Raw genomic sequence first — 453317 nt, 5'->3', positions numbered from 1 at the left:
CGCCGATCGGCCGACAGCCCTGTTCGCGTGCTCGGAGAGCATGGCCTTCGGGATCTACGACGCGGCCGCCGAGCTCGGTCTGCGCATTCCGGACGACCTCAGCGTCGTCGGCTTCGACGACCTCCCGGAGGCGCAGTGGGCGAGCCCGCCGATGACGACCGTGCAGCAGCTCACCGCCGGGATGGGTGCGACTGCCCTGAGGATCCTGCTCGACGAGATCCGGCAGCGCTCGAACGGGGCGTCGGCCTCGCGCAGCGCGACGCGAGTCGAGCTGGCGACGCGGCTGATCGTGCGCGAGTCGACTGCCCCGCCTCCTGATCTGCGACTGGAGTGAACGGACAGCCCGCGACGACACAGCCCGGCTTGCGAACCGATCGGCATCCCACCTGTTAGCGTCTCGCATATCGTGTGAGAAAGGTGAAGAACATGCCAGTCCCCCCAGGTGGGCCGTCGCAGGAGCGCGAGCTTCTCCGCGACCGGGTCCGGCAGCAGATCCGCGCCGCGATCCTCGACGGAACCCTCGAAGCCGGCGAGCGTCTCAGCGACGACGACCTCCTCAAGTGGCTCGGCGTCTCCCGCACGCCCATCCGCGAAGCCCTCGCCGATCTCGCACACGCTGGCCTCATCGAGATGGAGCCCAACCGCTATACGCGCGTCGCGATCCCCGACCCCGACGCGGCGGTCGACTCGCTGCAGACCCTGGGCGTCCTGTTCGGCGGAGTGGTCCGGCTCGCGGTCGGCCGCATGCCCGCCGACGCGGTGGCCCAGGCGAAGGCCTCGATCGACGACTGCCTGCGCGACGTGAAGGCCGGCGACGGCGCCGCGCTCAACGGCCACGCGGTCGAGCTGTTCGACGTGTTCGTCGTGAACTGCGGCAACCCGCCGCTCATCCGCGTCACCCGCAGCGTCGAGGACGGCCTCGCCTATCAGCTGCGGCTGCCCAACATCGTCGAGATCCTCGGGGTCGAAGCCAGCACGCGCGAGTTCACGAAGCTGAAAGAGGCGCTCGTCGCCGGGGACGCCATCGCGGCCGAGCTCGCGACGGAGGCGCTGCACCACCTGCCGGCGCGAGCGGCCTCGTAGGGCGACCGACCCTGGTTCCTGCGCACTCTGCATGAATCCCAGCCCCGGGGCCCACCGGGTGCTTGGATGAGCGAGTGACCCCATGGACGGGCGGACTCCCCCCGGCAGCGCACGAGCGCATCGAGCGCCAGCGCGCCAGCGGTACGTCCGGCTCGCTCCTCTCTGCCCCGGCGGCCGCCGCGCTCCGCAGCGCCGGACTCGCCCCCGTCGGCGAGGTCTTCGGCTGCCTGGTGATGAACCTGGGCTGGACCGGCGGCCAGTGCGGCGTCTACGGCCTGGGCTACGCGACCACGCAGCCGAACGGCGTCCTGCTGAACGCCGGTATCGCCGGCTTCACCCAGTACCGCGAGACCCCCGTCTTCACGTCGGGCCGCAACACGAACCGCTACAGCGGCTTCGGGCCGTACGTGAAGGCGTTCGAGGCCGCCTGGCAGGGCGCGCTGAACCGCATGCTCACCGAGGCGGCCGCACTCGGAGCCGAGGGGGTCGTCGGGGTCACCATCAAGCGGGCTCGCCTCGAAGGCCAGATCTGGGAGTTCACGGCGGCAGGAACCGCGGTCCGCTCCGCAGACGGCTCGCTGGTCAGCGCATCGGCGCACGGCACCCGTGTCTGGTCGAGCGTGCTGTCGCCCGAAGACACCGCGGCGGCGATCCTCTCGTCGCTCGTCCCCCGCGGCATCGTCCTGGGGCTGTCGGTCGCGACGAAGCACGAGGACTCCCTGCTGCGCTCGCAGCGTCTCAGCTGGGGCAACACCGAGATCGAGGGATTGTCGGCCGTGCAGCAGGCCGCCCGCGGCGAGGCCCGCTCGCTGATGTCGAAGCGCGCCGAGTCGATGGGCGGCTCCGACCTCGTCGTCGACCGCTCCGAGATGCACGAGTTCGAGACCGAGTGCGGCGGCGAGAAGGACTTCCACGCGGAGGCGTTCTTCGTCGGCACTGTTCTCGCGCCCGGTCCGATGCACGCCTTCCGCGGCAAGGACAAGCCCGGCACCGGCCGGATCCTCAACGTGCTCCCCCTGACCGACCCACCCACCCGAAGGAGTCGACGATGAGCGACCTCTCGAACGTCTCGCTTCCCCCCGACGCGCGAGCCCGCCTCGCCGACGGCAAGAAGCACCTGTTCACCTCCGACCTGAGCGTCAACGAGTTCCTGCTCGTGAAGCAGGCCGGGTTCCGTCCCGTCGGCCTGGTGCTGGGGTCGAGCGTCTACCACGTGGGTCTGCAGATCGCGAAGTGGTCGAAGAACATGGAGCTCGACAAGCTCTCCGAGGCGATGTACCACGCCCGCGACCTCGCCATGACCCGGATGGAGGCCGAGGCCGACGCCCTCGGGGCCGACGGGATCGTCGGCGTGCGGCTCGAGATCGAGTTCAAGGAGTACGGCAACGACCTCGCCGAGTTCGTCGCCATCGGCACCGCCGTCATCGCCGACGAGGCACCCCCGACGGGTGCCTGGCGGAACAACCGCGGCCTGCCCTTCACCTCCGATCTCTCGGGCCAGGACTTCTGGACGCTGATCCAGGCCGGGTACGCCCCGCAGGGCCTCGTCATGGGCACCTGCGTCTATCACATCGCCCACCGCGGCATGATGGCGTCGCTCTCGACCGTGGGCTCGAACGTCGAGATCCCGCAGTACACCGAGGCGCTCTACGACGCGCGCGAGCTGGCCATGGGGCGCATGCAGACCGAGGCCGAGGTGCTCGACGCCGAGGGCATCGTCGGCGTCCAGCTGCTCTCGCTGCCGCACCGCTGGGGCGGTCACACCACCGAGTTCTTCGCGATCGGCACCGCCGTGCGATCGCTGCGCGACGACCACGTCATCGCGACGCCCAGCCTGGTGCTCCCGCTGACGGACGCCCCGCGGTGACCGAGGCCCACGACCTGCTGGAACGGCTGGCGACAGAGCTCCCGAGGGCCGTCGGCGACTCCGCCGTCGAGGTCGAGCGCTCGCGGAGCATGGCCGACCGCCTCGCCGGCCGTCCGGGCTCGGTGTCGTCGCTCGCCTTCCTCGGCGACGGGGTCCGCCTCACCGCGCGGGTCGAGCGGGGCGACCGCGTCGCGTGCGAGGCCGCCCGCGTCAGCGGCGGCGTCGTCATCTCGCGCCGTCAGCCGCCACTCGGCGAGTGGCTCGCGGCGCTCGCCGAGCAGGTATCGGTGAGCGTGGCCGCGTCGGCCGGAGATTCCGCGACCGCGGCGCAGGCCCTCAGGGCTCTCGGGCTGGCCGGTGCGGGCGACGACATCGTCATCGACGAGGCCGCCCTCGACGCCGGGCTGGCGGCGCTGCCGGCGCGGGTGGCGCGCCGGGTGCCGGCCGAGGCCGGTGAGCGGGTGGCCCGCATCAGTGCGATGCTCCGCGACACGCTGCCTCGCGTGGCGGGACGGGCGGAGCCCGAGTTCCTGCTCACCCGCGCAGCGACGACCTACCTGCCGGACACCCTGCGCGCGTACCTCGTGCTCCCCGGCGACTGGGCCGCCACGCACGTGCTCCGGAGCGGTGCCACCCCGGCGCAGGAGCTGCTCGATCAGCTCGGCGTGCTCGAGGAGGCCGTGAGCGGGCTGCGCGACGCAGCTCTCGCCGACGACGCCGGGGCCCTCGAGACGAACGGGCGCTTCTTGAGCGAGAGGTTCGCGCCGCCGGCCATCGGCCTCTAGCCGCTCGGAGTGCGCTTCGAAGCAGAGGAAACCCGGGGTCGCCGCCCCTGCTAGGAGAGCGGCGCCCCGGGTTCGGCAGGTGTCCGGCCCGGGACGAACCCGGTCGGGAGGCGACGCGCTGGTAGGGCAGCCCGTCGCCGCTGCCGTCTTGGGGAAAGGCCGATGAAGGCCGGGGGAGAAGTCTGATCCGTGGTGGCGGTGTGGTCTGGTGAGTGTGAGAGTCTCTCATCTCAAAGTGGTCGTGATGAGTAAACCGCAGAATAAGCAGGTTCGCAACGAACCACGAGTGATCGACACGCTCCGTCGATTGGAATTGTCGACTCGCTCGGAGCAAGATAAGCCAGTGACCCACGAGATGATGACCCCAGAGAACAACCTCGAACGCATCATGTGGACGGGGACTGCCTGGTTCGGCGTCTCGACAGGCACGGTCGCCCTCAGCCTCGGCCTTCTGCTCTCCTCCGGCTGGCGCCCCGCCCTCCTGCACTCCGGCCTCGCGGCGCTCTGGTGGATCGGCTCCGTGCTCGTCGCCCTCAGCATCGGCATGATCGGCTGGTCGGGCTGCCCGATCCTCGAGGTCTCGGTGCCGATCGCCGACCGCAACAAGACCCGCACGATGCAGCTCGGAACCCTCTTCTTCATCGTGGGCGGCGCTGCGACGCTGCTCGCCGTCATGCTCGGTCCGGCGCATTAGGCGCTCGGCGAGCGGGGGGAGCACGGCATGAGCACACAGACCGCACCCGCCCGACCGCGCCACGGCGCCCTCAGGTTCGTCCGCGACATCGTCATCATCCTGGCGTGCGCCCTGCTCATCTCCTTCGTGGTGAAGACCTTCGTCGTCCGCTCGTTCTACATCCCGTCGGGATCGATGGAGTCGACGCTGCAGATCGGCGACCGCATTCTGGTCAACGAGTTCGTGCCCAAGGTCGCGGCGCTGAACCGCGGCGACGTCGTGGTCTTCACCGACCCGGGCGGGTGGCTCGACAGCGACGCGATTCCGGCGACGGCGCCGCAGCCGGCGGCCGTCGAGGCGATCCAGTCGGCGCTCACCGCGGTCGGACTCGGCACGCACGACAGCGACGACCACCTCATCAAGCGCGTCATCGGCCTGCCCGGCGACACGGTGTCCTGCTGCAACGCGTCGGGCGAGCTCCAGGTGAACGGCGTCCCGATCAAGGAGCCCTACATCACCATCGCCGCCAACCAGACGAAGGCGTCGCCGAACGACTTCTCGGTGACGATTCCGCCCGGCATGCTCTGGGTGATGGGCGACAACCGCTACGACTCGGCCGACTCGGAGTACCACAACGCCCGCAAGGACGTCTCGCCGTACGTCCCGATCAGCGACGTCGTCGGACGCGCGTTCGTGATCACGTGGCCGCAGAAGCACTGGTCGGCTTTGAGCGACTATCCCGACGTCTTCGATCGCGTGCGCGACGCGAAGCTCCACTAGCCCGCTGCCGCGCCTTGATCCTTCGGGAAGGACGGGGTGTGCGCTCGCGAGGAGAAGGGGCGCGGAGTGCACGGCTGGCAAGGAGATCGGCCAGCTGGTGGGCGCCCCACAAGGACGTCTACCCTGCCGATCCTTGCGAACGCGCGGCGAGGCCGACGCGTCGGGCACGCAGAACGGCCCGCCGCACGAAGTGCGACGGGCCGTTCGGGGTGAAGCGGGAGATTACTCGGCGATCTGGGCGGCGATGGTGGCGGTGCCGACGAGGAGTCCGGGCTTGACGGCGTCGGTCTTGAACGTGGAGTTCAGGAGCTTGGCGGCGTCGGTGGAGATGTGGACGGTGGTGCCGGTGAGGGTGCCGACGTTGCCGTCGACGGAGAGGGGCTTGAGGGTTCCGCCCCAGAGGCTGAAGATGTTGGCCTGGGTGACGGCGACCTTGCCGTTGACGAGGACGTCGCCGTAGAGCTTGGAGTTGCCGGGGTTGATGGTGAAGTTCTCGAGGGTGACGGTGGTCGAGCCGGCCTTGAGGTTCAGGCCGGATCCGTCGTGCTCGAGGATGCCCTGGACGTAGGGGCGGTAGTTGCCGTCGGGCGACCAGTAGACGACGGAGCCGCCGGTGATGGGGAAGGAGATGTCGGAGCCGCTGAGCTTGGCGGAGCCCTCGGTGGAGGGGGTGAGTCCGAGAGACTTCAGGGCGGCGAGGAAGTCGCTGTCGAGGGCGACGGAGGTGTTGCCGCCGAAGACCTCGGGGACTGCCGCGACGGGGGCGGGGATCTTCGTCGACGACGACGAGACGGTGTGGATGGAGGGGGCCGCGTTGGCGGCGGCGCCGGCTCCGACGCCTCCGAGGATCAGGAGGCCGGCGGCACTGAGAGCCACGGTTGCTTTGGAGAACTTACGCATTTGCTTATCCTTTGATGGATGAAGGGTGAACACTCGATCGGTGTTCGTTGGGCGTTTGCCCGATGTCATGTATTCGCCACCCTCCCCAGGAGGGTTTGGTCCAGGTACTCTCCGTTACCCGTTCGTGACCCATGACGATCTCTCAGCGCGTTGAGCACCCCTGATCAGGCGCAGGAACTAGGCGATTCCGCCCGCCAGCTCCAGCCCGAGCGCGCTGGCCACGCCGGCGTTCCACACCGCCCCCTGGCGGATGTTCAGCCCCTTCGCGAGCGCGGCGTCGGCGGCCACGGCCCCCTCGAACCCCTTGTCGGCGAGAGCCGTGACGTAGGGGAGCGTCGCGTTGGTGAGAGCGCGGGTCGACGACTCGGGCACCGCGCCCGGCATGTTGGCGACGCAGTAGTAGACGGCGTCGTGCACCGGGAACGTCGGGGCGTCGTGCGTCGTCGGGTGAGACCCCTCGAAGCAGCCGCCCTGATCGATGGCGATGTCGACGAGCACGGCTCCGGGCTTCATCGTCGCCACCATGTCGTCGGTGACGAGCTTGGGAGCAGCGGCACCGGGGATGAGGACTGACCCGATCACGAGGTCGGCCTCGCGGAGCTGCTCGGCGATCGCGAACGGCGTCGAGTGCCGGGTCTGGATCCGGCCGCCGAACTGCACCTCGAGGGCGCGCAGGCGCGGGAGGGAGACGTCGATGACGGTCACGTCGGCTCCCATGCCGAGCGCGTTGGCGGCTGCGTGCTCGCCGGCGACGCCGCCGCCGATGACGACCACCTTCGCCTTCGGGGTGCCGGGCACGCCGCCGAGGAGGGTGCCGCGCCCCCCGGCCGACCTCATCAGGGCGTAGGAGCCGACGGTGATCGACAGGCGGCCGGCGACCTCGCTCATAGGGGAGAGGAGGGGGAGGCTGCGGTCGGGCATCTGGACGGTCTCGTAGGCGATGGCCGTCGTTCCTGCGCCGATGAGGGCTTCGGTGAGGGGGCGGTCGGCAGCGAGGTGCAGGTACGTGAAGAGCACGAGGTCGGGGCGGAGGAGGCCGTACTCGGCGGCGATGGGCTCCTTCACCTTCAGGAGGAGCTCGGCGGTGCCCCAGACCTCGGCGGCGGTCGGGAGGATCGTCGCGCCCGCTGCGGCGTAGTCGGCGTCGGCGATGCGGGATCCGGTGCCCGCCCCGGCCTGCACGACGACGTCATGCCCGCGGCGGGTGAGAGCGTCGACCCCGGCGGGGGTGATGGCGACGCGGTTCTCGTTGTTCTTGATCTCGGTCGGGATTCCTACTCGCATGATTCGAGTCTGATGATTCGTCGTTACGATTGGGTTTCGCGCGACGATCCGTCGAGAAAATGGCGTTGCGCGCCCGAATAATCACAATCGAGGAGTCCTGACGTGTCCGAATCGAAGGATCTTCGGCCTATCGACGAGATCGACGACCTCGACCGGCGAATCCTCGAGACCATCACGACCGACGCACGGCTGTCGAACACCGACATCGCGGCTGCCGTCGGGGTCGCCCCGTCTACCGTCCACGGCCGGCTGCGGAGCCTCGTCGAGCGCGGCGTCATCACCGACTTCATGACGAGCGTCAACCAGCGCGCCCTCGGTTTGCCGCTGCAGGCGATCGTCGGCGTCACTCTCCGGCCGGGTGCGCGGCAGGCCAGCATCGTGGCGTTCTCGGAGGAGGTACGACGCCTGCCCCAGGTGCTGCAGGTGTTCTTCCTCGGCGGGGTCGACGACTTCATCATCCACATCGCGGTCGAAGACAGCTCGGCGGTGCGCACCTTCGTCGTGGAGCACCTGTCGGCCCAGCCGAGTGTCGCGTCGACCCGCACGAGCATCGTCTTCGACTACCACCGGAACGCCGTGGCGGCGTCGTTCCAGTAGCAGCAGGAGCCCCGGCGGGGCTTCAGAGCGTCACGCGTCTGCGCACTACGTCCTCCGCCAGCACCGACAGAAGCTGCCCGTGACTGCGCGCATACGAGCGCAGACGCGCGAACGCCTCGTCGGTCGAGATGCCGTGCACCTGTGACAGGACGCCCTTGGCCTGCTCGATGACGACGCGCGTCTGCAGGGCCCGCTGGAGCTGCTCGCGCACGACCAGGCTCTCGCGAAGGCTGCGCTCGTGGAGCACGCCGATGGTCGCCACGTCGGCCAGCGCCTGGGCCGCCCGCACGTCGTCGGCCTCCAGGCTCCCCGCCTCGGAGCGCAGCAGGTTCAAGGCGCCGATCGTGACGTCCCGGAGCCGCAGGGGGATGGCGTGGACGGCGGTGAACCCGCCGGCGAGGGCGTCGGCCGCGAACAGCTGCCACTCCGGCTTGACGTCGTGGACGTCGGGAACGGCGATCACCTGCCCCGTCATGAAGGACTCGAAGCACGGCCCGGCCTCGCCGTTGACCTGCATGAGCTCGACGACGCGACTCGCCTCGCTCGTGGAGGCGATGACCTCCAGGATCCCGGCTTCGTCGACCAGGAGGATCCCCGCCGCGTCGGCGTCGAACAGGTCGACGCACGAGTCGACCAGCGTCTGCAGCAGCTCGACGATGTCGTAGTCGTCGACGAGGGTGTCGGCGAGGGTCGTGAACACGTCGACGAGGCGCGCCTCGCGGGTGACGTCGGTCATGGGTGGTCCTCGATTCCGTCGGCGCTGGTGCTGAACGAGAGCCGCCCGCCCAGGATGTCGTCGGCGACCTCGCCGACCGAGCGGGCCGACGCGAACGCGTGGGCCTGGATGATCAGCTGGGCGTCCTCGGGCGAGGTGCCGAGCTGCGCGAGCACGACCCCCGTGGCCTGGTGGACGAGTCGGCGCGAGTGCGGCGCCAGGTCGACCTGCCCGTCGTCGGATGCCCGCTCGAGAGCGCGACGGAGAACCGAGCGGCCGACGACGCCCGACATGGCGCCGGCCTGCCGCTGCTCGGCCGCGTTCAGAGATCGGGGATCGCCCGAGTAGAGGTCGACGGCACCGAGCCTCAGCGGCCCCACGTGCAGCGGGAAGGCGAAGAGCGCGCCCACGTCGTCGTGCTGGATGGCACGGGAGAACGCGGGCCAGTGGCCGTGGACCGACTCCCGCACGTCGGGCTCGATCACCGGACGGCCCGTCGCGAGGGCGTCCCAGCAGGGCCCCTCGCCGAGGTCGAACTGCAGCTCGTCGAGGCGGAGCGCCAGAGGATCGCTGGCGGCGACCGTCTCGCTGCCGAGCGGCGGGCCGAGGGAGGCCACCGAGGCGCCGGTGACGCGGAGCACGTCGATGAAGGGCTGGCAGAGGGCCGCTTCATCGTCGCCGGCCTCCGCCAGAGCGTCGAGGGCGGCGTCGAACGCGTCGTGCATGACCAGCCGCCCATCTCGAGTTCCTGCACCCCACCCTAGCCACGGTGCGGGACACGCCGATGCTTCCCGAAGAGGGGTATTGGGCGAAGCGCCGCAATTCTGGTTGGCTGTCATCAACCGATCAGGGGGATTCACCGTGGAGATCCACGAGCTCACTCGCCAGCAGGCGGAGCTCTGGCGCGCGTTCGTCGAGCAGCGGCACGAGCCTCGCCTGGTCGAGCTCAGCCACTGGATCCGTGAGACCGGCGGCCCGATCGACCTCCTCGACGGCTCGCTCGAGAGCCTCGTCGAGCTGTGGGAGTGGTTCATCGACTTCGTGGACGCCGATCTTCCGGGCGTCGACTCGCGCGTCCGCTACTCGCTGGGCTGGGCGTTCGGCTGGCCCGGCGGCAACCACGGCGCCACGTACTACGCGACGGAGGCCCTCGGCAGCTACGTCTTCGAGGTGCTGCGTCGTCTCGACCCGGCCACTGCGTGGACGGTCAACGTCCCCGTGGGTCGCACCAGGTGGGTCGACTCCGACCAGCACCGCACCGGCATCGCGTTCCGAGGCTCGTGGGTGTCGATCGACCCGCGCATCGCCAACGTCGCGAGCCGGCTGTTCGACCACGGCACCGCCGCCGCCGACTACGACGACATGGGCAGCGAGGCGTCGCGCCCGGAGCGGCTGCGCGACCTGGTGGCGAACCTCTTCCATCTCGTCGATGCGCCGACCGTGCGAGGGGCGTCGATCCTGACCCCTCTCGCCTCCGAGCCCGTGCTGCTCGTTCCGGTGCCGATGTACAAGCAGCCCCCGCCGCCGCCCGCCGAGCCGGAGCCCGTGCCCGTGCTGGTGTCGGTCGCCGAGGCGCAGGCGATCCTGAACCCCGACGAGTCGGCGTCGGTCGTCGGCGAGCCGATGATCCTGCTGTCGCGGCGGGGCGACGCCGAGCACCTCGAGGCGGCGCCGGCGCTGTCGGAGCGCCGGGTGTTCCGGGTCCTGCAGTCGCTGGGTGTCGAGACCGTGAGCGGCGAGCCGCTGTCGGCCGAGATGCTGCGCGACCCCGAGGTCGAGCACCTCCGGCTGCTGCGCGGCGCCGTGACGGTCGAGACCTGGGTGACCGGCCACCGGCTGCGCGCGCTGCAGCTCGAGCCGTCGGGCGCCGGGCCGGCCGAGTGGGACGCCGTCGAGCACGCGTTCTCGGAGGCTGCGCCGCGTCTGCGGGCGGTGTTCCGGCCCGAGGCCGACTAGCCGCGTTCCGGTCGCAGCCGGCCAGCGGAGATCGGCGAGCCCGCCTCCGCGAGGCCGAACTCGCACACCGCCAGCTCGACCGACAGGTCGAGGGCGGCGGAGCGGATGCCGGGGCTGTACAGCGCGTGGTCGCCCGACGCGCGCTCGACGACCGTGAGGGACCCGCGCGCCCGCGCCCGAGCCCCCGACCCCGACCGACGCAGCCGACGCTCGGCAGCGGGCCCGCCGTGATCGCGCCACACGGCTGCGTCTTCCGGCCCGAGCAGGACCACGACGTCGGTGCCCGCCGAGAGCGCGCGACGGAGGTTGGGCTCGGCGAACCGCAGCACGCCCCGCGACGCGAGAGCCGCCAGGAGGCCCGACGGCAGGTGCCGCTTCGCCCCTGCGACGAGGCGGTCGCGGAGGGCGGGGGCGAGTTCCTGCGCCCCGGATTCAGGTCGGTGCACGACAGGCTCCTGCGGCACGACGCGGTGGTCGTTCAGAGCCAGCGCCGCCACGAAGCGCGCCGACTCGGGGCGTGAGACCAGGCCGATCCAGCCCCCGACGCACATGCCGACGACGCCGAGGCGCTCGCGGGGCAGGTCGAGGTAGTCGACGGCGGCCGCGTGGTCGTCGAGCCAGGCCTGCGTGAACAGCATGCTCGGCTCGTGGGCGTCGACCGGCGTCGACTCGCCCGTGCCCCGGCGGTCGAAGCGGAGCGAGCGGATGCCGCGCATGGCGAGCCGGCGGGCGAGCTCGACCTGGTGGCGGGTGGCCCCGACGCGGTGCTCCGCCGAGCCGTTGTGCAGCACGACGGCGGGCGCCTCCCAGCTCCCGCTGCCGCTCCAGGCGTGCCGGGTGACGATGCCGAAGAGGTCGTGCGGGCCGAAGCGGACGAGCTCCTCGACGACGTCGCCCACGACCGCCGTGGTGACGGGCGCAGGAACTCGCAGCACGCCGTCGCCCACCGCGAACGAGCGGCGCATCCAGTCGGTCACCACCGTCACGCTCGCGGCCGGGATCGAGGCGAGGATGCTCGACATGTCGAGGGAGTCCTCGTGCCCGGGCACCTCGAGCACCGTCACGGCGTCCTTCGCCGGCCGCAGCGCCTTCGGTAGCGTCGGCCCGGCGCTCGACTCGCGCACGGCCACCAGCACCGGCATGCGCTCGGCGAGAGACGCGTCGTAGTCGAGCGCGGCGATCCGGTCGGCGAACTCCCGCGTGAACTCGGCGCCGGCCACCTCGACGACGCCCTCGGGCGCGTCCTCGGCGACGTCGCCGACCTCGATCGCGTAGAGCGCGCTCTGGCGGCGCAGCCAGGCCCTGCCCGACCCGGCAGGGTCCCACAGCACGAGACCCGCGGCCCCGGGGTCGTCGGCGGCGTGCCGGGAGGCGACGAGCGCCCCGCTGCCGAGACCGAGGTAGACGATGCGGTCGGCTCCGGCGAGGCGCAGCTCGGCCGCCGCCAGGCGGGCGCCCGTGTCGAGCGAGGGCTCGGCCATCGAGTCGCCGAAGCCGGCGTGGTCGAAGCGGATCGCGGCGAATCCCGCCGTCGCGAGCCGGTCGGCCAGGTGGCGCAGCGTGCGGTACGCGACGGAGTACTCGTAGCCGAGCGGCGGGCAGATGACGACGCCGGTCGCCTCGCCGATCGTGGGCAGGTGCAGTGTCGCCAGGACGGCACCGTCGCCCAGCCAGGTGTCGACGGTGCGCTGCTCGGCGCTCATGCGAGCGAGAGCGAGGAGCGGACGGCGGGCGACCACGACGCGACGTCGGTGCCGTGGGTGCGGACCAGCGCGAGCGCGATCCGCTCGAGGCCCCAGCCGAGGCACGAGCTGGCGGCGGGCGATCCGTCGACGGTCTGGATGCCGAAGGTCGCGCCGAAGTGGTCGCCGTGGTTGTTGGCCGACGCGATCGCGGTGCCCTCGTCGAGGTCGCCGTAGATCGGCACCACGACCTCCAGCTTCGCCTCGTCGGCGAGCTGGTTGCGGGCCAGCATGCGTCCGGTGCGGCCGAAGAACGGGTCGTTCGCCGCGACGACGCGGGCGTCGAGACCCAGGTCGATCAGGCCGGCGAGCTGCCGCTCGTTCTGCGCGTTGCGGAACTCCCTGGCGTCGGTCTCGAGCCCGACGTGCACGAACTCCTGCTGCCGGAAGGCCTGCAGGCGCATCGGGTCGATCGAGGGCTCGTGCCGGAAGCAGAAGCCGCTCAGGTCGAAGGTGCGCCCGCCTGCCGGGAGGGTTCCGCGCAGGCGCTCGTACAGGGGATGGCAGACGGCAGGAACGAGCACGGTCTCCGCCGGGCTCAGCCACGCGCTCCAGTCCTCGCCGTTCGCCCGCGCGCTCACCAGCCGGCGGTGGTCCGCCTCGGTGCCGGTGAAGCCGTTGACGGCGCCGGTCAGGTGGGGGAACGACACGATGTAGTCGGTGTTCTCGAACTCGGGCCGCGGGAAGACGGGGGCGAAGCGCATGCGCTCGGCGTTCAGATCCGCGAGCGAGCGGGTGACGGAGCGGCTGATGCCGTCGACGACGTCTTCGAACAGGCCGGAGCGGCCGTAGAGGCCGAGCTCGCCGGCGTCGATCAGCAGGTCGGAGGCCAGGAGCTCATCACGGAACTCGGAGCGGGCGGCCTCGAGGTCGGAGACCGGGGCTGTCGCAGCCGGGGCGGTCGTCGCTGGGCTCGTCACCGCTGCGGTCGTCATCGTCGGGTTCGTCATCGTCGGGCTTTCCGTCGCTGGAGCAGCGAAAGCTGCGCGTTGTTCGCGAGGATGCGGTCGTTGTTGACCATGACCGCGGTGCCGTACGAGTCGCGGAGCAGGCGGCCGAGGCTCAGGTCGGAGTCCTGGCGGTAGCCGGCGATGCCGGCGACCAGCATGGCCTGGCCGACGATGTCGATGACCGAGTCGGACGCCGTGATCTTGAGCGAGTTGTGCGCGATCGCCCGCGGGATGCTCGTGAGGGCGGCGCGGTCGTCCGCGTCGTCGTCGAAGGCACGGGCCGACGACTCGACCAGGCCGGCGAAGGCGGCGACCTTGCCGAGGAGCTCGGCCAGGCGCGTGGCGGCCGGGGGCAGGGTGCCGATGCTCTTGCGGGCGGAGCGTTGAACGGCGGTGGCCGCCTTCGCGGCGGCCGCATCGGCGATCCCGAGCCAGACCGCCGCCCAGAGGAGGTGCGACACCGGGAGCATCGTCTCGGCCGAGATGGTGGCGAAGTCGTCGGGCACGATGTGCTCGCGGTCGACGGTGGCCTCGAGCTGGAAGCCCGGGCTGCAGGTGCCGCGGAAGCCGAGGGTGTCCCACTCGCCGAGCTGCGTGAGGCGGGTCGTCGCCCGGGGGCAGATGACGAGCACCTGGTCGGACGGCGCGCTCTCGAGCGAGGCGCGGGCCGTGGTCAGGATGACGTCGGCGAAGGCGCCGTACGAGATGACCGGCGCGGTCTTCCGGAGCACGATGGTGCCGTTCGGCTGCTCGTCGATGGCGCAGCCGCTGGTGCGGGTACTGCCGCCGATGCCGGCCTCGGTCGTGGCAGACGCCATCAGCGTGCCGTCCATCACGAGGCGGCGGAGCGTGCGGATGACGGTCGTCGAGCCGTGGGTGTGGCGGGTGAGGCAGAGCACCTGGATCTGGTGCATGACGAAGATCATGCCGGTCGCGCTGCACGACTCTGCGAGGATCCTGGCGACTTCGGAGAGGTCGTGGAGGGTGGCGTTCTCGCCGCCCAGGGCCGAGGGGACCGCCGCGGCCAGCAGGCCGTTCGAGCGGAGCGCGTCGACGGCCTCGCGCGGGAAGCGGGCGCGGGCGTCGACGTCGTGCGCGTGGCGGGCGGCGATCTCCGCCACCTGGCGGGCGCGGTCGACGAGGAGGCCGCGGGAGGTCGTGAGGTTCATGCGTCGACGCCCAGGGCGCTGGCCGCGGCCTCGAGGGAGTCGATCGACGAGAAGGTGGCGCGGCTCAGGAGCTCGTCGGGGAACTCGAGGTCGAGCTCCTCCTCGAGGGCGAGCATCACGTTCACCGTCGCGTGCGACGAGAGGCCGGCCTGGTAGAGGTCGTCGCCGTCGCCGAGCTCGGCGACGGGCGTGACGAGGTGTCCGTGCTGGTCGAGCACGGTGCGGATCGTTGCCTTCATGTCGAAGGGGTCCTTTCGGGTAAGGAGCGCGAACACGGTGGCCTGGGCGACACCGTGATCGTGGGTGAGGGTGATGGCGATGCTGTGGATCCCGCTGCCCGTAGCCTCGAGACGGGCGAGGCCGTGAAGCCGCACCCGTGGCGCTCCCGACGGAGCGTTCGCGATCTCGACGTCGCGATACGGAAGACCCTGATCGCGGCTCGGCCGCAGCACTTTCACGACCGCCTCCTTGCCGGCGAACCGCGCCGCGAGCCGTTCGACGTCGCCCTGGGTCTGGTCGAGCTCGATCGGCGTGAAGACGCGGTTCAGGTAGGAGGCGCCGAAGCGCGTGACGGAGTCGCGGACATCCGCGACGGTCACGAGATCGGTGCCGACGCGGGGCCGCGGCATTCGGGTGCCGGTGAGCTCTCGCACAGGGGTGTTCCAAGGATCGGGTAAGTGGCCTGGAGGTGTCGGGGAACGTCACCAGGCGGTTCGGGCAGGCGGGGCCGACTGGGTCGATCGGCTGATCCAGACGCCACGATAGGGCGCCTGAACGGGGGTCGACCAGACCTTCCGGCAAAGACACCTCACTACTGGGGACAGACAACTCAGTCTGTCCGTCGGTCTGCCGACGCTGGAGCTCCTGCCGATCGACCTCCCTGCTACCGCCTCTACGCTTGATCTACTCCCCCCGTACCGCCCTAGGAAGAGCTCTTCGTGTCTGCACCCACCGTCCGCTCCGTCGACCGAGTCGCCCCGGGTGTCCACTTCAACGAAGGCCCCGCGTCGAACTGGGTGGTCCTCGTCGGCGACTCCGAGGTGGCGCTGATCGACGCCGGCTACCCCGGCGACCTGCCGCTCGTCGAGCAGTCGTTGCGAGAGGCGGCGCCCGGCCTGCCCCTGACGGCGATCGCCGTCACCCACGGGCACTCCGACCACATCGGCTCGATCCGCGCGCTCCTCGGCACCTACCCCGACGCGCGGGTCTACACGGGCGAGGCGGAGCTGCCCAACGTGCGCCGCGACGAGATCCATCAGGTCACGGTCCGCGACATCGTGCCCCACCTCGCCAAGCCCCGCTTCGTGCGCTGGATGGTCCACGCCCTGCGAGCCGGCGGGCTGAGTGACGTCGCCGTGCGGAGCGTCGAGGCGGCGCCGACCGAGCTGACCCTCGCCGGGCACGCCGTCCGCGCCGTCCCGTCGATCGGCCACACGCCGGGCCACACGCTGTACGAGCTCGTCGACGCCCGTGCCGTGGCGACTGGCGACGCCCTCGTCACCGGCCACGCGGTCTCGCGCCGCGTAGGCCCCCAGTCTCTGCACCCGATGTTCCACTCCGACGTGCGCGCCGCCTCGCAGCTCGCCGCCGAGCTCGCCGGCCGCTACGCCGACTGGACGCTGCTGCCGGGACACGGCGCGCTCCGCCGCCGCGGCACGTCCTCGTAATTTCAAGGAGATCTGGTCTGCCGCACCGAACGTGGGGCGGATCCCGGGCATCTTCGGCGGCCGATCTCCTTGAATTTGCAGACGGGTCAGGCGAGCTCAGCCGACAGGGCGTCGAGCAGGGCGGGGAGGCGCGCGAGGAGCGCGAGGTCGTCGCCGGCGAGTGCCCGCATCGCGGCGTCCCGCAGCACGACGGAGCGGGTCTCGCGTGACTCGGTGACCACGGCGGTTCCTGCGCCCGTGAGCGAGATCAGCACGCCGCGCGCGTCGGCCGGGTCGGGGTCGCGGGCGACGAGCCCCCGCTTCTCGAGGTCGGCGACGATGGAGCTCATGCTCTGGTGCCGCACGGCCCGGCGGCGGGCCAGGTGCGCGATGCTCTGCGCGCCGTCGCGCATCAGGAAGCCGAGGGTCTCGATCTGGCCGTCGGACTCGTCGGTGGTCCGGTCGCGGACGGCTCGGACGATCGTTCCCACCGAGCGGCGGAGGTTGTCGGCGTCTTCGAGGGTGAAGGGGCTGTCGCCTTCGGGGCGGCTGGCGGCGCTGCTCATGGCGCAACTATACAGTCAACCTGTATAGTTCGGTGCATGGAACTCACCAAGCACACGCACGCCACGGTCGTCCTCTCGAAAGGCGAGGGCGACCTCGTCATCGACCCGGGCAGCTATACCCCGAACGCTGCGGAGCTCGTCTCGGGTGCCGCCGCCGTGCTCATCACGCACGACCACCCCGATCACTTCGACCTCGGCATCCTGAGCGCCGCGCTCGACATGCAGCCCGAGCTCACCGTCTACGGCCCCGAGTCGGTCACCTCAGCGCTGGGCGGCCACGACGGCCGCGTCGTCACCGTCTCGAAGGGCGACTCGTTCACCGAGGCCGGCTTCGACATCGCGGTGTTCGGCGAGCACCACGCGTCGATCCACAGCGACATGCCGCTCATGCATAACGTGGGGTACCTCGTCGACTCGGCCGTCTTCCACCCCGGCGACGCCTATCTCGAGCCCGGCGTCCCGGTCGAGTCGCTCCTGCTCCCCACCAGTGGGCCCTGGGTCACCACGCAGGGCGCCGTCGACTACGTGCGCGCCGTGAAGCCGACCCGCACCGTGCAGATCCACGACCTCATGCTCAGCGAGGCCGGCCGCGGCTCGATGAACCAGTGGCTCGGCGAGAGCGGGCTCACCGGCACGCCGATGCTGTCGCCCGCGATCGGCGAGACAGTCACCCTCTGACCCGCTCCCGAAATTCAAGGAGATTCTCGCTCCGGCGCCGCCCCGATCGGCATGCGCCCATCGCCGCGACCGAGAATCTCCTTGAATTTTTGAGGGCGCAGGAACTCCTAGCGGCGCACAGCCCGCAGCGCCGCCGCGAGGAGGTCGTCGAGCACGCTCCCGGTCGAGCCCGCGTCTTCGGGATGCCACTGCACCGCCCACACCGGCGCCGACTCGTGCTCGACGGCCTCCGCCGTGCCGTCGAGCGCGCGGGCGACCACCCGCAGGCCGGTGCCGGGAGTGGCGACCGCCTGGTGGTGCGAGCTCTGCACCTGGAGCGCCGTGGCGCCGACGATCCGGGCCAGGTCGCTGGTGGGCTCGATGGCGACGGCGTGCGAGAGCATGGGCGCGTCGGCCGGCCCTGAGGCGACGTGGCCGCCGTCGTGCAGGTGCTGCACGAGGTCGCCGCCGAGGGCGACGTTGACGACCTGCATGCCGCGGCAGATGCCGACGACCGGGGTCCCGGCGGCGACGGCGTCGCGCACCAGCGCCGTCTGCGCGCGGTCGGCGTCGGCGAACACCTCGTCGCGACCGGGATAGTCGGCCGGGCCTCCGTACAGGGCCGGGTCGACGTCTTCACCCCCGGTGAGGAGGACCGCGTCGGCGGCGGCGAGCTCGGCGGCCAGATCGGCGGAGTCGGCGGCGACGCGGTGCACGGCGAAGCCGGCCCGCGTTCCTGCGCTCGCAATGCTCGCGGTGAGCTCGCGGAGGGTGGCTCCGTAGGCCGGGTCGGCCCTCTCGCGATCGCTGACGTCGACGAGGAGCAGGCGGGGTCGTGCGGTCATCCGTCGATCTTGGCAGACGGCTCGGCTTCATCGACGAGGGCGCGGATCGCGTCGGGGAGGTCGCGCACCATGACCGCCCAGACGATGGCCGTGTCGGCAGCGCGGTAGTTGTGCGCCAGGACGTTGCGCGTCGCGGCGATCGCGCTGAGCGGCAGCCCGACGGGAAGCCGGTCGAGCCGCTCCCTCGGCACGCGGCTGCCGACCAGGTCGTGGAAGTGGATGATCACGGCCTCAGAGGCCCGGAACGTCAGGCTGTGCACGGCGTCGAACTCGTCGCGGCCGCGCGCGACGATCGCCTCGCACTCGCCCAGGAGGCCGCGCAGGGCGGCCTCGATCGCGGGCCAGCGGTCGACCCCGGGACCGTCGCGGGGAACACGGGGTCGCGGGGTGAACGAGTCGCTCACAGCCGCTCGGCGCGCTCTCGCACGTGCCGCAGGAAGGTCGCCTCGGCCTGCGAGTCCGTCAGGACGTCGGCGTGGAACCCCGTGAGGCTCTCGACCGCGGCCCCGAACGCGCCCAGGTCGAAGAGGGTGGTCGCCGCCGTCGTGCGGACCAGCAGGTCTATGTCGCTGTCTTCGGTGTCGGTGCCGTCGAGCACAGAGCCGAAGACGCGGACGTCGGCGAGCCCGTGGGCGGCAGCAGCGGACCGGACGTCGTCGGCGAGGACGTGGAGCGCGACGCTCGGGCGGAGACGGGCCGCGCGCAGGATCTTCGCGAGCGTCTCCGGGCGGGGCCGTTTCGAGCCCGATTCGTAGGCCGAGATCGTGGGCTGCTGGATGCCCGCGGAGGCGGCCAGCTCGGATTGCGACTGGCCGATGTCTTCGCGGGCACGCCGGATCAGCAGTGCGGCATTCGGAGGCGTCACGCGGTTCTCGCTTTTCGTATAGATGTCGTCTATACGAAAATCTACACGCTGAAGACCAGCAGGGTGCCGGTGGCGGTGGCGATCAGCTTGCCGTCGGAGTCGCGCACCTCGCCCTCGGCGAAGGCGGCGCGGGTGCCCGGCTTCGTGACGCGGGCGGTGACCGTCACCTGGCCCGAGTCGGCGAACAGCGGACGCAGGTAGCTCACCTTGATCTCGAGCGAGGTGTACCCGGTGCCGGCCGGGAGGGTCGACTGGGCGGCGCAACCGAGGGCCGAGTCGAGCATCGTGCACACGTAGCCGCCGTGGACGGTTCCGATCGGGTTGTAGTGCGATTCGTCGGGCGCGCAGCGGAACTCCACCGAGCCCTCGTCGGCCGCGGCCAGCGTCGCATTGAACCCCGACAGGATCGGCGGCGGGGGCAGCTCGCCGCTGATGATCGCGCGCAGGAAGTCGAGGCCGGTCATGGTCTTGGCGGCCTCGGCCGTGATGGCCGGGTCGTGCCACTCGAGGGTCTTCGTGCGGGCGGGGTCGCTCCCGTGGGCCGGGGCGGTGCTGTCGGTCATCGGACTCCTTCGTCGTTCGCGAGGCTAGTCTCGGCCCGCGATCGAGTCCACCGGCGGACGGCCGCGTCACGGTGTGCGACGCGTGCCGGAGGCACTCGCTGCCTTGGTACAGCCGTGTCGCATTCTCGCTAGTCGTCCCCGGCTCCGGGTGCGACGATGGAGGCATGAACCCGCAGCACGCAGCTCTCGACGACGCGGCCCGACGCGGAGCAGTCCGCAGCCGCGACGCGCGCTTCGACGGCTTCTTCTACACGGCGGTCCTGAGCACCGGCATCTACTGCCGGCCGAGCTGCCCGGCGCGCACGCCCAAAGACGAGAACATGGTCTTCCACCCGTCTGCGGCCTCGGCGCAGGCGGCCGGGTTCCGCGCCTGCAAGCGCTGCCGGCCGGACGCGGTGCCGGGCTCGCCCGAGTGGAACGTGCGCTCCGACACGGTGGCGAGGGCGATGCGGCTGATCGCGGACGGACTCATCGACCGGCAGGGAGTTCCTGCGCTCGCATCGACCCTGGGCTACAGCGTCAGGCAGGTGGAGCGGCTGCTGCTCGACGAGCTCGGCGCCGGCCCGCTCGCCCTCGCCCAGGCGCAGCGTGCGCAGTCGGCCCGGACCCTCCTCGAGTCGACCGACCTGCCGATGAGCGACATCGCCTTCGCCACGGGGTTCTCGTCGATCCGGGCCTTCAACGACGTCGTGCGCGCCACCTACGCGTCGACCCCGAGCGAGCTCCGCGCCAGCGCGGGTCAGGAAGCCTCCGCACCGCGCTCGGGCGTCGTGTCGCTGCGCCTGTCGTTCCGTCAGCCGCTCGACCCGTCGAACCTCATCGGCCACCTCGTGGCGACCGGCGTGCCCGGCGTCGAGGAGTTCCGAGACGGCGCCTACCGCTCCACCCTCCGCCTCCCCCGCGGCTGGGGCATCGTGTCGATCCGAAGGCCCGTGGGCACGGCCTTCCCCGTGACCCTGCGACTCAGCGACGTCCGCGATCTGTCGGCGGCGGTCAGCCGCGTGCGCCGCCTGCTCGACCTCGACGCCGATCCCGAGGCGGTGATGGCCGCGCTCGCCGCCGACGAGCACCTCCGCCCGCTCGTCGAGCTCGCGCCCGGCCGCCGGGTGCCGCGCTACCTCGATCCCGAGGCGATGGCGCTCCGTGCCGTGCTGGGCCAGCAGGTCTCGACCGCCGCGGCCCGCACCCACGCGCAGCGCCTCGTCGCGCGGTTCGGCGAGCCGATCGACGACCCGGACGGCGGACTCACGCACCTGTTCCCGACCGCCGAGGCGCTCGTCTCCTCGACCGATCTCGAGGGCGCCCTGGGCATGCCGGAGTCGCGCAAGCGCACGTTCCGCGGAATGGCCACAGCGCTGGCCTCCGGCGCCGTCCGCCTCGACGCCGGAGCCGACTGGGCCGAGGCCCGAGCCTCGCTCGCGGCCCTCCCCGGCATCGGCCCCTGGACCATCGAGACCATCGCGATGCGCGCCCTGGGCGACCCCGACGCGTTCGTCGGGAGCGACCTCGGGGTGAAGAAGGCGGCGCAGGAACTCGGCCTCCCGTCGACCGGCCCCGCCCTCGAGGCCGCCTCGCGCGCGTGGTCCCCCTGGCGGGCCTACGTCGTGCAGTACCTCTGGGCCCTCAGCCCGCACGCCGTCAACTCCATCCCGACGCACGACGTCGTCCTCGACCCCTCGGAGAAGCTCGCATGACCACCACCTGGACCGAGATCGACTCCCCTATTGGAGCCCTCACGCTGATCGCGACCGACGACGCCCTCCGGGCCCTCTACATGGTCGACCACCGTCACGCCCCCTCCGTCGAGACCTACGGCGATCGGGTGGCGGCCGGCAACGGCGTCTTCGCGGCCGCGACCGAGCAGCTCGGCGAGTACTTCGACGGCGATCGGCGCGAGTTCGACATGCCGACGGCCCCGGTCGGCACCGACTTCCAGCTCGCCGTCTGGCACCAGCTGCGGCAGATCCCGTACGGCCAGACCTGGACGTACGGGCGGATCGCCGAGCGCCTCGGCAACGCGAGGGCCGTGCGGGCGGTGGGCCTCGCCAACGGGCGCAACCCGCTGAGCATCGTCGTCCCGTGCCACCGCGTGATCGGCGCCAACGGGGCGATGACCGGGTTCGGCGGCGGGATCGAGCGCAAGGAGTACCTGCTCGGGCTCGAGAAGGCCGTGCCCGCAGCGCAGCCGGTGCTGTTCGCCTGAGGTGCGGACGCCCGACCCGGCGTAGCGTTAAGGGGATGGCCGACGACCAGCAGACTCCGCCCACCCGGCGCCCCACTCCGGTGCGCCGAGACGAGGTCGTGCGCGAGACCGCGAAGCGCGACCCCTCGCTCGCGGCGGCCCGCTACCGTCTGGAACGCGACATCCCCGCCGAGCAGCGCCGCGCGCCGACCGCCGACGAGCTCCGCTCGATCGCGAAGACCGCTCTCGACCGCGCCATCGACGCCGGCGAGTTCGACAACTCGCCGCTCGCCGGCAAGCCGCTCCCCGGCCTCTCGTCGACCCACGATCCCGACTGGTGGATCAAGGCCAAGATCGAGCGCGAGGGCCTCTCGGGCGTGGCGCCCCCGGCGCTGTCGCTCCGCACCGAGAACGAGCAGCTCGACGGGCTCCTCGACACGATGGGCACCGAGGCGTCGGTGCGCGCGACGATCGCCGACTTCAACGCCCGGATCGTCGAGGCCCGCCGCCAGCTGACGGGCGGGCCGCCGGTGGTCACGCCGCTGCGGGAGCCCGACGCCGAAGTGCGACGGTGGCAGGAACGCCGGAGCCGCCGCCGCGCCGAAGCCGCAGCCGCGTCGGAGGCCGTCGCGGCGGCGCCACGGCCTTCGTGGCGCGAGCGGCGTCGTGCGGCACGGCGGGCGCGCGAGCAGTAGGCGTCGACGGGGCGGGGCCTGCGGCGGTGGTGGGGTCGCCGTTCCTCCGCCCCGCGGTCTATGCCCCGGCGTTCTTTGCCGGCGTGCCTTGGGTCTGCGGCACCACCTCGTCGGCGGCGTCCTCCTCGTCTCGCTGGGACGAGACCCCGTCTCGCCACTTGCCGCGCGCGACGTAGGTGACCATGACGTTGATGACGGCGATGGTCGGCACGGCGAACAGGGCGCCGGGGATGCCGGCGACGTACGAGCCTCCGGCCACGGCGAACACGACGGCCAGCGGGTGCACCTTGACCGCATTGCCCATGACGAGCGGCTGGAGCACGTGGGCCTCGAGGAGGTGCACGAGGATCACGCCGCCGAGCATGATGAGCGCCTGGAGCGGGCCGATGAAGAGGAGGGCGATCACCACGGCGAAGGCGCCCGAGACGATGGCTCCGACGACCGGGATGAAGGAGGCGAGGAAGACCAGCACGCCGATCGGCACGGCCAGGGGCAGGCCGAGGAAGAACGCGAAGAGCCCGACGCCGAGGCCGTCGACCGCAGCCACGAAGATCTGCACGCGGACGAACGTGGTGAGGGTGATCCAGCCGGAGTGGCCGGCACCGTCGACCGCGGCACGCGCGCGACGCGGGAAGAGGCGGGTGACCCAGCGCCACACGCCGTCGCCGTCGATCAGCATGAAGATGGTGGCGAAGATGGTCAGCAGGCCGTCGGCGACGAAGTGGCCGGCGCCCAGGCCGAACGCGGCGACGCCCGAGAGCAGGCTCTTCGAGCTGTCCTGGATGGCGCCGGTGGCGCTGTCGATGACCGAGTTGTAATCCTTGCTGGTGAGGTTGAAGGGCGGCCCGGCGAGGAAGTCCTTCACGACGTTGAAGCGCGAGACGGATTCCTTCTCGAGCGCCGGCAGACCGGCGCGCACCTGGAGCACCACGAGCAGGATCAGGCCGCCGAACACGACGATCGCCGCCAGCAGCGTCACCACGATGGCCAGCCACTTGGGCCAGCGGTGCGTCTCGAGGAGCTTGACCAGCGGCTGCAGCAGCGCCGAGATCAGGAGCGCGATCAGGAACGGCACCACGATCTCCTTGAGCTCGGAGATCAGGAGCCCGCCGACGGCCAGGCAGGCGATCAGGACGAGAATCCGCCATCCCCACGCGCCGGCGATCTTCATGCCTCGGCTGACGGTGTCGTCGGCGTGGAAGATCGGGGTGGGAGTCAAGTCGGAGTCGTGCCGCGAGGAGCCGGGGAGTTTCATGAGCGAATTCTGCTCGTCTTTCTAGCCGTGTGTCAGGAGGCGGTCGGTGTGCCGCTGACGATCAGACGTGCACACACCGCAAAACGTCACGGAATCAGCCCTGAGCGCCGCCTGTCCCACCCGAAGTCGCGCCTGTTCCGCCAGAGCCGGAGCCGGAGCCGGCGCTGTCGCTCGAACTCGACGTCGTGCCGAGCTCGGACGCCGGCGGGGCCGTGAGGGTGTCTCCGCCGTACTCGGCGTCGAGCGACTGCAGGATCGGCTTCGCGATCAGGAACTTCAGGTTGTAGCCGTAGACGCCGTTGATGTACGTGTCGTAGAAGCCGGCCGAACCCGAGACGTTGCCGACCCAGGTGGCGGTCGCGACCTTCGTCGTCGACGTGACCAGCCAGTTCTGCTCGGCGTTGTCGTTCGTGCCGGTCTTGGCCAGCATGTCGACGCCGTCGCCCGGGTTCGCGAGCGAGCCGGTGCCGCCCGCCTTCAAGACCGTCTGCAGGGCGTACGAGACGCCGGCGGCGACGTCGGAGGACATGCCCTGCGTGCAGGTCGTCGGAGTCGCCGCGATCGCGCCGTCCGGGCCGGTGATGCTGTCGATGGCGACGGGCGTGCAGACCACGCCGCCGTTGGCGATGCCGGCGTAGGCGACGGCCATCGTCAGAGGCGCGATCGTGTTGGTGCCGAGGATCGCCGACGGGACGACGCTGAGCGAGCCGCCGGTGGTCGCCGTGTGGACGTCCATGGCCTTGGCGGCGTCGATGATGTCGCAGAGGTCGAGCTGCGTGCCCATGTCGGCGTAGGCCGTGTTGATGGACTCCTGCGTCGCGGTCAGGACCGACATCGACGACGGGACGCTCTCGGCGTTCGCCACGGGCCACGTTCCGGCGCCGAGATTCGTGCAGCTCGCGGTGAACTGCGCGAACGAGAAGTCGTGGGTTCCTGTCGTGACGTAGTCCGACAGCGTGTGCCCGGCCTCGAGCCAGGCGGCCAGCGTGAACGCCTTGAACGACGAGCCGGTCTGGAAGCCCGTGGAGCCGCCGTACGCCTGGTCGGTGTTGTAGTTGACCGCAGTGGAGCCCGCCGCCGCCTGGTCGCTCTGCGTGTAGTCGGTGTTCTGCACCATCGTCAGGATCCGGCCCGAGCCGGGCTCGACCGAGACGTTCGAGGCCCCGACGTTCAGCCCGGAGACCGTCGTCGGCATGTAGGCGCTGAGCGAGGCCTGCGCGGTGCGCTGCTGGGCCAGGTTGAGGGTCGTGTAGATCTTCAACCCGCCCTCGTTGAGGCTCTGCAGGCGGGCGTCCGCGGTGGAGCCGAAGGCGGTGTCGTTCTTGATGACGTTCGTGACGTAGTCGCAGAAGTAGCCGGCGTCGTACTTCACGGCCGCCGCGCACCCGTTGGTCGATGCGGTGATGTGGGGCGCGATCACGCTGGCCTTCGCCGCCGTGAGCTCCGCCTTCGTGATCTTGCCGTGCACGTACATGCGCTGGAGCACGTAGTCGCGACGCACCTTCGTCAGGGCGTAGTGGTCTGCAGACCCGTTGGAGGCGTTCGCCGGCTCGTCGATGCGGAGGTTCGACGGGTTGTTCAGGATGGCGACGAGCGTCGCCGACTGCGCGACGTTCAGGGCCGACGCCGAGACGCCGAAGTAGTACTCGGCGGCGGCCTGGATGCCGTAGATGTTGCCGCCGAAGCCGACGATGTTGAGGTAGCCGGTGAGGATCTCCGACTTCGAGTACTTCTTCTCGACGGTGATGGCGTAGCGCATCTCGCGGAGCTTGCGCTGCGGGGTCACGGCGGTGACGTCCTCGTAGCACTTCTCGGCCTTGGCGGCGTCGGTGTTCTCGGTCGCGCAGCGCTCGACGAGCACGTTCTTCACGTACTGCTGCGTGATCGACGAGCCGCCCTGCACGTCGCCGCCGAGCGTGGTCGCGAGGATGCCGCGGATCGTGCCCTGGAGGTCGATCGCTCCCTCGTCGTAGAAGCGCGGGTCCTCCGCGGCGACAGCGGCGTCCTTGACGTTCTGCGAGATCTGGTCGGCCGTCACGTCGGTGCGGTTCTCCGTGTAGAACGACGCGATCTTGACCTCTTTCGAGCCGTCCTTCGCGTAGACGCTGGTGGCCTGGGCGGGCGGGGTGATCGCGAGGTAGCCGGGCAGCGAGTCGAACGCCGTCACACCGGTCGTGACGGTGTTCGACACGACGACGAGGGCGGGGACGGCCAGGACGGCGACGAGCAGGCCGGCGACGACGGCGAGGCCCGAGAAGCCGGTGAGCGCGCGGAGAGCGCGGGGAGACGAAGACGTGGGAGCAGTCACGCTCGACGGTAAGGACGTGTCGCAATGAGGAAGCTGGGGTGGGCCCCGCTCGCGGCGATCTCATCAGGAATCCCCAGCGGATGCTCGTGGTCGAAGGCACGAAACATCCGCCCGCTAGGGTCGGAGCATGATCCTGCAGCCCGGCGCCGGCCCGATCCCCGCCTCGGCCTACCTGCCTGCCTCCGCCGCCAACACGCTGTGGGGCCGCCTGCCCTGCGGCGCCGACGAGGCCGTCCTGACGGTCGCGCCCGGCACCGAGGTGACGATCGACACGCTGAGCCACGAGGGGATCCTCGAAGACCAGGGCCTCGACCCCATCGGCTTCTTCGCCGAGCACGGAGTGCCCGCCTCCGACGTCCTGACCGACGCCGTCGAGATCGCCGCGTCGACGGGCCGGCGCGACCCCGCCGTCGACGGGCCGCACGTCGTCACCGGGCCGATCGGCGTCGAGGGTGCCGAGCCCGGCGACCTCCTCACGATGACCCTGATCACCGCCACCCCCCGCGTGCCGTACGGCGTCATCTCGAACCGCCACGGCCGCGGCGCTCTGCCCGACGAGCTCCCCCGCGGCGGCCTCAACGTCTCGGTGTTCGCGCGGGCGACCGACGACGGCTTCGGCACGATGCCCCGCACGGCCGGCGCCGAGCACACGGTCCGGTTCCCGCTCCGGCCCTTCCTCGGCATCATGGGCGTAGCGGTCGCAGGAACTTCCCGCCCCCACTCCGTCCCGCCCGGCACCCACGGCGGCAACATCGACATCAACCTCCTCGTCGAGGGCACGTCGCTCCACCTGCCCGTCCAGGTGCCCGGCGCCCTCGCCTACGTCGGCGACCCGCACTTCGCGCAGGGCGACGGCGAGGTGGCCCTCACCGCCATGGAGGCGTCCCTGCGTGTGACGGTCCGGCTCGACCTGGTGAAGAAGGCGGACGCGATCGCCGCGTTCGGCGAGATCGCCGGTCCGCTGGCCGAGACTCCCGAGTTCCTGGTGCCGACCGGAATGGACGACGACCTCGACGTCGCGGTGCAGAACTGCGTGCGCGCGGCCCTGTCGCTCCTGAAGGCGCGCTTCGGAATGGACGAGGCGCTCGCCTACGCGTACTTGTCGGCGGCGACCGACTTCAACATCTCCCAGGTCGTCGACCTGGTCAAGGGCGTCCACGCCAGGATCCGGGTGAGTGATTTTGACAACTGAGCCGACACGCAGAACTGAGCCGTCACGCAGAACTGAGCCGACCACCGTGCAGGGCGAGCTCCCCGACGGGCTGCTCGAGGCCTTCGACGCGTATGAGGCGGCCCTCGCCGCCAACGACCAGGAGGCGCTCTCCGACGCGTTCGAGAACGACCCCGACGCGCTCCGTGCCGACGCCGGAGGACTCCTGCGCGGCCATGACGCCATCACGGGGTTCCGTGCGCGTCGGTCGGCCGTGCCGCTGCGCCGCATCGTCGAGCTGCACGTCCGGGTCGTCGACCCCTCGAACGTCGTCGTGGTGTCGGTCAACGCACCCGCCGCCGGAGGCCGCGGCGTCGTCACCCAGCTCTGGCGCCGCTCCTGGCACGACCACGCGTGGCGCATCGCCACGGCGCAGGTGCAGGCCCCCTCTCCCATCTTCGACACCAGGATCTGGCGCGTCGTCGGCGCACCCCTCGTCGCCGGCGCCGACGAGGGGTCGCTGCTCGGCGAGACAGTCGCCGTCAAAGACCTTTTCGCCGTCGCGGGCGTGCGCATCGGCGCCGGCGTGCCCGCGTACCTCGAGGGCCAGGCCGATCAGCAGTTCAACTCTCCTGCCGTCCAGGCGCTGCTCGACGACGGAGCCTCCCTCATCGGGATCGCCCAGACCGACGAGTTCGCGTACAGCATCGCCGGCCGCAACTCCGCATACGGCACTCCGCCGAACGGCGTGGTGCCGGGCGCCATCTCGGGCGGCTCGACGAGCGGGCCCGCCTCGGCGGTGGCGCTCGGGCACGCCAGCATCGGGCTCGGCACCGACACCGGCGGGAGCATCCGGGTTCCTGCGTCGTATCAGGGCCTGTGGGGTCTGCGGACCTCGCACGGCGCCGTGCGCAAGACCGACGTGCTGCCCCTCGCTCCGACGTTCGACACCGTCGGCTGGCTGACGCGCGACGCCGGGCTGCTGGGGCGGGCCGCCGCCGCGACGCTGACCGGCGTCTCGGCCGGAGCCGCCGTGCTGCAGCGCGACGTGGAGCCGCGCTTCGTCGTCGACCCGCGCCTGCTCTCGTCGGTCACGCCCGACGTGCGCGAGGCGTTCTGGGCCGTGCTCCCGGCTCTCGGGCTGGAGCCCGAGGAGGTCGAGCTCGGCGACATCGCACACCTGTACGAGCTGTTCCGCATCGTGCAGGCCGCCGAGGCGTGGAAGTCGCACGGCGACTGGATCACGGCGAACCCGGGGTCGCTCGCGCCCGACGTCGAGTCGCGCTTCCACTTCGGCCGCAGCGTCACAGCCTCTCAGGAGGCCGACGCGCGCGCCGACCTCGCGCAGCAGCGGGAGCAGCTCGACCAGGTGCTGGACGGGCGGATCCTGCTGCTTCCGAGCGCCGCGTCGGCGGCGCCGTCGTTGTCCTCCACGCCCGCCGAGTTCGACGTGCTGCGCTCGCAGACGCTCGGACTCACCTGCATCGCCGGCATCGGCGGCTACCCCGCCGTGAGCGCGCCCCTGATGACCGTGCCCGGCGGACCCGTCGGCCTGTGCCTCGTCGGCCCGCGCGGTACCGACCTCGCGCTGGTCGCTCTCGCCGCCGGTCTGGCCTGACGCCCCGGGCGCTCCCTCCACGGCGCCGCCCCGCCGCGTTCCCGTGCGTGCCGGCGGGCGAGATGGCCCTCGGCGTCGCGTTGCCCGCCGCGAGGCGCCGGCGAGGGCCATCTCGCACCCCGCCCGCCTGCTCGCTCACCGAAACGTTTACCCGCGTGAAACAGTTGTTCCGTAGACTGGCCTGGTGAAACAGCCCTTCCAGTCGATCAACCCGCCCGCCCGCCTCCTGATGGGCCCCGGCCCGATCAATGCCGACCCGCGCGTGCTGCGCGCCATGTCGGCCCAGCTCGTCGGCCAGTACGACCCGTGGATGACGTCCGCGATGGACGAGACGCAGGCCCTCTATCGCGAGGTCTTCCAGACGCGGAACGAGCAGACCCTGATCGTCGACGGCACGTCGCGCGCCGGCATCGAGGCGGCGCTCGTGTCGCTGATCGAGCCCGGCGACCGGGTGCTCGTGCCGATCTTCGGCCGCTTCGGCCACCTGCTGCGAGAGATCGCCGAGCGCTGCGGCGCCGAGGTGCACGTCATCGAGGTGCCGTGGGGCGAGGTCTTCCCGCTGTCGGCCATCGCCGAGGCGCTCGAGACGGTGAAGCCGAAGCTGCTCGCCGTCGTGCACGGCGACACGTCGACGACCGTCGCCCAGCCGCTGGAGGGCATCGGCGAGCTGTGCGAGAAGCACGGCGTGCTGTTCTACACCGACGTCACGGCGTCGCTCGCCGGCAACACCTTCCGCACCGACGAGCTCGGCCTCGACGCGGTGACCGCCGGCCTGCAGAAGTGCCTCGGCGGACCCTCCGGCTCGGCCCCCGTCACGTTCTCCGCGAAGGCCGTCGACGTCATCACTGCGCGCAAGTCGATCGAGGCGGGCATCCGCACCGACGGCGACGCCGTGAGCGCCCACCCGATCCGCTCGAACTACTTCGATCTCGCGATGATCTTCGACTACTGGGGCCCCCAGCGCCTCAACCACCACACCGAGGCCACCTCGATGCTCTACGGCGCTCGCGAGTGCGCACGCCTCCTCGTCGACGAGGGCATCGACAACGCCGTGGCGCGCCACGCGCTGCACGGCTCGGCCATGCTCGCCGGTCTCCAGGGGCTCGGCCTCGAGGTGTTCGGCGACCTGGAGCACCGCATGAACAACGTCACCGCGGTCGTGATCCCCGACGGGATCGACGGCGACGCGGCCCGCGCGGCCATGCTGAACGATTTCGGCATCGAGATCGGCACCTCGTTCGGCCCCCTGCACGGCAAGGTGTGGCGCGTCGGCACCATGGGCTACAACGCCCGGAAGGACACCGTGCTCACGACGCTCAGCGCGCTGGAGTCGGTCCTGCGCCGCGGGGGCGTCTCGATCACGGCCGGCGGCGGTGTCGGGGCGGCCTACGACGTCTACGCCGACGGGGGTGCCGTGTGATCGACGCGAAGACGATCCTGAACCGCTGCGACGTGCTGGCCAACCAGTCGTCGACGCGCACCGGCATCGAGCGCGTCTACCTCTCGCCCGAGCACGCCGCCGTCAACCTGCAGGCCGGCCACTGGATGCAGGAGGCCGGCATGACCACGTGGATGGACGCCGCCGGCAACCAGCGCGGCCGCCTCGAGGGCGCCACCCCGGGCCTGCCGACGCTGCTCCTCGGCTCGCACCTCGACACCGTTCCGAACGCCGGCCGCTTCGACGGGATCCTCGGCGTCATGCTCGCCATCGCCGTCGTCGACCGCCTCCGCGAGAGCGACGCGACGCTCCCGTTCGCGATCGACGTGCTCGCATTCGGCGACGAGGAGGGCACCCGATTCGGCACCGCGCTGCTCGGCTCCCGCGCCGTCGCCGGCACCTGGGACGACCAGTGGTGGACGCTCGCCGACAAGAGCGGAACCACCCTCCGCGAGGCGTTCGTCGAGTTCGGCCTCGACCCGGCGAAGGTCGGCGACGCCGCGTACCGCTCGGGTGACGTCGTCGGCTATCTCGAAGCGCACATCGAGCAGGGCCCCTACCTCGAAGAGGCCGACCTGCCCCTGGCCGTCGTCTCGTCGATCGCCGGCGCCCGCCGCTTCGCCCTCACCATGACGGGCGAGGCCGGCCACGCCGGGGGAGTCCCGTTCCACCGCCGCCACGATGCGCTCGCCGGCGCCTCCGAGGTCGTGCTCGCCGTCGAGCAGCTGGCCCGTGAGGCGGGCGCCATCGCCACCGTCGGCCGCCTGCAGGCGTTCCCCGGCGGGGTCAACGTGATCCCCGGCCGCGTCGAGTTCAGCCTCGACCTCCGGGCCGAGACCGACGACGTGCGCGACGCCGTGTGGGCGCAGATCCAGGACGTCGCGGCCGAGATCTGCACCCGGCGCGGGCTGGCCTTCGCCGACGAGCAGACGCACGGCGCCCCCGCCGTCGTGGCCGCGCCCCACCTGCGAGACGTCATCCGCGCGGGGATCACCGCGACGACCGGCGAGCCCGACCCGATGGTGCTCTTCTCGAAGGCCGGGCACGACGCCATGGCGGTGGCCGACCTCACCGACTGGGCGATGCTCTTCATCCGCAACGGCAGAGGCGGCATCAGCCATCACCCCGACGAGACGGTGACCGAGGCGGACGTCGCTGCAGCGCTCGACGCGTTCGAGGCGGCGGTCAGGGCGTACGCGGCGACGTACGCGGCGTGATGACGGAGGGGCCCCGAGTTCCTGCGCCCGGTTCTGACGACATCGAGGGCCGGATCCGCGAGGCCTACGCCGAGCTGACAGCCCGCGAGCGGGTGGCCGCCGACTTCATGCTCGAGCACGTGGCCGACCTCGCCGTGTTCTCGGCCACCGAGATCGCCGACAGCAGCGGGGTCTCGAAGGCGACGGTGTCCCGCCTCTTCAGGAGCCTCGGCTATGCCGACGCGCAGGAACTCCGCGACCAGGCCAGAGCCCTCCGCGGACGGGGCGTGCCCGTCGCCACCGGCCCCACCGGCGACCTGGCGGAGCACCTCCGCAGCGAGCAGGCCGCCCTCGAGCGCATGGTGGCCGGGCTCGCCGACGGGCGCCTGGAGACCGCCGCCGGCATGATCGCCGCCGCGCGCGAGGTCGTCGTCGCCGGCTTCCGCAACAGCTACCCGGTCGCCCTGCACCTTCGGCAGCAGCTCGCTCAGGCGAGGCCCCGCGTGCGCGTCGCTCCGGCGCCGGGCCAGTCGGTGGGCGAGGAGCTCGCCGGGCTCGACGCCCGTGACGTCGTCGTGCTCGTCGGGTTCCGGCGGCGTCCGGCGGGGTTCGCCGCCGTGGTCGCGGCGCTGCAGTCGCGCGGGGTGCCGCTGGTGGTGCTCGCCGACCCGGCGTTGCGCCTGCCGGTGACGCCCGACACCGTCGTGCTGCCCTGCCCGGTCGACGGCATCTCGGCCTTCGACTCGTACGCGGCGCCGATGAGCCTCGCGAACCTGCTCGCCGCCGCGGTGCTCGGTGCCGATTCTCGCGCTGGGCGTACCCGTGTCGCGGCCATCACGGCGCTGTACGACGAGCTCGGCGAGCTGGAGTAGCGCCGCGCCCGGCTGCTGGAAGGCGGCTACGCCGGCCGCATCACGAGCCGCCCGCCGGCGTCCACGACGCCGCGCTGCCACACCGCCTCGACCGAGCCGCGCAGCTCGCTGCCGTCGAACGCGCTCACGGGGTTCTTGTGGGCGAGGCGCGCGGCATCGACGGTGAAGGCCGCGTCGGGGTCGAAGGCGACGAGGTCGGCCTGGGTGCCGACGGCGATGCGGCCGCGGTCGGAGAGCCCGACGAGGTCGGAGGTGGCGGTCGACATCCAGCGGACCACCGACTCGAGCGGGATCCCGCGGGCGGCGGCGCCGGTCCAGACGGCGCGGAAGCTGAGCTCCAGGCCCGAGATGCCGCCCCAGGCGAGGTCGAAGTCGCCGTCGCCCGCGAACTTCAGCGCCGCGGTCGAGGGGGAGTGGTCGCTGGCGACGAGGTCGACGGTGCCGTCCACGAGGGCCTCCCACAGGGCGTCCTGGTTGGCGGCGTCGCGGATCGGCGGGCAGCACTTGTACTGGGTGCCGCCGTCGGGGATGTGCTCCTCGTCGAACGACAGGTAGTGGGGGCAGGTCTCGACGGTGAGGCGCAGGCCCTCGGCCTTGGCCGCGCGGATGGCGGGCAGAGCGGCCGCCGACGACAGGTGCAGAATATGCGCCCGGCCGCCTGTGCGCCGGACCGCGTCGATCACGTGGTCGATCGCCGACTGCTCGCTCGAGTCGGGCCGCGACCGGACGAACGCGGAGTACGACGCGCCCTCGGGGGCGGGGGAGTGCTCGAGGGTGTCCGGGTCTTCGGCGTGCACGATGAGGAGGCCGTCGAACGCGGCGATCTCTTCCATCGCGGCGTGCAGCTGCTCGGTCGACAGGTGCGGGAACTCGTCCACGCCCGACGGCGACAGGAACGCCTTGAAGCCGAAGGCCCCGGCGTCGTGCACCGGACGGAGGGCGCCGAGCGACGACGGGATCGCGCCGCCCCAGAAGCCGACGTCGACACGGGCCTGGGGCTCGGCAGCCGCGCGCTTGAGGTCGAGGGCCTCGACGGTGGTCGTCGGCGGGATGCTGTTCAGCGGCATGTCGACGATCGTCGTCACGCCTCCGCGAAGCGCCGCCGTCGTGGCCGAGGCGAAGCCCTCCCAGTCGGTGCGGCCGGGCTCGTTGACGTGCACGTGGCTGTCGACGATTCCGGGGATCAGCACCTGCCCCTCGGGAAGCGTGCGGTCTTCCAGGGCCGTCAGCACGGTGTCGATGTCGTCGATCGCCGTGATCAGCCCGCCGGTGACGCTCACCGCGGCGGGCCGGAACGCCCCCTCGACGAGGACTCGAGAAGCACGGACGACGAGGTCGACGGGAGACTCTGTGGGGGCCATTCGCCCATTTTAGAGAGTTTTACCGGCCCGAAATGCCCGGAGTCTCGGGGCGAAACACGCGAATGCAAGCGTGTTCACCATGGAGAGGACTGTCGCCGCGACGGGCCGACGTGTCCGAAGAGCATGGTCTACGGGCCGGGTGGGGCCGGGCTCTTCGCGGAGGCGCTGGCGGCAGTGGGATCGGCGGTGGTCGGTGTGGCCGTCGCCACTTCGGCGGTCGCGCACGCAGAGCGCCGGTCGCTCTTGGCTCGACTCGCCAATGCGAAGATGCAGTGGCTTCCTTACACCGACGCGACAGCCACGTTCCACGCCGAGCTCATGGAGGTCACACACCCCCACGCGCCCGGCAAGGCGCGCTCCCGCGACCTGATGATCGCCGCGACCGCGTACGAGCTCGGGGCGTCGTTGGCGACTCTCAACCCAGGCGACTTCCGCCATGTCGAGCACCTGGTGCCGATCGTGGTGCCGCCGCGTCGCTCGGCCTGACGGCGCACGGCCGCATTCCGGCTCAGCCGGCCAGGTACCGCCGCACCCAGCCGTCGGCGCCGAGGGCGAACTCGACGCGCCGCGACGCCGTGTCGCCGTTCGACGACAAGAACGTGAGCTGCGTCGGCGTCACCACGTCGACAGCGTGATCTGCGGCCGATCGGGGTCGTCGTTCGGCAGCCAGTCGACGAGCAGGGCCCAGGCCTCGTCCGGGATCGCGACGATAGTCGGCGCTGATGCCGTGGCGGCCGGGTCCGTCACGAGAGCGTGCCGGGCTCGAGCGCCGGGTGCGCGAAGCGCGCGATCTCTGCCAATGAGGCGACCCCCGCCTCGATCGCCGTGTCGTACAGCACCTTGCCCCACTCGGCGTTCGCCTGCGAGGCGTCGCCGACCACCCCGGCCTCGCCGAAGTCGTTCGACAGCCAGCCGAAGTGCACGGGGCCGCCGTTGAACTTCACGTACTCCAGGTCGAGCATGTGCTCGGGGATCCAGCGCTCTGCCTTCGTCATGTCGACGAGGTCGGGTCGCAGGTGCAGGATCATCGACGTCTCGCTGTGACCACCGTGGATGCCGAACCCGTGCTCGTCCGGCCCGTCCACCCCGTCGCCGCCCTTCATGTTCGACCCCATCAGGAAGGTGCGGAGGCCGAAGCGGCGACGCAGCTCGCGCAGCGCCACCTGGAGCAGGGCGATGTTTCCGCCGTGCCCGTTGTAGAAGACGAGCGTGCGCGCGTTGGTGGCGACGATCGAGCGGCCGATGTCGACGACCGTCTGGAGCAGCGTGTCGGCGTTCAGCCACATCGTGCCCGGGGCCCAGTGGTGCTCGTCCGACTTCGTGTAGGCGAGCGAAGGCAGCAGCCAGACGTCCTGGCCGGCCTGGGCCGCCGCCTCGACCACGCCGCGGCCGATCATGTCGGCCATCAGCCAGTCGGTCGAGAGCGGCAGGTGCGGGCCGTGGTGCTCGATCGCGCCGGTGGGCAGCACCAGCACCGACGACTCGGTCAGCGTCGTGGCGAGCGACGGCCCGGAGAGGTGGACGAGATCGCGGCTCACGAGACCTTCGCCCCCGTCACCAGGGTGGCGTCGACGAGCTTGCCCGGGTTGAGCAGGCCGTTCGGGTCGGTCGTCCTGGCGAGCTCGCGGGTGCGGGTCGGCTCGAAGTCGACGAACCACTGGTGCGGGTTGTGATAGCCCACGCCGAGCTCGGCGAGCCGGTCGAAGCCGGCGAACACCTCCTCGGGCGACGAGTACCGGCCGGCGAGCATGCCGATCGGGCGGCCGTGCGCCGTCTCGATGTGGAGCATGCCGCCGGGGTAGACGGCGTGCACCTCGTCGATCCGGTCGATCAGCGCATCGCCCGACACCTCGACGTGGAAGTACGTGTCGGGGTAGGCCTTCTGCAGCCACTCGATGGGGTGGTTGTACGACATCATGCTGATCTTCATGGAGGTCTGGGGGCCCTCGCGGACGTCCTCGACGCGACCGCCGGCCGCCTGAACGAGTGCCGTGGCGGCGTCGACGGTCGACGCGTCGAGGATCGCGCGGAGCGACGCGCGTCCGGCCGGGATGGCCGGGTCGTCGGGCAGGGCGTCGGCCAGCGTCGACAGGTCGCCCGAGGTCAGGCGCGGAAGCGGGTCGAGCTCGCCGAACGCCCGGATCAGCGGCAGGAGCTGCTCGAACGAGTCGAAGCTGGCGAAGAAGCCGCGCCAGTCCTGCAGGGGCTCGAGGGCGATGGTGGCGCGCACGATGATGCCGGCGGTGCCGTAGTTGTGGACGTACTTCTGGGCCTCGTCGCCCTCGACGTGCACGATCTCGCCGGTGCCGTCGGCGTGGACGATGTCGAGCGCCTTCACGAAGCCCTGGTGGTTGGAGCCGTGCTTGATCGAGCCGGTGCCGCCGGAGCCACCGGCGAGGAAGCCGCCGAGCGACGACTGCGCGGTCGACGGGTACATCAGGATCTGCTGGCCGGCCTTGTTCGCGGCCTGCTCGAGCGACACCATCGTGGCGCCCGCCTCGGCCGTGAGCTCGCCGTCGCCGACCGACACGACCGCGCGCGCCTTCGTCACGTCGAGCACGAGCCCGCCGGTGAACGGGATGGCCTGGCCGTAGTTGCCGGTGCCCTTGCCGCGCGGGGTGATCGGCACCCCGAGACGCGAGGCCGCGCCGACGACGACGGCGATCTCGTCGGCCGAGGTCGGGTAGGCGACGACGTCGGCGAGGCCGAGCGGCAGCTGGGCGCTGATGACCGGGGAGAGACGGGAGCCGTCGACGGAGGCCCTCTCGCGGGCCGCGAGCTCGACGGAGACGCCGCGCTCGCCGAGGAGCTCGCGCAGCTCGGCGATCAGTTCTTCGAGGGGGTAGGGCATGTGTCGCTTCGCGTCAGGAGTGGTCATGCTGTCACCGTGCTTTCCGTGAGGTGGGGTGCTGCGATGTCGCTGGTGGTGCGGCTCTGGGCGACGAGCCGCCCGGCGTGGATCACGTACCGGTCCGCGGGCGCGTTGGCCGTGACGTCGGCCAGCGAAGAACCGCGGACCGCCAGGAACTCGGCGCGCCCGCCGACGACCGCACCCGCCGGGGCCAGGCCCATCACCGACCGCGCCCCGTCGCTGACCGCCGCGTAGGCCTCGTCGATGGTGAGGTGGCCCGCCGTGACCAGGAGCATGGCGGTCTCGAGGGCGTCGCTGCGGCCGAGCGGGTTGAACGGGTCGCGCACGTTGTCGGCCCCGGCACCGAGGCGCACCCCGGCGTCGAGCAGCTCGCGCACCGCGGTGAGTCCGCGCGGGGTGGAGACCGGGTGCTCCCAGCCCTGCAGGTAGAGGTTGGTGATCGGGTTGGCGATGATGCCGATGTCGGCGGCCTTGACCAGGGCGATGAGGTCGTCGCGGGTGGTGGCGTCGACCGTTCCGAGCCGCACGCAGTGGCCGGCGCTGACGTTGACGGTCCAGTCCACGACCGTCTCGGCGAACTCGCCCAGCGTGACCGCGCCGGCGAGCGACTCGTCGGTGTGCAGGTCGACGCCGACCCCGCGCCGGGCGGCGATGGCGAGGAGCCGCTGCAGGTCGGCGCTCGGGTCGGGCGCCAGGTGCGACGACCCGCCGACGAGGTCGACGCCCAGGTCGAGGGCGGCCTCGACGGCGGCGTCGGGCACGTCGGGGCCGGCCAGCGCGACGAGCTCCAGGTCGACGAGGCCGGCGAGTTCCTGCCGCACCTGGACCAGGGCCTGGGCGCCGCGGAGGGGCTGGTCGCCCAGCAGGATGTCGACGTGGGAGCGGACAGCGGTCGTTCCCTGGCCGAGCATGCGGAGCAGCTGCTCGCGGGCCCGGTCGGCGATGTCGTCGACGGTCATCGTGCGGGCGTACTCGCGCCAGGCGGTGATCGCCGAGACGAGGTCGCCCATCGGGGGCCGGATGGCCTCCCACGAGAGGGCCTTGTCGAGGTGGGCGTGCGGCTCGGCGGGCGCGGTGAGGAGAACGTGGCCGGCGAGGTCCAGGACGGCGCCGCGGTCCAGGACGGCGCCGCGGTCGAGGGCGGCACCGGGATCCAGAGCGGCACCGGAATTGAGGGCGGCGCCCGGGTCGGCTGGCGCGCCCGCGGTCCGCGCCGCCTCGATGCGGGTTACGGTCTCGCCGTCGATCGTCACGTCGACGACGGAGCCGTCGGGCAGGGTCGCGTTCTGCAGGAGGGTGAGGCGGCGGGGGAGGAAGGGCACTGGCACGCTTTCGTCAGAATGTTGATGAGATCAACATGATTGAATCTACGGACGCCGCGTTTCCACGAGGTAACACGGTCGTTTCGACGTGTTAATTGCGGCTGCGGCCGCCGGTACGCCGTGGTACACACGTCACGGCGCTACTGCCCCTCGACCTTGGAGGACCCCGTCACCACGACCGACAGCGACACTGTCGCCGATACCGCAGCCCCTTCCGTCGACCGGCAGGCGCTGCTCGTCGGGCGCCGGATCCGAGGACTCCGTCGCGACCGCAAGCTGACCCTCGTGCAGCTCGCGGCCGCCGCCGAGCTGTCGCACCCCTTTCTGTCGCAGCTCGAACGCGGCCTGGCCCGGCCCAGCATGGTGTCGCTCGAGCGCATCGCGCGGGCCCTCGGCTCGTCGCAGGTCGAGCTGCTCGCCGCCGACGACGACGCGCCGGTCGACCAGCCCGGGATCGTCCTGGTCCGCGCCGGCGAGGGGTCGCACGGCCGCTACGGCGAGTCGGACGGCCGCATGCTCACGCACGGCCACCGCGGCTTCTCGCCGATGGAGCTCGTCGGCACGAACGTCGACCCGGGCGACTACTTCGCGCACGCCGAAGACGAGTTCGTGCACGTGCTCGACGGCACCGTCATCGTCGACCTCGGCGACGACGCGCCCCGCACCCTGACGCCCGGCGACTCGCTGTACTTCGTCGGCGGCACCCCGCACCGCTGGAAGGCCGCCGACGAGAGCGGCTACCGGATCATCGTCGTCAAAGAGAAGCCGCAGTCGCTGTGAACCATCCCGATCTCCACGAGACCCAGTTCGAGGTCGTCGTCGCCTCCCGCACCCGCGGAGCCGACGGCATCGACCTGTTCGAGCTCGCACCAGTGGCGGGCCTCTCGCTTCCCGGCTGGAACGCCGGCTCGCACATCGACGTCGTCCTGCCCGACGGCGACGTGCGCCAGTACTCCCTCTCGGGGCCGCCGCAGCCGGGCCGCAGCGAGAGCTGGCGCATCGGCGTGCTCCGCGAGCCCGACGGCCGCGGCGGCAGCGAGTGGCTGCACTCCGGCGTCCAGGCCGGCGACCGGCTGACCGTCGCCGGGCCGCGCAACCACTTCGAGTTCCAGCCCGTGCACGGCACGTCGTACGTGCTCGTCGCCGGCGGCATCGGCATCACGCCGATCTCGTCGATGGCCGCCGCGGCCGAGCGTGCCGGGGTGTCGTACGAGGTGCACTACGCCGGACGCTCGCGCTCGACGATGGCCCTCCTCGACGAGCTGCCCGACGCCGAGACGCACGTGTACGCCGCCGACGAGGGCCGGCGGCTCGACCTCGACGCGCTCTTCACCGGCATGAAGCCGTTCACGACCACGTTCTGCTGCGGACCCACCCGGCTCATCGAGGCGATCGAGAAGGCCGCCGCGGGGCGCCAGCTCGTCGTCGAGCGGTTCGCGCCGCGCGAGGTCGGCGAGCCGGTGCTGCAGGAGGCCTTCGAGGTCGAGCTGGCGCTCACCGGCGTCACCGTCACCGTGCCGCCCGACCGGTCGGTTCTCGACGTCGCCGAGGAGGCCGGCGCCCTCGTGCTGTCGAGCTGCCGCGAGGGCACCTGCGGCACCTGCGAGACCGTCGTGCTCGAAGGCGAGGTCGACCACCGCGACTCGATCCTCACGCCCGACGAGCAGACGGCGAACGAGGTCATGTACGTGTGCGTGTCGCGGGCGGCGTGCCCGCGGCTGGTGCTCGAGCTCTAGTCCGTCCGGCGCGGTCGACCCGGCGATGCGGCGCGAGTCTCGGGCCGCGGCGGTGTGCGGGTGCCGCTTCGCGGTGTCCACGGGCGCAGGAACTCGCCGCTCACCGCGGCACTCAGCGCCCGACGCGCGCCCGCAGCGCCGCCACCAGCTCCCGCTCGTCGGCGTTCACCAGGGCGTAGTCGCGCACGACCACCCGGCCGGCGACCACGACGTGCCGCGGACGCCTCCCCGGCGATGCCCACAGCAGCCCCGCGACGGGGTCGGCGACTCCGGCATCGGCCACCCCGCCGACGTCCCACACGCACAGGTCGGCGGCGGCTCCCGGTCGCAGGTGGCCGAGCTCGGGGCGCCCGAGACCGCGTGCTCCGCCGGCGGTGGCCATGCCGAGCACCGCCCGCGCCGAGAGCGGCGGGCCGACCAGCGGCGCCACCTGCATCGCGAGGCGCGCGTCGGCGAGCAGGTGCCCGGCGTCGTTCGAGCCGCCGCCCGAGGTGCCGAGCCCGACCGGCACGCCCGCCTCGCGCAGAGCAGCCACGGGTGAGATGCCCCAGCCCATCGGCAGATCGCAGCCCGGCGCGTGAGTCGCGGTCACGCCGGCTGCGGCGAGTCGAGCGATCTCGTCGGGCGTCACGTCGCAGAGGTGCGCCACGGTGACGTCGGGGCCGAGCCAGCCCCACTCGTCGAGCAGATCGATCGGCCGCCTCCCGTAGCGCTCGAGCGCGATCGCCGTGTCGACCTGCTCGTTGGCCTGGGTGCGCCGGCGCAGGCCGTGCCGAGCAGCGATCTCGCCGAGCGCCTCGAAGGTCTCGCGGGAGTCGCTGTGCACGCCGGCCGGTCCGACCGCGACCTGGAGCATCCCGTCGGCCCGCACGCCGCCGACCGCGCCGGGAACGAGCGCGCGCACGATCGCCTCGGCCGACTCCGCGGCGTCCGAGGCGGCGTCGCGCGCCGAGCCCCGCACGAAGACGAGGCGCCCGCCGAGTCGCGCCGCGGCGTCGGCGGTCGCCCGGGCCACGGCGGTCCGGTCGTCGACGGAGGCCTCGAGCGGCCAGTTCAGGTGGTGGTCGGCGACGGTGGTCACGCCGTTCAGGAGCCCCTCGGCCACCCCGGCGGCGGCCGACGCGGCAAGCAGCGAGGCGTCTATGCCCGCGTCGGAGTAGGCGGCGGCCATCGTCGGAAGCCATGTCGCCATCGGGACCCCGCGCGTGCCCGGCAGCGTCCTGAAGGCGCTCTGGAGCAGGTGGTGGTGCGCGTTGATCAGGCCCGGCGTGACCACGGCGTCGGTCGCGTCGAGGGTCTCGACGGCGTCGTCGCCGAGCGTGTCCACGATGAGGCCGTCCCGAGCGAGCAGGTCGCCGTCGCGCTCGATGTCCTCGTCGACGACGGTGCGCACGGCCCCGCTGATTCGCAGGGTCGGGGCAGGAGTCGGGGTCTGCGTCTGGGCCATGCCGCCATCGTGGCACCGCCATGTGTCGGCGATGTGTCGTCGCCGCCGGACCGCCTGCCGTCCGCTCGCCCGCCGTCCGCCCTCCGCCCGCCCGCGGCCGTCCGCCCCCCCTCCCCGCCGCGCCATCCTCAAAATTCAAGGAGATTTTCGCCCCAACGACCCCCGATCCGCATGGCGCCGTCGCCCGGCCGCCGGATCTCCTTGAAATTCGAGAAGGGGGCGCGACACGTAACACCGCCGAAACGGCGCCGTGCGACCCTGGGGAGATGTTCGAGATCGCCGACCGCCTGCTCTCCGCGCTCGCCGCGGGCCGCACGCTCGCGGTCGCGACGGCCGTGTCGATCGAGGGCAGCGCCCCGCGCACGGTCGGCACCTCGATGGCCTACGACGGCGAGGTCGTCATCGGCTCCATCGCCGGAGGCTGCGTCGAGGCCGCCGTGGTCGCCGAGGCCGAGGAGGTCCTCGCCGACGGGCGACCGCGCACCGTCGAGTACGGCGTCGACGACGAGACCGCGTTCTCGGTCGGACTCACCTGCGGCGGCCAGCTCCGCATCCGCATCGAGCGGGTCGACTCCGCGCACCCCCTGATGCAGGAACTCGGGTCTGCCGCGGCCGGCCGAGCAGCCGGCGCCGTCACGGTGGTCAGCGGCGTCGTCCCCGGCGGGTGGAGCGAGCGCATCGCCGCCGAGCTCAGCGCTCGTGTGGCGATCGGGGAGTCCGCCCTCACCACCCTCGACTGCGACGGGGCGCAGGTCGAGCTGTTCTTCGAGGTCGCGACGGCCCCGCCCGTCTTCGTCATCATCGGCGCCATGGAGTTCTCGACGGCGCTCGCCGCCGCGGCCCGCGTGCTCGGCTACCGGGTCGTGGTCACGGACCCGCGCGAGCTGTTCACGACGCAGGAGCGCTTCCCCGGCGCCGAGGTGATCGTCGGCTGGCCGCAGCGGGTGCTGCCGACGCTGGACCTCGACGAGCGGTCGGTCGTCTGCGTCCTGTCGCACGACGCGCGGTTCGACGCCCTGGCCATCCAGCTGGCGCTCGAGTCGCCGGCCTTCTACGTGGGTGCGATGGGGTCGCGGCGCACGCACGATCGACGCGTGGCATCGCTGAGGGAGCGCGGAGTTCCTGCGCCCGAGATCGCCCGGCTGAGGTCTCCGATCGGCCTGGACCTCGGCGCGTCGACGCCGGAGGAGACGGCGATCTCGATCCTGGCGGAGGTCATCGCGGCGCGCAACAACGCCTCGGCGGCCGCGCTCGCGACGACGACGGGGTCGATCCACCAACGTCGCGGAGTGCGGGCGATCCGCTAGAGCGGCTTGCGGGCGTCGACCAGGTAGCGGGTCGAGTAGGCGACGAACGGGCCGTCTGCCCGGATCAGGGCGTCGAGCTCGCGGAGCTTCGGCAGGTGGGCCTCGACCGTGAAGCCGGGGACCATCCAGATCACCTTGCGCAGGAAGTAGACCACCGCGCCGATGTCGAAGAACTCGATCCGGGTCTGCTCGTAGCGCAGGTCGGCGATCTCGAGCCCGGCGGCCTGGGCGGCGACCGTGTCGTCGTCGGGGTGCCGGCCGCGGCGGACGGACTCGGACTGCGGCCCGAGGAAGAACTCGACGAGCTCGAACACCGAGTGCGGGCCGACGTGCTGCGCGAAGTAGGCGCCCCCGGGCGAGAGCAGGCGGGCGATCTCGCTCCACCAGGGCTCGACGGGGTGGCGCGCGGTGATCAGGTCGAAGGTCGCGTCGGCGAAGGGGAGCGGCGGCTGCTCAGGACCGGCGACGACCACGACGCCGCGCGGACGCAGGAGCGCTGTCGCCTTGGCGAGGTTCGGCGGCCACGACTCGGTCGCGGCGGCGAGCGGCGGGATCGTCGGCAGGCCGGCCAGGACCTCCCCGCCGCCGGTGTCGATGTCGAGGGACGCGGTCGCGCCCGCCATCCGGTAGCCGAGGGCCTCGAAGAAGTGCCAGCTCGGGCGCTCCTCGGTAGCTCGGCCGTCGAGCCACGAGAAGTCCCACCCGTCGACCGACACCGCGGCTGCCTCGGTGATGAGGTCGTCGAATTCGCGCATGGGGCCAGTCTGCCGTGTCAGAGCCTCGTCCCGTCGTCGGCCGCCCCGCCCCGCCCCGTCGCCCCCGCCCCCAAGGCCGCCGAGGGGTCGCTGATTGTCGCGAAAAACGTTGAGGCGTACAACGAGCGACCTCTCGGCGACGGCCGGCGGTGGCGACGCCCCGCGACGCCGGCCGGCGGCCTAGCCGTGCAGCAGCCGCCACACGCGGTCGCGTGACATCGGCAGCTCGAAGGGCCGCACGCCGATCGCATCGCGGATCGCGTTGGCGAGCGCGGGCGCGACGGGGTTGTACGGCGCCTCGCTCATGCTCTTGGCGCCCAGCACGCCGGTGTCGTCGTGGGTCGACGCGAAGTGCACCTCGGTGACGGGGATGTCGGCGAACCGGGGCACGCGGTAGCTGCGGAACGCCGGCGTGGTCACGGTGCCGGCACCGTCGAGCAGCACCTCCTCGTAGAGCGCGGTCCCGATGGCCTGCGCCGTGCCGCCCTCGATCTGGCCCCTCAGCTGCTCCGGGTTCAGGACGGTGCCGGCATCAGCGGCCTGAATCGAGCGCAGGATCCGCACCTCGCCGGTCGTGGTGTCGACGGCGACCCTGAACGCGTGCACATTGAACGCGACCGACCGGGGCGTGCCGTTGTGGCTGCCATCGGCGACCAGCGGCCCGCCGGCGAGGAGCTCCGCCGGGGTGACGAGCCGATCGCCGACCAGCACGCCGTCGGCGGTGAGGGTGCCGGGCACGCGCTCGAGGATCGCCGCCTTGAGCTTCGTCGCGGCGGTGTGCAGGGCCTTGCCCGCGACGACGACGCCGGCCGACCCGTAGGCGCCGGTGTCGTAGCGGGCGACGTCGGTGTCGGACTGCCTGACCACGATGCGGTCGGGCGTCGTCTCGAGGACCGTCGCGGTGAGCTGCGTGTGGACGGTCGTGGTTCCGTTGCCGAACTCGGCTGTTCCGACGCCGATCGAGTACGTGCCGTCGGCGTTCAGCTCGACCGTCGTGTCGGCGAAGTGCCCGCGAGGGGGAGCAGTGGCGATCATCGCGACCGAGACGCCGGTGCCGAAGGCCCATTCGTCGCCCACGGGCACGGGGGTCTCGCCGGTGAGCGAGCCCGAGTCGGCGGGGGGCGGCGAGTTCAGGGCGTTCTCGACGAGGTCGATGCACTGGTCGAGGCCGTAGCTGCCGAACAGCAGGTCTTCGGCGTCGAGCGGGTCGACCACCGTGAGGTGCCCGCCCGACACGATGACGTTGCGGCGCCGGAACTCGAACGGGTCGATGTCGAGCTTGCGGGCGAGCTCGTCCATGGCCGATTCGACCGCGAAGATCACCTGGCCGAGTCCGTAGCCGCGGAACGCGCCCGACGGCGGGTTGTTCGTGTAGACCGACTCGGCGTCGACGCGCTTGTTCGGTGCACGGTAGACCGCCATCGACTCGCCGACGCTGTGGAACATCACGCCGATCCCGTGGTTGCCGTAGGCGCCGGTGTCCATGAGCTGGTCGACCGCGAGGGCCGTCAGGAGGCCGTCGCTGTCGGCGGCGGCCGTGACCTTGACGGTCATCGGGTGCCGGACGGTCGCGATGGTGAACTCGTCGTCGCGGGTGTACTCGTACTGGACGGTGCGCCCGGTGCGCAGGACCGCCATCGTCACGAGGTCTTCCGTCAGGAGTTCCTGCTTGCCTCCGAAGCCTCCGCCGACCCGGGCGGCGAACACGCGCACGCGATCCTGCGGCAGGCCGAAGATGTGCGCGATCTCGTCGCGGATCAGGAAGGGCACCTGGGTGCTGGTGCGGAGCACGAGTCGGCCGTCGTCGTCGATCCAGCCGCGCGTGGCGTGCGTCTCGAGAGCCGCGTGCGAGACGCGCTGGGTCTGCCAGGTTCCCTCGACGACGGCGTGCGCCTCGGCCAGAGCCGTGTCGACGTCGCCGTGCCAGCCGTGAAGCTGGGCGACGACGTTGCGTCCGGGCTCCGAAATGCGCGATTCGGGGCCCTTCTCGCCGTGCACCAGGTGCGCGCCGGGGAGCCGGGCCTCGTGCGGATCGAACACGGCGTCGAGCACCTCGTACTCGACGTCGATCTCGCGGAGGGCGAGCTCGGCGATGCGCACGGTGTCGGCGACGACGGCGGCGACGCGCTGCCCGCGGAACCGGATCACCGGGTCCATGACGAGCGTGTCGTCGGGGTCGTCGTTGCGGTCTTCGTGGCGGCCGGTCGAGAACAGCGTCGCGGGCGAGTCGCGGTGCGTGAAGACGACGTGCACCCCCTCCATCGCCTCGGCCCGCGACGTGTCGAGAGAGCGGATGCGCGCCGACGCGTGCGGACTCTTCAGGACGGCGAGGTGCAGCAGCTTCGTCGGCGTCGTGAAGTCGAGCGTGTACTGCTCGCGTCCGGTCACGACGCGCATCCCGGCGGGCGCCTTCACCGAGCGGCCGGCTGCGTCGCCGGCGGCGGCCGTCTCGACGTTCGTCACGCCCTGGATCGCGTCGCGGATCGCGCGGTAGCCGGTGCAGCGGCAGATGTTGCCCTTGAGCTTGCGCGGGAGGTCGTCGAGGTCGTCCTCCGTGAAGGTCGAGGCCGTCACGACCATCCCGGCGGTGCAGAAGCCGCACTGCAGTCCCGCGCCATCGACGAACGCCTGCTGCAGCGGGTGCGGCGCCTCGGGGGTTCCGAGACCGGCCACGGTGGTTACGCTTTTGCCCTCGAGCCGATGCGCGGGGTAGATGCACGAGTGGACGGGCTGCTCGTCGACCAGGACGCTGCACGCGCCGCAGTCGCCGGCGTCGCAGCCCTTCTTGACCTCGTAGTGCTCGTGCTCCCGCAGGAGCGTCCTGAGAACCTGCCCCGGCTCGGCCGTCGTCTCAAGCTCCTCGCCGTTGACCTCGAACCTCATGCGGCACCTCCAGCCGAAAGCTCCACCCGGATCTGCTCGGCGTACAGCCGCGACACGGCCTCCCGCCAGTCCGGAGCGCCGTGCGGGTCGTCGTACCAGACGTCTATGCCGTCCAGGGCATGCGCCAGTTCGGCGGCGGTCGGCACGCCGTCGAACCGCAGCTGCACGGGAGCCGGCGTCGACGCGGTCACTGTGACGACCACTGCGCCGTCGGCGTCCTGGCGTCCGATCACCAGCGTGCCCGACCGCCCCAGGTTCGAGAGGGCGATGCGCCGGAAGGCGACCCTCGCCTCGAGCGACTTCACCGGGATCTCGATCGAGCGCAGGAACTCCTCCGGCCCCATCGCCGTGGTCCGCACCCCGGTCACGAACTCGGCCACCGCCGCCCGGCGCTCGCCTCCCTCGGCGTCCCAGATGACGGCGACCGCGTCGAGCCCCGCCAGCAGGGACGTCATCGCGCCCGCGGGGAGGGCTGTGCACACGTTGCCGCCCACGGTGGCCATGTTCCAGATCTTGAAGCTCATCAGGAGGGAGTCCGCGCAGAGTCGGACGAGTTCCTGCGCCGGCCACTCGGGTCGCAGCGGGATCTCGGTGAGCTCCCGGATCAGGCAGGTGGCGGCGATGGTCAGGGTGTCGGGGGTCTCGACGACGGGCTCCCACCCCAGCGCCATGAGGTCGACGAGGCCGGTCACCTCCGGCTGCTGCTCGGAGAACAGCCACGAGCCGCCGCCCAGCGGCCGGACGCCGGCCGAGAGCACGACATCGCCGCGGGTGCGGGGCACCGTGATCTGAGTTACGCCGACGAGGTCCATGTGTTCACCGAGTCAACATCATCGCTGTTTCGGGGGTGTTTCCGGGCCCGGCGGGTCGCCGATCGCCGATCGCCGGTTGCGGTTGCGGCCTCAGGACGGCCGGGCATCCACGTCGGCGCCGGTGGAGAGGTCGCCGCACTCCACCTCGACGACGCCGTGCGCCGTGAGGTAGGGGCGGGCTCCGCGGTCGCCGACCAGGGCGGCGGCTAGTTGCGGCACGTGATCCCGGCCGATGAGCACGGGGTGGCCCGGGCGGCCGTCGAACACCGCCTGGCGGAGGGCCGCTGCCGCAGTGCCGGCCTCGACGACGCGTCGCGCGACCGAGACGGGCAGGTCGGGGAGGTCGACGAGCGTGACGAGCACGGCGTCGGCGTCGCCCGCGGCGGCCAGCCCCGCCCGCAGGCTCGCACCGAGCCCGGACTCCCAGTCGGCGGCGACCACGTGCCGGGCGCCGGGAGGCAGCAGCGCGGTCGCCTCGTCGGCGCGCGCCCCCAGAACGACCGTGACGGGGTCGCAGCCCGCATCGCGCAGCAGACCGCAGGCGAGGTGGAGCCACGGCGTCCCGTCATCCTCGCGCACGAGCGCCTTCGGCATGCCCATGCGGCTTCCGGCCCCGGCGGCGAGCACGATCCCGTGCAGCGACGGGGCGGGCAGCTCGGGCATGGCTACAGTTGACCACACCATGATCGACGTCTCCGAGGCCGACCTCAGCGCGGCCCTCCACGTGTCCCGATTCGCCCGCGAGGTCGGTGCCGGATCGCCCTACGCCGACTGGCCGGCCCTCCGCCAGGCGGCCCACGATGCCGCCACGCCGCTCAGCCCGGCCGAGATCGACGAGGCGATGGCGTCGCACCCGCGCATCGGCGAGAAGCCGACCGGCACGTCGGCGTCGGCGAACTTCAGCCGGTCGGAGCAGCAGGCGCCCGACGCCTCCGACGAGACCATCGCCGAGGCGCTCGCCGAAGGCAACGCCGCGTACGAGGAGCGCTTCGGGCGTGTCTTCCTCATCCGCGCCGCCGGGCGCTCGCGCGCCGAGGTGCTGTCGGAGCTCCGCCGCCGCATCGTGCTCGACGACGACGCCGAGCTCGAGATCGTCGGCGAGCAGCTGCGCGACATCGCCCTGCTGCGTCTCGAGACGCTGTTCGGGGGTGCCGCATGAGCCACGTCACCACGCACGTGCTCGACTCGTCGCTCGGCCGGCCCGCCGCCGGGATCGAGATCCAGCTGCAGGAACTCGACGGCTCACCGATCGCCACCGGCATCACGAATGCCGACGGCCGCGTTCCCGAGCTCGGCCCCGAGCGCCTCGCGGCCGGCGCGTACCGGCTCGTATTCGCTACCGGGGCGTACTTCGCCGCTTCGAGCACGCCGACCTTCTACCCGAGCATCACCATCGACTTCGACCTCGCGGACGAGTCGTCGCACTATCACGTGCCGGTGCTGCTGAGTCCCTTCGCCTACAGCACCTATCGCGGCAGCTGATCATAGGTGCCGCGCGGCAGCTGATCATAAGTGCCGCGCGGCAGCTGACTCCAGGCCCGGCGCGGCAGCCACCCCGGCCCGGAAATTCAAGGAGATTGTGCTGGCGGCGAGCCGAGCCATGCCGATCGGCGCGCGCCCCAGCCGGAAATCTCCTTGAATTTATGAGGCAGGTCAGTAGTCGGTGCGGGCGTCGGCCTCGAGCCACGCGTCGAACGGCGCCGCGGCGTTCTCGGGCCGGGCCGTGTCGATGGCCATGCTCCACTCGGAGCGAGGCGTCGCGAACAGCTCGTAGAACGCGAGGTCGTCGAACCCTCCGCGGGCGGCGTCGTACCGGTCGGCCGCGAAGACGACCCGGTCGAGACGGGCCCAGAGCGACGCCGAGAGGCACAGCGGGCACGGCTCGCACGACGTGTAGAGGGTGGCTCCGGCGAGCGAGAAGTCGCCCACGACCTGGCACGCGGCCCGGATCGCGCTGACCTCGGCGTGCGCCGTCGGGTCGAGGTCGCGCGTCACCCGGTTCTGCCCGGTGGCGAGGACGGCTCCGTCGCGCACGATGACGGCTCCGAAGGGGCCGCCGCCGTCGGCGACGTTCTGCTTCGCGAGCTCGATGGCCTGCGCCAGATAGCCGGCGTCGACCGCGTCGGGCTCGACGGCGGTCGTCATGCCGGTGTCCGTTCCGTCCGAGCCGCTCATGCCAGACCCGCCGCGGAGCGCCACGCGTCGTTCGCCGGAGGGGCGTCGTCGCGGATCAGCGTCGCCTCGATCAGCCCGTAGGCGCGGTCGGCCGCCCAGAAGACCTCGCCCTTGTTCTCGACACCGAAGCGGCCGATGTCGTAGTCGAAATGGTGCTTGTTCGGGGCCTTCAGACGCACCTCGGCGATGAACGGGAACGCCTCCATGACGGCGGTGCCCATGTGGAAGAGCGTCTGCTGGAGCGCCAGGGAGTGCAGAGTCGCGAACTCCTTCACCATCAGAGCCTTGATCGCCGGGTAGACGGCGTTCCAGTCGACGTCGACCGACGAGAAGCGCCACCGGGCCTCGAGTGCAGTCGCCATGATCCGGTCGGTGACCTCGGGCAGAGTCGTGAACTCGTCTTTGAGGAAGCCGTGGAACTCCGATCCGGTCGACTTGAGCAGCACGAGGTCCTTCAGGCCGCCGATCACGTACTCGCCGGTCGCATCGACCGTGATCGCGGCGGTGCGCACCTCCTGCCCTCTGCGGAGCCAGGTGTGGTCGTGCTCGGTGCCGTTGACGACGGCGCGCTCCCACTCGTATTCCTCGATCTCGATCCGGGCGCCCTCGACGGGGTCGATGTCGTGCACGAAGTGGCGCGCGAGCTCGAGCCCGTACTGCTCGATCGTGTCGACGCCCTTGGTCTTCGCGAAGGCGTACGCCGTGTTCTTTTGGGTGTCGGTGGGGAGCACGTTCGCCTGGTCGCCCTCGAGGTACGCGGGGGCGAACGGACCGCGCAGGGCGGTCGACACGTTCAGGTCGCGGATCTCGTGGCGCGGGCTGTCGCGGACGATGCGGACGACGCGGGACTCCGCTTTTCCGTACTGGTTGTCTCCGAGGATGATGGCCATGATGGTGAGTCTGTCAACACTTTGTGACCGGAGTGTTTCGTGACGGTTCCGGGCGCGTGCCGCGGTCGGCACCCGGAGGCGCCGGCCGCGGCGAGGAGATCACCGGCTCAGCGCTCGCCGATGGTGTTCTTCGAGCCGGTGTCGCTGGTCTTGGGCTTCTGGGTGGCGCCGAAGTAGACGGTGTTGCCGTCGCCCGAGGTCGTGATCGACGCGGCGGAGTCGACGGTCACCGTGTTGTCGGAGCCGCTGACCTCGACCGACGTGACGGTGCGGAGGCTGACGATCTTGTGCGAGCCGGAGACGACGACCGACGCGCAGTCGGAGGTGGCGTTGACGGCTTTGGGCGCCGAGGCGGGGATGGTCATGACACCGTCGACGCAGGCGGGGGCCGTGGCGGCGGCGGTCGGAGTTCCTGCGCCCGAATCCGGGGTGGACGAGGCGCAGCCCGCGAGCGCGAGGGCTGCGGCGGCGAGGGCGAGGGTGATCCTGGTGGAGCGCATGGTTCGAGGTGCTTTCTGGTGGTGCGTGCGCCTGCGGGGTGCCGAAGGCCCCGAAAACCCTAACGGGTTGCGTCAGAACGTCGCCTGCTAGCGTCGGCGGGTGGCCACGAAAGCAGAGAAGTCGGCGGAGCGTCGGGCGAAGGCGGAAGCCCTCCGCAAGCAGGAGGAGGCGCAGCAGCGTCGGCGCCTGATCTTCATCATCGCCGGGGCGGTCGCGACGGCGATCGTCATCGTGCTGATCTTCGTGAGCACGATCGACGGCAACAAGGCGGCTGACACCGGGGCGGCGTCGACTCAGGTCATCCCGGCGGCGGTACCGGGCACGACCAAGGTCGCCGCGGCGAAGGCGACTCCGGTGGCCGACGACTCCGGCATCGACGGAGTACTCGCCTGGGACACCACCGGCTGGCCCGGTGACGGCAAGGACCACACCGGCGCTCTCGAGCACGACCACGTCACCGGACCCGTGACGTACAGCGTGACGCCGCCCGTCGGCGGGCCGCACGACGCCATCTGGATGAACGCCGGCGTGTACACGAAGCCCGTGCCGACCGAGCGCGCCGTGCACAACCTCGAGCACGGCGCCGTCTGGATCACGTACGACCCCGACCTCCCCGCGGACCAGGTGAAGCAGCTCACCGCGTTCGTCGGCAGGCAGACGATGATCGACGAGACCGAGCAGAACGTCACCGGCCAGGCCAACCGCTACGTCGACCTCAGCCCGTGGGCGTCGGACGACCTCCCGTCGAAGATCGTGATCAGCGCGTGGGGTCACCAGCTGCGGGTCGACAGCGCCGACGACTCGCGGCTGCAGACGTTCGTCGACACGTTCCGCGACAGCAAGACCTACACGCCCGAGTACGGCGCTCAGGTCGACGGCGTGCCCGTGCAGACCGGCGGCGTGCCTGCCTCGGACGGCAGCCGCAAGGCGAACCCGGCCGGATCGGCGAGCGAGTAGCCGCCCCAGCACGAGCCCGGGGAGGTCGAGCGGGGGGTCGTCGTCGACGAGAGCCAGTCCCCGCCAGGCTCCGACACCCGACGGGTGCGCCTAGGCTGACGCCGTGAAGATCGCGCAGCTCCGCCATTTCGTCGTCGCGGCGGAAGAGCTCCATTTCCCGCGCGCGGCCCAGATCCTGGACATCTCGCGCCAGAAGCTCAACTCGTCGCTGGCCGCCATCGAGGCCGAGTACGGCAAGGCGCTGTTCGACCGCAGCGAGGCCGTGCCGCGCTTGACCCGCGCCGGCCAGCAGGCGCTCGCGGATGCCTACGAGGAGCTCGCCAAGCCCTCGACGCCACCCCCGCCCGAGCCGAAGCCCGCCGGCGGCAAGGCCAAGGCATCGAAGGGCGTCGGCCGCGGCAAGGTGCTGAAGGGCGAGCCCAAGCCGTTCAAGAAGCGGCAGGGGCGCTGACGTGGCGCGCCCCGAGTTGACCCCGGTCACTCCGTACTGCTCGATCGAGCGCGCCCTCGTCCTGATCGCCGACCGCTGGAGCTTCCTGATCCTCCGCGAGGTCCTGATGTACCGGCGCTCGCGGTTCGCCGAGATCCAGGCGGCGCTCGGCATCGCCAGCAACGTCCTGACCGACCGGCTCGAGCGGCTCGTCGACGGCGGGGTCCTCGAGCGAAGGGCGTATCGAGACGCAGGAACTCGCACCCGCCCGAGCTACCACCCGACGCGCGCGGGAGCCGACCTCACGCTGGTCCTCGCCGCCCTGCAGCAGTGGGGCGACGAGTACGAGCCCCGCGCCGCCGGCCCGACCGTCGTCCGCCGCACCGTCGACGGCGGAGCACCGGCGTCGGTCGCGTTCGTCACGGCCGACGGCGTGGCTCTGGGCATCGACGACGTGACGTTCGAGACGACCGATGCCTACCCCGGCCACGGCGCCCGCACGAATCCGGAATAGCTCCTGCCCGGCTGGGTTGCACTAAGCAAGTCAGCCCACCCCACGCAAGGAGTTCTCATGTCCGTCGAATTCACCAATGCAGTCGTCCTGGTCACCGGTGCGAACGGAGGCCTCGGCGAGCAGTTCGTCGCGCAGGCCCTCGAGCGCGGTGCCAGCAAGGTCTACGCCACCGCCCGCACGCCCCGCGACTGGGGCGACGCCCGCATCGTGCCGCTCCGCCTGGACGTCACCGACCCCGAGTCGGTCCGTGCCGCCGCCCACGCGGCCTCCGACACCACGATCGTCATCAACAACGCCGGCATCTCCAGTCGCACCGAGAACTCCCTGCTCACCAGCCCGATGGAGAGCGTCCGCGCCCTCTTCGAGACGAACTTCTTCGGCGCTGTCGAGGTCGTCCGCGCGTTCGCGCCGGTCCTCGCGGCACACGGCGGCGGGGGCTTGATCGACGTCCACTCCGTCCTGAGCTGGATCGGCATCAGCGGCGTCTATTCGGCGACGAAGGCCGCGTTCTGGTCGGCGACCAACTCGTTCCGCCTGGAGCTCGCCGGCCAGGGCACGCACGTGCTCGGCCTGCACCTCGGCTACACGGCGACCCCGATGACCGAGGGGATCGACGCCGAGATGGGCGAGGCGTCCGACGTGGTCCGCGTGGCCTACGACGGGCTCGTCGCCGGCGAGCACGAGGTCCTGGCCGACGAGATCAGCGCCCAGGTGAAGGCCGGCCTCGCCGCGCCGCTCGAGGCGCTGTACCCGGAGCTGGCCGCCGCCCGCGCCTGACCGCCTCGGCGGCGGACCCGGTGAAGCGGCGCCCGCCCCAGGCCGTAGCCCTGGGGCCGGTGCCGCTTAAAGGTTCGCACCGGCAGACTGGGGCGATGAGCAAGCTCGGGTGGGGAGTGGCGGCGGCAGCCGCGGGCGCCGCGGTGGCCGTGGTCGAATTGGTGTCGCCCCGGCCCGCGGTGGCGGCGATACGGTGGCTGTTCGACCGGGATGCCGGTTCCTGCGCCCGGGAGATGCGGCTGTACTCGACGGCGGGCCCCGTCGTCGACCGCTTCGGGATCCGGTACGGCCCGGCGCGTGAGAAGACGCGCTACGACCTGCATCGGCCGCTCGGCGACGTGGTCGCCAGGCCCACGATCGTGTGGATCCACGGCGGCGCCTGGGTCTCGGGCACGCGCTCGCATGTCACGCCCTACGTGCAGGCGCTGGCCGCGGAGGGGTTCACGACCGTGAGCGTCGACTACACGATCGCGCCGGAGGCCGGGTATCCGACCCCCGTCAGGCAGATCTCGGACGCGCTGCGGCACCTCGTCGCCAACGCCGCCGAGCTGGGCGTCGACCCCGAGCGCATCGTGCTCGCGGGCGACTCCGCCGGGGCGCAGCTGGCCAGCCAGGTCGCGGCGGTCGTCACGAACTCGAAGTACGCCGCCGAGGTGGGCGTGACGCCGCCGCTGCGGCCGGGGCAGCTGCGCGCGCTCGTCCTCCACTGCGGGATCTACGACGTCGGAGCGGTCGACGATCGGCGCGGGGTGATCGCGTGGGGTTTCGCGAAGGCGCTCTGGGCGTACACGGGGTCGCGCCGCGGGGCTCCTGAGATGTCGACCATCCGGGCGGTGACGGAGCGCTACCCGGCGACCTTCGTGTCGGGCGGCGACGCCGACCCGCTGACCGCCTCGCAGTCGAGGCCGTTCGCGCAGCGCCTCGGCGAGCTGGGCGTGCCGGTGTCGACTCTCTTCTGGCCGGAGGGCACCGGGATGCCGCACGAGTACCAGTTCCACGCGCACCTGCCGGAGTCGCGTGATGCCTTCGAGGCGTCGGTGACCTTCCTGAGAGAGACCCTCTCGGATGATCGAGATCATCCTGTGGGTGGATAACAGGAAGATAACGAACGCCCAGGATCAGAGGTTGGCCTCGGGCCGGATTCCCCCTAGGGTGGACTCCGATGCACACGATCGACCCGACTCCCGAGCCCCGCACCACCGGACCCTCGGTCGAAGTCCGGATCGCCGCCGAACCGAGGCGCTCGGGCCGTCGTGCGGCCGTCGCGTCGTCTGTGTCCGCCCTTGCCGAGGCCCCGTTCGGTATCGATCCGGTCATCAGCCCGCGTCGCGCCGCCCGTGCCGCTCGCGAGGCTGCGGCCGCCGCTGAGCTCATGTCGGGCTCGGCCTCGGATCCCGCCCCGGTCTCGCCGGTCGTGGCTGCTGCGCCCGTGTCGCCGATCATGGCACCTGCAGCCTCCGTGGCTCCCGCCCCGGTCTCGCCGGTCGTCGCGCCGACCGCGGTCGCCCCGGTCGCACCTGCGGCCACCACCGCCCCGCTTGCCCTCTCGGGGCTCGCCGCCAGCATCCCCAGCAGCGTCGTCGCGGGCCGCCGCCAGACTTTCGTGCCCTCCGCCGTCGAGCCGACCGGGCGCTCCCGCGTCGTCGTCTCCCGTCCGGCTCAGCGTCCGGCGATCGCCGCCCCAGCCGGCCGCCGCGGGGCCCGCATCGCCCTGGCCGCCCGTCGCGGCGCGATCGTCGGTGTCGTCTGCGGCATCCTGGCGACCTCCGTGCTGCCCGTCCTGAAGTCCGCACAGACCGCCGCCTACGCCTCCCCGACCGGCACGACCACTGTCGTCGCCACCGGCAGCCAGACGTACGACGTCGCCACCGGCGTCCTGAACACCGTCTCCGGCCGCGACTCGTACGGCGCCACCTCGGTCGTCGACTACGAGGTCTCGGCCATCGCGGCCCGCCAGAAGCTCGGCATCTACGAGTGGACCGGCCCCACCGCCGCCGACTACCTCGCCAAGCCGAAGTACGCCAAGCTCGACCGCGCCGAGGTCTACCAGGTCGCGCTGCAGTACCTCGGCACGCCGTACGTGCACGGCGGCGACACCCCCGGCTCGTTCGACTGCTCGGGCCTGATCATGTACGTCTACGCGCAGTTCGGCATCTCGCTGCCGCACTACGTCCCCTCGCAGGACGCCGCCGGCACCACTATCTCGCAGAGCGAGGCCGTTCCGGGAGACCTCGTGGTCTTCGACAGCGACGACCACGACGGCATCTACGCCGGCAACGGCATGATCCTCGACGCTCCGAAGCCGGGCGGCTACGTCAGCGTCCGCCCCATCTGGGACGCCCCGCACCACTTCGTGCGCATCGCCGGCTAGCCGCGCACCGGCTCTCCCGGGTGCAGACGAAACCGCCCCCGGGCCTGGGCTCGGGGGCGGTTCGTCATGCGGAGATCAGCGGGCGGCGGGAGATCCGGCGTCGGGTTCGACGTCGGCCGCGTGGTCGCCGTGGTGCGGAGTGCCGGCGTGAGCGCCGTTTCCCGTGTGCACGGGCTCGGCAGGATGCGCGGGATCAGCGGCGTGCGCCCCGTGGTGGGGCGCACCGGCCCCGACGGGCTCGGCCACCTTCGCCGACGCGCCGTCCCCGTCGTCAGGCCGTGAGCCGTCCGCACCGCCGGCAGGTGCATCGGCACCCTTCCCGGCAGGCGCCCCGCCCCCGTGGCCGCCGCCGAACCCGACGCGCTTCGGCAGCGCGAAGACGAGGACGAAGGCCGCGACGGCGAAGATGGCGCTGACGAGCATGGCGTGGGCGGAGGCCGAGGTGAAGTTGGTCGCGAGCTGGTCGAGGACGTCTCGCTTCACTGCTGCGATAGCGGCGGGCGTGTTCGAGGTCGGCTTGCCGGCGGTGGGTGAGACGAAGGTGCCGAACAGCACCGAGCCGATCACGGCGATGCCGATCGCCGAGCCGATGCGCTGGATGGCCGAGATCACCGCGGAGCCCGAGCCGGCGTCCTTGCGGTCGACGGTCGCGACGATGAACTGCGCGTTCGGGGCGATGAAGAGGCCGTTGCCGAGGCCCGCCACGAAGAGCGGCGCGAGCAGCATCCAGCTCGTGAGGTCCTGGCCCGACACGTTGACGAGCAGCAGCCAGATCACGATGAGGCCGATCGCGACGAGCGCCGTGCCGATGATCAGGACAGTGCGGCCGAGGCGCTGCGACAGGCGGTTGCTCTGCGACGAGCCGAGGATCGAGCCGACGGCGAACGGGATCGTGACGGCACCCGACTCGAGGGCCGTGTGCTGCAGGCCCGTCTGCCACAGCAGCGAGATCGTGAAGAAGATGCTGGTGAACGCGGCGAAGTAGACGAGTGCGAGGATCAGGCCGCCGGTGAACTGCGGGTGGCGGAAGAGCGACGGCGGGACGAGCGGCGAACGCCCGCTGCGCGAGACGCGCACCTCCCACAGGCCGAACAGCGCGAGGAGCACGACTCCGCCGGCGATGGTGAGGTAGGTCCAGATCGGCCACCCCGCCTGCTGGCCCTGGATCAGCGGCACGAGCAGAGCGACGAGTGCGGCCGAGACCAGGATCACGCCGATCCAGTCGAGCCCGGCTGGCGGACGCGGTGCCGACCTGTCGCGCTTTGGCAGCCAGATCGCAGCGAGGATCAACGTCGCGACGCCGATGGGGAGGTTCACGTAGAACACGGTCCGCCAGCCGTCCGTGTCGCCGAACGCCTGGATCAGGAGGCCGCCGACGATCGGGCCGAGGGCCGACGAGACGCCGATGACGCTGCCCATGATGGCGAACGCCTTGCCGCGGGCCTGGGGCGGGAAGAGCAGCTGGATGAACGCGGTCACGGCAGGCACGTAGATGCCGCCGGCCAGACCCTGGATGACGCGGAAGATGACGAGCTGCTCGTCGGTCTGCGAGATCCCGCAGGCGAACGACGCGGCAGTGAACAGCGCGATGCCGGTGAAGAACACCCACTTGTGTCCGATGCGGTCGCCGATGCGGCCGGCGGGGATGAGGGCGAGGCCGAACGCGAGCGCATAGCCCGAGATGATCCACGAGATCGTCGACTCGGAGGCGTCGAGCGAGGTGCGGATGGTGGGGAGCGCGACGTTGACGATGGTCGTGTCGAGCAGGGCGATGAACATGCCCATGAGCAGCACGACGAGGGATCGCCACGCCGTCTTGGGGATTGCGGGAGCGCCGGCTGTGGCGGCCGCGGGGGCGGTGGTCATGGTCGGTGGAGCCTTTCTGGAACAGCAGGGGAGAGGAGAACAGGGGGAGGGTGAGGAGTCAGGGGGTGGCCCGGTCGGGTTCGACGCGCGACTTCTCGTCGGCGACGATCGCCGGAAGGTGCTGCTGGAGGGAGCGCAGCCAGTCGATCTCCGACCGCAGTCGGTGCTCACCGTGAGCGATCACGAACTCCTCGCCGGTCGAGAGCCAGGGCTTGGCTCGCTCGTTGTTCGCGACGGTGTCGGCGAGCAGCTTCTCGAGGGCGTCGGCGCGTTCCTGGATCGTACGCGGGAGCTCGTCGAGGCGCTCGGGGTCGAGCCGGGCGAGTGCCAGGTCGAACGGGTCGGGGCGGTGGACGACCTCGAGCAGGGTCGACTGTCGCAGCTGCGTCAGAGCGACCCGGCCGCCCTCGGTGATGGCGTAGACCTGACGCTCGGGAAAGTTGCCCTCGCGCTCCGTCCGCACCTCGGTCAGCAGCCCGTCGGACGCCAGCCGCTTGAGGGCGCCGTACAGCGCGCCGACGCTGACGTCGGTCCACAGCGAGATCCGCTCCTGCTCCGCCTGCAGGCGGAGCTGGTGCCCGTGCATCTCTCCGTAGCGCTCGAAGGCGTCGAGGATGAACAGGCGGATGGACGACATGCGACTACTCTCGCGTAAGTACTCTCACCTGTCAATGTCGGGCGCAGGAACTGGCCGGCCGCCGCCGACCCTCAGGCTGACGGCGCGTCGGCCGCCGCCGCGTTGCCCCGCACGATCCCCCACGTGAGGAACGCGAACAGCAGCACGTACGCGACCACGACGAGCCCGGCGGACGGCGCCGGCTGCAGGGCGACGAGCCCGCCCGCGACGGCGACGAGCCCGCCGACGGTCACGGGGAGGAGCGCCTTCAGGTGCCCGGCCTCCCAGGCGTCCTGCGAGTCGAGGAAGTGCCCGATCCTGATGCCGACCGCCCCGTTGAGCTTGACGACGCCGGCCGCCGCCAGAACGGTCGTGCCCATCACGACGACGGCGAGCACGAAGAGGACGATGGCGGCGACGATCACCATCCCGAGGATAGCCGGGCCCGGACGCGCCGCTGCGCCCGTGGCTAGCCTGGGCGGGTGAAGAAAGCGCTCCTCGCCCTCCTCGCCGCATCGGTCCTCGTGCTCGTGCTTCCCGGAAGGGCCCATGCGGGCGTCGACGACTTCCGCTTCTCGAGCATGAGCACGGCCTACACCCTTGGCGTCGATGCCAAGGGGCGCTCGACGCTCCGGACGGTCGAGACGCTCACCGCCGAGTTCCCTGCGTCCGATCAGAATCACGGGATCCGTCGGGTTCTCAACGACCGCTACGACGGGCACCCCACCGATCTGAAGGTCGTCTCCGTCACGGACGGCGATGGCCGTGACCGCCCCTTCGACGTCGACGGCGGCGACGACGATACGACGGAGGTGACAAGCAGTGCGCAGGGCTTCGTCCATGGGACGCAGGTGTACGTCATCACCTACGAGCAGGCGAACGTGACGCTCCAGCGCGCAGACTCGGGGAACGACGAGTTCTACTGGGACGTCAACGGGACCGACTGGGCGCAGCCGTTCGACCGGGTAGCGGCCACGCTCACAGTCAGCCCGGCGCTGGCAGACGCCCTGACCGGCGACCGGACTGCCGTGTCGGGCCGCGAAGGGTCGACGACTTCCGCGACGATCGACCAGCCGTCGGCGCGCACCGTGACCGCATCCGCGACCGACCTCGCGGCGGGCGAGACGCTGACAATGGCGGTCGGCTTCCGAGCCGGTACATTCACCCCGCGCGCCGACGGCGTGCTCGCGGCACCGTGGCCGCTGCTATCCCTTGGGGGTGGCCTCCTGGCGCTACTGGGAGCTGCCGGCGCAGTCCTCGCGCGCCGCGGCCCGCTCCGGAACGCGCCGGGCCGGCCCACCGTCGTCACCGAGTTCGGTCCGCCGAAGGGCATGACGATCCCGTTCGCCGGGCACCTCGCCTCGAAGACGCCGACGGCGGCCGAGTTCCTGGGGCTTGCGGTCAAGGGCTGCGTCCAGCTGGTCGAGAAGCCGGGCAAGCGGAAGCCGACCTACGCCCTGCGTTTCGTCACGGTAGACGGCGCCGATCGCGACGACCTCGTGTTCCTCGACGCCCTGTTCGGCGACTCCCCGCAGGCAGGGGCCGAATTCGACCTCGTCACTAAGAACGCTACGGCCATTCGGAGGCTCTCCGGGTTCTTCCGGACGCTCCCGGTGCGCGCCCTCGACGAGGGTTACCGCCGTCGCGGACCCGGCCGCCTCGTCGCCCCCATCGTGATTGCGGCAGTCGTCGGCGGTCTGGCGGCGATCGTGTTCGGCATCGTCTCCATCGGCACGGTGGTCGGCGGCGGCTGGCCCGTCGCCGCGCTCGTCGTCGGCTTCGTCGCGATCGGCGTCGGGCCGGCCCTCGTGGCAAGGCGTCCACTCACGAAGCGCGGAGCCGAGGTGCGCGACCACCTGGCCGGGCTGGAGCGGTACACCAAGCTCGCCGAGGCAGACCGCTTCGCCGCACTGCAGTCACCGGAGGGCGCGCTGCGGATGCCCGGTATCGGCGCGGAGTCCTGGCTGCTCCTCAACGAGCGGCTTCTGCCGTGGGCTGCTCTCTTCGGCCAGCAGAAGCGCTGGTCGGAGGAGCTCGGCCGCCTCTACATGGACCGAAGCGAGCAGCCGTCCTGGTACTCGGGGCAGACCCCGTTCTCGCCAGCCGTTTTCGCGGCGGCCGTAGGTGGGTTCCAGGCATCGACCACGAGTGCCTTTAGCTCAACCACCGGCGGCAGCACGGGCGGTGCCGTGGCCGGCGGCGGAGGTGGCGGTGGCGGAGGCGGCGGGACGTAGGCGGTCCGGCTCGGCAACCACCCGACGACGCAGCCGCTCGCCTTTTTCCGGGGGCTGGCCGATCAGTCTCGGCGGAATCGCACCAGGCGCTCGGCGTACGACGAGAACCACACGCCCGCCTTCGGCCCCCCGTTGCACGAGCCGTCGCTGATGCCCGGCGTCTTGATCCAGAGCAGCGCGTCGAGCCCGGTGGTCCCGTAGGTCACGTGCGGCGCCTGCCCGAGTCCGACTCCCGACGGGTTGCACCAGGTGCCCTTCCAGCCCTGGCCGTTGCGCGACACGTCGATGACGTAGTGCGAGTCGCCGGTCAGCGCCGATACCTTCTCGGCGAAGGCGCGCTCGTCGTCGACCGGATAGAAGCTGGCGACGTTCGTGAAGAAGCCGCGGGCGTCGGCGATGCCGGCCTTCTCGAGTCGCTCGGCGATGACGGAGGGCTGGACCCAGTGGCTGTTGCCGGCGTCGAGGTAGGCGGGGACCTTCGCCGCCGCGAGCTGCTCGACGGCCTGCTTCACGAGCGGGAGCCGCCGCTCGGTCTCGTCGGGGCAGTTGGTGAGCATCGCGAGCGAGTCGGGCTCGACCATGACGACGGCGCGGTGGCCCTCGAGCGTGTCGGCGACCGCCTGAGTCCAGACCGGGTACTCCTTCTCCGACCAGCCGCCGGCCGAGAAGTCGCCGCAGTCGCGGTTGGGGATGGCGTAGAGCACGAAGACGGGCGTCGTGCCGGCCTTCTCGGCGGCGGCGACGTTCTTCGCGACGACCTTCTTCACCTCGGCGACCGAGTACTGGTCGCCGAGCCACATCGCCGTCGACGTCTTCGCGATCTCCTCGGCCGCCGTGGCGGCAGTGTCGTCGCCCTTGTCACGCAGGGTGACGGCCGCGCGGGCGGCGAGGCTGTCCGCCTGCACGTACAGCCCTCTGGCGTACAGCGTCTGGTTCGACTCGGCCTGGATCGTCGTCGGGGTGGGCGTCGGGGTCTCCTTCGGCGTGGGCTCGCTGGTCGTCGAGCCCGAGGTGCAGGCCGACGCGACCACGGCCACAGCCGCGCCGACCATGGCGACGGCGGCGAGGCGCCGGGCGAGAGAGCGGGTGCGGCGAGGGGTCATGGGGTCCGATCGGGCGTCGCGGGTCAAGGGGCGCCCCACTTCGCACGCTCTCCCAGTGCACCACGCCTCGCCCGATCCGGCAACGCCCGCATCGAGGGGGCGAAGCCTCAGCGCCGGCGGCCGACCACCAGGAACGCGGCGACAGCGACGACGGCCGAGCTCGTCATGACGATGGCGAGAGGCAGAGCGGTGTGCTCCCCGCCGAGTCCGACGAGGGGCGAGACGAGGGCTGCGAGCCCGAACTGGAGGGCCCCGAGGACGGCCGAGCCGGTTCCTGCCGCCCTCGGAACCGCACCCAGCGCGAGCGCCGTCGCATTGCCGAGCACGAGGCCCAGGCTCGTCACGGCGACGAACAGGGGGATCGGCAGCAGTGCGACCGGTGCGCCGGTGACGACGAGCACCAGGATCGCGACGGCCGCCGCGAGGATCAGCAGGAGGCCGACCCGCACGAGCGAGCGCTCCGGCCGGGTGGCGGCGAGCTTCGCCGCGACGGCGCTCATCGCCACGAGCCCCACGGCGTTCAGCCCGAAGAGCGCGCCGTACGCCGGTGCCGAGAGACCGATCATCACCTGGTACACGAAGGGGCTGGCCGAGATGTAGGCCATCATCACCGCGAAGGCGAACGCGAAAGCCAGGGTGTAGCCCAGGAACTCCCGCGACCGCAGCGCACCCCACCCGGCGGGGGCCGTGCTCTCCCGGGCGGCCCGCCGCCTGTCGGGGGTGTGCGACTCGCGGACCACCAGCGCCACCGCCACGCAGCTCGCGCCCACGATCCCGAAGACCACCCAGAGGATGCCGCGCCAGCCGATGCTCGACACCAGGAGGCTCCCGACCAGCGGGGCGACGACAGGGGCGACGCCGCCGACGATCATCATCAGGCTGAAGGCCTTGGCCGCCGCCTTGCCGGTGGCGAGATCGGAGATGATCGCGCGGCCGATGACCATGCCCGCGGCGCCGGTCAGCCCCTGCACGAAGCGAGCGGCGATCAGGATTCCGACGGTCGGGGCGAGCGCGGCGACGGCACTCGCCGCGACGCAGACGAGAGCGCCGATGAGGAGGGGGCGGAAGCGTCCGACGCGGTCCGAGAGCGGGCCGAAGAGGAGCTGGCCCACGGCGATGCCCACGAGGAAGGCGGTCAGCGAGAGCTGGACGGCCGTGGCCGTGGTGTCGAGCTCGCGCGTCATGATCGGGAACGCCGACAGATAGAGGTCGGTGCCGAACGGGGCGAGGGCGGAGAGCAGGGCGAGGACGACGAGAAGCCTCGGCGTGAGGCCGCGGTGGCCGGTCGGCAGAGCGCGGGAGGCGGTGTCGGTCGAAGTAGCAGTCATAGTTATAAAACTATAACTGATGGAGCGCCTAAGATCGAGGCGTGAACACCCTGGCCGACGACGCTCCCTGGGCCGACCTCGCAGACTTCGTGGTGACGGTCGCCCGCGAGATCCAGACGCACGGGTTTCCGGACGACGTCGTCGAGCTCGTCGGCTCGGAGCAGATGGTCATCCGCTACATCCACCGCAATCCCGGGTCGAGCCCCAGCGACGTCGCTGTCGGGACAGGCCTTCAGCGCAGCAATCTCAGCGCGGCCCTCAGGACGCTCGAGGCACGTGGCCTCGTCGAGCGCCGGCCCGATCCGTCGGACGCCCGGCGCGTGCAGCTGTGGCACACGGCGGCCGCCGACGCCAACCTCGATCGCCTGCGCGCCGCCCGGTCGGCGTTGATCGCCGAGGCGCTGGGCGACGAGGTCGACCCCGTCGAGGGCGCGCGGGTGCTCCGGCTGCTCGAGCGCGTCGAGGCCGGGCTCACGGCAGGCCGCCGCGCCGCCGTCGAGTCGGCCGCGCGGGCCTAGACCCCCCGGAAGCGGCGTCCGCCCCCGGCAGCGACGCTGCGCGCGTGCCGTAATGCGGGGTCCACGGTCACGGAGGTCCGGTCAGCCAGAGCGTCACCGCCGCCGACACCTGGAACGCCAGCGCCGACGCGAGCACCATTCGCCGCAGCGCGGACCGGTGCGTGATGCTGTCGACGGCGACGAGCGGCGCCAGCGGCATGATGAGCCGCGCGATGCTCTGCTGCGGGAGGAAGACCGCCAGCAGGTACAGCGCGAACGACGTCAGGTAGGCCCGGACCTCGAGCCCGAGCCGGCGGAGCGACGGCTTGCGCATGCCGTAGATCCAGAGAGCGGCGATCGCGAGCACGACGACGGCGCCCAGGATGCCGAGGAAGTGGACCAGCATGATGAACCACGGCGTCAGCGGCACGAACTTCGGCTCGAAGCCGAGCACCTGCACCCACCATGACATCTCGGTCTTCAGGTAGGCGTCGGGGTCGCCGGTGATGCCCGCCGCGATGAGCGGCCAGGCGAGCCCGGCGGCGCCCATGACGACGCCGGCGAACACGGCCGACGCCCGCTCGGTCTTCGGGAAGTCGTCGCGCTCCTTCCAGAACCGCACGACGACCACGACCAGCAGCGCGAGCGCGAGCGCGAGCGCTCCGGGTCGAGTGAAGGCCGCGACCACCCCGCACCACATGAGCGTCACGTACCGCCGGGTCATCAGCGCCCACAGCCCGGTGAACATGAGGAAGAGGAACATGCTCTCGGCGTAGCCGACCTGCAGCACGAACGCCATCGGCCCGAAGACGAAGAAGACGGTGCCCCAGAGCGCGCCGAGCTCGTCGACCCGGAGGCGCAGCAGGCGGTGGAGCATGAGCGCGGCGAGGGCGCCGAACACCGTCGCGACCCCGACCCCGACGGCGGCGGTGTCCCAGCCGGTGATCTGGGCCAGGATCCGGGTCGCCCACGGGAAGGCCGGCAGGAAGGCCCAGGCGTTGGGCTGCACGCTGCCGTCCGTCGCGACCGGCAGCTGGTGCGGATAGCCGTGCTGGGCGATCTGCACGTAGTAGCGGGCATCCCAGATCGTTCCGAGGAACCCGAGGAACCCCTTCGACGAGCCGCCGTCGACGTAGCCGTCGGCGTATTGGCCGGGAGCGGTGGCGGCGACCCGGTAGAGCACGAAGAGGATCGCCGTCGAGAAGACGCGCGAAAGGCCGTAGAGAGCGAGGACTGCGCCCCACCACGGGAGCCGTCTCGCTGCTGTGAGCAGACGCGACGGCGATGTCAGGGGCTCGGCTACGGCGACACTCGTTGTTGCAGGGTCTCGGTCCAGCACATCACATTGTATTCACGCCCGACCGTCGGGCCGCATCACCCCGGAGGGTGAGACCGACCGTTCCGTCCCTTCCTTCGCGGGTCGCGAGGTGCCAGGCTGGTCTCACCCACGTCGAGGAGGCCCCCTTGGTCGGTTTCACCGGTACCGCGAGTCGCCGCAAGGCCGCCTCGGATCTGCCACCGGGCCAGTACCTGGAGCGCGGCTTCCCGGTGCTCTCGGCCGGGCCGACGCCGAACATCAAGCGCTGGGAGCTCCAGATCGCGACGGAGAACGGCGCGAAGTCGCTCAGCTGGGACGACTTCCTGGCCCTCCCGCAGGAGGACATCACGACCGACATCCACTGCGTGACGAGCTGGACCAAGCTCGGCACGCGCTGGCGCGGGGTCTCTCTCGACACCCTGTTCGACGGCCTCGACACCGAGCACGAGTTCGCCATGGCTCACAGCTACGGCGGCTACACGACGAACGTGCCGCTCGCCGACCTCCTCGGGGGCAGGGCGTGGATCGCGCACACCTTCGACGGTCAGCCGCTCGCCCCCGACCACGGCGGGCCGGCGCGCCTGTTCATCCCGCACCTCTACTTCTGGAAGAGCGCGAAGTGGGTCCAGGGCATCCAGACGATGCCCACGGACACCCCCGGGTTCTGGGAGGGCCTCGGCTACCACTCCCACGGCGACCCGTGGAAGGAGGAGCGCTACTCGTGACGGGCGCCTGGCGCCGGGCGGTCTGCGTCGGCGCCCGGTCCGAGACGAGCAGCGCTCGCACGATCCGCCTCCGCATCGACAAGTCGGGCGGCCTCGACGTGCTCCCCGGGCAGCACGTGGACGTGCGCTTGACCGCCGACGACGGCTACCAGGCCGTCCGCTCGTACTCCTTGTCGGCCGTTCCGAGCCGCGGCCCCGCGGGGCACGCGCTCGCCGCCGACGAGGTCGAGCTCACCGTCGAGAAGCTCGCCGACGGCGAGGTGTCGCCCTACCTGGTCGACGGGCTGGAGGTCGGCGACCCGGTCGAGATCCGCGGCCCGATCGGCGGGTGGTTCGTGTGGCACGAGGCCGACCCCGCTCCCGTGCAGCTGATCGGCGGCGGCTCGGGCGTGGCGCCGCTCATGGCCATGCTGCGGGCGCGGGCCGCGAGCGCGACAAGCGCCGCCGAGTTCCGGCTCGTGTACTCCATGCGAGTTCCTGCGTCCGAGTACTTCCGCGCCGAGCTCGCTGCGCTCGAGGCCGCAGGAACCGCCACGGTCGACCGCGTGTACACCCGCGTCGCGCCGCCCGGGTCGTTGCGCCCGCCCGGCCGGCTCGACACCGCCGTGATCGAGAGCCTCGTGCTGCCGCCGGGCGCGTCCGTGTTCGTCTGCGGCCCCAACGGGTTCGTGGCGGCGGTCGCGGCGTCGCTCGTCGAGCTCGGCCACGACCCCGCCCTGATCCGCACCGAGAGGTTCGGCGGCGTCTGACGGCGCGATCCTCGAGACCCGAGGGCGCAGGAACTAGCGCCCGCCCCCGATCTTCCTGACCCTCTGCGCGACTCCGGCCACCCCGTACGGGTAGTCGTCGGCCGCCGGGGCGCTCGCCGCCGACAGCGTGGCCACGTCGCCGGCGCTCAGTCCGAGGCCGCTCGCGCCGAGGTTGTCGACGAGCTGGTCGACCGTGCGCGCGCCGAGGATGACGCTCGTCACGGCGGGCTGCTCGAGGAGCCAGGCGATGGCGACCTGCGATGCCGTCGCGTCGTGGTCCTTAGCGGTCGCCTGGACGGCGTCGAGGATGTCCCAGGTGCGCTGGTCGCCGTTGCGGGCCTCCCACGCCTCCATGCCGCGGGCCGGGTTCTCACCGAGGCGCGAGGCTCCCGTGGGCGACTCGTCGCGCTTGTACTTGCCGGTGAGCCAGCCGCCGCCGAGGGGCGACCAGGGCAGAAGGCCGATGCCCGCGTCGAGCGAGGCGGGGACGATCTCGTGCTCGATGTCGCGCACGAGCAGGGAGTATTGCGGCTGCAGCGTCACCGGCGGCACGAGGTCGAGGGCCGCGGCGCGGTGCACGGCCTTGGTGAGCTGCCAGCCGAGGTAGTTCGAGAAGCCGTAGTAGCCGATCTTGCCGGCGGCGACGGCGTCGTCGAGGAAGCGCAGCGTCTCGTCGATGGGGGTCAGGGCGTCCCACGCGTGCATCTGGTACAGGTCGATGTGCTCGACTCCGAGGCGGGTGAGCGAGGCGTCGAGGGCGGTCCGGAGGTGGCGGCGCGAGAGGCCGAGGTCGTTGGGGCCGTCGCCCATCGGGAAGCGGCCCTTGGTGGCGAGCACGATCTGCTGCGCCTCGGTGGGGTGCGCGGCGAGCCAGGAGCCGATGATCGACTCCGAGACACCCGACGAGTACACGTCGGCGGTGTCGACGAACGTGCCGCCGTGCTCCACGAAGGTGTCGAGGATCTGGTGGGAGGTCTGCTCGTCGGCTTCTGCGCCGAAGGTCATGGTCCCGAGTGTCAGCTCTGACACGATGGTTCCTGAGTTGCCGAGGTTTCTATAGTCCATGAGGGGGACGCTAGACCCGGCAGGCGTCGTCGGGCCGGGCGTACCCCGACCGACGCCTGCCCGGTCGCGAGGTCTACCGTCTCGCGCATGGCCACTACAGCGCATGATCACGAAGCCCTCGCCCGCCAGGCGGAGGTCGCCGAGCTGCACCCGACCGCCGAGCCCAAGCACCTGCTGGCGCCGCTCGCGACCCGCATCGTGCTCCGGAGCCTCGAGGCCGTGCACGGCGACCGTGAGCTGGCGATCGTCGGCGAGTCGTTCCTCACCGCCGTCGTCGACGGCGGCAGGGTGCTCTTCTACGCCGGGTGCGACCCCGTGTGGAAGGCGGCGTCGATCGACGTGTCGAGGATCGCCGGCGTCGAGAACACCGTCAACGACGTGGGGTCGGGCGAGTTCCTGCCCCACCTGCGTCTCACCGGCAGGCTCACCACCGGCAGCCTCTACGACCTCGACTTCGAGGTGCTGCACGTTAAGGACGGCGAGCTGCGGCGCGACCTGCACATCGACGACGAGCTCACCTGGTGGGTCGAGGCCACGGAGCAGTAGATCACCATGCAGTCGGTCAGCTCCTGCGCCCGAAGACCCGGGCCAGAGCCCGGCGGGCGCGCGCCGTCAGCTCGTCGGTGACCCCGTTCGAGACCGCGACGATGCCGCCGACTCCCTCGGCCGTCGTCAGGGTCGACATCGACGCCGTCAGGTAGTGCGAGCGGGCCTTCTGCGTCGTCGCGAACACGACGTCGAGCTCGACCGCGGCCGAGCGCAGGAGGCGCAGGGCCTCGCCGTCGGTCAGATCGTAGCTGGCGGCGAGGAGCTCGAGGCTGGGCGAGATCAGGCCCTGGGCGAGCCACGCCTCGGCCCGCGCGCGGAGAGCCGTGCCGTCTTCGAGGCCGAGCATGCGGCGCGCCTCCGCGGTGCGGAGTTCGTCGAGGGCGGCCATGACTCGACCCTAGATGCTGGAGGCGATCAGCGTGGGCGGAGCTCCGCCGCCATCGGGCAGTCGAACGGGCGACGCGCGGCGAGGCCGACGCGGTTGAGGTAGCGGATGACGGTGCCGAACGCCTGCGGCAGGCTGTTCTGGGTGTAGGGGACGCCGTGCTCGAGGCAGTGCTCGCGCACCATCTTCGAGGCCTTGCGGAGGTGCGGTCGGGCCATGCTCGGGAAGAGGTGGTGCTCGACCTGGTAGTCGAGGCCGCCCATCGCGAAGGTCATGAAGCCGCCGCCGGTGATGTTGCGCGAGGTGAGGACCTGCTTCGACAGGAAGTCGACGCGGCTGCCCTCGGGGATGATCGGCATGCCGATGTGGTTCGGCGCGAAGGCCGAGCCCATGTAGAGGCCGAAGATCGCGAGCTGCACGCCGACGAAGGCGAACGCCATGCCGACCGGGAGGAACCAGAAGATCAGGCCGAGGTAGACGGTGAAGCGCACCGTGACCATGGCGATCTCGTGCCAGCGCTTGTCGACCTTGCCGCGCCCGAAGAGCGTGCGGTACGAGAGCAGGTGGAGGTTCACGCCCTCGAACAGCAGGATGGGAAAGAAGGCGTAGCCCTGCTTCTGCGTGAACAGGCGGCTGAGGCCGCGCTGCTTGACGGCGTCCTGCTCGAGGAACGACACGGTGTCGTAGTCGATGTCGGTGTCGCGCCCGATCGTGTTCGGGTTGCCGTGGTGCTTGGTGTGCTTCGAGGTCCACCAGGCGTAGCTCATGCCGACGACGCCCGACGCGAGGATTCGGCCGACCCGGTCGGAGACGACGCCCGACGAGAACACCTGGCGGTGCGCCGTCTCGTGAGCGAGGAAGGCGTACTGCGTGAAGAGCAGGCCGATGCCGCCGGCGATCAGGAGCTGGAACCAGCTGTCGCCGAGCAGGAACGACCCGGCGACGGCGGCGGCGAGCAGCAGGGTGACGACCACGAACATGCCGATGTAGAAGCCGGTGCGGCGTTCGAGGAGGCCGGCGTCCCGCACGCGCGAGAGCAGGGCGGTGTAGGTGCTGATGGGCTTCGACGTGGCGCCGGAGGTGGTGCCGCGGAAGCCGGCCGGAAGCTCGGCGCTGTTGCGGACCCGGGTCGGCACGGGGTCGGCGACCGTGGGGGAATCGAGGACGGACAAGTCATCTCCCATGACTGGGGATCGACTTCTCAGTCGCGGGTTCGAGCAGGTGCTCCGGTACAGATATCGCGAACGTAGCGGGGAAGGCTGGGAAGGCGCCTCCGGCGCGCTGTGCGTCCGTCTTAGCCCGGTGCATCCTTCTCCGATCTGTAATATCTGACACTCTGCATTTTGGTAGACTCGTCCGTCATGACCACACCCACCTCACGGCACCTCGCCGTCACCACGGTCGCCGCCGCCATCGCGGTATCGGCGGTCGTGCTCCTCGTCGGCGAGGCGCTGCCGCTTCTCGCGGGATGGGTGATTCCCACCGTCCTGGCCGCTGCGACGGCGGCGCTCGTCGTGCGGGGGCGGCTCCTCGCGTCCCGGGGCCAGGTCGAAAGCGCCCGGGCCCTCGCCGGGTGGGCCGGGGTGGCATCCGCGTTCGCCCTGTCGGCCGGGTCGACCCTGGCCGGGATCGGCGGCGGCCTGCTGGTCGCGCTCGTCGCCATCGTCGCAGTGAACGCCGTGCTCGCCCTGTGGTTCCGCTCGCCTGTCCACTTCGCGGCGACGCAGTGGCTCGCCTTCGTCTGGTCGGCGATCGCGCACGTCTACGGGGTGTTTCCGCTGGCCGGGATCGTGGCCGCACTCGCCGGCGTCTGGTGGACCAGCGCCGTCGGCCTGTCGCGCACCGTCGTCGTGTCGACGACGATCCTGATTCCCCTCACCGCGGCTCTCGCCGTGCACCCGCTCACCCACGACGGCCCGGCGGTCGACGGGGCCGACGTCGCCACGCTCGCCGGATTCACCGCCCTCGCCGTCCTGATCGGGGCGCGACGGGTCGACCGCCCCACCTACGAGCGCCTGTGGCCGCTGATGCGGCTGACGGCGTCGGTCGTGCTCGTCGCGCAGATCGCGCTGGGCGGCATCCCGGCCGTGGCCGGCCTCCTCGAGCCGCGCTCGCCGTGGCCGGGTCTCCTGCTGGGCGTCGCGTGCCTGTGCGCGGCGATCGTCGTGGCTCTGCTGAGCGACGTGCGGCCCCGCACCCACCGGGTCCTCGAGTACTGCGGGTTGCTGATCGCCACGGTAGCCGCGGCCGTGCTCGGCGGTGCGACGGCGGCCACGGTCGTGGCGGCGCTGTCCCTCGCTGTCCCGGCCGTCGTCGACATCGTCCTCCGGCGCGAGGCGACGTCGACCCGGCTCGGCATCCTCGTCGCCGTCGGGCTCGCGTTCGTCGTCGTGGCTCCGCTCCCCTTCGCCGGGGTCGTCCTCGTGCTGTTCGCTCTGTCGGCCGCCGTCGCGGCGCTCGGCCTCGGTCTCGACAGCAGGAACTCGCGGTGACCCGCCCCACCGTCACCCGCCGCGGCTTCGTGGCCGCCGGGGTCGGCGCGATCGGCGCCGCCGCGGCCGTCGCAGGGGTCGCGTCGGCGCAGCCGGGGTTCACCCCGCGCGTCGACGCCGGCCCGCGCCGCCCGGTGACCGACACGAACGCCCTCGCCGACCGCGACGAGTTCGACTACGTCGTCATCGGCGCAGGAGCAGGCGGCGGCCCGGTCGCCGTCCGTCTCGCCGAGGCGGGTCACAGCGTCCTCGTCGTCGAGGCGGGGCCGGCGAAGACCGACGCCGACGTGTACTCGATCCCCGCCTTCCACCTGTTCGCGTCGAGTGATCCCGAGATGAGCTGGGACTTCCACGTCCGGCACTACACCGACCGCGCGCTGCACGGCTCCGCGTTCGTCCGGGAGGAGGACGGCGTGCTCTACCCTCGGGCGTCGACCCTCGGCGGGTGCACCGCGCACCACGCGATGCTCATGCTGGCGCCCGAGAACGACGACTGGGACCGCATCGGCCGGGCGATCGGCGATCCCAGCTGGAACGCCCTCGGAATGGCGCCGTTCGAGCGCCGGGTGCGGGAGTGGCTTCCCATCGAGACGTCACCGGCGACGCTTCTCGCGAAAGACCCCGTGCTGGCGCGGATCGTCACGGCGGCCGTGGTCGACACGGCCGGTCAGGCGGGGCCCGCCACGGCGGTCGACGCGGTCAACGGCCGTGTCGGGGGCACCCTGTTCGACCCCAACGACCCTCTCGCCATCGAATCGCTCCGTGAGGGCGCGACCCTCGTGCCTCAGTCCACGCGCGACGGCCGCCGCTACGGCGCCCGCGAGCGGCTCCTCGAGGCGGCGCCCCGTCTGGCCGGCACCCTGTTCTTTCAGACCGACGCGCTCGTGGAGCGCATCGTGTTCGACGAGGGCGGCTCGCGGCCGAGGGCGGTCGGGCTCGACGTCCTGCTGGCGCCGAACGCCTACGGGGCGAGTCCCCGTCAGCGCATGCTGTCCCACACCGAGCGGCGGGCGGCTCGACGGCGGGTGACCGTGCGCCGCGAGGTGATCGTCGCGGCGGGCGCCTTCAACACGCCCCAGCTGCTGCTGCTGTCGGGCGTCGGCCCCGCGGCTCACCTGCGCGAGCACGGCATCGAGCCCGTCCTCGACCTCCCGGGCGTCGGCGCGAACCTCCAGGACCGCTACGAGATGACGGTCGTCACCGAGTACGACCGTCCGTTCTCCGTGCTGCGCGGCGCCACCTACGGCGCTCCCGGCGACCCCGGCGTGGCGCAGTGGCGTGCCGACGACCCGAACGCGCTCTACCGCTCGAACGGGATCCTCATCGGCATGAAGCAGAAGGTGGCGGGCGGCTCCGACCATCCGGAGCTCTTCGTCTTCGGCGCGCCGTCCAATTTCACCGGCTACCGGCCCGGCTTCGCAGCAGCCGGTCTCGCCGGCGGCACTCACTTCAACTGGGCCGTGCTGCGCGGCTACACGACCAGCAACCACGGAACCGTCCGCCTCCGCTCGGCCGACCCCACCGACACCCCGGCGATTAACTTCAAGTACTTCGGAGACGGCCGCGGCGGCCCCGAGAGCGACCGCGACCTGGCGGCGATGCGCGAGGGCATCGCCCGGGCGAGGAGCATCAACGAGACCGCTCGGCATCTCCGCTTCTCCGACGGGGTCACCGACATCGAGACGTATCCCGGGCCCGACGTCGAGTCCGACTCCGATCTCGACGACCTCATCCGGCGCGACACGTGGGGGCACCATGCCAGCTGCAGCGCCCGCATGGGGAGCGACGGCGACCCGATGGCCGTGCTCGACTCGCGATTCCGGCTGCGCGGGGCCGACGGGGTCCGCGTGGTCGACGCCTCCGTCTTTCCCGAGATCCCCGCGCTCTTTCCCCTCATGACCATCTTCGCCATGGCCGAGAGAGCCGCGAGCGAGATCATCGCCGACTCCGTCCGCAGCGATCGAGCGGCATCCACCGAAGGAGGCGCCCGATGAGCGCACTATTCACCCGGCTCGCGAGCGACGCGATGCCTGCCGACTGCGAGGTCGTCGTGATCGGCTCCGGCTTCGGAGCGTCCGTCGCCGCTGCCCGCCTCGCGCCGCAGGTGGCCGACGGCGACCTCGTCGTGCTGGAGCGCGGCCGAGAGTGGCTGCCCGGGGAGTTCCCGACCGAATTCTCGGAGGTGAGGTCGTCGGTCCGGACCAAGCGGAATCCCGACGGGCTGTTCGACCTCACCTTCGGCCGCGACATCGACTCGCTCGTCGCCTCCGGTCTCGGCGGCGGCTCACTCATCTACGCGAACGTGCTGCTCGAGCCGCGTCCCGAGGTCTTCACCGAGGGGTGGCCCGCCGAGATCACTGCCGCGTCGATGGCCCCGTGGTTCGACCGCGTCCGGGCGATGATGCGCCCGGAGACGTGGCAGGGTCCGACGTTCGCCAAGGCCGCGGCCCTCGGCAGCCTGGCCGACGCCCATGGCACGGCGTCGACGCGCGTGCCCGTGGCCATCAACCTCACCCGGCCCGAGCCTCTCAACGCTCACGGCGTCGTGCAGCCGCAGTGCACCCTCTGCGGCAACTGCATGACCGGCTGCAATGTCGGCGCCAAGGGCACGCTCTGGACGAACTATCTTCCGGCCGCCGTCCGGGCCGGCGCCCGTCTCGTCACGCGGGTCGAGGTCGAGACCGTTGCGCCGTCGCCTCACGCCGGAAGACGGTGGGTGGTCCGCGGGCGCCGGTACGAGCAGCGCGGTCGCCGCGCGACGGCTGTCCCGTTCGAGGTGAGCTGCGACCTGGTGGTCTTCGGTGCCGGGGCGATCGGCACCACCGGCATCCTCCTCCGCAGCACCCAGCTCGATCTCTCACCCGCGCTCGGCGACCGCTTCTCGGGCAACGGAGACGCGCTCGCCGTGGCCTACAACTCGACCGACCGGCGCACCGGCCTGGGCGCCGCCGACCAGCTCGACCCCGACTTCCGGACCGGCCCGACCATCACCGAGATGGTCGATCTGCGGACGCCTACCGGCGGGCACCTCGTGCAGGACGGCGCGATCCCGCACGGCATCGGCGAGATCCTGCGGCGGATCCTCGGCGCCCGGTTCGCGCTGCAGCGCGACCAGAAGGTGTGGTGCGACATCCGCGCGGGCGGCTGTCCGCCCGGCTGCGGCGCGCTGGAGCACTCGCAGGTGTGGCTCGCCATGGGAGGCGACGGCTCCCGGGGACGGATCATCCTCGACCGCCGCGGAGCACCGCGCGTGGTCTGGCGCGACTCGGGCACCCACGGCGTGTTCGCCGCCGAGGCCAGCGACATCGCGCTGCTGTCGGAAGACGCCGAGGCGACCCTGGTCGCCAACCCCCGGCATGCTCTGATGGCGCGCGGGAAGCCCTCGTACACGCCGATCACGGTCCACCCTCTCGGCGGCGCCGTGCTCGCCGACACCGCCGACGCGGGTGCCTGCGACTCCCGCGGGCGAGTCTTCGACGGTCGCGGCGGAGTCCATGCCGGGCTCTATGTCGTCGACGGCGCCCTCTGCCCGACCTCGACCGGTGCCAACCCGTCGCTGACCATCGCCGCGCTCGCCGAGCGGATCACGGCCGGACTCGTCGCCGACGACCTCCTGCGGCTGCGAGCCGGCGCATGACGCGCCTCGGCCGCGCTCTCGGCGTCCTGCTCGCGGTGGCGTCCGTCGTCGCGCTCGCGGTGCCGGTCGTCGCTGAGGCGGGTCCGATTTCCGCGCCCGCCGGCGTCGTCACGCTGCGGGCGGACCCCGCCTCGGTCGTCCCCCGACTCGAGACCGGCTGGCTGTCGGTGCCCGACCTCGGGTCCGGGGCGCACCGGGTGCGGGTCGGCGTCGTACCCGCGCGCGGGGCGGAGGTGGCGGAGGTGCTCTTCCTGCACGGCCACGCCGACCGGCTCGACAACCACCCCGCGCTCTTCGACGAGCTGAGCCGGGCGGGCGTCCGCGTCGTGTCGTTCGACCTGCCGTCGCACGGCCTCACCGATGCCGGCCCCATCGACGTGTGGAGCTTCGACGACCTGTCCGAGCTGGCGGCGCGCGTCGCGGCAGCGACGTCGACCGAAGACGACACGCCGTTCGTGCTCGCCGGCTGGTCGTTCGGCGGGCTGCTCGCCACCCGCATCGCGCAGAGCGCCGATCTCCTGGCGGCGTTCGACCGGCCGGTCTCCGGACTCGCGCTGGAGGTCCCGGCGCTCGCCCCGTATCCGGCCGCGGGAGGGGACGGGGTCTCCCGACTCCGCGCGCTCACTCACGACCGCAGTGCTCCTGTCGCCGGGCCGCCGAGCCCGGCGTCGCCGCTGCTCGACCCGCTCTTCGCCGGGCGCCTGCTCGTCGAGGCCGAGCTCGCATCGGCGAGGCCGCTCCCGGCCGGCATCCCCGCTCTCGTCGAGCTCAGCGACCCCGCGGACGACCTGTACGTCGACACCGCCGCGGTCGCCCGATGGGCGATGGGCCGAGCGGCTGCGGCCGGCGCCGACGTGACTGTCCGCACCTGCGCCGGGGCCCGGCACGGCCTCGACTTCGAGGCGTACCCGCTCGGCCCGGCGGCTCGCGCCGACCTCGTCGACTTCGTCCGAGCGGCAGCGGAGGGGCGCCCCGTGATCGAGGACCGTCCGAGCACGCACAGCTCGACCACGCAGGACCCCGCCGTACAGAAAGAGGTAGCGCCATGTCGCTGACCACCGCAGCCCAGCGCGCCACACCAGTCCTGGCCCGGTTCACCGAGCGGATGGTCGGCGGTGTCACGGCCGTCACCGGCGCTGAGCCCGTCGACGTCCCGGGCCGTGCCGATGCGGTGGGCGACGACATCGTCGCCCAGGCACGGGCGGCGGGGCTCGGAGTTCCTGCGCCCTCGCGGGTTCTCGACCTCGACGGGCTCCAGCTCCGCGTCGGCGTCGTGCCGGACGGCCGCGACGGCTACCGCTCCACGGTCGCGAGGGGCTCGGCGCGAGGGCTGCCCGGGTTCTCGGCCCGGCCGGTGCTCGCCGGATTCGCCGACCTCCTTCCTCGGGGCGGCCCCGGCGATCGCCGCATGTACTATCGGCTCGTCGTCGGGCCGGTCGACGGTCCGCTTCTGGTCGAGGGCGTCAAGGTGATCCGCGGCAGTCGGCTGCGCGTGTGGCAGCAGACCACGACGCTCTACACCCGGGTCTCGACGCTCGCGTCGGAGCACGACATCGAGACGGTGGTGGCCAGGCCCGACCGTCCGCTCGTCGGGGTCGTGCCCGTGGCCGCCGGAGTCCTGCGGATCCGCCCGGCCGACCTCGTGCGCCAGGTGCTGAGCATGCGCGGGCGGATCCCCCGGTTCCTCGTCGGATTCGCGTGGCGCCTCGCCGTGCGGTGAGCGGCCCGGTCGAGAACCCTCGGCGCCGAGCAGCCTCGGCGAGCGGCCGGTTCGGCCCGGGGTAAACTCGATCGTCCCCAATCCACCGGAAGAAGAAACGTGACGGCCCACCAGCTAGACGCCGCGAGCGACTCGCGCTACTGGCCCGTCCCCATCCTCCGGGCGCTGCCGCTCCTCGTGCTGGGCATGGTCACGACCTTCGTGAACGACCACTCGCCGAACATCGGCCTCACCACCTTCGGCGCCACGACGGTGGCGGGCGGCGTGATCCTCGCCCTCGCGTCGTACCGCTTCCTCTCCGACCCCAGCAGCCGGCTCATCGCGATCGTCCAGGGCGCCGTCGGCGTCGCCTTCGGGCTCGTGGCGCTGCTCGTCCCGACCGGCGGCCTCGTGCTGCTCGTCGCCGTCGTCACCGGCTGGGCGCTCATCACCGGCGTGCTCGAGCTCGTCGCAGGGCTTCGGCGTCGCGGCCGGAGCGCCCTCTCGCGCGACTGGATGATCGTCGGGGGACTGACCCTGCTGCTCGCCGTGATCTACCTGATCGTGCCGACCGACTACTCGAAAGAGCTCGGCGGCATCGAGAAGATCCAGGGCACCCTGACCTCGTCGACGATCCTGGTGGGCTTCGTCGGCGCGTACGGCGCGCTCGTCGCCGTCTTCCTGATCATTCAGGGCCTGTCGCTCAAGTGGCAGACGGGCACGCACGAATCCAGCACCGACGGAGCACACTCCTCATGACCACACCCAGCCGCCGCGAACGCGTCCGTCCGGCCGAGCTCCTCGGCCTCTCGGCGGTGTTCGCCGTCTTCACCGGCCTGATCGTGCTCCTGGCGACGCGCGAGCTGAACCTCGCCGGCATCTTCCTCTGCATCGCGTTCATCCTCGCGGTCGTCGTCCTGGCGATGCTGTCGCTCGCCTCGAAGCCGAACGACGCCGAGATGCACGAGATCCGCGACGAGAACGGCCGCATCAAGGGCATGCTCGAGAGCGACGACGACGACCGCCACTACCCCCGCGGCCACTGAGTTCACCCCGGCCGAGGCCCCTCGCCGCCCCCCTCCGAATTTCAAGGAGAAATTCGCCGGCAACCCCGGCAGATCAGCATGCCGGGCGTCGCGACAGCAAAAATCTCCTTGAAATTTTCTGCCGGGCGCAGGAACTCAGCGCACGCACCTACCGCAGGTAGCTCACGAGCGACGCGGCGAGACCCGTGTACGTCGCGGGTGTGAGCGCCGTCAGCCGTGCCTTGGCGGCGTCGCCGATGTCGAGCCCCTCGACGAATGCGACGAGGTCGGCCTGCGAGACGCGGTGGCCGCGCGTGAGCTCCTTGAGCAGCGCATAGGGATCGCTGATGGTCGAGCGGCCGGCGGTGATCTCGGCGCGGATGACGGTCTGGATCGCCTCGCCGAGCACCTCCCAGTTGCCGTCGAGGTCGTCGGCCATGGCGTCGGCGTTGATCGAGATCTCGCCGAGGCCGCGGGTGATGTTGTCGAGGGCGAGCATCGAGTGGCCGAAGGCGACGCCGATGTTGCGCTGCGCCGACGAGTCGGTGAGGTCGCGCTGGAGGCGGCTCGTGACGAGGGTCTCGGAGAGCGACGAGAACAGGGCGCTCGACAGCTCGAGGTTGGCCTCGGCGTTCTCGAACCGGATCGGATTGATCTTGTGCGGCATGGTCGACGAGCCGGTCGCGCCGGCCACCGGGATCTGGGTGATGTAGCCCATCGAGATGTAGGTCCAGATGTCGGTCGCGGCGTTGTGGAGCACGCGGTTGGCGTGGGCCACGCGGTCGTAGAGCTCGGCCTGCCAGTCGTGCGACTCGATCTGGGTGGTCAGCGGGTTCCAGGTGAGGCCGAGGCCATCCACGAACGAGCGCGAGACGGAGACCCAGTCGATGGCCGGGTCGACGGCGACGTGCGCCGAGAACGTGCCGGTCGCGCCCGAGAACTTGCCGAGGAACTCCGAGCCCGCGATCTGCGAGCGGATGCGGCCGAGGCGGTAGGCGTAGACCGCGAACTCCTTGCCGACGGTCGACGGAGTCGCCGGCTGACCGTGGGTGTGCGACAGGATCGGCGTCTCGGCGTGCTTCTCGGCGAGGCCGGCGAACAGGGCGATGACGTGGTCGAACCGGGGCAGCCACACCTCGAAGACGGCCTGCTTGACCGTGAGCGCGTAGGAGAGGTTGTTGATGTCCTCGCTGGTGGCGGCGAAGTGGGTGAGCTCGGCGATCGACGCGAGGCCCAGATCGGCGAGGCGGGCGCGGACGTAGTACTCCACGGCCTTCACATCGTGGCGCGTGGTGGCCTCGAGGGTGGCGAGCTCGTCGATGTCGGGCTGGCCGAAGTCGGCGACGACCTGGCGGAGCGCGGCCTTCTGGTCGGCGGTGAGAGGCGGAGTTCCGGCGAAGGAGCGATCGGTCTGCGCGATCAGCCACTCGATCTCGACGTGGACGCGGGCCCGGTTCAGGCCGGCCTCGCTCAGGAACTCGCCGAGTTCGGAGACAGCGGGACGGTAGCGGCCGTCGAGCGGGCTGAGGGGCTGGGGAGGAAGGCTCATGAGGTGGATCCCTGTCGGAGTGCTGGTTCGATCTGCCGGAACAGCGCCGTCGACGCGTGCTCGACCATGTCGAGGACCGTCTCGAACATGGCGGCATCGGAGTAGTAGGGGTCGGGGACGTCCGTCCCGTCGCCTGCGCCCGTGGCCGCGTCGCGGTCGAAGCTCAGCAGCAGCTGCACCTTCGACCGGTCGGCCTCGGTCGGAGCCCAGCCGCGGAGGATGCGCTCCTGGCCCCGATCGAAGACCACCACGAGGTCGTGGCGGTCGTGGTCGGCGGCCTCGAACTGCCGGGCCCGATGCCGAGAACCATCGTAGCCGCGCCTCTGGAGGGCGGCGACCGTGCGGGCGTCGGCGTGCTCGCCGACGTGCCAGTCGCCGGTTCCGCGGGAGCCGACGACCACGCGGTCGCCGAAGCCTGCCTCCTCGACACGAGCCCGGAAGACGACCTCGGCCATGGGGGAGCGGCAGATGTTTCCCGTGCAGACGAACACGACGCGGAAGAGGGGCGGGGTGTCGCCCTCCTCGTCGAACGCGCTCACCTCGAAGGCCATGGTGGTCAGGCTCGCCCGCGCACGTTGCCGAACAGGGGGCGGAGCACGAGGCCGATCAGCCAGCCGAGGATGGCCAGGACGAGCGCACCCAGGATGCCCCAGCCGAAGTTCTCGACGTCGAGGCCGAAGCCGATCACGTCGGAGACCCAGGCGACGACGAGGAGGAGCAGGCCGTTGACGACGAACGACACGAGGCCGAGCGTGAGGATGTAGAGGGGGAAGGCGACGATCCGGATGACCGTGCCGACGATGCTGTTCACGAGGCCGAAGATGAAGGCCACGAGCAGGTAGGTGAGGACGGTCGGCACGACGGTCTTATCGCCGAAGGAGTCGACGCTCACGTGGGGAGCGAGGAGGAACGTGGTCAGCCAGAGGGCGAGGGCGTTGATCACCAGTCGCACGAAGAATCGCATGGGCACCACTATGCCGACCCGGGGCCGTCGGTGGTAGCCCGTAGTCTTGCGGGATGACCGTTCCCGTTCGACTCCGCCCGGAGATCGCCGCCCTTCCGCCCTACCGCCAGGGCAAGCAGGCCGACGCTCACGCGTTCAAGCTGTCGAGCAACGAGAACCCGTTCGAGCCGCTCCCGGCCGTGCTCGACGTGCTCCGCGACACCCTCCAGGTCAACCGCTACCCCGACGGCGCGGCGTCGGGCCTCCGCTCCGTGCTCGCGGAGCGCTTCGGCGTCGGCATCGACGAGGTCCACGCCGGTGCCGGCTCGATCTCGATCCTGTCGCAGCTGCTCCTCGCGACGGCCCAGCCGGGTGACGAGGTCGTCTACGCCTGGCGCTCGTTCGAGGCCTACCCCGGCCTCGTGACGGTGACCGGCGCGACGAGCGTGCAGGTGCCAAACCGCGCCGACGGCAGTCACGACCTCGAGGCCATGGCCGCCGCCGTCACCGACGCGACGCGCCTCGTCATCATCTGCTCGCCGAACAACCCGACCGGCGAGGTCGTCTCGACCCACGACTTCGAGCGCTTCATGGCCGCCGTGCCCGAGTCGGTCCTCGTCGTGCTCGACGAGGCCTATGCGGAGTTCGTCACCGACGACACCGCCGTCCAGGGCGAGTCGCTCACCGAGAAGCACCCCAACCTCGTCGTGCTGCGGACCTTCTCGAAGGCGTACGGCCTGGCCGGACTCCGCATCGGCTATGCCATCGGCCCGGCCTATGTTCTCGACGCCGCGCGATCCACCGCGATCGCCCTCTCGGTCACCGCCATGGGTCAGCAGGCCGCGATCGCGTCGCTGGAGCACGAGGAGGAGCTGCTCGAGCGCGTGTCGCGCATCGTCCGCCTCCGCGATCAGGTGCGGCAGGCCCTGATCGACCAGGGCTGGGACGTCCCGAGGGCGCAGGGCAACTTCGTCTGGCTCCCCACCGGCGAGCACACGGCGCGCGCCGCAGAGGTGTTCGACCGCGCCGGAATCGTGGTCAGGGCCTTCGCCCCGGAGGGCATCCGGATCTCGATCGGCGAGTCGGCGTCTGTCGACAAACTCCTAGGAGCGGCCCAGGAGGTTGTCCGTAGCCTCTAGGTTCCGAGGAGGAGCATCCCTATAGGCTCGTCCTCATGTCATCTGACGCGATGGGGCACGGCGTGCGCCCGACAGCAGAGTCCGACCCGGGCGCCGCTCCCGTCCAGCTTCTGGACACCGCTGGCGTCCTCCAGGTCTCCGACGCCACCGCCGAGTTCCTCCCGGTGATCGAGGCCCTCTCGGACGACACCCTCCGGTCGTTCCACCGCGACATGGTGCTGACGCGACGCTTCGACGACGAGGCCGGCAACCTCCAGCGCCAGGGCCAGCTCGCCCTGTGGGTCCCGAGCCACGGGCAGGAGGCCGCGCAGGTCGGCTCGGCTCGAGCGACCCGGCCGCAGGACCACCTCTTCCCCTCGTATCGCGAGCACGCCGTGGGCATGGTCCGCGGCATCGACCCGGTCGACGTCGTCCGTCTCCTCCGCGGCAACACGCACGGCGGGTGGGATCCGGCAGAGCGCCAGAACTTCCACCTCTACACGCTGGTCATCGGCTCGCAGACGCTGCACGCCACCGGCTACGCGATGGGCGTCGCCATCGACGGCGACTACGCCACCGGCGACCCCGAGCGCGACACCGCCGTCATCACCTACTTCGGCGACGGCGCCACCAGCCAGGGCGACGTCAACGAGGCCTTCATCTTCGCCGCGAGCTTCCAGACGCCCCAGGTGTTCTTCCTGCAGAACAATCAGTGGGCCATCTCGGTCCCGGTGGCCACGCAGTCGCGCACTCCGCTGTACCTCCGCGGCACCGGCTTCGGCATCCCCTCCACGCAGATCGACGGCAACGACGTCCTCGCGAGCTACGCGGTGACGCTCCGCGACATGGACGCCGCTCGCGCGGGCGGCGGTCCCCGGTTCATCGAGGCGATGACGTACCGCATCGGCGCCCACACGACCTCCGACGACCCGACGAAGTACCGCACCGACGACGAGCTGCAGTCGTGGGTAGCGCGCGACCCGATCGTCCGCTTCGAGCTCTTCCTGCGCAGCCGCGGCGAGAGCGACGCCTTCTTCGCCTCGATCGAGGAGGAGGCGAACGACCTCGCCGAAGACGTGCGCAAGCGCACGCTCGCCCTCGAGAAGCCCGACAACGACTCGATGTTCCGCCACGTCTACTCGGAGCGGCACCCGCGCATCGACGAGCAGAGGGAGTGGCTCAGCAACTACGAGTCGTCCTTCGGAGAGACCTCATGACCGACGCCACCCAGACCCTCGCCGCCGCGTCCCTCGCAACCCCTGCGGCCTCCGCCCTTGAGACCATGCCGCTCGGCCGAGCGCTCAACGCGGGCCTCCGCAAGGCGATGCAGGACGACCCGCGCGTGCTCCTCCTGGGCGAGGACATCGCCACGCTCGGCGGCGTCTTCCGCGTCACCGAGGGCCTCAAGGCCGAGTTCGGCGCCAAGCGCGTCATCGACACCCCGCTCGCCGAGTCCGGCATCGTCGGCGCGAGCATCGGCCTCGCGATGCGCGGATTCCGACCGGTCGCCGAGATCCAGTTCGACGGCTTCATCTTCCCGGGCTTCGACCAGATCACCTCGCAGCTCGCCAAGCTGACGGCCCGCCACGAGGGGTCGCAGGCCTTCCCCGTCGTCATCCGCGTGCCCTACGGCGGGCACATCGGCGCCGTCGAGCACCACCAGGAGAGCCCGGAGGCGTACTTCGCGCACACCCCCGGCCTGCGCCTGGTCAGCCCGTCGACCCCGCACGACGCCTACTGGATGATCCAGGAGGCGATCAAGAGCGACGACCCGATCATGTTCTTCGAGCCGAAGAGCCGCTACTGGCCCAAGGGCCCGGTCGACTTCGCCTCGGCCGGAGTGCCGCTGCACGCGAGCCGCGTGGTCCGCGTCGGCACGGAGGTCACCGTCGTCGGCCACGGCGCCATGGTGAGCGTCCTGCTCCAGGCCGCCGAGATCGCCGCCGAGGAGGGCATCAGCATCGAGGTCGTCGACCTCCGCTCGCTGTCGCCCGTCGACTACGGCCCCCTGCTCGAGTCCGTCCGCAAGACGGGCCGCCTCGTCGTCGCGCAGGAGGCGCCCCAGAACGTGAGCGTCGGCTCCGAGATCGCCGCGACCGTCACCGAGAAGGCGTTCTACTCGCTGGAGGCGCCGGTGCTCCGCGTCTCGGGCTACGACACGCCCTTCCCGCCCGCGAAGCTCGAGTCGGTCTTCCTCCCGGACGCCGACCGCGTGCTCGAGGCCGTCGACCGCGCCCTCGCCTACTAGAAGGAATCCCGTGTCGACTGTCACGACCAGCAACGAGTTCCACCTCCCCGACGTGGGAGAAGGCCTGACCGAGGCCGAGATCGTCGAATGGCGCGTCGCGCCCGGCGACACCGTCGCCCTGAACCAGGTCATCGTCGAGATCGAGACCGCCAAATCGCTCGTCGAGCTCCCCTCGCCGTTCGCCGGCGTCGTCGACGCCCTGCTCGTCGATTCGGGCCAGACGGTCGCCGTCGGCGCCCCGATCATCCGAGTCGCGGGCGGCGAGATCCCCCGCACCCCCGCCGACGAGGTCCTCGAGGCCGAGGCCGAGGAGGCCGCGTATGCCGCCGCCTCGCCCGCCGCTGCCGCAGCCGACGAGGCCTCGGGGTCGGTGCTGGTGGGCTACGGCATCACCGGGGCCCACGGTGCGACTCGCCGACGCCGTCCCTCCAAGGGCGAGGCCGACGCGCGGGTGCAGCGGGTGGCCGAAGAGAAGCGGCGGCGGCCGGCCTCAGTTCCTGCGGCCTCGGCGCAGCCTGTCATCGTCAAGCCGCCGATCCGGAAGCTTGCGAAAGACCTTGGGGTCGACCTGTCGACCGTCGAGCCGACGGGTCTCGCCGGCGAGACGACTCGCGACGACGTGATCCGGCACGCGCGCCAGGCCAGCGTGTTCCACAACATCGAGACGCCCGAGTGGAGCGAGGAGCGCATCGAGCGGATCCCGGTCAAGGGCGTCCGCAAGGCGATCGCCTCGGCGATGGTGTCGAGCGCGTTCACGGCCCCGCACGTCAGCCTCTTCGTCGACGTCGACGCGACCCGCACGATGGAGTTCGTCAAGCGCCTCAAGAACTCCGCGCAGTTCGCCGGCGTGAAGGTCTCGCCGCTGCTGATCATGGCGAAGGCCGTCATCTGGGCGGTGCGACGCAACCCCACCGTCAACTCGGCGTGGACCGACCAGGAGATCCTGGTGCGTCATTTCGTGAACCTCGGGATCGCCGCCGCGACGCCCCGCGGCCTCATCGTGCCCAATGTCAAAGAGGCGCAGGCGATGACCCTGCTCGAGCTGGCGCAGGCCTTGGAGCAGCTCACCCTGACGGCGCGCGACGGCAAGACGCAGCCCGCCGACACCGCCGACGGCACCATCACCATCACGAACATCGGCGTGTTCGGCATGGACACCGGCACGCCCATCCTCAACCCGGGCGAGGTGGGCATCGTCGCACTGGGCACCATCAAGCTGAAGCCCTGGGTCGTCGACGGCGAGGTGCGTCCGCGCATGGTCACGACCATCGGCGCGTCGTTCGACCACCGGGTCGTCGACGGCGACGTGGCGTCGCGCTTCGTGGCCGATGTCGCCTCGGTGCTCGAGGAGCCGGCGCTGCTGCTCGACTGACGTCGGCGCGCAAGGGCCAGCTCTTCTTCTCCTGCCCACGATCGGGACTCGGCACAGCAGAATTCTGCGGTGCCGAGTCCCGATCGTGGTGCAGGCCCGGGTGCTGTATCTAGGCGTCGGTGCGGACCAGCCGCACGAGTGCGACCGTGCCGCACGCTGCCAGCCAGACGGCGAGCGCGAGCGCCGCTGCGAGAGCGTCGCCCGCCGTCGGCGCCGTCACGAGCCTGCCGCCGCTCTCGGCCACGCTGAAGTCGCTCAGGTAGCCGTCGCCGAGCCGGATGGCTCCGAGCAGGCCCGGCAGCAGGATCAGGAATCCGAGGATGCCAGCCACACTGCCAGCCGCGCTCCGGATCACCATGCCGAAGCACGCCGCGAACGCGCCGACGGCCGCGCCGTAAGCCGTGCACCCGGCGATGGCCGCGACATCGTCCGCGCGGGGCACGAGCCCGACGACCAGCATGCCGAGCACCGCGGACACCAGGCTCACAGCTGCTCCGGCGAGGGCGCTGACGACGAGCTTCGAGAACAGGAACGCGGCGCGTCGAGGGGTGGCCATGAGGCTCGGTCCGATCGTCTTCGTCGCATACTCGGACGAGCCGGCGACGGCGCCGATGACGCCGATGGCGGCGGCGCTGAACACCGTCGAGCCGAGCAGTGCGGCCGTCGGTGTCACTGCGATGCCGACCTGCAGGATCGCGCCGACGATACCGGCGGCGACGGCGATGACGAAGGTCCAGCGGACCGATGTCAGGCTGGTGAGCTTGAGCAGCTCGCTCCGGAGCGATCCGGCCCAGGATGCGCGGGGTGCGGTCTGCAGAACGGGAACGGCGGTCATCGGCTCGGCCTCTCGGTGGTGCGGTATTCGACCGTGTCATCGGTCAGTGCGAAGAACGCCTCTTCGAGAGACGTGCTGACAGGGGCGATCTCGAACAGGATCACGCCTGCCGTCGAGGCCATCCGGGCAATCGACGCGCTGTCGGGTCCGTCGACGACAGCCGTGTCGGCAGACTCGACGGTGACCGCGGCGCCCGCCGCCTCGAGGACGCGTGCGAAGCGCGCCATGTCGTCGCTGCGGACGCGGGTCTTGGGGTCGCCGGCCCCGCGGAGGACGTCCTCCATAGCCGCATCGGCGATGATCCGGCCGCGGCCGAGGACGATCACGCGGTCGGCCGTCTGCGCCATCTCGGCCATCAGGTGGCTCGAGAGGAGGACGGTTCGCCCCCTCGCCGCGAGATCGCGCGCGAGCGTGCGGACCCAGATGACGCCCTCGGGGTCCAGGCCGTTGACCGGCTCGTCGAGGATGACGACTTTCGGGTCGGCCAGCAGCGCTGCGGCGATGCCGACGCGCTGCCCCATCCCGAGGGAGAACGTGCCGACCTTCTTGCGGGCTACGGAGGACAGCCCCGCGTAGTCGAGGATCTCATCGACGCGGCGGTCGGGGATGCCGTGCGTGCGGGCGATGATCCGGAGGTGGTCACGGGCCGTCCGGCCGGGGTGCACGGCCTTCGCATCGAGAAGGGCCGATGCCTCGTGCAGCGGGGCCCGGGAGTCGACGTAGTAATGGCCGTTCACGGTGACGCGGCCGGAGGTGGGTCGGTCGAGACCGACGATCATGCGCATCGTCGTCGACTTCCCTGCGCCGTTGGGGCCGAGGAAGCCGGTCACGGTGCCGGGTTCGGCTCGGAATGAGATGGAGTCGACGACGGTCTTGTCGCCGTATCGCTTAGTGAGGTCAATCGCTTCGATCATTCCTCGAGGATATCAATCACTCCGTATTTTGCATATCGTCTCCTGGTACCACTCAGACGAGGCCGCGCTGGTACGCGTAGATGACGGCCTGGACGCGGTCGCGAAGCTCGAGCTTCGACAGGATGCGCCCGACGTGCGTCTTCACCGTCGACTCCGACAGGAAGAGCTCGGCGGCGATCTCCGTGTTCGACAATCCGCGGCCGATCGCGACCAGCACCTCGTGCTCGCGCTCGGACAGCGGCGAGTCGGCGTCGGTCGCAGCAGCCTGCGAGGGCAGCTTGCCGCGGTACATCTCGAGCATCCGCTGCGTGATTCGGGGCGACACGATGGCCTCGCCCGCGGCGACGGTGCGGATCGCCTGGACGAGATCGGCGGCGGGGGCGTCTTTCAGCAGAAACCCGCTGGCGCCCGCATTCAGGCCGCCGAACGCGTACTCGTCGAGGTCGAACGTGGTGAGGATGACGACCCGCGTCTCCGGGGCGGCCTCGGTGATCCGCTTCGTCGCCTCGATGCCGTCCATGCCGGGCATGCGGACGTCCATGAGCACGACGTCGGGCGAGAGCGCGGCGGCGCGCTCGACGGCCTCGGCGCCGTTCGTGGCCTCACCGACGACACGGAGCCCCTCGGCCGCGCCGAGCACCATCGCCATGCCGGCGCGGAGGAGGTCCTGGTCGTCGACGAGGAGGAGGGTCGTGTCGGTCATGGGGAGTCCTCTCGAGGGTGGTGAAGAGTCATGCGGACCCGCCAGCCGGCGCCGTCCCAGCGGGTCGAACCGGCTTCGACGGTCCCTCCGAACACGGCGGCCCGCTCGCGCAGGCCGACGAGGCCGCTGCCGGTGCCGACGGACGGCTTGGCGCCGACGAAGATGCCGTCGTCGGTGACGTCGACCGTCGACGACTCGGGCTCGAAGGCGAGCTGGACCAGTACGCGCGAGGGCTCGGTCGCGTAGCGCAGGGCATTGGTGAGCGACTCCTGGACGGCGCGGTAGACGGCCACCTGGAGGGCGACGTCGGAGGGCGCGTCTCCGGTGCGCTGGACGGCGACCGGCAGCCCTGCGCTGCGGTACGTCTCGATCAGCCGGTCGAGCTCGTCGAGCGACGGCTGCGGTGCCAGCTCAGCCGAGGAGTCGTCGCGGAGCACTCCGAGGAGGCGGCGCATGTCGCGAAGCGACTCCCGTCCGACCTCGCCGATCTGGCGCACCGTCTCGCGCGACTTCTCAGGGTCGGCGTCGGCGATCGCGTCGGCGCCGTCGGCGAGGCGCACGACGACCGAGAGGCTGTGCGCGACGACGTCGTGCATCTCGCGGGCGATCCGAGAGCGCTCGGCGGCGGCGGCGAGCTGGCCCTGCTGGTCGCGCTCGCGGGCCAGTTGCGCGGCGCGCTCGAGGAGAGCGTCGAGGTAGCGCTTGCGGTCGCCGATGTTGACGCCGATGAGGGCCGCGATGGCCAGGAAGAGGGTGAGGCCGATGGTCCCCTGCAATCCCGACCAGAAGGAGCGGTCGTGCATGATCAGGTGCGCCGCGCTCGTGGCGGCGATGAAGAGGACCACCGTGCCGGCCAGGCCCAGCCAGGCCAGCCGCGGTGAGCGGTAGACGGCCGCCGCGTAGACCGCGAACGAGGCCGCGACGAGGAGGTAGGGCTGGCCCAGGAGGGTCAGGGTCACGCCGAACGCCGCGATGACGGCCAGGGCGACGAGCGGCTGGCGGCGCCGGAGCAGGAGTCCGGCGCAGCCGATCAGCACGAGCGGCCAGGTGCCGTGCAGCAGCAGATCACCCTGGAACCCGAGACCGTCGCCGCTGAGCGCGTCGAGGTACTCGATGCCGAGCACCGGCAGGGCCACGACGGCGTCGACAAGCAGGGAGGGTCGCGCGAGAAGCCGACGAAAGAGCCCCGGCGGGCGCGGCAGCAGCAGGTCGTCTGCGGGCGCGGGGGTCGACATGATGCCAGCGTACGCAGGGCCGAGCCGCGCAGGATCGCCCCCCGGTTCCGCGCTCAGGCACCGCGGTACCACTGCTTTTGACAATGATTATCGTTTAGCGATAGCGTCGATCCCGGTCGGGCCTCAGGGCGGCACCCGTCCTCCTCCCTCCGCGCCGCCCTTAGATGGATTCCTCCGTGAAGTACCCCCTCCTCGCCGCAGCCACGGCCGTCGTGGCCGCGCTGACCCTGGCCGGCTGCTCGTCCTCGACGCCCTCCGCCTCGACCTCGTCCGACGAGAAGGTCCTCGTCGTCGCCTCGACCAACGTCTACGGCGACATCGCCTCGCAGATCGGCGGCGACCACGTCTCGGTCACGAGCATCCTGTCGAACCCCAACCAAGACCCGCACGGGTTCGAGGCCGACGCGCAGACGCAGCTCGCCATCTCGAAGGCGCAGCTGATCATCGAGAACGGCGGCGGCTACGACGACTACGTCGACACGATGCGCGACTCGACCAGCAGCAAGGCGACCCTCATCAACGCCGTCGAGGTCTCCGGCTTCACCGCGACCGGCGGCGAGCTCAACGAGCACGTCTTCTACGACTACGCGACGATGGCGAAGCTGGCGAACCGCATCGCCACCGACCTCTCGGTAGCCGACCCCGACAACTCGAAGCTCTTCTTCGACAACGCGGTCTCGTTCAGCGCCTCGATGTCGAAGCTCGAGGCCCAGACGGCCGCGCTGAAGAAGACCTACGCGGGCGACGACGTGTCGTACACCGAGCCGGTGCCCGGCTACCTCTTCGACGCGATCGGCCTGACGAACGTCACGCCGTCGGCGTTCTCCGAGGCCGTGGAGGAGGGCGACGACGTCGCTCCCTCCGCGCTGAACGACACGCTGAAGCTGATGACGCAGAAGAAGGTCGCACTCCTCGCGTACAACGAGCAGGCCTCCAGCCCGGAGACCTCGCAGGTGCAGAAGGCCGCGGAGACCGCCGGCATCCCGGTCGTCCCGGTGACCGAGACGCTGCCGAAGGGCGACGACTACCAGGCGTGGCAGCAGGCGAACATCGACGCGGTCAAGGCCGCTCTCGCGAAGGCCGTCCTGACCAAGTGAGCGCCGAGCCCGTCCTCCGTCTCCACGGCGCAGCCATGCGCTTCGGCGACCGCGAGCTGTGGGCGAACCTCGACCTCGATGTGGCGCCGGGTGAGTTCATCGCGGTTCTCGGTCCGAACGGGGCGGGCAAGACGACGCTGCTCAAGGCGGTACTCGGCCAGCAGGCGCTGTCAGGCGGCGAGATCGAGTTCCTGCGCCGTCCGGTTCGTCGAGGCCACCGCCGCATCGGCTACATCCCCCAGCAGAGGCTGATGGAGTCGGGCACGCCGCTGCGGACGCGCGACATGATCGCCCTCGGGATCACGGGCCATCGCTTCGGCCTGGGCCGCGAGACCAGGGCCGAGAAGGCCCGGGTCGACTCGCTCGTGGAGCAGGTCGGCGCGACGACGTTCGCGATGGCCCCGGTGGCGTCGCTGTCGGGCGGCGAGCAGCAGCGGGCTCGCGTGGGCCAGGCGCTGGCCTCCGACCCGGCGCTGCTGCTGTGCGACGAGCCGCTCATCTCGCTCGACCTGCGCCACCAGCGCGGTGTCACCGAGCTGATCGACCAGCAGCGTCGCACCACGGGTGCCGCCGTCGTCTTCGTGACGCACGACGTCAACCCGATCCTCGACGCGGTCGACCGCGTCGTCTACATCGCCGGCGGGCGCTTCACCATCGGCACGCCCGACGAGGTGCTGCAGGCCGACGTCCTCTCCGATCTTTACGGCACGCCCGTCGACGTGGTGCGCACGATGGGGCGCATCGTGATCGTCGGGGGCAGCGAGGCGCACGATCACGACCACCACGTCGACCACGCCGACGACCTCGACCCCGAAGGCCCGGTGCGATGAACCTCGACGTGCTCACTCACATCCTGTCGTTCGAGAACTTCGGCGAGCTCGTCGTGCTCGTGCGCAACTCGATCATCGCGGGCGCGGTGCTCGGCGTCGTCGGCGGCCTGATCGGCCCGTTCGTGATCACACGCAACCTGCCGTTCGCAGTGCACGGCATCAGCGAGCTCTCGTTCGCCGGCGCCTCCATCGCCCTGCTCGTCGGCGTCAACGTCGTCACCGGGTCGGTGGTCGGCAGCGTGCTGGCGGCCCTCATCATCGGCCTCCTGGGCAACCGCGCCCGCGAGCGCAACTCGATCATCGCCGTGCTGATGCCGTTCGGCCTCGGCCTGGGGATCCTCTCGCTCGCCCTCTACCAGGGGCGCGCCGCCAACAAGTTCGGCCTGCTGACGGGCCAGATCGTGTCGGTCGACAACCCGCAGCTCGGCTGGCTGCTCGGCATCTCGGCGGTCGTCGTCGTGACGCTGTTCGTCGTCTGGCGCCCCCTGACGTTCGCGAGCGTCGACCCCGACGTGGCGGCCGCAGCCGGCGTCCCGGTCCGCGGCCTGTCGATCGTCTTCATGCTCGCGCTCGGCCTTGCGGTCGCGGTCTCGGTGCAGATCGTCGGCGCACTGCTCGTCCTCTCTCTTCTCGTCACCCCGGCGGCGGCCGCGCTGCGTCTGACGGTCGCACCGCTCTGGGTGCCGATCCTCAGCGTCGTCTTCGCCGTCACCAGCGTCGTCGGCGGAATCCTCCTGGCCCTCGGCGGCGGCCTGCCGATCTCGCCCTACGTCACGACCATCTCGTTCGCGATCTGGCTGGTCTGCCGCATCGTGGGGGGCCGGCGCTCCGCCCGCGGCAGGGGCGGGCGGGCGCAGGAACCCGGGGCTCCCGCACCGTCCCGAGAGAAGGTCGCCGCATGAAGCGGCAGACCTGGCAGCGCGAGGCCGTCCGCGAGGCGCTGCACGAGAAGAGCGGCTTCGTGAGCGCGCAGGTGCTCTACTCGCAGCTGCGCGACGGCGGGTCGGCGATCGGGCTCGCCACCGTCTACCGGGCGCTCGCCTCGCTCGAGGGCGAGGGCGAGGTCGACAGCCTGCAGCAAGACGGCGAGAGCCTCTACCGCTCCTGCTCCACGGGAGCCCACCATCACCACCTCATCTGCCGGAACTGCGGCACCACCGTCGAGATCTCCGCCGACCCGGTCGAGACCTGGGCGCGAGCCGTCGCCGCCGAGCACGGCTTCACGCAGGCGAACCACGTCGTCGACGTGTTCGGGCTATGCGCCGCCTGCTCGGTGCCGGGTGCCGGCTGAGTCTGCCGGCTGAGTTGCCTTTAGGCTGAGCTTGCCCTCAGGCTGAGCTTGCATGCAGGACTTGTTCACACGCGGGCGTGTCGTCTAAGCTTGCTCTTTGGTTGAGTGCTATCTGCGCTCATGTATGCCGAATCCACGCCTTTCCGCCCTGGCGGAGTGGACGACGCGTGCCGACAAGTGACCTTGGGTAGGGCCAGTCTCCGTAAGACGAGGCGGGCTCCTACGGTATCTACGGAGGAATAACCATGGCAGCAACCTGCCAGGTGACTGGAGCCGTTCCCGGCTTCGGACACAACATCTCGCACTCGCACCGACGCACCAAGCGCCGTTTCGACCCGAACGTCCAGAAGAAGACCTACTACGTGCCGTCGCTGCGACGTAACGTGACGCTGACGCTCAGCGCCAAGGGCATCAAGGTCATCGATGCCCGTGGCATCGAGAAGGTCGTCAAGGACATCCTTGCTCGTGGGGAGAAGATCTAATGGCCAAGTCCCAGGACGTTCGTCCGATCATCAAGCTCCGCTCGACGGCGGGCACCGGCTTCACGTACGTGACCAAGAAGAACCGTCGTAACAACCCCGACCGCCTCGTGCTCAAGAAGTACGACCCGGTCATCCGCAAGCACGTCGAATTCCGCGAGGAGCGCTAAACATGGCCAAGAAGAGCATGGTTGCGAAGAACAACCAGCGCAAGGTGATCGTCGCTCGCTACGCTGCGAAGCGTCTCGAGCTCAAGAAGGCTCTCATCGATCCGAACGGCACCGACGAGAGCCGCGAGGCTGCCCGCGTCGGCCTGCAGAAGCTGCCCCGCAACGCTTCGCCCGTCCGCGTCCGCAATCGCGACGCTATCGACGGTCGTCCCCGTGGCCACCTCAAGGAGTTCGGCATCAGCCGTGTGCGCTTCCGCGAAATGGCTCACCGAGGCGAATTGCCGGGCATCACGAAGTCTTCCTGGTAGGTTCTGAGGCGGTTCTACAGGGGTTTTGCCCGTGTAGGGCCGCCGACCGCCGTTTACGCGGCGGGCGCCAAATAAGCATGTGCTTTCGAATCGTGTCCGAGGAGGACAAATAATGGCTGACAAGTCACTGAACCGCACCGAGCTCGTTGCAGCTGTCGCCGCTGAGTCCGGCCAGAGCCAGGCCGCAGTGAGCGGCGTCGTCGACGCTCTCTTCGCCGTCGTCTCCAAGAACGTCGCCGACGGCACGAAGGTCACCATCCCCGGATGGATCGCGTTCGAGAAGACGCACCGCGCCGCTCGCACCGGCCGCAACCCGCAGACCGGCGAGGCTCTCGAGATCGCCGCCAGCGACAGTGTCAAGGTCAGCGCCGGCTCGAAGCTCAAGGCTTCCGTCAAGTAGACATCAGCACCGGTACACTTCAGCACCGTTCGAAGGGGCGGATCACGACTCAGGTCGTGATCCGCCCCTTCATTTGCGCCCGGTTAGGCTTATGCGGTGCCCCGCCTCTCTCGTCTCGCCGCGCCGGCACTGTTGATCGTCGTGGGGCTCGCCTCCCTCATCATCGCCCTCCAGGCCGGCGGTGCCGCGGCTCCGCTCGCCCTCGCCGACCCGGGTGCGACCGTCCGCTTCGGTCTGCCTATCGCCACGTTCCTCTCTGAGATCGGGGCCTCGCTGACCATCGGCACGCTGGCCGTCGCCTGCTTCTGCCTCAGCGCCGATCGGCCGGAGTGGGGGCGGGCTCTCGACATCGCGTCGGCCGGCGCCCTCTTCTGGACGATCGCCTCGGCAGCGACCGGCTTCTTCACGTTCCTCAGCGTCGCGAACGTGCAGGTGACGCTCGACGAGAAGTTCGGCCAGTCGCTCGCGTTCTTCCTGACCGGTACCGATCTCGGCCTCGCCTGGCTCGTGTCGACTCTGATCGCCGCGCTCGTGACAGTGCTCTGCTTCGCCGTCCGCGGGGTCACGGCCGTCTTCGTCGTCGCCGTCGTCGCGGCGGCAGGGCTGATCCCCATCGCCCAGCAGGGACATGCCGCCGGCACCGCATCGCACGCCGCCGCTGTCACGGCGCTGGGCATCCACGTCGAGGGGGCGGCCGTCTGGCTCGGCGGCCTGCTCGCGCTGGTGCTGCTGCGGTCCGTGCTCGAGCGGCGGCTCGCGGTCGTCCTCGGACGGTACTCGTCCATCGCGCTCGTCTGCTTCGTCATCGTCGCAGTCTCGGGAGTGGTCAGCGCGCAGATCCGGATCGGCGGATGGTCGGAGCTCGGCTCCGCCTACGGGCTCCTCGTCGTCGCGAAGTCGGTGGCGCTCGTCGTCCTCGGTCTCTTCGGCGTGGTGCACCGGCGCGTCGTCGTCGGGCGGATGGCCGACCGCGCCCTGGCCCGGGGGCCGTTCTGGTGGTTCGTCGCCGCCGAGATCGCGTTTCTCGGTTCCGCCTTGGGCATCGCGGCCGCGCTCTCGCGCACCGAGACGCCCGTCGCGCAGACGGCGGCCGCCGACACGGCCGACCTGGCGCCCGCCGAGGTGCTGACCGACGGGAAGCTGCCCGGTCCGTTCACGCCCGGGGCGTGGCTCACGGCGTGGAACGTCGACCTGGTGTGGCTGCTCGGGGCGGTCTTCCTGTTCGCGTTCTACCTCGCCGGCGTGATCCGGCTGCGCCGCCGGGGCGAGACCTGGCCGCTGCAGCGCACGATCTGCTGGGGCGTCGGCCTGCTCGTGCTCGCGTACGCGACGAGCGGCGCGGTCAACGTCTACGACCGCTACCTGATGAGCGCGCACCTCCTGCAGATCGTGCTGGTCGGGCTCGTCGTGCCGGCCCTGCTCGTGCCCGCCGCCCCGTGGACCCTCGCTCTGCGCGCCATGGCGAAGCGGACCGACGGCAGCCGTGGACCCCGCGAGTGGACGCTGCTCGTCGTGCAGTCCAGGGTCGCCGCTCGCCTGAGCCACCCGTTCGTCGGCGGGCCGCTCCTCGCGCTGGGCCTGTGGGCCGCCGTATGGCCGCTGCTCCGCTGGACCGTCTCGACCGAGCTCGGCCACTTCTCGCTCGTGCTCGGGCTGCTGCTCTCGGGCTGGCTGTTCGTGCAGGCGCTGGTCGGCGTCGATCCCGTGCCGCTGCGGGCGGGCTTCGGTGTGCGAGTCTCGCTCGCCGCTCTCGTCGGAGCCGCCGTGCTCGCCGTCGGCGCCGTGCTCAGCGTCTCGCCCGGACTCCGCCTGGCCTCCTGGTTCGGGGCGATGGGGCGGACGTGGGGCGCGGCCCCCGTCGCCGACCAGCAGCAGGGCGGCGTGGTGCTCGGCGTCGTCGGCATCGTCGTATGTGCCGTGCTCGGGGCGGCCGCCGTGCGCCGGCGGCGTCCGGTCGCCTCGACGGAGTAGGTCCCCCGAATCGGCGGGGCTGGACCGTGCCGCGGAAATCGACCGCGACGGCGGGCGGCGAGTTCCTGCGCCCGCGAAGGGCTAGGCGGGGACGGGCGACGCCATCAGCTCGCGCACCATCGGCGCGACCTCACGGCCGTACAGCTCGATGCTCTTCATCATCTCGGGATGCGGGAGGGTGCCCATGCTGTAGCGCATGTCGAAGCGGGTGGCTCCGAGCAGGCGCATGTTGTGCGCGATCTTGCGGGCGACCGTCTCGGGCGAGCCGACGTAGAGCGCGCCGTCCGGGGCGGCCTGCTGCAGGTACTGCTCGTGCGTGGGCGGCGGCCAGCCGCGCTCCCGGCCGAGCTGCGCCGTCTGGGCCGACTGGTACGGATACAGCGTGTCGAGGGCCTCGTCGTCGGTAGCGGCGACGAAGCCGGGGGAGTGCATGGCGATCGGCTGCGGCGCCCGGCCGAACTCGACGAGCGCGCGGCGGTAGAGGTCGGCGTACGGAGCGAACTGGGCGGGGCTGCCGCCGATGATCGCGAGGAAGAGCGGCAGGCCGTAGTGCGCGGCGCGGATCACCGACTGCGGTGAGCCTCCGACGCCGACCCAGGTCGTGATCGTGCCGCTCTCGGGCCGCGGGTAGACCCACTGCTCGTGGAGGGCGCCGCGCTTGGTGCCGGACCAGCTGACCGGGGCGTCTTTGAGCAGCTCGGCGAAGAGCTCGATCTTCTCCTCGAAGAGCGCCTCGTAGTCGGCGAGGTCGAGGCCGAAGAGGGGGAAGGACTCGGTGAACGAGCCGCGTCCCAGGATGACCTCGGCACGCCCGTTCGACAGCGCGTCGACTGTCGAGAAGCGCTCGAAGACGCGTACCGGGTCGTCGGACGACAGCACCGTGACGGCAGACCCGAGGCGGATGCGCTTCGTGCGGGCCGCGATGGCGCCGAGCACGACCTCGGGGGCGGAGACGGCGAAGTCGATGCGGTGGTGCTCGCCGACGCCGATGAAGTCGATGCCGACCTCGTCGGCGAGGACGGCCTGGTCGACCAGGTCGCGGATCGCCTGGGCATGCGACACGAGGTCGGTCGACCCGGGCTTCTCGGTGACGTCGCCGAAGGTGTCGAGGCCGAGCTCGATCGTCGACGGGTCGATCTCGGGCAGGATGCGGTCCGGATTGGTGGCGGTGGCCATGGGATCCCCTTTTCTATGCATACGCATGTTACTGGTCAACGCCTGGCGGCGGCCACTATTCCGCACGACCCGCAGACGGGTCGCACACCGACTGGGGGTGGGGGAGGCCGGCGCCGTGACTTTAGAATCATGCCCATGTCGACCACCACTCAGCTGTCGGGGGGCAGCTCTGACGGCCGCTCCGCCATCGATGCTGCCGCCAGGCAGATCGCCTTCACGTCCGGGCTCTCCGGGATCACCCTCCGGCGTCTCGCCGCGACCGCCGGCGTCTCGCCCGGTGACGTCGCCCAGCACGAGCCCTCGATGAGCGCCCTCATCGCGCGCACCTTCGAGGTGCTCGCCACCGACGAGCTCCTGGCCGCCGCCGCCGACATCGACCGCTCCATCGCCGCGGGCGCCTCACCGCTCGAGACCCTCACCATGCTCGTCGAGTCGCTCTTGCAAGACACCCACGACGACTACAACTCCGTGTGGGCTGATGCGTGGAGCCTCGGCCGCCACAATGCGCCGCTCGCGGCCGCCGCCCGCACGAACATGGAGGGCTGGAACGACACCATCGCCCGCGTCGTCGAGGCGGGGATCGCCGCAGGCCAGTTCGCCGACGTCGCCCCGGATCTCGTGGCCATGCAGTTCCTGGCCCTCATCGACTCGACGACCGCCTACTCGCTCGTCGGCTACCGCACCGCCGCCGAACGGGCCGAGCTGATGCGCCGCACGCTCGAGATCTCGCTGGCGCTGCCTGTCGGGTCGCTGTAGCGCGTTTCGCCGCGCCCTCGCACCCGCCCTTGACGTGCCACCCGAACGGGGGTAGAACTAGAGGACCGTGACAACGCTGTCATAACCAGGGCAGTCGAGTCGCATCCGCCGATCACACGGAGACACACGACGATGACGTCCAATTCGCCCTTGAGAGCCGCGGCCGTAGCCGTGACCGCGCTGGCCCTGGTCGTGAGCGGAGGGTCGCTCGCCATGGCAGCCCCCGCCACCACGACCCCGAAACCCGCCGCCGACTTCCACACCTCGTTCGAGACGGGCGACGCGCAGCCGACGCCGACCCCGATCGGCACCCCGACCCACCTCGCCGACTTCGCGGCGAAGACCGGTGCCGGCCCGACGGAAGGCCCCAACATGAAGTCCGGTGCCGGCTTCACGGGCACGCGCTCGCTGTCGTACGGCGGCTCGCAGTCGGCAGCGGCGGCCAGCGGCACGACGGTGCTCTTCGCCGACCAGTCGCTCAGGCTCGGAACACGCACCCAGCTCAGCTACAAGGTCTTCCCGGAGCTGGGCGCCGACCTGCAGTACCCCGCCACCTACGTCTCCGTCGACCTCGAGCTGAGCGACGGCACGCGCGTGAGCGACGCGTCGTACGGCCTCGTCGACGGCCACGGCGACGGCATCTCGGCCGCAGCGCAGGGCACGTCGAAGATCCTCTACGCCGACCAGTGGAACTCCGTGAAGATCGATCTCGGCTCGCTCGCCGGCAAGACGGTCACGAAGGTGCTGCTCAGCTACTCGAACCCGGCAGGAACGTCGAAGACCGAGTTCGCCGGGTGGGTCGACGACATCGCGGTGGCGAACGCCCCGAAGGCGGCCACCGGCGCGGGCCTCGTCAGCTACGTCGACACCCGCCGCGGCACCAACTCGTCGGGGAGCTTCTCGCGCGGCAACAACTTCCCGGCGGCAGCCGTGCCCAACGGCTTCAACTTCTGGACGCCGATGACCGACGCCTCGTCGCAGACCTGGCTCTACGACTACGCCTCGACCAACGACGCGAAGAACCTGCCCACGCTCCAGGGCATCGGCGTCTCGCACGAGCCGAGCCCGTGGATGGGCGACCGCAACCAGCTCGCCTTCCTCCCGTCCGCGCAGACCGGCACCCCCGACGCGACGCTGAAGACCCGCGCGCTCGAGTTCAGCCACGACGACGAGACGGCCCGCCCCGACCTGTACTCGGTGAAGTTCACCGACGGCATCACGGCCGAGGTGACCCCCACCGACCACGCCGCTGTCATGCGGTTCGGTTTCACCGGGTCGACGGGCAGCGTCCTGGTCGATCGGGTCGTAGGAACGTCCGGACTCACCGTCGCTGACGACGGCACCGTGAGCGGCTGGGTCGACGGCGGGTCCGGCCTCTCGGCCGGCGCCTCGCGCATGTTCGTCAGCGGCAGGTTCGACCGGGCCCCCCTCGCCTCCGGAGCAGCCGCCGGCGACCGCACCTCGGCGAAGTACGCCCGCTTCGACACGTCGAGCGACAAGTCCGTCGTGCTGCGCGTCGCCACCTCGTTCATCTCGGCGGCCCAGGCCTCGAGGAACCTGCAGCAGGAGGTCGGCAGCAAGTCGTTTGCCAGGGTCCACGCCGCGGCGCAGAGGGCCTGGAACGACCGGCTCTCGGTGATCACGCTCGGCGGCGCGACGACAGACCAGCTGGCCACCACCTACGGCAGCCTGTACCGCCTCAACATGTACCCGAACTCGCAGTTCGAGAACACCGGCACGGTCGCGAAGCCCGTGTACAAGTACGCCAGCCCGGTCGCCGCCACCGTCGGCGACGCCACGGCGACCACGACCAACGCCGTCGTCAAGCCCGGCAAGGTCTACGTCAACAACGGCTTCTGGGACACCTACCGCACCGCCTGGCCCGCCTACTCGATGCTCTACCCGAAGCTCGCGGGCGAGCTGATGGACGGCTTCGTGCAGCAGTACAAGGACGCCGGGTGGATCGCGCGCTGGTCGAGCCCCGGCTACGCCGACCTCATGACGGGCACGTCGTCCGATGTCGCGTTCGCCGACGCCTACCTCAAGGGAGCCTCGACGAAGGACGCCCTGTCGGCCTACGACGCCGCGCTCAAGAACGCCACCGTGCTGTCGCCGAACTCGGGCACCGGGCGGAAGGGGCTCGATACGAGCATCTTCCTGGGCTACACCCCGTCGTCCACCGGCGAGTCGGTGTCGTGGGCGCTCGAGGGCTACATCAACGACTACGGGATCGGCCGGATGGCCGCGAAGCTCGCGAAAGACCCGGCCGTCCCGGCGGCCCGCAAGCCGCAGCTGCGCGAGGAGTCGACGTACTTCCTCGAGCAGGCGAAGCGCTACGTCGAGCTGTTCGACCCGTCCATCGGCTTCTTCCAGGCGAAGAACGCCGACGGCAGCTTCCAGCAGGCCGCGAAAGACTACGACCCCGGCTCGTGGGGCGGTGCCTACACCGAGACCGACGGCTGGAACTTCGCCTTCCACGCGCCCTTCGACGTGCAGGGCCTGGCCTCGCTCTACGGTGGCGACGCCGGTCTCGTGAAGAAGCTCGACGAGTTCTTCGCGACGCCCGAGAAGGCCGACAAGCCCGGCGGCTACGGCGGAACGATCCACGAGATGCTCGAAGCCCGCGACGTCCGCATGGGACAGCTCGGCATGAGCAACCAGCCCTCGCACCACATCCCCTACCTCTACGCCGCCGCCGGTGCGCCGTCGAAGACGCAGGCCGCGGTCCGCGAGATCACCCGGCGCCTGTTCGTCGGCAGCGACATCGGCCAGGGCTACCCCGGCGACGAGGACAACGGCGAGATGTCGTCATGGTTCCTGTTCTCGGCGCTCGGCTTCTACCCGCTGGCACTGGCGTCCGACTCGTACGAGATCGGCTCGCCGCTGTTCACGCACGCCGTGGTCAGCCCGATCGGCGGCAACCGCCTCACGATCGACGCTCCCGCCAACTCGGCCAAGAACGTCTACGTGAGGGGGGCGACGCTGAACGGCAAGGCGCTCTCCAGCGCGACGCTGTCGTCCGCTCTCGTCGCGAAGGGCGGCGCACTCCGATTCGACATGAGCGCCACCCCGTCGAACTGGGGTGCGGGCAGCGCTCCGACCGAGCCGACGCCCGTCCCGCTCGTCGACGCCGCGGGCTCCGGCACGGTCACGTCGAACGACGGCGTCGACGTCACGGCCCTCACCGACGACAACTCGCGCTCGTCGGTCAAGTTCGCGACGTCCGACCCGGCGATCACGTTCGACTCCGACGAGGGGCCGGCGACGGTCGATTCGTACACGCTGACGAACGGCGCCGACGGCGACTCCCCGACGTCGTGGAAGCTCGAGGGCTCCTCCGACGGCAAGACGTGGGTGACGGTCGACAAGCGCTCGGCGCAGACCTGGCCGTGGCAGACGCAGACGCGGCCGTTCGAGATCGCGAAGCCCCGCGCTCTGTCGCACTACCGCCTCACCGTTACGGGAACGACGACGGGAGCGGCGCCGACGCTCTCCGAGGTCGAGCTGCTGACCGACACGACGGCCACTCAGGCCGGCTACACCGTGTCGCCGAAGGCGTCCGCGAAGACGGAGGTCGGCCGTTTCGACGGACCCGTCGCATCCGTCGCGGGCTCGACCGCCGCGACCTCGACGGCCACCGTCGACTTCCTCGACGGAAAGGGCCCGCAGACGGCCACGCTGACGAAGTCGAAGCTCGGCTCGTACGACATCGCCGCCTCGCACATGTTCGCGAAGCCCGGCGCGTACTCCGTCCTCGTCACCGCGACCGACGGCACCCGCATGGCGTCGACGACCGCCACCGTCACGGTCTCGCGCACGGCACCCAGCCTCACCGGCGCCTACGACAGCACCTGCCTGGCGACCGACGGGCACGGCGGCAACTGCGACGGCCTCGGCAACGCCTTCTCGGCTGCGTCGCTCGCCGAGTCCGGCTTCGTGCAGGGCGAGACGAACGAGGTCGCAGGAACTGCGCTCACCTTCGACCTGCCCGACGTCGCGCCGGGCCAGGCCGACAACGCCACCGGCGCCGGCCAGGTCATCCCCCTCTCGCTGGGCGACGACGTGACGCAGCTGTCGGTGATCGGCACGGCCAACGAGAAGGCGCAGGACACCGTCGGCACGCTGACCTTCGACGACGGCTCGACGGCCGACATGCCCATCCAGTTCGGCGACTGGACCGCCGCGGCGGCGAAGCCGCAGTTCGGCAACACGGTCGTCGCCACCTCGAAGGGCCGCTACGACGGCGGTGCCCCGGGCGACGACGCCGTCGCGGCGATCTACGCCACGGCGCCGTTCACCCTGCCGGAGGGTAAGAAGGCCGTGTCGCTGACGCTGCCGGTGCAGACGGGTGCGGTCACGAGCACGGGCCGGATCCACGTGTTCGCGGTCGCGACGGACGGGACCCGGGAGGCAGTTCCTGCGCTCAGCGTGAAGGCAGGAGCCTCGATCCAGGCGCGAGCCGGGGTGAGCGTGAAGCAGACGCTCGCCACCGTCGCGGGAGGTGCCGCGGAGAGCTACGCCGCCACCGTGAACTGGGGCGACGGCTCCGCGACGGCCGATGCGACGGTCGCCGACGGAACGGTCACGGGCTCCCACACCTACGCCGCCCCCGGCACCTACACGGTGACCGTCACCGCCGACGACGGCACGGGCAGCGTCACCACGACGCTCAAGGCAGTCATCGCGAAGGCCACGGTCGCCTACGCGCCGACCCTGACCGCTCGGGCGACCACGCCCGGCGGGATCGTGACCGTGCGCGGGGCGGGCTTCGCCCCCGGCGAGCGGGTGAAGCTGACGGTCTCGGGCCTCAAGCTGGCCACGACGGCGACCGCCTCGGCCACGGGCGCGTTCGTGCTCAGCGGCACCGTGCCGAAGAAGGCGACGGCCGGCACCTACCCGGTGATCGCGACCGGCGTGAAGTCAGGCGTGCCGGCGACGGTCGACGTGACCGTCGAGTAGCGGTCGACGCCCGTGCGGGGCCGGTTGCCGATCTGGCAGCCGGCTTTCGCATTGTGCGACGGAACGGCATTGACGCTTCGCGGGCCGAAACGATTGGGTTGGCCAACTGCTCTTCCCTTCGCTGTTCACGCACCGTGATGGAGAAACGATGACCGCACCGTCAGTGGCGACGACCACTCAACCTGTCGACACCAAAGGCCTGAAAGAGGGCTCACTCGGGCTGGTCTCGAGCGTCGTCGTGGGTGTCGCCTCCACCGCCCCGGCTTACAGCCTGGCGGCGAGCCTCGGATACATCGTCATCGGCGGGACGCTCGTGGCGGGGGTGCACGCGCCCGGCATCATCCTGCTGGCGTTCATCCCGATGTACCTGATCGCGGTCGCCTATCAGGAGCTCAACAAGGCGGAGCCGGACTGCGGCACCACCTTCACCTGGGCCTCGCGAGCGTTCGGGCCGATCACCGGATGGATGGGCGGCTGGGGAATCATCGTGGCCGACGTGATCGTCATGGCGAACCTCGCCTCGATCGCCGGGTCGTACTCGTTCACGTTCGTCGGCAGCTTCGGGCTGCCGGCTGTCGCGGCCCTGTCGACCAACGTCTTCTGGTCGACCGCGGCGGGCATCGCCTGGATCGTGATCATGACATACATCTGCTACCGCGGCATCGAGGTCTCGGCCCGCCTCCAGTACTTCCTGCTCGCGTTCGAAGTCGTCATCCTGATCTTCTTCGCGGTGTTCGCGCTCGTGAAGGTCTACACGGGCAACGCCGAGTCGTACTCGCTGACGCCGTCGCTCGACTGGCTCAACCCGTTCACCCTCGGCCCTGGCACCATCGCTCCGGCCATGCTCACCGCCATCTTCATCTACTGGGGATGGGACACGGCCGTCTCCATCAACGAGGAGACGAAGGACCCGGAGAAGACCCCCGGCCGCGCCGCGATCATCTCGACCGTGCTGCTGCTCGTCACCTACGTGCTCGTCGCGGTCGCCACGATCGCTTTCGCCGGAGTCGGCGACAAGGGCATCGGCCTCGCGAACGAGGACAACGCGCTCGACGTCTTCTCATCGGTCGGCCCCACCCTGTTCGGCGGCGGCGTCGTGGGCAGCATCCTGATGGCCCTGCTCGGCTTCTCGATCCTCACGAGCGCGTCGGCCTCGACCCAGACGACGATCCTGCCGACGGCTCGCACCTCCCTGTCGATGGCCGTCTACAAGGCCCTCCCAGCGCAGTTCGCGCGCATCCACCCGAAGTACCTGACGCCGACCTGGTCGACCGTCGGCATGGGCGTCGCGTCCGTAGCCTTCTACCTGATCTTCACCCTCATCAGCGTCAATCTGCTCAGCGCCCTGATCGGGTCGATCGGCCTGATGATCGCCTTCTACTACGGCCTCACCGGCTTCGCCTGCGTGTGGTTCTACCGAAAGACGCTGTTCTCGTCGCCGCGCAACATCATCATGCGCGGCATCTTCCCCTTCTTGGGCGGAGTCATGCTTCTGGCCGTCTTCGTCTACGGCGTCTACGCCTTCGCGGCGCCCGACTGGCTGACCGACGCCGACAAGAAGCCGATCACCATCTTCGGGATCGGCGCCCAGGCAGTCGTGGGCGTCGGCGGACTTCTCGTCGGGGTCGTGCTCATGCTGATCTGGCGGTGGCGCAAGCCCGACTTCTTCCGCGGCCAGACCCTGACCAAGCGCGCCGACTACGTGCTCGCGCCGGGCGAGGGCGTCGTCGCCAACTTCGGGATGCCCGACTCCGGGTACTTTCCGACCGTGGTCGCGCAGGACCTCTCGAACCTCCCGACCGGCGCCATCGCCATCGACGCCGAGACCGGCAAGCCCATCCGCGGGACCCGCCACACGGGTCCGACATCCCCCACAGAGAAGTAGCTCCCCATGAAGATCCTCATCGTCGGCGCCGGTGGCGTCGGCTCCGCCGCCGTGCGCATCGCCGTCCGCCGCGACTTTTTCGACACTCTCGTCGTCGCCGACTACGACCCCGCCCGACCGGCCTCGCTCGTCGAGGCTGTCGGCGACCCGCGGCTCGTCGCGGCCCAGGTCGACGCGTCGTCGGCGTCGTCGGTCGCCGAGCTCATCCGCGCGCACGGCATCACCCACGTGCTGAACGCCGTCGACCCGCGCTTCGTCATGCCGATCTTCAACGGCTGCTTCGAGGCCGGTGCGACCTACCTCGACATGGCGATGAGCCTCTCCAGCCCGCACCCCACCGATCCGCACACCGAGACCGGCGTCAAGCTCGGAGACGATCAGTTCGCCGTCGCCTCGGCCTGGACGGACGCAGGATCGCTGGCGCTCGTCGGAATCGGCGTCGAACCGGGCCTGTCAGACGTCTTCGCCCGCTACGCCGAAGACGAGCTCTTCGACGAGATCGACGAGCTCGGCGTGCGCGACGGCGCCAACCTCGTCGTCGAGGGCTACGACTTCGCGCCGTCGTTCTCGATCTGGACCACCATCGAGGAGTGCCTCAACCCGCCCGTCGTGTTCGAGGAGGGCAGGGGCTGGTACACGACTGCGCCGTTCTCGGAGCCCGAGGTGTTCGACTTCCCCGAGGGCATCGGACCGGTCGAGTGCGTCAACGTCGAGCACGAGGAGGTGCTCCTCATGCCGCGCTGGACGAAGGCCAAGCGCGTCACCTTCAAGTACGGCCTGGGCGACGAGTTCATCGAGGTGCTGAAGACCCTTCACAAGCTCGGCCTGGACTCGACGAAGCCGCTGACGGTCAAGGGCGTCGAGGTGTCGCCCCGCGACGTCGTGGCCGCAGCCCTGCCCGACCCGGCCACCCTCGGCGACAGGATGTCGGGCAAGACCTGCGCCGGCGTCTGGGTCCGAGGCACCGGCAAGGACGGCCAGCCGCGCTCCACCTACCTCTACCACGTCGTCGACAACGAGCAGACGATGGCCGAGTACTCGTCGCAGGCCGTCGTCTGGCAGACCGCCATCAACCCGGTCATCGCGCTCGAGCTGCTGGCCACGGGGGTGTGGAGCGGCGCCGGCGTGCTCGGGCCGGAGGCGTTCGACGCGCGGCCGTTCCTGTCGCTGCTCGCCGCTCCGGCGCCGGAGGGGTACGGGTCGCCGTGGGGGATCCAGGAGAAGGCGGTCTAGCGCAGCCGCCTCGGCAATTCAGGCCCGGTGCGCCGGATCCGCGCCGGCGGCCCCGGATGGGGCGGCGGCGCGTGCACCGGGCCTGAGTTGTCGGGGCTTCACCGGGGCCGGGCGTGAGCGGCGCCGGGTGCCCGTCGAGAACTCAGGCTCGGTGCGGGCTGTCGTCGTCGGGGTCGGCGGGCGAGGGGCCGTCGCCCGGCACCGACCCTGAGTTGCCGACGGCGGGGCGCTCCATCACGTAGTTCACGAGCTCAACGCCGCGGATGATCGGCCGCCCTTCGGCGACGACGACGAAGCCGTGCCGCTCGAAGAACGGGCGCGCCGTGCGGCTGGCGTGCACCGACCGCTGACCATCGCCGAGCGACTCGAGCAGCCGGGAGGCGACTCCCCGTCGGGCCACGGCGGGGTCGACGAAGAGCATGTCGATGTAGCCGGAGTCGTCGACGTCGCTGAACCCGACGACCCGGCCCTCCGCCACGGCGACGACGGAGGCGGAGGCCAGCCGTCTGGCCGCCCAGTCGCCGCCGTCGATGTCGTCCGACGCCCACGCCTCGATCTGCGCCGGCGTGTAGTCGCCCGCCGCCGTCACGCGGATTGCCCGCCGGAACACGGCGAGCGTGGCGGCAGCATCCTCGGGGAGGTACGCCCGGAGCTCCACTCGGGCGTCCTCGCTCACGGCAGGTAGTACGTCGGGTTCGGCAGCTTGAGGGGCCGAGCGGCGAGCATCGGCCCCGGACTGCCGAGGCTCACTGGAGCTCGATAGTTCCTGCGCCCGGCCCTTGTCGACGGGGCCCCGTTCCCGGTCAGCTGAGGACTCCTGCCCGGGCGCTCTAGCTCGGATGCCGCACGCCGATGTATGCCTGCGCCCCGCGACCGGCGGCGTTGTAAGCGACCATGCTGAGCGAGACGCTCGCGTCGTGCCGCAGGCCCGAGATCACGATGGGGCTGTGCGTCCCCGTCGCCGACCGACCGCCCGAGGTCGTCACCACGTACTGGGTGATGGGCGATCCGCCCGTGGAGGCGGGAGGCCTGAAATGGACGGTGACCTTGCCCTTGCCGCTCGCCGCCGAGAGGACTACGGGGGCGCCGGGTACCCGGACGACGGGCGCCGCCGTCCCGAGAGACTTCTTTGCGGCAAGGCTGGCATTGCCGGCCCGGTCGACCGCGAACAGCGCGATCGTGTAGCGGACGCCCGTCCTCAGGGTCGGCAGGGTGGTGCTGGTCGCAGTGCCAGCCGAGAGCGAGATACCGCTGTTCGGTCCTACGCGCGCACCGTTGCCCTGGACGAGCCGAGCCACGCTGGCGACCGCGTCGCTAGATTTCGACACTTTCCAGGTGGCCCTCGAGCCGGAGATCGCGAGCCCCGTGGGTGCGGCGGGCGGCGTGAGGTCGTCTCGAGCCTGGTACTGGAAGCGACCCGAGATGCGGTGACCGCCGGCACCCGGCGTGCACGCCAGGTCGAATTCGACGTCCGCGACGGTCGGAAGATCGCGGTCGTCGACCGCGAACGAGCGCACCGTCTCTGTGCCTTCCTCGCTGTCGCTGCAGGGCCCGCGGTTGTCGACGGAAACGTAGGTGCCGTACTGGCTGCGGTCGAGGGCGTTGAACGGGGTCGTGTTGTGGACTCCCACGGCCAGGGGCGTGCCGAAGGTGTCCGACCGCAGCTGGACGGTGTACAGCTGCGAGCCCCGGTTGGGCGCACCGAGCTCCGCGTACGGCTCCACCCCGATGAACGACCAGCCGCTCGCGCGGAACCAGATGACGTCGGCGGCAGCGGCGTCGACCGTCGTGCCTGCCACGTCGCCGGCGGTCTGGAGGCGCGTCGTGCCGAGCATGCCCTGTCCGGAGACGGCGACCTTCTGCGTCTTCGAGCCGATCGGGATCGACAGGGTCGCCTGCGCCGGCCCGCCCTTCGTCGGGTCGAAGACGACGTCGAACCGGCAGGTGGCGCCGGCCGCGAGCACGACCGGGCAGCCGCTCTTCCCGAAGTCGAACGACGACCTCGACAGACCGGAGAACGCCTTCGCGCCGAGCGCCAGACCCACGGCGCTTCGGTTGTGGAGCGTCTGCGTCATGCGGATGGGGGCGCCCGGCGCCGTCATCGAGAAGACCATGTGGCGCATCCCGATCGACACGGACGTCCCCTCGTCCTGCCCGAGGCGGAACTCGCCGATCCCCTCGAGGACGACGTCGAACCGGGTGATGCGACCGCTCGCATCGGACGCCAGGTCGATGATGTCCGCGCGGTCCGCCTCGGTCGTGATCGAGCCGACCGCCACCGTGTACGACGGCACAGCCGGATCGGGCTCGTCCGTGCCGGTGGGCCGGGCGTAGAACGTGCCAGGACGGAGGTAGTCGCCCTTCGGCGGCACGATCGAGAAGCCGAAGCGGTCACGGCCCGAACCTCCGCCCATGCTGATGCCGGCGCTCGTGGTCGCCGTGTTCAGCTGAAGGCCGCTGCCGTCCGCGAAGAACCTCGAGAGGGGTGAGTCCGGACCGCGGGCGGCGAGGCTGATGCTGCCGATCCGCGTGGTCGCCGCGGCTTCGGCGGGGGCCGGAACGGCCATGAGCGCTCCCAGGCTGATCACCCCCAGGCCCAGGGCCAACGCGACCATGGTCGCCGATCTCGTTCTGCGCGTGCCGCTCTTCCGACGCATCCCGGCCCCCGGTCTCTCCGGGCGGCGCCCATCGCTGCCCTGAGAGAACGTTATGACACAGTTCGACTCCTACATCGGGTGGCGTCCAGGCGATTTCCGGGGTACGGCGCGACGTGCGGTGGGCCGCACCCGGGCTCCTGCCTTCGGCAGGGCTGCGCTCGTGCTCCTGCCTACGGCAGGTAGTACGTCGGGTTCGGCAGCTTGACCGCCCGGCCGTGGCCGCCGATCAGGTCGCTGAACTGGTCGCCGTAGTTCGCGACGATGTCGTACCCGCCGCCGGCGCTCGACTCGACGTGGGCGCGGGTCTGCGACTTGTACTCGATCGTCGTGCACTTGGCCGCGGCGCACGTGACGTACGACGGCTGCTGCGACGAGCCGACCCCGGTCCACTTCGTGTAGTAGTTCGCCGAGGTGAACCCGGTGTAGCCGACCTTCGCGAGGTTGGCGATCGTGGCGGCCTTCTGGTTGTCGTTGCGGCCGGTGAGGCCGATCAGCGTGCACCCGGCGGCCTGCGCCACCTGAGTGAGCGTCGTCATCTTCGGCGTCGCGGGGAAGCGCTCGTCTTGCACCCAGACGTCCTGCTCGGCGGGGTCGAACGTGAAGTGCATGTCGGCCACCTCCATGTCGTACGTCCACAGCGTGGTGTCGTCGGCGTCGAGCACGATCGCCGGCTTCTCGCCTTTCTCGCTGGCGGCGTAGCACTCCGACGCGACCTTCGGGATCTCCCGCTTCACCAGAGCCGCCATCTCGCTGATGTACGGCGACGTGGTCTTGTTCGAGATGCCCGGGCCGGTGTCGCCGTAGTACTTCGCGATGGTCGACTTCACGCTGTCGATGTTGGGGATGCCCTCGCCGCCCTGGGTCAGGCCGCTGGAGCCGTCCGCCTTCATCGTGAAGCGGGTCCGCGGCGCCAGCCGGGGCTCCGAGACGCCGGGAAGGTCGGCCGACGGCAGGTAGTAGGTGGGGTTCGGCAGCTTCAGGATCCGGTCGGCGTACCCGCCCTGGAGGTCAGACCACTGGTCGCCGACATTGAGGGCGATGTCGTAGCCGAGGCTCTCGATGTGTTTGCGGGTGAGCGCCTTGTACTCGACGGTCGTGCACTTGGCTGTCGCGCAGGTCACGTACGAGGGCTGCTGCGACGATCCCGTCCCGGTCCACTTCGTGTAGAACCTGTCGGCGGTGAATCCCGTGTAGCCGACCTTGGTGAGGTTCGCGAGGGTGGCCGCCTTCTGGTCGTCGTTGCGGCCGGTGAGGCCGAAGACGGCGAAGCCCATCTTCTTCGCCGCCGCGACGAACGACACCATGGACGGCGTCGCCGGGAACCGTTCGTCTTGCACCCACACGTCCTGCTCGGCGGGGTCGAACGTGAAGTGCATGTCGGCCACCTCCATGTCGTACGTCATGAGAGTGGTGTCGTCAGCGTCGAAGACGATCGCGGGCTTCTGGTGGTGCCGCTTCGACGAGGCGTAGAGCGAGCGGAGCGCCCGCTTCTCGGACGACACGATCGACGCCATCTCGCTGATGTACGGGGACGCCGTCTTCGAGGCGATGCCCGTGCCCGGATCGCCGTAGTACTTCGCGATGGTCGACTTCACGCTGTCGATGTTGGGGATGCCCTCGCCGCCCTGCGTCGCGCCGCTCGAGCCATCTGCTGCCATCACGAACTGGGTGCGCGGCGAGAGTGCGCTGTCGCTGTGATGCGTCGGTCCGTGATGCGACGGCGCGTATCCGGAGGCGGAGGCGCCGCTGACGAGCGTCGCTCCCAGCGCGAGTGCCGCGATGGCGGCGACAGTGGTCATGGACCTGCGACGTGGCATGGGTGTCCCTCGAGTGTGATCGTTCCGCCCTGATCGAAGCGGACCCCCTGTTCGGGGGTGATTGCACTCTACGCAGAAATCACGCGCACGTACCTCGTGTCGACGACGTAGTCCTTGGCGGGGCCCGTGGCCGCCCAGCGCATCGTCCACGAGGCGCCCCGGCCCGCCGCAGAGTCCGCATCCGCGCCGAGAGAGGTGTCGACGACGTGACCGCGGTAGAGGTCGGGCGCGCAGTCGTGCACGAGCGGCTCGTCGACCTGCCACGGGTGAAACGGTCGTCCGTCGGCGAACTCGACCCGCCAGCCGCTCTCGTCGGCCACGATTCGCCGCGTCTGCGCCACCGGCACAGGCCCCGTCGGCCCGTCGAGCGTTCCGGTCTCGACCCAGTCGACACCGTCGGGGCCCACCGTGAACACAGCCGTCCCGACCACCGGCATCCGCGACCCCGTCAGCCGGTCGTCGATGATCCTGTCGAACGCCCACTCGCCGAGCAGGTCGAGCGGCGTCACGCTTTTCGCGTCGACCGCAGGACCGACAGCGACACCTTCTTCGAGTACTCGACCGACCCGTACTGGAACAGCCGCACAGCCAGCCGCAGCACGATGATCCCGAGCACGAACTGCTCGACGATCAGGCCGATCGCCTCGACCGGCGACAGCGACGAGAAGCCGTTGCGGAGCATGCCGGTCACCGGCGCCGAGTACGGGAACCACGTGAACACCTGCACGATGAACGCGCTCGGATCGCTGACGATGAGCGTCACCGCGTAGAACGGCACGAAGATCAGCGCCATCATGATGCCGAAGATCTGGCCGGCCTCCTTGGCCGTCGGCATGATGGCGCCGACGGCGACGAGCGTGCCCGTGAACAGGGTGAAGCCGCCGATCAGCAGCAGTGCCCCGACGATCATCTGCCACGGGTCGAGCTGCAGGTTCGCGAGGTCGAACGACGGCAGGTTGAGTGACGACCGGAAGAACAGGTACCCGATCACGACCGGCAGCGCGAACACGAGCATCTGCACGATTCCGATGACGAACAGCGAGATCACCTTGCCGATGATCAGCGTCGTCGGGTTCAGCGTCGTCAGGATCATCTCCGTGACGCGGTTCTCCTTCTCCTCCAGCGTCGAGGTCAGCATCTGGTTGCCCAGCAGCAGGATCACGACGTAGAAGATCGCGAGGAACAGCAGCGGCGGGATCACCCCGGCGACGCCCGCCGAGACCCGCCCGCCCGAATCGTAGGTCGTCGCGTCGACCGGCAGGTCGCCCTGCACCAGCTTCGTCAGCGTGGTGTCGCCGACCTTCTCCTGGGCGCTCAGAGTCAGCACCTGCGTCGCCACCGACTTGTACTTGCCGTTGTCGAAGACCCCGGTGTCGACGCCGTAGACCTCGGTCGCCTGCTTCGCGGGATCAGCGGGGTACGAGAAGTACGCGTCGAGCGTCCCGTTCTTGACGGCGGCGATCGCGGCAGTCGGCGACGCGGCCTCCCTGCCGCCGAGCTTCTGCACCAGCGCGGGGTCGACGATTCCCGACGCGTCGGTGTACGAGAACGAGAACTTCTGGTCTTTCTGCGACGCCACGCTCGAATCGGTCGACGAGTTCGCGGCCACGATCAGCGCGACGACGATGCCGATGATCACGGGCACGATGAGCGTCGCGATCCAGAACCGCCGCTTCGACAGCGTGCGCCCGATCTCGAACGAGACGACGGTCGAGAGGTTGTGCCGCGCCATCAGGCGGCCTCGCCGCTGTGCCCGTGGGCGGCTTCGCCGTAGTGCCCGTGGGCGGCCTCGCCGCTGTGCCCGTCGGCGGCTTCGCCGTAGACCCTCAGGAAGATGTCGTCGAGGCTCAGCTTGCTCGTCTCGAACCCGCGCACCGTCAACCCGGCCTCGATGAGATCGCGCAGGATCCCGGCCTCGTCGACGCCCTCCATCACGGCGAGCTCCGCGTAGTTGCGCTCCCGCAGCGTCACCTCGTACTTGCCCGACGCGGGGATGTCGCCCGAGTAGCGCAGCCGCACCGTAGTGCCGCCGAACTGGTCTTGCACCTCGGGGATCGTGCCGTACGCCTCGGCGGTGCCGTTCTTCAGGAGGATCACGCGGTCGCAGAGCCGCTCGACCTCCTCCATCTGGTGCGTCACCATCAGCACGGTGGCCCCGGCCCGCTTCTGCTCCTCGATGATGTCCATCAGCAGCCGACGGTTGACCGGATCGAACCCCTTGGTCGGCTCGTCGAGGATCAGCAGCTCGGGCCCGTTCATGATCGTGACCCCCAGCTGCACCTTCTGCTGCTGGCCGCCCGACAGCTTGTCGAGCCGAGTCGTCGCCTTGTCGGCCAGGGCGACGCGCTCGAGGTACTCCAGCGACCAGCTGCGCGCCTCGGCCTTGCCGAGCCCCTTGAGCCGCCCGAAGTAGGTCATCACGTCGATGACCGACTCCTTCTTGTACAGCCCGCGTTCCTCCGGCAGGTAGCCCAGGCGGGATCCCTGCTCGGGTGAGAACGGCCGCCCGTCGATGTGGAGCACCCCGCCCGTCGGCTGGTAGATGCCCAGCAGCGCGCGGATGGTGGTCGTCTTGCCCGATCCGTTGGAGCCCAGAAATCCGAACGTCTCACCCGCCCGAATATCGAACGAGAGGTCGTGGATGACGGTGGTTCGCCCGAAATCCATCCGGAAGTTCTGGATGCGGACGATCGGCTCGGTCGTTCCCTGATCCATGGCCGACACCCTACTGGAGGCCGCCGACACCTGCCAGCAGGCGAAACCGGCGCAGGAACTCGGGTCTACCGCCAGTCCACTCCGGGCCCCGCCTCGCCGGACCCCCGCGGCACGAGGCGCACCGGCAGCACCAGCTCGTCACCCCGCGGGGTGCGCGAGGCGAGCGTCTCTAGGGCCAGGCGGGCCGCGCGGGCTCCCATGTCGACGGGGTCGTGCGAGACCACCGTCACGCCGAGCACATCGGCGAGGTCGAAGTCGTCGAAGCCGACGAGCGCCGGAGCCGTCGAAAGGCCCCGGAAGGCGGTGAGCGCGCCGATGGTGACGCGGTTGTTGCTGGTGAACAGGGCCGTCGGCGGGTGGGGGAGCGACAGGAGCTCGCGCGCGGCGTTCCGGCCCCCGGCGGCGTCGTGGAGATCTTCGCGGACGAGTTCGCGAGCTGAAGTTCCTGCGCCCGAGGCCACCGCGTCGAGGTACCCGTCGAGCCGCTGCTGGTGGGTGGGAAGCCGGGAGTAGTCGCCGATGAAGCCGATGCGGGTGTGGCCGTGGGCGATGAGGTGCTCGACGGCCATGCGGGCGCCGGCGCGGTTGTCGAGCACGACGCTGTCGGCAGTGAGGTCGGTCGAGGGGCGGTCGACGAAGATGACGGGGATGCCGCGCTCCTGAGCCTGGCCGAGGGCGTCGCTCGACTCGAGGGTGGAGACGACGATGAGGGCTCGGACCTGGCGGGCGACCATCTCGTCGACGAGGACGCGCTCGCGGTCGCCGCTCTCGTCGGTGGACGAGATGACGAGCTGGAGGCCCTCGTCCCGGAGCTCGCGCTCGACGCCCTTGGCCAGCGCCGAGTAGAAGGGGTTGCCCAGGTCGCCGGTCACCAGGCCGATGAAGCTCGAGCGGATGCCGCGCTTGAGCAGCGACGCCATGCTGTTGAGCTGGAAGCCGAGCTCGCCCGCGGCCGTCATCACCTTCTTGCGCGTGGCTTCCGCGACGTGCGGCTCCCCGTTGATGGCGCGGGACGCCGTCTTCAGGCTGACGCCCGCCCGCTCGGCGACGTCGACGAGCGTCGCGGGAGTCTGGGGGATCGGCACGGCGCTCCTGGGTCGGGTGAGTCGATTATGTCAGCGCTGGCGTCCGTCAGCGCGGGGTGATCGTCAGGTTGTTGTCGGAGCCGATGGTGACGAGGTACCCGACGTCGAAGGGGACGTCCTCGTCGATGTCGTAGGCCTGGCCGTCGAAGAGCGACTGGGCCTCGACCTCGAGATGGGCGCGGCCGGCCGCGCGCTTGACGATCCAGACGCCCGACGTCTTCGTCGGCTTCAGCGCCACGGGCGGGTAGGCGGTCATCGACCACGTCGGCGTGGAGGTGACGCGGTCGTCGACCTCCTTGCCGAACGGGCAGCCGGCGGGGAAGAGCACCTTCTGCGAGACGCACGTCGTGCGCAGGTACTTGGTGACGTCGCGGCGGACGCCGTCGGTGAAGCTCTTGCGGGGCTCGACGTCGACCGTGCCCTTGGCGACGGCGCCGGGAGCGGCGGCCACGACGGTCGTCTGATCGGCCGAGAGGTAGGTCGTGTCGTGGGTCAGATCGAAGACCGCCGGTGCGAGGACCGTGTAGCGGGTCGCGATGTCGGACCCCTCCGCCTTCACATCGACGCCGTTGGCGGTGAAGCGCGGGTCGTGCTCGGGCGTGACATCGAGGAACGCCGTCGGCGTGGTCCGGAAGCCCCACGCCGTGAAGAGCCCGCCGAAGGCGCCCGTCGGCGCGACGTCGTACACGGCCTCGTGGCGCGTTCCGTCGAGGAGGAAGCTCGCCGTGACGCGGTCGCCCTTCGCCGTCGTGGAGATGTCGTCGATCCGGCCGTCTTCCGGGATGGTCAGGAGCACGTCGTCGGCCGACGGGGTCACGCCGGCGAGGCCGAGCGCGCTCGCCGTGTCGCCGCGGTCGAGGGCGTGCAGGTAGCCGCGGACGAATCCCGACGCGCTGTAGACCGTCGAGTTGAGGATCGCCACCGTCACGACGAAGGCGATCGCGATCCCGACGAGGAGCCCGCCGTAGAGGAGGGCGGCCCGTGTTCTCGCGGATCGCCGCGCGCTCCCCACAGGCACAGACATTTCCACATCCTAACTTCGGCTAGCCGGGTGACCCGTCCGCGACCGGTAGATTGGATGACCCGGGCCGGTCGACGAAAGGGGTGCTCGTGGCTCCAGAGCTGTCGCCCGAGCAGGCCGCCGTCTACGACGCGATCGAGAACACCCGGGAGCACATCTTTGTCACCGGGCGGGCCGGCACCGGCAAGTCGACGCTGCTCAACCACCTGTCGTGGAACACCTCGAAACAGGTCGTCGTCTGCGCGCCCACGGGCGTCGCCGCCCTCAACGTCGGCGGGCAGACCATCCACTCGCTCTTCCGGCTGCCGATCGGGCTCATCGCCGACCACGACATCGACCAGAACTCCGAGCTGCGCAAGCTGCTCAACACCATCGACACGCTCGTCATCGATGAGGTCTCGATGGTGAACGCCGATCTCCTCGACGCGATCGACCGGTCGCTCCGCAAGGCTCGTCAGCGCAAGAGCGAGCCGTTCGGCGGCGTGCAGGTCGTCCTGTTCGGCGACCCGTACCAGCTGCCGCCCGTACCCGGCGACCCGGAGGAGCGCGCGTACTTCAAAGACCACTATCGGTCGATGTGGTTCTTCGACGCCCACGTCTGGGAGGAGGCGACGCTCCGAATCCTCGAGCTCGCCTTCATCCACCGGCAGAGCGATGCCGGCTTCAAGGAGATGCTGAACGCCGTCCGCCACGGTCGCGTCACCGCCGAGATCGCGAACGCGCTGAACACTGCCGGGGCCCGGCCCGTGCCCACCGACGGCACGATCACGCTCGCTACCCGCAACGACACCGTCAACCGCATCAACAAGCTCGAGCTGTCGCGCCTGGCCGGCGGGGTGAAGACGGCGAAAGCCGAGGTGACCGGCGATTTCGGCGGGCGCACGTTCCCGGCCGACGAGGCGCTCGAGCTGAAGGTGGGGGCGCAGGTGATGTTCCTCCGCAACGACTCCGACCAGCGCTGGGTCAACGGCTCGGTCGGCGTGGTCACCAAGATCCGCGACACCGTGTTCGTCGAGCTCGACGGCGAAGAGGTCGAGGTGCAGCCGGCCGTCTGGGAGAAGTACAAGTACACCTACTCCGAGACGACGAAAGAGCTGAAGAAAGACATCGTCGCCGAGTTCCAGCAGTTTCCGCTGCGGCTCGCGTGGGCTGTGACGATCCACAAGTCGCAGGGCAAGACGTACGACCAGGCCATCGTCGACCTCGGTACCCGAGTGTTCAGTGCCGGCCAGACGTACGTGGCACTCAGCAGGATCACGTCACTCGAGGGCCTCTACCTCTCACGGCCCCTGCGACCCGCCGACATCATCGTCGATCTGGACGTGAGGCGCTTCATGTCGCAGGCGACCCGAGTTCCTGCGATTCAGGCTGCGACGGTGGGGTCGTAGGGGCTGCGGGCCTGCCGGACTCCGCTGCGCTTCGCGTCGACGCGCTGCGGTTCGCGTCGCTGTGCGGCGATTCGGGCTATGCCGCGGTTCGCGGCGCGGAGAGCTCGCCGAAGAGGTCTTCGGTCAGGCGGTAGGCGACGCCGACCTCGTCGATGACGCGCTCGCGCTCGTCGTCCGTCCAGCCGACCGAGTCGAGCTGGGCCCGGTAGGTCGACTTGAACTCCTTCGGGCGGGCGATGCCGGCGTAGAGGTAGAAGCCCACTCCGTTCGTCTCGAAGCCGAACTGGCGCTGCATGATCTGGCGGATGATCGCGCAGCCCGACAGGTCGCCGAGATAGCGCGTGTAGTGGTGGGCGACGAAGCCGCCGGTGGAGGTGGCGGCGACGGTGTCGATCCGGTCGACGTAGCGGAGGGTCGTCGGCATCGGGGCGACGCGCGACTCCCAGTCGTCGCCGATCAGGAAGCGGAGGTCTTCGCGGATCGCCGGGAGCCGGGTCAGGGCCGGCGACATGAATGCCGCAGCGACCGGGTCGGACTGCCGGGCCTCGGCCGCGCGCTCGAGGGCGCGGTACACGAAGTAGTTCTGCTCGAGCATCGCGATGTAGTCGTCGCGCGAGCCGTGGCCGCTCAGCAGCGCCGACATGAAGAGCTCGCTCGCCGCGGGAGTCGATCGTGGCCGTGAACCGCGCTCGCGCAGGACCTGCGAGAAGGGGACGACTGCGTGCATGCGGCGCCTCTCGGTCGCGGTTAGGTGACCCTAACTCTAACGGCGGAGGCCGCGAATCGCCAGGGCTCGCTACGCGAGTTTCGGAGCCTTGAGGATCACCTTGTCGGTCGTGAGGCCGAAGGCGACCAGCAGGAGCCCGGCGAAGAGGTGCAGCAGGTTGTCGGGGGTGTTGAGTGCGAAGATGTTGGCGCCTGTGTGCGCGATGCCGAAGCCGACGAGTGAGAAGACGACGAGAGCAGCGCCGAGGACGACGGTGGCGAGCTTCGCCGGGAGGACGCCGCCGAGGCCCGCCAGCAGCAGCGCGGCGCCGACCAGGACGTGGATCGTGCTGAGGGCCGCATTGACTCCGAAGAGGCCGATCAGGACCGCACCCTCGGCCGTGGCGAACGGGAGCGGGGTCGCCACGAAGAAGCCGAACAGGCCGATGACCAGGAAGACGATGCCGATGATCGTGCTCAGGAGCCGATTGGGGGAGTGGATCATGTCGAGGTGCCTCCTAGCGAATGCGTGCCCCCAGCCTAGTTGGACCTACGCCACGCCCTCGCCACGGGGCGTCTTCCACAGCTGACGGCGGGTGATCATGTAGCCGATCGTCATCGAGCCGGCGATCGCGAGGAGGGCCGGCACCAGGATCGCCTGGCCCTGGCCGGTGAACTCGACGACCAGGACGAGCGCCGTCAGCGGCGCCCGCATGCTCGCCGCGAGGAAGGATGCCGCGGCCACGAACGCGAAGGCCGCGATGCCGCTGCCGGGCCAGATGAGCAGCCAGAGTCCGCCGAGCACGGCGCCGAGCCCGCTGCCGAGGGCGAGCGACGGGGTCAGGGTGCCGCCGGCCGCCCCGGCGCCGATCGTGCCGACGGTCGAGATGAGCTTGAGCAGCACGATGATCAGGATGAAGAGGAGCGGAGCCGCGCCGAGGGTCGCACCGTCGAGGTTCGCGCCGCCGTCGAACCCGAGCTGGCCGAGCGCGCGGCCGTTGCCGAGGATCTGCGGAAACCAGATCGACAAGACGCCCACCGCCGTGAACACCGCCGGCATGACGATGAGGATGCCCCAGCTCTTCGGTCGGCGCTCCCCCGCCTTCTTCGCCAGGACGACGAAGCCGAGAGCCGCGAACCCCATGACGGGCCCGGCGATGATCGACCAGACGATGAGGGAAGGGCTCAGCTCGAGGTGGGGGACGCTGTAGAGCGGGGCGGCGCTGGTGACCAGTCTGGCCACGATCGCCGCGATGGCCGATGTCGCGATCGCCGGCACGACGGTCGCCAGGGTGAGCTCGGCGAGGAGGATCTCGACCGCGAAGACGGCACCGCCGAGTGGCACGTCGTAGACCGCGGCCAGACCGGCGCCGGCGCCGCAGGCCACCAGGATCCTGGTCTCGCGAAAAGTGACACCGGTCTTGCGGGTTATCCACTGGGCCGCGAGCGCTGCCAGCTCCCGCGGGGCGACCTCGCGGCCGATGCTCGCGCCGAGTCCGACGATGACGATCTGCAGGGCGATGTTGCCGAGGGACGACCAGAAGGGCATCCGCTCGCCCTTCACGGCGGCCTCGACCGACACCACCTTCCGGCCCCAGCGGCGGACAGCCCACCAGCCGAACCCGCCGATGACGCCGGCGACGAACAGCGCCAGGACGCGCAGGCCGTTGCTCGGGGTCGGCAGCTGGTCGAGGAAGTCGCCCTCGCCGAACCCGTAGACCAGGTGCTCCAGGCCGTGCAGGAGGAAGCTCACGACGAGACCGCTCAGGCCGCTCCCGATGCCGACCAGGATCGTCACGAAAGTCAGTCGGGCGAGCCACTTCATGGGGGGATGCGTCACCCGACGATCGTAGCGATGCGCGGGAAGGGCCTCCGCGCGAGGCCGCGCGTCGGCAATTCAGGCGCGGTGCGCCGCCGCGGCGCCGGCAGGCGCCACAGGCGCGGCGCGCGCCGCGCCGGCCGCGGCACCGCGCCTGAGTTGCCGACGGCAGCACGGCCCCGCCGGTGCGCCGCGACGGCGGTCCGCACCGCCAGCGCCACGCGGTCCCACACCTCCACGAGCATCCGGTAGCTGAACCTGACCGGAGTCCGCCCCTCGATGACGATCGCGAGGTCCTTCCGGCGGTCCTTCTCGAACCGCGACTCGTGGAACTCGCGCCCGTCCACCTCGATCCCGACGACCCCGTCGACGACGAGGTCGATCGCCTTGTTCCCGTCGACGGCGACCTGGGTCTCGACCGTGTGGCCGAGCTTGCGCAACCGGGTCCGCGCGATGCTCTCGGGAAAGCTGCCGCACTTCGGGTCGACCCAGTCCGCGATCGAGCGGACGTCCTGCGGCAGAGCCTCCAGCAGCTGCGGCACCTCGTCGACGTCGAGGTGCCTCTCGGAGAGCGCCCAGTCGAGCACCGCCACCGCCTCCTCGAACGCGAGGTCGAGCACGGCCTGGCGGAGCGCATCGCGGAGGCCGACTGACATGAGGTCGCCGCGCCCGCCGACCTCGGGGGAGTCCCACACGACCCGGACCCCCTTCCGCCGCCGCAGCCGACTCGCATTCGCCGGCACCGACACGGTGACCGGCGGCTCGCCCCACATCCACGCCCCCCAAATCCGCAGCGCCGAGGCGCCCGTCAGGCGCCCACCGACCTGCACGGCCACGAACCGCGGATCGGACTTCGCGAACGTCGTATACCACCCCCGCCGCGCCCGCCTGACGTGACCGTGGCGCACTGCCCACGTCAGGTCGCGGTCGGTGGCGCCGAGGGCCACGAGGTGGTTCTTGTGCAGGATGCCGCCCCTCTGGGCGACCAGTTCGCTGATGATCATGCCGTCGAGGTTCGCGATTCGGGCGGGCCCGGTGGGGTGCTGCGGCCCATCTGTGGAGGGGCGACCGGAGGCGGCCGGCTGTGGAGAGATGGTCGGGCGTCGGCAACTCAGGGGCGGTGCGCAGCGGCGGGCCGCCCCGGGGCGAGCCCGACGGCCGCTCGGCGCACCGGGCCTGAGTTGCCGACGGCGGCGGTGCGGGACGGCGACGGCGCGGGGAGGCGGCGGTGCGGGACGGCGGCGGCGCCGGGAGGGTGGCGCCGCGGGCTGCCCCGGGGCCGCGGCCGCGCAGCGGCCCCTACAGCACGAGACAGGTCGAGGTCGCCGTCGCCAGCAGCCGCCCCGACCCGTCGACGATCTCGCTCCGCGCCGTCGCGGTCCGCCGCCCGACGTGGTCGGTCACCGCCGTGATGGTGACGTCCCCGAGGTCTGCGGTGATGGGCCGGAGGTACCGCACCTGCAGATCGAGCGTCGTCAGGCTCTGCCCGGGAGCCAGCCGCGTCTGCACGGCATAGCCGATCGACGTGTCGGCCCAGGTCGCGATGACCCCGCCGTGCACCGACGCGATCGCGTTGTACTCAAACTCCGCCGGGTGCGCGACCAGCACGACGCGCCCCTCGCTCGCCTCGACCAGCTCGAACTGGAGCGTGTGCGCGATCGGCGGCTGCGGGATCCCCCCGGCGATCATCCGGCGCAGGAACTCGACCCCGCTCGTCAACGGCGCCGCCGCCGCGATCTCGGCGGGGTCGGTCCAGGAGTAGTCGCGTCGTCGTTCCACCCGTCGACCCTACGAGGCGGATCGCCGATCGGACCGAAGGGTACGGAGCGGCTGTCAGCTTCGTGTCCCCCAAAATGCCGCTACAGCCCAGCCAGCGCACATGTTGAGATTGCTTCGCGTCATTCGGACCGCCCCGCACCTCCGCCCTCCGCGTCTCTCGACGTGCGCTCCAGGATCAGGACCCACGCATGCCCAAAACGCACCAGATCGCTGCCGTAGTCGCCCTGGCGGCGCTCGTCCTGGCCTCGCCGCTCGAAGCGAGCGCTGCCAGCGCGACCACCTCCACGAAGGCCAGCGCCACGACCCAAGCCGCCTCGATCGCCGCGGCCACGAACAGGTCGCTCTTCGACGGCGGCCTCTACGTACAGAAGGAGAGCTTCGCCGCCAAGCGCGCGGCCGAGCTCAGCGCGGCGGGCAAGGCGACCGACGCCGCCTCGGCCGCCTACATCGCCAAGCGCCCGGTCGCCATCTGGCTCGGCGACTGGTACACCGGCGACAAGCTCGCCGCGTACGTGAAGAAGAACGTCGAGGCCGCCGACCAGGCCGGAAAGACCGCGGTCTTCGTCACCTACGCGATCCCCGGCCGCGACTGCGGCGGCTACTCGGCCGGCGGGCTCACCCCGGCGGCCTACGCCAGCTGGAACTCCACGATCGCGTCCACGCTCAAGGGCCACAACGCCGTCGTGCTCGTCGAGCCGGACTCCCTCGGCCAGACCACGACCTGCGCCAGCCTCGGTTCGGAGCGCTTCACCCAGCTGAAGTCGGCGGTCGAGACCTTCGCCGCCGACGGCATCCCCGCGTATCTCGACGGCGGAAACTCCCGCTGGCTCAAGCCGCAGCAGGTGGCGGACCTCCTCGACAAGGCCGGTATCCAGTACGGGCGGGGTTTCTACACGAACGTCTCGAACTACGTCGGAGTCGACGAGGAGCGCGCCTACGCCTCCTCCGTCTCGAAGCTCACGAACGGCACGCACTACGTCATCGACGTGTCGCGCAACGGCCGCGGCTGGAAGGGCACCTGGTGCAACGCTCCGGGCGCGGGCCTCGGCCAGGACCCCCACGTCACGGCGGGCAGCACCGGCCTCGACGCCCTCCTCTGGGTCAAGACGCCCGGCGCCAGCGACGGCACCTGCAACGGAGGCCCCGCCGCCGGCAAGTGGTTCGCCAGCTACGCCAACGCCCTGGTCAAGCTCAAGAAGTAGACGCGGCGAAGCTCAAAGAGCAGACCCAGCGAAGCCCGAGAAGAAAGCGCAGCGAAGCCCGAGAAGAAAGCGCAGCGAAGCTCCAGAACCCGACCGGTATCGTGCGCCTATGCGCATCGACCCGCCCAGTGAGGCCGTCATCCTCGCCGGAGCAGGCCGGGCCATCCTCCTCCAGCTGGCCCGCCCGGAGGTCGGCCGCGGCGTCGCCGACCACAGCGATTTCGCGAGCAACCCGATGGGGCGGCTGCATGGCACGCTGATGTACGTCTACGCAGTGATGTGCGGCACCGACGCCGACCGCCGCGCCGCCTCGGCCTACGTCGACCGCAGGCACGACCCCGTCCACGGCGACGCCTACGACGCCCACGACCCGGAGCTCCAGCTCTGGGTCGCCGCGACCCTGTACGACACGGCCGTGCTCGTCCACGACCGCGTGCTCGGGCACCTCCCGGAGGGGGCGGCGGACGCCCTGTTCGCCCGGTACGCGGGGCTCGGGACGGCCTTGCGAGTTCCTGCGTCGATGTGGCCTTCGTCGCGCGCGGAATTCAGGACGTACTGGGCCGCCCGGGTGGCCGAGCTGACGGTGTCGCCGGCGATCCGCGCGCAGGCCGACGCGCTCTGGAGGGCCGAGCGGGCGCCGCGGTGGGTGCGTCTGCTGATGCCGTTCAACCGCTGGATGACCGCGGGGCTTCTGCCCGAGACGGTGCGCGACGCCTACGGGCTCACCTGGAGTCGCGCCGACCAGCGCCGCCTCCACCGGCTCTGGCGCGTCGTCGCGGCCGTGTACCCGCGGCTGCCGGGCGGGGTCCGGACCTGGCCCGAGCGCTACTACCTCAGGAGGCTGCGCGCCCTCGCCGGTACACCTCGAGCGCCGCATCCGCCGCAGCGAGCAGCGGGACGCTGACGCCGAGCCCGTCGGCCCGCGCGACCAGGTCGCCGAGGATCTGCTCCGCCTCGACCTCGCCGCCCGCCGCCTGGTCGCGGTAGAGCGACGTCGTGAAGTCGCTGCCCGCCGCGGTCAGCGTCCGCTCGGCGCTCGCGCGCGCCTTCGCCGACGGCTCGTGCCCCGCCGCCGCGGCCACGGACGCGCACTCCGCCACGATCGCGAGAGCCGTCCGCGTGCCGTTCGGCGCGGCCGCGATGGCGCCGACGTCGCCGCCGAGGAGGGTGGTCAGGGCGCCGCCGGCCGCGAGCACGAACCACTTCTCCCACAGCGCCTGCAGGATGCCGTCGGGCCCGGAGCGCGCCCGCGCGTCGAACCCGGCGCCCGTGAGGGCGGCGTCGACAGCGTCGATCCGCGGCGTCGGAGTGCCGTCGAGCTCCCCGTACATGACGGTCTGGAGGGGGCCGAGCTGCCGCACCGTGCCGCCGTCGAGGTGAGTCGCGACGAAGCAGAGGCCGCCGACGACCCGGTCGCCGAACCGCGCCTGCAGCAGGTCGAGGTGCCGCATGCCGTTCAGCAGCGGCACGATCGTCGTCGTCGGGCCGACGGCGGGCGCGAAGTCGTCGATCGCGGCCTCGAGCCCGAACGACTTCACCGTCACGAGCACGAGGTCGTAGGTCCCGTGGAGCGCATCGGCCGTCGTCGCCCGCACATCGATGCGCAGGGTGCGGTCGAGCTGCTCGATCACCAGCCCCGAGCGCAGGAACTCGAGACGGCCGGGCCGCACCAGAAAGGTGACGTCCCTGCCCGCTTGCGCAAGCAGGCCGCCGAAATAGCCGCCGACGGCACCCGCGCCCACCACCAGAATCCGCATGGGGCAACGGTAGCGGTCGGCAACTCAGGGGCGGTGCGCGGCGGCGGGCCGCAGGTCGGGCCCCGTCGGCCCGGCAGCGCGCACCGGGCCTGAGTTCTCGACGGCGGGCCGGCGCGCGGCGGCGCCGCAGCCGCGGGCGGCTACCGCGCCGCGACGCGTTCGAGCAGCTCGCGCAGCCGCTCGACGCTCATCGCCCCGTCGGCCGAGCGCGCCAGCCGCTGCACCTCGGCGTTGAGGGGCGCGTCGAGGCCGTGGCTGCGGGCCAGGAGAGCGATCTCGCCGTTCAGGTAGTCGGTCTCGATCGAGCCTCCGCGCTGGACGCTCTGCCACGACGACCCGCCGAGCTCGCCGGTGCCGGGGACCGGCCGCAGGTCGAACGCGTTCCCCCGGCGAGCCGCCTCGTCATCGTCGCTCGGCCAGGTGATCCCGAGCGCGCGGTAGACGGCCTCCGCCTCCGACCTCAGGTCGTCGTAGATGTCGGGTGCGGCGTCCGGCCCGAGGAGGGCCTGGAGGGCGTTGCCCAGGTTCGACAGGAGCTTGCGGTGCTTCCACGCCAGGACGTCGTCGTCGAGGAAGATGCGGAAGGTGGCGTCCTGCCAGTCGCGTTGGAGCTCGAGGAGCAGCGGATCAGCGGCGGCACCGCCGCCCGAGGAGCCGGCACCGCCGCCCGAGGAGCCGGCACCGCCGCCCGTGGAGCTCGAGCCGGCACCGCCGCCCGACGACCCGGAGCCGCCCAGCGAGGCGCCGCCAAACGCCGGCCCCACGATGAACGTCCCGCTCGACGGCGCGATGCGGACGATGACCTCGCCAGGCACGAGGTGGACACCGGGGAGCCACACGCAGACGGCATAGACCCGGTCGAAGTAGCGGGCGGCGATGCGCTCGCCCTCGATGCCGTTGAGCGCGATGAACGCCGGGAGCAGCGCCCCCGCGGTCCCGATCGGGCGGCCGTCGACGTACACGGGCTCGTCGACCCACTCCCGGACGGCCGCGTCGAGCGACTGCGTCTTGGTGGCGAAGACCAGCACGTCGTCGACCCGGAGGTGCACGCCTGCGGGCTCCGACGCGACGGGGACGCGCACGACGGTGTCGTCGTCGGGCGAGCGGAGCCGCATGCCCGCCGAGGCGATCACGTCGCCGTGCTCACCGCGGGCGATCAGCAGCGGCGACTTCCCGTGCTGGGCGAGCCGCGCACCCAGCACCCCTCCGATGGCTCCGGCGCCGATGATCACGTATCGCATGGCCCCACCTAACCAAAGGCCCCTGCGAACACGACAGGCCCGCCTAGCGCCGCGAGTGAACGATGACCCACGTGGCGACGGCGTCCACCGAGCCGTAGTTGCCCATGCGGTGCGGCACCTCGCACGGGAAGCGGATCGAGTCGCCGGCGCGCATCACGACGCGCTCGTCGGCGAAGTCGATGGTGAGCTCGCCGGAGGTCACGGTGCCGACCTCGTAGCCCTCGTGCGTGATCAGGGAGCCCATGTCGGTGGCGACGGCTCCGGCGGGGTAGGTCGACTCGAAGAAGTCGACGCCGGCGGTGTGCGCGGGCGACAGGCGGCGGAAGACCACGCCGGTGCCGAGGGTCACGGGGTGCGTGGCACCCGCACGGGCGAGGACGTACCCGACGGGCATCTCGGCGCGATCGGCGGCCGGCTCTTCGGCGGCGTCGAACACGTCGGCGAGGGGGCGGCCGAGCACCTGCACGATCGCGAGGAGCCGCGACACCGAGGGGCGCCTGACGCCGCGTTCGATCTGCGAGACGGCGCTCGAGGAGATCCCCAGCGCCTCGGCCATCTCGCGGAGCGTCAGGCCGGAATCGGTGCGGAGCGTCCGCAGCCGGGCTCCGAGCACGACCGCGTCGAGCTCGCTGGCGACGGCCTCGGTCACGTCGCGCCTCCAGGACTGCACAAGAACAAGAACAGGGAAGCACGTGAAGCAATCGCTGTCACATGCTTGTTACACAGACGAAACCTGCGCGTTCGCGTGAAGCAATAGGTTCACTCATCAGAACGAATCACGGGAACGCCTGCCGGCCACGCGCCGGGATCACCAGCTCGTCTCATCTGCCCACGAGGGTATCAGCCACCCAGGAGAGTGCCATGGCATCGAACATCGCTCCGCCCACCTCGACCACCGACCCCCGCGAGGAGGCCAACCGCGCCGCCACGCTGACCGGTCCGCACGACATCGTCGAGGCGGCCGGCCACCCGGTCGGCGGCGGACTCGTCAAAGACCACTACGACCCCCGCCTCACCAACGAGGACCTCGCGCCCCTCCGCAAGCAGACCTGGGGCGGCTACAACTTCTTCGCGTTCTGGATGTCGGACGTCCACTCGGTCGGCGGCTACGTCACCGCGGGAAGCCTGTTCGCGCTCGGCATCGCCAGCTGGCAGGTGCTCATCTCGCTCGTGGTCGGCATCATGATCGTCATGGTCTTCGCCAACCTCGTCGCGAAGCCCAGCCAGCGCACCGGCGTCCCGTACCCGGTCATCAACCGGGCCGTCTTCGGCGTGCTCGGCGCGAACATCCCGGCCATCATCCGCGGCCTGATCGCGACGGCCTGGTACGGCGTCCAGACCTACCTCGCCGCCCAGTCGCTGAACATCATCTTCCTGAAGTTCATCCCGGCGTCGTCCGCGCTGCTCGACCACTCCTTCCTCGGCCTGAGCGCCCTCGGCTACATCTCGTACGCCATCCTCTGGGTCGCGCAGGCAGCCCTGTTCTGGCGGGGCATGGAGACGATCCGCAAGTTCATCGACTTCGCCGGACCAGCCGTCTACGTCATCATGATCGCGCTCGCGGTCTACCTCGTCGCCACCGCCGGCTGGGGCAACATCAGCCTCAACCTCTCCTCCGGGCCGCCGATGTCGCTCGCCGCAGCCATCCCCGTCATGATCTCCGCCGTCGCGATCGTCGTCAGCTACTTCTCGGGCCCGATGCTCAACTTCGGCGACTTCTCGCGCTACGGCAAGTCGTTCAAGTCGGTCAAGAAGGGCAACTGGCTCGGCCTCCCGCTCAACTTCCTGTTCTTCTCAGTCCTCACCGTGCTCTGCGCGTCGGCGACCGTCCCGGTCTTCGGCAAGCTCATCACCGACCCGATCGAGACCGTCCAGGCCATCGGCGCCCCCTTCGCGATCCTCCTCGGCGGACTCACCTTCGTCACCGCGACCGTCGGCATCAACATCGTCGCCAACTTCATCTCGCCGGCCTTCGACTTCTCGAACGTGTCGCCGCAGAAGATCTCGTGGCGCATGGGCGGCATGATCGCAGCAGTCGGCTCCGTCCTCCTCACCCCCTGGAACTGGTACAGCAACCCCCAGGCGATCCAGTACACGCTGGGCATCCTGGGCGCCCTCATCGGCCCGCTGTTCGGCCTCCTCATCGCCGGCTACTACCTCGTCGCCAAGCAGCGCATCGCCGTCGACGACATGTTCACGATGGAGCCGACCGGCCGCTACTGGTACAAGAGGGGCTTCAATCCGAACGCCGTCTGGACCATGGTCATCGCCGGGATCATCTCCGTCGCAGCCGCCCTCGTCCCGTCCATCGTGAAAGACCTCGGCGGCGTCGACTTCACCTGGCTCGGCAACTACGGATGGTTCATCGGCTGCGCCCTCGGCCTCGCCATCTTCTGGGCGTTCGAGACCGTGAACCCGCGCATGCCCGAGCTGTCCGCCGACGACTCCACCGTCAGCGACGGAAACCTCGAGACGGACTGACCATGCGGATCCGCCTCATCAATCCCAACACCACGCAGTCCATGACCGACGCCATCGGCCGGTGTGCGAGCGACGTCGCGGGTCCGCTCACCCTCGTCGAGGCGGTGAGCCCGAGCATGGGCCCCGCCTCGATCGAGAGCCACTACGAGGAGGCGCTGGCCGTACCCGGCATCCTCGAGCAGGTGGCACTGGGGGAGTCCGAGGGGGTCGATGCGTACGTCGTGGCGTGCTTCGGCGACCCGGGGCTCGATGCGGCGCGCGAGCTGGCGCGCGGGCCGGTCCTCGGCATCGCTGAGGCCGGCATGCACGTCGCGGCGATGCTCGGCCGCACCTTCGGCATCGTCACCACCCTCGAGCGCACCACCGGACGCGCCCGCGAGCTCGCCCACCGCTACGGCTTCGGCGACGTCTGCGTCGCCGTCCGCGCGTGCGAGATCCCGGTCCTCGCCCTCGACGACCCGCGCTCCGACGCCTACGGCCGCGTGGTCGCGGAGTGCCGCGCCGTGCTCGACGCCGGAGCCGACGCCGTCCTCCTCGGCTGCGCCGGCATGGCCGACCTCTGCCACCGCGTCTCCGACGAGATCGGCGCGCCCGTCGTCGACGGCGTCTCCTCCGCCACGGTCTTCGCGGAGTCGCTCGTCCGCCTGCGCCTCGCCACCGGCAAGCGCGGCGAGTACGCGCCGCCGCCGGTCAAGGCGATGACGGGCCTGATGGCCGGATTCGAACGGGCGTGGGCCGACGCCTGACGGCGGATGCGGGCGCAGGAACTCCGAGCCCGTCGCCGGGCCGCGAGTTCCTGCGGCCCTCGCCTCTACGGGCTGATGGCGAGGAAGACGAACGCCGCCAGGATGATCAGGTGGATGATCCCCTGCAGGCGTGTCGATCGGCCCGGCGCCACGGTGAGCGTGCTCACGAGGAGGGTGATCGCGAGCAGAACGATCTGCACGCTGTCGAGGCCCAGCACGAGCGGCCCGTCGAGCCAGATGCTGGCGACGGCGATGGCCGGGATCGTGAGGCCGATGCTGGCGATCGCCGAGCCGTAGCCGAGGTTGAGGCTGGTCTGGAGGCGGTTGCCGAGGGCGGCGCGCGAGGCCGCGATGCCCTCGGGGAGCAGGACGATGAAGGCGATCACGACTCCGACGAAGGCTCCCGGGATGCCGGCGGCGTCGAGGCCGTCCTCGATGTTGGGCTGGACGGTGTGGCCGAGCTGGACGACCGCGAGCAGCGACAGGACGAGCAGGACGAGGCTGATGATCGTCGCGCGGTTGGACGGAGGGTCGGCGTGGTCGCCCGAGTCGGTGGAGTCGAGCTTCGGATCGGAGGTGAGCTTCACCGGCAGGAAGAAGTCGCGGTGGCGACCGGTCTGCGTCGACACGAACGCCAGCCAGAGCGCGAGGGCCGCGACGGCGACGAACGCGAGCTGCACGCCGGTGAAGCGCCCGCCCGAGGCGCCGGTGGTGAAGGCCGGAAGCACGAGCGCCATGCCGGCGAGTGCGGCGACGACGCTGAGGGCGGCGCCGGTGCCCTCGCGGTTGAAGCGGGGCAGGCCGTGCTTGACGGAGCCGAGCAGGAGCGAGAGCCCGACGATGCCGTTGCACGTGATCATCACGGCGGCGAACGCGGTGTTGCGGGCGAGGGTCTCGACGTCGTGGCCGCCGGCGACCATCAGCGTCACGATCAATCCGACCTCGATGACGGTCACGGCGACGGCCAGGACGATCGAACCCAGCGGCTCGCCGACGCGGTGCGCGACGACCTCCGCGTGGTGGACCGCCGCGAGGACGGCGCCGATGAGGATGGCGCCGACGAGGATCGCCACGCCGGTCGAGAGATGCCGGTGATACGTCGCGACGAGAGCGATCAGCGCCAGCACAGGCATCAGGATCGGTGCGAGCGATTGGAGTCGGGCGGCCATGGAGTACCCCTTCCAGGTCGGGATCTCAGCTTACTGAACGCCACCTGATAACCCCCGGCCGTGCACGAGGGGTCTGGCTGGTCTATCGTGACGAACATTCACCGACCGAAGGAGCACACCATGGCTGGATTCGACGACATCGCCAAGAAGGCGCAGCAATTCCTCGGCAACGACAAGGTCAAGGACGCTCTGAAGAGCGAGAAGGCGGAGGGGACCAGCGACAAGCTGCTCGACGCCGTCGCGGGTGCCGCCGACAAGGCGACCGGCGGCAAGTACACCGACAAGATCGACAAGGCGCGCGACGAGGCCGACAAGCGCGTCGGCAACGAGTAGGCCCTGCGTCGATAACTCAGGGGCGGTGCGCGAGGCGTCGGCCTCGGGCCAGGGCCCCGGGCCGGTCATCGCGCACCAAGCCTGAGTTCTCGACGGGGCCTAGGCTGACCCCATGAGCACCGCCGCTGTCGACACGTCTTCGCCGGGCGTCCTCAGCAAGAAGTACATCCTCGCCACCCTCGGAATGTGCGCCCTCATCGGCATCAGCGCGTTCGAGGCTCTCGCCGTCACGACCGTCATGCCGACGGTGAGCCGCGAGCTCGACGGCGAGTCGCTGTACGCGTTCGCCTTCGCAGCGCCACTGGCGTCGGGCCTGGTCGGCATGGTCGTCGCCGGCAACTGGGCCGACCGTCGCGGGCCGCGCCCCGTCGTCCTGGCTTCGACGCTCCTCTTCGCAGTCGGCCTCCTCGTCGTCGGGCTGGCCCCGTCGATGACCGTCCTCCTCATCGGACGGCTGATCCAGGGCCTGGGGTCGGGCGCCGTCATCGTGGGCCTCTACGTGATGGTCTCGCAGGTCTTCCCCGAGCGGCTGCACTCGGCGGTCTTCGCCGGCTTCGCGGCCGCTTGGGTGCTCCCGGGCCTCGTCGGCCCCGTCATCGCGGGCACGGTGACGCAGACCGTCGGCTGGCACTGGGTGTTCATCGGCGCGCTGGGACTCTGCGTCCCCGCCTTCCTCATGATCCTGCCGACGCTCCGGCGTCTCGAGCCCTCCGACACTCGAGCCCCCTGGCGCCCCGCCCGAATCCTCTGGGCCCTCGGCGCAGCGGCCGCCATCGTCGCTCTCAACCTCATCTCCGAGCTGCCCGACCTCCTCGGAGCCCTCGTCGTCGTCGCATCGGTCGCGGCCCTGGCGGTGACCCTGCGTCCGCTGCTCCCGAAGAAGACCCTGGGCGCAGGAACGGGGATCCCCGCCCTGGTCCTCCTCCGCGGCCTCGTCGGCGCCGCCTTCATCGGCGGCGACGTCTACATCCCCTATCTGCTGAGCTCCCACTACGGCTTCTCACCCGCCGCCTCCGGGGTGACGCTCACCTCCGGCGCGGTCAGCTGGGCGTTCGCGAGCTGGCTGGTGGGGCGGATCGGCGAGAGGGTGCCTCAGCTCACGGGCCTCCGTACGGGCATCGCGCTGATGATCGTCGGCGGCCTGTCGGCGGTGGCGACGCCGCTGTGGCACCTGCACCCCGTCGTCATCATCATCGGGTGGACGATCCTCGGCTTCGGGATCGGCTTTGTCTACTCCCGCTTCTCGGTGCTCACGCTGCGATGGTCGAAGGACTCCGAGAAGGGGTTCAACAGCTCGGCCCTGACGATCTCGGATTCCGCGAGCGCGGCCGTCGTGCTCGGCGTCAACGGCGCCCTGTTCGGCCTGATCGGCGGGCCGGGCGACATCACGGCGTTCGTGGCGTGCTTCGCGGTCGCGGCTCTCGTCGCGGTCGTGGCACTGATCGTCAGCGGTCGCGGCATCCCGGTGGGGCGCCGCCAGGGCTGACCGTCAGGTCAGTCCCAGATGCTGATCCAGTCGATGTCGAGGTGGCCCGCGGTGGTCTTCGGGACGGTGCCCTCGCCGATGAACGTCTCAGCCTGCAGGGTCACGCGCATGGCCGTGGCAGGCACCGCGTCGGTGACGGTCGAGACGAGCTCGCCGTCCCAGTAGTAGCGGATGGCGTCGTGATCCCACTCGGTGGTGGCGACGTGGTACTCGCTCTGGTCGGTCGCCGCGAACGTCTCGACGGCCGGCTTGAAGGTCATGCCGCCGTTTCGGAGCGAGCCGGGGACGGCCGAGGCGGGACGGGGATTCGCGCCGAGGTCGGCCTCGGGCCAGTCGATCTCGCCGTCGTTCCAGTCGTCGCTCGACGGCCAGAACATGCCGACGAACTTGTAGCCGAGGATGTCGTCCGACCTGTATCGGATCGAGACGCGGCCTGTGGTGTGCGGCGTGTAGCCGTCGGGCATGACCGCGGCGACCAGGGGCTGGCCCTTCTCGGAGTGGAGGAAGAAGTCGAGGTTCGAGTTCGACACGCTGAGCACCCTGTCCGGAGCGTAGAGGCCCTGGCCGCTGGTGTCGTCGAAGCCGTCGTAGGCCTCCATCCGGGGATAGGTCGTCAAGACCGCGCCGAGGGCGGCCGGGGTGGTGAAGTCCTCGGCGTACGACTGCCTCCAGGTGCGGCCGTTCGAGGTGACGCTGCCGGTGGGCATCGCGGCGTCTCCGCTGCCCATGGCGACCAGGCCTCCCTGAGTCGCTGCGACCGCCTTCTGTGCGGCTGCCGCAGCAGCCGCCGCTGAGGCGGCCAGCGCCTTGTACTTCGCGGCGATCGCCTTCGCGGCGGAGTACGCCGTCTTGGCCGACGCCGTGGCCTTCACCGTGACGGCCGAGTTCTTCTTCGCCGTGGCCTTGTACGAGGCGGAGTACGTGGACGATGTCAGGACCACCTTCAGTCGCGACTGCGACGCCGTCGAGGCCTTCGCCTTGGCGAGGTAGGTCGCACGCGACTTCGCTGCGGCAGCCGACTTCGTCGCGTACGCGGATGCGGCTTTCACCGAGGCCGCCTGCTTCGACTCGTACGTCGCGCTCAGCGCCTTCGCGCCGGCCTCGGTCGGCACCGTGACGCTCGACTCGGCGGAGGCCCCGGGGGCGTCCAGCATTCCGACGCCGACCAGTCCTGAGACGGTGACGATGGCCGCTGCGGCGAGACGGAGAGAGAAGGTCACGTGTGCTCCTCGGGGTGAGCCCGGGGCGGCGCGTGCTGTGAGGAGAACACTGGGGTCGCGAATGAGAGCCCGGAGAGCGGCGCGGCTGACGCCCCGCTGCCGGCCCGAATTCCCGCACCACGGTGTCAGCCGCACCCCGCGGCCCTCTGCGAAGTCCCGGGTGTCCCACCACCCGTTTCTTCCTGGGTCCAGCCTCCCAGGCGAGGGTCGCTCGCACAGCCCCCAAGGAGGGTGTCGGCACTAGGGGGGACCAGCGGGGGACGAGCCGGGCGGCACCTCGGGCTCGGTGCGCGGAGCGTAACTCGGCGCGTCGCAGGGCTCGTCTGCGCCACACTTGCGTCATGTCCGATGCCGCTTCCCCCTTCGATCCTTCGACCGTCGAGTTCCTGCTCGCCTGGCAGGCCCTCGAGGTGGCGAGCCGGCACGTGCGCGAGCGGTTCGCCGGCGAGGCGGGACTGTCTCTGAGTGACTTCCAGACGCTGGTCTTCCTGTCGGCCAAGAACGGCAGCCCCGCGAAGGCCGTGGGCGAGGCGCTCGGCCTGACGACCGGGGCCACGACAGCGCTGATCGACCGTCTGGTCGCGGCCGGCTACGTCACGCGCGAGCCGCACCCGACCGACCGTCGGAGCACGCTGATGATGCTGACGCCGAGCGGCCTCGCGGCGGCCACCGGCGCGGGCGCCCTCTACGCCGGAGTCACCGAGTCGGTCGTCCCCCTGAGCGAGCGGCCTGCGGCGACGGAGCTGCTGCTCCGGCTGGCCGAGGCGCTCGAGCGTCCCGTCGACGGCGAGTAGCCGGCTAGGGGGTCGGCGTCACGCTCCAGGTCCCGTTGGTCTGGATGGCCATGACGCCCGGCAGATCGGCGTCGTACTTCTTCGCGAACGCGACCGAGTCGCCGAACACCAGCGGCTTGTCGGACGTCGTGAACACGCGCCCCGAGAACGAGTCGCCGGCTCCCGACGGCTTGTAGTCGACGATGACGTGCTTGACGTCGTCCGAGAAGAACAGCACCGCGGGCCCCACGCCGGACTGCTTGCCCGACACCGGGGTCAGGTCGTTCCAGCTCCGCAGCGTGACCTTCCACGGGCCGGTCGCCTTGACGATCAGCGTCTGCGAGACCGGGTCGTCCTTGAAGACGTCCATCAGGAAGGACGCGCGCAGGGGCGCCTCGGCCTGACCGAACGGCGACAGGCGGCCGGGAGCCGTGACCGTCGCCGTGCCCGCGCAGCCGAGGCAGTTGAGCTCGACGACGACGGCGAAGTCGCCGTTGCGCTTGTACGTGACGTTCGACGAGCCGGTGCCGGAGGCGGTGGCTGCGACGGCGGCGGCGACGGTTCCTGCGTCGACCGTCTTCGAGAGCGGCTTCTCGACGGCCGGGGCCGTCACGGTGGGCGTGGGCGTGGGCGTGGGCGTCGGCGTCGGCGTGACGACCGCAGCCTGCGACGTGGCCGGCGGCGCAGCTGTCGTCGTGCCCGTGCACCCGCTGATCAGCAGCGCCGCCGCGACGATGCCCCCTGCCAGGCCTGCCCCTCGTAGCCGTGTCATGGAGACCAGCCTGGCACGCGCGGGGATCTCGTGTAGGAGGCTCCCCTAGTCTGAATCCATGCCGAGCTCCTCACCCGCCGCCCTCGGCGGGTGGCTCCGGGTCGCCCCGGCGGTGATCGCCCTCGCGTGGGGCGGCAACCACTTCGTGCCCCTGCTCCTCCTCTACCGTCGGGTCGACGGCTACACCCAGGTCGAGATCGACCTCTCGCTGGCCGTGTACGTGTTCGGCATCGTGCCGGGCTTCGTGCTCGCCGGCGCGTGGTCGGACCGCCACGGGCGCAAGCCGGTGATGCTCGCCGGCATCGCGATCGGCGTCGTCGCGAGCATCGTGCTCGCCAGCACCAGCAGCAGCCTCGTCGGGCTGTGCGCGGGGCGGTTCCTGAGCGGTATCAGCGTCGCCGTGGCGATGGTCGTCGGCAGCAGCTGGATCAAGGAGCTGTCGACGGCGGAAGGTCGAGGTTCGTCCGGCGCCCGGCGCGCGTCGGTCGCCATGTCGCTCGGCTTCGGGGGCGGAGCCGGGGTCGCGGGCGTCCTCGCTCAGTGGGCCCCGTGGCCGACCGTGCTGCCGTACGCCGTGCAGATCCTGGCGTGCCTCGTCGCCTTGGCGATCGTGCTCCGGGCTGCCGAGACTCGTCTGCCCGATCCGTCGGTCGCGTCCCTTCTCGGCGACGTGCGCGTGCCCCCGGCAGTCCGCCCGCGGTTCGTCCGGGGCGTCGTCCCGATGGCGCCGTGGATCTTCGGTGCCGCCGCCCTCTCGTTCGCCGTCGGCCCGAGCCTCGTCGCGTCGCGAGTGGGCGACTACGTCGTCGCGTTCGCCACGCTCACGACGGTGATCACGCTCGGCGTCGGCACGACAGTGCAGCTCGCCTCGGCGACGATCGACCGGCTGCTCCAGGGCCGGTCGGGTACGGCGGGCGTGCTCCTCTGCTCCGCAGCGGCCGCGGTGCTCATCGTGGCGGCGGTCGCAACGGTGCCCTGGGCCGTACTCGTCGCGGCACCGCTGTTCGGCGCGGGCTACGGCCTCTGCATGGTCACCGGCCTGACGACCGTGCAGGGCATGGCGACGGGCGGCGACCTCGCGGGGCTGACCGCCGTCTTCTACGCCCTCAGCTACGTCGGCTTCTTCTTTCCGGTCGTGCTCGCCGCCCTCGCGCCGATCGTCGGGACCGCCGTCGTGCTCGGCGGCTTCGTCGTCATCAGCCTCGCGTGCGCCGCCGTCAGCGCGAGGGCGATCCGTCGCGTCGCCTGACGGGTCCGATGTCGCCGAGGGCGGCACGCTCGGCACCGTGACGCCGGGCGGGTCGCGAGGCGGCCACTCTCGACGGCTCTCGCGGGTCCGTGCGACCATGGCCCATGGCCTACCTCGTGAGCGGCAACCCCGGCGCGGGCAAGTCCACGCTGACGGCGGAGCTCGTGCGCCGCGGCGTCCGCGCCCTCGACTCCGACGCGGTCGACGGCCTCGCGGCCTTCATGGATGCGTCCGGCGCCGTCGTCGGCGACCACACCCTGCCGGTCACGCCCGAGCTGCTCGCCGACTTCTACTGGGGCTGGTCGGCCGCCCGTCTCGACGACGTACTCGACGAGCTGGGCTCCGACGGCGTGCTGCTCGGCATCGCCGTCAACCAGTGGGACTTCACCGACCGCTTCGACCGCCTCGTGCTCCTCGAGCTCGACGAGGCCACCCAGCACGACCGCGTCCTGACCCGCCATCCCCTTGACCGGCAGCAGATCGCCGCAGGGCTTCCGGTGATGCAGGCCCAGATGATCGAGCGCGGGGCCGCCGGCATCGACGCGCGTCGGCCGACCGCGACGGTCGCCGACGAGCTCCAGGCGCTGCTCGGCCTCTGATCGGGCGCAGGAACTGCCCCACCCCCGCCCAACCCGACCTCAGCGCGCCAGCGCCACCAGCTCCGACCGCGACCGGGCCCCAACCTTGCGCAGCAGGTTCGACACGTGGAACTTCACCGTGTTGTCGCTGATCCCGAGCTTCCGGGCGATGTCTCGGTTGCGGGCACCGGCGGCGACGAGGCTGAGCACCTCGCGCTCCCGCGGGCTCAGGGGCACGGCGGTGATCGTCTGATCGGGCTCGACCGGAGGGTCGAGCGGGAGGGCGATCGAGAGCTCCGAGCCCCAGCCCGGCGTGGAGGCGACGCTGAGGTCGCCGTCGAGGGCGGAGACGCGCTCGGCGATCGGGCGCAACGAGTCGTCGTGGGCGGTCATCTCGCCGCGGCCGTCGTCGCGGATGCCGATCAGGAGATTGAGGCCGTCGCAGTCCCACTGGATCCGCACCCGCCGGCTCTCGCCGGTGTCGACGAACGCGAGCACGGCGCTGCGCACGATCGCGCGGGCGGCGTGGGCGACCTCGCCGGGCAGGGCGCGGCCGGTGACCGGAGGCTCGACGAACTGCACGTCGAGGTCGCCGAACCGCACCAGGGGGCGGAGGTCGGAGCGGAGCCGGGCGAAGGCTCCGATGACGGGCTCGAGCATACTGTCGCGCTGCTGGTCGGTCGTCATGCGGATCTCGACCAGCGAGGCGGCGGCGACATCGATCGCCATGGTCCGGGCGGCGCGGTCGTCGAGCCGGGTCGAGCGAAGAATCGCCAGCATCGACTCCAGAGCCACGGCATGCCTGTCCGACTGCTCGGCGACGGTGCGCGCGTGTGCGAGGAGGAGCTCGCGAGTCGCGTGCTCGCCGGTGTCGATCATGGCTCAACCCTACCCATGTCCTGGCCTACCCCAACGGGTAGGCCGAACCGTCCCAGTGGGTGGCCGCGATGCGGCTCCCGGCGGACGAGACTCGAGTCATGAGCGACGACAACGAGCGACCCACGGCGGCCCTCGACCTGATCACGGGCGAGCTGGAGGCGGTGACGAGCCGCATCGACGCCGACGCGCTCGATGAACTCGCGGCACTCCTCACCGGGGCCGACCGGGTCTTCGTCCACGGCGCCGGCCGGTCGGGTATCGCCCTCCGCATGACGGCCATGCGCCTCATGCACCTCGGCCTCGCCGTGCATGTCGTCGGAGAGACGACGACGCCCGCGATCGCGGCCGGCGACGTCCTCCTGGTCGCCAGCGGCTCCGGTACCACGTCCGGCATCGTCGCAGCGGCCACCACGGCCGCCGAGGCGAACGCGCGCGTCGCCGTCCTCACGACGGCCGGCGACTCGCCCCTGGCCGAGCGCGCCGACGTGGTCGTCGTCATCCCCGCCGCCGCCAAGCTCGACCGCTCGGCGACCGCCAGCCAGCAGTACGCCGGAAGCCTGTTCGAGCAGGCGGTCGGCCTCGTCGGCGACGCCGTCTTCCATTCACTGTGGAAGCGGTCGGGCTTGACGGCCGACGAGATCTGGCCTCGGCACGCGAACCTCGAGTAGCGCTGCCGGATCCTGCGCCCCTTTCCCTCACCGCAAAGACAAGGAAGATCATGAAACTGCAGTTCGCAATGGACACCCTGACCACCGAAGCCGCCCTGGAGCTCGCCGCCGCGGCAGCCCCGCACGTCGACATCATCGAGCTCGGCACGCCGCTGATCAAGTCGGCCGGCCTCTCGGCCGTGACCGCGATCAAGGCCGCCCACCCCGACAAGATCGTCTTCGCCGACCTCAAGACGATGGACGCCGGCGAGCTCGAGGCCGACATCGCCTTCACCGCCGGAGCCGACCTCGTGACCGTCCTCGGCGTCGCGGGCGACAGCACTATCGTCGGTGCGGTCGCGGCCGCCAAGAAGCACGGCAAGGGCATCGTCGTCGACCTGATCGGCGTCGCCGACAAGTCGGCCCGTGCCAAGGAGGTCGTCGCCCTCGGCGCCGAGTTCGTCGAGATGCACGCCGGCCTCGACGAGCAGGCCGAGGACGGCTTCACGTTCGACACGCTCCTCGACGACGGCAAGGCCTCGGGCGTGCCCTTCTCGGTCGCCGGCGGCGTCAAGGTCGCGACGATCGCGTCGGTGCAGGAGTCGGGCGCTCAGGTCGCCGTCGCCGGTGCCGCCATCTACGGTGCCCCCGACGTCGGCGCCGCCGCCGCCGAGCTCCGCGCCGCCATCAAGTAGTCCAGCTTCACCCTCGGGGGCGGTGCGACGATGTCGCCCGCCCCTTTGCCGTTGGGGCGCAGGAACGTGCAGGCCGCCGTCAGCTAGGCGCCACCTGCTGGTCGATCGGCACGCTCCGCGCGTCGACCACGTCGCCCGTGTGGGCCGTCGTCACCGTCTCGATGAGCACGATGCCGACCTCCTCGTCGGCGACGGGGTTGTGTCGCGTGCCCTTGGGGACGACGTAGAACTCGCCGGGCTCGAGCACGACCTCGCGATCGCCCTCGAGCTGGATGCGCAGGCGGCCGTAGACGATGAGGAACATCTCGTCCTGCTCGTCGTGGGCGTGCCACACGAACTCCCCGAGCAGCTTCGCGACCTTCACGAACTGGTCGTTGACCTGGCCGACCACGCGGGGCGTCCAGTGCCTGGTCACCTGGTCGAGCTCGGAGCGGATGCGCGTGGGGGCGAGGAGGTTCATGGGGTCAGCCTAGATTCGTGTCTCGGCGTCGGCTGCTCGCTACGGTCATCCCGTGAAGCAAAATCGCTGGCAGCGTCTGACTGAGTGGCCGCTCACGGGCGCCGCGCTCGTTTTCCTCGTCGCGTACGCCTGGGAGGTGCTCGGTGATCTGACCGGCGGGCCCGCCGTGCTTGCCGACGCCGTGATCAACGTGACATGGGCGGTCTTCGTAATCGACTACGCCGTCAACCTCGTTCTCGCCGAGCGTCGAGCCCACTGGTTCGCAACGCACCTGTTCGACTTCCTCGTCGTTGCGCTACCGGTACTCCGTCCGCTTCGGCTGCTTCGGCTCGTCACACTGGTGTCGATCCTCCAGCGCCGGGCGAGTGCTGCGTTCCGCGGCCGCGTGATCGTCTTCGCCGGTTCGACGACGGCACTGCTCTTGTTCGTTGCATCGCTCGCCGAGCTCGACGCCGAGCGCAACGCCAACGGGTCGCTGATCACGACCTTCCCGCAAGCACTCTGGTGGTCATTCGTCACCATCACCACCGTCGGATACGGCGATCTCTACCCCGTGACGACGACCGGCCGGTTCATCGCCGCCGGGGTCATGCTCGGCGGCATCGCTCTGATCGGTGTCGTGACGGCGACGCTCGCCTCGTACATCGTCGAGCGCGTCTCGCAGCAGGATGAGATCGCCGAGGCGAAGACGCAGGATCAGGTTCGCGAGCTCGCCGATGAGATCCGGCAGCTGCGGGAGGAGCTGCGCGTCCGCGGCGAGTAGGCGGCTCAGGCCCCGAGCAGCGCGGCGCTCGGCACCACCGTCGCGAAGCTCCCGTCGAGCGCCGCCATGAAGGCCGCGTGGACGCTCGCGCCCGGCACGACGACGTCGCCCAGCGCCAGGTCGGGCGCCGCGCAGGCGTCCGACACCACGGTCGCGGTGAAGCCGAGCTCGTGAGCGGCCCGCGTGGTCGAGTCGACGCACATGCTGCTCATCATGCCGACGATCACGAGCTCGGTGATGTCGGCGGCGGTGAGGAGTTCCTGCAGCCCTGTCTGGATGAAGCTGTTCGGCTCGTGCTTCTCGATGACGAGCTCGCCGTCGACGGGTGCGACCGAGGGGTGGAAGTCGAGGCCCGTGGTGCCGGGCCGGAAGAACGTGGCGTCGGCGTCGGTCGAGACGTGGAAGATGTGCACGATCTTCTCGCCGGAGGCCCGGAACGACTCCAACACGCTGCGGGCCGCGTCTGCGGCAGCCTCCGGTTCGACGAGCGGAAAGGCTCCGCCCGGAAAGTAGTCGAGCTGGATGTCGATGAGGAGGAGTGCGCGGGTCATGGCTTCAGTATGTCGGCGGGGCCGGCACGACGCGGTCGAGTTCACGTCGATTGAGTTCGGTGCCGGGCCCGGTCTGCGGAGCAGTGCCCCTAGCGCGCGTGCTCATCCAGGAGAGTCCACGCGGCGACCAGCGAGATCGCGGAGGCGAAGGCGTCGAGGCTCGGTCGATTCAGGAACGCATGGCGCGAGCCCGCCTGGATGTGATGCCGGACGTCGACTCCAGCAGCCCCCAGTTCAGTCGCGAACATGTCTCCTGACGCGCGCATGTTGTCATGCTCCGCGTTGATGACGAGAGTCCGCGGAAAGGCGTCGAGGTCGTGGCCGCCGGGGAACGCCAGGCGATCGGAGAGAGCTTCGGCCGACCCGGCGTAGTTGCGGTTCATCCAGTTCAGGGCCCATCTGGAATGCGTGATCCGCCGGTGCCCACGGGATCTCTGCCGCCCCTCCCGTGTTCGCGGATGCGTCGAGTGGAAGAAGCCGTACGCGAAGACGGCGCCTGCCGGACGAAGGTCTTCGTCGATGGCTCGGAGAGTCGCGGCGGCCGCGAGGCACGCGCCCGCGGTCGCAACCGTGACGCCATGCTCCGCGAGAGAGAGCGCGACGTCGTGTGCCTCCGGTTGATCCGGGCTCCCTCGGAAGAACCCGCCGCCATGCAGCCAGAGCAGGGTCGGGCCGGATGCCCTGTCGTCTCCCGGTGCCGGCCTGTACCAGCGGACAGGGGCTGCGGCACGGTGCTCGATCACAGTCGATCGTTCCGCGTCGCGGCGATGGCGCGCGTCCGTCTGGAGGGTGAAGCGGTGAGTCTGGCGACGGGTCTGCTGCTTTCGGGGTCGGAGATCGGCCCGGTTCGCCGCGAGGCGCGCAGCTCCCCGCGGCCGTCAGCGATCAGGACCGCCGTCACACCGGCGGCGCAGAGGGCGAATGCCAGCACGGTCGCGAGGGTGAGCGGCTCGCCTAGGAGCACCGCTCCCGAGACCGCGGTGACGGGAGCGACCAGGAAGAGCAGAGCGTTGACGGCAGTGATGCCGAGTCGGCGCAGCAGCCACCAGTAGAGGCCGTAGGCCATCATCGTCGGAACCAGTGCCGAGAGCGCCGCCGCTGACCAGAACGTCGGCGATGCCGGGGGCAGGAGAGTGCCAGTGAGCGCCGCGAGGACCGTCAGTGCGCCGGCTGTCACCGACACGTGGACCGTCAAGGTCGTGAGCACAGGAAGCGGGGACTGTCGCCGGCGATCCATGAAGGTGCCCACGACGAGGCAGGCCATGGCCCCCGCGGGAAGCAGATAGGCGTGAGCGGGGGCGCTCGACCCGCCCACCTGTGAGCTGACCACGAGCGCGACCCCGCCGGCGCCGACGACCAGGCCCACCCGCTGGAGGCCCCGCACGCGGAGGCCGAGGAGCGGCCCCACGAGCGTGGCGACGACAAGGGGCTGCACGGCATCGATGAGTGCCGTCGTCCCGGTGGCGACCCCTGCGGCGATTGCCGCGTACACGAATCCGCAGTAGCCGAACTGGGCGAACAGGCCGATCAGGGCCTGGCGTCCGAGGTCCTTGAGCGGCGCGCGCCTGATCGAGCCTCGTGCGATGCCGATCGCGAGCAGGACGACCGCCAGCGGCGCGAACCGCCAGACGAGAAGCATGGTCCACGGGACGTCGACGGTCGCGACCGCGGCGATGACGAAGCCGGAACTCCACGAGGCGACGAACGCGATGGCGGCGAGGGTCGACACGAGGCCGCCGAGTACACCGATCTGTTTACTCATGGGTGCGACTATACAGGTCGGTATAATCAGCGCATGCCCGTCACCGTTCCTGATCTTCTGCCTCTGACTCCGGGCGCGCGCCGCGTCCTCGACGCTGCGTCATCGCTGTTCTATGAGCGGGGTATCCATGCGGTGGGGGTCGACGCGATCGCAGCGGAGGCCGGCGTCACGAAGAAGACCCTCTACGACCGATTCGGCTCCAAGGAGGAGCTCGTCGTCGCGTACCTGCGGCATCGCGACGCGCGCTGGCGAGCGCACCTCGCCGCCGCTCTCGAGCGCGTCCCGGAGCCGGGCGTCGAGCGGGTGCTCGCCGTCTTCGACGCCTCGATCTCGTGGTCCGATGCGAACACCCCGAAAGGCTGCAGCGCGATCAATGCCCGAGCCGAGATCGGCAACGGCCACGACGGCCATCCGGTCTTCCCCGAGGTCGCCCGGCAGAAGGCGTGGCTGCTCGGAGTCTTCGCCGAGCTCCTCGAGGAGGCCGGTAGCGCCGACCCCCTGGAGACGGCGAAGACGATGATGCTGCTCTACGAGGGTGCCATCGTGACCATCGGGATGGAGACGTTCAGTCGGCCGTTCGAGCTCGCCCGCCGCGTGGCGGCCGCGGTGCTCGCGGCCCCCGGCCGCTAGGGCGCCCCAGGATCCCTCACCCCGGTCAGCGCCGCCGGTAGGTGCTGCCGTCTGCGGTGTGCACGGCCGAGTCGTCCAGGAGCGTCCGCAGGTTGTAAGAAGCGCAGTCGACGAACGTGCCGATGCTGATCCGGGAGCTCGATCGGCGGAGCTCGCCCTTCGAGGGTCCGTCCGAGCCGATGCCGGCGCGGTGAACCATCCACTCGATGTCGCGGGCGTCCTGGTCGAGGTAGCGCATCACGGCCTCGTTGTCTTCGTGCTGACCGATGTAGCTCCGAGCTATCGTGTTCCGCACGAGCCGGAGCACCAGGGGGAGTCGCGTGCCCGGAGCCGCGCTGAGACCCCCGGCCTGGTACAGGAGTCGCCGTGTGCCGGCGCGGCGCATGGCGGGGACGAGCAGGCGCACGAACGTCGTGTTCACCTGTCGCTCGCGCTGCGCGGCGGCATTGCCGAGCATGATCACGACAGCGTCGATGCCGTCGAGCAGGGCGTCGAGGTCGAGGTCTCCGTCTACAGAGCCCTGAACTACCTCGAGCTCCGGGTGGGTGCTCCTGAGCTTTCCGGGTGTTCTCGCGAGCACCCGGACCCGGTGCCCCGCCTCGAGGGCGAGTCGCGTGAAGTGCTGTCCGGTCTGCCCGGTGCCACCGAGCACGAGGAGCGAGGGATGAGTTGTCATGTGCTCAATCTAGGCGGTGTCTAGAAAATAGGCAATGACAGGATCAGGGTTACGATTGCGGCATGACGCAGAAGCCCTTCCATCACGGGAACCTGCGCGCGGTCCTGCTCGACGAGGCCACGATGGTCCTTCGCGAGTCGGGGGTCGACGGTCTCTCCCTCCGCGATCTCGCTCGCCGCGCCGGCGTCAGCCACGGTGCGCCGCGGAGCCACTTCGTCGACCGGCAGTCGCTGCTCGATGCGCTCGCGGAACTCGGTTTCGACCGCCTCACCGTCGCCGTCCGAACGGCGCTGGGTGGCGGGGGAGACCTGCCGGCCCGCTTCGGCCGCGTCGCCCGCGCCTACGTCGACTTCGCCATCGACGACGCCGCGCTGATGGAACTGATGTTCCAGGCCAAGGCGACTGGCAGACCCGGACGGATCGAGGAGGCCGCCGGCGCCCTCTTCAGCACGCTCGACGGTGCCCTCGGGGCGCGGTCGGCCGAGGGGGACGACGAGTCACGAGACGTCTTCAAGATGCTCTTCGCGGCGACGATGCAGGGGATCGCAGCACTCGTCGCGTCCGGGCGCATCGAACGCGCGCAGGGGGACCGCCTCGTCGATGCGGCCATGGAGACGATGCTCGGATCGGCACTCGGAATGCGGGCCGTCACCTCATCCTGACCGCGTGGCCAGCCAGGAATCAGGCGCTCTGCGCAGCGTGAACGCAGCCCAGACCCGTTCTGGGGTGTCGCCTCCGGGCTCGGGTCGACGTAGCGTACCGAGGTGCCCGAGCCTCACCCAGATCAGTCGGCCGATCTGTCATCGTCCCTTCGCAGGATCCCGCCGTCGCGCCCCGCCGCGACGAGTACACGACCTGTCAGCAGCACGGCGCCGCTCCGGCTCGGGGTCGAGCGAGGCATGGCCGCGACGCTGGCCATCGTCGCCGGCCTGCTGGTGCTCCTCGCCCTGCCCGAGTTCGTCGGGGATCACAGGCCCGACCGCTTCCCTCTCCTCGTCGTGGCTCTCTGCCTGGCGGGGTCGATGGTGGCGCCGCTGCCCCTCGCGCTCGCGCGGAGCACGGGCCTGCTGCGGACGGGGCTCTGGCTGCCGGTGGCCTCCTACGTCGCGCTCCTCGTCGTGGAGCCCTTCACGCTCCGCGACCCGCTGCCGCTGGGATCGACGCCATGGCTCCTCGGCCTGTCTCTGATCGCCTTCAGCTGCACTGCGCTGGCCGAGTCGAACCCGTTCCGCGCCGGCGTCATCTGCCTCGGGATCGACGCGGCTCTGGCCGTCGTCTACGCCGACAGGCTTCCCATCGCCCACACCCTGATCACCAACTTCGGACTCCTCCTGCTGGCGGCGGGCCTGATCGCGGGAGTCCGGGCGCTGCGCGCGCGGGCGGATCGGGCGGACCGGGCCGAGGAGCGAGCGCGGATGCTCTTCGAAGACCACCAGCGCCAGGGCGCGCTCGAAGCCGAGCGTGTCCGCACGGACGCGCTGCTGCACGACACTGTTCTCGCGGCACTCCTGGCTGCGGCCGGCAACGACGCGCCGGACCGTGCTGCCGGCATGGCCCGGGCGGCTCTCGATATCGTGTCTGCCACCGGCGCTCGCCCGCAGACGCCACCGCGGATCGCCTCCCTCGGCACGGCACTGTCGAACGCCGAGGCCGACCTCGCCCGCTTCCGTGGTGTGGCCACCCTCGACCTGACCGGCCTGGACGCCCTGGAGCTGCCGCCCGAGGTGGCGGAGGCTCTCATCTCCGCGACCGTGCAGGCTCTCTGCAACAGCGTGACCCATGCCGGGCCGTCCGCCCGGCGGACCGCCGCAGGCTCCCGACTCGACGACGGCGGCCTCCGGATCACCGTCTCGGACGACGGATCCGGCTTCGACCTCGGATCCATCCCACAGGAGCGACTCGGCGTCCGGGTGTCGATCCTGGAGCGCGTGCGTCACGTCGGAGGGTCGGCGAGCATCCACTCGGCACCGGGCGAAGGCACCACCGTCGTCCTGGAGTGGCACCCCGATCGCGCCCCGTCGCCGCTCACCCGTCGACCGGGCGAGTCGTTGTTCACCGTCATCCCGCGGCGCGTCCTCTATCGAATCCTCGGCGCCCTGATCGTCGTGGCATCCCTCATCGCGACACTCGACGCCCTTCTCGTCACCCACGCGTACGCATCGGTCGCAGCATCCGTCCTCGGCCTGAGCATCCTGCCCGCCCTCCTCCAGGGAGCACGGCGCGGAACGATGTCGAACCGCGCCGCGTGGGTGACCACGGGAGTCGGGGTCCTCCTGTGCTGCATCGCGACGATCGGGCTCGATGCCGCCGACTTCGACTCGGCGTCCATCGCCCGATTCACCTGCGGCGTCCTCGCGGGGGCGGCCATGGGGTGGATGGCTGGCCGCAGGCTCCCGCCGCTCATCACCATGGGCGCCCTCGTGACGCAGATGACCCTGTGGGCGGGCCCGTCCGGTGTGATCCGGCTGGGCCTCGCCGGCGAGATCGTGATCGTCGTAGCCGGGCTGCTCATCCACCACGCCATCCGCAAGGTCACGGCCGCGGCCGAGGTCGCAGCCAGGCAGCACGTGGAGCTGACGATCCAGCAGGCCGAGCTGGACGCGTTCGACACCGAGCGCCAGCAGCGACTTCAGCACGCCGGGAACACGGCGGCGCCGATCCTCCGCCACATCATCGCCGTGGTCGGCCGACTGGGCGAGGACGCCCGTACCGAATGCCGCGTGCTGGAGCAGGCTCTCCGCGACGAGATCCGCGGCCGCAGCCTGCTCAACGAGGCCGTCCGCCAGGTGGTCTCGGCCCATCGCCGCCGTGGCGCGCTCGTGCAGATCCTCGACGACGGCGGTCTCGACGGCCTCGATCCTGCCGCCCTCGACCTGCTCTTGGACGACGTGGCTCGGCACCTCGAGCCCGTCCGGTCGAGCCGCATCATCATCCGGACCGGCCGCCCCGAATCCGACACCGCCATAACCATCGTCGCCTCGACCCCCGACGAGACGGCCGCCGCCCTCGGCCTCGACGCCGACGACGAGGTCGACCTCTGGGTCACGATCCCGCATCCGGAGGCCGTCGAGCTCGCTGCCTGAGGACCCGCCGACACAGCGACGCCGAACGACCAGAGAGAGCGAGTGACGGGAATCGAACCCGCGCTATCAGCTTGGGAAGCTGAAGTTCTGCCATTGAACTACACTCGCGCACCGCCGAAGCGGAGCAAGACTACGCCGAGACGCAGCCCGTCAAGCATACCGAACGGCACGTGACCCCTGAGAACCCACGGCGTAATGCAGGCGTAATTCGCGAGCCACGCAGGCGAAATGCGCCGGGCGAAGACTGAGCGCATCCCAGTCAAGGAGCATCCATGATCGTCACAGTCGTCGCCGGCAACCCCAAGCCGGCCTCCCGCACGCTCGAGGCCGCCCGCCATGTGGCCGAGTCGATCACCGGCCGAGCCGCCGACAGCGAGGTCGACGTGGTCACTCTCGGTCCTTCTCTGCTCGGCTGGGGCGACGACACCGTGAAGGCAGCGGTCGAGCTCGTGGCCGGCAGCGACCTCGTGATCGTGGCCTCGCCGACGTACAAAGCGAGCTACACGGGTGTGCTCAAGTGCTTCCTCGACCAGATCGACGGGGCCACCGGGCTGAAGGGCGTCACGGTCGTGCCGCTCATGCTCGGCGCGGGGCCGACTCACGCCCTCGCTCCCGAGCTGCTGCTCAAGCCGATCCTGGTCGAGCTGGGCGCCACCGCTCCCGCGCAGGGCCTGTATCTGAACGAGAAGGCCTACGCCGACGAGGGCGCGTACGGCGGCTGGCTCGACAACTGGAGAGACATCGTCCTGGCATCCGCATCCGCCACCCTCGCTTCGTCTGCCTCGGGCAAGGAGTAGCCATGACCACCACCGCGATCCACGACCTCGTCGAGGTCGGCACGCCCGATGCCGCAGCAGCGGTCAAGCTCGCATTCGGCTCGTTCCCCTCCGGTGTCGCGGCGCTAGCGGCAGAGGTCGACGGAGTCAGGGTCGGAATGGTCTCGTCGTCGTTCAGCGTCGGCGTCTCCTTCGACCCGCCGATGGTTATGTTCTCGGTGCAGAACTCCTCGACGACCTGGCCGATCCTCAAGCAGGCGGGCAGGATCGGCATCTCGATCCTGGGCTCGGCCCACGACGAGGCCTGCTACCAGCTGTCGAGCCGCAGCCGCGACCGCTTCGCCGGCCTCGACCTCCACGAGCCCGAGTCCGGTGCGATCTTCGTGCACGACGCCACCGTGTGGCTCGAGTGCGTGGTGCGCTCCGAGATTCCGGCGGGCGACCACCACGTCGTCGTGCTCGAGGTCACGTCGCTGCGCGTCGGCGACCAGACGGAGCCGCTCGTCTACCACGGCACGCGCTTCCGACGGCTCATCGCCGTCTGACCTCGCAGAATGCCAGGGGCGCAGGAACTCGCGCCCCACCGCCGCCAGGCCCCTAGCCCAGCGCGACGATCCTGACGTCGACGCCCGGCCCGGGCGCCCCTCGCGCGGCCAGATGGTCGAGCACCGCCGCCGCGACCGTGCGCGCCACTGCGGGCCCCGAGTGCTCGGGCCCCACTGCGACGTCGAGCTCGACCCTCGTCTGCGTCGCGGATAGGGCGACGGCGACCTGCGGTGTCGTCTTCGTGACCGTGCCGATGACGCTCCGGGCGAGCTGGGCGAAGCCGGGCCGCGGGTAGATCGCGGCGACGCCGGGAACGGAGCGGACGACCGCGGCGAGGTCGTCGGCGAGCGTGTCGGTCATGCGGCACCTCCGCCGAGCTGGTGCACGTCGCCGACGATCACGTCGACGCTGTCGACGACGAGCTCGGTCTGCGCGAGCAGGCGGGTGGCCACCGCTTCGCGGACCTCGTCGGCCATCGCCGGCACGAAGATCCCGCGGAGGGCGCTGATGGTGACTTCGACGTGAATCGGCGCGCCGGGCTCGGCGAGCGGACCGTCGAGACCGCAGGAGATGACCACGGCTCCGGGCACCGAGTCGCCGGCCTCGCGGATGAGGCCGCGGACAGCCCCCTCCGTCAGATGCAGCGTGCTCTGCAGGTCGGAGGAGACGAGAGGGATGTCGCGGCCGCTCCGCGCCTCGCGTCTGACGCGTTCCATGACGCCGCCGAACCAGCTCGGGTCGGCGAGGCTCTCCTGGGTGCCCTCGTCGGCGACCAGCCGGCTCGACAGGGCCCGGAGGCGCTGCAGCACAGCGAGCTGCCCGGCGTTCTCGGGAACCTCCTCGATCGAGGGGTCGTAGGGGATCCGGCCGGAGTCCAGGTAGTCGGCCAGGCGCTCGAGGGTGACGGTCTCGTCGCTCATCGCCAGGCCTCCATCTCTGTGGTCAGTGTCTCTCTCGCCCGGGCCAGCTGGCCTCGGGCGGCGGTGGTCGTGATGCCGAGGTGCTCCGCGATCTCGCCGTACGACTCGCCACCCACCTCGCGGAGGATCCAGCTCTGCCGCTGGAGCGGGGGCAGGCGGTCGAGCGCGCGGCGCAGGCCGGCCATCGCGTCGTCGGTCTGGGCGATGCGGGCCGGGTCGCCGTGGTCGTCGACCGGCAGCCGCGCCGAGACCGCCTCGTCGTCGATGTCGTCGGACGGCTTCCTGGCCCGCATCAGGTCGAATGCCTTCCGCGAGACGATCCGCATCATCCATCCCCGGACGGCATCCGGCGTGGTCAGGTTGGGCAGCTCGCGCCAGATCGCCACCGAGGCCTCCTGCACGGCGTCGGACGCATCGTGCTTCGAGCTCGTGAGGCGCACGGCGTAGGCGGTCATGAGGCCGAGGTGCCGCCGCAGGAGCACCTCGAAGGCGCGCGCGTCTCCGTCGGCCGCCCGGCGAGCGAGCAGCCCGTCGGAGGCCTCGGCCAGCGACGGCGCGGGCGGGGGAGCGAAGTTCACCCCCTCAGACAACACCCCGGTTCCTGCAAAAAAAGTTTTTCGAAGAAAGTGCGTGACGTTTTCGGGAGTGGATGCGTCTCATCGTTACGCGGCCTCAAGCCGCCCCGGACTCTCATCCCAGAGGAGCACCATCATGGCCGACAAGCCCACCGTCCCGACCGCTACCGCCACCCCGACGCCCACCGCCACTCCGGCGGCCGGCCGCGTCGACAAGTTCGCCACGCCGGTGACGACCACGACGACCGCCACGGGTGCGGCCACCTCAGGCAAGACCGTCATCGCCGACAGCGTCATCTCGAAGGTCGCCGGCATCGCAGCCCGCGAGGTTCCCGGTGTGTTCGCTCTGGGTGGCGGCGCCGCCCGCGCGTTCGGCGCCATCCGCGACGTGATCGGCTCGACCGACCTGTCGCAGGGCGTGCGCGTCGAGGTCGGGGAGACCCAGGTCGCCGCCGACGTCACCATCGTCGTCGAGTACCCGACGCCGATGAACGCCGTCGCCGAGCAGGTCCGTTCCGCGGTCGCCCTTGCCATCACCGACCTCGTCGGAATGCAGGTCGCCGAGGTCAACGTCGCGATCAACGACGTGCACATCCCCGGCGAGGACGACGACGACGAGAGCGTGCCCGCCGAGAGCCGCGTGCAGTGAGCGCGACGACCACGGGCATCGTGATCGGCGCCGTCCTCGGCGTCGTCGCGGTGGCCTTCGGCTTCTGGGCGCTCGTGCTGGTGGCCGTGTTCATCGCCGTCGGCGCCCTCGTCGGCCGCGTGGCGGCGGGCGAGCTCGACGTCTCCAGCCTCGCCGACGTGCTCCGCGGACGGCGCTCGTCCCAATGACAGACCCCCAGGCCGCCGCTCCCGTCGATGGCGACGGGGCGGCTTCGAGCGGGTGGTCGTCGGGTCCTGATTCCCCGGCGGCCACCTCTGTGCACCCCGGTGGCATCGACCACCCGGTCGGCTCGCGCGACGTCCCCGGGCGGGGGCCCGTGATCCCGGGTCACGTCAGCATCGCCTCCCGCGCCCTCCAGCGCGTCGGCGGTGCCGTCGTGGCCGAGCAGCTGCTCGTCGAGCGGCGCGACGTCCGGGTCGACGCACGCGACGACGACGGCAGCCTCGCTCTCCGCGTCTCGACGCCGATGACGATCCCCCCGCTGACAGCCGTACCCGCCGATCAGGTCGGCGTGGTCGCCACGATCACAGCGCTCCAGGAGACTCTGACCCGTCGCATGGCCGAGATCACGGGGCGCTCCGTCTCGCGCGTCGATGTCACCGTGACCGGCAGCCGCCTCCCCCTCACGAACGGACGACTTTCATGAGCTCCCTCAACCGGCGGATCCTGCGCCGCGAGACCCATTCATCGCGCTCCGGAGCGACCGTCGTCGTCCTCGTCGTTCTCGCGCTCGTCGCCGCCTACGTCGGCGTCGAGGCCGTCTACGCCGCCCTCGGCCGGAAGCCTCTGCTGTTCTCGCCGCTGGACGTGCTCGGCTCGCTCCTGACTGCGGCGACCACCCAGGGCGGCCTCGTGATCGCAGCCGGCATCGTCACCGGCCTCCTCGGCCTCGTGCTGCTCGTCATCGCGCTCACGCCCGGCCGCCGTGGCCGCCACACCCTCGACGACCCGCGCCTCGCTGTGGTCGTCGACGACCAGGTCGTCGCCGCGTCGCTCGCCCGCACCACCCGTGTCGCCGCCGCCTTGGCGCCCGGCCAGGTCAGCGCCTGGGTCTCGCGTCGTGAAGCCCGCGTCACGATCACGCCCGCGTCGGGTGCGCTGGCCGATGTCGAGGCCGTGCAGGCCGCGGCGTCCGACGAGCTCGCGGCCATCGGCTACCGGCCGGCCGTCACCGCCGACGTCCGCGTTACCCGAACAGGAAAGCTCGGCGCATGACCTCCACCAATCGTCCTCTCAACCGGCTCTTCCTCGGGCTCGTCGGGCTCGTCTTCCTCGCGGTCGGGGCCTTCCTCGTCGCGGCGGCCCTCCCCGGCCGGTCGGTCGTCCGGGACTGGATCGGCCGCGCACGCGACGCCCAGGACACCGCGCTGAAGTCGTCGGCCATCGGCCAGCCCGCGCCCTTCGACGGCAGCTACCTGCCGTGGGGACTCGCAGTCGTCTGCCTCGTCGTCGTGCTCGTCGCCGTCATCGCGGCGATCGCCCGCGGCGGCGGACGCACCGACCGCGTCGTCGAGGTCGACGAGCCCGCCGGGCGGATCGTCGTCTCGTCGCAGTTCGCTGAGACCGCGCTCGTCGACGCGCTCCAGCCGCGCCGCGACATCGCAGCCGTCTCGGTCGCGTCGTATCAGCTCAAAGGAGCGCCGGCCCTCAAGCTGCGCCTGCGCCTGACGGCCGGGTCGTCGCCGGTCCCTGCCGTGCGGGCGGCCTCCGAGGCCGTCACCGGGCTGGACGCCGTGCTCGGCGGCCCGCCCCTGCCTGTGCTCGTCGAGGTCGTCGGGGCGTCGCCCGTGCGACCCGGCGCGGACTCGCGCGTCAGCTAGATCCGCTCGCGTCAGACGCGCAGCAGCAGCTTGCCGACGTGGCCGCCCTCCTCCATCCTCCGATGGGCGAGGGCGGCTTCGTCGAGTGAGAACACCGTGTCGATGATCGGACGCACGACGCCCTGCTCGACCATGGGCCAGACGTGCTCGCGCAGGCCGCGGATCACCTCGGCCTTCTCGGCGATGGGGCGCGACCGCAGAGTGGTGCCCCAGACGCGACCGCGCTTGGCCATGAGCGCGCCGAGCTGGAACGTCGACGCGGCGTTGCTCTGATTGGCGATGACCATGATCCGGCCGCCGGTGCGGAGAGCTGCGATGTTGCGCTCGAGGTAGTCGCCGCCCACCAGGTCGAGGACGACGTCGGCGCCGCCGAGTTCCTGCGCCTTCTCGACGAAGTCGGCCTCGTGGTAGTCGACGGCGGTCGCACCGAGCGACTCGCAGAAGGCGACCTTCGCCGCCGAGCCCGCCGTCGCCAGCACCTGGGAGCCCAGCGCCGTGGCGATCTGAATCGCCATCGTGCCGATGCCGCTCGAGCCGCCGTGCACGAGCAGCGTCTCGCCAGGCTGGAGCTGCGCGCTCTGGAACACGTTCGACCAGACCGTCGCCGCGGCCTCCGGGAGGCCGGCCGCCTCAACGAGGTCGACCCCGTCGGGCACCGGCAGCACGAGGCGCGCGTCGACGGCGACCCGCTCGGCGTATCCGCCGCCGGCAAGGAGCGCGCAGACGCGGTCGCCACGGGCGAAGGCGGTGTCGCCGGGGTCGGCGACGGTGCCCGACACCTCGAGGCCGGGCCACTCCGGCGCGCCGGGCGGCGGCGGGTAGTGGCCCTGGCGCTGGTTGACATCGGCGCGGTTGACGCCGGCCGCGACCACGTCGAGGACGACCTCGCCGGGGCCCGCGGTCGGGTCGGGTGCCTCGCCGGGCGTGAGGACGTCGGGGTCGCCGGGCTCGGAGATCAAGATCGCTCGCATGGGATGATCCTGCCCCGTGCTCGCCGTCGAGAACTCAGGTTCGGTGCGCGGCGCCGCCGGCGGGGCACGTGCCAAGCCCCGCCCGGCCCGCACCGCCCCTGAGTTGCCAACGGCCGCCCGGCCCGCACCGCCCCTGAGTTGCCGACCGCCGCCCCGCTAGGCTGGCCGGGTGCTGCTCTCCGACCGCGACATCAAGGCCGAACTCGACCTCGGGCGCATCGGGCTCGACCCGTACGACCCGAGCCTGATCCAGCCGTCGAGCATCGACGTGCGGCTCGACCGCTTCTTCCGGCTGTTCGACAACCACAAGTACCCGTTCATCGACCCGGCCGAAGACCAGCCGGAGCTGACGCACCTCGTCGAGGTCGACCCCGACGAGCCGTTCATCCTGCACCCGGGCGAGTTCGTGCTCGGCTCGACGTACGAGCTGGTGACCCTGCCCGACGACATCGCGGCGCGCCTCGAGGGCAAGTCGTCGCTCGGCCGCCTCGGCCTCCTGACCCACTCGACCGCCGGCTTCGTCGACCCGGGCTTCTCGGGCCACGTCACCCTCGAGCTCTCGAACGTCGCCACCCTGCCGATCAAGCTGTGGCCGGGCATGAAGATCGGGCAGATCTGCTATTTCCGGCTGTCCTCGCCGGCCGAGAACCCCTACGGCTCGTCGATCTACGGCTCGCGCTACCAGGGACAGCGGGGCCCCACGGCGTCGCGGTCCTTCCAGAACTTCGTCCGCACCGACACGGGTGCGGCACCGTCAGCGGCCAAGGACGCACAGGCTTAGGCCGAGTGCGGCCACTGCTCCAGCTGCCACCCCAGCCACGGCGACCACGCGAACGGCGCGGCCTCGACGGAGGCCTGCAGGTCGGCGGGCGAGATCCACGCCCACTCGGCGACCTCGTCGGGCGACGGCGCCGGGACCCCGACGGCCACGGCGGTGAACACCGGGCAGATCTCGTGCTCCACGACGCCCGAGGCGTCGACGGCGCGGTAGCGGAAGTCGGGCAGGATGGCCTCGACCTCGGCGACCTCCATCCCGAGCTCCTGGCTTGCGCGGCGGCGGACCGCCTCGGCAGGCGTCTCGCCGGGCGCGGGGTGGCCGCAGAAGGAGTTGGTCCAGACGCCCGGCCAGGTCGCCTTCGTCAGCGCACGACGGGTGACGAGGATGTCCCCCGTCTCCGGGTTCGTCACGTGGCAGCTAAAAGCCAGGTGAAGAGGGGTTTCCGTCGTGTGGACGAGGGATTTGGGGTACGTGCCGACGGAGTTTCCGGCCTCGTCGACCAATACCACCAGCTCATCGAGGTCGTGTGCCACGGAGGCCGTGGTCGGCTGAGGAAGTGCCTCGGATTCGGGTCTCATTGCGCTGTAGTCTGCCCTAATGGAAGGTGATCACGCGCTCGCAGAGCTGCAAGCGGTGGGCGGGGGTCGCGCCTCCGACACTACCGAGCGGGTCGACGAGGTTCTCGCCGGGTTCTTCCAGGGCGCAAAGCGCCGGGCCGCCCGACTCGGGCCCCGCTACGTCGACCTCTGGAACGTGCTCGAGCGCAACTCGGCCGGCGGCAAGCGGTTCCGCCCACGCATGGTCGTCGCCGCCTACGAGGGCCTCGGCGGCACGGACGCCGACGCGTGCGCCTCGGTGGGCGCGGCGTTCGAGCTGCTCCACACGGCGCTCATCGTGCACGACGACGTCATCGACCGCGACTTCTCGCGCCGCGGGATCCCCAATGTCTCCGGCAGCTACCGCGACACGGCGACGACCGCCGGCATCAGCACGCCCGCGGCCGAGCACCGCGGAATGTCGGTCGGCGTGATCGCCGGCGACCTCGCCCTCACCGGAGCGTCGCGTCTCATGCTCGAGGTCTCCTGCTCCGCCGGGGTCCGCGCGCAGCTGCTCGACGTGCTCGACGAGGCCGTCTTCGCCAGCGCCGGCGGCGAGCTGCTCGACGTCGAGCTCAGCCTCTCGCCCGAGGTCCCGTCGGTCGACGAGGTGCTCGAGATGGAGCGCGCGAAGACCGCCGTCTACTCCTTCGAGGCTCCCCTCATGGCGGGCGCTCTGCTCGCCGGCGCGGCACCCGACGTGGTCGTCGCCCTGCAGTCGTTCGGTCGCGAGATCGGCATCGCCTACCAGATCGTCGACGACCTCCTCGGCGTCTACGGCGTCGAGACGGAGACCGGCAAGACCACGCTCGGCGACCTCCGCGAGGGCAAGCGAACCGTCCTGATCGCGCACGCGGCGACGACCGACGACTGGTTCGCGATCCGGCCCTTCATCGGCAAGTCCGACCTGACCCTCGACGAGGCCGAGCACGTCCGGGCGCGGCTGGAGTCGTGCGGGGCCAAGGCCGCCGCCGAGCGCCTCGTCGACGAGCACGCCCGCCGAGCGCTGGCGATCCTCGACTCCGAGCTGATCACCGCCGACCTCCGATCGGTTCTCCACCCCGTCGTCGACACGGTTCTCGAGCGGACCCGATGACCCGTCTCGCCCTCTACGACCGGGTCGCCCACGAGGCCTCGGCCGACGTCATCCGCCGCTACTCGACCTCGTTCGGGCTCGCCTCGCGGCTCCTCGGCGCCGACGTCCGCGCCCACGTCGAGAACATCTACGCCCTCGTGCGGGTCGCCGACGAGATCGTCGACGGCCCCGCGGCCGAGGCGGGGGCCGACCCGGCCGAGTGCGAGCGCATCCTCGACGAGTTCGAGCGCGAGACCGAGCAGGCCATCGCCATCGGATTCAGCGCCAACCTCGTGGTCCACGCTTTCGCGGCCACCGCCCGAGAGACCGGCTTCGCGCAGGAACTCACCGCCCCGTTCTTCGCCTCCATGCGACGTGACCTCCACGCCGCCGAGCACGACCAGGCGTCGTTCGACCTGTACGTCTACGGGTCTGCCGAGGTCGTCGGCCTCATGTGCCTCCGGGCGTTCCTCCAGGGCCGCACCTACGACGCCCGCACCCTCGTGAAGCTCGAGAACGGGGCGCGCGCTCTGGGCGCGGCGTTCCAGAAGGTGAACTTCTTGCGCGACCTCAGCGACGACTTCGAGACACTGGGCCGCAGCTACTTCCCGGGGGTCGACCCGGCGAGCTTCAGCGACAGCGAGCGCGACCGACTCGTCGCCGACATCGACGCGGACCTCGCGGTGGCACGCGAGTGCCTCGAGTTCCTGCCGTCGTCATCCCGGCGTGCGGTCGCGCTGGCGCTGGGCCTCTTCGCCGAGCTGAACCGCCGCCTGGCCGTGACGCCGGCGGTCGAGCTGATGCGCACCCGGATCCGCGTGCCGAACCCCGTGAAGCTGCGCATCGCGGCGCGAGCGGCGGCCGGACTGTGAGCGGCAAGACGGCCGTCGTCATCGGCGGCGGCATCTCGGGTCTCGCCTCGGCCGGGCTGCTGGCGCGCGAGGGGTACGCGGTGACCGTGCTCGAGAAGGCGGGCGCGGTGGGCGGCCGGGCGTCGACGTGGGAGTCCGACGGGTTCCGCTTCGACATGGGGCCGAGCTGGTATCTGATGCCGGAGGTGTTCGACCACTTCTTCCGGCTGATGGGCACGACGGCCGAGGCCGAGCTCGACCTGGTGCCGCTCGACCCCGGCTACCGGGTGTACTTCGAAGACGGCGAGCCGATCGACATCCCGCAGGGGCTGGCCGAGAACCTCGAGCTGTTCGACCGTCTCGAGCCGGGCGCCGGAGAGCGGATGCGCCGGTACCTCGCTTCGTCCCGCGAGACGTACGACATCGCGAAGGAGCGCTTCCTCTACACGAGCTTCGGCAGCCTGCTGCCGCTGCTGCGCCGCGACGTCCTGACCCGCCTGCCGAAGCTCGCGCGCCTGCTGCTGCAGAACCTCGACTCGCTGGTCGGGAAGACGGTGAAGGAGCCGCGGCTGCGGCAGATCCTCGGGTATCCGGCGGTGTTCCTGGGCTCGTCGCCGTACGAGACGCCGAGCATGTACCACCTCATGTCGACGCTCGACCTCGACGACGGCGTGCAGTACCCGATGGGCGGCATCGCGGCGGTCATCGCGAGCATCGAGAAGCTGGCCCGCGAGGCCGGTGTGACCATCGTGACGGAAGCCGAGGTCACCCGGATCCGCACCACGGCCGGCCGGCGTCCGCGAGCCACCGGCGTCGACTGGGTCGACTCGTCTGGCACCGCGCGATCCACCTTCGCCGACGTCGTCGTCTCGGCGGCCGACCTGCACCACACCGAGACGGCGCTGCTGTCGAGCGAGCTGCAGACGTACGGCGAGAGCTACTGGGCCGACCGCAACCCCGGCCCGAGCGCCCTTCTGATGTACCTCGGCGTCGAGGGCGAGCTGCCCGAGCTCGAGCACCACACGCTGTTCTTCTCGAGCGACTGGCACGACAACTTCGGCCGCATCTTCCACGAGCCGAAGAGCATCCCGGCGCCGCCCTCGCTCTACGTCTGCAAGCCGTCGATCGTCGACCCGGCCACGGCGCCCACGGGACAGACGAACCTCTTCGTGCTCGTGCCGCTGCCGGCTCAGCCGGAGCTCGGGCGCGGCGGCGTCGGGCTCGATGCCGCCGGGGGCACCTCTGTCGTCGACAACTCAGGCTCGGTGCAGCTCGAGCGCCTCGGCGACGCTGTCATCGAGCAGATCGGCGCCTGGGCTGGCGCACCGGACCTGAGTTCTCGAATCGTCCTCCGTCGCACCCGCGGCCCGCAGGACTTCGTCGACGACTACAACTCGTGGTCGGGCAGCATGCTCGGCCCGGCGCACACGCTCCGGCAGAGCGCGATGTTCCGCGCGGGCAACGCCTCGAAGCGGGTCCGCGGCCTGCACTACGTCGGCGGATCGGTGCGGCCCGGGATCGGGCTGCCGATGTGCCTCATCAGCGCCGAGGTGCTCCTCAAGAACCTCCGGGGCGACACCTCGACCGAGCCGCTTCCGGAGCCCTGATGGGCGTGCTCTACCTCGTCGGCCTCCTCGTCGCCCTGACGGGAATGGTCGTGCTCGACCGTCGCTTCGGCCTGTTCTTCTGGCGCGACGCCCGCCGGGCCGCCGTCGTGCTCCCGGTCGGCATCGCGTTCTTCCTGGTCTGGGACCTCCTCGGGATCCGGAGCGGCATCTTCTTCCGCGGCGAGACGTCGTTCATGACGGGCCTCCAGATCGCACGGGAGCTCCCGGTGGAGGAGGTCTTCTTCCTCGCGCTGCTCTGCTACCTGACGATGAACCTCGCCGCCGGCATGCCGCTCGTGCTGTCGGCAACTCAGGGTCGACGCACGCGGGGGCGGCGCTCGTGAGCTACTGGGCGCTCAACGCGTTCTTCCTCGGCGCCGTCGCCCTGGCGGGGATCGCGGCCGCGATGACGCTCCGAGCGCGTCGGGCTCGCGTGCACGGCTCCTGCGTTGTCAGCGCGGCGCTCACTGTCGGCGTGCTCCTCGTGATGACCGCCGTCTTCGACAACGTCATGATCGGCATCGGCCTCGTCGGCTACGACTCCGCGAAGATCAGCGGTGTGTTCGTCGGCATCGCACCTCTGGAAGACTTCGCGTACGCCGTCGCGGCGCTCGTCCTGCTGCCGTCGCTGTGGGTGCTGCTCGAGAGGAGGCCGAGGTGAAGGCGCTCTTCCCCGTGTCGCGCCCGCTGAGCTGGGTGAACACGGCGTTCCCCTTCGCGGCCGCGTACATCCTCACCGGGCTCGGCTCGGACGGCGTGAACTGGATCATCGCGATCGTCGGCATCGCCTACTTCCTCGGGCCCTACAACCTGGCGATGTACGGCATCAACGACGTCTTCGACTACGAGAGCGACCTCCGCAACCCGCGCAAGGGCGGCGTCGAGGGCGCGATGGTCGACCGCAGCTTCCACGCCACGATCCTGCGGGCCGTGGTCGTGACGAATGTGCCCTTCTTGGTTTTCCTCGTGCTGGTCGGGCATCCGCCGAGCTGGGCGGTGCTGGCGGTCAGCGTCTTCGCCGTCATCGCCTACTCGTTGAAGGGGCTTCGGTTCAAAGAGCGGCCCTTCCTCGACTCGATCACGAGCAGCACGCACTTCACGAGTCCCGCTGTCTACGGACTCGTGCTCGCCGGCGCCACGTTCACCCCGCAGCTCTGGGCGCTGCTCGGCGCCTTCTTCCTCTGGGGGATGGCGAGCCACGCGTTCGGCGCGGTCCAGGACGTCGTCGCCGACCGCGAGGGCGACATCGCCTCGATCGCCACCGTCATGGGCGCGGCCTGGACCGTCCGATTCGCGTTCGCCGCGTACGCGCTCGCCGGCGTGCTGATGCTGTTCACCGCGTGGCCCGGCCCGCTGGGGGCTCTGCTGGTGGTGCCGTACCTCGTGGCGGTCGCACCGTTCTGGAGCGTGGCCGACGCCGAGGCCGAGTCGGCCAACCGCGGGTGGCGCCGGTTCCTGGCCATCAACTTCGCGTGCGGATTCCTCACCACGATGCTGCTGATCTGGTGGGTGGCTCTGGGCCGCTGATCGTCGTTTTCCGACAGTCGCCCATCGATTTGGCCGGGAACGGCTCCGCAGTGCCAGCCTTAAGGTCTGTTCATCTCAACCCAAGGAGAATCGCATGAGAGGCAAGATCCTGTTCGTCGCCGGACTCGCAACCGGATACGTCGTGGGTGCCCGCGCGGGTCGCCAGTCGTACGAGAAGATCAAGCGCCGTGCCGACCAGGTCTGGCACGACCCGTCGGTTCAGCGTGGCGTCACCAAGGCCGAGGACTTCGTTGCCGAGAAGGCGCCGATCGTCGGCAAGAAGGTGCAGGAGGCTGCGTCCGACGCCGCCCACGCCGCTACGGAGAAGGTCAAGTCGGCCACCTCGAAAGACACTCCCTGACCGTGGGTCTCTTCGACGTCTTCGACACGAAGCCCGAAGCGGGCGAGCGCAAGTCGCTCGGCAGCATGCTGGCTTCGCTCCCCGATCTCATCTCGCGGCTGATCCGGGGTGAGATCGCTCTCGCGCGTGCTGAGCTGATCGCCAAGCTCAAGGTCGCCGGTCGCGGGATCGGCCTGCTGGTCGGCGCCGCCGTGTTCGGCTTCATCCTGCTCGAGGTGCTGATCGCCGCGGCGATCCTGGGCACCGCGACGGTGTTCCCAGCCTGGCTCGCGGCGCTTCTCGTAGCGGCGGCTCTGCTCGTCATCACGGCCGCGCTGGCCTTCGTCGGCTACCGCTCGCTCAAACGGGGCGTTCCGCCGGTGCCGACCGAGACGATCAAGAACGTCCGGAGCGACGTGCACGCCCTCAAGGGCGACGCCGCGAAGGAGTCGGCCGCGAAGTCAGAAGCGGCGGAAGGCGACGCGAGATGAGCGAGCGCGACGACCCGAAGAAGCCTGCCGACGGGCTCGCCGACGAGGTCGCGAAGACCCGTGACGAGTTCGCGGCCACGCTCGACGCGATCGAAGACCGCCTGAACCCGAAGACCCAGCTGCGCCGAGCCCGGTCGCGCGTGAGCAACGACCCTAAGGTCCTTGCCGCCGCGGCCGTCGGCGCTGCCGGGCTGGCGGCGGCAGTCACCGGCGTCGCACGCCTCGTGTCGCGCGCTCGCCGCTGATCCCTCCCCGGCGCGGACCCCTCATCTGGCGCTCAGCCACGCGAGACCTGCCCACGCGAGACCCCGCCCACACGAGACCCACCCACGCGAGACGTTGACCCCCGGAGGACCCCGTGGCCCGAACTGCTGCACCTGCCCGCGAGACCGGCGACGACGTCCGTGACGAGGGCCCCGATTCGCCGCTCGACCTGACCAAGCGCACCTGGATCTACACGCTCAAGAAGACCCTGCGCGAGTTCTCGAGCGACAGCTGCACGGATCTCGCCGCGTCGCTCACCTACTTCGCGGTCCAGGCTCTCTTCCCGGCCCTCCTGGCGATCGTGTCGATCCTCGGCCTGTTCGGCCAGGCGGACCAGACGACCAAGCAGGTCCTCGCCCTGCTCGGCCAGCTCGGCGCCTCCGACCAGATCATCCAGACGATCAGCGGCCCGGTCGAGGCGCTCTCGAAGTCACCCGCCGCCGGCATCACCTTCGTCGTCGGCGTGGTGGGCGCCATCTGGTCGGCCTCCGGCTACGTCGGAGCCTTCGGCCGCGCCATGAACCGGATCTACGACCGCCAGGAGGGGCGCCCGATCTGGAAGCTCCGCCCGACCAACCTCCTCGTCACGATCATCGCTGTCGTATTGATCGTGATGGCCGGGTTGATCCTCGTGCTGAGCGGTGACATCGCCCGCACGATCGGCGACTTCGTCGGGCTCGGCGACGCCGCAGTGACCGTCTGGCTCATCGTCAAGTGGCCCGTGCTCGCCATCATCATCGTCGTCGTGGTCGCGGTGCTGTACTACTTCTCGCCGAACGTGAAGCAGCCGAAGTTCCGCTGGATGAGCATGGGCGCGCTGCTCGCGATCGGCATCTGGCTGATCGCTTCGATCGGCTTCGCGTTCTACGTCGCGAACTTCTCGAACTACAACAAGACGTACGGCGCTCTCGGCGGCGTCATCGTCTTCCTGCTCTGGCTGTGGATCACGAACAACGCCCTGCTCTTCGGCGCCGAGTTCGACGCCGAGGCCGAGCGCGGCCGCGAGCTCCAGGCGGGCATCAAAGCCGAGGAGGACATCCAGCTGCCCCTCCGCGACGACCGCCAGATCGAGAAGAAGGCGCTCAAGCACGAGAAGGACGTCCAAGAGGCGATCGAGGTCCGCGAGGCGGCAGAGCAGCAGCAGGAACTCGAGACGGCCGAGAAGGAGCGCGAGCGCGCCGGCTCCGAGTCCACGCCCAAGAACCCCGTCGACAACCCCGCCGACTTCGTCTGATCTTCTGGGAGACGCTGGCCCCGCAGATCAGGTGATGATCTTGATGAGCGCGCCGGTCGGGTCGGCGAGCATGCCCATGCGGCCGAACGGCGTGTCTTCGGGCGCGTCGACGACGCGGCCGCCGAGCTCGACGGCGTCGGCCATCGTCGCGTCGGCGTCGGCGACGTTGATGTAGACGAACCACTTCGCCGGAGCGCCCGGCTCCCAGTACAGCTTCGCGTCCATGACGCCGGCGTACGGCCGCTCGTCGACCATCAGCTGCGAGTAGCGGAACTCGGGGGTATCGGCCATCGAGTTCGTCTGCCAGCCGAAGGCCTGCTGGTAGAAGGTCAGCGAGTCGTCGTAGTCGACGGTGTGCAGCTCGAACCAGGCGGGTGCGCCGGGTTCGGCGAGCACCTGGAACCCGCCGTTGGTGCCGCGCTGCCAGGCGGCGATCGCCGCGCGGCCGGTGTCCTCGGCGACGACCATCGAGCCGAGGTCGCCCACGGGGTGTGGTCCCACGTGCACGACGCCGCTCGCACCCGTGATGGCCTCCGCAGTCGTCTCGGCGTCGTCGGTCTCGAGGTAGACGAGCCAGGCGTCATCGACGGCGTCGGGATCGCGGTTGCCGATGAGCCCGCCGATCTGGCGGCCGCCGAGGCTGATCGTGACGTAGCCGCCGAACTCGGGCGGGGTGTCGCCCATCGTCCAGCCGAACAGTCCCGAGTAGAAGGCGCGGGCCCCGGCGACGTCGCGCGTCGAGAGGTCCATCCAGAGAGGTGCTCCTGTGGGGAAGCCGGAGGGTGCGGGCATGGGGTGGTGCTCCGTTCGCGAGGTGGACAGAAGCGGGAGGGTCAGAACGAGAATCCGAGCTCGGCGGGGTACTCGCCGCGTGCCGTGAGAGTGGCCGCCGCGTCGCGGAGGTGCGAGAGCGTGAGGCCCATGGCGCGCGGCCCGAAGCTCACGCGTGATACCCCGAGCTCGGCGAGCTTCGCGAGCGGCACGCTGTCGGCACCCGAGATGACGCTGACCTTGCCGTGGATCTGCGAGAGCGCGTCGGCCACCATCTGCTCGGTCGTGAGGCCGAGCACGAACGCGACGTCGGCGCCGGCGTCGAGGTAGGCGTTGGCGCGGGTGACCGCGTCGTCCCAGAGCGACGGGTCGCCGGCGAGAGCGTCGACGCGAGCGTTGATGACGATGGGCACACCCGCGCGGTCGCCGGCGGCGCGGGCCGCGGCGATCTTCGAGACCTGGGTGTCGATGTCGTACAGCTCGGCCTTGTCGCGACCGACGCTGTCCTCGATGTTGAGGCCGGCCGCGCCCGCTTCGATGAGCCGCCAGACGTTGTCGCGCGTTCCTGCGGCATCCGTGGCGTAGGCCTTCTCGAAGTCGACCGAGACGGGCAGCTCGACCGAGCGGACGATCAGCTGGGCCGCGGCCAGGGCCTCGTCGACGTCGAGGCCTTCGCCGTCTTCGACGCCGTGCGCCTCGCTGATCGAGTGGCTCGCCGTCGCCAGCGCCTTCACCCCGGGAGCGGACGCGACGATGCGCGCCGTGATGCTGTCCCAGACGTTGGTGACGATCAGGGGATCGCCGGGAACGTGCAGAGAACGGAGCGTTTCGGCCTTTTCGGCCGTGGACTGGATCGACATGGGTCAAGCAAACCAGTCGGGGCCGATCGCCGCCAGCGTTGTCCACAGCCCCGTGCCGGTTTTCCACAGCGCCGCCGGCCCCGCGCGGGCCGCGCGGAAGGCGACGCCTAGACTTGCCGACACCGCCAGCCGAGACCGGCCGAGCGGAACGGCCCACGGAGAACGGGAGGCGAGTTGGCCAAGGCACCCACCGTGTACGACGTGGCCGACCATGCCGGCGTCTCGATCGCGACGGTCTCGCGCGTCCTCCGTCGGCCCGACGAGGTGCGGCCCGAGACTCGCGCCCGCGTGCTCGAGTCGGTACGAGACCTCGGCTACGTCCCGAGCGGCTCGGCCCGCGGCCTCGCCGGGCGCCGCACCGGAGTGCTCGGGCTGTTCCTGCCCGGCTACGACGGTATCGACGTCTCCGTGGCCGACACCGTCGACGGGCCGTCCGGCGTGCCGCTCATCGACGATCGCGAACCGATGGCCGCCCCGCCGTCGACGAGCCTCTACTTCGACGAGGTGCTCCGCGGCGCCGAGGTCGAGGCCTGGCGCCACGGATTCGCCCTCATGGTGGCTGCGGGCCGCGGTCAGAGTCGCGACGTGATGGTCAACGACATCGCGGGTCGGGTCGACGGCCTGGCGGTCCTCTCGCAGACGGTGCCCTCGGACCTCGTCGCGCACGTGTCGCGACGGATCCCCGTCGTCGTCGTCGCCGACACGAACCCGGGCGACGACCTCGATCACGTCGGGGTCGACAACGCCGGCGGCATGCGCGCTCTGGCGCACCACCTCGTCGACGGCCACGGCGTCACATCGGTCGTCTACGTCGCGGGGCCCAGCGACTCGCCCGACGAGGCCGGCCGCCGCGAGGGCCTCGACCGGGGGCTGGCCGACGGTGCGTTCGACCCGGCCGGGCTGCGGGTCGTCCCCGGAACCTTCGGGCGCGAGCGCGGCCGCGCCGTCGCCGAGCAGCTCCTCGCTGAGAGCGCCCTCCCGAGCGCGATCGTGTGCGCCAACGACCAGTCGGCTCTCGGTGTGCTCGACGTGCTCGCGGCGCGCGGGGTCGATGTGCCCGGGCGCGTGCTCGTCACCGGATTCGACGGCATCGACGCCGGTCGGTTCTCGACGCCGCGCCTCACGACCGTCCGGCAGCCGATGGCGGAGCTCGGCCGCGTCGCCGTCCGCGCGATCGTCGACCGTCTCGCCGACAGCACGCTTCCGGCGCGTCGACTGACGCTGCCGGTGCAGATCCTGCTCCGCGAGAGCTGCCCGCCGGCGCCCTAGGGTCGAATCCCGGGCGCCGCGACCAGCCGTCCGCTAGAAGTCCGTGACCCCGTACACCGGCCGGTCGGCGACGAACATGTGCGTCGCCAGACGGATCGCGCCTCGAGTGTGCTCGACCACGAGACCGGCCTCGCCGAGCACCGACACCGGAACGCCGCCGAGGTAGAGCGTGGCGAGGGTCGCGGCGTCGAGCTCGAGCGACGCGGGCGCGGAGTCGGCGATGCGCGTCGCGTGTCCGACGCCGTCGACGACCTCGAGGCGGAAGGTGCCCTCGGTGTGCCCGAGCTTGTCGTGCACGCGCAGGGTGATCTCGCCGTCGCGGGCGTAGGGCCGGGCTGAGAGGGCCTTCTGCACGTCGAGCACGCGGAGCCAGACGTGGTCGCTCTCGCGCTCGGTCTGAAGCGAGCGGCTCGCGGTGAGGGCGTGCAGCAGCGGTGTCTCGACGGGGGCCTTCGACCAGCGGATCCGCTGCACGAGATCGACCGAGCCGAGGAAGTCCCACAGCCCGAGGAAGGCGTCCGCCGTCGCACTCACGAGATCCGCGATCTCGAGCACCGACGCTCCCGCCTCCTCCCGCATCGAGTAGAGCACGTACCCGTCGGCCTCGCCGGAGTCGGGCACGTGGATGGCGGCGCGCAGCTCGTCATCGGGCTTGGCGGTGCCGTAGGTGAGGCCGTTGTAGAGGTTCGAGTACTGGCCCTGGCGGTCGACCGAGCCGGGCGTGGTCTCGTGGAAGCGGGCGAAGACGCGCGGTGCGATGGCGGCGAGCGAGGTGGGGCTGGCCATCTCGACGCGGCCGGTGGGCTGTGCGAGCAGGGTGACGGGAACGTCGCGCTCGAGCACGACGGTGCGCTTGCGGGTCGCCGGGCCGTAGCCGAAGCGGCGGTAGATGGTCGACTCGCTGGCCGTCAGCGCAGCCAGGGCGTGCCCCGACGCGGCGGCGGCGGCGAGGCGCTCGGTCATCAGGGTACGGAGCATGCCTCGGCGACGGTGGGTCGGGCGCACGGTGACGTCTGACACCAGGTACGCATCGACGAGGCGGCCGCCGCCGACATTGATCGTCTTGGTGTAGCCGGTGAAGGTGCCGACCGGCCAGGTCTCGTCGAGGCCGCCGGCGACCGGGCGCCTCGGGTACACGCCCGTGAAGACGCGGCCGTCGTCGACCGAGCCGATGGCCGACTCGCGCACGGCGTCGGCGTCGGCCTTCTCGTGGAACCCGATGCGGGTCGCTCCGAGCCAGGCGGCCGTCGCCTCGTCGGGCTTGCCGTCGACGAGGGCGGGCGAGAACGTGCGGACGACGTAGTCGTCATCGAAGGAGGCCATGCCTCCAGAGTAGGGGAGCGTCGCTGACCGGTCCCGGCGGGGCCCCAGCCGGTCGCCGCGCAGTCAAACGGATCGTCTATCCTCTTTTCATGCCCCGTCCGACGCGCGCCGATGCGCACCGCAACCGGGTGCGGCTGCTCGCCGCGGCCCGCGCCCGGCACCGGGCCGACGGCCGCGTGCCCGGCCTCAACGAGCTCGCGCGCGACGTCGGCATGGGCGTCGGAACGGTGTACCGGCACTTCCCGACCCAGCGGGCGCTGGAGGAGGGGCTGGCGGTGGAGCCCTTGCTGCGCCTGGTGGCCGTCGTGCGCGACGCCGCGGCGGTGGGCGATCCCGGCGAGGCGTTCGAGCGCGCCGTCCGCGGGTCCGTCGCTCTCCAGGTGCGCGAGGTCGGGCTCGGCGAGGTGGTGACGGCTCAGGATGCCGTCGACCCGGACGTGGCCGCGGCGAAGGCGGAGCTGCGGAGCCTCGGCCGCGCGGTGCTGGAGGCTGCGCAGAAGGCGGAGGCGGTCCGGCCCGACGTCGAGCCGGCCGACGTCGAGCGGCTCGCCCGAGGGGTCGAGGTCGCCGTGCGCCTCGCGCCCGAGCGGGGCCGTGCGGCGGTGCTCGACGCGTACCTGGAGGTCCTCCTGGCGGGGCTCAGGGCGTAGAGCGCGAGAGGACCCCGAGTTCCTGCGCTGCGATCGAGGCTTGTCTCCGAGCTATGTATGCGCTTACACTGACCATGGTCACGCCGCATCGACGCGGCACGCGCCCGGGCGGAAGCCTGCGCGGCGGATCGACAGCACAGAAAGACGTGGCAACGATGCACACGACACCTCGCACGAGAACTCGCAGAGCGGCTGCGGCCCTGGGCTCCCTGCTCGCGGCCGCGCTCGTCCTCACGGGCTGCAGCATCGACATCAAGAGCGCGCCCGATCCGTCCCTCGGCGCCGACACGATGCTGATCGCGGCCGACAACGGCAGCCCCTCGCTGCAGCGGGTCTTCAATCCGTACCTGCCGAACACGCGCGTAGCGAGCTGGTACATGTTCGAGCCGCTGGTGATCCTCAACGACCTCAACGGCGACGAGGAGCCGTGGCTCGCGTCGAAGACCGAGATCCCGGACCCGCAGACGGTCGTCTTCACGATTCGCCAGGGCGTCAAGTGGTCTGACGGAAAGGCGTTCGGCCCAGACGACGTGAAGTTCACGTTCGACATGCTGAAGAAGTTCCCGAGCCTCGACCTCAAGGGCGCGTGGCAGTACATGAAGAGCGTCGAGGTGAGGGGCGACACCGTCGTCGTGCACCTCAAGGGCGACGACGTGCCCGCAGCCCAGATCATCGAGCAGACGCAGATCGTGCCCGAGCACATCTGGTCGAAGGTGAAAGACCCCTCGACCTTCACGAACCCCGACCCGGTCGGCACCGGCCCGTACAACCTCGGCAACTTCACGCCGCAGGAGTACGCGATGGACAAGAACCCGCTCTACTGGCAGGCCGACAAGGTGAAGGTGCAGCACCTCGTGCTCCCCGCGTCGAACACGCAGCTCGACGTCGTCACCAAGGGCTACGACTGGGCGTTCTCGTTCATCAGCGACGTCAAGGGCACCTGGAACGCGGCGAACCCGTCGAACACGTACTGGTTCCCGCCGGGAGGCACGATCAGCCTGTTCCCGAACCTCACCGAGGCGCCGTTCAACGACCTCGACTTCCGCAAGGGGCTCAGCTACGCGCTCGACCGCAAGGCCGTCGGCGACGCCGCAGCCGAGGGCTACATGCAGCAGGCCGGCCAGACCGGCATGCTGCTGCCCAACCAGGAAGACCTGCTCGACCCGGCCATCCCCGACAAGGGCCTCATCGCGCAGAGCGACTCGCAGGCGAAGTCGTACTTCGCCAAGGCGGGCTACACGATGAAAGACGGCAAGCTCGTCGACACGACGGGCAAGGCGCTGACCATCACCATCACGACGGCCAACGGCTACTCCGACTGGCTGCGCGCAGTCCAGGCCATCACCAAGCAGTGGGCCGCCGTCGGCATCACCGTCAAGGTCGCCCAGCCGCAGCCCGCGGCCTACCAGCTCGCTCTCCGCAACGGCGACTTCCAGCTCGCGATGGGCTCTGTCGGCGGTACCGGGTCGGTGTACCAGGACTTCGCCAACAACCTCTCGAGCGAGTTCTACACGCCCATCGGCAAGCAGGCGGCGAACAACTTCGGCCGCTACAGGAGCGCCGAGGTCGACGCCATCCTGAACGAGTTCAAGACGACGACCGACGAGCAGAAGCAGAAGCAGCTCGGCTACCGGCTGCAGCAGATCTACTACGACGAGCTGCCCTCGATCGGCCTCTACTACGGCGGCTCATGGGGCCTCTTCTCGACGCAGAAGTTCACCGGGTGGCCGAGTGCCGACGATCCGTACACGAGCCCGAAGACCTACGTCTCGACAGCCCTGCTGATCCTGACCCACCTGAAGAAATCGGAGGCCGCGAAGTGACGTACGCACTCCGCAAGGTCGGCCTGCTGATCCTGACCCTCTGGGCCGCCATCACGCTGAACTTCTTCCTGCCGCGGCTCATGCCCGGCTCGCCCACCGACGCCGCGATCGCGAAGCTCTCGCAGAACGGCCCGGTCACGGCCGCCACGCGCAAGGCCATCGAGATCCAGCTCGGCGTGCCCGACGGCAACCTGCTGTCGCAGTACGGCCAGTACCTCAAGCAGGTCCTGACGCTGGACTTCGGCGTGAGCTACACGTTCTACCCGCAGCCCGTCGCCGACCTCGTCGGCCAGGCGCTGCCGTACACCCTGATTCTGGTCGGGCTCGTCACGATCGTGGCATTCGTGCTCGGCACCCTGCTCGGCGTGCTGGCGGCCTGGAAGCGCGGCACCTGGCTCGACGCGCTGCCGACCCTCGGCGGATCGTTCGCGAGCGCCTTCCCGTACTTCTGGACGGCGCTCCTCCTGCTGTTCTTCCTCGGCTACGTGTTCAAGATCTTCCCGACGTCGGGCGCCTACGGCGTCACCAACGTGCCCGGCTTCTCGGGGGCGTTCATCGGGTCGGCCCTGAACCACGCGGTGCTTCCGGCGGTGACGATCCTGATCACCTCGCTCGGCGGCTGGATCCTCGGCATGCGCAACACCATGATCTCGACGCTCGGCGACGACTACGTCACCTTCGCCGAGGCGAACGGTCTCAAGCCGCACACCGTGGCCATCCGGTACGCGGCGCGCAACGCGATCCTCCCGAACCTCACCAGCTTCGGCCTGGCGCTCGGCGGCGTGGTCGGCGGCTCCGTGCTGGTCGAGACGGTGTTCGGCTACCCCGGCATCGGCTACCTGCTGCTCAAGGCCGTCACCAACCAGGACTACCCGCTCATGCAGGCGCTCTTCCTGATGATCACCGTCAGCGTGCTCCTCGCCAACTTCATCGTCGACATCCTGTACGGCGTCCTCGACCCGCGAACGAGAAAGTGAGGGCCGAACGATGACGACGACCCCTATCACCGCAGGAACTCCGGCACCCCCGCCCGACACCTCCGTCGCCGCGGCCGCCTCCCCCCTCCAGGTCCTCGCCCGCGTGGCGGCCACCGTCTGGTCGAACACCAAGGCGCGCATCGGCGTGGTGATCCTCCTCCTCTTCGTGCTGGCGGCGATCTTCGCGCCCCTGCTCGCTCCGTACGATCCCTCGTCGACCGAGTTCGCTCGCAGTCAGGACGCCTCCGCCGGGCACTGGCTGGGCACGACGGCCGCCGGCGAGGACGTCCTGAGCCAGCTCATCCAGGGCGCGCGCATCAGCGTGTTCGTCGGCTTCGTGGCGGGCCTCCTCTCCACGCTGGTCGCCGTGCTCATCGGCCTCAGCTGGGGCTACGTCCGCGGCTGGGTGGGCGACGTGATCAACTTCGTGGTGAACCTCTTCCTCGTCGTGCCGGGCCTGCCGCTGATGATCGTGATCGCGGCGTACCTGCAGAACGGCGGCATCGGGATGATCATCCTGGTGGTCGTGATCACCGGCTGGGCCTGGGGTGCGCGAGTGCTGCGCAGCCAGACGCAGTCGCTCCGCGGGCGCGACTTTGTGACCGCCGCGGTGTTCAGCGGCGAACGGCCGGCTCGGATCGTCTTCCGCGAGATCCTGCCGAACATGACCTCGCTGATCGTGGGCAACTTCTTCGGAGCGGCCACGAGCGCGATCCTCGCCGAGGCGGGCCTGGAGTTCCTCGGGCTCGGCGACCCGTCGACGGTGAGCTGGGGCACGATGCTCTTCTGGGCTCAGAACTCCAACGCGCTGCTCACCGGCCAGTGGGCGCTGCTCTTCGCGCCGGGCCTCTGCATCGCCCTGCTCGCGACGAGCCTCACCCTCATCAACTTCGGCGTCGACGGTCTCAGCAACCCGAGACTCCGCGAACGACGGAAGGTCCGCAAATGAGCTCCGACGACATCCTCCTGACGGTAGAAGACCTCAGCGTCGTCTACGAGCCCGACGGGGCCGACCCGACCTTCGCGGTCGAGAACGTCTCGTTCGAGCTCCGCCGCGGCGAGTTCGTCGGGCTCGTCGGCGAGTCCGGATCCGGCAAGTCGACCCTCGGCTTCGCCCTGACCCGCCTCTCCAAGCCGCCGGCCCGCATCAGCCACGGGACGATCCTGTTCGACGGCACCGACATCGCCTCGATCGACGCGGAGCACCTGCGCGAGCAGCGCCAGGGCGGCTTCGCCATGGTGCTGCAGTCGGGCATGAACGCGCTCAACCCGGTGCGCACCATCCGCAACCACTTCTTCGACGTCTTCACGGCGCACGGCCACGTGTCGCGCGAGCGTCGCGAGGAGCGGGCGCGCGAGCTGATCGGCAAGGTCGAGCTGCCGGCCGCGACCCTCGACCGCTTCCCGGGCGAGCTGTCGGGCGGCATGCGCCAGCGCGTCTCGATCGCGCTCGCCCTGTCGCTCGAGCCGCAGCTGATGGTGTTCGACGAGCCGACGACCGCGCTCGACGTGCTCGTGCAGCACGCCGTGATGAACACGATCCGTGACCTGCAGGCCAGCGAGGGCTTCACCGCAGTGCTGATCAGCCACGACCTCGGAATCGTGCTCGAGGCGACGGAACGCGTGCTGGTCATGCACGAGGGCGTCATCGTCGAGGACGGCCCGTCGTCCGAGATCCTGAACGCGCCGACCGCCGACTACACCCGGATGCTGCTGAGTCACTACGCCGACCCGCGCGCCGAGGTCGTCTCGCTGCCCGGCTTCGAGGACCGCGCGATCCGACGCCAGGCCGGGGCCTCCCGGAGCGCCGTGGCCTCGCCCGAGCACGCGCCGACCGTCGTCACCCGCTCGATCAGCACGGCGCAGGAGTCGATCGTCGTCGAGCACGTCTCGAAGACCTACCCGCCGCCCCGACGCGGCGAGCAGCCGGTCCGCGCCGTCCGCGACGTGTCGTTCACGCTCGAGCCCGGGCAGTCCCTCGCTCTCGTCGGTCAGTCCGGCTCGGGCAAGTCGACGATCGCGAAGATGATCACCGGTGTCGAGAAGCCGAGCGAGGGGTCGATCCGCTTCGGCGGCCTCGACGTCGCGAAGCTCCGGCGCGGCCAGCTCCGCGACCTGCACCGCAACGTGCAGATGGTCTTCCAAGACCCGTACGCCGCGCTCAACCCGCTGCACACCGTCGAGTACACGCTGACCCGGCCCGTGGTGAACTTCACCGGGCTGACGGGCCGCGACGCCCGTCAGCGAGTGCTCGAGCTGCTCGAGACGGTCGGCCTCGCGCCGGTCGAGCAGTTCGCCGCCAAGCTGCCGCACGAGCTGTCCGGCGGGCAGCGCCAGCGCGTCGTCATCGCCCGGGCGCTCGCCTGCGACCCGCAGGTGATCATCGCCGACGAGCCGGTGTCGATGCTCGACGTGTCGCTCCGAGCCGGCGTGCTCGCGCTGCTCGAGGACCTGAGGGAGAAGTGGGGCGTGAGCCTGCTCTACATCACGCACGACCTGCTCTCGGCGCGGCTCATCACCGACAACATCATGGTGCTGCACGACGGCGCCGTGGTCGAGCGCGGCGAGACGGCCGAGGTGCTGCAGCGGCCGACCGACGACTACACCGTCGCGCTGCTCGACGCCGTGCCGAACCCGCAGCGCACTCGCCGCTGACCTCCGACACTCCACCGAAAGGAGCCACCGTGCTCACCTTCCCCGACGGCTTCCTCTGGGGCGCGGCCACCGCCGCCCACCAGATCGAGGGCAACAACGTGAACAGCAACTGGTGGGTGCACGAGCACACTCCGGGTACGAGCATCGTCGAGCCCTCGGGCGACGCGGCCGACAGCTACCACCGCTTCCGCGACGACATCGAGACGCTGGCCGGTCTCGGCCTCAACAGCTACCGGTTCAGCATCGAGTGGTCTCGCATCGAGCCCGAGCGCGGCTACGTCTCGCGCGCCGAGCTCGACCACTACCGCCGCATGGTCGACGCCTGCCACGAGTTCGGCGTCGAGCCGATCGTCACGCTCATGCACTTCACGGTGCCGCGCTGGTTCGAGCGCGACGGCTTCTGGCGCGCGTCCGACGCCGCCGACCTCTTCGCCCGCTACACGGAGGCGGCCCTCCCGGTCGTCGCAGAGGGCGTCCGCTACGTCTGCACGATCAACGAGCCGAACATCGCCGCCATGCTCGCGGGCGGCGAAGACGCCTCGAACCTCGTGGCCTACGGCCTGCCGAACCCCGATCTCCAGGTCGCCGACGCCCTCCTCGCCTCGCACGACCGGTCGCGCGAGGTGCTCTCGCAGGTCGCCGGGCTTCGAACGGGCTGGACCGTCGCCACCCAGGCGTTCAAGGCCGTCGACGAGCCGGGCGCCGCCGAGAAGCTCCGCGAGTACGGCCACCCGCGCGACGACTGGTACCTCGAGGCCGCGCGCGGCAACGACTTCGTCGGCGTCCAGGCGTACACGCAGACCTTCATCGGGCCGGAGGGCCCGCGCCCTGTCGCCGACGGGCTCGAGACCACCCTCACCGGCTGGGAGTTCTACCCGCCGGCCGCCGCCGAGGGCATCCGCAGTGCGTGGGAGCTCAGCGGCCACGTGCCGGTCATGGTCACCGAGAACGGCATCGCGACCGCCGACGACACCCGCCGCATCGCCTACACGCAGGGCGCGCTCGAGCACATCCACGCCACCATCGACGAGGGTGTCGACGTGCTCGGCTACCAGCACTGGAGCGCCCTCGACAACTACGAGTGGGCCTCCGGCTTCCGCCCCACGTTCGGCCTCATCGCGTGGGACAAGCAGACGTTCGAGCGGACCCCCAAGCCGAGTGCGCGCTGGTACGGCTCGGTGGCGAAGGCCAACGGGCTGACGGCGGCCTAGACCGCGGGCGCAGGAACTGCCGGCGGGGCCCGCCCCGTCAGGAAGTTCCTGCGCCCTGGTTAATAGATGTGAAATATCGTATGATTGCCGACGACTTGTCCCGATCGTCAGGAGTCCGCATGCCCGCCCCCGAAACGAAGAACGACCGCCGCCGCGCCGCCCGAGAACGCGCGAGGCAGGCCATGGCGGCCCAGAGGCGCAGCGCCGCCCGCCGCGCCCTCGCCATCCGGTCGGGCATCGTCGCCGGCGTGATCGCCGTGCTGGCCGTCGTCGCTCTGGTGGTCGTCTCGGGCATCACGCCGCCGGGCCCGGGCCCCCGCAACCTCGCCGGCGACGGCGTCCGCATCGGCACGGGCTTCGTGGCGGAGCGCAGCGCCGCACTGCAGCCGGGTGACGAGGCCACCCCGCCCGCGGCTCACGACGCCGACGCCGTCACGATCCGCGTCTACATCGACTACCTCTGCCCCAACTGCGGTGCATTCGAGGCCGAGAACGGCGACTACATCGAGGGCCTGGTGAAGTCGGGCGCCGCGGTGGTCGAGTACCACCCGATCGCGATCCTCGATCGCCTCAGCCAGGGGTCGAAGTACTCGACACGGGCGACGGCCGCCGCCCTGTGCGCAGCCGATCTGGCCCCCGACTCGTTCTTCGCCGTGAACGCGAAGCTGCTCGCCGACCAGCCCGCCGAGAACACCGCCGGCCTGACGAACGAGCAGCTGGTCTCCCAGATCTCCGGCACGCGAGGCCTGAAGAATCCCGCCGCCGTCGCGGAGTGCGTGCGAGACCAGCGGTTCGCCTCCACGGTCGCCGCCGTCACGAAGCGGGTCGCCGACAACGCAACGGCGGGGAGCGACGTCGCCGAGTTCCGCGGTACGCCCACGGTGATCATCGACGGCCGGCAGTGGGAGGCCGGGGCTCAGACCTTCAGAGCCGCCGTCGCCTCGGCGACCGCCACCCGCGCGGCCGCCGAGTAGCCCTCGTCAGTCGATCGCCTTCTGCCTCGGGTTGACCCGCACCATCATCGCCAGGCCCACGGCCAGCACGATCGCGATGCCGATGGCGCCGAAGCGGGTGTTGCCCGAGATCGCCACGAACACGGTGAACAGGAGCGGCGCGAGGAAGCTCACGGCGCGGCCGGTCGTCGCGTAGAGGCCGAAGATCTCGCCCTCGCGGCCGGGAGGCGTGACCCGCGCGAGGAAGGAGCGGCTCGACGACTGGGCCGGACCGACGAACAGCGACAGGAACAGCCCGCACGCCCAGAAGCCCGCCTTGGCGTCGCCGACGAACAGGATCGCGACGGCCGCGATGACGAGACCGGCGAGGCACACCACGATGATGAGCTTCGGCCCGAGACGGTCGTCGTAGCGGCCGGCCAGGAAGGCGCCGGTGCCGGCGACCAGGTTGGCCGCCACGGCGAAGTAGAGCACCTCGCTCTGCGTGAAGCCGAACACCTGCGAGGCGATGATCGCGCCGAATGTGAAGACCGCCGCGATTCCGTCGCGGTAGACGGCGGACGCTCCGAGGAAGAGCAGCACCTGCGGGTTCTTGCGGTACAGCTGGGCGATCGTGCGGCCGATCCGCTTGTACGAGGCGAGGAAGCTCAGTCGCGCCGTCGTCGGCCCGGTCGCGGGGATCTCGGGGACGTTCACGAACAGCGGGATCGCCAGGAGTGCGAACCACAGGGCCGACGCGACGATCGCGAACCGGACGTTGAGCACCCCGCCGGCGATCGAGGAGTCGAGGCCGAGAACGCCGGCGTGTCCGTCGACGCCGAAGCTCTGGATGAAGAGCACGAGCAGGATCACGAGCAGGACGATTCCGCCGAAGTACCCGGCTCCCCAGCCCCAGCTCGAGACTCGGCCGACGTTCTTCGGAGTCGAGACCTGCACGAGCATCGCGTTGTAGTTCACGTTGGCGAACTCCATCACCACGCTGCCGAGGGCCAGGAGCATCGCGCCGATGATCAGGTACGACTGCCCCGGCGCCACGAAGAACATGCCGAGCATCGCCGCGATGACGATGCCGGTGTTGATGCCGAGCCAGAGCTTCCGCTTGCCGGTGCCGTCGGAGCGCTGGCCGAGCAGCGGCGCGAGCAGGGCGATCAGGAGGCCCGCGATCGTGAGGGCGGTCGAGACGACCGAGGCGTTGTGGGCCTTCGCGGCCACGAGCGCGGCGTTGGTCATGTCGTCTCCGGCGGCCGCGACGACGGCGGGCGCGACGAACGAGTTCGACGCCAGGTAGGTCGAGAACACGAAGGTGACGACGATGGTGTTGAAGCCGGCGGAGCCGCAGTCCCAGAGCGCCCACGAGACGATCCGGCGACGGGGGATGGGAGTCGTGTCGGCCAGCGTCGCCTCGGTCATGACTGGACGCTACCGCGAACCTGTGAACGGAGGGTAGCGCCGTCCCGTCAGGAGCTCGGCGGAATCGAGACCCGGGTGGTGTCGTCGCCGTCGGTGGCGAGCACCGTCGCCACGGCGTCGCGCCCGTCGGGCAGGAGCCGAGCGACCACGCGCCCGCTCTCGGCGGCGTCGAGCTGGGCGACGAGCGCCGTCTCGATCCGCTCGCGCACCTCGATCGGCACGTCGGCGCCGGCACGGTCGTCGAGCAGCGACACGTCGACCCCGCGGGCTCGGGCTCGGCTCGCCGCGTCGGTGACCGGCGCCGTCGCGAGGTTGCTGGCTCGCAGCTGATCCCGGAGTCCCGCCTCGGCGAGGGTGAACGCGCGGCGGTCGTCTTCGGTGATGAGCTCGGCCGTCAGGATCCGCTGGAGCGCCGGCGTCGCGAGCGAGCGCAACTGGTCGAGGCGCGTGTTCTGCTCCTCGAGCGCGGCGGCGGCGGCCGCTTCCGAGCGCAGGCGCGTGAGCTCCGACCGCTGGAGGGTGCGGATCGACGCGCGCGTCCGGCCGAGCAGGATCGAGAACAGCCAGACGACGAGCACCAGCGCTGCCGACCGGATCACGAAGCCGACTCCCGCGGCGACACCCCGACCGACCACGGCGCTCCAGAGGACCGTCATCCCGGCCATGATCGCGAACCCCGACCACGCCCAGCCGGCGCGGCCGCGCAGCGTCAGCAGGAACATCACGAACGAGACCGCGCCCCACATCCAGGTCGCCCACCCCGGCCAGCCGCGGTCGGGGAGGTTCCACACGTTGAGCGAGGCGAGGGTGGTCAGCGCGACCACGCAGACGGTGAGCCGGAGCGGGTACGGCTCTTCGTGAGGCAGCGTGACCAGGTAGCCGGCGACCAGGACGGCCCCGAGAGCGCCCAGGGCGAGCAGCGGCACCCGGTTCTGGGGGAGCCCGTAGACGGTCACGGCCGTGTGCACTGCCGCGAAGAGCACGAAGAGCGCGGTCGTGCCGCGGCCGGTCAGCCGCAGGAAGGACGGCGTCGACGTCGTCACGCGACCTCCTCGGGCGACCAGGCGAGTGTCACGCGCGTTCCCAGTCCGCGGCCCGACTCGATGTCGGCGTGGCCGCCCGGCAGCGTCGCCATCCGGTTGAGGATGCTGACGCGCACGCCGAGCCGCTCGGGCGGGATCCGACGGCTGTTGAACCCGCGGCCGTCGTCGCGCACCACGATGGCGAGCCCGCCGTCGAGCGATGCGACTCGGACGAGCCGGGTGACGTCGCCCCCGGCGTCGCCGGCTGCCGCATGGAGCAGCGAGTTGCGGACGGCCTCGCTCGTCGCCTCGATGAGAGCCTGGGCGATGTCGGCAGGAACTCGCACGGCCGCCCCGAGCTCCCCGTCGAACGCGATCCCGGCCCCCTGCGACGACACCGTCGAGCGGAGGCGTCCGACGAACTCCTCCCCCGACAGCACCTGGTGCGGCGGCAGCGCCTCCTCGTTCAGCGTCCGCAGCGTGCTCGCCGCGAGCTCCCGCAGCGCCGGCGTCGGCACCGCGTCGGCCCGCGACGCGATCAGCAGCGCCGACAGCACGTGGTCGTGCACCAGGGCATCGATGCGGATCCGCTGCTGCACGCGCGCCGATGCCTCGGCCTCGTGCGATGTCTTGACCCGAGCGGCCTCGGCTGCGGCGTCGAGGCGGGCAGCACTCGACCGGGTGACCAGCGTGAGCGCGACGAAGGCGCAGTCGAACAGGAAGTTGTAGGCGAGGTCCAGAGCCGACAGCGTCAGGCCCACCTCGGGCGCCGTGAGGTAGCGGATGACGCCCGACGTGATCGAGGTCGCGAGCACGTAGGCGGCGATGACCGGTCGACGCGCGCCGATCGCCATCGCCACGGCCGGCACCGTCATCAAATCGTTCGTCCAGGGCGAGTCGCTCCCGGGCAGAGACTTCTGCGTCATCACGAGCGGGAACGCGAGCATCACGCCCCAGAAGGTCAGCGCGTGGGCCAGGGCCACCCGCCGGAGTGCAGTCAGCGAGGCCCAGGGGGCGAGGGCCAGCAGCAGGAACGGACCGGCCGCCGCCACGCAATACAGAACGAGTCCTGCGACGCCGCCCATCGCCCCGAACTGCGCCATCGCCTTGCTGAAGCCGACGGCGAGGTAGACGATGCCGCCGATCCCGATCGAGACGTAGAGGATCCGCAGCACCCGGCGCTCGGCGTCGCCGCCCGCCTCGACGCTCTGCGTCTCGGTCATCGTCGCTGTCGGTCCTCGTCGATCAGGCCGTCCTCCGCCGCGCGACGGTGCAGGTCGACCTTCGTGTGGGCGGGGCGCCCGGCGTTGGCGTACTTGGCTCGGATGCGCGAGACGTAGTTGGCGACCGTCGACTTCGACAGGTTGGTCAGGTAGGCGACCGACTGCGCCTTCTCGCCGGACGCGTAGAGAGCGAGGATCTCGCGCTCGCGGGCGCTGAGGCCCGCATCGGCCAGGCCTTCGTCGCCGTCGATGGCGGCGGCCCAGTCGAGGCCCGGGACGGTCTCGCCGCTCGCTGCCGAGCGGATCGCATCGACGAGCTCGTCGACCGGCTGCGACTTGCGGACGATGCCGAGCGCGCCCGCCTTCGCCGCATCGCGGATCGCCTGTGGATCTTCGGCTGCGGTGAGGATCAGCACGTCGACGCCCGCAGACAGCAGCGAGCGGATGTTGTCGGTGGCGCTGGAGCCGTCGCCGAGACGCAGGTCGAGGACGACGAGGTCGACGGGGTTCTTCGCCAGGTCGAGTTCACGGACGGTCGCGGCGACGGTGGTCACGTCGATGTCGGGGTACTGGCGGAGGAGCTCGGCGAAGCCGACGGCGACGATCTCGTGGTCTTCCACGAGGGCGACTCGCAGGACGGTCAACGCCGCGGTCTCGGGGCCTGGGGTCGGGTCGGGCATCGCGTCTTCCACTCGTGAAGTCTAGGGTTCGTCGAATTTCCACCACGGTAGCGCGAATCGACTGTCTGCCCCCCATTCGGGTGCCATCACTAGTGATTCTGTCGAACTGGTTCGGTCGGTGGGATTCTGATGGCGTCGGAAGAGACGCCGGCCTCGATGCCCGAATCATCGAGATGCACCAGAGGGGCTGCCGCGAGAATCAGCGGGGGACGACACGCCGGTGGGGGCCACGGTCGTGTCGTCCGCTGACGCGGCAGCCCGCCTCTGCTCCTGCGGAAGCGCGAAAGAGGGCGACCGGCCGTCGACCAGTCGCCCTCTTCGTCACGTGGGTGCTACTTGGAGTCCTTCGGCGTCCACTTGCCGTACGCGACAGATGACGTCTTGCCGTCCCTCGCGGTCTGGTCGAAGCTCAGCGTGTATGTGTGCTCCGGGTTCCAGACGCGCGTGGCAGTCCACTCGCCCTTCGCGTCCGCCGTGACGGACTGGTACGTCGTCGCGGTCGTGGCCGACTTGACGGCGATGGTCGCGAACGGCGTGGCGGTCCCGCGGAACGTCGCGTGGACCCCGGCCCCCTGGGCGGCGCCCAGAGCAACACCCGAGACCTGCAGCGGAGTGAAGACCGGTGCCTTGATGCCGATGGTCGTCGTGCTAGTGGTCTTGTCGGGGTTGGTCTGCGTGACCGTGACCTGGTAGTCGTTCGACGGGCCCCAGTTGCGCTCGGGGAGTGCCCAGGTGCCGTCGGCGGTGACCTTGGCGCTGCCCATCGGCACGTTCCAGCCGTTGGTGGCGTTGACGGCGGTGATGCCGGCGCCGGGGGTCCCCTTGCCGCGCAGGATGTTCAGTCCCGGTCGGTACGTCGCGCCGTCGGGGATGCTCGTGACGGCGACCGGCACGTTCGCCTCCTTGGGCTTGAGGTGGATCACGGTGGTCTTCACATCGGCGCCCTTGGTAGCCGTGACGGTGATGTCGTAGCCGGCCGTCGTGGGTCCGAGGTTGCGGCTGAACGTCCAGTCGCCCTTCGAATCAGCAGTGTGGCTTCCCATCGGGGTACCCCACTGGTTGACGGCCGTGATCCGGGCGCCGGCCGTCGCAGTTCCGCGGAACTCGGCCACGCCGACGTCGTAGGTCGAGCCGTCGGCGGGCGACGACACGACGAGCGGACGCGAACCCGCGTAGTCGAGGTGCACGGTGGACGAAGACGAACCGGCGGGGCTCGTCTGTGTGAACGTGATGTCGTATCCGGTCGTCGTCGGTCCGAGGTTGCGAGCGAAGGTCCACGCGCCATCCTTGACGGTGGCGCGCCCCATCAGGGTGCCCCACTGGTTCGTCGCCATCACCGTGGCGCCGTCGGTGCCGGTGCCCGCGAACGTCGAGATGCCGTCGACGTAGGTGTCGCCGTCGCTGTGGGACGTCACCGCGAACGGAGCGTCGGCCGTCGGGACGACGTCGACCGTGACGCGGGAGCGCGTCGTCACGTGGGCGTTCTGACTCTGCTCGACCGTGAAGGTGTGCTCGCCCGGGGTCAGGTCTGCGAGGGGCACCGCGTAGGTTCCCTCGTCGCCCGCGCCGCGCTTGCTGGCCTTCGCCATCGTCTCGCCGAGGACCTCGTCGCCTTCCTTCACGACGACGGTGGTGTCGCGAAGGGCGCTGCCCCGGAGCTCGGTGGAGTCGCCGACGATCTCGTCGCCGTCATCGAGCCCGTCGATCGTGACGACGTTCTTGGCGTCGACGTCGATCTCGATCGACTGCTCGTTGCCGAAGAGCCGCTGGACCGCGCGGAACGGAATGTTCTCGAACGCGCGGAGGACGCTCGAGTGCACTTTCGAGGTCCACTTGCCGTCGGCGTCGACGTCGTCGGCGTAGATCACGAGGGGCGCCGGACCGAACGGCACGTCGGCCAGGACCTCGACGATTCGCCCGTCAGCGCCGATGCCCGACACCTCCAGATCGTCGCCGTCGATGGCGACGTCCAGGCTGAACGGGACAGCCTCGGTGTCGGCCGGGGCGGTGAACTTCGCGATGCTGGCGCCTCGGACCGAGATGAGGTCGAGTCGTCCCTCGGTCGACGACGGCGCGAGGCTGACGTTCTGTCGCGACGCGGGATTGCGGATCTCGCCGTCTGCGGCGACGAACCACTGCTGGTCGAGTTCGTTGGTGCAGTCCTGGAGGGTGAGTCGACGATCCTGCACGTCAGGCTTCGCGTCGGTCAGGCAGAGCTCACCCGAGGCGTCCGTGATCGGTACGTCGACGCCGCGCTTCACAGTAAGCGGCATGGCACCGACCCCGGCCTCGTCGGAGGACTGCTCTTTTCCGTTGGAACTGACGAGGTGGCCGTCGTCCGTCGTCGTGAAGCCAGCGTTGAAGGCCTTGCCAGGAAGTCCCGCGTAGCGGAACACGGCAGGGTAGGTGTCTGCTTCCGCCGCGTCGGCGGTGACGTCTACGGCGATCGTGTCGCGCGTGACGACGGTCGGGGCGTCTCGTTGCGCCTGCTCGACTGTCAGAGTGTGCTGGCCCGCCGTCAGGCCTCGCACGGGGATGGAATACGTGCCGGCATCGGATGCCGCGCGGGTCGGGGCGGGCTTCGCCTCCGCTTCTCCGACGACGGTCTCGCCATTCTTGACGACAACCCTGGCGCCCGCCTGGGCCGCGCCCGAGAGGGTGAGGGCATCTGAGTCGACCGTCCCGTCGATGGGGTCGATCGTGACGACGTTCTTCGCATCGAGCGGCGTCTCGAATTCGACATCCTGACCGAGGAAGCTCGAGACGCCTGTGAGAGTGATGTCCGGGAAGCGATCGAGGATGCTGGTCGGGATCGAGACCGACCAGTTGCCCTCGGGATCGGCTCGACGCGAGGCGAAGACCGTGTTCTCGTCGTTGACGCCGCCCGACACCTTCACGTACGAGTCGGGGTGGGCCGAGCCGGAGAATGTGACCTGCTTGGGAGTGAGGTCGGCGTGCACCGTGAACTCACCGGCCCCGACGCCCTCGGGTGCGCTCAGGAGAGCTGGTGCGCTCGGGGTGAACCGGGCGGTCAGTGCCGCTGTGGATCCCGTGACCGCCGGGGCGAGGGCGGTGCCGGTGAGAGCGTGGATGACCGAGCCGTCGGAGAGCACGGCCCAGTTCTGATCCGTCTCGCCGGTGCACTCCGTCATCCCGACACCCCACTCGCCCTGGCTTCCCCAGCCCGGAGCGAGCGCCAGACAGGTGCCGTCGGCGGCATCGCGGATCTGCTGGACACCGCCGAGGGTGAATGAGAGAGTGCTCGCCTCGGGGGCCGCAGCGGCGAACGACGTCGCGACCGCGTTGGAGCTCGTGAGCGAGCCGGTTCCGTCGACGGAGAAGCCCCCGAAGCGGTAGCCGCCTCCTCCGTCGCTCCACCGGAAGACGAGCGGGTTGTCGGTGATGGTGCTCGCGCGCGTCTGCGACTGCGACGATGCGGGGCTCTCGGCGAAGGCTGCGGTCTGCAGTCCGGCGGCCAGAAGCGCCCCGAGGCTGAGTGCCGATGTCGCAGCGATCGCTCGGCGGCGCTGGCGGGAGGATGACTTCATGTGTGTTCCTTTTGTACGGGCCCGAGGGCGATGCTGGTGCGATGGAGGCGGCGGAGCCCAGCGCAGTATGCGGCGCTGGGCTCCGCCGCTAAGAGTGAGAGACCGGACCTAGTTCGCCGACGGGGCCTTGACGATGACCGTCGCCGTGCTGGTGGTCTTGTCGGGGTTGGTTTGGGTGACCTTGATCTGGTAGTCGTTCGAGGGGCCCCAGTTGCGCTCGGGGAGCGCCCAGCTGCCGTCGGCAGCGACCTTCGCGGTTCCCATCGGAACGTTCCAGTTGTTGGTGGCGTTGACGGCCGCGACCGTGGCGCCGGGGGTGCCGGTGCCGCGGAGGATGTTCGTGCCGGGCGTGTAGGTGGCACCGTCGGCGATGCTCGTCACCGTGACGGGAACGTTCGCCGGCTTCTCATAGTCGAGGTGCAGCGAGACGGTCTTCGCCTCGGTTCCCTTCAGCGTCTGGGTGAAGACGATGTCGTAGCCCGCAGAGGTCGGCCCGAGGTTGCGCGCGAACGTCCAGACCCCGTTCTTCACCGTGGCCGAGCCCATCGGTGTCCCCCACTGGTTCTTCGCCGTCACCGTCGCGCCTTCCGCGCCGGTGCCGGAGAATGTGGCGATCCCGTCGGCGTACGTGTCGCCAGTGGTGTGGCTGGTGACTGCGAGATCAGCCGCTTCGAGCACGCGGGTCACCGCGTGGGTGACGGTCTGCTTGTCCGCGCCAGCGGTCTGCGTGACGGTCAGAGTCGACGTGCCGAGGCTGAGTCCGGCAGTCAGGCTGGCGGACCAGGTGCCGTCCTCCTTCACCGTCGCGCTGCCGATCTTCGACTTGGGGCCGTAGCTGATGGCGACGGTCGATTTCGGCTCCCCCGTGCCCGTGAAGACAGGACGCGAGACGGTGACGGTGGAATCCGCGGCGGGGGAGTCGACGACGGGAGGGGCGATACCGTCCTGGACTTCGACGGTCACGCTGGACCGGGTCGTGGCGTTGTCGTTCTGACGCTGTTCGACGGTCAGCGTGTGCTCGCCGGGGGTGAGGCCCGACACGGGGACCGCGAAGGTGCCCTCATCGCCTGCGGCGCGTGCCGCGGCAGGCTCGGCTTCGACCTCGCCGAGAACCTCGTCGCCCTCGAGAACGCGTACTTTCAGGCCCTTGAGAGCAGTACCCGAGATGGAGGTGAACCCGCCGACGATGACGTCGCCGTCGGCGAGGTCCGCGATGGTGACGACGTTCTTGGCATCGAGATCGAACTCGAGGACCTGGGTCTGCGAGAGGTAGCGATCGGTCACGGTGACCCGGGCGTCGGGTACCTGGCGCAGGACGGCGCCCGGGACGACTGCGCTCCATGCGCCCGTCTCGTCGACGCTCCGCCCGGTGAGCTCTTGCGTGAGCCCGTTGATCGTGGCCGTCACGACGATCTCGCTCAACGGCGTCGCGGTGCCGGAGAGGTGGAGTGAGCCGTCGGAGAGATCGGCTGCCGCTCGGAGCGGCTCGGAGAAGACCTGAGGGGCGACGATGGTCATCCAGCGCCCCGCGGCTCCGGAGACCTGCAACGTCCAGGAGCCCGGCGTCGCGCCGGCGACCGGTACGAGGCCACGATCCGCATTGACGTCCTGGATGGTGCCGTCCTCCGTCATCGTCCACTCCTGGTCGGACTCACCGGTGCAGTCGAGGAGACGGGGGCGCTGATCCGCCGCCGAGCGCAGGGGCAGGGTGAGGCACTTCTCGCCGGCTTCGTCGGTGATCGCCGCGTTGGGCGTGCCGAACGAGTAGACGAGGGTCGTCGCTCCGCGTGCGGCATCGTCGTAGTCGCCGGAGGGCGTCGCCGAGAGGTAGCCGTCGGCGTCGGCGACGAAGCCGAGCAGTCGGTCGTCGCCGTCGAGAGACGGCGCGGCGAAGACCGAGGGCACCGCGTAGACGAGGTCGTCCGCCCCCGCGACCTGCACGTACGCGTCGAAGGTGCCGGAGGCACTGGTCTCCGTGACCTTCACGAGCACCTCGGCCATCGCGCGGGCAGTCCGGGTCGAGAGGGTCGCCTTGACGGAGTAGGTTCCGTCCGGCGCGACGACCGCGTCGCCCTTCGCCGCTTCGGGCTCGATGAGCCCCGAGACGACGATCTCGGCCCCCGGGGTGCCCCGGCCGGTGATTGCGACAGATCCGTCGTCGAGCTTCGCGCTCTCGGTGGAGACGGGTCCTGAGTCGTGCCGCTGCACCACGGTCTTCGTAGACGACACCCGTCCGTCTTTCGACGTGGCTGTCACGACGAGCTCGTCGAGGGGCGCGACTCCTCGTGCGATCAGGCCGAAGAGACCGCGGGTGTCTCGCGAGCCGATCGTCGTCGTCGCGACGGTCGTGCCGTCGAGCTGCACCGTGACCGTGGTGCCGGCACCGGCCTTGCCGCCGACGATGGCGGCGCCCGCTGTATCGAAGGCGAAGACGTCCTCGAGCCGCGGTCCAGCCTCCGGAGGCTCGATGGCCTCGTCGGGCTGGAAGTTGTCGGCGACGCCGGCCTGGGCGAAACCGGCGGTGCCCTTCTCGACGAAGGAGAGCCCCTGCGAGGAGGCTCCCAGGACGGCGTCGGGGAAGCCAGCCAGCCGGATGTTCAGCTCGCCACCCGTCTGGAACGTCTCGTAAGCCTGTCGCGGGTCATCTGCGTTGCACGAGACGAGCCGCACATCCGGGACGTGGGTGAGGCACCTGTCGGCCGCCCGGACCAGGCCTGTCTCGCCGACCCTGGGCAGGGAGAATCGCGCCGCCGCGGCCGTAGCCTCCGAGACGGATGCCGAAGGCGCGCCCGCGGCGATCCCTCGAGGCCCGGTCGTGGGTGTGGTGATGGGCACGAAGGAGCCGGCGCCGTCGGCGAGGACGAGCGGGCCGGCGATGCGGGTGGTTGCGGCTACTGCCGGGGTGGCGGCGATGGCGCTGACACCGACGGCCAGGAGGCAGGTCGAGGCGAGGCCCAGGGTACGGAATGACTTCATGAAGCTGCTTTCATAAATGGGGTTATCCACATGATATGTCACATGCATCTTCGGTCCTGGTCGAAGTCCTTACGAGATGATCGGTATTCGAAGTTGAGCCTGGGGCGCTCAAGTCTTCAAGGGAACACTTGACTCGAGTCGAAGGAGGACTAAACTTGAGCGCGTCGGACTCAACTCCGATTCTCAGGTTTTAGGTACACCAAGCACGACGAAGGAGAACAGCCACATGGCACGTGCAGTAGGAATCGACCTCGGAACCACCAACTCGGTGGTCGCCGTCCTCGAAGGCGGCGAGCCCACCGTCATCGCCAACGCCGAGGGTCTTCGCACGACCCCGTCGGTCGTCGCGTTCACGAAAGACGGCGAGGTGCTCGTCGGCGAGACCGCGAAGCGCCAGGCCGTCACCAACGTCGACCGCACCATCGCGTCGGTGAAGCGTCACATCGGCACCGACTGGAAGGTCGAGATCGACGACAAGAAGTACACGCCGCAGGAGATCTCGGCCCGCATCCTGGGCAAGCTCAAGCGCGACGCCGAGCAGTACCTCGGCGAAGACGTGACTGACGCGGTCATCACCGTTCCGGCCTACTTCAACGACTCCGAGCGCCAGGCCACCAAGGAGGCCGGCGAGATCGCGGGCCTCAACGTGCTCCGCATCATCAACGAGCCGACCGCGGCCGCTCTGGCCTACGGCCTCGACAAGGGCAAGGAGGACGAGCTCATCCTGGTCTTCGACCTCGGTGGCGGCACGTTCGACGTCTCGCTGCTCGAGGTGGGCAAAGACGACGACTTCTCCACCATCCAGGTGCGCTCCACCTCGGGCGACAACCGCCTCGGCGGCGACGACTGGGACAACCGCATCGTCGAGCACCTCATCAAGAAGTTCAAGGATGCCAACGGCGTCGACCTCTCGACTGACAAGATCGCCAAGCAGCGCCTCAAGGAGGCCGCCGAGCAGGCTAAGAAGGAGCTCAGCTCCTCGTCGTCGACCAGCATCCAGCTCCCCTACCTCACGCTCACCGCTGATGGCCCCCTCAACCTCGACGAGACCATCTCGCGTTCGCAGTTCGAGCAGTGGACCTCCGACCTCCTCGATCGCACCAAGAAGCCGTTCAACGACGTCATCAAGGAGGCCGGTGTCAAGGTCGGCGACATCGCGCACGTCGTCCTCGTCGGCGGCTCGACCCGCATGCCCGCCGTCTGGGAGGTCGTCAAGCAGCTGACCGGTGGCCAGGACCCGAACAAGGGCGTGAACCCAGACGAGGTCGTCGCCGTGGGTGCGGCCCTCCAGGCCGGTGTCCTCAAGGGCGAGCGCAAGGACGTCCTGCTCATCGACGTCACCCCCCTGTCGCTCGGCATCGAGACCAAGGGCGGCGCGATGACCAAGCTCATCGAGCGCAACACGGCCATCCCGACCAAGCGCAGCGAGACCTTCACGACGGCCGACGACAACCAGCCGTCCGTCGCGATCCAGGTCTTCCAGGGCGAGCGCGAGTTCACCCGCGACAACAAGAACCTCGGCACGTTCGAGCTGACCGGCATCGCTCCGGCTCCGCGCGGCATCCCGCAGATCGAGGTCACCTTCGACATCGACGCCAACGGCATCGTGCACGTCTCCGCGAAAGACAAGGGCACCGGCAAGGAGCAGTCGATGGTCATCTCGGGTGGCTCGTCGCTCTCGAAGGACGACATCGAGCGCATGGTCCGCGAGGCCGAGGAGCACGCCGCCGAAGACAAGGCGCGCCGCGAGGCCAACGAGCTCCGCAACTCGGGCGAGCAGCTGGTCTACTCGATCGAGAAGCTGCTGAAGGAGAACGACGAGAAGCTCCCCGCCGACGTCAAGACCGAGGTCCAGGGCGACGTCGACGCGCTGAAGACCGCGCTCGCCGGCGACGACGAGGCGGCCATCAAGCCGGCTGTCGACAAGCTGACCGAGTCGCAGCAGAAGATCGGCCAGGCGCTCTACGCGTCCGACCAGGCCTCCGCTTCGGCTCCGACCGACGAGCCCGCCTCCGAGACCCCGGCCGACGACGAAGACATCGTCGACGCCGAGGTCGTGGACGACGAAGACGACAAGAAGTAGTCCGTGACCGACGACAAGAACGGCACCCCCGAAGAAGAGCCGCTCCAGCCGACCCCGGAGTCGCCCAGCGAAGACGGCGGCACGGCCGACGTCGAGGGCGCGGAAGAGCTCGTCGAGGCCGAGGGCCCCGATGTCGAGCTGTCGGTCGAAGACGAGGCGATCCTGGATCAGGCCTCCGTCGACCTCGTGGCCGACATGCGCCAGGACATGCTCCGTGCGCAGGCCGAGCTGGTCAACTTCCGAAAGCGCGTCGAGCGCGACCGGGAGGCGAACCGGGACGCCGTCGTGGCCGAGGTGATCCGAGCGATCCTCCCGGCTCTCGACGATCTCAGCCGCGCTGAGCAGCACGGCGACCTCACCGAGGGCCCGATGGTGGTCATTGCGCAGAAGCTCCGCAGCGGATTCGATCGCTTCGGACTCACGCAGATCGGAGCCAAGGGCGACGTGTTCGACCCGAAGTTCCACGAGGCGATCGTCCAGCTCCCCACGGCCGACGTCACGGTCAACACCGTGGCCGATGTCATCGAGCCGGGCTATGTGCTCGGCGAGAGAGTGCTCCGGGCGGCCAAAGTCGCCGTCTCGGTCCCGGCCTAGGCACTGCATCACCAGCGGCGGCGGGCTCCCTCCAGGGGCCCGCCGCCATACTGATACTTCCGCGTCCTTCGAGGGGCGCGAGCGACACACAGAAGGGCGGCACGAGTGGCCAGCCAGGATTGGTTCGACAAGGACTTCTACGCCGTGCTCGGCGTGTCCAAAGACGTGACCCCCGCGGAACTCAAGAAGGTCTACCGCAAGCTCGCCCGCCAGTACCACCCCGACTCGAACCCCGGCGACGCCAAGGCCGAGGCCAAGTTCAAGGAGATCTCCGAGGCCAACTCGGTGCTCTCCGACGCCGCGCAGCGCAAGGAGTACGACCAGATCCGCGCCATGGGCTCGGGCGCGCGCTTCACGGCGGGTGCCGGCGGCCAGGGTGGCGGGGGAGGCTTCGAGGACGTCTTCGGCGGCATGTTCGGCCAGGGCGGCCGACAGGGCGCAGGCGCCGGGCAGTATCCTTCAGGAGCGCGGGGCGGCTTCGAGGACATCTTCTCCGGCATGTTCGGCGGCGGCGGTTTCGGCCAGACCAGCGGCGGCTACCGGGGATACGGCGGCCCGAGCAAGGGCCGCGACATCGTCGCCTCGACCACCCTCGACTTCCGCACGGCCATCACCGGCGACACCATCACGCTGACGCAGTCCCAGGGCAAGCCCATCAAGGTGCGCGTGCCCGCCGGCGTCCACGACGGCCAGAAGATCCGTCTGCGCGGCCGCGGCGAGCCCAGCCTCGACGGTGGCGAGCCGGGCGACATCGTCCTCACGATCGCCGTCCGCCCGCACCCCGTGTTCGAGCGCGACGGGCTCAATCTGCGACTCGATGTCCCGGTGACCTTCGCCGAGGCTGCCCTCGGCGCCACCATCGAGGTGCCCACGCTCAGCGGCGAGAACGTCCGCCTGCGCGTCGCGCCCGGGACGCCCAGCGGCCGCGTCCTTCGGGTCAAGGGCCGCGGGGTCGATGCGAAAGACGGTAAGGGCGACCTGCTCGCCACCGTCCAGGTGGCCGTCCCTTCGCACCTCAGCGACAAGGCCAAGGCGGCTGTCGAGGCCCTCGTCGCCGCGCTGCCCGTCGAGAACCCGCGCGGCGACCTGCTCGACCGGGCCAAGCAGAACTCGTAGCCCCGATCCTCGTAGTCTGACGACTATCCCGAGCCGGTGAGGAGGCCGACCATGGACGAGTACTCGCCGATCTTCGCGATCGCGGTCGCTGCCGAGCTCGCTGAGATGCACCCGCAGACGCTCCGCCAGTACGACCGCCTCGGACTCGTCATCCCGACGCGGACGGCTGGCAAGTCGCGGCGCTACTCGATGCGCGACGTCAATCAGCTGCGCGAGATCTCCCGCCTCAGCGGCGAGGGCGTCAGCCTAGAGGGCATCAAGCGGATCCTCGAGCTGGAGAACCACGTGACCGCCCTGCAGTCGCGGGTACGCGAGCTCGAGTCCGCGCTCGCCGACGAGCTGCTGAACCGTCCGGGGTCGCGGGTGTTCGCGGCGTCGTCCGGCGGCGGCGTGGTGCCGCTTCGGGCCGGGCGGCGGCCGGAGCGCCCGACGCAGGTGGTGCTCTGGCGGCCCGAGGGTCGGTGAGGCGGCGGTGAGCTTCGACCGGCCGGCGCAGGTGCCCCGAGGCCCCGTTCCTGCGCCCCCTCGGGTCGTCGAGCTGGCGGCAGGAGACGCGATCATGCCGGTCTGGGTGAACGAGGTGGGCGGTCTGACGTTCCAGCTCGGCGACGGCGACACCCGGCGGTTCGCCAAGTGGGCCCCGCACGGACGCGGCCTCGACCTGGCCGGCGAATCGGCGCGACTGCGCTGGGCCGTCGACCACGCGCCGGTGCCGCGGGTGCTCGACGAGGGGCGCGACGACGACGCCGAGTGGCTGATGACGGCGGGGCTGCCGGGTCGGAGCGCGGTGGACGATCGGTGGCTCGCTGATCCTGCGCGGGCTGTGCCGGCGGTCGGTCGGGCGCTGAGGGCGTTCCACGACACCGTGCCCGTCGACGGCTGCCCGTTCGACTGGTCGATCGAGAAGCGGGCCGCAGGCTCGATGTTCGACACCCGCGACGCGCCGCCGATCGATCGGCTCGTCGTCTGCCACGGCGACCCCTGCGTGCCCAACACGATCCTGAACGACGACGGCTCGTGGTCGGGCATGGTCGACCTCGACGCGCTCGGAACCGCCGACCGCTGGGCCGACATCGCGGTCGCGACGATGAGCCTGGCCTGGAACTACGGCCCCGGATGGGACGCGGCTTTTCTCGAGGCGTACCGCGTCGACGACGACCCCGCGCGCATCGACTTCTACCGGTCGCTCTGGAACCGCACCTGAGACCGGGCTAGGGTCGGGCCATGAAGAAGGTGTCAGGGACCATCTCTCATCCGCTCACCGTCGAGGAGCCGATCGTGCTCACCGGGGTCGCTCCGAGGGGAGCGCTGGTCTGCGAAGGCGGCTCGCTCGACCTCCGCGGCGTCGTCGGCGACCGGCTGACGATCGAGCCGGGCGGGTACGTGCTCCTCAGCGGCACCTGCGACGCGACGGTCACGATCCACTCCGGCGGGTTGCTCGAGATCGCAGGCACGCTGAACGGCCGCATCGCTCGCAACGACGGGGAGGTCTGGGCCATGGCGGGCTCGACCATTCAGGGACGGCTGCTGACGGCGCTCGGTCTGCTCGGGCCGCTTGACCCGGAGGCGACAGTCGAGGCGGGAGCGCCGCGGTTCCGGTTGACGTCGGTCGGAGGTCTTCTCGAGGTAGTGCCCTAGCCGTCAGGTGGTGTGCGCGTCGAGGAGGCTCTCGGAGCAGGGAGCGGGGAGCTGGTGCAGAGTCTCCGCGGCGAGTTCTGCTGCGATCGCGTCGCAGTCGAGAGTGGCCTGCCGCAGAGCGCTGTATGACCGCGTGAGCCGCGGCTGGCCGAAGATCTCGGTGATGTTGGGCAGACGCAGCTTGTAGGCGAGACCCGCCGTGGTGTCGTGGCAGACTCGCTGCAGATGCGGATTGCCGCAGTAGTCGACGAAGAGGTCGAAGGCCGCATACGTGTGGACGTTGAGGGCCAGGCCGTCATCGTTCTGGAGATCCGCCAGGCAGGTGTCGAGGGTGGCGACGATCTGCCTCCTCACCGGATCGGGCAGGACCGGCGTCGCCAGCCGAACCGCGCCTCCGAACAGGACCCCCAGCGTCTGGATGACCTGGACGGCCTCCTCCGCCCGGGGGACGGCGACGCGGGTGTGCTTGTTCGGCACGATCTCGACGAAGCCCGCGTGCGCGAGATCGCTCAGCGCCTCCCGCACAGGTGTCCGCGAGCAGCCCAGCCACGAGATGAGGTCGTCGTCGGCCAGGCGCTCTCCGGGTTCGAGGATGCCGGACAGGATCGCCTTGAGGATCTCTTCGCGGATCCGGTCGCGCATCAGCGTGCGTGGACTCGAGCGTGGGGTCTCGGGGATGGGCATAGACACAGCGTTTCGCAACAGTTGCCGTTTGTCAAATGTTTTATGCACATATTACGTTCGGGATCTACCGACCGGGCTGTGCACATCACTACGCTTGGCTCATGCCCCTCGACCTCGCCGCCCTCCGCCGCCGTCCCGACTTCGAGGCGCCGAACCTGGTCGCGGTCGATGCCACCGATCGGCTGCTCCTCGATAAGGCGACCGCGACGCTCTCGGCACTCGGCTCCGGGCAGCTCGCCGTCATCGGCGATCACTATGGCGCGCTCACCCTCGGTGCCGCGTCGTCGCATGGGCTGACCGGCATCCGCGTATTCCAAGATCCGCTCGTGTCCGAGCTCGCACTCGACGCCAACGCGGCCGAGGTCGGTCTCGAGGGCACGTATGCGCACCATTCCCTCGACGGGGCGCTGGTCGACGGGGCCAGGGCCGTCCTGCTCCAGCTGCCCCGCTCGCTCGCCGCGCTCGACGAGATCGCCGGCCTCATCGCGCGCCACGCCCATCCCGAGGTCGTCGTCTACGCCGGCGGAAGGCTCAAGCACATGACGACCGCGATGAACGACGTGCTCCGCGAGCACTTCGAGGTGCTCTACGCGGGTCTGGCGCGGCAGAAGTCGCGCGTGCTGACAGCGTCCGAGCCGGTCGACCCGCCGGTGGAGTCGGCCTGGCCACGCTCTCAACGGCACGATGATCTCGGCCTCGCCGTCGCGGCGTTCGGTGCCACGTTCGCTGGCGCGAAGATCGACATCGGCACGCGCGCCCTGCTCGACGTGCTGCCGGAGGCACTCCCGTCGGCCGAGGTGATCGTCGACCTGGGGTGCGGGTCGGGTGTGCTCGCGGTCACAGCCGCCCTGACGCGGCCCGAGGCTCGCGTCATCGCGTCCGACCAGAGCGCCTCGGCTGTCGCGTCCGCTCGGGCGACAGCAGAGCTGAATGGCGTCGCCGACCGCGTGACGGTCGTGCGCGACGATGCTCTCTCATCGCAGGCCGAAGGGTCGTGCGATCTGGTGCTGCTGAACCCGCCCTTCCACGTCGACGCCGCGGTCGAGCCCGGCATAGCGCTCAAGCTGTTCGAGGCGGCGGCTCGGGTGCTGCGGCCGGGCGGAGAGCTGTGGACGGTGTACAACTCGCACCTCAAGCACAGAGACACCCTGGAGTCCGTCGTGGGTCAGACGCGTCAGGTCGCACGCAACCCGAAGTTCACCGTCACGGCCTCCGTCCGACGCTGACGGGCACCCGCGTCAAGCCAGTGGTTTCCGGTGCCGTGCCGTTCCGATGTCGCCGACCTGCTCGAACAGCCAGGCCGTGCTCCGTTCGGCTGCGTCGCCCAGAAGGGCTTCGCGGACTTCCTGCTCTTCGCGCTCGTGGCGAAGGGGATCGCCCGTACTCGATTCCGACATGGTCACCTCCCGTTGGCGTATATCGGTTATCCCCCTCGTCCGCAGATCGAGGTGGGATCAGTCTTGCCCCGACCACGAGGGCCGCGCCCGTCTCCCAGGTGAAATTAATCGGCCGTTCTCACACGGCCGGCCCGGAGCCCAGCTTGCCCAAGGACAGGTTGCACCTCGTTGCAATCGTCGATAGGAGAGAGACCGTGAATTCCTGCGACTCGTCTAGTCGAGCCGTTCCTCGATCGTGAGCGACGCCTCGATGTAGGCGAGTAGCGCGCTCCCGTACGCGTTCTCGGCGTCCGGCGCCGCGAATACCTGGATCTCAGCGCCGATCGTGGTGCTCACCTCGAAGTCGCCGGCCTCGGTGCGGGTCAGCGCATGGAACGTCGGGCCCAGCAGGTCTCGAAGCTGGTCCTCGCGCGGCAGCCAGAGCGAGTCGTCGGTCGACACCGAGTCGAGAGCCCACTCGGTGGTGCCGTTGAAGCCGAGCTCCGTGCCGGTCGGGTAGGTGTGCGCCTCGATGGTCATCTCGCTGATGGTGAAGATCTCGGGGTCGCCCTCGCCCGGGTCGAAGGCCTCGCTGTCGATGAGAAAGCGGTCTCCGGTTGCGGGTCGCCAGCGGAGTCCGGCGTCGTGGAGGTTTCGGGCGAGAGCGACATCGATCATGCCGCCATCCTGCCCGACGCGGCTCCTCCCTGCTCGTCCGGCCGGGGTGCTCACGGCAGGGGCGCAGGAACGCGGAATGGGCGCCTCCCACAGGAAGGCGCCCATCTCAGCGTGCTCGGCTTACTTCGTCGCTGCCGTGATCGTGTTCGCGGCTCCCTTGTCGTCCAATTCCGGCTTCGAGGCGCCGGTGTACTTCACGGCGTTCTCGTTGCCTGACAGGCGGACACGAGTCGTGGCGTCGTCGACCGTGATGGCGTTGCGGTTGCCCTCGACCACGAGGTCGGTGGTGCCCTTCAGCGCGATAGAGGCGCCGGTTCCGACGACGCTGGTCAGATCGCACTTCACGTCGACGGTCTTCGGCTTCTTCGCTGCCTTGAGGGCGTCGGCGTCGATCAGCATGAAGCCGTCGATGCACTTCAGCGTGACTGCCGACGGCACTCGCGTTGCGGTCGGCCCGGTCGGTTCGGGCTCCGTGACCTCGCTGGCGACTGTGCAGCCGGTCAGGGCGGCGCTTGCGCCGATCAGGAGGGCGACGGCGGACAGTCGTGCGGTGCGGCGGCGCATCAGCGTGCCTTGACGGTGTTGCCCGCCGTCGTTCCGGTCGTGACGGTCGGTGCTGCCCCGCCGTGAGTGAGCGCGTTGTCGTTGCCGCCGAAGTCGACCTTCTTGACGCTGGCGACGGTGACCTTGTTGTCGCTGCCCTCGAACACGAGGTGCTTCACGGCATCGAGGGTGATGGTGCCATTCGTGCCGACGACGCTGACGACGTCGCAGCTTCCGGCCAGGTCGATCTTCGGTTTCTTCGCCGTGGGGGTGAGGACGGCGACGCCGTCGACGCACTTGTTGACTACCGGATCGGCCGGCGTCGGGAGCGAGGCCGTGGGCGTGGGGGCCGAGGTCGAGTCGGCCGTGGTGTCAGTCGAGGTGCAGCCGGCGAGGACAGCGACGAGGCCGGCGCCGAGGGCGAGCGTGAGAATCGGGGTCTTCTTCATGGCGTTCGTGCTTTCTGGCGAGTCGGGGCAGGAGAGTGTGAGGGGGCGGCGGGCCGGTGGGCCCGCCGCCCGGGTGGTACGGGGTGGTGCTGGTGCGTTACTTGGTGGGGACGGCGGTCCAGTTGCCGTAGGTGACGGTGTCGGTCTTGCCGTCCTTTGCGACCTGGTCGAAGATCAGGTTGTAGGTGTGGGTGGCGTTCCAGGTGCGGGTGGCGGTCCACTGGCCCTGGGGGTTGACGTCGACGGTCTGGTAGGCCGTTCCGGTGGTGGCGGACTTGATGGTGACCTTGGCGCCGGGGGTGGCGGTGCCGGTGAAGGTGGCGAAGACGCCGCCGGGGCCGTTGTCGGCGCCGGTGGTGACGCCGGTGACTTCGAGGTCCTTGAAGACGGGGGCGAAGATGTTGACCATCGTCGTGCTGGTCGTCTTGTCGGGGTTGGTCTGGGTGACCTTGATCTCGTAGTCGTTCGAGGGTCCCCAGTTGCGCTCGGGGAGTGCCCAGGTGCCGTCGGCGGTGACCTTGGTGGTGCCCATGGCGACGTTCCAGCCGTTCTTGGCGTTCACGGCGGTGATGGTCGCGTTCGGGGTGCCGGTGCCGCGGAGGATGTTGAGTCCGGGCGTGTAGGTGGCGCCGTCGGCGATCGAGGTGACTTCGACTTCGACGTTTTCGACTTTCTGGCTGATGTGCAGCGTGGAGTGCTGGACGTCGTCGCCTTTGGTGGCGGTGAAGCGGATGTCGTAGCCAGCGGTGGTGGGGCCGAGGTAGCGGTTGAAGGCCCAGTCGCCGTCGAGGTTGGCGGTGGCGGTGCCCATCGGGGTGTTCCACTGGTTGACGGCGGTGATCACGGTGTTCGGCGACGCCTTGCCGCGGAAGGTGGCGTTGCCGACTTCGTAGGTGGAGTTGTCCGTCGGGCTGGTGACCTGGAAGGCGATGACGCCCTGGTAGTTCAGGTGCAGCTGGGTGGTCTCGGTCTTGCCGTCTTTGGTGGCGGTGAAGGTGATGTCGTAGCCGGTGGTGGTGGGTCCGAGGTTGCGGTTGAACGCCCAGTTGCCGGTGCCGTCGGCGGTGTCGGTGCCCATGACGGTGCCCCACTGGTTGACGGCGCGGATCGTGGCGCCGACCGCGGCGGTGCCGCGGAAGGTCGTCATGCCCTCGGCGTAGTTCTGGTTGTTCGTGTGGGAGGTCACGCGGAACGGGGCTTCGGCGGCGACGCGGTTGACGACGTGCGTCAGGGTCTGGGTGTCTTTACCGGAGGTCTGGGTGACGATCAGGGTCGATCGGCCCAGGGCGAGGCCCGAGGTGAGGTTGGCGGTCCATTCGCCGTCGGCGTCGACCGTGGCGGTGCCGATGGTGGAGTTGGGGCCGTAGCCGATCTTCACGCTCGCGTCGGGGTGGCCGTGGCCGGTGAAGACGGGGCGGGAGGTGGTGACAGTCGAGTTGTTTCCGGGGGACTCCACGGTCGGCGCGGTGATTACGCCCGGGCCGGGGTCGACGGTGCCGTCGGGATTGAGGGTGACCTTCGCGGTGGTGACGTTGTTACCCTTGCCGGTCTGAGTGACGACCAGGGTGTGCTTGTCGGCCGAAAGCTGGACGTCCTCGAGGTTCCAGGAACCGGTGCTGAGGACTTTGCCGGCCTTCAGGACGCCGGTCTTGCCCTCCTCCATGACCTTGATCTCGGCCATCGGCTCGCCGCGGCCACCGAAGTCGAGCGCTCCGCCGGGGTGGATGAGGTTGTCGGTCGGGGTAGAGATCGTGACGCGTGCGCCGTAGGCGTAGGCGACGTCGACTGAACCAGTGGGTGTGCCGTTGATCGACTGGGTGACCGTGAAGGTGTGCGTACCAGCGGCGTTGGGCGCCTTGACGGTGTGCGAGTAGCGGCCAGTGGTCGGGCTGGTCGTGGTGGTGGCGACGGTTTTGCCGTCTTCGCCGGTGATGGTGATGTCGACGTTCTTCTCACCGGTACCGGCGATCGTGACCTCGTCGGTCACGGCGTCGCCCGCGGTCGCGGTCCCGGTTACAGCAGCGACGTCGAGGTCGACTGCGAGGTCGAACTCGGAGACCTTCTCACCGTCGATCCAGTTCTCGAGGTGGACGGTGTTCTTACCGAACTTCAGACCGGTCAGGTTGGCGGTCCACTTTCCGTCAGGGCCGACCAAGACTTCCTGGTCGTCGCCGATGACCACGATCGAAGACGGGCGTGCGGTGCCCGAGATGGCAGCTTTGCGAGTAGCGACGCTCACGCTGTCGACCTTGGCCGCGAGCGCCGGGTTAATGCTCTCCAGCTTGGCCGCGGTGCCCGTCAGACTCAGTTGCGGGTAGAACGCACTGCCATCTTTAAGAGGAGCCACGCTGAGGTAGTGCTTCGACGAATCGGAGACGATGCGGCCTTCGCTGTCGATCGAGAAAAGCGTGCGAGGATCTCCGCAGGCGGGCCCGTTGGTGGTGATGACACGGCCACCCTGCCAGGCCAGGTCGTAGAGGCACTTCCCCTTGTTCTTGCCAGCGTCGACCGTGGCATAGAAGCTGTAGCCGACCGTGGTGGTCGTCATCGTCCACGATGACGCCGCCTCGGCTTGCTGCCGAGTGTCGTATGCGTGGGCGCTCAGGTCGTCCTGGTCGAGTGCCCAGAACTTGTCGGCGGACTCCTCCCAGATAAATGTGAACTTGGTCCCACTCGCAGGGGTTGAGGAGGTCGTCGTTGCGGTTGATGCGGTCGGAGCTGCAGACGCCGAAGCGGGGCCGAAGCTCAGGCCGGTGACGACCGTGGCGGCCGCCAGCGCGCCAGCACCGAAGCCCTTGAGGATTTTCTTAGACAAAATGGGTTTCTTTCGTTCGGGCCGCGTACGGCGGCTCAGGCATGAATATCTAAAATTTTACGCTAAGAATGTGAATACCGCAAGAGTCGACGAAGTTAGCCCTAGGCGAGCGGGCGAGTCGCGGCTAAACTTGAGTCAGTTCAACTCAAGTTTGTGAAGAAACACGAAAGGCATCACCGAATGGCGAACATGCAGGGCGCACCCGCCTCCGACGAGAAGCAGAAGAGCGCCCTCCAGCAGTACGGCGTCGACCTCACTGCGATCGCGGCGAGCGGCAAGCTCGATCCCGTGATCGGCCGCGACTCCGAGATCCGTCGCGTCAGCCAGGTCCTCACCCGCCGCACCAAGAACAACCCCGTGCTGATCGGCGAACCCGGGGTAGGCAAGACGGCCGTCGTCGAGGGCCTCGCCCAGCGGATCGTCGCGGGCGACGTCGCCGACTCGCTCAAGGGGAAGCGCCTGATATCGCTCGATATCGCGGCGCTGGTCGCCGGGGCGATGTACCGCGGCCAGTTCGAGGAGCGCCTGAAGAGCGTCCTGAAGGAGATCACGGAGTCCGACGGGCAGGTCATCACGTTCATCGACGAGCTGCACACGCTCATGGGTGCCGGTGGCGGCGAGGGCAGCGTCGCCGCAGCGAACATGCTGAAGCCGATGCTCGCCCGAGGCGAGCTCCGCCTCATCGGCGCGACGACGCTCGACGAGTACCGCCAATTCATCGAGAAAGACGCAGCCCTCGAGCGCCGATTCCAGCAGGTCTATGTGGGCGAGCCGACGGTCGAAGACACTGTCGCGATCCTCCGCGGCCTCAAGGAGCGCTACGAGGCGCACCACGGCATCACGATCGCCGACAGTGCTCTCGTCGCCGCCGCCTCGCTCAGCAACCGCTACATCACGAACCGTCAACTCCCCGACAAGGCGATCGACCTGGTCGACGAGGCGGGCAGCCGCCTCAAGATGGAGATCGACTCGTCGCCCGTCGAGCTCGATCAGCTCTATCGCGGCATGGTGCGGCTCCAGGTCGAGGAGCTCGCCCTCCAGAAGGAGAAAGACGCCGCCTCGCAGGCCCGTCTCGAATCGCTCCGCGACGAGCTCACCCTTCGCCAGCAGCAGTACGCCGATCTCAACCGGCGTTGGCTGGCCGAGAAGGCCGCGCTCCAGGGCGTCGGCGAGCTCAAGGGCCAGCTCAACCAGGCCCGCATCGACCTCGACAAGGCCATGCGCGAAGGCCGCTACCAGGACGCCTCCAAGATCAACTACGAGACGATCCCCGAGATCGAGAAGGCCCTCGCCGACGCCGAGAGCCTCGAGGCCGGCGGCGACCGGATGGTCAACGACCAGGTCACCGATGCCGACATCGCCGAGGTCGTCGCGTCGTGGACGGGCATCCCGGTCGGCCGCCTCATGGCTGGAGAGACGGAGAAGCTCCTCCACCTCGAGACGGAGCTCGGCCAGCGGATCATCGGTCAGCGCGAGGCGGTCCAGGCCGTCAGTGAGGCGGTGCGGCGCACCCGCGCGGGGATCTCCGATCCGGATCGTCCGACGGGGTCGTTCCTGTTCCTCGGGCCGACCGGCGTCGGAAAGACCGAGCTCGCCAAGGCCCTCGCCTCGTTCCTGTTCGATGATGACAAGGCCATGGTCCGGATCGACATGTCGGAGTACGGCGAGAAGCACACGGTGTCTCGGCTCGTCGGGGCCCCTCCCGGGTACGTCGGCTACGAGTCGGGCGGTCAGCTCACCGAGGCCGTGCGCCGGCGCCCCTACAGCGTGGTGCTCATGGACGAGGTCGAGAAGGCCCACCCGGAGGTGTTCGACGTGCTGCTCCAGGTGCTCGACGACGGCCGCCTGACCGACGGGCAGGGCCGGACTGTCGACTTCCGCAACACGATCCTCATCTTGACGTCGAACCTCGGGAGCCAGTTCCTGACCGATCCGTCGCTGTCTGACGAGCAGAAGCGCGACGCGGTCGACGAGATGGTGCGACAGGCGTTCAAGCCCGAGTTCATCAACAGGCTCGACGACATCGTGCTCTTCCAGTCGCTGACGAAAGACGACCTCGGCCAGATCGTCTCGCTCTACGTCGACCGGCTGGCCAAGCGCCTCACGGACCGCCGCCTCGAACTCGCCGTCACGCCGAACGCGCGGACCTGGCTCGGCGACCGCGGCTACGACCCGGTCTACGGCGCCCGGCCTCTGCGCCGCCTCATGCAGCGGCAGATCGACGACAACCTGGCGCGCGCTCTGCTCGACGGGTCGATCGCCGATGGCGACACGGTGCTCGTCGATGTGGCCCCCGACGTTGAGTCGCTCGCCGTGTCGAAGTCCTCCCTCGACGACTCCGAGTAGGTAACAGCAGCCGGCCCCCGGGATGGCCCTCGCTGTCGGTGTGTCATGGTGCCGCCGACGGCGAGGGCCATCTCGGGCACCCGGGCCGCGCTTCGCGGTCAGGGGCGGCAGAGCCGGGAGGGCGCAGGAACTCGCCCACCCGGCCCGCGCTCACTCCTTGCCGGGCGTCCAGGGGCCGTGCGTCACCGAGTCGCTCCGGCCCCGCGAGTCGGTCTGCTCGATCGCGAGGCGGTACGTGTGCGTGGCCGACCACGTCCGGGTCGACGTCCAGGTGCCGTCTTCGCCGGCCTTCACGGTGTCGTAGCGGTCGCTGGACTGGGTGGAGCGGATGACGACGGAGGCTCCGGGCGTCGCGGTGCCCCGGATGGTGGCCCGGACGGAGGTGTCGTCGCGGTCGTCGGTCGTGATGCCGGCGAGGGCGAGTTCCTGCCACGCGTCGAACGGCACGGTCGTGGAGCCCGTCGGCGAGGAGCTGGTCCAGCCGGTGACGGGCGTGAAGGTCACCGTGAGGGGGCTCGTGTCGGGCACGTACGCGCCGGCGTTCACGGTGAGCTTGATGCCGCCGTTGCTCGCGCCGGCGTTCGGGAGGTCTGCGCCGGTGCGGAGCGACGTGCGGGTGACGACCGTCGCGCCGTCGGCGGCGGGCTTGGCGGCGAACGAGATGGTCCAGCCGTCGCGGGTGGTCGTCGCCGGCAGTGTCGCGCTGAGGCCCTTGGGCAGAGTCGCGGCCCAGACGAGCTTCTGACCCTTCTTCACGGTCAGGCCCTTGGCACCGGTCGCGGGCTTGATCGTGAAGGCGAGCGTTCCCGTGGTGTTCGGCAGGAAGTCGTCGCCGGCGGCGGGGGTGACGGACACCGCGTGGACCCCGATGTTCGTCGTCGCGTTCGGTGCTGCGTTCCCTACGGCGGGCGGCGTCGCCAACGCCGCGACGAGGCCGGCAGTGACGGTAGCGGCCAGTACTCTCTTCATCGAAAACCTCTCATCTGCATTTATGGACAGAATGTTGCGTCCGGTGTCATTAATACAGATGGTCGAGGTTCGCGCAAATCAACGACAGAACGCCGCCCCCAGGAAGGAGACGGCGTTCTGTCAGACGGGACCTAGTCGCGGGCGACGACGAGCTCGTCGAGGGCGAGGCGAGTGCGGGGGAGCGTCTCGCGCTCGGCCAGCTTCTCGGGGAGCTTGCCGGCCTCGTCGACGACGCCGAACGCGGTGACGGTGACGGGCAGGAAGCGCTCGGTCAGATCGAACGCCGTGCGGATGCCGTCGGCCTCGATACCGGCCATCTGGTGGGCATGCAGGCCCTCGGCGTGGGCCTGGACGGTCATCGCCGACACGGCGAGGCCCAGGTCGTACTGGGCCCAGCGGCGCTCGTCGCCCTCGTCGGTGGCGGTCTCGGCGACGGCCACGATGAGCGCTGCCGCATTGCCGGCCCACAGAGTGTTGAAGCCCATGAGGTTGGCGAGGATCGTGTCGAAGGTCTTCGTGCCGCGGCGGCCGGCGATGAAGCGGCGCGGCTGCATGTTCGAGGCGGACGGTGCCCAACGGGCGGCCTCGAGGAGGGCGGTCAGCTGAGCGTCGGTGATCTCGGCGGTGGCGTCGAACGAGCGGGGGCTCCAGCGCTCGTCGAGGAGCTCGACCAGCGGCACCTCGGTCTCGGACGAACGGACGGTGGATGAATTCGTGATGGTCATAGCTGTCTCCTCGACGCCGACGGTGGAACGGGGTGTGGTTCTCCTCGCCGTCGAGGAGTGCTGCTTCGTGCAACAGGCTACGCCCGATGAATATGCCGACGCATCGACTTTCTCCTGGTGGCCGGGTCTCGGTCCGTCAGGGTCTCGGTCCGTCAGGGTGTGAGGCTGCCGAGCACTGCCGAGTCGAGCATGTCTTCGGTCACCGAGTACAGAGCGACGATCAGGATCGCGGCGACGATCGGCAGCCAGAACGCCGGCACGCGGCGCAGCACGAACAGCGCCGAGAACACCGTCGCGAAGACGCCGAGGATGATCGGCACGGCGATCGTCAGGGTGTTCGCCAGAGCCGTGCCGTCGACCGAGTACTGCGGCTCGGCCGCTCGTGCCGCCCCGGTGATCTCGTAGACGACGGCGATGAAGTAGAGGATCGCCGTGAACACGACCGTCGCGACGAGGTCGCCCTTACGCGGGTGGCGCCGGCCCGGGTACCGGCCCGCCAGGCGGGTGGTGGCCACGGCTCCATCGGGGAGCCGCTCGTCGAGCGGGCGGTCGGGGGTGGGGATGCTCACGGGGCCGACTCGATCTCACGGCGGATCGACTCGGCGAGGGCATCGACGTGTGCTTCGGTGGTGTCGAAGGAGCACATGAGCCGCACCTCGCCGGTCGACCGGTTCCAGTCGTAGAAGCGGTGCTCGGCGCGGACGGGCTCGATGACGTGCCTCGGCAGGATCGCGAAGACGGCGTTCGCCTCGACCGCCTGCGTCACCTCGACGCCGGGGAGCTCCACGAGCGCGTCGCGAAGCCTCTGCGCCATCGCGTTGGAGTGCTGCGCTGACCGCAGCCAGAGATCGCCCTCGAGCACAGCGACGAACTGAGCCGAGACGAAGCGCATCTTCGAGGCCAGCTGGGCGTCCATCTTGCGGATGTAGGTGACGCCGGGGAGCTCGTCGTCGGTGAGGACGACCACCGACTCGCCGAAGATCAGGCCGTTCTTGGTGCCGCCGAACGACACGGCGTCGACGCCCGCGTCGCGCGTGAACTGCTGCAGCGTCGCGCCGGTCGTCGCTGCCGCGTTCGCGATTCGAGCGCCGTCGAGGTGGACCTTCATTCCGAGCGAGTGAGCGTGCTGCGTGATGGCGCGGATCTCGGAGACGCTGTAGGCCGTGCCCATCTCGGTCGTCTGCGTGATCGAGACGGCGAGGGGCTGCGGGCGCTGCTGATCGCCCCAGCCGTAGGCCTGCCGGTCGATGAGATCGGGTGTGAGCTTGCCGTCGGTCGTCGGAACCGTTAACAGCTTGATGCCGCCGAGCCGCTCGGGCGCTCCGCCCTCATCGGTGTAGATGTGCGCAGTGGCAGCGCAGATGACCGCACCCCAGCGGGGCACGAGGGCCTGGAGGGCGACGACGTTCGCACCGGTGCCGGTGAGGACGGGGTGCACGGTCGAGCCTTCACCGAAGTGCTGCACGACGAGCTCCGAGAAGCGTGCCGTGTAGGGATCGGCCCCGTACGACCCGACGTGCCCGCCGTTGGCATCGGCCAAGGCCTGGATCACCTCGGCGTGGGCGCCGGAGTAGTTGTCGGAGGCGAAGGAGTGGAGGGCGGGATCGTGCAGCTGGCTCACCCCTCCAGTCTCCCTCACTTTGCCGACACGGCTCATTCCTCCGCCGACTCGGACCTCCCGGTGTCGTCGGCGGGCGGCGCGTCGTCGTCGGCGTCGTCAGCGCGGGGCGGCGCTGGCGGCGGAGCGATGTACTCGGGTGCGGGAGCGGCGAACGCGTCGCCACCGTAGACAGCGTTGATGCGCGCCTGGACGTTCCGCCAGATGGTGAGCCGCTGCTGGTTCATCGCGCCGTACCCGCCGTAGATCCGGTACTGGTTCTGGTGGCCCGAGATGTTGCCGACCCAGGAGGCGGTGACGACCTTGCTCGAGCCGCCGACGAGCCAGGTCTGCTCGGCGTGGTCGGTCGTGCCGGTCTTGCCCAGGATCGGCACGCCGTCGCGCGGGTTGGCCGACGTCGCGGTGCCGCCCGTGAAGACCCCCTGCATCGCCGACGCGACCTTGGCCGCGACGCCGGCGTCCATGACCCGCTCGCAGTGCGACCGGTGCCCGGCCAGCTTCTTCCCGTCGCCGTCGACGATCGAGTCGATGTAGATCGGCTCGCAGTAGACGCCGCCGTTGGCGATACCCGCGAACGCGGCGGCCATCGTGACCGGTGCGACCGTGTTGCCCGAGCCGATCACCGACGACGGGTACGCGACGAGATCGGCTCCGTCGGCGGCGTGGACGCCGAGCGATGCGGCGACGTCGCGGATGTCGCAGAGGTCGAGCTTCTGCGCCATCGCGGCGAAGGCGGTGTTGATCGAGCGGGCCGTCGCCTGGCGGGCGGTGACCGTGCCGGGGTTGCCGAAGTCGTCGTTCTTCGGGTCGAAGGTCGTGTAGTCGGCCGCGCCGCAGATGCGCATCGGGCTGAAGTCGCGCGGAGTGGCGTTGACGGTCTCGCCGAGCAGGTGGCCCTTGTTCAGCCAGTCGATGAGCGTGAAGGGCTTGTACGTCGACCCGGGCTGGAACCCGGTCGAGCTGCCCCACTTCTGATCGACCGCGTAGTTGACGGCGGTCGTGGTCGGGCCGCCGCCGTCGCGGGTGTCGTCGAAGTCCTTGTTCTGGGTCATCACGATCACGCGGCCCGAATCAGCCTCGATCGAGACGACGACACCGCCCAGGTCGTACCGCACCTCGTCTTTGGGAGCGTCGGTGTCGACCTGCTGCTTGGCTGTCGCCGTGAGGTCGAGGTCGAGGGTGGTGTGGATCTCGTAGCCCCCGAGCCGCCAGTTGTGCTCGCGCTCGGTGGTCGTCTCGCCGAGGGCGGGCATCGTCTTGACCATGCGCCGGATCAGGTCGCACCACTGCCGGGCGCCGATCTCGCCGACCGCGAGGCAGCCCTGCGTCGCCGAGGTGAGATGAACCGACGACCGGACCGTCTTGGCCTTCGCCTTCGCGAGGGTGGCGGCCGAGATCTTTCCGTGCTCCTGCATCGCCTCCAGGATCACGTCGCGCCGCGCCTTGTTGGCCTTGTAGTGCGAGGCGCTCGACAGGTTGCGCCTCTCGGGGTTCTGCACCGTCGCGACAAGGCTCGCCGCCTCGGACGGCGCCAGCGCCTCGGCGTTCTTGCCGAAGTAGCGCTGGCTGGCGGCCTCGACGCCGTAGGTGTTGTCGCCAAAGTACGCGATGTTGAGGTACGCGAGCAGGATCTCGTCTTTGGTGTAGCGCTTCTCGAGGCCGATCGCGAACTTCATCTCGGCGATCTTGCGCGAGGTGCTGAGCTCGGTGGCCTTCTTGTAGGCGGCTTTGCGCTCGGCCGGATCGTCGAGCGCCTCCGCCTGGGCGACGAGGATGTTGCGGACGAGCTGCATGGTCAGCGTGGACCCTCCCCCAGCCGCGCCGAGCTCTCGCGACAGCGCGCTGCCGGCCGCGGCCCGGGCGAGAGACGTCAGGTCGACGGCGCCGTGCTCGTAGAAGCCGTGGTCCTCGCCTGCGACGGCCGCGTCTTTCACCGTCTGGGCCACGTCGTCCCAGCCGACCGTGACCCGGTTCTCGCTGTACAGCGTCGCGAACGGCACCTGCTCGCCCCCGCGCTCGGCATAGAGCACGTTGCGCTGCTGGAGCTTCTGGATCTCGATGAACTCGGGGATGCTGTCGAACGTCGTCGCGGCGGCACCTGCGGCTCGGCCGGCGACCACCACTCCGGGCGCGACGCCGACCGACACCAGCAGTCCGGCGACGGCGCTGAGCGCGATGAAGCCGGCCAGGGCGGTGAGGGCTGAACGGAGGCGGTGAGGCTCGTGGGGCATGGGTCACATGGTATGTCACACCTCTGACAACGGAATCCCCCGCCCGAGGGACCCTGCTAGTCCGTCAGAGGGAGTTCTCGCTCAGCCATTCCGTCAGGACGCGCTCGAACTCCTGCGGCCGCTCGACGCTCGGCAGGTGCGCCGAGTCCGGAAAGCGCGCACCCGACGAGTTCGGCACCGTCGACAGCAGGTACTCCGCCGCCGCGAGCTCGCCCGACAGGTCGTGCTCGCCGACCACGACCAGCGTCGGCACCTCGATGTCGACAGTCCGGTAGTACGCCGGCGACTCCAGCGGCACGGGCGTGGCCTGGTCGGCGAAGCGCTTCAGGTTGTCGGCGTTGAGCTCGGAGGCCAGGCGCAGGAACTCGGGATCCAGCTCGAGCACGTCCCTCGTGGGCCCCGCCGCCCACAGCTCCGCCTCCCGCCGGTTCAGCTTCTCGTTCTCGCCGCGTGCAAGCAGGTCGTCCAGCTCGTCGAACAGCTCGTTCTCGCGCTCGGTCAGGTCGACCTCGGGGAAGCCCGACGGGTTCGAGCCGATCGTCACGAGCCCGGTGACGCGGTCGGGGTGCTCGAGGGCGGCGTCGATGGCGATGCGCCCGCCCCGGGAGGCGCCCACGAGCACCGCGCGGTCGATTCCTGCTGCGTCCATCACCGCGACGAGGTCGTCGACATCCGAGAAGTGCACGTCGGCGGTGGTGGTCTCGCCGAAGCCGCGGGTGTCGTAGCGGAGCACGCGGCGGGTGCTCGCGAGCGGCACGGCGAGAGGCTCCCACATGCGGAGGCTCGCCACTCCGGCGTGGATGAGGACGACTGCGCGGAGTTCCTGCGCCCCGGGGTTCTCGGGCTCGTGCAGCTCGTAGTGGAAGGTGCCGCCGTTGAACTCCGTCTCAGCCATGGTCACAACCTACGGCACGACCGGCCGGAGCTCGCCGCTCAGGCAGACTAGACGGATGGGCGGAGTGCTGATCGGGTTCGGGATCATCGGCACCGTCATCGCGATCGGCTACGTCGTCGGCCGCATCGACCTGCTCGGCCCGCAGGGGCACCGCGTGCTCAGCCAGCTCGTCTTCTTCGTGCTCACGCCGTGCCTGCTGTTCGTGAACATCTCGAAGGCCGACGTGAACGTGCTGTTCTCGCCGGTGCTCGTCGTCTCGACCATCTCGGCGCTGTTCGCCGCCGCCATCTCGATCGTCGTGCTGCGCCTGGTGTGGAGGCGATCCGTGCCCGAGACCGCGATGGGGACGATGGCGGGCGCCTACGTCAACGCGAACAACATCGGCCTGCCGGTCGCCGTCTACGTGCTCGGCAGCGCGACCTACGTCGCGCCGGTGCTGCTCTTCCAGCTGCTGGTTCTGACGCCGATCGTGCTGACCATCATGGACATCACGACGGCTACCGGGCCCCGCGGAAGCCTGCTGAAGACGGTCACCACCCCCTTTCGCAACCCGCTGCTGATCGCATCGCTGCTCGGCGTGCTGTGCTCGGTCTTCGAGGTCAGGATCCCGGACGACGTGCTCGAGCCCTTCGCGCTCATCGGGGCCGCGGCGGTGCCGGTCGTGCTGATCTCGTTCGGCATGTCGCTGCACGGCCAGAAGCCGCTGCAGGCCGGCTCGGCGCGGGGCGAGATCGTGCTCGAGAGCGCACTCAAGATTGTCGTGATGCCGCTCGTGGCGTGGATCCTGGGCGCGTTCGTCTTCGACTTATCGCACGAGCAGCTGTTCGTGACGGTCGTGCTGGCAGGGCTGCCCAGCGCGCAGAATGCGTTCAACTACGCGCAGCGCTACGGGGTCGGGGTCGCCGTGGCCCGCGACACGGTGCTGATCACGACGATCGCTGCGGTCCCCGCCCTCGTGCTCGTCGCCGCGCTGCTGAAGTAGGAGCGGGCTGGAAGGCCGCGCCTGTCTAGAAGGCAGCGCCTGTCTAGAAGATCATCGGCCGGTCGTCGTCGTCGCCCGAGTCGACCTCGAGGTCGACGATCACCGGCACGTGGTCGCTCGGAGCGTCGCCCTTGCGCTCGTTGCGGTCGATGCGCGCGCTCGTGACCAGGTCGGCGAACGCCTTCGAGCCCAGGATGAAGTCGATGCGCATGCCCTCGTTGCGCGGGAAGCGCAGCTGCTTGTAATCCCAGTAGGTGTAGCCCTCGGGGAGGCGCGGGCGCACGACGTCGCTGAGCAGGCCCGGCTCGGTGAACGCATCGAACGCGGCCCGCTCGGGCGGGCTGGTGTGGGTGTGACCCTCGAAGACCGCAGGGTCCCAGACGTCGCTGTCGAGGGGCGCGACGTTCCAGTCGCCCATGAGCGCGAGGGGCTGGTCGGGGTTCGCCTTCAGCCAGGCCTTCGTCTCGACCTGGAGCCTGGCGAGCCAGTCGAGCTTGTACGCGTAGTGCGGGTCGTCGAGCTCGCGGCCGTTCGGCACGTAGAGGCTCCAGAGGCGCACGCCGTCGACCGTGACGCCGATCGCGCGCGCCTCCTTCGGAGCATCCTGCGACTCGACTCCCTTGGCGAAGCCGGGCTGTGTCGGGAACGTGATCTCGACGTCGTCCATCGGCAGCCGACTGGCGAAGCCGACGCCGTTCCACTGGCTCAGCCCGTGCATCTGCACCTCGTAGCCCGCCGCCTCGAACACGTCGAACGGAAACTGCTCGGGCTTGCACTTGAGCTCCTGCATGCCGAGCACGTCGACGTCTTCGCGGACCAGCCAGTCGACGACGCGGCCCGCGCGAGCACGGATGGAGTTGACGTTCCAGGTGGCGACACGCATGCCACCACGGTACCGGGCGCAGGAACTCGGGGTGGCCGGTTCGACCGCGCCCCGCGCGCCTGTGGAGAACTCCGGGAGGGCGCATCGCGCGCCCGGGTAGCATGGTCGCCGTGACCGATGCACGCCAGAAGCTCATCTCCTACATCAGCGACCTCGCCGTCTTCCACGGCGACTTCACGCTGACCAGCGGCAAGAAGGCGACGTACTACGTCGATCTGCGCAAGGTCAGCCTCGACCACAGGGTCGCGCCGCTGATCGGCCAGGTCATGGTCGACCTCATCGAAGACGTCCCCGACGTCTTCGCGGTGGGCGGGCTGACGATGGGCGCCGACCCGATCGCCGCCGCAGTCTTGCACCAGGGTGCAGCCCTCGGCAAGGACTACGACGCGTTCGTCGTGCGCAAGGAGCCCAAAGACCACGGCCGGGGCCGTCAGGTCGAGGGCCCGGAGCTGACCGGCAAGCGCGTCATCGTGCTCGAGGACACCTCCACTACCGGCGGCTCGCCCCTCAAGGCCATCGAGGCTCTGAAGAAGGTCGGTGCCGAGGTCGTGGGCGTCGCCGTCGTGGTCGACCGGTCGACGGGCGCCCGGGAGGTCATCGAAGAGGCCGGCTACCCCTACTTCGCTGCCATCAGCCTGGAAGACCTCGGGCTGCAGCCGTGAGCGACGAGCGCAGTCCCGACGAGCAGCTCCCGCGTTCCACGCCGGGGCCCGACGGCGAGTCTGCGCGTGAAGTGCCGGCGCAGGGGTCTCCTGCACCCGATTCTCCTGTTCCCGGGTCTCCGACGTCGGGGCGCCGGGCCCTGCCGGTGGCGCCCGACTCAGTGCCGTCGGGTCCTTCGGCGTCGAGTTCTCCGGCGTCGGGGCAGTCGGCGTCGGGACAGGCGCCCTCCGTCTCCTCACCGTCGGCATCACCGGAGTCGGGTGACCCCGAGACCTACCAGACCATCCAGATCCTGCCCCGGCGGCTTCCCAGTGCCGAGTCGTTCTTCGGCGAGCCGCGGCCGCCGCGCCATTCGGCCCGCGTCGATTCGTCGACTGAGCCCCTGAGCCCGGGGACGGCTCCGGATGCAGCGGCGGATTCACGTGCAGCTTCGGCGGGCTCGCCTGCTGTTCCGTCCGGCTCGCCCGCGGCTCCGGCGGGTTCTGCGGCGGTGCCTTCGCCGGTCGAGCCCGGGGCATCGCCGAGTGCGACGGCGCCCGGGGCGTCACCGACTGCGCCGGCGCCCGAGGCGCAGCCTCGGCCAGCTCCCGTGACGCCTCTCGTGGCAGAGCCGATGTTCACGGCGGCCGCCGTCTCATCGTCCGAGGCGCCGCGCGAGGTGTCGGAGGATTCGCCGGGACTCGACGCTCCTGCCCCCTCGACCGAGCCTCCCACGTCTCCGCATCCGATGGCGCTCGACCTGTCGACCCTCCGCGGTCAGTCCGGCGACGAGCCCCTCTCCGATGCCGCCAGTCCGTCGAGCCTGACGGCCGAGCAGCCAGCCCTCGACGCTGACGCTCTGCCGCGCCACGACAGTGCAGGCGAGACGCCGACGGCCGCATTCGGGGCTGTCTTCGGCGCGGTCCCTGACGCTTCAATGGATACTGACGCTTCGGTCGATACTGACGCTTCGGTCGAGACCGACGCACCCGGTGCGGCCGCCGCCCCGGCTGGAACCATCACTCCCGTGGCTGCGGCCTCCGACACGAGCGCCGCGCCTGTCGCGCCTGCCGCCTCGTTCACGGAGCTCATCGCCGTTCCGGCCGATGCAGTGCCTCCGACCGCCGAGCCGACAAGCTTCAACTGGGCCGAAATCGCGTCGCCGGCCACCGCTTCCATCGACGCGTCAGATGTCCACGGTGTGCCGATGGCGCCCGAGGTGCCCGACGACGTGGTGCCGGTCGATCCGATCGCTCTCGACACCGAGGTCGCCGCCGCTCGGCCGGTCGTCGACCACGACGCCGTGCGCGCCGCCGATGCGATTCCGCTCGAGGTCGACGACACCCCCGCCGGGACGGTCGATCCCACGCCCACGATGGCGTGGAGCATCAACGACGGCGACGACGACGGCCCCCAGGGGGCGCGGGACGACGCGACGCCTCCATTCAGCGGCGCGCCCGCCGAAGCTGCGGCCGAGGCCGCGCCCGCCGTCGTCTGGTCGCTGAGCGACGACGACCCCGCACCCGCGGGTGGCTCGCCGGTGTGGGACCTCTCCGGCACGGACGACGGGTACGCGTCGGGGGAGTCGGACGTTCCTGCGCCCGCCTCTGAGCCGGCCGACTCCGACGGCGACGAGACGGACGACGTCGACGCGATGGCCGCGCTCTTCGGCGAGCCGGACGGCGCGCCGGGACCCGAGGCGAGCTTTGACGACACGGCGACGCAGGCCTGGATCATGCCCTCGGAGGAGTCGGCATCGTCGCAGGATGCCTCACCCGAGTCGTCGGCGCCGGAGGAGGACGAGCCGTTCGTCGCGGCTGCCTCCGGCCCCCAGACTCCGACCGGCGCCGAGACTCCGACCGTCGCCTACACGCCGCCGTTCGCGGCTGAGCCCGAGGCGTCTGCCGGGGGTAGCTCCTGGGCGGAGACTCCGACGGTCGCGTACACGCCGCCGGGGTCGACCGACCTGCCATCTGCCGCCTCGGAGCCTGCCGAGTTGGAGAGCGCCGCCTCGGAGCCTGCTCAGCTGGAGCCCACCAAGGCTGAGCCCGCAGAATCCGCGGCGACTATCGCGCTGCCGGCCGTCGCCGATCGTCCCTCCAGCGAGTCCTCGACCGCAGCGTCGGCCGACGACGCTCCGACCGCGGTCGTCCCCGGACTGACACCGTCGTACGGCGGGGCCACCGGGCGTGTGGTCACGCCCATCGACCCGAAGAACGTCCCCGCCGCCTGGGCCAGCGCTGCGCCGGGCGGCTACGCGTCTCCTGCGGCGAGCAGCATGGCTCCGCCCATCGACGCCGACCCCGGCAGTCCGGTCCGCGGCGGAAGTCGACGACCGTGGCTGTTCGTCGGAATCATCGTCGCGTTCCTGGTCGTGCTCGCCGTGCTCTTCTTCTTCGGTCGCACGATCGCCACCGGCGGGACATCGGCTCCTGCGCCGGCTCCCGTCGCGTCGACGACGTCGACGCCCTCGGCCACGACGAAGACGAGCCCGAGTCCGTCGTCGAGTCCGGCTCCGACGAAGACCGCGACGGCTGGCCAGGCTGCGCCAGGCACCCACCCGTGGAACGAGCTCACCGGGGGCGAGTGCCTCTCGGCGTTCACCGACGCGTGGCAGACGACGTACGACGTCGTCGACTGCGGGGGGTCGCACGTCGCCCAGCTCGTGTCGACCGGCAAGCTCGACGGAGCCGCCGGCTCGACGTACCCGGGCTCGGACGCGCTGCAGGCTCAGGTCTCGGGTGCATGCCAGAAGTCGACCGCGATCAACATCAGCGCGGCGCAGGCCTACACCGACCTGCAGATCTCAGACAGCTACCCGTCGACAGCGGCCGAGTGGGCCGCGGGCGCGCGCGACTACTATTGCTTCGCCAGCCGTTCTGGCGGTCAGGCGATCGCGAGCGACCTGGCGCCCTAGCGCAGCGCGCGCCCAGCGCCCAGCGCCCAGCGCCCAGCGCCCAGCGCCCAGCGCCCAGCACCCAGCACCCGGCGCCCCCGCACGCCGGTGAGGAGTCGCTCGTTGTCGCCGCGGCGACCGGCGGCAGCAACGAGCGACCCCTCGGCGGCCGCGGATTGACGCTGGGCGCTCGTGAGAACGTCAGAGGTTGCCGTCGGCGTCACCGAGGTCGTACGCGACAGGCTCGGTGCGGACCAGCTCGTGCACCCCGGCCAGGATCTCGGTCGGACGGAACGGGTAGCGGTCGATCTCGGCCTGGTCGCTGATCCCGGTCATCACGAGGATGGTGTGGAGGCCCGCCTCGATGCCGGCGATGATGTCGGTGTCCATGCGGTCGCCGATCATGGCCGTGTTCTCGGAGTGGGCGCCGATCCTGTTCATCGCCGATCGGAACATCATCGGGTTCGGCTTGCCGACGACGTAGGGCTCCTTGCCCGTGACCTTCGTGATCATGGCCGCGATGGCGCCGGTCGCAGGCAGGATGCCCTCGGCGCTGGGGCCGGTGGCGTCGGGATTCGTGACGATGAAACGCGCGCCGCCCATGATGAGGCGGGCCGCCTTCGTGATCGCCTCGAACGAGTAGTTGCGCGTCTCGCCGACGACGACGTAGTCGGGCGCGGTCTCGGTCATGATGAAGCCGGCCTCGTGGAGGGCCGTGGTCATGCCGGCTTCGCCGATGACGAAGGCCGAGCCGCCCGGCATCTGCGAGCGGCAGAAGTCGGCGGTGGCGAGAGCCGAGGTCCAGATGCGGTCTTCGGGCACTTCGAGGCCGGACGCCCGGAGGCGGGCCGAGAGGTCGCGGGGCGTGAAGATCGAGTTGTTCGTCAGGACGAGGTACGGCGTGCCCGCGTTCTGCCACTGCCGGATCAGGTCGGCGGCGCCGGGCAGCGCCTGCTTCTCGTGGACGAGGACGCCGTCCATGTCGGTGAGCCAGCATTCGATCTCGTCGCGCGTCGCGGAGGCTGTGGCTGAAGGCATAGTCGAAGAGTAGCGGGAGGTGGTTACTGCGAGACTGAGGCCGTGACCGAACAGCCCGAGGCCAGCCCGGAGAGAACGACCAGTCCCGAGAGAACGACCAGCCCGGAGCGGACCACCAGCCCCGAGCAGACGACGCACGGTGTCGGCCCGTGGGCGGGCGAGCACCCCGACGATCCTCGCTTCGACCCGAGGCTGCTCGACGAGGGCGACACGCGCAACGTCATCGACCGCTACCGGTACTGGTCGATGGAGGCGATCGTCGCTGACATCGACGCCCATCGGCACCCGTTCCACGTGGCCATCGAGAACTGGCAGCACGACCTCAACATCGGCTCGATCGTGCGCAGCGCCAACGCCTTCGCGGCCGACACCGTCCACATCATCGGCCGCCGCCGCTGGAACAAGCGCGGCGCGATGGTGACCGATCGGTATCAGCACGTCGTGAACCACCCGGACGTAGAGACCTTCATCGCCTGGACGAGGGAGCGCGGCATCCCCGTGCTCGCCATCGACAACGTCGACGGCTCTGTGCCGATCGAGACGTACGACCTCCCGGCAGAGTGCGTGCTGCTGTTCGGTCAGGAGGGGCCGGGCCTGTCGCCCGAGGCGATCGCGGCCTCCGACGCCGTGCTCGAGATCGTCCAGTTCGGCTCGACTCGGAGCATCAACGCTTCGGCCGCCGCCGCGGTCGTCATGCACGCCTGGGTACTGCAGCACGTGAAGTTCTGACAGCCGCCGCCGCTAGCGTTGCCTCATGTCCTCCACGAACCTGCTCGGCATTCCCGAGACGCTCCTCCCCGCTGAACCCGACGTGCTCGCCGCGCTCGAGGCCGGCACGCCTCTGGTCGAGATCGTGACCGCGCATCCGTCGTCGTCGCTCGCCTGGGCTCTCCTTTCCGACGAGGCGGCAGCGGCCGGTGGGCGTGACCTCGAGGCGTACGCGTATGCGCGCGTCGGCTATCACCGCGGACTCGACTCGCTCCGCAAGGCCGGCTGGCGCGGCCAGGGCCCTGTGCCGTGGGCGCACGAGCCGAATCGCGGTGTCCTCCGGTCGCTGTTCGCACTGCGTCGCGGCGCCACGGCCATCGGCGAGACCGAGGAGGTCACCCGTCTGACGACGTTCCTGAACGACTCCGACCCCGAGGCGCTCGCGCACCTCCAATAGCACCTGAACCACCCTTGCCGGATTTGATATTTTGCATTAGATTTGGTGAAGCGACGCAGGGTCGCCAACCGAACGACCGAGCCCGACCGGTCGAGAATGCGAGATCAACCGGTGAGTTCGCCGCTTCGAGTGCTCCAGTACGGCGTCCACGATCGTGCGTACCCGCGCAATTCACGAATTCGTCGCTACCTGGAGTCCGTGGACGGCGTCGAGGTCCGGGTGGTCGAGCGAGCGAGGTCGGGCGGCCGGGTCCGGCGGGCCCTGGCCGACCTGACTGGCCTGTGGCAAGGCTCGAACGGTGCGGCGATCATCCTCCTGTCCGAGTTCCGGCTCACCCACGCCCCACTTGTCCGTGTCGTCGCGCGCCTCCGCCGGGCGCGCGTCATCGTCGACGGATTCGTCGGCCTGCACGAGACGGCAGTCGGCGATTGGGGCTCCGTCCGCCCGGAGTCTCGGCGTGCCCGCCGTCTCGCGGCTGCCGATCGACGGGCCCTTGCGGCGGCCGACCTCTTCCTCATCGACACCGAGGTCCGGGCGTCGCAACGGCGCGGGGTTGCGCCGCGCGGGGCTGTACCGCGCAGGGCTGTGTTCCGCAGGGCTGTGTCCCGCAGGAGCGCGCACATCCGCGTCCTCCCCCTCCCCGTCGGCGCCCCCGCCTGGGCCGTCCACCGTCCGCCGTCGCCGACCTCCCGCCTCCGCATCCTCTACTACGGCAACTACATCCCGCTCCACGGGCTCGACCTGGTCGCGGAGGCCCTCGACGAGCTGCACGGCCGACGCGATTTCGAGGTGACCTTCCTCGGCAGCGGGGCACGACGCGAGGCTTTCGAGGCCCGGGCCGCCGCGAGCGCCTGGTCGCCCCGCGCGACGTTCTGCGACCCCGTGCCCGAGGCGGAGCTCGCCGACCGTATCGCCGACGCGACCGTGGTGCTGGGCGTTTTCGGAGACTCCGACAAGGCCCGCTCGGTCGTGGCCAACAAGGTCTGGCAGGGGCTCGCCTGCGGTCGCACCGTCGTCACGCAGGCCGGAGAGGCGCTCGCCGATGTGCCGCCCGCGGTGCGCGAGCTGCTCGTCGAGACCGAGCCGGGCTCGGCCCAGGCGCTCGCGGAGGCTCTCTCCCGAGTCCCGCTCAGCCCGTCGCCCGTCGCACCTCGCGCCAGCGTGCTCGTCGAGGAGCACGTCGGGGCCCGCTTCGCACCCCTCGGCGACTGGGTGAGCGAGGTGCGCCGGTGACCCGCCGCCAGCTCCGCGACATCGCCCTCTACGTGCTCGCGCCCCTCCTGGGCGGCCTGACCCCGCTCGCCGTGATCCCCGCAGTCACCTCCACCGCGGGTGCCGACGGCTGGGCGAGCGTCGCGGTGGCGCTCGCCGTCGGAGTGGCGCTGTCGGTCGTCGCCGAGCTCGGCTGGACCATCGTCGGTCCGCAGCGGGTGGCCCGTGATCGAGCTGGCGCGCTGGGCCTCTACGACGCAGCCTTCGCGTCGAGGCTCGCCGCGGTCGCCGTGCTGGGTCCGGTGGCCTCGGTCGTCACGGCCTCGCTCGTCGACTCCCACCGGCCGGCGGCAGCTCTGCTCGCATTCGCCGTGGTCGCCGCCTCCCTCAACCCGACCTGGTACTTCATCGGCACCGGCCAGCCTGTCCTGATCGTGGTGTGCGAGACGGTGCCGCGCGTGGCGCTGACGCTGTTCGCCGCGTTCGCCATCGCCGACGGCGCACCCCTCGAGGTCTACGGAGGCGCTCTGCTCGCCGGGGTGCTGGCGTGCTGGGCGCTGGCGGTGTGGCTCGGCCGACTGCCCGCAGCCCCGTCACGGCCGGCGTGGGCTGCGGTGCCCCAGACCCTGCGGGAGCAGGGCGTGCTGCTCGCCGGTCGCGGGATCACCACTGTCTACAAGTCGCTGCCCATCGTGCTCGTCGGGCTCGCAGCGCCCTCCGCCGTCGCTGCCTACGGCGCCGTCGACCGGCCCCTGCGCATGGGGCTCGTCGTGCTCGCAGCTGTCCCGAACCGCCTGCAGGCGTGGGTCGGCCACCCCGAGAGGCACCATCGCGTGCGGCGCGCCCGCCAGTCGATCGGGCTCAACGCCGCGCTCGGACTCGTGGCCGGGCTGGTGTTCGCCGTCGCCATGCCGTGGCTGAGCCCGTGGCTCTTCAGCGGCGTCGTCACCTTCTCGGCCGCCGCCGCGATCTGGGGCGGCGTGCTCGTCGCCGTCATCTCGCTGTCGCGCGGGCTGGGCCTGGCCCTGGTGGCCGACGACCGTGCAGGGACGACCACGTGGGCCTCCGTGGCGGCGGCTGCGGTCGCGGTCGTCGGAGTGCCGGTCGGGGCCGTGTCGGCTGGAGTGGCCGGCGCGCTCGCCGGGCTCGTCGTCGCGGAGACGGCCGGCGTCGTCGTCCAGGCCCTCGCGCTCCGGGCGCGGGTCGACGCGCGGGCGGTGGCCGCATGACGATGCTCCTCGTCGCCGCGCTGGGGCTCGCCGCACTCCTCGCCGGCCTCGCCCTCACGACGATCGTGCCGCGTGACGCCCGGCTCGGCGTCACGCTGGCGCTCGGCGTGGGTCTCCTATTCGGCGCCACCTCTCGGAACGTCCCGGAGACGATTCGCGACGGCACGCTGATCGTCGCGACGGTCGCAGTCCTGATCGCCGCGCTGCTGTCGCCTCGACCCCTGCACTCGCGTCGGGCTCCGTTCGGCGTCCTCGCCGCGTTCTTCACCGTCATGGTCGTCACGACCCTGGCCATGAACCCCGAGGCGCAGAATCTCGTGGTCCGGATCAGCGTCGTGTCCATCGCCTTCGCCTTCGCAGCGGGCCGGCTGGAGCGCCGCGGTCTCGCCGTCTTGCTCGACGGGCTGATCCTGCTCGCGGTGATCGAGGCCGTGCTGGGCGCCATCGAGTTCTTCGTCACCGGCGAGCCGATCCCGTGGGGCCGTCGCGTCGCGGAAGACGGCTCATTCTTCAACGACACCAACAAGCTTCTCGGCGGTTCGTCCCTGCGCGTGCAGGGCACGACAGAGCACCCGATCCCGTATGCCGTGGTGCTGCTCGTCGGCGCTCTCGCCCTCGGCACCCGGTGGGCCGCGCACGCGTCTCTCCTCCGTGTCGCGGCAGTCGCGCTGATCGGCCTCGGCCTGGTGCTGTCCGGGACGCGGAGCGCCATCGTCGCTCTGGCACTCGGCGGCGCCTACCTGGTGCTGTCGTCCGAGGCGTCGACTCGGGTGCTCCGGGTGACTGCGGTGGCGCTCGGCGGCCTGGTCGGGGCTGCCGTCTTCCTGCCCGTGATCGCCGATGCCGTGTCGACGCTCCTGTCGTCGGGGTCGTACGAGAACCGCGCCGGCGCCCTCGAGTCCGTGCCGCGCCTCCTCGGCCAGGACTTCGCGCACGTCCTTCTGGGCAACGGCGCCGGAAGCGAGCCTGGCCTGTATGCGAACGGACTTCTGCCGCAGACGGGTTTCCAGAACGTCGACAACCAGCTCGTGACGAGCCTGGCTACGACCGGCGTCCTCGGCGCGAGCCTCTTGATCGCGGCGTTCCTGACCGGTTTCGCGTCCGCCGCGCGGCCCGGTCGCGTCCTGATCCTCGCGCTGGCTACGATGTTGTTCTCCTTCGACTACCTCGCGTGGAGCTCGATGGCGGCAGTGATGGCCGTGGCGATCTGCCTGCCTCGACACGATGGCGAACCTGCTCCGTCCCGGAGCACCACGAAGGCGGCCGGGCTCACCTCGGCCTCGAAGAACCGACTGGAGTCGACCCGCCTATGAGCCGAAACCCCTCGACGACGACCGCCCCGACGCCGACGGCAGCGATAGTCGGCACCCGCGGCTACCCCAGCTACTACGGCGGATTCGAGACTGCCGTGCGCAGCCTCGCCCCCGCTCTCGTCGACGCGGGCTGGGATGTCGTCGTCTACGGCCGCCCCGGCTCCACGCGCGACGACGACCCGGGTCGCGACGACCGGGTCCGCACGGTCGTGACCCGCGGTTCCGAGACGAAGTCTCTCTCGACGCTGACGTACGGCTTCACCTCGGCCGTTCACGCGATGCTCCACAAGCCCGACGCCGCGTTGATCATGAACGTCGCGAACGGCTTCTGGCTGCCGCTCTTCCGGCTGCGCGGAATCCCCACGCTCGTCAACGTCGACGGGATCGAGTGGGAGCGCGCCAAGTGGGGCCGGCTCGCCAAGACCGTCTTCAAGGGCGGCGCCTGGTTCACGGCGAGATTCGCCGACCGCCTCGTCTGCGACGCCGTCGAGATCGCACGCCGCTGGCGCCAGAGCTACGGCGTCGACGGCGTTTTCATCCCGTACGGCGCCGAAGACCCGGGCGCTCTGTCGATCGCGCCCGGACTGACCGAGCGCCAGTACGCGCTCGTCGTCGCGCGCTTCGTCCCCGAGAACACCGTCGGCGAGTTCTTCGAGGCCGTCGACCTCCTCGCTGCCGACCACGACGTCGTGATCGTCGGATCCAGCGGCTACGGCGGCGAGCTCGACGATAAGGCGGCGGCCCTGGCCGCGAAGCACGAGCGCGTGCAGTGGCTCGGCCACGTCAGCGACGACCGTCGCCTGCTCGCGCTCTGGCAGCACGCCGGCGCCTACTTCCACGGCCACAGTGTCGGCGGCACCAACCCGGCTCTCGTCCAGGCGATGATGTGCGGTGCGCCGACAGTGGCCCGCGACACGGTCTACAACCGCGAAGTGCTGGCCGACTCCGGCGTCTTCGTCCAGCCGACACCGCGGGGTATCCGCGATGCGATCGTCGCGCTGCTCGGCGACCCCGAGCGCCAGCAGGCGTTGAGCGCTGCGGCCCGCGAGAGGGCGCTCGCCGAGTACACCTGGGCCGGAGTCAACGGCCGCTACGAGGCTCAGCTGCGCGACCTGCTGCGCTCGTAGGCGAATTCGGTTGCGGGGCGCAGCTCCTGTCTCTGCAACCGGTCTGGCCCGAGGGGACGGCGCCCGCCCGACGAGCGGGACTCAACCCCGCAGTCGGCCCATGAGCCGCGCGACGCTGGCGGTCGCGGCATCGACGCGCAGGCGCATGGCCTCGTACACGGCGTCGCCCTGCAGGTAGGGGTCGTCGATGTCGTCGTCTGAGGGAGACGGCGCAGGAACGAGCCCCCGACGCCGAGACAGGAGCGCCACCGCCGGGGCCCGCTGCGGCCCGTCGACCCCCGCCAGCCCGTCGGCGAGGTCGGCGTCGTCGAGCGAGTCGGCCAGGCGGGCGAACTCCGTCAGGGTGAACGCGATGCGGTTCGCGCGAGGCCAGGTCAGCACAGTGTCGCGGCGGTGGTCGCGAGTGAGCGCGAGGATCAGGTCGGCATCGCTGGCGATCGCTCGATCGAGCTGTCTCGCCTCGTGGCCCTCGGTGGTGAACCCGGAGCGGGCGGCGGCTGCCTCGGTCTCGGGTGTGGCGGGGGCGCCGATGACGGCTCCGGTTCCGGCGCTGACCACCTCGATCTCGGGCTGGTCGCACAGAGCGCGGCGGAGAGCGTGCTCGGCGTAGGGCGACCGGCAGATGTTGCCGGTGCAGACGGTCAGGATGCGGAACGGCGCGGCGGTCACTGGCGGACCTGCCGGAGGGCCTTGCGGCTCATCCCGCCAGCCGGGATGGTCTTCTCCGGGGGCCGGCCGTAGTACTCGGAGTAGCCGCCGTACCCGTAGCCGTTGGGGCCCTTGGTGGGCAGCTTGGTCATGACGACGCCCAGTGTGCGGCTGCCGATGTTCTGGAGCAGCGTCACAGCCTCGCGGAGCTGGCCTCGCTTCGAGCTGGCCGCCGAGACGATCAGGAGCGTGCCGGTGACGATCTTGCTGAGGACTGCGGCGTCGGTGACCGGAAGGAGCGGCGGGGCGTCGATGAGCACGAAGTCGAAGTGCTCGGACAGCTGGTCGAGGGCGGCGCTCATCGCCATCGAGCCGAGCAGCTCGCTGGGGTTCGGTGGCACGCGACCGGCCGGCAGCACCGCGAGATTGCCGCGTGAGCCCCAGGGCTGGAGGGCATCGTCCATCTCGATCTGCCCGATCAGCACGTCGGTCAGTCCGACGGCGCCCTCGATGCCCATGATCTCCGCGGTGCGAGGGCGGCGGAGGTCGGCGTCGACGAGGACGACCGAGGCGCCGCTCTCGGCCAGGGCGATCGCGAGGTTGGCGGTGGTCGTCGACTTGCCCTCGGAGGGCATCGCGCTGGTCACGACGTAGCTGCGGCGACTCACGCCCGGATCGATGAAGTTGAGGTTCGTGCGGAGCGCGCGGAACGATTCGGCGCGCGGGCTGCGCGGGTCGACGTGCACGATGAGCGGATGCTTCGCAGCCTCGGGGTCGAAGCCGATTCCGCCGATGACGGGGGTGTCGGTGATGCTCGCGACGTCGGGCGCACCGTGGATGCGGGTGTCGAGCGTGTTGCGGAGGAGAGCGCCCGCAAGCCCGGCGAGGAGGCCGACGACGAAGCCGAGGGCGATGTTGACCGGGACGTTCGGCGACGCGGGCGACGTCGGTGCGACGGCTTTCTGGAACGTGGCGATGCTGACCGGCGAGGTGGAGCCGACGGCGGGAGCTTCGAGCTTTTTCGAGACGACGGTGCTGAAGCTCTTGGCGATCGCGTCGGCGGTGGAAGCGGCGCGCCCCGGATCGGTGTCGCTGACCGTGATGTCGATGTTCACCGTGTTGGGCTTCGACTGGGCCGAGACGCGACTCGCAAGCTGCATGCCGGACTCGGCGAGGCCGAGCTCTTTCACGACCGGGTCGAGCACGTCGGAGCTTGTGACGACCTGCACGTACGACCGGACCTTGGCCTGAGCCGCCGTGCTGCCCTGAGAGAGGTCGACGGCGCTGTTGTCGCCGGGCGTCTGCACCGACACGTAGAGCGTGGTCGTCGACTCGTACGTCTTCGTCGCGAGGAGCGAGAGGAGGCTGCCGCTGAGGAGTCCGAGCAGCGTGGCGGTGAGGATCAGCATCCAGCTGCGGCGGAGCAGCCGGATGAATTCAGTGAGTTCCATGGGGTCCCTGCGGTCAGTCGAGTGGTTCGGGCTGGATCGCCTCGACCGGACGGGTTGAGTCGCAGGAAGAAGCGCGGTGTGCAGTCATCAGCGTAACATGTTGGATTTGCATACGACAGGGCTAGGCGAGGATCGAGTTCAGCCGGACGGCTGCGGCATGGACCGATGCGCCGATGCTCATGGTGGAGGCGTTCGCGTGGACGTGGTCGGAGACTCGGCGCCGCAGGATCGGGTCGGCGACGAGGTCGCGCACGGCCGCGTCCCACCGAGGTGTGTCGTCCAGGGGTAGGACGAAGCGGCGGGCGAGCGCGGGGTCGGTGTAGAGGAAGGGTGCGACGCCGACCTGGTCGCTGAGGACGACCGGGAGGCCGCTCCAGGCCGCCTCGACGGCGCTCCGGCCGTACGCCTCGCGCTGGGCCGTGGATACGAACATCGACGCGTCGCGCCAGAGGTCGGCCGCGGGGCGCCAGCCGCCCCAGTCGAGCCCCGTGGGTGCCGTCGCGCGAAGCTGCGCTTCGAGCGGGCCGGCCCCGTGCAGGCGCCCGGGGATGCCCGTCCGGCGCACGAGCGAGGCGAAGTCGCCGGGGCGCTTGTCGCTGGTGAGCCGCGCCGCCCAGACCATGGGCGCATGGGCGGTGTCGCCGAACGAGCGGCGCTCGACGGGTGCGATTCCGGCCGGCACCACGTGCGCCGTGCGGGCGCGCGCGACCTGACCGGCGAGAAGCGGGGTGGTGGCCCAGACGTCGTCGGCCGCGCGGAGGGCTCGGGCCTCGAGCAGCTCGAGGGCCCGGCTTCGCAGAGCGTTCTGCTCGCCGCGCTCGGGCCACGGCAGGCCGCGGACCCAGGCGACATGTGCGGCGCCGCCGAGAGCGGGGATGCCGCGGGCGACGGCCATATCGGACTGCGAGATCAAGGTGATGACGACGTCGGCCCGCGTCGCCTCGGCGCAGGACGTGATCGCCTGGCGGATCTCGGGGAGGAGCCGCCGCCCGTGCTCGAGCATCGGCACCTCGGTCACGCCGGGGGTGGGCGCGACCTGGCCGGGGGCTCCGGGACGGACGCCGACGAGGGCGGTCCAGTCGAGGCCGGCAGCGCGGGCGGACGTCACGAGGTCGAGCGTCGAGCGGTAGACGCCGCTCCGAGCCATCAGGGGAAGGGCGAGGAGGCAGACCCTCACGCCGCGACCTCCGCCCCGAGCAGCGACAGCAGGAGGTCGTTCTTGACCCGCCACGTGGCCTCGGCCGGGAGCGGCGATGGTCGACGCGCGATTCGGTCGCCGGCCGAGGCGTGGGCGGCGATGACGTGCTCGTGCACCGAGAGGTCGCAGGCGAGGACCTCGTCGAGACCGCGATCGGTGACGCTGCAGAACGGCGTGCTCAAGACGGGGAGGCCGGCTGCTCGGTACTCGTACGTCTTGATGACGTCGCCGCCGACCTCGCCGTCGCCGACGCGGTGCGGGATCCACCCGAGGTCGAAGCGGGTCAGGAGCGCGGGGACGTCGTCGTAGTGGACGTCGCCGAGCAGCTCGACGTTGGGCAGGGCCGCCAGGGCGGGGCGGAACTCGGCGTCGAGGATCGGACCGGCGAAGACGAAGTCGACCTCGGGCAGGGCGGCGACCGTGCGGACGATGCCGTCGAGGTCGAGGCGGCGGCCGATCTTGCCGACGTAGCCGACCGTGAGCGCGCCGGTCGCGGCTGAGGTCGCGGAGAAGCGCTCCGGATCGCAGCCGTTGGGCACGAGGATCACGTCGTCGCGCCCGAACCGTCGGGCGAGCTGCTCCGTGCCGGCCCCGTTGGCCGTCACGTGGGTGGCTGCGGCGAAAGCGGCCGCGTACGCCTCCTCGACCTCGTCGCGGATCGACTCGAAGGCGTGGTGGATGCTCCAGTCGTCGAGGAGGTCGAGAACGGTGGGGCGACCGGACGCGAACGGGTTGGAGTGCTCGGGGGCCGTGGCCACGAACGGGTTCCAGACCAGGGCTGGCGTCTCGGCGTGAGCGGAGGGGATACGCGGGTAGCGATCGGCCGAGTCGACCCACCAGCGCCGGCGGCGCCGAGGGTGGGGGAGGCGCCAGGTGCCGGTCTCGACGGGGCTCGTGCCGGCGGCGAGGCCCCGGGTGCGCTTCGGACGGATCCGGTCGCGCGCGCGGAGCACCTGGGGCTCGGGGCGCGAGACGACGGCCACGCCCTCGCGGGTCGTCGCGCCGAGCCACTCGATGAAGTGGCCGTCGCGGGTGCGGTAGCCCTCGGTGAGGAGCTTCGTGGTGCCGTGCATCGGGTAGGCGAGGACGGATGCCTCAGGCCAGTTGGGAGACTCCACGGGGTCCTTTCGGGCGTACCGCGCGCGGGTTGGATGCGCAGTGTGATATTTAAACTGTAACATCACATACCCGCGAAAAGAAGGCCCACCCCGACGGATCGGAGTGGGCCCGAGGTGACGCGCGCGACGTCAGCCGATCAGCGACGGCCTCAGGTCGCGCAGCGTGCGGCGCGCCGTCATGCGGCGTGCAGCGACGAACGACAGCAGGAGCGCCCCGAGCAGCCACAGGCCGAGCACCCCGGCGTCCTGCCAGGCGCTGGCGATGTTGCCGCCGTACATCAGCTGGCGGATTCCGTCGACGGCGTAGCTCATCGGCAGGGCGAAGTGCAGCGCGGCCAGCGGCCCGGGGAGCGTCTGCCAGGGGAACGTGCCACCCGCTGTCACCAGCTGGATCAGCATCAGAACCAGGCCCAGGAACTGCCCGACGCTGCCGAGCCACACGTTCAGAGTCATGATGATCGCCGCGAAGGTCACCGACGCGAGCACCATCAGGCCGACCATCGGCACAGGGTTCACGACGTCGAACCCGAGCGCGAACTTCACGATCGCGAAGAGGGCGAGCATCTGAACGAGTCCCAGCACGGCCGGCGACAGCCAGCCGGCCAGAGTGATGCGCCCCGGCGCCCGGATGGCTGTGATGGCGCGCTTCGAGATCGGCTTGATGATGAGGAACAGTGCGTACATGCCGATCCACGCCGCCAGGCTGATGAAGAACGGGGCGAGGCCCGCGCCGTAGTTGCCTGCGCTGGCGATGGACGAGTCGCGGATCGAGACCGGGTCGGCAATGGCCGCGGCCTGCTTGTCGCGGCTGGCGGCCGTGGTGGCCGGGATCTGCTTGACGCCGTCCTCCAGGCCGGAGGTGAGTTTCGACGAGCCCGAGACGAGGTCGGCGGCTCCGGCGTCGAGCTTCGTGAGGCCCGACGACAGCGAGGCGGCGCCGGTCGACGCGGTCGCCGCTCCGGACGCGAGCTGCGACGACCCGTCGGCGGCGGTGGCGATGCCGTTCGTCAGGGCCGGGGCGGCGGCGCTCAGCTGGGCGGCTCCGGCGTCGAGCCGGGAGATGCCGTCGGCGAGGGCCGGGGCCGAGCCGGACAGCGTCTGGGCGCCGGCGGCGACCTGGGCGCTGCCGGTGGCGAGTTCCTGCGTCGATGTCTGCAGGGTGGCCAGCTGCTTCTCGGCCGCGCTCGCGGCGGTGGTGAGCCGCGAGGCGCTCGCCGTGTTCGAGGCGGTGAGGAGGCCCTGGAGGGCGGTCTTCTGGGCGTCCGTGAGGTTCGTGGCCGCGGCGATCTGGTCGAAGCCCTGCTGCTGCGCCTGCTGTGCGGCGGCGAGCTGGGCGGGCAGGGCGGCGACGGTGGCGAGAGCGATCGCGTGCTGGTCGGCAGCCTTCGTCGCGAGCTTCGCGTTGCCCTCGGCCACCTTCTGAGCGCCGGCGTTCAGACTCGCCGCGTCGGCCGGCAGCGAGGCCGTCTGCGACGTCAGCGTGTCGAGGCCGCTCGTCAGCTGCGCGGTCTGCGCGGGGAGTGCGGCCGTCGACGACTTCAGAGTCTGCAGGCCGTCGTTCAGGGATGCTGCTCCCGTCGACAGCTCCGACGTTCCCGAGGCGAGATCCCGGGCGCCGACCTTGGCGCTGTCGAGTCCTGACTTGAGCGATTTCGCACCCGAGGTGACCTTCGAGGATCCGTCGGCGGCGCCCGAGATGTTCGAGCGCACGTCGTTGAGGCCGACGAGCAGCGTCTTCGCTGCCGTCTTGCCCACCTCGGCGGTGATCGTCGCACGGATCGTCTTGCCCGCCTGATCGGCGATCGTCGACGAGAGGTAGCTCGTGGTGTCGTTCGTGGTCAGCTGGATCTTCGCGGCCGTGGGGTCGGTCGTCGACGCCGACGACAGGTCGGACGAGAACGACTTCGGGATCGAGAAGACGAAGTTGTAGGTCTCGTCTTTGATGCCCTTGTCGGCGGTGGCCTGCGAGACGACGTGCCAGTCGAAGTCCTTGCCGTCGACCAGCTGCTTGGTGATCGTGTCGCCGTAGTCGACGGCGCTGCCGTCGGCATCGGTCGCGCCGGCGTCGTTGTTCACGATCGCCGCCGGGATGTGGTCGAGCTTGGCGTACGGGTCTTGGTTGGCCCAGAGGTACATGCCGCCGTAGAGGAGCGGCACGCACATGAGCGCGACGAAGGCGAGACGGGCGAGCGACGAGGCGGTGAGCCGCTTCAGCTCGGTGCGGACGAGGGCGAAGGTCTTCATGAGGATGCTTTCGGGGTCAGACGGCCGGGTTCGCGTCGACGCCGTCGTCGACCGGGAGCTGTTCGGTGGGTTCTTCACGAGCAGGCAGGAGCTGGTTCACATGCAGCGCTGCCGCGACGCCGGTCACGAGCAGCACGGTGAAGCCGCGCGCCGAGAGATCTTCGACGACCCGGAACCAGCGCTCGGTGTCGCCGCCGTGGCGTTCCGGCGACGTGATGATCAAGCCCTTCACGCCCGGGCGCAGCGCTGCGAGCTCACTGAGCAGGCGCACGCGGGCCTCGGTGGGCAGGTTCTTGAGGCGGGTCTCGTCGTGCTCGGCGAGGCCGACGGTGTCGAGGAAGTCGCGGGCACTGTCGGCGTTTCCGCGGAGGCCGGCCAGGGCGAGGTCTTCCTGGACGACGGTGCGGACCATCAGGTCGGCGAACGGCTCGGCGACGCTCGGGGTGTCGACCAGGGCGAACGTCTCGCGGATGCGTGCTGCGTCGTCGACCCCGTCGATCAGGACGCGTCCGGTGTCGGGGCGCATGCGGCCGCCGGCGATGAGCGAGGCGAGCGTCGGGGCGCCTTCGGTCTCGACCGCGACGACGCCCGGCACGCGGGTGGACGCGGACGCGGAGATCGCCGGCAGGGGAGCGCCGGGGCCATCGCCGAGGCCGACGGCTTCGAGTGTGAGGTTCATGCGTGTGCCTTCTGGATCGTGGTCAGGATGGCCGTCGCGTCGGCCTGGCCGAAGCCGACCATCGCGAGGACGGAGAGCACGACGAGCCGCCGCCCCTCCGACGTCGACATCGGGTGGCGGGTCGACTCGTCGAGCACCGAGATCGCGGCGCTCTCGACGAGGCGTGCCAGGCGTCCGACCTCGATGTCGGTGCGGAACGAGCCATCGGCCACTCCGCGCGCGACGATGCGGAGCACGTGCCGACGGAGCGGAAGCAGGGCGTCGCCGACGAGATGAGCGTGCGGGCCGCGCACGGTCATGAGGGCCATCGACCTGACGTGGTCGACCTCATCCCACAGTCGTGCGCCCACGAGGGCCAGATCCGTCGCAGGAACTCGCGGCTCCTCGTCGGGGGCACCCGTGAGCATCGCGCGGTTGATCCTCGCCGCGCCGTGGAGGGCCACCTCGGCGAGGAGGGCGTCGCGGGTCGCGAAGTGACCGTAGAAGGCGCGGCGCGAGAGCCCCGCCTCGGTCGCCACGGCTTCCAGAGACGCGCTCGGGTCGGCGTTCAGCACGGTCGCCGCCGCGAGGATCAGCGCCTCGCGGTTCTCCGTGGCGTCGCGCCGAGGCGCACGGATGCGGGGCGTGGTGAGGGGCATGGCACGAGTGTACGCCTAAGTTGCACGCGTGTGTGCACTTTAACTTATGGGCGAGCGCGCGCCTTCCGCGAACTCGACTAGGGTCCGGACCTTCGACACACGAAGCCCCGCACCTCAATCGAGGCCCGGGGCTTCTCTCATTTCTCTCGTTTCTGCAGAGCGGACGGAATGCGCCTCCCCGGGTGCACTCCGCATCACCTCACAGAAACGAAAGGACCATGAAGAAGATCACCGACCGGCTCCTCAGCTGGGCGTCGATCCTGGAGCCGAACACCGAGCTCCAGGCCCGCACCACCTCGACCATGCCGTTCATCTACCCCCACCTCGCCCTCATGCCCGACGCCCACCTGGGCCTCGGCGCCACGGTCGGGTCGGTCATCCCCACGCTCGGCGCGGTCATGCCCGCGGCCGTCGGGGTCGACATCGGCTGCGGCATGATCGCCGTGAAGACGCAGTTCACCGCGACCGAGCTGCCCGACGACCGGAAGGCCGTGCGGGAGGCCATCGAGCGCGCCGTCCCCACGTCGGCCGGGTCGTACAACCGCAAGGTCGTCGCGACGGCGGAGCCGCGGGTCGCCGAGCTCGCGGCGATGGCCGAGGACGCCGGGTTCGATCCTGCGACCTACTCCGGCAAGTGGGATCTGCAGCTCGGGTCGCTCGGATCGGGCAACCACTTCATCGAGGTCAGCCTCGACGAGAACGACGACGTGTGGCTCTTCCTGCACTCGGGAAGCCGCGGCGTGGGCAACAAGATCGCGCAGAAGCACATCGCCGTCGCCAAGGCAGCGATGACGAAGTGGTGGATCGAGCTGCCCGACCCCGACCTCGCCTACCTGGTCGAAGGCACGAAGGAGTTCTCGAGCTACATCGCCGAGCTGAAGTGGGCGCAGCACTTCGCACTGCTCAACCGCGAGGAGATGATGGACCGCGTCGTGCGGCAGTTCTCGGACTGGGTCGGCGCCCCTGTCACCGAGCTCGAGCGGATCAACACGCATCACAACTTCACGCAGAAGGAGCAGCACTTCGGCAAGAGCGTCTGGCTCTCGCGGAAGGGCGCGATCTCTGCGCGCAAGGGGGAGGCGGGCCTGATCCCCGGGTCGATGGGCACCGCGTCGTACGTCGTCGAGGGCCTCGGCAACCCGGTCGCGCTCGAGTCGTCGCCGCATGGCGCCGGCCGGCAGTTCTCGCGGTCGAAGGCGCGCAGGACCTTCACGCACGACCAGCTGCGGGAGGCCATGCTCGGGATCGAGTACCGCGACACCGACGCGTTCCTCGACGAGATCCCGGCGGCGTACAAGCCGATCGACCAGGTGATGGCGGATGCTGACGAGCTCGTGTCGATCCGGCACACGCTGCGGCAGATCGTCAACGTGAAGGGCGACTGACAGAAGGAAGAGAGCCGGGCGCACGGATCAGGTGTGCGCCCGGCAGGGGGCCGGGGCAGCGCGCACGGATCAGGTGTGCGCGCGGCCCCGGAGACGACCGCTAGCTCGGGAAGCTGGCGGTGGCGACGATCGGCAGGTGGTCGGACTTGCCGCGGGGGAGGACGCGGACTGGTCCGACGAGCAGCCCGCGGGCCGCGACGAGGTCGAACCTGCCGCGGAGGACTCCGAAGCGGCGGTAGGTGTCGTCCGCCGCGAGCGACAGGGTGTGGCCGGTCGAGGCGAGCATGCGGCGGAGCGAGCCCACGCCGACGGGGTAGTTGAAGTCGCCGATGAGGAGGGTGGGCAGCCCTCCGCCGAGCGAGTCGAGCAGGGTGTGCGCCTGGCGCACCTGGCGGCGGCGCAGGCCGTTGCCGGCGGTGAGCGGCGACGCGTGGAACGAGCCGACGACGAACCGCCGACCCGAGAACCGGTCGAAGAGGCGAGCTGAGACGAGGCGGTGCGGCGTGGGTCCGTGCATCCGGTCGTGAACCGAGCGCCCGAGGCGGTCGACGCGGGCGTCCTCGACGACGAACCGGTCGCTGTGGCCGTAGACGGCGAGGCCGAGGCGGCCGTTCGAGGTCGCCACGAGGCTCGAGAGCCGGCCGATCGAGTCGGGCAGCTGCTCGGTCCGGGCCTCCTGGAGGAAGAGCAGGTCGACGCTCTCAAAATCGACCAGCGGCTCGAGCTCGTCGGCGGCGCGGTGCTTCCACAGGTTGTAGCTGAGGATCCCGTAGCCCGAGACGGTGCCGGAGCTGCGATGGGAGCTGGTGCATCCTGCGCTCTCGGTGTTGTTCACGGTGCGTCCCCTTCCCTGGGATGGTCGGTCTTCGTGCGTCCCGGTTCGTTCGGCGCCGTCCGCGAGAGGGTTGGGTCGCGCAATCACCCCAGAGCGAGGGCCGCGCCTGCTTGAATAGTCGCGATGACGCCCGCGCCCCCTCTCTTCCTCCGGCCGAGACTGGTCGGCCTGGTCGCTCTGGGTGGTGCCATCGGCACGGGCATCCGCGAGGCCCTCGCCCTCACCTGGCCGGCCGCGACCACCGGCTTCCCGCTCACGATCCTTCTCATCAACGTCGTGGGGTCGTTCGCGCTCGGCCTCCTGCTCGAGAGCCTCACCCGGCAAGGCGCCGATGAAGGCGGGCGCAGGAACTCGCGGCTCTTCGTCGGCACCGGCGTCCTCGGCGGCTTCACCACCTACAGCTCCTGGGTCACCGACGTCGCCACCCGCCTCGGCCCCGCACCCGGCGTCGCCCTCGCGTACGCGGCGGCGTCGCTCGTGCTCGGGCTGGTCGCCGCGCTCGCCGGGATCGCGCTCGCGGCCCGCCTGAGGCCCACCTCGTGATCGTGTTCCTTCTCGTCTGCGTGGCTGGCGGCGTCGGCGCCGCCCTGCGCTTCGTCGTCGACGGCGCGGTCCGTCAGCGGCTGGCGAGCACCCCGCTGGCGACGTTCCCCGTCGCGACCCAGGTGATCAACGTGACCGGCTCCTTCGGCCTCGGGCTCCTGACGGGGCTGGGGGCGTCGTCGGGCCTGCCGCACGACTGGGTGCTCGTGCTGGGCGGCGGCCTCATGGGCGGGTACACGACGTTCAGCACGGCGAGCGTCGAGGCCGTGCGCCTGGCCGGGCAGCGGAGGTTCGGAGCCGCAGTCGTCTACGGCGTGGGGACGCTGGTGGTCGCGACCGGCGCAGCGGCGCTCGGGGTGTGGATGGGCGGCGGGTTCTAGTTCCTGCGGCCGCCGCTGCTGGTGTGGCAGTCTCATGGCCATGGACCCCGTGACAGCGATCGCCTGGATCGTCGTGTTCGTCGTGGTGACGGTCGCCGTCACCGGGCTCTCGGGTCGGATCGGCTGGTCGGCACCCGTCACGCTCGTGCTCGTGGGCGCCATCGCCTCGTTCGTGCCGGCCGTGCCGCGCGTGACTCTCGAGCCCGACCTCGTGCTGTTCGGGCTGCTGCCTCCGCTCCTGTTCGCCGCCGCGATCCGGACGTCGCTGATCGACATCCGCGCCCGCAACGACTCGATCCTCTTGACCAGCGTCGCTCTCGTCGCCTTCACGGTCGTGGCCGTCGGCTTCGCGGCCTGGTGGCTCGTGCCCGGCATCACCCTCGCCGCCGGGCTCGCCTTCGGGGCCGTCGTCGCCCCGACCGACGCGGTCGCCGTCACCGCCGTCACCGGGAAGGTGCCGCTGCCCCGACGCGTCGTGACGATCCTCGAGGGCGAGAGCCTGCTCAACGACGCGACCGCCCTGGTCGCGCTCGACGCCGCGATCACGGCCATCACGCGGGTCGTCACGCCAGCGGACGTCGCCGGCGACTTCGTGCTGGCCGTCGTGGTCGGCGGCGGCATCGGCATGGCCGTCGGCTTCGTGCTCGGCGAGATCCGCAAGCGGCTGCACTCGGCCGTGCTCGACACCAGCCTGTCGCTCGTCACGCCGTTCATCGCCTTCCTGCCGGCGCAGCTCCTGCACGGGTCGGGCGCGCTCGCGGTGGTCGTGGCGGGCCTGTATCTCGGCTTCCGGTCGCCCGTGGTGCTCTCGGCCGAGGCCCGGGTGGCGGAGAGGCTGAACTGGAAGACGGTGCAGTTCCTGCTCGAGAATGCGGTGTTCCTCTTCATCGGGCTGAACCTCGCGGGGGTGCTCGAAGGGGTCGTGAAGAACGGGCCGGGCCTCTGGGTGACCGTCGGGATCAGCTTCGCGGTGCTGGCGGTCGTGATCGCGTCGCGGTTCGCGTGGGTGTTCTTCACGATGCTGCTGTACCGGATCGGCCCCGCGCGGGTGCGCGAGCGCGCCTGGTCGGCGGCCTCGTCGACCGTGGTCTCGGCCGCGGGTATCCGCGGCGTGGTGACTCTCGCAGCCGTGTTCCTGCTGCCCGACCAGACGCCGCAGAGGGAGCTGCTGCAGTTTCTCGCGTTCGTCGTCGTGCTCGGCACGCTGCTCCAGGCGCTGCCTCTGCCGCTGCTGATCCGGCGCGTGCACCTGCCCGCGCCGAACCTCGCGCAGGAGTGGACCGAACGGCAGCTGCTCACCGCCGAGGCGAAGCAGGCGGGGATCGAGCGGCTCGACGCCGTCCGCACCGAGGACGACGAGGAGCGAGTCGTCGAGCAGCTGCGTCGGGCCTCGAGCTTCCTCTCCGAGCAGCTCGCCGACCCGTCGCCCGCCGACCGAGAGCCGTCGCCGGTCACGTTCAGCCGCCTGCGCGGCTCCATGATCGCCGCCGAGCGCGAGGCCGTGCTGCTCGCGCGGCGCGACGGCCGCTATCAGGAGGGTGCGGTGCAGGCCGTGCTCGCCGCCATCGACGCCGAGGAGACCGCGCTGCGGGCGCGGCACCCGAAGGCGATCGGGGAGTAGACCTCGGCAGGCTAGAGGCTCAGGTGCCGCAGCAGGATCGCGGCAACGTCAGTCGGCCCGACCGGCGCCGCGGGTGCGACCAGCGTCTGTCCTCCGAAGCGCCGCAGCCCCAGGAACGACCGTGTCAGCACCTCGTCCGCCCCGCCGTGGCCGCCCTCGTCGAGGTGGCCGTGGTCGGTGGTGATCGCGACGAGCCAGTCCTCGTCGCGGGTCGCCGCTCGTGCCTCGACCTCCGTCAGAAGCCGGCCGAGCCGCTCGTCGACGCGGTGCATCGCCTCGCGGTACTCGGCCGAGTCGCCGCCGTAGAGGTGGCCCGCCTCGTCGACCTCGCCGAGGTAGACGAAGCTCACGTCCGGGCCGGCGTCGCGGAGGGCGAGCCGCGAGAAAGCGGCGATGTCGCCGTCGGCATGCCGGTAGCCGTAGACCTCGCCGTCGCGGATCACGACGCGGTGACGGCCGGTGCGCTGGTCGTCCTCGCGGAACGCCAGCACCGGGCCGGGGCCCGCGGGGTCGGCGAGCGGCGGCCAGCTGACGGCCGCGAACGTCGAGCGGCCCGCAGCGGCGGCGCGCGTCAGCACGTCGACGGTCGCGTCCAGGCGATGGCCGAAGAAGGAGTTGTCGAAGACCCCGTGCACCGCGTGCGGCGCACTGGTCAGCAGCGACGACCAGCCGGGGCCCGAGATCGTCGGCACCTCCAAGGTCAGCGGCAGGTGCGAGCCCTCGCGCAGGAACTCGGCAAGGTACGACGCCGCGCCCGGCCGCAGCGCGTCGTCGATTCGGAGTCCGTCGATCCCCACCAGCAGAGCCTTCGCGTCAGTCACGGGGGCCAGGGTGCACCGGCGGGGTTGCGCGGGAGTGAACGGGGTTCCCGCGCCGTGTCCCTTTCTCTCGGGGCTGTGTCTCTCGGGCCGGTGTCTCTCGGGGCTGTGGATAACTCGACTGCCATTCCGTGGCGAAAACGTAGGATTGCCGGGTGACAGATCAGATCGAAGACCTCCACTTCGAGACGCGCGAGCTCTCGCTGCCCTCGGGCAAGCGCGATCCCGAGCGCGTCCCTCGTCTGTCGCGGACCGCCATCGTCCTTCTCCTCTGCATCCCGCTCGGCCTGGCTCTCGCGCTCGCGGCCATGTACTTCACCGGGGCCCTCGGCGGCCGCCTGATCGTCGACCCGGGCGCGATCGTCACGAACGGCCTCCCGATCACGACCGCCCTCTTCGACGGCTCCGCCGCCGTCGCGATCGGCCTGCTCGTCATCTCGGCCGTCGCGTTGCCCGGGCAGAAGACCGACCCGAAGTCGGCAAGCTTCAGCCAGTGGTACGCCTCCAGGTGGGCCACCTGGGCCGTGCTCGTCTGGCTGGTGTCCGCCGTCGCGAACCTGATGTTCCGGGCCGCCAACGTGCTCGGCGTCCCGTTCACGTCGCCGACGTTCCGCAGCCAGTTCTTCTTCTTCGCCTTCCAGCTCGAGCTCGGCCAGACCTGGGTCGTGACGATCTCGTGCATCCTCGCCGCGCTCGTGATCCTGCTCTCGACGAAGAACGTCTCGTGGCTCGCCGCAGCGATGGGCTTCGCCCTGTTCGCCCTGCTGCCGTTGTCGCTGTCGGGCCACTCTGCGGGCTCGAACGAGCACGTCAACGCCGTGAACAGCCTCGCCATGCACCTCGTGGGCGTCACGGTCTGGATGGGCGGCCTGATCGCCGTCATCCTGCTCCGCGGCAAGGTCGGGACGAGCCTCGCCACGGTGGTCTCCCGCTACTCGGCCCTTGCCATCTGGGCCTTCGCCTTCGTCGCCTTCTCCGGCGTAATCAACGCAAGCCTGCGGCTCACGGGTCCCGCCGACCTCGTCACGACGACGTACGGCATGCTGATCCTCGCCAAGTCGATCATCCTGATTGGCCTGGGCATCGCCGGCTACCTCCACCGCCGTCGCGTCATCCCGCGACTCGTCCGCGAGCCGGGCCGCACTCGCTCGTTCGTGCGTCTCGCCGTCGGCGAGGTCGTGTTCATGGTCGTCGCGATGGGCCTGTCGGTCGCCTTGTCGCAGAGCGCGCCCCCGGTGCCCCAGACGAACGGCGGCGACACCCGCGACGGACTGATCGGCTTCCCGTACCCGGCGCCGATCACGATCCCGCGCTTCCTGCTCGGGTTCCACCCCGACTACTTCTTCATCGCCGTCGCGCTCATCATGGCGGGGCTGTACATCGCCGCCGTCGTGCGGCTTCGCCGCCGCGGCGACACCTGGTCGTGGGGAAGGACCGTGCCGTGGCTGTTCGGCTGCCTCGGCCTGTTCTTCGCGACCAGCGGGGGGCCCAGCGTCTACGGCGCCGTGAACTTCTCGACTCACATGATCCAGCACATGGTGCTGATGATGTACGTGCCGCCGCTCCTCGTTCTCGGCGCTCCGATCCTCCTCGCGCTGCGGACGCTGCCGAAGCGCCGTGACAACAGCCGCGGCCCGCGCGAGTGGATCATGATCGTCATCCACTCCCGGTACGGCCAGGTCGTGACCAACCCCGTCGTGGCGGCGATCATCTTCGCCGGCAGCCTCATCGCCTTCTACTACACGGGCTGGTTCCAGGCGTCCCTCCAGACCCACCCCGGGCACTTCCTCATGGAGGTGCACTTCCTGCTCTCGGGCTACCTGTTCTTCTTCGTGCTGATCGGCGTCGACCCCGGCCCCAAGCGGCCGCCCTTCCCGATGCGGATCATCCTGCTGCTGGCGACGCTGGCCTTCCACGCGTTCTTCGGCCTCGCGATCATGTCGCAGACCACCATCCTCGCCGCCGACTGGTGGCACGCCCTCGGCAAGACGAACTACCAGGACCTCCTCTCCGACCAGCACACCGGGGGCGCGATCGCCTGGGGCGCGGGCGAGTTCCCCACCGTGCTCGTGGCACTGATGGTGATGCGGCAGTGGATCCGCAGCGACGAGCGCGTCGCCAAGCGCTATGACCGGCGGGCCGAGGTCGACGGCGACGCCGAGCTGCGGGCCTACAACGAGCAGCTCGCCGTGATGGCGGGCAAGCCGGCGGCCGCGCGCACCGAGGCGTCGACCTCCGGCGCGCAGTCCGACTCCTCCTCCGGTGCTGGCGATGCGCCCGACCGACGCTCCGACGCCCAGTAGGCTCGTCGGCATGACCGTCCGGGTGACCTCGCGCGGGCTGCGCGTTGTGCGCGGCCTCGTCGTGGCGACCCTGTCGGTCACCATCGCCGCGTTCTCGCACGTGGCCGGCGGCGGAATGGAGCCGGGCGTGCTCGGCACAGTGCTCGCGCTCGCCTTCGCGATCCTCGCCAGCATCGCGCTCAGCGCCCACGCCGTCTCGGTCGTCCCGCTCGCGATCTCGGTCGGGCTGAGCCAGGTCGTATTCCACCTGCTCTTCAGCCTCGGCGCCGATCTTCCCGCTTCTGCCGCCGGAACTCACGTGGGCATGCTCGGCATGGTGATGTCGGGCGGCGCCACCGCCACCCTGCCCGACCTCGGCGGCTCGACCGTCCACGCGATGGAGGGCATGAGCGACGCCCGCATGTGGGCGGGCCACCTCGCTGCCGCGGTCCTGACGACGCTGCTGCTCCTGCACGGAGAACGGGCCCTGCTGACCGTCGTGCGTCTCGCCGTCGCGCGTCTGGCCGTGGTCGTCCGCGTGCTCGTCGCAGCACCGCCCGTCCTCGCGCATTCCATCGCGGCAGCGGTCGGCGACCGCAGGGGCATCCGCCGCCCTCTCGACGTCCTGCTTGCCTCTCGTCCGCATCGGGGCCCGCCGCTCGGCGCCTGACTCCGACCTCCTTCCCCTTTTCCGCGCGCGCAGCGCCGCTCGGATGGGCGGGGTCTCGTCGTGTCCGGCCCCTCTCCGGAGGCGCGCCGACACCGACCGCCACCCGCCGATCCCTTCACGGGCGCCGACCGGCACCCGCTCGGCGATCCTGCGTGCGCACCCTCACGAGAGACACCTCAACGCATGCCCTCCTTCCCCCTGCGCCGCGCGGCGCTCATCCTCCCGCTCGCCGGCGCACTCGTCCTGGCTGCGCCCCTCGCGGCGTCCGCCCACGTGCACGTCGAGGGCGACGACGTCGCCCCCGGCTCGTACTCCACCCTCCAGTTCAAGGTCCCGACCGAGTCGGCGACCGCGTCGACCGTCAAGGTCGAGGTCGCCTTCCCGACCGACCACCCGTTCACCTCGGTCTCGTACCAGCCGATCGCCGGCTGGAAGGCCGACGTGGTCACCGGCACGCTGTCGAAGCCGGTCTCGACCGACGACGGCGAGATCACGAAGGCGGTGACGAAGGTGGTGTGGACCGCCGACTCCACTGCGGAGGGCATCGCTCCGGGCGAGTTCCAGCTGTTCACCGTCTCGGCGGGAGCCGTGCCCGATGTCGCCTCGGTCGAGCTGCCGACGACGCAGACCTACAGCGACGGCAGCGTCGTGAAGTGGAACGAGGCGACTCCTGCGTCGGGCGAGGAGCCCGAGCACCCGGCCCCCGTGCTCGCCATCACCGAGGCGGCGGCCGATCACCACGGTGCGGCGTCCGACACGGCGACGAGCGAGGCCGCGGCGACCGGTACGAGCGGCGACGGCGACAGCGGTCTCGGTCTGGGCCTCGGCATCGGCAGTCTCGGACTCGGGATCATCGCCCTGGTCGTGGCGGTCCTGGCCTACGTCCGCAGCGGTCGGGGTGCAGGCGCGGCTCGCCCGGCAGGCGGATCGGCGCCCACCACCGGATCGGCGGACTAGCGCGTGGCCCCGTCAGCACTCCGGCGCATCGCGGTCGCGGCGTCGGTCACAGCTGCCGCCGCGGTGCTGGCGGTGGCCCCGGCCGTCGGCGCGAGCGCCCACGACTACCTGGTCAGCTCGACTCCGGCCAACGGGTCGACGCAGTCCGAGAAGCTCGACCAGGTCGTGCTCACCTTCAACGACCGCGTGCTCGACCTGTCGGGCGACGGCTCGTCGAACGTCGTCGAGGTGACCTCGTCGGCCGGCAGGCACTTCGAGTCGGGCTGCCCGGCGATCGCCGACACCGACGTGACGGTGCCCGTCGCTCTCGGCGACTCGGGCAGGTACACGGTCACCTGGCAGGTCGTCTCGGCCGACGGGCACACCGTGTCCGACTCGATCGGGTTCACCTACGACAAGCCCGCCGATGTGGATGCCGCCGCCGGGAGGGCCTCGCGCCCGACCTGCGGCGACCAGCCCACGTCAGGAGCCGGCGCGTCGGCGTCCTCCTCGGGCGCTGAGGAGGGCGCAGGAACGTCCGCCCTCCCCGTCGCCCTCGGCGTCGGGGGCGGCATCATCCTCGTCGCCCTCGTCGCCGTGGTCGTCGTGCTGACCCGGTCGCGCAAGGGCCCGGCCGGCGGCCCGCCCGCGCAGTAACGGCTCTGCCGAGTGCGCGGTCTCTGCTTCCGGAAGTGCGCTTCCGGTGCGGAAACCGCGCATTCGGCACCCCGACGGCAGCCTTCTGTAGACTTAGGTGCACCTGCGCACGGGTGCATTCCCCCGAAGCGAGGAGCATCCAATGCCCGCAGTCGTCATCATCGGAGCCCAGTGGGGCGACGAAGGCAAAGGCAAGGCCACCGATCTGCTCGGCAGCCGCATCGACTACGTCGTCAAGTTCAACGGCGGCAACAACGCGGGCCACACGGTCGTCATCGGCAACCAGAAGTACGCCCTCCACCTGCTCCCCTCGGGCATCCTCACCGAGGGAGTGACCCCGGTGATCGGCAACGGCGTCGTCATCGACATCGAGGTGCTGTTCGATGAGCTCGACGCGCTGATCGCCCGAGGCGTCGACGTCTCGAAGCTCAAGGTCAGCGCCAACGCGCACCTCATCACGCACTACCACCGCACTCTCGACAAGGTCACCGAGCGATTCCTGGGCTCGCGGTCGATCGGCACCACCGGCCGCGGCATCGGGCCGGCCTACGCCGACAAGATCAACCGCGTCGGCCTCCGGGTGCAAGACCTCTTCGACGAGAACATCCTGCGCCAGAAGGTCGAGGCCGCTCTCGACCAGAAGAACCACCTGCTGGTCAAGATCTACAACCGCCGCGCGATCAGCGCCGACGAGGTCGTCGAGACGCTCCTCAGCTACGCCGAGCGCCTCCGACCGATGGTCGCCGACACCGCGCTCGAGCTCCACACCGCGCTCGAAGAGGGCAAGACCGTGCTGTTCGAGGCCGGCCAGGCCACGATGCTCGACGTCGACCACGGCACCTACCCCTTCGTCACGTCGTCGTCGTCGACGGCGGGCGGAGCCGCCACGGGCTCGGGCATCGGTCCCGGACGCATCGAGCGGGTCATCGGCATCGTCAAGGCGTACACCACACGGGTCGGGGCAGGCCCCTTCCCGACCGAGCTGTTCGATGCGTCGGGCGAGTTCCTGCGCGCCAACGGCTTCGAGTTCGGCACCACGACCGGCCGCCCGCGCCGCTGCGGCTGGTACGACGCCCCGATCGCCCGCTACTCGGCGCGGATCAACGGCGTGACCGACTTCGTGCTGACGAAGCTCGACGTGCTCACCGGCCTCGAGACGATTCCGGTGTGCGTCGCCTACGACGTCGACGGGGTGCGCTTCGACGAGATGCCGGTGTCGCAGTCCGACTTCCACCACGCCGTGCCGATCTACGAGGAGTTCCCGGGCTGGACCGAAGACATCACCGGCGCCCGCACCTTCGACGACCTGCCGAAGAACGCCCAGGACTACATCCTCGCCGTCGAGAAGATGAGCGGCGCCCGCATCTCGGCGATCGGTGTCGGCCCCGGCCGCGATGAGATCGTCGAGCGGCACGACCTGCTGGGCTGACGACACCCGTCGCGCACCCGTTCTCAGCGTTTGGACAGGTCGCGCACAGGCGGAGGGTGTCGTGTTGCATCATGACACTTGAGATCGCCTACACCGCCATCGCCCACGCAACCGGAGGCGGCCGCGACGGCCACGTCCGCAGTGAAGACGACCGGCTCGACCTCGACACCCGGCCCCCCAAGGAGATGGGCGGCTCGGGTGACGGCACCAACCCCGAGCAGCTGTTCGCCGCGGGCTACTCGGCCTGCTTCCTGAGCGCCCTCCACGGCGTCGGCAAGGCGAAGGGCTTCGACACCACAGACGCCTCGGTCTCGGCCAGCGTCGGCATCGGCGCGAACGGAGAGGGCGGCTACGGCCTCGCCGTCGAGCTCGACGTCTACACGCCGAATGTCGCGCCGGAGAACCGCCAGGAGCTCGCCGACGCCGCCCACCACGTGTGCCCGTACTCGAACGCCACCCGCGGCAACGTCGAGGTGACGATCACGCTGGTCGACTAGACATCGGCTGCCCGGCCTCTCAGAGCTGGGCGTGTGCGGGCGGTCGCTCGGCGGTCGGGGTGAGAGCCCCGCTGCCGCGGCCGCCCGCTGTCGCGCTCCAGGCGAGGACGAAGATGAGCAGCACTGCGGCGGCACCGGCGAGCACCATCGTTCCGATCCGGCGGCCGCGCGAGAGGCGGGTCTCGCGGACCTCGAACGGGACCGCGTGGCATTGGCTCGCCGGCCAGGTGCCGTCGAACGACCAGGCCTCGACCACTCGCTGCGCGACGAACTCGTCAGCACCCGGCCGTTCGCCCGCCGGGATCTCGTCGTAGGCGAGCTCGTCGATGTCGGCGCCGACGCGGGCCGCCGTTGCCCGGGCCGTGCGGAGCACCGACTGCGACGTGCGAATCAGGTCGCCGGCGTTCCGCGCCAGGTCGATCGGCCCGAAGAGCGTCGCGCCCCAGAACAGCACAGCCAGGGCCCCGTCGCGGTCGCTGTGAAGCGTCAGGAGCAGCACCCCCACGAGAAAGACGATGGCGCCGACCACGATGCCGCGCACGGCCTGGGTCCGGTGCGGCCCGGCCAGGCGTTCCCAGCCCACGGCGTCACGCTCCCAGAACGACCACCCCCGTGGAGCCTCGGGGAGGCCCGCCACCGGTGTCCAGCCGAGCGGAGGCGTCCAGCCCTGGTTCGCCGCGACCCAGTCGGCGCTGGGCTCGGGCCAGGACGCAGGAACTCGGAACCGCAGCGGAAGCACCCCCGGGGCAGGCCGCGTTCTCGTCATCGGGGTCGCCGGATCGGCCGTAGCGAGTTCCATGAGGTGAGTGCCTTCCGTGGCGTCGTGCTGGAGCGTCGTGCTCTTCGAAGACTAGGCGTGCCGGCGTCTCGGGGCCATTCCCCTTAGCTGGGGGTTCCCTCCCCGCGTCGGCGGTGCGTCGGATGCTCCGGCCTGGCGGTTTCTGCGAGCCGATAAAGTCGAGTCATGTCTGACACGCCTCCCTCGGCCGCCGTCGCGCGCCTCCACTCGATCCGCGAGAGCATCGACAACATCGACGCCGCCCTCGTGCACCTGCTGGCCGAGAGGTTCAAGTTCACGCAGTCGGTGGGCGTGCTCAAGGCCGAGGCTGGCATGCCGGCGAGCGACCCGGATCGTGAGAAGGTGCAGATCCAGCGGCTCCGCGCCCTGGCCGTCGACTCGCACCTCGACCCCGACTTCACGGAGAAGTTCCTCGGGTTCATCGTCTCGGAGGTCATCCACCACCACGAGCGCATCGCGGCGGGCGACGAGGTCGGCGCGTGACGCGGATGTACGTCGGGGGCTACACGGCCTCCAGCGGCGGGACGGGCGAGGGCATCACCGTCTTCGAGGGGTCCGGCGACAGCGGATGGCGGGCGATGCAGGTCGTCCAGGCCGACGACCCGACCTTCCTCGCGGTCACCGAGGGCGCGCTCCACGCGGCGTCCGAGACCGTCGAGGGGCGCGTCGTCTCGTACACGATCAGCGCCGGCAGCCTCGTCGCGGCCTCGGTCGCGGCTTCCGGTGGCACGGCGCCGTGCCACCTCGTGCTCGACCCCGCCTCCGGCGCTCTCGTCGTCGCCAACTACACGGCCGGCACGTTCGGCGTGCTGTCGGCCGATGCGTCCGACCCGGCGCGTGTCACGCGCGTGCTGCCGCTTCCCATCGGCCGCGGGCCGGTGCTCGACCGCCAGGACGGCCCGCACGCGCACAACGTGATGCCCACCCCCGAGGGCACGGTGCTGGTCAGCGACCTCGGCTCCGACCGCATCTACGAGGTGCGCGTCGACCCCGTCACCCTCGAGCCGTCGTTCATCGGGTCGTCGGCCCTGCCGTCCGGCTCGGGCCCGCGGCACTTCGCCTGGCTCGGAGACAAGCTGCTCCTCACCGGCGAGCTAGACGGCCGCCTCCACGTGCTGTCGCGCACCGAGTCGGGGTCGTTCGGCGTCGACTACTCCGTCGCCGCCTACGACGCGCGACTCTCCTTCGCCAGCGACGAGGTGCTGCTGTCGCACGTCGCCGTCTCGGACGGGTACGTGTACGCGGCGGTCCGCGGGCGCGACACGATCACCGTCTTCGCACCCGGTGCCGACGGCCGCCTGGCCGTCACCGCCGAGGTCCCCGCGGGAGGCCACTGGCCGCGCCACTTCGCCATCGAGGGGGGTCGCCTCTACGTCGCGAACCAGCTGTCGCACACCGTCGCCGTGCTGCCGATCGGCGCCGACGGCGTTCCGGGTGCGCCCGAGCTCCAGATCGAGCTCGGCAGCCCGTCCTGCGTCGTGTTCGCGTAGCGACGGCGCCGGCGCCGGAGTCGACGCTCGCGACTGGTCCGGTGTGGGCGCGCGCTGCGGGGGTGCTCGGCGAGGTGGCCGTCACTGTCGGGTCGGCGGGCCGTGGGCGACGCCGAGGGCCATCTCGCGGTCGTGCTTGACGGTGCCGCCCGCGGGGTGCCCCGTCGTGGGCGAGCGCGGTGTCGAGTGGGCCCGATCTGGGGAAGGGGGCGGCGTGCTGGCGAGGTGGCCTCCGCCGTCGGGTGGGCGGGGCGTGGGCGACGCGGAAGGCCACCTCGCGGTCGTGCTTGACGGTGCCGCCCGCGGGGTGCCCCGTTCTGGGCGAGGGCGACCGCGGCAGGGCGGGGCCGGCGGGGGCCGCGCCCGCCGCCGGCTACTCCGCGATCGTGGCGCCGAAGCGCGCCGGCAGCGTGCCGCGGTGCGCCGCGCGGAGCTCCTCGAGCCCCACCGTGAAGACGCCCTGCACCTCGAGCGACGCCGACTCCTTGTCGGTGACGCCGATGCGCGCCACCGGGTAGCCCCGGCCCTCGCACAGCCCGCGGAACTTGACGTCGTCCTCGCGCGGCACCGACACGATCACGCGCCCGGTCGACTCGCTGAAGAGGGCGGTCGCCACGTCGACGCCGTCGCGCTCGACGATCTCGTCGAGCCACACGCGGGCGCCGACGCCGAAGCGCAGCACCGCCTCGGCGAGGGCCTGGCCGAGGCCGCCGTCGCTGAGGTCGTGGGCCGAGCCGATGAGCGACTCGGAGGCACCGGCGCGCAGCAGCGCGGCCAGCTGCTTCTCGCCGGCGAGCGAGACGCGCGGCGGGCGGCCGCCGAGGTGCTCGTGGATGGTGCCGGCCCAGGCCGAGCCGTCGAGCTCGAGCGACGTCGTGCCGAGCAGGTACAGGTTATCGCCCTCGTCCTGCCAGCCGGAGGGGATGCGCTGGGCGACGTCGTCGATCACGCCGAGCACGCCGACAACCGGCGTCGGGTGGATCGGCTGCGTGCCGGTCTGGTTGTAGAACGACACGTTGCCGCCCGTCACAGGGATCTCCATCTCGAGGCACGCGTCCGACAGCGCTTCGACGGTCTGCGAGAACTGCCACATGACCTCGGGGTTCTCGGGGGAGCCGAAGTTGAGGCAGTCGGTCACAGCGACCGGCGTCGCACCGGTGACGGCGACGTTGCGGTACGCCTCGGCAAGGGCGAGGCGTGCGCCCTGCGCCGGGTCGAGCTGGCAGTAGCGGCCGTTCGCGTCGGTGGCGATGGCGAACCCGAGCCCCGACTCCTCGTCGACGCGGATCATGCCGCCGTCGTCCGGGAAGCTCAGCGCGGTGTTGCCGAGCACGTAGGTGTCGTACTGGTTCGTGATCCAGCTCTTGTCGGCGAGGTTCGGCGAGGAGAGCAGGCGCAGGAACTGCCCCCGCACGTCGTCGCCCTCCTCCGGGCGGGGCAGGCCCGCCGCCGAGTCGCCCTGCAGCTCGTCGATCCACGACGGGTAGGCGACGGGGCGCTCGTAGACGGGGCCGTCGACGGCGACCGTGCGGGGTTCGACGTTGACGATCTCTTCGCCGTGCCAGTTGATGACGAGGCGGCCGGTGTCGGTGACCTCGCCGAGGACGCTGGTCTCGACGTCCCACTTCTGGACGACGGCGAGGAAGGCGTCGAGCTTGTCGGGACGCACGACGGCCATCATGCGCTCCTGGCTCTCGCTCATCAGGATCTCCTCGGCGGTGAGCGTGGGGTCGCGCAGCAGCACCTTGTCGAGCTCGATGAACATGCCGCCGTCGCCGTTCGAGGCGAGCTCGGACGTGGCGCAGGAGATGCCGGCGGCCCCGAGATCCTGGATGCCCTCGACGAGCTCGTCGCGGAACAGCTCGAGGCAGCACTCGATGAGCACCTTCTCGGCGAACGGGTCGCCGACCTGGACGGCGGGACGCTTGGTCGGGCCGCCCGAGGAGAACGTGTCGGAAGCGAGGATCGACGCGCCGCCGATCCCGTCGCCGCCGGTGCGCGCGCCGAACAGCACGACCTTGTTGCCGGCGCCCTTGGCGTTGGCGAGGTGGAGGTCTTCGTGGCGGAGGACGCCGACGCTGGTCACGTTGACGAGCGGGTTGCCCTGGTACACCGGGTCGAAGATCGTCTCGCCGCCGATGTTCGGCAGGCCGAGGCAGTTGGCGTAGAAGCTGATTCCCGAGACGACGCCGTGGACGACGCGCTCGGTGTCAGGGGCGTCGAAGGCGCCGAATCGGAGCTGGTCCATGACGGCGACGGGGCGGGCGCCCATGGAGATGATGTCGCGGACGATGCCGCCGACGCCGGTCGCGGCGCCCTGGAACGGCTCGATGTAGCTGGGGTGGTTGTGGCTCTCGCCCTTGAACGTGACGGCCCAGCCGCCGCCCACGTCGACGACGCCGGCGTTCTCGCCCATGCCGACCATCAGATTCTTCTTCATCTCGTCGTTGACCTTCTGGCCGAACTGACGGAGGTACATCTTGCTGGACTTGTACGAGCAGTGCTCGCTCCACATGACCGAGTACATGGCGAGCTCGCCGCTGGTGGGGCGGCGGCCGAGGATCTCGCGGATCTGGAGGTACTCGTCTTCTTTCAGGCCGAGCGCACCGTACGGCTGCTCGCGGTCGGGGGTCGCCTCTGCGTTCGCGACGGTGTCGGGGACGTGGCTGCCGGGGGCCTTGGTGAGTTCGGTGTCGGTCATTTGACGAGCGCCTTCTGGATAACGGAGGTGAAGAAGGTGAGGCCGTCGATGCCGGACGACATCGCGGCCGGGGTGTCGGGGCCGAAGCCGGGCTCGGTGGCGTGCTCGGGGTGCGGCATGAGCCCGACGACGTTGCCGCGCTCGTTGGAGACGCCGGCGATGTCGTCGAACGAGCCGTTCGGGTTGACTCCCACGTAGCGGAAGGCGACCTGGCCCTCGCCCTCGATGCGCTTGATGGTCTCGTCGTCGGCGATGAAGCGGCCGTCGGCGTTCTTCAGCGGGATCGTGATCTCCTGGCCCTGCGTGAAGCCGGTGGTCCAATCGGTGGCGGCGTTCTCGACGCGGAGCCGCTGGTCGCGGCGGATGAACTGCTGGTGCGCGTTGCGCGTGTGGGCGCCGGGGATGAGGCGCGCCTCGGCGAGCATCTGGAATCCGTTGCAGATGCCGAGCACGGGCATGCCGTTGTTCGCGGCGTCGACGACCTCGGTCATGATCGGCGACAGGCTGGCGATCGCTCCGGCGCGGAGGTAGTCGCCGTAGCTGAAGCCGCCGGGAAGGATGATGGCCTCGACGCCGTCGAGGTCGTGCGAGCCGTGCCAGAGGGCGACGGGCTCGCCGCCGGCGAGGCGGACGGCGCGCTGCGCGTCGCGGTCGTCGAGCGACCCCGGGAAGGTGACTACGCCGATCCGCATCAGGCGCTGACCGTGTTGTCGAGGACGGTGATGCTCACCACGTCTTCGATGACCGAGTTCGAGAAGACGTCGTCGGCGAGCTCCTTGACCTCGGCGAGGACGGCGTCGTCGACGTGGTCGACGGTGAGCTCGAATCGCTTGCCGATGCGCACCTCGTGGTAACCCTGACGGCCCATGCGCGAGAGGGCGCCGGTGACGGCCTTGCCCTGGGGGTCGAGCAGTTCGGCCTTGGGCATGACTTCGACGACGATCGTGGGCACCAGATGTCTCCTGAAGGAAGGGGGGCAGGACCGTTCGAGTCTACAAGTTCTGCGTTTGGCGGCAGACGCCAAGGCTCCTGTCAGCGCGCTCTTATGACCGACCGGCAGAGTAGCTGTTGTCGGAAGCGACGAGGCCTTGTGATCGGGCCTTCGAAGTCCTCCGGCACTTGCTGTGAAGCTATCTGATCCGCTTCCAGCCTGAAGGCGCCTAGTCATTTCCCCCGATGGCTAGGCGCCTCCTCCGTTTGCGCCCACGGCTCGCCCTTATGCCGACGAGATCGGGTTCAGCGCTCGCCGCGCAGGTGCGCCGCCGTGAGAGCGGCCATCTCGTCGTCGCTCAGCTCGTCGATGACGGCCGCCTCACGCCGGTCGGTGCGGGTCCAGCGCACGAACAGGAAGATCAGCACCGGGATGTCGGCCACCTCGGCGATGAACCACAGCAGGTCGCCCGAGAGCTGCTGGTCGCGGAGCTGCGAGGGGAACCAGCCCGGGGCGAGCGCGGCGACCGCGTGGCCGTGGTCGAGCACGTGCCCGGTGATGCGCAGCACGATGGCCGGGATGGCGTCCAGGATGAGCTCGACGAACGCCAGCATGAACTCGACTGTGATGTAGAAGCTCGTGTGCGCCCGGCTGCCATCGAACACCGGCAGGATCATGAGCAGGCCGACGAGCGGCACCAGCACCGTGATGAGGGCCTCGCTGATCGCGTTCTCGCGCAGGGCGAAGGCGATCGGCGTCAAGAACAGGGAGAACGCCGCCAGGGCGAACAAGGGCGAGAAGATCGCGCTGCCGAGCACGCGCATGAGGCGCGACGACAGGAAGCTCTCGAGCCGGGCGCGGCCGGTCTCGCCGAGGGCCAGCCGGGCCAGGTGCACCGGGCGGCCGACGGCGACGAGGGCAGGCACGACGAAGAGCAGCAGGGCGATCCGCGTCGTGAAGGCGAAGCGGAGGTCGTGGCTGTAGGCGCCGAGGAATCCGAACGAGATCAGGGCGTACGACCCGAGGCCGAGCGCGGCGAAGGCGAGGGTGCGCCAGCTCGACCAGGCGTCGCCGTTCCTGCGCGCGTGGACGACGCCGATCGCGTAGAGGGCGGCTGCCGCCACGATCACGACGAGGGCGACGGGGTCGAGGCGGAAGGTGAGCAGGATCGTGGCGACGGGAGGCGTGGCGATTTCCAATCAGGAGAAGACGGATCAAGTATGCGCTCGTCACGAGGGGTCCTCAGTTGTTTTGAATCATTCATAAAGACGTGCTTGACTGGGGTGATGGAGTCGAACGAGGCGGGCAGCATGCTGCGTGATGCGGGCCTTCGCGTCACCGCACCGCGCCTGGCGGCCCTCGAGGCGCTCGGCGACCACTCGCACGCCACCGTCGACGAGGTCTACGAGCGCGTCGCGACCGGCCTGCCCGGCACGTCGCTCCAGGCCATGTACGTCGTTCTCGCCGCTCTGACCGGCGCGGGCCTCGTGCGGCGCATCGAGCCCGCCGGCTCGGCCGCGCGCTACGAGCTCCGCATCGGCGACAACCACCATCACGTCGTGTGCTCGCTCTGCGGCGCCGTGGAAGACGTCGACTGCGTCGTCGGCGAGGCTCCGTGCCTCATGCCGTCGCACACGTCCGGCTACCTGGTGCAGACCGCCGAGGTCACGTTCTGGGGCCTCTGCCCCGCCTGCCGTGCCCTCGAGACCGGCGACGACGCCGTCGCGTCCGTACCGGCTGCCGCGCCCCACGATCAACCCGTCCGTTCCTGATCAGCTAGGAGACAGAAATGACAGACGACAACTACACGACGAACGCCGCCGGCGCCCCCGTCGCGAGCGACGAGCACTCGCAGAGCGTCGGGGCCGACGGCCCCATCGCGCTCCACGACGCGTACCTCGTCGAGAAGCTCGCCCAGTTCAACCGCGAGAAGGTGCCGGAGCGCATCGTCCACGCCAAGGGCGGCGGGGCGTTCGGCACGCTGACCGTGACCGGCGACGTCTCGAAGTACACCCGCGCCTCGCTCTTCCAGCCCGGCGCGACCACGGAGATGCTCGCCCGCTTCTCGACCGTCGCCGGGGAGCAGGGCTCGCCCGACACCTGGCGCGACCCCCGCGGCTTCGCGCTGAAGTTCTACACGGACGAGGGCAACTACGACCTCGTCGGCAACAACACCCCGGTGTTCTTCATCCGTGACGGCATCAAGTTCCCCGACTTCATCCACTCGCAGAAGCGCCTGCCCGGCTCGCACCTCCGCGACCACGACATGCAGTGGGACTTCTGGACCCTCTCGCCCGAGTCGGCCCACCAGGTCACCTGGCTGATGGGCGACCGCGGCCTGCCGGCCTCGTGGCGCATGATGGACGGCTTCGGCTCGCACACCTACCAGTGGATCTCGGCCACGGGCGAGAAGTTCTGGGTCAAGTACCACTTCAAGACCGAGCAGGGCAACGAGATCCTGACGCAGGCCGATGCCGACCGCATCGCCGGCGAGGATGCGGACTTCCACATCCGCGATCTGTCGGAGGCCATCGAGCGCTCTGACTTCCCGACCTGGAAGCTCAGCGTGCAGATCATGCCGTACGCCGACGCCGCTACCTACCGCTTCAACCCGTTCGACCTGACCAAGGTGTGGCCGCACAGCGACTACCCCCTGATCGAGGTCGGGACCATGGAGCTGAACCGCAACCCCGAGAACTACTTCGCGCAGATCGAGCAGGCGACGTTCGCCCCCTCGAACTTCGTGCCCGGCATCGCGGCCAGCCCCGACAAGATGCTGCTCGCCCGCATCTTCAGCTACGCCGACGCGCACCGCTACCGCGTGGGCACCAACCACGCCCAGCTGCCGGTGAACATGCCGAAGAACGAGGTGCACGACTACTCGAAGGACGGCGGCGCTCGCTACCACTTCTCGTCGGCTACGACGCCGGTCTATGCGCCGAACTCGGTCGGCGGCCCGCACGCCTCGCCCGAGGCGCACGGCGACGACTCCGGCTGGGAGTCCGACGGCGTCCTCGTGCGCTCGGCCGCGACGCTCCACGCCGAAGACGACGACTTCGGCCAGGCCGGGACCTTGTACCGTGAGGTGCTCGACGACGCCGCTCGCGAGCGCATGGTCGGCAACATCGTGGGCCACGTCTCGAAGGTCACGCGCCCCGACCTGCTCGAGCGCGTGTTCGCGTACTGGACGAGCGTCGACGCGGAGCTGGGTGCGCGCGTGCGCGCGGGCGTCGTGCCGTCGGCGCCGGGCTCCAACGAGGACCCCGCAACGGTGGGCGTGCTGCAGTAGTCTCAGCCCCGCCGAAACGGCTCAGCCCCGCCGGGTTTCCGGCGGGGCTGAGCCGTTCTAGCGGGCCTGCCGCCGGGCTCAGACCATCTGGCCGTTCCAGTGGATGTCGCCCCCCGGCCAGTCCGACCGGGCCGCCCGGCACGGCCGCAGCAGCCATCCGGAGTCCTGGCTGACGAGGGTCGATGCGCCGTCGGCCGAGAACGCGTTGTAGTGGCCGGTGACGCCGTCGAGCGGCTCCCAGCCGTGGGCGCTGTAGAAGTGCTGCGTCTGCTCCCCGGTCTCCAGCAGGCCGAACGGCGCGGAGAGGCGCTCGAGCCCGGCGTCGACGAGGCGGAGCAGCTCACGGCCGAGGCCCGTGCCCTGCAGGATCGGCGAGACCGCGACCATGCCGACCGCGGCGACGAGCTGGTCGGCACCGTCGTCTGCCGCCGAGCCGACGGTCACGAACTGGCGGCGGAGCCCGGCGTGGGCGACGACCACGTCGCCCGAACGGGCGAGGACGCGGAGCTCGGGCTGCATCCCGGCCCAGCTGCGGGCGCCCTGGTACCAGTGCTCGTACGAGTCGAAGGCCTTCGCGAGCATGGCGGCGACGGCCTCGTGGTCGGCCAGCGTCAGATCGCCCTCGCGGACGATCTCGAACAGCGGCTCGGTCGGGCCGTCGTCGGCGTCGGTGTCGGACTGGGCCTGGTAGGTCATCCGTTCACCGTACGCGTGCCGGTCCGGACCGGGCGGGGCTACTCGTGGGTGAGCGTGCGACCGTAGCAGATCGAGTCGGAGTGGCCGACGTAGTGCCCGAAGTTCGGGATCTTCACGTAGCCCTCGCGCTCGTAGAAGCGGATCGCGTCGGGCTGGGCGACACCGGTCTCCAAGACCAGGCGGGTCCAGCCGCGCTTCAGGGCACGCGACTCGAGAGCGCGGAGCACCTGGACCGCGGCACCGCCGCCTCGGCTCGACTGGCGGACGAACATGCGCTTGATCTCGGCGTCGCCGGCTTCTGCGGCCTCGCCGTCGAGCCTGCGCAGACCGCCGCACGCGACGGGCTTGCCGTCGATGGTGGCGACGACGAACTCGGCCATGTCGGCGGCCGTGGGCTTGACGCCCGGCTCGGAGTCGTCGGTCCCGTAGCGGATCGCGATCTCAGCTCGCTGCTCGCAGCGGAGGTGTGCGCCTTCAGGGTCGGTCCACGGACGGTCCTGAATCTGGATGTCGGTGGTCAATGTGTTCGTCACCGGAACATTCTGCATCTTCTCGGACGGGATCGTTAATCACATCCATCCAGATTCATGCAATTCAGTCAGCCGGAGGCGAAACGGACTCTAATTCGCGTCAGACCGGCGGGTCAGGCGCTCGAGCAGCTCCCGGTAGCGGCCGGCCGTCTGCTCGATCACCTCGGCGGGCAGGGCGGGTGGAGTGCCCTCTCTGTCCCAGTTCGCCGACAGCCAGTTGCGCACCATCTGCTTGTCGAAACTGTCGGTGCGGTTGCCCTGGTCGTACACCGACTTGTCCCAGTAGCGGCTGGAGTCGCTGGTCAGCACCTCGTCGGCGAGGGTGATCTCGCCTGTCTCCCGGTCGGCGCCGAACTCGAACTTCGTATCGGCCAGGATCACGCCGTGCTCTGCTGCGATCGCGGCGGCCCTCCGGTAGATCTGCAACGACAGGTCGCGCAGCGCGGTCGCCGTGTCGGCCCCGACCAGCTCGACGGTGCGCTCGAACGTGATGTTCTCGTCGTGGTCGCCGAACTCCGCCTTGAAAGCCGGCGTGTAGATCGGCTCGGGCAGGCGGTCGCCCGACGAGAGCCCTGCGGGCAGCGGGATGCCGCAGACGGTGCCCGACTCCTGGTACTCGACCCAGCCGCTGCCGACGAGGTAGCCGCGCACGACGCACTCGATCGGGAACATGTCGAGCGGCTTGACCAGCATCGACCTCGACGCGACGGTCGCAGGAACTCGAGACGGAGACAGAGCGGGATCGATCAGGTGGTTCGGCACCTCGGCCAGCTGCGCGAACCACCAGGCGCTCAGCTCGGTGAGCAGGCTCCCCTTGCCGGTGATGCCGGGCTCGAGCACGAAGTCGAAGGCACTGATCCGGTCGCTCGCCACGACCAGGACGGCCGGGGCGTCGGCCAGGCCCGTGAATCCGTCGGGCACGTAGAGGTCGCGGACCTTGCCGGAGTAGAGGTGAGTCCAGCCGTCGAGGGGCTCGCCCGTGGGGCGCTCGGGGCCTGCGCCGGTCTGGTCGGTGCTCACTCGGCCACCTTCGCGGCGATGTCGCGTCGGAACTGGCCGCCCTCGAGCGAGATCCGGCCGAGCGCCTCGTACGCGCGGCTGCGGGCCTCGGTGAAGCCGGCGCCGGTGGCCACGACGCTGAGCACCCGGCCGCCGGTCGCGACGAGACGGTCGTCGAAGCGGGCGGTGGCGGCGTGGGCGATCGTGACGCCGGGAACCGCCAGGGCGGCGTCGAGCCCGACCAGCTCGCGCCCCGTGATCGGAGCGTCGGGGTAGCCCTCGGAGGCGAGGACGACGGTGACGGCCACCTCGGACGAGAAGACGGGAGCCGCGTGCGACGACAGCGAGCCGTTCGCGCTCGCGAGCAGCAGGGTGCTCAACGGAGACTCGAGCCGCGGCAGCACCACCTGGGTCTCGGGGTCGCCGAAGCGCGCGTTGAACTCGATGACGCGGACGCCCTGCTCGGTGAGGATCAGGCCCGCGTAGAGGAGCCCGATGAACGGGGTGCCCTCCGTGGCGAGCTGGCGCACCGTCGGGAGGGCGATCGTCTCGATGACCTCCTCGACGAAGTCGGCCTCGCTGCCGAAGCGGTCGGCGAGCCACGGCAGCGGCGAGTAGGCGCCCATGCCGCCGGTGTTGGGGCCGGCGTCACCGTCGAGGAGGCGCTTGAAGTCCTGGGCGGGGCTGAGGGGGAGGACCGTGTGGCCGTCGGAGAGCAGGAAGAGCGAGACCTCCTGGCCCTCGAGGAACTCCTCGATCAGCACCGAGCCGTGCTGCAGCCAGTAGGTCGCGTGCTCGATGGCGGCCGCGCGGTCGTCGGTGACGAGCACGCCCTTGCCGGCGGCGAGGCCGTCGGCCTTCACGACGTAGGGGGCGCCGAATTCGTCGAGCGCCGTCGTCGCCTCGGCCAGGGTGCCGGTGCGGACGGCTCGGCCGGTGGGAACACGCGCTTGGTCCATGATCCGCTTGGCGAACGTCTTCGAGCCCTCGAGCGCGGCGGCCTTCCTGCCCGGGCCGAACACCGGGATGCTGTGCGCGCGCAGCACATCCGCGACACCGGCGACGAGCGGCGCCTCCGGACCGACGACGACGAGGTCGACGTCGTTCTCGAGCGCGTACTCCGTCACGACGCTGCCGTTCGTGGCGTCCAGGCCGACGACCTCGACCTCGGCGGCCATGCCGGCGTTGCCGGGCGCGGCGATGATGTGGTGGGCAGGGCCGTCGCCGGCGCGCTCGCGGAGGAGAGCCGTGACGATGGCGTGCTCGCGGGCACCGGAACCGAGGACGAGGATTCGCACGAAGGACACCTTATCGAGAGACGCGGTCAGGCTCCCCATGGGGCGCAGTAGCGTGGGAGCCGTGGCAAAGGCACGAATCGACCCGGCTGACGGCGCCGCCGCCGTCCGCGAGGCCCTCTACGCGGGCGCCGACGCGCCTCGCACCGCGAAGGCGACGGCCGTCCGCTACCTCCTGCAGCTGCTCGGCGACCGCGAGCCCGGCGCGACCGTCGAGGTGCGCGTGCCTCCGTTCGGCGCCGTGCAGTTCCGCGAGGGGCTGAGCCACACCCGTGGAACCCCGCCGAACGTCGTCGAGACCGACGCGCTCACCTTCCTGGCCCTGGCCGACGGGCGGCTGACCTGGGCGGAGGCGGTCGACCGGGCGCTCGTGTCGGCGTCGGGGAGCCGCGCCGACCTGACGGGGTACCTGCCGATCCGGTGGGGGTGACGGCCAGTTCCTGCGCCCGGTCTCTCGACGCGGTGAGGGCAGGCCCGGGCACCTGAGAGAATGGTCGGGTGAGTACGGCACCCCAGAGTCCCCAGCAGCCCGAGCCGCAGGTCGAGACGACCCGCGACGAGGTGCGGGTGCGGCGGTCGCCGAAGTACTCCGTCTTCATCTTCGGCGGCATCATCGTCGGCGTCATCGCCACGTTCATCGCCGTCGCGGTCGCTCCCGGCGACGACCAGACGCCGTTCGCCCAGGCGTTCGGCTACTTCGCGCTCTACGGCATCGCGATCGGCGCCCTGCTCGGCGCGATCGTCGCCGTGATCTTCGACGCCGTGCTCGCGCGCCGTACCCGCAGCGCCGAGGGCGAGCGCGAGTCGCTGACGCTGCCCGAGACGGACGAGCCGGTCGAGGGCGAGCTGGAGTAGCGCCGTCGCGGCCTGGGCTCTCGGGATCGGAGGGTCTAGCCGTCCTGGCCGGTGAGGGTGCGGTCGCCGAGCGGGGCGTCGAGCCCGACGACCACCGTGGCGCGGAGGCCCTGCTGCGTCACCCACTCCGGAGCCCCGGGGATGATCCCCTGGTGGAGCTCGATCCGGACCTCCGTCGCCGACTCGAACACGCGGGCGTTGACGCCGTAGGCCTGGGGTACTCCGGTCCAGAACGAGACGCGGATCGTCGTCGGCGAGAAGGCCTCGGGGGTGAACCACCTCACCGGGGTCAGCTGCGTCATGTCGTCGCGGGACTCGAGCCGGAGCCCGATGGGAAACGGCGTGGCACGGGGCAGCGGGGTCGGTGCCGAGTCGTCGGGCGCGGAGGTGTCGGACGTCGGCGTCATCGACCGCGACGCGAGCAGGCCGGCCACGGCGATGGCCGCGATGCCGCCGATCTTCACTCTCTTGCGCATTCCGCATGGTAGCGCGGGCGTCGTGACGTCGCCCCCTCCGGATCGGCTCGAGCCCGCCGTCGCGCCGGCGGGATCGTGCCGATTCGGCGGGGCCGCGTCGCCGGTTGGGCGGTGCCGTGCCGGTCGGGCGGGGCCGTCACCCTCGGCGGCTACCGCGGCACCCGCAGCCGCGCGAGCAGCTCCGGCCCCGAGCGCTCGATCTCGCGCCCGCCGAGGCGGATGCCGGAGGAGAGCACGACGGCTCCGAGGCCGAGGCCGACGACGAGGGTGATCCAGCCGAGGAGGGCGCTCCCGACGACGCCCGCGACGACGGCGAGCACGATCTCGGGGAGCGACAGGGCGGCGAGGATGCCCCATGTGGCGAACGTCGTGACCGATGTCGTGAAGCCGGCGCCGGTCTTCGCGGCGAACGGGCTGTCGCCGGGGGCGGGCACCGGCAGGATGATCCTGCTGCTCGAGAGGCTCGAGAGGCCGAGACCGCTCAACAGGATTCCGAGCGAGAGTCCGAGCAGGGCGGGGAGAGCGGCCCAGGAACTCGCGACCGCCGCCGACGCCACCGTGATCCCGGCCACCACGGGCACGGCGAACACGGCCACGGCGGCGACCCGGCCGGTGCGGTCGGCCCGGCCGGTCACCCGCGCCGACAGGTGGGCGGCGAACGCTGTCGAGTCGTACGACAGGTCGCTGAAGATCGAGAGCGACACGAGGAACGCCACGACCGGCCCGGCCGCCGTCACGAGGCTCGGCAGGTCGAGGGTGCGGCTGTTCACGTACAGCAGGATCGGGAAGATCGGGATCAGGATGAGCTGACGGCTGTAGCGCGGATCGCGGGTCCAGTACGTGAGCGACCGGGCGGCGACGGCTCCGGTCGGAGACGCGGGGAACCAGCCGAACAGGCCGATGTGGCCGGCTTCGGCCGTCTTCGTCTCGGGCTGGACCGTCGTCACGAGGGCCGTCGCGAGCGTGCGCCGCCAGATCAGGACGATGACGGCCAGCGTCGCGACCGCGATCAGGAACTTGAGGCCGGCCTCGCCGTAGTTGCCGAGCGCGAGGTCGGACGGCACCGACCAGGCGGCGCCGAGCGGCGACCAGCTCAGGCCCTCGGCGAGCTTCGGCAGGGCGTCGGCCGCACCGCGTATCCCCTCCGTCAGGACGGTGATGAGCGGGCCGAGCAGCAGGAGCGGCACCAGCACCTGGATTCCCGAGATCTCGCGGTACCGCCGGTGCGACGACAGCCCGGCGTTGAGCGACTCGATCATGCGCGACGCGCAGACGCAGGTGAGCACGGCGATCGCCGCGGTGACGACGGCGACCAGCGCGATGCCGGGGCTGCGCCACCAGGTCGCCGCCGTGAAGACCCCGGCCAGGAGCGTCACGGCGCCGGGGATCCCGAGCACGCCGCAGACCGCGAGGGCGAGCACCAGGCGCGACGGCGCGATCGGGAACACCCGGAGCCGCGCGACGCTCAGCGTCTGGTCGATGCCCGACGTGAGCAGGGGGACGACCGTCCACCCGAGCACGGTCGCCGCCCCGGCGAGGACGACGATCGTCCGGGCGAGCTCCACCGGAGCAGAACCCAGCAGAGTCAGCCCGATGAACGCCAGCACGAGGATGCCGATGCCGTAGACGGCGCCGATGATGACGGCCACCAGCTGCCACGGGCTGCGCGAGAGGGTGTTCCGCATCACGAGCAGCCGCAGCCTCAGGAGGTGCGCAACCACTCGGGCCCTCTCGTGTGGTGGCGGCCGCCCACGAGGTCGACGAAGACGTCTTCGAGGTCGCGGCCCGAGCGCACCTCGTCGATCGTTCCGGAGGCGAGCACGCGGCCGTCGGCGATGACGGCGACGTGGTCGCACATGCGCTGGACCATGTCCATCGCGTGGCTCGACACGATCACGGTGCCGCCCGATTCGACGTAGCCGTGCAGGATGTCGCGGATGTTCGCTGCCGACACCGGGTCGACCGATTCGAACGGCTCGTCGAGCACGAGCAGGCGGGGCGCGTGGATGAGGGCGGTGGCGAGAGCGATCTTCTTGGTCATGCCGGCGGAGTAGTCGACGACGAGCTTGCCGGCGGCCTCCCGCATGTCGAGCAGCTCGAGGAGGTCGTGCGTGCGGGCGGTGACGGTGTCGCGGTCCATGCCGTTGAGGAGGCCGTGGTACGTGATGAGCTGCTCGCCGCTGAGCCGGTCGAAGAGGGCGATGCCGTCGCTCAGGACGCCGACGAGGCGCTTGGCCGCCGTCGGATCCGCCCAGACGTCGACGCCCAGGATGCGGAGCTCACCGGCGTCGGGACGGAGGAGCCCGGTCGCCATCGAGAGGGTGGTCGTCTTTCCGGCGCCGTTCGGGCCGACCAGCCCGTAGAACGAGCCGGAGGGCACCTCGAGGTCGAGGCCCTGCACGGCGATCTTGTCGCCGAACCGCTTCCAGAGTCCGCGGATGCTGAGCGCGGGAGTGCCGTCGCCGCGGCGGGGCTCGACCAGGCGGGTCGCCGGATCGGGTGGGGGCGCGTCGGACATGCCGTTCAGCCTAAGCGGGCAGGCACCTCGTGCGGTGGGTGAAAGCGCAGGTGCCGCCCGGACTGGGGTGGCCGCCCGCTCAGCTGAGCTGGTTCGCCTCGACCCAGGCCAGGTACTCGGGGGTGACGCTGCCGGTCACGTAGTCGCCGGTGAAGCAGCTCATCTCCAGGTCGGTGACGCTCGAGCCCTCGGTGATGGCGGAGCGCATGTCTTCGACCTCCTGGTAGATCATGTGGTCGGCGCCGAGCACCTGAGCGATCTCGGGAATCTTGCGGCCGTGCGCGATGAGCTCCTGGCGGGTCGGCATGTTGATGCCGTACACGTGGGGGAAGCGCACCGGGGGAGCAGCCGAGGTGAACGTGACCTCGTTGGCGCCGGCGGCGCGGGCCATCTCGACGATCTCGCGCGACGTGGTGCCGCGCACGATCGAGTCGTCGACGATGAGGATGTTCTTGCCCTTGAACTCCGAGCCCATGGCGTTGAGCTTCTGGCGCACCGAGCGCTTGCGCTCGGCCTGCCCCGGCATGATGAAGGTGCGGCCGACGTAGCGGTTCTTGTAGAAGCCCTCGCGGTACTCGATGCCGAGCTTCTGAGCGACCTGCGATGCGGCGGGGCGCGACGAGTCGGGGATCGGCATGACCACGTCGATGTCGCCGGTCGGGGCGTACTTCGCGATGGTGTCGGCCAGGCGGTCGCCGAGGCGGAGGCGGGCGTCGTACACCGAGATGCCGTTCATCACGGAGTCGGGGCGCGCGAGGTAGACGTACTCGAACGAGCAGGGGATGAGGCGCGGGGCCGCATGGCACTGCTTCGAGACCATCTCGCCGTCGAGCGAGATGAAGACGGCCTCGCCGGGTGCGACGTCGCGGATGATCTCGTAGCCGCCCGACTCGAGCACGAGGCTCTCGGAGGCGACGATCCACTCCTCCTTGCCGTTGTCGGCGAATCGGCGGCCCATGATCAGCGGACGGATGCCGAACGGGTCGCGGAAGGCGAGGAGCCCATGGCCGGCGATCATGGCGATCGCGGCGTAGGAGCCCTGGACGCGGTCGTGCACGCGGGTGACCGCGGCGAAGATCTGCTCGGGGTCGAGGTCGTGGCCGTTGACCTGCTCCTGCAGCTCATGCGCGAGCACGTTGACGAGGAGCTCGGTGTCGCTGTTCGTGTTGAGGTGGCGACGGTCGATGTGGAACAGCTCGCTGGTGAGCTCGCGCGTGTTCGTGAGGTTGCCGTTGTGGATGAGGACGATGCCGTACGGAGCGTTCACGTAGAACGGCTGCGCCTCCTGCTCGTTCGACGCGGCGCCCTTGGTGGCGTAGCGGACGTGGCCGATGCCCATCGTGCCCAGCAGAGCGCGCATGTCACGGGTGCGGAAGCCCTCGCGCACCTGACCGCGGGTCTTGTGGGAGTGGAAGACGCTGCCCTCGGCGGTCGCGATTCCGGTGGAATCCTGACCGCGGTGCTGAAGGAGGAGAAGCGAGTCGTAGACGAGTTGGTTGGCTGGCTCGTGCGCGACGAGACCGACGATGCCGCACATGGCGAGCTGGCTCCAGACCGTAGAGTTGGGCTTACCCACACAGTCTGCCATGACAGCCATTGGATGAAGAATTGACCAACAGCAGCTCCAGCTCCTATGCCGCCGCCGGTGTCGACACGGCCGCCGGCGACCTCGCCGTCGAGTTGATGAAGGCGGCTGTGTCGGCCACTCACACGACTAACGTGCTCGGCGGTGTCGGCGGGTTCGCGGGGCTGTTCGACGCGTCCTTCCTGAAGCGGTACGACCGCCCTCTGCTCGCCACCAGCACGGACGGCGTGGGCACGAAGGTCGCCATCGCGCAGGCCCTCGACAAGCACGACACCATCGGCCAGGACCTCGTGGGCATGGTCGTCGACGACATCGTCGTGGTGGGCGCCCGCCCGCTGTTCATGACCGACTACATCGCCTGCGGCAAGGTGGTGCCCTCGCGCATCGCCGACATCGTCGCCGGCATCGCGCGCGGCTGCTCGGCGACGGGCACGGCCCTCGTCGGAGGCGAGACCGCGGAGCACCCCGGCCTGCTGGGCCCCGACGACTACGACGTCGCGGGAGCCGCGGTGGGAGCGGTGGAGGCCGACGCGCAGCTCGGGCCGCACCTCGTGCAGGACGGCGACGTGGTCCTCGCCCTCGAGTCGTCCGGCCTGCACTCCAACGGCTTCTCGCTCGTGCGTCACATCCTCCGCTCGGCCGACCTCGGCTACACCGACGCGAACGCCGACCTCGGCGGCCTGATCGGCGAGGCGCTGCTCGAGCCGACGCGCCTGTACACGTCGCCGCTGCTGAAGGTCCTCGACGACCCGGCCGTGGCCGGCGGCGTCCACGCCCTCAGCCACGTCACCGGCGGCGGGATCGCCGCCAACCTCGCCCGCGTGCTGCCTGTCGGCTCCTGGACCGAGGTCGACCGGGCCTCCTGGTCGCCGGCGCCGGTGTTCCGCGTGCTCAGCGACATCGCGGGCGCCACGCTCGAGTCGAGCGAAGGCACCTGGAACCTCGGCATCGGCATGATCGCCGTCGTCTCACCCGCGGCGGCAGCCGCCGTCGCCGCGCTGCTCGAGGCCGAGGGAATCCGTACCTGGCAGGTCGGCGGCGTGTCGATGGCGACCCGAGACCTGGCCGGGTTCGAGCAGGGTGCGAAGGGCGTCGACGGCGGGGCCGTCCGGCTCGTGGGCTCCTTCGCTTCGTGACCACCCCGAGTTCCTGCGAGGTTAACGACAGGTGACGCCGGCCTGGCAGGGCCCGACAACGGGGGACGCCGAGGTCACAGGATTTGTCCGCATTAGGCGGGACAAAACGGGCGTGTCGGACGTACCATGTGAGGGCCGCTCAACGAGGAGCGGCAGGCCCTCCCGAAAGGGCCGTCTACACAAGGGGCCCCGAAATGGCTTACACGCGTACCGTCACCGTCGTCGATCACGAGGTCTTTGTCCGCACCGTCGAGGTGCCCGACGAGATTCCCGCCGAGCCGTTCACCGCGATCACCGGCGGCCGTGCCACCGCCGCGTTCACCGCAGCAGGCGGGTTGCTCGTCGTCGCCCTGGCGCTCATGCCCGCGATCACGGCGCTGTTCCACCAGTAGCCGTCGGCTGAGGAACGACGACGAGGGCCGCCTCCGTGAGGGAGGCGGCCCGTTCGTGCGTGAAGCCGCTACTGCACGTGAGCGCGCTGAGGTGGCGACTGCTTACGGCGACGCCGACCGCAGCACAGTGCTGGCGCTAGGCCGACTTGTGCTGCGGGCTCTGCTCGGCGTCGTAGTCGTCGGCGTAGGTGTCGACGTACTGGTCGTCTTCGCCGGTCTCGTCTTCGTCGTCGTCAGCCCACTTGTCGACGTACTGGTCGTCGTCGTGCGGCGTAGACAGCTCTTTTTCGAGCGCGCCGTAATTGGTGTCCGGGCTGAAGTACTTCAACTCGCGGGCAACCTTGGTGTGCTTAGCTTTTTGACGGCCGCGCCCCATGCGAGACCCCCTCGTGATCCTGGCCCCGTTCGCCGCCTCGGCGATACGTCTCCAGGAGAAACACTGGAGCTCGTTTCGCCGACGGGGCGCGGGAACTACCGACAGGTAAATGGTGCAAAACTAACCGCAACCTTAGCATGTGCCCGAGCGGTAGGACTCAGACCCGGAGTGCCACCAGAATGGGGAGCATGGCTGTCGACGCGGGAACCTCCGGGAACGCCGCTCGTACTCGAGTTGTGATCATCGGGGCCGGTCAGGCCGGACTTTCCGTCGCCTACTACCTGCGACGGTTCGGCCTTGCGCCGGGCAGCGACTTCGTCGTCGTGGACCGCGGGCCGAGCACCGGCGGGGCCTGGCAGTTCCGGTGGCGGGCGCTGCGCCTCGGCACCGCCCACAAGGTCAACGACCTCCCCGGGATGGCCGATCTGGGAATCAGCTTCGAGACCGCTGACCGCACGGCTCCGGCGCGCGACATCGTCTCGGACTACTACGACCGGTACGAGCGCTACTACGACTTCCAGGTGCTCCGCCCCCTCGACGTTCGGCGGGTCGACGAGGCCGGTGACGGGCGGCTCGCCGTGCACGTGCTCGACACGACGGGCGAGACCGAGGGAACGGTCACGACCGAGATCCTGGTCAACGCGACCGGCACCTGGGGCTCGCCCTTCCGTCCGCACTACCCGGGCAGCGCGACCTTCCGCGGGCGGCAGCTGACGACGGTCGACTACACCGATGCGGGTGACTTCCGCGGACAGGACGTCGTGGTCGTCGGTGGAGGCACCAGCGCGATCGGGTTCCTGCTCGAGCTCGAGAAGGCCGACGTGCCAACGACCTGGGTGACGCGTCGCCCGGTCGAGTGGTTCGACCAGCGGGAGCTCGGTATCGAGATGGGGCTGTCGGCCGTCGCCGAGCAGGACGACGCGGCGAAGCGGGGCCTGGCGCTGCCCAGCATCGTGAGCGGCACGGGCGTCCCCCTGAGCCGCCGGCACCGCGCGGGCATCGACCGCGGCGTGCTCGTCGAGAAGCCGATGTTCGCGTCGATCGAGCGCGACGGCGTGCGCTGGGCCGATGGCAGCTTCCAGAAGGCCGACGCGATCCTCTGGGCGACCGGCTTCCGGCCCGAGCTGCGGCACCTCTCGGCGCTCAAGCTGCGCAGCGACCAGGGCGGGGTCGCGGTCGAACGCGGCGTCTCGGCGCTCGACCCGCGTGTCTACTTCGCCGGCTACGGGCCGCAGGCGTCGACGATCGGCGCGAACCGGGCGGGGCGCGTCACGGCGAGGCAGATCCTGCTGGCGCTGAGCGCGCGGTAAGCGCGCGTCGCCGGCGGCGGCGGGGCGGCGGCGGGGCGCGGCGGGCAGCGCCGGCAGACCGGGTCTGCGGCTAGCATCGGCACACACCCGCGAGAAGGGAACACCATGACGTCGGACGCGAAGGTCTCCGCCTACCTCGATGCGCAGCCGCCCGAGCTGGCCGACGTGGGCTCGGTGCTCCGCGACGTGCTCGACACGTCGCTCGTGCGCGCCGAGGGAACGCTCTGGCACGGCCACCCGGTCTGGATGATCGGCAAGACGCCGGTCGCGGGCTTCAAGGCCTACCCGAAGTACGTCACGCTGCTGATCTGGCGGGCGGCCGAGCTGCCAGCTCACGAGGGGCTGCAACTCAACGCGTCCGGGCTCGGCTCGACCAAGCTGTCGTCGTCGGCCGCGATCTCGCGCGCGCACCTGTCGGCGCTGCTTGCCGAGGCGGAGGCGCTCGCCGAGTAGGCGGCCTGCCACGCTCAGGGGCCGACTCAGAGCCGCGGTGCCGGCTCCCCGCCGAGGGCCGACCACACCGTCACGGCCGCCGCCGCCGACCAGGCCTGCGGGCGGCACGCCGCCGGGTACGGCACGGGGCGCGGGATCTCGCGCGCGGAGTCGCCGGAGTGGAGCTCGGGCATCCGGAAGTCGAAGGCCGGTGCTGCGGCGAGCAGGCCCTCGGCGAGCGAGGCGGCCTCGGCGGTGAAGCCGTCGCGCGCGAGGCCGGAGATGGCGATGGCGGTGTCGTGGGTCCAGACGCTGCCGCCGTGGTAGCTGAGGGGCCAGTAGCCGGCGGAATCGGTCGACATCGTGCGCAGGCCGAAGCCGCTCGACATCTCGGGCGAGACCAGACGGCGGGCGACGAGCGCCGCCTGCGCGGGGTCGAGCAGGCCGGTGCCGAGAACGTGGCCGAGGTTGCTCGTGACGGTGTCGACGGGGCGCTTGTCGGCGTCGAGCGCGATGGCGAGGTAGTCGCCGTCGGGGTCGGAGATCCAGAACGAGGCGTGGAAGCGCTCCCTGAGCCGGGCCGCCCACTCGCGCCAGGGCGCGCCGTCGCCGCCGAGCCGGTCGAGCAGCTCGGCGCCGTGGTTCGCGGCCTCGTAGGCGTACGCCTGCACTTCGACCAGGGCGATCGGGCCGGTGGCGAGGGTGCCGTCGCGCCACTGGACGCTGTCGCCGGAGTCCTTCCAGCCCTGGTTCGAGAGGCCGTGGCCGGTCTCGTCGACGTACTCGAGGAGGCCGTCTCCGTCGCTGTCGCCGTAGTCGCGCATCCACGCGAGAGCGGCTTCGAGGTGCGGCAGAAGCGCGCGGACCTCGTCGTCGGGAAGGCCCCGGGTCCAGGCGTCGTGCAGCAGGCAGATCCAGAGGGCGGTCGCGTCGACCGTCCCGAAGTAGAGCGGCGGCAGGCTGATGCCCTCGCCGGGCAGGGTGAGGGTCTGCGACCGGAGCTCGTGCATGATCTTGCCCGGCTGCTCGGCCGTCTCGGCGACCCGCTCGGTGCCCTGCAGGCCGGCGAGCACGCGCAAGGTGCCGCGGGCGATCAGGAGCCCGTCGTCGACCGGGAGCAGAAAGCGCGCGGCCCAGAGCGAGTCGCGGCCGAACAGGGTGAAGAACCACGGCGCGCCGGCGGCGAGGAAGACGTGGTCGGGCTCGGCGACGGTGGTGAGGCGCAGGGCCTCGAGGTCGTCGAGGGCGCGGTCGAGCCAGCGAGCCAGGCGGTCGTCGGCGGGACGCGGGTCGAGGGCGGCCCACCGGGCGGGGGCGGAGACGCCGGCCACGACGGCGGCGGCGACGTCGGCGTGGAGGTCGAAGCCGACGGTGGTCTCGCCGCGCGCGGGCACGGTCGCGCTCCAGACGAGCTCGAGCCCGTCTGGCGCGGCGGCCGCGGAGGCACCCCGCAGGTCGAGGCGGACGCTCGCCGCCTCGGTCGCCCAGGTGGCGGACGTCGCCGAGACGTGGACGGTCGGCGCGCTAGGGCCGGAGGAGCCCGCCTTGACGTCCTCCATGGCGGTGGCGTCCGGGGCGAGACGCACGCGGACCTCGACGGCGAGCGCCCGGTCGAGGCGGGAGGTGAGGGTGATGCGCTCGTGGATGCCGGCCGTGTGCGCGACGCGGAGCGAGCTCACGCGGACGTCAGGGTCGGCCCCCGGGTCGTCGAGCTGGCGCAGGAGCCCCTCGAAGCGCACGGCCGAGGCGCCGAGCGGCACCGTCGCGATGTGCTCGGGCGAGACGCCGTTCACGGTCAGCGACAGCCCCGAGATGAGCCGGACGTCGCCCAGGTAGACGCCGTGGATCGCGGCCGCGCCCATGGAGCCTGCGGCATCCGACCACGCCTGCGAGGGGGCGCGAAGCACCACGGTCTCGGCGTCGAGGAACGGCTGCAGGCGGGTTTCGGTGAGGGTGTCGGTCATGGGTCGGCTCCTTACGAGTCGGAAGTCGGGGAGATGCCGGGCAGCAGGCGGGCGTCGAGCGGGGTCGAGCCGCCGGGCTCGACGCGGTGGACTCGGCCGTCGGCCCGTTCGGTAATGATGTCGACGAGCACGGGGCCGTCGCCGTCGTCGCGGTAGACGACGCCGGTGCCCTCGTCGAGGGCGAGGCCCGGCGCGAGCAGGCCCCCGGCGACCGCGGCCTCGTAGGCCGGGCGGCGGCTGGCATCGGAGTCGTAGTGCACGGCCAGCGATCCGGGCACGAGGCCGAGCCCGTCGGCGACGGCCAAGGCGGTCGGCCCGAACGAGGTGGTGACGCCGCCGGTGTGCCAGCACAGCCCGCCGGCCGAGCCTCCGGCGAGGACGACGCCGCGGCGCCACGCGTCGCGCAGCACCGAGTCGAACCCGTGCGTCCGCCACACGGCCAGCAGGTTCACGACGCTGCCGCCCGAGACCCAGACGACATCGGCGCCCGCCACGGCGGCTTCGAGCGACGGCGCGTTCGGGTGCGGGAAGAACCGCAGGTGCTCCGCGTCGGCGCCCGCGATGCGAGCGGCTTCGAGTTCCTGCCCCTCCAGGGAACGCTGGTCGCCGCCGGCGGTGTTCACGTGCAGCACCCGGGGCCTTCTGGTGGCAGGAACTCGCGCCAGCCTCAGAGCCTCGACCAGCAGGGGCCCGTAGCGGCTCTCGCTCCACTCCCCGGGCACGAGGCCGCCGCACGTGGCGAGGATCGTCGGGGCCTGAGCCGTCACTCCTTCACCGCCCCGTCGCTGGAGTTCATGATGCGCTTCTGGAAGACGAAGAACAGCACGGCCACCGGGATGGTCATGATCGCGGCCGCGGCGAGCTTGATCGGGTACTGGTTGCCGCTCGACAGCTGGCCGGACGCGAGGCTCGCGACGCCCTTGGTGAGGGTGGTCAGGCCGGGCGACTGGGTCGAGATGATGAAGTGCGGCAGCTCGTTCCAGGAGCCCTGGAACGACAGGATGATGATCGTCACGAGGGCGGGTCTCGCCATCGGGAGCACGATCGACCAGAACACGCGGAAGGTGCCGGCGCCGTCGATGGACGCCTGCTCTTCGACGGACCGCGGGATCGACTCGAAGAAGTTCTTCATGATGAAGACGCCTGCCGCGTCGACGAGCAGCGGGATGATCATGCCGGCGTACGAGTCGTACATGCCGAACTGGTTCAGCACGAGGAACTTCGGGATCATCAGGACCACGCTCGGCACCGCCATGACCGCGACGAGCAGGGCGAAGACGACGTTCCGGCCGCGGAAGTCGAGCCTGGCCAGCGCGTAGCCGGCGAGCGAGTCGAAGAACACGCGCCCGGCCGTCACGAACACCGCGACGATGAACGAGTTCTTCACCCAGGTCGGGAAGTCGCTGTTCGTGAACAGCGTGTGGAAGGCCGCCGTCGTCCAGTTGACCGGGAGGGCCAGCGGGTTCGCCGTCGCGTCTGGCTCGGTCTTGAACGCGGTGACGACGTTGATCAGGAAGGGGAGGACATAGATCACCGCGATCGCGATCAGCGCGACGTACAGCACGATGCTGGCGGGCATCAGGGCGCGGTGGCGGCCGGCGCGGGCGGGCGGTGGCGCCTTCGAGTCTGGCTCTGGCGCACCGGTGCCGATCCGGTCGGCGAGGGGTGTCGAGGTCATCGGGAGGTCTCCTTCGCGGTCGTCGCGGCGGCACCGGTCAGGCGCGCGGGGTCGTAGAGGCGCATGCGGCGCTTCGAGACGGCGCGCTCCCGCAGCACGGAGCGCTGGACGAGCGTCAGCACGACGATGATGACGAACAGGATGAACGCGATCGCGGCGCCCTGGCCCCACTGCTGGCTGCCGAACGCGGTCGTGTACGAGAGGTACGACGGGGTGACGGTCGTGTTGTCGGGTGCGCCCCGCGTGCCGGTGTAGATCTGGTCGAAGACTTGCCAGGTGCCGATCAAGCCGAGCGTCAGGACCGTGAACAGCGTCGGACGCAGCTGCGGCAGAGTGATCCGCCAGAACCGCTGCCAGCCGTTCGCGCCGTCCATCATGGCGGCCTCCTGGACCTCCGAGCTCAGGTTCTGCAGCGCCGCGATGAACAGGAGCATGAACGTGCCGCTGGTGGTGAAGACGGCCATCATGATGAACGCGCTCATCGCGACGCTCGGGCCGGCGAACCAGTCCCACCACGAGACGCCCAGCGCCGTGTGCCCGGTCAGTGCCGCCGGGCCCCGATCGACGCCGAACAGCCTCAGGGCGAGGTGCACGATGCCGTCGGGGTCGTTGAACCAGTTCGGTCCGTGGACCCCGATGAACGAGAGCGCCTTGTTGACGGCGCCCGTCGTCGAGAAGAGGAACAGCCACAGCACGGTGATGGCCACCGAGCTGGTCACCGACGGGAAGTAGAACGCGGTGCGGAAGAACCCGCGGCCGCGGAGCACCTGCCGGTTGACCAGCACGGCGAGCAGCAGGGCCACCGCGGTCTGGATCGGCACGACGAAGACGACGTACCAGGCGTTATTGCGGAGGCTGGTGCCGAAGTTCGTCTCGGCCAGCGAGCCGCCCGAGAGCAGCTGCTGGTAGTTCTTCGTGCCGACGAACTTCACGCCGGATGACAGGGGCGAGCCGACGCCCGACCAGTCGGAGAAGCTCACCCACAGCGCCATCAGCACGGGGACGAGGAGGAAGAGGCCGAGCACCACGATGGTCGGCGACACGAACAGCCAGCCGGCGGCCCCCTGGCGCCGGGGCGGGCGCTTGCGGCCCGCCATCAGCTCTGCCCGGCCATCACTGGCTCAGCACCGCGGCGAACTGCTTCTGCGTGGTGGCCAGCAGAGCCTTCGCATCGGCGGTCTTCAGGCCGGACATCTTCGAGTCGAAGGCGGCGACCACGTCGGCCGAGCCGGCCTGGTTCGGGACGCCCTCAGCGAAGGAGGCCGAGTCGAGGAACGGCGCCAGGTCGGGGTTGTCGGTCTTCCAGGTGTCGGCGGCCGACTTGACGCTCGGCATCACGCCGAAGTCCTTGGCGAAGGTGAGCTGCTGGTCGGTGGACGTCAGCTTCTCGACGAGGTCGAGGGCCGCCTTCTGATTGGGGGAGTCTTTCGCGATGCCCCAGCAGTTCGTGAACTGGAGGGTGCCCTGGCCGGAGGGACCAGCGGGCATCTCGGCGACCTTGTACGAGATGTCGGGGTAGTCGGCAGACAGCGCGCCGGTGATCCAGTTGCCCTCGACGGTCATGGCCGCCTGGCCCTTGCCGAACGACTCGCCGCCCCAGCCGGTGCCGAGGTCGCTCGAGAACTTGGCGTCGCCTGACTTCAGGAGGCCCTGGACGTACTCGAGGCCCTGGAGGTTGGCGTTCGAGTCGACGGTGGCCTTCGTGCCGTCGGCGTTGGTGAACGAGCCTCCGGCCTCGGCCATGAAGGCGCCGACGCGGGCGTACTGCGGGCTGAGGGCGAGGCCGACGTGGTCGCTCGTGGTGAGCTTGGCGGCGACCGTCTTCAGCTGGTCCCAGGTGGTCGGGACGTCGCTGTCGGTGAGACCGGCCTCCTTCCACATCTTCTCGTTGATGATGAGGCCGAGCGTCGAGAAGTCCTTCGGAGCGCAGTAGAAGGTGCCGTCGACGGTGAAGCTCTTCACGAGGGTCGGGAAGAAGTCGCTCTTGTTCTTCAGCTGGTCGCCGTAGGCCAGCAGGCTGCCGTTCTTGGCGTAGCCGGCGAGCTGGTCGGTCGACACGTAGAAGACGTCGGCGGGCTTGCCCGAGGCGAAGCCCTGGCTGAGCTGCTGAGTGAGGTCGGAGGCCGCCGTGACGGTGGCCTTCGTTCCGCTCGACTTCGACCAGTCGGCGACGGCCGACGAGACCGCCTTCGTCTCGGGAGAGCCGCTGGATCCGATCAGGATGCTCAGCGGATCGTCGCTCGAGGTGAGCGCGGCGGCGGAGGAGCCGCTGCCGGCCCCGTCGCCGCTCGAGAACCCGGAGCCGCAGGCGGTCAGCCCGAGGGCGGCCACGGCGGTCAGGGCGCCTGCGGCCAGCAGGCGGTGGGTGCGTCTTTGCATTTCGTCTCCTTCGGCGAAGCTTCGCGGCAGTGCGGAGCCGGGGATCGCGCGGTGCACGAGCACCGTTATTTGAACGATCAAACTTTCTGGTAGAGACTGTAGGTCGAGCGGCTCGGCGGTGTCAAGGCGGGTCCGGGCCGCGTGTAACGTACGGGGAAGCCCGCGACGGAGGGAGGTGCGATGACCGGCACACGCCAGCCCACGGTCCACGACGTCGCCGCCGCCGCCGGGGTCTCGCGCCAGACAGTCTCGAACGTGCTGAACACGCCCGCCATCGTCAAGCCGGCCACCCGGGAGCGCGTCGAGCTGGCGATCGCCGCCCTCGGCTACCGCACCCACGCCTCGGCCCGGCGCCTGCGCACCCGCAAGAGCTCCACGATCGGCATCCGCCTCGACCCGGTGACGAACGGCATCTCGGGCTCGGTGCTCGACCGGTTCCTGCACGCCGTGACCGAGCGCGCCGACACCCGGGGCATGCGCATCCTCCTCTTCACGGCGCGCGATCCCGACGACGAGATCCGCCAGTGCGAGCGGCTCCTCGACGGCGCCGACGTCGACGGCTTCCTGCTGACCTCGACGACCTACGACGACCCGCGCACCGAGTGGCTGATCGCCAACGGCGCCGACTTCGTGACGTTCGGGCGGCCGTGGGGCGTAGCCGACGTCTACGACGACGCCCACCGCTGGGTCGACGTCGACGGGCACCACGGGCTGGCCGAGGCGGCCCGCGAGGTGCTCGAACTCGGGGCCCAGCGGATCGCCTACCTGGGCTGGCCGCCGTCCTCCGGCACCGGCGACGAGCGCCGCCGCGGCTGGCGCGACACGATGGAGGCCGCTGGCGTCGACGGACTCGACGCCCTGGAGCTGGCCTGCGAAGACTCGGTGGGGCTCGCCTCCGAGGCCGTCCGCGCTCTGGTCGACTCGGGCACCGCCTTCGACGGGCTCGTCTGCGCAAGCGACACCCTGGCGTTGGGAGCCCTCATGGTGCTGGGGTCGTCGGTGCCCATCGTCGGCTACGACAACACTCCGGTCGCGTCGGCCGTGGGGCTGGCCAGCGTCGAGCAGCCGCTCGAACAGGCGGCCGCGGCGGCCCTGGAGCTCCTGCTCGACGAGCGGCCGGGGGGCGACCTGATCGGAGAGCCGGGTTCGGCGGGCGACCCGCGTCACCGGCTCCTGCGGCCCGAGGTCGTCTGGCGCCGCTAGAGACGACCCCGAGGGGCGCAGGAACTAGCGCCCGCCGCCGTCCTGCGACTTCTTCGAGGGCGCCGACGCGCTGTTCCGGGCCGTCGACCGCGCCGCGGCCGCCTTGCGGCGCGCCTTCGACGACGAGCCCTTGCCGGCGGGGGCGGGTACGCGCTCGTCGACCGCGACCGCCGAGCGGGCGACCGCTTCGGCCTCGGCCTGCGCGGCCCGGGCCGACTCGGCGTCCTTGTGCATGGTGCGGGGCACCGGCTTGACCGGGCGCCGCGGCTCGCCGGAGCGGTCCTGGCCGGGGAACACGCGCGAGCGGCGACCGTAGAGCAGCTCGGACGAGTCGAGCAGCCACGGAACGAGCGCGACGGTGACGCCGTGCGCGAGCATGAGCTTCTGCCGGATGCGGCGCGAGCGGTGGTTGTGCAGCAGCGACTCCCACCAGTGGCCGACGATGTAGATCGGCGTGTAGACGGTGACGACCTCGGCCCCGAACTCCTCGCGGTGCGCCTTGATGTACTTGATCACCGGCACGGCGACGTCGCGGTACGGCGACGGGATGATGATCAACGGCACGTCGATGTTCATCTCGTCCCAGCGCTTCTGCAGAGCCTGGGTGGTCTCGGGGTCGACCGACACGTGGATCGCCTCGAGGGAGTCGTGACGCGCCGCGATGGCGTAGTCGATCGCCTTGAGCACGGGCTTCTGCATCTTGCCGACCAGGATGATCGCGTGGTCTCCGGTCGCACCGAACGTGGTGGTCTCGTCGACCTCCACCTCGACGTCGACGTCGCGGTAGTAGCGGTTCACGCCGAGCATCAGGGTGAACAGGATGGGCATGATCACGAACACGATCCAGGCGCCGTGAGTGAACTTGGTGATCGTCACCACTACGAGGACGGTGAAGGTCAGGATCGCGCCGATGAGGTTGATGGTGAGCGAGCGCTTGATCTGGCCGCGGTCGACGGTGGCCGGGTCTTTCAGCAGTCCGAGCCAGTGGCGCACCATGCCCGACTGGCCGAGGGTGAACGAGACGAACACGCCGATGATGTACAGCTGGATCAGCTGCGTGACGTTGGCGCGGAAGACCAGCAGGATCATGCTGGCGATGATCGCGAGCACGATCACGCCGTTCGAGTAGATGAGGCGGTCGCCGCGGCTGTTGAGGGCCTTCGGGGCGTAGGTGTCGCGGGCCAGGATCGAGCCGAGCAGCGGGAAGCCGTTGAAGGCGGTGTTGGCCGCGAGGAGCAGCACGGCGGCGGTGACGGCCTGGATGACGTAGAAGAAGACGGACGAGCCGCCGAACACGCTGGCGGCGACCTGCGAGATGAGGCTGGGCTGCGGGGTGGTCTCGCAGTTCCTGAGCCCGATGAGATCGCAGGATGCCTCGGCGTAGTGCACCTTCGAGATGAGGGCGACGGCGACCAGTCCGGCGAACAGCACGATGGCCATCGCGCCCATCAGCACGAGGGTCTTCTGCGCGTTCTTGACCTTCGGGAAGCGGAAGGCCGGGACGCCGTTCGCGATGGCCTCGACGCCGGTCAGGGCGGAGCAGCCGGAGGCGAACGCGCGGAGCAGGAGGAGCACGAAGGCCGCGTGGGCCACCTGGTCGCCGTGCACCTCGTACTGCGCGCTGGAGGCGACCGGAGCATCGCCCGTGGCCGTGCGGAACAGCGCGACGACGATCATCACGAAGACGCTGGTGATGAAGAGGTAGGTCGGAACGGCGAAGGCCTTGCCCGACTCGCGGACGCCGCGGAGATTCACGGCGGCCAGCAGGATGACGAAGAAGATCGCCATCTCGACCCGGACCTCGTTGAGCTGAGGCACGGCCGAGATGATGTTGTCTACGCCTGAGGCGACCGACACGGCCACGGTCATGACGTAGTCGACGAGGAGGGCGGATGCGACGATCAGGCCCGGCTTCTCGCCGAGGTTCTTGCGGGCGACCTCGTAGTCGCCGCCACCCGACGGATAGGCCTTGATGAGCTGGCGGTACGACAGGACGACGACGATCAGCAGGATGACGACCACGGCGGCGACACCCGGCGCCAGGGCCAGGAACGCCGTGCCGCCGATCAGCAGGATCATGAGGAGCTCCTGCGGCGCGTACGCCACGGAGCTGAGCGGGTCGCTCGCGAAGATCGGCAGCGCCAGGTGCTTGGGGAGGAGCTGACCCTCCAGCTTCTCGGAGGACAGCGGCTCGCCGATCAGCCACCTCTTGGGGGACCGTACGTCGTTAGTCACGAGCCGCAAGCCTAATCCTGTGCGAGGGCCTGTCAACATCGCGGGCCGCGCCGGTATTCCCCCAGTTCTCGGGCCGCTCACAGCACCCTCACGGAGCGGTGCCACAGCCGCCCCTCAGCGGGGCTGGTGTTGCATGAGAGAACTGCTACCGGTCGGTTCTTTCTCAGGGTGAGGCGCACGTGCATCTTCTTTCGGTCTTCAGCCTGCGCAACCGGGCCCTCATTGCTCTCATCACGATCGTGGTGGCAGTGTTCGGCGGGTACGCGCTGACGTCGCTGAAGCAGGAGCTGATCCCCGACATCCAGTTCCCGCAGATCGCGATCGTGTCGTCGTACCCGGGCGCCTCGCCCCAGGTGGTGAACGACAGCGTCTCGGGGCCGATCGAGAAGGCCATCCAGGTGATCCCGGGCCTCAAGTCGACGACCGCGACGTCGCAGACCTCCGAGAGCAACATCTCGGCCGAGTTCGACTACGGCACCGACCTCCCGGCCACCGAGGAGAAGATCCAGCAGGCCATCGACACGGTCACCCTGCCCGACAGCGTGAACACGCAGGTCGTGTCGGGGAGCCTCGACGACCTCCCGGTCGTGCAGCTCGCCGTCACGGGCGGCCCCGCCGACAAGCAGAAGCTCGTCGACGACCTGACCAACATCACCGTCCCTGCCCTTCAGAAGCTCGACGGGGTGCGGCAGGCGTCCGTCTACGGCGACGCCGGGCAGCGCGTGACGATCAAGCCCGACCAGGCGAAGCTCGCCGCGGTCGGCCTGACGACCTCCGCCATCAAGGACGCCCTCGACGACAACGGAACGCTCGTGCCGGGCGGCCAGATCACGCAGAACGGCAAGACGCTCTCGATCCAGGCGGGCCAGCGGCTCACCTCGGTGGCGCAGGTGCAGAGGCTCCCGCTCGTCGGCGCGAAGAACGCCCTCACCGGCGCCCTGCAGTCGACCGACATCGCCGACGTGGCCACCGTGAAGCTCACCAGCTCGCCGATCACCTCCATCTCGCGCGTGAACGGCAAGGACGCCCTGACGATAGCCGTGACCAAGACCCTCGAGGCCAACACCGTCGACGTGTCGAGCACGATCCGCGATCAGATCTCCTCGCTCGAGTCGAACCTCTCAGACGGCGTGAAGATCGAGGTCGTCTTCGACCAGGCGCCATTCATCACGCAGTCGATCGAGAGCCTCTCCACCGAGGGGCTGCTGGGGCTCGCCTTCGCGGTGATCGTGATCCTGATCTTCCTGCTGTCGTTCCGTTCGACGATCGTGACCGCGATCAGCATCCCGACCAGCGTCCTCATCACCTTCATCGGCCTGCTCGCCTCGAACTACACGCTCAACATCCTGACCCTCGGCGCCCTGACGATCGCGATCGGGCGCGTAGTCGACGACTCGATCGTCGTGACCGAGAACATCAAGCGGCACCTCGTGCCGGGGGTGCCGCGGCTCCAGGCGATCACCGAGGCCGTGCGCGAGGTCGCGGGCGCGGTCACCGCCTCCACCATCACGACCGTCGTGGTCTTCCTGCCGCTGGCCTTCGTGCAGGACGTCACCGGCGAGCTGTTCCGCCCGTTCGCCCTGACGGTGGTCATCGCCCTCGTGGCGTCGCTGTTCGTATCGCTGACGATCGTGCCCGTGCTGGGCTACTGGTTCATGCGCCCGCCGAAGGAGCACAAGCACGACCGCGCCCCGGCGAGCAATGCGGCCCCGACCGATCGGCTGCACCGCGCGTACCGCCCGATCCTGCTGGGCACCCTCCGCCACCCGTGGCTGACGATCCTCGCCGCCGTCGTGATCCTGGCCGGCTCGGGAGGCGCCGCGACCCTCCTGACGACGAACTTCCTCGGGTCGAGCGGCCAGAACACCCTGACGGTGACGCAGGAACTCCCTGCGGCGTCCAGCCTCGCCGTCCAGTCGAAGCAGGCGGAGAAGGTCGAGAGCGCACTCGACTCCATCGACGCCGTCGACACGGTGCAGCTCACCATCGGGTCCAGCGGCAACTCGCTGGCCGCGTTCTTCGGCGGCACCGGCGGCAGCACCGTGACCTACCAGATCACCACCGACGAGAACGCCGACCAGGATGCACTGACCGCCACCGTGCGGAAGAAGCTGGGCGCGCTCTCCGATGCCGGCGACATCTCGGTCGAGGCGTCGTCGGGGCTCGGGTCGAGCAACGACATCGAGGTGGACATCACGTCCAACGACGCCACCACCCTGTCCACGGCGTCCGATCGGGTGCTGAAGGCGATGAAGGGCCTGCCCGACACCGCCGGGGCCTCGACCAACCTGTCGGCGGCCCAGCCGCTCATCGGCATCCAGGTCGACCGTGCGAAGGCGGCGACCTACGGCCTGACCGAGCTCGAGGTCGGCGGCATCGTCTCGCAGGCGGTGCAGCCCTTCCAGGTCGGATCGCTCGAGATCGACGCGACGACGGTCGACATCTACACGATCCCGACGAAGGCACCGGCGACGCTGTCGGCGCTCAAGTCGGTGAAGATCCCGACCCCCACCGGGACTGTGCCGCTGTCGTCGATCGCGACGGTCTCGCAGACCGACGGACCGACCTCGATCACCACCGAGAACGCCGTCCGGAGCGCCACCGTCACGATCACGCCGGCCTCCGACGACCTCTCCGCCGCGAACTCGCAGGTCACCAAGGCGCTCGACGGGGTCGACCTGCCGAAGGGCGCGAGCGCCGAGATCGGCGGCGTCACCTCGCAGCAGGGCACGGCGTTCGCCGACCTGCTCATCGCGATCCTCATCGCCATCCTGATCGTCTACATCGTCATGGTCGCGGCGTTCAAGAGCCTGCTGCAGCCGGTGCTCCTCCTGGTGTCGATCCCGTTCGCCGCGACCGGCGCCATCCTGCTCCAGCTGATCGCCAACGTGCCGCTCGGCGTTCCCTCCATCATCGGAGTGCTGATGCTCGTCGGAATCGTCGTAACGAACGCCATCGTGCTCATCGACCTGGTCAACCAGTACCGCCGCCGTGGCCTGAACGTGCGAGAAGCTCTGATCGAAGGAACGTCGCGGCGTCTGCGGCCCATCCTGATGACGGCGCTCGCGACCATCTTCGCCCTCACCCCGCTGGCGATAGGTCTCACCGGGCACGGCTCGTTCATCTCGCAGCCCCTCGCGCTCGTCGTGATCGGCGGCCTGGTGTCGTCGACCGTGTTGACGCTGATCGTGCTGCCGACGCTGTACGGCCTGATCTACGGGTGGCTGGAGCGGCGCGCGGCGCGGCGCGGGGCGGGCGCCGCGTAGCGCTCTGCGCTCGGCGCGCGGCCTGCAACGCGGCGCGAGATGGCCCTCGTCGTCGGGTCGGCCGGCGCCGCCCGACGGCGAGGGCCATCTCGCCGGCGGAGGACTCGGTTCTACCTCGGGGCGGCGGCGAGTTCCTGCGCTCGCTATTCGGGGGTGAGGCGTGTAGCGTGGGTTGGTCGGCTCGAGACACCGTGCTAGTTGCGCGGATGGGTTTGTGTTCCTGCTGTGCCTGCTCCAGGCACCAGGACAGTCTCCGGGGCCGGAATCGCAGCGATCCGCTGCGACGAATCACATATGTGAACGGTCCCTGGCCAATGGCGCCCGGGTGAATCCTCGCGTCATCGAGAACCCAGGAAGAACCATGTCTCCTTACGACAACTCTGCATCGCGCCCGCCCCGTGGAAAGGGCGAGCGACCCGGCTCCAAGAGCCCCAAGCACCGCGGCTTCCGCCCCGAGGCCGAGGGCGCTCCCGTCAAGAAGCGCTGGGACGCCGACGGCCGCGCTACTCGCGCCGAGGGTCGTCCGGCCCGCGCCGAGGGCGGCCGCCCCAACTGGGAGCCGCGCAAGACCGGCGGCTCCAACCCCCGCTTCGGCGGCGGTGCCCGTGACGACCGCGACGCCCGCAACGGCGCTCGCGGCGGCGATCGCCCCTCGTACGACCGCGACTCGCGTCCCTCGCGCGGTGACGACCGCCCCTCGTACAACCGCGGCGGCGACCGCCCCGCCTACAACCGCGGCGGCGACCGCTTCGACCGCACCGACCGCTTCGGCGGCGGTCGCCCGAGCCGCGACGACCGCGCCCCCCGTTCCACCGACCGCGACGACCGTCCGGCCCGCGGCTACGACCGCCCCGAGGGCGGCCGCCCGGGCCGCGAAGACCGCGCCCCCTTCAAGAAGCGCGACGACTACGGCACCGGTCGCCCAGCGCGCTCGTTCGACCGCGACGACCGCTCCGCTCGCGGCACCGAGCGCCCGGCCCGCGGCGTCGACCGCGACGAGCGAGGCAACCGCCCGCCGCGCGACGACCGTGCGCCCCGCGGCTACGACCGCGACGCTCGTCCGGCCCGCTCGAACGACCGCGACGACCGCGGCGCGCGCAGCTACGACCGCCCCTCGCGCGGCGACGACCGCCCCTCGCGCGGCGACGACCGCCCCTCGCGCGGCGACGACCGTGCGCCCCGCAGCTACGACCGCAGCGATCGCCCTGCTCGCTCGTTCGACCGCGACGCCCGTCCGGCCCGCTCGTTCGACCGCAGCGACCGCCCGGCGCGCTCCTACGACCGCGACGACCGCCCCGCACGCCAGGAGCGCAGCAGCGGCTTCTACCCGAAGCGCGACCACCAGCACTTCAGCCCCGAAGACGACGTCAAGCTCGAGAAGCTGCAGGCCGAGGTCGTCACGGCCGGCGACGTCGCGGGCAAGACCTGGGGCGACCTGGGTCTCGGCGACAACCTCACCCGTCAGCTGATCGCGATGGGCGCCCCGTCGCCGTTCCCGATCCAGGCGGCGACCATCCCCGACGTCATCGCGGGCAAGGACGTCCTCGGCCGCGGCCGCACCGGCTCCGGCAAGACCATCGCCTTCGGCGCTCCGCTGGCCGAGAAGCTCCTCGAGCACGGCGGCGCCAAGGACCGCAAGATGGGCCGCAAGCCCCGCGCGCTGATCCTCGCCCCGACCCGCGAGCTCGCGATGCAGATCGACGACACCGTGCAGCCGATCGCCCGCTCGGTCGGCCTCTTCACCACGCAGATCTACGGCGGCGTTCCGCAGCAGCGACAGGTGCACTCGCTCCAGCGCGGCGTCGACATCGTCATCGGCACCCCCGGCCGCATCGAGGACCTCATCGACCAGGGCAAGCTCGACCTGAGCGAGGTGACCGTGACCGTCCTCGACGAGGCCGACCACATGTGCGACCTGGGCTTCCTCGAGCCGGTGCAGCGCATCCTCCGCGAGACCGCCGACGTCACCCGCCACGGCGCCCGCGCCCAGAAGCTCCTGTTCAGCGCGACCCTCGACAAGGGCGTCGCCAAGCTGGTCGACGAGTTCCTGACCGACCCGGCCGTCCACGAGGTCGCCGGCGAAGACCAGGCCTCGGCGACGATCGACCACCGCGTGCTCCTGATCGAGCAGCGCGACAAGGGCGCCATCATCGAGCAGCTCGCGCAGGGCAAGGGCAAGACCCTCGTCTTCGCCCGCACCCGCGCGTTCGCCGAGCAGCTCGCCGACCAGCTCGAAGACGCCGGAATCGCGTCGACCAGCCTCCACGGCGACCTGAACCAGTCGCGCCGCACGCGCAACCTGCAGCTGCTCACCTCGGGGCGAGTCAACGTGCTCGTCGCCACCGACGTCGCCGCCCGCGGCATCCACGTCGACGACATCGAGCTGGTCATCCAGGCCGACGCCCCCGACGAGTACAAGACGTACATGCACCGCTCGGGCCGCACCGGCCGCGCCGGCAAGGAGGGCACGGTCGTGACGCTGATCACGCGCGCCCGCCGCCGCCGCATGGAGGAGCTCCTCGACCGCGCCGAGATCAAGGCCGACATGATCGAGGCCCGTCCCGGCGATCGCCTGATCGACGAGCTCGCCGGCCTCTAGGCGTCACCCCCTCGAGACTCCAGCACCCGCTGATCCGGCACGCGCCGCACCATCGGGTGCTGGAGTCTCGTCGTACCGCGACCGTTCACGGCGGCGTGCCAGACTGCGCCCCATGCAGATCGTCACGTCGACCACGGCCAACGGAATCCTGACCCGCTCCGCCAGCGTCCCGGGACGGTGCTACGGATCGACCGCCTTCGGCGTCGGCACCCGCGACGAGCCGGTGGCTCACCGCGGCATCAGCCACCTGATCCTGCACCTGATCGAGACGGCGATGGAGCCTGCCCTCATCCCCGCCGACGCGGCGCTCGACGAGGGCGCGCTGACGTTCAGCGCCTCCGGCACGACAGCCCAGGTGCTCCGCTTCTTCGAGACGCTCTCGGACGCCGTCCTGGCCCTCGGCAGCGTCTCGTCGTTCGAGCTGAGCCGGGCTAAGCGCCTCCTCGAGCTCGAGGATCCCGGCAGCGTCGCCTCCCCCGGCGTCGACATGCGCACCTTCCGCTACGGCCTCGGAGAACTCGGCCGCGCCGGCTTCGGCGAGCCCGGCGCCTCGGAGATCGGCAAGAAGGACGTCTCACGCTGGGCCGCCACCTGGCTCACCGCCGAGAACGCGGCCGTCGCCCTCACCAAGCCCATCACGGCCTCCTTCGACCTCGACCTCCCGTCGGGCCCCAAGCCGTTCCGCGGCACGGCTGTCGCCCGCCCCGGTACGCCCACCCTGATCGCGTCAGAGAACGCGGGCATCGGTGCGTCGATCGTCCTCCCCAGCACCGGGGCGCAGGAACTCGGGACCGCCGTCCACCTCGCCCTCCGCGACCGCCTCCGCGTCGAGGCCGGCCTCGCCTACTCGGTCGACTTCGACCTCACGCGGGTCTCCGACACGGAGTCGGCCCTGACCTACTCGTTCGAGCCGGCCCTCGCCGACATCCCCGAGGGGGTGAGGGCGCTGGTCCACGGCCTCCAGGACATCGCCGACGAGGGCGTCTCCGCGGCGGTCCTCACGCTGGCGGTGGAGCACGCGCGTCTGGCCGCGGCGAGCGACCCGGAATCGGTAGCCGCCCACCTCCGCGACGCGAACGGCGCCGCGCTCCGCGGCTTCGGGACGACGACGCGCGAGGAGAGCATCGCGACGGCCTCGGCCTTCACCTCGGAGTCGGTGGCGGCGGCCGTCTCGGCGGCGCTCCCGTCGCTGCTCGTCGCGTTCGACGGGGCCGCCGACCTCGCGAAGGTCGCCATGTCGCTGAAGCTGCCGATCGACCCGTTCGACCTGCTGCAGGAGTCGACCGAGAAGACGTGGAAGAAGGCGGTCAAGGCCGGCGCACCGGTCTGGTCGGGGAGGAAGTCGGCTGGCGCCGAGGGCGTCGAGGCGATCGTCGCCGCCGATGCGGTGCTGTTCCGCGAGGACGACGTCGTCGCGGCGGTGCGGTTCGACGACCTGCTGATCGTGGGGGAGCGGCCCGAGGGCACGCTCGTGCTGGTCGACGCCGACGGCCGATGGGACGCCTTCCACGCCGGCGAGTGGAAGCGGGGAAAGGCGTTCGTCAAGGCGCTGCGGAAGGCTCTGCCGGCGGGCACGGTGGTGCCGTTCGCGGCCGTGGGGGCCTGAGGGGTCGGAGGAACGGCGAGGGGCAGTTCCTGCGCAGAGCGAGCCCGGGGCTGCCTCGGCTCAGAGGCGGTCGAGGATTCCGCGCGCGTAGTTGGCCTGCCCGGCGTGCTGAAGGCAGTCGTCGACGATGCTGACGAGGCGGGCACCGCGGGTGACCGGCGGGGTCCAGCCCTCGTCGACGATGTCGTCGAGGTCGGACTCGCCGACGCCGGCCAGGTAGGCCACCGACTTCTCGGTGACGGCGGCCAGGTAGCCGTTCAGCAGGTCGGGCGTCGCGACGACGCGTGCCACATCGCCGGCGCTCATTCCGTAGCCCATCTCGTCGGGGCCGAACGGGAGCTCGAAGCGGTCGTACCAGCCGTCGGCCGTCCACACCTGCTCGGTGCCGGCGAGGTCGGCGATCTGGACGTCCTGGCCGCGGGCCGTGTGCCAGGCCAGCCAGGCGATCGTGTTGGTGCCGGGGCCCGGGCGGGCGGAGAGCTGCTGGGCGTCGAGGTCGGCGGTCGCGCGCTCGATGAGGGCGGGGACGCGGGAGAAGGAGTCGGTGAGCAGCTCGGCGGGAGTCATGGCTCCACGCTACGACCGGCCGCCGACATGCGCCCGCCGGCGAGACCAGTCAGGCCGTGCTCTGGTCGAAGCAGTCGGACCCCTCCGAGAGGGCCACAGCGACGCCGCCGAAGAGGGTGGTCACCTCGGCGTAGTCCGACTCGGGGATCGCCTGCGCGAGGGCGCAGCGGTAGACGTCGGCGACGGTCTGCACGGCGCCGCGGCCGGCCGGGGTGAGAGCGAGCACGACGCTTCGGCGATCGGTGGGGTGAGCCGTGCGCTCGATCGTGCCTCCCGCCTCGAGTCGGTCGACGAGGCTCGTCGTGGCCCCGGTGGACAGCTCGAGGAACTCGGCCACCTGCTTGGGCGTGACGCCGTCGCCGGCCTCGGAGATGAAGAAGAGGGCGCGGATGTCGGTCGCGCCCATCGCGAGGGCTGTGCTCTGGTGGATGATGACGCGGCCGTGCTGGAGCTGCATGAGTCGGAAGGCCTTGAGGAGCGCGGTGAGCTGCTCCGCCGAGGTCGATGCGGGCGCGGTGGCCCCGCTGATGGTCATGGGTTCTCCTGCTGTCAGGGCGGCGGAGCGCTGCGTGCAGCTGATCGTCCGGAGCCGATGTCTCGATGATCGAGGTAGTCAATGCTAACCGACTACTCGATCATCGAGTCATCCCCAGAACTGGGGAGAGTCCGCCCGCCCGGGGCGCTCCGGTGCGAGGATGCAGGGATGAAGCTCGCAGAGGCCCTGATCAACCGGGGCGATCTCCAGAAGCGCATCGAGCAGCTCCGGGCCAGGATCCTGGCCAACGCCCGCTACCAGGAGGGCGAGGAGCCGGGCGAGGACGCCGCGGCGCTCCTCACGGAGGTGCAGTCGCTGCAGGACGCCCTCGAGCAGCTCGTCGTCGCCGTCAACCTGACGAACGCGTCGACCATCCTCGACGACGGGCGCACCATGACCGAGGCCCTGGCCCACCGCGACCTGCTGCGGACCCGGCACTCGATCCTCACGCAAGCCGCCGACGCGTCGGCCGGGGTCGGGGACTACGGCGGCTACCGGCAGCTCCGCAGCGAGCTGCGGCACCTCTCGGCCCTTCCCACGGCGCGTGTGCGCCAGCAGGCCGACGACGTCGCCCGGCGGCTGCGCGAGCTGGACGTGCTCATCCAGCAGGCGAACTGGGAGGCCGATCTCTCGGACTGATGAAAGCGACGACTCGTCCGGTGAGTCGGTAGGCGCCGATCGGAGCGAGCACGGAGCCGACGAGGCGGCGGTCAATCCGCCTCATGTCTCCGCGAGGGGCAGCGGGCCGCGCAAGCAGGCACACCTCAGCCCAGCACGTGGAACACGTGACACCTCAGGAGTCACACCTCATCACCCCGTGCTGGCCGATCGACGCCGAGGGTGGGATCGGGGCCTCACCGGGCGGAGAGTCGTCGCGCGCCGAGGCTGTGGACGACTTCCGATGCGTGTCGGGGGGGGGGGGGGGGGGGGGGGGGGGGCTGGATACAGTGATGCCACCCTCCACGAAAGGCCTCCCCGCTTGCGCATCCTCCACACCAGCGACTGGCATCTCGGGCGAACCCTGCACGGCGTCGATCTGACCGAGCACCACGCGGCGTTCCTCGAGCACCTCGTCGAGGTGGTGCGCGAGAGGGCAGTCGACGTGGTCGTCGTCGCCGGCGACGTGTACGACCGAGCCGTGCCGGCGGTCCCGTCGGTGCGGCTGCTCTCCGACGCCTTCGCCCGGCTGAGCGACCTCGCCACCGTGATCGTGACGCCCGGCAACCACGACTCCGCGACCCGTCTCGGGTTCGCGGCAGGGCTGATGCGGCCGAGCCTGCGCATCCTCGCGTCGGTCGACGACGTGGCCGAGCCGGTGGTCGTCACGGACTCCGACGGGCCGGTCGCGTTCTACGGCGTCCCCTACCTCAATCCGGACGACGTCCGGTACGCGTTCGGCGCCGAGCCGCTCCCGCGCTCGCATGAGGCCGTGATGGCAGCAGCGCTCGCCGGCGTCCGCGACGACCTCGCCGGCCGGGACGGCGCACGGTCGGTGGTCGTCGCCCACGCCTTCGTGGTGGGCGGGGCGGCCAGCGAGAGCGAGCGCGACATCCGCGTCGGCGGGGTCGACTCCGTGCCGACCGGGCTCTTCGACGGCTTCTCCTACGTGGCGCTCGGGCATCTCCACGGGCAGCAGACGCTGCGCTCCGACAGGGCCGTGATCCGCTACTCGGGGTCGCCGCTGGCGTTCTCGTTCGGCGAGCGAACGCAGGTGAAGTCGACGACCCTGATCGAGCTCGCGGCGGACGGGAGCGTCGCGCTCGAGCAGATCACGGCACCCGTGCCACGACGGCTGTCCGAGATCACGGGCGACCTCGCCGACCTGCTCGACGGCCGTCACGACGACGTCGTCGACGACTGGCTCCGCATCTTCGTGACCGACGCGGTCCATCCCGCCGGGCTCCACGCTCTCCTGCGAGAGCGGTTCTTGCACGTGCTGGCGATTCAGCACGTGCCCACCGGCGGCCTCGCTCCGAGCGAGAGGCGGGCCATCGCCGTCGATGCCGACCCCGTCGAGATCGCGACCGGGTTCGTCGAGTACGCGGCGGGCGCGGCGCCGACCGGTGTCGAGATCGCCGTGCTCCGCTCCGCCTACGAGCGCGCCCGCTCGGCAGAGGCGAGCGACTGATGGACCTCCACCGCCTCACTCTCCGCGCCATCGGCCCCTACGCCGGCGAGTTCACCGTCGACTTCGCCGCGCTCGGCACGTCGGGCGTCTTCCTGCTCGAGGGGCCGACCGGCGCCGGCAAGTCCACCGTCATCGACGCGATCGTCTTCGCGCTCTACGGCTCGCTGGCCGGCGCGGCCTCGAGCGACGACCGCCTTCACAGCCATCACGCCGCCCGCGACGTCGAGCCGTTCGTCGAGCTCGTCTTCGAGACGCCGGTCGGCATCCACCGCATCCGACGCACCCCCGCGTGGGAGCGCCCCAAGGCGCGCGGCGAGGGCTTCACGCGCGCCAACGCGTCGGTCACCCTGACGAGGCTGGCCACGCCCGACTCGCAGGGCGGCGAGCCGGTGTCGTCGCGCGCGCAGGAGGTCGGCTCCGAGATCGTCCGGATCGTCGGACTGACCAAGGAGCAGTTTCTCCAGACGATCGTGCTGCCGCAGGGCGAGTTCGCGCGCTTCCTGGCGTCGACGGGAGAAGAGCGGCGCCTCGTGCTGCAGTCGCTGTTCGGCACCGAGGTCTACGACCGCACCACCGCCGAGCTCGTCATCGCCCGGCGCGACGCCCACGCGGCCGTGACCGCCGCCGAGACGGCTGTCGCGCAGGCGCTCGCGGGCCTTCGCGGCGCCACCGGCGACGACGGAGTCGAGGTCGCCGACGCACCCGATGCCGTCGCGCGCTTCACTGCGGCCGCTTCCTCGGGAGTCGACGCCCGAGAAGCGCGTCGAGCCGTCGCGGCCGCGGCCGAGGCCCGCCGTGTCGAGGCGGTCCGGCTGGTCGACGCGCTGGCGCGCCGCAGTCGTCTTCTCGCCCAGCAGCAGGAACTCGAGGCCGCCACCGCCGCTGCCGACACCGCGCGGGCTCGCCTCGCGTCGGCCCGCGCGGCCGCCCTCGTCGTGGCACCCGCCGCCGCACTCGCCCGTTCTCGGGCCGAGCTCGAGGCGGCTGCTGCCGCTCTCGCGGCCGTCGAGCCTGCGTCCGGCACATCGGCTCCGCCCCTCGCGGCTTCCCCTCGGGTATCGGCTTCCGCTGCGTCTGTCGCTTCTCCTGAGGCGGGGCCGTCCTCGTTGCGCGACCTCGTCCTCCGCCGCGACGCGCTCCTCGCCGAGATCGCCACGCTTCGCGACGTCGCGCGCGTCGAGTCGGGGCTCGACGCTCGCCGGTCGGCCCTCAGCCAGTCGCGACAGACGCTGCAGACGGCGCGCGCCGACATCGAGACGACCGAGTCGGCGCTGGCCGAGCGGGCTGCGACCCGGGTCGAGCGGGCCGCCGCCCTCGACGACCTGCGTCGGCGCGTGGGCGACGTCGAGAAGGCGCGCTCCGAGTCCGCCGCCGCCGAGGTCGCCCTCGCCCGACTGCGTCGTCGCGACGACCTCGCGGCGCAGGTCGAGTCGATCGGTGCCCGCGTCGCACTGGCCGTCACGGCGGCGGGGGAGGCCGTGGCGGCCGAGGCCGAGCTCCGCCTCCGCCGTATCTCGGGCATGGCCGGGGAGCTCGCACGCGATCTCGTTCCGGGGGAGCCCTGCATGGTCTGCGGAGCGGTCGAGCATCCGCACCCGGCCGGGATGCTCGACGAGCACCCGTCCGACGAGCGGATCGAGGAGGCCGCCGACGCAAGGGCTCAGGCCGAGGCCCGGCTTCGTGAGGTGCGCGGCGAGGAGAGCGCGCGTCGCGCGCTCCTCGACGACGCGAGCGCCGAGGTCGGCGATGCGACCGGCGACCAGCTCGCCGAGCGGCTTCGGGCGGCGACCGTCCGTCTGGCCGAGCTCGAGTCGGCGCGCGGCGAGCTCGCCACCGCCGAGACCGCGCTGGTCGCGTTCGACGATGAGACGACGGCGATGGCCACGGCCCTCGGCATCGCCCGCGAGGCGGCCCAGGGGCGGGCGGCCCGAATCGAGGCGGACGCCGAGGCGATCGACGCCGACACGGCTCGCGTCGCGGAGGCGCTCGACGGCCGCGCCCAGAGCTGCCGCGACCTCGTGTCCACCCTCGACGCCGACGAGCGCGCCCTCGCTAGCCGAATCGCCGCCCGCCGTACCCGTGACAGCGCCGCCGAGACCGTCGAAGCGCGTGCGGCCGAACTGGCGGGAGCCGTCGAGGCGTCGCCGTTCCCGAGCGCCGATGAGGCGGCGGCGGCCGTCCTCGGCTCCGCCCGGGAGGCCGAGTTCGCGCGGGTGGTCGCTGATCACGAGTCTGCCACCGCGATCGTCGCCGCAGGGCTCGCCGCCGCCGACATCGCGGCGCTCACCGGCGACGAGGAGCCCGGCCTCGAGGCCGCCACCGAGCGCGCCGACGCCGCCACGACCGCCCTGGCCGAGGCCGTCGATGCGGCCACCAGGGCGAGCGACCTGGCGACGCGGGCCACGACGGCGCTGCAGGCCGTCGACGCCGCCGTCTCGGCGCAGGCCGCCGTCGCCGGCGAGACCCGGGCGATCGTGCGGATGGCCGACATCGCCAGCGCCGCCGGACGCGAGAACCTGCGCGGGGTGACGCTCGGGACCTACGTGCTGCTCCGTCGGTTCGACGACGTGCTCGACGCGGCCAACGCCCGCCTCAGCGTGATGTCGAGCGGTCGCTACCAGCTCGAAGGGGCCGAGCGCGAAGCGGGCGCCCGCACCCGCAAGACCGGCCTCGCGCTGGCGATCCGCGACAACGCGACCGACACCACCCGCGACCCCAAGAGCTTCAGCGGCGGCGAGACGTTCTACGCCTCCCTCAGCCTCGCGCTCGGGCTCGCCGACGTGGTGAAGTCCGAGGCCGGCGGCATCGACCTCGGCACGCTCTTCGTCGACGAGGGGTTCGGCACGCTCGACCCCGAGACGCTCGACTCCGTGATGACCGAGCTCGGCAAGCTGTCGGCGGGTGGCCGCGTCGTCGGCATCGTGAGCCACGTCGACGAGCTCAAGCAGCGGATCGCCGACCGGATCGAGGTGCGGAGGAGGCCCGACGGGTCGTCCGTGCTCACGACGACGGCGGGGCGGTGAGGGGTGCGCCTGTCTTTCTGGCGACCGCCTCGAGTTCCTGCCAGGCACTGCCCTGCGCCCGCGGGGATTTCAGGGAGGATGGACGGATGACCATCCGATCGTTCGACCCCGCCGACACCGACGCGGTGGTCGCCCTCTGGCAGGAGGCCGGTCTGACCCGGCCGTGGAACGACCCGCGCAAGGACATCGAGCGCAAGCTGCGCGTGCAGGCCGAGCTCTTCCGCGTGGCCGTGGCCGACGACGGACGGATCGTGGCCACGGCGATGAGCGGGTACGACGGGCACCGCGGGTGGGTCTACTACGTGGCGGTCGCGGACTCCGAGCGGGGCACCGGGCTGGGCGCGCGCATGATGGCCGACGCCGAGGGGCTGCTGCTCGACCTCGGGTGCCCGAAGGTCAACGTGCAGGTGCGGGAGGGCAACGACCGCGTCATCGGCTTCTACGAGCACCTCGGGTTCGCGCCCGACAAGGCGATGGGACTGGGACGACGACTGATCGCAGACTGACCGGCTACCCTCGCCAGGTGAGCCACGCCTACCACCGGATGTTCCGCGCGCACACCGGGTACCGGTGGTGGAAGCCGCTGGTGGCCATCGCGATCGGCTTCGCGCTCTACTTCGGGTTCTCGCTCGTCTGGCAGCAGGGGCTCGTGCTGATCGTGGAGGCCGTCGGCGGACGTCAGGCGGGCGTCGACCTGGTCGACGCGGCGCAGCGCAACCCGCAGGACAGCTCGAACCCGCTCGTCATGCTGCTGACGCTGGGCGCGCTCGCGACGATGGTGCCCGCCGTGATCATCGCGGTCCGGCTGGCGGGCCTCGGCGGATGGGGTCAGCTGACCAGCGTCGTGGGGCGGCTGCGCTGGCGGTGGCTGGCGCGGTGCATCGTGCCCGGCGCCGTCTTCATCGGCGTGAGCATCGGCCTGAACGTGCTGACCTCGTCGATCTGGCCCGAGCAGGGTGCAGTCACGGCGCCGGGGACAGCGACGCCGCCGGCCGCGCTGTTCGCCTCGATCGTGATCATCCTGCTCTTCGTGCCGCTCCAGGCGGCCGGCGAGGAGTTCGCCTTCCGCGGGCTCGCCATGCAGAGCCTCGGCTCGTGGGTGCGCTGGCCCGTCGTCGCCATCGTCGTGCCGGTCGTCGGCTTCGCGTTCGCGCACTCGTACAACGCGTGGGGCCGTCTCGACGTGTCGGCGCTCGGCATCGCCTTCGCGTACCTGACCTGGCGCACCGGCGGGCTCGAGGCGGGCATCGTCGCGCACGTGATCAACAACGTCGTCGTCTTCATCATCGCGGCGCCCGTCGTGCAGGTCAGCCAGAACGACGGCTCTCCGATCGGGGCCGGCATCACCGTCGTGTCGGCAGGCGTCTACGTGCTCCTCGTCGAGTGGCAGGCGCGCCGGCACAGCCCTCAGCGCACCGGTGGCGGGCCTGTGGAGAACGCCAGCGCGATGTCGGACGACCCTCGTAGACTCGCCCGGTGACCACGACCTCCGCCCCCGCTCCCGTCGGCCGCACTCCGCTCGACGTGCTCCACGACGTCTTCGGCTACGACGCGTTCCGGGGCAGCCAGGCCGCGATCATCGACCAGGTCGCGAACGGTGGCGACGCCCTCGTGCTCATGCCCACAGGCGGGGGCAAGTCGCTCTGCTACCAGGTGCCCGCGCTCGTGCGCGACGGGGTCGGCATCGTCGTCTCGCCCCTCATCGCGCTCATGCAAGACCAGGTCGACGCGCTCGAGGCGGTCGGCGTCCGGGCCGCCTTCCTGAACAGCACGCAGGACTCGATGCAGCGAGCCGGCGTCGAGGCGGCCTTCCGCTCGGGCGAGCTCGACATGCTCTACCTGGCTCCGGAGCGGCTGCGGCTCGAGTCGACGAAGCAGCTCCTCGACCAGGGGCGAATCTCGCTGTTCGCCATCGACGAGGCGCACTGCGTCGCCCAGTGGGGTCACGACTTCCGACCCGACTACCTCGAGCTCTCGGTACTGCACGAGCGGTGGCCCGATGTGCCGCGGATCGCCCTCACGGCGACCGCGACCGAGACGACCCACCGCGAGATCTCGACCCGCCTCGATCTCGACGGCGCCGCGCACTTCGTCGCCGACTTCGACCGGCCCAACATCCAGTACCGCATCGAGGCGAAAGACCAGCCGCTGAAGCAGGTGCTCCGCCTCATTCAGACCGAGCACCCCGGCGACGCCGGCATCGTCTACTGCCTGTCTCGCAACTCGGTCGAGAAGACCGCCGAGTCGCTCGTCGCCAACGGCATCCCGGCGCTTCCGTACCACGCCGGCCTCGACGCGGGCACGCGGCAGCGCAACCAGTCGCGGTTCCTCCGCGAAGACGGCATCGTCATGGTCGCGACCGTGGCGTTCGGCATGGGCATCGACAAGCCCGACGTGCGGTTCGTCGCCCACCTCGACCTGCCCAAGTCGGTCGAGGGCTACTACCAGGAGACCGGTCGCGCGGGCCGCGACGGCCTGCCCGCCACGGCGTGGCTCGCCTACGGGCTGCAGGACGTCATGCAGCAGCGCCGCATGATCGACCAGTCCGAGGGCGACGCCGCGCACCGCCGGCAGCTCACCGCTCATCTCGACGCGATGCTCGCGCTGTGCGAGACCGTTGAGTGCCGCCGAGTGCAGCTGCTCGCCTACTTCGGCCAGACCTCGACGGCCTGCGGCAACTGCGACACCTGCCTGACCCCGCCGACCGCGATCGACGGCACGGTCCCGGCGCAGAAGCTCCTGTCGACGATCGTCCGCCTCAAGCGCGAGCGCAATCAGCAGTTCGGTGCCGGCCACCTCGTCGACATCCTCCTCGGCAAGCGCACCCCGCGCATGACGCAGCAGGGCCACGAGGCCCTCGCCACGTTCGGCATCGGCACCGAGCTGAGCGAGATCGAGTGGCGAGGCGTCGTGCGCCAGCTTCTCGCGCAGGGCCTCCTCGCGGTCTCGCCCGACGGCTACGGCACCCTCCTGCTGACGGACGCCTCCGGCGAGGTGCTCTCGGGAGCCCGGCCGGTCCGGCTTCGCAAGGAGCCCGAGCGCGTGGCGAGGTCGGTGCGCACCCGTCGGGGTTCCGGCGCCGCGGCCGTGACCGATCTGCCCGCCGAGGCCCAGCCGCTGTTCGAAGAGCTCCGCGCCTGGCGGGCCGCGACGGCTCGCGCCGCCGGAGTCCCCGCCTACGTCGTCTTCGGCGACGTGACGCTGCGCGGGGTCGCCGCCACGCGCCCCACCACGCTCTCCGCCCTCGCCGCCATCTCGGGCGTCGGCCAGAAGAAGCTCGAGACCTACGGCGAGGCGCTGCTCGAGGTGGTGGGCGATGCTGGGGGTGGCGGTGCCGCTGGATCGGGTGGGGCTGGGGCTGGCTCTGCGTCTGTTTCTTCGTCGGGTGGTCGAGCGGCGCCGGGGCGCGGGCCGGCCGCCGCGCCGGTGACCAGCTTCGACCCCGAGCCGGAGTTCGACGACGGCGGCTGGCCCGATGCGCCGCCCGACGACCCGTACGACGAGGGAGTGCCGCCCGACGAGTGGCGGTAGGGCGGACGCGTTGGCGGTCGCCTGCGTGCACGCGCCAGTTCGTGCGTTCGTTCGCGTGTTCGCGCGCTAGCTCGCAAGGAAGTGTTGGGTAGACGTCCTTGTGGGGCGGGCGGATTGCGGCGGTTTGCCTTGTGGGGCGTGCAGCTGGACGGCGGAGTCCTTGTGAGCGCGCAGGGCGTCCTTTGATGAGGACCCACGCGGGCGGCGGGCGGCACGGAGCGCAACACGAATTGACCGCGCACGGGCCCCGCGGCTACCGTCGCGGCATGCCCGCGCCCGCCGCCCCGACGCCTGACGCCCCGCGCCCCGACGCCTTCGCCGTGGTGTGGACGACCGCGGACGCGCCCCTCGCCCGCCCCCTCGTCGACGACCTCGCCCGCGACTACGACGCGCGCTACGAGCCCAACGACGGCATCCCGTCGTCGGCGGAGCTGACGCGCTACCCCGTCGAGCTGTTCACGCCCGAGCACGGCGGCGCGTTCCTGATCCTGACCGAGGTCGCGCCGGCCGACCCTGCGCTTGGCGACGCCGCGCCCGACACCGCCGCGGACGCCGCCGCCACGACCACCCCCGCCGCCCCCACGACCACCCCCACCAGCGCCGTCGCCGGCGGGGCCTTCATCCGCGTCGACGGCGACACCGTCGAGATGAAGCGCGTCTGGACCCACCCCGACCACCGCCGCCGCGGCCTCGCCCGCCGGGTGATGGCCGTGCTGGAGGCCGAGGCGCTGGCCCGCGGCTACACGACCGCGCAGCTCACGACGGGTGCGCGTCAGCCGGAGGCGCTCGGCCTCTACCTGCGCCTCGGCTACGAGCCGCTGTTCGACCTCGACGGCGACTACGAGCAGATCAGCTACCTGAGGTTCCGCAAGGTTCTGGCCAGCCCTGGCGCGTAGCGTCGAGTGCATGAAGGTTACTGTTCTCGGTCTCGGCATCATGGGTCTCGGCGTCGCTCGCACGCTCCTGAGAGAGGGGTTCGACGTCACCGTCTGGAACCGGTCGGCCGAGAAGGCGGCGCCGCTGGCCGATGAGGGCGCGACCGTGGCGGCGTCCCCGGAGGAGGCCGTGGCGAGCGCCGACGTGATCCTGTCGATCCTGTTCGATGCGGACAGCGTGCTGAGCGTGCTCGCTGAGGCGTCCGGCGCGGTCCCGGACGACGCCGTCTGGGTGCAGGCGTCGACGATCGGCCTCGACGGCACGAACCGAGTGGTCGCCGCGGCCGACGACGCGGGCGTGTCGCTCGTCGAGGCCATGATGCTCGGCACGAAGCAGCCGGCCGAGACGGGCAAGCTCGTGATGCTGGCGGCGGGCGACGTGGCGCTGCTCGAGAGGGTGCAGCCGGTGCTCGACGCCATGGGTGCGAAGACGGTCGTGGCCGGCGACCGGGTCGGCAACGGCACGGCGCTGAAGCTCGCAGCCAACGCCTGGGTCGCGACGGTCACGGCGGGGATCGCGCAGTCGATCGCGCTGGCGGAGGCCCTGGGTCTCGACGGCGGGCAGTTCCTGCGCGCGATCGAGGGCGGTGCGACCGACACGCCGTACGCCCACGTCAAGGGCGAGTCGATGCTGTCGGGGGAGTTCCCGCCGTCGTTCGCACTCGACGGCCTGCGCAAAGACCTCAGCCTGATCGGCGAGGCGGCACGGGGCTCCGGAGTCGAGCCGCGCGTGCTCGATGCCCTCGCCGCGACGTACGCGGCGGCGTCGGGTGACGGCCACGGCGGCGACGACATCGCGAGCGTCTACGCAGCGTTCACCCCTCGGGGCTGACCAATTGTTGCGAGTTAGAACAAATTGGTGATGTGAGCGCTCACTCCCGCTAGAGTCTCCGCATGACGTTCACCGCCGAACGCGAGCAGAACTGGGCCGGCACTCACGTGTACGGTGCCTCGCGCATCCTGAATCCCACATCCGTCGACGAGCTGCGCACGATCGTGGCCGCCGAGCCCCGTGTGCGAGCACTGGGCACACGCCATTCGTTCAACGCGGTCGCCGACGGGCCCGGCGTCCTGGTGTCGCCGATCGACATCCCCGCCGACATCGTCGTCAGCGACGACCGCACCTCGGTCGCAGTGGGCGCAGGAACCCGCTACGCCGTCGTCGCCACCGAGCTCGAGCGGCAGGGCCTCGCTCTGCACAACATGGGCTCGCTCCCGCACATCTCCGTCGGCGGGGCGACGGCGACGGGAACCCACGGGTCAGGCGCGGCGCACGGGTCGCTCGCGACCTCCGTGCGCGCCCTGGAATTCGTCACGGCCGACGGGTCGGTCCGCACGGTCACCCGCGGCGACGCCGACTTCGCCGGCAGCGTCATCCACCTCGGCGCGCTCGGCATCGTGAGCCGCGTCACGCTCGACGTCGAGCCGAGCTACCGCGTGCGCCAGGACGTCTACCTCGGCGTGCCGTGGTCGTCGCTCGAGGGTGCGGGACTGCGGGAGATCATGAGCTGCGCGTACAGCGTCAGCCTGTTCACCGTCTACGGCGACGACATCACCCAGATGTGGGTGAAGACCAGGATCCCCGAGGGCGTCGACGACGTCGAGATGCCCGACGAGCTGTTCGGCGGCAAGCACAACGACAACCGCGTCGCCTTCGTGTCGGAGGACGACAACACGACTCCGATGGACGGCTCCGTCGGCCCCTGGGTCGACCGGCTGCCGCACTTCCGCATCGACCGGAATCCCTCGAACGGCGAGGAGATCCAGACGGAGTACTTCGTGTCGCTCGACGAGGGCGCCGCCGCGATCCAGGCGGTGCGGACGTTGGCTGCGAAGATCCAGCCGCACCTGCTCGTGACCGAGCTGCGCGCCGTCGCCGGCGACGACTTCTGGCTGAGCGAGACGCAGGGGCAGGACTCGCTCTGCATCCACTTCACCTGGGCGAAGCACGTCGACGAGGTCGCCGAGCTGATCCCGCAGATCGAGGAGGTCCTGCGGCCGTTCACCCCGCGCCCGCACTGGGGCAAGGTGAACACGGTGTCGGCGTCCGAGCTCGAAGAGCGCTACCCGCGGCTCGGGGAGTTCCGCGCGCTCGTCGCGAAGCACGACCCCGACGGCAAGTTCTCGGGCGGGTTCCTCGACGAGCTGGTGCTCGGGCGCTGATCGCGGCTCGGGCGCTGAGCGCGGCTCCGGGGCTGAGCCCGGCTTCGGCGTAAGGCGGCGTCACACGGGCAGGCGCTCGACGGCCGCTGGTTAGCCTTGACGGGTGGACGACGACCTGCAGGCGATGGTCGACTCCCTCGCGCTGAGCATCCAGCGGTCCGTGGCGGTCGACGACGCTCAGCTGCGCCTCGTCCGGTCCAGCGCCCACTTCGGCGACGAGGACGACCTCCGGCTCAAATCGCTGGTCGACCGGCGCGTGCCGGACGGCGTCGCCTCGCACCTGCACCGCCTCGGCGTCCCGTCGTGGCGGACCCCGGGTCACGTGGCCGGCACCCCGGACGACCCGTTCGCGACCCGCTGGTGCGTGCCGTTGCGCACCGGTCTCGAGCTTCTCGGATTCCTGTGGGTCATCGACGACGGCGACCTCACCGACGACCAGCTGTCGCTCATCGCCGACGGGGCGGCGCGCTTCGAGGCCCGCCTGTCGCGCGACGCCGAGACCAGGGCCGGCGTCGATCGCCACCTGCAGAGGCTCGTCCGCGCTCTCGTCTCGCCGTCGGCATCCGAGCGGTCCGCCGCCCTCGACGCGGTCCGAGCCGGAGACGGCGGCGATCTGGGCCGCATCGACACCCTCCCGGCGGTGAGCGTCGTGCGGATCGCGGTCGAGCCGGGTCCGGATCCGTCGGCGGCGAGGCAGGCGCTGTCGGCCTCCCTGTCGCGAGGCCTCCGAGCCGGGCTCGCGACGCGTCCGCCGGGCACCTACGCCGTCGCCGTCGGCGAGCGGGAAGCCGCCGCCCTCATCGGCTGGTCGGCCGTCCCCGCCGATGGCGACGCCGAGATCGTGGGCGCGCGGATCCGCGACGCCCTGGCCCGGACCGACCCGGACGTGGCCGAGGGGTCGACCGTCGGCGTCGGCGGAGTGGTGACCGCGCTCGACGAGGCGCACCTCTCCGCTCGGCAGGCCGCCGTGGCCGTTCGGGCCGCACGCGCGGACGCCGAGCCGCTCCGGCTGTGGTCCCGCCTCGGCGCGAGCGCGCTCGTCGCGGCCATCACGCCAGGCGGGATCGACCTCGAGGTCCTTCCGGAGCCGTTCGCGACGTTGCTGGCAGAGCAGAGCGGCGACACCCGCGCCCTGCTCCTCGCCTACCTCGACAACGCGGGGAGCGCATCGGTCACGGCGAACCAGCTCAATCTGCACCGGTCGACGCTCTACTACCGCGTCGCGCGCTTCGAGCAGGCCACCGGTCTCAGCCTCGACCGCGGCAGGGACCGACTGGCGCTGCACCTGTGGCTGACGCTCGACCGATTCGAGTCGTGAGGGGACGCTCCGGTCGCTGTCGGCACCGCGCGGTAAAGTTCCGCCCGAGCACCCCGAAGCACCGGGGTACGCGGAGGGGTACAGCGCAGAGATGACGCGACAGTTCGATCGGCCGAGAATCGAGGCGGCGGTTGCCGAGATCCTGAGCGCGATCGGCGACGATCCCGCCCGGCCCGGCCTCGCCGACACTCCCCGCCGCGTCGCCGACGCCTACGAGGAGTTCTTCTCCGGGCTCGGGGTCGACGTGGGCGCCCTGATGGGCGCCAGTGTCGTCCCCGCCGACGCCGGCGAGCTCGGCGAGCTCGTCATCGTGCGCGACATCCGGTTCCGGGCGGTGTGCGAGCACCACCTGCTGCCGTTCCTGGGCGTCGCGCACGTCGCCTACGTGCCCGGCACGCAGATCGTCGGGCTCGGCAAGATCCCCGGGCTGGTCGACACGCTCGCGTCCCGCCCGACGCTGCAGGAGCGCCTGGGCGAGGAGATCGCCGACGCGCTGGCGTCGTCCGTCGACGCGGCAGGCGTCCTCGTGGTTCTCGACGCGGTCCACGGCTGCGTGACGACCCGCGGCTCGCGGCAGACGCAGAGCTCGACGGTCACGGTGGCGAGCCGCGGCGTGCTCGGCGACCCCGCCGGTCGCGCGGAGGCCATCGCCCTCATCGGCCAGGGGGCCGAGTGACCTCGCTCGAGGCCGCGCCCGGGTTCCGGCTGCCGGCGATCTCGACCCCGGTCCGCCGCATCGGCCGCCGCACCTTCGACTTCGACCGCCAGATCGCCGTCATGGCCATCGTCAACCGCACGCCCGACTCGTTCTACGACCAGGGCGCCACGTTCGCGCTCGACCGTGCCGTCGAGGCGGCGGTCGCAGCCGCCTCGGCCGGCGCCGACTGGGTCGACATCGGCGGCGTCAAGTTCGCTCCGGGGCCCGAGCTCTCAGCGGCCGAGGAGGCGGAGCGCGTCGTGCCGGTGGTGGAGGCCCTCGCACAGCAGTCGGATGTCGTGATCTCGGTCGACACGTTCCGACCGGAAGTCGCCGAGGCGGCGATCGCGGCGGGCGCCAGCGTCATCAACGACACCACCGGCCTCGCCGACCCGCGCCTCGCCGACGTGGTCGCGACCAGCGACGCCACCCTCGTCGTCACGCACTCGCTGGCGGCGCCGCGGCAGCCGGTGCCCCGCCCGCACTACGACGACATCGGCGGAGAGGTGGCGGAGTTCCTGCGCGGGCGTGTCGACTTCGCTCTCGAGCGGGGGATCCCCGAGGAGCGCCTGATCGTCGACCCCGGGCACGACCTCAACAAGAGCACGGTGCAGACCCTCGAGCTGACGCGCCGGCTGGCCGAGTTCACGACGCTGGGCCTGCCGGTGCTGGCCGCCGTGTCGAACAAGGACTTCATCGGCGAGTCGCTCGAGCGTGAGAAGCCTGGGCGGCTGGCCGGCTCGATCGCCGCGGCGACCGTCTGCGCGATGCTCGGAGCCCGGATCGTGCGGATGCACGCCGTGCGCGAGTCCGTCGACGCCATGCGGATGGTGGAGGCCGTGCTGGGCTGGCGCGAGCCGGCGAACCCGGTGCACAACCTGTGATCGACGCGCTGTTCCCGACACCGGGGAACGACCTGAGCGACGACGACCTGCTGGCGCTGTACGCGCCGGCCGACCGCTCCGTGCCGCGGCTGCGCGCGAACTTCGTGGCGAGCGTCGACGGGTCGGCGACGGCGTCCGGGCTCTCCGGCGCGCTCGGCGGCCCGGCCGACAAGCGCGTGTTCGACCTGCTGCGGCAGCTCTGCGACGTCGTGGTGGTGGCTGCGGGCACGATTCGCTCGGAGGGGTACGGGGCGATGCGCCTGCCGGCGTCGGCCGAGCAGTGGCGGCGGACGCAGGAACTCGCGCCCCAACCCGCCTTCGCCATCGTGACGGGGCGCCTCGACCTCGACCCGTCCTCCGACGTGTTCGCGAAGGCGCCGGTGCGACCGCTCGTGCTGACCGCCGCCTCGGCCGACGCGGATCGGCGTGCGGCGCTCGCCGAGGTGGCCGACGTGGTCGACTGCGGCGACGACACGGTCGAGCCGCGGCGTCTCGTCGAGGTGCTCGTCGATCGCGGCCTGACGCAGATCCACTGCGAGGGCGGGCTGTCGCTGCTCGGCGCCCTGATCGAGTCCGACGTGCTCGACGCGCTCTGCCTCACGATCAGCCCGGCGCTCGAGGGCGGCTCCGGCCCCCGGATCGCGCACCGCGCCGCCGGCGCCGCGCCGATCGACCTGCGGGCGATGACGCTCGACCACGTGCTGAACGCCGACGGCATGCTGCTGACGCAGTACTCGCGGCGGCGCTGACCGCGACCGGTCGCGACACGTGTCGAGGTGGCGACCGCACATCCGCGACAGGTGCCGACCGACTGGGCTCCGGCCGCCGAATAGCATCGAGCATGCCCATCGATCAACCGAACCCTGCCGCCGCGGCTCGTGGCTCTGTGCACGTCGTGGGCGCGGGCATCCTTGGCCTCTCGGCCGCCTGGCACCTCCATCTCGCGGGCTATCGCGAGATCACCGTCGTCGATGCCGGGCCCGCCCTCCACGGCACGACGCCGGCGGGCGCCGGGTTCGTGCTTCCTGCCGCCGCCGACGAGAGCCGCCGGGGCGGCACGTTCGCGGTGCCGATCTCGCACTACTCGCTCGACTTCTACCGGCGGCTCCACTCCGACGGCCACGACATCGAGTTCGGCGAGCACGGCAACATCGTCATGGCGACCACCGAGTCCTTCCTCGCGGAGTCGGCGGCCGGAATCGCCGGTCATCCCCTGGCCGATCCCGGCACCCGGGTGCTGAGCGCCGCCGACGTCGTGAGCATCACCGGAGGCGCGGTGGACGGCGCCGCGATCACGGGCGGCGTCTTCATGCCCAGGGCCGGCCAGGTGACCACTTCTCGCGTCGTCGAGGTCCTGACCGCGCTGCTCGAGGCGGAAGGCGTGCGGATCGTCTACGGTGCCCGCGTCACCGCCCTCCAGACGGCCGACGGGCGTGTCTCCCTCCTGAGCACGTCCGTCGGCGACCTCCCCGTCGAGGCTGTCGTCCTCGCAGGTGGAGCGTGGCTGAACGCTCTGCTCGAACCCCTCGGCACCCGGCTCCCGCTGCTGCCGATGGTGGCCACCCGCTTCGTCACGGCGGATGCCGGGCTCGCCGCAGATATGCCGACGATCCAGAGCCGGGACCTCGGGCCGATGTGGCTCCGCAACCTGCACGGGTCGTTCTCGTGGGGTGCCGGCCCCGGCTATCGGAGCTCGCGACTGCTCCGCGCCTCGGGGGTCGACACCGGAGTCGCCGTCGGACGCCCCCGTGCCGACGTGCTCGTCGACGCCCTCCGGGCGCACCAGCCTGTGATGGAGCGCGTGTTCCCGGCGCTCGCCGATGTCGAGGTCGTCACCGTCATCCAGGGTCAGCCCGTCTGGACCGCCGACGGCCGCGGCTACGTCGGCGAGGTCCCGGGTGTCGACGGCCTGTGGGCGCTCGGCGGAGACAACGAGAGCGGCGTCATGAACGGACCCGGGATGGGCCGGCTCCTCGCCGACATCGTCACCGGCTCCGACGACCCGGTCGCCGACGTCGCGGCCTTCCGTCTGGACCGCCTCCCGCAGGCCGACTTCCCGACCGAGGAGTCCATCGAGGCGTTCATCGCGTCCGAGGGCGACCGCGTCGCGCACGCGTTCACCGACTGATCCACCTCGCCACAGCAGGCACACCTCCCCACCACCGATCGATAGGCCCTTTCATGCGACTGAAGTCCCGGCTCGCCGTCCCCCTCGTCGGAACAGCGCTTCTCGCCGTCCTCGCCGGCTGCGTCAGCGTCTCCTCCGACTCCGTCGACGACAGCTCGTCCGACACCATCACTCTCGGGACCACCGACAAGGTGACCGCCCTCGACCCCGCCGGCTCGTGGGACACCGGGTCGTTCGCCATCCAGACCAACGTCTACGGCGAGCTCCTCAACTTCAAGCCGGGCACGACGACGCCGGTTCCCGACCTGGCTGAGTCGGCCGAGTTCACGACGCCGACGACCTACACGGTGAAGCTCCGCTCGGGCGAGAAGTTCTCGAACGGCCACGCTCTGACGTCGTCCGACGTCAAGTTCTCGTTCGACCGCATGATCTCGATCGCAGACGCGAACGGCCCGTCGTCCCTGCTGTCGAACGTCGAGAGCGTCGCCGCTCCCGACGACACGACGGTCGTCTTCACGCTCAAGGAGGGCGACGACCAGCTCTTCCCGCAGGTGCTCGCCTCGCCCGCCGGCTTCATCGTCGACGAGGACGTCTTCTCGGCGACGAAGCTGACCGCCGACGCGACGATCGTCGCGGGGAACCCCTTCTCGGCGCAGTACCGCCTCAAGCAGTACACCCCGTCGCAGATCGCCGACTACGTGGCCAACACGAACTACGACGGCGTCCTCGGCTCGCCGAAGACGAAGAACATCCTCGTCACGTACTACACGAGCGCCACCGACCTCAGGCTCGACGTCGCCGACGGCAAGGTCGACATCGCCTCGCGCGCCCTCTCGCCGACCGACATCGTGTCGCTCCAGAAGAACTCCAAGGTCACGATCCACACGGGGCCCGGCTCGGACATGCGCTTCGTCGTCTTCAACTTCGACACCATGGCGTTCGGCACGAAGTCATCCGACGCCGACAAGGCCAAGGCCCTCGCCGTCCGCCAGGCCGTCGCCGACGTCGTCGACCGGGCCGCGATCGCGAAGGACGTCTACAAAGGCACCTTCTCGCCGCTCTACTCGGTGATCCCGGCGGGCCTCGCCGGAGCGACCGACGCCTACAAGACCGCCTACGGCGACGGTGAGGGCGGCCCGGACGTCGCGAAGGCCGAGGCCGTGCTGAAGGCCGCCGGCATCACGGCGAAGGTCCCGGTCAAGCTGCAGTTCAACACCGACCACTACGGCGCCTCGTCGTCGGACGAGTACTCCGAGCTGGCCGATCAGCTCAACGCCTCCGGCCTGTTCACCGCCACCACGCAGTCGACCCTGTGGGAGCAGTACCTGAAAGACATCGCGGCGGCCGAGTACCCCCAGTTCCAGCTCGGCTGGTCGGCCGACTACCCCGACTCCGACAACTACTTCAACGTGATCTACGACCCGGCCTCGTCGCCCGCCTTCATCAACAACGGGGCGCGCGACGCGAAGCTCAACGAGCTGATCGCCGGCGAGAAGGTCGAGGCCGACGCCGCCGAGCGGACCACCCTGATCGAGGAGGCCCAGACCCGGGCAGCCGAGGTGCTGTCGACGCTGCCGCTGCTGCAGGGCAAGCTCGTCGCCGTCTCCGGGACCGACATCACCGGCATCGACTCGACGCTCGACGCCTCGAACCGGTTCCGCTTCGGAGTGCTCGGCCGGAAGTAGCTAGCGCGCCAGCGCGAAGCGCGACGGCGGGCGATCGCCCGCCGTCGCGAGGTCGGCGAGAATCCGGCCCACGGTCGGCGTGAACTTGAAGCCGTGCCCTGAGAAGCCGGCGCCGACCGTGACCGGGCCGACGCGGTCGAGCACGAAGTCGGTCGTGTCAGTCGACGTGTAGGTGCAGCTGATCTCGGCGAAGTCGTCGGGGTCGACGCCCGGAAGCCAGTCCGCCGCGTACCGCCGGAGGGCTTCGAGCTGCACGGGCTCCGACTCGAAGGTGCGGGCATCGGGGTCTGTCACCAGTCCGGTGCCGTGCCAGCCGACCTTGACGCCCTCGCCGGGCGTGAGCATGCCGTAGACGTCGGAGTACCAGTAGTCGCCCGACTCGCTCGAGCGGTCGTGCAGGTGGTTGAACGAGGGCCAGGCGTCGCCCCCGAGCGCGGGCCTGAGGGCGAAGTGGGCGGGCTGCTCCTGCGTGACGACGAGTCGCGGCAGCCGGATCCGGTCGCCGAGCAGCTTCTCGGTCCAGGCGCCGGCCGTGACGACGAGCGACCGGGCTCGCACGGTGACGACCCGCCCGTCGGTCTCGAGGTCGACGTCGGCGTGGTCGTCGGCCACTCGGATGTCGACGGCGCGCGTCGCGTGCCTGACCTCGGCGCCGAGCGACGTCGCGACCTGCTGCAGCGCCGCGACCGAGGCATCGGCGCGCACGCGGCCGGAGTCGGGCGAGAACAGCACGCGCGTGTCGAACCGCATTCCGGGCCACCGCTCGTGCGCCTCTTCCGGGCGCAGGAACTCGGAGCGCACGCCCGTCCCGGCCAGCGCCGCGCGCACCGCGTCGAACGAGGCCCGCGATTCGCCGTCGCCGTTGCCCGGGCCCTCGCCGTGGTTCACCAGGCCGACGAGGTCGAGCAGCTCGGCGCCCGAGGCGGCCTCGAGCTCCTCCCAGAGGCGTCGTGCCTCGACGAGCATGGCCACGTAGTCGGGCTCGGAGTAGGCGACGTTGAAGTTGCGGAACTCGCCGTGCGAGGCGCCCATCGCGTGGCCGGGCTCGAAGCGCTCCGCGAGGAGCACCTCGCGGCCGCGTCGGGCGAGGGCCCAGGCTGTGGCGGAGCCCATCGCGCCGCCCCCGACGATCAGCGTGTCGACGTGTTCGATGTTGGGTCCTCTCGTGGCCGTCGTTCAAAGGTACGGCGAGTGCGACAGCCGGGTGGCCGACAATCGTCGGAATCCGGAGTCGTCACCTCGACCAGGTGCCGCCGGCGGCCTCCGTCGCGGTGGACCGGATGCGCCCGCGACGATCGGTACCATAGGTCGCATGCAGGATTTCGGCGACTTCATCCAGTGGCTGACCGACTCGGCCAGCCAGCTGCCGACGACGCTCGTCTGGGGCCTCGGATTCGCGTTCGCCTTCCTCGAGTCGGGGCTCGGCCTCGGCTTCTTCGTTCCGGGCGAGACCGTCGTGACGATCCTGGCGGCGACGTTCGAGTCGGTCCCCGCCGTCCTCGTGATGCTCGTCGTCGTGGCCGTCGGTGGATCGCTGGGCGACCATGTCGGCTACACGATCGGCCGCCGGATCGGCCCCCGCATGCGCGAGACGAAGCTGATCCAGAAGCTCGGCACGAAGAACTGGGACCGCGCCGTCGGGGTGCTCGAGAAGCGCGGCGCCCTCGCGGTCTTCCTGACGCGGCTCGTTCCGGTCGTCCGGACTCTCACTCCTGCCGCGGCCGGCGTCGCCCAGGTGCCCTACCTCGCCTTCCTTCCGGCCTCGCTCCTCGGCGCCCTGACCTGGTCGACCCTCTACGTCGGCATCGGCTACCTCGTGCGGTCGTCGCTCGACGTGATCCAGAAGTACCTGGGCTCGGCCGGCTGGCTGGTGCTGGGGGCGGTCCTCGTCGTCGCGGTGATCGTCATCATCGTGCGCATCGTGCAGAAGCGCGCGCCCGCCGACGATCAGCGCGCGGTGATCGGCAACGGCGCCGAAGCCGGCACCATGCCGCCGGCCAAGGGCGTCATCGGCTCGCTGCGGTACCGGCTGTTCCAGCAGGACGAATGGCGGACGATCCCGAACGCCGTGTCGGCGGTGCGGATCCTCCTGCTGCCGGTGTTCGGAATCCTGCTCGTGCTCGAGCACTACTGGGCGTCCATCGTCGTGCTCCTCGTGGTCTTCCTCAGCGACTTCGTCGACGGGTTCGTCGCCCGACGCTTCCACATGACCAGCGTCCTCGGCGCGTGGCTCGACCCCGTCGCCGACCGCCTCACCGTTCTGATCGTCGGCGTCTCGTTCGTCGCCGCGCAGATCGTCCCGTGGCAGACGGTCGTGATCCTTCTGATCCCCGACGTCCTGATGGGGATCTGGGCGGTGGCCGCCTTCAACGGCGCCCCCGACGTGAAGGTCTCGTTCATCGGCAAGGTCCGCACCACCCTGCTGTTCGTCGGGCTGTTCCTGATGCTGGTCGGAATGGCGGTGCCGTCGGTGTACCGCGTGTTCGTGGGCGTCGGATTCGTGCTCTTCCTGCTCGGCATCATCGGCCACTACATGGCGATGACTCACAACGCGCGGGGCATGCTCGGCCTCTGGCAGCGGTCGCGGGCGGCGGGGCGGGTCGACGCGGCGTAGCCTGCCGGTTCGGGAGGGGCGGCGGCAGTTCCTGCGCCCTCTGCCGTTTTGCAGGCTGCGCAGGTTGTTCACCTTCGTGACCCCTGTTCGTTATCCGGGCTTCCTAAATTGCTCTCGGCACCCTCCGCCGAGATCAGAGAGAAGAACATGCGCACTCGCCCCACCCGCCGAGCCGTCGGCACGGCCGCCGTCGCAGCACTGGCCGCCGTCGCCCTCGTCGCGACCCCGATCGCCGCCACCGCCGCGACCACGTACCCCAGCGACACCACGGCACCGGCGCTCACCCCGCTGCTGACCGGCTACAACCAGTTCTGGACCTCCGATGGCAAGAACGACCTCCACGGCTCCGTCGAGGACAACGCGACACTCGCCCTCAACGACAGGCTCGCCGTCTGGATCAACAACAACGCCACGGCGAAGCAGCAGTTCCGCGCCCTGCAGAATTCGGAGTACCAGACCAGCGACGGCACCGCCTACGACCAGTCGGTCTCGATCGCCGACGGCCTCGGCTCGGTCATCTCCAAGCTCTACGTCAAGGGCACCGTCAGCGGCGACCTGCCGCTGACCACCGCGCTGGTCAACTCGTCGACGGGCACCTCGGGCGCCTACGTCGGCACCAGCGTGCCGAAGGCCGCCTTCAGCTACCCGCGCCCCTACCTCCCCAGCGACGCGAGCTCGACCGCCGTGTCGGGCGACGCCGCCGGCTGCGCCCCCGCGACGGTGAACGCGTCGTCAGTGCAGAGCAACCGCACCGGAAAGAGCTACGCCGACGCGGCCGGAAACCTGAAGATCAAGCGCGTCGCCGACACGGTCGACGCGACGCACGAGTTCTCGAACAGCGACGTCGCCCTGTCGGCCGGCTACGGCACCGTGGGCATCTGCACCGGCGGCTCGTACCCGTCGGGTCACACCACGACGGCCTACCAGGCCGGACTCTCGCTGGCCGAGCTCCTGCCCGAGCTCGCCCCCGAGATCCTCGCCCGCACCTCCGAGGCCGGCAACAACCGCATCGTGCTCGGCGTGCACTACCCGCTCGACATCGTCGGAGGCCGCATCTCGGGCGAGGCCGCTCTCGCGACCCGCATGTCGGACGCCGCCTACGTGAAGGGCGTCATCGCTCCCGCCCGCGCGGAGCTCGTCGCGTACATCAAGTCGCAGACGCACACCACTCTCGCCAAGACGCTGAAGACCCAGAAGTCGTACGCCGACAACCCCTACGGCGGCAAGAAGATGCCCGGCGGAACCGCGCAGATCGTCACCGACCGCCGCTCGGCCGTCAACGTCTACACCGACCGCCTGACGTACGCCTTCCCGAAGACGGGCGCCACCGGCGCAGCGGCGTCCGTGCCGGCGGGCGCGAGCAGCCTGCTCCTCACGGCCTACCCGACGCTGACGGACGCCCAGCGCACCTCGGTGCTCGCCCAGACCGAGATCGCCTCGGGCTTCCCGCTCGACCAGACCCGCAAGGCGACCGGCTCGTGGGAGCGGCTCAACCTCGCGAAGGCGACCAGCGCCATCGTCCAGGTCACCAAGAACGGCACCGTGAAGGTGCTCTCGACCGGTGGCGTGGCGAAGGTCGTCAAGGCCGTCAAGTAGGGCACAGGTCAGTACGGTCGGCCGGGTCTCCGCTCTTGCGGGGGCCCGGTCGTCTGTGCGGGCGCAGGGCAATCGCATCGCCGGCGTCCAGCCCGTCGAAAGCCGCGGCCCCGATGGTTGACACGTCAGGAAGCCACGAACCGAGAGGGCCGCATGAACATCCGCGCCAGAGGGATCCGCAACGCCCGCGCCGTGACCGCCGCCGTCGGGGCCGTCGGCGTCGTCATCGCTGCCGTCAGCGGTATCGCCGTCTTCAACCAGAGCGCCGGCGCGTCGGCCGATGCCGCGACCGCGCCGGGGTCGTCGACCTCGTCGACGGCGACCGACTCGGCCACCGCCGAGCCGTCGAGCTCGTCGTCGGCGTCGGCGTCCGCCTCGGCGTCAGCGTCCGCCTCGGCGTCAGCGTCAGCCTCCGCCGAGCCGTCGGACACCTCTTCGTCCGAGAGCTCGTCGTCCGGCATCAGCAGCGGCACGTCGTCGGGCTCCTCCGACGCGACGTCGTCCGGCTCCTAGCCCAAGGCCGTCCGCGGGCACGGCGAGACTCCAGCGTTGGCCCCTCGGCGGGGCCGATCACGGGCCAAATCTGGAGTCTCGCCACCTGCAGGAGGCTGGCTACGAGCAGGTGTAGGTCACGCCGTTGACCTGGTGCGTGCCCGGACCGAGGTCGGCGCACTTGGCGGCGACGCCCGCGATGGCGATGCCGCCGATGATCCCGCCGATGATCGTGAGCGCGAGCACGACGCTCGCGATGATGATGCCGGCCGTGGCGAGGCCACGCGGCCGGCCGTCGCGGGGCGCGGTGCGGAACGCGATGATCGACAGGATGAGCCCGACGACGCTGAGCACGCCGAGGAAGGCGAGGATGAACCCCACGATGGCCATCGGCGAGGTGCCCTGGCGCACGGCACCCGGGTTGTAGCCCTGCTGCCCGTCGTACGGCTGCGGAGACCCGTAGCCCTGCGGCTGGCCGGAGCCCTGTCCGTATGCCGGCGGCTGTCCTCCGCCTGCCGGAGGCCCGCTCTGGTAGGCCGGCTTGCCGTCGTCGTCCGGTGTCCGTGCGTCGCTCATGTGATCCCCCTTGTTCGTGATGGTGCGTGCAACAGTAGGCCACTGGCGCCCAGGGCGCATTCCGGGTCCTCATAAGAACCGCAGGGCGACGACAGGGCAGGCCGAAAGGTGCGGCCGCGACAGTGGAGGTCCCGACGGAAGGACCAGCCATGACCCAGTACTCCCCGCAGGCGGCCACGACCCTCACGGCCGCGACCGAGTGGCCGCTGTGGAGCACGACGGCGCGCATCGTCGTCACGGACGCCGTGGCGCTGACCCGCGCCCGGCAGATCGCCGACCGGATCCTGGCCGACGTCGAGATGGCGGCGAGCCGGTTCCGCGCCGACTCGGAGGTCCGGCGGATCCAGGACCGCCCCGGGGAGGGCGTCGAGGTCAGCGACATGCTGGCGGCGCTCGTGCACCAGGCGCTGCTCGCCGCCCGCGTCACCGACGGCGACGTCGACCCCACGCTCGGCGGGGTGCTCGACGGCCTCGGCTACGACCGCGACGTCAGGATGCTGCCCCGCGCCCAGCACGGCGACGAGGCGTCGTTCTCGATCTCGGTGGCGGTGCCGCGCGAGCCCGGCTGGTCGCGCGTGCGGCTGGACGGGCGGGTTCTGACAGTTCCTGCGCCCCTTCGACTCGACCTCGGCGCCACGGCGAAGGCCGTCGCCGCCGACCTCTGCGCGACGGCGATCGCCTCCGAGCTGCACTGCGGCGTGCTCGTCAGCCTCGGCGGCGACATCGCCACGGCCGGGCGGGCGCTGGGCGACGGCTGGCAGGTGACGGTGCAGGATCTCGCGGACGACCCGGTGTCGCGCATCACCGTCTCCGACGGCTTCGCGGTCGCCACCTCCAGCACGCAGAAGCGCCGGTGGGTGCATGACGGCCGCCAGGTGCACCACATCCTCGACCCGCGGCTCGGCCTGCCGGTGCCCCCGGTCTGGCGGAGCGTCACGGTCGCGGCGCCCGACTGCTTCCATGCGAACACCCTCTCGACGGCCGCGATCGTCAAGGGGCGCCGTGCGATCGACTGGCTGACCCGCCGCGGCATGCCGGCCCGCCTCGTCGACACGCACGGCGACGTCGTGCACCTGAACGGCTGGCCCGACGCCGAGACCGCTCCGCACCGCCACGCCGACCGCTGGGCGAGCTGACGTGGACGACGCCCTCTGGGCCATCGGCCGAGGCACCGGCGTCGCCGCGCTCGTGCTGTTCACGGGGTCGATCGTGCTCGGCATCATCACCCGGTCGGGCCGGCCGCTGCCGGGACTCCCGCGCTTCTCGGTGACGCTCGTGCACCGGAACGTGTCGCTCGCGGCGACCCTCTTCTTGCTCGTGCACATGAGCACGCTGTTCTTCGACCCGTACGCGCAGCTCAGCCTGCTCGACCTGGTGGTGCCGTTCTTCGGCGAGTACCGGCCGTTCTGGCAGGGCCTCGGCACGGTCGCGTTCGACCTCGTCGGCGTGATCGTCGTGACGAGCCTCCTCCGCAACCGGCTCGGGCCCCGCGTCTTCAAGGCCATGCACTGGTCGGCCTACGCGCTCTGGCCGATCGCGCTGGCGCACGCCATCGGCAACGGCACGAACGGCACCGACGGCTGGTTCCTCGCGCTCGCCGGGGCCTCGGTGCTCGCCGTGCTGGTCGCCCTCGGCTGGCGGCTGTCGTCGCGCTACCTCGAGTTCCGCGGAGTTCGACTCGGAGAGATCTCATGACCATGACCCAGCCCATCCGCACCAGCGTCGCCGGCCCCACCGGGGTGCGCCGCCTGTTCGCGGCACCGGCACCCGACCTCGCGTCGCACCTCGCCGCATTCGGCCCGATGCCCGCCGCCTTCGACGAGGGCCATCTGACCGCCGAGCTCGACGACTCCGGCCTGACGGGGCGGGGCGGCGCCGGGTTCCCGACCTGGCGCAAGCTCATCGCCGCGGCCGAGTCGGTGCCGTCCAAGCGCGGACCCGCGGTCGTCATCGCGAACGGCGCCGAGGGCGAGCCGCTCAGCAGGAAGGACGCCACTCTCCTGCGCAGCGCCCCGCACCTCGTGCTCGACGGGCTCCTCCTGGCAGCGGCCACGATCCGCGCCGGCGCCGTCGTGCTCTACGCACCGGCCTCGTCGCTCGAGCCGGTGGCGCGGGCCATCGCCGAGCGTCCCGATGCGGGCCGTGTGCGTCTGGTCGCCGCCCCTGACACGTTCCTGTCAGGCGAGGCGTCGGCCGTGGTCGGCGCGGTCGGCGGCGGGCCCGCGATCCCGCGCGACCACCCCGCCCGGCTGACCGAGGCGGGCCTGCGCGGAGCCCCGACCCTCGTGCAGAACGTCGAGACCCTCGCCCACGTGGCGCTGCTCGCCCGGTTCGGTGCCACCTGGTTTCGCCAGGCGGGAACCCCCGACGACCCCGGCACGCGCCTCGTCTCGCTCAGCGGCGACCTCCCGGTGCCGGCCGTCTTCGAGGTGCCCGGCGGCGTGCCGCTCGCCGACGCGCTGGGCGCCGCGGGAGCCTCCGTCGACGGCCTCCGAGCCGTGCTGGTCGGCGGCTACCACGGCGCCTGGGTTCCGGCGTCAGCGCTCTCCACCCGGTTGTCGACGCAGGAACTCGCGCCCTTCGGCGCGACCCCCGGCGCCGGAATCCTCATGGCCCTCGGCACGCACCGATGCGGCCTCGACGCCGCCGCAGAGATCGCGGCGTACCTGGCCGGCCAGTCCGCCCGCCAGTGCGGCCCGTGCGCCAACGGCCTGCCGCGGCTCGCCGACGTGCTGCGGCGCCTCGCTGCCCGCGACCGGGCCGAGTGGCTCCCCGGCGAGGTCGACCGGCTGGCGAGGCTGGTCGCCGGGCGCGGCTCGTGCCACCACCCCGACGGAACGTCGCGCATGGTCCTGAGCGCGCTCACCGTCTTCGCCGACGACGTGCGCGAGCACCTCGCCGGACGCTGCGTGGTGACGTCGTGACCCGCGTCGACGTGCCGTTCGGGCGGCGGGCCGTCGGTGCGCGCGGCGCGCGTGCGGCCGGTGTCGACGCCGCGCCGCGCGCGGCGGGCGCCGGCACGCTCCACATCGACTGGACGCGCTGCGACGGCCGCGGGCTCTGCACCGAGCTCCTGCCGGAGCTGCTCGACCGCGACGAGTGGGGCTACCCGCTCGCGCGCACCGGGCCGGGGTCGGACGTCGCCGTGCCCGCCGAGCTCGCCCGGGCAGCCCGCCAGGCGGTCGCGCTGTGCCCGCGCGCGGCGCTTCGGCTGGGGTGAGCGGCGCCTGCGCAGTTCCTGCGGCCGGTGTCGTGCTCTCGAAGCGACCACAGGGCACCTCGAACCCGGCAGGCATAGCCTTCAGGCATGACACGCCTCACGACGCCCTTCGGGGCCAAGTCCACCGCCGCCGAAGTGCTCGAGGGGATCGACCTCACCGGGAAGCGCGCGGTCGTCACCGGCGGCGCCTCGGGCATCGGCATCGAGACCGCGCGGGCGCTCGCCGGCGCCGGAGCCGACGTCACGCTGGCCGTCCGCAACGAGGTCGCCGGGGCCGAGGCGGCGGCCGACATCGCGGCGACCACGGGGTCCACGACGGTCGCGAGCCGCTACCTCGACCTGCAGAAGCGCGAGACGCTCGCCGCGTTCGCCGACGCCTGGGACGGCCCGCTCGACATCCTCGTCAACAACGCCGGCATCATGGCGACGCCGTTCGAGCGCACTCCCGACGGAAACGAGCTGCAGTTCGCGAACAACCACCTCGGCCACTTCGCCCTCGCCGTCGCCCTGCACGACGCGCTGGCCTCGGCCCGCGACGGGGCCCGCATCGTGTCGCTCAGCTCCACGGGGCATCTGGCCTCCGACGTGGTCTTCGACGACCTCGCCTTCGAGCGCCGCGAGTACGACCCCTGGCTCGGCTACGGCCAGTCGAAGACCGCGAACGTGCTCTTCGCCGTCGGCGTCTCACAGAAGTGGGCCGACGACGGGATCACCGCGAACGCCGTCCACCCCGGCGGCATCATGACGAACCTGCAGCGGCACCTCGACCCCGACTTCGCCAGGAAGGCCGGCTGGGTCTCCGAAGACGGCACCCCGAATCCCGCCTTCAAGACCACGGAGCAGGGCGCGTCGACGTCGGTGCTCGTCGCGGCATCGCCCCTGGTGGACGGCATCTCGGGCCGCTACTTCGAAGACGCCAACGAGGCCCTGCCCCACGACCCCGACGGCCCGCGCTCGGGCGTCGCCGCGTACGCGGTCGACCCGTCGTCCGCCGAGCGCCTCTGGGCGGTGTCGCTCGATCTCACGCGGTAGACGGGTCGAGGGGTACGCGCAACCCCTTGTGCGCCAGTCCTGAACGCGTAGAACTGAACGATGAAGCGAATTACCTACGGCGGCCGCTCGCTCGTCACCGCGGCCGTCGTGGCCGACGCTCTGCTCGACTACGCGGTCCACGTCGCCGGGCGCGGCGTGGCCGTGGTGGTGGAGGTCCCGGTGCTGGAGGAGAACGGCGACATCGCCTCCCACGCCCTCCTGCTCGGCCCGGGGACCGCGCTCGACGTCGTCGACATCGACGGCTACATGTCCGCCAGTCGCGACGGGGAGTTCGCGATCCCCGACTTCCCCCCGCTGATGGTGCACGCGATGTCGCTCGATCCGGCCGACGCGCCCGAGCTCGCCGATCCCTTCGAGATGCTCCGCGGCGAGATGGCGCCGCGTCCCGCGTAGCGGCTGCCCTCTGATCCGGCCGCCACACGGCCAGCTCGCCCTAGACGCCCGGCCAGGACCTCAGCAGTCGCACCAATGCGTCTCGGTCGTCGAGCGTCGCGCGCGACAGCATGACGCGTGCATCGTCGATCTTGGCGACGTAGGGTGCGGCGAGGGGGAGCACGACGACTTTCTCGAGGCCGCGGCGCCAGGCGGCGATGAACTCGGCCGCGAGTTCGTAGACGATGTCGAATCCCAGGTCTTCAAGCGACTCGCGCCACTCGTGGTAGCCGCTCGTCTCGTCGAACTCAGCGGCATGGAGCTCGTGCCAGGACGCCCCCTCCTCTGGAAGTCGACCGACGAGTCGATCGAAGCGGATGTCGCCGGCCACGTCGTCGAACTCGCCGAGTTGGGCGACGCCGCGATCCCAGGCTGCACGCCATTCGTCAGCGGTCGCCCCCGGTGACGTTCGCCCGGCCAGGCCGGCGCCGGTCAGCTCCTGAGGGATCCCCGGAGCGACGAGACCCCAGCGATTCCGCGTCCAGAGGAGCGCGAGCAGCTCCGAGTCGTCGTCCTCGAACGTGAGATCCATCTCGTCGGGCCACGGACCGATGTCTCCGGGATCGTCCACGACGCTATTTCCAGTTGACGACGAAGATCTTGGCATTGCAGACGGCTCCGTTCGTGAGCTTGGCGTGGGAGCCCACGAAGGTGCTCCCGACACCGCTGCTAAACCCGTAGAGACTGCGGAAGTGCGTGGCGCTCCACGAACTGTCGATGTTGTTCGCCCCGCTGAAGTTCTCAGTGAATGGAGTACCGAGGCGGCTCTGTCCTGACACCTTCCAGAAGTGGCCAAAGCTCTTCTTGCCAGGATTCAGCTTGTACGCGGCGTGGATGTTGATTCCGCCCCTCGACTTCACCGACTTGATCGTGAGTGTCGAGGTCCCGCAGTTTCCCGGCTTGGTGACCCGGGCGCCCTTGGCCGCGTCGGCCTGCTCGGCACGAGCTGCGGCGCTGATCGGAATCGAGCTCTCGACTCCGTTCGCGTCCGCGACGATCCGGTAGCCGTTTTCCTTCGCGACTTCGGGGTCGTACCCGGTCACCACCATCTCTGCCGTGAGCTCTGTGGCTTCGGCGGCCGAGGCTGGGACGGCGGCTCCAGCAGTGAAAGCAGTGCCGACGACGAATGACGCGAGGGTGATCGAGATTCTCTTCATGAGACGCCACAGAACCATCTGTGTGTGAAATATGCAACTCCACATGATTATGCATGTACTGGCGCACGGGCGCAGGAACGGGCAGCCCGCCGGCGAGCCGCGAGTTCCTGCGCCGCTCGCCGGGCCGGCCCGGACGCCGTCACACCCCCGCCCCGCGCCCGAAACACTCCCGCAACACCGTCGGCCTAGGTTCGTCACATGGGAGACCTCTTCGACGGCTATGCCGGCGTCAGCCACGGCAGGGCCGGCGGCGCGGCCACGGGCGCATGGGACGAGATGTTCCTGCGCGCCGGCGGTCCACGCGCCATGTACCGCGAGATCCATGCCGCGCTCGAGAGCATGACGCAAGACGAGCTGCGGGGCCGCACGGCCGCCCTCGCCGACTCGTACCTCGCCCAGGGCGTCACATTCGACTTCGCCGGCGAGGAGCGGCCGTTCCCGCTCGACGCGGTGCCGCGCGTCATCGAGCAGGCCGAGTGGGTGGACGTCGAGAAGGGCGTCAAGCAGCGGGTCAAGGCGCTCGAGGCGTTCCTCGCCGACGTCTACGGCCCGCAGCGCGCTGTGGCGGACGGCGTCATTCCGGCGTCGCTGATCACGTCGTCGAGCCACTTCCACCGGCAGGCCGCCGGCATCGACCCCGCCAACGGCGTGCGGATCCAGGTGTCGGGAATCGACCTGATCCGCGACGAGGCAGGCGCCTGGCGCGTGCTCGAGGACAACGTGCGAGTGCCCTCGGGGGTCAGCTACGTCATCTCGAACCGCCGGGTCATGGCGCAGACCCTGCCCGAGCTGTTCGTCTCCATGCGGGTGCGGCCGGTCGGCGACTACCCGAACAAGCTGCTCCACGCGCTGCGCAAGAGCGCCCCGGTCGGCGTCGAGGACCCCACCGTGGTCGTGCTCACGCCCGGCGTCTTCAACTCGGCGTACTACGAGCACACGCTGCTGGCCCGCCTGATGGGCGTCGAGCTCGTCGAGGGCCGCGACCTCTACTGCTCGGGCGGCCGCGTCTGGATGCGCACCACCGCCGGCCCGCAGCGCGTCGACGTGATCTACCGCCGTGTCGACGACGAGTTCCTCGACCCCCTGCAGTTCCGCGCCGACTCCGTGCTCGGCTCGCCGGGCCTCCTGATGGCGGCGCGCCTCGGCACCGTCACCATCGCCAACGCGGTCGGTAACGGCGTCGCCGACGACAAGCTCGTCTATACGTACCTGCCCGACCTGATCCGCTACTACCTCGGCGAGGAGGCGATCCTGCCGAACGTCGACACCTGGCGCCTCGAAGACCCGGGCGCGCTCGAGGAGGTGCTCGACCGGCTCGACGAGCTCGTCGTCAAGCCCGTCGACGGCTCGGGCGGCAAGGGCCTGGTGGTCGGACCGGCCGCGTCCAAGCCGGAGCTCGACGAGCTCCGAGCTCGACTCATCGACGACCCGCGGGGCTGGATCGCGCAGCCGGTCGTCCAGCTGTCGACGATCCCGACGCTCGTCGACGACGGCCTCCGGCCTCGCCACGCCGACCTCCGCCCCTTCGCGGTCAACGACGGCGACGACGTCTGGGTGCTGCCCGGCGGCCTCACGCGCGTCGCGCTCCCCGAGGGGCAGCTCGTCGTCAACTCGAGCCAGGGCGGCGGATCGAAGGACACCTGGGTGGTCGGCGTCGACGCCGGCACCTGGGTGGCGGGGCACAGCGTCTCCGAGCTGGTCGGCGAGCAGGCGACGCCCACGTCGTCGATCCCGATCATCGCGGCCGACCACGTGCCCGACCACTCGCCCGAAGACGACCCCAAGCGCGACCAGCAGTCGCAGCAGCAGCAAGCGCAGGTTCCCGGACCCCATAACGTCACCCAGGAACAGCAGCAGCAACAGGAAGGCACGTCATGCTGAGCCGGATCGCCGAGAGCCTCTTCTGGATCGGCCGGTACATCGAGAGGGCTGACGGCACCGCCCGCATCCTCGACGTGCACCTCCAGCTGCTCCTCGAAGACCCCTGGATCGAGGAGGACGCCGCCTGCCGGTCGCTCCTCTCGGTCATGGGGTCGGAGGCGCCCGAGGGCGTCGAGATCACTCGGGCCGACGTGCTGTCGATGCTCGCCGTCGACCGCCACAACCCGGCCTCGATCGCCTACTCGCTCGGAGCGGCGCGCGAGAACGCCCGGCGGGCCCGCGAGATCGTGTCGACCGAGCTCTGGGAGTGCCTCAACACGACCCGTGCCCGGATGCCGCGCAAGGTGTCGAGCGACAAGGTGCACGAGTTCTTCGCCTGGGTGCGCGAGCGCTCGGCGCTGGCCGTCGGCATCATCGAGTCGGCGACGAGCCGCGACGAGGTCTGGCAGTTCTTCACCCTCGGCCGGTCGATCGAGCGCGCCGACATGACTGCCCGCCTGCTGGCGACGCGCACTCTGACCGAGGCGTCGGGCCCGTCGTGGACCACGATCCTGCGGTCGGTCGGGGCGTACGAGGCGTACCTCCGCACGTACCGCGGGGTGCCGAGCGCACGCAACGCGGCGGAGTTCCTGCTTCTGGATCGCCTCTTCCCGCGGAGCGTGCTGTTCGCGATCTCGCGGGCGGAAGCGTGCCTGCGCGAGGTCGAGCCCAACACGGCGCGGACGGCCTCGTCGGATGCCGGGGTCCGTATCCTCGGACAGATGCGCTCCGAGCTCGAGTACAAGCCGATCGCCGAGATCCTCGACGATCTGCCGACGCACATGGACGCCGTGCAGGCTGCGACGTCGGCCGCATCGGAGGCGATCCGCCAGCGCTACTTCCCGACCTCCGCCGCGCCGACCTGGGTCGGTGAGCGCTCGTGAGCCGACTCCGCATCAAGCACGTCACGGGGTTCCAGTACGAGGGCGAGGCCAAGGCCAGCTACAACGAGGCGCGCATGCTGCCGGCGTCGACCGAGAACCAGTTCGTGCTCTCGTCGAACCTCCGCATCGAGCCGAACTCGGGCGCCCACGAGTACCTCGACTACTGGGGCTCGCGCGTCTCGTCGTTCGAGGTGCTCCAGCCGCACCGCCAGCTGTCGCTGACGGCGACGTCGCTCATCGAGGTGCGCCCCTCGCCCCACCTGCCGCACGACCTGTCGTGGGACGACCTCCACGACGCCGCCACCCGCCGCTCGGAGTTCGTCGAGCAGCTCGAGCAGACGCCCCTCACGGCGCCGCCGCCCGAGGTCGTCGAGCTGGCCGCCGCGGCGGTCGCCGACACGGCGACGCCCTGCGAGGCCGCGCTGCGCATCGGCGAGGAGATCGGCGACCGGGTCAAGTACCTCCGGGGCGTCACGAACGTGAAGTCGACCGCGGCCGACGCCTGGGCCGCGGGAGCCGGCGTCTGCCAGGACATCGCCCACATCACACTCGGCGCGCTCCGCTCGGCGGGCATCCCGGCCCGGTACGTCTCGGGGTACCTGCACCCGAAGCCGGCCGCGCCGCTCCACGAGACGATCGTCGGCGAGTCGCACGCGTGGGTCGAGTACTTCTGCGGCGGCTGGTCGGGCTACGACCCGACGAATCTCATCGACATCGGCGAGCGGCATGTCGTCGTCGGCCATGGCCGCGACTACAACGACGTGCCGCCGTTGCGCGGGGTGTACGGGGGATCGCGGACGTCGAAGCTCTTCGTCACCGTCGAGATCACCCGCGAGGCGTAGTCCGCGGCCTCCGCCTCCGCCTCGGCCCCGCCCCCGGCGCCAGTCCCCGCCCCCGAAGCCGCCGAGACTCCAGGCATGGCCCCGATTCGGTATCGGAAAGGGGCCACGTCTGGAGTCTCGGCGGCTCGATGGCTCGGCGGCTCGACGGCTCGGCGCAGCAGGGCGCCGACGGTCAGCAGGCCTCGTAGACGTAGTCGGTCGACTTCGGCGTCGTCAGGTCGCGATCGCGCAGGATCGTCATCGGCGGCGTGGCCGAGCGGGCGCAGACCTCGGCGAACGTGCCCCGGAGGTCGTCGGTGTACTCGACGTCGAGCACGTTCGAGCCGTACACCGTCGTGAAGGTGCCGCACTCGTCGTAGGTGTCGCACTCCTCCGAGACCGCGAAGTCGTAGCCGATCTGCGTCTTGCCGCGCGATCCGAGCTGCGCGGTGTTCTTCTGCCCGGCCGCGAGGCCGTCGGCATGGGCCTGCTTCACGAGCAGCTTCGCGAACGCGATCGCCTGAGCCAGCGTCAGCGCGCCCTTCGATCGGGAGTACGAGTCGAGGTTGTCGAACTCGACGGCCTCGAAGCCCTTGGTCGCGCACGACTTCGTCGACCTGCCGACGATCGTCGCCGCCTTGAGCCGCTTCGCGCGCGTCGAGATGTCGATGATGTGCTCGTCGGGCCAGCCCGGGTCGACCAGCGGCTTGCCCGACTTGGTGTGCACGATGAGCGAGCTCGGCCACTTCACGCCAGGCTGGGTCTGGAACCCGTTGACGTAGCAGATCGAGTAGATGCCCTTGGCCGGCTTCGACGTGCTGTCGCGGGTGACGACCGTGACCCCGTCGGGCGGCGTGTACGAGCCGCCGAGCTGGTAGTCGGCGGCGCCGTGCACGGGCGGGAGTGCGATCGTCGCGGGCGGGTCGGCGACCGAGGCCGAGCACCCTCCGGCCGTGGTGACGACGAGGGCTGCGACGACGGCGGCCGCGGCGAGAGCGAGGCGGGCGCGGAGCATGCGCCCCAGCCTAGGTGGCGCCGACGCCACGAGGCAGGCCCCCGATCGGGCAGGCGCGCAGGAACTGGCGGCCCGCCGCCGTTCGCCGAGTTCCTGCGCCCCCGCTACCGCCGCGCGACCGTCTCGTCGGCCGCCAGCTCCGTTCGGACGCCGTCGCGCATCGCCTGGCCCGGCAGCGTGATCAGGCCGGTCGGGGGCAGCCCGTCGCCGTCGTGCCGCACCCGGAAGTGCAGGCCCGAGTCGTGCCGCAGGCGCAGGTGCTGGCGCCGGACGAGCCAGATGATCGCGACGGCTGCCGCCGCGAACCCGGCCCCGGCGCCCACGCCGATGGCCGCGCGCGGGCCGTACGTGTTGGCGACCCAGCCGACGATCGGGGCGCCGATGGGGGTTCCGCCCGTGAAGATCGCCATGTAGAGGGCCATGACGCGGCCGCGCATCTCGGGTGCCGCGCCGAGCTGGACGGTGCCGTTGGCGGTCGTCATGAGGGTGATCGACGACAGGCCGACCGCGACGAGCACGGCGGCGAAGCTCCAGTAGGTCGGCATCAGAGCGGCCACGGTGCAGGTGACGCCGAATGAGACGGCGGCGAGCACGAGGATCCGCATGCGGGGCCGCTCGCGCCGCGCCGACAGCAGGGCACCGGCGAGGGATCCCACCGCGACGGCCGAGGTGAGCAGGCCGAATCCGTCGGCTCCGACGCCGAACGCCTGCGTGGCCATCGTCGAGGTGAAGATCGGGAAGTTCATGCCGAACGTGCCGATGATGAAGATCATCACGAACACGACGACCAGGTCGGGGCGACCGCGGACGTACCGGAACCCCTCTTTGATCTGCCCCTTCGCCCGCGAGACCTTCGGCTTGAACTCGAGCTCGCGCACGCGGATGAAGCGGAGCGACGACAGGACCGCCAGGAACGACGCCGCGTTGATCAGGAAGACCCAGCCCGAGCCGACGGTCGCGATGAGCACGCCGGCGACGGCGGGGCCGATCAGCCGGGCGCCGTTGAACGACGCCGAGTTGAGCGACACCGCGTTCGACAGCTTCTCGGGCGGCACGAGCTCGGAGACGAAGCTCTGGCGGATCGGCGCGTCGATGGCCTGCACGATGCCGAGCAGCAGCGCGAAGCCCCACACCATCCAGAGCTGGACGACGTGCGTGACGACGAGCAGGCCGAGCGCCAGCCCGAGCGTGCCGAGGGCCGCCTGCGTGAACATCAGCATCCTGCGGCGGTCGTAGCGGTCGGCGATGAGCCCGGTGATCGGGATCATCAGAATCGGCGGCAAGAACTGCAACGCCATCGTGACGCCCAGCGCCGTGGCGTTGTGGTCGGTGAGCTCGGTGAGCACGACCCAGTCCTGCGCGGTCGACTGCATCCACGTGCCGGTGTTCGACACGAGCGCCCCGCCGAACCACAGCCGGTAGTTGTGCAGGCTGAGCGAGCTGAACATCGCGCTCACTCGCGAGCCAGCTCTCGCAGGATCCGCGTGGCCTCGGCAAGCGATCGGCGCTCGTCGGCGGTGAGCCTGGCCAGCCGCGGCACCAGCCACTCGTCGCGCCGGCGCCGCGTCTCGAGGACGAACGTCGCGCCGTCGAGCGTGGTGCGGAGCACGACCTTGCGCCGGTCGTCGTCGTCGGTGCCGCGCTCGACGAAGCCGAGCTCGACGAGGGCGCCGACCGTCCTGTTCATCGACGGGGGAGTCACGCCCTCGTGATCGCTGAGCGCGCCGATCGTGAGGGGCTCGTTCTGGAGCAGGAAGCCGAGGGCCGCCATCTGCGCGTCGGTGACGTGCGTGTCGGCCTTCTGCTGGCGGAGGCGGCGCGACAGGCGCAGGACGCCCTGGCGCACATCAGTCGCCAGTTGGGAATGGGGCACCGTGCGCAGGGCGCCGGTGCTGGGACTGGGGTCGGTCATCGATCGTTAGCCTAACAAATTAGCTTTGCTAAATAAATGGCACCGGCGTAGGATTCGAGATAAGCAACAACCGTTTACTAAATGTCACGAAGGACACAAGAACATGGCAAGGTTCGACAGCAGGGTCGCGATCGTCACCGGCGGCGGCAGCGGCATCGGCGAGGGCATCTCGAAGGCGCTCGCCGCCGAGGGTGCGAAGGTCGTCGTCACCGACATCACGATCGAGGCCGCGCAGCGCGTCGTCGACGAGATCGTGGCCGCCGGCGGCACCGCCGCGGCCTTCTCGGCCGACACCGGCATCGCCGAAGACAGCGAGAAGACCGTGAAGTTCGCGCAGGACACCTACGGCGCCCTCCACCTCGCCGTCAACAACGCCGGCATCGGCGCGCCCGCTGCGAACATCGGCGACTACGAGGTCGCCGCATGGGACCGCGTCGTGAACGTCGACCTGAACGGCGTGTTCTACGGCCTCCGCTCGCAGCTGCCCGCCATCGTCGCGGCCGGCGGCGGCGCCGTCGTCAACATGAGCAGCGTGCTCGGCTCGGTCGGCATCGCCCAGAACGCCGCCTACGTCGCCTCGAAGCACGCCCTCATCGGCCTCACCAAGGTCGCCGCCCTCGAGTACTCGGCGCAGGGCGTCCGCACCAACGCCGTCGGCCCCGGCTTCATCGACACCCCGCTGGTCCGCTCGTCGCTCAGCCCCGATGCGCTGACCGCCCTCGAGGCGCAGCACGCCACCGGCCGCCTGGGTACGGACGCCGAGGTCGCTGCGCTGACGCTCTTCCTGCTCAGCGACGACGCGTCGTTCATCACGGGCTCGTACCACCTCGTCGACGGTGGCTACTCGGCCCACTAGTTATTTTTGCGGCTGCGCCGCGGGGTCGACCGCCGACGCTGCCGCTCGTGAGATCCGTGCCTCCGGCACCGTCGCACCGCGGTCTGCGTCGTGCTGAAGGGGCGGCTGCGCCGTCTGCCGCGGAATTTGCCCCTCGCTTCTTGAGCGAGGGGCAATTTCCGCAACTCGGGCTTGACCTCGCCTCCCGGCCCTGACAAAGTGAAATGCGCATGCAAAATGACATGTGATTCATAACGATGCAAGGCTCAGGCCTTTGAGAGGCACACATGAAGAAGACGTACCTGACTTTGCCCGCTGCGGTCGTAACTGCAATCGTCGGAACACTGCTGATTCCGACCACCGCCAATGCGGCGCCGGTCGGTCCGGCTCAGGGCGCCGTCGCCTACGAGCGAGGCGTAACCATTCACGAAGGCGTGGCTGCCGCGCTCACAGTCGAAAATGTCGAAGGCGGTGACTGGCGATACGGCACGAGAAGCACCGGCGTCCTCCGGAAAGAGGTCTACTCAGACTTCTGGCACAAGACGCGGAAGCACGGGTCCAGCGTGAAGGACGGCTACAACACCCTGCGCCGAAGCGCGGATACGGCCAAGAACAAGTGGTCGCGAGTGTCCTTCAAGGCCACGGCGAACTCCAACAAGGCGTACTACCGGTTCGTCAAATGAGTCGCGCGCTCGCCCCCGAGGGGTTCGGGGGCGAGCACGGAGGCCCGTGCAAGCCATGATTCTGAGGCTTGCCGCCGCCGTGTCGGTCGCCACGGCGCTCATGACGGCTTTCCTCTTCGTGCGGAGCACTGACGAAGTGGCGCCACGCGGGACGACGCAGCTCGTCACCGTCTGGGACGTCGGAACGGTGGTGACCCGCTCCGAGGCCCGTGCGGTGATAGCGCGATCTGCATCGGATTACGACTTGACACTGTATAAGAGCGTCGTCGCCGCGGACGCTGAAGGCAGCCGTAGAACCCTGTACGCGATGAATGCCGACGCCCGGTCCGCGAACGTCGCCGGAAACCCCTTGTACGCCGATGTCGGACGGTCCTACACCACGCGTTTCGCTCCTGGGCGGGATCTCCCTCTTGCCCGCGTCGGCGGCCTCTACGTCACGGATGGCAGCACGTCGGACGCCGTTGCCTTCGCCCGGGCGCTCAATCGGCACGGCATAGACGCCGACGTGAGACCTTTCGGCGTCATCGAGGCGCTCTCATGGAGCAGCCGGTCGTTTCCCCTCCCGATTCTGATGGCCACGGCATCGCTGGGGTTACTCGCCGGCTGCGTTCACACCGCCGTCGCTCGTCGGCGGACCACCGCCATCCTCATTGCCGGGGGAGCCTCCCGTAGAAGCGTGATCGTCTCCTCTATTGCCGCCGTCCTGCGGTGCATCGGAGGTGCTGCGCTCATCGGAAGCCTCGTAGGCACCATCGCACTGCGGGTCTACAACGACCTTGCACAGTTCGACCGGATCGCGGCGACTGCGGCGTTCGGGGTTGCGGCGGTTGCCGTTGAGGCGGTCCTCGTCACGGTGGTGGCTCTGCTAATCGAAACCCTCACGCCGCTTCCCACTGCGCTCGGGCGAAGGCAACCGCTTCGACAACTCGCAGTCTTCGACGTCGGCATTCACTGCCTTGCGCTCACCCTCACTCTCGTCAGCGTGTCGAGCGTGCTGGCCACCGGATCCGATGTCGCATCGAATCGTCGGGATACCGCCTCATGGAAGGCTGCGGTGGAGGTCGCCTCGGTCGAATTCACCGCGAATGACAAGGAGTACGACGCCATCGAGGGCGACTTCGCTCGCATCGCCGACCGCGCTCTGCGCGCGGGTGACGCGCTGGTGGCATCCCATCCGGCGCCGCCCAGGAGCGGCTACGGTCCGGACCACGGAAATTCCCTCGTCGTGAATGACGCGTACCTCGCAGCGCAGGCCGTCGTCGATCACCAGGGCCGAAGAATCCTGTCGTCTCGCCTGGATCCGCACGCGTTGACCCTGTTGATCCCTGACACCCTCCGTGGCAGGGATCGCGCGCTCGTGGACGAGTACAGCGATTGGGTCGCTTTCCAGCTCGAAAGCGACGACGAGGGCGGTGGCTCCACGCCGGAGGTCCCGATTGACGTCGTTCATCTGCGCGGCGGTCAGAACGTCTTTACCTACTCGACAATCGATTCGACCAGTTCCCAGAGGGATCCCGTGATCGCCGTCCTTCCGACGGCGAGGCGGCTCGTGTCCGACAACTGGATCGTGGCGAACTCGACGACCGGCGGGGTCCTGTTCACCGATGGCGCACGGCTGCAGTCCGAGATCAAGGGAGGTGGGCTGAGTGACTACATCGGCAGCATCGTGCACGGTGCCGACGACGCGGCTATCCGTCTCGGCGATCAGGAGCGCATCTTCGGTGCGCAGATCTTCGGATCGGGCCTCGCGACACTCATCTCGATCATGTCCTGCGTGATCCTTGCCCGTGCGACGGCTGAACGGCACCGGAGGAGTGACTTCGTGCTTGTCGTCCACGGTTCGTATCCCGGCTCCAGAATTCGGGCGCCAGCCCTGTTCCTCTGCCTCTCCGGTGGAATCGCCCTTGCGGCGTCGACGGTGATTGCCTCATCCCTGGCCGCCGATGGGCTCACCTGCCTTCTCGCGGCAGCGAACGTCGCCTCGGCCTGCGCCATGATCGGGATCTTTCGACTCCGATTCTTCGCGGAGTCGCGGGATCGCGCGTGACCACATCTCGAAAGGAAGTCCACGATGTCACAGACGTTGATCTATGCGCGGCGACTGAGCAAGGAGCGGTCGAACCGAACCATTTTCGACGACATCTCGTTGACCGTGAAGTCGGGCGAGTCACTCGCGCTGACGGGTCCGAGCGGCTCCGGCAAGACGACGCTGATTAACTGCCTGGGACTCCTCGACAGAGTCGGCGACGGCCGTCTGGAACTCGCAGGCACCGAGGTGACACGACTGTCGGGGTCTGCGCGCCGCCGCCTGCTTCGCAACACGGTCGGCCATGTGTTCCAGCACTATGGACTCGTCGAGAGCTGGCCCGTCTCCCGAAACCTCGACGTCGGTTTCATCGGGCAGCGGACGTCGCGCGCCGAGCGCGCGGAGCGCCGCAACTCGGCCCTAGCTCGTGTCGGTCTCGGTGAGATCGGCAATCGCCCTACTCACGTGCTGAGTGGTGGCGAGCAGCAGCGGTTGGCCCTAGCGCGCTTGATCCTCAAGAAACCACGCATCGTCATCGCCGACGAACCCACTGCGGCCCTCGACCCCGAGAACGCTGCCCTCGTCATGTTGATTCTCGGCGAGCTCCAAGGCTCGGGTTGCGCCCTCGTGATCGCCACTCACGATGCCGGCGTGGCTAACTGGTGCGATGACCGGCTGGATCTCGGCGGTTCTCGTCCGTCGGATCGATGCCTGATCGATTGAGTGCCTGATGAGCGCATGTCGTTTCCGCCCCGGAAGACGACATAGAGCGCACTTTCGTCGTCGGGGGAGTGCGCGCTTCAGCGCCGCTTCAGCAAACTGCCGTCAAGATGGGCCCCACACAGTTGGGGAGGCCGCATGCGCGTGCTCGTCGTCGAAGACAACGCGGGGCTCGCGCACGGCCTCCGGCTCGGGCTCGAGGCCGAGGGGATCGCCGTCGACCATGCCGCGACCGGCACCGACGGCCTCTGGCGCGCCCGCGAGAACGAGTACGACGTGGTCGTGCTCGACATCATGCTGCCCGGCATGAGCGGCTACGCCATCTGCCGCACCATGCGCGACGAGGGCGACTGGACCCCGGTCATCATGCTCACGGCCAAGGACGGCGAGTGGGACGAGATCGAGGGGCTCGACACGGGAGCCGACGACTACCTGACGAAGCCGTTCTCGTTCTCGGTCCTGCTCGCCCGGATGCGCGCGCTCGTGCGGCGGGGCGCTCGCGAGCGGCCGACGGTGCTCGAGGCCGGAGACCTGCGCCTCGATCCTGCGTCCCGGAAGGTCTTTCGCGGCGACGAGCAGATCGAGCTGACGACGCGCGAGTACGCCGTGCTGGAGTTCCTGATGCGGCACGCGGGCGAGGTCGTCACGAAGCGGCAGATGCTCGACGGCATCTGGGACGACGACTTCGAGGGCGACAACAACATCGTCGAGGTCTACGTGCGGCATCTGCGCAACAAGATCGACCGGCCGTTCGACCGCGAGTCCATCGAGACCGTGCGCGGCGCCGGCTACCGGCTGGCGGGCAACGGTGGCTGAGCGTCGGCGTCGGGGATCCCTCCGCCTTCGGATCACCGTCGCGGCCGTCGCGATCGTGGGAGTGACGCTCGTCGGGGCGTCGGTCGTGTACTCCGTCGTGCAGCGGGCCGTGCTCGAGCAGGGCGTGCGGTCGACCGCGACGAGCGACGCCGACCGGGTGCTGTCGCGCCTGGAGGCCGGCACTGCGCCCGCCACGGCCGTCCGGGGCACCGGCACGCCCGACGGGTCGGTCGCCGTGGTGCTGTCGGCCGACGGGTCGAAGGTGCTGGCGTCGTGGGGCGATCCGGCGGCGGTCCGCGCCTACCTCGCGCTCGCGTCTCCGGTGAAGACCGGCACGGTGTCGCTGTCGGGCGAGCGCTACGCGTTCGAGACGTCGTCGGGAACCTTCACGCCGACGCCCGTGCCGACCGTGACGGTGCCGGCGCAGGACGACTCCGGCGGGCGCTCGTCGTCGCCGAGCTCCGAGCCGACCTCGGGCGCAGGAACCGGCACCACCACCGGCACCACCGACGACTCGGGCGGCTCGGGCGCAGACTCCGGCGGAACCTCCGGCGGGTCGGACGACTCCGGCGGCTCCGGCTCCGGCAGCGGGCGCCAGTCGGGCAAGGGCGGCGGTGGTGGCTCCGGCGGCGGTGGCTCCGACGACGTCGGCGCGCCCGCTCCCGGCGCCCCCGCGCCCGACGCGGGGTCGGCCTCCGTGAGAACGCCCGGCCCCGTGATCCACCTCGCCGCCGCGCGGCCCGACCCGTCGACCGACTACGTCGTGGCCGCGGCTCGCTCGCTCGCCGCCAATGCCGTGACCGAGCGCGCCACGCTCACCACGCTCGGCGTCGTGATCCCGATCCTGCTGCTGGTCATGGCGGCGACGACGTGGCTGGTCGTCGGCCGGTCACTCCGGCCCGTCGAGCAGATGCGGCTCGAGGTCGAGGGCATCACAGCCGCACGGCTCTCGAATCGGATCCCGGGCCAGGGCGGCTCGGACGAGATCGCCCGGCTCGCCACCACCCTCAACGAGATGCTCGACCGGCTCGACGACTCCGCCAAGTCGCAGCGGCGCTTCGTCTCCGACGCCTCGCACGAGCTGCGGTCGCCCCTCGCCGTCATGCGGCAGCTCGCCGAGGTGCAGCGCGCCTACCCCGGCCGCATCGAGCCGGAGCTGCTCGCCGACACCGTGCTCACCGAGGGACAGCGCCTGGCCGACCTGGTGCAGGGCATGCTGATCCTCGCGCGAGCCGACGAGGGCGGACTCGAGCCTGCGATGCAGGCCGTCGACGTCGACGACATCGTCCTCGGCGAGGCGGCACGCCTCCGCTCGGCGGGGGCGGTGACGGTCGACGCCACGAACGTCACAGCGGCCCGGGTGCGGGGCGATCGGGGGATGCTGGCGCAGGTGGTCAGGAACCTCGCCGACAACGCCGCCCGGCACGCAGCAGGCGCGGTCGCCCTCTCACTCGAGGTCGCCGACGGGCGAGTGCTGCTCGCGGTCGACGACGACGGGGCGGGCGTGCCCGCGGCCGACCGCGATCGGGTGTTCTCACGGTTCGTCAGGCTGGACGAGGCCCGGGCCCGGGAGGCCGGAGGGTCGGGGCTGGGGCTCGCCATCGTGCGCAGCCTCGTCAACGTCCACGACGGCGAGGTGCGCGTCGCCGACTCCGCCCTGGGCGGTGCGCGCTTCGAGGTGTCGCTTCCGCTGCTCGACGACTGACGGCCTTCGACGACCGAGCCCGTTCGCACCTGAACGTTCGTTCAGGACGCTTCAGACCCGGTTCAGCACCCCCTTGGGAAAGTCATGTCAGCCGCACAGGCGGCCCACCCACCACGGAGGACATCATGAACCGCACCAAGAAGCTCGTCATCACCGGCACCGCCGCCGCGGCGCTCGTGCTCGGATCCGCCGGCATCGCCTTCGCCTCGCAGGGCGCCGACGACACCGCCACGCCGGTCGCCACGACCACCGCCAGCCCCGCCGCCCCCACGGCATCGGCCACGCCGACCGGGTCGCCGAGCACCACGCCCACCGCGAAGCCGCACGCGCGCCACGGCCACGGCGCCGATGACGCCGCCGGTCACGCGCGCCACGGACGCGGGGCCGACGACGCTCCGGGCCACGTGCGCCACGGGCGTGGGGCCGATGACGTCGTCGCAGTTCCTGCGCCCGTCGCCTCCACCACGCCGGCCCCGACGACCGCGCCGGCCGCCGACGACTCCGGCCACCACGCCACCGCGCCGGCCCCGGTCGCCTCGACGGCTCCCACCCCGGTCGCCGCCGTCAGCGATGACGGCCCCTCGCACGACGCGGGCGACGACCACGGTGGAGACCGCGACGGCTCGAGCAGCGGCAAGCACGGCGGCTCGGACGACGGCTCCGGCCACGACGCCGGTGACGACCACGGCGGACACGGCTCTGACGACTGATCGTCGGGGCGGCTGGCGCCGCGGGGTCGGCCGCCGTCGCTGCCGCTCGTGAGATCTGTGCCTTCGGCACCGTCGCACCGGACGATGCGTCGTGATGAAGGGGCGGCTGGCGCCGCCGTCACCGCTGAGAGTGCACTCGTTGTCGCCCAGGAGACCCTGGTGCGACAACGAATGCACTTTCGCGCGCGGGCCGCGGCCTCGCCGCCACCCAGTGCCAGACTGGCGGCATGGCTCGCGACGACCGCACGCTCACGGACGCCCACGGCGTCGTCATCCACTACTACGTGTGGGCGGCCTCCGCGCCGCGCGGCATCGTCCAGCTCGCGCACGGCGTCGGCGAATACGCGCTCCGGTACGAGCGGCTCGCCGAGGCACTGGCCGCCGCCGGCTACACCGTCTACGCCGACGACCACCGCGGACACGGCCGCACGGGCATCGGCCAGTGGGGCGAGGGCAGCCCGATGCTCGGCCACCTCGGGCCCGGCGGCCTCCCCGCCACCGTCGAGGCCGTGCGCGATGTGACCCGGACGGCCCGCGCCGACGCCCCCGGGCTCCCGCTCGTTCTGCTCGGGCACTCGTGGGGCTCGCTGATGGCTCAGATCATCGTCGACGCGCACGCCGACGACTACGACGGCGCCGTCCTCACCGGCACCGCGTACCGCACTCCCCTCACGATGAACGGCGGCGACCTCAACAAGCGCCACGCGCACCTCGGCACCACGGGGTTCGAGTGGCTGAGCCGCGACCCCGCCGTCGCCGCCGCGATGGCCGTCGACCCGCTGGCCATACCGGCCACCGTCCTGAAGCTCTTCGGCCTCCGCGACGCGCTCCGCCTCTACGGCCGCCCGACCCGGCACCCGAAGCGAGACCTGCCGCTGCTCGTGATGGTCGGCGACGACGACCCGCTCGGCGGCCGCACCAGCGCCGAGAAGCTCGTGGCGGCCTACCGGGACCGGTCGGGCTTCACCGACGTCGAGCTCATCGTCTACGACGGGGCGCGGCACGAGGTGTTCAACGAGACCAACAGGGACGAGGTCACGGTCGACCTGATCGGGTGGCTCGACGCTCGTTCCGCAGTTCCTGCGTAGGCTCGCTTCTATGCACGGTGAGTACAAGGTCCCAGGCGGAAAGCTCGTAGTCGTCGACCTCGACGTCATCGACGGGAGGCTGTCGGGGTTCCGGCTCGCGGGCGACTTCTTCCTCGAGCCCGACGACGCCCTCGAGGCGATCGACCGCGCCGTCAACGGTCTCGACGCCGCCGCCGACTCCGCCGACATCTCGGCCGCGATCCGGGCGGGACTCCCCGAGGGCACCACGATGCTCGGCGTCTCGCCCGAGGCGATCGCCGTCGCGATCCGCCGGTCGCTGAGCCGCGCGACCGACTGGCGCGACTACGACTGGCAGATCATCCACGACGGGCCCGTCTCGCCCAACGTGCATCTCGCTCTCGACCAGGTGCTCACCGAAGAGGTGGGGGCCGGCCGCCGCGGGCCCACGCTGCGCTTCTGGGAGTGGAACGAGCCCGCCGTCGTGATCGGCAGCTTCCAGTCGCTCAAGAACGAGGTCGACGCTGAGAACGCCGAGAAGCACGGCTTCCAGGTCGTGCGCCGCATCTCGGGCGGCGGTGCCATGTTCATGGACGCCGACTCGATCGTCACCTACTCGCTGTACGCCCCGGGCGATCTCGTGCAGGGCATGAGCTTCGCCGACTCGTACGCCTACCTCGACGAATGGGTGATCCAGGGGCTCAAGTCGATGGGCATCGACGCGTTCTACCAGCCGCTCAACGACATCACGAGCGCCAAGGGCAAGATCGGCGGCGCCGCGCAGAAGCGCCTCGGCAACGGCGCCCTCCTGCACCACGCCACCCTGAGCTACGACATGGACGGCGACACGATGGTGCAGGTGCTCCGCATCGGCCGCGAGAAGATGAGCGACAAGGGCACGACCTCGGCGGCCAAGCGGGTCGACCCGCTGCGCTCGCAGACGGGACTGCCGCGCGCCGAGGTGATCGACAGCCTCAAGCGCACGTTCACGGGCCTCTACGGCGCGACCGTCGGTCACGTGACCGACGACGAGCTGGCGCAGGCCGAAGAGCTGGTGCGCACTAAGTTCGCGACGCCGGAGTGGCTGGCCCGCGTCCCCTAGAAAGCCGAGTGCGAGAGGTAGTCCGCGGGCACAGCGCCGAGCACCGACGGCCGCCTCGGGTCGATCGGCTCCGTGATGGCCGTCGCGCCCTTGCGGATGCGCACGGTCATCAGCAGCTCCTGGCCGAGCGCGGGCAGCGACTCGTGATCGGGGTCGCGGATTCCGAGCACGAGCGTGTGCGAGGCGTCGGCCAGCCGGAACTCCACGTATCCCGCAGAATCCCACGCGTCGACGATGCGGCCGCCGACGGTGCCGACGGCCTCTGCCTCGTGGCTCTGCTCGACGAGGTCGGCGATCGTGCGGGTCTCAGCGGTGTCGGCGGCGGTCGTCGTGCAGGGCCGCGCAGGCGCGGCGCCCGTCAGGGCTGCGCGCCGCTCATACGGCGCGTCGCCGGCGGCCTCGGCCGCGTCGCAGAGATCGGAGAGCAGGAACTCGAGATCGGCAACCGCCCCGCCGTCACCCCCGACGAACACGGGAATCCCGTCGACGAGGCCCGCCCCCTCTTCCGCGGCGGCCGTCGCGCCCGCCAGCCGCTTCGGCGTGGCCATCGCCCGCCCGAAGAACAGCGGCAGGGGCCCGCCGCTGCGCCACCGGTACAGCACCTCGACCTGGGCGCTCAGCTCGGTCGGCGCGAGGGCGCGACGGAGCGCCTCGACACCGGAATCGTCGAGACCGGGGGCGAGGGAGGCGAGGAGGGCCGAGTCGATTCCACTGAGAAGGCTCTCGAATCGGGTCAGCTGCTGGGCGAGTGTCACCCTCTGAGTTTCCTGGAAGCGCACTCCACGCATAAGTCCGCAAAGGGGTGCGACCCGAACGCGGGCCGGTCAGCCGACGACGACGTAGTGGTAGCCGAAGCGCCCGCTGGTCACCGACGACGGCCGAGCCGACCTCGAAGGGCTGGGCGAACACCACGCGCACCTGCGGGCCGCTGGTGGCGCGGGCACCCGTGCCGAAGACGAGCCAGCCGCCGATGTCCGAGCCCGACACGACGGCGGGCTTCCCGCCCGTTCCGTTCGCCGGCAGCAGCTGGACGGTCGGCGGGTCGGCCCGGTCGCCGAGGACGTGCCCGCCGACTGAGACGTCGTGCGCGATCCGTGCCGCTGTCGGCCGTCGCCAGGCGAGCGCGACCGCGGCGCCGCCGGCGGCTAGTGCGCCCCGTTGGGTGAAGCGGTCGGGCGCCTGGAGAGGCGTATTAACTCTGGGTAGTCATCCAGAATTAGTGTTCAAACCCATGTCGGCTCTAGCCGATGACCTGGTACGTGAAGCCGAACCCCGTCTTGGTCACGCCCTGGGGCGGGACCTCCGCCAGGCCGATGTCGAAGTGGGTGCGCGACGGCGACACGTAGAACGGTCGCGTGGCCGCGCCCGAGCCGGTCGGGGTGATGACGACCGCGGGCGTCACGTCGAACGGCTTGTCGTAGGTGACCCGCACCAGGCCCCCTCGCACGGTCAGGGTGCCCGTGCCGAAGTAGAGGAATCCCGACGTGTCCGTGCCGTTCAAGGTCGGCGAGGGCGGAGCGGTCCCCGCCCCGGGCAAGGGCGTCAGCTGAGGCTTCGACAGCGCCCGGTCTGACCGAAGATGTCTCCCGAGGATGACGTCCTCGCTCGCGCGGATGCGACCGGGCCAGATCCACGTCGGACGGTCGGCGGAGTCGCGGTCATCGGCCAGGAGGGTCTTCGAGTAGGGGGCGGTACTCGTGGGGTCGATCAGGACCCGAGCGCCGTAGGCGTCTCCCGCCGTGACCGCCGCGCGCTCGAACCGCGCGAAGCGGGTGCCGACGACGGCGAAGTCGTCGCCCCGCTCGAGCTGGATGAGGGTCGCGGACGGCCCGCCTGTCTTCCTGACGTCAGCGCCCAGGAAGGCGCCGCCGATGAGGCGGATGCCGCCTGAGAGCGGCTCGGTGAGAGTGAGGTTCTGGCGGTGGACGAGGAGTGGCGCGGGGCCGCCGTAGACGAAGGCGTCGATCAGCTCGAGCTGGCGGACATTGCCGAGGCGGATCAGCGGATCGACGTTGCCGGGGAACGCCGAGTGCTCGTCGGCCGGCGACTCGACGTGGAGGAACGGCAGGCGCACGAACTCCACGACATTGCCGCCGTGGCCGTCCCAGGCGATGTCGAGGGCGACGTTGGCTGCCCGTTCGATGGTGAGGTTGTAGCAGGTGAACGTGTTGGTCTGCTTCGTCGGGTCGTCGGGCGTGGTGACGATCATCGCCGCGGCGTCGCGGCTTCCGCAGTTGTCGATGAACAGGTCGGTCCAGGTGTTGTTGTTGACCCGGTTGATCTGGATCGCCGTACCGGGAACGTCGAACAGTCGGACGCGGTTGATGCGCGACTCGAAGCCGTTGTCGACGCGGATGAGGGGAGCCCGGCTGCCATTGCCGTGGAGCGTGATGAACTCGACGGTGATGGCGCCGCCGTCGATCACGAGCAGCGGGTCGACGCTCCGCTCGCGGTGGTGCAGGTTGACGCCGCCGCGGGCCGACGGTGTGAATCGGCTGCTGTCGGCACCCTCCCCGATGATCTTGACCAGGGTCGGGATGGTGAGGCTGTCGATGATGTAGTGGCCGCTCGGGATGAGCACGACGCCGAGTTTCGCGTGCGCCGCCTGGATGGCCGCCTGAAAGGCGGCGGTGTCGTCGGTGACGCGGTCGCCGACCGCCCCGAAGTCGGTGACGTCGAACATCGACGCTGTGACCTTCTGCCCGCTCTTTCCCGGTGCGGGTGCTGCCGATGCCGGCGAGGCGGCGACGGCGGTGATACCGGCGGCGGTGGTGAGGGCCGCCGCGGCGAGGAAGCCGCGGCGGCCATGGGGAGAGGGGCTCCGGTCAGAAGTCATGCAGAGAACTCTACATGAGATATTTCAAAGGCTCAGCGCCGCACGAGCTCCTGATACTGCGGGTTCTTCTCGACGTACTTCGCGACATAGGAGCAGGCGGGCACGACGCGCTTGTCGCTCGTCGCCTTCACGTCGTCCAGGGCGTGCTGCACGAGCACTGCGGCATAGCCGTTGCCCTGCTCGGCGGGGTCGACCTCCGTGTGCGTGAACGCGATCTCGCTGTCGGACTCCTGGAAGGCGGCGAAGCCGACCGTCCGTCCGTCCTTGAGGATCGTGTACTGGCTCTGGGCGTCATCTCTGCGGACTTCGACGGTCATGGCCGAAACGATACGCCGCGGTGGTCGGGCGGCGCTGTCAGGACGACCACAATAGGAGGATGCCCGCAGACTGGACCACGGAGTCGCGTGACCGTGTCGTCCACGGCGACAACCTCGAGTTCCTGCCGAACCTCCCCGACGGGGCGTTCACAGTCGTCTACCTCGACCCGCCGTTCAACACCGGCCGCAGCCAGACCCGGCACGAGACGCACTCGGTGCGGGGCTCGCGCACCGGAGCCGTGGCCGGCTTCAAGGGCGTGCAGTACGAGCGGATCCGCGGCGACCTGATGAAGTACGACGACCGGTTCGACGACTACTGGTCGTTCCTCGAGCCGCGGCTCGCCGAAGCATGGCGGCTGCTCGCCGACGACGGCACCCTCTACCTCCACCTCGACTACCGCGAGGCGCACTACGCGAAGGTGCTGCTCGACGCTCTGTTCGGCCGCGCGTCCTTCCTGAACGAGATCATCTGGGCCTACGACTACGGCGCCAAGAGCAAGTCGCACTGGCCGACCAAGCACGACACGATCCTCGTCTACGTGAAAGACCCGGCGAAGTACCACTTCGACTCGAGCGCCGTCGACCGCGAGCCGTACATGGCGCCGGGCCTGGTCACGCCCGAGAAGGCCGCGCGGGGCAAGCTGCCCACCGACGTCTGGTGGCACACGATCGTGTCGCCGACCGGCAAGGAGAAGACCGGCTACCCGACGCAGAAGCCGCTGGGCATCCTGCGGCGCATCATCCAGGCCTCGACGCGCGAGGGCGACTGGGTGCTCGACTTCTTCGCAGGATCCGGCACGACGGGCGCGGCAGCGGCCGAGCTGGGCCGCCACTTCGTGCTCGTCGACAGCAACGCGGAGGCCGTCGCCGTGATGCGCCGACGCCTCCCCGACGCCGACTTCGTGACGGCCTAGGCCGCAACGGGAGGGTTCAGGCCGTCTTGAGCAGCTGTTTGAAGGCGCTGCCGTGGAACACGAGGGGTTCCAGCGACGCGTCGGTGTAGAGGCCGGTGACCTCGAGCAGGATCATCGTGTGGTCGCCCGCGGGGTACTCCGCGTACGCCTTCGTCTCGAGCCACACGGGCGAGCCGTGCACGAAGAGGGCTCCGTCGTCGCTGGTCTCCAGCTCGAGGTTCTCGAAGCGCGTCGCCTTGTCTTTCGCGGCGATCTGGCGCGCGGTCTGGCCGTGCGTCTCGCCGAGCACCGAGATGCCGATGCGCTCGGCCTTCTTCAGCGTGGGCCAGGTCGTCGACGTGTTCTGCACCGAGAAGCCCACGAGCGGCGGGTCCATCGAGATGCCCACGGTGAACGACGAGGCCACGAGGCCTTCGCGCTCGCCGTCGACCTCGGCGGCCAGCGCGACCACCCCGGACGGGAAGTACGAGAACGTCGTGCGCAGGAGCTGCGAGTCGGGGGAGTACGGGGTGAGAGCCATGATCGGGTCCTTCGTCGGTGTTGTGGTTCCATCGTGACACTCGATTGTTGAATCTAGATTTCGCCGCCGTGAAAAAAGTCGCCGTATTTCGTCGGAGGCCCGGCCGTGGCGGCGGAAGGCCCGGAACTGCGGGAGTTCCGGGCCTTCTTCCGAGGTGACCACCTCGAGTTCCTGCGCCCTGGGCTCTGCCCGGACGCGAATCCGCCGACCTAGTCGCGGCTGGGGATGCGGATGCTGCCGGTGTCGGGCGACACCGGGGAGCCCATCGTGTTGGCGGCGGACTGCGCGGCGAGTGCGGCGCGGTCGGTCTCCTCGGCGTCGGCATCGACCTGCGCCTTGGCGGAGGCCGCCTCGGCGTTCTGGTGGGCCTGCTCGTCCATGGCGGAGCGCGTGCGGAGCGGCGCCGGGCGGAGGAAGAAGCTCAGGACGAACGCCACCGAGACGACGACGAGCGCGATCGTGAAGACCGAGACCGACGCGTGCGCGAAGCCGTAGAGGAACGGCGCCTTGAGGGCTTCGGTCGCCTTGTTCAAGAACGAGGTGTCGCCGTTCAGTGCGTTTCCGAGAGCGGCGGTGTTGCCCGTCTGGACCTGCTTGAGCAGGTCGAGGATCCCGGCGTTGTTCGGGTTCGACGTCACCGTCGTGTCGGCCAGCGCCGACTTCAGGTTCGCCGCAAGCGTCTTGTCTTTGAAGCCGTCCGGAATCGTCGTGCCGAGGCGCGAGAACAGCACCGAGAACAGGATCGCCGTGCCAGCCGTGCCGCCGATCTGGCGGAAGAACGTCGACGACGAGGTCGCGACGCCGATGTCGGCCGGGCCGACGGAGTTCTGCGAGGCGAGGGTCAGCGTCTGCATGAGCTGGCCGAGGCCGAGGCCCACGAACACCATGCCGATGGAGAGGAAGTACCACGGCTTGTCGTAGGTGAGCTGGCTGAACCAGGCGAAGCCCAGGATCATGAACGCCGTGCCGATCGGCGGGAACATCTTGTACTTGCCGGTGCGGGAGATGATCTGGCCCGAGACGATCGACGAGATCATCAGGCCCAGGATCATCGGGAGCATCTGGAAGCCCGACTCGGTGGGCGTGGAGCCGTTGACGAGCTGCAGGTAGAGCGGCACCGTCAGGAGCGCGCCGAACATGCCGAAGCCGACCAGTACGCCGAGGACGGTCGCCATCGAGAAGGTGCGGCTCTTGAACAGCTTGAGCGGGATGAGCGCGGCGTCGCCCATCATACGCTCGGCCACGATGAAGCCGATGATGCCGAGACCGCCGATGACGTAGCAGGCCCAGGCGCTGAGCGAGCCCCAGCCCCACTCGCGGCCCTGCTCGGCTACGAGGAGGAGCGGAGCGGCCGACACGATGACGAGCGAGGCGCCCCACCAGTCGATGCGGATGTTGTCTTTGCGGCTCTGGCCGGGGATGTGGAGGAAGCGGCCGACGATGATGAGGGCGACGATTCCGATCGGCACGTTGAGCAGGAAGACCCAGCGCCATCCGGTGATGAACAGGATCGAGTCCGCACCGGCGAAGAGGCCGCCGATCAGCGGGCCGATGACCGACGAGATGCCGAAGACGGCGAGGAAGTAGCCCTGGTACTTCGCGCGCTGGCGGGGAGCGAGGATGTCGCCCATGATCGCGAGCGGGAGAGCCATGAGGCCACCGGCGCCGAGGCCCTGCAGGCCGCGGAAGGCGGCGAGCATGTACATCGAGTCCGAGAACGACGCGGCGGCCGACCCGATGATGAAGATGGCGATCGCGATGATGAACAGCGGGCGGCGGCCGAAGAGGTCGGACAGCTTGCCGTAGATCGGCGTCGCGATGGTGGAGCAGATCAGGTAGGCCGTCGTGACCCAGGCCTGGTGGTCGAGACCGTGGAGGTCGTCGCCGATGGTGCGGATCGCCGTGCCGACGATCGTCTGGTCGAGCGACGACAGGAACATACCTGCCATCAGGCCGAAGATGACGAACAGGATCTGCCTGTGCGTCATCAACCCCTGCTGCTCGACGGGTGCCGTCTCTGGTGCGGCTGCTTCTGCCCGGGACATCTGTCTCTTTCCGTCTCATTGCGTATCGCGCGCACTGACCGCGCGCGATTGTTTGCAATCGATGCAAAATTACACGAGTGTCACGAATTTGCCTAAGCCGTTCTCCCGAGCTGCCGAGGTCGCAGTGTTAGTGTGGCCGCCGCCCGGTCTGACTCGAATGGTTTTGGTGCATGCGTAAAAGGTTCGTCCCTGTTCTGACCACGGCCGTGGTCGCGACCGCCCTGCTAGCAGGATGCACCTCCGGCACGTCCGGCGTCATGCCTCCCGCGACGCTCGGAGAGCAGACGCCCCTGAAATCGTCGACCCCGGCGGCTCCCACCGCGTCATCGCTGTCGGCGACCTCCGGCGGTCTCGTCGGCGGCTCGACCGTCACCATCTCGGGCACGTCGCTCGCCGACGTCAGCGCCGTGAAGTTCGGCACCGTCGCCGCCACCTCGGTCAAGGCCACCGCCACCTCGGTGACCGCCGTCGTGCCGCACGCCGTCGACTACCAGCCGTCGACGGTCGATGTCACGGTCACCGGCGCCTCGTCGTCGGGGCTCTCGTACGACTACAAGGTGACCGACGGTGTCGACAGAGAGATGCAGTACGCGTTCCAGCACTGGTCGGCGAAGGCGTACAACGCGTCGTTCGCCAACTTCAACGCCGTCGGCGGCGACTGCCAGAACTTCGTGAGCCAGGCCCTCGCCGCGCGCGGCCTCGCCCAGAACGACTCCTGGTACTACAACTCGACCGGCCACAGCGAGTCCTGGGGCTACGCTCCGTCGTTCGACACGTACCTCGCGACGACGCCGTCGCTCGGCTTCACTCGCCTGGCCGCGACCGAGCGCTCGAAGCTCGCCATCGGCGACCTGGCGTACTTCGACTGGAACGACAACGGCGTGCCCGACCACGTCATGATCGTCAGCGCGATCGCAGGCAGCAAGATCTCGCTCGTCGGCCACAACCTCGACTACGACTACCGCGACCTCGACACCGCCATCACCAAGGACCACCCCGGTGCCGACGTCTGGTTCTACAAGGTCCCTGCGTCTCTGTAGCGGCGCCTGCGCCTGCGCCTGCGCCTGCGCCTGCGCCTGCGCCTGCGCCGCCGGGCGGGTGAGGAGTCGCTCGTTGTCCTGCTCGACCCCGGTCGCCGACAACGAGCGACCCCTCACCGTCGTCCACAGGGGGGCGCTTCTCCACAGAAGAGACCTGGCGCAGGAACTCGGGGTGGCCGGGCCGCCACGCTGGGTGCGTGTCCTCGTCGCCCCTTCCTGATCCGCTGGCTGAGGCGCCGTTCGCGGTCGCCGATGCGTACCGCGCCGGTGTCGGCGTGGGCCGCCTTCGCGCGGCAGACCTCGCCGTGCCGTTCCTCGGCGTCCGGGCGGTCAGCCCGGCAGCAGACCTGGCCGGTCGATGTCGCGAGGCAGCCCTCGTGCTCGGGGCGGACCAGTGCTTCAGCCACCTCACGGCGGCGGCCCTCTGGGGTCTTCCGCTTCCTTCCCGGTACGCGGATCGTACGGTGGAGCTGCACGTCTCGACGACGGGGAGTCGGGCGATGCGTCGTCCGGGAGTCATCGGCCACCGGATCACGCCCGTAGCTCGACTCCTTCTCGACGGGCTGCCGGTCGTCGACCCGGTCACGGCGTGGGCGCAGTGCTCGGAGCAGCTCCGGGTCGACGATCTCGTCGCGATGGCCGACGGCCTGCTCGGGGAGTGGTCGACACGACCCCGGGCGCGACTCGTGGAGCGCGAGCTGCTCGAACGCGCCGTGGCCTCGCGTGCGGGTTCCCGCGGTGTCGTCGCACTCCGGGAGGCGCCCGATCTGGCACGGTCGAACGTTCGCTCACCCGGCGAGACGCGTCTCCGCCTCCTCCTCGTGCGGGGCGGACTGCCGGAGCCCGAGCTCAACGTCGAGGTGCGTGATGACGACGATCGCTGGCTCGGCATCGGCGACCTCGTGTTCCGCGACGCTCGAGTCGTCGTGGAGTACGAAGGCGACGGGCACCGCGTCGACAGGAAGCAGTTCGAGTCCGACATCGACCGCCGAGAGCGGTTCGCCGACGCGCGGTGGCGCACCATCCGCGTCACCGGAGGCGCACTGCGCACGTCGCCGAGCCAGGTCGTCGCGCGAGTGCGCAAGCACGTCCTAGGTGCAGATGCTTCCCTTCCAGGCCGGTGAGGGGTCGCTCGTTGCTGTCGGCGGGGCGGTTGAGGACAAGAAGCGACTCCTCGCCGGCGTGCGCGCGTCAGCGCGCTCGCGCTCAGCGCGTGGGGCGGAGGAGGAGGGGGATGAGCACCGCGACGGCCAGGAGCACGGCGGCGACACCCCCGACGAGCCCGAGCCAGAGGGCGCCCGCGCCCGGTGCGGAGCCCGGCACAGGGCGTGCGAAGGTGAGCACGACGAACGCCACGACCTGTGCCGCCACCTGCACGAGCACGTAGCGCACGAGGGGCGGCCGGAGCACGGCGACCTGCACGCGCGCACGGAGCGGCAGCCAGGCGGCGAGCTGCCCGGCGACGAGCAGGAGGTGGATCGCTGCGAGGAGCACGACGAACGCGGGCGTGTAGCCGAGGTCGCCGTCGATGACGAGCGCGAGGCCCAGCATCACGCTGAGGATGGCGGCGAAGGGCGTGCGCGGCAGGGCGGCGGCTCCGACCGTGAGGAGGAGCGCGACGACGAGCCAGCCGCTGACGCCGATCACGACGAGCGACGCGAGTGCTCCGACGACGCCGACCAGGGCGGTGACGGCCGCGGCCGGGACGGTGCGGCCGACCGCAGGGAAGCCGGGGGTCATCGCATCCTCCGGGGGCGGCTGAGCATGCGCAGCTGCACGGCCGGAACCGGCACGCCGGGCTGCTCGCCCCACCGCACCAGCTCCACGCCCGATGCGGCCATGCTGTCGAGCCGGTAGGTGCGCTCGAGCATGAGCAGCTGGTGGGCGGTGCGCTCCTCGCGGGTGGTGCGGGAGATGTCGGCGGCGGGCAGCACGTCGACGGCGAGCACCCGGTGGCCGGTGGATGCCCAGGTGATCGCCATGGTCGCGGCCTGCTCGTCGAGGAAGGTCGACAGCACGACGACCAGCGACGAGGCCGGCACGAGCGGCGTGCGCACGGACCGGACCGGCTCGCCCGTGGGGGCCGCCGTCGCGATGGTCTTCTGCAGGCGTTCCAGGTGCCGCGTGCCGCCGCCCGGCTCGACCGAGCGGGCGGTGCCGGCGAGGTCGCGCAGGCCGACCCGGTCGCCGGCGGCCAGGTAGGCGGCCGCGAGCGAGAACGCGGCCTCCCGGGCCAGGTCGAGCGACGTCGCCGTGGCGACCGTGCCGCGCGCGCCCGACCAGCGGGTGATGTCGGCGCCGACGTCGTCGCGGTCGTCGACGACGAGCATCACGATGGCGTCGGCGGTCGAGAAGGTGCGGCGCACGTAGAGTTCGCACTCGAGGGTTGCGCGGCGAGCCGTGGCCTTCCAGTCGATGCGCCGCAGCCGATCGCCGGGCGTGAACAGGGCGACATCGCGGAACTCCCCGCCGTCTCCCGGCGTCGCCGACCCGTGGGCGCCGGTGATGCCGACGACGCGGAGGGGCAGCGGCAGGTTCTCCATCCGGAGGCGCGGCGGCGGTACGACGCGCGAGCTCACGGGCCCGGGCTCCGGCGACGAGACGGCCGTGCCGCGGGCACCCAGCACCGAGTAGTGCATGCGCACGATCTCCTGCGGGCCGGAGTGGGCGACAGGGATCGTGCCGATCAGCCGCGCGGCGGTGTCGCGGTCGACGGCGAAGCGGTGCGTCGTGTCGTCGGCGGCCTCCAGCAGCACGGCGACGCTCTCGGCCCCCTCGGGCAGATCGAAGCCGATGCGGTAGGCCACCCCCGACGAGTCGGCATCAGGGCGCAGGAACGTGCGGACCGTCACCGCGGCCCCGCGCCGCGGCCGCGCGTCAGCCCCGAGCGCCACCGCCACGAACAGCGGGAGCGCCAGCAGGGCGAACTCGGCGTGCGTGGTGACGAGTCCGAGGGCCGCCAGCAGCACGGCGGCCCCGGCGCCGAAGAGCACGGGCGGGGTCACCGCCCAGCGCGGCGCCGCCGAGGTCTGGTCGACCGCCCCTCCCGCACCCGGATCACGCTCGCCTCTCGCCGGCGTGCCGACTCCGCCGGAGGACTGCGCGCCGGTCGGCGAGGTCGCCCCCGACGGAGGCTCGGCCCCGGTCACGGGCGCGCGGCGACCGCCGGCGCGCCCTCGCCGACGGCGGGCGGGCCCGCGACCTGTCCGACGATTCCCCGGATCACGCCGGCCGAGTCGACGCCGTTGGCCCAGGCCTGCGGGGTCAGCGAGACGCGGTGGGCGAGCACGGGGACCGCGGCCGCCTTGATGTCCTCGGGGGCGACGAAGTCGCGGCCGTCCATGACGGCGCGGGCGCGACCGACGAGCATGAGGCCCTGGGCGCCGCGGGGCGAAGCGCCGACCTGGATGTCGCGGTGGCCGCGAGTGGCAGTGACGAGGTCGACGCAGTAGAGGGCGATGTCGGGGTCGACGTGCACGGTCTCGATGGTGTTCTGCATCGCGAGCAGCGTCTCGGGGCTGATCACGGCCTCGACGGAGCCGACCTCGCGGCGGCGGTCGACGCGGTTGAGCAGCACGGCCTGCTCGCCCTGCCGCGTGGGGTAGCCGACCGAGAGGCGCACCATGAAGCGGTCGAGCTGCGCCTCGGGCAGCGCGTACGTGCCCTCGTACTCGATGGGGTTCGAGGTCGCGATGACGTGGAACGGCTTCGGCAGCGGGAAGCTCTGGCCCTCGACGGTCACCTGGCCCTCGGCCATCGCCTCGAGAAGCGCCGACTGGGTCTTGGGCGAGGTGCGGTTGATCTCGTCGGCCAGGAAGAGGCCCGTGAAGACCGGCCCGGGGCGGAAGACGAACTCCGAGGTCTTGGGCGCGTAGAGGAACGAGCCGGTGATGTCGGCGGGCAGCAGGTCGGGCGTGCACTGGAGACGCCGGAAGTCGAGCCCGGTGGCCTGCGCGATGCTGCGCGCCGCGAGCGTCTTGCCGAGGCCTGGGACGTCTTCGAACAGGACGTGACCGCCGGCCAGGATGCTCGCGAGGGCGAGCTCGAGCGGGTCGCGCATGCCGACGACGAGGCGGCCGACCTCGTCGAGGATTCGTCGGCTGAGGTCGGCGACCTCGGCGATGGAGAGCTGCGCGTCGGGGGAAGTCGTGGTCACGGGTGCCTCTCGGTGGGTGCGGGGTCGGAAGCGGGTGCGCCGCCTGGATCGGGTGCGCTGCTGGGAGCGGCTGCCGGGCCCGAAGCGGGTGCCCTGCCGAGCGCCTCGACGGCATTCATCAGCCGGGTGAACGACACGAGGTCGAGGTGCGACCTCCGCGGCGTCATCAGCGTGCGGACGACGGGCGGTGCGAGGATCGCCTCGATCTGAGCCCGGTCGTCGGGGTCGTACAGGTCGAGCCCGTAGAGGAACAGCAGGCGATGCCGGGCCGCCTCGCGGACTCGGGACAGCGTCTTCTCGTGGATGCCGCCGTGCGATTTCATCGCCCAGCCGAGGCGCTCGAGGTCGCGCCGGGCACCGGGCGTGCGCCGGACGACCGGGCGCGGCCACTCGGCCCTGTCGCCCTCCTGGACCGAGATCCAGGTCACGCCGACGGCGAACACGGCCAGGCTCACCAGCGTCGCCGGCAGCGGTTCGACGCCGAAGAACCAGACGATCCCGCCGACGACGAGCGCGGCGACGGCGACCAGGATCGCCGGCACCCGCAGCGGCGGACGGAGCAGCGCCCTCACGGCGCGGCCTCCGCGTCGGCGGCGGCCCACTGGGCGTCGAGGGTCTGCAGGGCCGCGCGCGCGGCGGTCACGTCCCGCGCCGTCGAGACGGCGTCGCCGAACCGGACGGCGAGGTACAGGCGTCGGAGGGTGGCGAGGGCGGACCCGTCGACTCCCGTCCGTTCCAGGATGCGGCTCGTGAACTCGGTCGGGGTCTCGGACTCCAGCCGGCGGTACCCGGCGTCCTCCGCGGCCTCCTGCAGGCCGAGCCAGGCCTGCACGATCGCGTCGCCGGGCTCCCGGTCTCCGTCGAGCACGTCGAGTGCGCGTCGGAGCCCCCGCCGGAGGTACGGGGCGCTCGTCTCGACCGACGGGTCGTCGCCGAGGAGGTCGAGCGCCTCATCGCCGAGACCGCCCGGGCCGCCGCGCTGGCGGTCGCGCAGTCGTCGCAGCACGTAGCGGACGACCACGAATACCAGGAACGCGCCCACCAGGCACAGCACGAGGATGACGATCCAGCCGAGGTCGGGGCGGCTGCCCGTCGCGATCGGCGGCGGAGTGCCCGTCGCCACCGCGGCCGGCGGCGGGGTCTGGACGAGCGGCTTCGGGCTGGGCAGCACGCCGAACGTGCGGCGCGGGCCGGTGAAGACGAGGGCGCTGCCGAGGGCGCTCCCGAGTGCGATGAGCAGCGCGAGGCCGCCGGCGACGAGGCCTGCGACGGGCGGGCGGAAGCGGCGGCGTGGCTCAGCCACGTCGGGTTCCTGCCGCGAATTGCCCTCGCTCATGCCTCGACGCTACCGGACGCATCGCGGCCGGAACCGCGACGGTGCGCGCCTGGGGATAACTCGCTACGCGGCGACGCCGAGGCCGTCGAGCGCCTTCTCGAAGATGGTGAGCCCCTGCATGCCGGGGAGGCTGGCGATGTTGTTGTCGAGCTTCTTCATCTCTTTGCGGCCTTCGACGCCGCTCATGATCTGGCCGAACACGAACTGCACGTCGTCGCGCTCCATGATGCTCGAGCCGACGGGGGCCCAGAACTTCGAGAGGAGGAGGCGCGTGAGCTTCTGGGCGCGCTTGCTCTTCTGCAGGCGCTCGCGGGCCTGCGACACGTAGAACGCGACGTGGCGGGTCTCCTGCTTGGCGATACGGCGCAGCAGCTCGCCGAGCACGGGATCGGTCTCGAGGTCGGCCATCCGCTTGTACGCGCTGACGGCGGACCACTCGTTGGCGGCGCCCCACGACATGTGGACGGCCACGAAGTCGCTGCCGACGATCTTGCCGAGCATGGACTGTTTGATCGGGTCGAGGCGGTCGCGCCAGCCCAGCTTGAGGCGGGAGGCGCGGAGAGCGTCGTAGTCGACCGTGATGCCGTGGACCTCGAGGACGGCGCCCAGGGCCTCGCCATGCCAGAACTCCTCGCGGTTCCACATCGTCATGAACGTCGAGATGTCGCCGTCCTTGTGCGACGGCGTGGTGAGGAGGTCTCGGGTATAGCAGACGGTGTGGTACTCGACGTCGGCCATGTAGCGCAGAGTGCGAAGCGTCTCGGGAGAGAGGGGGTTCTGGCGGAAGTGCTCGAGATCGAGGTCGTCCCAGCCCAGGCGCTCAGAGCCGGCAGCGTACTTGTCGATATCGAATGCCATTGCATGTCGGAAGAGGCATATAGCCTCTCCCACTCCCTTCGGGTCTGCCGTCTCGACGGCGCGCGCAGAGTCCTACGCGTCCTTAGAGATTAGCTCGATCGGCCCGCGCTTCCAATCGCGGATTCTCCACCTTCTTCGGAGCGCCTCCCGCGAGAGATTGGCATCGGGGTTGACGGCACTGGGATTTCCGACCATCTCGAGCCAGACGAGGTCGGAGTGGCTGTCACCGTATCCATAGGAGGCACCCAGGTCGAGGCCGTTCAGAGCGGCGTACTGACGCAGCCAGGCGGCCCTGGCCTCACCCACCACCGGAGGCTTCGCGAGGTACCCGGTGAATATGCCGTCGCGGGCATGCATGGTGCCTGCGACGACCTCGTCGAACAGGTTCGCGAGGGGCTCGACGAGAGTCCCGATCGATCCGGTGACGAGCACCGTGCGGTGGCCGGCAGCGCGGTGGGCGGCGATCCGCTCGATCGCGGCGGGCATCGTGCTCTTCAGGAGCGTCTGACCGAAGCTCTTGGCGACGACCTCCTCGAGGCGGCTGACGGGCATGCCCTCATAGCGGCGCAGGAACGCGCGGATGAACTCGGCGCGATCCCGCTGCTCTGCCCGCAGGTACCCCGGCAGCGCCGCCAGCAGGCTCGCCACCTCGCCCGGCCAGGCCGCCTTGCCGAACCCGCTGCCGCGCACCCAGAGGTACTGCTCGACGAGGTTCGAGTCGACGACCGTGCCCTCGAGGTCGAACACGGCGACGACGTCGCTCCGTTGCGGCAGCACCGGCTCGGCTGCCGGCGCCGACGTGGCAGGTCGCACGCTGAACGCGCGCGTCATCGTGGTGACGGCGGGGAAGTGGACGCCCTGGAAGTAGTCCTCCCACTGGATGTCGGTCATGTCGAAGCCGATGTCGAGCGCCTTCTCGGGCGTCTGGGTCGCTACGATCGCGGCCTGGAGGGCCTTGGTGCGGGTGTCGTCGAAGATGATCTCGGACTGGATGTAATGGCGGTAGAGGTCGGTCAGGCTCTGCAGCGACTCGAGGTCGCTGCGGCGGCGGTCGACCGAGGCCAGCGCTTCTCGGGTGCGCGTCGTCGAGGGCATCCGGATGAAGAGCGACTCGCGCGCGTCGTTGATCCGGGCACGAAGGCGCACGGCCCGCTCGACCTTGCGGCCGCCGGGGAAGCGCCAGGTGGCCGCCGCGATGTCGCCGCTGTCGGGCGTCGGCACCGGGTGCGCCGTGAAGAACATGCTGAGGTTGGTGAACATGCGGTGGATCGGAAGCGGGTTGCTGGCCCCCGACGACACGTGGAAGAACTGCGGTTCGCCCGCCGGGGCCGGGTTCGCGGCCACCAGGACGATCACGTTGACGACGAAGTCGACGGGCACGACGTCGAGGACGGAGTCGGGGACGCCCGGGAACTCGGGGAGCATGCCTCGGCCGTAGGCCATGATCAGCGGGTCGGCGACCTTGAAGCCGTCGATCCAGCCCGGGTACGGGTGGCGGAGTGCGCTCTCGACGATGGCGGGGCGCACGAACGAGAGCCGGTGGCCCGCAGCCGCCCACATCTGCTCGGCGGCGCGCTCGGCGAAGGCCTTCGTCAGCGTGTAGACGTCGGTCCAGCCCAGGCTCTCGGCACGTGTGCGGCCGTGGTCGACCAGCTTCGCCTTCACCCAGTCGACGCGGCGCGACTCCGCCTCACGGGAGACGGCCAGAGGGCCTTCCTTGCCGTGCTTGGCCCGGGCCTCCGCCATGAACCGGCGGAGCACCTCGGGCTGGCGCGAGGCGAGCTCGACGCGCGAGCGGGCGCCGCGTGCGGCGTCGAACTCGGCGCGCCAGTCGACGTCGTGCGTCAGCGACGCCTCGGGGAAGATGCCCTTCCGGAGGCCGCCCACGTACGCGGTGGAGACGTGCACGACGTGCGGGTCGATCTCGGCCGCGAGCAGTGCCTCGTAGAGGCCGACCGCGCCGCCGACGTTGGTCTCGAACGCCTGGTCGATGGGCGGGTCGAACGACACGCTCGACGCGCTGTGGATGACGAGGTCGATGTCCTTCGGCAGCGCCGGGACGGAGTCGAGCCCGCCCTCGAGCACTCGGAGCCGCTCGGTGACGGCACGCTCGACCTCGGCCTCGCCGACCGAGTCGCGCCACGACTTGAAGACGGGCTTCCGGAGCATGTGCCGCAGACGGTCGACGCCGGACGTACTGCCCTTGGTCCGGATCAGCAGCGAGACGGTCGTCTCCGGGTGCGAGGCGAGCAGCCGCTCGAGGATGGCCTGGCCGACGAAGCCCGTCCCGCCCGTCAGGAAGACGTGGGCGTCGCCGAGGTCGGTCTGAAGCTCGGGGAAGGCGGTGACGGCGGCGCTCACGGCAGGAGCTTCTTCGCCGTGACGGAGCCCATGCGGGCGTCCATGCCGGGCAGGGCCGCGACGCGCGTGCCGATCGACTCCGCGCGGGCGCGGCCCCCGGTCCCGCCGAAGACGAACGCCTCGAACATGTCGCGGTCGACGGCGGCTCGCTCGACGCCGCCGATCGGCCAGGCGGCCGTGAGGAGGGCGGCCCTGGCGCGCCGGACGGCCGCCTTGGAGTCGCGGAGCCGCCAGTCGGTCTCGTCGGCGAAGAACGCCTCGTGCCTGGTCTTGATGATCTGGATCCTGTCGATCGTGTCGCGCAGCGCGGACGACGTCGTCGTCTCGCGCAGGTGGTCGTATGCCGCTCGGAGTATCCACTCGTCGATCAGGCCGACCGTCATGTGGACGGCCACGATCGGAGTCCCGAGCCCGACGGCCGCGAGGGCTCGGCGGATGGGGCCGGAACGCTGGATCGCCTCGTCGGCGCTCCTGCGGGGTGCCCCCTCGGGGACGGTCCGGGTGCGGGGGAGGCCGTGAGCCTCCAGGACGGCGTCCAGGGCGTCGGCCATCCAGAACTTCTCGAAGGCCCAGGTGACGAGGAACGCGGTGACCCGGGCGTCCTTGTGGGTCGCTGTCACGAGGAGGTTGCGGAGGTGCTCCATCGTGGCGGCTTCGAGCCTGGCGGCGTAGCGCAGGAACTCGAGTTCCTGCGCTGAGAGGGGCTCGGACTCGTACGCGGCCAGATCGAGCTCGGACCGGAAGTTGCCCTGAGCCGTGCGCGTGAACTCGCGGATGTCGAACGGCCGTGCGACCTGCGGGTCAGGACTCGTGGTCATGAGCGTTTGCCTCCGGAGCGGTACTGAGCAATGGTCGATGCACGAAGTTGCCCGTAGGCACCGTATCGTAAGCGGCATGGCTGTAGCGCTCGTGACCGGGGGCACGTCCGGCATCGGAGCCGAATTCGCCCGCCAGCTCGCACACAAGGGATACGACCTCGTTCTCGTCGCTCGAGACGAGGTGAGGCTCGCCTCCATGGCGACGGAAATCCGCGGCATCGGCCGCTCCGTCGAGGTCTTCCCCGCCGACCTCGCGAACCGCGACGACGTCGACCGGGTGGCTTCGCGACTCGAAGACGACGACCGTCCCGTCGACGTGCTCGTGAACAATGCCGGCTTCGGCATGCACATCCCGTTGACGTCGCGCGACGTCGCCGGACTCGACCTCGGCTTCGAGGTGATGTGCCGTGCGGTGCTGGTGCTCTCGGGTGCTGCGGCACGGTCCATGCGCGGTCGCGGAGCGGGCCGCATCATCAACGTGTCGTCGACGGCCGGCCTGCTCGCGATGGGCGCCTACTCCGCGATCAAGGCGTGGGTGACGTCGTTCTCCGAGGGCCTCGCCGTCGAGCTGGACGGAACCGGCGTGACCGTCACGGCCGTCCTGCCCGGCTGGGTTCGCACGGAGTTCCATCAGCGAGCCGCTATCCGGACGACCAGCATTCCAAACTCCCTCTGGCTCGACGCCGAACAACTGGTCACCGCGTGCTTGCGCGACGTCGACAGGGGCAGAGTGATCTCCATACCCACCGTTCGGTACCGAGTGCTGGTCGGGTTGCTGCGTCACGCACCCAAGAGCGCAGTCCGCAAGGTGTCGGGAGCCATCTCGTCCAGCAGGAAGAAATCCGTGGAGGCGTGATCGTGGACGAACCGAAGAGCGACAAGGTCGAGAAGGCCGACAAGCACGACGACGCTGCGTCGAAGCTGGGCGCCGTCGCGGCTGACGTCGCCGGCCGAGTGAGCGAGGGCGCCGCCGACGTCAAGGTCCGGGTCAGCGAGGGCGCCGCCGATGTGAAGGTGCGCCTGGGCGAGGGCGCGGCCGACGTCCGCGACCGCTTCAACAGCCGGAGGCACGCGTCCGCGCGCTACGTGGCCCAGCGCTGGCTCATGAAGCCGACCATCTGGTCGATCACCGACGTGACCGTGATCGGGCGCGAGCGGCTCAAGGGCCTCGAGGGCGGCTTCGTGCTCATCGCCAACCACTCCAGCCACCTGGACGCGCCGCTCATCGTCGGCGCCCTGCCGCGCAAGCTGTCGCGCTACCTCGCGACCGGAGCAGCGGCCGACTACTTCTTCGACGTCTGGTGGCGTCGCGGCCTCACCTCCCTGTTCTTCAACGCGTTCCCGATCCAGCGCGGACGCCGAGCCGGTGCGAAGCCGTCGAAGCACGCCGACGCGGCCGTCAGCGCCGCCTCGCTGCTCAGCCGCGGGTTCCCCGTCCTGGTGTTCCCCGAGGGCACGCGGTCGAAAGACGGCGAGATGGGCCCGTTCAAGCCCGGAGCCGCCCGCCTCGCAGCGGCCTGCGACGTCCCGATCGTCCCGCTCGCCCTGATCGGCGCCAACATCGCGCATCCGCGTGGGGCCCACTGGCCCCGCCCGGGCCGGCTTCCCGTCGGCGTCGCGTTCGGCGACCCGATGCGGCCGGAGCCCGACGAGACCGCGATCGCGTTCTCGAATCGGCTCCGCGAGGAGATCCTGCGCATCAGAAACCAGTACTCGGCCGATATCCTGGGCCGCACCCTCTCGCCGTCCAAAGGAGCCCGCCCGTGACCGACCTCAAGCCCCGACAGGCCTCGGCCGCCGAAGACGGTCCCGACGTCAAGCACATGAAGTGGTGGGGCTGGGGCGTCGACGGCGTCGCCTTCCACCACGAAGACAAGCCCGCGTTCGCGCCCTTCGTGAAGAAGATGGTCGGCGTCGACCTCAACTCGGCCGCCGTCACCGCCGCCCCGTCGTTCGACGAGCTCGACATCCCGGGCTCGAAGATCACCGCCGAGGTCTCGTCGGCCCTGTCGCTCATCGTCGGCGAAGGCCACGTCGTGCTCGGCGACATGGAGCGCGTCGTCCACACGTACGGCAAGAGCATCCGCGACCTGATCAAGATCCGCAACGGCATCTTCCCGCGCGTGCCCGACGCGGTCGTCTACCCGGCCACCGAGTCCGAGATCGCCAAGATCGTCCAGCTCTGCGTCGAGCACGACCTCGTGCTCATCCCCTTCGGCGGCGGCAGCAACATCGTCGGCGCGCTGGAGCCGATGCCCGGCGAGGACCGCATTGTGCTCTCGCTCGACATGGGGCGCCTCGACCGTGTGCTCGACATCGACGAGGACGGCCGCCTGGCTCGCATCCAGGCCGGTGCCCAGGGGCCCGACATCGAGGAGCAGCTCAACGCCAAGGGCTGGACGATGGGGCACTTCCCCGACAGCTTCACGCACTCCACCCTCGGCGGCTGGGTCGCGACTCGCTCGTCGGGCATGCAGTCCGACAAGTTCGGCGACATCGCCGACCTGACCAAGGGCCTCCGCCTGGTTCGCCCCGACGGCGTCGTCGTCATCCGCGCCGTGCCGTCGGCCTCGACCGGCCCGTCGCTCCGCGAGATGATCATCGGCTCCGAGGGCCGTCTCGGCGTCATCACCGAGGTCACCGTCCAGGTGCACCGCCTCCCCGAGAAGCGCGAGATCCTCGCCTACTTCTTCCCGACCTGGGAGGCCGGCCTCGCGGCCATGCAGGCGATCTCGGAGAGCGACGCCAACCCGTCGATCACCCGCGTCTCGAACGAGTTCGAGACCGAGATGTCGCTGGCCACGTCGAAGGCGAGCAAGGGCATCTCCTCCCTCCTCAACCAGGGCGTGCAGCGGTTCATGAAGCTCAAGGGCTGGGACCTCTCGAAGATCTGCCTGTCGTTCATCGGCTATGAGGGCTCCGAGGAGCACGTCGCCATCAACGAGAAGCTCGTCTCGAAGATCGTCCGGAAGCACGGCGGCTTCGGCGTCGGCAAGGGCCCGGGCGTCCTTTACGACCAGAAGAAGTTCGACACTCCCTACCTGCGCGACTTCTTCCTCGACCACGGCGGCGCAGCCGACGTCTCAGAGACGAGCGCCCCCTGGTCGAAGCTGCTTCCGCTCTACAACGGCGTGTACGCGTCGGCGAACCGCGCCTTCGAGAAGATCGGCGTGCAGGGCCTGATCATGGCGCACCTGTCGCACTCGTACCACTCGGGCGCCTGCCTGTACTTCACGTTCGCGTTCGAGCACGGCGACCAGCCGCTCGAGCAGTACGACGTCGTCAAGAAGGCGATCCAAGACGCGTTCATCGCCGAGGGCGGCACCGTCTCGCACCACCACGGAGTCGGCCTCGAGCACGCACCGTGGATGGCCGCCGACGTCTCGGCACCCGGCCTCGCGCTGATGCAGGGAATGCTCGACACTGCCGACCCGAAGCGCAACTTCAACCGGGGCAAGATCACCGGCAAGTAGGGGCGGGGCGCGTGCTGGCGCCGGGCCGGTGGGCCAGCCCCGCCAGATCGGCTCGCTCCCTCCGTATGAACGGCGGGGGTGAGCCGATTCGGAGGGGCTCGCCGTGTCTCCGGGCGCAGGAACTGCGCCACCCCGTACGGCAGACTGTCCGGATGCGCACCGCCAGCCCGTCCAACTCCGACCGCAGCCGCTTCACCGCCCTCGAGCTCGAGCTGGCTGCCATCCTGTGGGCCTGGGACCCTGTCGGGGTCGCCCCCGGCCGCACCGACGACGGCGAGTACGACGACCTGGTGCGGCCGATCCTCATCGAGCTCGGCCACGGCGTCCGCGACACCGCCCTCGCCGTGAAGATCGCCGGCGCGATGAGCACCGACTACGGCCTGGCCATGCGCGAGCAGCAGGCCCGCGGCGTCGCCGCTTCGATCACGGAATGGTGGGCGGCGCAGCCCTGACCCGCCGCGCGCGCCGCATGCCGACGGCCTCGCGCGCAGACGACCCCACACGCCGCGGCGAGTGGGGCCGTCTGCACTGAACCGTGCGGTGCTCGGACAGCTAGGCGCCGAGCGCGGCGTCGACGATCGTCTTCGCCTCCTCCTGGACGCGCTTCAGGTGCTCCGGGCCCTCGAACGACTCGGCGTAGATCTTGTAGACGTCTTCGGTGCCCGACGGGCGGGCGGCGAACCACGCCTTCTCGGTGACGACTTTCACGCCGCCGACCGCGGCGCCGTTGCCGGGGGCCTCGCTGAGCTTCGCGACGATCGGGTCGCCGGCGAGCTCGGTGGCCGTGATGTCGTCGCCGCTGAGCTTGCCGAGTCGTGCCTTCTGCTCTTTGGAGGCGGCGGCGTCGATGCGCTGGTAGACCGGAGCGCCGAACCTCTCGGTCAGCTCGGCGTACAGCACCGACGGAGACTTGCCTGTGACGGCGAGGATCTCGCTGGCGAGGAGGGCGAGGATGATGCCGTCTTTGTCGGTGGTCCAGACGGATCCGTCGCGACGCAGGAACGACGCGCCGGCCGACTCCTCACCGCCGAAGGCGACGCTGCCGTCGACCAGCCCTGGTACGAACCACTTGAACCCCACCGGGACCTCCCAGAGGCGACGGCCCAGCGAGTCGGCGACCTTGTCGATGATCGACGACGACACCAGCGTCTTGCCGATGGCGGCGTCGGAGCGCCACTCGGGGCGGTGGCTGTAGAGGTAGTCGATGGCGACGGCGAGGTAGTGATTCGGGTTCATGAGGCCGCCGTCGGGGGTCACGATGCCGTGGCGGTCGGCGTCGGCGTCGTTGCCCGTGACGATGTCGAACTCGCCCTTGCGCTCGACGACGCTCGCCATGACGGAGGCGCTCGAAGGGTCCATCCGGATCTTTTCGTCCCAGTCGAGCGTCATGAAGCGCCATGTCGGGTCGACGCCGGGGTTCATGACCGTGAGGTCGAGGCCGTAGGCGTCGCGGATGGCGGCCCAGTACTCGACGCTCGCGCCGCCCAGCGGGTCGGCACCGATCTTGATGCCGGCCTTCTTGATGGCGTCGAAGTCGATCACGTTGGCGAGGTCGAGCACGTAGCGGCGCAGGAAATCGTAGCGGCCGGGGCTGACGTCGCTCGTCTTCACCTCGACGTTGCCGCCGGCGATGATCTCGTTGGCGCGGTTGGCGATCCACGACGTGGCGTCGCTGTCAGCCGGACCGCCGTGCGGGGGGTTGTACTTGAAGCCGCCGTCACGAGGGGGATTGTGGCTGGGCGTCACCACGATGCCGTCGGCCTGCTCGGTGTGGGCGGGATCGTTGTTGTAGACGAGGATCGCGTGGCTCACCACGGGGGTGGGAACGTAGCCGTTCTCGGCGTCGGCGAGGACCTTCACGCCGTTGCCCGCGAGGACTTCGAGGGCGGTGCGCTCAGCAGGGCCCGAGAGGATGTGGGTGTCGCGGCCGATGAACAGCGGGCCTGTGATGCCCTGACCGGTGCGGTACTCGACGATGGCCTGCGTGATCGCCGCGATGTGCGCCTCGTTGAAGGCCGAGTCGAGCGACGAGCCGCGGTGGCCGGACGTGCCGAACACGACCTTCTGCGACGGGTCGGTGACGTCGGGGGTCAGCGAGTAGTAGGCGGATGTGACTGCCTCGGGGTCGATGAGGTCAGCGGGGGTGGCGTAGGTGCCGGCGCGATCGGTCATGAGACTCATAGTGGCACCTGGCGGAGAACCGCGTCGAAGTTGTCCACAGGCGAGCCGGGCCAGCGAGGAGGAGGGTGCGCCTGCCCTAGGCTCTGACCCATGTCAGAGCACGCCGGCGCCCGCCCCGAGACCACGTACAGCTATCTCGGCCCGGCGGGCACCTTCACCGAGGCGGCGCTCAAGCAGGTGCCGGAGGCCGCCGGGAAGACCTGGCGCAGCGTGAACAACGTGGGCGAGGCCCTGGCCGACGTCGTCGCCGGGCGCAGCGTCGCCGCGATGATCGCGATCGAGAACTCCGTCGACGGCGGCGTGAGCGCGACGCAGGACGCCCTGGCGAACGTGCCCGGCCTGCGGATCCTCGGCGAGTACCTCGTCAAGGTCGACTTCGAGCTCGTCGCGCGGCCGGGTACGTCCCTCGCGGAGGTCAAGGTCGTCAACGCCCACCCGGTCGCGTACGCCCAGTCGCGCCGGTGGCTCGACAGCACGCTGCCCGAGCACGGCCACCTCCCGGCCACCTCCAACGTGGCTGCGGCCGCTGCCCTCCTCCCGCCGGCGCCGGGTGAGGCGATCGTCGGGGTTCTCGCCGACGCGGCCGTCGCGCCCCTCGGCATCACCGAGCACTACCCGCTCGAGGTGCTCGCGCGGAACATCGGCGACAACTCCAACGCCGTCACGCGCTTCGTGCTCGTCGGCCGGGCCTCGGCGTTGCCGGCGGCGACCGGGTCCGACAAGACGACGATCATCGCCGAGCTGCCCGACAACCGCGCCGGAGGGCTGCTCGACATGCTGGAGCAGTTCGCGACGCGCGGCATCAACATGAGCCTGCTCCAGTCGCGACCCATCGGCGACGCGCTCGGCCGGTACCGCTTCGTGATCGACCTCGACGGCCACATCCTCGACGAGCGGGTCGCCGACGCCCTGCTCGGCCTCAAGCGGTTCAGCCCGAGCGTGATGTTCCTCGGGTCGTACCCGCGGGCCGACCACAAGGCGGTCACGGTGACGCCGCGCTACGACAACGCCGCTTTCGTCGAGGCGCGCGACTGGCTTCGCGGGTTGGTCGCGGGAGAGCCCGGCGACGGGTAGGCGCAGGGCGGGCGAGCCCGGCGACGGGTGGGTGCAGGCGGGCGGCGGGCGAGCCCGGCGGCAGTTCCTGCGCCCGCGGGGTTCTAGGCGGGGACGCGCACTCGGAGGGCCAGCGGGTCGACCCAGGCTCGGATGGCGACCGCCATGCCGTGCGAGTCGCCGTCGAGCTCGAAGTCCTGGGGGGATTCGAGGCGGACGACGATCTCGGAGCCCTTCATGTAGCGGACGGTCTTGAGGTCGGGCGCGAGCCTCATGACCTGGCGGCCCGCTCGGCTGCGGCGGAGGATGCCGTTCTCCCACACGATCTTGAGCCAGATGCCGACCCAGTCGATCTTGCGTTCGGGGCGGAGGGCGACGATGTCGAACACGCCGTCGTCGATGGCCGCGTCGGGCAGCAGCATCAGGTTGCCGGGGAGCAGCCCGCAGTTGCCCAGGATGATCGTGTGGGTCTTCATCGACTTGCGGCCCGAGTGGTCGAGGTCGTAGCGGATGTTCATGCTGTTGTTGTCGCGGAGGCTCCGGGCGATGGCGTCGACGTAGGCGAGCCAGCCGATGCGCTTCTTGAGGGTGTCGTTCGTGTTGGCGAGCATCTGGGCGTCGAGCCCGAGCCCGGCCATCACCACGAAGACGCTGCGGTCGCGCGTGCCGTCGGGGTTCTCGATGTCGACGACGCCGAGGTCGATCTTGCGCTCGACGCCGTGGAAGACGGTCGAGATCGCGTTGTCGAGGTGGTCGAGGCTGAGCTTGAGGTTGCGGGCGAGCAGGTTGCCGGTGCCCGACGGCAGGAGGCCGAGCGCCGTCGTGGAACCCCGCAGCGCCTCGGCGACGTTGCGCACGGTGCCGTCGCCGCCGGCGGCGATGACCACGTCGGCCCCGGCCTCGACGGCCTGGCGGGTGACGCCGCCGCCCGGGTCTTCGATGCTGGTGGCGTAGTAGAGCGTCTCGTTCCAGCCCGCCTTGTTCTGGTGACGGCGGACCGACTTCTTGATGTCGGCGAGCGACACCTTGATCGGGTTGTAGACGACGGCCGCCGTCTTGGGAGCCGTGGCGGCGGCCTCGGGGGCATCCCTCTCGGCGGGCGGGGAGGACGGGGTGCTCATGGGCCAAACGTATTCGACGCGGACCGCGCGTGTATGGCGGGCGTGTTAACGCAGTCGTCGAGCGGCGTTCTCCACAGGCCTGACGGGCGGAGGCGACTCGCGGCCGGTATTCCTTAGACTGGCGGGGTGATCGATCCCCAGCTGCTCCGCGACGCCCCCGACCTCATCAAGACGAGCCAGGCGGCGCGCGGCGACTCCACCGAGGTCGTCGACGTCGCAGTCGCGGCCGACGTCAGCCGCCGGGCCGCGATCGCGTCGTACGAAGACCTCCGCGCCGAGCAGAACGCCTTCGGCAAGACCGTGGCCAAGGCGCCTAAAGACGAGAAGAAGCAGCTCGTCGCCCAGGCCCAGCTGCTCGCCGCCAGGGTGAAAGAGGCGCAGGCCGCGTCGACCGTCGCCGATGAGGCCTTCGACACAGCGATCCGCGCCATCGCCAACCCGATCATCGACGGGGTGCCCGCTGGCGGCGAGGAGAACTTCGTCACCCTGCGCACGCACGGCGAGCCCCGCGAGTTCGACTTCGAGCCGCTCGACCACGCCGACCTCGGCGAGAAGCTCCGCGCCATCGACATCAAGCGCGGCACGAAGGTGTCGGGCTCGCGCTTCTACTTCCTGCGCGGGGTCGGCGCCCGCCTCGAGCTCGGGCTCATGAACATGGCGCTCGACAAGGCCATGGCCGAAGACTTCACGCCGCTCATCACGCCGACGCTGGTTCGCCCCGAGATCATGGCCGGCACCGGATTTCTCGGCGCCCACTCCGACGAGATCTACTACCTCCCGGCCGACGACCTCTACCTCACCGGCACGAGCGAGGTCGCGCTCGCCGGCTACCACGCCGACGAGATCGTCGACGTGTCGGAGGGCCCGATCCGCTACGCCGGCTGGTCGACCTGCTACCGCCGCGAGGCCGGTGCCGCCGGCAAGGACAACCGCGGCATCCTGCGCGTGCACCAGTTCAACAAGCTCGAGATGTTCACCTACGTGCACCCCGATCAGGCCGAGGCCGAGCACGACAAGCTCGTGTCGTACCAGGAGGCCATGATCCAGGCGTGCGAGCTCAGCTACCGCGTCATCGATGTGGCTGCCGGCGACCTCGGCTCGAGCGCGGCCCGCAAGTTCGACATCGAGGCCTGGGTTCCGACGCAGGGCACCTACCGCGAGCTGTCGTCGACCTCGAACTGCACGACGTTCCAGGCCCGCCGCCTCGACACCCGCTACCGCACCGAGTCGGGCAAGACGGCGCCGGTCGCCACGCTGAACGGCACGCTGGCCACCACGCGCTGGCTCGTCGCTATCCTCGAGACGCACCAGCAGGCCGACGGCTCGGTTGTCGTGCCCGAGGCCCTCCGGCCCTACCTCGGCGGCCTCGAAGTGATGGAGCCCGTCGCGTGACCTCCTCCACCCCCGCCGTGACGCGGTCCGCTGCTCCGCGCCGGGACGACGCCTGGCTCGTCGCGCTCGACGTCGACGGCACGATCATGACCGAGGGCGGCCAGATCAGCGATGCGGTCGCCGGCGAGATCCGCCGCCTGCGCGGCGAGGGCCACGAGGTCATGATCGCCACGGGCCGCTCGGTCGCGATGACGCTGCCCGTCATGGAGCGGCTCGGCCTGGAGTCCGACTACGTGGTCTCGTCGAACGGTGCGATGACGCTCGGGCGCGATGACACTGCCGACAGTGGTTACTCGACGGTCTTCGTCGAGGAGTTCGACCCCACCGACGTCCTCACGACGATCAACGGCCGCCTCGAGGGCGCCGGCTACGCCGTCGAGGATGCCCACGGCAACATGCTCTACCTCGGGGCGTTCCCCGAGATCGCCCTCACTCCGACGAGCCGCGAGGCGAGCTTCGACGAGCTCTGCGGTGTCCAGGCGACCCGCGTCGTCGTCATGTCGCCGTCGCACAGCCTCGACGAGTTCCTCGAGATCGTCGAGAGCATGGGCCTGCACAAGGTCAGCTACAACGTCGGCTGGACGGCCTGGCTCGACATCGCGCCCTTCGGCGTGACCAAGGCCACGGCCCTGGAGCGCGTCCGCACCTGGCTCGACATCCCGGCCGAGCGCGTCATGGCCGTGGGCGACGGGCGCAACGACATCGACATGCTCGCGTGGGCCGCGCGCGGCGGCCGCGGTGTCGCGATGGGGCAGGCGCCCGACGACGTGCTCGAGGCGGCGTCCGAGCGGACCGGCTCGGACGTGGAGGACGGGCTCGCCGCGGTGCTGGCGACGCTGTAGCGCTTGTACGCCGCGCGAGCGTGCGCCTCGCGTCGCGTCGCGAGCGTGCTCGTCGCGCCGCGTCGCGCCGCTTCACAAGGACGCCTGGGGTAGACGTCCTCGTCAGCGTCGCATGCCGGCGTCGTTCTCCTAGTGGGCGTCGCAGATTCGCCGTCGAATCCTTCGTCACGCACACGTCGTCCTTGCCCGAGGACGCGCCACATCACGCGTCCGATACACTCGCAGAGGCTGCGAACCCGCGTGTTCGCACGCCGGGAGGGCTGTCCGAGCGGCCGATGGAGCTTGTCTTGAAAACAAGTGGGCAGAAATGTCTCGTGGGTTCGAATCCCACGCCCTCCGCATGGGCTTTTTTACACAACTATCGGTGACATATTACGAAACGCATGAAGAAGCATCCTGCCCACCTAAATCGGTTGTTCGGGCCCGCCAGTGATGACGAGATCGAGGCCTCCGTCGCCGTTTTCAGCTGACAAGGGACCCGAAAAGCCCTGCCGGAGCACTTCCGGGCAGGGCTGTTTGCTTGGGGTTGCTGTGTCTGTGCCGCGCTCCTAGGCAGCCGCTTTCTTCGGTTTCTCATCCCAGGGAACCCGTGGGAAAGGCGCCGTTTTGGGTCTCTTCGGTTTCCGGTCCTTTCGGCCGTTTCGGTGCTTGGCGTGCGCTGGCCGGGCAGGGATGTAGTCCGGAATTCCTTCTGCGGGATCGAGGTCGACGTCGGTGATGCGATAGCCGGAACGGATGATGTCGATGTTGACGCAACCCTGACCGATAGCGATGAGCAGCGCATTTTTGACGGTTCCGAAGAGTCGCGACCAGTGGCGCACCATCTTGGCCCGGTGGTACTTCATCTCAGAATAGGACGCTTCGACGGCGGTGCGACGCGCGTATCGCTGTTCGTGTTTGGTGGTGCCGTAGGCGGGGAACTGAGTCTCGCGGTCCGTGAAGAGGGTGACTGTCTCGCTGCACCAGCAATGGGTGCCTTTCTTGCACTCCGTGGTGGGGTATTTCATCCCATCGCGTTTCATGCTGTCGCGGTCGTTTGGGCACCGCACTTCGCCCGTGACGACTGGTCCTCGGTAGCGCAGCTTATTCCCCGCTTCTTTGGTTGAGAAGGGCTTGAGGGCGTATTTGAGACGTTCTTCGAAGAGGCCCGACTTGCGTTCGAGTTCGGCGACGCTGTCGAATCGGTCCTTGGCTTCTAGCTTTTTGAGGTGGTCGGGGAGAGCCTTCTCGGAGAAAATCAGGCCGTCGATGACGATGGTGTCTTCGAGCGGGCCGTTTCGCTGACCGCGCTGCTTCGGGTGGAGGTCGAAGGTCTGCTTGATGCCCCGATATCCCAGCTCTTGAGCCCACTTGACGTAGAGCGAGTAGGAGTACCCGCCATCGTTGATGAGTTCGCGTGGATAGTTGTCGGCTCCGATTCCGTCGAGGAGGGTAAGTGCTGCTCGGGAGTGGAGGAAGCCCGCGGGGACGAGGTTGGCGCCCCAGGTGAGGTGGGGGATGGGCTTCTCGCCTACTTCGGGTACGCCGACGAGGGTGTGGAGGTCGCGTCCGATGAAGGTGGTCTTTTTTCGCCCGTTCTTGCCGGTGACGTAGGACTCGCGGGCATCCCAGTCGAAGCCGAGGACCTTTCGCTTATCGGGGCCGGTGAAGGGAAAATGGAAGGAGGAGAAGGTCTGGGTGACTTCGGTTCCGCCAAGGGGGAGGTCTTTGTCTTCGACGTCGGGGTGCTGGTTGCGGGCGTACGCGTAGCCGTGGGTGGGCATGTCGGTGCTGTCGAGAGCAAGGGAGATGGGTTGGGTGATCCACGCGGGAATAGCGCCTCGGATGATGGCGGACATCGTAGCGGACACGCCCTTGTCGCCTTCCGGGTAGATGACGGTCTCCTTGCCCTCGTCGTCGATGAAGATCGTCGGGTCGGTGGCTCGGAGGCGTTCCTGGAGTCGGGCGACGAGGTAGGTGATGTGGTGGTAGCGGAGGGGGTGTTCGATGCCAAGGGCCGCGCGCTCGGAATCCGTGAGACCCATCCCCCACATAGCCACACGCCACATGATGAGGTCGTTCTGGGGATTCAGCAGGGTCCAGGCGGCCAGAACACCTAGGAGGCCGCGGACGCCGAGCTTGCGCTTTCTGCCCGTTTTTCTTTTGAGGACGCCTTCGAGGAATCCGATGGCGTCGACGCTTCTGTCCATCCAGTTGCTGGCCATGCTGATTGCTTCGGAGTGGGTGGGAGGGCGGACATAGTTGTCCTCGGCGGCGGTCACTTCTCACCTGCCAGGTACAGGTCTGCATCGTCGCGGACGTCGACCCAGGGCATGAGCGCCTCGATGGCGTAGAGCTGCTTGACGCCGGCTGCCGCCGCGATTTCGGAGAGTCGAGCGTTGGAGTTCAACAGTCTGACGAGCCATGTCGTGCGCAGGCGGGCCGCGTTCATGCTGGATGGGGCCCAGTCCGGCATGACGGTGTGGCTCTTGTGCAGACCCACCGGGTCGCGGTGGGAGGGATCGAAGTTGCCCATGACATACGGCGTGGTGATGCTCGCCATGAAGTCGATCAACTGAGGCGCAACGTCGATGTGGACCGGGACGGTGCGAGCGTTCTTACCGGGAATGTCGACTCGGACACGTCGGCCATGGATGTGCACATGCTCCGGCCGGATATGGGCCACCTCGCCCGGGCGAGCACCTGCCCCCAAGCACAGGTAGAAGAGGGCAAGGAGGCCTTGGCGCTGGCGTTCGGTCGATTGATTCCGTGCCGCTTTCTCCAATGCGGCAATCTCACGGTCGGTGTACCGACTCGCGCGCGTTCGCTTCGGGAGCGTTGCCCGGGGCGGAACCCAAGGCGCTTCCTTTGTATTCGCCAGACCAATCTTTTTAAACATGCTGCGCCGCGTGGCCCGGTTCTCCGCGCTGATACCGGGCATGAGCTTGCCGATGTAGTGGTCCACGCGGTCTGGGGTAAAGATCGTCTCCGCGTCGATCTCGTAGCCCAGCTGTCTGCAGGAGGCGACGTAGAGGGTCGCGGCAGAGAGCATGTTCTTCGTCGTCACGGGACTTACGGGCTTCGTCATCCACACGCAACGTTTGATGAACGCCCCGTGCTTGACCCACAGGGGCCGGAGCTTCTTGGTGGGCTGGTACACGTCGAGCACTTGCTCGGGTGTAGCGCAGACGATGCCGCGGATCTTGACGGGCTTCATGACCAGACCTCTGGGTTGGTCCAGGCGGTGCCGACCAAGTCGCTCAGGCGTTCCCCCTGTCGTCCGGCGATCTTGAGCCATTCATTGAGGTCCCCGATGGAAGACGACCGTTCTGCCGTTGCGGAGTTGGTGTCCTCGGAGCCGCGCGGGTCGACGCCATCGCGATCGAATCGAGCAATACGGGCGACATGGCCGCACGTCATGTCCAACTGAGCGCCGGGCTCCGTGGAAGAGATGTCACCTGGCTTCGGGGTCGGGCGTGTCGTTTCCTCCGCACATGCTGTGCCGGCGAGGTCGCGGGCGTGCTGCGAGCCACCCGTCTGCCGAGGGTCTTGTGCTTTTGTGTCGCTGGCTCGGGTCTGGACGGTGGCTTCAAGTCGAGGGCTGTCAGAGTGCGTGCGACCGTAGGGCCGACCAACAGCCAAGGACTTCGACCTGAAGGAAGCTGACGAACGGAAAGGGGGAAGGGCAGGCGGGCGCGTGATTTCAGGGCCCTCTGGGAGAGGGCACTCTCTGCCCTGTCGGCTGACGTCGTTCATGCGTTGTCCTTCCGAGCGGCCGCGACCCTCGCCTGGAAGGCGTAGCGGCCGAGCTGGAGCTGGAGCAGGATGCCCGCTCGGGTCCAGCGCTCAGCGCTCACTCGTGCGGCGATGCGCGTCACCTTCAGCGACGGTCGGCCCGGCTTGGAGCGCGTCGTGACCCGGTGGCGGTTGCGGAGAACGAGGGTGTCGGTGAAGTCAGTCATGGAGGCCTTCTGCGGGCATAGGCGTGGCCAACCTCGTGAGTGGGCCGAGGTGTGGCGAACGTCGAATGGGTATTGAAGCAGGGGGATCGGTCGCCAAAGATGCGGCGAGATCAGCTCAGGCTTCTGTTCCATGGAGCAGGTGAAACTTTCTCAGCGCTCCAGGAGGAGGCGAGAGTCTGCGTGGCGAGAAGCCCTGAGGGGCCGTCCTGAAATGGGTACGGCGGCACGGAAAAGCGCATCCACGAAGGGTTGCCAATTAAGTCCGGCGGCTGTTAATCTGGAACCACTTGGTAGTAGTTGATTTTTTTGCCGGATCACGTTTATCAGACGTGTTGTTGATTACCCCTTCTCAGGTCATTGCGGGCCTGGGCGGGGGTAATTGCTTTTCTGGGGCGGATCTATGCGATGTGGTGTGCTGAGCTAGGTCACGTCGGCCTCCTGTGGGACCTGGTAGGTGTTCCGTGCGATGCGCTGGATAGCGTTGCGGGCCGCCAGCTTGTGCAGCGCACGGTGAATTTGTTTGATCTGGATGACATCGCCGAACGCGTCGACGAGTCCCGCGTGAACATCAGAGGTGGAGGAGCAGCCGGCGGCGACGAGCCGCAGGACTTCTCCTTCGATGTTTCTGATCCCAACGGATCGGAGGACGATTCGACTGCTGCGGCGCCGGGCGTGCATGGAGTTGCGAAGGTCGACCCAGTTGAGCGCGAAGAAGTCTCGGCCGTCAGCCGCAAATGCCTCTTGCTCGCGAGCGGCAGCAGCAATGACTTCGTAGGCGTGTCGTTCGAGTAGCTCGATGTGTCGCTCGATGGCGGCGCTTGGGTCCGTTGTCATTGGCTCCTCCAAACTCTCTTCACGCGGTCTTACTTGGAATGAACTGCACGGAGCCTGCAATGCGCCTGGGCCCCACAGACAACACTGCCGACCCGACCATGCGTCGTTCAAGAGGGGCAGGCCTCGACTTTCAACACGATGTTGCCCGTTTTCAACGGCTCGACCGATGTCCAAGTAACTTGACTGGTTCCTGTTCCGCACAGATCCATGCTCTCGGAATCGGAACCCTAGAAGTCTCAAGAGTCTTCGAAGGCCCGCCGCATTTCACTGAAGCGACAACATGCCCCCGAAAAGCCCGGAATTTCGGGGATCCATAGGGTAGCACCCTGGTTGCACTAAACTTCGTTTGTGGTCACGGATGATAAGCGGGCAAGCGCCAAGGAGTTCGCGTCCGCTCACCGGGTTTCGGTTCGATGGGCTCAATGGCTTTCGCAGCAGCAGCGGATCGAAGCCTGGAAAATCAGGGGGCGTTGGGCCATCGACCCCTCTGCCTCGTCAGGCGATGTCCCTCGCGGTCGCCCACTGTCAAATGACCTCGCCCTCGGGGTTCTCTGTGCTTTGGCCGCCGACGGCAGAGGCTCCCACCTACCTCCTCTCGACAAGTCGAGTCGGCATCGTGTCGCCGCGTATGTCGAACGTGCTCGCTCGTCCGTGACTCCCGCCAGGCTGCTCCGAGGTTGGTTCCGGAACTACGACCTTCCCCGCGAGATGACGATTCCCACCGGAGCAGTTGGCAGATTCCTGGCAGACCGGCGAGTCGCGCCGTCGGGCGCGAGTTTTCCCCTGCTCGGCCGTTGGCTTGATCCGCGGTTATTGCCCCCAGAGGCGTATGTCTCCGAATCCAGATTCGCCGCGGTCCAAGCTGAGTACGGCCTCCGCCCGGCTAAGGCCGAGCAGGCAACTCGTGCTCTTGTCCTCATACACGTGGCGGAAGCGGGTATGTTCCGCCGGCCAACTCGCGGTGTCGTGGCCGTGGACTTGGCGCGACATCGCCAGGTCTCCTTGGAAGGCATCGTGAGAAGGCTCCTAATTGACTAACGGCCTTCGTCGAGTCGGGAGGGTGTCAGAACTCGTAGCTTGCCAGGGTCGTTGGTGATGACCGGTCGTCGTCTCGGCGATCACCGCCGGTGCTTCATCGCGAACGAGCGGACTCAGGGTATGGCGCAGGCTCGCGGAACCCTGAGTGGAGTAGCCGTGGCGGGACATGTTGAGTCGCAATCGGCCGCCTGGAAGGGCCAGAGGATGAGAGTTTCGGCGCGTGCAACCTGCGTCGAAGTTTCCGCCTGCCCGATTCTCTCCGGCGCCGGGCAAGCGAATGCCTTTAGGTTTCGGGCTCTTCGGGCGTCGGGCGTTCGAGGTGGCCGACGAGGTCACCCAGGGGAACGTCGAGCGCCTTTGCAATCCGATACCAGGTAGTGAGCGTCCCCACAGCCGTGCCGTTCTCAATGCGAAAAAGCATCGAGCGAGCGATACCAGTGTCGAAGTGAAGCTGGCGCAGGGAAATGCCTCGAGCTTCCCGAAGGGCGACAGTAGCTTCTCGAAGTGCCTGGAAGTTGGGTTCGTCGGCAGCAGTCACGGACATCGCTCTTTGTCATCAAGGGGTGGCATTGTCCTCATATGAGGACTACTCTGGCTGTCATGGCATCGCAGGGATTCTCAACGGACGGACGGCATCTCCTGCGTAGACCGTTCGGCGCGACCGTGGTTCCTGCGATGCCGCTTTCCTGGCAAATCTACCGCGGCCCCGCCGCCAGGCATCCTTTGCTCGCTAATTCGACCTAGAGGGTCGTAAGCGCACACGCGTGGCAATACCGGGAGGGACACCGGTTCGAGAGGCGCAGACAAGGTCTGCAAACGCAACCGATCGCATCGACCCGAAGGATCTGGGATGACCCAATTAGCCGACCTCGTAGCCGACTTCGACGCTGCCGCAGCGGCGGCGAACATGGATGCCGACCTACTACTCAGACGCCTAACGCAAAAGCTGGCGGGCATCCATCACCTGCCACGAAGGTCAGCATCCAAAGTACCTTCTGCACTCAAGTTGCCCGGGCAGCGGTCCAATGCTCCGCGTATTGCGGTCCCTTGGGGCAGAATCCCCGTGCTTACTCTGACGATGCCCGAGGCGGTCCTCGCGTTGGGGCTGAACAGGCGCCTCATGTCGATGCTTATCGACACGGGCTCCGTGCAAGCGGTCGAGATCGACGGAGAGCTGCACGTTCCAGAGTGGCAACTCGATCCGACGGCTCCTACGAACCTGCTTCGAGGGCTCGGTCTCATTCTCACTGCAGCCGAGGCGCGCCTGGACTGGTTGAAGTTGGCGCAGTTTATGCTCACGCCTCAGCCGGAGTTGACGGCAGAAGGAAACCTCAACCTGGTCGAATGGATTCATTACGGACACCCTCTGGATACCGCGCTCCGAGCCCTGGGAGACTTCCATGACTAAGACACAGTTGTTGTCCAATCGGTCTGCCGTCCGTGATTTCGTTGTCCACCTGGAACGGCTTGGGGTCGACGCGTCCTACGTTTTGACGTCCCTAGTAGCCGCGCTCAAAGAGGTTCCGCCCGCCGTGCCGTCACGCCTGCCTGAAAACGATCGCAAACTCCTTCTGGCCGAGGGTGCTGTAACGGAGGACGACATCGTCCTCGCAGAAGAGAGTGTCTCCAACGGTGACTTCATTGTCGAGCTTCTCAATCAAGTGCTTATCCGCGTTGCAACCCTCGTTTTTGAGCCCGAACTGGGGCGCATTCTCGGCGCAGGTCACTCCTTGCTTGACGAGTTGTTTGACCAGGGGCGGCTCCTCGGTCGCGTCGGGGCGGACGTAGCCGGCGTACCCGGCTGGCTTGTCGACCTTGATCAGCCTGATGGGTTGCTGGCGCACACGGAAGACCTGCTGTCCGCCGACGCCCCTGACTATCGAGCAGTGTTTGGGCTGTTCCCATACCAACCCCAGGCGGCTTTCCGTACAGCTGGGCCACTCACGCCGCGACAATGGCTCTCCGAGAGGCGGGACCCCGATGCAGTCGCTACCTTGATGGCTCCGTTCGACAGGGCAGGCAGTTGATGCCCGCGTCGGCGAATTCGAGCATTGCAGCGACCTTCGGACACCTTTCCAGGAGGCGATGAGCGTGAGCCGCAACCGATCCCGCAGCCAAACACTCTTGGACACGGTGTCCTTGCTTGACTCGATGCGCACGGAGGGCCGTGTCGCGATAGCTGGTGACTGGCATAACGACGTGAGCTGGATGATGAACGTCTTCTCCCGCATCGCCACGACCGCGCCAGATGTTAAGACGATCCTGCACCTGGGGGATTTGGAGATCGGCGAGGGCAGAAATGCCAAAGCCCGACTGAACTTCATTGACGAACGGTGTCGAGGGACAGGCGTCGAGCGGCTTCTACTCACCCCGGGCAACCACGACAATTGGGACCGATTCGAGAAGCACGCCGAATGGCACGAAGGCAGGCCCGTGCCCTTCAGCGAAAGCGTGTGGGCGCTTCCTCCCGGGTATCGGTTCGAGGTCGGCGGCCGAACGGTGCTGTCTTTCGGTGGAGCCGCCTCCGTTCAGGACGAACTCATTAATGGCGTGAACTACTGGCCGCAGGAGATCCCGCCGCTGTCACAGTTCGCGGCTGCAGCCGAGCGTGGGTTCGCCGATGTCATGCTCGCTCACGAAACAGTCATGGCGCCGCTGCGCCGTGTTCAAGATCGGATCTCGGGCAGAGGTGCGATGAAGCTGCTTAAGGAGAGACGCGAAGCATCCGAGCGCTCCCGACAACTAACGACCGACCTGTGGAACGCTGTCCGGCCCGCGGTTCTGTTCCACGGGCACATGCACGTGCAGGACGAAGCCCACCTCGATGACGATCGGCGAGTGTTCTCACTCGCCGATAACCGCGCGGGACTTGGCAACATGGGCTTGCTCGACCTCACTGATCTCAACTGGGAATGGCATTGACCGCGAGGGACGTCGAGAGTCCAAACCAAGGGGCGCGACCATGAAGAAGGTGACGTCGTCTGAGGCTCGCGCGAACTTGCCTGCCATTCTCGCTGGCGTCCTCAGCCGACAGGAACCCGTCGAATTAGCGTCCCAATGGGGACCAGTCACAGTGATCCCCGAAGGCTATCTGGACGCATGGACAGGCCTCGCGAAAGAGATCGTCGCCCTTGTCGACGGCGTCAAGAATCACGTCGACGCCGCTGAGCACACCGACCGATGGGACCGCATCTCCCTCCTCCGAGATACCGACACCGGCAGCTGGTGGATCCGTGCAGGAAACGAAAGCTTCGTCGTCGACCTAGATCAGCGCATCCTGTCCATGCCGGTCCCCGGTGTCGCCTCTGCACGATCTCGGTGTGAGCCTCTAGTCGAACTCGGCACTTGTCAGCTAGGCGAGAATGCATCGTGGACCGTTGAGTCAAACCGCGAGGGCAAGCCAAAAACGAGCAGCAGTCCAGTCACGTCAATCACCCGCCTCGATGCCGGGCTGGCCGCTGACACGCACTCAAGGCAATCCGATCGAGGCGGCCGTGACGGGACAGGCAAGGACGCCCTTGGCGTTCCCACCCATATCGACCATCGACGCACAGTCACCGTTGCCTATGCCACGCATCATCTGCAGGACCTGGTGGCCGACGTTGCGAGCAGGCTCGACCGGGTCATTGTCACGAGCACATCAGGCGCAGCGATGTTCATCAGTACATCGGAATTCGTTGCCATGGGCGATCTTGCCCACGCGGCATTGGAGATCATCGACCCGGTGTTCCGCCCACCCGACGCGAAGGCTGCTCGCGATGTCGGCGAAGATGTTGTCGAACTGAGGGACGAGGACTCCGGCGCTTGGCTCGTCACCACATCTGCCGTCCAATACGTCGTCAGCCTGCAGGAGCGCACGGTCCGTCTCGTGCCCTTCGGATCCGACATGGCTAGCAGTCGAGGGCAGCGACGGCCCCTCACGCGCCTCATCAACTGCCGCGTTGAGGAGCCCCTCGCGTTCACGGTTGAGGGGTGGGATCTCGCGGCGGAACAGGGGACGATTGGCTCCGTGCGCGCGATCACCCGCCTAGACGACTGGCTCTTCGGCTAAGGTACCGGCTGCGTCTCGATCTCGATCTCGACGTCCACTTCGATCCGCGAGCAGTACTCAGCTGCATCATCTCCAGACGCTTCCGATTCCGGCATCAACTTGCGTCCGCCACAGGGCCCCTGTGCTGTCGGACGTGTGGAGAGCCGGTCATCCTCCAGCAGAGACTTCACGATCATCGCAGCTCGGTGCGACAGCTTATCCGCGGCCCGGTAATGGTCGCCGGGCCAATACACGACATAGTCGCCTCCGGTCGAAACGCCCAAGTTTTCGCAAGTACGCACGACTTGGTCCACCGACACATCACCCTGCTCAATCGCAAAGTCGGCCAAGGCACGGAAGCCGACTCTGACCGCCTCGTGGCGCTCGTCGTCTCGTCCATATTGAGCATCATGCCGTCGACCATTCGGAGCGCACCGGCCCGTTCCCGGCTTTCGGACAAGGGAGCCGCAACGGCGGTGGAACGGCCGCTGCGACCAAACTGTTAGATCGCGAACGTGTTCTTCCTTGGGGCACGCCCGTTCATGGGGGCCGCGAGAGACTCGGAACATGTCTTCCAATTCAGATTCCAATCCCACAACAACCGCAGACAAGGCCTACGACGAGGTCGTATGGAGCCTTTCGCAAGATCCGGATCACGACGTCGTCGTGACGGCTGAAGGCCTGACTGCGCGAGGATCACTATTCGCCTTTCGGGAACGCGGCGACTTGGTGGTTCGGCTGTCAGAGGCGCGAGGTGCCGACCTGCTCGCACGAGATGTCGCTCGCTCGCACGGCAGCCGTGAGAGCTGGTTCGTGGTTACCGATTGCGACTTGTGGCTGGAACTCGCCTCAGAAGCACACATGTTCGTAGGCGAGCCGGCCGTCGGGGGATTGTCCTGATATCGGCACGATGTATGCCGACGTCACGCTCACTCGCGAGGCGATCGACGGGGCCGCCCCTCTGACCGCATGCCTCGAGGAAGGCGGAAACCCGTTTGGCTGGCCGAAGCCACCGTGGCCCAGTCCGCCAGATCGAGGGCCCGAACAGTGCAGCTCTGGGGCGACGTACACCCGGCTCCCCTGTTCTTGTGGGACGAGACCGATGTTGACGCCGTCCGCGCACTCACGCTCGCCACGGCCGAGGTAGCTGAGGACGATGAGCGAAGCCTCTTCTGGCAAGCCATCGTCCTTACGCTCGAATGCGCGTGTCTTGGCGCGTCGATCCTCCTCGCTGCCCTCGCCTCCACAAGTGAAGCCTCAGACACCCGCCGACGAAGCCGCCAGCTCCGCCCACCGGATCATCAAGGGCGGGCCGCTCATCCGGGAGACGCAGACCTACAAGCCTCCGGCGCCCAAGCTGCCGCAGAAGTAAGGTCGGCACAGGCGCGAGGGGCGACGCCTGGGCGTCGCCCCAACAAACAGAGGAGCAGGCATGAAGTGCCACCCGGATGCTGCCACCGAGGCGGGTTCACAACCAGTGCCGGAGATGGTCTCGGAGACCGTGGCCCCCGACGGCCCGAACACTCGTGAGCTGTCCAAGGAGGTGGCTCGCAAGAGCGCCGTTTTGAACAAGAGGTTGTCGAATGAGGACCCCGCGCGCTAGCGCAGTCCCTCTGGGGCGGTCTGTCCTCGCATCCAGAGTTAGAAGCAGCCTTGATGGCTTCGCAGCGCGCTCCGCGGGGCACCGTCTGCCTGGCCCGCTTGACGCGCCTCGCGCGGTCTGGCGTGCCGCGGGTTAGGGGTGAAAGATCCGTCACCGGCTAACGGCCAGCAGATGTCTGTCGCGCCCGACTTGGAGAAAATGTGCTCGTCGAAGCAGGCGCTCACGCCTGCATGCGCGGCGATGCACGTCGGCCGCGCGAGCGGATTCCTACCCGCTGATGCGTCCGGTGGCCCCATTAGGGACACGACTGAAAGCGAACGCCGACCATAACGTGTCCTCATCGCAGCGCGACCACGTTGCGAATGACCCAGGGAGACGAGTCGTGGCCACCATCAACGAACGCATTGCAGAACTCGGAATCGAGATTCCTCAGCAGGCGGCGGCGCCTGCCGGGGTCTACGCACCGGCCGTCATCTCTGGAGCGCACGTGTACTCGGCCGGGCAGCTCCCGTTCGTTTCGGGTTCCCTGCCGACGACCGGCAAGGTCGGGTCCGATGTCACCGCGGACGACGCGAAAGACCTCGCCCGCATCAGCGCCATCAATGCCCTCGCCGCAGTGGCATCCCTCATCGGAAGCCTCGACAGGATCACCAAAATCGTCAAGGTCGTCGGGTTCGTAGCCTCCGACCCATCGTTCTACGGACAGCCGGGCGTCCTCAACGGAGCATCGGAGCTTCTCGGAGACATCTTCGGCGACCGGGGGATTCACGCCCGAAGTGCCGTGGGAGTGGCAGTGCTGCCACTCAACTCACCCGTTGAAGTCGAACTCATTGTCGAGTTCGCCTGACACACGCCTAACCCGCCATCGAAACATCCCCTTCCATCCGAACCATCCACAGAACGAAAGAGAACATCATGTCTGAACCCATCACCGTCGTCCTCGTGCACGGCGCCTTCGCGGAGTCCTCGAGCTGGAGTGGAGTCATCTCGAACTTGCTCGGTCGCGGTGTTCCCGCGATCGCAACACCCAATCAGCTGCGTAGCGTGAGCACGGACGCAGACAACGTCAGCCGTGCCGTCGAGGCCGTCGGCGGCTCTGTCCTCCTGGTTGGTCACTCCTACGGTGGAGCGGTCATCACCGAGGCCGCCGCGGGGAACAGCGCCGTAAAAGGCCTCGTCTACGTATCCGCCTTCGCGCCGGACCACGGTGAGACGTCCTTCGGCCTCACCGACAAGTTCCCCGGCTCGACGCTCGGCGAGACGGTGCGCCCTATCCCGCTCGGCGACGGAACTAACGACCTCATCGTCGACCGCGAACTGTTCCCGAATCAGTTCGCCGGCGACGTGCCACTCGCTGACGCAAAGATCGCCGGCGCCACTCAGCGAGCCATCCGCGACTTCGCCCTCGCCGAGGAGCAGCCCGCGGAAACCTCCGCGTGGAAGACGCTCCCGTCGTGGTTCATCTTCGGATCCGGTGACAAGAACATTCCGGTCGCGGGTCTCCGCTTCATGGCGGAGCGGGCGGGCTCCCTCAAGACGGTGGAAATCGAAGGCGCATCACACTCGGCCCTCGTCTCTCACGCCGACGCAGTCGCCGACCTGATCTCCGAGGCCGTGGCGCACCTCGCCTGACGTAGGGGCTTCGGCGCTCGGAGCGACAGGGCCCATCACGGTTTGACGAACGCGCTGACGTCTTTCTGCGATGGGCCCCACGCAGCCCCGCGCATCTCGTAATCCGCCAGGGATATCGGACTCGGCGCAGTCGATCGGATACGAGCGACAAGTGCCTTCTCGCGCGAGAACACGCGCTCCTGGGCTTCCCGTGTGCTCTCTCCCGAGAAGTCACGCAAAGTCCGGAGCAGGGACCTCGCCGATGCAAGAACCCCTAGGGTTGACGCACCTGTCAGCTCCCAAACGCTCGATAACGGTTGTTCGGTGAGACCTTCACTGACGCTCGGAAGAAACCACGCTTTCGAATGAGTCCCGCCGCTCCCCATGACCCAGTGGTGTGCATCGACACCCAGATACTTCTTCGCTGCAGAGGTGGCGTCGAACTTCACGCTCTCCCGTTCGGCACCAAGACTGATGTGCGGCGTACCAACATGGTGCAAGGGAGCGAGGACGACGCCGCTCTTCACGAACAAGTCACGGACTCCCGCTGCACCATCGAACATCAACTCCTTTCGCTCCCGCCTCACGCTACGAGGAAAGGCAGCAGCACTGCGGTGGGATCCCTCGAACGTGTCCAGGATTCGGGCCAGCATCCGCAGCAGCGTCCTCTCGGGCGGCACATCAGAGTCATGGACATAAGACAGCGTCAGAACACTCTCAGTGAGGCCCCGGAGCAGGGTCGGGAGTGCCCCGAGAGCCGCATCGGATCCGAGCAGCACTTCCATGGCTTCGGCATGATCATCGGCCACGTTGAGTAAACGAAACGAGTCCTCCATGTTCTCGTTGACCATGAACCGGAAAAAGGCGCCCCCTCCACCCTGGTCTTCGAGCGACGCCGAAAGGCGGGTGGCCGCGGAGCCAGCACCCTCCCAGCCGGCCTCCCACGTTTTCGTCCGCAGCAGCGTTCGCACGTCGGCTCGCGTTTGAGCGATGAGACGCGAGCAGAATTGGCCTGGGGTCGTGGCTGGCATGACGACATCTAATCGCGTCTCAAGGCCCGAAGAGGTGACGCCCATGGCGCACGCCGTCGTGTGAAATCTGTCGGCTCCCGACGGATTGGTTGAGACGCTACTGATTACGTGTCTACGGTCGCGGAGTGGACTTCCGCTCGGCAGTTTGACCGAAGCGGGATCGCGTCGAAACGATGCGGTCGCCGCGACTCCCTAGAAGCAAATCAGCGACCGACTCTTGCGATCAGCTGTCTAGACCAATAAATTCTCTATATCAGGTGACAACCTGAGCGACGTCGACCCAGACTTCGCCTGAAATGCAGTGCAGAGTGGGCCGTTCCCTGATCCGGCGGCCCGCCCTAGCACTGAAGAGTGTTCCCCTGACATCGGTTTGCCGATCTTTCAGCTCTTTCGTTCTGCCCACCCTTGCCCGTCCTGCCGTCCAGTCGGGGATGGCATCTGTTAGGTGGGCAGAGTGCGTTGTGACCCAGTGGGCCCTGACATGAATGAGGCGCGCAGATCCTGCTGCGTCACCTCGACCGCGACGACTTACGATGATTCTCCATCGGACCTTGGAAGGCACGCACCATGGCAAAGGTAGGGATCTCCGTTACGGAGATCGGCAGGTCTCACGGAGCGACGGCCATGGAAGTGAATCTTCTCCTTCGGGACCAAGGATTTCTCGAAGGCGAGCCGGGTGCTTACTTTCTGACGCCGAAAGGCAAAGAGTTCGGATTTCACGAGGTGCACGATAACGGCTACGGCGGATTTGCCCATCGGTCGTATGAGACGACTCATTTCGATCCTGCCATTTCCGAAGTGCTGCAGTTCTCGCCCGAAGGTCTCGCGAAGGTCCGCGAGGACATCGCAGCCCGTCGACTCGCGCAGAGCGCTCAGTTGAAGGCCGACAGGGCTGAAGCTGATGAGCGGTTCCGCCAGTCTCGAGAGCAGCAGGCGGCTGAAGACGCGGGCTTTGAGGTGGATACGCGGACGGTGATCGCGATCATTGCCGGCGCCGCGGCGACTCTGGCTGCGGGCATCGGCATCTACAAACTCGTCCAGTGGCGCAAACGCATAGTTGCCGAGCGTGCGCGCGACCATGAGCAATCGGCGCCCGGAGGGTCCTGACGCACGGGGCCTGTGTCTTTGTTGCCGTCCTCTTGCATCCATTTCGGCCGGCTGAGCGCAGCTGCTCCTCTTACTCCTGCATATGCCGCACGGTTCTCGGTCCGCACGGAATGTGGATGCTCGAGGCTCAGTCCGTTCGACCCGAAGCCGAGGCTCGAACGGCTGACTCCTCGATATCGAGCACTAACAGCACTGAGCGAACGGCTGCTTCCTGGTAGCGGCCTTCGCTTCGGGCGATAAGGACCGTCGATCGTTCTTCGTCGATTGTGCGAAGTCGCAGTTCTGCGTACGCCCGTGACCGCTCAGCTCGGATACTGTCATCTCCGACCAATGTCTCACCGAGGAGAGCGGCGTCTACACGCAGGCGTTCGAGGACGCGATCTTCGTACTCGTCGTCCCGGATGCTGGCGAGGAAGTGCAGGCTCGCCGCTCTTGCCTCAGCGAGGAGGAGCTGGACCTCCATGCGTTCCTGGTCAAAGTCCGGCGGGGCCAGCGCCACGCGTTGGACTGTGAGGGGCAGTGCCAGTCCCAGGAGGAGTGTTCCGACGACGACGGTGAAGGCCAGGAACTGGAGGAATTCGCGGTGGGGCGTCTGCTCTGGGAGAAGGAACACCGCGGCTAGCGTGACGACCCCGCGGACTCCCGCGACGGCCAGCGGCACATTGATGCGCCACTGCCAGTTTCTTCGCCGCCTGAGAGCGGCCGGTCCCCACCGGAATACAGCGGTAATCCCAAGGCCCCACGCGAGGCGGGACACGACCAAGACAACGAGCACGGTGATGACGATGAAGATGGCTTGGCCGAGAGGAATGCCGGAAGCAAGCGCTCCCGTCAAGATCGAAGGCAGGCTCAGCCCGATGAGCAGAAAGACAGCGTTTTCGAGGAGGAACTGAATCGTCTGCCAGTTCAAGGACTCGACTAAGCGTGCCTCGGCGGACGGAAGCGCCGGGTTCCGGTATCCGAGGAAAAGTCCGGTGACCACGACGGCCAGCGGCCCGGAGGCGCCAATCGCGTGAGCGGCGAGGAACGCGGCATAGGGAGTCACAAGCGACAGGCTCGTATTAAACACGGGGGCGACGACCCAGCGTCGGACGCGGTCCATGAGAAATGCGACGGCCAGCCCCACGACGATTCCGCCGACGACCGCTAGGGCAAATTCACCAATCGCTCGGAATGGATCGAACGCGACCACGATCGCCAACACGGCGGTGTTCAGGGCTACTAGTGCGGTTGCGTCGTTCAAGAGGCTTTCGCCCTCGAGCAAAGAGTTGAGGAGCCGGGGGAGCGGCGTCCTCCGGGACACGGCTGCGACTGCCACGGCATCTGTTGGTGCAACGACAGCTCCGAAAGCGAAAGCTGCCGCCAACGACAGGGCGGGTATGACAGCCCAGGCCGTCAGGCCGATCACCACCGTCGTGAACCCAACGAGTCCCACAGAAAGGAGTAGCAGTGAATCTCGACGCGCTCGAATGTCTGCCAGAGGCGTTTGAAGGGCAGCAGCGAAAAGCAACGGCGGCAGAAGAACCGAGAGAACAAAGTCCGGTTCCACCTCCACCCGCGGAACGCCGGGCAGGTAGGAGCCGCCGACGCCGATGGCGACCAACGCGAGCGGTGCCGACCAGCCGACCCTCCTCGCAGCAGCGCTCACGCCAACGGTCACGACGAGGAACGCCACGATCCAGGCGAGGGTTTCGTTGACGCTCACGAGTTGGCCCCACTTGAAGGTTGCATGTATTTGGCGCGGCACTTTCCGAGCCACCCTGTGATCATCTCGGCATCCACATTGCCTGCTTCCCCCGCGTTGAGTCATCGGAGCCCGACTTGGGGCTCAGGCTGGCGGAACCGCCTCATTCGTTAATCCCAACATGGGCAGCGCTCGGTGGCGTGGCCCCAGCGGGGCCACCTAAACGAGCACGAACACTGGTGCGGGCTCCTGGCGGACCATGACGCAGACGGTTCAGTTGAAGATTCTTCGCAGCACGTTAGTTTCCGCGAGGTCGAGGAGTTCGTCGCCCCGGCCGGAAAGAAGCGTTCGGATCCCGTAGAGCGTGAATCCCTTGGCCTGTTGAGCGGTGATGGCGGGCGGAACAGACAACTCCTGACGCGCCGTCATCACTTCAATGAGAGCAGGCCCGTCGTGCTGGAGTGCCTCGCGCACGGCTGTGCGAAGGTCTCCCGGTTCCTCGACGCGGCGGGCAAATAGGCCAATGGAGCATGCCACCTCCGCGAAGTTGGGGTTGACGAGTTCGGTCCCGAAATTGACGATGCCGGACGCCTTCATCTCCAGCTCGACAAAGTTCAGGGAGGAGTTGTTGAGGACAACCACTTTTACGGGGAGCTTGAGCTGGACAAGCGTGAGGAGTTCCCCGAAGAGCATGGCTAATCCGCCGTCGCCGGCGAGTGCGACGACTTGCCGACCTGGGTGGGACACTTGGGCACCGATGGCATGGGGGAGAGCGTTGGCCATCGTCCCGTGGTTAAACGAACCGAAGAGTCGCCTCGATCCGTTCATGCTCAGATACCGGCTTGCCCACACCACCGGAGAGCCGACGTCCATCGTGAAGATGGCGTCCTCGTCGGCTTCCTCGTCGAGGACGCGGGTCATGAACTGCGGGTGGATGGGTGTTCGATCGTGATCGTTGTCCGCCAACCGATCCAGAGATGCTCGCGTCCTTGCGTAATGCATCGTCGAGCGCGTCAAATGTGCTGCGTCCAGATTTGGAGCGAGCCTTGGAAGCAGCCCCGCAATGGTGTCTTTGACCGTGCCGACGAGACCTACGCTCAAGGGGGCTCGGCGGCCCAAGTTCTCGCCGCGGATGTCCACTTGCAGGTACGTTCTGTCCGGCGGTAGAAATTGGCGGTACGGGAAATCAGTTCCGAGCATGAGGATCGTGTCTGCCTCCTCGATAGCCTTGAATCCAGACGCAAAACCCAGGAGGCCTGTCATGCCGACGTCATACGGGTTGTCGTGTTCGAGGAGTTCCTTGCCTCGGAAAGTATGAACGATCGGCGCCTGTAAGCGTTCAGCTAGCTGCAGGACCTCGGTGTGGGCGCCAGCTGTTCCGGCGCCACCCAGGATCGTCACGGCGCGGGCGCTGTTGAGAACGTCAGCCGCCGCCTGCAAGGAGCTGTCCGTGGGTACGACGCGCGAGGTGGCGGCGGTGAGGGCGCGAGGGTTGCGAATCGGCTCTGCTTTTGCGAGGAACACCTCGCCGGGTACGACGACGACTGCGACGCCTCGCCGTTCGACGGCCGTCCGGATCGCGATCTCGAAAATGCGAGGGGCCATCTCCGGGGTGCTGACGAGTTCCGTGTAGACGGAGCATTCCGCGAAGAGGATCTGCGGGTGCGTCTCTTGGAAATACCCCGAACCGACTTCGTTCAGTGGGATCTGAGCCGCGATCGCCAACACAGGGACGCCGGTTCGCTGCGCGTCGTACAGACCATTGATCAAGTGGGTATTTCCTGGCCCGCAGCTACCGACGCACACCGCGAGGTTGCCTGTGAGGGCGGCATCAGCGGCCGCTGCTAGCGCCGCTGCTTCCTCATGGCGGACGTGTTGCCATGAGATGCTTCCATCCCTGCGGAGAGCGTCGGTGAAACCGTTCAGGCTGTCTCCGGGCAGCCCGTACAGGTGGTCGACTCCGCTGGCGCGGAGGACGGCAATCATGTTGTCTGCGACTGAGTTCATCGAAGCTCCTTATTTCTTCGCTTGCTTCTGCGTTAGATCCGCGCGAGGGCACATGGCGAGCATGCGCTTCCGGTCGGGCTTGGGTCCCCGGCGTACGGCCCGAACTGGTCTTGGTCCGAGCCTCGGGGACGTAAGTTTCAGGGCCTGGCCTTAGCCCGGCATCTCGAGTCGCCTGCGCGAACAGAGGGACTCGCGATCAGCGTTTGCGCACTCGCCGGTTCTCGGCAGAGATCATCCATGCGAGTTGCTCAAGGCCTCCAATGACCGCGTGGAGAAGGTCCGCTGAAGTGGGGTCTTCGGCATCCACATCGTCGTGAACGCGTCGTGCTGTCGAGACGACGGCATCAATGCGCGTAGTGATCATCTCGACGGTGTCCGTGCTGCAGATCTCTCCCTGCGGGTATGACGGCAGCGATGTGGTTGCGGCCACGGTGGAGGTTCGACCATCTGGCACGGCCCAGAGTGCGCGCATGCGCTCTGCGACGTCATCACTGAACCCACGAGAGGCTTCCGCGACTTCGTCCAGCTGCGTGTGAAGATCGCGGAAATTCGCACCCACGATGTTCCAATGCGCTTCCTTCGCCTGCATCTGCAGCTCGATGATGTCCACGAGGACCGCTTGAAGACTCGCGGACAGAAGAGGACTTGCCGAGAACGCGCGTGTTGTATTCGGGATCGTGGTCATACAAGTGGTCCTTTGTCTTCATGTGGGGGAGGTTGTGTCGATTCGGGCTGACGGCGAGGCTCGACTCCTCATGGCTTCATGTGGCCGATCTCGACGGGTCGTCCTGCATGTCCGCCGCGCTCATTTCGTAGGGCTTTGGAGCCGCCGCGGCACTGGATTGCGGCAGCGGCCTGAAGCTCACCGACCCGATTGAAAATCTCAACTCGTGGGGTGCCTGAAAAGCTACTTCTTGCTTTCCGGTGCGCGCGTGTTCCTTCTGGGGACATTCCCCCGCCAGGGACACCCTCCCCACCGCTACTGGCCGGAGCCGCAGCGAACTCGACTTGGCGGGTCTCCGGGACGTCGTCGGCGTTCTTCTGCCTGCAAGTGGATGATGCTTCGTTACTGGTGGAGTGAACGAGAGGTCTAGGAGCGCCTTGCCTCGAACCCGCCCAGCAACTTCCCTGCAGCCCGGGTCAGGCGCGCAACAAAGTCCACCTTCGCTGAAGCGAGGCGCGGATCACTGTCGTAAAGGGCCGAAAGCGCTGGGGTAGGCGTTGCGTACTGCCACAAAATGGCACCTAGTGCCGTGATGTCGCCGATAGCCTCCCTACCGAGGCCGTCTTCAAGCCAAGGCAGCGCCCGTTCCAGGGAACGCCCACAGATCTCGACCGCGCCGATAGCCGCAATTTTGTACGTTCGGGCGGCTTGCGACGTGACGCCCCGTTCGAGATCGATTGCGACGTGCGAGAGCAGGTCGCAAAAAAGAGGGTCCCGGTCCATCGCTTCGGCTATCGCACGGGCGACAGCCTCGACGTCTTCCTTGCCACTCACCTTGTCTACAACGCCTAGGGCAAAACGCTCCCAGTGAGTTGCCGCAAGAACGAGAAGCAGTTCCTCTCGCGACTCGAAATAGCGGCGCACTGCCGAGACGTGGACACCGGCTCGTTGCGCGATGGATGTCAGTGTGAGGCCGCGTACTCCGATCGCACCAGCCTGAATCTCAGCCGACTCAAGGAGATCCTGTCGGCGTCGCTTCTTGGCGTCGGTTGAACGTGCCCTGGCGAACGCTTGCTCCATGGGGGAATAATAACGCTCGCACCGCGCGTTAGATTACGCAAGTACCTTGCGTAAAGAAAATTTGGAGAAGAGGAACCTATGTCGAATGAAGTATGGCTCGTTACTGGCAGCTCGCGTGGGCTCGGTTTCAGCGTCGTCGAAAGGGCCCTTTCAGCCGGGAAAAGGGTTGTTGCCACGGCTCGGGACACAAGTTCACTTGCGGTTCTCCGGGAAAAATATGGTGATCGCCTCCGGACGATGCGACTCGACGTCACGCATCCAGAACAGGCGGAGGAAGTGGTGTCGAAAACGGTCGCAGCCTTCGGACAGCTCGACGTTGTCGTCAATAACGCTGGCTATGCGGATATTGCCCCGATCGAGAGCACGGACCTTGCCAGCTTTAGGGCTCAGATCGACGCGAACTTTTACGGAACGGTGTTCGTCACAAAAGCAGCCTTGCCTCTCTTCAGGGAGCAGGGGAGCGGGCTCTTCATCCAAGTGACCTCTGTTGGAGGCAGGCTCACCGCACCCGGCTTGGGTGCCTACCAGTCGGCAAAGTTCGCCGTGGAAGGATTCTCCAGCGTTCTTCGCCAAGAGGTGTCACCACTCGGCATCCGTGTCGTCCTGGCCGAGCCTGGTTCGATGCGCACCGACTGGGCCGGCGACTCAATGCAGGTTCCTGAGGTCGATCCGGCCTACGACTCGACGGTTGGCGCCATGGCGCGCCGAACTCGCTCTAGTTCCGGAATGCAGCCCATCGACCCCGATGCCGTCGCGCGCGTGTTCGTTGACCTGTCCACGCATCCCTCGCCTCCATTGCATCTGCTTCTGGGGAGTGACGCAGTCGATTTCATGGCCGACGCCCTCCGCACCACGGCAGCCGAAGATCGGGAGTGGGCAGACGTGGGCCGATCGGTGGACTTCGGTTCCTCGCATTGAGTCGGCCCTGCTTGCACGCACTCCGCGATGTATCCGCCCCGGACGGAGGCGGCTAATTTGTATCGATGAGTGGCGGACTCTTCCCTTCCAAGGAATTGTCCGCGAAGGTAGGTTCGCCCCTGCCCGGTACATATGCCGGCCAGTTAGGGAGTTCCCATGTCCGCTAAAGACGTCGTGATCGGCGCCACCGAAAATCTCTTTAACTTGAAGGATGTCAGCGTCATCGACGCCATCTTTGGGCCGGTCTACGTGCAGCATTCGGCTTTGGGGCCGGACGGTGTTGCTGGGCTAAAAGGGCTGGTCTCGCAGCTTCCGGCCACCTCGAGTTATGAGCTTGTTCGTACAATTGCGGACGGCGAGCTGGTAGTGACGGAAGGGATTTTTTCCGGTTTTGCCGCGATCCCCTTGATCGGATACGACGTCTGGCGTGTCGTCGACGGGCGCATTGTCGAGCACTGGGATGCTCTTGGTCCGGGCGCCGCCGGACCGGTTCCTTCCCCCGTTGCCGTTCCAGAAGCGGAGTCGCTCCTCGTTGAGGATCACGCCGAGAAGAACAGAGATCTCATCTCGGCTTGGGCGGCGAGAGTGCTGGTGGGCGGAGACGAGTCGGCCGCCAAAGAGTATCTGACGTCGGCCACAGACGTTGAATACGACAAAAGCGTGAAGTACCAGGAAATTCGCGCGATCATCGCAGAAGGTGACGTGGTCTACACGCGGGCACGAGGCGAGCTGAACGGACCCGTGATCGTGAACGACGTATGGCGAATCGCCTCGGGCCAAATCGTCGAACACTGGGGCCTCGTCGTGCCAGTGCCGGCAAAGCTCCCTCACGACAACGGCTCGTTCTAACGACGGTGAGGATCGAGGCGTCGTGGACGGCTCCTTTGGCCTCTGGCCATTGAGGGTGCGCGGACTGAACCTGCCGTCAGCAACGCCGCCGTCCACGGCCACGACAACATAGGGCGGCGCTGGTCGAGAGCATGGGCTGTCTCTGCCACGGGCCCGCGGGTTCTTCTAATCCAGCAGAGGTCCCAGTGTGACGGTATTCGCTTCTGTTCTGCGTGCTCATGCCGGCCGCACGAAGGAGGGCATCCCTGACCCTCCTCGCAAGGAGCGAAGAAGCGACGGCGTATGTCACCGTGTCCCACAGGGGAACACCCACGCTCGGCCGCCTATGGAAGACGCTCCGATAGGTTCGAATGACGGTGTTTCCGACGTGCAGGCGATTCAAGCGCAGATGCCGCGCTGTTGACTATGCGAAACGGGTAGCCGCGCCCAAGCGTTTTACTATGCGAAACAGGTAGCCCCGCCGAAGCGTTGCCGTTTGCCTCGCCCTGCCGTCAGAGTCGTTTGGCCGAACCAGTCTTCGCCGCCGAGTACGAACTGTAAAGGCCGGCGTACGGGACCTGCGTTGATTAGGAGAACAAGTGTCAAAACATTTCGATGTCGTCATCCTCGGCGCCGGACCCGGCGGCTACGTCGCGGCGATCCGCGCCGCTCAACTCGGGAAAAGCGTCGCTGTAATCGAGAAGCAGTACTGGGGCGGCGTGTGTTTGAACATCGGTTGCATCCCCTCGAAGGCGCTGCTTCGGAACGCCGAACTGGCTCACGTTTTCACTCATGAGGCGGACAAGTTCGGCATCTCCGGGCCGGTTCACTTCGACTACGGCGTTGCCATCTCCCGCAGCAGACAGGTCGCCGACGGCCGCGCGAAAGGCGTCCACTTCCTGATGAAGAAGAACGGCATCACCGAAATTGACGGGTTCGGAACTTTCCGGGACGCGACGACTCTTGACGTGTCCCTGTCGGACGGCACGGCGACGATGGTCACCTTTACGGACGCCATAATCGCGACGGGATCCACCGTTCGACTCCCCGCAGGGGTTGCGCTCAGCGACAACGTCGTCACCTACGAGACGCAGATCCTCGACAGAGACCTCCCCGCGTCGATGATCATCGTCGGAGCGGGAGCAATCGGCATCGAATTCGCCTACATCCTCAGCAACTACGGCGTCGATGTCACGATTGTCGAGTTCTTAGATCGAGCGTTGCCCAACGAGGACGAAGACGTCTCAAAAGAGATCGCCCGTCAATATCGAAAGCTGGGTGTGAAGATTCTCACGTCGACCCGCGTGGAATCGATCCGAGACGATGGAACAACGGTCAAGGTCGAGATCACGGCCGCCGACGGCACACGGTCGACGCTCGAGGCGGACAAAGTCATGGTCTCGATCGGTTTCGCTCCGCGAACAAGTGGATATGGGTTGGAGAGCACCGGCGTGGCCTTGACCGATCGCGGAGCCATCGACATAGACGACTTCATGCGGACGTCTGTGCCTCACCTCTATGCGATCGGCGATGTGACCGCGAAGCTGCAACTCGCCCACGTTGCGGAAGCTCAAGGCGTGGTGGCCGCAGAAACCATCGCGGGTGCGGAGACGATGGCACTCGGGGACTACCGCATGATGCCCCGCGCGACATTCTGCCAACCACAGGTGGCTTCGTTCGGCTTGACGGAAGCGCAGGCTCGGGCTGAGGGTCATGACGTCGTGGTGTCGAAGTTCCCATTTCAGGGAAACGGCAAAGCACAGGGCCTAGGGGAACCCGTCGGCTTCATCAAGCTGGTTGCCGACGCGAAGTACGGCGAACTCTTAGGTGCACACCTGGTAGGCCCGGACGTGTCCGAACTGCTACCCGAGCTGACGTTGGCGCAGAAGTGGGATCTGACGGCGATGGAGCTGGCCCGGAACGTGCACACTCACCCAACCCTTGGAGAAGCGCTCCAGGAGGGCTTCCACGGGCTCATCGGCCACGCCATCAACCTCTAGAGAGGGCAGGAGCGTCTCCGCCATTGCCGCGAGGGAACGAAATACAGCGCTGGCACACCGGGCGGAGGCGCCCTGTCAACGTTCGGCGAGAAAAACGGGCTCCACGACGTAATGGATGTCGTCTTGGGCATCCCTGAAGCCGAGACGTTCGTAGAGAGGCAACCCCATCGAGCTGGCTTGAAGGTAAGCCGCCGTGGCGCCGGCCCGTTTACCTTCCGACATGATCCACGATGTCATCGCTCCCGCGAATCCCTGGTGGCGGCGTTCCGGGAGGGTACCGATTGCAAAGACTCCAATCCAGGGCGCATCCGTGACCGAGTATCCGGACACGACCGGCTCATCACCGACATATCCGACGTAGGCTGCGATCCCTGAATCCGAAAGCGTTGAGGGATGTACCAATGCCATGCCGAGGGACCCTTTCATGTCGAAAGCCGCGCCTAGCACGGACGTAAAGTCGTCGACCCCTCGAATGCCGGTGACAGTTCGGATGGTGAAGCCCGACAGAACAGGAGGCGTCTCTACGTGCGTCAGCGGCGCGACATACGTTTTGACGACGTCGTGCCGTTGAGTCAATAGGTCCGGCATGTCTTCTAGCCCTGCCAGCAGCCCACTCTCAATCACCTGAACAGTCCAAGGCAGCCCGAGGCTAGTGATCTTGGCAGCGGCCTCTTCGGCCCGGTCGTGGTCCAACGTGCGGGCGTCCGCGTGCTCGAGGAGGAGGCCATTCATCCGTGCCAAAGGCTCGCCGGTGGCGTACGCGATAAAGCCAGGTGAAACCTCGAATCGCAGTCCGTGCTCGTACGCCGAGCCGATGGTGGCGAGGGCTCGTCCAAGAGCCGCGGATGCACCGGCTGAGACAAGTGCACTTGGTGGTGAATCGTTCAATCTTGCGCTCCTTTGATTGCGGGCTCCGCCGCCAGAGGCGTCCCTGTGCCGTTGTCGTCAAGCCGATGTCCACGCGGCTGCAACCGCGCCCGACAGAAGGTAGACGGTCATGCCCGTGCGCGCGTGTCCCCGTTGCGGCCACGTTGAGAGCGAAAAGACTTTGTGGATTCCCTTGACTGCCTTCGCCGTTCGTTTCACCATGTGACAACGCTGTCATGATCGGAGATGTTCAACGATGAACCCACCTGAAACACCGTCCCACTCTTTCGAGCCAACCCGCCGAGGCGTCATCGCAGGCGGAGCCACCCTCCTCGCAAGCTTCGGCCTCGCAACCGCAGCAGCGCCTCAAGCGGAGGCAGCAGCGCCGAAAACGAAGCCGGATGCGGGTCAGACCGACCTTGCCCTCTACCGTCCGGTAGCTGTCTCGTCGACCGACTACGCGCCGACACCAGGAAGCTTCGCCGTAGACGGGCTGCCCGGTTCCGGGGTCCGGGGTACCGGTTGGCGGGCCCGGACAGGCGATCCCCAGTGGATTGCCGTCGACCTACAAGCGCCCTGCTCGATTGCCGCGGTCACTCTCACTTTCGAGGCGACCCTCGAAGATGCCGCCTTCGACGGCAACTACTCGAGCACGTACGGCACGGAAATCCTTTCGAGCGCAGCAACCGCGTTCTCACTCGAGACATCGACGGACAACCGCACTTGGACGCCGGTGTACTCGACGACCTCAGGCGCGGGAGCGTCGATGGACATCACTCTCACGCAGCCAGTCACCGCCAGGTGGATCCGGATGACGGCGACGCAGCGATCTAACAGCAATCCAGTCGGCCTGAATGGCTTCCAGGTGTATGGCACCAGCAAGTCGACCCGGCCGACGGCCACCGGCTGGACTAGCTGGGGTTCACGGCACCTCACCCCTCCCGCGCTCAAGGTCTCGAGCGACGGAACAGTGCCCCTCGAATCAGGATGGGTGCTCACACTCGATGACTTTGTGGGCAAAGCTGGCGGGACAGAGCTGTCCATGACCGGAACCGACGTGGACACCTGGGTTCCGGCCACCGTTCCTGGCTCGGTACTCGGGTCGCTCGTCGAGCAGAAGCACTTTCCGGACCCCGTCTCTGGATACAACAACCTCGAGATTCCGGAAGCGCTCTCGCGACACTCTTGGTGGTACCGCCGCGAATTCAACGTGCCTCAAGGGTTGGCGACGGGCGCCGGGCGGCACGTGTGGCTCGAGTTTGATGGCATCACCTCCACCTCGACGGTGTGGGTCAACGGCGTAAATGTCGGTTCGACTCCGAACCCTTTCCGACGCGGGATCTTCGACATCACTAAGGCCCTTAAACAAGGAGCTGCACAGGCCGTCGCTGTCCAGGTCACTCCGATGGCACATCCGGGTACTCCGGGTGATAAAAGCAGTAACGGCAACACATTCGTTCAGGGCGGTCACCTCTACCTTGATTCGCCCACCTATCTCGCGGCCTCAGGATGGGATTGGATGCCCGCCGTCCGGGATCGTGGAGCTGGCCTGTGGGATCACGTCCGGCTGCGGAGTACCGGCAGCACCGTGATCGGAGACGCCCGTGTTGAATCGGTCCTGCCGAACTTGCCGGCTCTGTCCATAGCCGAGTTGACCATCACGGTTCCTGTCGCGAACGTCTCCTCGGCGCCCGTGACTGTCACGGTGCAGGCGGCTTTCGACAAAGTCAGCGTGACCAAGTCCGTCACGATCCCGGCGGTAAAATCCGTCGATGTCGTGTTCTCCCCGAAGGATTTCGCGTCGTTGCGGATCAAGAATCCGACGCTGTGGTGGCCTAATGGTTACGGCGACGCGAGCCTTCACACGCTGACTCTCACCTCGATCCAGAACAAAACAGTGAGCGATCAGCGGACCTCGAAGTTTGGCATCCGCCAATTCGGCTACGCATCAAACGAACCCGTCGTTGTGCCGCCGTCCTCTTCACCCACGTTCGTGGTCACCTCGGGAAGTGATCTTCCGGGCCAGGTCGTCAACTTCGCAGAAGCGAAAGCACGATACGTACGTGTCCAGATGGGCAAGAGAGCGACGGGCTACGGCTTCTCCCTCTACACGCTCGCCGTGCGGTCCAGCGCGTCGCCGACCGCAGACCTCGCTCTGCGGAGAACCGCCACCTCCTCCAGCGTGAGTGACTCGTGGGGAACAGCGGACAAAGCCGTTGACGGTGACACGACAACCCGGTGGTCGTCCGAGTACGCCGACAACCAGTGGCTCGCGGTCGACCTCGGCTCCACGCAATCATTCGACCGCGTCGAGATCGCGTGGGAGAGTGCCTACGCGTTGAACTTCATCGTCCAGACGTCCAGCGACGGAATCTCATGGCAGGACGCCGTCGCCATCGACAACAACGCGGCCCTAGGCGACTCTGCCACCCAAACCGAAAGCTTCGACAGTCAGACGGCGCAGTTCCTCAAGATTCAAGGAGGCGCACGAGCCACAAGTTACGGCATCTCCCTCTGGACCCTCGCGGCGTTCAACACTGCGACATCGACGAGTATTGACTTGGCAGCCGGTTCGACGGCGACCGCATCATCCGACGATGGCAATCCTGCAGCCAACGCCGTTGACGGCAACCCGAGAACTCGATGGTCCTCCTCCTATCAGGACAATCAGTGGATCCAAGTCGACTTCGGCAAGCCCGTCACCTTCGATCAGATCGCCATCGACTGGGAGCAGGCCTACGCCCGCGACTACACGGTTCAAGTTTCCAATGACGGATCGACGTGGAAGACCGTGAAATCCGTCAGCAACGTCATCACGCAGGTGACCATCAGCGTCAATGGCGTTCGCGTGTTTTGCCGAGGCGGAAACTGGGGCTACGACGAACTCCTCCGCCGAGCCGTCCCTGGCCGCCTCGAGGCGGCCGTTCGAATGCATCGCGACATGAACTTCACAATGATTCGCAACTGGCTTGGATCCAGTAATCGCGAAGAGCTGTATGCCCTCTGCGACCAATACGGCATCCTCGTCTGGAACGATTTCTGGGAAGCCGGAACGTTCCTGGACGACATTCCTGGATACGTGGACGCCGTAGCCGAGACGATCCGCCGCTACCGCACGCACCCGTCGATAGTTATTTGGTGTGGCGCCAACGAGGAGTACCCGCCCGCCCACCTCGACGCCGGCATGCGAAAAGCGGTCGCCGACAACGACGATGAAGTGCTGTACGTCCCAAATTCTGCCGGCGGCGTCGTCAGCGGTCACGGCCCCTACCGCGCTCTGGAGCCAGCTCAGTACTACGACAAGACGACCTACGACACCAACGCCTTTGGGTTCCACACCGAAATCGGCATGCCGGTCGTCAGCGTGACCGAAACCATGCAGAACCTCGTCGGCAAGGAGCAGGGATGGCCGATCAGCGAAGTGTGGAATTATCACGACTGGTCCGAAACGGCGAACCAACAGACAGCCGGGTACAAAGCAGCCATCGATACTCGCCTCGGCTCGTCGGTGACCCTCGACCAATTCAGCCGCCGAGCCCAGTTCGTCAACTACGACAACCACAGAGCCATGTTCGAAGCCTGGAATGCCAACCTTTGGAGCGACGCAACCGGTCTACTCCTGTGGATGTCCCACCCGACCTGGTACTCGACGGTCTGGCAGACCTATGACTACGACCTCGATGTCAACGGCGCCTACTACGGGTCTCGCAAAGGATGCGAACCCCTTCACATCCAAGCGGATCCGGTCGACTGGCGAGTCGTCGCCGTGAACCACACTCGCACAGCCCGGAAGGGCGCCCGGCTCACCGCGACCCTCTACGACCTGAAAGGCACAAGGCTGGGGTATCCGATCGCGCAACGTGTCGACGTCGCCGCTTCGGACATCGCAACCGCGTTCACCGTCCCCACGCCGAAAACCGCTCCGGCCCTTCACTTGGTACGGCTGGACATGCACGACTCCAGGGGGTCCCTGCTGTCGACCAACACCTATTGGCGTTATGCCAAGGCAGACGACATGACCGCTCTGACGAGTCTCGGCTCCACGCGACTCAGCATCAGCTCGGGGCGCACGACAACCGCGAAGGGAAGAACGTCCCGGACCGTGACTATCACGAACCGGGGGAAAACGGTCGCGCCCATGACGCGCCTCTCAGTCCGAGACCGGTGGATGAAACGGGTCCTGCCCGCCGAGTACAGCGACAACTATCAGTGGCTACTCCCAGGGGAAACCGCCTCCGTGGAAGTGTCATGGCCATCATCTGTCGCCGCGGTCCGGATCACCGTCGATGCGTACAACGCGCCTTCGGTGCAGGCCTGAAGAGCAAGGATGGAGCGAGCTAGCCATTGAGGACAGGTCCGGGCAAGGGAGGAGCCCGGACCGGCCGTCACCTCAGAGGCCGCCACCAAGGTAGGCCCACGGGACAGTCGCCTGTTGCGCCAGGATGGCGATGTGACCGAACTTACCTACGCAGGCGTTTGGTGGTTACCAGACGATCCCGATGACACTCAGCCGGGAATCCTGCGGATCGAACCCGACGGATCGTCGAACCTGGAACTTGTTGGCGGTTTCGATACGCATGAGCGCACGGAGTATGGCAATGGGCTGACGGGAATCGGATTCGGCTTCCGCGACATCCCCGTCGTCCACGGACTTTCGGAGGGCAAGTCCGTCACTCTGCTCAAACCGATTACGACAAGCAGTCGCGGGGATTTTGGCGAGCGACCCATTTTTCACCGAATGGAACCGCAACGAGTTCTCGTCGGCGTTCTCCTCGACGGCGTGGAAGATGAAGTCTTCACAGAAGCTGTTGTCCGCCTTGAAAATCTCACCTCGTGGGTCGGAACTGCTAACTTGCGTCATACCGTTCCGTGGCACGGCGAAAATGGGTTCGAAGCTCACATCGAGACGGCCGAGCCCCTGATTGCGGAGGACGATCGAGGGTGGAAGTACATCGCCGAGACGTCATCGAGCGGATTCCGCGCCCACTACACGAGGGCATCGACGACGCTTGTAGGGGACAACACCACGGTGCTCCGCGTCATCGCCTCACAACCTTCCAGGGCCTCGGACTTCGATCGCGTAGCGCTGGAGATGATGGACCTTCTCACGCTCGCCATGGGTCAGCCGTGCGGCGTCATCGCCATGCACCTGACTCTCGCGGAGAGCAGAGAGATCGAGCTGCCCGCCGAGGACGGCAACACCCGCCACGTTCAAATGCCAGTCCACGTCGACGAGTATGGACCGCGCGTCCACACCGCCGATCCGACCGCTGAGGCATCGAAGGGGCACAATGTTCGATTTTCCTGCCAGGACATGCCCTTCTCGCAGGTGGTGAGCCGGTGGCTCGCGTTGCGCCGAAAGACCGCGGCGGCATGCAACGTGTTCTTCGGCATGAGCTACTCACCCCAGGGGTATGTCGAGACGCGGCTTCTGACTTCCGCAGTCACCGCTGAGGCTCTTCATGGGGCACTCTACGGCGCCGAAGAGATCGAAAACCTCACCGGTCTCAGCCCGGAGGCCATCACGGGTATCCGCGAACAAGTTGGAGCGATTCTCGACGTTCCCGAGCACCGGCGTTGGGTACTTGACCGACTCAACGCCGCACCCAGCTTTCGCGACCGGATGGCGTCCTTGGCGAGGCATCCTGACGCTGAAGCGGTGAAAACGTTGATCCCCGAAATTGCGTCATGGACTCGACAGCTTCGCGACACGCGGAATGGTCTCGCGCATTCCGGTGGGACAGCGGCTGGTGGGGACCGCTTCTCGCTGATGTGGCATACACGAGGGATGATCGCGCTCGTATTTATGCATGAGCTTGGTCTATCCGCCGACGTCCAACAGCGGTCCGCAAATCTGTTGCGCCTTCCATAGGTCACGACGGAACGTCCTTCCCGCGACAGGCGTGGCTGCGAGGGATCCGACGGTCTACACGACGTCTCGTTCCAAGTTATGTGCCGATACGCACTGGGCGCCGGCATGCACAGCCGCGTGACCCTCAAATCCTTCGTCCCTGTTCGCGCCGGCCTGCGCAATGCAGAGGTCAGAGGCGGGCAGCAGGCCGTTCCACTTCGTCTGGGACCCATGATGCGGTGCAAGCATTACGGGATAGTGATCTTCGAGAGCGGAAGTCACAATCGGCATTGCGCTCTTCTCGCAATCGCCCATGGTCAGGACTCGTCGATCTCTTGAATGCATCACCAGGCTCAAAAGATTGTTGAACCTTTGCAGCTTCTTGGCGACCTTCCTCAGACGCCTCTCCAGATCGTCGTCGTGAACATCAGCAAATCGCCATGACGGGAGCTGCTCGTCATCATCGTCTTCCGGTAGAGGTTCTACAAATCCTTCAAAGGGCGGGAGGCCTCGCCGTTCACGTGACGGCGAGTTGAGGTCGACACGCGAGTCATGCCTAGATGTCGAGTCACGCACGGATCGATCGGAGTATCCGGACCACAAGCCGTGCGCGCGTTGCAGGGCGGCCTTCAAATCCGGCTCGCCTTTGTCCGCCAGCGTGTCCGCGATGTTCTTCACCTCGTCTAACGCATTTTTGACCGGTTTCAGGAAATCAGGCGAGACCTCCCGCGGCGGCCAGACGACATCCCACTCCCTGCCGCCAGCCTGGAATGACTGGCCCTCCCCAACCTGTTCGGGTTGGAGTACAACGCCGAGCCGCAACCACTCCTGTTGCAAATCCAGAGCGCGAACCCCATGGGTACCATTCAAAGTGATGAGGGCCATGAGGGAGCTACTGAGCCTCTCCACGCCTCGAGGCATAGCGGGATAAATCACCCTCATCGTCGGGTGTGATGAATCAGTGCCACCGAGGGCGGCGTAATCAGTCGCCAACGCTTTCAGCCCCATCCAATGATCCCGGTCGAAATGCGACACGACGAGTGCGTTCAGACAAACCAGGTCGGCGCCGAGGACGCGAACGAGTTTGTCTGCTTCTAAGCGGCCGTCCCCGGAGGGTCCGCCACAATCGAGAATCATCACGTCTCTGCAAACTCGCCCTTTCGGGCTGGTGAAGACGGAGCAGGCGCCATCTCCGACCGTGACCACTTTCATGTCGAATTTGCTGGTCGAATTCATGACGTCCATCCCCTCAATGAGCCTGACCAAAAACCTTGCAGCGAGAGACCCCCCACGCCGGCTTTTCCGACTGCAGTCTCCCAGCAGGTGGCTCCCAGAATCGAGAGTCTTAGAGGGTTTCATCGGGATCGGGTGCCCTTGCGCACCAGGGGTTCGGAGCCCTGGCCCCCTGGCCAGCAACCCGAATGCTGGCAAGGGGACCAGGGGGTCCAGGGCCTGGGACATGCCAGGCGGCTCGGCGGGCCGGCCTCGTGAGCGAGGATCCCTGCTGCTTCAGCTGGGGTGCTGAGAACGACCGTCTTCCGCTTATGCCTCTGGGTGCTGCGGACTTCCCAGACACCGCTTATGAAAGCCTCGCCGAGAACAAAGTACTGGCGACCATCGTTTGAAGAATCAGTAGAAACACCCAACTCCCAACCGCATCGCCGCAGGTTCTTGGAGCGGAATGGCGCGTGGTGTCCCGGAGGGCCGTCCGGTGGAATGGGTGGCACCTTGAGCCCAGCTGCGGCATTTTTTCCCGAATACTCAAGATGGACGTCGAGCGAACTTCCGCGCTCTCCCTGGGCGCGGGCAGGTATCCCGAGCCTTTGAGGTCCATGGGGCATTTACGGATCATCTGCTAGGCGGAAATATCTGGCCGTAACCGGCGTTAATGGGTGAGAAGATTTGTGCGACGGTTTGCCTGCGGTTGGGCGCGGAGACTTACCGGCAGCACTGCCACGAGCCACCACTCTGCGCCGCCAGGTCATCACCTTCGAAGCAACCAACGGAGCATCTGAGTGGATCAGGAAACGCGATTGCGCGGCGCGTGGCCGCAGCCAGAAATAGCCCTCCCCGAGGCCCGAGCGAAACTCCTAGATTCTCTCGTCGAACGAGCACAGGTGTCCGGCTCACGGACGCTTATCACCGGGGAGCCGGGCATCGGAAAATCGCTCCTTCTCGACCGTGCGACCACGTCATTGGAAGCAGCCGGCGTTGTTGTCCTCCGAACCCGTGGTGCCGCGCCGGAGATGGGTCCGCCGTTCCAGGGTTTGGCGGACCTTCTCTCACGTGTCCCCGACGACCACACAGCAGCACTCCCTGCACCCCAACGAGAAGCGCTGAGGACCGCCTTGGCGCTGCGTCCACCCGGAACCGTCCTTCCATCCATGGCCCTCCCGCTGGCTGTTTTGCACCTGCTGGAAGCCGCGCAATCCAATGGACACGTAGTTCTGGCAATCGACGACTTCGGAAGCCTGGACGCTGAAACGTCCTTCATCGTTCGTTACGTAATGCATCGACAGGCGGCGACGAGCCGCGTCGCTCTCCTCGCAACCTCTCCCAAACGCATTCTCTTGTCGGGCGAGGAGGATGCCTTCGACCGACGCCTCTTCACTCTGGATGACGTCATCGAAGTGCCGGCGTTCGACAGGGCCGACATGTCACAAATGCTTGCGACCAAGTGCGGCGGGCAACTAACCGCCTCACAAGAAGACGCGGTCTTTGCGGCCACGGCAGGAAATCCGCTGTGGACGCTGGAACTCGTCGCCACCTTGGGGGAGGCGAACGGGCCCTTCTCCGCAAGCGCCCAACTCCCCGGATCCATTGCGGAGGTGGTGCTGAATCGGGTCCGCCTGCTCGCACCGCCCGTTCGTCAGGTCCTTGCCATTACCGGGGCCGTTGGTCGCATAACAACGGACGCCTTAGTGAAGATCACCCCAGGCTCCGAATCTGCGGTCATTGCGGCCATCGACCAGGGCGTCTTGGTTGTGGCTGGCGCCGAAGCTCGGGCGGCGCATCCCCTTCTTGGTATTGCGGCCCTGGGCGACATCTCCCTCCGAGAGCGGATGCGCCTGCACAGGAATATTGCCAGCGCGGTCGAGTCCCTGTCTCTTCGCGCCCACCACCTGGATCTGTCCGTGCAGCCGGGAGCCGCCGAAGACGTGGCGGTGCTGTTGTCGGAAGCCGCGGCTGCAGCCCGAGCTATCGGCGCACCTCGGGCAGCGCTTGATTTCGCCGAGCGGGCGCTACAACGGACCTCGCGGGAAAGCGGCGAGTGGGAGGATCGGTGCGTTGTGGTGGCTGAAGTCTCATACGCTCTGGGGAATTTTCGCCGGGTGATCGAGGTGCTGGCACCTATTGATGCCCGAACTCTGCCGGTGACCCTCCTCGATCGGGCGCTCCCGCTGGCGTTTGACGCCCGGCATCTGGGTAGGGATCGCGGCTCCGTCGACTACGGAAATCAACTTGTTGCGGAGTTCGACGGCCTGCCGCTGCAAAGAGCCATGGCGCTGACCTTGGCAGCCGACTCGCAACTGGTGCGAGCGTCCACGAGGGCGAGTCTTGCCGAGAGGGCTCGACAGGACCTTGCCCACGAAGATGGCGCGTTGCTCACACGCCATAGGGGCCTAGGTGTCATCGTGCGGGCAAAACTTGACCTTGGCGAGGGGCTTGACCGGGCATTGATCTCCGAAAGTCAAGACCTGGAGAGCAAGCTTCGACTCGTTGGGCAAGACAGCAGCGCCGAAACCATGCGTGGCTTCTTCAGCTACGAGGTAGACGACCTCGAGACTTCCCGCCGGGCACTTCAGGGGCTCATCGAGACGGCAACCGAAACCGGCGAGGACCTCTACCTTGCCCACTTCTTGCTCCGATCGAGTCTGGTGGAGATGTACGCCGGAAGGGGCCGCGCCGCTCAAGGTGCCCTCAGCGCCTTCAACGAAATCGGTCTTTGGGAGGAGTCTGCGCCCCTAACAGTTACTCACGTGCGTGGTCTCGCCGCGATCATGGACGATGATTCAGCGCAGTTGGATGCCGTCCTCGCCACCCCCCATGGCCCAGGAGCCCCATGGGCCGGTGAAATGGCACGGCTGGCTCTGCGAGGCATCTATGAAGCTCGCCACGAACGGTGGGACGCGGCTCTGCCTCTTCTCCGACGAGCCCGAGATATCGCGGCGGAGAATGAAATCAATGAACCCTCACGCCGACTCTGGGTAGATAAGTACCTCGGCAAAGCCCTGGTCGCGGCGGACCGACTCGACGAAGCGAGAGACCTAGCAGATCACTTGAACGACATCGCCCACCGATCAACGCGACCGTTTGTTTCTGCGCAGGAGGCGCGCCTTCGGGGACTGATCGCCTCTACCGAGAATGACCTTGACGCCGCGATAGGCCACTTGGAGACGGCAGCGACACTATCCGCCGACTCCGGCTTCAAAATCGATCAAGCCCAAATCCTCACGGAACTGGCCCGCGTCTATCGCCGAAAGAAGGCTCGGTCCCGGTCGGCCGAGTTGCTCACGCAAGCCCAATCGATTGCCTCGGGCACAAGAGACCGCATCCTGATTGCGCAAATCCAGGACGAGATGTCGGTCGGGTCGGGTCCACGCCGCGGAAACGCTTTAACTGCTTCAGAAATTCGAGTAGCCAATGCAGCCTCGGACGGCGCGAGCAACCGAGAAATTGCGGCCTCACTCTTTACCAGCGTGCGGACCGTAGAATCCCACCTCTCGTCGATCTACCGCAAACTCGGCGTCAGGTCACGTGCGCAGTTGGGCTCCGTTCTCGCGCGCGACCCGAGCCGACGCTGAGGCAGCAAGATTCCGCGAGGTCCCCTCACCCACACGCCTACGTGAGCGATAGATCTAAGAGAAGCACGGTGGCTTGTTCCTCAGGCTTCGCTTCGATCGCTTCGGGGCTAACGCGCACCTCGACCCACTCGAGGGTCACCTCACCCTGTGGATGGAATTACTCACGGGTCGCACTCTTCGCTCTGACCCGGAGCAAGGTGCGGGGCCTCAATCCGTCTTAGCAAGGTCCTGAGGGGGGCTCCACGCGCCTTGTCGAACCCGATCACGGGCCCCTCGACTCCACCGTCGGGAGGGCCGACTGGTCATCAAGAGAGTCCTTGGGGCAGATGAGTTGCTGCCGTGGTCAGTTTGAAATGGCTGACAGTGCCTGATCCAAGGAGGAGCTACCTGTCGTAATTTCGAACTGCCTACGAGAAACGTCGCGACTCGATGCCAAGCCAACGAGCACCGCCGCCACGTCGGAGCGTGTGATCCCACGTCGCGGAACTCGATCTCCGGCCTCAAATAGCCCAGACTCAGCTTCGTCCGTCAGCGCATCTGGTCGGACGATCACCCAGTCCAACTCCAGATCCCGCACGAACGCGTCGGCGTCGGCTTTCGCGTGCAGGTAGATCTGGAAGCCGTCTTGCGACCCGCGTTCGTAGTCGTCCACGCCGGCGCCTGACAGAAGAATGAACCGTTCGACACGGGCTTGGAAAGCTGCTCGAGCGAGCAGGATCGCTCCGTCTCGATCCATGGTCACTGATCTCTCCACCGTGCTTGAGGGGCCCGAACCCGCTGCGAAGACGACCGCGTCCGCGCCCGTGAGCGTCTGAGCCACTTCTGACACGCTGCTGTTTTCAAGGTCGACGACGACGACTTCCACCCCCGCGGCCTCCAAATCGGGTCGCTGAACGGGATCCCTGATCAGCGCGACCGGGACGTGCCCAGCCTCGATCAGCTTGCGTTCTGCGATCTGGGCGATTTGTCCGTGACCGCCTGCGATGACAATTCTCATGTTTCGTTCTCACTCTCTGTTCTCTTCGCCTGGCTGAGGGCTCCGGTCGTCTCGACCAGCCGGGAGGGGGAAAAACTTCAACGCTTGATCGTCGACCACCATGACGACCCAAAGACCTATCAAGGCATTCCTGTCGTGCGTTCCTGCCTCAGCCAATTCAATTGGAAGCTCTAGAACTGAAGCTAAAGGTCGGCAGGCAAGGCATAGCTGTTCCCGCCGGGATCATGTTCGTGCTGGGGACACGCGCGCGCTGACGGGCCCTCCTAGCTTTGGCCCATGGCAGACGGATCGGAACTCGAAAGGCGGGTCACTCTCAGTGACATCGCCGAGGAGTTCACGGGCGACTTCGCACGGATGAGGTCGTTCCTGAACAGCGGCGACGCCGCCGCGTTCGCTTGCCTTCCCACTCCCCACTACAACGCAAGCAGGAGATGACCATGCCCTACATCACCACGCCCGACGGCGTCGAAATCTATTACACCGAGCAGGGCACCGGACAGCCGGTCATCCTGGCTCACGGCTGGCCCCTCAGCTCGGACGCTTGGCAGACGGAGATCAAGCTCCTCAGCGACGCCGGCTATCGAGCCATCGCACACGACCGTCGCGGCCACGGCCGGTCGACGAAGACCTTCACGGGTAACGACATCGACACGTACGCGAAGGACCTCTCAGCGCTGGTCGAAGCCCTCGACCTGAAAGACGTCGTCGTCATCGGCCACTCCACCGGCGGCGGCGAGGTGGTCCGCTACGCAGCCCAGTACGGAAAGGGACGCGTCGCCAAGGTCATCACCGCCGGCGCAATCCCGCCGCTCATGCTGAAAACCGACGCCAACCCTGAGGGTCTGCCCATCGAGGTGTTCGACGAGATCCGCGCCAACGTCCTCAAGGACCGCTCGCAGTTCTGGTTCGACCTGTCCGAAAGCTTCTTCGGTGCCAACCACGGACGGGACGTCTCATATGGAGCCAAGATCGACTTCTGGCGTCAGGGAATGATGGCCAACCTCTCCGCCGCCTACGACTGCGTCAAGGCGTTCTCCGAAACCGACCTGACCGAAGACCTGAAGGCGATCGACGTGCCGATGTTCATCGCCCACGGATCCGACGATCAGATCGTCCCCATCAAGGACGCCGCCCTCAAATCGGTCGACCTCGTGAAAGACGCCACTCTCAAGGTTTACGAGGGTGCCCCGCACGGCATTCACGGCGACTACCAGACAGTCCTCGACCAGGACATCCTCGCGTTCATCGCGAAGTGACCCCCTCGGGGCATCGGTGAACCCCTACCCGATGCTCCGAGGCGGATGACGGGGGCGGGCGACGGGTGGCGTCCGCCCCCTGTGCCGGGCAGCAGCAAACAGCGTTACCGACTATCTCCCATCGAGGACCCACAGAAAAGAGCCACCATGGCGCCCCCAACCGCATCGCAAGCGCGGCTACCCCTGAACACCTTCAGCATCGCGTTTGGGTTGTCCGGCCTGGCGGGCACGTGGACAGCGGCGAACTCGCTCTTGAACTCTCCGAGAGTCATCGACGAGATCCTCTGGATTCTTGCCGCTGTCGTCTGGATTTCCACGATCGTCCGCTACGTCAGCGCCGCGGGCAATGCCCGCAGCGTGATCAGTGACTTAGAGCACCCCGTTCTCGGGCCTTTCGCATCTCTTGTCCCCGCGACAGGCTCACTTCTCAGCGCCCATCTATTCAGCATCGCGCGCACGCCGGGAACCGTGGGAGTGTGGATCTGCTTCGTCGCGACGGTCGCCTTCGGCGTGTGGTTCATCGCCCGTTTGATGTCAGTTCCGCGAGAGGCAGGAACTCTTCACGGCGGCTACCTCCTGCCGACGGTGGCAGCGTCCCTCATTGCCTCGCAGTCGTTGGCTACCGTCAACTTCCCCAACCTGGCGATCGCAGTATTTGGCGTCGGCCTGCTGTTCTGGGCGCTCATCGGCAGCATTTTGCTAGCCCGATTCATAACCGGCCCCGCGATCCCCGATCCCCTCCTTCCCACGCTCGCCATCTTTTCCGCGCCGCCTGCTGTCGCCGGTAACGCATGGTGGGCCATGAACGAGGCAACCAACTCGACCGAAGTGACGCTCCTGACAGGGGTCATGGTGGCGCTCCTCATCCCACACGCGTTCCTCGTTCGCCGCTACGTAGACCTACCTTTCGTCGTCGGCTTCTGGGCGCTGACCTTCACCACCGCAGCCAGCGCCACGTTCAGCATTCGGGTCTTGAGCCTGTCGAGTGGGCCATGGGTAGCACCCCTGTCCTGGCTCATCGTCGCGGTCGCAACCGCGATCGTGGCCACAATCGGCATCCGCACGATCGTGGGGGACCGGCCGCGTTCACAGCACCTCACCACCACGACCGAACAGCACGCCTCGCCCGTCTCGTAAGCCCACCCCGACCCACCGCTCGAACGAAGGAACCATCATGACCACCACAACCCCAACCCAGCCCAACGCATCTGCGTCCGGAACCTTCGTCATCGGCGGTGACCTGCCCGTACACCGTCTCGGCTTCGGATCGATGCAGCTCACCGGGCCCGGAGCTATGGGAGCACCCCGCGACTTGGCGGGCGCCCGATCCGTGCTGCGACGAGCTGTCGAACTTGGCGTCACGTTGATCGACACGGCAGACGCCTACGGACCTGGGGTACCGGAGCAACTCATCGGCGAAGCACTCTTCCCCTACCGACGAGACCTCGTCATCGCGACCAAAGGCGGATTCATCCGAGGCAACCGCGGTGAATGGATCACCGACGGTCGACCCGTGCACCTCAGGCAGGCTCTCGAAGGAAGCCTCCGCCGCCTGCGCCGAGACACTATCGACCTGTACCAGCTCCACCGCATCGATCACAAAGTGCCCTTGGCCGAGCAAATCGGGACCCTGGAGGAGTTCCGTCAGGCCGGACTGATCCGTCACATCGGCTTAAGCGAAGTCAGCGTGGCGGAGCTGCGAACCGCGCAAACTCTTGCTCCGATCGCGACGGTTCAGAACTTGTACAACTTGGCGGAACGTCACTCGGAAGAGCTGGTCACATTCGCCGCCACCCACAACATCGGCTTCATTCCGTGGTTCCCTCTTGCGACCGGAGGACTTACGACCCCGTCCGGTCCCCTCGCCGATATTCAGGCACGAACCGGCGCGACGCCTTCCCAGATCGCCCTTGCCTGGCTGCTTCAGCACTCCGCAACCATCCTGCCTATCCCCGGCACGTCGAGCGTCGACCACCTCGAGCAGAACATCGCCTCATCGCACGTTCAACTGTCCAGCAGCGACGTGCAGCAACTCGACCGGGCCGCGTGATGGCAAAAAATACTCCGCAGCTGGCAACAGCTGCCCTAGCAGGTGTTGTTGTCGTGTCGGTGGCCGTCGCCTTCGCCGCTGGAGCCGGTAGCCCTCTGTTCGTCCTGTACCAGCGGGAATGGGGCTTTCCCAATTGGCAACTGACAACGGCATTTACGGTCTACGCAATCGCACTCCTCATGACGCTCCTCGTCGCGGGATCCGTGTCCGATTACATCGGTCGCCGGCCCGTCCTCATCGGCGCTCTAATCCTGATGATGCTCGCCAGCGGACTTTTCCTCGTGGCCGACGGAATTGGCTGGATCATCGCCGCCCGCGTCGTGCAAGGCATCGCCACGGGTGCTGCGACGAGCAATTTCACGGCCGCAATCGTCGAACTCTCAAGCGAACGGCGGAAGAGCGTCATGACCGTCGTCACCAGCGCCGCACCAGTCGGAGGCCTCGCCCTCGGAGCTTTCGGAGCCGGAGTCGCGGTGCAGCTGACGTCCGACCCGACGCTGGTTCTGTTCGCCAGCCTCGCCATCCTCTTCGTCCTGGGTATCATCTCGGTCCTCCTCGTGCGCGAAACAGCGGACAGGCGGCCCGGCGTCTGGCGCACCCTCAAACCTCAGCTCCAAGTCCCCATTACGGCGCGCGCCCAATTCATCAGCCTCGCCCCGTTGGTCGCAGCCGGATGGATGTTCTCAGGGCTGTTCCTCGGGCTGGCCCCCTCATTAGACCGATACGTTTTCAACATCACCAACGCAGCACTGAATGGTGTAATCGTTGCCTTGCAACCCATCTCGGCTGCAATCGCCGGCCTAACCTTCGTCCGATTCAACGCCGAACGTTCCACTCGCCTCGGGGCGTTCCTCGTGACCGTGGCGGCGATCGTAGCCGTCGCGGGCATCAGCTCACACAACCTGCCGCTGCTGGCTGCCGGCGCCGTCATCGGAGGAACCGGACAGGGGGCAGGCTTCGGCTCCACCCTCCGAATCCTCGGGCCCCTTGCACACAACTCAGAACGCGGCTCTCTTTTTGCCGCGGTCCTTCTCATCGCGTACGCGGCCTACGGCATACCAGTTCTGATCGGCGGAATTGTCAGCGGAGTCGTCGGGTTGGAAACGACCGCCACTGGCTACGCAGTCCTCGTCGCGCTCATCGGAATCACATCGATCGTCAGCTTGGGCCGACACAAATCGGCGACCCGCGACCCGGACGCCATCACCGAATCGCCCGCACCCATCTCTCGTTAGCGCGTCCTTTGGTACCAACAGGCCCCTACCGATCCCATATTTCACCACCTCCCGCACCATCCGAACACAACCCGCGACGCCGAAAGGCGCCACCAACGAAAGAAGGCATGATCGCAATGGAAATCATCATCATCGACAAGGCGGCCATCTGATGGAACTCCCGCGCCTTCATGTCGCCCGCGTAGCGACTTTTAACGAGACGGCCGAACAAGTCTGGTCCCGAATCGGGAACTTCTACGACGTTTCGTGGATGCCCGGAGTCGACCGCGTCATCGCCGACCAGGCCACCCAAATCCGCGAGGTCTACCTCACGGGTGGCGGCTCCAGCGTCAGCGAAAAGCTGCTCTCAGAAACTCCCCGCTCGCACACCTTCACCTTCACCGACCCTGGCGCGCTCCCCGTCAAGGACTACCTCGCCGTTCTCCGCGTTCACGAGGACGACGGCACATCCGTCGTCACCTGGACAGCAGAATTCGGCGCCCGAGACGCAACCGACGAGTCCGCCAAAGCCCAAATGGCGTCCTGGTACGAAGCGTGCCTCCAGAACGCCGGCGGGACACTCCTGGTGCCCCTGTCGCTGGAGGTATTCGTCAGTGACTACAAACCCATCGGGGCGCCCGTGCCCGAATGGGACCAGAACCAGCAGGCGACCTGGCCCGCCAGCACCGCGACGCTCATCGCCGGAGAGCGCGACGCCGTCCTCATCGACGCACTCATCACAGTTAACGAGGTAGACCAGCTCGTCGCGTGGATCGAGGGAACCGGTAGAAATCTCACGACCGTGTACGTCACCCACGGGCACGCCGACCACTTCCTCGGTTTGCAGGCGGTCCTTCGTCGCTTCCCCGACGCCGTCGCCGTCGCACTGCCCGAGGTCATTCCCTTCGCTGACGGCCAGCTCACCGAGGGCTACCTGGCCTACTGGGAGTCGCTTTTCCCCGGACAGCTACCGACCTCGGTCGTTGGGCCCAAGGCGCTGGAGTCGGTGTACATCGACCTGGAGGGACACCGCCTCGTTCCGGTCGCCGTCGGACAGAGCGACACGGACCCGTCCACGGTCGTCTACGTGCGCGACCTCGATGCGGTCGTCGGTGGGGACGTGGCCTACAACGGCATCCACCTTTGGTTGGCTCAGGCAGACGCCGAGGCAAGAAAAGGCTGGGCCGAGGCGCTAGACATCGTGGAGTCGTACAGCCCGGCCTGGATCGTGACAGGCCACCGAGACCCGTCGTCGGCCTCGGATGCCGGTCCGATCCTCATCGATTGGACCAGGGGCTACCTCCGGGACTTCGGTGCCAACGCGGAAACGGCGTCGTCGACGGAGGAACTAGTGGCGATGATGTCCGAGAAGTACCCGTCGCTGGGTAATCCGTACACGCTGACGGCGTCCGCCGCCGCGCAGTTCACGAACGCCTAGGAACAACAACTCATGGCGGGCGGCAGTCGCTCCGACTGCGTGCCCGCCATGAGCCCCGGAACGATGATGAGTCTGGTTAGTCAAGCGATCTAGTTACTCGCTGACGTCCAGCCCTGCCCATTCCACCACCGGTAACCGACACCATCGAAGGGATCCGGATACCATCCGGGTGGCACGACGAATGTCGGTTGTGGCGGAAGTTCTGGGTAGGAATCACCTGGCGAAGTCGGCGGCGAATACGGGTAGTAGGGTTCGTCGCCAGGTCCAGTTTCCGCTGCGTAACCGTAGTCATCGCCGCTGCTGGTGGGAAGGCCATGGCGCAGGATTCGGAACGCCTGACCCAGGTTTCCGGATGCGGCCGCTTCGCGCGCGGCAATGATGTTGCTGGACGCATCGTTCATGCTCGGCATTGAGCACCTCCTTGTGACTTTCAGCGTCTTCTCATGCGGGCCTCGTGTCAAGAGCACAGGCGCAGCGAAGCATTGGTACCTCGCCCGCACAGCCGCTCGTGGGCGGCTCGGCCACCGGCGACTTCGACCTCAGGATCCGTGGGGCTTTCTGTGTTGTAAGGCTTATCAGGGTTTTTGCTGGGACTGAGAGACGAAGCCCGTGATCTTGGCGCCATGCTGAAGCGTCCAGGCCGCGGCCAAATTGAGCGTGGCAAACGTCTCGCCAAGCCCGCTTGTTGTGGTCGTCACGACATGAGGCGTAAACCGCGAACTCCCAGACGCCGCGTCGATCGACGTTTATCCCACTTCATCGGCGCAGTGGGCACGTCCGGCACGACCGGGGACTCCGAGACTGGCCTGAGCATGGGATGCGACCGTGCCTGACTCATCAGGCCGATCATTGTCTCGATTCCGCCGCAGCTTCTTGGCGATGATTTGGCGGTCTGACGGGTAACACACGTCGAACACGTGGATCCTTCGCCGGTCATAGATATCGACGGACTTCTGATCTGCATCGGCACGGGTTTGTACACCAGCGCCGTTTGGGCGAATCGGCTAAGCCTCTCCCGCGAAGGAGACGCCAGGCGTTGATAACTTGGGCATGTCGAGCGTCCGTGTAGGGTGGCGGATGGCCAAAGTCATCTCCTACGCGCGTCACCTGGCCGTCGTTGCAAGATTGCCGAGCGCCAGCGAGTGGAGTGCGTCGCGACGAGCCTTGACCGCGCCGGGCGATCCGCATCGCGATGGATTCCGTGGCCCTTGGTGGGGTCGTGATTTCGACGATCGTCATCGCACTGGTCGGCTGGGGTCGCCACCTTGCGTGACCCAGGCGACGAAAGATAGGTCTCGCTGTCTTTGTTAGCCGTCGATCGACAGGGCGCGGGGAACACTTCTCCGCATCGAATAGATGGCCGGCGCAACCGTCGCGACGAGAAGGATGGGCGCCGCTACGGCCGCCACCCATCCCGCGTCGGCCGTGCTCAGAACGGCATGTGCCCTGCTGGAAACGGCGCCGAGTCGGGCGCCCTCGATGAGAGAACATATGCCGATCACGACGACCGCGAGTCCGGCCGCTGAGACCAGGTTGATGATGCACTCCCAAATGGTCACGGTGATGAGGAAAGTCGGTGTCCCGCCGGCGGCAGACGTCAGAGCCAACTCCCGAGAGCGGGCTTGGCTGGACATAAAGGTGGCTGCAGCTGCGCCGATGAGAGCCATGAGGATCGGCCCGCCCAGAATCAACTCAAGTCCTGTTGCGGGCGCGCGCCCGCCGCTTGCGGCTGTTGCCAGCGTGTCGTGCCCTGAATCCAGGGCCATGGGAACGGCGAACGCGACGAGCAATGACACGGTCGTTCCAGTGTTTCGGGCCGTCGCCTGGCGAACTGCCGCTCGGGCCATGAAAAACGCGCCTGAGGCGGAGGGAGGAACCAGGCCGGTCCAGCCCGTCGTGACGGCCGGGACAATCCACGGGGCAAGGGCAGATACGAGGCCGATCGACAAGGGGCCGATGAAGAGCACCTGCGCGCCCCCGGTCCTCAGTGAGCCCGGCAGGCTCACGACCATTTGCACCAGCAGGGCCGCGATGCACGCCGCGATGAGAATCCGCACCCAAAGGTGCGGCGAAGATTGCCGATGACCATTCGTAATCAGGGCCACGGCCGGCGTGCGGCCCGCGCGATGTGCGGCGCTCCTGCCCGTGAACACCAGGAGCAGGGTCACGGATCCCATGACAGTCAGAGCCGACACCAGCGAGAGGTGCGAGTTGACCTGGCCGACTCCGGCGATGGTTTCGACATTTCGTTCCACGATCGACGGTACGAACGCCGCAGCGGCGGCGACTCCGATGGCAGAGCCGAGGAAGCTCACGACTGCAAGCTCAGCGGTCACGACCTGGCGGATGGCGGAAGGTGCCAGGCCCACCACTGACCACAGTCCAAAGGATCGTTGCCGCAGGGCGACGTGAAGTTGCATCGACGACCCGGCTACCACCGAAACAGCGAGGATCGTGAACACGATGACGACGCCGCTAATAGAGGCGAGCGCCAGGCCGGCAAGTCCTCCAGCTCGGGCAGCAGCCAGGATCAGGGACGCGGGAACCGCGAACGTGATGCCGCCCCCGACGGCGACGGCGAACGCTGAGATCCACAGCCTGACTGTTGCCCGCAAGTCTCCGGCAATGAGTCGGATCATGACGAATCCGAGTCCGCGTGCCGCAAGGGTTCGAGGGCAGAGAAGATGGCCGTCGGAGTCGGGTTGCGAAGACGCTGGACGATTTGGCCATCGCGGAGGACGAAGGCAGTATCCGCTCGTGCAGCAGCATCGACATCGTGAGTGACCATGACGACGGACGTCTCGTTCGACGCTCCTTCTCGCAGAAGGTCCAGCACTGCTGATCCTGCGGCGGAATCGAGCGCGCCCGTCGGTTCGTCGGCGAAGATGACCGCCGGGGTGCCCGCGACGGCGCGCGCGATGGCGACTCTCTGCTGCTGACCACCGGAGAGTGTGCTGGGTCCGCGCTCCTCAAATCCTGCCAGGCCGACTCGGTCTAAAGCGCGGAGGATGTTCACTCGGTCGGGTCGTCTCCGCGCCAGGCGGAAGGGAAGGGCGACGTTCTCGTAGACGCTCAGAGACGGAATTAGGTTGTAGGCCTGGAACACAAATCCGATTCGGTCTCGGCGGAAGATCGCCATGCGTTTCGCCGTCAACGCCGCCAGATCCACTCCCTCGATGAGCACGGAGCCGGTCGTCGGGGACTCTAAGCCGGAGAGGCAGTACAGGAGTGTGGATTTACCTGACCCGCTAGGGCCGACGATGCTGACCATTTCCCCTTTGGCGACTGTCAGGCTGATGTCGTCGAGTATGTGGCTTAGCCCGCCGTCGGCGTCTCGGACGAGTTTTGACAAGCTTGCCGCCACGATTAGGTCGCTCATGTGTTTGCTACTGCCTTCACTCTGTCGCCTCGGATCGCAGAGCCGGGTAGAGCACTCCAACGTCCGAGGAGAGCCCTTCTCGTACGCTTCGAGTCGTTTCGTCGGCGAGGACTTCGTGAGCGCCCGCCTCAAGGCCGTCGTAAACGTCGGTGACGACCTGGGCGGGGCTGTTCATCTCGGGAAGGGCGAGGCCGTCATTCATTGGAGTATCGGTGAAGGCGAGGTAGGCGCCGAGAACTTGGACTCCTTCTGGTGCCAGTTCGAGGCGAAATGCGTTCGTCGCCGCCCACAACGCGGCCTTGGAGACGCTGTAGCCCTTGCCGATGGCGAGCCAGCTCAAAACTGATGCGACGTTGATCACGGCGCCAGCGTGGGCTTTCAGGGCGGGGGCGAAATCGCGGGTGACTTGAATGGCCCCGAACAAGTTGGTTTCCATCTGGTCGCGGATGTCTGCCAGTGGCCCTTCGGTGAGCGAGCCGCGGCGGAGAATGCCTGCGTTGTTGACGATGATGGTTACATCCGCGGCCTGTTCTGCGGCAGATCTGATGGACGCGGGGTCGGTGACGTCCAGCTGCAGCGGGACGATTCGGCTGTCGCTCCATTTGCGAGGCGTGCGGGCAGCCGCATAGACCTTGCTTGCGCCTCGATTGAGGGCTTGTTCCACGAACTGCTGTCCGAGTCCGCCGTTGGCTCCCGTCACGAGAATGACGGCGTTTAGGAGTGAAGTCACGAGATGTCGCTTTCGTCGAAGGGGTTGTGGAGCTGAAGGAGTCAGTCCTGGAGGTCCGGGGGAACCGGCGCACCCAAAGCGCGAATCAGAGCTGCCAGTTCCGAGGACAGGTCCCGACCGACTTCGGCGATCTCGGGGCGTTCAAAGGAACTGAACTGGAGGTGCGGCAGTTCGCCGGTAAAGAGCACCGGGCTGCCCTCTGCTTGAGTCAGTTCCACACGCAGGGGTGCGTAGTTCATGACCCGAGGATCGTGTCGGAACATGCGCTCAGCGGTGACGTGGTTGCCCATCAGATAAGCCGTGCAGAGGGAAGTGTTCCCGGCGAGACGCATCAGCGGCGACGCATCGTTTCGCCAGTACCGCAAGAATCCGAAGGGCGCTTGCGATCTGGTCCATTCAGCGATGTCGTGCCAAGACGAAGTCGCTCTGGCCACCTCCGTCAGGTTGTCCACATCGAGTTGAGGAACGAGAGACTCGTAGAACTCGCGTGCCTCATAAAACTCGAGGGGCACCGGCGTTGAGAAACGAGACGTGGGGTACTCGCGGGTACCTAAAATGGCGGCTTCCATAAGCCCCTTCCTTGCCTTGACTAGCAGACGTTTCGAGACACAAGGCTGACGGGTTAGGGACGCGATGGCGTGTCCCCAACAACCCCACCCGGCTCAGAAACTTCACGAACCCGCGTCTCCGATCTACCGGGGTCGAGCGGGCCGTCTCCCGGCCCGTGCCAGAGTCGCATTCCCTCGAGCGGTGGCATCGAGGACGCCGAGATCCCCTGGGTGTCCCTGCCGGGGGACTGTTCCCAGCGGGGACACGCGGCACCGCGAAGGCGGCTCCTAACGTGACGCCGGAAGCAAAAGCCGGAAGCCGAAATAAACCGAGCAACCGGCCTGGACGACGTCGGCGAGACGACACCCACAGTCGACCCGCCGACGTTAGAGGGCATCGCTCGGGCTCCATGCGTGATCGGCCCCAAGACAGATCTCTTAGATGAAAAGGAAGCGACCATGACCGACGCCTCACAACTCACGACGCCCACCCTCACCATCGACGCTGCGAATGGAGTGACGTACGCCTATCGCCGATTCGGCGAAAGCAACGACGGCGTTCCCCTGATCTTTCTCATGCATTTCCGGGGAAACCTCGACAACTGGGACCCCGCGCTCGTCGATGCGATCGCACAGAAGCAAGAGGTCATCCTCGTCGACAACGCCGGCGTGGGTGCGTCGACCGGGCTAGTACCCGCCACCATCAAGCAGATGACAATCGATCTCATCGCATTCATCGACGCCTTGGGTCTGCGCACCTTCGATGTCTTCGGTTTCTCCCTCGGTGGGTTCCTCGCGCAAGAGATCGCCCTGCTGCGCCCGTGGGCCGTGCGCAATCTTGTCCTGGCCGGTACGGGTCCTGCCGGAGCACCCGGCATGCACGGATGGCGTGAAGACATTCAGCGCGAATCTCGCATCGACGAAAGCACCGCGGAGAGCCTGCTTTACATCTTCTTCGCACCGACGGACACCAGCCGCAATCTCGGCAAAGCGTTCCTCGGACGCATCTTCACCCGCACCGAGGGGCGTGATGCGCCCACTACGACGGCAACCCGAGACGCGCAGTACGACGCCATCCTCGATTGGGGAATCCCGGACATCACGAAGCTGGAACGACTCACCGGCATCTCGCAGCCCACGCTGATCCTTCAGGGCGATGACGACCGAATGATCCCCACGAAGGGCAGCCACACGATGGTCGGCCTTATCCCCAATGCCCGACTCCACATCTTCCCCGACGCCGCTCACGCATCGATCTTCCAGTACCCGGAAGAGGCTGCAGCTCTTGTCAACGACTTCATCTCCGCACAATCCCGCACCGTCTGAAGCACCCAACGAAAGGCAGAACCATGTCAACACTTCTCGACAAAATCATCGACGCCCACGGAGGAAGCCGCTGGTCCGAGGTCAAGACCATCTCGGCCACCCGGTCGTTTGGGGGTGCCTTGTGGGAACTCAAACAGGTCCCTGGTGTCGCTGAGCACGGTCGATTCACGGTCGACCTGACGCGCGAATGGACGTCGCTTCAGAACTTCGGCGCTCCCGACGTTCGGACGGAGTTCACCCCGGATCGTGTCGCTCTCGTTCGCGGCGAGAACGAGATCGTCGAAGAACTCACGGATCCTCGCGCGTCCTTCGACGGGCACGAACTGACCACGCCCTGGAGCAAGTTGCAGGCGGCGTACTTCACGGGCTACGCCATGTGGACCTACAACACGGAGCCATGGTCGTTCACTTTCCCCGGTGTCGTCGTCGAGGAGACAGGGACATGGACCGAAGACGGGCAGACCTTCGACCGGCTCCAGGTCACCTACCCGAGCACGCTCGCCACGCACAGCCCGACCCAGACGCTCTACGCCGACTCCGACGGAGTCCTCCGACGACGTGACTACGACGTGCAGATCATGGGCGGCAACCCTGCCGTCGAGTACATGACCGGTCAGACCGAGGTCGGCGGACTCATCCTCCCCACGGATCGATCCATCTTCGTTCGGGACGCCGACGGCAATGCCGTCCGCGAGCCGCTGATCGTCTCGATCAACATCAGCGACATCACGGTCGAGTGACATGACGACCACGGCGCGGCCCACCGGACTCATCACGCGAAACATCCTCGATGAGCTTCGTTTGCTGCCCTCCGAATGGCGGCGCCGTGGTCTGACACCGCCCCTTGAACTGATGGCACTCGTCGAAATGCGGGCGATGCCTGCAGAACCCTCCTACAGCGATTTCTTTCTCACCCCCAGCGAGCGTCGCTCTCGACCAGTCTTCTGGTAACACCTCAGACCCTGGCTCTTCGTTAGGCGCTTCGGCGATGTGCATCCTGCTTTCAGAGTTCTGGTCAAGCTGAGAGCACTTGTCGGCTTGTCGCGGCGTCAGCCAGCAGTTCAGGGCTTTCGCTCTGAGCGCATCGGTCCACGCTCGCTAATCTTGCTGATGCATCAGGTAAATGCCACACTTGCTGACATGTCAGCAAAAATGTCTGAGCGTCACGTCGACACGTGGCAGAAACTGCAAGTCGTCCTCGAGACGCTTCGCCGAGAGGTCGGCCGCGACCTTTGGGCTGAATCGCAATTGTCAGAATCGGAATTTACGATCCTGGCCCATTTGGCGAGCGGCAAGGGCGACGGAGTTCGTCCAACCGACTGCGCCCGAGCTATCGGCTGGGATTCCAGCCGGCTGGCCCACCAAACACGTCGACTCGAGAAGCGCGGCCTTATCGGCAAAGCCGCTGCAACGGACGACGGGCGGGCCATCCGACTCACAATCACTGGCGCGGGGCGTGACGTCTATCGGGCATCGCTCGGGCCGCACCTACGCTCGGCGAAAAAATGGTTCGGGGACGCACTAAGCGATGAACAGGTCGCCGGACTGGACATCGCCCTCGATGCGCTGACTGCTCACATCACCCTCCTCACCGACAGCACCACCCACGCAAGGACTTCGAATTCGTGACCCAGCTAGAGAACACATCCGCCCGAATAAATGATCTCGCGGGACAGAACGTCCTCGTCGTGGGAGGCTCCGGGGGCGTCGGCGAGGGAGCGGTTCGAGCCTTGCTCGGCCGCGGAGCGAGGGTTATAGCGACGGGACGGTCCGAGGACCGCCTAAACGCCTTCAAAGACCGACTCAACCACACGAGCCTTTCCACGCTGGTCCTCGATTCCCTCGAGCCACGGTTCGGCGAACACGTTCAGGGTGATGTCGCGGCCCTCGGGCCGTTCAACGCCGTCGTCGTTGCCGTCGCCTCCTGGGGCGACCAAGGACCCAAGCCGCTCCTGACGCTGCAGGACGACGAATGGTCTGCGCTCATTGAGCAGAACCTCACCAGTGTTTTCCGCACCTACCGGGCCCTCGTTCCCCACCTGGTTTCCGGAGGATCACTCATCCAACTCAACGGTATGTCTGCGGAAATCCCATTCCCTGGCAACGGCGTCGTTGCCCTGACGGCAGCGGCCGGAAAGTCCCTCACGGTCACTCTTGCTGAGGAGCTGCGGCGAACGGGAATCCGGGTCTACGAGGTCATTCTCGGCGTGGTCCGCACTCGCCAGCGGCAGTTGGCCGGTATTGACGATGAGCGATGGCTTTCTGGCGAGGAAATCGGCGAACACATGGCCGACCTCATCAATGGGACCAGCCCGTTGGCCGGGACCACACTGCAGTACTTCGTGGACAAAACCATAGGGCCCACTGCGACCCTGCCGAGCCTGCGATGACCTCCACCATGCTCGAGATCCGCCCAGGAGACCCCGGCTATCGAGATGTTCAACACGTCTATGGCGCCATGGGCCACCCAGCCCTCGTGCTGTTACCTGCTAGCACCGAAGAGGTCGCTGCGGCCATTGTTCGGGCCCGCGCCCTCCCCGGCCCTCTTGCCATCCGCAGCGGCGGACACGGGATCAGCTCCCTGTCCACCAATCACGGGGGAACGGTCATCGATCTCCGTCGACTCGCCGGCATTGAACGCCTGGGCTCGACACGCGTCCGAATCGAACCTGGCGCCCGCTGGGGAGCAGTGGCCGACACACTCCAACCGTGGGGGCTCGCCATCAGTTCCGGGGATTCTGGAGACGTTGGCGTCGGCGGCTTGGCGACAACAGGTGGAATCGGGCTCATGGGTCGCGCTCACGGCCTCACCATCGACCGACTGCGCCGTGCCGACATCGTCCTGGCCGACGGCAGTATCCACGTTGCTTCCAGGGGAGAGAACACGGACCTGTTCTGGGCGATTCGTGGAGCAGGAGCAAACCTCGGAATCGTCACCTCGTTCGAGTTCGAGGCGTCTACTACTTCGGAAGTTGCGCGCGCAACAATCCTTTACGCCCCCTCTGACCTTTCGTCCTTTCTCGTCCAGTGGGGAGCCGCCGTTGAAGCTTCACCGCGAAACATCTCGGCCTTCCTATACATCGGAGGCGGCCCTGCCCCCTTTGCCCAAGCAACCATCATCTATGCGGGCTCCGACGTCGATGAGGCGCAGAAAGCTTTGAGCCCGTTCGCCGCGCTGCCAGGTATCCGGGGCCAACGCGCGGAATTGGTGCCCTACGCCGACGTACCCCTAACCACGGGTGCCCCGCACTCAGGTCAGCAAACAGCCGTCACCCATACCGGACTTGCTGACCACCTGAATCCTTCCCTCAGCTCGCGGCTCGCCTCGCTAGTGGATACGGGTGCCCTGGACATGCTTCAGATACGTTCGGCCGGCGGCGCAATCAATGACGTCGACGAATTCGCGACCGCCTACGCTCACCGCCACCAGAACTTTTCCGTCACGGGCGTCTCGGCAACCGCTTCCAAGGCGTTTGACGACGCATGGGTTCCCCTCCGAGATGACATGCCAGGGATCTACCTGAGCTTTGAGTCCAACCACCGCCCCGACGACATCGCACGGGCCTTCCCCGCCGCCACCCTGGAGAAGCTTCGGAGGATTAAGACCACCGTCGATCCCGACGGCGTGCTTACCCAGAACTTCGACCTCAGCGGGGCGGCATCGAGTGACTAGGTCATCCGCTCTTCTTCCTCCGGGACATCCATGATCACTCGAACGAATCACGATGCGCCTGGGCTAACCCGCAGCTGCGTTGACGGGGTCGTCGAATACCGCGATGGCGACGGTTCCGTAGTCAATGATTTATCGACATTAGAGCGGATCCGCGCATTACACATCCCGCCGGCCTGGACTCAGATCTGGATCTCCCCTGACGAGACGGGGCATCTGCAAGCACTCGGAACAGATGCGGCGGGCAAACGCCAGTATGTCTACCACCGCGCCTGGAGTGAGCATGAGTCGAAGATCAAATTCGATCGCGCCCTCGATCTCGCGGAGACCCTCCCGCGGGCCAGAGAAGAAGTCGACGCCCACTTGCATCTAAACCGACCGACCAAGGAGCGGGCCCTAGCGGCCGCGTTCCGCATGCTCGACACAGGATCGCTGCGGGTGGGAAGCGAACGCTACGCGCAAGATCACGGAAGCTTTGGGCTCTCAACGCTGCTTGGCAAACACGCAGTCGTAAGAGGTGACACCGTCCACTTAACGTTCCCCGCGAAGAGCCACCACTCATGGGAATCGGACATCGTGGATTCGCGACTTGCGCGCGTGATATCTGGTCTGAAGCGCCGGGGCCAGGATCTGACCCTCCTCGCCTACCCCGCTAAATCGGGGTGGATTGCACTTCACGCCGACCACATCAACGGATACGTCAAGGAACGCACTGGAGGCCACTTCACCGCCAAGGACTTCCGGACTCTGCACGGAACTCTCGCCGCCGCCAGAAGCCTGACGCAATCCGGTCCAGTCCTAGACGAGACGGACCGGGCGCGGGCCATCGCCAGGAGTATGCGGGCTGCCGCCGCCGTGCTGGAGAACACACCCGCTGTAGCCAAGGCGAGTTACGTCGATCCGCGGCTCATCGACATCTACGTCGGCGCTGGACGCATCGATATCAGTCTGGACTCGGGTGCCGAGACGGAGCTTTCGACTCTTCTCAGGAGTGCGAGCATGAAGCATGGGTGACACGTCGACGCAGATCCTCCCCGTGGCGCAGAACGCGTTCGGGTGGGCGTCCCTCAGGCCTGGACAGGCCGAGGCGATCGACAGCGTGCTCGAAGGACGAGACACGCTTGTCGTCATGCCCACCGGCGCCGGAAAGTCCGCGATCTATCAGATCGCCGGTTACCTGACAGAGGGCGTCACGGTCGTGGTGTCGCCGCTCATCGCTCTTCAGGTCGATCAAGTGAGAAGCCTAGAGGGCCATCGCGACGCGCCCCGAGCCCTGCTTCTCAACTCCAGTCACGGTCGATCCGAACGGGACCGCACGCTGACGGCGCTGTCAGACGGTGAATCTCACTACTTCTTCGCCTCTCCGGAACAGTTGTCAAAGCCGGACGTGAAACAGCCCCTCCGCGAGGCCGGCGTCCGGCTCTTCGTCGTCGACGAAGCCCACCTCATCTCGCAATGGGGTCACGACTTCCGGCCCGATTACCTAGAACTGGGTCAACTTATCGACGACCTCGGACATCCCCCTGTCCTCGCGCTTACCGCCACCGGATCTCCACCAGTTCGCGACGAGATCCGGGAGCGGCTGAGATTTCGGCGCGACACCGTCCTGACACTCGGATTCGACCGGCCTAATCTTCACCTTCGTGTCGTCCGCCATGAAGACGAGGCTGGGAAGCGAGAGGCGGTCCTCAACAGAGTTCAAGATCTCTCGGGACCTGGCTTGGTCTACGTCCCAACCCACAGAGATGCCGACCAATACAGTCAGCGACTCCAGGCAAGAGGGATTCGAGCCAGCGCTTATCACGCCGGACACACCCTCAGGCAGCGCCGAGAAGTGCAGCAGAAATTCATGGACGGTGAGACGGAGGTCGTCGTCGCCACGACGGCTTTCGGCCTCGGAATCGATAAGCCGAACGTCCGATTTGTCGTCCACACGGCACCATCGGACTCGCTCGACAGCTACTACCAAGAAATCGGCCGGGCAGGCAGGGACGGTGAAGCAGCCCAAGTCGAACTGCACTACCGAGCGAAAGACCTCGGCCTTCGAGCGTTCTTCAGCCATGGGTTCATCAATCAGAGAGAACTCGAGCACGTCTTCAGCCACCTCGTCGACAGTCGGCAGGCGAAGACAACACGGGCTCTCGCCCAGGAGCTGGGCACGTCGGAAGAGTCGCTGGCTCGACTGATCAATCTCCTGAGTGACGCCGGCGTCGTTGCGGTCACAGATGAAGGAGTCTCCGTGAAAGAGGGAATCACCTTCGAGGAAGCTCTTTCCAAGGCATCCGACGCGGAACAAAGCCGGGAAAGCGTTGACCTCTCGCGCCTCGCGATGATGCGTTCCTACGCCGAGACACACCAGTGCCGCAGGCAGAACCTACTCGGATACTTCGGGCAGGACCTTCTCGAGCCCTGCGGACACTGCGACACCTGCGAACGCCCCAACACGCCTTCGTCACCCCAGTCGGCCGAGCGAAGCGACATCTTCAGCACCGGCACTAACGTCACACACGTCCTATGGGGATCGGGATCGATCATGCACGTTGACGACCACAGCCTCACCGTGTATTTCTCCGATGTTGGCTACAAGGTTCTCTCGCGCGAGGACGTACTGACACGTCATCTGCTCGTCGTCGTCGGGCCCTGACCGAGAAGGTACGCACCGCACGTTCATCGAAGGGGTGGACCTTGACGTCTTAGATCAAACGCGGTGCGGGCATGCCTTGCGGGTGGCGAGCCCGAGACTTTGGCGGCTAGTTGCCCGACTCCGCTGCGCGCCGCAAAGCAACTTGACCGAGAACGTCCCCAAGGACGTATTCCATTTTGATGGCGCCCTCGCCGGAGGGCTGTGGGGTGCTGGCTCGACTGAGATAGCCCGGCAGTGTCGTCGTGTGAACGAACTCGGCGTAGGCCGAAACCAGGTCGGCCTCGGGTGGTAGGACTGCTCGGTTGACCATCCGTTTGGCCGTGGCCAGGGCCGTGCGGTCAAAGGCTGCGAGACGCGCGACTGTGGCGTCCACGATGGCGTCGAGTTCTGCATCGGGAAAAGAGCGCGTGACCATACCCCAGCGCTCCGCCGTCACCGCGTCGTAGTCGGCCGAGGTTAGGATCACCTCGAGGGCACGGTCGCGTCCAATAAGCCGGGGTAGGCGCTCCGTTGCGCCTCCACCGGGAACGACCGCGGTGCCGACTTCGGGTTGGCCAAACATCGCTTTCTCGAGGCTGGCGTACCGAAGGTCGAGCGCCAGAGCCAACTCGTTGCCACCACCTCGGGTTCGACCTCGAATCTTCCCAATCGTGATGTACGGCGCAAGCGTCAGCCTTTTCACTAGCTCCGTCCACGCCGCCGCCCCGGTTGCGTCATCAATTCCAGGGAAGTCGTCCAGGTGAGCGAGATCGAAGTGGTTGAGGAAGAAGTCCGGTACGGCGCTGTCGAAGACGAGGACGGCCAGGAGCGCGTCGCCTTCTAGTTCGTCAAGGATCTCGGTAAGCCTTCGCACCGTCGAGCCCTGAACAAGGTTGACAGGTGCGTTGGTGAAGGTGATCCGGGCCACGGTCGGTGACTGACGTTCGTAGGAGAGGGTGTTGTTCACTGTGAGTCCTTTTGTCGCGGGTCGTGGTCAGGATCAGACAACCCGGAGCACAACCTTTCCGGGACCGTGCTTTGTGCCGTGGGCTGTAGCAGCGTCTTGGAGGGGGTACGACTTGGCGATCGACGGCACGAGCCGGCCGTGCGCGACCAGATCGGCAAGGGCGGTCATGCCGACTTGATCGGACTCGACGAAAATGAGGGTGGCGCGGATACCGCGCTCTGCCGCCGCCGCCGTTATCGTTTCGACGCTCATCGGAGTGGAGGAGACGAAGACGCCTCCATCGCGAAGAAGCGGGAGGCTCTGCTTTGGGTAGTCACCGCCCACCAAATCCAGCACGACGTCGATGTCGGCGACCGTGTCGGTGAAGTCTGTTGTCCGGTAATCGATGACTTCATCCGCACCTGACGAGCGAGCAAGCTCTGCGGACTCGCCGGAGGCGAGCCCGATCACGTACGCACCTCGCGCCTTGGCGATCTGCACCGCAAGATGGCCGACACCGCCGCCGGCGGCCGTGATTAGAACCCTGGTTCCAGGGCCGACGGAGGCAGTGTCAACGAGGGCTTGCCACGCGGTGAGGCCCGCCAGTGGGAGAGCCGCCGCTTCGATGTGGCTAAGAATCTCCGGTTTGCGAACGAATGCCCGCGTGGGGCCGACGACGTATTCCGCGTAGGCACCTCCGCCATTTGGGAAAGGCAGAAGACCGAAAACTTCATCGCCTGGCTGGAACAGGGTGACGCCCGGACCAACTTCGGTGACGGTCCCAGACACGTCCCAGCCCAGGGTGAACGGTGGCGGTCCGCTGAAGACTCCCCTCTGGCGGTTCATCAGGTCTGCTGGATTCACGCCAGCCGCGTGCACCTGGATGAGGACCTGTCCAATGCCGGGTCGAGGTCGGTCTCGCGGTGCGACGTGAAGAACGTCGGGGCTTCCTAGCTCGTCCTGGACCACCGAGCGCATCGTTTCAACCATGTCTTGACGCTATTCGGCAGCGACGCTGGACTCCATGACAGGAACGTCATCTTCCGATACTTTTGAGCCACTATGGAAAACAATCCTCATCGTGTGGTCGTTTTGGCGCAGGACGGCGCTTATCCGTTTGAGTTAGGTATCCCTGCTCGAATTTTTGGCGCCGCGGGCGGGGTCTACTCGGTGAGCCTTTGCTCGGCGACGGGCGAGCCGATTGAGACGAACGCTGGCTTCTCCGTCGTCCCCGGAGCTGGTGCGGAGGCTCTCTGCGATGCGGACACGATCATCGTTGTGCCCGTAGACCCCCGGTACCTCAAGCGGGAACTAAGTGACGACGTCCGGGACGCCTTGTCTCAGGTTCGACCCGGCACCCGAATCGTCTCCATCTGTACGGGCGGGTTCACCCTTGCCGCGGCAGGGTTGCTCACTGATCGTGTTGCCACGACTCACTGGCTTTGTGCGCCTATTTTTCAAGAGTGGTTCCCGCTAGTCGACTTGGATGAGAACGTTCTGTTCGTCGACGAGGACGACGTTCTCACCTCGGCTGGTGCGGCTGCTGGCATCGATCTGTGCCTTCACATTATCCGGAAGGATTTTGGCGCGGATCTGGCGACGAAGGTGGCCCGGCAGTGCGTAGTCGCTCCCTATCGCGACGGAGGGCAGCTGCAGTTCATCGATCGACCGGTTCCGGCGGTCGCGGATGCAACGACAGGACCGGCGAGAGAGTGGGCATTAGCGCGACTCAGCGATCAGCTGACTGTGAGGGATCTTGCCGAGCAGGCCCATATGAGCGAGCGAACGTTCGTCCGCAGGTTTCAAGCCGAGACCGGTCTCGCACCTCGCAAGTGGCTCACGCAAGAGCGATTGATGGTTGCCCGCGGACTTCTCGAGTCCACCGACCTTGGCATCGACTCGATCGCGGCCGCTGTCGGGTACGCCACCGCGACGTCGCTTCGCAAGCACCTTGATGCTCTTCTCGGTATGACGCCGCGTGCCTACAGGTACACGTACCGTGCCGCTAGTTCGGGGCCGCGTCGCCCTGCAGGTAGACGCAGCGACAGTCACGCGCCGGCAGAGTCTGCCGAGGACACGGCAACACCAGTGCTTCTTGGATCGCTCTGACCCGCTAAAGCCCCCTTCTGTCTCCCGGCTCGGGGTGGCCCGAAGGTCCAGGGGTTGAAGGGCGGCGAGGTTCTGCCCTGTAGTTCTTCAATCCGCGCCCGTGATGCTCGGTGAAGTCCAAAAGTCGGTGATTTCCCCGATGATGCGCAGATAGTCGTGACCAAGAATTGGAGTGGCACGAAGGCCCGGTGCGCTCTGCAGCGAGCTTGTCAGTCGTCAGGTGGAGCGTTCCCCCCAACTGCTCCCTCGACGATGGTGCCGTCTTGAGGACTCATCGTTGAGCCTCAAGCGAGGGGCCCTCGCCACTTCATCGAGATTCGGGTCCCGATCGAGTGCGCGAGGGCCTCGTTGCGCCACGCCTTGGCGGGTGTGAATGCGGCGGCTGCTGCCGTTGCCTGCTCAGCCTTGAGGCCCCGCCGGGCCGCTCTGCTCCGAGGCGGCGTTGACGGCGGCGACAGCAGATGGGTCTGCAGGATGCCAAATGACGAGGTTGCGATCATCGCCCGAGGGTGACCGAAAGGCGAAGTAGACAAATTCAAGACAAACGTCTGGCTTCGACCACAACTGGAAATGGCCGACGAGTTGTGATGCGTCGGATTCCGCCCAACTGCTCGCGAACTGTCTGCTCTGCGCTGCGAGTTCGCCGATCAGATCTAAAAAGGCGGAGTCCTCGCCCCAGTCCTCAAGCAGCTCGCGAAGTGCGGCCGTGATGAAATTTGGCTGTCCTTCGTCAAAACTCCATCTCGCTGGCGCTCGAAGGAATGCTTCTACCGCCAGGTTCGCGCCCGGAACCAGCTCCGGTGCCAGGGCTTGTAAGACGGCGTTGCTGGCTTGGACGTTGAGGTGTCGGTCGAGAACGAGAGCAGGCACGGCTGACCAAGCACGAATCAGGGCTCCGAGGTCCTCCGCGCCGATCGATGATGCATCGTCACTCGTCACGCATGAAGGGTAAGCGTTTCTGGGTTGAACTCGACTGTCCCAGATGGGGGCACTCTAAAAGTAGTCGCCGTGTGATGGGGCATGCCGTGACGCGGGCGTCCGGCTAGATATCGCATGCCGGGAGTTCGCCGACGTGATCGCTCAGACCGCGCAGAGTCGGCGGTTGCCAAGCCGTAGCTTCGCGAGCTGCAATTCTGGCGCCCGAGCGAGTTGTGCCTCAGAATGTTCTCGGACTACGACCGCGTCCGTCGCTCATGGTCATCATCGACAGCCCAGCGAACCCCCGTTCGGCGAGGAGGCCACCAATGGATCGGCCTGCCCCGCTGTCCGACCGGTTGCGTCGCCTTCGACTCGCTTCGGACCTAACGATGGAAGTCCTTTCGGAACGTTCCGGAGTGAGCGTCCGGACGATCAGCGATATCGAGCGAGGCGTCAGCACGGCACCTCATCGCCGCACCCTCCTCGCCATCTCCGAGGCGCTATCCCTGGACGTCCAGGCACGGAGATGGCTTCTCCGACCCATTCAGGTGGAGTCCGATGGGCGACCGTCCATACCCCCACCTCCTGTTCGCGACTTCGTCGGGCGCGAAACTGAACTGGACGGTGTTCGCCGGAAACTGGAATCGCCGGGCGCGCTGATCCTTGTCACGGGTCAGCCGGGCATCGGCAAGACGACCTTGGCTATGGAGGCGGTACGGCGTCAGGGCGTTGCTTCGATGATTCTCTTCGCCGACCTTGCCGGTCACGGTTCGACACCCGCTAGGCCATTGCAGGTCGTGCAACAGCTTCTGCGTCTAGTTGATGATGTCGGTGCGATTCCTGCGACTCTCGAGAACGCCAGCGCTAGGTGGCGTGAAGTGTGCCGAGTCCTTCGTCCTCTTGTGATTTTGGATAACGCTGGCAAAGAAGAGCAAATCAGACCCGTTCTGAGCGATGACCTCACCGCTCTCATCGTCACATCCCGCCGAGTCTTGGCCGGGCTCACTGCCACGGCCAGAGTTGACCTTGAGTCGTTATCGCTAGATGAAGGCATGCGCTTGCTAAGACAGGTCATCCCGGAGCGTCAGCGGTCTGAGCTGTCCGTCGAAGAACTGGCAAGACTGTGCAACGGTAGCCCTTTGGCGTTGCGTATTGCCGGGAATCGCGTCGCCAGCCGGCCCACCACAAACGCTTCCGAATTTGCGCTGAGACTTCAATCCGAACAGCGGCGATTGCGCCTTCTTGTGGCCGGCGATCTATCTGTTGACGCCGCATTCGCCCTGTCCTACGACGACCTCGAACCAGTCGCCGCCGCCTTGTTCCGGGCCGTTTCCCTAAGCTCCGGCAGGACCTTCGACGCACGGCTTGCCGCGGCCGGGGCAGGGCTCGACGTAGACGATGCCGAAGAACTTCTCGACGAACTTGTCGACCTCGGTTTCCTGCAGGCGATTAGTAACAACCGCTACTACATGCATGACCTGACGAGGCTTTTCGGTCGGTCGCGGCTAGCCGCGGCTGAGGGCGAGGAAGAAATACTCTCCCGGCTTCGACAGTGGCTGCTTGATGAACTTGGGAGAGCAGCATCCGTTTTCATCGATGGGGTCGAGGCCGATGACCAATCGGGGCTTACCCAAGTGCACGCGTTGAATGAGGAAGCAGCCGGCGCTTGGATTCGGCTCGAAGAAGAACACTGGTGGCCGGCCCTTCGAGGCGCGGCTCGAATGGGACAGCATGCAACCGTTGTGCGCCTCGCGCTTCTGCTCCAGGACGGGTTCGCTCATCTTTGGCTGGGCTGGGGAAATTGGACAGACCTATTCGAACTGGCCGTGAAGTCTGCCCGCGCGCTTGACGATGGGCGCCTGATTTCGAAGCTGCTTGGTTCGTTGCATTGGGCGTCTATCTTCGAAGGCGGTGACGATGACGCGGGCCTTGAAATAGCGCAGGAGCAACTTGTCGAGGCGGAGAAAGCGCGTGATCGCACGCAAATCGGATGGGCCCACTATCACCTGGCCTGGGCCCTACAACGGAAACGCGAATTCGCGCCAGCGCTGAGGGAGATTGAAAACGCACGCCGTGCGGCTCCGGGAGGAAACCTGGACAATTGGTCCGCGGAGGTCACGGGCCTGGAGGCGGTGATCCGCGCCGGTGCAGGAGAACCTGAAGTCGCAGCGCATTTGTTGTTTGGCGTGCTTTCGCAGATGCCGGACGGACCCTTGTCGGCGAAGGAGCGGAATGCCAAGGCCATCGTTCTAGAGGAGCTGGTCAGGATGCTGTACGCCGCGGGCCAAATCGAGGCCGCGCTATCTGTGGCCAACGATGTTGTCGAGTTGGCGGACCAAACGCCTTCGGACAGCCTCGCCGCTCGGGCTCTCACAATTAGGGCCAAGTTGCTTCTCGAAATGGGTAAGCCGACCGACGCATCCGTTGACCTTTCGAAGGCAAAGGGCCTAGTCGGGACGGCACGGGCTGACGCCATTGCGTCGCGCCTTCGAATCGACCAGGACGAATTAGCCCGTCGGATCGAGGCGCAGCGCGGGCGCCCCTAGGCAAGAGACGGGTTAACCGCGGATTAAGCCTGGCTCTTCAATCTGCACCGTGGATCCATCTTGGATTTCCGCTATCGGCGTTCCCAAAGTCTGTTCCTCGGCGTGGCGCTGCAGCCAGAGGATTGCCTCTTCGCCAACGCTCCCGGCACTCGCATGAAAAGCCACGAGAATCTGGCCCGTACCACCGGGAACGAGGAGCGTTTGACAGGTCAACGTCACCATCCCGAAAGGACCGATAGGTTGTTCCAACTCGCCGATGTAGTGAGGCGAAGCGTCGTGACGAGCCCACAGTCGACGGAAGTGGGGGTCGCGCATGGACAGTATCCCGACGATTTCTTGAAGTCGGGCATCGGCGGGGTCGCTGTTGAACCGCAGTGTCGCGGCTGTTCGGGCCGCCGTGTTTTCCCATTCGGGGTCGAGTTCCCGCATGAAGTCGCTGAAGACGAGGAGTGGGAGATTCTGGCCGGGCTCAAGGAAACCGGGAGCCATGGCGCGGGCTAGGTTGTTGGCCATGACGACGTCCTGCGTGGCCGTCATGATGTACGCCGGAGTGTAAGACCACTGCGCCAATAGGCGCTCGAGTCCCAGCGTTATCGGTTCCGGGACCTGGGTGTCTTCCTCCACTCGTCCGTAGCTCGGTTGAAATCGCGCCAGGCGAGTCATGTATTCGAGCGCGTTCGCGTCCAGATGGAGAGCTTTCGCGAGGGAGCGGAGCACCTGATCCGATGGCTGACGGTCCCGGCCCTGTTCCAGTCTCAGGTAGTACTCCTGGCTGATGTCCGCGAGCCTTGCGACTTCCGATCGTCGGAGTCCCTCGACGCGTCGTGTTGTGAAGCTAACCAGCCCCACCTCGTCCGGATGTATTAGAGCCCGGCGTGCCCGAAGGTAGTCACCCAGTGGTGATCCGGTGGTTCCCACAATCGTGTCCTTTCGTCCGCAGATGAGGTGCCGCGGAATCGATCGCGGGCTTGGTACCTCTCTGGGATGAAGTGGACCAGTTCTCACTCATGGGCAACATGCAGAACGCAGGCAGAAATTCAACGGGAGGCTGCCGGTTCCTTCTCCAGGCGCAACCATCGAAGAATCAAGCGGGGCCGATAGCTCCGCCTGCGAGCGGCGAGGCGGGGAACGACGATCCGGTCACTCTTCGCGTCATTCGACCGAAGCCGTCAGGGAATTGACCACAGAGTCGAGAAAATCCGCGTTCATGTCGTACCCCACGGAAACGAGGTGCAGCCGGCCGTGCACGGTGGCGGCACCCATCATTTGTTCGCCTTCGATTTGCGTCAGCACAAGGGGTCCCCAGATGCTGGCGACTCGCACCGCACCATCCGTTGCCACCTCGAGCGGGCCAAGGTTGCTCACGACGACGTCGAGTCCGAATGGGCCCCGCGCCATGAACGCCGCCGACTCCTCCGGGGTCGGTAAGCCTCCCATGGCTTTCGTAATCGCCGCCACGGATCGACCGACCCCAAGCGTCGACCGAGCCGGGGCGATCTCGGCAACGTGACCACGTGCTTCGTCCCAAAAAGTGCTGTCATCGCCCGGTACGGAGCCACTGCGGGCTACAGCGATGTACACGCCTAGGTCGTTTTGATCGCCGATGAAACGGCTCAAACTGATCGGGCTCATCACCCTGACAAAAGGAAGCGACCGTGTCCGCGATGCGGCGTGCGAGGCTGCGGTGACGAGAGCACCGTGAACGGTCGTCTTTTCGGCTGAAGCGCGTAGGCGGAGTCTGCTGGTCAGTTCGGCACTCAAAGGGGCGGAAAATACTGACGCCGGTCGGCCGTCGAATTCACGATACGTTCCAGGGATTCGCAACTCCTCATGAGCCACCGGCGGCGGGCCGGCGGGCGGCCCCTGGAGGAGCACTTCCTGCACTTCGGGTACCCCAGCCAACAGGGTCTCACGTGACGGACCATAGGCCTCGGGTCCCAAGTCCTCGCCGTTCAGAACAGCAACGAGATCGTTCAGCAGGTGCGCCGCCGAGAGGCCATCTGCCAGAGAATGCGCGATGGTAAGCACGACGACGGTGGCACTGGCTTCTTGAACCAGCGACACCCTCGCGGTGGCCGTTCCCGGCTTCAGAGAAAAGCGGTCGGCTAATTGCTTCGCGGCCTCCTGCTCCCAGTGGCCTTCCGTGCTCAGGTTGATTGGCACCGGCGCCTTTGACGGAACTAAGTCCAGTGAATCGGTGACGCTTCCGTTGAGGGTCATGTGCCGAGTCTGGAGTGCCGATAGACCATCTGAAAGCGACTCGATGGTTACTGGGCCGGTCAAACCAATGGCCATCGTGAACTGCATCGGATAACGCCTAGTGAACTGGTGGAACATGCGTTCCATTGCCCCCAGGGGGCGCAGCGTGGTGACTTCTTCGGTGCTTTCCATGTCCCTTTTCCTGGCTCTCTCGTTTATGTCACGCGCCGTCGTGTCGGATGACTGCGCTGGTATCCCTGAACTCTCATCGGTCCGGTGTCGGATGCCGCGGTTCGATTTCTCCGCCTATTTGCGGGGGCATTCTTGGGCCGACATTTGATCCGCGCCGGCCACCCCATGGTCGGAATAGGCGGAGAGAGACCCAGGCCGACTGGTCCCAGGCGGCGCCGAGCTGCCGGGAGCCGCAGCAGGCCCTTGCCTGGCGCAGGACTACGCGACCACCACAATGCAACGGCATCGAGCGAACATCAGCGTGGTCGTCTTGGGGTCACGACAATGCTGCCCCCCAGTCATACCTTGAACTTGTCTTGCTGACATGCGGGAACGGGTGTCCAACGAGTCGGGGCGAGCTGACCTGATTTCCGAGCCGTGCAACTCGCAACTGCTCCTGCGGCCCATCCGCGGCCCCTGCACATGGATCAAGACGTCGATACTCGTGTTTTCGTATTTCTGGGCAGCTCCTGGTCGGCTCAGGGAGTCTTATCTGACGCCAGCAGCGTCAAGAACGGTGGTGGTTGCCATGTCTGATTCGGAACCGTCTGCAAGCTTCGTCACTGCCCTGGCGAATGAGCAGTTCATTTTGCAATCCGTCTCGGGCACGACTGTCGGCGAGAGCGGGAGTAGGTCAGCGTTATATCTATCGTCCTTATCCAGTGGGCTCGTTGCGATCGGCTTCGCGAGCGGGTCGCCCAGCGTGTTTCCCGTCATGCTGTTCACGATCTTGCCGACGATCTTCATCCTCGGCACATTCACGATCGTTCGTGTGATCGACACGAGCATCGAGAATCTCGTCGCCATTAGACGCCTCGAACGCATTCGCCGCTACTGGTCAAAGCTCAGCCCAGACGGGCCAGCGTTCTTCACCCCCGACGAATTTGACACCGGTCACAGGGGAGTTCGATACGGGCGGTTCGCGTGGTTGTTCACGATGGCAAGTGTCATCATCGTCATCAACTCTGTTGTGGCGGCGGCCACCGTGGCAATTATTTTGGGAGCCGTCCTCACCCTGAGCCCGGTCGTGGCTCCAATTGTCGGCGCCGCTGTGGGACTCGGGGCGCTTGTCGTTGGGATGTCCTACCAGTGGCGTCGACTCCGGGTACACGTTCACGACAACTGATCAAGTCGACCTTTCGGCCGGGACGGCGCGCTGCGTCATGTTCTCGATAGCCTCATCAGCGGCTGAACAGAATGAGGCGAGAGCGGCCAGCGCCCTTAGGTGTTGTCTGCGCCTGCGGATTGTCCGGTCAAGCTGCTTCAGCCTCCGGAAGGGCCTTTCTACAGCTCCGCGTGTTTCCAGTCGCCGCTGTCAAGACGTTGGTCGGCGAGGAGCGTTCGTATGTAGCGGTGGACGTCGTTCCATGACGACCAGGTCCCAGCTCCAGAGGAGTTGCGTTGTGCGGTGCTGGAGTTGTTACTGAGGGAAAACGCGTAGTCAGACGTCGCCCCCCACGAGATCTCGAGACGCCGCTGCAGTGCAGGGAAAACCAACAGCCGCGGAAGCGTTCCACGCAGAGCGCGTGACGGTCGCTTCTGACGGCCCATTCGTCCGAGGCCTGCACCCTCGGTTTGTGAGTTACGCAGGCTGAGCGGCGAGCCGGGAGAGTGCGTCCTGCGCGGCGGTACCAGTTTCAGCGTGGAAGGTCGTGAGGACGTGCCCTGGAGAGCCGGCGACGGCGAGGTTTTGGCAGTTCAGTTCGATGGTGCCGATGCCTTTGACGTGATGTGTCGTTTTGCCGATGCTGAGGAAGCCCACGTCGTGGCGTGCCCACATTCGCCGGAACTCTGGACTTCGGACGGAGAGGATTCCGACGATGCGCTGGAAACCCTTGTCGAACGGGTCGCCGCGATAGCGGAGTGCCTTCACGCAGGACATTGCGACATCGTCCCAGTCGTTCGACAGGGACTTGGCGAGGTCGCTGAACACGAGCATCGGCAGATTCACTCCGGGATTCATCCCACCGGCGCCGAGAGCTTGGGCAAGAGAATTCGACATGACGATCGTGAGGTTCGAATCGGTCACGAATGCTGGCGTGGCCGACCACTGCTGGAAGAGTCGACCTACATTGTCCTGGACGTGGGAGGGAAGACTGATTGCGGAGCTGCGGCCGATCGCGTTCTCGAGGAGGGCGAGGCGGGCCATGTGTGCCGCTTCATCTCTGTCAAGCCGCAGGGCGCGGGTGAGAGCGTGCAAAACCTGATCGGACGGTTGGCGGTCTCTGCCCTGCTCGAGTCGTAGGTAATACTCGGAGCTGATGCCGGCGATTCGGGCGAGTTCGTCGCGCCGAAGTCCTTCCACACGTCGTCGTGATTGACGCGGCAAGCCAACTTCTTCGGGCGAGATTTGGGCTCTCCGCGCCCGCAGGAAATCGCCCAGGGGTGCGATTACGCCGTCCATTACACGGCCTGACATTCAAGTCGGGTGTCTTCTCTACTCACGATCGTTGCCTTCCAGGATTCAACATCTCTGGAGAACACGATCCTGGTTGGGATGACCTCGGGGCATCCAGCAAATGACCACATTGAGGGGGCCATCGGTTACTAAGTCATCTACGCCGGGGCGCCTGGCCGCCGAACGCCGACTCGCCTCTCGAGGATTGCTCACTGACAGGGTGGGTGAACACGTACAGGCGTCCTCGAGACGATGAGCTTCGGCGCCTTTCTTTGCGCCGGATCATCCGGTGCGGCACCGGCCGCAGGGGCTCGTGGACCGACTTTTTTTGGTCCGTAATTCCACTCGGCGTTGAGAAAATCGACAGATCCAGCCCTGGTATATCGACCCTCACCGTCCGCGTCGAGCGTCCTGGCCGCCGCGAGACCTGGGCGAAATGCGGCAGCTGCCAACCGATACGTCTCGGGTGAGGACGTCGATGGACTAGACCAATCTGAGTGGACCGCTATCGAAGCCGGAGCGGCGGTCTGACGACCGATTCCGTCGACGCCTAGCTGGGTCACATGGCTGATGTGGCATCAGCATCTCCGAGAGAGGCGAGATATTCGATGGCGCGGCTGGACTCGGAGTCCGGTTCGGCTTGGAAGACCGTCAGGACATGCCCCTGGGTACCAAGAATCTCCAAATTCTGCCATTCAAGTGGGACAACTGTTCCGAGGCCTTGAATGAAATGCTGGGTGTGGCCAGATATCAACGGCCGTGCGTCATGGCGCGCCCACATTTTCGGGAAGAAGGGGTCCCTGACAAGAAGAGTCCCGACGAGTTCCTGGAGTCGGGGATCAAATGGATCGGAGCGGTAACGAAGATCCGCGATCGTTGAACCGGCCAACTCGTCCCAGTTCGGCGTTAAGTTCCTCATCAGCTGGCTGAACATCGTCTCCACCAAGCTACGACCAGGGTCCATGTATCCGCCGCCGAGGTGACGTGCCAAAGAGTTCGCCAACACGATGTCCTGGGTAGGAGTCACCACGAAAGCGGGGTTCTTCTGCCACTGATCGAGCATCCGCGAGAGGCTTTCATGGATGGCGTCCTGATCGACTGGTGGCTCGTCTCGGGGATCATCCGATCGGAGCCGCGCCATGCGCCGCATGTGCTCCAGCCCGTCGGCATCTAGCCGTAAAGCTCGAGCCACGGCGGTCAGGACTTGGTCGGACGGTTGCGTGTCTCGACCTTGCTCGAGGCGAAGGTAATAGTCGGTGCTGATGCCCGCCAGGGTTGCCACCTCGTCTCGACGCAGTCCCTGAACTCGCCTGTTGTCTTCTCGGAACAGTCCCACATCTTCCGGCTGGACAAGGGCGCGTCGCGCCCAAAGATAGTCCCCGAGCAGGGACGCTTTGCTCTTCATCGTTCCTCCAGCAAAATGCTCACAAACTCACTTTGCCTCGTGGTGGCAGGAGCGCGAGCTGGGTGGGATTGTTGGGAACACCTTCACGGTGGTCCCCGCCGGTAGCGTGTGACCCATGGCAGTTGATGACGATCCAGGGTTCTCCCGAGCTGCGGCGACGCAACTTGTCGACTCGTGGGGCGACACTCCGGCTTTCGTCCACGACAAGCACCTGACCGTCCTCGCGGCCAACGCTTTGGCGAAAGCAGTTTTGCCTGGCCTTGACATTGGCATGAACATGGCCCGTTTCGCGTTCTTGGACGAACGCATCGAAACTGACGACACGGGGATCAGCGACGAGGTTGCCTCTGTGTTGCGGGACTCGCTCCATAAGCACAATGAAGACCCCGTCTTCATTGAGATCGTCGGCGAGCTGGCTGCCCGCAGCCGCGAGTTTGCGGAGGCCTGGGCGAACGAAGACGTGCCACCGTCGACGACCCGTGCTCATCGTCTGGAGCCAGAAGGCGTCGGGCCGATGAACCTCGCGTACCAGCAGCTGCAGGTACCGGGACGAGACGAAGAGATCCTCGTTGTCTGGAAGCCGTGCGACCAGGAATCGGAAGCTGAACTCCGCCGCCTCGTCGGACTCATTCGTGGGAAGACCACCGAATAACACGTTCATGTGGACCCGCCACCATTTAGGGAACTTGGTCCGCCAAAAGTCGTCACCGAAATCAAACCGGCCGAAACTAAAGTGGTTTCGTGAGAACCATGGCCTATGCCCTCGTCCGCCCGCCCGATCCGGATGTCAGGCACGAGACTTACGCGCTGGAGGCTAACGGGGCCAAGCGAGTCTTCATGGATGACGCGAATGCAGGACCCGAACAGCGGAATTTGTCGGCCTGCATCGACAGTCTGGCTGCAGGCGATGTGCTCTTGGTTTATTCGCTTGACCGGCTGGGACGCAGCCTCCGGGACGTTTTCGGGACAGTGCAGAGGCTCAAAGCTCGAGGCATCCACATCAGGTCCCTCACTGAACCCATTAACACCGCCACATTGGGCGGAGATTTCTTCTTCGATCTTTGCGCAGCCCTGGCGAGCGTTGGAAGCCGCTACGGGACTCTCCGAACGCAGCCGGGACGCTCCGCCGCTCGCTCGCGCGGTCGAACAGGCGGCCGGCCAACGGTGATGACTCCTGAGCGTCTGGCGGTCGCCCGTCGCATGCGCCGAGAGGGGGCGACATGGCAGGCGATAGCGGATCATCTGGGTGTTGGCGCCTCGAGCGTGCGTCGTGCGGCAGGCTTCTCGGACCATCTGGAATCGGCGCCCCCTCACGACGTCAGATCGCAAACGTCCAGTCGCTGATCTCATGTTCATCAAAGCGGCAGCTGATCAGCGCTGGAACGAGCCGGGATCTTGATGTCCTGGTCGACACTTCGAGGGTGACTGTCAGGACGACGCATCCTGGCTCGTGAACTATGGCGCCAATCGTGACTCCGAGGATCGGGTTGGCGTCCAAAACACACTCGAGGTGACGAACGACTTCCTGGCGTCCTCGGACCCTCATGTGCGGCGCAGGGCGGAAGACGATGTCGTCCGAGAAGAAGGCTCCCAACGCCGCCGTGTCTTCTTCAATGAGTGCGTCCAGAAACAGGCGCACAAGCAGTTCGTTCTCGAAGGTGTTGGTCACCTCGTGAACTAGGTTGTCCCAGTCCGAGCCCCCATTCGTGGCTCCCGTATTTGTTTTCGCTCTCATGCGATGAAAGTACGAGAACAGCCCGCGAAGGTCGTGTCCCCGTGAGGAACACGACAACCCGGTCGCTATTGCCGGCGCGTCGGGCTCAGGAAGCGAGTCGACCAACGCTTCCGATGGCCTGCTGGAGTTGAGAACGCCGGCTGATTCCAAGTTTGGCGAACGCGCGGTGTAGGTGCGCAGCTACCGTCCGATGCGACAGGTACAGCCTGTCGGCAATCTGCTTGTTTGTCAGACCCGTGGAAGCAAGTTGCGCCACCAGAAGTTCTTGGGCGGTAAGAGAGCGGCTCATCTCGGCTTGTTCTTCGAAAGAGTTGTCTACGTTTGCAACGCCGGCGGCGCGCAGTTCTGCCGCGGCGCGGGTCGCCAAAACAGTTGCACCAGCTTCCTCAAATCCGCGCTGGGCGTTGGCTAGATGACTTCGGGCTTCGACGATGTGACGCTCTCGTCGAAGCCATTCTCCGAAGAGCAGTTGAGAACGAGCGACGTCGAGTCGAGCTTCGGTGTGTACGCCGAAGTCGATTGATAGCTCAAAGTGCTCACGTGCTTCGTCGCCGTTCGACAGGAGTGCTTGCGCCCGGTGAACGAGCATCCGCAGATGGTCTGAGTCGGCGCTCTCGGCAGTGGTCTCGGCGAGTGTGATCCAGTCTGCGACGAGGTGGCCCTGCTGGGATCCCGCTGCAGCCTCGACGAGATCGGCGCCGGCCCAAAGTGCGATTGCAGGGTTGGCGGCGGTGTCGCGGAGGTCGACAAACGCGTCCGCGAACCGGCCTTGGTGCAGCGCCATGAGGCCGGAACCCCACGCGCCGGTCGCGGCGATGCGGGCTACCACTTCTCCTTCGGGCCGCAGGCGAAGTCGCTCCAGGGTCTCCTGCGTTCGCTCCTTGTCGCCTTGCAGGGCCTGTGCCCTTGCCAGGCCGGCAAGTCCCATCGCGAGGACCACGCCGAGGTTGAGGTCCTGGCTAATTTGCAGGGACTGCTCAAGGTCCATCACCGCCAGATCCAACTTGCCTAGGACTGCGCGTACGACGCCGCGGCCGCAAAGTCCCGCTGCCTCGTTAGCTACTTGTCCCAGGTTGCGGTAAAGCTGGACTGCTGCCGACCAAACTGATTCCGCCGTCTCCATGTTCGAGTTCTCAGTGGCGAAGGCCAACAGATTCAGAAGGTGGCCGTCGGACTCGCTGACTTTCCCTTCGAATCGCCTCAGAGCGATGGTTGGGTCGCTGAAGCGCACCTGCGGGTCGGCCAGGGCGAGCCCCACTGATCGCAAGACATCGTCGACTCCGTCGGGGACGGTGTGCAATTCCGTTTGCACGCGCGCGCGGAGGTCGAGGGTCTGACCCTGGAGGTAGCACGTGGCAGCCGCCCAGACGAGCATTTCCAGCCCCTTCCCGACCTCTGGCTGTCCCTTCGAGAGGATTACTAGTTCCGCGACGCTCGGGCCTCGATAAACGGCCGTCACTGAGAGCATCCACTCCGTTTGCGCTATGCGCCAAATCAGCTCCGGATCGGTTGCAATCGGTTTTGCTTGCCCAACGAGATCGGCAGCTTCGCCAGGCGCCGCGGCCTGTCTCGCAGTGTCCGCTGCGGCAACCAGTCTTCTCGCTCGGCTGTCTGGTGAAGGCGAGAGCGCTGCAGCTCGACGCCAGGCTCCTGTCGCCTCGACCCAGGCGCCTTGCTGCCCGGTGCTGATTGCTGTCTCTTCTATCTCGGCCGCTACTGCCTCATCGAACCCGAGAGTTCCGGAAGCTCGGTGGCGTGCGGCACGTCCTGCATCCTTTGCTACGCGAGCCAAGGCTTGATGGACGTTGGCTTTCTCGAGCGTTCCCGCGGAATCGTAGAGGGCGGAACTGATGAGGGGGTGACGGAAGACGAATGCATTGTTGTGAACTCGCAGGAGATGGAAGCGTTCGGCGGGAATTAGATCCTGTTCCGAGCCGCCGAGTTCCCTGATTGCAGCAACCACTTCGTCATAAGGCGCGTCCTCACCCGTTGCCGCGATGAGAAGAGAATTTCGGGTGGATTCCGGCAGGAGACTTACTTCCGCAAGGAAGGTCGACTCAATGCGACGCGTGGTGGGTAGACGTTGAGAGCTTGAGAGAGAGTTGAGGCTCGCATCGGGAACGACGCTTGTCAACTCGGCGAGTGCTAGGGGGTTTCCGCGAGCCTGCTCCAGGATTAGGTCTGTCACTGAGCTGTCGAGTCCGGGCGTGCGCGCCAAGACGAGCGACCGGGAAGCGTCGTCGTCAAGGGGCGCAGGATTCAGCGAACTGCCAAAGGAGCCTTCCCAATCCGTGTACGCCGGGTCGACGCGGGTTGTCGCGACAAGGCTCGCCGCCAGACCATCAAGGCGAGCCGCCAGAAATGCCACCACTGCCGCCGTCGACGTGTCTAGCCAGTGCAGGTCTTCGACGAGAACGAGCACGGGCCACGACTGAGATGCTTCTTCAAGAAGCCCCAAGGTTGCCAGCCCGACCAGCAGGCGGTCGGGCGCTTCGCCCTCGCGGAGACCAAACGAAATTTCTAAGGACGCGCGTTGTCGATCCGGGAGATCAGCGAGGCCTTTGAGGACAGGGCGCAGGAGGTCATGAAGGGCCGCATAGCCAGCAAGACTGCCGCTTCGGACGCCAGCGCATCGAAGGATGGTAAAACCGCTTTCGGTGACGGAGCGTTCCACCTCTGAGGCCAAGGCGCTCTTGCCGATTCCGGCATCACCCCGGATCAGTATCGACCGGCCGTAGGCCTTCCGAGTGCCGCTAACGAGTTCTTCGAGGGCCGCAAGTTCGTCGGCCCGTCCCACCAAAGTCATGCAAAAAGGGTAAGCCTGTGCCTCTGGGGTGGCCCTGCCGGGGGCATGCTTTAAGGGTGTCCCTCCCTGGGGCACGCTGCGAGTTAGCAGCCGCTATAGCCACGGTGAAGGAGATTGCAAGGTCTCCGTCTCGGAGCCGCGGTAGCGGCCGAAGAGGTCCGACGCAATACGAGACGAAGGTTTTTCTGTCGAACGGCACCTCAACGACGGAAGGATGGTCTCTCGCCAGGGCCCGGCGAAAGCACTGGCTCAACATCCGCCGCCGCGATCACCTTGAAGCCCTACTCTCTTCGGATGTGGCCAGGAAGGTCCGACGGAAGGCCCTTTGGAAGTTCCACCGCCGCTTAGGCGTCGTACCGTTCAGCGTGATCATGTGGTTGCGGTCGGCCTCTATGTCTTCGGAAACGCAATCGGAGACTTTCAAGTTCTGAATACGTGGGCTTGGGCCACAGGACTCCTCGTGGGCGTCCCCGCGCTCGGAGCCACCATCATCCTGGCTTGGGACATCGTGAATCGAACGGCCGATGTCAGTCACCCTCCGCAACTGCTCGTCGGTATCGCTGAGGAGGTTTATGTGCCGAAAATGAGCGGCGGCAAAGGGCCTCCCATGACGATGTGGCTCAAACTCTTTGCGGACGCTCTTTCTCCAACAGTGGCCGTCCATGCAACAGCCGCGTGGCGCGTGACAAGTTTTGGACTGGAACCGGTGGATGACTTCGAGCCTGGATCCCAACAAGTCACCCTGGTGTCTCGGTCGCACGGATTTATGCCTGTGGGTCCTGTCGTCATGGTCGTCTCGCCGGGCGGCCGAAGTCCGGCCCGCCTCGGCCGTCTTCACCGAGTCAAAAATCTCAAACGGAGGCATGCAGTCAACCTGCGGAGCGGCAATTAGTGAATAGATGAACGCTTCCGGGCGAGGCCCGCACGGTCGCTAGCACATCTGGCGAAAATGGAGTTCGGCGCGGCGAGGCGATTGCCAATGCGATTCGAGGGCCTTCAAAGCAGGCCCACGTGATCACGTGATCGAGATGACTTCGTCCCCTCGGCCCCCTCCGAGCGTCCCTCGCTAGTTGCTTCGGCTGGCTCGTTCCAGCCGCCGAATTCAACTTGAAATAAGGGGCTTTCTACGACAAGGGCCTTAGAGCATGTGAAAGGCGTCCAGCGAGCCACCTACTTGTACTGGTTGTCGTTGTCGAAGGTCAGAACAATTTTGTCGCGGGTCTCTCCTGACGCGAGTAGCCGGTGGGCTTCAGCCGCTTCCTGGATCGGCAGCGTGCGGTGCTGCTTGAGCTGAAGAGTTCCAGCGGCGAGCAGGGGCAAAGTGATCGCCAGTGCGTCCGGCGCTCGGTCGGCTCGTGGGTGGGACAGGATGGCGCCCGAAGAGAGGGCCTCCGTGCCCCCAGTCAGAGTGACCACTCTGCTGGGGTCGTCGACCGCGGCGACGGCATCTCTGAAGCCGCCGTGCCCGGCAGCATCGATGACCGCGTCGACGCGGGGACCGATTCGACCAAACGTGTCGTCTCCGTACGCGACAAATTCGCCGCCGAGGTCGCGAATCAAGTCCGCGTCACGTTCACTGGCTACGGCGATGACGCGGATGCCCTGAGAGGCGGCAAGCTGCACGACGATCAATCCGACCGCTCCGCCGGCACCGAGGACGACGAGCGTCTCGCCATTCTTGGCGCGGGCTTCGCGAAGGGTCCCGACTGCTGCGTCGGCTGATGCCGGCAAAGCCGCAGCGGACGCCCAGCTGACTTGAGCCGGCTTCGGGTACCAGGCGTTCGTGGTGACGAGTTCGCCGTAGCCTCCCTGGGTCGGAAGCAGCGCGGCTACTGCGTCTCCGATCTGGGCGTCTGCGCCTTCCCCAACGGCTTCGACGACACCTGCAGCCTCGAAGCCGAGCACGTCGCCGGGGCGTTGGGGGAACACGGAGGTGAGGTGGCCGGCGCGGATGTGCAGATCCGTGGGTCCAACTGCCGCGGCTCGAACGCGGATGAGCACTTCGCCGTGATTCGGGCTCGAGGGTTGAACCTCGCGCCACTGCAAGACTTCGGGCCCGCCGAACTCGGTGATGACGATCGCCTTTGACATCTGTTTCTCTTTCCTTTTGGCTTCAGCTTGAGTGCAGTGCATTCGGGATTCGGTGACGGTTGTTCTTGGCGACGCTGGCTTCCCGGAGTGCCCCACTGGCGGGTTTCATAGCGTCGTCCTCCATTGAATGCGCCGCCGGTCGGCGCCGGGTGTCCCAAATGGGGACCTGCGGGAGCGAGAGCGGCCGAAGGCACTTAGGTGCCTTCGGCCGCTCTTTCGAAACACGAACGCGTCCTCGCCGATTTCTACTTCACGGTGAAGTCGAACAGCGAGTATCCGAACGCTCCGCTTCGCTCAATTCCCTGCATGCGTACATACCGGTAGGACCCCGTGAGTGGCAGGGTGTCGGTCCCTCCCGTTCCGTCGTTTTTCGTTGCCAGAACGGTCCAATCTACGGAGGCGTCGTTGCTGCCTTCGATCACGTACCTTTTGCCGTAGGCGTTCTCCCACGTCAGCTGAGCCTGGTGGAGTTCCTGCCGGGAGCCCAAGTCCACTTCAAGCCATTGGTCGTCGGTGTAGCCGCTCGACCACCGGGTCAAGAGGCTCGAGTCAGTGGCGTTGGCGGCCATGAAGACGGGGCTTTCATCCGCCGAGGACGTCGTGGGCTTGCCTCTCGAAAGGTTCGGTCTCGCTGATCCTTCTGTCGAGAACACCTGGAACTCTCGCAATGAGTATCCAGAGGACGTCGCGCGCTTGGTTCCGACAACGCGGAGGTAGCGGGCGACTGCGGATACGTCATAGGTCGCGTCTCCGCCGTGTCCGTTCGATTCCGTCGCGACTGTCTTCCACGCTTCGTCCGTCGTAGTTCGGGCCTGGATCGTGAAGGCCCTCCCGTAGGACGCCTCCCAGAGGAGCTTGACACTCGTGACTGGAACGCTCTCGCCGAGGTCCACCTCGATGGATTCGGCATCGGTGAATCTGCTGGACCAGCGTGTGTCTATGTCACCGTCCACGGCCTGCGCGCCTGACAACGAGTCGTTCTCCGACGAGGACACGGTCACGGTCTTCCCGATCGCGATGTTCTCCTCGGCATGGCTGCCAGGGGTCTGCGTCGTGTCGAGAGGGATGACCGTGAGCGCCGAGTGGCCGTTCAACCCGTACGACTCTGCCGTTGCGGTGTAGGGCCCTCCGGCGTCCAAAGCGGTGAATACGCCGTCCGAGGCGAGGGAACCGCCATCATTGATCGCCCATTGAGCGTCGACTGTGCCGCCTCTCTGAGCATCGGCGAGCGTGAGCGCACCATCAGGACCAACTGGGGACTTGTCGTGCGTGGATCGGACCCGCGCGGTGGGAACCGTACGACTTCGGCAGGCTGGGCGTCACAATCTTGTTCTCGGAAGCGGGGGACCGATTCGCAAACTCGGACGGAGGACTGATCCTCTTCGGCGCCCGGACCCGCATGCGCATCCATCAGGAAATTCACGGCCACCATGAACTCTGTTGTGAAGAATCCTGAGGGCCTCACCTCGTTGGCGAAGCTGTGCAACCACCCGTCGACCGCGGAGACCTCACGGGGAGGAGGCGTGGAGGTGTTCGGCTTGACCTGAGCGTGACGGCCTGGCGACGAGGTGCCGCGGAAGAGAGTTCGCCGCCGCTGCGGTCCAATTGTGAAATCGGGTACTGGCCGACATAGGTCGGGGTTCAGAAGGTCGGTGGCCCGTACGACAATGGAGGAGTGACAGATGCTTCGCGAGACCCGGCGGACGATTCGTCTCGCCGCAAAGCGAGGGGAGCGTTCTTCACGCCAACTGCGATCGCCCACCACATCGCGACCTGGGCTCTGCGCTCGGCAGACGACAAGGTTTTCGAGCCTGCGGCGGGAGATGCGCAGTTTCTAATTGAGGCCGTGAAGCGCCTTAAATCTCTTGACGAGTCGCGGGATGTAGTCCCGACCGTCTACGGCGTCGAAATCCATGAGCACAGTGCGCAAACAGGAAGCAAGCGCGTCCAAGATGCTGGGGGTGCTTCGAACATCGAAGTTGCCGACTTCTTCGATGTGGAACCCGCGCCCGTCTACACAGCGGTCATCGGAAATCCACCATATGTGAGGTACCAGGACTGGACTGGCGACGCGCGCCTGAAGTCGAGGGCAGCCGCGTTGAGAGGCGGAGTTTCTCTGACTGGCCTGTCGTCGAGTTGGGCCGCGTTCGTCGTACAGAGTGCTGCGTTCCTGAAGCCGGGAGGTCGGCTTGGGCTGGTGCTGCCTGCCGAGCTTTTGTCAGTCAACTACGCCGCCCCTGTTCGCCATTTCCTATTCGAACGATTCCAGTCCATTGACGTAGTCCTCTTCGACGAGCAGGTCTTCCCCGAAGCTGAAGCAGACGTCGTCCTCCTCCTTGCTGATGGGTACGGGTTGGGGTCTGCGAAGCACGCAACAATTCGGCAGACGCGAAATGCCTCAACGCTTCCTCAACTGGAGGCAGGACAGCAATGGACTCCTACCGACCCGGCTGACAAATGGACTGGCGCCGGCATTATCGCTGCTAATGGTCCTAGGGAACTTATGCGCCTTGTCGCAACCGGGCAGCTCGCCGCTTTGGAAACCTGGGGTGACACGACGCTCGGGATGGTCACCGGGAACAACAACTACTTCGCGCTTTCGCCTGCCCGAGTCAGCGAATTAAACCTCGACCGGCGTGATCTCCTGCGCCTGTCGCCGCCAGGAAGCTCCCACCTTCGCGGTCTCGCTCTGACCGGACAGGACCTCACCGCGCTGGGGCGAGAGGGCAAATCGACTTGGCTCTTTCGACCGCGACCAGAACCCGGCCCTGCAGCCCTCAAGTACATCAATGCTGGACACTCGGCGGGTGTCGACAAGGCGTATAAGTGCCGGGTTCGCAAAACCTGGTACGAAGTGCCGCTCGTTCGCCCCGCCGACCTTCTCCTGACCTGCATGAACGCGGACACGCCACGGCTCACCACCAATGAGGCTGGTGCTTTTCACCTCAACTCCGTCCATGGCCTTTACTTGTCTGAAGGCATGGAAGACCTGGGACGTGAGCTGCTTCCCCTCGCGTCACTGAATTCGATCACGCTGCTCAGCGCGGAGATGGTCGGTCGTGCTTACGGGGGCGGCATTCTCAAACTCGAACCACGAGAAGCCGACCGTTGGCTCATGCCCTCGCCCGTCCTTGTCCAACAACGAGCTGATGCTTTGCGGAGCGTCCGTCAGGCCGTCGCGGATCGTCTCGCTCGCTCCGACCTTCTCGGCGCGGTGGCCCTCGTCGATACGGCGCTCCTGCTTGAATCGGACTGCACCACGCCGTCGGCACTTGAACACGTCCGTGCCGGCCGGGCCGAATTGGCCAAACGCAGGACGAACAGGGGTAAACGTGGCAGAACCGACGGCGAAAAATAAAGCCTGGGTCATCTTCGACAGGATCATCGCCGACGCCGCCCCTGGAGGCGTCTTCTCGAACCCGTGGCGCACCGTCGACAACGTTCTCACCTACGAGCCGGACATTAGAACCCTCGAACGCCTCCTCGGCGTGCCCCTGTTCCTGAAGGCAACAGTGCGTTCGGGCGTCAGTGCCCTCGCCTTGGACGTGTGGTTTGCTTTCGAACTTCGCCGTGCGGGTTTTAACCGCGACGCGGTATGGCCGCGTGACAAGCACCCGCGGATTCTGCCTGGACCCGTGCAGAGTTTCGTGAATGCGGTGCCGATAAAGGATCGCTCAAAGCTGCAGGAACGTCTGCAGAGAAAAGCAGCCATACCGGGAGTGACAGCATCCAGCGCATCAATTCTTGGAAAGAACTACCTCAAGCAAGTGGACGTCATCATGACCGATTGGGCCACGGGGCCCGAGATTCTGATCTCTACCAAACGCATGGATTCCTCCTACGGAAAGAACGCGCCGAACCGCATCGAGGAGTCTTACGGGGACGCTAAGAACCTTCGCCTTCGGCATCCGATGGCTGCCCTCGGCTTTGCCATGGGAGTGCGCTCGGACATCTTGGGCAAGAAGGATCGGGTCACCTTCGACTGGCTCAACGACCTCATCTCGAAACTCGGCGAAGAAGACGACGCTTACCACGCAACTTGTCTCATCGTCATGGATTACGGGGCCGATGTCGTCGTACCCGATGACGACCAAGAAGAGGTTGACGCCCTAGTGGAGAGCGCGGGAGCCGACGCCTCCACCGATGCAGAGGAGGAGATCGTCGAACTCGCCACCGAAGAGATCCAGCGCGCTTTAGACGAACTACCGCCAGTAAGAATCCTGCAAGGAGAGGTCGACGCCAGGCTGCAGCCACCGAAGTTCCTCGAAGCAATTGTGAATCGCGTGCTCGACGTGACGCCGATCACGATGCACGTGGAGGCGCGCAAACGCCGCCGCGCCCCGATGACGGATGAGTCATGGCGTTCCCAATGAGGCAAGGACATCCGGGATAGGCAAGGACATTCGGATAGGCGACGAGCGCCACTGCAACCGCCGCGCCGAATAAGGTCAGAAGGACAAAAGGAGCGTTGATCTAACTATAGTTCCTGCAGTAGAACCGCCAAAAAAATGACGTCGACGATGACCCTCATAACGATGAAGCTACAGCGCATGATGGAGAACTGATTTGGCCCTGTCTAGGGCGTCTCGTTTGAAGGTGTAGGTCGAAGATCAAGGTGGCAGCGAAGCCTTTGCCACCACCGCCCTCGAATGCTCACGCTCTTAAGGCAAAGCGTGCAGGTCTTGACGCACTGCGGTCGAAATCACGCCGGCGGCCCGCGCTCGGGCAACCCGCCCGAGAGGAGCCTCACCCGAGTTCGACCAAGAAAAGTCCTGTCGTACCGGAATTTCAAGGACGTAGGCAACGTCAGACCGACTGCAAGATGTCCCCGGCGTACCTGCTTAAGTTGCGGCTCATGGCATCGCGTACTTGGTAGTAGCCGTGCAGCAACGACTTATGGGACGATCGGCCATGAGCAGTCAAAACTTCGCGTCTGTGTCGGTACCCCACGAAGATCATGACGATCTGGGCACATTGGCACTTGAGCTGAATCGAACATCTCCGGACGAACCGCCAACGGAGGTAGCCGACGTCCGCTCGCTCGATGGAGACGCCCTGGCTGTACTTGTAATGGCGCTTACCGGGGACGCCATTGGTGTGCTCGGTCGATGGCTCATCGCTAGGGCTCGATCGAGTAAGCAAGCATCCGTGACATGCAACGGCATCACGGTAACGGCACCCACCGTGGAGGATGTGGTTCGCCTGCTTGATAGCTTGCGCGAGCATAACCCCCAAGGTGACATAAGGGTCGCAACATCGGTCAACCCTCTCATCCGCGATGCCGTGGAATCGACGGATGGGGCGCGCGGGTCTAAGAAGCCGAAGGCCAGCTCCAAGAGAAAGACAGACCGAAAGGACTCCTCGAAGTCGTGAACTCGTCGGACTGGCTCGACGGGTACCTCGCGTCGTCCCGACCTCCTATTTGGAGTGACGCGAACGAGGAGAGCATGGCCGAGATGGCATTTCAAACGTTCGTTGATCGAATCCTTGTCGACGAACCACCGGGAACCGTCCAAGTCAAAGCGGTTCGCACCGCCACAGCCGAGGTTGCGCGTCTACGAATCCGGGACAAGCACGTGATCGTGTTCGACCTCTCGCTCTTCCTAGTGTTCGAGCACTTAAGCCGACTAATGGTTGCAGATATGCCCGTTCGGGACTTGCTTCCTCGTCTTGCGTCGCTTTTCGCGAATCGACTGGCGAGACACGGCAATGAGATCGATGCGGTGGCAGCAGTCAAGATCCACAAGCACTACAAGGCCAAAGTCCCCGACGCCGACCACTTCGTCGACGACCAGGCGCACCGATCGAACGCCATCGTGCAGGGCCATTTTGCCCTGGCCCACGAGGTGTCGCACTGCCGAGCAGCGGACGGCCGGCCGCTCCTTTTTGAGCGCGCAGAATCCCTCGAGTGGTGGAAAAGCCTGATGGAGCGTTATCGCGACAGCAATGTAGGGCGTCTGACCTCAGGGAACCTGAACTGGCTGGATGATCTGCAGACTGATGAGTTCAGTTTCCTCCCCAAGTCGGCCCGCGTCATTATGGAAGACACCCTGCGCCGGCAAGGAGAGAAAGCGAAGGCGAGCAGTCCGCTCATGTGCTTCAAGCCGATCTCCGAGGTGATCGACACCATTCTGACCAACCCGCATTCCGCACTGGCCGAGGAAGTGATCTGCGACGCTGAGGCATTGCGGGTCACGGCACTTTTACTCGTTGCTCCCAACACAACGTTCCGCGACAGGGTGACCGCTTCCATCGTGGCTTCCGGACATTTGGAATTGATGCGCCGCATAGACGCTAACGCGGCCGGTTTTTCCGGTGGCCAATCACAGACCCAGGGCGCGCGCAGCGACGCGCTCGTGCGCCGGCGACTGTTGACGCTCTTAGGTCAAGCTCTCCTCTGGGCGGAGGCCTCTAGTCACCATCTCGACGTCGGACTTGACGAGTACGTGCAACTGGAGCCTGACGAAATCGCAAGCGTGGAAGGCGAAATACGCACCCACGATGCGCTCCATCGTTCGTCTGGGAAACTCGCCACAGCAGCGGACTTGTGGGAGTGGACATTCTTCGAGGACCGGAAGGGCATTAAGGAGGTTCCACCTTGGGCTCAAGGCGGGCACCTCGTAGTCGCCGTCGAACGGAAGACGAACCTACTGAAACCAGACATGCGATTCGTCGACGGCTCCGCTAACGGTGACGCGAACGAGCATTCCGAACACGGTTTCAAAAGCATCATTGACCGGCAGAGCGAAAATTTTGACGAGTTAGATCCCGCGATCCTGGCCGATTCAACGTTCATGAAGCCGAGCGACATCAGCGGGCCATCGCGCATGCAGCTCGAGTCTAGACTGGCTCATTTCTTTCAAGAAAACATGACGCTCACTGAGCCAGTCCGCGACGCCTTGTCACTGCTCGCCATCTCCCTCTCAGCCATGCTCGAGTCGATGAAAACGAATAAGGAGATGAGCGTCTTTGCCCTGAGAACGAGGACGGGGACGCCCATTATCGAGGTGATGACACCAAATCGTCCCGGAAGCCCGTTCGAGCGGGCAAAGAATGTCGATCGAGCGTCCGCGGCGCATTGGGACGAGATTGCGAGTTCAGCTCTCATTCAAGACATACACATCGAGCACGAACATCTTCAAGGCACGGTCGTAATCGCTTTCCAACAGCGAAATGGCTACGCGTGGCTGTTGACCGCCGGCTACGTACGTGACCGCAAAGGACGCCCAGTGATCGAATTGCTCGATCTCGAAAACTGGGATAGGCCATCGGACTAGGCCCTACCTGCGGGCCGAGAACGCCTTCGAAGGAACGCAGCTTGTACAGTGTCGGACTACCTCCGAGAAGTAGTGGCGTGGCTGCCCTTATCCTCGGTCGAGGTGCGAGCTTTAAGAAGTCTTCAAGCCCTCGCGGCGCGTTTGACACGTCCCTGGCGACTAGGAAAAGCCTGCGCCCTTGAGCATTTCTCCGACGAGATGGAGGCCCGGGTGGTCTCTCGGAAGTCGGAACGGCGTGTGTGGTGGCTGTGCTCCAAGCAGCGCATCTGGTCTGCGTCCCTGCGAAACGTGGCCTGAACCGGGGAGCAGGACCGCCCGTGCACGACGATCACGTCAAACGGATCTTCGCCGCGGACGCTCTGAAGTGGCTCTGGCTCAGGGGCATCACGAGGGTCGGAGTGCCGAAGGAAAGTTTGACCTGTGCGCGATCAAGCACGTCCATTCAACCTCTGCCGGAGTGCCTCGAAACGCGTGTGCTGCCGAACACACTGGCCAGCCATCGCTTCTGACCGCGCCGCCACGGGCCTGCGCGCCCATCAGTCGAGTCGGAAGAGTCTTTTTGCCGGGAGGTCTTTCACTTTGACGGGGGACTTGTGCTGCACGGCGTCGAGGAAGACGTTGCTGTGGCCGCCGTACTCGAACTGGAAGGCGGCCAGCGCCACTCGACCGATGTGATTTGCGAGGATGTCGAGGATGCGCAGGGTCTGCAACTGCGTCAACTCGACGCCACGGCTGAAGTAGGGTCGATGGTCCACCAGGCCCAGGGTTTGTTCCTCCGGTGTCATGGGCTGGTCGATGTGGAGGCCGGAAAGGTGGTTGGTGAACTCGACCATTCCTCCGGGGCTCCGAAGGGTGGATCGGAGATGCGCCATCTTGTTCCGCATCCACCGGATGGAGTCGATAGGCCCGGGGAAGACTTCGATGCCAACATAGGCGTTGTAGAAGGCTCGGCTCTCGTTTCCTTTCCACGAGTCGTCGGTCTCCATAAGTGCTAGCCCGGCACCGAATCTCGCCAGGACGTCGTGGGCTAACTCTTCGAGGAACACCTCGTAAAGTGCCCAGGCGTCCTTGATGGCTGCGCTGGAGAGTTGCCAGAAGTAGCTTTCCGGCCAGACCCCGACGTTGTCCTCGAATAGTTCCGCGACCAGGCCGTCGTCGTGTCGGTTCGGGTCAAAGATCGCGACTGCGTCAGCCTCCGCGTCAGCCCACTGGGCGTCGAACCAGGGACCCATACCGGTGTTGGTGTTCAGTAGGAAACCTCGAATGGCTTGTTCGTCATGACGCCACATTGAGTATCGGGCAGAGACATCGTGAGAGTCCAGGTAGGTGACCACAGGCAGACGATAGCGCAATGGTCGTGGGCGATTTTCTCCTTCATGGTTGGGCGACGAATTAGCTACGCGGCGTCGTCGACCGCGATGTTATGGCCTACCCGCGAGGACTGCAAAATCGTCCGTCTCCACGTGTGATTGCTGGCGCCCGAGTTCTGTTTCCGTGAGATTGCGTTGGCCGTCATCTGCCGCGGCCGGCGCCGAGACGCAGAACCCTGTCGCCGTCAACGGGGGGAACCGGAGGCGCCAGGCGGTCCAGGACAGGTTCAGCATCTAACACTCCGTCTTCGAGCCTTTCGGTTCCTGCCGGCAACGAGGCCGACGGGGTGGAGGACGCCGTCGTTGTTCCACCCTTGCATGTTCTGCCACGCGTAGACGTAGTCGCCGACGGGGCGCGAGGGGACGTTTGCTATGGAGATGCGGATTCAGGGCGCTCTAATCGGAGGACACACTAGTTGGAGTTTTGACTAGCTGATGCGGGAGTTTTGCGCCTTCGGTTGAATACAGACGGTCGCCGACGAGTCAAGAGTGGTCATGCCGCCTCTTGCACGCACGCGCAGTCCGTGTCAGTCGTCTTCCGGCTGTCCGCCAAGTGCTCCACTGGCCGGGCGGGCATCCACCTTCATCTGTTCGAGCCATGCTCTTCCCAGCGTCGTGGGTCGATCGCTCATCAATATCTCCGGTGCCACGTCCCAGTAGGTCAGGAGATTCTGCCGGTTGGGGTCCGCCGCGCTGGCGGCGATCACTCGCTCAAAAACGCCCGGGATCGCGCAAGCAAGGAGGACGTCGAACTCATCCAGAGCGATGAGGTGGCTCCGGAACATGCGTTGCCTCTTCTCGATGTAGGTCGCAAAATCGGCCGGGTCGCTCATCGTCGACATGACGAGGATCGCCTGGGCCAACGGAATCACCGCTGTGTCGGCCCGGATGTCTCCAAGAACTTCAAGAGCATCGGATCGCCACACGGCGCTTGCGTAGTTTGTTTGAGTCACTGCAAGACCCAGATAGCCCTGTCCGTCGACGGCCCGGCCGGCGGTGGTGAGCGCAGCGCCCCCGTTGAGGGAATCGACGCGCTTCGCGAGCTGGTCGACAGCCTTCGTTAGATCTCCGAAAGCATTTTGCACTGAATTGATCGACGCATGGGTGGCGTACCCCTTTACCTCGGCAATGACCGCCGGCCCACGAGCGTCGACGAGAGGGAAGTCAATCTGTCCTTCGTCTTTCGCACTGACTCTCGCAGCAACTCGATCGACCAGCAGGTCGTCGTAAGGAGCGACTGCGTGTATGGCCTTGGCGGCGACCAGCTCGAACCAATCACCGTAGGACTGGCCAAGCGTCCGTTTTGCGGCCGCAAACAGTGCGATTTCGAGATTAAAGGTGGCGGCCACGATCGTGGCCGGGATGAAGCAAGCTCCAACTTTCACGAACGGTTGATTTTCGGCCTCCGTGGAGTCCAGGAGTCCCGACAACTCTCCAGCCATGCCGGCTTGATTTACTCGGACGGGTCCGAACATGCCTATCAACTGCTGAGCCTCGTTGCTCAGGAGCGTCCATGCCTCCTCGTGTTCTCGAAGGCCTCCAAATTCGAATGCGCTTGACCGAACGAAGTCGAAGACTTGACGGATGGCGTCCTGCGTCAAGACTTGTAAACCATCGAATTTGTCATTATTTGCGGTTATCTCCGCAGCCGAGTCGAAAATAAGTCGACTGATCCATCGGTAGTTGGCAGTGCTTGGCATGAGCCGACGGATACTCTCGTGCTCCCGGATGATGTCGATGCCGGGAACACCTTCCTCGACATTCGTAAACGCATTCAGCAGGAGACGGGACTTGCTCCAATGGATGGCCGCTTTAAGGAAGTCGGCAAGAGCTTTTGGGTTGGTAAAAGCGCTTCGACCGTTGCGAGCGGCAACCCACAACAGTCGGTCCGCACCGACATACTCGATGAGATCGTGGGGAAACTCTTGAAGTGCATCGTGCAAAACTTCCCTGTCCAGGATGTCGCCCGGATAGACATCGCCCACGAGTTTCTCGACCGATCGCGCCGCGGCGGCCACAGTCTCCATGTACTGGGCTTTCAACTCGGCACTGCCGACTCCCAGAATGGCGGACTCGAACTCCGCTCGGATGGAAAGCGGCAGTGACTGCAGAGCGCGACTAACTAGATTGATTTCCCCCATGCCATAACGGTAGTGGAATCGACAGCAGTCACCCGCCGCGGCCAATCTGTTTAGCGGCCGTCGGAATGGCAAAAATCGTAATCTATTCGGCTGCTCAGCAGGGGTCTCATCCAAGTGCTCAACAATCCACCCGACTTTTTGCAGATTGATCGGTGACATATGAAACTCACCGCAACGCTTCTTCGTGGGAGGCGCCGCGATACCCGGATCAGGCTGGTATCCCGGGGCCGCCTCCGACCATTCATGACTGGTTGCCCGGACAGATTTCTCCGTCTAAACTCCGCCACCCGCCGTAGTCGACACGGCGTTAATAATTTGACATATTACCCCCGTCCTGCGGCAGGCGTGCCGCGAGTGCGGCGCTCAGCTTCGTGTTCACAGTCGTCCAGTACTCCACCTCCCACTGGCCGCGCCTTTCGTCTTGCTCAGCGTTAATTTCAGTGACGACGCGAAAATTGGAAAGCCAACCTTGGCCCCCGCTTTGAGTACAGACAGTGACTTGACGACACCTATGCCACCTGTGACACTTATGACAGCTGAGAGTATCGTCGAGAGCATCGCAATCGACCACTCCGATCACCCAAGACAATTAGAGGCCCCGATGAACGCCCAAACTCTTCCCGCGGCCAGTGTGCCCACCACCGAGATCGCCGATCTCGAAGCTTTCAAAAACTCCCTGCCCAAGACCTCTACCCTCCGCCACGCGCTGTCCAAAATGACCAACGACCTCAAAAGCGGCGCTGATCTCCTTGTCACCAGCAAAGATGAGACGCTCACCCCCAATCAAGCCGCCAAGATCCTCGGCATCAGTCGAGGTCACTTGTACAAGGTCCTCGATTCGGGCGCCCTGGCATTCGACGTTGTGGGTGAGCGAGACCGTCGCATCAAGCATGCGGACCTGCTCGACTACGAGTCGCGTGTTCGAGCCCTGCGCGCCGAACAAGCGCGTGCGCTTGCACGCCGCGACTCGATCGACGACGAACTCCTTGACTACATGGACTGAGCCGTGTCCGGGGTGACTCATAGAATCGAGCTATGCAAATCCAACGGCGGGTCACCCTGCGCTGCCTGGTCGAGGATCTGACGGGGGACTGGCGTGACGGAAGCCAGCAGCGAGCCGTAACGGCACTGCGGGCGCAGGCGGCCGAGGTGGTCGCGGCTCGGGCAAAAGACTCCTCCCTAGGTCGCGCGATCCGCTCCCTTCCGCCGGTCAATAAGCTCGCCCACCCCCTGATCGAGCACTTCGAGAACGAGTTCTCCCAACAGGGCGATCACCAAAAGCAGAACATCGGCTCCCTGGCGGAGCCGCACTGGTGGAAACAAAAAACAGGGCGCTGGCGCGGTGCCGCATCCGATCACACCAAGGTGGGACAGGGCGCCTGGCTGTGCGCAGGCGGGCGCCGCACCGCCGGCAGCCCTGACGATTTTTACGCCGTCTTCAAAAGCAACGTTGTCTCGTACGGTGCATCCGGGTATCTACCCGCGCCAGAGGATGCCGCGCTTTCGCGTGTCGAGGAGAAGATTCATCTCCAGGACGCATGGAGGTTGCAGGTACAGCTGACCGTCAACATCCTCCTGGCCAACGCGGCCGCTCATCTCGAGACAGCCATCGGCCCTATCGAAGTCACCGTGCCCAGCATCAGCGCCCGGGACGAACCCCTTGCGGAGGTGTCTGTTGTCCTCGAGAAAACTGTCGTCGGTGACCATGTCATGTACGAGTGCATCTTGATCATCGAACCGGTTGCTAACGCGAACGCACCTTTCGTCGGTCAGCTGGCTGAAGTCGCCCGTGCGGCCATCCAGGACGACCCTGCCGAATGGCGGGCGACTGTCTACGGGGCAGACGGCCGAGGTCAGAGTCACGAGGTGGTGCTGGATGAAAGTCACCTCCAGCACGCGCGCGACATCAAAGCGCGTGGTCAAGTCCAGGAAGACGCTGCCCCGAAGAGGCTCACCCTCGGCCTGCACGCGCACTACTCGCCCCGGGAACGGCTCACAGATGCCACCGTGGACGGCTCCGCCGTCGAGGCGATCTGCGGCTACTGGTTCGTCCCGACCGCAGACCACGAGGGCAAATCCGTCTGCGCAGAATGCCAAGAAGGCATGGACCGGTTGCACTCATGACAAGGAGTTGCCGGTTGCACCTCGGCCTGGGGCCCGCGATGCCACCTCTCGACGCGATGCATGGCGACACGTTCATTCGGGCCGAAGAAAGAAAGAGCCAGAGCTGACGGTCGCGCGGGCCCAGAGGGTTCAGGGCTGACTTGGTTCATGCAGGTCGCGTCCCGGCAAGCCTTGTTGGCCGCACAAATTCGCGCCGAACTCTTACTCGTCAACAATTCGGTAGCGGAAAGTCAGCCGAGGGATTCGATCGATCGATGTCTCTCGGATCGTCACCCGCATAATTTCGAGAGCCGCGACGCGACCGGACTCATTAATCAGCACGACCGAGTCCCCGACCCGCGCGTTCCGACTGCGAGACGAATAGTCATACGCTTCGATGTCGCCGATGTCTTCAAGGGGAGTTTCGGGCGCGAGAGCGATGGCCCTAATATCTGCTGGATCGTTCATGACGTGGATGGACCCCGAACCGGACGTCGAAGTGTAAATGGTGAACTGCTGAACGCCAGATCCGATCACGAAGCGCCCGTTGTTGTTCTGATAGGCGTACTCAACTTCGCCGACCAATGCCTCGTTTCGGAAGAGGCCCGGGTCATGGTTGATGGCCACCTTGGTCAGCGTGTCGGATGCCGCAGCGAAGGGATTGGGGCCGAGGGGTGGTCGGGGGGCGACGCGCCGCCCGAACAGCTCGTGGACGAGTTCCGAGTACCGGACATCGAACTTCTCATCGTCTCGAAAGTCGAGATAGCGGACGCTGCTGAGAAACGTTGGAACGAGTGCATCTCCCGTGGCATGGCGGATGATCGGGATGATCCGGTCGCCGACAGCGTTGATCATCATGGGAGCACTCATGATCTTCTTTTCGTAACCCGTGCCGCGGATTCCCGCATTTGCTTTCCGCACATATTCGTCGGAGCTGATCACGACGATTCGATCCGCACCTGTCAGGCCGGACTCCATGAAATGAAGCAGATCCGAACCCGCTGTGACATCCCACAGATCGTAAATGACGTCGACACCGTTGGCCATCAGCCGTTCGCACAACGCCGTGATCCAGCCGTTTAGGTCAGCGTCGGCGGAGTACGAGATGAAAACGCGTGGGTGCAGGTCGTGGGAGTCGGAGGGCAGGACTGATTCGGTCACATACGCATTGTCCGCCACGAAGTTCATATTCGACGTCTTCGGGGTAGCTTCCAACTTCGACGGGGAGAACTGGCTCGTCGCCGGACTGATCCCGGCGCGTCTCCCTCCGCCGACATCACTTCGTGTCTTCGAACCGAGTTGAGCGATTAGGAGTCATTTTTCCCAATCGCCTTCGCTATTCCCGGATCGATCCCTGACCAGGCTTTAGTTTCTTCCTGTACATCCGCCAATTCGGATCTGTACAAGGACGGAAATCATCCGCCGCGGAGTGGCGGAAGGGCGCGGGTCTTAGGGTTCTGTAAAAAAGCCGCATGGCCACAGTGATACTCGTCCGGCATGGACGCACGTCCGCGAACGCGTCGGGGGTGCTGGCCGGGCGCACCGCCGGCGTCCGGCTCGACGACACCGGGCGGCGTCAGGCCGCGCGCACGGCCGAGAGGCTGGCGGCGGTTCCGCTGGTGGCGACGGTGTCGAGTCCGCTGGAGCGGTGCCGTCAGACGACCAAGTTCCTGCGCGATGCCCAGGAGGGCAGCCCTCTCGCGCTCATCGAACGCGCGATCACGGAGTGCGACTACGGCGACTGGCAGGGGCGCACGCTCGCGGAGCTCGCCAAGGAGGATCTCTGGAAGGTCGTCCAGTCGCAGCCGTCGGCCGCGGTCTTCCCGGGCGGCGAGTCGCTGCCGACGATGCAGGCGCGTGCGGTAGCGGCGATCCGGAAGCACGACGCCGCGTTCGAAGCCGAGTTCGGGCCGGGTGCGGTGTGGGCGGCGATCAGTCACGGCGACATCATCAAGTCGATCCTCGCCGATGCGCTGGGCATGCACCTCGACCTCTTCCAGCGCATCAACGTCGGCCCGGCGTCGGTGTCGATCATCCGCTACGGCGCGAACCGGCCCGACGTCATCGCGACGAACACCGATTCGGGCGACCTGTCGTGGCTGGCGAGGACGGCGGCGCCTGCGGCCGATGCGGCGGTCGGCGGCGGCGCCTGAACCCTCGCGTTCGGCTTCTGCGCCGGGTTGGGAGACGCGGCATCCCCGCCGTTTCGGCAAAGTCCCTCTGACGCGACGGCGGGGCCGTGCCGATTCGGCGGGGGCCGCACCGCGCGACGGCGGGGCCGTGCCGATCCGGCGGGGGCCGCACCGCGCGGCGGCTCGGCCGTGCCGAAACGGCGGGCCCACCCGGTGACGGCGGCGTCCGACGCACGCAGCGCCCGCCTCGCAAACACCCGGGAAGACCCCGCCCGACGCTCGTAGAATGAGCGCATGCCTACCATCGTCCACGGGTTCGACTGGCCAGACCGACTGATCGTCGGGACGGTGGGCCACCCCGGTTCGCGCTCGTTCTACCTCCAGGCGAAGGACGGCCGCCGCGTCGTCAGCGTCACTCTCGAGAAGGAGCAGTCCGCGGTCCTCGCCGAGAAGATCGACGAGATCCTCGACGACCTGATGGCCCATGAGGGCAACCCGTTCAGCGTCCCGTCCGGCACCCCCGTCGAGCTCGTCGACAACGAACCGCTCGAGCAGCCCGTCGACTCGCAGTTCCGCACCGGGGCGATGACCCTGGGCTGGGACGTCACGACGTCGCAGGTCGTCATCGAGGCCTACCCGGTCGACGACAGCGACGACGATGTCGATGAGATCGACGCCGAGACCGAGCCGGCCGAGATGATGCAGGTGCGGATCCCCGTCGGCACGGCCCGGGCGTTCGCCAAGCGGACCCTCGAGATCGTGGGCGCAGGCCGTCCGCTGTGTCCGCTGTGCGGCCAGCCCATGGACCCCGAGGGGCACGTCTGCGTCGAGCCCGGCGACTTCTGATGCAGCCGGCGGCCGACCTCGACCACGGCGCGCTCGAGATCACCGGTCGCATCCCCACCGCGTCGAACGCCACGTTCCTCGGCACGATCGGCGAAAGCGAGGTCGTCTACAAGCCGATCGCCGGTGAGAAGCCGCTCTGGGACTTCCCCGACGGCGACCTCGCCCACCGCGAGGTGGCCGCGTACGTCGTCTCGGAGGCCTTCGGCTGGAACATCGTGCCCCGCACCTGGCTGCGCGAGGGCCCGCTCGGCCTCGGCATGGTGCAGCTGTGGCAAGACATCGACCCCGACCAGGACGCCGTCGACCTCGTCGACTCCGCGCTCGTGCCCGATGAGGGGTGGCGCCACGTCTTCGACGGACGCGACGAGTTCGACAGGTCGGTCGCTCTGATCCACGAGGATTCGACCGCGCTGCGCCGCATGGCCGTCTTCGACGTCGTCGTCAACAACGCCGACCGCAAGGGCGCGCACATCCTCGAGATGCCGGGCGGCCACCGGCACGGGGTCGACCACGGCCTCACCTTCCACGAGGAGCACAAGCTCCGCACCGTCCTCTGGGGCTGGCTCGGCGAGGGGCTCCGCGACGACGAGGTCGCCGGCCTCGATCGGGTGCTGGCAGGCCTCACGTCCGGCGGCCTGGCCGACACGCTCGGCGACCTCCTGCAGCAGCGGGAGATCGCCGCGTTCACCGCCCGCGTCGAGCGCCTGCGGGCCAACCCGATCTTCCCCGCGCCGCGCGGCCACATGCCCGCGGTGCCCTGGCCCCTCTTCTGACGGTTCGGGGCTCGTGCCAGGTCGGCGAGAACTCACGCCGTCCTGAAGCGACGCTGCCGGGCTTCCCCCGTGCGTGGATGCGCGCCGAGGGGTTTCGTCCGGAGTGGCTTTCCCTGGCGGTGAATTCACGCCCAGGGAAAGCCCTCCAGAACGAAACCCCGGGGGCGTGCGGACCCGAGCCGCAAGGGCGCAGGAACTCGGCCTACGCCGACCACGACCCCCAGCCGCGCCCGAACATGTCGTCGAACCCGGCCGGACCGCCGAGCCCGCCGCCGCCGAAGCCGCCGGCCCCCCGCGACCCGAGGTACGAGCCCACCACCGCGGCACCGAGGTCGTCTGCCTCCGGCGCCGTGACGCTCCCGCCGACGCGCTTGGCCATCGAGTCGATGAAGCGGGCGAGGCCGGGGTCGTCCCCGAGGCGGAAGAAGGTGGTGTGGGCGCCCAGCCGCATCGAGTTGTCGAGCTCGCGCACGGCGTACGCGATGGTCAGCGGGTCGGGCGGGTAGTTGAAGTAGACCTCGCCGTTCGGCTCGAGGTGCGATGTCGGCTCGCCGTCGGTGACGATCAGCAGCACCGGCTGCGCGTTGGGGTGCTTGCGGAAGTGCCGGTTTGCCAGGAGGAGCGCGTGGTGGAGGTTGGTGCCCTTGTCCCACATCGCTTCCAGGCCCACGAGCTGCTCGATGTCCATCACCTCGGCCTGGCGGCCGAACGCGATGAGCTGGAGCTCGTCTCCGCGGAAGCGCGAGGTGATCAGCGTATGGAGGGCGAGCGCGGTGCGCTTCATCGGCACCCAGCGGTTGTCCATCGCCATCGAGAACGACGTGTCGACGAGCAGGGCGACGCAGGCCTGGGTGCGGGCCTCGGTCTCCTGCACCTCGACGTCGCCGATCTCGATTCGGAGGGGAGTTCCTGCGCCCTCGCCTGCCTGGCGGGTGATCGCGTTCGTGATGGTGCGCGTGACGTCCCAGGGCTCGGTGTCGCCGAACTCCCATTCGCGGGTGGCTCCGGAGCGTTCGCCCGCGGCGCCGGCCTTGCGCATGTCGCGGGCTCCCTGACGGCCCGACATGCGGTCGGCGATGTCGCGCAGCAGCGCCTTGCCGAGCTGTCGCATGGCCTTGGGGGTCAGCTTGAGCGAGCCGTCGGTGCCGCGCTTGACGGCGGCGGAGTCGTGCAGGGCCTTCTCGAGCTGCTGCAGGGCCCGGGCGTCGACCGCGGCCTCGTTGCCGAGCTGCTTGGCGAGCGTGTCGAGGTCGAGGTCGTCGAGCTGGGAGCCGTTGTGCGACTGCGCGAGCTGCTCGGCCAGCTGGTCGAGGTCGGCGAGGTCTTGGAAGACGCCGGTGCCGTCGCCCAGGCCGAGGCCCTGCTCGCCGTCCATCTGCTCGGAGCCGCCCCAGTTCTCGCCGGGGCGGAGCGCCTGGAGGTTCTCGTCGAGCTGAGCCAGGGAGTCCATCAGATCGGGTGAGCCGAAGGCCTGCTGGGCCAGGGCGTCGAGCTCGTCGCGCTGCTCCTGCGTCATCGAGTTGCGCATGCGCTGGGCGGCGGCGGCGCGGGCCGCCATCGCGTCGATCAGGTCGTCGACGTTCTGCGGGTTCTCGGGGAAGAACTCGCCGTGCTTGGCCATGAAGTCGTCGAACTGCTCGGGGGTGTCCTCGCCGCGGGCGTGCGCGGCCAGCAGCTCGTTCAGGTCGCCGAGCATGTCCTGGATGGCCGCCCGGTCGGCGTCGGTGGCGCTCTCGAGCGCCTGCTTCATGCCGGCGAAGCGCTGGTCGAGCATCTCGCGGCCGAGGAGGTCCTTGATCTTCTCGAAGTCCTGGCGGGCTTCCCGGCTCTTCCACTGGTAGTCGTTCAGCTCGGTGACGGCGGCCGCGGGCGAGGCCGGGAGGCTGTCGAGCTGGAGCTCCGAGAGGGCGCGGTCGCCGTCGTCCATCTCGGTGTCCCGCGCGAGCTGGCCGCGCTCGGCGAGGACGGCCTTGTCGAGCAGCTCCTTGATCTCGCGGAGAGTGCCGTCGAGGTTGTGCTTCTGGGCGAGCTCGCGGCGGCGCTCGGCGACCCGGCGTGCCAGGTCGTCGAGCCCGGCCTGGTCGCGTCCGCCGCGGCGCAGGAACTCGCGCATCGCGTGCTCGGGCGAGTAGCCCGCCATGACCTCCTGCCCGATGGCGTCGAGCGCCTCGGTGAGGTCGACCGGCGGGGCCAGCGGGTCGGGGCCGCCCGCGTACTTGCCGTAGCGCGAGTCGCGCGACAGGCGGCGGTTGCCCCTAGCCATAGATGGCCTCGCCTCCGCCGGTCTCCTTGCTCACGCGGCGCGCGAGGTAGAGCCCCTCGAGGGCCAGCTCGATCGCGCCGGCCTTCTCGCCGTCGGTCTTCGCGTCGAGCCGATCGCAGACGTCGTCGTAGATCTCGGACTCGCCCAGCGACGGCAGGCCCGCCAGGAAGTCGCGCGCCGTCACCTGCTCGCCGGTGGTCACCATCGTCCCGGCCTCGAGCGCGTCGACGAGCATCCCGAAATCGATGCCGCGGAAGTGCGCGCGCACTGCCTCGGCCGTGGCCGTCCGCAGGAGGTGGTCGAGGATCTCGTCTTCACGCCCCTCCTCGCCCGACTCGAACTCGATCTTGCCGCCGAGCACGTCGACCGCCGTCTCGAGGTCGATCGGCCTGGCCACCGCCTCGGGCTCGCCCTGGCGGCTGGCGCGGTGCAGCGCCGCCGCCGCGATGGTCTCGGCCCCGGCGATCGCGAATCGGGCGCTGACGCCGCTGCGCTGGTCGACGGCGCTCGACTCCCGCAGGGCCCGGGTGAACCGGGCCAGGATCTCGATCAGGTACGCAGGAACTTCGGCCACCAGATCGGCCTCCTGCAGGATCACCGCGATCTCGTCGTCGAGCTCGGTCGGGTAGTGCGTGCGGATCTCGGCGCCGAACCGGTCTTTCAGCGGCGTGATGATGCGGCCGCGGTTCGTGTAGTCCTCGGGGTTCGCGCTCGCCATCACCAGCACGTCGAGCGGGAGCCGCAGGACGTAGCCGCGGATCTGGATGTCGCGCTCCTCCATGACGTTGAGCATGGCGACCTGGATGCGCTCGGCCAGGTCGGGCAGCTCGTTGATGGCGACGATGCCGCGGTGACTGCGGGGGATGAGCCCGAAGTGGATCGTCTCGGGGTCGCCGAGGCTTCGGCCCTCGGCCACCTTCATGGGATCGACATCGCCGATGAGGTCGGCGACGCTCGTGTCGGGGGTCGCGAGCTTCTCGACGTACCGCTCCGAGCGGCTCCGCCACTCGACCGGCAGCAGGTCGGCGAGCTCGGCGGCGCGTCGGACGCTCTCGGACGTGATCGGCTCGTACGGGTGCTCGCCGAGCACGGAGCCGGCGATCACCGGCGACCACTCGTCGAGCAGGCCGGCCATGGTGCGGAGGATCCGCGTCTTGCCCTGGCCGCGCTCGCCGAGGAGCACGATGTCGTGCCCGGCGATCAGAGCACGCTCGAGCTGCGGGATGACGGTGGATTCGAAGCCGTGGAGGCCGGGCCAGGGGTCACGGCCTTCACGGAGAGCGGCGAGCAGGTTGTCACGGATTTCGGCACGAAGGGTCTTCTGGACGTGCCCCGCTGCGCGGAGCTCGCCGACCGTTGCCTCAGTTGGACGGGTCACTCGCGCAACGGTACGCCCGCTGTGTGTCGTCGGCGTCACACGATGCTGTGCGCCCTCCGCATCGAGCCCTACTTTGCGGCCTCGGCGACGACGGCGTCGACGGCGTCGGCCGGGGTCAGCGCGTCGGCGGCCGGCTTCGGGAAGCTCGAGATCGTTGACTTCGTGATTCCCGTCGACGAGATGAGCAGGTTGCCCTGGACCGCCGTGATGGCGCTGAAGGTCGCGTCACCTGCCGCGGCGCCGGCCGACGACGGGAGCGTGATGGTCTCCTCGAGGTCGATCGTGCGGTCGGCGTCGGTCGAGGCCGTGCCCTTCTTCAGCGCGATGGTGATCGACTGCCCCTGGACGGTGAGGGTGATCTTGCCGCACGCCGAGATCAGGTCGTCGACCTTCGACTCGGTGTCGCCGCTCGTGATCGCGCTGGGCAGCGCCTTGCCCGCGACCGTGGCGACGGAGACGGTGCTGGTGCCGTCGACGAGGGCGGCTCCCACGCTGTCGGCCGGGGCCGTGATGCCGAGGCCGGCCTTGAGCTTGGTCTTGCACGACTCGGGCGCGATCGTGACGCCGCTCTGGTCGAGGAGGGTCGAGAGCGGCGAGCTGCCGGCGGCCGAGGTGTTGGCCGCCTTGAGAGCGGCGTTGTCGTAGAGCTTGGCGCTGGAGCCGACTTTCGGCTTGACGGCCGTCATCAGCGCAGTCAGGTCGTCGGACGTGTAGGTCTTCGCGTCGGCGGTCGGGGTCGGCGTGCTTGCCGGGGCTGAGGAGTCGCCCGCACTCGGCGTCGACGGCGACGAGCACGAGGTGAGCCCGGCCGCGGCGATGGCGGCCGAGGCGACGAGGACGAAGAGGCGGGCGGTACGGCTGATCTTCACGGGAATGCCTTCACGGGACGGGTGCCGGGGCTCGCGAAGCATCTCGCCCCCCACGGACATGATTCTTGGTCGATCCCAAGAGTAGACCCGCCCTCGCGCTGCGGGCCGACCTGTCAGCGCGCGACGGGCGCCGGGTCGGGCATGACCGGCAGGTCGGCCAGCCGGCGGGTGCGCCGCCAGACGAAGAAGCCGGTCAGGGTGAAGACGCCGTAGACGATGTACATGAGCCCCGACGCCCAGAGCCCCGCGCTCAGCAGCAGCGGGACGCCGACGATGTCGACGGCGACCCAGATCAGCCAGAACTCGACCCACCCCTTGGCCATGCCGTAGGTGGCGAGCAGAGACCCCGTGAAGATCCACGCGTCGGCCCAGACAGGAGCGTACGAGCCGAGGGCGGTGAAGATCGGCGTGAGCACGGCGGTGCCCCCGATGAGCGCGACGAGGAGGAGGACGCGGGAGCGGGCCCCGGCCCAGCGGGGCTCGACGGCGGTGGCGCCGGAGTTCCTGCGCCCCTGCCAGCGGTACCAGCCGTAGACGGAGACGATGATGAACATGATCTGGCGGCCGGCCTGCCCCAGCAGGTTCACCGGGTGGGGCGTGTCGAACACGGCGCCCATGAACACCGTGAAGAGCAGGGCGTTGCCCAGGATGCCGATGGGCCAGGCCCACACCTTGCGGCGCATGCCGCCGAGCGCGCTGATCAGGCCGAAGAGGTTGCCGATCACCTCGCGCCAGAGCACGGCCTGGTTGCCGACCGTGAACTGCGCGTCGAAGAGCCAGTGGATAGCGCTCATGATTCCTCCCGGAGGGTCGCCAGGGTCAAACCGTAGTCGCCGGTTTTCCATTCCCTCGCATGGACTTTCGCCGGGCGCGCGAGAGCGAGGCGAACAGCACCCCGCCCACCACGAAGGCGCCGCCGATCAGCTCGGCGAGGTCGGGCACCTGCCCGAAGGCGAGCCACGACGCCAGCACGCCGATCACCGGCACCAGCATCGAGAACGGCGCGACCTGCGACGACGGGTACTTCGCGAGCAGGCCGTTCCAGAGCCCGTAGCCGAGCACCGTCGCGAACAGGATCACGTACAGCAGCCCGAGCACCGCCGGGAGCGCGTCGAGCGTCAAGGCCGTCGACAGCGACCGCCCGATCCTGCCCGGCCCCTCGAACAGCAGCGACAGCGCCAGCATCGGCAGAGGCGGAACGACCGACATCCACAGCGTCAGGTGCAGGGCGTTCGGGGCCGCCGCCCTGCGCGACGCCACGTTTCCGAGCGCCCAGCCGAGAGCACCGCACAGACCCAGGGCCAGGGGCAGGAACTCCGCCACCTGCGCCCGGTGCACCGCGATCGAGGCGAGCCCCACCACCGCCACCCCGATCCCGATGGCCTGGCGGCGGGTGATCCGCTCCCGGAGCAGCACGCCGGCGATCAGCACGGTGAACGGTGCCGACGCCTGGACCACGATGGATGCGAGACCGCTCTCGAGGCCGGCGTCCATGGCGAGGTAGAGGAAGCCGAACTGCAGGATGCCGAGACAGGTGCCGATGGCGAGGAGCCACCGCACCGGGATCGCCGGCCTCGGCACGAACAGGACGGTCGGTATCGCGAGGATCCCGAAGCGGAGAGCCACGGTCAAAAACGGCGGGAAGTGCTCGAGCGCCAGCGCCGTGGCCGGGAAGTTGACGCCCCAGACGATCGCGACGAGGGCGGCGCGGAGGCGGTCGGTCGGCGTCATCGCCCCATCCTGGCGGGGATTCCACGCGGCGGACAGCTCCAATCCGCAGTCCGCGGCATTCTGCAGATCGCCTCCGAATCCCGTCGGCGGTCAATGGCTGCTGGCTAGAATCGTGAGCCTTGCCGCCCCCGCGCGGCGCGGCGTCGTACCGGGCGATTCGGGCCCGGGTGCCTTTCGACGTGTGCGCCGCCGCCTGAGGAAAGGACCCGCGTGAGCGACAACCACCGCTCCGAGAGCCCCCGCCGTGCCGCACGCCGAGCCCGGGAGGCCGCCGAGGCCCCTGCGACCCCGTCGCCCGCCGACTCCGGCCTCGCCCGGCACGGCCGTCTCGGCCACCGCGGATCCGGCGCGTTCGTGCTGAAGTCCGTCGCCATCGCCGCGGCCGTCGTGCTGGTCAGCGGCGTCTCCGTGGGAGCGATCGCCATCAAGCAGCTGAAGGACAATCTGGGTAGCGGAGTCGCCCTGCAGGGCGAGGAGACCGAGAAGGCGCTCCAGGGCACCGGCATCGGCGCCTACCAGGGCGGCTTCAACATCCTCATCGTCGGCACCGACAACGACGCGAAGCAGAGCACGACCGAGTTCGGCGAGCGGGACGCGACGCTCAACGACGTCAACATCCTGCTTCACGTGTCGGCCGACCACACCAATGCCACGGCCGTCAGCATCCCGCGCGACCTCGTCGTTCCGATCCCGTCCTGCAAGAAGGAGGACGGCTCCGGCTCGTCCAGCGCGATGTCGGCGCAGCCGATCAACACCGCGTACTCGTACGGGGGCCTCAACTGCGTCGTCCAGACGGTGAAGGGCCTCACCGGCCTCGACATCCCGTTCGCCGGCCTGATCTCGTTCAACGGCGTCATCGAGATGACCAACGCCATCGGCGGAGTCCCGGTCTGCGCCAACAAGCCGATCCACGACACCTACACGGGCCTCGACATCCCGGCGGGCACGACCACGCTGCAGGGGCAGGACGCCCTCGCCTTCCTGCGCTCGCGCCACAGCATCGGCGACGGATCCGATCTCGGCCGCATCTCGAGCCAGCAGGTGTATCTCTCGTCGATGCTCCGCACGATCAAGTCGAAGGGCGTGCTGGGCAACCCGGCCAAGCTCCTGAAGCTGGCGCAGGCGGCGACCGAGAACATGACGCTCTCGAACAGCCTCAACAACGTCAGCCGCATGATCGAGATCGGCGTCGCCCTCAAAGACCTGCCGCTCGCCAACGTGAACTTCGTGCAGTACCCCGGCTCGACCGCCGGCACCGGCGTCTACTCGGGCAAGGTCCAGCCCGACACGGACACAGCAGGGCTCCTCTTCGACGCGATCAAGGCCGACAAGCAGTTCACGATCCCGGAGGGGTCGACCGGCATCGGCTCGGAGGACACCTCTGGATCGACCGCCACGTCTCCCGCCACCACGCCCGCGGCGCCGTCGTCCGGGGCCGCGGGGACGCCGACCGCTCCTGCGACGTCGTCGACGACGTCGCCGTCTCAGACGACGCAGATCAGCGGCCTCACCGGTCAGACGGCAGCCGACAAGACCTGCTCGGTGGCCTACAAGTTCTAGGTGCTCCCTGAGAGAAAGGTCCGCCCCGCGAGTAACCATCTCGCGGGGCGGCCTCAGTCACTCGACCGCTCAGGGGATGAGCGGGAGTGAGACCCTGCGAGGCCGGGATCAGGGGTGTTCGGCCTCGCAGGGCGCTGCGTGTCCGGGCATCTCTGCACGGCGGAACATCCGTTCCAGGCGCGACTCGACGGATTCGGGCCGTCGAGACTGGGGATCGCCTCGGGGTGGAACGGGCTGGTGAATAGAACTCTAGGTGTCCGCACAAATGAGGACAAGGGGACATTCCCACCCAGATCGGGGGGCAAAAACGTCCGCGTTAATGCGGACACGGGGTCAGCGACCTCATGGCGCAGGAACTCGCCCGGCCTCCGCTATAGTGGAGGCCGTGCGCTCGCAAGCCGGGCGCCGAGGAGCTGTCGCATAGTTCGGCCTAGTGCACCACCCTGCTAAGGTGGAGTGCCCTTTTTGGGCACCGTGGGTTCAAATCCCACCGGCTCCGCACTGGATTCTGCCTGTTCGCCGCTGGCGCGGCTCACCAACGCCAGTGCTAGCGCCTTCGGCTCGCTCTCGCTCGCACGCGTCTTGCTCGCTGGCGCTCGCTCGACGCTGTGGCCTACCTCGCTTCGCTCGGTGGCCGCGGTGGCGCGGGACCACGACAGGGCCTACCTCGCTTCGCTCGGTGGCCGCGGTGGCGCGGAACCACGACAAGGCCTACCTCGCTTCGCTCGGTGGCCGCGGTGGGGAGGGTCGCGGGGCCGGGGATCAGGAACGCGTGCACGTACCAGCCGGGAGCCAGTCCGCCACGGCGAAGGCGGGGCCGACGGTGTGCACCATCTCGTTGGCGACCGAACCTGGATCGAGGGCCGCTGCCCTCAGCGTTCTGTGCCACGGCAGTTCCTGCGCCCCGATGCTGAGGAGCACCACGCCGATGAAGGGCGATCTCACGGAGGCCTCTCTCGACCGGGACGGGGTGGCACCGGCGAAGTGACGCCGAGCAGCCCCTTCGTGACCCGGCCGTCAGGGTCATCGGGCATCATGGGGGCATGGGATACAGCGCCGTCCTCTTCGACCTCTACGGCACCCTCGCGCCGGGTGGCACGAGGGCGACGCGCGACGCGGTGTCGCTCCAGGTCGCTGACGACCTCGGCGTCGACCCGACCGCGTTCTGCGACCTCGTCCGCGACACGTTCCTGGACCGCACGCTCGGCCGCCTCGGCTCGCTCGAGGAGACCCTCCGCACCCTCGCCGGCCGCCTCGGCGGCTCACCCGACGACGCCGCCGTCGAGCGCGCCGTCGGTCGACGTCTGGCGATGACCGCGTCGCTGCTCGAGCAGACCTGGGCCCTCGACGTGCTCGACGAGCTCCGCGACCGCGGCTACGCGCTCGCGCTGGTCAGCGACTGCTCCGTCGAGACGGCCGTCGTCTGGCCCACCACGGCGCTCGCGGAGCACTTCCAGACAGCAGCCTTCTCGTCGGTCCACGGGGTCAAGAAGCCCGATGCCCGGCTGTACCGGGCTGCGACCGACGTGCTCGGGGTCGAGCCCGAGGAGTGCGTCTACGTCGGCGACGGCGGCAGCACCGAGCTTCCCGGCGCCGCGGCGCTCGGAATGCGGGCGATCTGGCTCGACCACCCCGGCAACGACGGGGGAGCCGCCGACCCCGGCTGGTCGGGTGAGGCGATCCATGAGTTGCGCGAACTGCTCGGGCTGCTTCGACCGCTGCACGTTCCTGCGCCAGGAGACTGATCTCACCCTGTCGGGGGATAGCCGTTTCTCAGGCGATCAATAGAATCGACCGCATGTATCTGGTGCTGTCGGCGTTCTACTTCCTGCTGGTCATCGCGGCGCTCGTCGACATCATCACGCGCGACGAGTCGCAGGTGCAGCACCTGCCGAAGCTGATGTGGGTCTTTCTCGTGATCATCATCCCGGTGATCGGCAGCATCCTCTGGTTCGCGGTCGGCCGCGACTACCGGCCGCAGCCGGAGTTCGTCCGCTACGGCGATCCGCGCCGGCACTCGGCGGCCGCCGAGACGGTCGACGTGCGGGCGCAACGCGTCTCGACGACGGAGCAGCAGCTCGCCGAGCTCGACCGCGAGATCGAGTTCTACGAGAAGCAGGCGAAGCTCAAAAGGCTGCAGTCCGAGCTCGACGACAAGGCCGGCGAGTAGCGACCCGCGTCTTCCTCTCCACAGGGTGACCGTTCGGCGACGATCGCGCGAACCCTGTGGAGAACTGTCGCAGGAACTCGAGAACTCGGCTTACATGGCAGAGGTCGCGGGTCACACCGCTCGCGGGTTCCAGCTCAGGGGAGACAAGCCATGCAACGATCACACGTGCGCGCCATCGGCGCCGCAATCGGGGCCGCGGCCCTTCTCGGCGGGGTGCTGGTGGCGGTTCCGGCTTCGGCCGCTCCGTCGTCCGGCGCCGTGCGCATCCACGACATCCAGGGCGCCGCGTGGATCTCGCCGCTCGACGGCCAGAAGGTCGCGAACGTGCCCGGCATCGTCACCGCGGTCCGCGCCAGCGGCTCGAGCCGCGGCTACTGGATCCAGGATCCCCAGGCCGACTCCGACCCCGCCACCAGCGAGGGCGTGTTCGTCTACACGGGCACTGCGCCGACCGTGGCCGTGGGCGACTCCGTGCTGGTCTCGGCGAGCGTCAAGGACTACCGCGCCATCGCGTCGGGCACCACTCTCGCGACGACCTCGTACCTCTCGGTCACCGAGCTGACCTCGCCGACGGTGTCGGTGCTCTCGCACGACAACGCCCTGCCCGCCCCGGTCGTCATCAGCCCGACGACCGTGCCCGCGGTCTACGCCCCCGATCTCGCGGGCGCGAACATCGAGTCGACGGCGCTCACGCCGACGCGCTCGGCGCTCGACTACTACGAATCGGTCGAGGGCATGCGCGTCGAGGTCGACGACGCACGGGTCATCGGCCCGAGCGACCAGTACGGCGAGCAGTACATCACGACGAAGCCCGACCAGCTCGCCAGCGCCCGCGGCGGCGCCCTGCTCACCGCCGAGAACGCGACCCCGTCGGGCCGCCTCGAGGTCGTCCCCGTCGACGGCGGCAACCCCGGCGTCAGCGTCGGCGACGTGTTCAGCGGCGCCACGGTCGGTCCGGTCGACTACTCGCAGTTCGGCGGCTACCTGATCGCCGCGACCACGCTCGGCTCCGTCGCCTCGAAGAACCTCGCGCCGACCGTCGCCGAGAAGGCCGACCGCAAGCAGCTCTCGGTCGCGACCTACAACGTCGAGAACCTCCAGCCCACCGACTCGGCCGCGAAGTACGCCGCCCTCGCCGAGGGCATCGTGACGAACCTGTCGTCGCCCGACATCCTCACCGTCGAGGAGGTGCAAGACGACAGCGGCGCCACCGACGACGGGACCGTCGCCTCCGACCGGACGCTCGCGAAGCTGACGGACGCCATCTCCGCGGCCGGCGGCCCGACGTACTCGTCGCGCTCGATCGACCCGGTCGACGACCAGGACGGCGGCCAGCCCGGCGGCAACATCCGCATCGTGTTCCTCTACAACGCCCAGCGCGTCAGCTTCGTCGACACGGGCGATGCCGGCGTCGACCGCGCAACGACCGCCACCGCAGCGATCTCGCGCAGGGGCGCCACGTCGCTGACACTCTCGCCCGGCCGCATCGACCCGACCAGCGACGCTTGGGCGTCCAGCCGCAAGCCGCTGGTGGGCCAGTTCACGTTCCGCGGCAAGACGGTGTTCGTCGTCGGCAACCACTTCGCCTCGAAGGGCGGCGACCAGAGCCAGGACGGCCGCTTCCAGTACCCCGCGCAGTCGAGCGCCGTCCAGCGCGCGAAGCAGGCGACCGAGGTCAACCAGTTCGTGGGCAGCATCCTGAAGCACGACTCCAGGGCGGCTGTCGTCGTCGCGGGCGACCTGAACGACTACCAGTTCAGCCCGGCGATGAAGGTGCTCACCGGCAAGGCCGCGGGGAAGCCGATCCTGACCGACCTGATCACCACGCTGCCAGCGAACCAGCAGTACACCTACGACTACCAGGGCGTGAGCGAGGTGCTCGACCACATCCTGGTCACGAAGGGCGTCGGCACTCCCGAGTACGAGGTCGTCCACACCAACGCCGAGTACGCGAACCAGATCAGCGACCACGACCCGCAGGTCGTCCGGCTGTTCGGCAAGGCGGAGAAGCCCGACCTGTCGATCGCGCCGTTCGGCACAGCCGTCGGCTACAGCGACGCGCTGAACAAGCTCGAGTACAAGGGAGCGGAGGTCGGCGGCCTGTCGTCGCTCGCGTACGACAAGCGCGCCCGATCGTGGATCTCGGCCGTCGACAACCACGCCGACGACCCATCGCGCCTCTGGTTCATCGGCCGCTCGCTGCAGAACCCGACCGTGACCCGGTCGCCGCTGGTGCTGAAGAAGTCCGACGGAACGCCCTACACCGGGCCCACGGCCGACAACGAGGGCTTCGCGGTCCTGCCGAACGGCGACTACCTGATCTCGAGCGAGACCGAGCCGTCGATCCGCGTCTTCGGGCGCGACGGCGTCGAGAAGTCGCAGCTCGCCGTCCCCGGTCGCTTCGCGGTCACCGGTACGACCCTGGCCGGCTCGTCGGAGGTCGGTGAGGCCGCCTCGAACGCCACTCTCGAAGGGCTGACCATCTCGCCGTCCGGCCGCACCATCGTGGCGGCAATGGAGGGGGCGCTCTCGGGCGACGTCTCGTCGAGCGGCGACGCCACGTCGCACCGGTTCCTCGTCTACACGGCTGGCAAGAGGGGCACGTACTCGCTCACGAAGCAGGTGGGGTACCGCACCGAGACCGGCATGCGGGTACCCGAGGTCGCGGCTGTCGACGACGACCGCCTCCTCGTCGAAGAGGCATCGTTCGCCTCCGATACGGGCAACGCCGTGACGCTCTACGAGGTCAGCGGGCTGTCGAAGGCGGTCAACGTCTCGAAGGTCGCGAACCTGTCGGCGGCGCCGGCCCGATCGATCCTGTCGAAGACGCTGGTCGCCGATCTCGTGAAGGGCCCGACGCTCGGCGCCACGGCGCTCGAGTCTCAGGCGAACCCGCTGCTGGACAACTTCGAGGGGATGGCGCTCACCAGCGGCAGCTCCGGGCTGCGGGGCCATGGCGCCGGCAGGAGGGTCGGCGTCAGCCTGATCTCCGACGACAACTTCGGAGCCAAGCAGGTCACGCGCGTCGTGAACATCGAGCTCAAGCTGCCCCGGTAGTCCGTCCGATCAGGTGAGGTGCCGGCCCAGGTGCGCGAGCTGGGCCGGCACCATCCGCCGCCAGTAGCCGACGTCGTGCGCACCCGGCTCGAACCCGCCCGCGGGCGCCGTGGCAAAACCCGCCACGTAGTCGCGCGCGGCCGGGTAGAACCCGTCACCGGTCCCGC

425 protein-coding genes and 3 tRNA genes (2 of these 428 only partly in view) are annotated in these 453317 nt (G+C 68.9%); 236 read left to right on the top strand and 192 right to left on the bottom strand.

Translation table 11 applies throughout. The features are described from left to right. The 7 genes from AC3CBB_RS14345 to lepB form a co-directional block, all read left to right on the top strand. Nucleotides 1-334, top strand: the 3' portion of a protein-coding gene (locus AC3CBB_RS14345; protein ID WP_488625118.1) for a LacI family DNA-binding transcriptional regulator. 707 nt of this gene lie to the left of the window's left edge; the window shows 334 of its 1041 coding nt (coding positions 708-1041); its start codon lies beyond the left edge, outside the window; the stop codon is at nt 332-334. A gap of 92 nt (nt 335-426) precedes the next feature. Beyond that, nucleotides 427-1083, top strand: coding sequence for a GntR family transcriptional regulator (locus AC3CBB_RS14340; protein ID WP_488625117.1), 657 nt, complete (start codon nt 427-429; stop codon nt 1081-1083). Between the two features lie 74 nt (nt 1084-1157). Then, nucleotides 1158-2135 carry a heavy metal-binding domain-containing protein gene (locus AC3CBB_RS14335; protein WP_488625116.1) on the top strand — a complete coding sequence of 326 codons (978 nt, stop codon included), beginning with the start codon at nt 1158-1160 and terminating at the stop codon, nt 2133-2135. Next, complete coding sequence (locus tag AC3CBB_RS14330; protein ID WP_123506573.1) at nt 2132-2950, top strand: heavy metal-binding domain-containing protein; 819 nt, start codon at nt 2132-2134, stop codon at nt 2948-2950. Before AC3CBB_RS14335 ends, AC3CBB_RS14330 begins: the two co-directional genes overlap by 4 nt. Then, nucleotides 2947-3735: a hypothetical protein gene (locus AC3CBB_RS14325; protein WP_488625115.1), complete on the top strand. Its 789-nt coding sequence runs from the start codon at nt 2947-2949 to the stop codon at nt 3733-3735. Before AC3CBB_RS14330 ends, AC3CBB_RS14325 begins: the two co-directional genes overlap by 4 nt. A 343-nt stretch (nt 3736-4078) precedes the next feature. After that, complete coding sequence (locus AC3CBB_RS14320) at nt 4079-4429, top strand: hypothetical protein (protein ID WP_123506571.1); 351 nt, start codon at nt 4079-4081, stop codon at nt 4427-4429. 27 nt (nt 4430-4456) lie between these two features. After that, a complete protein-coding gene (gene lepB / locus AC3CBB_RS14315) occupies nt 4457-5188 on the top strand; it encodes a signal peptidase I (protein WP_488625114.1) in 732 nt (243 codons plus the stop codon). Nucleotides 5189-5410: 222 nt separating this feature from the next. On the opposite strand, the gene AC3CBB_RS14310 is transcribed toward lepB, so the two are convergent. Then, on the bottom strand, nt 5411-6088 hold the full coding sequence (locus tag AC3CBB_RS14310; protein WP_488625113.1) for a hypothetical protein: 678 nt from the start codon (nt 6086-6088) through the stop codon (nt 5411-5413). 177 nt (nt 6089-6265) lie between these two features. After that, complete coding sequence (ald, locus tag AC3CBB_RS14305) at nt 6266-7372, bottom strand: alanine dehydrogenase (protein ID WP_123505869.1); 1107 nt, start codon at nt 7370-7372, stop codon at nt 6266-6268. Nucleotides 7373-7474: 102 nt separating this feature from the next. Between ald and AC3CBB_RS14300 the strand changes: the two genes are divergently transcribed. Then, nucleotides 7475-7969 (top strand): Lrp/AsnC family transcriptional regulator, encoded by a 495-nt coding sequence (locus AC3CBB_RS14300; RefSeq protein WP_488625112.1) that lies wholly within the window; start codon nt 7475-7477, stop codon nt 7967-7969. Nucleotides 7970-7991: 22 nt separating this feature from the next. On the opposite strand, the gene AC3CBB_RS14295 is transcribed toward AC3CBB_RS14300, so the two are convergent. After that, the gene (locus tag AC3CBB_RS14295; RefSeq protein ID WP_123505867.1) at nt 7992-8705 is read right to left on the bottom strand and encodes a GAF and ANTAR domain-containing protein; all 714 of its coding nucleotides are present in this window, start codon (nt 8703-8705) and stop codon (nt 7992-7994) included. Next, entirely contained in the window at nt 8702-9409 is a 708-nt protein-coding gene (locus AC3CBB_RS14290; protein WP_123505866.1) for a GAF and ANTAR domain-containing protein, read from the bottom strand. Before AC3CBB_RS14290 ends, AC3CBB_RS14295 begins: the two co-directional genes overlap by 4 nt. Nucleotides 9410-9545: 136 nt before the next feature. Between AC3CBB_RS14290 and AC3CBB_RS14285 the strand changes: the two genes are divergently transcribed. Then, entirely contained in the window at nt 9546-10640 is a 1095-nt protein-coding gene (locus AC3CBB_RS14285; protein ID WP_488625111.1) for a hypothetical protein, read from the top strand. On the opposite strand, the gene AC3CBB_RS14280 is transcribed toward AC3CBB_RS14285, so the two are convergent. From AC3CBB_RS14280 to AC3CBB_RS14265, 4 genes are read right to left on the bottom strand one after another with little or no spacing between them, the layout of a single operon-like run. After that, nucleotides 10637-12379 carry an alpha/beta hydrolase gene (locus AC3CBB_RS14280; RefSeq protein WP_488625110.1) on the bottom strand — a complete coding sequence of 581 codons (1743 nt, stop codon included), beginning with the start codon at nt 12377-12379 and terminating at the stop codon, nt 10637-10639. The genes AC3CBB_RS14285 and AC3CBB_RS14280 overlap by 4 nt on opposite strands. Further along, the gene (locus AC3CBB_RS14275; RefSeq protein WP_488625109.1) at nt 12340-13332 is read right to left on the bottom strand and encodes an amino acid--[acyl-carrier-protein] ligase; all 993 of its coding nucleotides are present in this window, start codon (nt 13330-13332) and stop codon (nt 12340-12342) included. The genes AC3CBB_RS14280 and AC3CBB_RS14275 overlap by 40 nt, the downstream gene beginning before the upstream one ends. Then, nucleotides 13329-14501, bottom strand: a complete 1173-nt coding sequence (locus AC3CBB_RS14270; RefSeq protein ID WP_488625108.1) for an acyl-CoA dehydrogenase family protein — start codon at nt 14499-14501, stop codon at nt 13329-13331. The genes AC3CBB_RS14275 and AC3CBB_RS14270 overlap by 4 nt, the downstream gene beginning before the upstream one ends. Continuing rightward, nucleotides 14498-15154 (bottom strand): acyl carrier protein, encoded by a 657-nt coding sequence (locus tag AC3CBB_RS14265; protein ID WP_488625107.1) that lies wholly within the window; start codon nt 15152-15154, stop codon nt 14498-14500. The genes AC3CBB_RS14270 and AC3CBB_RS14265 overlap by 4 nt, the downstream gene beginning before the upstream one ends. A 285-nt stretch (nt 15155-15439) precedes the next feature. Between AC3CBB_RS14265 and AC3CBB_RS14260 the strand changes: the two genes are divergently transcribed. Beyond that, nucleotides 15440-16168, top strand: a complete 729-nt coding sequence (locus AC3CBB_RS14260) for an MBL fold metallo-hydrolase (RefSeq protein ID WP_488625106.1) — start codon at nt 15440-15442, stop codon at nt 16166-16168. Nucleotides 16169-16254: 86 nt separating this feature from the next. Here the strand turns inward: AC3CBB_RS14260 and AC3CBB_RS14255 are convergent, their stop codons facing one another. Further along, nucleotides 16255-16713 carry a MarR family winged helix-turn-helix transcriptional regulator gene (locus AC3CBB_RS14255; protein WP_488625105.1) on the bottom strand — a complete coding sequence of 153 codons (459 nt, stop codon included), beginning with the start codon at nt 16711-16713 and terminating at the stop codon, nt 16255-16257. Between the two features lie 36 nt (nt 16714-16749). Between AC3CBB_RS14255 and AC3CBB_RS14250 the strand changes: the two genes are divergently transcribed. Then, nucleotides 16750-17391 (top strand): MBL fold metallo-hydrolase, encoded by a 642-nt coding sequence (locus AC3CBB_RS14250; RefSeq protein WP_488625104.1) that lies wholly within the window; start codon nt 16750-16752, stop codon nt 17389-17391. Nucleotides 17392-17498: 107 nt separating this feature from the next. On the opposite strand, the gene AC3CBB_RS14245 is transcribed toward AC3CBB_RS14250, so the two are convergent. The 4 genes from AC3CBB_RS14245 to AC3CBB_RS14230 are packed head-to-tail and all read right to left on the bottom strand — an operon-like array spanning nt 17499 to nt 19643. Further along, complete coding sequence (locus AC3CBB_RS14245) at nt 17499-18215, bottom strand: gamma-glutamyl-gamma-aminobutyrate hydrolase family protein (RefSeq protein ID WP_123505858.1); 717 nt, start codon at nt 18213-18215, stop codon at nt 17499-17501. After that, nucleotides 18212-18619, bottom strand: coding sequence for a HepT-like ribonuclease domain-containing protein (locus tag AC3CBB_RS14240; protein WP_488625103.1), 408 nt, complete (start codon nt 18617-18619; stop codon nt 18212-18214). The genes AC3CBB_RS14245 and AC3CBB_RS14240 overlap by 4 nt, the downstream gene beginning before the upstream one ends. Next, nucleotides 18616-19080, bottom strand: a complete 465-nt coding sequence (locus tag AC3CBB_RS14235; protein WP_123505856.1) for a helix-turn-helix domain-containing protein — start codon at nt 19078-19080, stop codon at nt 18616-18618. The genes AC3CBB_RS14240 and AC3CBB_RS14235 overlap by 4 nt, the downstream gene beginning before the upstream one ends. Before the next feature lie 41 nt (nt 19081-19121). Beyond that, nucleotides 19122-19643, bottom strand: a complete 522-nt coding sequence (locus AC3CBB_RS14230) for a PaaI family thioesterase (RefSeq protein WP_488625102.1) — start codon at nt 19641-19643, stop codon at nt 19122-19124. A 164-nt stretch (nt 19644-19807) separates the two neighbouring features. Between AC3CBB_RS14230 and AC3CBB_RS14225 the strand changes: the two genes are divergently transcribed. Genes AC3CBB_RS14225 through AC3CBB_RS14215 form a run of 3 tightly spaced genes read left to right on the top strand, consistent with a single transcriptional unit; the run spans nt 19808 to nt 22520 of the window. Further along, entirely contained in the window at nt 19808-21337 is a 1530-nt protein-coding gene (locus AC3CBB_RS14225) for an AlkA N-terminal domain-containing protein (RefSeq protein ID WP_488625101.1), read from the top strand. After that, nucleotides 21334-21846 (top strand): methylated-DNA--[protein]-cysteine S-methyltransferase, encoded by a 513-nt coding sequence (locus AC3CBB_RS14220; protein WP_488625100.1) that lies wholly within the window; start codon nt 21334-21336, stop codon nt 21844-21846. The genes AC3CBB_RS14225 and AC3CBB_RS14220 overlap by 4 nt, the downstream gene beginning before the upstream one ends. A gap of 35 nt (nt 21847-21881) precedes the next feature. After that, a complete protein-coding gene (locus AC3CBB_RS14215; protein ID WP_488625099.1) occupies nt 21882-22520 on the top strand; it encodes a DnaJ family domain-containing protein in 639 nt (212 codons plus the stop codon). Between the two features lie 58 nt (nt 22521-22578). Here AC3CBB_RS14215 and AC3CBB_RS14210 read toward each other — a convergent pair whose 3' ends face one another. Together AC3CBB_RS14210 and AC3CBB_RS14205 are read right to left on the bottom strand one after the other, a co-directional pair. After that, complete coding sequence (locus tag AC3CBB_RS14210; protein ID WP_488625098.1) at nt 22579-23775, bottom strand: AI-2E family transporter; 1197 nt, start codon at nt 23773-23775, stop codon at nt 22579-22581. Between the two features lie 94 nt (nt 23776-23869). Next, nucleotides 23870-26083: a transglycosylase domain-containing protein gene (locus tag AC3CBB_RS14205; protein ID WP_488625097.1), complete on the bottom strand. Its 2214-nt coding sequence runs from the start codon at nt 26081-26083 to the stop codon at nt 23870-23872. A 127-nt stretch (nt 26084-26210) separates the two neighbouring features. Between AC3CBB_RS14205 and AC3CBB_RS14200 the strand changes: the two genes are divergently transcribed. From AC3CBB_RS14200 to AC3CBB_RS14180, 5 genes are all read left to right on the top strand, one after another. Then, entirely contained in the window at nt 26211-27275 is a 1065-nt protein-coding gene (locus tag AC3CBB_RS14200) for an acetamidase/formamidase family protein (RefSeq protein ID WP_488625096.1), read from the top strand. A 46-nt stretch (nt 27276-27321) separates the two neighbouring features. Continuing rightward, complete coding sequence (locus AC3CBB_RS14195) at nt 27322-28851, top strand: AtzH-like domain-containing protein (RefSeq protein ID WP_488625095.1); 1530 nt, start codon at nt 27322-27324, stop codon at nt 28849-28851. Between the two features lie 184 nt (nt 28852-29035). Further along, entirely contained in the window at nt 29036-30271 is a 1236-nt protein-coding gene (locus tag AC3CBB_RS14190) for a pyridoxal-phosphate-dependent aminotransferase family protein (protein WP_488625094.1), read from the top strand. Then, nucleotides 30268-31506: an allantoate amidohydrolase gene (locus AC3CBB_RS14185; protein ID WP_488625093.1), complete on the top strand. Its 1239-nt coding sequence runs from the start codon at nt 30268-30270 to the stop codon at nt 31504-31506. Before AC3CBB_RS14190 ends, AC3CBB_RS14185 begins: the two co-directional genes overlap by 4 nt. After that, on the top strand, nt 31506-32357 hold the full coding sequence (locus AC3CBB_RS14180) for a MurR/RpiR family transcriptional regulator (RefSeq protein WP_123505846.1): 852 nt from the start codon (nt 31506-31508) through the stop codon (nt 32355-32357). Before AC3CBB_RS14185 ends, AC3CBB_RS14180 begins: the two co-directional genes overlap by 1 nt. Nucleotides 32358-32383: 26 nt before the next feature. Here AC3CBB_RS14180 and allB read toward each other — a convergent pair whose 3' ends face one another. Then, a complete protein-coding gene (gene allB / locus AC3CBB_RS14175; protein ID WP_488625092.1) occupies nt 32384-33718 on the bottom strand; it encodes an allantoinase AllB in 1335 nt (444 codons plus the stop codon). 267 nt (nt 33719-33985) lie between these two features. On the opposite strand from allB, the gene AC3CBB_RS14170 reads away from it, so the two are divergent. Further along, nucleotides 33986-34204: a PIN domain-containing protein gene (locus AC3CBB_RS14170; protein WP_488625091.1), complete on the top strand. Its 219-nt coding sequence runs from the start codon at nt 33986-33988 to the stop codon at nt 34202-34204. A gap of 129 nt (nt 34205-34333) precedes the next feature. On the opposite strand, the gene AC3CBB_RS14165 is transcribed toward AC3CBB_RS14170, so the two are convergent. From AC3CBB_RS14165 to AC3CBB_RS14150, 4 genes are read right to left on the bottom strand one after another with little or no spacing between them, the layout of a single operon-like run. Next, nucleotides 34334-34465, bottom strand: a complete 132-nt coding sequence (locus AC3CBB_RS14165; protein ID WP_488625090.1) for a hypothetical protein — start codon at nt 34463-34465, stop codon at nt 34334-34336. Further along, nucleotides 34462-35256 (bottom strand): creatininase family protein, encoded by a 795-nt coding sequence (locus AC3CBB_RS14160; RefSeq protein WP_488625089.1) that lies wholly within the window; start codon nt 35254-35256, stop codon nt 34462-34464. Before AC3CBB_RS14160 ends, AC3CBB_RS14165 begins: the two co-directional genes overlap by 4 nt. Then, nucleotides 35253-36596, bottom strand: coding sequence for an FAD-binding oxidoreductase (locus AC3CBB_RS14155; RefSeq protein ID WP_488625088.1), 1344 nt, complete (start codon nt 36594-36596; stop codon nt 35253-35255). The genes AC3CBB_RS14160 and AC3CBB_RS14155 overlap by 4 nt, the downstream gene beginning before the upstream one ends. Then, nucleotides 36593-37912: an amidohydrolase family protein gene (locus AC3CBB_RS14150; protein ID WP_488625087.1), complete on the bottom strand. Its 1320-nt coding sequence runs from the start codon at nt 37910-37912 to the stop codon at nt 36593-36595. The genes AC3CBB_RS14155 and AC3CBB_RS14150 overlap by 4 nt, the downstream gene beginning before the upstream one ends. A gap of 120 nt (nt 37913-38032) precedes the next feature. Between AC3CBB_RS14150 and AC3CBB_RS14145 the strand changes: the two genes are divergently transcribed. Both AC3CBB_RS14145 and AC3CBB_RS14140 read left to right on the top strand, forming a co-directional pair. Then, on the top strand, nt 38033-38692 hold the full coding sequence (locus AC3CBB_RS14145; protein ID WP_488625086.1) for a helix-turn-helix domain-containing protein: 660 nt from the start codon (nt 38033-38035) through the stop codon (nt 38690-38692). Next, nucleotides 38689-39648, top strand: a complete 960-nt coding sequence (locus AC3CBB_RS14140; RefSeq protein ID WP_488625085.1) for a PDR/VanB family oxidoreductase — start codon at nt 38689-38691, stop codon at nt 39646-39648. The genes AC3CBB_RS14145 and AC3CBB_RS14140 overlap by 4 nt, the downstream gene beginning before the upstream one ends. Nucleotides 39649-39760: 112 nt before the next feature. On the opposite strand, the gene AC3CBB_RS14135 is transcribed toward AC3CBB_RS14140, so the two are convergent. Beyond that, nucleotides 39761-41095 carry an amidohydrolase family protein gene (locus AC3CBB_RS14135; protein WP_488625084.1) on the bottom strand — a complete coding sequence of 445 codons (1335 nt, stop codon included), beginning with the start codon at nt 41093-41095 and terminating at the stop codon, nt 39761-39763. Between the two features lie 266 nt (nt 41096-41361). On the opposite strand from AC3CBB_RS14135, the gene AC3CBB_RS14130 reads away from it, so the two are divergent. After that, on the top strand, nt 41362-42402 hold the full coding sequence (locus tag AC3CBB_RS14130; protein WP_488625083.1) for an XdhC family protein: 1041 nt from the start codon (nt 41362-41364) through the stop codon (nt 42400-42402). On the opposite strand, the gene AC3CBB_RS14125 is transcribed toward AC3CBB_RS14130, so the two are convergent. From AC3CBB_RS14125 to AC3CBB_RS14110, 4 genes are all read right to left on the bottom strand, one after another. Further along, the gene (locus tag AC3CBB_RS14125) at nt 42399-43157 is read right to left on the bottom strand and encodes a methyltransferase domain-containing protein (protein WP_488625082.1); all 759 of its coding nucleotides are present in this window, start codon (nt 43155-43157) and stop codon (nt 42399-42401) included. The genes AC3CBB_RS14130 and AC3CBB_RS14125 overlap by 4 nt on opposite strands. 180 nt (nt 43158-43337) lie before the next feature. Next, on the bottom strand, nt 43338-46040 hold the full coding sequence (locus tag AC3CBB_RS14120; protein ID WP_488625081.1) for a molybdopterin-dependent oxidoreductase: 2703 nt from the start codon (nt 46038-46040) through the stop codon (nt 43338-43340). Further along, a complete protein-coding gene (locus AC3CBB_RS14115) occupies nt 46037-46852 on the bottom strand; it encodes an FAD binding domain-containing protein (RefSeq protein WP_123505834.1) in 816 nt (271 codons plus the stop codon). Before AC3CBB_RS14115 ends, AC3CBB_RS14120 begins: the two co-directional genes overlap by 4 nt. A gap of 90 nt (nt 46853-46942) precedes the next feature. After that, nucleotides 46943-47536 (bottom strand): nucleotidyltransferase family protein, encoded by a 594-nt coding sequence (locus tag AC3CBB_RS14110; RefSeq protein ID WP_488625080.1) that lies wholly within the window; start codon nt 47534-47536, stop codon nt 46943-46945. Between AC3CBB_RS14110 and uraD the strand changes: the two genes are divergently transcribed. Together uraD and uraH are read left to right on the top strand one after the other, a co-directional pair. Continuing rightward, entirely contained in the window at nt 47535-48011 is a 477-nt protein-coding gene (gene uraD, locus AC3CBB_RS14105) for a 2-oxo-4-hydroxy-4-carboxy-5-ureidoimidazoline decarboxylase (protein WP_488625079.1), read from the top strand. The genes AC3CBB_RS14110 and uraD overlap by 2 nt on opposite strands. Beyond that, entirely contained in the window at nt 48008-48334 is a 327-nt protein-coding gene (gene uraH, locus AC3CBB_RS14100) for a hydroxyisourate hydrolase (RefSeq protein ID WP_488625078.1), read from the top strand. Before uraD ends, uraH begins: the two co-directional genes overlap by 4 nt. Before the next feature lie 171 nt (nt 48335-48505). Here uraH and AC3CBB_RS14095 read toward each other — a convergent pair whose 3' ends face one another. From AC3CBB_RS14095 to AC3CBB_RS14085, 3 genes are all read right to left on the bottom strand, one after another. Further along, on the bottom strand, nt 48506-49027 hold the full coding sequence (locus tag AC3CBB_RS14095) for a nucleoside deaminase (protein WP_370454075.1): 522 nt from the start codon (nt 49025-49027) through the stop codon (nt 48506-48508). Further along, entirely contained in the window at nt 49024-49917 is an 894-nt protein-coding gene (gene pucL / locus AC3CBB_RS14090) for a factor-independent urate hydroxylase (RefSeq protein ID WP_488625077.1), read from the bottom strand. The genes AC3CBB_RS14095 and pucL overlap by 4 nt, the downstream gene beginning before the upstream one ends. Before the next feature lie 107 nt (nt 49918-50024). Beyond that, nucleotides 50025-50417: a DUF3060 domain-containing protein gene (locus tag AC3CBB_RS14085; RefSeq protein ID WP_488625076.1), complete on the bottom strand. Its 393-nt coding sequence runs from the start codon at nt 50415-50417 to the stop codon at nt 50025-50027. Nucleotides 50418-50517: 100 nt separating this feature from the next. Between AC3CBB_RS14085 and AC3CBB_RS14080 the strand changes: the two genes are divergently transcribed. From AC3CBB_RS14080 to AC3CBB_RS14055, 6 genes are all read left to right on the top strand, one after another. Continuing rightward, nucleotides 50518-51375 (top strand): thioredoxin-like domain-containing protein, encoded by an 858-nt coding sequence (locus AC3CBB_RS14080; protein WP_488625075.1) that lies wholly within the window; start codon nt 50518-50520, stop codon nt 51373-51375. Between the two features lie 103 nt (nt 51376-51478). Next, nucleotides 51479-51826 (top strand): LysR family transcriptional regulator, encoded by a 348-nt coding sequence (locus tag AC3CBB_RS14075; protein WP_123505829.1) that lies wholly within the window; start codon nt 51479-51481, stop codon nt 51824-51826. Nucleotide 51827: 1 nt separating this feature from the next. Then, nucleotides 51828-52319 (top strand): winged helix-turn-helix transcriptional regulator, encoded by a 492-nt coding sequence (locus tag AC3CBB_RS14070; RefSeq protein ID WP_488625074.1) that lies wholly within the window; start codon nt 51828-51830, stop codon nt 52317-52319. Between the two features lie 57 nt (nt 52320-52376). Next, on the top strand, nt 52377-53096 hold the full coding sequence (locus tag AC3CBB_RS14065; protein ID WP_488625073.1) for an SDR family oxidoreductase: 720 nt from the start codon (nt 52377-52379) through the stop codon (nt 53094-53096). A 95-nt stretch (nt 53097-53191) separates the two neighbouring features. After that, nucleotides 53192-54190, top strand: a complete 999-nt coding sequence (locus AC3CBB_RS14060; protein WP_488625072.1) for an alpha/beta hydrolase — start codon at nt 53192-53194, stop codon at nt 54188-54190. Nucleotides 54191-54258: 68 nt separating this feature from the next. Next, the gene (locus AC3CBB_RS14055) at nt 54259-55467 is read left to right on the top strand and encodes a C40 family peptidase (protein WP_488625071.1); all 1209 of its coding nucleotides are present in this window, start codon (nt 54259-54261) and stop codon (nt 55465-55467) included. 75 nt (nt 55468-55542) lie between these two features. Here AC3CBB_RS14055 and AC3CBB_RS14050 read toward each other — a convergent pair whose 3' ends face one another. The 3 genes from AC3CBB_RS14050 to AC3CBB_RS14040 form a co-directional block, all read right to left on the bottom strand. Then, on the bottom strand, nt 55543-57333 hold the full coding sequence (locus AC3CBB_RS14050; RefSeq protein WP_488625070.1) for an MFS transporter: 1791 nt from the start codon (nt 57331-57333) through the stop codon (nt 55543-55545). 58 nt (nt 57334-57391) lie between these two features. Continuing rightward, nucleotides 57392-57970 (bottom strand): PadR family transcriptional regulator, encoded by a 579-nt coding sequence (locus AC3CBB_RS14045; protein WP_488625069.1) that lies wholly within the window; start codon nt 57968-57970, stop codon nt 57392-57394. A gap of 71 nt (nt 57971-58041) precedes the next feature. Next, complete coding sequence (locus AC3CBB_RS14040) at nt 58042-58377, bottom strand: hypothetical protein (protein WP_488625068.1); 336 nt, start codon at nt 58375-58377, stop codon at nt 58042-58044. 54 nt (nt 58378-58431) lie between these two features. Between AC3CBB_RS14040 and AC3CBB_RS14035 the strand changes: the two genes are divergently transcribed. Continuing rightward, nucleotides 58432-60183, top strand: coding sequence for a DUF2207 domain-containing protein (locus AC3CBB_RS14035; RefSeq protein WP_488625067.1), 1752 nt, complete (start codon nt 58432-58434; stop codon nt 60181-60183). A 62-nt stretch (nt 60184-60245) separates the two neighbouring features. Here the strand turns inward: AC3CBB_RS14035 and AC3CBB_RS14030 are convergent, their stop codons facing one another. Continuing rightward, entirely contained in the window at nt 60246-61286 is a 1041-nt protein-coding gene (locus AC3CBB_RS14030; RefSeq protein WP_488625066.1) for a glycoside hydrolase family 6 protein, read from the bottom strand. 107 nt (nt 61287-61393) lie between these two features. Beyond that, nucleotides 61394-62614: a multidrug effflux MFS transporter gene (locus AC3CBB_RS14025; protein ID WP_488625065.1), complete on the bottom strand. Its 1221-nt coding sequence runs from the start codon at nt 62612-62614 to the stop codon at nt 61394-61396. A 41-nt stretch (nt 62615-62655) separates the two neighbouring features. Between AC3CBB_RS14025 and AC3CBB_RS14020 the strand changes: the two genes are divergently transcribed. Then, the gene (locus AC3CBB_RS14020) at nt 62656-63132 is read left to right on the top strand and encodes a MarR family winged helix-turn-helix transcriptional regulator (protein ID WP_233579944.1); all 477 of its coding nucleotides are present in this window, start codon (nt 62656-62658) and stop codon (nt 63130-63132) included. A 67-nt stretch (nt 63133-63199) separates the two neighbouring features. Here AC3CBB_RS14020 and AC3CBB_RS14015 read toward each other — a convergent pair whose 3' ends face one another. After that, nucleotides 63200-64450, bottom strand: coding sequence for a mannosyltransferase family protein (locus tag AC3CBB_RS14015; protein WP_488625064.1), 1251 nt, complete (start codon nt 64448-64450; stop codon nt 63200-63202). Nucleotides 64451-64575: 125 nt separating this feature from the next. Here AC3CBB_RS14015 and AC3CBB_RS14010 point away from each other — a divergent pair, with 125 nt between their 5' ends. Both AC3CBB_RS14010 and AC3CBB_RS14005 read left to right on the top strand, forming a co-directional pair. Further along, nucleotides 64576-65154 carry a sulfite oxidase-like oxidoreductase gene (locus tag AC3CBB_RS14010; RefSeq protein WP_488625063.1) on the top strand — a complete coding sequence of 193 codons (579 nt, stop codon included), beginning with the start codon at nt 64576-64578 and terminating at the stop codon, nt 65152-65154. Next, nucleotides 65151-65903 (top strand): FAD-binding oxidoreductase, encoded by a 753-nt coding sequence (locus AC3CBB_RS14005; RefSeq protein ID WP_488625062.1) that lies wholly within the window; start codon nt 65151-65153, stop codon nt 65901-65903. The genes AC3CBB_RS14010 and AC3CBB_RS14005 overlap by 4 nt, the downstream gene beginning before the upstream one ends. 33 nt (nt 65904-65936) lie before the next feature. Here the strand turns inward: AC3CBB_RS14005 and AC3CBB_RS14000 are convergent, their stop codons facing one another. Next, nucleotides 65937-66968, bottom strand: coding sequence for an aldo/keto reductase (locus tag AC3CBB_RS14000; protein WP_123505817.1), 1032 nt, complete (start codon nt 66966-66968; stop codon nt 65937-65939). A gap of 87 nt (nt 66969-67055) precedes the next feature. On the opposite strand from AC3CBB_RS14000, the gene AC3CBB_RS13995 reads away from it, so the two are divergent. Then, nucleotides 67056-67514: a hypothetical protein gene (locus AC3CBB_RS13995; protein WP_123505816.1), complete on the top strand. Its 459-nt coding sequence runs from the start codon at nt 67056-67058 to the stop codon at nt 67512-67514. 16 nt (nt 67515-67530) lie between these two features. Here AC3CBB_RS13995 and AC3CBB_RS13990 read toward each other — a convergent pair whose 3' ends face one another. Next, nucleotides 67531-67905: a hypothetical protein gene (locus tag AC3CBB_RS13990; RefSeq protein WP_123505815.1), complete on the bottom strand. Its 375-nt coding sequence runs from the start codon at nt 67903-67905 to the stop codon at nt 67531-67533. Nucleotides 67906-67931: 26 nt separating this feature from the next. Next, nucleotides 67932-69074, bottom strand: a complete 1143-nt coding sequence (locus AC3CBB_RS13985) for a fatty acid desaturase family protein (RefSeq protein WP_488625061.1) — start codon at nt 69072-69074, stop codon at nt 67932-67934. A gap of 189 nt (nt 69075-69263) precedes the next feature. Between AC3CBB_RS13985 and AC3CBB_RS13980 the strand changes: the two genes are divergently transcribed. From AC3CBB_RS13980 to AC3CBB_RS13950, 7 genes are all read left to right on the top strand, one after another. Next, nucleotides 69264-70394: a hypothetical protein gene (locus tag AC3CBB_RS13980; protein WP_123505813.1), complete on the top strand. Its 1131-nt coding sequence runs from the start codon at nt 69264-69266 to the stop codon at nt 70392-70394. Beyond that, nucleotides 70391-72388, top strand: coding sequence for a GMC family oxidoreductase (locus AC3CBB_RS13975; protein ID WP_488625060.1), 1998 nt, complete (start codon nt 70391-70393; stop codon nt 72386-72388). Before AC3CBB_RS13980 ends, AC3CBB_RS13975 begins: the two co-directional genes overlap by 4 nt. Then, the gene (locus AC3CBB_RS13970; protein ID WP_488625059.1) at nt 72385-74031 is read left to right on the top strand and encodes a GMC oxidoreductase; all 1647 of its coding nucleotides are present in this window, start codon (nt 72385-72387) and stop codon (nt 74029-74031) included. The genes AC3CBB_RS13975 and AC3CBB_RS13970 overlap by 4 nt, the downstream gene beginning before the upstream one ends. After that, complete coding sequence (locus tag AC3CBB_RS13965) at nt 74028-75086, top strand: alpha/beta hydrolase (protein ID WP_488625058.1); 1059 nt, start codon at nt 74028-74030, stop codon at nt 75084-75086. The genes AC3CBB_RS13970 and AC3CBB_RS13965 overlap by 4 nt, the downstream gene beginning before the upstream one ends. Further along, nucleotides 75077-75751 (top strand): hypothetical protein, encoded by a 675-nt coding sequence (locus tag AC3CBB_RS13960; RefSeq protein WP_488625057.1) that lies wholly within the window; start codon nt 75077-75079, stop codon nt 75749-75751. The genes AC3CBB_RS13965 and AC3CBB_RS13960 overlap by 10 nt, the downstream gene beginning before the upstream one ends. Nucleotides 75752-75850: 99 nt before the next feature. Next, nucleotides 75851-76489, top strand: a complete 639-nt coding sequence (locus tag AC3CBB_RS13955) for a DUF308 domain-containing protein (protein ID WP_488625056.1) — start codon at nt 75851-75853, stop codon at nt 76487-76489. Beyond that, the gene (locus AC3CBB_RS13950) at nt 76486-76776 is read left to right on the top strand and encodes a hypothetical protein (RefSeq protein WP_123505807.1); all 291 of its coding nucleotides are present in this window, start codon (nt 76486-76488) and stop codon (nt 76774-76776) included. The genes AC3CBB_RS13955 and AC3CBB_RS13950 overlap by 4 nt, the downstream gene beginning before the upstream one ends. Before the next feature lie 148 nt (nt 76777-76924). Here the strand turns inward: AC3CBB_RS13950 and purB are convergent, their stop codons facing one another. Genes purB through AC3CBB_RS13935 form a run of 3 tightly spaced genes read right to left on the bottom strand, consistent with a single transcriptional unit; the run spans nt 76925 to nt 79268 of the window. Continuing rightward, nucleotides 76925-78304 (bottom strand): adenylosuccinate lyase, encoded by a 1380-nt coding sequence (purB, locus tag AC3CBB_RS13945; protein ID WP_488625055.1) that lies wholly within the window; start codon nt 78302-78304, stop codon nt 76925-76927. Continuing rightward, nucleotides 78301-78855 carry a low molecular weight protein-tyrosine-phosphatase gene (locus AC3CBB_RS13940; protein ID WP_488625054.1) on the bottom strand — a complete coding sequence of 185 codons (555 nt, stop codon included), beginning with the start codon at nt 78853-78855 and terminating at the stop codon, nt 78301-78303. The genes purB and AC3CBB_RS13940 overlap by 4 nt, the downstream gene beginning before the upstream one ends. Nucleotides 78856-78860: 5 nt before the next feature. After that, the gene (locus tag AC3CBB_RS13935; RefSeq protein WP_123505804.1) at nt 78861-79268 is read right to left on the bottom strand and encodes a phage holin family protein; all 408 of its coding nucleotides are present in this window, start codon (nt 79266-79268) and stop codon (nt 78861-78863) included. A 53-nt stretch (nt 79269-79321) separates the two neighbouring features. Here AC3CBB_RS13935 and AC3CBB_RS13930 point away from each other — a divergent pair, with 53 nt between their 5' ends. The 4 genes from AC3CBB_RS13930 to AC3CBB_RS13915 all read left to right on the top strand — a co-directional run bounded on the left by AC3CBB_RS13930 (nt 79322) and on the right by AC3CBB_RS13915 (nt 83985). Beyond that, nucleotides 79322-80386: a histidinol-phosphate transaminase gene (locus tag AC3CBB_RS13930; RefSeq protein ID WP_488625053.1), complete on the top strand. Its 1065-nt coding sequence runs from the start codon at nt 79322-79324 to the stop codon at nt 80384-80386. Between the two features lie 50 nt (nt 80387-80436). Beyond that, nucleotides 80437-81582 carry a thiamine pyrophosphate-dependent dehydrogenase E1 component subunit alpha gene (locus AC3CBB_RS13925; protein WP_123505802.1) on the top strand — a complete coding sequence of 382 codons (1146 nt, stop codon included), beginning with the start codon at nt 80437-80439 and terminating at the stop codon, nt 81580-81582. Nucleotides 81583-81647: 65 nt separating this feature from the next. After that, complete coding sequence (locus tag AC3CBB_RS13920; protein WP_488626750.1) at nt 81648-82613, top strand: alpha-ketoacid dehydrogenase subunit beta; 966 nt, start codon at nt 81648-81650, stop codon at nt 82611-82613. A 10-nt stretch (nt 82614-82623) separates the two neighbouring features. Next, entirely contained in the window at nt 82624-83985 is a 1362-nt protein-coding gene (locus AC3CBB_RS13915) for a dihydrolipoamide acetyltransferase family protein (RefSeq protein ID WP_488625052.1), read from the top strand. 109 nt (nt 83986-84094) lie between these two features. Here AC3CBB_RS13915 and AC3CBB_RS13910 read toward each other — a convergent pair whose 3' ends face one another. Genes AC3CBB_RS13910 through AC3CBB_RS13895 form a run of 4 tightly spaced genes read right to left on the bottom strand, consistent with a single transcriptional unit; the run spans nt 84095 to nt 87672 of the window. Beyond that, complete coding sequence (locus tag AC3CBB_RS13910) at nt 84095-84820, bottom strand: hypothetical protein (RefSeq protein WP_488625051.1); 726 nt, start codon at nt 84818-84820, stop codon at nt 84095-84097. After that, complete coding sequence (locus tag AC3CBB_RS13905; RefSeq protein ID WP_488625050.1) at nt 84817-85734, bottom strand: ABC transporter ATP-binding protein; 918 nt, start codon at nt 85732-85734, stop codon at nt 84817-84819. The genes AC3CBB_RS13910 and AC3CBB_RS13905 overlap by 4 nt, the downstream gene beginning before the upstream one ends. 52 nt (nt 85735-85786) lie before the next feature. After that, nucleotides 85787-86437, bottom strand: a complete 651-nt coding sequence (locus AC3CBB_RS13900) for a response regulator (protein WP_123505797.1) — start codon at nt 86435-86437, stop codon at nt 85787-85789. Beyond that, on the bottom strand, nt 86434-87672 hold the full coding sequence (locus AC3CBB_RS13895) for a sensor histidine kinase (protein ID WP_488625049.1): 1239 nt from the start codon (nt 87670-87672) through the stop codon (nt 86434-86436). Before AC3CBB_RS13895 ends, AC3CBB_RS13900 begins: the two co-directional genes overlap by 4 nt. Before the next feature lie 176 nt (nt 87673-87848). Between AC3CBB_RS13895 and AC3CBB_RS13890 the strand changes: the two genes are divergently transcribed. The 9 genes from AC3CBB_RS13890 (at nt 87849) to AC3CBB_RS13850 (ending at nt 94218) form a co-directional block, all read left to right on the top strand. Continuing rightward, nucleotides 87849-88769 carry a metal ABC transporter solute-binding protein, Zn/Mn family gene (locus AC3CBB_RS13890; protein WP_488625048.1) on the top strand — a complete coding sequence of 307 codons (921 nt, stop codon included), beginning with the start codon at nt 87849-87851 and terminating at the stop codon, nt 88767-88769. Continuing rightward, nucleotides 88766-89599, top strand: a complete 834-nt coding sequence (locus AC3CBB_RS13885; RefSeq protein ID WP_488625047.1) for a metal ABC transporter ATP-binding protein — start codon at nt 88766-88768, stop codon at nt 89597-89599. Before AC3CBB_RS13890 ends, AC3CBB_RS13885 begins: the two co-directional genes overlap by 4 nt. Beyond that, nucleotides 89596-90501, top strand: coding sequence for a metal ABC transporter permease (locus AC3CBB_RS13880; RefSeq protein ID WP_488625046.1), 906 nt, complete (start codon nt 89596-89598; stop codon nt 90499-90501). The genes AC3CBB_RS13885 and AC3CBB_RS13880 overlap by 4 nt, the downstream gene beginning before the upstream one ends. Continuing rightward, nucleotides 90498-90890: a Fur family transcriptional regulator gene (locus AC3CBB_RS13875; protein WP_123505793.1), complete on the top strand. Its 393-nt coding sequence runs from the start codon at nt 90498-90500 to the stop codon at nt 90888-90890. The genes AC3CBB_RS13880 and AC3CBB_RS13875 overlap by 4 nt, the downstream gene beginning before the upstream one ends. Nucleotides 90891-91135: 245 nt before the next feature. Then, entirely contained in the window at nt 91136-91372 is a 237-nt protein-coding gene (gene rpmB, locus AC3CBB_RS13870; protein ID WP_123505792.1) for a 50S ribosomal protein L28, read from the top strand. Then, complete coding sequence (rpmG, locus tag AC3CBB_RS13865; protein WP_055961458.1) at nt 91372-91539, top strand: 50S ribosomal protein L33; 168 nt, start codon at nt 91372-91374, stop codon at nt 91537-91539. Before rpmB ends, rpmG begins: the two co-directional genes overlap by 1 nt. 2 nt (nt 91540-91541) lie before the next feature. Next, a complete protein-coding gene (gene rpsN, locus AC3CBB_RS13860; RefSeq protein WP_123505791.1) occupies nt 91542-91847 on the top strand; it encodes a 30S ribosomal protein S14 in 306 nt (101 codons plus the stop codon). Between the two features lie 112 nt (nt 91848-91959). After that, on the top strand, nt 91960-92247 hold the full coding sequence (locus AC3CBB_RS13855) for an HU family DNA-binding protein (protein WP_123505790.1): 288 nt from the start codon (nt 91960-91962) through the stop codon (nt 92245-92247). A 96-nt stretch (nt 92248-92343) separates the two neighbouring features. Continuing rightward, the gene (locus AC3CBB_RS13850; protein WP_488625045.1) at nt 92344-94218 is read left to right on the top strand and encodes a bifunctional copper resistance protein CopD/cytochrome c oxidase assembly protein; all 1875 of its coding nucleotides are present in this window, start codon (nt 92344-92346) and stop codon (nt 94216-94218) included. An 81-nt stretch (nt 94219-94299) separates the two neighbouring features. Here AC3CBB_RS13850 and AC3CBB_RS13845 read toward each other — a convergent pair whose 3' ends face one another. Continuing rightward, nucleotides 94300-95394: an LLM class flavin-dependent oxidoreductase gene (locus AC3CBB_RS13845; protein ID WP_488625044.1), complete on the bottom strand. Its 1095-nt coding sequence runs from the start codon at nt 95392-95394 to the stop codon at nt 94300-94302. Between the two features lie 135 nt (nt 95395-95529). Between AC3CBB_RS13845 and AC3CBB_RS13840 the strand changes: the two genes are divergently transcribed. The 4 genes from AC3CBB_RS13840 to AC3CBB_RS13825 all read left to right on the top strand — a co-directional run bounded on the left by AC3CBB_RS13840 (nt 95530) and on the right by AC3CBB_RS13825 (nt 104227). After that, the gene (locus AC3CBB_RS13840) at nt 95530-96150 is read left to right on the top strand and encodes a TetR family transcriptional regulator C-terminal domain-containing protein (protein WP_488625043.1); all 621 of its coding nucleotides are present in this window, start codon (nt 95530-95532) and stop codon (nt 96148-96150) included. Between the two features lie 132 nt (nt 96151-96282). Beyond that, on the top strand, nt 96283-101109 hold the full coding sequence (locus AC3CBB_RS13835; protein WP_488625042.1) for a GH92 family glycosyl hydrolase: 4827 nt from the start codon (nt 96283-96285) through the stop codon (nt 101107-101109). Nucleotides 101110-101257: 148 nt separating this feature from the next. Next, nucleotides 101258-102994, top strand: coding sequence for an APC family permease (locus AC3CBB_RS13830; protein WP_123505787.1), 1737 nt, complete (start codon nt 101258-101260; stop codon nt 102992-102994). Nucleotides 102995-103000: 6 nt separating this feature from the next. Continuing rightward, nucleotides 103001-104227 carry a saccharopine dehydrogenase family protein gene (locus AC3CBB_RS13825; RefSeq protein WP_488625041.1) on the top strand — a complete coding sequence of 409 codons (1227 nt, stop codon included), beginning with the start codon at nt 103001-103003 and terminating at the stop codon, nt 104225-104227. Between the two features lie 142 nt (nt 104228-104369). Here AC3CBB_RS13825 and AC3CBB_RS13820 read toward each other — a convergent pair whose 3' ends face one another. The 8 genes from AC3CBB_RS13820 to AC3CBB_RS13785 all read right to left on the bottom strand — a co-directional run bounded on the left by AC3CBB_RS13820 (nt 104370) and on the right by AC3CBB_RS13785 (nt 113525). Next, nucleotides 104370-104903: a GNAT family N-acetyltransferase gene (locus AC3CBB_RS13820; RefSeq protein WP_488625040.1), complete on the bottom strand. Its 534-nt coding sequence runs from the start codon at nt 104901-104903 to the stop codon at nt 104370-104372. A gap of 154 nt (nt 104904-105057) precedes the next feature. Beyond that, nucleotides 105058-106794 carry a hypothetical protein gene (locus AC3CBB_RS13815; RefSeq protein WP_488625039.1) on the bottom strand — a complete coding sequence of 579 codons (1737 nt, stop codon included), beginning with the start codon at nt 106792-106794 and terminating at the stop codon, nt 105058-105060. A gap of 260 nt (nt 106795-107054) precedes the next feature. Continuing rightward, nucleotides 107055-108701, bottom strand: a complete 1647-nt coding sequence (locus AC3CBB_RS13810; RefSeq protein WP_488625038.1) for an HAD family acid phosphatase — start codon at nt 108699-108701, stop codon at nt 107055-107057. Nucleotides 108702-108769: 68 nt separating this feature from the next. Beyond that, on the bottom strand, nt 108770-109210 hold the full coding sequence (locus AC3CBB_RS13805; protein WP_488625037.1) for a DUF6314 family protein: 441 nt from the start codon (nt 109208-109210) through the stop codon (nt 108770-108772). Then, the gene (locus AC3CBB_RS13800; RefSeq protein WP_488625036.1) at nt 109207-110433 is read right to left on the bottom strand and encodes an ABC transporter permease; all 1227 of its coding nucleotides are present in this window, start codon (nt 110431-110433) and stop codon (nt 109207-109209) included. The genes AC3CBB_RS13805 and AC3CBB_RS13800 overlap by 4 nt, the downstream gene beginning before the upstream one ends. After that, on the bottom strand, nt 110433-111416 hold the full coding sequence (locus AC3CBB_RS13795; RefSeq protein WP_488625035.1) for an ABC transporter ATP-binding protein: 984 nt from the start codon (nt 111414-111416) through the stop codon (nt 110433-110435). The genes AC3CBB_RS13800 and AC3CBB_RS13795 overlap by 1 nt, the downstream gene beginning before the upstream one ends. A 65-nt stretch (nt 111417-111481) precedes the next feature. Continuing rightward, the gene (locus AC3CBB_RS13790) at nt 111482-112501 is read right to left on the bottom strand and encodes a LacI family DNA-binding transcriptional regulator (protein WP_488625034.1); all 1020 of its coding nucleotides are present in this window, start codon (nt 112499-112501) and stop codon (nt 111482-111484) included. 46 nt (nt 112502-112547) lie between these two features. Further along, the gene (locus AC3CBB_RS13785) at nt 112548-113525 is read right to left on the bottom strand and encodes a hypothetical protein (RefSeq protein ID WP_488625033.1); all 978 of its coding nucleotides are present in this window, start codon (nt 113523-113525) and stop codon (nt 112548-112550) included. 86 nt (nt 113526-113611) lie between these two features. Between AC3CBB_RS13785 and AC3CBB_RS13780 the strand changes: the two genes are divergently transcribed. Beyond that, nucleotides 113612-114910 (top strand): ATP-dependent DNA helicase, encoded by a 1299-nt coding sequence (locus tag AC3CBB_RS13780; RefSeq protein ID WP_123505936.1) that lies wholly within the window; start codon nt 113612-113614, stop codon nt 114908-114910. A gap of 76 nt (nt 114911-114986) precedes the next feature. Here AC3CBB_RS13780 and AC3CBB_RS13775 read toward each other — a convergent pair whose 3' ends face one another. The 5 genes from AC3CBB_RS13775 to AC3CBB_RS13755 all read right to left on the bottom strand — a co-directional run bounded on the left by AC3CBB_RS13775 (nt 114987) and on the right by AC3CBB_RS13755 (nt 119213). Then, nucleotides 114987-115637 carry a biliverdin-producing heme oxygenase gene (locus AC3CBB_RS13775; RefSeq protein ID WP_488625032.1) on the bottom strand — a complete coding sequence of 217 codons (651 nt, stop codon included), beginning with the start codon at nt 115635-115637 and terminating at the stop codon, nt 114987-114989. Between the two features lie 69 nt (nt 115638-115706). Then, on the bottom strand, nt 115707-116120 hold the full coding sequence (locus AC3CBB_RS13770; RefSeq protein ID WP_488625031.1) for a DUF4383 domain-containing protein: 414 nt from the start codon (nt 116118-116120) through the stop codon (nt 115707-115709). 45 nt (nt 116121-116165) lie between these two features. Beyond that, nucleotides 116166-117455: a chloride channel protein gene (locus AC3CBB_RS13765; RefSeq protein ID WP_488625030.1), complete on the bottom strand. Its 1290-nt coding sequence runs from the start codon at nt 117453-117455 to the stop codon at nt 116166-116168. Further along, nucleotides 117452-118438: a hypothetical protein gene (locus AC3CBB_RS13760; protein WP_488625029.1), complete on the bottom strand. Its 987-nt coding sequence runs from the start codon at nt 118436-118438 to the stop codon at nt 117452-117454. Before AC3CBB_RS13760 ends, AC3CBB_RS13765 begins: the two co-directional genes overlap by 4 nt. 295 nt (nt 118439-118733) lie before the next feature. Next, complete coding sequence (locus AC3CBB_RS13755; RefSeq protein WP_488625028.1) at nt 118734-119213, bottom strand: PaaI family thioesterase; 480 nt, start codon at nt 119211-119213, stop codon at nt 118734-118736. A 188-nt stretch (nt 119214-119401) separates the two neighbouring features. On the opposite strand from AC3CBB_RS13755, the gene AC3CBB_RS13750 reads away from it, so the two are divergent. Together AC3CBB_RS13750 and AC3CBB_RS13745 are read left to right on the top strand one after the other, a co-directional pair. Continuing rightward, nucleotides 119402-120415: a glycoside hydrolase family 6 protein gene (locus tag AC3CBB_RS13750; RefSeq protein WP_488625027.1), complete on the top strand. Its 1014-nt coding sequence runs from the start codon at nt 119402-119404 to the stop codon at nt 120413-120415. A 109-nt stretch (nt 120416-120524) separates the two neighbouring features. Then, nucleotides 120525-121319, top strand: a complete 795-nt coding sequence (locus tag AC3CBB_RS13745) for an oxygenase MpaB family protein (RefSeq protein ID WP_488625026.1) — start codon at nt 120525-120527, stop codon at nt 121317-121319. Here the strand turns inward: AC3CBB_RS13745 and AC3CBB_RS13740 are convergent. The 3 genes from AC3CBB_RS13740 to AC3CBB_RS13730 form a co-directional block, all read right to left on the bottom strand. Beyond that, the gene (locus AC3CBB_RS13740; RefSeq protein ID WP_488625025.1) at nt 121249-122172 is read right to left on the bottom strand and encodes a ketopantoate reductase family protein; all 924 of its coding nucleotides are present in this window, start codon (nt 122170-122172) and stop codon (nt 121249-121251) included. The two genes, AC3CBB_RS13745 and AC3CBB_RS13740, sit on opposite strands and share 71 nt — an antisense overlap. Before the next feature lie 140 nt (nt 122173-122312). Continuing rightward, nucleotides 122313-123413 carry a ketopantoate reductase family protein gene (locus AC3CBB_RS13735; RefSeq protein ID WP_488625024.1) on the bottom strand — a complete coding sequence of 367 codons (1101 nt, stop codon included), beginning with the start codon at nt 123411-123413 and terminating at the stop codon, nt 122313-122315. A gap of 43 nt (nt 123414-123456) precedes the next feature. Beyond that, complete coding sequence (locus AC3CBB_RS13730; protein WP_199738234.1) at nt 123457-124062, bottom strand: helix-turn-helix domain-containing protein; 606 nt, start codon at nt 124060-124062, stop codon at nt 123457-123459. 212 nt (nt 124063-124274) lie between these two features. On the opposite strand from AC3CBB_RS13730, the gene AC3CBB_RS13725 reads away from it, so the two are divergent. Both AC3CBB_RS13725 and AC3CBB_RS13720 read left to right on the top strand, forming a co-directional pair. Beyond that, nucleotides 124275-125894 (top strand): NCS1 family nucleobase:cation symporter-1, encoded by a 1620-nt coding sequence (locus AC3CBB_RS13725; RefSeq protein ID WP_488625023.1) that lies wholly within the window; start codon nt 124275-124277, stop codon nt 125892-125894. Nucleotides 125895-125896: 2 nt separating this feature from the next. Further along, nucleotides 125897-126640 carry an aspartate/glutamate racemase family protein gene (locus AC3CBB_RS13720; protein ID WP_488625022.1) on the top strand — a complete coding sequence of 248 codons (744 nt, stop codon included), beginning with the start codon at nt 125897-125899 and terminating at the stop codon, nt 126638-126640. A gap of 65 nt (nt 126641-126705) precedes the next feature. Here the strand turns inward: AC3CBB_RS13720 and AC3CBB_RS13715 are convergent, their stop codons facing one another. Then, complete coding sequence (locus AC3CBB_RS13715; protein WP_488625021.1) at nt 126706-127809, bottom strand: calcium:cation antiporter; 1104 nt, start codon at nt 127807-127809, stop codon at nt 126706-126708. A gap of 120 nt (nt 127810-127929) precedes the next feature. On the opposite strand from AC3CBB_RS13715, the gene AC3CBB_RS13710 reads away from it, so the two are divergent. Both AC3CBB_RS13710 and AC3CBB_RS13705 read left to right on the top strand, forming a co-directional pair. Continuing rightward, a complete protein-coding gene (locus AC3CBB_RS13710) occupies nt 127930-128142 on the top strand; it encodes an antitoxin (protein ID WP_123505768.1) in 213 nt (70 codons plus the stop codon). 112 nt (nt 128143-128254) lie between these two features. Then, nucleotides 128255-129628: an MFS transporter gene (locus tag AC3CBB_RS13705; protein WP_123505767.1), complete on the top strand. Its 1374-nt coding sequence runs from the start codon at nt 128255-128257 to the stop codon at nt 129626-129628. 8 nt (nt 129629-129636) lie between these two features. Here the strand turns inward: AC3CBB_RS13705 and AC3CBB_RS13700 are convergent, their stop codons facing one another. Continuing rightward, the gene (locus AC3CBB_RS13700; RefSeq protein WP_488625020.1) at nt 129637-130848 is read right to left on the bottom strand and encodes a glycoside hydrolase family 16 protein; all 1212 of its coding nucleotides are present in this window, start codon (nt 130846-130848) and stop codon (nt 129637-129639) included. Nucleotides 130849-131189: 341 nt separating this feature from the next. Between AC3CBB_RS13700 and AC3CBB_RS13695 the strand changes: the two genes are divergently transcribed. After that, nucleotides 131190-131642, top strand: coding sequence for a MarR family winged helix-turn-helix transcriptional regulator (locus AC3CBB_RS13695; RefSeq protein WP_123505765.1), 453 nt, complete (start codon nt 131190-131192; stop codon nt 131640-131642). 4 nt (nt 131643-131646) lie between these two features. Here the strand turns inward: AC3CBB_RS13695 and AC3CBB_RS13690 are convergent, their stop codons facing one another. After that, nucleotides 131647-132393, bottom strand: coding sequence for a hypothetical protein (locus AC3CBB_RS13690; protein ID WP_488625019.1), 747 nt, complete (start codon nt 132391-132393; stop codon nt 131647-131649). Between the two features lie 58 nt (nt 132394-132451). Here AC3CBB_RS13690 and AC3CBB_RS13685 point away from each other — a divergent pair, with 58 nt between their 5' ends. Together AC3CBB_RS13685 and AC3CBB_RS13680 are read left to right on the top strand one after the other, a co-directional pair. After that, nucleotides 132452-133642 carry an MFS transporter gene (locus AC3CBB_RS13685; RefSeq protein WP_488625018.1) on the top strand — a complete coding sequence of 397 codons (1191 nt, stop codon included), beginning with the start codon at nt 132452-132454 and terminating at the stop codon, nt 133640-133642. 104 nt (nt 133643-133746) lie between these two features. After that, nucleotides 133747-134241 carry a nucleoside/nucleotide kinase family protein gene (locus tag AC3CBB_RS13680; protein ID WP_488625017.1) on the top strand — a complete coding sequence of 165 codons (495 nt, stop codon included), beginning with the start codon at nt 133747-133749 and terminating at the stop codon, nt 134239-134241. Nucleotides 134242-134280: 39 nt separating this feature from the next. On the opposite strand, the gene AC3CBB_RS13675 is transcribed toward AC3CBB_RS13680, so the two are convergent. Then, complete coding sequence (locus AC3CBB_RS13675) at nt 134281-135099, bottom strand: helix-turn-helix transcriptional regulator (protein WP_123505760.1); 819 nt, start codon at nt 135097-135099, stop codon at nt 134281-134283. 98 nt (nt 135100-135197) lie between these two features. Between AC3CBB_RS13675 and hxlB the strand changes: the two genes are divergently transcribed. Continuing rightward, complete coding sequence (gene hxlB, locus AC3CBB_RS13670) at nt 135198-135767, top strand: 6-phospho-3-hexuloisomerase (RefSeq protein WP_488625016.1); 570 nt, start codon at nt 135198-135200, stop codon at nt 135765-135767. 50 nt (nt 135768-135817) lie between these two features. Beyond that, complete coding sequence (gene hxlA / locus AC3CBB_RS13665; protein WP_123505758.1) at nt 135818-136441, top strand: 3-hexulose-6-phosphate synthase; 624 nt, start codon at nt 135818-135820, stop codon at nt 136439-136441. A 79-nt stretch (nt 136442-136520) separates the two neighbouring features. On the opposite strand, the gene AC3CBB_RS13660 is transcribed toward hxlA, so the two are convergent. Then, nucleotides 136521-136901 carry a cupin domain-containing protein gene (locus tag AC3CBB_RS13660; protein ID WP_488625015.1) on the bottom strand — a complete coding sequence of 127 codons (381 nt, stop codon included), beginning with the start codon at nt 136899-136901 and terminating at the stop codon, nt 136521-136523. Nucleotides 136902-136953: 52 nt separating this feature from the next. On the opposite strand from AC3CBB_RS13660, the gene AC3CBB_RS13655 reads away from it, so the two are divergent. Then, nucleotides 136954-137664, top strand: coding sequence for a potassium channel family protein (locus tag AC3CBB_RS13655; RefSeq protein ID WP_488625014.1), 711 nt, complete (start codon nt 136954-136956; stop codon nt 137662-137664). Between the two features lie 5 nt (nt 137665-137669). On the opposite strand, the gene AC3CBB_RS13650 is transcribed toward AC3CBB_RS13655, so the two are convergent. The 3 genes from AC3CBB_RS13650 to AC3CBB_RS13640 form a co-directional block, all read right to left on the bottom strand. Beyond that, nucleotides 137670-138215 carry a cysteine hydrolase family protein gene (locus tag AC3CBB_RS13650; protein ID WP_488625013.1) on the bottom strand — a complete coding sequence of 182 codons (546 nt, stop codon included), beginning with the start codon at nt 138213-138215 and terminating at the stop codon, nt 137670-137672. Between the two features lie 89 nt (nt 138216-138304). Then, nucleotides 138305-138958 (bottom strand): alpha/beta hydrolase, encoded by a 654-nt coding sequence (locus AC3CBB_RS13645; RefSeq protein ID WP_488625012.1) that lies wholly within the window; start codon nt 138956-138958, stop codon nt 138305-138307. Next, entirely contained in the window at nt 138955-139977 is a 1023-nt protein-coding gene (locus AC3CBB_RS13640; protein WP_488625011.1) for a DMT family transporter, read from the bottom strand. The genes AC3CBB_RS13645 and AC3CBB_RS13640 overlap by 4 nt, the downstream gene beginning before the upstream one ends. A 33-nt stretch (nt 139978-140010) precedes the next feature. Between AC3CBB_RS13640 and AC3CBB_RS13635 the strand changes: the two genes are divergently transcribed. Next, on the top strand, nt 140011-140607 hold the full coding sequence (locus AC3CBB_RS13635; RefSeq protein ID WP_488625010.1) for a TetR/AcrR family transcriptional regulator: 597 nt from the start codon (nt 140011-140013) through the stop codon (nt 140605-140607). 25 nt (nt 140608-140632) lie between these two features. Here AC3CBB_RS13635 and AC3CBB_RS13630 read toward each other — a convergent pair whose 3' ends face one another. Then, nucleotides 140633-141283, bottom strand: coding sequence for an NAD(P)-dependent oxidoreductase (locus tag AC3CBB_RS13630; RefSeq protein ID WP_123505752.1), 651 nt, complete (start codon nt 141281-141283; stop codon nt 140633-140635). 62 nt (nt 141284-141345) lie between these two features. Between AC3CBB_RS13630 and AC3CBB_RS13625 the strand changes: the two genes are divergently transcribed. Together AC3CBB_RS13625 and AC3CBB_RS13620 are read left to right on the top strand one after the other, a co-directional pair. Next, entirely contained in the window at nt 141346-141945 is a 600-nt protein-coding gene (locus AC3CBB_RS13625; RefSeq protein WP_488625009.1) for a TetR/AcrR family transcriptional regulator, read from the top strand. Between the two features lie 237 nt (nt 141946-142182). After that, on the top strand, nt 142183-144366 hold the full coding sequence (locus tag AC3CBB_RS13620) for a sensor histidine kinase (RefSeq protein WP_488625008.1): 2184 nt from the start codon (nt 142183-142185) through the stop codon (nt 144364-144366). A 37-nt stretch (nt 144367-144403) separates the two neighbouring features. On the opposite strand, the gene AC3CBB_RS13615 is transcribed toward AC3CBB_RS13620, so the two are convergent. Further along, nucleotides 144404-144474: transfer RNA gene (locus tag AC3CBB_RS13615), tRNA-Gly, on the bottom strand. A 164-nt stretch (nt 144475-144638) separates the two neighbouring features. Between AC3CBB_RS13615 and AC3CBB_RS13610 the strand changes: the two genes are divergently transcribed. Both AC3CBB_RS13610 and AC3CBB_RS13605 read left to right on the top strand, forming a co-directional pair. After that, entirely contained in the window at nt 144639-145163 is a 525-nt protein-coding gene (locus AC3CBB_RS13610) for an NADPH-dependent FMN reductase (protein ID WP_123505749.1), read from the top strand. A 2-nt stretch (nt 145164-145165) separates the two neighbouring features. Next, the gene (locus tag AC3CBB_RS13605; protein WP_488625007.1) at nt 145166-145687 is read left to right on the top strand and encodes a flavin reductase family protein; all 522 of its coding nucleotides are present in this window, start codon (nt 145166-145168) and stop codon (nt 145685-145687) included. A 52-nt stretch (nt 145688-145739) separates the two neighbouring features. On the opposite strand, the gene AC3CBB_RS13600 is transcribed toward AC3CBB_RS13605, so the two are convergent. Genes AC3CBB_RS13600 through AC3CBB_RS13590 form a run of 3 tightly spaced genes read right to left on the bottom strand, consistent with a single transcriptional unit; the run spans nt 145740 to nt 147186 of the window. After that, complete coding sequence (locus tag AC3CBB_RS13600; RefSeq protein WP_123505747.1) at nt 145740-146048, bottom strand: hypothetical protein; 309 nt, start codon at nt 146046-146048, stop codon at nt 145740-145742. Further along, entirely contained in the window at nt 146045-146608 is a 564-nt protein-coding gene (locus AC3CBB_RS13595; RefSeq protein ID WP_123505746.1) for an Asp23/Gls24 family envelope stress response protein, read from the bottom strand. Before AC3CBB_RS13595 ends, AC3CBB_RS13600 begins: the two co-directional genes overlap by 4 nt. Next, nucleotides 146605-147186 carry an RNA polymerase sigma factor gene (locus tag AC3CBB_RS13590; RefSeq protein ID WP_488625006.1) on the bottom strand — a complete coding sequence of 194 codons (582 nt, stop codon included), beginning with the start codon at nt 147184-147186 and terminating at the stop codon, nt 146605-146607. The genes AC3CBB_RS13595 and AC3CBB_RS13590 overlap by 4 nt, the downstream gene beginning before the upstream one ends. A 133-nt stretch (nt 147187-147319) precedes the next feature. Between AC3CBB_RS13590 and AC3CBB_RS13585 the strand changes: the two genes are divergently transcribed. From AC3CBB_RS13585 to AC3CBB_RS13565, 5 genes are read left to right on the top strand one after another with little or no spacing between them, the layout of a single operon-like run. Beyond that, entirely contained in the window at nt 147320-147832 is a 513-nt protein-coding gene (locus AC3CBB_RS13585; RefSeq protein WP_488625005.1) for an Asp23/Gls24 family envelope stress response protein, read from the top strand. Then, a complete protein-coding gene (locus tag AC3CBB_RS13580; protein ID WP_123505743.1) occupies nt 147829-148020 on the top strand; it encodes a DUF2273 domain-containing protein in 192 nt (63 codons plus the stop codon). Before AC3CBB_RS13585 ends, AC3CBB_RS13580 begins: the two co-directional genes overlap by 4 nt. After that, nucleotides 148017-148499 (top strand): hypothetical protein, encoded by a 483-nt coding sequence (locus tag AC3CBB_RS13575; RefSeq protein WP_488625004.1) that lies wholly within the window; start codon nt 148017-148019, stop codon nt 148497-148499. The genes AC3CBB_RS13580 and AC3CBB_RS13575 overlap by 4 nt, the downstream gene beginning before the upstream one ends. After that, nucleotides 148496-149068, top strand: a complete 573-nt coding sequence (locus tag AC3CBB_RS13570; protein WP_488625003.1) for a DUF6286 domain-containing protein — start codon at nt 148496-148498, stop codon at nt 149066-149068. The genes AC3CBB_RS13575 and AC3CBB_RS13570 overlap by 4 nt, the downstream gene beginning before the upstream one ends. After that, entirely contained in the window at nt 149065-149673 is a 609-nt protein-coding gene (locus AC3CBB_RS13565) for a hypothetical protein (protein WP_488625002.1), read from the top strand. The genes AC3CBB_RS13570 and AC3CBB_RS13565 overlap by 4 nt, the downstream gene beginning before the upstream one ends. 11 nt (nt 149674-149684) lie before the next feature. Here the strand turns inward: AC3CBB_RS13565 and AC3CBB_RS13560 are convergent, their stop codons facing one another. Continuing rightward, nucleotides 149685-150644: an NAD(P)H-quinone oxidoreductase gene (locus AC3CBB_RS13560; protein WP_488625001.1), complete on the bottom strand. Its 960-nt coding sequence runs from the start codon at nt 150642-150644 to the stop codon at nt 149685-149687. A gap of 169 nt (nt 150645-150813) precedes the next feature. On the opposite strand from AC3CBB_RS13560, the gene dcd reads away from it, so the two are divergent. After that, nucleotides 150814-151425: a dCTP deaminase gene (dcd, locus tag AC3CBB_RS13555; RefSeq protein ID WP_123505738.1), complete on the top strand. Its 612-nt coding sequence runs from the start codon at nt 150814-150816 to the stop codon at nt 151423-151425. Here the strand turns inward: dcd and idi are convergent. After that, the gene (idi, locus tag AC3CBB_RS13550) at nt 151422-151955 is read right to left on the bottom strand and encodes an isopentenyl-diphosphate Delta-isomerase (RefSeq protein WP_233579936.1); all 534 of its coding nucleotides are present in this window, start codon (nt 151953-151955) and stop codon (nt 151422-151424) included. The genes dcd and idi overlap by 4 nt on opposite strands. 64 nt (nt 151956-152019) lie before the next feature. Here idi and AC3CBB_RS13545 point away from each other — a divergent pair, with 64 nt between their 5' ends. From AC3CBB_RS13545 to AC3CBB_RS13500, 10 genes are all read left to right on the top strand, one after another. Then, nucleotides 152020-153114, top strand: coding sequence for a polyprenyl synthetase family protein (locus tag AC3CBB_RS13545; protein ID WP_488625000.1), 1095 nt, complete (start codon nt 152020-152022; stop codon nt 153112-153114). Continuing rightward, nucleotides 153111-153965, top strand: a complete 855-nt coding sequence (locus AC3CBB_RS13540; protein ID WP_123505735.1) for a phytoene/squalene synthase family protein — start codon at nt 153111-153113, stop codon at nt 153963-153965. The genes AC3CBB_RS13545 and AC3CBB_RS13540 overlap by 4 nt, the downstream gene beginning before the upstream one ends. Continuing rightward, nucleotides 153962-155551, top strand: a complete 1590-nt coding sequence (crtI, locus tag AC3CBB_RS13535; RefSeq protein ID WP_488624999.1) for a phytoene desaturase family protein — start codon at nt 153962-153964, stop codon at nt 155549-155551. Before AC3CBB_RS13540 ends, crtI begins: the two co-directional genes overlap by 4 nt. Next, entirely contained in the window at nt 155551-155895 is a 345-nt protein-coding gene (locus tag AC3CBB_RS13530; protein ID WP_123505733.1) for a lycopene cyclase domain-containing protein, read from the top strand. Before crtI ends, AC3CBB_RS13530 begins: the two co-directional genes overlap by 1 nt. Next, nucleotides 155892-156212, top strand: coding sequence for a lycopene cyclase domain-containing protein (locus AC3CBB_RS13525; RefSeq protein WP_488624998.1), 321 nt, complete (start codon nt 155892-155894; stop codon nt 156210-156212). The genes AC3CBB_RS13530 and AC3CBB_RS13525 overlap by 4 nt, the downstream gene beginning before the upstream one ends. After that, a complete protein-coding gene (locus tag AC3CBB_RS13520) occupies nt 156209-157078 on the top strand; it encodes a prenyltransferase (RefSeq protein WP_488624997.1) in 870 nt (289 codons plus the stop codon). The genes AC3CBB_RS13525 and AC3CBB_RS13520 overlap by 4 nt, the downstream gene beginning before the upstream one ends. Before the next feature lie 94 nt (nt 157079-157172). Continuing rightward, nucleotides 157173-157439: a hypothetical protein gene (locus AC3CBB_RS13515; RefSeq protein ID WP_199738232.1), complete on the top strand. Its 267-nt coding sequence runs from the start codon at nt 157173-157175 to the stop codon at nt 157437-157439. Between the two features lie 2 nt (nt 157440-157441). After that, entirely contained in the window at nt 157442-157909 is a 468-nt protein-coding gene (locus AC3CBB_RS13510; protein ID WP_488624996.1) for a phage holin family protein, read from the top strand. Then, a complete protein-coding gene (locus tag AC3CBB_RS13505) occupies nt 157906-158154 on the top strand; it encodes a DUF3618 domain-containing protein (protein WP_488624995.1) in 249 nt (82 codons plus the stop codon). The genes AC3CBB_RS13510 and AC3CBB_RS13505 overlap by 4 nt, the downstream gene beginning before the upstream one ends. A gap of 113 nt (nt 158155-158267) precedes the next feature. Beyond that, the gene (locus AC3CBB_RS13500) at nt 158268-159407 is read left to right on the top strand and encodes a YhjD/YihY/BrkB family envelope integrity protein (protein WP_488624994.1); all 1140 of its coding nucleotides are present in this window, start codon (nt 158268-158270) and stop codon (nt 159405-159407) included. Nucleotides 159408-159434: 27 nt separating this feature from the next. Here the strand turns inward: AC3CBB_RS13500 and AC3CBB_RS13495 are convergent, their stop codons facing one another. Then, nucleotides 159435-160199, bottom strand: a complete 765-nt coding sequence (locus AC3CBB_RS13495) for a VOC family protein (protein WP_488624993.1) — start codon at nt 160197-160199, stop codon at nt 159435-159437. 41 nt (nt 160200-160240) lie between these two features. Beyond that, a complete protein-coding gene (locus tag AC3CBB_RS13490; protein ID WP_488624992.1) occupies nt 160241-161038 on the bottom strand; it encodes an isocitrate lyase/PEP mutase family protein in 798 nt (265 codons plus the stop codon). Between the two features lie 174 nt (nt 161039-161212). Here AC3CBB_RS13490 and AC3CBB_RS13485 point away from each other — a divergent pair, with 174 nt between their 5' ends. Beyond that, on the top strand, nt 161213-162307 hold the full coding sequence (locus AC3CBB_RS13485) for a LacI family DNA-binding transcriptional regulator (protein WP_488624991.1): 1095 nt from the start codon (nt 161213-161215) through the stop codon (nt 162305-162307). 33 nt (nt 162308-162340) lie between these two features. Here the strand turns inward: AC3CBB_RS13485 and AC3CBB_RS13480 are convergent, their stop codons facing one another. Next, nucleotides 162341-163630, bottom strand: a complete 1290-nt coding sequence (locus tag AC3CBB_RS13480; RefSeq protein ID WP_488624990.1) for a GNAT family N-acetyltransferase — start codon at nt 163628-163630, stop codon at nt 162341-162343. A gap of 89 nt (nt 163631-163719) precedes the next feature. On the opposite strand from AC3CBB_RS13480, the gene AC3CBB_RS13475 reads away from it, so the two are divergent. From AC3CBB_RS13475 to AC3CBB_RS13445, 7 genes are all read left to right on the top strand, one after another. Continuing rightward, a complete protein-coding gene (locus AC3CBB_RS13475; RefSeq protein ID WP_488624989.1) occupies nt 163720-164280 on the top strand; it encodes a TetR/AcrR family transcriptional regulator in 561 nt (186 codons plus the stop codon). Between the two features lie 155 nt (nt 164281-164435). After that, nucleotides 164436-166103, top strand: a complete 1668-nt coding sequence (locus AC3CBB_RS13470) for an ABC transporter substrate-binding protein (RefSeq protein WP_488624988.1) — start codon at nt 164436-164438, stop codon at nt 166101-166103. After that, complete coding sequence (locus AC3CBB_RS13465) at nt 166100-167080, top strand: ABC transporter permease (RefSeq protein WP_488624987.1); 981 nt, start codon at nt 166100-166102, stop codon at nt 167078-167080. The genes AC3CBB_RS13470 and AC3CBB_RS13465 overlap by 4 nt, the downstream gene beginning before the upstream one ends. Before the next feature lie 10 nt (nt 167081-167090). Beyond that, complete coding sequence (locus tag AC3CBB_RS13460) at nt 167091-168029, top strand: ABC transporter permease (RefSeq protein WP_123505723.1); 939 nt, start codon at nt 167091-167093, stop codon at nt 168027-168029. Then, nucleotides 168026-169735, top strand: a complete 1710-nt coding sequence (locus AC3CBB_RS13455) for an ABC transporter ATP-binding protein (protein WP_488624986.1) — start codon at nt 168026-168028, stop codon at nt 169733-169735. The genes AC3CBB_RS13460 and AC3CBB_RS13455 overlap by 4 nt, the downstream gene beginning before the upstream one ends. A gap of 29 nt (nt 169736-169764) precedes the next feature. Next, entirely contained in the window at nt 169765-170946 is a 1182-nt protein-coding gene (locus AC3CBB_RS13450) for a glycoside hydrolase family 1 protein (protein ID WP_488624985.1), read from the top strand. 119 nt (nt 170947-171065) lie between these two features. After that, nucleotides 171066-171920, top strand: coding sequence for a DsbA family protein (locus AC3CBB_RS13445; protein ID WP_488624984.1), 855 nt, complete (start codon nt 171066-171068; stop codon nt 171918-171920). A gap of 6 nt (nt 171921-171926) precedes the next feature. Here AC3CBB_RS13445 and AC3CBB_RS13440 read toward each other — a convergent pair whose 3' ends face one another. The 6 genes from AC3CBB_RS13440 to AC3CBB_RS13415 all read right to left on the bottom strand — a co-directional run bounded on the left by AC3CBB_RS13440 (nt 171927) and on the right by AC3CBB_RS13415 (nt 182758). After that, nucleotides 171927-173309, bottom strand: a complete 1383-nt coding sequence (locus AC3CBB_RS13440) for an MFS transporter (protein WP_488624983.1) — start codon at nt 173307-173309, stop codon at nt 171927-171929. 47 nt (nt 173310-173356) lie between these two features. Next, the gene (locus AC3CBB_RS13435; RefSeq protein WP_488624982.1) at nt 173357-174352 is read right to left on the bottom strand and encodes a hypothetical protein; all 996 of its coding nucleotides are present in this window, start codon (nt 174350-174352) and stop codon (nt 173357-173359) included. After that, nucleotides 174349-175554 carry a sensor histidine kinase gene (locus tag AC3CBB_RS13430; RefSeq protein ID WP_488624981.1) on the bottom strand — a complete coding sequence of 402 codons (1206 nt, stop codon included), beginning with the start codon at nt 175552-175554 and terminating at the stop codon, nt 174349-174351. Before AC3CBB_RS13430 ends, AC3CBB_RS13435 begins: the two co-directional genes overlap by 4 nt. After that, on the bottom strand, nt 175551-176246 hold the full coding sequence (locus AC3CBB_RS13425) for a response regulator transcription factor (protein ID WP_488624980.1): 696 nt from the start codon (nt 176244-176246) through the stop codon (nt 175551-175553). Before AC3CBB_RS13425 ends, AC3CBB_RS13430 begins: the two co-directional genes overlap by 4 nt. A 320-nt stretch (nt 176247-176566) precedes the next feature. Further along, complete coding sequence (locus tag AC3CBB_RS13420; protein ID WP_488624979.1) at nt 176567-179782, bottom strand: hypothetical protein; 3216 nt, start codon at nt 179780-179782, stop codon at nt 176567-176569. Nucleotides 179783-179890: 108 nt separating this feature from the next. Then, nucleotides 179891-182758, bottom strand: a complete 2868-nt coding sequence (locus tag AC3CBB_RS13415; protein WP_488624978.1) for a hypothetical protein — start codon at nt 182756-182758, stop codon at nt 179891-179893. Between the two features lie 226 nt (nt 182759-182984). Between AC3CBB_RS13415 and dnaK the strand changes: the two genes are divergently transcribed. The 6 genes from dnaK (at nt 182985) to AC3CBB_RS13385 (ending at nt 188189) form a co-directional block, all read left to right on the top strand. Further along, the gene (dnaK, locus tag AC3CBB_RS13410) at nt 182985-184841 is read left to right on the top strand and encodes a molecular chaperone DnaK (RefSeq protein ID WP_123505714.1); all 1857 of its coding nucleotides are present in this window, start codon (nt 182985-182987) and stop codon (nt 184839-184841) included. Nucleotides 184842-184844: 3 nt separating this feature from the next. After that, nucleotides 184845-185435, top strand: a complete 591-nt coding sequence (locus tag AC3CBB_RS13405) for a nucleotide exchange factor GrpE (protein WP_123505713.1) — start codon at nt 184845-184847, stop codon at nt 185433-185435. Between the two features lie 105 nt (nt 185436-185540). Then, nucleotides 185541-186551, top strand: a complete 1011-nt coding sequence (locus AC3CBB_RS13400) for a DnaJ C-terminal domain-containing protein (RefSeq protein ID WP_488624977.1) — start codon at nt 185541-185543, stop codon at nt 186549-186551. A gap of 51 nt (nt 186552-186602) precedes the next feature. Next, nucleotides 186603-187016, top strand: coding sequence for a heat shock protein transcriptional repressor HspR (locus tag AC3CBB_RS13395; RefSeq protein ID WP_123505711.1), 414 nt, complete (start codon nt 186603-186605; stop codon nt 187014-187016). 7 nt (nt 187017-187023) lie between these two features. Beyond that, nucleotides 187024-187755, top strand: a complete 732-nt coding sequence (locus tag AC3CBB_RS13390; RefSeq protein ID WP_488624976.1) for a phosphotransferase — start codon at nt 187024-187026, stop codon at nt 187753-187755. Between the two features lie 20 nt (nt 187756-187775). Beyond that, nucleotides 187776-188189 (top strand): hypothetical protein, encoded by a 414-nt coding sequence (locus tag AC3CBB_RS13385; protein ID WP_488624975.1) that lies wholly within the window; start codon nt 187776-187778, stop codon nt 188187-188189. 3 nt (nt 188190-188192) lie between these two features. Here the strand turns inward: AC3CBB_RS13385 and AC3CBB_RS13380 are convergent, their stop codons facing one another. After that, nucleotides 188193-188873, bottom strand: coding sequence for a GntR family transcriptional regulator (locus tag AC3CBB_RS13380; RefSeq protein WP_488624974.1), 681 nt, complete (start codon nt 188871-188873; stop codon nt 188193-188195). Nucleotides 188874-188974: 101 nt separating this feature from the next. On the opposite strand from AC3CBB_RS13380, the gene AC3CBB_RS13375 reads away from it, so the two are divergent. Beyond that, a complete protein-coding gene (locus AC3CBB_RS13375; protein WP_488624973.1) occupies nt 188975-190099 on the top strand; it encodes a class I SAM-dependent methyltransferase in 1125 nt (374 codons plus the stop codon). A 384-nt stretch (nt 190100-190483) separates the two neighbouring features. On the opposite strand, the gene AC3CBB_RS13370 is transcribed toward AC3CBB_RS13375, so the two are convergent. The 4 genes from AC3CBB_RS13370 to AC3CBB_RS13355 form a co-directional block, all read right to left on the bottom strand. After that, the gene (locus tag AC3CBB_RS13370) at nt 190484-190927 is read right to left on the bottom strand and encodes a pilus assembly protein CpaE (protein WP_123505707.1); all 444 of its coding nucleotides are present in this window, start codon (nt 190925-190927) and stop codon (nt 190484-190486) included. 120 nt (nt 190928-191047) lie between these two features. Next, nucleotides 191048-191491 carry a DUF3060 domain-containing protein gene (locus AC3CBB_RS13365; protein WP_488624972.1) on the bottom strand — a complete coding sequence of 148 codons (444 nt, stop codon included), beginning with the start codon at nt 191489-191491 and terminating at the stop codon, nt 191048-191050. Next, nucleotides 191491-191919 (bottom strand): DUF3060 domain-containing protein, encoded by a 429-nt coding sequence (locus AC3CBB_RS13360; protein WP_488624971.1) that lies wholly within the window; start codon nt 191917-191919, stop codon nt 191491-191493. The genes AC3CBB_RS13365 and AC3CBB_RS13360 overlap by 1 nt, the downstream gene beginning before the upstream one ends. A gap of 97 nt (nt 191920-192016) precedes the next feature. Beyond that, entirely contained in the window at nt 192017-194734 is a 2718-nt protein-coding gene (locus tag AC3CBB_RS13355; protein ID WP_488624970.1) for a hypothetical protein, read from the bottom strand. A gap of 180 nt (nt 194735-194914) precedes the next feature. Here AC3CBB_RS13355 and AC3CBB_RS13350 point away from each other — a divergent pair, with 180 nt between their 5' ends. Continuing rightward, nucleotides 194915-197080, top strand: a complete 2166-nt coding sequence (locus AC3CBB_RS13350) for an ATP-dependent Clp protease ATP-binding subunit (protein WP_488624969.1) — start codon at nt 194915-194917, stop codon at nt 197078-197080. A 150-nt stretch (nt 197081-197230) separates the two neighbouring features. Here the strand turns inward: AC3CBB_RS13350 and AC3CBB_RS13345 are convergent, their stop codons facing one another. The 6 genes from AC3CBB_RS13345 to AC3CBB_RS13320 form a co-directional block, all read right to left on the bottom strand. Next, entirely contained in the window at nt 197231-198049 is an 819-nt protein-coding gene (locus AC3CBB_RS13345; protein WP_488624968.1) for a hypothetical protein, read from the bottom strand. Nucleotides 198050-198180: 131 nt separating this feature from the next. Next, entirely contained in the window at nt 198181-198774 is a 594-nt protein-coding gene (locus tag AC3CBB_RS13340; RefSeq protein ID WP_488624967.1) for a nitroreductase family protein, read from the bottom strand. A gap of 152 nt (nt 198775-198926) precedes the next feature. Continuing rightward, nucleotides 198927-199343 (bottom strand): hypothetical protein, encoded by a 417-nt coding sequence (locus AC3CBB_RS13335; RefSeq protein WP_488624966.1) that lies wholly within the window; start codon nt 199341-199343, stop codon nt 198927-198929. Further along, the gene (locus AC3CBB_RS13330) at nt 199340-200431 is read right to left on the bottom strand and encodes a threonine aldolase family protein (protein ID WP_488624965.1); all 1092 of its coding nucleotides are present in this window, start codon (nt 200429-200431) and stop codon (nt 199340-199342) included. The genes AC3CBB_RS13335 and AC3CBB_RS13330 overlap by 4 nt, the downstream gene beginning before the upstream one ends. Further along, nucleotides 200428-202623, bottom strand: coding sequence for a transglycosylase domain-containing protein (locus AC3CBB_RS13325; RefSeq protein ID WP_488624964.1), 2196 nt, complete (start codon nt 202621-202623; stop codon nt 200428-200430). The genes AC3CBB_RS13330 and AC3CBB_RS13325 overlap by 4 nt, the downstream gene beginning before the upstream one ends. A gap of 64 nt (nt 202624-202687) precedes the next feature. Beyond that, nucleotides 202688-203518, bottom strand: a complete 831-nt coding sequence (locus AC3CBB_RS13320; protein ID WP_488624963.1) for an alpha/beta fold hydrolase — start codon at nt 203516-203518, stop codon at nt 202688-202690. Nucleotides 203519-203573: 55 nt separating this feature from the next. Here AC3CBB_RS13320 and AC3CBB_RS13315 point away from each other — a divergent pair, with 55 nt between their 5' ends. After that, nucleotides 203574-204500: an AEC family transporter gene (locus AC3CBB_RS13315; RefSeq protein ID WP_488624962.1), complete on the top strand. Its 927-nt coding sequence runs from the start codon at nt 203574-203576 to the stop codon at nt 204498-204500. Between the two features lie 43 nt (nt 204501-204543). Here the strand turns inward: AC3CBB_RS13315 and AC3CBB_RS13310 are convergent, their stop codons facing one another. Further along, on the bottom strand, nt 204544-205383 hold the full coding sequence (locus tag AC3CBB_RS13310) for an exodeoxyribonuclease III (protein WP_488624961.1): 840 nt from the start codon (nt 205381-205383) through the stop codon (nt 204544-204546). A gap of 110 nt (nt 205384-205493) precedes the next feature. Here AC3CBB_RS13310 and pyrE point away from each other — a divergent pair, with 110 nt between their 5' ends. Next, complete coding sequence (gene pyrE / locus AC3CBB_RS13305) at nt 205494-206045, top strand: orotate phosphoribosyltransferase (protein WP_488624960.1); 552 nt, start codon at nt 205494-205496, stop codon at nt 206043-206045. Between the two features lie 590 nt (nt 206046-206635). Then, nucleotides 206636-208942 carry a septum formation family protein gene (locus AC3CBB_RS13300; RefSeq protein WP_488624959.1) on the top strand — a complete coding sequence of 769 codons (2307 nt, stop codon included), beginning with the start codon at nt 206636-206638 and terminating at the stop codon, nt 208940-208942. 180 nt (nt 208943-209122) lie between these two features. Here AC3CBB_RS13300 and AC3CBB_RS13295 read toward each other — a convergent pair whose 3' ends face one another. After that, complete coding sequence (locus tag AC3CBB_RS13295; RefSeq protein ID WP_488624958.1) at nt 209123-209959, bottom strand: HAD-IIA family hydrolase; 837 nt, start codon at nt 209957-209959, stop codon at nt 209123-209125. A 42-nt stretch (nt 209960-210001) separates the two neighbouring features. Here AC3CBB_RS13295 and AC3CBB_RS13290 point away from each other — a divergent pair, with 42 nt between their 5' ends. From AC3CBB_RS13290 to AC3CBB_RS13265, 6 genes are all read left to right on the top strand, one after another. Further along, nucleotides 210002-210688, top strand: a complete 687-nt coding sequence (locus AC3CBB_RS13290) for a TrmH family RNA methyltransferase (protein WP_488624957.1) — start codon at nt 210002-210004, stop codon at nt 210686-210688. A gap of 25 nt (nt 210689-210713) precedes the next feature. Then, the gene (locus AC3CBB_RS13285; protein ID WP_123505689.1) at nt 210714-211124 is read left to right on the top strand and encodes a DUF3151 domain-containing protein; all 411 of its coding nucleotides are present in this window, start codon (nt 210714-210716) and stop codon (nt 211122-211124) included. Nucleotides 211125-211322: 198 nt separating this feature from the next. Next, nucleotides 211323-212357 (top strand): glycosyltransferase, encoded by a 1035-nt coding sequence (locus AC3CBB_RS13280; protein ID WP_488624956.1) that lies wholly within the window; start codon nt 211323-211325, stop codon nt 212355-212357. Beyond that, nucleotides 212354-213565 (top strand): polysaccharide biosynthesis protein, encoded by a 1212-nt coding sequence (locus AC3CBB_RS13275; RefSeq protein WP_488624955.1) that lies wholly within the window; start codon nt 212354-212356, stop codon nt 213563-213565. The genes AC3CBB_RS13280 and AC3CBB_RS13275 overlap by 4 nt, the downstream gene beginning before the upstream one ends. Continuing rightward, the gene (locus tag AC3CBB_RS13270; RefSeq protein WP_488624954.1) at nt 213562-214878 is read left to right on the top strand and encodes an O-antigen ligase family protein; all 1317 of its coding nucleotides are present in this window, start codon (nt 213562-213564) and stop codon (nt 214876-214878) included. The genes AC3CBB_RS13275 and AC3CBB_RS13270 overlap by 4 nt, the downstream gene beginning before the upstream one ends. Then, nucleotides 214875-216005, top strand: a complete 1131-nt coding sequence (locus tag AC3CBB_RS13265; protein ID WP_488624953.1) for a glycosyltransferase — start codon at nt 214875-214877, stop codon at nt 216003-216005. The genes AC3CBB_RS13270 and AC3CBB_RS13265 overlap by 4 nt, the downstream gene beginning before the upstream one ends. Before the next feature lie 81 nt (nt 216006-216086). Here AC3CBB_RS13265 and AC3CBB_RS13260 read toward each other — a convergent pair whose 3' ends face one another. From AC3CBB_RS13260 to AC3CBB_RS13230, 7 genes are all read right to left on the bottom strand, one after another. After that, complete coding sequence (locus AC3CBB_RS13260; protein WP_488624952.1) at nt 216087-216674, bottom strand: arsenate reductase/protein-tyrosine-phosphatase family protein; 588 nt, start codon at nt 216672-216674, stop codon at nt 216087-216089. Continuing rightward, nucleotides 216671-218104, bottom strand: a complete 1434-nt coding sequence (locus AC3CBB_RS13255; protein ID WP_488624951.1) for a tyrosine-protein kinase domain-containing protein — start codon at nt 218102-218104, stop codon at nt 216671-216673. The genes AC3CBB_RS13260 and AC3CBB_RS13255 overlap by 4 nt, the downstream gene beginning before the upstream one ends. Nucleotides 218105-218225: 121 nt before the next feature. Continuing rightward, nucleotides 218226-219281: a glycosyltransferase family 4 protein gene (locus AC3CBB_RS13250; protein WP_488624950.1), complete on the bottom strand. Its 1056-nt coding sequence runs from the start codon at nt 219279-219281 to the stop codon at nt 218226-218228. Further along, the gene (locus AC3CBB_RS13245; protein WP_199738229.1) at nt 219278-220420 is read right to left on the bottom strand and encodes a glycosyltransferase; all 1143 of its coding nucleotides are present in this window, start codon (nt 220418-220420) and stop codon (nt 219278-219280) included. The genes AC3CBB_RS13250 and AC3CBB_RS13245 overlap by 4 nt, the downstream gene beginning before the upstream one ends. A 129-nt stretch (nt 220421-220549) precedes the next feature. Continuing rightward, nucleotides 220550-222664, bottom strand: a complete 2115-nt coding sequence (locus AC3CBB_RS13240; protein WP_488624949.1) for a YhgE/Pip family protein — start codon at nt 222662-222664, stop codon at nt 220550-220552. A 16-nt stretch (nt 222665-222680) separates the two neighbouring features. Beyond that, nucleotides 222681-223343: a P-loop NTPase family protein gene (locus AC3CBB_RS13235; protein ID WP_488624948.1), complete on the bottom strand. Its 663-nt coding sequence runs from the start codon at nt 223341-223343 to the stop codon at nt 222681-222683. Further along, nucleotides 223340-223981 (bottom strand): TetR/AcrR family transcriptional regulator, encoded by a 642-nt coding sequence (locus AC3CBB_RS13230; RefSeq protein ID WP_488624947.1) that lies wholly within the window; start codon nt 223979-223981, stop codon nt 223340-223342. Before AC3CBB_RS13230 ends, AC3CBB_RS13235 begins: the two co-directional genes overlap by 4 nt. Nucleotides 223982-224199: 218 nt before the next feature. On the opposite strand from AC3CBB_RS13230, the gene AC3CBB_RS13225 reads away from it, so the two are divergent. Further along, nucleotides 224200-225366 carry an RtcB family protein gene (locus tag AC3CBB_RS13225; protein ID WP_488624946.1) on the top strand — a complete coding sequence of 389 codons (1167 nt, stop codon included), beginning with the start codon at nt 224200-224202 and terminating at the stop codon, nt 225364-225366. A 100-nt stretch (nt 225367-225466) separates the two neighbouring features. On the opposite strand, the gene AC3CBB_RS13220 is transcribed toward AC3CBB_RS13225, so the two are convergent. Further along, nucleotides 225467-226201: an endonuclease/exonuclease/phosphatase family protein gene (locus AC3CBB_RS13220; RefSeq protein ID WP_123505676.1), complete on the bottom strand. Its 735-nt coding sequence runs from the start codon at nt 226199-226201 to the stop codon at nt 225467-225469. A gap of 123 nt (nt 226202-226324) precedes the next feature. Here AC3CBB_RS13220 and AC3CBB_RS13215 point away from each other — a divergent pair, with 123 nt between their 5' ends. The 3 genes from AC3CBB_RS13215 to AC3CBB_RS13205 are packed head-to-tail and all read left to right on the top strand — an operon-like array spanning nt 226325 to nt 228745. Next, a complete protein-coding gene (locus AC3CBB_RS13215) occupies nt 226325-226744 on the top strand; it encodes a fluoride efflux transporter FluC (RefSeq protein ID WP_123505675.1) in 420 nt (139 codons plus the stop codon). After that, complete coding sequence (locus tag AC3CBB_RS13210; protein ID WP_488626749.1) at nt 226744-227124, top strand: fluoride efflux transporter FluC; 381 nt, start codon at nt 226744-226746, stop codon at nt 227122-227124. Before AC3CBB_RS13215 ends, AC3CBB_RS13210 begins: the two co-directional genes overlap by 1 nt. Before the next feature lie 40 nt (nt 227125-227164). Next, nucleotides 227165-228745: a Na+/H+ antiporter gene (locus AC3CBB_RS13205; RefSeq protein WP_488624945.1), complete on the top strand. Its 1581-nt coding sequence runs from the start codon at nt 227165-227167 to the stop codon at nt 228743-228745. 11 nt (nt 228746-228756) lie between these two features. Here AC3CBB_RS13205 and AC3CBB_RS13200 read toward each other — a convergent pair whose 3' ends face one another. Further along, complete coding sequence (locus AC3CBB_RS13200) at nt 228757-229566, bottom strand: alkaline phosphatase family protein (RefSeq protein WP_488624944.1); 810 nt, start codon at nt 229564-229566, stop codon at nt 228757-228759. Between the two features lie 152 nt (nt 229567-229718). Here AC3CBB_RS13200 and AC3CBB_RS13195 point away from each other — a divergent pair, with 152 nt between their 5' ends. From AC3CBB_RS13195 to AC3CBB_RS13170, 6 genes are all read left to right on the top strand, one after another. Next, nucleotides 229719-231866, top strand: coding sequence for a bifunctional copper resistance protein CopD/cytochrome c oxidase assembly protein (locus AC3CBB_RS13195; RefSeq protein WP_488624943.1), 2148 nt, complete (start codon nt 229719-229721; stop codon nt 231864-231866). A gap of 10 nt (nt 231867-231876) precedes the next feature. Beyond that, nucleotides 231877-232515 carry a hypothetical protein gene (locus AC3CBB_RS13190; RefSeq protein WP_488624942.1) on the top strand — a complete coding sequence of 213 codons (639 nt, stop codon included), beginning with the start codon at nt 231877-231879 and terminating at the stop codon, nt 232513-232515. Nucleotides 232516-232698: 183 nt separating this feature from the next. Continuing rightward, nucleotides 232699-233472, top strand: a complete 774-nt coding sequence (locus tag AC3CBB_RS13185; protein WP_488624941.1) for a YcnI family copper-binding membrane protein — start codon at nt 232699-232701, stop codon at nt 233470-233472. Nucleotides 233473-233475: 3 nt separating this feature from the next. Beyond that, nucleotides 233476-234108 (top strand): copper resistance CopC family protein, encoded by a 633-nt coding sequence (locus AC3CBB_RS13180; protein WP_488624940.1) that lies wholly within the window; start codon nt 233476-233478, stop codon nt 234106-234108. A 142-nt stretch (nt 234109-234250) separates the two neighbouring features. Further along, nucleotides 234251-235537, top strand: coding sequence for an adenylosuccinate synthase (locus AC3CBB_RS13175; protein ID WP_488624939.1), 1287 nt, complete (start codon nt 234251-234253; stop codon nt 235535-235537). Between the two features lie 71 nt (nt 235538-235608). Continuing rightward, the gene (locus AC3CBB_RS13170; RefSeq protein WP_123505668.1) at nt 235609-236034 is read left to right on the top strand and encodes an organic hydroperoxide resistance protein; all 426 of its coding nucleotides are present in this window, start codon (nt 235609-235611) and stop codon (nt 236032-236034) included. Between the two features lie 19 nt (nt 236035-236053). Here AC3CBB_RS13170 and AC3CBB_RS13165 read toward each other — a convergent pair whose 3' ends face one another. Next, entirely contained in the window at nt 236054-236833 is a 780-nt protein-coding gene (locus AC3CBB_RS13165; protein WP_488624938.1) for a hypothetical protein, read from the bottom strand. Nucleotides 236834-236998: 165 nt separating this feature from the next. On the opposite strand from AC3CBB_RS13165, the gene AC3CBB_RS13160 reads away from it, so the two are divergent. Both AC3CBB_RS13160 and AC3CBB_RS13155 read left to right on the top strand, forming a co-directional pair. Beyond that, on the top strand, nt 236999-237316 hold the full coding sequence (locus AC3CBB_RS13160) for a chorismate mutase (RefSeq protein WP_488624937.1): 318 nt from the start codon (nt 236999-237001) through the stop codon (nt 237314-237316). Nucleotides 237317-237321: 5 nt separating this feature from the next. After that, nucleotides 237322-238323: a lactonase family protein gene (locus AC3CBB_RS13155; RefSeq protein WP_488626748.1), complete on the top strand. Its 1002-nt coding sequence runs from the start codon at nt 237322-237324 to the stop codon at nt 238321-238323. Between the two features lie 373 nt (nt 238324-238696). On the opposite strand, the gene purL is transcribed toward AC3CBB_RS13155, so the two are convergent. The 4 genes from purL to AC3CBB_RS13135 all read right to left on the bottom strand — a co-directional run bounded on the left by purL (nt 238697) and on the right by AC3CBB_RS13135 (nt 243154). Next, nucleotides 238697-241024 carry a phosphoribosylformylglycinamidine synthase subunit PurL gene (gene purL / locus AC3CBB_RS13150; protein ID WP_488624936.1) on the bottom strand — a complete coding sequence of 776 codons (2328 nt, stop codon included), beginning with the start codon at nt 241022-241024 and terminating at the stop codon, nt 238697-238699. After that, the gene (gene purQ / locus AC3CBB_RS13145; protein WP_488624935.1) at nt 241021-241716 is read right to left on the bottom strand and encodes a phosphoribosylformylglycinamidine synthase subunit PurQ; all 696 of its coding nucleotides are present in this window, start codon (nt 241714-241716) and stop codon (nt 241021-241023) included. The genes purL and purQ overlap by 4 nt, the downstream gene beginning before the upstream one ends. Continuing rightward, complete coding sequence (gene purS, locus AC3CBB_RS13140; RefSeq protein WP_123505662.1) at nt 241716-241976, bottom strand: phosphoribosylformylglycinamidine synthase subunit PurS; 261 nt, start codon at nt 241974-241976, stop codon at nt 241716-241718. Before purS ends, purQ begins: the two co-directional genes overlap by 1 nt. Before the next feature lie 284 nt (nt 241977-242260). Further along, nucleotides 242261-243154 carry a cytochrome c oxidase assembly protein gene (locus tag AC3CBB_RS13135; protein ID WP_488624934.1) on the bottom strand — a complete coding sequence of 298 codons (894 nt, stop codon included), beginning with the start codon at nt 243152-243154 and terminating at the stop codon, nt 242261-242263. An 87-nt stretch (nt 243155-243241) separates the two neighbouring features. On the opposite strand from AC3CBB_RS13135, the gene AC3CBB_RS13130 reads away from it, so the two are divergent. Then, a complete protein-coding gene (locus AC3CBB_RS13130; protein ID WP_123505661.1) occupies nt 243242-243727 on the top strand; it encodes a Fur family transcriptional regulator in 486 nt (161 codons plus the stop codon). 17 nt (nt 243728-243744) lie between these two features. After that, nucleotides 243745-245244: a catalase gene (locus tag AC3CBB_RS13125; RefSeq protein ID WP_488624933.1), complete on the top strand. Its 1500-nt coding sequence runs from the start codon at nt 243745-243747 to the stop codon at nt 245242-245244. Between the two features lie 78 nt (nt 245245-245322). Here the strand turns inward: AC3CBB_RS13125 and AC3CBB_RS13120 are convergent, their stop codons facing one another. The 4 genes from AC3CBB_RS13120 to purD all read right to left on the bottom strand — a co-directional run bounded on the left by AC3CBB_RS13120 (nt 245323) and on the right by purD (nt 248767). After that, entirely contained in the window at nt 245323-245940 is a 618-nt protein-coding gene (locus tag AC3CBB_RS13120; RefSeq protein WP_488624932.1) for a GNAT family N-acetyltransferase, read from the bottom strand. A gap of 38 nt (nt 245941-245978) precedes the next feature. Continuing rightward, nucleotides 245979-246473 (bottom strand): GNAT family N-acetyltransferase, encoded by a 495-nt coding sequence (locus AC3CBB_RS13115; RefSeq protein ID WP_488624931.1) that lies wholly within the window; start codon nt 246471-246473, stop codon nt 245979-245981. An 87-nt stretch (nt 246474-246560) separates the two neighbouring features. Continuing rightward, nucleotides 246561-247490 carry a phosphoribosylaminoimidazolesuccinocarboxamide synthase gene (locus tag AC3CBB_RS13110; RefSeq protein ID WP_488624930.1) on the bottom strand — a complete coding sequence of 310 codons (930 nt, stop codon included), beginning with the start codon at nt 247488-247490 and terminating at the stop codon, nt 246561-246563. After that, a complete protein-coding gene (purD, locus tag AC3CBB_RS13105; protein WP_488624929.1) occupies nt 247487-248767 on the bottom strand; it encodes a phosphoribosylamine--glycine ligase in 1281 nt (426 codons plus the stop codon). Before purD ends, AC3CBB_RS13110 begins: the two co-directional genes overlap by 4 nt. 61 nt (nt 248768-248828) lie before the next feature. Between purD and AC3CBB_RS13100 the strand changes: the two genes are divergently transcribed. After that, nucleotides 248829-249194, top strand: coding sequence for a sterol carrier family protein (locus AC3CBB_RS13100; protein WP_488624928.1), 366 nt, complete (start codon nt 248829-248831; stop codon nt 249192-249194). Between the two features lie 68 nt (nt 249195-249262). Continuing rightward, a complete protein-coding gene (locus AC3CBB_RS13095) occupies nt 249263-249619 on the top strand; it encodes a hypothetical protein (RefSeq protein ID WP_488624927.1) in 357 nt (118 codons plus the stop codon). Nucleotides 249620-249654: 35 nt separating this feature from the next. Here AC3CBB_RS13095 and AC3CBB_RS13090 read toward each other — a convergent pair whose 3' ends face one another. From AC3CBB_RS13090 to purF, 4 genes are all read right to left on the bottom strand, one after another. Further along, nucleotides 249655-250095 carry a hypothetical protein gene (locus tag AC3CBB_RS13090; RefSeq protein WP_488624926.1) on the bottom strand — a complete coding sequence of 147 codons (441 nt, stop codon included), beginning with the start codon at nt 250093-250095 and terminating at the stop codon, nt 249655-249657. Between the two features lie 149 nt (nt 250096-250244). Then, the gene (locus AC3CBB_RS13085; protein ID WP_488624925.1) at nt 250245-251816 is read right to left on the bottom strand and encodes a transporter; all 1572 of its coding nucleotides are present in this window, start codon (nt 251814-251816) and stop codon (nt 250245-250247) included. Then, nucleotides 251798-252613, bottom strand: coding sequence for an ABC transporter ATP-binding protein (locus AC3CBB_RS13080; protein ID WP_123505653.1), 816 nt, complete (start codon nt 252611-252613; stop codon nt 251798-251800). The genes AC3CBB_RS13085 and AC3CBB_RS13080 overlap by 19 nt, the downstream gene beginning before the upstream one ends. Nucleotides 252614-252692: 79 nt before the next feature. Then, the gene (purF, locus tag AC3CBB_RS13075; protein ID WP_123505652.1) at nt 252693-254150 is read right to left on the bottom strand and encodes an amidophosphoribosyltransferase; all 1458 of its coding nucleotides are present in this window, start codon (nt 254148-254150) and stop codon (nt 252693-252695) included. A gap of 71 nt (nt 254151-254221) precedes the next feature. Here purF and purM point away from each other — a divergent pair, with 71 nt between their 5' ends. Both purM and AC3CBB_RS13065 read left to right on the top strand, forming a co-directional pair. Continuing rightward, complete coding sequence (purM, locus tag AC3CBB_RS13070; protein ID WP_123505651.1) at nt 254222-255334, top strand: phosphoribosylformylglycinamidine cyclo-ligase; 1113 nt, start codon at nt 254222-254224, stop codon at nt 255332-255334. A 194-nt stretch (nt 255335-255528) separates the two neighbouring features. Then, on the top strand, nt 255529-255726 hold the full coding sequence (locus AC3CBB_RS13065; RefSeq protein ID WP_488624924.1) for a hypothetical protein: 198 nt from the start codon (nt 255529-255531) through the stop codon (nt 255724-255726). A gap of 136 nt (nt 255727-255862) precedes the next feature. On the opposite strand, the gene AC3CBB_RS13060 is transcribed toward AC3CBB_RS13065, so the two are convergent. Next, nucleotides 255863-256102 (bottom strand): DUF3073 domain-containing protein, encoded by a 240-nt coding sequence (locus AC3CBB_RS13060; RefSeq protein ID WP_123505649.1) that lies wholly within the window; start codon nt 256100-256102, stop codon nt 255863-255865. 188 nt (nt 256103-256290) lie between these two features. On the opposite strand from AC3CBB_RS13060, the gene AC3CBB_RS13055 reads away from it, so the two are divergent. Further along, nucleotides 256291-257412: an NAD(P)-binding domain-containing protein gene (locus tag AC3CBB_RS13055; protein ID WP_488624923.1), complete on the top strand. Its 1122-nt coding sequence runs from the start codon at nt 256291-256293 to the stop codon at nt 257410-257412. Between the two features lie 105 nt (nt 257413-257517). Next, a complete protein-coding gene (locus AC3CBB_RS13050) occupies nt 257518-257865 on the top strand; it encodes a DUF1801 domain-containing protein (RefSeq protein WP_123505647.1) in 348 nt (115 codons plus the stop codon). 26 nt (nt 257866-257891) lie between these two features. Here the strand turns inward: AC3CBB_RS13050 and AC3CBB_RS13045 are convergent, their stop codons facing one another. The 5 genes from AC3CBB_RS13045 to AC3CBB_RS13025 are packed head-to-tail and all read right to left on the bottom strand — an operon-like array spanning nt 257892 to nt 263865. After that, on the bottom strand, nt 257892-259808 hold the full coding sequence (locus AC3CBB_RS13045; RefSeq protein ID WP_488624922.1) for a glycogen debranching N-terminal domain-containing protein: 1917 nt from the start codon (nt 259806-259808) through the stop codon (nt 257892-257894). A gap of 11 nt (nt 259809-259819) precedes the next feature. Continuing rightward, complete coding sequence (locus AC3CBB_RS13040) at nt 259820-260575, bottom strand: Type 1 glutamine amidotransferase-like domain-containing protein (protein ID WP_123505645.1); 756 nt, start codon at nt 260573-260575, stop codon at nt 259820-259822. After that, a complete protein-coding gene (locus tag AC3CBB_RS13035) occupies nt 260572-261486 on the bottom strand; it encodes a carbohydrate ABC transporter permease (protein ID WP_123505644.1) in 915 nt (304 codons plus the stop codon). Before AC3CBB_RS13035 ends, AC3CBB_RS13040 begins: the two co-directional genes overlap by 4 nt. Continuing rightward, nucleotides 261483-262583 carry a carbohydrate ABC transporter permease gene (locus AC3CBB_RS13030; protein ID WP_123505643.1) on the bottom strand — a complete coding sequence of 367 codons (1101 nt, stop codon included), beginning with the start codon at nt 262581-262583 and terminating at the stop codon, nt 261483-261485. The genes AC3CBB_RS13035 and AC3CBB_RS13030 overlap by 4 nt, the downstream gene beginning before the upstream one ends. A gap of 16 nt (nt 262584-262599) precedes the next feature. Beyond that, complete coding sequence (locus AC3CBB_RS13025) at nt 262600-263865, bottom strand: sugar ABC transporter substrate-binding protein (protein WP_488624921.1); 1266 nt, start codon at nt 263863-263865, stop codon at nt 262600-262602. A gap of 180 nt (nt 263866-264045) precedes the next feature. On the opposite strand from AC3CBB_RS13025, the gene AC3CBB_RS13020 reads away from it, so the two are divergent. Next, nucleotides 264046-265068 carry a LacI family DNA-binding transcriptional regulator gene (locus AC3CBB_RS13020; protein WP_488624920.1) on the top strand — a complete coding sequence of 341 codons (1023 nt, stop codon included), beginning with the start codon at nt 264046-264048 and terminating at the stop codon, nt 265066-265068. Nucleotides 265069-265092: 24 nt separating this feature from the next. On the opposite strand, the gene AC3CBB_RS13015 is transcribed toward AC3CBB_RS13020, so the two are convergent. Further along, entirely contained in the window at nt 265093-267342 is a 2250-nt protein-coding gene (locus AC3CBB_RS13015) for an APC family permease (RefSeq protein ID WP_488624919.1), read from the bottom strand. 140 nt (nt 267343-267482) lie between these two features. Between AC3CBB_RS13015 and AC3CBB_RS13010 the strand changes: the two genes are divergently transcribed. From AC3CBB_RS13010 to AC3CBB_RS13000, 3 genes are all read left to right on the top strand, one after another. Next, nucleotides 267483-270569 (top strand): efflux RND transporter permease subunit, encoded by a 3087-nt coding sequence (locus AC3CBB_RS13010; RefSeq protein WP_488624918.1) that lies wholly within the window; start codon nt 267483-267485, stop codon nt 270567-270569. A 361-nt stretch (nt 270570-270930) separates the two neighbouring features. Beyond that, a complete protein-coding gene (locus AC3CBB_RS13005) occupies nt 270931-273168 on the top strand; it encodes a DEAD/DEAH box helicase (protein WP_488624917.1) in 2238 nt (745 codons plus the stop codon). A 112-nt stretch (nt 273169-273280) separates the two neighbouring features. Continuing rightward, nucleotides 273281-274774: a peptidase M16 family protein gene (locus AC3CBB_RS13000; protein WP_488624916.1), complete on the top strand. Its 1494-nt coding sequence runs from the start codon at nt 273281-273283 to the stop codon at nt 274772-274774. A 60-nt stretch (nt 274775-274834) separates the two neighbouring features. Here the strand turns inward: AC3CBB_RS13000 and AC3CBB_RS12995 are convergent, their stop codons facing one another. Both AC3CBB_RS12995 and AC3CBB_RS12990 read right to left on the bottom strand, forming a co-directional pair. After that, entirely contained in the window at nt 274835-275341 is a 507-nt protein-coding gene (locus AC3CBB_RS12995) for a mycothiol transferase (RefSeq protein WP_488624915.1), read from the bottom strand. A gap of 49 nt (nt 275342-275390) precedes the next feature. Next, a complete protein-coding gene (locus AC3CBB_RS12990; protein ID WP_488624914.1) occupies nt 275391-275876 on the bottom strand; it encodes a MarR family winged helix-turn-helix transcriptional regulator in 486 nt (161 codons plus the stop codon). Between the two features lie 168 nt (nt 275877-276044). Here AC3CBB_RS12990 and AC3CBB_RS12985 point away from each other — a divergent pair, with 168 nt between their 5' ends. The 15 genes from AC3CBB_RS12985 to AC3CBB_RS12915 all read left to right on the top strand — a co-directional run bounded on the left by AC3CBB_RS12985 (nt 276045) and on the right by AC3CBB_RS12915 (nt 294368). Next, nucleotides 276045-276515, top strand: a complete 471-nt coding sequence (locus tag AC3CBB_RS12985; protein WP_123505637.1) for a DIP1984 family protein — start codon at nt 276045-276047, stop codon at nt 276513-276515. Nucleotides 276516-276855: 340 nt separating this feature from the next. Continuing rightward, nucleotides 276856-278004, top strand: coding sequence for a metallophosphoesterase family protein (locus AC3CBB_RS12980; protein WP_488624913.1), 1149 nt, complete (start codon nt 276856-276858; stop codon nt 278002-278004). Beyond that, complete coding sequence (locus tag AC3CBB_RS12975; protein ID WP_488624912.1) at nt 278004-281027, top strand: AAA family ATPase; 3024 nt, start codon at nt 278004-278006, stop codon at nt 281025-281027. Before AC3CBB_RS12980 ends, AC3CBB_RS12975 begins: the two co-directional genes overlap by 1 nt. Before the next feature lie 86 nt (nt 281028-281113). Next, a complete protein-coding gene (locus AC3CBB_RS12970; RefSeq protein WP_123505634.1) occupies nt 281114-281533 on the top strand; it encodes a GNAT family acetyltransferase in 420 nt (139 codons plus the stop codon). A 17-nt stretch (nt 281534-281550) separates the two neighbouring features. Next, nucleotides 281551-282507, top strand: coding sequence for a CPBP family intramembrane glutamic endopeptidase (locus tag AC3CBB_RS12965; protein ID WP_123505633.1), 957 nt, complete (start codon nt 281551-281553; stop codon nt 282505-282507). Next, nucleotides 282504-284558 (top strand): DNA helicase RecQ, encoded by a 2055-nt coding sequence (gene recQ / locus AC3CBB_RS12960; RefSeq protein WP_488624911.1) that lies wholly within the window; start codon nt 282504-282506, stop codon nt 284556-284558. The genes AC3CBB_RS12965 and recQ overlap by 4 nt, the downstream gene beginning before the upstream one ends. A gap of 266 nt (nt 284559-284824) precedes the next feature. Continuing rightward, complete coding sequence (locus AC3CBB_RS12955) at nt 284825-285454, top strand: GNAT family N-acetyltransferase (protein WP_488624910.1); 630 nt, start codon at nt 284825-284827, stop codon at nt 285452-285454. Nucleotides 285455-285464: 10 nt separating this feature from the next. Further along, entirely contained in the window at nt 285465-286325 is an 861-nt protein-coding gene (locus AC3CBB_RS12950; RefSeq protein WP_488624909.1) for an NAD(P)-dependent oxidoreductase, read from the top strand. A 62-nt stretch (nt 286326-286387) separates the two neighbouring features. Further along, nucleotides 286388-287656, top strand: a complete 1269-nt coding sequence (locus AC3CBB_RS12945) for a D-arabinono-1,4-lactone oxidase (RefSeq protein WP_488624908.1) — start codon at nt 286388-286390, stop codon at nt 287654-287656. A gap of 103 nt (nt 287657-287759) precedes the next feature. Further along, the gene (locus tag AC3CBB_RS12940; protein WP_488624907.1) at nt 287760-288974 is read left to right on the top strand and encodes a PucR family transcriptional regulator; all 1215 of its coding nucleotides are present in this window, start codon (nt 287760-287762) and stop codon (nt 288972-288974) included. Between the two features lie 91 nt (nt 288975-289065). Then, a complete protein-coding gene (gene folE / locus AC3CBB_RS12935; protein WP_488624906.1) occupies nt 289066-289650 on the top strand; it encodes a GTP cyclohydrolase I in 585 nt (194 codons plus the stop codon). After that, nucleotides 289647-290555, top strand: coding sequence for a dihydropteroate synthase (gene folP, locus AC3CBB_RS12930; protein WP_488624905.1), 909 nt, complete (start codon nt 289647-289649; stop codon nt 290553-290555). Before folE ends, folP begins: the two co-directional genes overlap by 4 nt. Continuing rightward, the gene (locus tag AC3CBB_RS12925) at nt 290552-291304 is read left to right on the top strand and encodes a pyrimidine reductase family protein (RefSeq protein WP_488624904.1); all 753 of its coding nucleotides are present in this window, start codon (nt 290552-290554) and stop codon (nt 291302-291304) included. Before folP ends, AC3CBB_RS12925 begins: the two co-directional genes overlap by 4 nt. 92 nt (nt 291305-291396) lie before the next feature. Continuing rightward, entirely contained in the window at nt 291397-292683 is a 1287-nt protein-coding gene (locus tag AC3CBB_RS12920) for an NAD(P)/FAD-dependent oxidoreductase (RefSeq protein WP_488624903.1), read from the top strand. A gap of 53 nt (nt 292684-292736) precedes the next feature. Continuing rightward, nucleotides 292737-294368 carry an ABC transporter substrate-binding protein gene (locus AC3CBB_RS12915; RefSeq protein WP_488624902.1) on the top strand — a complete coding sequence of 544 codons (1632 nt, stop codon included), beginning with the start codon at nt 292737-292739 and terminating at the stop codon, nt 294366-294368. Here the strand turns inward: AC3CBB_RS12915 and AC3CBB_RS12910 are convergent, their stop codons facing one another. Then, a complete protein-coding gene (locus AC3CBB_RS12910) occupies nt 294369-295499 on the bottom strand; it encodes an FAD-dependent oxidoreductase (RefSeq protein ID WP_488626747.1) in 1131 nt (376 codons plus the stop codon). 181 nt (nt 295500-295680) lie between these two features. Here AC3CBB_RS12910 and AC3CBB_RS12905 point away from each other — a divergent pair, with 181 nt between their 5' ends. From AC3CBB_RS12905 to AC3CBB_RS12895, 3 genes are all read left to right on the top strand, one after another. Continuing rightward, the gene (locus tag AC3CBB_RS12905) at nt 295681-296982 is read left to right on the top strand and encodes a CDP-alcohol phosphatidyltransferase family protein (protein WP_488624901.1); all 1302 of its coding nucleotides are present in this window, start codon (nt 295681-295683) and stop codon (nt 296980-296982) included. Nucleotides 296983-297129: 147 nt separating this feature from the next. Then, nucleotides 297130-298578, top strand: a complete 1449-nt coding sequence (locus AC3CBB_RS12900) for a phosphatase PAP2 family protein (RefSeq protein WP_488624900.1) — start codon at nt 297130-297132, stop codon at nt 298576-298578. Nucleotides 298579-298731: 153 nt separating this feature from the next. Then, complete coding sequence (locus AC3CBB_RS12895) at nt 298732-299091, top strand: hypothetical protein (RefSeq protein ID WP_488624899.1); 360 nt, start codon at nt 298732-298734, stop codon at nt 299089-299091. A gap of 99 nt (nt 299092-299190) precedes the next feature. On the opposite strand, the gene AC3CBB_RS12890 is transcribed toward AC3CBB_RS12895, so the two are convergent. Continuing rightward, nucleotides 299191-299646, bottom strand: a complete 456-nt coding sequence (locus AC3CBB_RS12890) for a DUF4190 domain-containing protein (RefSeq protein WP_123505621.1) — start codon at nt 299644-299646, stop codon at nt 299191-299193. A gap of 149 nt (nt 299647-299795) precedes the next feature. Here AC3CBB_RS12890 and AC3CBB_RS12885 point away from each other — a divergent pair, with 149 nt between their 5' ends. The 6 genes from AC3CBB_RS12885 (at nt 299796) to AC3CBB_RS12860 (ending at nt 304312) form a co-directional block, all read left to right on the top strand. Beyond that, nucleotides 299796-300782 (top strand): FAD:protein FMN transferase, encoded by a 987-nt coding sequence (locus AC3CBB_RS12885; RefSeq protein ID WP_488624898.1) that lies wholly within the window; start codon nt 299796-299798, stop codon nt 300780-300782. Between the two features lies 1 nt (nt 300783). Beyond that, nucleotides 300784-301341, top strand: a complete 558-nt coding sequence (locus AC3CBB_RS12880) for a ferric reductase-like transmembrane domain-containing protein (protein ID WP_488624897.1) — start codon at nt 300784-300786, stop codon at nt 301339-301341. Next, entirely contained in the window at nt 301338-302570 is a 1233-nt protein-coding gene (locus tag AC3CBB_RS12875; protein WP_488624896.1) for an NADH-ubiquinone oxidoreductase-F iron-sulfur binding region domain-containing protein, read from the top strand. Before AC3CBB_RS12880 ends, AC3CBB_RS12875 begins: the two co-directional genes overlap by 4 nt. Continuing rightward, complete coding sequence (locus AC3CBB_RS12870; protein ID WP_233579924.1) at nt 302567-302866, top strand: ferredoxin; 300 nt, start codon at nt 302567-302569, stop codon at nt 302864-302866. Before AC3CBB_RS12875 ends, AC3CBB_RS12870 begins: the two co-directional genes overlap by 4 nt. Before the next feature lie 87 nt (nt 302867-302953). Further along, nucleotides 302954-303898, top strand: a complete 945-nt coding sequence (locus tag AC3CBB_RS12865; protein ID WP_488624895.1) for an SDR family NAD(P)-dependent oxidoreductase — start codon at nt 302954-302956, stop codon at nt 303896-303898. Between the two features lie 60 nt (nt 303899-303958). Continuing rightward, a complete protein-coding gene (locus AC3CBB_RS12860; protein WP_488624894.1) occupies nt 303959-304312 on the top strand; it encodes a hypothetical protein in 354 nt (117 codons plus the stop codon). A 40-nt stretch (nt 304313-304352) separates the two neighbouring features. On the opposite strand, the gene AC3CBB_RS12855 is transcribed toward AC3CBB_RS12860, so the two are convergent. Continuing rightward, entirely contained in the window at nt 304353-304922 is a 570-nt protein-coding gene (locus tag AC3CBB_RS12855) for a hypothetical protein (protein ID WP_488624893.1), read from the bottom strand. Between the two features lie 4 nt (nt 304923-304926). Beyond that, nucleotides 304927-305508: a hypothetical protein gene (locus AC3CBB_RS12850; protein WP_488624892.1), complete on the bottom strand. Its 582-nt coding sequence runs from the start codon at nt 305506-305508 to the stop codon at nt 304927-304929. Between the two features lie 198 nt (nt 305509-305706). Between AC3CBB_RS12850 and AC3CBB_RS12845 the strand changes: the two genes are divergently transcribed. From AC3CBB_RS12845 to AC3CBB_RS12835, 3 genes are read left to right on the top strand one after another with little or no spacing between them, the layout of a single operon-like run. After that, complete coding sequence (locus AC3CBB_RS12845) at nt 305707-307389, top strand: circularly permuted type 2 ATP-grasp protein (protein WP_488624891.1); 1683 nt, start codon at nt 305707-305709, stop codon at nt 307387-307389. Next, a complete protein-coding gene (locus AC3CBB_RS12840) occupies nt 307383-308312 on the top strand; it encodes an alpha-E domain-containing protein (RefSeq protein WP_123505613.1) in 930 nt (309 codons plus the stop codon). Before AC3CBB_RS12845 ends, AC3CBB_RS12840 begins: the two co-directional genes overlap by 7 nt. Beyond that, nucleotides 308309-309154 (top strand): transglutaminase family protein, encoded by an 846-nt coding sequence (locus tag AC3CBB_RS12835; protein WP_123505612.1) that lies wholly within the window; start codon nt 308309-308311, stop codon nt 309152-309154. Before AC3CBB_RS12840 ends, AC3CBB_RS12835 begins: the two co-directional genes overlap by 4 nt. A 172-nt stretch (nt 309155-309326) precedes the next feature. Here AC3CBB_RS12835 and AC3CBB_RS12830 read toward each other — a convergent pair whose 3' ends face one another. The 3 genes from AC3CBB_RS12830 to AC3CBB_RS12820 form a co-directional block, all read right to left on the bottom strand. Beyond that, entirely contained in the window at nt 309327-310148 is an 822-nt protein-coding gene (locus tag AC3CBB_RS12830) for an endo alpha-1,4 polygalactosaminidase (RefSeq protein ID WP_488624890.1), read from the bottom strand. A gap of 104 nt (nt 310149-310252) precedes the next feature. Then, complete coding sequence (locus AC3CBB_RS12825; protein ID WP_123505610.1) at nt 310253-311605, bottom strand: MFS transporter; 1353 nt, start codon at nt 311603-311605, stop codon at nt 310253-310255. Next, on the bottom strand, nt 311602-312060 hold the full coding sequence (locus AC3CBB_RS12820) for a MarR family winged helix-turn-helix transcriptional regulator (RefSeq protein ID WP_488624889.1): 459 nt from the start codon (nt 312058-312060) through the stop codon (nt 311602-311604). The genes AC3CBB_RS12825 and AC3CBB_RS12820 overlap by 4 nt, the downstream gene beginning before the upstream one ends. A 103-nt stretch (nt 312061-312163) precedes the next feature. Between AC3CBB_RS12820 and AC3CBB_RS12815 the strand changes: the two genes are divergently transcribed. The 9 genes from AC3CBB_RS12815 to lplAB all read left to right on the top strand — a co-directional run bounded on the left by AC3CBB_RS12815 (nt 312164) and on the right by lplAB (nt 321703). After that, nucleotides 312164-312916, top strand: a complete 753-nt coding sequence (locus AC3CBB_RS12815; protein WP_488624888.1) for an SDR family NAD(P)-dependent oxidoreductase — start codon at nt 312164-312166, stop codon at nt 312914-312916. Between the two features lie 266 nt (nt 312917-313182). After that, entirely contained in the window at nt 313183-313578 is a 396-nt protein-coding gene (locus AC3CBB_RS12810; RefSeq protein ID WP_488624887.1) for a lactococcin 972 family bacteriocin, read from the top strand. Nucleotides 313579-313624: 46 nt separating this feature from the next. Further along, nucleotides 313625-315625: a hypothetical protein gene (locus AC3CBB_RS12805; protein WP_488624886.1), complete on the top strand. Its 2001-nt coding sequence runs from the start codon at nt 313625-313627 to the stop codon at nt 315623-315625. A 24-nt stretch (nt 315626-315649) separates the two neighbouring features. After that, a complete protein-coding gene (locus AC3CBB_RS12800) occupies nt 315650-316327 on the top strand; it encodes an ATP-binding cassette domain-containing protein (protein ID WP_488624885.1) in 678 nt (225 codons plus the stop codon). Nucleotides 316328-316462: 135 nt separating this feature from the next. Continuing rightward, nucleotides 316463-317140, top strand: coding sequence for a response regulator transcription factor (locus tag AC3CBB_RS12795; RefSeq protein ID WP_123505607.1), 678 nt, complete (start codon nt 316463-316465; stop codon nt 317138-317140). Beyond that, on the top strand, nt 317133-318845 hold the full coding sequence (locus AC3CBB_RS12790) for a HAMP domain-containing sensor histidine kinase (protein WP_488624884.1): 1713 nt from the start codon (nt 317133-317135) through the stop codon (nt 318843-318845). The genes AC3CBB_RS12795 and AC3CBB_RS12790 overlap by 8 nt, the downstream gene beginning before the upstream one ends. Before the next feature lie 125 nt (nt 318846-318970). After that, nucleotides 318971-319555, top strand: a complete 585-nt coding sequence (locus AC3CBB_RS12785) for a hypothetical protein (RefSeq protein WP_488624883.1) — start codon at nt 318971-318973, stop codon at nt 319553-319555. 227 nt (nt 319556-319782) lie between these two features. Next, nucleotides 319783-320643 carry an alpha/beta fold hydrolase gene (locus tag AC3CBB_RS12780; protein WP_123505605.1) on the top strand — a complete coding sequence of 287 codons (861 nt, stop codon included), beginning with the start codon at nt 319783-319785 and terminating at the stop codon, nt 320641-320643. Nucleotides 320644-320653: 10 nt separating this feature from the next. After that, a complete protein-coding gene (gene lplAB, locus AC3CBB_RS12775) occupies nt 320654-321703 on the top strand; it encodes a lipoate-protein ligase LplAB (protein ID WP_488624882.1) in 1050 nt (349 codons plus the stop codon). On the opposite strand, the gene AC3CBB_RS12770 is transcribed toward lplAB, so the two are convergent. The 3 genes from AC3CBB_RS12770 to AC3CBB_RS12760 all read right to left on the bottom strand — a co-directional run bounded on the left by AC3CBB_RS12770 (nt 321700) and on the right by AC3CBB_RS12760 (nt 324856). After that, nucleotides 321700-322458 carry a hypothetical protein gene (locus AC3CBB_RS12770; RefSeq protein WP_488624881.1) on the bottom strand — a complete coding sequence of 253 codons (759 nt, stop codon included), beginning with the start codon at nt 322456-322458 and terminating at the stop codon, nt 321700-321702. The genes lplAB and AC3CBB_RS12770 overlap by 4 nt on opposite strands. A 485-nt stretch (nt 322459-322943) precedes the next feature. Continuing rightward, a complete protein-coding gene (locus AC3CBB_RS12765; RefSeq protein WP_488624880.1) occupies nt 322944-324539 on the bottom strand; it encodes a glycosyl hydrolase family 28-related protein in 1596 nt (531 codons plus the stop codon). Between the two features lie 32 nt (nt 324540-324571). Continuing rightward, nucleotides 324572-324856 carry a GNAT family N-acetyltransferase gene (locus AC3CBB_RS12760; protein WP_488624879.1) on the bottom strand — a complete coding sequence of 95 codons (285 nt, stop codon included), beginning with the start codon at nt 324854-324856 and terminating at the stop codon, nt 324572-324574. A 59-nt stretch (nt 324857-324915) separates the two neighbouring features. Here AC3CBB_RS12760 and AC3CBB_RS12755 point away from each other — a divergent pair, with 59 nt between their 5' ends. Beyond that, a complete protein-coding gene (locus tag AC3CBB_RS12755) occupies nt 324916-325770 on the top strand; it encodes a DNA-methyltransferase (RefSeq protein WP_488624878.1) in 855 nt (284 codons plus the stop codon). Between the two features lie 16 nt (nt 325771-325786). On the opposite strand, the gene AC3CBB_RS12750 is transcribed toward AC3CBB_RS12755, so the two are convergent. Continuing rightward, a complete protein-coding gene (locus AC3CBB_RS12750) occupies nt 325787-326290 on the bottom strand; it encodes a flavin reductase family protein (RefSeq protein ID WP_123505599.1) in 504 nt (167 codons plus the stop codon). A gap of 209 nt (nt 326291-326499) precedes the next feature. After that, complete coding sequence (locus AC3CBB_RS12745) at nt 326500-328335, bottom strand: MDR family MFS transporter (RefSeq protein WP_488624877.1); 1836 nt, start codon at nt 328333-328335, stop codon at nt 326500-326502. A 170-nt stretch (nt 328336-328505) separates the two neighbouring features. On the opposite strand from AC3CBB_RS12745, the gene AC3CBB_RS12740 reads away from it, so the two are divergent. Then, complete coding sequence (locus AC3CBB_RS12740; protein WP_123505597.1) at nt 328506-329375, top strand: amidase domain-containing protein; 870 nt, start codon at nt 328506-328508, stop codon at nt 329373-329375. Between the two features lie 197 nt (nt 329376-329572). Further along, on the top strand, nt 329573-330499 hold the full coding sequence (locus AC3CBB_RS12735) for a hypothetical protein (protein ID WP_488624876.1): 927 nt from the start codon (nt 329573-329575) through the stop codon (nt 330497-330499). Between the two features lie 82 nt (nt 330500-330581). Here the strand turns inward: AC3CBB_RS12735 and AC3CBB_RS12730 are convergent, their stop codons facing one another. The 8 genes from AC3CBB_RS12730 to AC3CBB_RS12695 form a co-directional block, all read right to left on the bottom strand. Beyond that, nucleotides 330582-331115, bottom strand: coding sequence for a hypothetical protein (locus tag AC3CBB_RS12730; protein WP_488624875.1), 534 nt, complete (start codon nt 331113-331115; stop codon nt 330582-330584). Beyond that, entirely contained in the window at nt 331112-332524 is a 1413-nt protein-coding gene (locus tag AC3CBB_RS12725; protein WP_488624874.1) for a DUF58 domain-containing protein, read from the bottom strand. The genes AC3CBB_RS12730 and AC3CBB_RS12725 overlap by 4 nt, the downstream gene beginning before the upstream one ends. Continuing rightward, nucleotides 332521-333531: an AAA family ATPase gene (locus AC3CBB_RS12720; RefSeq protein WP_233579921.1), complete on the bottom strand. Its 1011-nt coding sequence runs from the start codon at nt 333529-333531 to the stop codon at nt 332521-332523. The genes AC3CBB_RS12725 and AC3CBB_RS12720 overlap by 4 nt, the downstream gene beginning before the upstream one ends. Continuing rightward, nucleotides 333528-334103, bottom strand: a complete 576-nt coding sequence (locus AC3CBB_RS12715; RefSeq protein ID WP_488624873.1) for a hypothetical protein — start codon at nt 334101-334103, stop codon at nt 333528-333530. Before AC3CBB_RS12715 ends, AC3CBB_RS12720 begins: the two co-directional genes overlap by 4 nt. Beyond that, a complete protein-coding gene (locus tag AC3CBB_RS12710; protein ID WP_488624872.1) occupies nt 334100-334867 on the bottom strand; it encodes a DUF4129 domain-containing protein in 768 nt (255 codons plus the stop codon). Before AC3CBB_RS12710 ends, AC3CBB_RS12715 begins: the two co-directional genes overlap by 4 nt. A 63-nt stretch (nt 334868-334930) precedes the next feature. Further along, nucleotides 334931-335725, bottom strand: coding sequence for a ferritin family protein (locus AC3CBB_RS12705; RefSeq protein ID WP_123505591.1), 795 nt, complete (start codon nt 335723-335725; stop codon nt 334931-334933). 72 nt (nt 335726-335797) lie between these two features. Then, nucleotides 335798-338086: an HAD-IB family hydrolase gene (locus tag AC3CBB_RS12700; RefSeq protein ID WP_488624871.1), complete on the bottom strand. Its 2289-nt coding sequence runs from the start codon at nt 338084-338086 to the stop codon at nt 335798-335800. Beyond that, nucleotides 338083-338904: a hypothetical protein gene (locus tag AC3CBB_RS12695; RefSeq protein ID WP_488624870.1), complete on the bottom strand. Its 822-nt coding sequence runs from the start codon at nt 338902-338904 to the stop codon at nt 338083-338085. The genes AC3CBB_RS12700 and AC3CBB_RS12695 overlap by 4 nt, the downstream gene beginning before the upstream one ends. A 76-nt stretch (nt 338905-338980) precedes the next feature. On the opposite strand from AC3CBB_RS12695, the gene AC3CBB_RS12690 reads away from it, so the two are divergent. From AC3CBB_RS12690 to AC3CBB_RS12675, 4 genes are all read left to right on the top strand, one after another. After that, nucleotides 338981-339760 carry an SDR family NAD(P)-dependent oxidoreductase gene (locus AC3CBB_RS12690; protein WP_488624869.1) on the top strand — a complete coding sequence of 260 codons (780 nt, stop codon included), beginning with the start codon at nt 338981-338983 and terminating at the stop codon, nt 339758-339760. Between the two features lie 2 nt (nt 339761-339762). Next, nucleotides 339763-340671, top strand: a complete 909-nt coding sequence (locus AC3CBB_RS12685; protein WP_488624868.1) for a lysophospholipid acyltransferase family protein — start codon at nt 339763-339765, stop codon at nt 340669-340671. Further along, nucleotides 340668-342377: an FAD-binding oxidoreductase gene (locus AC3CBB_RS12680; RefSeq protein WP_488624867.1), complete on the top strand. Its 1710-nt coding sequence runs from the start codon at nt 340668-340670 to the stop codon at nt 342375-342377. Before AC3CBB_RS12685 ends, AC3CBB_RS12680 begins: the two co-directional genes overlap by 4 nt. A gap of 152 nt (nt 342378-342529) precedes the next feature. Next, nucleotides 342530-342829: a hypothetical protein gene (locus tag AC3CBB_RS12675; protein ID WP_488624866.1), complete on the top strand. Its 300-nt coding sequence runs from the start codon at nt 342530-342532 to the stop codon at nt 342827-342829. A 100-nt stretch (nt 342830-342929) separates the two neighbouring features. Here AC3CBB_RS12675 and pgm read toward each other — a convergent pair whose 3' ends face one another. Continuing rightward, entirely contained in the window at nt 342930-344549 is a 1620-nt protein-coding gene (gene pgm, locus AC3CBB_RS12670; RefSeq protein WP_488624865.1) for a phosphoglucomutase (alpha-D-glucose-1,6-bisphosphate-dependent), read from the bottom strand. A 99-nt stretch (nt 344550-344648) separates the two neighbouring features. On the opposite strand from pgm, the gene pheA reads away from it, so the two are divergent. Continuing rightward, a complete protein-coding gene (gene pheA / locus AC3CBB_RS12665; RefSeq protein WP_488624864.1) occupies nt 344649-345632 on the top strand; it encodes a prephenate dehydratase in 984 nt (327 codons plus the stop codon). Between the two features lie 83 nt (nt 345633-345715). Here pheA and AC3CBB_RS12660 read toward each other — a convergent pair whose 3' ends face one another. After that, nucleotides 345716-346732, bottom strand: a complete 1017-nt coding sequence (locus AC3CBB_RS12660) for a diacylglycerol/lipid kinase family protein (RefSeq protein ID WP_488624863.1) — start codon at nt 346730-346732, stop codon at nt 345716-345718. A gap of 126 nt (nt 346733-346858) precedes the next feature. On the opposite strand from AC3CBB_RS12660, the gene serS reads away from it, so the two are divergent. The 3 genes from serS (at nt 346859) to AC3CBB_RS12645 (ending at nt 349305) form a co-directional block, all read left to right on the top strand. Then, nucleotides 346859-348124 (top strand): serine--tRNA ligase, encoded by a 1266-nt coding sequence (gene serS, locus AC3CBB_RS12655; protein ID WP_488624862.1) that lies wholly within the window; start codon nt 346859-346861, stop codon nt 348122-348124. After that, on the top strand, nt 348121-348966 hold the full coding sequence (locus AC3CBB_RS12650) for an HAD family hydrolase (RefSeq protein ID WP_488624861.1): 846 nt from the start codon (nt 348121-348123) through the stop codon (nt 348964-348966). Before serS ends, AC3CBB_RS12650 begins: the two co-directional genes overlap by 4 nt. A 254-nt stretch (nt 348967-349220) precedes the next feature. Further along, nucleotides 349221-349305: transfer RNA gene (locus AC3CBB_RS12645), tRNA-Ser, on the top strand. Nucleotides 349306-349514: 209 nt separating this feature from the next. Here AC3CBB_RS12645 and AC3CBB_RS12640 read toward each other — a convergent pair. The 5 genes from AC3CBB_RS12640 to AC3CBB_RS12620 form a co-directional block, all read right to left on the bottom strand. Next, nucleotides 349515-351227 (bottom strand): hypothetical protein, encoded by a 1713-nt coding sequence (locus tag AC3CBB_RS12640; RefSeq protein WP_488624860.1) that lies wholly within the window; start codon nt 351225-351227, stop codon nt 349515-349517. Further along, nucleotides 351224-352162, bottom strand: a complete 939-nt coding sequence (locus tag AC3CBB_RS12635; protein WP_488624859.1) for a hypothetical protein — start codon at nt 352160-352162, stop codon at nt 351224-351226. The genes AC3CBB_RS12640 and AC3CBB_RS12635 overlap by 4 nt, the downstream gene beginning before the upstream one ends. A 535-nt stretch (nt 352163-352697) precedes the next feature. Beyond that, a complete protein-coding gene (locus AC3CBB_RS12630; RefSeq protein WP_488624858.1) occupies nt 352698-352907 on the bottom strand; it encodes a hypothetical protein in 210 nt (69 codons plus the stop codon). A gap of 420 nt (nt 352908-353327) precedes the next feature. Then, nucleotides 353328-353741 (bottom strand): hypothetical protein, encoded by a 414-nt coding sequence (locus tag AC3CBB_RS12625; protein ID WP_488624857.1) that lies wholly within the window; start codon nt 353739-353741, stop codon nt 353328-353330. A gap of 1321 nt (nt 353742-355062) precedes the next feature. After that, nucleotides 355063-355317 carry a helix-turn-helix domain-containing protein gene (locus AC3CBB_RS12620; RefSeq protein ID WP_488624856.1) on the bottom strand — a complete coding sequence of 85 codons (255 nt, stop codon included), beginning with the start codon at nt 355315-355317 and terminating at the stop codon, nt 355063-355065. Between the two features lie 312 nt (nt 355318-355629). On the opposite strand from AC3CBB_RS12620, the gene AC3CBB_RS12615 reads away from it, so the two are divergent. From AC3CBB_RS12615 to AC3CBB_RS12600, 4 genes are all read left to right on the top strand, one after another. Beyond that, the gene (locus tag AC3CBB_RS12615; RefSeq protein ID WP_488624855.1) at nt 355630-356187 is read left to right on the top strand and encodes a hypothetical protein; all 558 of its coding nucleotides are present in this window, start codon (nt 355630-355632) and stop codon (nt 356185-356187) included. Continuing rightward, nucleotides 356180-356806 (top strand): hypothetical protein, encoded by a 627-nt coding sequence (locus AC3CBB_RS12610; RefSeq protein ID WP_488624854.1) that lies wholly within the window; start codon nt 356180-356182, stop codon nt 356804-356806. Before AC3CBB_RS12615 ends, AC3CBB_RS12610 begins: the two co-directional genes overlap by 8 nt. Before the next feature lie 64 nt (nt 356807-356870). After that, complete coding sequence (locus AC3CBB_RS12605; protein ID WP_488624853.1) at nt 356871-357701, top strand: metallophosphoesterase family protein; 831 nt, start codon at nt 356871-356873, stop codon at nt 357699-357701. Between the two features lie 40 nt (nt 357702-357741). Next, nucleotides 357742-358830, top strand: coding sequence for a hypothetical protein (locus tag AC3CBB_RS12600; RefSeq protein ID WP_488624852.1), 1089 nt, complete (start codon nt 357742-357744; stop codon nt 358828-358830). On the opposite strand, the gene AC3CBB_RS12595 is transcribed toward AC3CBB_RS12600, so the two are convergent. Continuing rightward, entirely contained in the window at nt 358827-359159 is a 333-nt protein-coding gene (locus tag AC3CBB_RS12595; protein ID WP_488624851.1) for a hypothetical protein, read from the bottom strand. The genes AC3CBB_RS12600 and AC3CBB_RS12595 overlap by 4 nt on opposite strands. Nucleotides 359160-359376: 217 nt before the next feature. Between AC3CBB_RS12595 and AC3CBB_RS12590 the strand changes: the two genes are divergently transcribed. The 4 genes from AC3CBB_RS12590 to AC3CBB_RS12575 all read left to right on the top strand — a co-directional run bounded on the left by AC3CBB_RS12590 (nt 359377) and on the right by AC3CBB_RS12575 (nt 362044). Beyond that, entirely contained in the window at nt 359377-359709 is a 333-nt protein-coding gene (locus AC3CBB_RS12590; RefSeq protein ID WP_488624850.1) for a hypothetical protein, read from the top strand. 349 nt (nt 359710-360058) lie between these two features. Then, the gene (locus tag AC3CBB_RS12585; RefSeq protein WP_488624849.1) at nt 360059-360181 is read left to right on the top strand and encodes a hypothetical protein; all 123 of its coding nucleotides are present in this window, start codon (nt 360059-360061) and stop codon (nt 360179-360181) included. 613 nt (nt 360182-360794) lie between these two features. Continuing rightward, nucleotides 360795-361259 carry a RidA family protein gene (locus AC3CBB_RS12580; RefSeq protein WP_488624848.1) on the top strand — a complete coding sequence of 155 codons (465 nt, stop codon included), beginning with the start codon at nt 360795-360797 and terminating at the stop codon, nt 361257-361259. 95 nt (nt 361260-361354) lie between these two features. Then, nucleotides 361355-362044 carry an alpha/beta fold hydrolase gene (locus tag AC3CBB_RS12575; protein WP_488624847.1) on the top strand — a complete coding sequence of 230 codons (690 nt, stop codon included), beginning with the start codon at nt 361355-361357 and terminating at the stop codon, nt 362042-362044. A 35-nt stretch (nt 362045-362079) separates the two neighbouring features. Here the strand turns inward: AC3CBB_RS12575 and AC3CBB_RS12570 are convergent, their stop codons facing one another. Then, on the bottom strand, nt 362080-363054 hold the full coding sequence (locus AC3CBB_RS12570) for a hypothetical protein (protein WP_488624846.1): 975 nt from the start codon (nt 363052-363054) through the stop codon (nt 362080-362082). 567 nt (nt 363055-363621) lie between these two features. Here AC3CBB_RS12570 and AC3CBB_RS12565 point away from each other — a divergent pair. Beyond that, nucleotides 363622-364161 (top strand): hypothetical protein, encoded by a 540-nt coding sequence (locus AC3CBB_RS12565; RefSeq protein ID WP_488624845.1) that lies wholly within the window; start codon nt 363622-363624, stop codon nt 364159-364161. 127 nt (nt 364162-364288) lie between these two features. Here AC3CBB_RS12565 and AC3CBB_RS12560 read toward each other — a convergent pair whose 3' ends face one another. The 4 genes from AC3CBB_RS12560 to AC3CBB_RS12545 all read right to left on the bottom strand — a co-directional run bounded on the left by AC3CBB_RS12560 (nt 364289) and on the right by AC3CBB_RS12545 (nt 369596). Continuing rightward, entirely contained in the window at nt 364289-365866 is a 1578-nt protein-coding gene (locus AC3CBB_RS12560) for a cation:proton antiporter (RefSeq protein WP_488624844.1), read from the bottom strand. Between the two features lie 252 nt (nt 365867-366118). Further along, complete coding sequence (gene poxB, locus AC3CBB_RS12555) at nt 366119-367852, bottom strand: ubiquinone-dependent pyruvate dehydrogenase (RefSeq protein WP_488624843.1); 1734 nt, start codon at nt 367850-367852, stop codon at nt 366119-366121. Nucleotides 367853-368048: 196 nt separating this feature from the next. Continuing rightward, the gene (locus tag AC3CBB_RS12550; protein ID WP_488624842.1) at nt 368049-368537 is read right to left on the bottom strand and encodes a Dps family protein; all 489 of its coding nucleotides are present in this window, start codon (nt 368535-368537) and stop codon (nt 368049-368051) included. 405 nt (nt 368538-368942) lie between these two features. After that, nucleotides 368943-369596 (bottom strand): TetR/AcrR family transcriptional regulator, encoded by a 654-nt coding sequence (locus AC3CBB_RS12545; RefSeq protein ID WP_488624841.1) that lies wholly within the window; start codon nt 369594-369596, stop codon nt 368943-368945. A gap of 78 nt (nt 369597-369674) precedes the next feature. On the opposite strand from AC3CBB_RS12545, the gene AC3CBB_RS12540 reads away from it, so the two are divergent. The 3 genes from AC3CBB_RS12540 to lpdA all read left to right on the top strand — a co-directional run bounded on the left by AC3CBB_RS12540 (nt 369675) and on the right by lpdA (nt 373342). Continuing rightward, the gene (locus AC3CBB_RS12540; protein WP_488624840.1) at nt 369675-370514 is read left to right on the top strand and encodes an SDR family NAD(P)-dependent oxidoreductase; all 840 of its coding nucleotides are present in this window, start codon (nt 369675-369677) and stop codon (nt 370512-370514) included. 156 nt (nt 370515-370670) lie between these two features. Beyond that, nucleotides 370671-371363 (top strand): nuclear transport factor 2 family protein, encoded by a 693-nt coding sequence (locus AC3CBB_RS12535; protein ID WP_488624839.1) that lies wholly within the window; start codon nt 370671-370673, stop codon nt 371361-371363. Nucleotides 371364-371941: 578 nt separating this feature from the next. Beyond that, the gene (gene lpdA, locus AC3CBB_RS12530; protein ID WP_488624838.1) at nt 371942-373342 is read left to right on the top strand and encodes a dihydrolipoyl dehydrogenase; all 1401 of its coding nucleotides are present in this window, start codon (nt 371942-371944) and stop codon (nt 373340-373342) included. Between the two features lie 75 nt (nt 373343-373417). On the opposite strand, the gene AC3CBB_RS12525 is transcribed toward lpdA, so the two are convergent. Then, a complete protein-coding gene (locus AC3CBB_RS12525; protein ID WP_488624837.1) occupies nt 373418-374230 on the bottom strand; it encodes a GNAT family N-acetyltransferase in 813 nt (270 codons plus the stop codon). 235 nt (nt 374231-374465) lie between these two features. Here AC3CBB_RS12525 and AC3CBB_RS12520 point away from each other — a divergent pair, with 235 nt between their 5' ends. Then, entirely contained in the window at nt 374466-378527 is a 4062-nt protein-coding gene (locus AC3CBB_RS12520; protein WP_488624836.1) for a discoidin domain-containing protein, read from the top strand. 132 nt (nt 378528-378659) lie between these two features. Then, entirely contained in the window at nt 378660-380081 is a 1422-nt protein-coding gene (locus tag AC3CBB_RS12515; RefSeq protein WP_488624835.1) for an ApeA N-terminal domain 1-containing protein, read from the top strand. A gap of 54 nt (nt 380082-380135) precedes the next feature. Here AC3CBB_RS12515 and AC3CBB_RS12510 read toward each other — a convergent pair whose 3' ends face one another. After that, complete coding sequence (locus AC3CBB_RS12510; protein ID WP_488624834.1) at nt 380136-381296, bottom strand: ComEC/Rec2 family competence protein; 1161 nt, start codon at nt 381294-381296, stop codon at nt 380136-380138. Between the two features lie 779 nt (nt 381297-382075). Between AC3CBB_RS12510 and AC3CBB_RS12505 the strand changes: the two genes are divergently transcribed. Continuing rightward, on the top strand, nt 382076-384865 hold the full coding sequence (locus AC3CBB_RS12505) for an AAA family ATPase (protein WP_488624833.1): 2790 nt from the start codon (nt 382076-382078) through the stop codon (nt 384863-384865). A 343-nt stretch (nt 384866-385208) separates the two neighbouring features. Here AC3CBB_RS12505 and AC3CBB_RS12500 read toward each other — a convergent pair whose 3' ends face one another. After that, nucleotides 385209-385862, bottom strand: coding sequence for an NAD(P)H-binding protein (locus tag AC3CBB_RS12500; protein ID WP_488624832.1), 654 nt, complete (start codon nt 385860-385862; stop codon nt 385209-385211). Nucleotides 385863-386138: 276 nt separating this feature from the next. On the opposite strand from AC3CBB_RS12500, the gene AC3CBB_RS12495 reads away from it, so the two are divergent. The 6 genes from AC3CBB_RS12495 (at nt 386139) to AC3CBB_RS12470 (ending at nt 391820) form a co-directional block, all read left to right on the top strand. Next, nucleotides 386139-386297, top strand: coding sequence for a hypothetical protein (locus tag AC3CBB_RS12495; protein WP_488624831.1), 159 nt, complete (start codon nt 386139-386141; stop codon nt 386295-386297). A 2-nt stretch (nt 386298-386299) separates the two neighbouring features. Further along, entirely contained in the window at nt 386300-387118 is an 819-nt protein-coding gene (locus AC3CBB_RS12490; protein WP_488624830.1) for an alpha/beta fold hydrolase, read from the top strand. A gap of 147 nt (nt 387119-387265) precedes the next feature. Then, nucleotides 387266-388255 carry an SLAC1 family transporter gene (locus tag AC3CBB_RS12485; RefSeq protein ID WP_488624829.1) on the top strand — a complete coding sequence of 330 codons (990 nt, stop codon included), beginning with the start codon at nt 387266-387268 and terminating at the stop codon, nt 388253-388255. Between the two features lie 37 nt (nt 388256-388292). Further along, on the top strand, nt 388293-389168 hold the full coding sequence (locus tag AC3CBB_RS12480) for an aldo/keto reductase (protein WP_488624828.1): 876 nt from the start codon (nt 388293-388295) through the stop codon (nt 389166-389168). Nucleotides 389169-389221: 53 nt separating this feature from the next. Continuing rightward, entirely contained in the window at nt 389222-390403 is a 1182-nt protein-coding gene (locus AC3CBB_RS12475; RefSeq protein WP_488624827.1) for an MFS transporter, read from the top strand. A gap of 151 nt (nt 390404-390554) precedes the next feature. Next, nucleotides 390555-391820 carry an SRPBCC family protein gene (locus AC3CBB_RS12470; protein WP_488624826.1) on the top strand — a complete coding sequence of 422 codons (1266 nt, stop codon included), beginning with the start codon at nt 390555-390557 and terminating at the stop codon, nt 391818-391820. Nucleotides 391821-391909: 89 nt separating this feature from the next. Here AC3CBB_RS12470 and AC3CBB_RS12465 read toward each other — a convergent pair whose 3' ends face one another. From AC3CBB_RS12465 to AC3CBB_RS12440, 6 genes are all read right to left on the bottom strand, one after another. Next, nucleotides 391910-392230 carry a DUF2510 domain-containing protein gene (locus AC3CBB_RS12465; protein ID WP_488624825.1) on the bottom strand — a complete coding sequence of 107 codons (321 nt, stop codon included), beginning with the start codon at nt 392228-392230 and terminating at the stop codon, nt 391910-391912. 165 nt (nt 392231-392395) lie between these two features. Beyond that, nucleotides 392396-392518 (bottom strand): hypothetical protein, encoded by a 123-nt coding sequence (locus tag AC3CBB_RS12460; RefSeq protein WP_488624824.1) that lies wholly within the window; start codon nt 392516-392518, stop codon nt 392396-392398. A gap of 609 nt (nt 392519-393127) precedes the next feature. Further along, a complete protein-coding gene (locus tag AC3CBB_RS12455; RefSeq protein WP_488624823.1) occupies nt 393128-394459 on the bottom strand; it encodes an FtsX-like permease family protein in 1332 nt (443 codons plus the stop codon). Next, the gene (locus AC3CBB_RS12450; protein ID WP_488624822.1) at nt 394456-395199 is read right to left on the bottom strand and encodes an ABC transporter ATP-binding protein; all 744 of its coding nucleotides are present in this window, start codon (nt 395197-395199) and stop codon (nt 394456-394458) included. The genes AC3CBB_RS12455 and AC3CBB_RS12450 overlap by 4 nt, the downstream gene beginning before the upstream one ends. A 16-nt stretch (nt 395200-395215) precedes the next feature. Beyond that, entirely contained in the window at nt 395216-395929 is a 714-nt protein-coding gene (locus AC3CBB_RS12445) for an SDR family oxidoreductase (RefSeq protein ID WP_488624821.1), read from the bottom strand. 41 nt (nt 395930-395970) lie between these two features. Continuing rightward, a complete protein-coding gene (locus AC3CBB_RS12440) occupies nt 395971-396498 on the bottom strand; it encodes a hypothetical protein (RefSeq protein WP_488624820.1) in 528 nt (175 codons plus the stop codon). Nucleotides 396499-396936: 438 nt separating this feature from the next. Between AC3CBB_RS12440 and AC3CBB_RS12435 the strand changes: the two genes are divergently transcribed. The 7 genes from AC3CBB_RS12435 (at nt 396937) to AC3CBB_RS12405 (ending at nt 404117) form a co-directional block, all read left to right on the top strand. Next, the gene (locus AC3CBB_RS12435) at nt 396937-397803 is read left to right on the top strand and encodes an alpha/beta fold hydrolase (protein ID WP_488624819.1); all 867 of its coding nucleotides are present in this window, start codon (nt 396937-396939) and stop codon (nt 397801-397803) included. Between the two features lie 23 nt (nt 397804-397826). Further along, nucleotides 397827-398543, top strand: a complete 717-nt coding sequence (locus AC3CBB_RS12430) for a hypothetical protein (RefSeq protein ID WP_488624818.1) — start codon at nt 397827-397829, stop codon at nt 398541-398543. A gap of 370 nt (nt 398544-398913) precedes the next feature. Then, complete coding sequence (locus tag AC3CBB_RS12425) at nt 398914-399432, top strand: MarR family winged helix-turn-helix transcriptional regulator (protein ID WP_488624817.1); 519 nt, start codon at nt 398914-398916, stop codon at nt 399430-399432. After that, nucleotides 399429-400193: an SDR family oxidoreductase gene (locus AC3CBB_RS12420; RefSeq protein ID WP_488624816.1), complete on the top strand. Its 765-nt coding sequence runs from the start codon at nt 399429-399431 to the stop codon at nt 400191-400193. The genes AC3CBB_RS12425 and AC3CBB_RS12420 overlap by 4 nt, the downstream gene beginning before the upstream one ends. Continuing rightward, nucleotides 400190-401476 carry an FAD-binding oxidoreductase gene (locus tag AC3CBB_RS12415; RefSeq protein ID WP_488624815.1) on the top strand — a complete coding sequence of 429 codons (1287 nt, stop codon included), beginning with the start codon at nt 400190-400192 and terminating at the stop codon, nt 401474-401476. The genes AC3CBB_RS12420 and AC3CBB_RS12415 overlap by 4 nt, the downstream gene beginning before the upstream one ends. 30 nt (nt 401477-401506) lie before the next feature. Beyond that, nucleotides 401507-402487 carry a DNA topoisomerase IB gene (locus AC3CBB_RS12410; RefSeq protein ID WP_488624814.1) on the top strand — a complete coding sequence of 327 codons (981 nt, stop codon included), beginning with the start codon at nt 401507-401509 and terminating at the stop codon, nt 402485-402487. Next, nucleotides 402480-404117: a RecQ family ATP-dependent DNA helicase gene (locus tag AC3CBB_RS12405; protein WP_488624813.1), complete on the top strand. Its 1638-nt coding sequence runs from the start codon at nt 402480-402482 to the stop codon at nt 404115-404117. The genes AC3CBB_RS12410 and AC3CBB_RS12405 overlap by 8 nt, the downstream gene beginning before the upstream one ends. Before the next feature lie 106 nt (nt 404118-404223). On the opposite strand, the gene AC3CBB_RS12400 is transcribed toward AC3CBB_RS12405, so the two are convergent. Continuing rightward, a complete protein-coding gene (locus AC3CBB_RS12400) occupies nt 404224-405063 on the bottom strand; it encodes an enoyl-CoA hydratase/isomerase family protein (protein WP_488624812.1) in 840 nt (279 codons plus the stop codon). 33 nt (nt 405064-405096) lie between these two features. Further along, the gene (locus AC3CBB_RS12395; protein ID WP_488624811.1) at nt 405097-406032 is read right to left on the bottom strand and encodes an NADP-dependent oxidoreductase; all 936 of its coding nucleotides are present in this window, start codon (nt 406030-406032) and stop codon (nt 405097-405099) included. A gap of 72 nt (nt 406033-406104) precedes the next feature. Between AC3CBB_RS12395 and AC3CBB_RS12390 the strand changes: the two genes are divergently transcribed. After that, nucleotides 406105-407151, top strand: a complete 1047-nt coding sequence (locus tag AC3CBB_RS12390) for a GlxA family transcriptional regulator (protein WP_488624810.1) — start codon at nt 406105-406107, stop codon at nt 407149-407151. A gap of 399 nt (nt 407152-407550) precedes the next feature. Here AC3CBB_RS12390 and AC3CBB_RS12385 read toward each other — a convergent pair whose 3' ends face one another. Then, nucleotides 407551-408090 (bottom strand): MmyB family transcriptional regulator, encoded by a 540-nt coding sequence (locus tag AC3CBB_RS12385; RefSeq protein WP_488624809.1) that lies wholly within the window; start codon nt 408088-408090, stop codon nt 407551-407553. Between the two features lie 254 nt (nt 408091-408344). Between AC3CBB_RS12385 and AC3CBB_RS12380 the strand changes: the two genes are divergently transcribed. After that, complete coding sequence (locus AC3CBB_RS12380; RefSeq protein WP_488624808.1) at nt 408345-410615, top strand: helix-turn-helix domain-containing protein; 2271 nt, start codon at nt 408345-408347, stop codon at nt 410613-410615. Nucleotides 410616-410627: 12 nt separating this feature from the next. Here AC3CBB_RS12380 and AC3CBB_RS12375 read toward each other — a convergent pair whose 3' ends face one another. After that, nucleotides 410628-411533, bottom strand: coding sequence for a helix-turn-helix domain-containing protein (locus tag AC3CBB_RS12375; RefSeq protein WP_488624807.1), 906 nt, complete (start codon nt 411531-411533; stop codon nt 410628-410630). Nucleotides 411534-411767: 234 nt separating this feature from the next. Further along, a complete protein-coding gene (locus tag AC3CBB_RS12370) occupies nt 411768-413006 on the bottom strand; it encodes a hypothetical protein (RefSeq protein WP_488624806.1) in 1239 nt (412 codons plus the stop codon). A 754-nt stretch (nt 413007-413760) separates the two neighbouring features. Between AC3CBB_RS12370 and AC3CBB_RS12365 the strand changes: the two genes are divergently transcribed. Beyond that, entirely contained in the window at nt 413761-414171 is a 411-nt protein-coding gene (locus AC3CBB_RS12365; RefSeq protein WP_488624805.1) for a hypothetical protein, read from the top strand. Nucleotides 414172-414627: 456 nt separating this feature from the next. On the opposite strand, the gene AC3CBB_RS12360 is transcribed toward AC3CBB_RS12365, so the two are convergent. After that, nucleotides 414628-415449, bottom strand: a complete 822-nt coding sequence (locus AC3CBB_RS12360; protein WP_488624804.1) for a helix-turn-helix transcriptional regulator — start codon at nt 415447-415449, stop codon at nt 414628-414630. A 553-nt stretch (nt 415450-416002) separates the two neighbouring features. After that, on the bottom strand, nt 416003-416848 hold the full coding sequence (locus AC3CBB_RS12355; RefSeq protein ID WP_488624803.1) for a helix-turn-helix domain-containing protein: 846 nt from the start codon (nt 416846-416848) through the stop codon (nt 416003-416005). 115 nt (nt 416849-416963) lie between these two features. Here AC3CBB_RS12355 and AC3CBB_RS12350 point away from each other — a divergent pair, with 115 nt between their 5' ends. Together AC3CBB_RS12350 and AC3CBB_RS12345 are read left to right on the top strand one after the other, a co-directional pair. After that, nucleotides 416964-417500, top strand: coding sequence for an MmyB family transcriptional regulator (locus AC3CBB_RS12350; RefSeq protein WP_488624802.1), 537 nt, complete (start codon nt 416964-416966; stop codon nt 417498-417500). Between the two features lie 98 nt (nt 417501-417598). Continuing rightward, nucleotides 417599-418192 carry a recombinase family protein gene (locus AC3CBB_RS12345; RefSeq protein WP_488626746.1) on the top strand — a complete coding sequence of 198 codons (594 nt, stop codon included), beginning with the start codon at nt 417599-417601 and terminating at the stop codon, nt 418190-418192. Here the strand turns inward: AC3CBB_RS12345 and AC3CBB_RS12340 are convergent. The 4 genes from AC3CBB_RS12340 to AC3CBB_RS12325 all read right to left on the bottom strand — a co-directional run bounded on the left by AC3CBB_RS12340 (nt 418167) and on the right by AC3CBB_RS12325 (nt 424574). After that, a complete protein-coding gene (locus AC3CBB_RS12340; RefSeq protein WP_488624801.1) occupies nt 418167-418517 on the bottom strand; it encodes a nuclear transport factor 2 family protein in 351 nt (116 codons plus the stop codon). The genes AC3CBB_RS12345 and AC3CBB_RS12340 overlap by 26 nt on opposite strands. Nucleotides 418518-418668: 151 nt before the next feature. Then, entirely contained in the window at nt 418669-421389 is a 2721-nt protein-coding gene (locus tag AC3CBB_RS12335; protein ID WP_488624800.1) for an ATP-binding protein, read from the bottom strand. A gap of 1170 nt (nt 421390-422559) precedes the next feature. Continuing rightward, nucleotides 422560-423480 carry a quinone oxidoreductase family protein gene (locus AC3CBB_RS12330; protein WP_488624799.1) on the bottom strand — a complete coding sequence of 307 codons (921 nt, stop codon included), beginning with the start codon at nt 423478-423480 and terminating at the stop codon, nt 422560-422562. Between the two features lie 245 nt (nt 423481-423725). Then, nucleotides 423726-424574 (bottom strand): discoidin domain-containing protein, encoded by an 849-nt coding sequence (locus AC3CBB_RS12325; RefSeq protein WP_488624798.1) that lies wholly within the window; start codon nt 424572-424574, stop codon nt 423726-423728. 581 nt (nt 424575-425155) lie between these two features. Between AC3CBB_RS12325 and AC3CBB_RS12320 the strand changes: the two genes are divergently transcribed. From AC3CBB_RS12320 to AC3CBB_RS12310, 3 genes are all read left to right on the top strand, one after another. Further along, complete coding sequence (locus tag AC3CBB_RS12320) at nt 425156-426838, top strand: N-6 DNA methylase (RefSeq protein ID WP_488624797.1); 1683 nt, start codon at nt 425156-425158, stop codon at nt 426836-426838. Then, on the top strand, nt 426813-427853 hold the full coding sequence (locus AC3CBB_RS12315) for a hypothetical protein (protein ID WP_488624796.1): 1041 nt from the start codon (nt 426813-426815) through the stop codon (nt 427851-427853). The genes AC3CBB_RS12320 and AC3CBB_RS12315 overlap by 26 nt, the downstream gene beginning before the upstream one ends. A gap of 1074 nt (nt 427854-428927) precedes the next feature. Continuing rightward, nucleotides 428928-430757, top strand: coding sequence for a hypothetical protein (locus AC3CBB_RS12310; protein ID WP_488624795.1), 1830 nt, complete (start codon nt 428928-428930; stop codon nt 430755-430757). A 536-nt stretch (nt 430758-431293) separates the two neighbouring features. On the opposite strand, the gene AC3CBB_RS12305 is transcribed toward AC3CBB_RS12310, so the two are convergent. Both AC3CBB_RS12305 and AC3CBB_RS12300 read right to left on the bottom strand, forming a co-directional pair. Next, a complete protein-coding gene (locus AC3CBB_RS12305; protein ID WP_488624794.1) occupies nt 431294-432091 on the bottom strand; it encodes a hypothetical protein in 798 nt (265 codons plus the stop codon). A 563-nt stretch (nt 432092-432654) separates the two neighbouring features. Next, on the bottom strand, nt 432655-434268 hold the full coding sequence (locus AC3CBB_RS12300; RefSeq protein WP_488624793.1) for a hypothetical protein: 1614 nt from the start codon (nt 434266-434268) through the stop codon (nt 432655-432657). Nucleotides 434269-434869: 601 nt separating this feature from the next. Here AC3CBB_RS12300 and AC3CBB_RS12295 point away from each other — a divergent pair. Both AC3CBB_RS12295 and AC3CBB_RS12290 read left to right on the top strand, forming a co-directional pair. Then, nucleotides 434870-435271, top strand: a complete 402-nt coding sequence (locus AC3CBB_RS12295) for a helix-turn-helix domain-containing protein (RefSeq protein WP_488624792.1) — start codon at nt 434870-434872, stop codon at nt 435269-435271. Nucleotides 435272-435303: 32 nt separating this feature from the next. Continuing rightward, on the top strand, nt 435304-436392 hold the full coding sequence (locus tag AC3CBB_RS12290; protein WP_488624791.1) for a DUF3039 domain-containing protein: 1089 nt from the start codon (nt 435304-435306) through the stop codon (nt 436390-436392). 201 nt (nt 436393-436593) lie between these two features. On the opposite strand, the gene AC3CBB_RS12285 is transcribed toward AC3CBB_RS12290, so the two are convergent. Beyond that, nucleotides 436594-437559, bottom strand: a complete 966-nt coding sequence (locus AC3CBB_RS12285; RefSeq protein WP_488624790.1) for a toll/interleukin-1 receptor domain-containing protein — start codon at nt 437557-437559, stop codon at nt 436594-436596. A 284-nt stretch (nt 437560-437843) separates the two neighbouring features. Here AC3CBB_RS12285 and AC3CBB_RS12280 point away from each other — a divergent pair, with 284 nt between their 5' ends. The 3 genes from AC3CBB_RS12280 to AC3CBB_RS12270 all read left to right on the top strand — a co-directional run bounded on the left by AC3CBB_RS12280 (nt 437844) and on the right by AC3CBB_RS12270 (nt 440122). Further along, nucleotides 437844-438524, top strand: coding sequence for a histidine phosphatase family protein (locus tag AC3CBB_RS12280; protein ID WP_488624789.1), 681 nt, complete (start codon nt 437844-437846; stop codon nt 438522-438524). Between the two features lie 273 nt (nt 438525-438797). After that, entirely contained in the window at nt 438798-439349 is a 552-nt protein-coding gene (locus AC3CBB_RS12275; protein ID WP_488624788.1) for a DUF3090 domain-containing protein, read from the top strand. Next, the gene (locus tag AC3CBB_RS12270; RefSeq protein ID WP_488624787.1) at nt 439349-440122 is read left to right on the top strand and encodes an SCO1664 family protein; all 774 of its coding nucleotides are present in this window, start codon (nt 439349-439351) and stop codon (nt 440120-440122) included. The genes AC3CBB_RS12275 and AC3CBB_RS12270 overlap by 1 nt, the downstream gene beginning before the upstream one ends. A 202-nt stretch (nt 440123-440324) precedes the next feature. On the opposite strand, the gene AC3CBB_RS12265 is transcribed toward AC3CBB_RS12270, so the two are convergent. The 5 genes from AC3CBB_RS12265 to AC3CBB_RS12245 all read right to left on the bottom strand — a co-directional run bounded on the left by AC3CBB_RS12265 (nt 440325) and on the right by AC3CBB_RS12245 (nt 446363). Further along, complete coding sequence (locus tag AC3CBB_RS12265; protein ID WP_488624786.1) at nt 440325-442385, bottom strand: vWA domain-containing protein; 2061 nt, start codon at nt 442383-442385, stop codon at nt 440325-440327. Beyond that, on the bottom strand, nt 442378-443763 hold the full coding sequence (locus tag AC3CBB_RS12260) for a MoxR family ATPase (RefSeq protein WP_488624785.1): 1386 nt from the start codon (nt 443761-443763) through the stop codon (nt 442378-442380). Before AC3CBB_RS12260 ends, AC3CBB_RS12265 begins: the two co-directional genes overlap by 8 nt. A gap of 68 nt (nt 443764-443831) precedes the next feature. Beyond that, entirely contained in the window at nt 443832-444632 is an 801-nt protein-coding gene (locus AC3CBB_RS12255) for a hypothetical protein (protein WP_148061162.1), read from the bottom strand. Between the two features lie 113 nt (nt 444633-444745). After that, on the bottom strand, nt 444746-445426 hold the full coding sequence (gene pnuC, locus AC3CBB_RS12250) for a nicotinamide riboside transporter PnuC (RefSeq protein WP_488624784.1): 681 nt from the start codon (nt 445424-445426) through the stop codon (nt 444746-444748). Between the two features lie 25 nt (nt 445427-445451). After that, a complete protein-coding gene (locus tag AC3CBB_RS12245) occupies nt 445452-446363 on the bottom strand; it encodes an EamA family transporter (RefSeq protein WP_488624783.1) in 912 nt (303 codons plus the stop codon). 210 nt (nt 446364-446573) lie between these two features. Between AC3CBB_RS12245 and AC3CBB_RS12240 the strand changes: the two genes are divergently transcribed. Further along, nucleotides 446574-447923, top strand: coding sequence for an LCP family protein (locus tag AC3CBB_RS12240; protein ID WP_123505574.1), 1350 nt, complete (start codon nt 446574-446576; stop codon nt 447921-447923). 409 nt (nt 447924-448332) lie between these two features. Then, nucleotides 448333-448422, top strand: a tRNA-Ser gene (locus AC3CBB_RS12235). 263 nt (nt 448423-448685) lie between these two features. Here AC3CBB_RS12235 and AC3CBB_RS12230 read toward each other — a convergent pair. Then, nucleotides 448686-448868, bottom strand: coding sequence for a hypothetical protein (locus AC3CBB_RS12230; protein WP_488624782.1), 183 nt, complete (start codon nt 448866-448868; stop codon nt 448686-448688). 98 nt (nt 448869-448966) lie between these two features. Here AC3CBB_RS12230 and AC3CBB_RS12225 point away from each other — a divergent pair, with 98 nt between their 5' ends. The 3 genes from AC3CBB_RS12225 to AC3CBB_RS12215 all read left to right on the top strand — a co-directional run bounded on the left by AC3CBB_RS12225 (nt 448967) and on the right by AC3CBB_RS12215 (nt 453150). After that, nucleotides 448967-449668, top strand: coding sequence for an HAD family hydrolase (locus AC3CBB_RS12225; RefSeq protein ID WP_488624781.1), 702 nt, complete (start codon nt 448967-448969; stop codon nt 449666-449668). A gap of 53 nt (nt 449669-449721) precedes the next feature. After that, nucleotides 449722-450093: a PLD nuclease N-terminal domain-containing protein gene (locus AC3CBB_RS12220; RefSeq protein ID WP_123505571.1), complete on the top strand. Its 372-nt coding sequence runs from the start codon at nt 449722-449724 to the stop codon at nt 450091-450093. A 150-nt stretch (nt 450094-450243) separates the two neighbouring features. Further along, a complete protein-coding gene (locus AC3CBB_RS12215; RefSeq protein ID WP_488624780.1) occupies nt 450244-453150 on the top strand; it encodes an esterase-like activity of phytase family protein in 2907 nt (968 codons plus the stop codon). A 9-nt stretch (nt 453151-453159) separates the two neighbouring features. Here AC3CBB_RS12215 and AC3CBB_RS12210 read toward each other — a convergent pair whose 3' ends face one another. Further along, nucleotides 453160-453317, bottom strand: partial view of an alpha/beta hydrolase gene (locus tag AC3CBB_RS12210; RefSeq protein ID WP_488624779.1) — the final stretch only. It continues 775 nt past the right edge of the window; 158 of the gene's 933 nt are visible here — the last part of the coding sequence; its start codon lies off the right edge, out of view; the stop codon is at nt 453160-453162.

Source organism: Frondihabitans sp. OV104 (genome assembly GCF_057787745.1).
Note: the sequence above shows the minus strand (reverse complement) of the source record. Positions and strands in the feature narration are given on the sequence as shown.

Bases quoted from the DNA above. Each gene is read 5' to 3' on its own strand.
- AC3CBB_RS14340 (WP_488625117.1), top strand. From the start codon at position 427: ATGCCAGTCCCCCCAGGTGGGCCGTCGCAGGAGCGCGAGCTTCTCCGC.
- AC3CBB_RS14330 (WP_123506573.1), top strand. From the start codon at position 2,132: ATGAGCGACCTCTCGAACGTCTCGCTTCCCCCCGACGCGCGAGCCCGC.
- lepB (WP_488625114.1), top strand. From the start codon at position 4,457: ATGAGCACACAGACCGCACCCGCCCGACCGCGCCACGGCGCCCTCAGG.
- AC3CBB_RS14310 (WP_488625113.1), bottom strand. From the start codon at position 6,088: ATGCGTAAGTTCTCCAAAGCAACCGTGGCTCTCAGTGCCGCCGGCCTC.
- ald (WP_123505869.1), bottom strand. From the start codon at position 7,372: ATGCGAGTAGGAATCCCGACCGAGATCAAGAACAACGAGAACCGCGTC.
- AC3CBB_RS14295 (WP_123505867.1), bottom strand. From the start codon at position 8,705: ATGACCGACGTCACCCGCGAGGCGCGCCTCGTCGACGTGTTCACGACC.
- AC3CBB_RS14290 (WP_123505866.1), bottom strand. From the start codon at position 9,409: ATGCACGACGCGTTCGACGCCGCCCTCGACGCTCTGGCGGAGGCCGGC.
- AC3CBB_RS14275 (WP_488625109.1), bottom strand. From the start codon at position 13,332: ATGACGAACCCGACGATGACGACCGCAGCGGTGACGAGCCCAGCGACG.
- AC3CBB_RS14270 (WP_488625108.1), bottom strand. From the start codon at position 14,501: ATGAACCTCACGACCTCCCGCGGCCTCCTCGTCGACCGCGCCCGCCAG.
- AC3CBB_RS14255 (WP_488625105.1), bottom strand. From the start codon at position 16,713: ATGAGCAGCGCCGCCAGCCGCCCCGAAGGCGACAGCCCCTTCACCCTC.
- AC3CBB_RS14250 (WP_488625104.1), top strand. From the start codon at position 16,750: ATGGAACTCACCAAGCACACGCACGCCACGGTCGTCCTCTCGAAAGGC.
- AC3CBB_RS14245 (WP_123505858.1), bottom strand. From the start codon at position 18,215: ATGACCGCACGACCCCGCCTGCTCCTCGTCGACGTCAGCGATCGCGAG.
- AC3CBB_RS14230 (WP_488625102.1), bottom strand. From the start codon at position 19,643: ATGACCGACAGCACCGCCCCGGCCCACGGGAGCGACCCCGCCCGCACG.
- AC3CBB_RS14225 (WP_488625101.1), top strand. From the start codon at position 19,808: ATGAACCCGCAGCACGCAGCTCTCGACGACGCGGCCCGACGCGGAGCA.
- AC3CBB_RS14220 (WP_488625100.1), top strand. From the start codon at position 21,334: ATGACCACCACCTGGACCGAGATCGACTCCCCTATTGGAGCCCTCACG.
- AC3CBB_RS14215 (WP_488625099.1), top strand. From the start codon at position 21,882: ATGGCCGACGACCAGCAGACTCCGCCCACCCGGCGCCCCACTCCGGTG.
- AC3CBB_RS14210 (WP_488625098.1), bottom strand. From the start codon at position 23,775: ATGAAACTCCCCGGCTCCTCGCGGCACGACTCCGACTTGACTCCCACC.
- AC3CBB_RS14200 (WP_488625096.1), top strand. From the start codon at position 26,211: ATGATCCTGCAGCCCGGCGCCGGCCCGATCCCCGCCTCGGCCTACCTG.
- AC3CBB_RS14180 (WP_123505846.1), top strand. From the start codon at position 31,506: ATGACGGAGGGGCCCCGAGTTCCTGCGCCCGGTTCTGACGACATCGAG.
- allB (WP_488625092.1), bottom strand. From the start codon at position 33,718: ATGGCCCCCACAGAGTCTCCCGTCGACCTCGTCGTCCGTGCTTCTCGA.
- AC3CBB_RS14170 (WP_488625091.1), top strand. From the start codon at position 33,986: ATGCAGTGGCTTCCTTACACCGACGCGACAGCCACGTTCCACGCCGAG.
- AC3CBB_RS14155 (WP_488625088.1), bottom strand. From the start codon at position 36,596: ATGACCACTCCTGACGCGAAGCGACACATGCCCTACCCCCTCGAAGAA.
- AC3CBB_RS14135 (WP_488625084.1), bottom strand. From the start codon at position 41,095: ATGGCCCAGACGCAGACCCCGACTCCTGCCCCGACCCTGCGAATCAGC.
- AC3CBB_RS14130 (WP_488625083.1), top strand. From the start codon at position 41,362: ATGTTCGAGATCGCCGACCGCCTGCTCTCCGCGCTCGCCGCGGGCCGC.
- AC3CBB_RS14125 (WP_488625082.1), bottom strand. From the start codon at position 43,157: ATGCGCGAATTCGACGACCTCATCACCGAGGCAGCCGCGGTGTCGGTC.
- AC3CBB_RS14120 (WP_488625081.1), bottom strand. From the start codon at position 46,040: ATGAGGTTCGAGGTCAACGGCGAGGAGCTTGAGACGACGGCCGAGCCG.
- AC3CBB_RS14115 (WP_123505834.1), bottom strand. From the start codon at position 46,852: ATGGACCTCGTCGGCGTAACTCAGATCACGGTGCCCCGCACCCGCGGC.
- uraD (WP_488625079.1), top strand. From the start codon at position 47,535: ATGATCGACGTCTCCGAGGCCGACCTCAGCGCGGCCCTCCACGTGTCC.
- AC3CBB_RS14110 (WP_488625080.1), bottom strand. From the start codon at position 47,536: ATGGTGTGGTCAACTGTAGCCATGCCCGAGCTGCCCGCCCCGTCGCTG.
- uraH (WP_488625078.1), top strand. From the start codon at position 48,008: ATGAGCCACGTCACCACGCACGTGCTCGACTCGTCGCTCGGCCGGCCC.
- AC3CBB_RS14095 (WP_370454075.1), bottom strand. From the start codon at position 49,027: ATGAGCGGCTCGGACGGAACGGACACCGGCATGACGACCGCCGTCGAG.
- pucL (WP_488625077.1), bottom strand. From the start codon at position 49,917: ATGGCCATCATCCTCGGAGACAACCAGTACGGAAAAGCGGAGTCCCGC.
- AC3CBB_RS14085 (WP_488625076.1), bottom strand. From the start codon at position 50,417: ATGCGCTCCACCAGGATCACCCTCGCCCTCGCCGCCGCAGCCCTCGCG.
- AC3CBB_RS14065 (WP_488625073.1), top strand. From the start codon at position 52,377: ATGTCCGTCGAATTCACCAATGCAGTCGTCCTGGTCACCGGTGCGAAC.
- AC3CBB_RS14060 (WP_488625072.1), top strand. From the start codon at position 53,192: ATGAGCAAGCTCGGGTGGGGAGTGGCGGCGGCAGCCGCGGGCGCCGCG.
- AC3CBB_RS14055 (WP_488625071.1), top strand. From the start codon at position 54,259: ATGCACACGATCGACCCGACTCCCGAGCCCCGCACCACCGGACCCTCG.
- AC3CBB_RS14050 (WP_488625070.1), bottom strand. From the start codon at position 57,333: ATGACCACCGCCCCCGCGGCCGCCACAGCCGGCGCTCCCGCAATCCCC.
- AC3CBB_RS14045 (WP_488625069.1), bottom strand. From the start codon at position 57,970: ATGTCGTCCATCCGCCTGTTCATCCTCGACGCCTTCGAGCGCTACGGA.
- AC3CBB_RS14040 (WP_488625068.1), bottom strand. From the start codon at position 58,377: ATGGTGATCGTCGCCGCCATCGTCCTCTTCGTGCTCGCCGTCGTCGTG.
- AC3CBB_RS14030 (WP_488625066.1), bottom strand. From the start codon at position 61,286: ATGACCCCTCGCCGCACCCGCTCTCTCGCCCGGCGCCTCGCCGCCGTC.
- AC3CBB_RS14025 (WP_488625065.1), bottom strand. From the start codon at position 62,614: ATGACTGCTACTTCGACCGACACCGCCTCCCGCGCTCTGCCGACCGGC.
- AC3CBB_RS14000 (WP_123505817.1), bottom strand. From the start codon at position 66,968: ATGGACTATAGAAACCTCGGCAACTCAGGAACCATCGTGTCAGAGCTG.
- AC3CBB_RS13995 (WP_123505816.1), top strand. From the start codon at position 67,056: ATGGCCACTACAGCGCATGATCACGAAGCCCTCGCCCGCCAGGCGGAG.
- AC3CBB_RS13990 (WP_123505815.1), bottom strand. From the start codon at position 67,905: ATGGCCGCCCTCGACGAACTCCGCACCGCGGAGGCGCGCCGCATGCTC.
- AC3CBB_RS13980 (WP_123505813.1), top strand. From the start codon at position 69,264: ATGACCACACCCACCTCACGGCACCTCGCCGTCACCACGGTCGCCGCC.
- AC3CBB_RS13970 (WP_488625059.1), top strand. From the start codon at position 72,385: ATGAGCGCACTATTCACCCGGCTCGCGAGCGACGCGATGCCTGCCGAC.
- AC3CBB_RS13965 (WP_488625058.1), top strand. From the start codon at position 74,028: ATGACGCGCCTCGGCCGCGCTCTCGGCGTCCTGCTCGCGGTGGCGTCC.
- AC3CBB_RS13960 (WP_488625057.1), top strand. From the start codon at position 75,077: ATGTCGCTGACCACCGCAGCCCAGCGCGCCACACCAGTCCTGGCCCGG.
- AC3CBB_RS13950 (WP_123505807.1), top strand. From the start codon at position 76,486: ATGACCACACCCAGCCGCCGCGAACGCGTCCGTCCGGCCGAGCTCCTC.
- purB (WP_488625055.1), bottom strand. From the start codon at position 78,304: ATGAGCCTTCCTCCCCAGCCCCTCAGCCCGCTCGACGGCCGCTACCGT.
- AC3CBB_RS13940 (WP_488625054.1), bottom strand. From the start codon at position 78,855: ATGGCCTTCGAGGTGAGCGCGTTCGACGAGGAGGGCGACACCCCGCCC.
- AC3CBB_RS13935 (WP_123505804.1), bottom strand. From the start codon at position 79,268: ATGCGATTCTTCGTGCGACTGGTGATCAACGCCCTCGCCCTCTGGCTG.
- AC3CBB_RS13930 (WP_488625053.1), top strand. From the start codon at position 79,322: ATGACCGTTCCCGTTCGACTCCGCCCGGAGATCGCCGCCCTTCCGCCC.
- AC3CBB_RS13925 (WP_123505802.1), top strand. From the start codon at position 80,437: ATGGGGCACGGCGTGCGCCCGACAGCAGAGTCCGACCCGGGCGCCGCT.
- AC3CBB_RS13920 (WP_488626750.1), top strand. From the start codon at position 81,648: ATGCCGCTCGGCCGAGCGCTCAACGCGGGCCTCCGCAAGGCGATGCAG.
- AC3CBB_RS13910 (WP_488625051.1), bottom strand. From the start codon at position 84,820: ATGACCGCCGTTCCCGTTCTGCAGACCGCACCCCGCGCATCCTGGGCC.
- AC3CBB_RS13905 (WP_488625050.1), bottom strand. From the start codon at position 85,734: ATGATCGAAGCGATTGACCTCACTAAGCGATACGGCGACAAGACCGTC.
- AC3CBB_RS13900 (WP_123505797.1), bottom strand. From the start codon at position 86,437: ATGACCGACACGACCCTCCTCCTCGTCGACGACCAGGACCTCCTCCGC.
- AC3CBB_RS13895 (WP_488625049.1), bottom strand. From the start codon at position 87,672: ATGTCGACCCCCGCGCCCGCAGACGACCTGCTGCTGCCGCGCCCGCCG.
- AC3CBB_RS13880 (WP_488625046.1), top strand. From the start codon at position 89,596: ATGAACCTCGACGTGCTCACTCACATCCTGTCGTTCGAGAACTTCGGC.
- AC3CBB_RS13875 (WP_123505793.1), top strand. From the start codon at position 90,498: ATGAAGCGGCAGACCTGGCAGCGCGAGGCCGTCCGCGAGGCGCTGCAC.
- rpmB (WP_123505792.1), top strand. From the start codon at position 91,136: ATGGCAGCAACCTGCCAGGTGACTGGAGCCGTTCCCGGCTTCGGACAC.
- rpmG (WP_055961458.1), top strand. From the start codon at position 91,372: ATGGCCAAGTCCCAGGACGTTCGTCCGATCATCAAGCTCCGCTCGACG.
- rpsN (WP_123505791.1), top strand. From the start codon at position 91,542: ATGGCCAAGAAGAGCATGGTTGCGAAGAACAACCAGCGCAAGGTGATC.
- AC3CBB_RS13855 (WP_123505790.1), top strand. From the start codon at position 91,960: ATGGCTGACAAGTCACTGAACCGCACCGAGCTCGTTGCAGCTGTCGCC.
- AC3CBB_RS13845 (WP_488625044.1), bottom strand. From the start codon at position 95,394: ATGGCCACCGCCACCAATCCGGACCGCATCCTGCCCGAGATCGACCCG.
- AC3CBB_RS13840 (WP_488625043.1), top strand. From the start codon at position 95,530: ATGTCGACCACCACTCAGCTGTCGGGGGGCAGCTCTGACGGCCGCTCC.
- AC3CBB_RS13835 (WP_488625042.1), top strand. From the start codon at position 96,283: ATGACGTCCAATTCGCCCTTGAGAGCCGCGGCCGTAGCCGTGACCGCG.
- AC3CBB_RS13830 (WP_123505787.1), top strand. From the start codon at position 101,258: ATGACCGCACCGTCAGTGGCGACGACCACTCAACCTGTCGACACCAAA.
- AC3CBB_RS13825 (WP_488625041.1), top strand. From the start codon at position 103,001: ATGAAGATCCTCATCGTCGGCGCCGGTGGCGTCGGCTCCGCCGCCGTG.
- AC3CBB_RS13815 (WP_488625039.1), bottom strand. From the start codon at position 106,794: ATGGCCGTTCCGGCCCCCGCCGAAGCCGCGGCGACCACGCGGATCGGC.
- AC3CBB_RS13810 (WP_488625038.1), bottom strand. From the start codon at position 108,701: ATGCCACGTCGCAGGTCCATGACCACTGTCGCCGCCATCGCGGCACTC.
- AC3CBB_RS13800 (WP_488625036.1), bottom strand. From the start codon at position 110,433: ATGGCGCGGCACAACCTCTCGACCGTCGTCTCGTTCGAGATCGGGCGC.
- AC3CBB_RS13795 (WP_488625035.1), bottom strand. From the start codon at position 111,416: ATGGATCAGGGAACGACCGAGCCGATCGTCCGCATCCAGAACTTCCGG.
- AC3CBB_RS13785 (WP_488625033.1), bottom strand. From the start codon at position 113,525: ATGTCTGTGCCTGTGGGGAGCGCGCGGCGATCCGCGAGAACACGGGCC.
- AC3CBB_RS13775 (WP_488625032.1), bottom strand. From the start codon at position 115,637: ATGCACGCAGTCGTCCCCTTCTCGCAGGTCCTGCGCGAGCGCGGTTCA.
- AC3CBB_RS13770 (WP_488625031.1), bottom strand. From the start codon at position 116,120: ATGATCCACTCCCCCAATCGGCTCCTGAGCACGATCATCGGCATCGTC.
- AC3CBB_RS13760 (WP_488625029.1), bottom strand. From the start codon at position 118,438: ATGATCATCAGCGAACTGGTCGCCCAGAGGGGCGGCATCCTGCACAAG.
- AC3CBB_RS13750 (WP_488625027.1), top strand. From the start codon at position 119,402: ATGCCCAAAACGCACCAGATCGCTGCCGTAGTCGCCCTGGCGGCGCTC.
- AC3CBB_RS13745 (WP_488625026.1), top strand. From the start codon at position 120,525: ATGCGCATCGACCCGCCCAGTGAGGCCGTCATCCTCGCCGGAGCAGGC.
- AC3CBB_RS13740 (WP_488625025.1), bottom strand. From the start codon at position 122,172: ATGCGGATTCTGGTGGTGGGCGCGGGTGCCGTCGGCGGCTATTTCGGC.
- AC3CBB_RS13735 (WP_488625024.1), bottom strand. From the start codon at position 123,413: ATGCGATACGTGATCATCGGCGCCGGAGCCATCGGAGGGGTGCTGGGT.
- AC3CBB_RS13725 (WP_488625023.1), top strand. From the start codon at position 124,275: ATGGCATCGAACATCGCTCCGCCCACCTCGACCACCGACCCCCGCGAG.
- AC3CBB_RS13720 (WP_488625022.1), top strand. From the start codon at position 125,897: ATGCGGATCCGCCTCATCAATCCCAACACCACGCAGTCCATGACCGAC.
- AC3CBB_RS13715 (WP_488625021.1), bottom strand. From the start codon at position 127,809: ATGGCCGCCCGACTCCAATCGCTCGCACCGATCCTGATGCCTGTGCTG.
- AC3CBB_RS13710 (WP_123505768.1), top strand. From the start codon at position 127,930: ATGGCTGGATTCGACGACATCGCCAAGAAGGCGCAGCAATTCCTCGGC.
- AC3CBB_RS13705 (WP_123505767.1), top strand. From the start codon at position 128,255: ATGAGCACCGCCGCTGTCGACACGTCTTCGCCGGGCGTCCTCAGCAAG.
- AC3CBB_RS13695 (WP_123505765.1), top strand. From the start codon at position 131,190: ATGTCCGATGCCGCTTCCCCCTTCGATCCTTCGACCGTCGAGTTCCTG.
- AC3CBB_RS13690 (WP_488625019.1), bottom strand. From the start codon at position 132,393: ATGACACGGCTACGAGGGGCAGGCCTGGCAGGGGGCATCGTCGCGGCG.
- AC3CBB_RS13685 (WP_488625018.1), top strand. From the start codon at position 132,452: ATGCCGAGCTCCTCACCCGCCGCCCTCGGCGGGTGGCTCCGGGTCGCC.
- AC3CBB_RS13680 (WP_488625017.1), top strand. From the start codon at position 133,747: ATGGCCTACCTCGTGAGCGGCAACCCCGGCGCGGGCAAGTCCACGCTG.
- AC3CBB_RS13675 (WP_123505760.1), bottom strand. From the start codon at position 135,099: ATGATCGACACCGGCGAGCACGCGACTCGCGAGCTCCTCCTCGCACAC.
- hxlB (WP_488625016.1), top strand. From the start codon at position 135,198: ATGAGCGACGACAACGAGCGACCCACGGCGGCCCTCGACCTGATCACG.
- hxlA (WP_123505758.1), top strand. From the start codon at position 135,818: ATGAAACTGCAGTTCGCAATGGACACCCTGACCACCGAAGCCGCCCTG.
- AC3CBB_RS13660 (WP_488625015.1), bottom strand. From the start codon at position 136,901: ATGAACCTCCTCGCCCCCACGCGCATCCGCTCCGAGCTCGACCAGGTG.
- AC3CBB_RS13650 (WP_488625013.1), bottom strand. From the start codon at position 138,215: ATGACCCGCGCACTCCTCCTCATCGACATCCAGCTCGACTACTTTCCG.
- AC3CBB_RS13640 (WP_488625011.1), bottom strand. From the start codon at position 139,977: ATGAGTAAACAGATCGGTGTACTCGGCGGCCTCGTGTCGACCCTCGCC.
- AC3CBB_RS13635 (WP_488625010.1), top strand. From the start codon at position 140,011: ATGCCCGTCACCGTTCCTGATCTTCTGCCTCTGACTCCGGGCGCGCGC.
- AC3CBB_RS13630 (WP_123505752.1), bottom strand. From the start codon at position 141,283: ATGACAACTCATCCCTCGCTCCTCGTGCTCGGTGGCACCGGGCAGACC.
- AC3CBB_RS13625 (WP_488625009.1), top strand. From the start codon at position 141,346: ATGACGCAGAAGCCCTTCCATCACGGGAACCTGCGCGCGGTCCTGCTC.
- AC3CBB_RS13620 (WP_488625008.1), top strand. From the start codon at position 142,183: ATGGCCGCGACGCTGGCCATCGTCGCCGGCCTGCTGGTGCTCCTCGCC.
- AC3CBB_RS13610 (WP_123505749.1), top strand. From the start codon at position 144,639: ATGATCGTCACAGTCGTCGCCGGCAACCCCAAGCCGGCCTCCCGCACG.
- AC3CBB_RS13605 (WP_488625007.1), top strand. From the start codon at position 145,166: ATGACCACCACCGCGATCCACGACCTCGTCGAGGTCGGCACGCCCGAT.
- AC3CBB_RS13600 (WP_123505747.1), bottom strand. From the start codon at position 146,048: ATGACCGACACGCTCGCCGACGACCTCGCCGCGGTCGTCCGCTCCGTT.
- AC3CBB_RS13595 (WP_123505746.1), bottom strand. From the start codon at position 146,608: ATGAGCGACGAGACCGTCACCCTCGAGCGCCTGGCCGACTACCTGGAC.
- AC3CBB_RS13585 (WP_488625005.1), top strand. From the start codon at position 147,320: ATGGCCGACAAGCCCACCGTCCCGACCGCTACCGCCACCCCGACGCCC.
- AC3CBB_RS13575 (WP_488625004.1), top strand. From the start codon at position 148,017: ATGACAGACCCCCAGGCCGCCGCTCCCGTCGATGGCGACGGGGCGGCT.
- AC3CBB_RS13570 (WP_488625003.1), top strand. From the start codon at position 148,496: ATGAGCTCCCTCAACCGGCGGATCCTGCGCCGCGAGACCCATTCATCG.
- AC3CBB_RS13565 (WP_488625002.1), top strand. From the start codon at position 149,065: ATGACCTCCACCAATCGTCCTCTCAACCGGCTCTTCCTCGGGCTCGTC.
- AC3CBB_RS13560 (WP_488625001.1), bottom strand. From the start codon at position 150,644: ATGCGAGCGATCTTGATCTCCGAGCCCGGCGACCCCGACGTCCTCACG.
- AC3CBB_RS13545 (WP_488625000.1), top strand. From the start codon at position 152,020: ATGGAAGGTGATCACGCGCTCGCAGAGCTGCAAGCGGTGGGCGGGGGT.
- AC3CBB_RS13540 (WP_123505735.1), top strand. From the start codon at position 153,111: ATGACCCGTCTCGCCCTCTACGACCGGGTCGCCCACGAGGCCTCGGCC.
- AC3CBB_RS13530 (WP_123505733.1), top strand. From the start codon at position 155,551: ATGGGCGTGCTCTACCTCGTCGGCCTCCTCGTCGCCCTGACGGGAATG.
- AC3CBB_RS13515 (WP_199738232.1), top strand. From the start codon at position 157,173: ATGAGAGGCAAGATCCTGTTCGTCGCCGGACTCGCAACCGGATACGTC.
- AC3CBB_RS13505 (WP_488624995.1), top strand. From the start codon at position 157,906: ATGAGCGAGCGCGACGACCCGAAGAAGCCTGCCGACGGGCTCGCCGAC.
- AC3CBB_RS13495 (WP_488624993.1), bottom strand. From the start codon at position 160,199: ATGCCCGCACCCTCCGGCTTCCCCACAGGAGCACCTCTCTGGATGGAC.
- AC3CBB_RS13490 (WP_488624992.1), bottom strand. From the start codon at position 161,038: ATGTCGATCCAGTCCACGGCCGAAAAGGCCGAAACGCTCCGTTCTCTG.
- AC3CBB_RS13480 (WP_488624990.1), bottom strand. From the start codon at position 163,630: ATGGCCTCCTTCGATGACGACTACGTCGTCCGCACGTTCTCGCCCGCC.
- AC3CBB_RS13475 (WP_488624989.1), top strand. From the start codon at position 163,720: ATGCCCCGTCCGACGCGCGCCGATGCGCACCGCAACCGGGTGCGGCTG.
- AC3CBB_RS13470 (WP_488624988.1), top strand. From the start codon at position 164,436: ATGCACACGACACCTCGCACGAGAACTCGCAGAGCGGCTGCGGCCCTG.
- AC3CBB_RS13460 (WP_123505723.1), top strand. From the start codon at position 167,091: ATGACGACGACCCCTATCACCGCAGGAACTCCGGCACCCCCGCCCGAC.
- AC3CBB_RS13455 (WP_488624986.1), top strand. From the start codon at position 168,026: ATGAGCTCCGACGACATCCTCCTGACGGTAGAAGACCTCAGCGTCGTC.
- AC3CBB_RS13445 (WP_488624984.1), top strand. From the start codon at position 171,066: ATGCCCGCCCCCGAAACGAAGAACGACCGCCGCCGCGCCGCCCGAGAA.
- AC3CBB_RS13440 (WP_488624983.1), bottom strand. From the start codon at position 173,309: ATGACCGAGGCGACGCTGGCCGACACGACTCCCATCCCCCGTCGCCGG.
- AC3CBB_RS13430 (WP_488624981.1), bottom strand. From the start codon at position 175,554: ATGACCGAGACGCAGAGCGTCGAGGCGGGCGGCGACGCCGAGCGCCGG.
- AC3CBB_RS13420 (WP_488624979.1), bottom strand. From the start codon at position 179,782: ATGAAGTCATCCTCCCGCCAGCGCCGCCGAGCGATCGCTGCGACATCG.
- AC3CBB_RS13415 (WP_488624978.1), bottom strand. From the start codon at position 182,758: ATGAAGTCATTCCGTACCCTGGGCCTCGCCTCGACCTGCCTCCTGGCC.
- dnaK (WP_123505714.1), top strand. From the start codon at position 182,985: ATGGCACGTGCAGTAGGAATCGACCTCGGAACCACCAACTCGGTGGTC.
- AC3CBB_RS13395 (WP_123505711.1), top strand. From the start codon at position 186,603: ATGGACGAGTACTCGCCGATCTTCGCGATCGCGGTCGCTGCCGAGCTC.
- AC3CBB_RS13385 (WP_488624975.1), top strand. From the start codon at position 187,776: ATGAAGAAGGTGTCAGGGACCATCTCTCATCCGCTCACCGTCGAGGAG.
- AC3CBB_RS13380 (WP_488624974.1), bottom strand. From the start codon at position 188,873: ATGCCCATCCCCGAGACCCCACGCTCGAGTCCACGCACGCTGATGCGC.
- AC3CBB_RS13375 (WP_488624973.1), top strand. From the start codon at position 188,975: ATGCCCCTCGACCTCGCCGCCCTCCGCCGCCGTCCCGACTTCGAGGCG.
- AC3CBB_RS13370 (WP_123505707.1), bottom strand. From the start codon at position 190,927: ATGATCGATGTCGCTCTCGCCCGAAACCTCCACGACGCCGGACTCCGC.
- AC3CBB_RS13365 (WP_488624972.1), bottom strand. From the start codon at position 191,491: ATGCGCCGCCGCACCGCACGACTGTCCGCCGTCGCCCTCCTGATCGGC.
- AC3CBB_RS13360 (WP_488624971.1), bottom strand. From the start codon at position 191,919: ATGAAGAAGACCCCGATTCTCACGCTCGCCCTCGGCGCCGGCCTCGTC.
- AC3CBB_RS13350 (WP_488624969.1), top strand. From the start codon at position 194,915: ATGGCGAACATGCAGGGCGCACCCGCCTCCGACGAGAAGCAGAAGAGC.
- AC3CBB_RS13345 (WP_488624968.1), bottom strand. From the start codon at position 198,049: ATGAAGAGAGTACTGGCCGCTACCGTCACTGCCGGCCTCGTCGCGGCG.
- AC3CBB_RS13340 (WP_488624967.1), bottom strand. From the start codon at position 198,774: ATGACCATCACGAATTCATCCACCGTCCGTTCGTCCGAGACCGAGGTG.
- AC3CBB_RS13330 (WP_488624965.1), bottom strand. From the start codon at position 200,431: ATGAGCCGTGTCGGCAAAGTGAGGGAGACTGGAGGGGTGAGCCAGCTG.
- AC3CBB_RS13325 (WP_488624964.1), bottom strand. From the start codon at position 202,623: ATGCCCCACGAGCCTCACCGCCTCCGTTCAGCCCTCACCGCCCTGGCC.
- AC3CBB_RS13320 (WP_488624963.1), bottom strand. From the start codon at position 203,518: ATGGCTGAGACGGAGTTCAACGGCGGCACCTTCCACTACGAGCTGCAC.
- AC3CBB_RS13315 (WP_488624962.1), top strand. From the start codon at position 203,574: ATGGGCGGAGTGCTGATCGGGTTCGGGATCATCGGCACCGTCATCGCG.
- AC3CBB_RS13310 (WP_488624961.1), bottom strand. From the start codon at position 205,383: ATGCGTGTCGCCACCTGGAACGTCAACTCCATCCGTGCTCGCGCGGGC.
- AC3CBB_RS13295 (WP_488624958.1), bottom strand. From the start codon at position 209,959: ATGCCTTCAGCCACAGCCTCCGCGACGCGCGACGAGATCGAATGCTGG.
- AC3CBB_RS13285 (WP_123505689.1), top strand. From the start codon at position 210,714: ATGTCCTCCACGAACCTGCTCGGCATTCCCGAGACGCTCCTCCCCGCT.
- AC3CBB_RS13270 (WP_488624954.1), top strand. From the start codon at position 213,562: ATGACGATGCTCCTCGTCGCCGCGCTGGGGCTCGCCGCACTCCTCGCC.
- AC3CBB_RS13265 (WP_488624953.1), top strand. From the start codon at position 214,875: ATGAGCCGAAACCCCTCGACGACGACCGCCCCGACGCCGACGGCAGCG.
- AC3CBB_RS13255 (WP_488624951.1), bottom strand. From the start codon at position 218,104: ATGGAACTCACTGAATTCATCCGGCTGCTCCGCCGCAGCTGGATGCTG.
- AC3CBB_RS13240 (WP_488624949.1), bottom strand. From the start codon at position 222,664: ATGAAGACCTTCGCCCTCGTCCGCACCGAGCTGAAGCGGCTCACCGCC.
- AC3CBB_RS13235 (WP_488624948.1), bottom strand. From the start codon at position 223,343: ATGAACCTCACACTCGAAGCCGTCGGCCTCGGCGATGGCCCCGGCGCT.
- AC3CBB_RS13230 (WP_488624947.1), bottom strand. From the start codon at position 223,981: ATGCCCCTCACCACGCCCCGCATCCGTGCGCCTCGGCGCGACGCCACG.
- AC3CBB_RS13225 (WP_488624946.1), top strand. From the start codon at position 224,200: ATGAAGAAGATCACCGACCGGCTCCTCAGCTGGGCGTCGATCCTGGAG.
- AC3CBB_RS13215 (WP_123505675.1), top strand. From the start codon at position 226,325: ATGACGCCCGCGCCCCCTCTCTTCCTCCGGCCGAGACTGGTCGGCCTG.
- AC3CBB_RS13205 (WP_488624945.1), top strand. From the start codon at position 227,165: ATGGACCCCGTGACAGCGATCGCCTGGATCGTCGTGTTCGTCGTGGTG.
- AC3CBB_RS13190 (WP_488624942.1), top strand. From the start codon at position 231,877: ATGACCGTCCGGGTGACCTCGCGCGGGCTGCGCGTTGTGCGCGGCCTC.
- AC3CBB_RS13185 (WP_488624941.1), top strand. From the start codon at position 232,699: ATGCCCTCCTTCCCCCTGCGCCGCGCGGCGCTCATCCTCCCGCTCGCC.
- AC3CBB_RS13175 (WP_488624939.1), top strand. From the start codon at position 234,251: ATGCCCGCAGTCGTCATCATCGGAGCCCAGTGGGGCGACGAAGGCAAA.
- AC3CBB_RS13170 (WP_123505668.1), top strand. From the start codon at position 235,609: ATGACACTTGAGATCGCCTACACCGCCATCGCCCACGCAACCGGAGGC.
- AC3CBB_RS13165 (WP_488624938.1), bottom strand. From the start codon at position 236,833: ATGGAACTCGCTACGGCCGATCCGGCGACCCCGATGACGAGAACGCGG.
- AC3CBB_RS13160 (WP_488624937.1), top strand. From the start codon at position 236,999: ATGTCTGACACGCCTCCCTCGGCCGCCGTCGCGCGCCTCCACTCGATC.
- AC3CBB_RS13155 (WP_488626748.1), top strand. From the start codon at position 237,322: ATGTACGTCGGGGGCTACACGGCCTCCAGCGGCGGGACGGGCGAGGGC.
- purL (WP_488624936.1), bottom strand. From the start codon at position 241,024: ATGACCGACACCGAACTCACCAAGGCCCCCGGCAGCCACGTCCCCGAC.
- purQ (WP_488624935.1), bottom strand. From the start codon at position 241,716: ATGCGGATCGGCGTAGTCACCTTCCCGGGGTCGCTCGACGACCGCGAC.
- AC3CBB_RS13130 (WP_123505661.1), top strand. From the start codon at position 243,242: ATGGAGTCGAACGAGGCGGGCAGCATGCTGCGTGATGCGGGCCTTCGC.
- AC3CBB_RS13125 (WP_488624933.1), top strand. From the start codon at position 243,745: ATGACAGACGACAACTACACGACGAACGCCGCCGGCGCCCCCGTCGCG.
- AC3CBB_RS13120 (WP_488624932.1), bottom strand. From the start codon at position 245,940: ATGACCTACCAGGCCCAGTCCGACACCGACGCCGACGACGGCCCGACC.
- AC3CBB_RS13090 (WP_488624926.1), bottom strand. From the start codon at position 250,095: ATGCGCAAGAGAGTGAAGATCGGCGGCATCGCGGCCATCGCCGTGGCC.
- AC3CBB_RS13080 (WP_123505653.1), bottom strand. From the start codon at position 252,613: ATGTCCGACGCGCCCCCACCCGATCCGGCGACCCGCCTGGTCGAGCCC.
- purF (WP_123505652.1), bottom strand. From the start codon at position 254,150: ATGTGCGGCATCGTCGGTCTCGTCGCGCACGAGCCAGCCAACCAACTC.
- AC3CBB_RS13065 (WP_488624924.1), top strand. From the start codon at position 255,529: ATGGCTTACACGCGTACCGTCACCGTCGTCGATCACGAGGTCTTTGTC.
- AC3CBB_RS13060 (WP_123505649.1), bottom strand. From the start codon at position 256,102: ATGGGGCGCGGCCGTCAAAAAGCTAAGCACACCAAGGTTGCCCGCGAG.
- AC3CBB_RS13055 (WP_488624923.1), top strand. From the start codon at position 256,291: ATGGCTGTCGACGCGGGAACCTCCGGGAACGCCGCTCGTACTCGAGTT.
- AC3CBB_RS13050 (WP_123505647.1), top strand. From the start codon at position 257,518: ATGACGTCGGACGCGAAGGTCTCCGCCTACCTCGATGCGCAGCCGCCC.
- AC3CBB_RS13045 (WP_488624922.1), bottom strand. From the start codon at position 259,808: ATGACCGACACCCTCACCGAAACCCGCCTGCAGCCGTTCCTCGACGCC.
- AC3CBB_RS13035 (WP_123505644.1), bottom strand. From the start codon at position 261,486: ATGACCTCGACACCCCTCGCCGACCGGATCGGCACCGGTGCGCCAGAG.
- AC3CBB_RS13030 (WP_123505643.1), bottom strand. From the start codon at position 262,583: ATGGCGGGCCGCAAGCGCCCGCCCCGGCGCCAGGGGGCCGCCGGCTGG.
- AC3CBB_RS13025 (WP_488624921.1), bottom strand. From the start codon at position 263,865: ATGCAAAGACGCACCCACCGCCTGCTGGCCGCAGGCGCCCTGACCGCC.
- AC3CBB_RS13020 (WP_488624920.1), top strand. From the start codon at position 264,046: ATGACCGGCACACGCCAGCCCACGGTCCACGACGTCGCCGCCGCCGCC.
- AC3CBB_RS13015 (WP_488624919.1), bottom strand. From the start codon at position 267,342: ATGTTGACAGGCCCTCGCACAGGATTAGGCTTGCGGCTCGTGACTAAC.
- AC3CBB_RS13005 (WP_488624917.1), top strand. From the start codon at position 270,931: ATGTCTCCTTACGACAACTCTGCATCGCGCCCGCCCCGTGGAAAGGGC.
- AC3CBB_RS13000 (WP_488624916.1), top strand. From the start codon at position 273,281: ATGCAGATCGTCACGTCGACCACGGCCAACGGAATCCTGACCCGCTCC.
- AC3CBB_RS12995 (WP_488624915.1), bottom strand. From the start codon at position 275,341: ATGACTCCCGCCGAGCTGCTCACCGACTCCTTCTCCCGCGTCCCCGCC.
- AC3CBB_RS12990 (WP_488624914.1), bottom strand. From the start codon at position 275,876: ATGACCATCAGCGGGGCCACCGCGCCCGCATCGACCTCGGCGGAGCAG.
- AC3CBB_RS12985 (WP_123505637.1), top strand. From the start codon at position 276,045: ATGAAGCTCGCAGAGGCCCTGATCAACCGGGGCGATCTCCAGAAGCGC.
- AC3CBB_RS12975 (WP_488624912.1), top strand. From the start codon at position 278,004: ATGGACCTCCACCGCCTCACTCTCCGCGCCATCGGCCCCTACGCCGGC.
- AC3CBB_RS12970 (WP_123505634.1), top strand. From the start codon at position 281,114: ATGACCATCCGATCGTTCGACCCCGCCGACACCGACGCGGTGGTCGCC.
- AC3CBB_RS12955 (WP_488624910.1), top strand. From the start codon at position 284,825: ATGCCCGCGCCCGCCGCCCCGACGCCTGACGCCCCGCGCCCCGACGCC.
- AC3CBB_RS12950 (WP_488624909.1), top strand. From the start codon at position 285,465: ATGAAGGTTACTGTTCTCGGTCTCGGCATCATGGGTCTCGGCGTCGCT.
- AC3CBB_RS12945 (WP_488624908.1), top strand. From the start codon at position 286,388: ATGACGTTCACCGCCGAACGCGAGCAGAACTGGGCCGGCACTCACGTG.
- folE (WP_488624906.1), top strand. From the start codon at position 289,066: ATGACGCGACAGTTCGATCGGCCGAGAATCGAGGCGGCGGTTGCCGAG.
- AC3CBB_RS12920 (WP_488624903.1), top strand. From the start codon at position 291,397: ATGCCCATCGATCAACCGAACCCTGCCGCCGCGGCTCGTGGCTCTGTG.
- AC3CBB_RS12915 (WP_488624902.1), top strand. From the start codon at position 292,737: ATGCGACTGAAGTCCCGGCTCGCCGTCCCCCTCGTCGGAACAGCGCTT.
- AC3CBB_RS12905 (WP_488624901.1), top strand. From the start codon at position 295,681: ATGCAGGATTTCGGCGACTTCATCCAGTGGCTGACCGACTCGGCCAGC.
- AC3CBB_RS12900 (WP_488624900.1), top strand. From the start codon at position 297,130: ATGCGCACTCGCCCCACCCGCCGAGCCGTCGGCACGGCCGCCGTCGCA.
- AC3CBB_RS12895 (WP_488624899.1), top strand. From the start codon at position 298,732: ATGAACATCCGCGCCAGAGGGATCCGCAACGCCCGCGCCGTGACCGCC.
- AC3CBB_RS12890 (WP_123505621.1), bottom strand. From the start codon at position 299,646: ATGAGCGACGCACGGACACCGGACGACGACGGCAAGCCGGCCTACCAG.
- AC3CBB_RS12885 (WP_488624898.1), top strand. From the start codon at position 299,796: ATGACCCAGTACTCCCCGCAGGCGGCCACGACCCTCACGGCCGCGACC.
- AC3CBB_RS12875 (WP_488624896.1), top strand. From the start codon at position 301,338: ATGACCATGACCCAGCCCATCCGCACCAGCGTCGCCGGCCCCACCGGG.
- AC3CBB_RS12865 (WP_488624895.1), top strand. From the start codon at position 302,954: ATGACACGCCTCACGACGCCCTTCGGGGCCAAGTCCACCGCCGCCGAA.
- AC3CBB_RS12860 (WP_488624894.1), top strand. From the start codon at position 303,959: ATGAAGCGAATTACCTACGGCGGCCGCTCGCTCGTCACCGCGGCCGTC.
- AC3CBB_RS12850 (WP_488624892.1), bottom strand. From the start codon at position 305,508: ATGAAGAGAATCTCGATCACCCTCGCGTCATTCGTCGTCGGCACTGCT.
- AC3CBB_RS12845 (WP_488624891.1), top strand. From the start codon at position 305,707: ATGGGAGACCTCTTCGACGGCTATGCCGGCGTCAGCCACGGCAGGGCC.
- AC3CBB_RS12840 (WP_123505613.1), top strand. From the start codon at position 307,383: ATGCTGAGCCGGATCGCCGAGAGCCTCTTCTGGATCGGCCGGTACATC.
- AC3CBB_RS12830 (WP_488624890.1), bottom strand. From the start codon at position 310,148: ATGCTCCGCGCCCGCCTCGCTCTCGCCGCGGCCGCCGTCGTCGCAGCC.
- AC3CBB_RS12820 (WP_488624889.1), bottom strand. From the start codon at position 312,060: ATGACCGACCCCAGTCCCAGCACCGGCGCCCTGCGCACGGTGCCCCAT.
- AC3CBB_RS12815 (WP_488624888.1), top strand. From the start codon at position 312,164: ATGGCAAGGTTCGACAGCAGGGTCGCGATCGTCACCGGCGGCGGCAGC.
- AC3CBB_RS12810 (WP_488624887.1), top strand. From the start codon at position 313,183: ATGAAGAAGACGTACCTGACTTTGCCCGCTGCGGTCGTAACTGCAATC.
- AC3CBB_RS12800 (WP_488624885.1), top strand. From the start codon at position 315,650: ATGTCACAGACGTTGATCTATGCGCGGCGACTGAGCAAGGAGCGGTCG.
- AC3CBB_RS12795 (WP_123505607.1), top strand. From the start codon at position 316,463: ATGCGCGTGCTCGTCGTCGAAGACAACGCGGGGCTCGCGCACGGCCTC.
- AC3CBB_RS12785 (WP_488624883.1), top strand. From the start codon at position 318,971: ATGAACCGCACCAAGAAGCTCGTCATCACCGGCACCGCCGCCGCGGCG.
- AC3CBB_RS12780 (WP_123505605.1), top strand. From the start codon at position 319,783: ATGGCTCGCGACGACCGCACGCTCACGGACGCCCACGGCGTCGTCATC.
- lplAB (WP_488624882.1), top strand. From the start codon at position 320,654: ATGCACGGTGAGTACAAGGTCCCAGGCGGAAAGCTCGTAGTCGTCGAC.
- AC3CBB_RS12765 (WP_488624880.1), bottom strand. From the start codon at position 324,539: ATGACTTCTGACCGGAGCCCCTCTCCCCATGGCCGCCGCGGCTTCCTC.
- AC3CBB_RS12760 (WP_488624879.1), bottom strand. From the start codon at position 324,856: ATGACCGTCGAAGTCCGCAGAGATGACGCCCAGAGCCAGTACACGATC.
- AC3CBB_RS12755 (WP_488624878.1), top strand. From the start codon at position 324,916: ATGCCCGCAGACTGGACCACGGAGTCGCGTGACCGTGTCGTCCACGGC.
- AC3CBB_RS12750 (WP_123505599.1), bottom strand. From the start codon at position 326,290: ATGGCTCTCACCCCGTACTCCCCCGACTCGCAGCTCCTGCGCACGACG.
- AC3CBB_RS12745 (WP_488624877.1), bottom strand. From the start codon at position 328,335: ATGTCCCGGGCAGAAGCAGCCGCACCAGAGACGGCACCCGTCGAGCAG.
- AC3CBB_RS12740 (WP_123505597.1), top strand. From the start codon at position 328,506: ATGCGTAAAAGGTTCGTCCCTGTTCTGACCACGGCCGTGGTCGCGACC.
- AC3CBB_RS12730 (WP_488624875.1), bottom strand. From the start codon at position 331,115: ATGACCCCCGGCTTCCCTGCGGTCGGCCGCACCGTCCCGGCCGCGGCC.
- AC3CBB_RS12710 (WP_488624872.1), bottom strand. From the start codon at position 334,867: ATGAGCGAGGGCAATTCGCGGCAGGAACCCGACGTGGCTGAGCCACGC.
- AC3CBB_RS12705 (WP_123505591.1), bottom strand. From the start codon at position 335,725: ATGGCATTCGATATCGACAAGTACGCTGCCGGCTCTGAGCGCCTGGGC.
- AC3CBB_RS12695 (WP_488624870.1), bottom strand. From the start codon at position 338,904: ATGACCACGAGTCCTGACCCGCAGGTCGCACGGCCGTTCGACATCCGC.
- AC3CBB_RS12690 (WP_488624869.1), top strand. From the start codon at position 338,981: ATGGCTGTAGCGCTCGTGACCGGGGGCACGTCCGGCATCGGAGCCGAA.
- AC3CBB_RS12675 (WP_488624866.1), top strand. From the start codon at position 342,530: ATGCGCACCGCCAGCCCGTCCAACTCCGACCGCAGCCGCTTCACCGCC.
- pgm (WP_488624865.1), bottom strand. From the start codon at position 344,549: ATGACCGATCGCGCCGGCACCTACGCCACCCCCGCTGACCTCATCGAC.
- pheA (WP_488624864.1), top strand. From the start codon at position 344,649: ATGTCAGAGCACGCCGGCGCCCGCCCCGAGACCACGTACAGCTATCTC.
- AC3CBB_RS12660 (WP_488624863.1), bottom strand. From the start codon at position 346,732: ATGAGCACCCCGTCCTCCCCGCCCGCCGAGAGGGATGCCCCCGAGGCC.
- AC3CBB_RS12635 (WP_488624859.1), bottom strand. From the start codon at position 352,162: ATGAAGCCCGTCAAGATCCGCGGCATCGTCTGCGCTACACCCGAGCAA.
- AC3CBB_RS12630 (WP_488624858.1), bottom strand. From the start codon at position 352,907: ATGACTGACTTCACCGACACCCTCGTTCTCCGCAACCGCCACCGGGTC.
- AC3CBB_RS12625 (WP_488624857.1), bottom strand. From the start codon at position 353,741: ATGACAACGGACCCAAGCGCCGCCATCGAGCGACACATCGAGCTACTC.
- AC3CBB_RS12615 (WP_488624855.1), top strand. From the start codon at position 355,630: ATGACCCAATTAGCCGACCTCGTAGCCGACTTCGACGCTGCCGCAGCG.
- AC3CBB_RS12610 (WP_488624854.1), top strand. From the start codon at position 356,180: ATGACTAAGACACAGTTGTTGTCCAATCGGTCTGCCGTCCGTGATTTC.
- AC3CBB_RS12600 (WP_488624852.1), top strand. From the start codon at position 357,742: ATGAAGAAGGTGACGTCGTCTGAGGCTCGCGCGAACTTGCCTGCCATT.
- AC3CBB_RS12590 (WP_488624850.1), top strand. From the start codon at position 359,377: ATGTCTTCCAATTCAGATTCCAATCCCACAACAACCGCAGACAAGGCC.
- AC3CBB_RS12570 (WP_488624846.1), bottom strand. From the start codon at position 363,054: ATGCCAGCCACGACCCCAGGCCAATTCTGCTCGCGTCTCATCGCTCAA.
- AC3CBB_RS12565 (WP_488624845.1), top strand. From the start codon at position 363,622: ATGGCAAAGGTAGGGATCTCCGTTACGGAGATCGGCAGGTCTCACGGA.
- poxB (WP_488624843.1), bottom strand. From the start codon at position 367,852: ATGAACTCAGTCGCAGACAACATGATTGCCGTCCTCCGCGCCAGCGGA.
- AC3CBB_RS12550 (WP_488624842.1), bottom strand. From the start codon at position 368,537: ATGACCACGATCCCGAATACAACACGCGCGTTCTCGGCAAGTCCTCTT.
- AC3CBB_RS12545 (WP_488624841.1), bottom strand. From the start codon at position 369,596: ATGGAGCAAGCGTTCGCCAGGGCACGTTCAACCGACGCCAAGAAGCGA.
- AC3CBB_RS12540 (WP_488624840.1), top strand. From the start codon at position 369,675: ATGTCGAATGAAGTATGGCTCGTTACTGGCAGCTCGCGTGGGCTCGGT.
- AC3CBB_RS12535 (WP_488624839.1), top strand. From the start codon at position 370,671: ATGTCCGCTAAAGACGTCGTGATCGGCGCCACCGAAAATCTCTTTAAC.
- AC3CBB_RS12520 (WP_488624836.1), top strand. From the start codon at position 374,466: ATGAACCCACCTGAAACACCGTCCCACTCTTTCGAGCCAACCCGCCGA.
- AC3CBB_RS12510 (WP_488624834.1), bottom strand. From the start codon at position 381,296: ATGAATTCGACCAGCAAATTCGACATGAAAGTGGTCACGGTCGGAGAT.
- AC3CBB_RS12500 (WP_488624832.1), bottom strand. From the start codon at position 385,862: ATGAGAATTGTCATCGCAGGCGGTCACGGACAAATCGCCCAGATCGCA.
- AC3CBB_RS12495 (WP_488624831.1), top strand. From the start codon at position 386,139: ATGGCAGACGGATCGGAACTCGAAAGGCGGGTCACTCTCAGTGACATC.
- AC3CBB_RS12490 (WP_488624830.1), top strand. From the start codon at position 386,300: ATGCCCTACATCACCACGCCCGACGGCGTCGAAATCTATTACACCGAG.
- AC3CBB_RS12485 (WP_488624829.1), top strand. From the start codon at position 387,266: ATGGCGCCCCCAACCGCATCGCAAGCGCGGCTACCCCTGAACACCTTC.
- AC3CBB_RS12480 (WP_488624828.1), top strand. From the start codon at position 388,293: ATGACCACCACAACCCCAACCCAGCCCAACGCATCTGCGTCCGGAACC.
- AC3CBB_RS12470 (WP_488624826.1), top strand. From the start codon at position 390,555: ATGGAACTCCCGCGCCTTCATGTCGCCCGCGTAGCGACTTTTAACGAG.
- AC3CBB_RS12465 (WP_488624825.1), bottom strand. From the start codon at position 392,230: ATGCCGAGCATGAACGATGCGTCCAGCAACATCATTGCCGCGCGCGAA.
- AC3CBB_RS12455 (WP_488624823.1), bottom strand. From the start codon at position 394,459: ATGATCCGACTCATTGCCGGAGACTTGCGGGCAACAGTCAGGCTGTGG.
- AC3CBB_RS12450 (WP_488624822.1), bottom strand. From the start codon at position 395,199: ATGAGCGACCTAATCGTGGCGGCAAGCTTGTCAAAACTCGTCCGAGAC.
- AC3CBB_RS12440 (WP_488624820.1), bottom strand. From the start codon at position 396,498: ATGGAAGCCGCCATTTTAGGTACCCGCGAGTACCCCACGTCTCGTTTC.
- AC3CBB_RS12435 (WP_488624819.1), top strand. From the start codon at position 396,937: ATGACCGACGCCTCACAACTCACGACGCCCACCCTCACCATCGACGCT.
- AC3CBB_RS12430 (WP_488624818.1), top strand. From the start codon at position 397,827: ATGTCAACACTTCTCGACAAAATCATCGACGCCCACGGAGGAAGCCGC.
- AC3CBB_RS12425 (WP_488624817.1), top strand. From the start codon at position 398,914: ATGCATCAGGTAAATGCCACACTTGCTGACATGTCAGCAAAAATGTCT.
- AC3CBB_RS12415 (WP_488624815.1), top strand. From the start codon at position 400,190: ATGACCTCCACCATGCTCGAGATCCGCCCAGGAGACCCCGGCTATCGA.
- AC3CBB_RS12410 (WP_488624814.1), top strand. From the start codon at position 401,507: ATGATCACTCGAACGAATCACGATGCGCCTGGGCTAACCCGCAGCTGC.
- AC3CBB_RS12405 (WP_488624813.1), top strand. From the start codon at position 402,480: ATGGGTGACACGTCGACGCAGATCCTCCCCGTGGCGCAGAACGCGTTC.
- AC3CBB_RS12395 (WP_488624811.1), bottom strand. From the start codon at position 406,032: ATGGTTGAAACGATGCGCTCGGTGGTCCAGGACGAGCTAGGAAGCCCC.
- AC3CBB_RS12390 (WP_488624810.1), top strand. From the start codon at position 406,105: ATGGAAAACAATCCTCATCGTGTGGTCGTTTTGGCGCAGGACGGCGCT.
- AC3CBB_RS12380 (WP_488624808.1), top strand. From the start codon at position 408,345: ATGGTCATCATCGACAGCCCAGCGAACCCCCGTTCGGCGAGGAGGCCA.
- AC3CBB_RS12370 (WP_488624806.1), bottom strand. From the start codon at position 413,006: ATGGAAAGCACCGAAGAAGTCACCACGCTGCGCCCCCTGGGGGCAATG.
- AC3CBB_RS12365 (WP_488624805.1), top strand. From the start codon at position 413,761: ATGCTGTTCACGATCTTGCCGACGATCTTCATCCTCGGCACATTCACG.
- AC3CBB_RS12360 (WP_488624804.1), bottom strand. From the start codon at position 415,449: ATGGACGGCGTAATCGCACCCCTGGGCGATTTCCTGCGGGCGCGGAGA.
- AC3CBB_RS12355 (WP_488624803.1), bottom strand. From the start codon at position 416,848: ATGAAGAGCAAAGCGTCCCTGCTCGGGGACTATCTTTGGGCGCGACGC.
- AC3CBB_RS12350 (WP_488624802.1), top strand. From the start codon at position 416,964: ATGGCAGTTGATGACGATCCAGGGTTCTCCCGAGCTGCGGCGACGCAA.
- AC3CBB_RS12345 (WP_488626746.1), top strand. From the start codon at position 417,599: ATGGCCTATGCCCTCGTCCGCCCGCCCGATCCGGATGTCAGGCACGAG.
- AC3CBB_RS12335 (WP_488624800.1), bottom strand. From the start codon at position 421,389: ATGACTTTGGTGGGACGGGCCGACGAACTTGCGGCCCTCGAAGAACTC.
- AC3CBB_RS12330 (WP_488624799.1), bottom strand. From the start codon at position 423,480: ATGTCAAAGGCGATCGTCATCACCGAGTTCGGCGGGCCCGAAGTCTTG.
- AC3CBB_RS12310 (WP_488624795.1), top strand. From the start codon at position 428,928: ATGGCCGAGATGGCATTTCAAACGTTCGTTGATCGAATCCTTGTCGAC.
- AC3CBB_RS12300 (WP_488624793.1), bottom strand. From the start codon at position 434,268: ATGGGGGAAATCAATCTAGTTAGTCGCGCTCTGCAGTCACTGCCGCTT.
- AC3CBB_RS12295 (WP_488624792.1), top strand. From the start codon at position 434,870: ATGAACGCCCAAACTCTTCCCGCGGCCAGTGTGCCCACCACCGAGATC.
- AC3CBB_RS12290 (WP_488624791.1), top strand. From the start codon at position 435,304: ATGCAAATCCAACGGCGGGTCACCCTGCGCTGCCTGGTCGAGGATCTG.
- AC3CBB_RS12285 (WP_488624790.1), bottom strand. From the start codon at position 437,559: ATGAACTTCGTGGCGGACAATGCGTATGTGACCGAATCAGTCCTGCCC.
- AC3CBB_RS12280 (WP_488624789.1), top strand. From the start codon at position 437,844: ATGGCCACAGTGATACTCGTCCGGCATGGACGCACGTCCGCGAACGCG.
- AC3CBB_RS12275 (WP_488624788.1), top strand. From the start codon at position 438,798: ATGCCTACCATCGTCCACGGGTTCGACTGGCCAGACCGACTGATCGTC.
- AC3CBB_RS12270 (WP_488624787.1), top strand. From the start codon at position 439,349: ATGCAGCCGGCGGCCGACCTCGACCACGGCGCGCTCGAGATCACCGGT.
- AC3CBB_RS12265 (WP_488624786.1), bottom strand. From the start codon at position 442,385: ATGGCTAGGGGCAACCGCCGCCTGTCGCGCGACTCGCGCTACGGCAAG.
- pnuC (WP_488624784.1), bottom strand. From the start codon at position 445,426: ATGAGCGCTATCCACTGGCTCTTCGACGCGCAGTTCACGGTCGGCAAC.
- AC3CBB_RS12245 (WP_488624783.1), bottom strand. From the start codon at position 446,363: ATGACGCCGACCGACCGCCTCCGCGCCGCCCTCGTCGCGATCGTCTGG.
- AC3CBB_RS12225 (WP_488624781.1), top strand. From the start codon at position 448,967: ATGGGATACAGCGCCGTCCTCTTCGACCTCTACGGCACCCTCGCGCCG.
- AC3CBB_RS12220 (WP_123505571.1), top strand. From the start codon at position 449,722: ATGTATCTGGTGCTGTCGGCGTTCTACTTCCTGCTGGTCATCGCGGCG.
- AC3CBB_RS12215 (WP_488624780.1), top strand. From the start codon at position 450,244: ATGCAACGATCACACGTGCGCGCCATCGGCGCCGCAATCGGGGCCGCG.